Origin of the sequence: Tsukamurella sp. PLM1, from assembly GCF_023168325.1 — a bacterium.
Classification (GTDB): Bacteria; Actinomycetota; Actinomycetes; order Mycobacteriales; family Mycobacteriaceae; genus Tsukamurella.
This window is the reverse complement of sequence record NZ_AP025688.1, coordinates 172,573-628,168: the sequence shown is the minus strand read 5'-3', so window position 1 is coordinate 628,168 and position 455,596 is coordinate 172,573. Positions and strand designations below refer to the sequence as shown.

Annotated in this window: 414 protein-coding genes, 5 tRNA genes, 72 pseudogenes and 1 riboswitch (2 of these 492 running past the window's edge); of the genes and pseudogenes, 217 read left to right on the top strand and 274 right to left on the bottom strand. The window is 71.0% G+C overall.

The genetic code is table 11. The features are described from left to right. The 3 genes in view from MTP03_RS03300 to MTP03_RS03290 are tightly spaced (at most 56 nt apart) and all read right to left on the bottom strand, a layout consistent with a single transcriptional unit that may run on beyond the window. Positions 1-289, bottom strand: the 5' portion of a protein-coding gene (locus MTP03_RS03300) for an SDR family NAD(P)-dependent oxidoreductase (RefSeq protein ID WP_248490727.1). It extends 602 nt beyond the left edge of the window; only the first 289 of its 891 coding nucleotides appear in the window; the start codon lies at positions 287-289; the stop codon falls past the left edge of the window. A gap of 56 nt (positions 290-345) precedes the next feature. Continuing rightward, complete coding sequence (locus MTP03_RS03295) at positions 346-1,071, bottom strand: SDR family NAD(P)-dependent oxidoreductase (RefSeq protein ID WP_248490726.1); 726 nt, start codon at positions 1,069-1,071, stop codon at positions 346-348. Then, entirely contained in the window at positions 1,068-2,480 is a 1,413-nt protein-coding gene (locus tag MTP03_RS03290) for an MmgE/PrpD family protein (RefSeq protein ID WP_248490725.1), read from the bottom strand. The genes MTP03_RS03295 and MTP03_RS03290 overlap by 4 nt, the downstream gene beginning before the upstream one ends. 165 nt (positions 2,481-2,645) lie before the next feature. Here MTP03_RS03290 and MTP03_RS22560 point away from each other — a divergent pair, with 165 nt between their 5' ends. Both MTP03_RS22560 and MTP03_RS22555 read left to right on the top strand, forming a co-directional pair. After that, positions 2,646-3,191: an MFS transporter gene (locus MTP03_RS22560; RefSeq protein ID WP_256465214.1), complete on the top strand. Its 546-nt coding sequence runs from the start codon at positions 2,646-2,648 to the stop codon at positions 3,189-3,191. Further along, entirely contained in the window at positions 3,161-3,985 is an 825-nt protein-coding gene (locus MTP03_RS22555) for an MFS transporter (RefSeq protein ID WP_256465213.1), read from the top strand. The genes MTP03_RS22560 and MTP03_RS22555 overlap by 31 nt, the downstream gene beginning before the upstream one ends. Before the next feature lie 59 nt (positions 3,986-4,044). Here MTP03_RS22555 and MTP03_RS03280 read toward each other — a convergent pair whose 3' ends face one another. The 12 genes and pseudogenes from MTP03_RS03280 to MTP03_RS03225 form a co-directional block, all read right to left on the bottom strand. After that, positions 4,045-4,371 carry a carboxymuconolactone decarboxylase family protein gene (locus MTP03_RS03280; RefSeq protein ID WP_248490724.1) on the bottom strand — a complete coding sequence of 109 codons (327 nt, stop codon included), beginning with the start codon at positions 4,369-4,371 and terminating at the stop codon, positions 4,045-4,047. Between the two features lie 67 nt (positions 4,372-4,438). After that, positions 4,439-5,722, bottom strand: a complete 1,284-nt coding sequence (locus tag MTP03_RS03275; protein WP_248490723.1) for a phenylacetate--CoA ligase family protein — start codon at positions 5,720-5,722, stop codon at positions 4,439-4,441. Between the two features lie 54 nt (positions 5,723-5,776). Beyond that, entirely contained in the window at positions 5,777-7,006 is a 1,230-nt protein-coding gene (locus tag MTP03_RS03270) for an acetyl-CoA C-acetyltransferase (RefSeq protein WP_248490722.1), read from the bottom strand. Next, positions 7,006-8,163, bottom strand: coding sequence for an acyl-CoA dehydrogenase family protein (locus MTP03_RS03265; RefSeq protein ID WP_248490721.1), 1,158 nt, complete (start codon positions 8,161-8,163; stop codon positions 7,006-7,008). Before MTP03_RS03265 ends, MTP03_RS03270 begins: the two co-directional genes overlap by 1 nt. 75 nt (positions 8,164-8,238) lie before the next feature. Beyond that, positions 8,239-8,565 carry an FCD domain-containing protein gene (locus MTP03_RS03260; protein ID WP_248490719.1) on the bottom strand — a complete coding sequence of 109 codons (327 nt, stop codon included), beginning with the start codon at positions 8,563-8,565 and terminating at the stop codon, positions 8,239-8,241. Beyond that, entirely contained in the window at positions 8,553-8,906 is a 354-nt protein-coding gene (locus MTP03_RS03255; protein ID WP_248490717.1) for a GntR family transcriptional regulator, read from the bottom strand. The genes MTP03_RS03260 and MTP03_RS03255 overlap by 13 nt, the downstream gene beginning before the upstream one ends. Next, positions 8,903-10,069, bottom strand: a complete 1,167-nt coding sequence (locus tag MTP03_RS03250) for a CaiB/BaiF CoA-transferase family protein (protein WP_248490715.1) — start codon at positions 10,067-10,069, stop codon at positions 8,903-8,905. The genes MTP03_RS03255 and MTP03_RS03250 overlap by 4 nt, the downstream gene beginning before the upstream one ends. Then, positions 10,066-10,856, bottom strand: a pseudogene (locus MTP03_RS03245) (enoyl-CoA hydratase/isomerase family protein). The gene MTP03_RS03250 and the pseudogene MTP03_RS03245 overlap by 4 nt, the downstream one beginning before the upstream one ends. 42 nt (positions 10,857-10,898) lie before the next feature. Beyond that, complete coding sequence (locus tag MTP03_RS03240) at positions 10,899-12,011, bottom strand: CaiB/BaiF CoA-transferase family protein (protein ID WP_248490714.1); 1,113 nt, start codon at positions 12,009-12,011, stop codon at positions 10,899-10,901. A 41-nt stretch (positions 12,012-12,052) separates the two neighbouring features. Further along, positions 12,053-13,216, bottom strand: coding sequence for an acyl-CoA dehydrogenase family protein (locus MTP03_RS03235; protein WP_248490713.1), 1,164 nt, complete (start codon positions 13,214-13,216; stop codon positions 12,053-12,055). 1 nt (position 13,217) lies between these two features. Next, positions 13,218-15,158 (bottom strand): AMP-binding protein, encoded by a 1,941-nt coding sequence (locus tag MTP03_RS03230; protein ID WP_248490712.1) that lies wholly within the window; start codon positions 15,156-15,158, stop codon positions 13,218-13,220. 57 nt (positions 15,159-15,215) lie between these two features. Beyond that, the gene (locus tag MTP03_RS03225; protein ID WP_248490710.1) at positions 15,216-15,680 is read right to left on the bottom strand and encodes a MaoC family dehydratase; all 465 of its coding nucleotides are present in this window, start codon (positions 15,678-15,680) and stop codon (positions 15,216-15,218) included. 176 nt (positions 15,681-15,856) lie between these two features. Between MTP03_RS03225 and MTP03_RS03220 the strand changes: the two are divergent. The 6 genes and pseudogenes from MTP03_RS03220 to MTP03_RS03195 all read left to right on the top strand — a co-directional run bounded on the left by MTP03_RS03220 (position 15,857) and on the right by MTP03_RS03195 (position 20,683). Further along, a pseudogene (locus MTP03_RS03220) lies at positions 15,857-17,022 on the top strand (acyl-CoA dehydrogenase family protein). Next, on the top strand, positions 17,019-17,855 hold the full coding sequence (locus MTP03_RS03215; RefSeq protein ID WP_248490709.1) for a CoA ester lyase: 837 nt from the start codon (positions 17,019-17,021) through the stop codon (positions 17,853-17,855). The pseudogene MTP03_RS03220 and the gene MTP03_RS03215 overlap by 4 nt, the downstream one beginning before the upstream one ends. Before the next feature lie 11 nt (positions 17,856-17,866). Further along, positions 17,867-18,612 (top strand): annotated as a pseudogene (gene fabG / locus MTP03_RS03210) (3-oxoacyl-ACP reductase FabG). A 132-nt stretch (positions 18,613-18,744) separates the two neighbouring features. Next, positions 18,745-19,512: a MaoC family dehydratase N-terminal domain-containing protein gene (locus MTP03_RS03205; RefSeq protein WP_371820951.1), complete on the top strand. Its 768-nt coding sequence runs from the start codon at positions 18,745-18,747 to the stop codon at positions 19,510-19,512. Positions 19,513-19,520: 8 nt separating this feature from the next. Next, a complete protein-coding gene (locus MTP03_RS03200) occupies positions 19,521-19,973 on the top strand; it encodes a MaoC family dehydratase (protein ID WP_248490708.1) in 453 nt (150 codons plus the stop codon). Between the two features lie 32 nt (positions 19,974-20,005). Next, on the top strand, positions 20,006-20,683 hold the full coding sequence (locus tag MTP03_RS03195) for a nitroreductase (RefSeq protein ID WP_248490706.1): 678 nt from the start codon (positions 20,006-20,008) through the stop codon (positions 20,681-20,683). An 84-nt stretch (positions 20,684-20,767) separates the two neighbouring features. On the opposite strand, the gene MTP03_RS03190 is transcribed toward MTP03_RS03195, so the two are convergent. Continuing rightward, on the bottom strand, positions 20,768-21,685 hold the full coding sequence (locus MTP03_RS03190; RefSeq protein ID WP_248490697.1) for an alpha/beta hydrolase: 918 nt from the start codon (positions 21,683-21,685) through the stop codon (positions 20,768-20,770). Between the two features lie 151 nt (positions 21,686-21,836). On the opposite strand from MTP03_RS03190, the gene MTP03_RS03185 reads away from it, so the two are divergent. From MTP03_RS03185 to MTP03_RS03175, 4 genes are all read left to right on the top strand, one after another. Further along, positions 21,837-22,646 carry a helix-turn-helix domain-containing protein gene (locus MTP03_RS03185; RefSeq protein WP_248490695.1) on the top strand — a complete coding sequence of 270 codons (810 nt, stop codon included), beginning with the start codon at positions 21,837-21,839 and terminating at the stop codon, positions 22,644-22,646. 218 nt (positions 22,647-22,864) lie between these two features. After that, a complete protein-coding gene (locus MTP03_RS03180; RefSeq protein ID WP_248489267.1) occupies positions 22,865-24,088 on the top strand; it encodes an IS110 family transposase in 1,224 nt (407 codons plus the stop codon). After that, complete coding sequence (locus MTP03_RS22550; protein ID WP_256465211.1) at positions 24,085-24,219, top strand: hypothetical protein; 135 nt, start codon at positions 24,085-24,087, stop codon at positions 24,217-24,219. The genes MTP03_RS03180 and MTP03_RS22550 overlap by 4 nt, the downstream gene beginning before the upstream one ends. A gap of 12 nt (positions 24,220-24,231) precedes the next feature. Then, a complete protein-coding gene (locus MTP03_RS03175; protein WP_248490693.1) occupies positions 24,232-24,606 on the top strand; it encodes a DUF2255 family protein in 375 nt (124 codons plus the stop codon). An 8-nt stretch (positions 24,607-24,614) separates the two neighbouring features. Here MTP03_RS03175 and MTP03_RS03170 read toward each other — a convergent pair whose 3' ends face one another. Further along, positions 24,615-25,421: an SDR family oxidoreductase gene (locus tag MTP03_RS03170; protein ID WP_248490691.1), complete on the bottom strand. Its 807-nt coding sequence runs from the start codon at positions 25,419-25,421 to the stop codon at positions 24,615-24,617. A gap of 205 nt (positions 25,422-25,626) precedes the next feature. Between MTP03_RS03170 and MTP03_RS03165 the strand changes: the two are divergent. Continuing rightward, a pseudogene (locus MTP03_RS03165) lies at positions 25,627-26,585 on the top strand (IS481 family transposase). Between the two features lie 97 nt (positions 26,586-26,682). On the opposite strand, the gene MTP03_RS03160 reads toward MTP03_RS03165, so the two are convergent. Both MTP03_RS03160 and MTP03_RS03155 read right to left on the bottom strand, forming a co-directional pair. Further along, positions 26,683-27,219 carry a CdaR family transcriptional regulator gene (locus MTP03_RS03160; protein WP_248490689.1) on the bottom strand — a complete coding sequence of 179 codons (537 nt, stop codon included), beginning with the start codon at positions 27,217-27,219 and terminating at the stop codon, positions 26,683-26,685. Continuing rightward, complete coding sequence (locus MTP03_RS03155) at positions 27,194-27,976, bottom strand: hypothetical protein (RefSeq protein ID WP_248490686.1); 783 nt, start codon at positions 27,974-27,976, stop codon at positions 27,194-27,196. The genes MTP03_RS03160 and MTP03_RS03155 overlap by 26 nt, the downstream gene beginning before the upstream one ends. A gap of 176 nt (positions 27,977-28,152) precedes the next feature. Here MTP03_RS03155 and MTP03_RS23310 point away from each other — a divergent pair, with 176 nt between their 5' ends. The 4 genes and pseudogenes from MTP03_RS23310 (at position 28,153) to MTP03_RS03140 (ending at position 32,937) form a co-directional block, all read left to right on the top strand. Next, positions 28,153-28,575, top strand: a complete 423-nt coding sequence (locus MTP03_RS23310) for an AMP-binding protein (protein ID WP_371820869.1) — start codon at positions 28,153-28,155, stop codon at positions 28,573-28,575. Beyond that, entirely contained in the window at positions 28,569-29,630 is a 1,062-nt protein-coding gene (locus MTP03_RS03150; protein WP_371820950.1) for a class I adenylate-forming enzyme family protein, read from the top strand. The genes MTP03_RS23310 and MTP03_RS03150 overlap by 7 nt, the downstream gene beginning before the upstream one ends. 30 nt (positions 29,631-29,660) lie before the next feature. Next, positions 29,661-31,489 (top strand): annotated as a pseudogene (locus MTP03_RS03145) (DUF3556 domain-containing protein). After that, positions 31,486-32,937, top strand: coding sequence for an NAD(P)/FAD-dependent oxidoreductase (locus MTP03_RS03140; RefSeq protein ID WP_248490685.1), 1,452 nt, complete (start codon positions 31,486-31,488; stop codon positions 32,935-32,937). The pseudogene MTP03_RS03145 and the gene MTP03_RS03140 overlap by 4 nt, the downstream one beginning before the upstream one ends. On the opposite strand, the gene MTP03_RS03135 is transcribed toward MTP03_RS03140, so the two are convergent. From MTP03_RS03135 to MTP03_RS03125, 3 genes are all read right to left on the bottom strand, one after another. Beyond that, positions 32,927-34,372: an acyltransferase gene (locus MTP03_RS03135; RefSeq protein WP_248490683.1), complete on the bottom strand. Its 1,446-nt coding sequence runs from the start codon at positions 34,370-34,372 to the stop codon at positions 32,927-32,929. The two genes, MTP03_RS03140 and MTP03_RS03135, sit on opposite strands and share 11 nt — an antisense overlap. A 95-nt stretch (positions 34,373-34,467) precedes the next feature. After that, entirely contained in the window at positions 34,468-35,196 is a 729-nt protein-coding gene (locus tag MTP03_RS03130; protein ID WP_248490682.1) for an SDR family NAD(P)-dependent oxidoreductase, read from the bottom strand. After that, positions 35,193-36,554, bottom strand: coding sequence for an MFS transporter (locus MTP03_RS03125; protein ID WP_248490681.1), 1,362 nt, complete (start codon positions 36,552-36,554; stop codon positions 35,193-35,195). Before MTP03_RS03125 ends, MTP03_RS03130 begins: the two co-directional genes overlap by 4 nt. A gap of 121 nt (positions 36,555-36,675) precedes the next feature. On the opposite strand from MTP03_RS03125, the pseudogene MTP03_RS03120 reads away from it, so the two are divergent. Continuing rightward, positions 36,676-37,577 (top strand): annotated as a pseudogene (locus MTP03_RS03120) (LysR family transcriptional regulator). A gap of 3 nt (positions 37,578-37,580) precedes the next feature. On the opposite strand, the gene MTP03_RS03115 reads toward MTP03_RS03120, so the two are convergent. Together MTP03_RS03115 and MTP03_RS23305 are read right to left on the bottom strand one after the other, a co-directional pair. Continuing rightward, positions 37,581-37,853 (bottom strand): LuxR C-terminal-related transcriptional regulator, encoded by a 273-nt coding sequence (locus MTP03_RS03115; protein WP_248490680.1) that lies wholly within the window; start codon positions 37,851-37,853, stop codon positions 37,581-37,583. A 167-nt stretch (positions 37,854-38,020) separates the two neighbouring features. Next, positions 38,021-38,551: a hypothetical protein gene (locus MTP03_RS23305; RefSeq protein WP_371820868.1), complete on the bottom strand. Its 531-nt coding sequence runs from the start codon at positions 38,549-38,551 to the stop codon at positions 38,021-38,023. Positions 38,552-38,748: 197 nt separating this feature from the next. Between MTP03_RS23305 and MTP03_RS03105 the strand changes: the two genes are divergently transcribed. From MTP03_RS03105 to MTP03_RS23300, 4 genes are all read left to right on the top strand, one after another. Continuing rightward, complete coding sequence (locus tag MTP03_RS03105) at positions 38,749-39,903, top strand: sensor histidine kinase (RefSeq protein ID WP_248490679.1); 1,155 nt, start codon at positions 38,749-38,751, stop codon at positions 39,901-39,903. Further along, positions 39,900-40,925 (top strand): hypothetical protein, encoded by a 1,026-nt coding sequence (locus MTP03_RS03100; protein WP_248490678.1) that lies wholly within the window; start codon positions 39,900-39,902, stop codon positions 40,923-40,925. The genes MTP03_RS03105 and MTP03_RS03100 overlap by 4 nt, the downstream gene beginning before the upstream one ends. 163 nt (positions 40,926-41,088) lie before the next feature. Next, positions 41,089-42,147, top strand: a complete 1,059-nt coding sequence (locus MTP03_RS03095) for a hypothetical protein (protein WP_248490676.1) — start codon at positions 41,089-41,091, stop codon at positions 42,145-42,147. Between the two features lie 83 nt (positions 42,148-42,230). Further along, positions 42,231-44,249, top strand: coding sequence for a DEAD/DEAH box helicase (locus MTP03_RS23300; protein ID WP_371820949.1), 2,019 nt, complete (start codon positions 42,231-42,233; stop codon positions 44,247-44,249). 428 nt (positions 44,250-44,677) lie between these two features. On the opposite strand, the gene MTP03_RS03085 is transcribed toward MTP03_RS23300, so the two are convergent. Next, entirely contained in the window at positions 44,678-45,052 is a 375-nt protein-coding gene (locus MTP03_RS03085) for a VOC family protein (protein WP_248490674.1), read from the bottom strand. Between the two features lie 40 nt (positions 45,053-45,092). Further along, positions 45,093-45,701: a TIGR03086 family metal-binding protein gene (locus MTP03_RS03080; protein ID WP_248490672.1), complete on the bottom strand. Its 609-nt coding sequence runs from the start codon at positions 45,699-45,701 to the stop codon at positions 45,093-45,095. Between the two features lie 234 nt (positions 45,702-45,935). Here MTP03_RS03080 and MTP03_RS03075 point away from each other — a divergent pair. From MTP03_RS03075 to MTP03_RS03065, 4 genes and pseudogenes are all read left to right on the top strand, one after another. After that, positions 45,936-46,595 (top strand): annotated as a pseudogene (locus MTP03_RS03075) (serine/threonine-protein kinase); the annotation flags it as partial. 632 nt (positions 46,596-47,227) lie between these two features. After that, positions 47,228-47,437, top strand: coding sequence for an LGFP repeat-containing protein (locus tag MTP03_RS03070; protein ID WP_248490669.1), 210 nt, complete (start codon positions 47,228-47,230; stop codon positions 47,435-47,437). Positions 47,438-47,479: 42 nt separating this feature from the next. Next, positions 47,480-47,767: a helix-turn-helix transcriptional regulator gene (locus MTP03_RS23295; protein ID WP_371820867.1), complete on the top strand. Its 288-nt coding sequence runs from the start codon at positions 47,480-47,482 to the stop codon at positions 47,765-47,767. Continuing rightward, positions 47,755-48,408 carry a helix-turn-helix transcriptional regulator gene (locus tag MTP03_RS03065; RefSeq protein ID WP_371820866.1) on the top strand — a complete coding sequence of 218 codons (654 nt, stop codon included), beginning with the start codon at positions 47,755-47,757 and terminating at the stop codon, positions 48,406-48,408. Before MTP03_RS23295 ends, MTP03_RS03065 begins: the two co-directional genes overlap by 13 nt. Here the strand turns inward: MTP03_RS03065 and MTP03_RS03060 are convergent. Next, on the bottom strand, positions 48,400-48,735 hold the full coding sequence (locus MTP03_RS03060; protein ID WP_248490668.1) for a hypothetical protein: 336 nt from the start codon (positions 48,733-48,735) through the stop codon (positions 48,400-48,402). The two genes, MTP03_RS03065 and MTP03_RS03060, sit on opposite strands and share 9 nt — an antisense overlap. Before the next feature lie 34 nt (positions 48,736-48,769). Between MTP03_RS03060 and MTP03_RS03055 the strand changes: the two genes are divergently transcribed. Then, a complete protein-coding gene (locus MTP03_RS03055; protein ID WP_248490667.1) occupies positions 48,770-49,144 on the top strand; it encodes a YccF domain-containing protein in 375 nt (124 codons plus the stop codon). A gap of 23 nt (positions 49,145-49,167) precedes the next feature. Here MTP03_RS03055 and MTP03_RS03050 read toward each other — a convergent pair whose 3' ends face one another. The 12 genes and pseudogenes from MTP03_RS03050 to MTP03_RS02995 form a co-directional block, all read right to left on the bottom strand. After that, positions 49,168-49,599, bottom strand: a complete 432-nt coding sequence (locus MTP03_RS03050) for a DoxX family protein (protein ID WP_248490663.1) — start codon at positions 49,597-49,599, stop codon at positions 49,168-49,170. 154 nt (positions 49,600-49,753) lie between these two features. Next, a pseudogene (locus MTP03_RS03045) lies at positions 49,754-50,197 on the bottom strand (DUF6886 family protein); the annotation flags it as partial. Positions 50,198-50,342: 145 nt separating this feature from the next. Beyond that, entirely contained in the window at positions 50,343-54,299 is a 3,957-nt protein-coding gene (locus MTP03_RS03040) for a DNA-directed RNA polymerase subunit beta' (protein ID WP_248490658.1), read from the bottom strand. Positions 54,300-54,329: 30 nt separating this feature from the next. Further along, positions 54,330-57,880: pseudogene (locus MTP03_RS03035) on the bottom strand (DNA-directed RNA polymerase subunit beta). A gap of 458 nt (positions 57,881-58,338) precedes the next feature. Then, positions 58,339-59,502, bottom strand: a complete 1,164-nt coding sequence (locus MTP03_RS03030) for an ABC transporter ATP-binding protein (RefSeq protein WP_248490654.1) — start codon at positions 59,500-59,502, stop codon at positions 58,339-58,341. A gap of 232 nt (positions 59,503-59,734) precedes the next feature. Beyond that, complete coding sequence (gene rplL, locus MTP03_RS03025; protein ID WP_248490653.1) at positions 59,735-60,127, bottom strand: 50S ribosomal protein L7/L12; 393 nt, start codon at positions 60,125-60,127, stop codon at positions 59,735-59,737. Positions 60,128-60,225: 98 nt separating this feature from the next. Further along, on the bottom strand, positions 60,226-60,756 hold the full coding sequence (gene rplJ / locus MTP03_RS03020) for a 50S ribosomal protein L10 (protein WP_126195087.1): 531 nt from the start codon (positions 60,754-60,756) through the stop codon (positions 60,226-60,228). Positions 60,757-61,382: 626 nt separating this feature from the next. Beyond that, positions 61,383-61,838 (bottom strand): TIGR04338 family metallohydrolase, encoded by a 456-nt coding sequence (locus tag MTP03_RS03015; RefSeq protein ID WP_248490652.1) that lies wholly within the window; start codon positions 61,836-61,838, stop codon positions 61,383-61,385. Between the two features lie 3 nt (positions 61,839-61,841). Continuing rightward, positions 61,842-62,510 (bottom strand): hypothetical protein, encoded by a 669-nt coding sequence (locus tag MTP03_RS03010; protein WP_248490650.1) that lies wholly within the window; start codon positions 62,508-62,510, stop codon positions 61,842-61,844. Then, entirely contained in the window at positions 62,498-62,761 is a 264-nt protein-coding gene (locus MTP03_RS03005; protein ID WP_248490648.1) for a hypothetical protein, read from the bottom strand. The genes MTP03_RS03010 and MTP03_RS03005 overlap by 13 nt, the downstream gene beginning before the upstream one ends. Further along, positions 62,758-63,474, bottom strand: a complete 717-nt coding sequence (locus MTP03_RS03000; protein ID WP_248490647.1) for a hypothetical protein — start codon at positions 63,472-63,474, stop codon at positions 62,758-62,760. The genes MTP03_RS03005 and MTP03_RS03000 overlap by 4 nt, the downstream gene beginning before the upstream one ends. A 13-nt stretch (positions 63,475-63,487) precedes the next feature. Then, positions 63,488-64,302, bottom strand: a pseudogene (locus tag MTP03_RS02995) (DUF2786 domain-containing protein). Positions 64,303-64,467: 165 nt separating this feature from the next. On the opposite strand from MTP03_RS02995, the gene MTP03_RS02990 reads away from it, so the two are divergent. Next, the gene (locus tag MTP03_RS02990; protein ID WP_248490646.1) at positions 64,468-64,950 is read left to right on the top strand and encodes a DUF4190 domain-containing protein; all 483 of its coding nucleotides are present in this window, start codon (positions 64,468-64,470) and stop codon (positions 64,948-64,950) included. Between the two features lie 98 nt (positions 64,951-65,048). Here the strand turns inward: MTP03_RS02990 and rplA are convergent, their stop codons facing one another. The 11 genes from rplA to MTP03_RS02935 form a co-directional block, all read right to left on the bottom strand. Next, positions 65,049-65,762, bottom strand: coding sequence for a 50S ribosomal protein L1 (gene rplA / locus MTP03_RS02985; protein WP_248490644.1), 714 nt, complete (start codon positions 65,760-65,762; stop codon positions 65,049-65,051). 94 nt (positions 65,763-65,856) lie between these two features. Then, the gene (gene rplK, locus MTP03_RS02980) at positions 65,857-66,288 is read right to left on the bottom strand and encodes a 50S ribosomal protein L11 (protein WP_068527852.1); all 432 of its coding nucleotides are present in this window, start codon (positions 66,286-66,288) and stop codon (positions 65,857-65,859) included. Between the two features lie 59 nt (positions 66,289-66,347). Continuing rightward, on the bottom strand, positions 66,348-67,190 hold the full coding sequence (gene nusG / locus MTP03_RS02975; protein ID WP_248490643.1) for a transcription termination/antitermination protein NusG: 843 nt from the start codon (positions 67,188-67,190) through the stop codon (positions 66,348-66,350). A 40-nt stretch (positions 67,191-67,230) separates the two neighbouring features. After that, the gene (gene secE / locus MTP03_RS02970) at positions 67,231-67,620 is read right to left on the bottom strand and encodes a preprotein translocase subunit SecE (RefSeq protein ID WP_371820865.1); all 390 of its coding nucleotides are present in this window, start codon (positions 67,618-67,620) and stop codon (positions 67,231-67,233) included. A gap of 74 nt (positions 67,621-67,694) precedes the next feature. Then, positions 67,695-67,767, bottom strand: a tRNA-Trp gene (locus tag MTP03_RS02965). A gap of 118 nt (positions 67,768-67,885) precedes the next feature. Beyond that, entirely contained in the window at positions 67,886-68,311 is a 426-nt protein-coding gene (gene hadB / locus MTP03_RS02960) for a (3R)-hydroxyacyl-ACP dehydratase subunit HadB (protein ID WP_248490637.1), read from the bottom strand. Next, entirely contained in the window at positions 68,298-68,864 is a 567-nt protein-coding gene (hadA, locus tag MTP03_RS02955; protein WP_248490636.1) for a (3R)-hydroxyacyl-ACP dehydratase subunit HadA, read from the bottom strand. Before hadA ends, hadB begins: the two co-directional genes overlap by 14 nt. Positions 68,865-68,959: 95 nt before the next feature. Beyond that, positions 68,960-69,127, bottom strand: coding sequence for a 50S ribosomal protein L33 (rpmG, locus tag MTP03_RS02950; RefSeq protein WP_013125415.1), 168 nt, complete (start codon positions 69,125-69,127; stop codon positions 68,960-68,962). A gap of 34 nt (positions 69,128-69,161) precedes the next feature. Continuing rightward, positions 69,162-69,233 (bottom strand) — tRNA-Met (locus MTP03_RS02945). Positions 69,234-69,265: 32 nt separating this feature from the next. Next, a tRNA-Thr gene (locus MTP03_RS02940) sits at positions 69,266-69,338 on the bottom strand. A gap of 133 nt (positions 69,339-69,471) precedes the next feature. Continuing rightward, positions 69,472-69,556: transfer RNA gene (locus MTP03_RS02935), tRNA-Tyr, on the bottom strand. A 92-nt stretch (positions 69,557-69,648) separates the two neighbouring features. On the opposite strand from MTP03_RS02935, the gene MTP03_RS02930 reads away from it, so the two are divergent. Then, positions 69,649-70,140 (top strand): YajQ family cyclic di-GMP-binding protein, encoded by a 492-nt coding sequence (locus MTP03_RS02930; protein WP_248490633.1) that lies wholly within the window; start codon positions 69,649-69,651, stop codon positions 70,138-70,140. A gap of 502 nt (positions 70,141-70,642) precedes the next feature. On the opposite strand, the gene MTP03_RS02925 is transcribed toward MTP03_RS02930, so the two are convergent. From MTP03_RS02925 to MTP03_RS02875, 11 genes and pseudogenes are all read right to left on the bottom strand, one after another. Continuing rightward, the gene (locus MTP03_RS02925; protein WP_248490630.1) at positions 70,643-71,305 is read right to left on the bottom strand and encodes a hypothetical protein; all 663 of its coding nucleotides are present in this window, start codon (positions 71,303-71,305) and stop codon (positions 70,643-70,645) included. A gap of 381 nt (positions 71,306-71,686) precedes the next feature. Next, a complete protein-coding gene (locus MTP03_RS02920; protein WP_248490629.1) occupies positions 71,687-72,631 on the bottom strand; it encodes a M48 family metalloprotease in 945 nt (314 codons plus the stop codon). Between the two features lie 10 nt (positions 72,632-72,641). Next, positions 72,642-73,634, bottom strand: coding sequence for a polyprenyl synthetase family protein (locus tag MTP03_RS02915; RefSeq protein WP_248490626.1), 993 nt, complete (start codon positions 73,632-73,634; stop codon positions 72,642-72,644). Between the two features lie 5 nt (positions 73,635-73,639). After that, positions 73,640-74,283: pseudogene (locus MTP03_RS02910) on the bottom strand (demethylmenaquinone methyltransferase). A 54-nt stretch (positions 74,284-74,337) separates the two neighbouring features. Further along, a pseudogene (locus tag MTP03_RS02905) lies at positions 74,338-75,491 on the bottom strand (glycosyltransferase family 4 protein). A 38-nt stretch (positions 75,492-75,529) separates the two neighbouring features. Continuing rightward, positions 75,530-75,853 (bottom strand): annotated as a pseudogene (locus tag MTP03_RS02900) (DUF3592 domain-containing protein); the annotation flags it as partial. Beyond that, positions 75,753-75,965, bottom strand: coding sequence for a hypothetical protein (locus MTP03_RS02895; RefSeq protein ID WP_248490619.1), 213 nt, complete (start codon positions 75,963-75,965; stop codon positions 75,753-75,755). The gene MTP03_RS02895 and the pseudogene MTP03_RS02900, both read right to left, overlap by 101 nt. A gap of 20 nt (positions 75,966-75,985) precedes the next feature. Beyond that, complete coding sequence (gene menD, locus MTP03_RS02890) at positions 75,986-77,656, bottom strand: 2-succinyl-5-enolpyruvyl-6-hydroxy-3-cyclohexene-1-carboxylic-acid synthase (protein ID WP_248490616.1); 1,671 nt, start codon at positions 77,654-77,656, stop codon at positions 75,986-75,988. Between the two features lie 32 nt (positions 77,657-77,688). Next, positions 77,689-78,894, bottom strand: coding sequence for a hypothetical protein (locus MTP03_RS02885; protein WP_248490613.1), 1,206 nt, complete (start codon positions 78,892-78,894; stop codon positions 77,689-77,691). Between the two features lie 39 nt (positions 78,895-78,933). After that, on the bottom strand, positions 78,934-79,254 hold the full coding sequence (locus MTP03_RS02880) for a MarR family transcriptional regulator (protein ID WP_248492022.1): 321 nt from the start codon (positions 79,252-79,254) through the stop codon (positions 78,934-78,936). Beyond that, the gene (locus MTP03_RS02875; protein WP_248490611.1) at positions 79,218-79,397 is read right to left on the bottom strand and encodes a hypothetical protein; all 180 of its coding nucleotides are present in this window, start codon (positions 79,395-79,397) and stop codon (positions 79,218-79,220) included. The genes MTP03_RS02880 and MTP03_RS02875 overlap by 37 nt, the downstream gene beginning before the upstream one ends. A 74-nt stretch (positions 79,398-79,471) precedes the next feature. Here MTP03_RS02875 and MTP03_RS02870 point away from each other — a divergent pair, with 74 nt between their 5' ends. Further along, entirely contained in the window at positions 79,472-80,572 is a 1,101-nt protein-coding gene (locus MTP03_RS02870) for an AbrB family transcriptional regulator (RefSeq protein WP_248490609.1), read from the top strand. A gap of 3 nt (positions 80,573-80,575) precedes the next feature. On the opposite strand, the gene MTP03_RS02865 is transcribed toward MTP03_RS02870, so the two are convergent. Both MTP03_RS02865 and MTP03_RS02860 read right to left on the bottom strand, forming a co-directional pair. After that, the gene (locus MTP03_RS02865; RefSeq protein ID WP_371820864.1) at positions 80,576-81,379 is read right to left on the bottom strand and encodes an RES domain-containing protein; all 804 of its coding nucleotides are present in this window, start codon (positions 81,377-81,379) and stop codon (positions 80,576-80,578) included. 4 nt (positions 81,380-81,383) lie between these two features. Then, positions 81,384-81,761, bottom strand: a complete 378-nt coding sequence (locus MTP03_RS02860; protein ID WP_248490606.1) for a hypothetical protein — start codon at positions 81,759-81,761, stop codon at positions 81,384-81,386. 165 nt (positions 81,762-81,926) lie between these two features. Here MTP03_RS02860 and MTP03_RS02855 point away from each other — a divergent pair, with 165 nt between their 5' ends. After that, positions 81,927-83,159: a trans-acting enoyl reductase family protein gene (locus tag MTP03_RS02855; RefSeq protein ID WP_248490604.1), complete on the top strand. Its 1,233-nt coding sequence runs from the start codon at positions 81,927-81,929 to the stop codon at positions 83,157-83,159. A gap of 4 nt (positions 83,160-83,163) precedes the next feature. Here MTP03_RS02855 and MTP03_RS02850 read toward each other — a convergent pair whose 3' ends face one another. Together MTP03_RS02850 and MTP03_RS02845 are read right to left on the bottom strand one after the other, a co-directional pair. Then, positions 83,164-83,424, bottom strand: a complete 261-nt coding sequence (locus tag MTP03_RS02850) for a metal-sensitive transcriptional regulator (protein ID WP_248490601.1) — start codon at positions 83,422-83,424, stop codon at positions 83,164-83,166. Beyond that, positions 83,421-83,813 carry a DUF302 domain-containing protein gene (locus tag MTP03_RS02845; protein WP_248490599.1) on the bottom strand — a complete coding sequence of 131 codons (393 nt, stop codon included), beginning with the start codon at positions 83,811-83,813 and terminating at the stop codon, positions 83,421-83,423. Before MTP03_RS02845 ends, MTP03_RS02850 begins: the two co-directional genes overlap by 4 nt. A 93-nt stretch (positions 83,814-83,906) precedes the next feature. Between MTP03_RS02845 and MTP03_RS02840 the strand changes: the two genes are divergently transcribed. Continuing rightward, a complete protein-coding gene (locus MTP03_RS02840; RefSeq protein WP_248490598.1) occupies positions 83,907-84,068 on the top strand; it encodes a hypothetical protein in 162 nt (53 codons plus the stop codon). Between the two features lie 15 nt (positions 84,069-84,083). On the opposite strand, the gene MTP03_RS02835 is transcribed toward MTP03_RS02840, so the two are convergent. Next, positions 84,084-85,523: an amidase gene (locus tag MTP03_RS02835; protein WP_248490597.1), complete on the bottom strand. Its 1,440-nt coding sequence runs from the start codon at positions 85,521-85,523 to the stop codon at positions 84,084-84,086. A 110-nt stretch (positions 85,524-85,633) separates the two neighbouring features. Between MTP03_RS02835 and MTP03_RS02830 the strand changes: the two genes are divergently transcribed. Further along, positions 85,634-86,266, top strand: coding sequence for a TetR/AcrR family transcriptional regulator (locus MTP03_RS02830; protein ID WP_248490596.1), 633 nt, complete (start codon positions 85,634-85,636; stop codon positions 86,264-86,266). Positions 86,267-86,288: 22 nt separating this feature from the next. On the opposite strand, the gene MTP03_RS02825 is transcribed toward MTP03_RS02830, so the two are convergent. Continuing rightward, on the bottom strand, positions 86,289-86,756 hold the full coding sequence (locus MTP03_RS02825) for a hypothetical protein (protein WP_248490595.1): 468 nt from the start codon (positions 86,754-86,756) through the stop codon (positions 86,289-86,291). 117 nt (positions 86,757-86,873) lie between these two features. Here MTP03_RS02825 and MTP03_RS02820 point away from each other — a divergent pair, with 117 nt between their 5' ends. Further along, a complete protein-coding gene (locus tag MTP03_RS02820; RefSeq protein ID WP_248490594.1) occupies positions 86,874-87,335 on the top strand; it encodes a hypothetical protein in 462 nt (153 codons plus the stop codon). Positions 87,336-87,338: 3 nt separating this feature from the next. Here the strand turns inward: MTP03_RS02820 and MTP03_RS02815 are convergent, their stop codons facing one another. After that, entirely contained in the window at positions 87,339-88,265 is a 927-nt protein-coding gene (locus MTP03_RS02815) for an o-succinylbenzoate synthase (protein WP_248492021.1), read from the bottom strand. A gap of 75 nt (positions 88,266-88,340) precedes the next feature. Here MTP03_RS02815 and MTP03_RS02810 point away from each other — a divergent pair, with 75 nt between their 5' ends. The 3 genes from MTP03_RS02810 to MTP03_RS02800 are packed head-to-tail and all read left to right on the top strand — an operon-like array spanning position 88,341 to position 90,195. Next, positions 88,341-89,267 carry a 1,4-dihydroxy-2-naphthoyl-CoA synthase gene (locus MTP03_RS02810; RefSeq protein ID WP_248490592.1) on the top strand — a complete coding sequence of 309 codons (927 nt, stop codon included), beginning with the start codon at positions 88,341-88,343 and terminating at the stop codon, positions 89,265-89,267. A 6-nt stretch (positions 89,268-89,273) separates the two neighbouring features. Continuing rightward, the gene (locus tag MTP03_RS02805) at positions 89,274-89,693 is read left to right on the top strand and encodes an HIT family protein (protein ID WP_248490588.1); all 420 of its coding nucleotides are present in this window, start codon (positions 89,274-89,276) and stop codon (positions 89,691-89,693) included. 40 nt (positions 89,694-89,733) lie between these two features. Continuing rightward, a complete protein-coding gene (locus tag MTP03_RS02800; protein ID WP_248490586.1) occupies positions 89,734-90,195 on the top strand; it encodes a hypothetical protein in 462 nt (153 codons plus the stop codon). A gap of 19 nt (positions 90,196-90,214) precedes the next feature. Here MTP03_RS02800 and MTP03_RS02795 read toward each other — a convergent pair whose 3' ends face one another. From MTP03_RS02795 to MTP03_RS02785, 3 genes and pseudogenes are all read right to left on the bottom strand, one after another. Further along, positions 90,215-90,559 (bottom strand): VOC family protein, encoded by a 345-nt coding sequence (locus MTP03_RS02795; protein WP_248490581.1) that lies wholly within the window; start codon positions 90,557-90,559, stop codon positions 90,215-90,217. A gap of 160 nt (positions 90,560-90,719) precedes the next feature. Beyond that, positions 90,720-91,163, bottom strand: a complete 444-nt coding sequence (locus MTP03_RS02790; RefSeq protein ID WP_248492020.1) for an FHA domain-containing protein — start codon at positions 91,161-91,163, stop codon at positions 90,720-90,722. Between the two features lie 37 nt (positions 91,164-91,200). After that, positions 91,201-91,749, bottom strand: a pseudogene (locus MTP03_RS02785) (BTAD domain-containing putative transcriptional regulator); the annotation flags it as partial. Positions 91,750-92,008: 259 nt separating this feature from the next. On the opposite strand from MTP03_RS02785, the pseudogene MTP03_RS02780 reads away from it, so the two are divergent. From MTP03_RS02780 to MTP03_RS02745, 8 genes and pseudogenes are all read left to right on the top strand, one after another. Then, positions 92,009-93,255 (top strand): annotated as a pseudogene (locus MTP03_RS02780) (anion permease). 12 nt (positions 93,256-93,267) lie between these two features. Further along, positions 93,268-93,567 (top strand): hypothetical protein, encoded by a 300-nt coding sequence (locus MTP03_RS02775; protein WP_248490580.1) that lies wholly within the window; start codon positions 93,268-93,270, stop codon positions 93,565-93,567. A 10-nt stretch (positions 93,568-93,577) separates the two neighbouring features. Further along, on the top strand, positions 93,578-93,889 hold the full coding sequence (locus MTP03_RS02770; protein ID WP_248490574.1) for a DUF3349 domain-containing protein: 312 nt from the start codon (positions 93,578-93,580) through the stop codon (positions 93,887-93,889). A 148-nt stretch (positions 93,890-94,037) separates the two neighbouring features. Beyond that, the gene (locus MTP03_RS02765; RefSeq protein WP_248490573.1) at positions 94,038-94,442 is read left to right on the top strand and encodes a DUF3349 domain-containing protein; all 405 of its coding nucleotides are present in this window, start codon (positions 94,038-94,040) and stop codon (positions 94,440-94,442) included. 9 nt (positions 94,443-94,451) lie between these two features. Then, a pseudogene (gene menE, locus MTP03_RS02760) lies at positions 94,452-95,593 on the top strand (o-succinylbenzoate--CoA ligase). Positions 95,594-95,627: 34 nt separating this feature from the next. After that, positions 95,628-96,773 carry a DUF3089 domain-containing protein gene (locus tag MTP03_RS02755; RefSeq protein WP_248490572.1) on the top strand — a complete coding sequence of 382 codons (1,146 nt, stop codon included), beginning with the start codon at positions 95,628-95,630 and terminating at the stop codon, positions 96,771-96,773. A 103-nt stretch (positions 96,774-96,876) separates the two neighbouring features. Then, entirely contained in the window at positions 96,877-98,670 is a 1,794-nt protein-coding gene (locus MTP03_RS02750; RefSeq protein WP_248490570.1) for an acyl-CoA dehydrogenase, read from the top strand. Positions 98,671-98,690: 20 nt separating this feature from the next. After that, positions 98,691-99,565, top strand: a pseudogene (locus MTP03_RS02745) (1,4-dihydroxy-2-naphthoate polyprenyltransferase). Positions 99,566-99,858: 293 nt separating this feature from the next. On the opposite strand, the gene MTP03_RS02740 reads toward MTP03_RS02745, so the two are convergent. After that, a complete protein-coding gene (locus tag MTP03_RS02740) occupies positions 99,859-100,950 on the bottom strand; it encodes a PLP-dependent cysteine synthase family protein (RefSeq protein WP_248490568.1) in 1,092 nt (363 codons plus the stop codon). After that, positions 100,947-101,246, bottom strand: a complete 300-nt coding sequence (locus tag MTP03_RS02735; protein ID WP_248490567.1) for a DUF4229 domain-containing protein — start codon at positions 101,244-101,246, stop codon at positions 100,947-100,949. Before MTP03_RS02735 ends, MTP03_RS02740 begins: the two co-directional genes overlap by 4 nt. A 176-nt stretch (positions 101,247-101,422) precedes the next feature. On the opposite strand from MTP03_RS02735, the gene MTP03_RS02730 reads away from it, so the two are divergent. Continuing rightward, entirely contained in the window at positions 101,423-101,584 is a 162-nt protein-coding gene (locus MTP03_RS02730; protein ID WP_248492019.1) for a BldC family transcriptional regulator, read from the top strand. Between the two features lie 73 nt (positions 101,585-101,657). Here the strand turns inward: MTP03_RS02730 and ccsB are convergent, their stop codons facing one another. The 7 genes from ccsB to MTP03_RS02695 form a co-directional block, all read right to left on the bottom strand. Continuing rightward, positions 101,658-102,653 (bottom strand): c-type cytochrome biogenesis protein CcsB, encoded by a 996-nt coding sequence (gene ccsB, locus MTP03_RS02725; RefSeq protein ID WP_248490565.1) that lies wholly within the window; start codon positions 102,651-102,653, stop codon positions 101,658-101,660. Further along, positions 102,653-104,248, bottom strand: a complete 1,596-nt coding sequence (locus MTP03_RS02720; RefSeq protein WP_248490563.1) for a cytochrome c biogenesis protein ResB — start codon at positions 104,246-104,248, stop codon at positions 102,653-102,655. The genes ccsB and MTP03_RS02720 overlap by 1 nt, the downstream gene beginning before the upstream one ends. Continuing rightward, entirely contained in the window at positions 104,248-105,033 is a 786-nt protein-coding gene (locus tag MTP03_RS02715) for a cytochrome c biogenesis CcdA family protein (RefSeq protein WP_248490561.1), read from the bottom strand. Before MTP03_RS02715 ends, MTP03_RS02720 begins: the two co-directional genes overlap by 1 nt. Beyond that, a complete protein-coding gene (locus MTP03_RS02710) occupies positions 105,033-105,347 on the bottom strand; it encodes a TlpA disulfide reductase family protein (RefSeq protein ID WP_248492018.1) in 315 nt (104 codons plus the stop codon). Before MTP03_RS02710 ends, MTP03_RS02715 begins: the two co-directional genes overlap by 1 nt. Before the next feature lie 264 nt (positions 105,348-105,611). Continuing rightward, positions 105,612-106,247, bottom strand: a complete 636-nt coding sequence (locus MTP03_RS02705; RefSeq protein ID WP_248490559.1) for a histidine phosphatase family protein — start codon at positions 106,245-106,247, stop codon at positions 105,612-105,614. Positions 106,248-106,254: 7 nt separating this feature from the next. Next, positions 106,255-107,562, bottom strand: a complete 1,308-nt coding sequence (hemL, locus tag MTP03_RS02700) for a glutamate-1-semialdehyde 2,1-aminomutase (protein WP_248490558.1) — start codon at positions 107,560-107,562, stop codon at positions 106,255-106,257. Between the two features lie 220 nt (positions 107,563-107,782). Beyond that, positions 107,783-108,139, bottom strand: a complete 357-nt coding sequence (locus tag MTP03_RS02695; RefSeq protein ID WP_248490557.1) for a DUF4190 domain-containing protein — start codon at positions 108,137-108,139, stop codon at positions 107,783-107,785. A 139-nt stretch (positions 108,140-108,278) separates the two neighbouring features. Between MTP03_RS02695 and MTP03_RS23290 the strand changes: the two are divergent. From MTP03_RS23290 to MTP03_RS02655, 8 genes and pseudogenes are all read left to right on the top strand, one after another. Next, positions 108,279-108,902 (top strand): annotated as a pseudogene (locus MTP03_RS23290) (wax ester/triacylglycerol synthase domain-containing protein); the annotation flags it as partial. Positions 108,903-108,984: 82 nt separating this feature from the next. Next, entirely contained in the window at positions 108,985-109,917 is a 933-nt protein-coding gene (locus tag MTP03_RS22540) for a WS/DGAT domain-containing protein (protein ID WP_371820948.1), read from the top strand. Next, complete coding sequence (locus MTP03_RS02680; protein WP_248490555.1) at positions 109,914-111,437, top strand: carboxylesterase/lipase family protein; 1,524 nt, start codon at positions 109,914-109,916, stop codon at positions 111,435-111,437. The genes MTP03_RS22540 and MTP03_RS02680 overlap by 4 nt, the downstream gene beginning before the upstream one ends. A gap of 87 nt (positions 111,438-111,524) precedes the next feature. Further along, a pseudogene (locus MTP03_RS02675) lies at positions 111,525-111,875 on the top strand (PhoD-like phosphatase N-terminal domain-containing protein); the annotation flags it as partial. Positions 111,876-111,945: 70 nt separating this feature from the next. After that, positions 111,946-113,097 carry an alkaline phosphatase gene (locus tag MTP03_RS02670; RefSeq protein WP_248490552.1) on the top strand — a complete coding sequence of 384 codons (1,152 nt, stop codon included), beginning with the start codon at positions 111,946-111,948 and terminating at the stop codon, positions 113,095-113,097. Between the two features lie 55 nt (positions 113,098-113,152). Then, a complete protein-coding gene (locus MTP03_RS02665) occupies positions 113,153-113,356 on the top strand; it encodes an antitoxin MazE family protein (RefSeq protein ID WP_371820861.1) in 204 nt (67 codons plus the stop codon). 56 nt (positions 113,357-113,412) lie between these two features. Further along, positions 113,413-113,679 carry a type II toxin-antitoxin system PemK/MazF family toxin gene (locus tag MTP03_RS02660; RefSeq protein ID WP_248490550.1) on the top strand — a complete coding sequence of 89 codons (267 nt, stop codon included), beginning with the start codon at positions 113,413-113,415 and terminating at the stop codon, positions 113,677-113,679. A gap of 70 nt (positions 113,680-113,749) precedes the next feature. Continuing rightward, positions 113,750-115,714 carry an acyl-CoA dehydrogenase gene (locus MTP03_RS02655; protein WP_248490549.1) on the top strand — a complete coding sequence of 655 codons (1,965 nt, stop codon included), beginning with the start codon at positions 113,750-113,752 and terminating at the stop codon, positions 115,712-115,714. A gap of 36 nt (positions 115,715-115,750) precedes the next feature. Here MTP03_RS02655 and MTP03_RS02650 read toward each other — a convergent pair whose 3' ends face one another. From MTP03_RS02650 to MTP03_RS02625, 6 genes and pseudogenes are all read right to left on the bottom strand, one after another. After that, positions 115,751-116,677, bottom strand: a complete 927-nt coding sequence (locus tag MTP03_RS02650; protein WP_248490547.1) for a hypothetical protein — start codon at positions 116,675-116,677, stop codon at positions 115,751-115,753. A gap of 79 nt (positions 116,678-116,756) precedes the next feature. Continuing rightward, positions 116,757-117,431, bottom strand: coding sequence for a TetR/AcrR family transcriptional regulator (locus MTP03_RS02645; protein WP_248490545.1), 675 nt, complete (start codon positions 117,429-117,431; stop codon positions 116,757-116,759). Between the two features lie 4 nt (positions 117,432-117,435). Continuing rightward, positions 117,436-119,601 (bottom strand): MMPL family transporter, encoded by a 2,166-nt coding sequence (locus MTP03_RS02640; protein ID WP_248490543.1) that lies wholly within the window; start codon positions 119,599-119,601, stop codon positions 117,436-117,438. A 97-nt stretch (positions 119,602-119,698) separates the two neighbouring features. After that, the gene (locus MTP03_RS02635; RefSeq protein ID WP_248490542.1) at positions 119,699-120,322 is read right to left on the bottom strand and encodes a hypothetical protein; all 624 of its coding nucleotides are present in this window, start codon (positions 120,320-120,322) and stop codon (positions 119,699-119,701) included. A gap of 49 nt (positions 120,323-120,371) precedes the next feature. After that, a complete protein-coding gene (locus MTP03_RS02630) occupies positions 120,372-120,578 on the bottom strand; it encodes a heavy-metal-associated domain-containing protein (RefSeq protein ID WP_248490541.1) in 207 nt (68 codons plus the stop codon). Between the two features lie 78 nt (positions 120,579-120,656). Next, a pseudogene (locus MTP03_RS02625) lies at positions 120,657-121,821 on the bottom strand (serine hydrolase domain-containing protein). Here MTP03_RS02625 and MTP03_RS02620 point away from each other — a divergent pair. Then, positions 121,820-122,299, top strand: a complete 480-nt coding sequence (locus MTP03_RS02620; protein ID WP_248490539.1) for an NUDIX domain-containing protein — start codon at positions 121,820-121,822, stop codon at positions 122,297-122,299. The pseudogene MTP03_RS02625 and the gene MTP03_RS02620 sit on opposite strands and share 2 nt — an antisense overlap. A 10-nt stretch (positions 122,300-122,309) precedes the next feature. Here the strand turns inward: MTP03_RS02620 and MTP03_RS02615 are convergent. Further along, positions 122,310-124,057 (bottom strand): annotated as a pseudogene (locus MTP03_RS02615) (FAD-dependent oxidoreductase). 133 nt (positions 124,058-124,190) lie between these two features. On the opposite strand from MTP03_RS02615, the gene MTP03_RS02610 reads away from it, so the two are divergent. Further along, positions 124,191-124,775: a TetR family transcriptional regulator gene (locus tag MTP03_RS02610; protein ID WP_248490538.1), complete on the top strand. Its 585-nt coding sequence runs from the start codon at positions 124,191-124,193 to the stop codon at positions 124,773-124,775. Here the strand turns inward: MTP03_RS02610 and MTP03_RS02605 are convergent. The 7 genes from MTP03_RS02605 to MTP03_RS02575 form a co-directional block, all read right to left on the bottom strand. Continuing rightward, positions 124,762-125,250, bottom strand: a complete 489-nt coding sequence (locus MTP03_RS02605; RefSeq protein ID WP_248490537.1) for a DUF3093 family protein — start codon at positions 125,248-125,250, stop codon at positions 124,762-124,764. The two genes, MTP03_RS02610 and MTP03_RS02605, sit on opposite strands and share 14 nt — an antisense overlap. Next, entirely contained in the window at positions 125,247-125,711 is a 465-nt protein-coding gene (locus tag MTP03_RS02600) for a hypothetical protein (RefSeq protein WP_248490536.1), read from the bottom strand. The genes MTP03_RS02605 and MTP03_RS02600 overlap by 4 nt, the downstream gene beginning before the upstream one ends. A gap of 103 nt (positions 125,712-125,814) precedes the next feature. Continuing rightward, complete coding sequence (gene hemB, locus MTP03_RS02595) at positions 125,815-126,807, bottom strand: porphobilinogen synthase (RefSeq protein ID WP_248490535.1); 993 nt, start codon at positions 126,805-126,807, stop codon at positions 125,815-125,817. Between the two features lie 21 nt (positions 126,808-126,828). After that, positions 126,829-128,541 (bottom strand): bifunctional uroporphyrinogen-III C-methyltransferase/uroporphyrinogen-III synthase, encoded by a 1,713-nt coding sequence (locus MTP03_RS02590; protein WP_248490534.1) that lies wholly within the window; start codon positions 128,539-128,541, stop codon positions 126,829-126,831. Positions 128,542-128,567: 26 nt separating this feature from the next. Next, positions 128,568-129,509, bottom strand: coding sequence for a hydroxymethylbilane synthase (gene hemC / locus MTP03_RS02585; protein WP_248490533.1), 942 nt, complete (start codon positions 129,507-129,509; stop codon positions 128,568-128,570). Position 129,510: 1 nt separating this feature from the next. Further along, entirely contained in the window at positions 129,511-130,848 is a 1,338-nt protein-coding gene (locus tag MTP03_RS02580; protein ID WP_248490531.1) for a glutamyl-tRNA reductase, read from the bottom strand. Positions 130,849-130,995: 147 nt separating this feature from the next. Continuing rightward, a complete protein-coding gene (locus MTP03_RS02575) occupies positions 130,996-131,238 on the bottom strand; it encodes a glutaredoxin family protein (RefSeq protein ID WP_248490530.1) in 243 nt (80 codons plus the stop codon). 60 nt (positions 131,239-131,298) lie between these two features. Between MTP03_RS02575 and MTP03_RS02570 the strand changes: the two are divergent. Beyond that, a pseudogene (locus MTP03_RS02570) lies at positions 131,299-132,191 on the top strand (HAD family hydrolase). A gap of 123 nt (positions 132,192-132,314) precedes the next feature. On the opposite strand, the gene MTP03_RS02565 reads toward MTP03_RS02570, so the two are convergent. The 9 genes and pseudogenes from MTP03_RS02565 to MTP03_RS02525 form a co-directional block, all read right to left on the bottom strand. Then, the gene (locus MTP03_RS02565) at positions 132,315-133,385 is read right to left on the bottom strand and encodes a lysophospholipid acyltransferase family protein (RefSeq protein ID WP_248490529.1); all 1,071 of its coding nucleotides are present in this window, start codon (positions 133,383-133,385) and stop codon (positions 132,315-132,317) included. After that, positions 133,382-134,476 (bottom strand): NAD-dependent epimerase/dehydratase family protein, encoded by a 1,095-nt coding sequence (locus MTP03_RS02560; RefSeq protein ID WP_248490528.1) that lies wholly within the window; start codon positions 134,474-134,476, stop codon positions 133,382-133,384. The genes MTP03_RS02565 and MTP03_RS02560 overlap by 4 nt, the downstream gene beginning before the upstream one ends. Before the next feature lie 75 nt (positions 134,477-134,551). Beyond that, complete coding sequence (locus MTP03_RS02555) at positions 134,552-134,653, bottom strand: 30S ribosomal protein bS22 (protein ID WP_003402602.1); 102 nt, start codon at positions 134,651-134,653, stop codon at positions 134,552-134,554. A 137-nt stretch (positions 134,654-134,790) separates the two neighbouring features. Then, entirely contained in the window at positions 134,791-135,048 is a 258-nt protein-coding gene (locus MTP03_RS02550) for a helix-turn-helix domain-containing protein (protein WP_248490525.1), read from the bottom strand. Between the two features lie 126 nt (positions 135,049-135,174). Continuing rightward, positions 135,175-135,984: a pyrroline-5-carboxylate reductase gene (gene proC / locus MTP03_RS02545; protein ID WP_248490524.1), complete on the bottom strand. Its 810-nt coding sequence runs from the start codon at positions 135,982-135,984 to the stop codon at positions 135,175-135,177. A 1-nt stretch (position 135,985) separates the two neighbouring features. After that, positions 135,986-136,825 carry a thioesterase family protein gene (locus MTP03_RS02540; RefSeq protein ID WP_248490522.1) on the bottom strand — a complete coding sequence of 280 codons (840 nt, stop codon included), beginning with the start codon at positions 136,823-136,825 and terminating at the stop codon, positions 135,986-135,988. A 19-nt stretch (positions 136,826-136,844) separates the two neighbouring features. Continuing rightward, positions 136,845-137,696: a sugar phosphate isomerase/epimerase gene (locus tag MTP03_RS02535; protein WP_248490519.1), complete on the bottom strand. Its 852-nt coding sequence runs from the start codon at positions 137,694-137,696 to the stop codon at positions 136,845-136,847. Between the two features lie 14 nt (positions 137,697-137,710). Next, positions 137,711-138,772, bottom strand: a complete 1,062-nt coding sequence (locus MTP03_RS02530) for a Sec62 family protein translocation protein (protein WP_248490517.1) — start codon at positions 138,770-138,772, stop codon at positions 137,711-137,713. 46 nt (positions 138,773-138,818) lie between these two features. Further along, positions 138,819-139,842: pseudogene (locus tag MTP03_RS02525) on the bottom strand (hypothetical protein). A 48-nt stretch (positions 139,843-139,890) separates the two neighbouring features. On the opposite strand from MTP03_RS02525, the gene MTP03_RS02520 reads away from it, so the two are divergent. Next, the gene (locus MTP03_RS02520) at positions 139,891-140,706 is read left to right on the top strand and encodes a hypothetical protein (RefSeq protein ID WP_248492016.1); all 816 of its coding nucleotides are present in this window, start codon (positions 139,891-139,893) and stop codon (positions 140,704-140,706) included. A 16-nt stretch (positions 140,707-140,722) separates the two neighbouring features. Here MTP03_RS02520 and MTP03_RS02515 read toward each other — a convergent pair whose 3' ends face one another. The 5 genes from MTP03_RS02515 to MTP03_RS02495 form a co-directional block, all read right to left on the bottom strand. Beyond that, positions 140,723-141,412: a response regulator transcription factor gene (locus tag MTP03_RS02515; protein ID WP_248490515.1), complete on the bottom strand. Its 690-nt coding sequence runs from the start codon at positions 141,410-141,412 to the stop codon at positions 140,723-140,725. Next, on the bottom strand, positions 141,409-142,605 hold the full coding sequence (locus MTP03_RS02510; RefSeq protein ID WP_305852781.1) for a cell wall metabolism sensor histidine kinase WalK: 1,197 nt from the start codon (positions 142,603-142,605) through the stop codon (positions 141,409-141,411). The genes MTP03_RS02515 and MTP03_RS02510 overlap by 4 nt, the downstream gene beginning before the upstream one ends. A gap of 63 nt (positions 142,606-142,668) precedes the next feature. Then, positions 142,669-142,965, bottom strand: a complete 297-nt coding sequence (locus tag MTP03_RS02505) for a GNAT family N-acetyltransferase (RefSeq protein ID WP_248490512.1) — start codon at positions 142,963-142,965, stop codon at positions 142,669-142,671. A 96-nt stretch (positions 142,966-143,061) separates the two neighbouring features. Beyond that, entirely contained in the window at positions 143,062-143,808 is a 747-nt protein-coding gene (locus MTP03_RS02500) for a phosphoglyceromutase (RefSeq protein ID WP_248490511.1), read from the bottom strand. Next, positions 143,805-144,374 (bottom strand): TetR/AcrR family transcriptional regulator, encoded by a 570-nt coding sequence (locus tag MTP03_RS02495; RefSeq protein WP_248490509.1) that lies wholly within the window; start codon positions 144,372-144,374, stop codon positions 143,805-143,807. The genes MTP03_RS02500 and MTP03_RS02495 overlap by 4 nt, the downstream gene beginning before the upstream one ends. Positions 144,375-144,442: 68 nt before the next feature. On the opposite strand from MTP03_RS02495, the gene MTP03_RS02490 reads away from it, so the two are divergent. Together MTP03_RS02490 and MTP03_RS02485 are read left to right on the top strand one after the other, a co-directional pair. Beyond that, positions 144,443-145,039, top strand: a complete 597-nt coding sequence (locus MTP03_RS02490) for an SAM-dependent methyltransferase (RefSeq protein WP_248490507.1) — start codon at positions 144,443-144,445, stop codon at positions 145,037-145,039. Further along, on the top strand, positions 145,039-145,266 hold the full coding sequence (locus tag MTP03_RS02485) for a hypothetical protein (protein ID WP_248490505.1): 228 nt from the start codon (positions 145,039-145,041) through the stop codon (positions 145,264-145,266). The genes MTP03_RS02490 and MTP03_RS02485 overlap by 1 nt, the downstream gene beginning before the upstream one ends. A 9-nt stretch (positions 145,267-145,275) precedes the next feature. On the opposite strand, the gene MTP03_RS02480 is transcribed toward MTP03_RS02485, so the two are convergent. Further along, complete coding sequence (locus tag MTP03_RS02480; protein ID WP_248490502.1) at positions 145,276-146,052, bottom strand: LLM class F420-dependent oxidoreductase; 777 nt, start codon at positions 146,050-146,052, stop codon at positions 145,276-145,278. Between the two features lie 14 nt (positions 146,053-146,066). Next, a complete protein-coding gene (locus MTP03_RS02475) occupies positions 146,067-147,293 on the bottom strand; it encodes an MFS transporter (protein ID WP_248490498.1) in 1,227 nt (408 codons plus the stop codon). 116 nt (positions 147,294-147,409) lie between these two features. Here MTP03_RS02475 and MTP03_RS02470 point away from each other — a divergent pair, with 116 nt between their 5' ends. Further along, entirely contained in the window at positions 147,410-148,264 is an 855-nt protein-coding gene (locus MTP03_RS02470; RefSeq protein ID WP_248490495.1) for a LysR family transcriptional regulator, read from the top strand. On the opposite strand, the gene MTP03_RS02465 is transcribed toward MTP03_RS02470, so the two are convergent. Together MTP03_RS02465 and MTP03_RS02460 are read right to left on the bottom strand one after the other, a co-directional pair. Then, positions 148,246-148,815 (bottom strand): trans-aconitate methyltransferase, encoded by a 570-nt coding sequence (locus tag MTP03_RS02465; protein WP_248490492.1) that lies wholly within the window; start codon positions 148,813-148,815, stop codon positions 148,246-148,248. The genes MTP03_RS02470 and MTP03_RS02465 overlap by 19 nt on opposite strands. Further along, positions 148,812-149,015: a hypothetical protein gene (locus tag MTP03_RS02460; protein WP_248490491.1), complete on the bottom strand. Its 204-nt coding sequence runs from the start codon at positions 149,013-149,015 to the stop codon at positions 148,812-148,814. Before MTP03_RS02460 ends, MTP03_RS02465 begins: the two co-directional genes overlap by 4 nt. A 37-nt stretch (positions 149,016-149,052) precedes the next feature. Between MTP03_RS02460 and MTP03_RS02455 the strand changes: the two are divergent. Then, positions 149,053-149,844, top strand: a pseudogene (locus MTP03_RS02455) (ABC transporter ATP-binding protein); the annotation flags it as partial. Between the two features lie 40 nt (positions 149,845-149,884). Here the strand turns inward: MTP03_RS02455 and MTP03_RS02450 are convergent. Then, positions 149,885-151,852 (bottom strand): HNH endonuclease signature motif containing protein, encoded by a 1,968-nt coding sequence (locus tag MTP03_RS02450; protein ID WP_248490490.1) that lies wholly within the window; start codon positions 151,850-151,852, stop codon positions 149,885-149,887. A 12-nt stretch (positions 151,853-151,864) separates the two neighbouring features. Between MTP03_RS02450 and MTP03_RS02445 the strand changes: the two genes are divergently transcribed. Genes MTP03_RS02445 through MTP03_RS02435 form a run of 3 tightly spaced genes read left to right on the top strand, consistent with a single transcriptional unit; the run spans position 151,865 to position 153,581 of the window. After that, complete coding sequence (locus MTP03_RS02445) at positions 151,865-152,026, top strand: hypothetical protein (RefSeq protein ID WP_248492380.1); 162 nt, start codon at positions 151,865-151,867, stop codon at positions 152,024-152,026. A 48-nt stretch (positions 152,027-152,074) separates the two neighbouring features. Then, the gene (locus tag MTP03_RS02440; protein WP_248490489.1) at positions 152,075-152,566 is read left to right on the top strand and encodes a MerR family transcriptional regulator; all 492 of its coding nucleotides are present in this window, start codon (positions 152,075-152,077) and stop codon (positions 152,564-152,566) included. A 1-nt stretch (position 152,567) separates the two neighbouring features. Further along, the gene (locus MTP03_RS02435; protein ID WP_248490488.1) at positions 152,568-153,581 is read left to right on the top strand and encodes an aldo/keto reductase; all 1,014 of its coding nucleotides are present in this window, start codon (positions 152,568-152,570) and stop codon (positions 153,579-153,581) included. Between the two features lie 51 nt (positions 153,582-153,632). Here MTP03_RS02435 and MTP03_RS02430 read toward each other — a convergent pair whose 3' ends face one another. From MTP03_RS02430 to MTP03_RS02410, 5 genes are all read right to left on the bottom strand, one after another. Further along, on the bottom strand, positions 153,633-153,968 hold the full coding sequence (locus MTP03_RS02430; protein ID WP_248490487.1) for a hypothetical protein: 336 nt from the start codon (positions 153,966-153,968) through the stop codon (positions 153,633-153,635). A 163-nt stretch (positions 153,969-154,131) separates the two neighbouring features. Further along, a complete protein-coding gene (locus tag MTP03_RS02425) occupies positions 154,132-154,461 on the bottom strand; it encodes a helix-turn-helix transcriptional regulator (protein WP_248490486.1) in 330 nt (109 codons plus the stop codon). Next, positions 154,458-154,919, bottom strand: a complete 462-nt coding sequence (locus tag MTP03_RS02420; protein ID WP_248490483.1) for a VOC family protein — start codon at positions 154,917-154,919, stop codon at positions 154,458-154,460. The genes MTP03_RS02425 and MTP03_RS02420 overlap by 4 nt, the downstream gene beginning before the upstream one ends. A gap of 32 nt (positions 154,920-154,951) precedes the next feature. Further along, positions 154,952-156,076, bottom strand: coding sequence for a YbfB/YjiJ family MFS transporter (locus tag MTP03_RS02415; protein WP_248490482.1), 1,125 nt, complete (start codon positions 156,074-156,076; stop codon positions 154,952-154,954). A 9-nt stretch (positions 156,077-156,085) separates the two neighbouring features. Then, positions 156,086-157,441 carry an MFS transporter gene (locus tag MTP03_RS02410; protein WP_248490481.1) on the bottom strand — a complete coding sequence of 452 codons (1,356 nt, stop codon included), beginning with the start codon at positions 157,439-157,441 and terminating at the stop codon, positions 156,086-156,088. An 86-nt stretch (positions 157,442-157,527) separates the two neighbouring features. On the opposite strand from MTP03_RS02410, the gene MTP03_RS02405 reads away from it, so the two are divergent. Continuing rightward, positions 157,528-158,187 (top strand): TetR/AcrR family transcriptional regulator, encoded by a 660-nt coding sequence (locus tag MTP03_RS02405; RefSeq protein WP_248490480.1) that lies wholly within the window; start codon positions 157,528-157,530, stop codon positions 158,185-158,187. Positions 158,188-158,190: 3 nt separating this feature from the next. Here MTP03_RS02405 and nagB read toward each other — a convergent pair. After that, positions 158,191-158,969, bottom strand: a pseudogene (gene nagB / locus MTP03_RS02400) (glucosamine-6-phosphate deaminase). Between the two features lie 65 nt (positions 158,970-159,034). Beyond that, on the bottom strand, positions 159,035-159,535 hold the full coding sequence (locus MTP03_RS02395; protein ID WP_248490479.1) for a hypothetical protein: 501 nt from the start codon (positions 159,533-159,535) through the stop codon (positions 159,035-159,037). Between the two features lie 139 nt (positions 159,536-159,674). Between MTP03_RS02395 and MTP03_RS02390 the strand changes: the two genes are divergently transcribed. Continuing rightward, positions 159,675-160,673 carry an MFS transporter gene (locus MTP03_RS02390; protein ID WP_248490477.1) on the top strand — a complete coding sequence of 333 codons (999 nt, stop codon included), beginning with the start codon at positions 159,675-159,677 and terminating at the stop codon, positions 160,671-160,673. Beyond that, complete coding sequence (locus MTP03_RS02385) at positions 160,667-161,161, top strand: MFS transporter (RefSeq protein WP_248490476.1); 495 nt, start codon at positions 160,667-160,669, stop codon at positions 161,159-161,161. Before MTP03_RS02390 ends, MTP03_RS02385 begins: the two co-directional genes overlap by 7 nt. On the opposite strand, the gene MTP03_RS02380 is transcribed toward MTP03_RS02385, so the two are convergent. Genes MTP03_RS02380 through MTP03_RS02370 form a run of 3 tightly spaced genes read right to left on the bottom strand, consistent with a single transcriptional unit; the run spans position 161,109 to position 163,838 of the window. Next, complete coding sequence (locus MTP03_RS02380) at positions 161,109-161,639, bottom strand: YbjN domain-containing protein (RefSeq protein ID WP_248490474.1); 531 nt, start codon at positions 161,637-161,639, stop codon at positions 161,109-161,111. The genes MTP03_RS02385 and MTP03_RS02380 overlap by 53 nt on opposite strands. Continuing rightward, positions 161,636-162,949 (bottom strand): D-inositol-3-phosphate glycosyltransferase, encoded by a 1,314-nt coding sequence (gene mshA, locus MTP03_RS02375; protein WP_248490473.1) that lies wholly within the window; start codon positions 162,947-162,949, stop codon positions 161,636-161,638. Before mshA ends, MTP03_RS02380 begins: the two co-directional genes overlap by 4 nt. A 10-nt stretch (positions 162,950-162,959) precedes the next feature. Further along, entirely contained in the window at positions 162,960-163,838 is an 879-nt protein-coding gene (locus MTP03_RS02370; RefSeq protein WP_248490472.1) for an alpha/beta fold hydrolase, read from the bottom strand. Positions 163,839-164,155: 317 nt separating this feature from the next. On the opposite strand from MTP03_RS02370, the gene MTP03_RS02365 reads away from it, so the two are divergent. Beyond that, positions 164,156-165,127 carry a pirin family protein gene (locus tag MTP03_RS02365; RefSeq protein ID WP_248490471.1) on the top strand — a complete coding sequence of 324 codons (972 nt, stop codon included), beginning with the start codon at positions 164,156-164,158 and terminating at the stop codon, positions 165,125-165,127. 24 nt (positions 165,128-165,151) lie between these two features. Here MTP03_RS02365 and MTP03_RS02360 read toward each other — a convergent pair whose 3' ends face one another. Next, positions 165,152-165,709 carry a PadR family transcriptional regulator gene (locus MTP03_RS02360; RefSeq protein ID WP_248490470.1) on the bottom strand — a complete coding sequence of 186 codons (558 nt, stop codon included), beginning with the start codon at positions 165,707-165,709 and terminating at the stop codon, positions 165,152-165,154. A 70-nt stretch (positions 165,710-165,779) separates the two neighbouring features. Between MTP03_RS02360 and MTP03_RS02355 the strand changes: the two genes are divergently transcribed. The 5 genes from MTP03_RS02355 (at position 165,780) to MTP03_RS02335 (ending at position 169,633) form a co-directional block, all read left to right on the top strand. Beyond that, entirely contained in the window at positions 165,780-166,211 is a 432-nt protein-coding gene (locus MTP03_RS02355; RefSeq protein WP_248490467.1) for a nuclear transport factor 2 family protein, read from the top strand. A gap of 106 nt (positions 166,212-166,317) precedes the next feature. Beyond that, on the top strand, positions 166,318-167,211 hold the full coding sequence (locus MTP03_RS02350) for a metal ABC transporter solute-binding protein, Zn/Mn family (RefSeq protein WP_248490462.1): 894 nt from the start codon (positions 166,318-166,320) through the stop codon (positions 167,209-167,211). Then, positions 167,208-167,981, top strand: coding sequence for a metal ABC transporter ATP-binding protein (locus MTP03_RS02345; protein ID WP_248490457.1), 774 nt, complete (start codon positions 167,208-167,210; stop codon positions 167,979-167,981). The genes MTP03_RS02350 and MTP03_RS02345 overlap by 4 nt, the downstream gene beginning before the upstream one ends. Further along, positions 167,982-168,881, top strand: coding sequence for a metal ABC transporter permease (locus MTP03_RS02340; protein WP_248490453.1), 900 nt, complete (start codon positions 167,982-167,984; stop codon positions 168,879-168,881). Beyond that, on the top strand, positions 168,878-169,633 hold the full coding sequence (locus tag MTP03_RS02335; protein ID WP_248490452.1) for a LamB/YcsF family protein: 756 nt from the start codon (positions 168,878-168,880) through the stop codon (positions 169,631-169,633). Before MTP03_RS02340 ends, MTP03_RS02335 begins: the two co-directional genes overlap by 4 nt. Positions 169,634-169,645: 12 nt before the next feature. Here MTP03_RS02335 and MTP03_RS02330 read toward each other — a convergent pair whose 3' ends face one another. From MTP03_RS02330 to cysS, 3 genes are all read right to left on the bottom strand, one after another. Further along, entirely contained in the window at positions 169,646-170,242 is a 597-nt protein-coding gene (locus MTP03_RS02330) for a TetR/AcrR family transcriptional regulator (RefSeq protein WP_371820858.1), read from the bottom strand. A gap of 62 nt (positions 170,243-170,304) precedes the next feature. Continuing rightward, entirely contained in the window at positions 170,305-171,273 is a 969-nt protein-coding gene (gene rlmB / locus MTP03_RS02325) for a 23S rRNA (guanosine(2251)-2'-O)-methyltransferase RlmB (RefSeq protein WP_248490451.1), read from the bottom strand. 11 nt (positions 171,274-171,284) lie between these two features. Further along, the gene (gene cysS / locus MTP03_RS02320) at positions 171,285-172,679 is read right to left on the bottom strand and encodes a cysteine--tRNA ligase (protein WP_248490445.1); all 1,395 of its coding nucleotides are present in this window, start codon (positions 172,677-172,679) and stop codon (positions 171,285-171,287) included. Between the two features lie 85 nt (positions 172,680-172,764). Here cysS and rarD point away from each other — a divergent pair, with 85 nt between their 5' ends. Continuing rightward, positions 172,765-173,688: an EamA family transporter RarD gene (rarD, locus tag MTP03_RS02315; protein WP_248490444.1), complete on the top strand. Its 924-nt coding sequence runs from the start codon at positions 172,765-172,767 to the stop codon at positions 173,686-173,688. 210 nt (positions 173,689-173,898) lie between these two features. On the opposite strand, the gene ispF is transcribed toward rarD, so the two are convergent. From ispF to MTP03_RS02300, 3 genes are read right to left on the bottom strand one after another with little or no spacing between them, the layout of a single operon-like run. Next, entirely contained in the window at positions 173,899-174,372 is a 474-nt protein-coding gene (ispF, locus tag MTP03_RS02310; protein ID WP_248490442.1) for a 2-C-methyl-D-erythritol 2,4-cyclodiphosphate synthase, read from the bottom strand. After that, on the bottom strand, positions 174,369-174,992 hold the full coding sequence (ispD, locus tag MTP03_RS02305; RefSeq protein ID WP_248490437.1) for a 2-C-methyl-D-erythritol 4-phosphate cytidylyltransferase: 624 nt from the start codon (positions 174,990-174,992) through the stop codon (positions 174,369-174,371). The genes ispF and ispD overlap by 4 nt, the downstream gene beginning before the upstream one ends. Positions 174,993-175,039: 47 nt before the next feature. Then, positions 175,040-175,528, bottom strand: a complete 489-nt coding sequence (locus MTP03_RS02300) for a CarD family transcriptional regulator (RefSeq protein ID WP_068527521.1) — start codon at positions 175,526-175,528, stop codon at positions 175,040-175,042. Between the two features lie 207 nt (positions 175,529-175,735). On the opposite strand from MTP03_RS02300, the gene MTP03_RS02295 reads away from it, so the two are divergent. From MTP03_RS02295 to disA, 3 genes and pseudogenes are all read left to right on the top strand, one after another. Continuing rightward, a complete protein-coding gene (locus MTP03_RS02295; RefSeq protein ID WP_248490435.1) occupies positions 175,736-176,329 on the top strand; it encodes a hypothetical protein in 594 nt (197 codons plus the stop codon). 24 nt (positions 176,330-176,353) lie between these two features. Continuing rightward, positions 176,354-177,755, top strand: a pseudogene (gene radA / locus MTP03_RS02290) (DNA repair protein RadA). A 23-nt stretch (positions 177,756-177,778) separates the two neighbouring features. Next, positions 177,779-178,852, top strand: a complete 1,074-nt coding sequence (gene disA, locus MTP03_RS02285) for a DNA integrity scanning diadenylate cyclase DisA (RefSeq protein ID WP_248490434.1) — start codon at positions 177,779-177,781, stop codon at positions 178,850-178,852. 12 nt (positions 178,853-178,864) lie between these two features. On the opposite strand, the gene MTP03_RS02280 is transcribed toward disA, so the two are convergent. Then, positions 178,865-179,287 (bottom strand): BsuPI-related putative proteinase inhibitor, encoded by a 423-nt coding sequence (locus MTP03_RS02280; protein WP_248490430.1) that lies wholly within the window; start codon positions 179,285-179,287, stop codon positions 178,865-178,867. 204 nt (positions 179,288-179,491) lie between these two features. Between MTP03_RS02280 and MTP03_RS22535 the strand changes: the two genes are divergently transcribed. Next, entirely contained in the window at positions 179,492-179,626 is a 135-nt protein-coding gene (locus tag MTP03_RS22535; RefSeq protein ID WP_256465209.1) for a hypothetical protein, read from the top strand. Between the two features lie 103 nt (positions 179,627-179,729). On the opposite strand, the pseudogene MTP03_RS02275 reads toward MTP03_RS22535, so the two are convergent. Further along, positions 179,730-180,382: pseudogene (locus tag MTP03_RS02275) on the bottom strand (carbonic anhydrase). A 71-nt stretch (positions 180,383-180,453) separates the two neighbouring features. On the opposite strand from MTP03_RS02275, the pseudogene MTP03_RS02270 reads away from it, so the two are divergent. From MTP03_RS02270 to MTP03_RS23285, 11 genes and pseudogenes are all read left to right on the top strand, one after another. Next, positions 180,454-181,309, top strand: a pseudogene (locus tag MTP03_RS02270) (A/G-specific adenine glycosylase). 46 nt (positions 181,310-181,355) lie between these two features. Next, positions 181,356-182,285 carry an oxygenase MpaB family protein gene (locus tag MTP03_RS02265; protein WP_248490420.1) on the top strand — a complete coding sequence of 310 codons (930 nt, stop codon included), beginning with the start codon at positions 181,356-181,358 and terminating at the stop codon, positions 182,283-182,285. Between the two features lie 10 nt (positions 182,286-182,295). Further along, positions 182,296-183,138 (top strand): SDR family NAD(P)-dependent oxidoreductase, encoded by an 843-nt coding sequence (locus MTP03_RS02260; RefSeq protein WP_248490419.1) that lies wholly within the window; start codon positions 182,296-182,298, stop codon positions 183,136-183,138. A gap of 53 nt (positions 183,139-183,191) precedes the next feature. Beyond that, entirely contained in the window at positions 183,192-184,082 is an 891-nt protein-coding gene (locus MTP03_RS02255) for an ADP-ribosylglycohydrolase family protein (protein WP_248490418.1), read from the top strand. Between the two features lie 260 nt (positions 184,083-184,342). Continuing rightward, positions 184,343-185,800: a catalase gene (locus MTP03_RS02250; RefSeq protein WP_248490416.1), complete on the top strand. Its 1,458-nt coding sequence runs from the start codon at positions 184,343-184,345 to the stop codon at positions 185,798-185,800. An 86-nt stretch (positions 185,801-185,886) separates the two neighbouring features. Further along, positions 185,887-186,252, top strand: a complete 366-nt coding sequence (locus tag MTP03_RS02245; RefSeq protein WP_248490415.1) for a hypothetical protein — start codon at positions 185,887-185,889, stop codon at positions 186,250-186,252. A gap of 41 nt (positions 186,253-186,293) precedes the next feature. Further along, the gene (locus MTP03_RS02240) at positions 186,294-186,935 is read left to right on the top strand and encodes a vWA domain-containing protein (RefSeq protein ID WP_248490414.1); all 642 of its coding nucleotides are present in this window, start codon (positions 186,294-186,296) and stop codon (positions 186,933-186,935) included. Beyond that, entirely contained in the window at positions 186,932-187,468 is a 537-nt protein-coding gene (locus MTP03_RS02235; RefSeq protein WP_248490413.1) for a hypothetical protein, read from the top strand. Before MTP03_RS02240 ends, MTP03_RS02235 begins: the two co-directional genes overlap by 4 nt. Before the next feature lie 167 nt (positions 187,469-187,635). Further along, complete coding sequence (locus MTP03_RS02230; RefSeq protein ID WP_248490412.1) at positions 187,636-188,517, top strand: GIY-YIG nuclease family protein; 882 nt, start codon at positions 187,636-187,638, stop codon at positions 188,515-188,517. 195 nt (positions 188,518-188,712) lie between these two features. Continuing rightward, positions 188,713-188,904, top strand: a complete 192-nt coding sequence (locus tag MTP03_RS02225) for a hypothetical protein (protein WP_248490408.1) — start codon at positions 188,713-188,715, stop codon at positions 188,902-188,904. An 84-nt stretch (positions 188,905-188,988) separates the two neighbouring features. Beyond that, a pseudogene (locus tag MTP03_RS23285) lies at positions 188,989-189,114 on the top strand (DsbA family protein); the annotation flags it as partial. Here MTP03_RS23285 and MTP03_RS23280 read toward each other — a convergent pair. Then, positions 189,084-189,287: a hypothetical protein gene (locus MTP03_RS23280; RefSeq protein ID WP_371820856.1), complete on the bottom strand. Its 204-nt coding sequence runs from the start codon at positions 189,285-189,287 to the stop codon at positions 189,084-189,086. The pseudogene MTP03_RS23285 and the gene MTP03_RS23280 sit on opposite strands and share 31 nt — an antisense overlap. On the opposite strand from MTP03_RS23280, the gene MTP03_RS23275 reads away from it, so the two are divergent. Next, positions 189,282-189,704: a DsbA family protein gene (locus MTP03_RS23275; RefSeq protein WP_371820855.1), complete on the top strand. Its 423-nt coding sequence runs from the start codon at positions 189,282-189,284 to the stop codon at positions 189,702-189,704. The two genes, MTP03_RS23280 and MTP03_RS23275, sit on opposite strands and share 6 nt — an antisense overlap. A 232-nt stretch (positions 189,705-189,936) precedes the next feature. Here MTP03_RS23275 and MTP03_RS02215 read toward each other — a convergent pair whose 3' ends face one another. After that, on the bottom strand, positions 189,937-190,815 hold the full coding sequence (locus MTP03_RS02215) for an Fpg/Nei family DNA glycosylase (RefSeq protein ID WP_248490405.1): 879 nt from the start codon (positions 190,813-190,815) through the stop codon (positions 189,937-189,939). 2 nt (positions 190,816-190,817) lie between these two features. Then, on the bottom strand, positions 190,818-191,588 hold the full coding sequence (locus tag MTP03_RS02210; RefSeq protein ID WP_248490404.1) for an alpha/beta fold hydrolase: 771 nt from the start codon (positions 191,586-191,588) through the stop codon (positions 190,818-190,820). 42 nt (positions 191,589-191,630) lie between these two features. On the opposite strand from MTP03_RS02210, the gene MTP03_RS02205 reads away from it, so the two are divergent. Next, positions 191,631-191,966: an antibiotic biosynthesis monooxygenase gene (locus MTP03_RS02205; RefSeq protein WP_248490403.1), complete on the top strand. Its 336-nt coding sequence runs from the start codon at positions 191,631-191,633 to the stop codon at positions 191,964-191,966. A gap of 49 nt (positions 191,967-192,015) precedes the next feature. On the opposite strand, the gene hsaB is transcribed toward MTP03_RS02205, so the two are convergent. The 16 genes and pseudogenes from hsaB to ftsH form a co-directional block, all read right to left on the bottom strand. Next, the gene (gene hsaB / locus MTP03_RS02200) at positions 192,016-192,567 is read right to left on the bottom strand and encodes a 3-hydroxy-9,10-secoandrosta-1,3,5(10)-triene-9,17-dione monooxygenase reductase subunit (protein WP_248490402.1); all 552 of its coding nucleotides are present in this window, start codon (positions 192,565-192,567) and stop codon (positions 192,016-192,018) included. Positions 192,568-192,810: 243 nt separating this feature from the next. Further along, a pseudogene (locus MTP03_RS02195) lies at positions 192,811-195,391 on the bottom strand (ATP-dependent Clp protease ATP-binding subunit). A 284-nt stretch (positions 195,392-195,675) separates the two neighbouring features. Then, positions 195,676-196,020 carry an Lsr2 family protein gene (locus MTP03_RS02190; protein WP_248490396.1) on the bottom strand — a complete coding sequence of 115 codons (345 nt, stop codon included), beginning with the start codon at positions 196,018-196,020 and terminating at the stop codon, positions 195,676-195,678. Positions 196,021-196,198: 178 nt separating this feature from the next. Beyond that, the gene (locus tag MTP03_RS02185) at positions 196,199-197,971 is read right to left on the bottom strand and encodes a lysine--tRNA ligase (protein ID WP_248490394.1); all 1,773 of its coding nucleotides are present in this window, start codon (positions 197,969-197,971) and stop codon (positions 196,199-196,201) included. A gap of 357 nt (positions 197,972-198,328) precedes the next feature. Then, positions 198,329-198,703 carry a rhodanese-like domain-containing protein gene (locus tag MTP03_RS02180; protein WP_248490393.1) on the bottom strand — a complete coding sequence of 125 codons (375 nt, stop codon included), beginning with the start codon at positions 198,701-198,703 and terminating at the stop codon, positions 198,329-198,331. Between the two features lie 160 nt (positions 198,704-198,863). Continuing rightward, entirely contained in the window at positions 198,864-199,706 is an 843-nt protein-coding gene (locus MTP03_RS02175; protein WP_248490391.1) for a type III pantothenate kinase, read from the bottom strand. Continuing rightward, positions 199,706-200,113: an aspartate 1-decarboxylase gene (gene panD / locus MTP03_RS02170; RefSeq protein WP_248490390.1), complete on the bottom strand. Its 408-nt coding sequence runs from the start codon at positions 200,111-200,113 to the stop codon at positions 199,706-199,708. Before panD ends, MTP03_RS02175 begins: the two co-directional genes overlap by 1 nt. Further along, on the bottom strand, positions 200,113-201,045 hold the full coding sequence (gene panC, locus MTP03_RS02165; protein WP_248490388.1) for a pantoate--beta-alanine ligase: 933 nt from the start codon (positions 201,043-201,045) through the stop codon (positions 200,113-200,115). The genes panD and panC overlap by 1 nt, the downstream gene beginning before the upstream one ends. After that, positions 201,042-201,914 carry a Rossmann-like and DUF2520 domain-containing protein gene (locus MTP03_RS02160; RefSeq protein ID WP_248492013.1) on the bottom strand — a complete coding sequence of 291 codons (873 nt, stop codon included), beginning with the start codon at positions 201,912-201,914 and terminating at the stop codon, positions 201,042-201,044. Before MTP03_RS02160 ends, panC begins: the two co-directional genes overlap by 4 nt. 199 nt (positions 201,915-202,113) lie before the next feature. Continuing rightward, complete coding sequence (locus MTP03_RS02155) at positions 202,114-203,316, bottom strand: DUF6779 domain-containing protein (protein WP_248490387.1); 1,203 nt, start codon at positions 203,314-203,316, stop codon at positions 202,114-202,116. A 36-nt stretch (positions 203,317-203,352) separates the two neighbouring features. Continuing rightward, positions 203,353-203,877 (bottom strand): DUF3180 domain-containing protein, encoded by a 525-nt coding sequence (locus MTP03_RS02150; RefSeq protein WP_248490385.1) that lies wholly within the window; start codon positions 203,875-203,877, stop codon positions 203,353-203,355. Beyond that, positions 203,874-204,361 (bottom strand): annotated as a pseudogene (folK, locus tag MTP03_RS02145) (2-amino-4-hydroxy-6-hydroxymethyldihydropteridine diphosphokinase). Before folK ends, MTP03_RS02150 begins: the two are co-directional and overlap by 4 nt. After that, positions 204,358-204,738, bottom strand: a complete 381-nt coding sequence (gene folB, locus MTP03_RS02140) for a dihydroneopterin aldolase (RefSeq protein ID WP_248490384.1) — start codon at positions 204,736-204,738, stop codon at positions 204,358-204,360. Before folB ends, folK begins: the two are co-directional and overlap by 4 nt. A 1-nt stretch (position 204,739) precedes the next feature. After that, positions 204,740-205,579: a dihydropteroate synthase gene (folP, locus tag MTP03_RS02135; RefSeq protein WP_248492012.1), complete on the bottom strand. Its 840-nt coding sequence runs from the start codon at positions 205,577-205,579 to the stop codon at positions 204,740-204,742. Positions 205,580-205,605: 26 nt separating this feature from the next. Then, positions 205,606-206,202, bottom strand: a complete 597-nt coding sequence (gene folE, locus MTP03_RS02130) for a GTP cyclohydrolase I FolE (RefSeq protein WP_248490383.1) — start codon at positions 206,200-206,202, stop codon at positions 205,606-205,608. Then, the gene (ftsH, locus tag MTP03_RS02125; RefSeq protein WP_248490377.1) at positions 206,202-208,661 is read right to left on the bottom strand and encodes an ATP-dependent zinc metalloprotease FtsH; all 2,460 of its coding nucleotides are present in this window, start codon (positions 208,659-208,661) and stop codon (positions 206,202-206,204) included. The genes folE and ftsH overlap by 1 nt, the downstream gene beginning before the upstream one ends. A gap of 518 nt (positions 208,662-209,179) precedes the next feature. On the opposite strand from ftsH, the gene MTP03_RS02120 reads away from it, so the two are divergent. Further along, on the top strand, positions 209,180-209,731 hold the full coding sequence (locus MTP03_RS02120; protein ID WP_248490376.1) for a LysR family transcriptional regulator: 552 nt from the start codon (positions 209,180-209,182) through the stop codon (positions 209,729-209,731). Between the two features lie 132 nt (positions 209,732-209,863). Here the strand turns inward: MTP03_RS02120 and MTP03_RS02115 are convergent, their stop codons facing one another. From MTP03_RS02115 to dacB, 5 genes and pseudogenes are all read right to left on the bottom strand, one after another. Continuing rightward, the gene (locus MTP03_RS02115) at positions 209,864-211,081 is read right to left on the bottom strand and encodes an amidase (protein WP_248490374.1); all 1,218 of its coding nucleotides are present in this window, start codon (positions 211,079-211,081) and stop codon (positions 209,864-209,866) included. Further along, positions 211,078-211,650 (bottom strand): hypoxanthine phosphoribosyltransferase, encoded by a 573-nt coding sequence (gene hpt, locus MTP03_RS02110; protein WP_371820947.1) that lies wholly within the window; start codon positions 211,648-211,650, stop codon positions 211,078-211,080. The genes MTP03_RS02115 and hpt overlap by 4 nt, the downstream gene beginning before the upstream one ends. Continuing rightward, a pseudogene (gene tilS, locus MTP03_RS02105) lies at positions 211,647-212,584 on the bottom strand (tRNA lysidine(34) synthetase TilS). The gene hpt and the pseudogene tilS overlap by 4 nt, the downstream one beginning before the upstream one ends. Further along, complete coding sequence (locus tag MTP03_RS02100; RefSeq protein ID WP_371820854.1) at positions 212,581-213,639, bottom strand: zinc-dependent metalloprotease; 1,059 nt, start codon at positions 213,637-213,639, stop codon at positions 212,581-212,583. The pseudogene tilS and the gene MTP03_RS02100 overlap by 4 nt, the downstream one beginning before the upstream one ends. Further along, the gene (gene dacB, locus MTP03_RS02095; RefSeq protein WP_248490372.1) at positions 213,630-215,000 is read right to left on the bottom strand and encodes a D-alanyl-D-alanine carboxypeptidase/D-alanyl-D-alanine-endopeptidase; all 1,371 of its coding nucleotides are present in this window, start codon (positions 214,998-215,000) and stop codon (positions 213,630-213,632) included. The genes MTP03_RS02100 and dacB overlap by 10 nt, the downstream gene beginning before the upstream one ends. A gap of 70 nt (positions 215,001-215,070) precedes the next feature. On the opposite strand from dacB, the gene MTP03_RS02090 reads away from it, so the two are divergent. Beyond that, positions 215,071-215,574, top strand: a complete 504-nt coding sequence (locus tag MTP03_RS02090) for an inorganic diphosphatase (RefSeq protein ID WP_248490367.1) — start codon at positions 215,071-215,073, stop codon at positions 215,572-215,574. A gap of 159 nt (positions 215,575-215,733) precedes the next feature. On the opposite strand, the gene MTP03_RS02085 is transcribed toward MTP03_RS02090, so the two are convergent. From MTP03_RS02085 to MTP03_RS02060, 6 genes are all read right to left on the bottom strand, one after another. Further along, complete coding sequence (locus MTP03_RS02085; RefSeq protein ID WP_248490366.1) at positions 215,734-216,342, bottom strand: hypothetical protein; 609 nt, start codon at positions 216,340-216,342, stop codon at positions 215,734-215,736. Between the two features lie 33 nt (positions 216,343-216,375). Beyond that, positions 216,376-217,692, bottom strand: a complete 1,317-nt coding sequence (locus tag MTP03_RS02080; RefSeq protein WP_248490365.1) for a tRNA guanosine(34) transglycosylase Tgt — start codon at positions 217,690-217,692, stop codon at positions 216,376-216,378. A 28-nt stretch (positions 217,693-217,720) separates the two neighbouring features. Continuing rightward, the gene (locus tag MTP03_RS02075) at positions 217,721-218,191 is read right to left on the bottom strand and encodes a MarR family winged helix-turn-helix transcriptional regulator (RefSeq protein ID WP_248490364.1); all 471 of its coding nucleotides are present in this window, start codon (positions 218,189-218,191) and stop codon (positions 217,721-217,723) included. A 100-nt stretch (positions 218,192-218,291) separates the two neighbouring features. After that, entirely contained in the window at positions 218,292-218,771 is a 480-nt protein-coding gene (locus MTP03_RS02070) for a YbaK/EbsC family protein (protein ID WP_248490362.1), read from the bottom strand. An 18-nt stretch (positions 218,772-218,789) separates the two neighbouring features. Then, complete coding sequence (locus tag MTP03_RS02065) at positions 218,790-219,173, bottom strand: hypothetical protein (protein WP_248490361.1); 384 nt, start codon at positions 219,171-219,173, stop codon at positions 218,790-218,792. Positions 219,174-219,187: 14 nt separating this feature from the next. Further along, complete coding sequence (locus MTP03_RS02060; protein ID WP_248490360.1) at positions 219,188-220,492, bottom strand: aminotransferase class V-fold PLP-dependent enzyme; 1,305 nt, start codon at positions 220,490-220,492, stop codon at positions 219,188-219,190. Between the two features lie 54 nt (positions 220,493-220,546). Continuing rightward, positions 220,547-220,658: riboswitch (SAM riboswitch) on the bottom strand. Positions 220,659-220,743: 85 nt separating this feature from the next. Here MTP03_RS02060 and MTP03_RS02055 point away from each other — a divergent pair. Beyond that, positions 220,744-221,529 (top strand): HAD-IIA family hydrolase, encoded by a 786-nt coding sequence (locus tag MTP03_RS02055; protein ID WP_248490359.1) that lies wholly within the window; start codon positions 220,744-220,746, stop codon positions 221,527-221,529. On the opposite strand, the gene MTP03_RS02050 is transcribed toward MTP03_RS02055, so the two are convergent. Then, on the bottom strand, positions 221,502-222,575 hold the full coding sequence (locus MTP03_RS02050) for an MFS transporter (RefSeq protein WP_371821013.1): 1,074 nt from the start codon (positions 222,573-222,575) through the stop codon (positions 221,502-221,504). The two genes, MTP03_RS02055 and MTP03_RS02050, sit on opposite strands and share 28 nt — an antisense overlap. Continuing rightward, complete coding sequence (locus MTP03_RS22530; RefSeq protein ID WP_256465208.1) at positions 222,476-222,883, bottom strand: MFS transporter; 408 nt, start codon at positions 222,881-222,883, stop codon at positions 222,476-222,478. The genes MTP03_RS02050 and MTP03_RS22530 overlap by 100 nt, the downstream gene beginning before the upstream one ends. A 60-nt stretch (positions 222,884-222,943) precedes the next feature. On the opposite strand from MTP03_RS22530, the gene MTP03_RS02045 reads away from it, so the two are divergent. After that, positions 222,944-223,558 carry a TetR/AcrR family transcriptional regulator gene (locus MTP03_RS02045; protein WP_371820853.1) on the top strand — a complete coding sequence of 205 codons (615 nt, stop codon included), beginning with the start codon at positions 222,944-222,946 and terminating at the stop codon, positions 223,556-223,558. A gap of 58 nt (positions 223,559-223,616) precedes the next feature. Here the strand turns inward: MTP03_RS02045 and MTP03_RS02040 are convergent. Then, positions 223,617-224,782, bottom strand: a pseudogene (locus MTP03_RS02040) (RtcB family protein). A 242-nt stretch (positions 224,783-225,024) separates the two neighbouring features. Here MTP03_RS02040 and MTP03_RS02035 point away from each other — a divergent pair. Then, positions 225,025-225,696, top strand: a complete 672-nt coding sequence (locus MTP03_RS02035; protein ID WP_248490356.1) for a copper homeostasis protein CutC — start codon at positions 225,025-225,027, stop codon at positions 225,694-225,696. A 57-nt stretch (positions 225,697-225,753) separates the two neighbouring features. On the opposite strand, the gene MTP03_RS02030 is transcribed toward MTP03_RS02035, so the two are convergent. Genes MTP03_RS02030 through MTP03_RS02020 form a run of 3 tightly spaced genes read right to left on the bottom strand, consistent with a single transcriptional unit; the run spans position 225,754 to position 227,845 of the window. Then, a complete protein-coding gene (locus MTP03_RS02030) occupies positions 225,754-226,908 on the bottom strand; it encodes an O-succinylhomoserine sulfhydrylase (RefSeq protein ID WP_248490354.1) in 1,155 nt (384 codons plus the stop codon). Positions 226,909-226,967: 59 nt separating this feature from the next. Beyond that, entirely contained in the window at positions 226,968-227,381 is a 414-nt protein-coding gene (locus tag MTP03_RS02025) for a rhodanese-like domain-containing protein (protein ID WP_248490353.1), read from the bottom strand. Beyond that, complete coding sequence (locus tag MTP03_RS02020; protein WP_248490351.1) at positions 227,378-227,845, bottom strand: DUF4878 domain-containing protein; 468 nt, start codon at positions 227,843-227,845, stop codon at positions 227,378-227,380. Before MTP03_RS02020 ends, MTP03_RS02025 begins: the two co-directional genes overlap by 4 nt. 144 nt (positions 227,846-227,989) lie before the next feature. On the opposite strand from MTP03_RS02020, the pseudogene MTP03_RS02015 reads away from it, so the two are divergent. Then, positions 227,990-229,377: pseudogene (locus tag MTP03_RS02015) on the top strand (FAD-dependent oxidoreductase). 471 nt (positions 229,378-229,848) lie between these two features. Here the strand turns inward: MTP03_RS02015 and MTP03_RS02010 are convergent. Further along, on the bottom strand, positions 229,849-230,157 hold the full coding sequence (locus tag MTP03_RS02010) for a helix-turn-helix domain-containing protein (protein WP_248490350.1): 309 nt from the start codon (positions 230,155-230,157) through the stop codon (positions 229,849-229,851). A gap of 80 nt (positions 230,158-230,237) precedes the next feature. On the opposite strand from MTP03_RS02010, the gene MTP03_RS02005 reads away from it, so the two are divergent. The 3 genes and pseudogenes from MTP03_RS02005 to erm all read left to right on the top strand — a co-directional run bounded on the left by MTP03_RS02005 (position 230,238) and on the right by erm (position 232,645). Continuing rightward, a complete protein-coding gene (locus tag MTP03_RS02005) occupies positions 230,238-230,951 on the top strand; it encodes an SDR family oxidoreductase (RefSeq protein WP_248490349.1) in 714 nt (237 codons plus the stop codon). Between the two features lie 22 nt (positions 230,952-230,973). Next, the gene (locus tag MTP03_RS02000; protein WP_248490348.1) at positions 230,974-231,678 is read left to right on the top strand and encodes a siderophore-interacting protein; all 705 of its coding nucleotides are present in this window, start codon (positions 230,974-230,976) and stop codon (positions 231,676-231,678) included. A gap of 203 nt (positions 231,679-231,881) precedes the next feature. Further along, a pseudogene (gene erm, locus MTP03_RS01995) lies at positions 231,882-232,645 on the top strand (23S ribosomal RNA methyltransferase Erm). Here the strand turns inward: erm and purT are convergent. After that, the gene (gene purT / locus MTP03_RS01990) at positions 232,642-234,489 is read right to left on the bottom strand and encodes a formate-dependent phosphoribosylglycinamide formyltransferase (protein ID WP_248490347.1); all 1,848 of its coding nucleotides are present in this window, start codon (positions 234,487-234,489) and stop codon (positions 232,642-232,644) included. The pseudogene erm and the gene purT sit on opposite strands and share 4 nt — an antisense overlap. Before the next feature lie 142 nt (positions 234,490-234,631). Here purT and MTP03_RS01985 point away from each other — a divergent pair. From MTP03_RS01985 to MTP03_RS01970, 3 genes and pseudogenes are all read left to right on the top strand, one after another. Further along, positions 234,632-236,036: pseudogene (locus MTP03_RS01985) on the top strand (sugar porter family MFS transporter). Position 236,037: 1 nt separating this feature from the next. Further along, entirely contained in the window at positions 236,038-236,502 is a 465-nt protein-coding gene (locus MTP03_RS01975; protein ID WP_248492378.1) for a hypothetical protein, read from the top strand. Further along, positions 236,451-236,987 carry a carbohydrate kinase family protein gene (locus tag MTP03_RS01970; protein ID WP_248492359.1) on the top strand — a complete coding sequence of 179 codons (537 nt, stop codon included), beginning with the start codon at positions 236,451-236,453 and terminating at the stop codon, positions 236,985-236,987. The genes MTP03_RS01975 and MTP03_RS01970 overlap by 52 nt, the downstream gene beginning before the upstream one ends. A gap of 284 nt (positions 236,988-237,271) precedes the next feature. Here the strand turns inward: MTP03_RS01970 and MTP03_RS01965 are convergent. Then, positions 237,272-238,557, bottom strand: a pseudogene (locus MTP03_RS01965) (adenylosuccinate synthase). Between the two features lie 81 nt (positions 238,558-238,638). Between MTP03_RS01965 and MTP03_RS01960 the strand changes: the two are divergent. After that, entirely contained in the window at positions 238,639-239,283 is a 645-nt protein-coding gene (locus MTP03_RS01960; protein ID WP_248490346.1) for a hypothetical protein, read from the top strand. Here MTP03_RS01960 and MTP03_RS01955 read toward each other — a convergent pair. Further along, positions 239,276-240,487, bottom strand: a pseudogene (locus MTP03_RS01955) (aromatic acid exporter family protein). The gene MTP03_RS01960 and the pseudogene MTP03_RS01955 sit on opposite strands and share 8 nt — an antisense overlap. Continuing rightward, a complete protein-coding gene (locus MTP03_RS01950; RefSeq protein ID WP_248490344.1) occupies positions 240,447-240,866 on the bottom strand; it encodes a DUF3151 domain-containing protein in 420 nt (139 codons plus the stop codon). Before MTP03_RS01950 ends, MTP03_RS01955 begins: the two are co-directional and overlap by 41 nt. A gap of 390 nt (positions 240,867-241,256) precedes the next feature. Between MTP03_RS01950 and MTP03_RS23270 the strand changes: the two genes are divergently transcribed. After that, positions 241,257-242,852 (top strand): hypothetical protein, encoded by a 1,596-nt coding sequence (locus tag MTP03_RS23270; RefSeq protein WP_371820851.1) that lies wholly within the window; start codon positions 241,257-241,259, stop codon positions 242,850-242,852. 85 nt (positions 242,853-242,937) lie between these two features. Continuing rightward, positions 242,938-243,435, top strand: a complete 498-nt coding sequence (locus tag MTP03_RS01935) for a hypothetical protein (protein ID WP_248490339.1) — start codon at positions 242,938-242,940, stop codon at positions 243,433-243,435. A 21-nt stretch (positions 243,436-243,456) separates the two neighbouring features. On the opposite strand, the gene fbaA is transcribed toward MTP03_RS01935, so the two are convergent. After that, a complete protein-coding gene (gene fbaA, locus MTP03_RS01930; RefSeq protein ID WP_248490337.1) occupies positions 243,457-244,485 on the bottom strand; it encodes a class II fructose-bisphosphate aldolase in 1,029 nt (342 codons plus the stop codon). A 55-nt stretch (positions 244,486-244,540) separates the two neighbouring features. Here fbaA and MTP03_RS01925 point away from each other — a divergent pair, with 55 nt between their 5' ends. The 5 genes and pseudogenes from MTP03_RS01925 to MTP03_RS01905 all read left to right on the top strand — a co-directional run bounded on the left by MTP03_RS01925 (position 244,541) and on the right by MTP03_RS01905 (position 249,493). Beyond that, positions 244,541-246,133, top strand: a complete 1,593-nt coding sequence (locus MTP03_RS01925) for a sodium:proton antiporter (RefSeq protein WP_248490336.1) — start codon at positions 244,541-244,543, stop codon at positions 246,131-246,133. Next, positions 246,037-246,411 carry a UBP-type zinc finger domain-containing protein gene (locus MTP03_RS01920; RefSeq protein ID WP_248490335.1) on the top strand — a complete coding sequence of 125 codons (375 nt, stop codon included), beginning with the start codon at positions 246,037-246,039 and terminating at the stop codon, positions 246,409-246,411. The genes MTP03_RS01925 and MTP03_RS01920 overlap by 97 nt, the downstream gene beginning before the upstream one ends. Positions 246,412-246,430: 19 nt before the next feature. Further along, on the top strand, positions 246,431-247,153 hold the full coding sequence (locus MTP03_RS01915) for a DedA family protein (RefSeq protein ID WP_248490334.1): 723 nt from the start codon (positions 246,431-246,433) through the stop codon (positions 247,151-247,153). Between the two features lie 9 nt (positions 247,154-247,162). Next, complete coding sequence (locus tag MTP03_RS01910; RefSeq protein WP_248490333.1) at positions 247,163-247,798, top strand: DedA family protein; 636 nt, start codon at positions 247,163-247,165, stop codon at positions 247,796-247,798. 49 nt (positions 247,799-247,847) lie between these two features. Continuing rightward, positions 247,848-249,493 (top strand): annotated as a pseudogene (locus MTP03_RS01905) (ABC-F family ATP-binding cassette domain-containing protein). Positions 249,494-249,498: 5 nt separating this feature from the next. Here MTP03_RS01905 and MTP03_RS01900 read toward each other — a convergent pair. Genes MTP03_RS01900 through MTP03_RS01880 form a run of 5 tightly spaced genes read right to left on the bottom strand, consistent with a single transcriptional unit; the run spans position 249,499 to position 252,792 of the window. Next, complete coding sequence (locus MTP03_RS01900) at positions 249,499-250,614, bottom strand: glycoside hydrolase family 76 protein (protein WP_248490330.1); 1,116 nt, start codon at positions 250,612-250,614, stop codon at positions 249,499-249,501. Between the two features lie 60 nt (positions 250,615-250,674). Continuing rightward, complete coding sequence (locus MTP03_RS01895) at positions 250,675-251,382, bottom strand: TrmH family RNA methyltransferase (RefSeq protein ID WP_371820850.1); 708 nt, start codon at positions 251,380-251,382, stop codon at positions 250,675-250,677. Further along, positions 251,379-251,933 carry an orotate phosphoribosyltransferase gene (pyrE, locus tag MTP03_RS01890; protein WP_248490329.1) on the bottom strand — a complete coding sequence of 185 codons (555 nt, stop codon included), beginning with the start codon at positions 251,931-251,933 and terminating at the stop codon, positions 251,379-251,381. The genes MTP03_RS01895 and pyrE overlap by 4 nt, the downstream gene beginning before the upstream one ends. After that, on the bottom strand, positions 251,930-252,619 hold the full coding sequence (locus MTP03_RS01885; RefSeq protein WP_248490328.1) for a hypothetical protein: 690 nt from the start codon (positions 252,617-252,619) through the stop codon (positions 251,930-251,932). Before MTP03_RS01885 ends, pyrE begins: the two co-directional genes overlap by 4 nt. Before the next feature lie 32 nt (positions 252,620-252,651). Then, positions 252,652-252,792, bottom strand: coding sequence for a hypothetical protein (locus MTP03_RS01880; RefSeq protein ID WP_248490325.1), 141 nt, complete (start codon positions 252,790-252,792; stop codon positions 252,652-252,654). Positions 252,793-253,235: 443 nt separating this feature from the next. Here MTP03_RS01880 and MTP03_RS01875 point away from each other — a divergent pair, with 443 nt between their 5' ends. Next, positions 253,236-253,598 carry a YidH family protein gene (locus tag MTP03_RS01875; protein WP_248490323.1) on the top strand — a complete coding sequence of 121 codons (363 nt, stop codon included), beginning with the start codon at positions 253,236-253,238 and terminating at the stop codon, positions 253,596-253,598. Then, entirely contained in the window at positions 253,595-253,843 is a 249-nt protein-coding gene (locus MTP03_RS01870) for a DUF202 domain-containing protein (RefSeq protein WP_248490322.1), read from the top strand. Before MTP03_RS01875 ends, MTP03_RS01870 begins: the two co-directional genes overlap by 4 nt. A 50-nt stretch (positions 253,844-253,893) precedes the next feature. Here the strand turns inward: MTP03_RS01870 and MTP03_RS01865 are convergent, their stop codons facing one another. Then, positions 253,894-254,268, bottom strand: coding sequence for a PPOX class F420-dependent oxidoreductase (locus MTP03_RS01865; RefSeq protein ID WP_248490320.1), 375 nt, complete (start codon positions 254,266-254,268; stop codon positions 253,894-253,896). Then, a complete protein-coding gene (locus tag MTP03_RS01860; RefSeq protein ID WP_248490319.1) occupies positions 254,265-255,293 on the bottom strand; it encodes an alpha/beta hydrolase in 1,029 nt (342 codons plus the stop codon). Before MTP03_RS01860 ends, MTP03_RS01865 begins: the two co-directional genes overlap by 4 nt. Positions 255,294-255,357: 64 nt before the next feature. Here MTP03_RS01860 and MTP03_RS01855 point away from each other — a divergent pair, with 64 nt between their 5' ends. Together MTP03_RS01855 and MTP03_RS01850 are read left to right on the top strand one after the other, a co-directional pair. Then, the gene (locus MTP03_RS01855; protein ID WP_248490317.1) at positions 255,358-255,738 is read left to right on the top strand and encodes a ferredoxin family protein; all 381 of its coding nucleotides are present in this window, start codon (positions 255,358-255,360) and stop codon (positions 255,736-255,738) included. Beyond that, positions 255,735-256,841, top strand: coding sequence for an NADP oxidoreductase (locus tag MTP03_RS01850; RefSeq protein ID WP_248490316.1), 1,107 nt, complete (start codon positions 255,735-255,737; stop codon positions 256,839-256,841). The genes MTP03_RS01855 and MTP03_RS01850 overlap by 4 nt, the downstream gene beginning before the upstream one ends. 74 nt (positions 256,842-256,915) lie before the next feature. Here MTP03_RS01850 and clpB read toward each other — a convergent pair whose 3' ends face one another. The 7 genes and pseudogenes from clpB to MTP03_RS01820 form a co-directional block, all read right to left on the bottom strand. Continuing rightward, positions 256,916-259,468 (bottom strand): ATP-dependent chaperone ClpB, encoded by a 2,553-nt coding sequence (gene clpB / locus MTP03_RS01845; protein WP_248490315.1) that lies wholly within the window; start codon positions 259,466-259,468, stop codon positions 256,916-256,918. A gap of 179 nt (positions 259,469-259,647) precedes the next feature. Beyond that, positions 259,648-259,881 (bottom strand): hypothetical protein, encoded by a 234-nt coding sequence (locus MTP03_RS23065; RefSeq protein WP_305852780.1) that lies wholly within the window; start codon positions 259,879-259,881, stop codon positions 259,648-259,650. An 86-nt stretch (positions 259,882-259,967) separates the two neighbouring features. Continuing rightward, positions 259,968-260,054: pseudogene (locus MTP03_RS23265) on the bottom strand (VapC toxin family PIN domain ribonuclease); the annotation flags it as partial. Further along, entirely contained in the window at positions 260,051-260,263 is a 213-nt protein-coding gene (locus MTP03_RS01835; protein WP_248490314.1) for a ribbon-helix-helix protein, CopG family, read from the bottom strand. The gene MTP03_RS01835 and the pseudogene MTP03_RS23265, both read right to left, overlap by 4 nt. A gap of 28 nt (positions 260,264-260,291) precedes the next feature. Continuing rightward, positions 260,292-260,666, bottom strand: a complete 375-nt coding sequence (locus MTP03_RS01830) for an SGNH/GDSL hydrolase family protein (RefSeq protein ID WP_248492357.1) — start codon at positions 260,664-260,666, stop codon at positions 260,292-260,294. A 443-nt stretch (positions 260,667-261,109) separates the two neighbouring features. Beyond that, positions 261,110-261,481, bottom strand: coding sequence for an SGNH/GDSL hydrolase family protein (locus MTP03_RS01825; protein ID WP_248490313.1), 372 nt, complete (start codon positions 261,479-261,481; stop codon positions 261,110-261,112). Further along, positions 261,469-261,972, bottom strand: coding sequence for a hypothetical protein (locus MTP03_RS01820; protein WP_248490312.1), 504 nt, complete (start codon positions 261,970-261,972; stop codon positions 261,469-261,471). Before MTP03_RS01820 ends, MTP03_RS01825 begins: the two co-directional genes overlap by 13 nt. Positions 261,973-262,247: 275 nt before the next feature. Between MTP03_RS01820 and MTP03_RS01815 the strand changes: the two genes are divergently transcribed. From MTP03_RS01815 to MTP03_RS22525, 3 genes are read left to right on the top strand one after another with little or no spacing between them, the layout of a single operon-like run. Next, the gene (locus MTP03_RS01815; protein WP_248490311.1) at positions 262,248-262,574 is read left to right on the top strand and encodes a globin domain-containing protein; all 327 of its coding nucleotides are present in this window, start codon (positions 262,248-262,250) and stop codon (positions 262,572-262,574) included. Then, positions 262,571-263,248 carry an FAD-binding oxidoreductase gene (locus MTP03_RS01810; RefSeq protein ID WP_248490310.1) on the top strand — a complete coding sequence of 226 codons (678 nt, stop codon included), beginning with the start codon at positions 262,571-262,573 and terminating at the stop codon, positions 263,246-263,248. Before MTP03_RS01815 ends, MTP03_RS01810 begins: the two co-directional genes overlap by 4 nt. Continuing rightward, complete coding sequence (locus MTP03_RS22525) at positions 263,212-263,340, top strand: hypothetical protein (RefSeq protein WP_256465205.1); 129 nt, start codon at positions 263,212-263,214, stop codon at positions 263,338-263,340. Before MTP03_RS01810 ends, MTP03_RS22525 begins: the two co-directional genes overlap by 37 nt. Before the next feature lie 78 nt (positions 263,341-263,418). Here MTP03_RS22525 and MTP03_RS01805 read toward each other — a convergent pair. The 6 genes and pseudogenes from MTP03_RS01805 to MTP03_RS01780 all read right to left on the bottom strand — a co-directional run bounded on the left by MTP03_RS01805 (position 263,419) and on the right by MTP03_RS01780 (position 271,502). Then, positions 263,419-263,813, bottom strand: a pseudogene (locus MTP03_RS01805) (heat shock protein transcriptional repressor HspR). A gap of 2 nt (positions 263,814-263,815) precedes the next feature. Next, a complete protein-coding gene (gene dnaJ, locus MTP03_RS01800) occupies positions 263,816-265,048 on the bottom strand; it encodes a molecular chaperone DnaJ (protein WP_248490309.1) in 1,233 nt (410 codons plus the stop codon). Positions 265,049-265,063: 15 nt separating this feature from the next. Beyond that, on the bottom strand, positions 265,064-265,645 hold the full coding sequence (grpE, locus tag MTP03_RS01795) for a nucleotide exchange factor GrpE (protein ID WP_248490308.1): 582 nt from the start codon (positions 265,643-265,645) through the stop codon (positions 265,064-265,066). After that, positions 265,645-267,486, bottom strand: coding sequence for a molecular chaperone DnaK (dnaK, locus tag MTP03_RS01790; RefSeq protein ID WP_248490307.1), 1,842 nt, complete (start codon positions 267,484-267,486; stop codon positions 265,645-265,647). Before dnaK ends, grpE begins: the two co-directional genes overlap by 1 nt. 424 nt (positions 267,487-267,910) lie before the next feature. Next, positions 267,911-270,186, bottom strand: a pseudogene (gene lon / locus MTP03_RS01785) (endopeptidase La). 149 nt (positions 270,187-270,335) lie between these two features. Continuing rightward, positions 270,336-271,502 carry an FAD-dependent monooxygenase gene (locus MTP03_RS01780; RefSeq protein WP_248490306.1) on the bottom strand — a complete coding sequence of 389 codons (1,167 nt, stop codon included), beginning with the start codon at positions 271,500-271,502 and terminating at the stop codon, positions 270,336-270,338. Between the two features lie 154 nt (positions 271,503-271,656). Between MTP03_RS01780 and MTP03_RS01775 the strand changes: the two are divergent. The 4 genes and pseudogenes from MTP03_RS01775 to MTP03_RS23255 all read left to right on the top strand — a co-directional run bounded on the left by MTP03_RS01775 (position 271,657) and on the right by MTP03_RS23255 (position 274,376). Further along, a pseudogene (locus tag MTP03_RS01775) lies at positions 271,657-272,726 on the top strand (cupin domain-containing protein). 2 nt (positions 272,727-272,728) lie between these two features. Then, complete coding sequence (locus tag MTP03_RS01770) at positions 272,729-273,550, top strand: fumarylacetoacetate hydrolase family protein (RefSeq protein WP_248490305.1); 822 nt, start codon at positions 272,729-272,731, stop codon at positions 273,548-273,550. Positions 273,551-273,637: 87 nt separating this feature from the next. Beyond that, positions 273,638-273,953 (top strand): annotated as a pseudogene (locus MTP03_RS23260) (maleylpyruvate isomerase N-terminal domain-containing protein); the annotation flags it as partial. A gap of 21 nt (positions 273,954-273,974) precedes the next feature. Continuing rightward, the gene (locus MTP03_RS23255) at positions 273,975-274,376 is read left to right on the top strand and encodes a hypothetical protein (RefSeq protein WP_371821016.1); all 402 of its coding nucleotides are present in this window, start codon (positions 273,975-273,977) and stop codon (positions 274,374-274,376) included. Here the strand turns inward: MTP03_RS23255 and MTP03_RS01760 are convergent. Next, a complete protein-coding gene (locus MTP03_RS01760) occupies positions 274,353-275,120 on the bottom strand; it encodes an IclR family transcriptional regulator (RefSeq protein ID WP_248490304.1) in 768 nt (255 codons plus the stop codon). The two genes, MTP03_RS23255 and MTP03_RS01760, sit on opposite strands and share 24 nt — an antisense overlap. Positions 275,121-275,196: 76 nt before the next feature. Here MTP03_RS01760 and MTP03_RS23250 point away from each other — a divergent pair. From MTP03_RS23250 to MTP03_RS01725, 6 genes and pseudogenes are all read left to right on the top strand, one after another. Further along, positions 275,197-276,938, top strand: a pseudogene (locus tag MTP03_RS23250) (hydantoinase/oxoprolinase family protein). Beyond that, on the top strand, positions 276,857-277,384 hold the full coding sequence (locus MTP03_RS01745) for a hypothetical protein (protein ID WP_248490303.1): 528 nt from the start codon (positions 276,857-276,859) through the stop codon (positions 277,382-277,384). Before MTP03_RS23250 ends, MTP03_RS01745 begins: the two are co-directional and overlap by 82 nt. A 21-nt stretch (positions 277,385-277,405) precedes the next feature. Next, positions 277,406-279,550, top strand: a complete 2,145-nt coding sequence (locus tag MTP03_RS01740) for a hydantoinase B/oxoprolinase family protein (protein WP_248490302.1) — start codon at positions 277,406-277,408, stop codon at positions 279,548-279,550. A 5-nt stretch (positions 279,551-279,555) separates the two neighbouring features. Continuing rightward, positions 279,556-280,686, top strand: a complete 1,131-nt coding sequence (locus MTP03_RS01735) for an iron-containing alcohol dehydrogenase (protein WP_248492355.1) — start codon at positions 279,556-279,558, stop codon at positions 280,684-280,686. Further along, positions 280,683-282,188: an aldehyde dehydrogenase family protein gene (locus tag MTP03_RS01730; RefSeq protein ID WP_248490301.1), complete on the top strand. Its 1,506-nt coding sequence runs from the start codon at positions 280,683-280,685 to the stop codon at positions 282,186-282,188. The genes MTP03_RS01735 and MTP03_RS01730 overlap by 4 nt, the downstream gene beginning before the upstream one ends. A 32-nt stretch (positions 282,189-282,220) precedes the next feature. Then, the gene (locus MTP03_RS01725) at positions 282,221-282,916 is read left to right on the top strand and encodes a class II aldolase/adducin family protein (RefSeq protein ID WP_248490300.1); all 696 of its coding nucleotides are present in this window, start codon (positions 282,221-282,223) and stop codon (positions 282,914-282,916) included. 43 nt (positions 282,917-282,959) lie between these two features. Here MTP03_RS01725 and MTP03_RS01720 read toward each other — a convergent pair whose 3' ends face one another. Continuing rightward, on the bottom strand, positions 282,960-284,990 hold the full coding sequence (locus MTP03_RS01720) for a heavy metal translocating P-type ATPase (protein ID WP_248490299.1): 2,031 nt from the start codon (positions 284,988-284,990) through the stop codon (positions 282,960-282,962). Between the two features lie 68 nt (positions 284,991-285,058). On the opposite strand from MTP03_RS01720, the gene crtI reads away from it, so the two are divergent. Next, a complete protein-coding gene (crtI, locus tag MTP03_RS01715) occupies positions 285,059-286,570 on the top strand; it encodes a phytoene desaturase family protein (protein WP_248490298.1) in 1,512 nt (503 codons plus the stop codon). A 3-nt stretch (positions 286,571-286,573) separates the two neighbouring features. Here crtI and MTP03_RS01710 read toward each other — a convergent pair whose 3' ends face one another. From MTP03_RS01710 to MTP03_RS23240, 4 genes and pseudogenes are all read right to left on the bottom strand, one after another. Continuing rightward, positions 286,574-287,059, bottom strand: coding sequence for a Uma2 family endonuclease (locus tag MTP03_RS01710; protein ID WP_256465204.1), 486 nt, complete (start codon positions 287,057-287,059; stop codon positions 286,574-286,576). Positions 287,060-287,256: 197 nt separating this feature from the next. Continuing rightward, positions 287,257-289,785, bottom strand: a complete 2,529-nt coding sequence (locus MTP03_RS01705; protein ID WP_248490296.1) for a polynucleotide kinase-phosphatase — start codon at positions 289,783-289,785, stop codon at positions 287,257-287,259. A 175-nt stretch (positions 289,786-289,960) separates the two neighbouring features. Continuing rightward, positions 289,961-290,344: pseudogene (locus MTP03_RS23245) on the bottom strand (methyltransferase); the annotation flags it as partial. A gap of 35 nt (positions 290,345-290,379) precedes the next feature. Beyond that, positions 290,380-291,171 carry a 3' terminal RNA ribose 2'-O-methyltransferase Hen1 gene (locus MTP03_RS23240; RefSeq protein ID WP_371820849.1) on the bottom strand — a complete coding sequence of 264 codons (792 nt, stop codon included), beginning with the start codon at positions 291,169-291,171 and terminating at the stop codon, positions 290,380-290,382. An 83-nt stretch (positions 291,172-291,254) separates the two neighbouring features. Between MTP03_RS23240 and MTP03_RS01695 the strand changes: the two genes are divergently transcribed. Further along, entirely contained in the window at positions 291,255-292,037 is a 783-nt protein-coding gene (locus MTP03_RS01695; protein WP_248490295.1) for a DNA polymerase beta superfamily protein, read from the top strand. A gap of 62 nt (positions 292,038-292,099) precedes the next feature. Here the strand turns inward: MTP03_RS01695 and MTP03_RS01690 are convergent, their stop codons facing one another. Together MTP03_RS01690 and MTP03_RS01685 are read right to left on the bottom strand one after the other, a co-directional pair. After that, positions 292,100-292,579: an SRPBCC domain-containing protein gene (locus tag MTP03_RS01690; RefSeq protein ID WP_068523557.1), complete on the bottom strand. Its 480-nt coding sequence runs from the start codon at positions 292,577-292,579 to the stop codon at positions 292,100-292,102. Positions 292,580-292,586: 7 nt separating this feature from the next. Next, positions 292,587-292,928 (bottom strand): annotated as a pseudogene (locus tag MTP03_RS01685) (ArsR/SmtB family transcription factor); the annotation flags it as partial. Positions 292,929-293,084: 156 nt separating this feature from the next. Between MTP03_RS01685 and MTP03_RS01680 the strand changes: the two are divergent. The 4 genes from MTP03_RS01680 to MTP03_RS01665 are packed head-to-tail and all read left to right on the top strand — an operon-like array spanning position 293,085 to position 296,965. Next, complete coding sequence (locus MTP03_RS01680) at positions 293,085-293,981, top strand: metal-dependent hydrolase (RefSeq protein ID WP_248490294.1); 897 nt, start codon at positions 293,085-293,087, stop codon at positions 293,979-293,981. Further along, positions 293,978-295,153, top strand: coding sequence for a PDR/VanB family oxidoreductase (locus MTP03_RS01675; protein ID WP_248490293.1), 1,176 nt, complete (start codon positions 293,978-293,980; stop codon positions 295,151-295,153). The genes MTP03_RS01680 and MTP03_RS01675 overlap by 4 nt, the downstream gene beginning before the upstream one ends. A gap of 10 nt (positions 295,154-295,163) precedes the next feature. Further along, on the top strand, positions 295,164-296,060 hold the full coding sequence (locus MTP03_RS01670) for an alpha/beta fold hydrolase (RefSeq protein ID WP_248490292.1): 897 nt from the start codon (positions 295,164-295,166) through the stop codon (positions 296,058-296,060). Then, positions 296,057-296,965, top strand: a complete 909-nt coding sequence (locus MTP03_RS01665; RefSeq protein WP_248490291.1) for an alpha/beta fold hydrolase — start codon at positions 296,057-296,059, stop codon at positions 296,963-296,965. Before MTP03_RS01670 ends, MTP03_RS01665 begins: the two co-directional genes overlap by 4 nt. 127 nt (positions 296,966-297,092) lie before the next feature. On the opposite strand, the gene MTP03_RS01660 is transcribed toward MTP03_RS01665, so the two are convergent. Continuing rightward, entirely contained in the window at positions 297,093-297,926 is an 834-nt protein-coding gene (locus MTP03_RS01660; RefSeq protein ID WP_248490290.1) for a squalene/phytoene synthase family protein, read from the bottom strand. A 48-nt stretch (positions 297,927-297,974) separates the two neighbouring features. Here MTP03_RS01660 and MTP03_RS01655 point away from each other — a divergent pair, with 48 nt between their 5' ends. Continuing rightward, a complete protein-coding gene (locus MTP03_RS01655) occupies positions 297,975-298,868 on the top strand; it encodes an exodeoxyribonuclease III (protein ID WP_248490289.1) in 894 nt (297 codons plus the stop codon). A 4-nt stretch (positions 298,869-298,872) separates the two neighbouring features. Here the strand turns inward: MTP03_RS01655 and MTP03_RS01650 are convergent. The 3 genes and pseudogenes from MTP03_RS01650 to MTP03_RS01640 all read right to left on the bottom strand — a co-directional run bounded on the left by MTP03_RS01650 (position 298,873) and on the right by MTP03_RS01640 (position 300,209). Then, positions 298,873-299,367: pseudogene (locus tag MTP03_RS01650) on the bottom strand (FBP domain-containing protein). Positions 299,368-299,634: 267 nt separating this feature from the next. Next, the gene (locus MTP03_RS01645; RefSeq protein ID WP_248490288.1) at positions 299,635-300,072 is read right to left on the bottom strand and encodes a vancomycin high temperature exclusion protein; all 438 of its coding nucleotides are present in this window, start codon (positions 300,070-300,072) and stop codon (positions 299,635-299,637) included. Next, a complete protein-coding gene (locus MTP03_RS01640) occupies positions 300,069-300,209 on the bottom strand; it encodes a hypothetical protein (protein WP_248490286.1) in 141 nt (46 codons plus the stop codon). Before MTP03_RS01640 ends, MTP03_RS01645 begins: the two co-directional genes overlap by 4 nt. Positions 300,210-300,399: 190 nt before the next feature. Here MTP03_RS01640 and MTP03_RS01635 point away from each other — a divergent pair. Together MTP03_RS01635 and MTP03_RS01630 are read left to right on the top strand one after the other, a co-directional pair. Next, positions 300,400-303,780, top strand: a pseudogene (locus MTP03_RS01635) ((Fe-S)-binding protein). Positions 303,781-303,825: 45 nt separating this feature from the next. Beyond that, positions 303,826-304,581 (top strand): hypothetical protein, encoded by a 756-nt coding sequence (locus MTP03_RS01630; RefSeq protein WP_371820848.1) that lies wholly within the window; start codon positions 303,826-303,828, stop codon positions 304,579-304,581. Between the two features lie 81 nt (positions 304,582-304,662). Here the strand turns inward: MTP03_RS01630 and MTP03_RS01625 are convergent, their stop codons facing one another. Then, entirely contained in the window at positions 304,663-304,995 is a 333-nt protein-coding gene (locus MTP03_RS01625; protein WP_248492354.1) for a hypothetical protein, read from the bottom strand. 134 nt (positions 304,996-305,129) lie between these two features. After that, positions 305,130-305,255: pseudogene (locus MTP03_RS23235) on the bottom strand (TetR family transcriptional regulator); the annotation flags it as partial. Between the two features lie 98 nt (positions 305,256-305,353). Here MTP03_RS23235 and MTP03_RS01620 point away from each other — a divergent pair. The 4 genes and pseudogenes from MTP03_RS01620 to MTP03_RS01605 all read left to right on the top strand — a co-directional run bounded on the left by MTP03_RS01620 (position 305,354) and on the right by MTP03_RS01605 (position 309,353). Continuing rightward, positions 305,354-306,367: an SNG1 family protein gene (locus MTP03_RS01620; protein WP_248490285.1), complete on the top strand. Its 1,014-nt coding sequence runs from the start codon at positions 305,354-305,356 to the stop codon at positions 306,365-306,367. Positions 306,368-306,370: 3 nt separating this feature from the next. Further along, positions 306,371-307,626, top strand: a pseudogene (locus MTP03_RS01615) (pyridoxal phosphate-dependent aminotransferase). A gap of 9 nt (positions 307,627-307,635) precedes the next feature. After that, positions 307,636-308,151 (top strand): hypothetical protein, encoded by a 516-nt coding sequence (locus MTP03_RS01610; RefSeq protein WP_248490284.1) that lies wholly within the window; start codon positions 307,636-307,638, stop codon positions 308,149-308,151. After that, positions 308,151-309,353 carry a YibE/F family protein gene (locus MTP03_RS01605; RefSeq protein ID WP_248490283.1) on the top strand — a complete coding sequence of 401 codons (1,203 nt, stop codon included), beginning with the start codon at positions 308,151-308,153 and terminating at the stop codon, positions 309,351-309,353. The genes MTP03_RS01610 and MTP03_RS01605 overlap by 1 nt, the downstream gene beginning before the upstream one ends. A 61-nt stretch (positions 309,354-309,414) precedes the next feature. Here MTP03_RS01605 and dcd read toward each other — a convergent pair whose 3' ends face one another. Next, positions 309,415-309,981, bottom strand: a complete 567-nt coding sequence (gene dcd / locus MTP03_RS01600) for a dCTP deaminase (RefSeq protein ID WP_248490282.1) — start codon at positions 309,979-309,981, stop codon at positions 309,415-309,417. Positions 309,982-310,061: 80 nt separating this feature from the next. Here dcd and MTP03_RS01595 point away from each other — a divergent pair, with 80 nt between their 5' ends. Further along, positions 310,062-310,649 carry a hypothetical protein gene (locus MTP03_RS01595; RefSeq protein ID WP_248490281.1) on the top strand — a complete coding sequence of 196 codons (588 nt, stop codon included), beginning with the start codon at positions 310,062-310,064 and terminating at the stop codon, positions 310,647-310,649. Between the two features lie 75 nt (positions 310,650-310,724). Continuing rightward, positions 310,725-310,798, top strand: a tRNA-Gly gene (locus tag MTP03_RS01590). Positions 310,799-310,938: 140 nt separating this feature from the next. Here the strand turns inward: MTP03_RS01590 and MTP03_RS01585 are convergent. Both MTP03_RS01585 and MTP03_RS01580 read right to left on the bottom strand, forming a co-directional pair. Beyond that, positions 310,939-311,322: a hypothetical protein gene (locus MTP03_RS01585; RefSeq protein ID WP_248490280.1), complete on the bottom strand. Its 384-nt coding sequence runs from the start codon at positions 311,320-311,322 to the stop codon at positions 310,939-310,941. A gap of 91 nt (positions 311,323-311,413) precedes the next feature. Continuing rightward, positions 311,414-311,779, bottom strand: a complete 366-nt coding sequence (locus MTP03_RS01580; protein ID WP_248490279.1) for a PLD nuclease N-terminal domain-containing protein — start codon at positions 311,777-311,779, stop codon at positions 311,414-311,416. 211 nt (positions 311,780-311,990) lie between these two features. Between MTP03_RS01580 and MTP03_RS01575 the strand changes: the two genes are divergently transcribed. Both MTP03_RS01575 and MTP03_RS01570 read left to right on the top strand, forming a co-directional pair. Beyond that, on the top strand, positions 311,991-312,164 hold the full coding sequence (locus tag MTP03_RS01575; protein WP_248490278.1) for a hypothetical protein: 174 nt from the start codon (positions 311,991-311,993) through the stop codon (positions 312,162-312,164). Continuing rightward, positions 312,161-312,937, top strand: coding sequence for an S-methyl-5'-thioadenosine phosphorylase (locus MTP03_RS01570; RefSeq protein ID WP_248490277.1), 777 nt, complete (start codon positions 312,161-312,163; stop codon positions 312,935-312,937). Before MTP03_RS01575 ends, MTP03_RS01570 begins: the two co-directional genes overlap by 4 nt. Here the strand turns inward: MTP03_RS01570 and MTP03_RS01565 are convergent, their stop codons facing one another. Both MTP03_RS01565 and MTP03_RS01560 read right to left on the bottom strand, forming a co-directional pair. Continuing rightward, the gene (locus MTP03_RS01565; protein WP_248490276.1) at positions 312,938-313,429 is read right to left on the bottom strand and encodes an SRPBCC family protein; all 492 of its coding nucleotides are present in this window, start codon (positions 313,427-313,429) and stop codon (positions 312,938-312,940) included. Positions 313,430-313,454: 25 nt separating this feature from the next. Next, the gene (locus tag MTP03_RS01560; protein WP_248490275.1) at positions 313,455-314,840 is read right to left on the bottom strand and encodes an aspartate aminotransferase family protein; all 1,386 of its coding nucleotides are present in this window, start codon (positions 314,838-314,840) and stop codon (positions 313,455-313,457) included. 172 nt (positions 314,841-315,012) lie between these two features. Between MTP03_RS01560 and glsA the strand changes: the two genes are divergently transcribed. Then, a complete protein-coding gene (gene glsA / locus MTP03_RS01555; protein ID WP_248490274.1) occupies positions 315,013-316,281 on the top strand; it encodes a glutaminase A in 1,269 nt (422 codons plus the stop codon). Positions 316,282-316,294: 13 nt separating this feature from the next. Here glsA and MTP03_RS23060 read toward each other — a convergent pair whose 3' ends face one another. The 4 genes and pseudogenes from MTP03_RS23060 to MTP03_RS01540 form a co-directional block, all read right to left on the bottom strand. Then, the gene (locus MTP03_RS23060) at positions 316,295-316,444 is read right to left on the bottom strand and encodes a hypothetical protein (protein WP_305852779.1); all 150 of its coding nucleotides are present in this window, start codon (positions 316,442-316,444) and stop codon (positions 316,295-316,297) included. A 269-nt stretch (positions 316,445-316,713) separates the two neighbouring features. Beyond that, positions 316,714-317,067, bottom strand: a pseudogene (locus MTP03_RS23055) (molybdopterin-dependent oxidoreductase); the annotation flags it as partial. Positions 317,068-317,970: 903 nt separating this feature from the next. Next, on the bottom strand, positions 317,971-319,614 hold the full coding sequence (locus MTP03_RS01545; protein WP_248490273.1) for a long-chain fatty acid--CoA ligase: 1,644 nt from the start codon (positions 319,612-319,614) through the stop codon (positions 317,971-317,973). Positions 319,615-319,659: 45 nt separating this feature from the next. Then, on the bottom strand, positions 319,660-320,430 hold the full coding sequence (locus MTP03_RS01540) for an SDR family oxidoreductase (protein ID WP_248490272.1): 771 nt from the start codon (positions 320,428-320,430) through the stop codon (positions 319,660-319,662). Positions 320,431-320,591: 161 nt separating this feature from the next. Here MTP03_RS01540 and MTP03_RS01535 point away from each other — a divergent pair, with 161 nt between their 5' ends. Beyond that, on the top strand, positions 320,592-322,049 hold the full coding sequence (locus tag MTP03_RS01535; protein ID WP_248490271.1) for a sodium:alanine symporter family protein: 1,458 nt from the start codon (positions 320,592-320,594) through the stop codon (positions 322,047-322,049). Positions 322,050-322,486: 437 nt separating this feature from the next. On the opposite strand, the pseudogene MTP03_RS01530 reads toward MTP03_RS01535, so the two are convergent. Beyond that, positions 322,487-322,648: pseudogene (locus tag MTP03_RS01530) on the bottom strand (TetR/AcrR family transcriptional regulator); the annotation flags it as partial. Positions 322,649-322,756: 108 nt separating this feature from the next. On the opposite strand from MTP03_RS01530, the gene MTP03_RS01525 reads away from it, so the two are divergent. Then, positions 322,757-324,307 carry an MFS transporter gene (locus MTP03_RS01525; protein ID WP_248490270.1) on the top strand — a complete coding sequence of 517 codons (1,551 nt, stop codon included), beginning with the start codon at positions 322,757-322,759 and terminating at the stop codon, positions 324,305-324,307. Between the two features lie 192 nt (positions 324,308-324,499). Here the strand turns inward: MTP03_RS01525 and MTP03_RS01520 are convergent, their stop codons facing one another. Then, entirely contained in the window at positions 324,500-325,567 is a 1,068-nt protein-coding gene (locus MTP03_RS01520) for an alpha/beta hydrolase (protein WP_248490269.1), read from the bottom strand. Between the two features lie 182 nt (positions 325,568-325,749). Between MTP03_RS01520 and MTP03_RS01515 the strand changes: the two genes are divergently transcribed. The 7 genes and pseudogenes from MTP03_RS01515 to MTP03_RS22520 all read left to right on the top strand — a co-directional run bounded on the left by MTP03_RS01515 (position 325,750) and on the right by MTP03_RS22520 (position 333,048). Beyond that, positions 325,750-326,520: a deoxyribonuclease IV gene (locus MTP03_RS01515; RefSeq protein ID WP_248490268.1), complete on the top strand. Its 771-nt coding sequence runs from the start codon at positions 325,750-325,752 to the stop codon at positions 326,518-326,520. Between the two features lie 5 nt (positions 326,521-326,525). After that, complete coding sequence (locus MTP03_RS01510) at positions 326,526-327,128, top strand: bifunctional 2-polyprenyl-6-hydroxyphenol methylase/3-demethylubiquinol 3-O-methyltransferase UbiG (protein WP_248492353.1); 603 nt, start codon at positions 326,526-326,528, stop codon at positions 327,126-327,128. A gap of 114 nt (positions 327,129-327,242) precedes the next feature. Continuing rightward, positions 327,243-329,075 carry an acyl-CoA dehydrogenase gene (locus MTP03_RS01505; RefSeq protein WP_248490267.1) on the top strand — a complete coding sequence of 611 codons (1,833 nt, stop codon included), beginning with the start codon at positions 327,243-327,245 and terminating at the stop codon, positions 329,073-329,075. A gap of 172 nt (positions 329,076-329,247) precedes the next feature. Next, positions 329,248-329,915: pseudogene (locus MTP03_RS01500) on the top strand (hypothetical protein). Between the two features lie 30 nt (positions 329,916-329,945). Continuing rightward, positions 329,946-331,904 (top strand): YhgE/Pip domain-containing protein, encoded by a 1,959-nt coding sequence (locus tag MTP03_RS01495; RefSeq protein WP_248492352.1) that lies wholly within the window; start codon positions 329,946-329,948, stop codon positions 331,902-331,904. Positions 331,905-331,981: 77 nt separating this feature from the next. After that, positions 331,982-332,842, top strand: coding sequence for an acyltransferase (locus MTP03_RS01490; RefSeq protein WP_256465203.1), 861 nt, complete (start codon positions 331,982-331,984; stop codon positions 332,840-332,842). After that, entirely contained in the window at positions 332,803-333,048 is a 246-nt protein-coding gene (locus MTP03_RS22520) for a hypothetical protein (protein ID WP_371820847.1), read from the top strand. Before MTP03_RS01490 ends, MTP03_RS22520 begins: the two co-directional genes overlap by 40 nt. A gap of 457 nt (positions 333,049-333,505) precedes the next feature. On the opposite strand, the gene MTP03_RS01485 is transcribed toward MTP03_RS22520, so the two are convergent. From MTP03_RS01485 to MTP03_RS01475, 3 genes are read right to left on the bottom strand one after another with little or no spacing between them, the layout of a single operon-like run. Next, positions 333,506-334,006, bottom strand: a complete 501-nt coding sequence (locus tag MTP03_RS01485) for a hypothetical protein (RefSeq protein WP_248490266.1) — start codon at positions 334,004-334,006, stop codon at positions 333,506-333,508. Next, entirely contained in the window at positions 334,003-334,425 is a 423-nt protein-coding gene (locus tag MTP03_RS01480) for a CoA-binding protein (protein ID WP_248490265.1), read from the bottom strand. Before MTP03_RS01480 ends, MTP03_RS01485 begins: the two co-directional genes overlap by 4 nt. Before the next feature lie 60 nt (positions 334,426-334,485). Continuing rightward, positions 334,486-335,769 carry an acetyl-CoA C-acetyltransferase gene (locus MTP03_RS01475; RefSeq protein WP_248490263.1) on the bottom strand — a complete coding sequence of 428 codons (1,284 nt, stop codon included), beginning with the start codon at positions 335,767-335,769 and terminating at the stop codon, positions 334,486-334,488. A gap of 105 nt (positions 335,770-335,874) precedes the next feature. On the opposite strand from MTP03_RS01475, the gene MTP03_RS01470 reads away from it, so the two are divergent. Together MTP03_RS01470 and MTP03_RS01465 are read left to right on the top strand one after the other, a co-directional pair. Beyond that, positions 335,875-337,233 (top strand): 3-oxoacyl-ACP reductase, encoded by a 1,359-nt coding sequence (locus MTP03_RS01470; protein WP_248490262.1) that lies wholly within the window; start codon positions 335,875-335,877, stop codon positions 337,231-337,233. 1 nt (position 337,234) lies between these two features. After that, positions 337,235-338,125: a MaoC/PaaZ C-terminal domain-containing protein gene (locus MTP03_RS01465; RefSeq protein WP_248490261.1), complete on the top strand. Its 891-nt coding sequence runs from the start codon at positions 337,235-337,237 to the stop codon at positions 338,123-338,125. A gap of 183 nt (positions 338,126-338,308) precedes the next feature. Here the strand turns inward: MTP03_RS01465 and MTP03_RS01460 are convergent, their stop codons facing one another. Both MTP03_RS01460 and MTP03_RS01455 read right to left on the bottom strand, forming a co-directional pair. Further along, positions 338,309-338,905, bottom strand: a complete 597-nt coding sequence (locus MTP03_RS01460; RefSeq protein WP_248490260.1) for a TetR/AcrR family transcriptional regulator — start codon at positions 338,903-338,905, stop codon at positions 338,309-338,311. A 79-nt stretch (positions 338,906-338,984) separates the two neighbouring features. After that, positions 338,985-340,145 carry a glycoside hydrolase family 3 N-terminal domain-containing protein gene (locus tag MTP03_RS01455; RefSeq protein WP_248490259.1) on the bottom strand — a complete coding sequence of 387 codons (1,161 nt, stop codon included), beginning with the start codon at positions 340,143-340,145 and terminating at the stop codon, positions 338,985-338,987. Between the two features lie 123 nt (positions 340,146-340,268). Between MTP03_RS01455 and MTP03_RS01450 the strand changes: the two genes are divergently transcribed. From MTP03_RS01450 to MTP03_RS01430, 4 genes and pseudogenes are all read left to right on the top strand, one after another. After that, positions 340,269-340,769: a universal stress protein gene (locus tag MTP03_RS01450; protein ID WP_248490258.1), complete on the top strand. Its 501-nt coding sequence runs from the start codon at positions 340,269-340,271 to the stop codon at positions 340,767-340,769. A 10-nt stretch (positions 340,770-340,779) separates the two neighbouring features. Next, positions 340,780-340,980 (top strand): DUF2613 family protein, encoded by a 201-nt coding sequence (locus MTP03_RS01445; protein WP_248490257.1) that lies wholly within the window; start codon positions 340,780-340,782, stop codon positions 340,978-340,980. Beyond that, positions 340,967-344,460: pseudogene (locus MTP03_RS01435) on the top strand (alpha-(1->3)-arabinofuranosyltransferase). The gene MTP03_RS01445 and the pseudogene MTP03_RS01435 overlap by 14 nt, the downstream one beginning before the upstream one ends. Positions 344,461-344,486: 26 nt before the next feature. Beyond that, the gene (locus MTP03_RS01430; RefSeq protein WP_248490255.1) at positions 344,487-345,221 is read left to right on the top strand and encodes a hypothetical protein; all 735 of its coding nucleotides are present in this window, start codon (positions 344,487-344,489) and stop codon (positions 345,219-345,221) included. 168 nt (positions 345,222-345,389) lie between these two features. Here MTP03_RS01430 and MTP03_RS01425 read toward each other — a convergent pair whose 3' ends face one another. Continuing rightward, positions 345,390-346,610, bottom strand: a complete 1,221-nt coding sequence (locus MTP03_RS01425) for an acyltransferase (protein WP_248490254.1) — start codon at positions 346,608-346,610, stop codon at positions 345,390-345,392. 166 nt (positions 346,611-346,776) lie between these two features. On the opposite strand from MTP03_RS01425, the pseudogene MTP03_RS23230 reads away from it, so the two are divergent. Both MTP03_RS23230 and MTP03_RS01415 read left to right on the top strand, forming a co-directional pair. Then, positions 346,777-347,703, top strand: a pseudogene (locus tag MTP03_RS23230) (DUF3068 domain-containing protein); the annotation flags it as partial. A 17-nt stretch (positions 347,704-347,720) separates the two neighbouring features. Then, positions 347,721-348,116 (top strand): porin PorA family protein, encoded by a 396-nt coding sequence (locus MTP03_RS01415; protein WP_248490252.1) that lies wholly within the window; start codon positions 347,721-347,723, stop codon positions 348,114-348,116. On the opposite strand, the gene MTP03_RS23050 is transcribed toward MTP03_RS01415, so the two are convergent. Continuing rightward, a complete protein-coding gene (locus MTP03_RS23050) occupies positions 348,034-349,281 on the bottom strand; it encodes a polysaccharide biosynthesis protein (RefSeq protein ID WP_305852778.1) in 1,248 nt (415 codons plus the stop codon). The genes MTP03_RS01415 and MTP03_RS23050 overlap by 83 nt on opposite strands. Positions 349,282-349,310: 29 nt before the next feature. On the opposite strand from MTP03_RS23050, the gene MTP03_RS01400 reads away from it, so the two are divergent. The 3 genes from MTP03_RS01400 (at position 349,311) to MTP03_RS01390 (ending at position 352,617) form a co-directional block, all read left to right on the top strand. Continuing rightward, positions 349,311-350,621: a hypothetical protein gene (locus MTP03_RS01400; protein ID WP_248490250.1), complete on the top strand. Its 1,311-nt coding sequence runs from the start codon at positions 349,311-349,313 to the stop codon at positions 350,619-350,621. Next, positions 350,590-351,090, top strand: a complete 501-nt coding sequence (locus tag MTP03_RS01395) for a hypothetical protein (RefSeq protein WP_248490249.1) — start codon at positions 350,590-350,592, stop codon at positions 351,088-351,090. The genes MTP03_RS01400 and MTP03_RS01395 overlap by 32 nt, the downstream gene beginning before the upstream one ends. A 111-nt stretch (positions 351,091-351,201) precedes the next feature. Continuing rightward, positions 351,202-352,617: a condensation domain-containing protein gene (locus MTP03_RS01390; protein WP_248490248.1), complete on the top strand. Its 1,416-nt coding sequence runs from the start codon at positions 351,202-351,204 to the stop codon at positions 352,615-352,617. Positions 352,618-352,642: 25 nt separating this feature from the next. On the opposite strand, the gene MTP03_RS01385 is transcribed toward MTP03_RS01390, so the two are convergent. The 5 genes and pseudogenes from MTP03_RS01385 to MTP03_RS01365 all read right to left on the bottom strand — a co-directional run bounded on the left by MTP03_RS01385 (position 352,643) and on the right by MTP03_RS01365 (position 359,036). Then, positions 352,643-353,269 (bottom strand): MBL fold metallo-hydrolase, encoded by a 627-nt coding sequence (locus MTP03_RS01385; protein WP_248490247.1) that lies wholly within the window; start codon positions 353,267-353,269, stop codon positions 352,643-352,645. After that, a pseudogene (locus tag MTP03_RS01380) lies at positions 353,266-354,350 on the bottom strand (S-(hydroxymethyl)mycothiol dehydrogenase). Before MTP03_RS01380 ends, MTP03_RS01385 begins: the two are co-directional and overlap by 4 nt. A gap of 68 nt (positions 354,351-354,418) precedes the next feature. Then, complete coding sequence (locus MTP03_RS01375; RefSeq protein ID WP_248490246.1) at positions 354,419-355,891, bottom strand: ATP-binding protein; 1,473 nt, start codon at positions 355,889-355,891, stop codon at positions 354,419-354,421. Beyond that, on the bottom strand, positions 355,888-357,567 hold the full coding sequence (locus tag MTP03_RS01370; protein WP_248490245.1) for an FAD-dependent oxidoreductase: 1,680 nt from the start codon (positions 357,565-357,567) through the stop codon (positions 355,888-355,890). The genes MTP03_RS01375 and MTP03_RS01370 overlap by 4 nt, the downstream gene beginning before the upstream one ends. Before the next feature lie 327 nt (positions 357,568-357,894). Then, positions 357,895-359,036: pseudogene (locus MTP03_RS01365) on the bottom strand (glycosyltransferase family 4 protein). Positions 359,037-359,061: 25 nt separating this feature from the next. Here MTP03_RS01365 and MTP03_RS01360 point away from each other — a divergent pair. Beyond that, positions 359,062-359,824, top strand: a pseudogene (locus MTP03_RS01360) (class I SAM-dependent methyltransferase). A gap of 33 nt (positions 359,825-359,857) precedes the next feature. Here MTP03_RS01360 and MTP03_RS01355 read toward each other — a convergent pair. From MTP03_RS01355 to MTP03_RS01340, 4 genes are all read right to left on the bottom strand, one after another. After that, positions 359,858-360,742, bottom strand: a complete 885-nt coding sequence (locus MTP03_RS01355; protein WP_248490244.1) for an RNA polymerase sigma-70 factor — start codon at positions 360,740-360,742, stop codon at positions 359,858-359,860. Then, positions 360,739-361,503 carry an FAD-dependent oxidoreductase gene (locus MTP03_RS01350; RefSeq protein ID WP_248492351.1) on the bottom strand — a complete coding sequence of 255 codons (765 nt, stop codon included), beginning with the start codon at positions 361,501-361,503 and terminating at the stop codon, positions 360,739-360,741. Before MTP03_RS01350 ends, MTP03_RS01355 begins: the two co-directional genes overlap by 4 nt. A 363-nt stretch (positions 361,504-361,866) precedes the next feature. Then, positions 361,867-364,428, bottom strand: a complete 2,562-nt coding sequence (locus MTP03_RS01345) for an ABC transporter permease (protein WP_248492350.1) — start codon at positions 364,426-364,428, stop codon at positions 361,867-361,869. Positions 364,429-364,439: 11 nt separating this feature from the next. After that, positions 364,440-365,222 (bottom strand): ABC transporter ATP-binding protein, encoded by a 783-nt coding sequence (locus MTP03_RS01340; protein ID WP_248490243.1) that lies wholly within the window; start codon positions 365,220-365,222, stop codon positions 364,440-364,442. 77 nt (positions 365,223-365,299) lie between these two features. Here MTP03_RS01340 and MTP03_RS01335 point away from each other — a divergent pair, with 77 nt between their 5' ends. From MTP03_RS01335 to MTP03_RS01315, 5 genes and pseudogenes are all read left to right on the top strand, one after another. Beyond that, entirely contained in the window at positions 365,300-365,794 is a 495-nt protein-coding gene (locus MTP03_RS01335; protein ID WP_248490242.1) for a hypothetical protein, read from the top strand. 57 nt (positions 365,795-365,851) lie between these two features. Beyond that, entirely contained in the window at positions 365,852-367,000 is a 1,149-nt protein-coding gene (locus MTP03_RS01330; protein WP_248490241.1) for an AAA family ATPase, read from the top strand. Beyond that, positions 366,937-367,539 carry an AAA family ATPase gene (locus MTP03_RS01325; protein WP_248490240.1) on the top strand — a complete coding sequence of 201 codons (603 nt, stop codon included), beginning with the start codon at positions 366,937-366,939 and terminating at the stop codon, positions 367,537-367,539. Before MTP03_RS01330 ends, MTP03_RS01325 begins: the two co-directional genes overlap by 64 nt. 109 nt (positions 367,540-367,648) lie before the next feature. Continuing rightward, positions 367,649-368,452 (top strand): annotated as a pseudogene (locus MTP03_RS23225) (FAD-dependent monooxygenase); the annotation flags it as partial. A gap of 92 nt (positions 368,453-368,544) precedes the next feature. Next, positions 368,545-368,799, top strand: a complete 255-nt coding sequence (locus MTP03_RS01315) for a hypothetical protein (RefSeq protein WP_248492376.1) — start codon at positions 368,545-368,547, stop codon at positions 368,797-368,799. A gap of 5 nt (positions 368,800-368,804) precedes the next feature. Here MTP03_RS01315 and mftR read toward each other — a convergent pair whose 3' ends face one another. Then, positions 368,805-369,413, bottom strand: coding sequence for a mycofactocin system transcriptional regulator (mftR, locus tag MTP03_RS01310; RefSeq protein WP_248490239.1), 609 nt, complete (start codon positions 369,411-369,413; stop codon positions 368,805-368,807). Between the two features lie 154 nt (positions 369,414-369,567). Here mftR and mftA point away from each other — a divergent pair, with 154 nt between their 5' ends. The 14 genes and pseudogenes from mftA to MTP03_RS01240 all read left to right on the top strand — a co-directional run bounded on the left by mftA (position 369,568) and on the right by MTP03_RS01240 (position 383,213). After that, complete coding sequence (mftA, locus tag MTP03_RS01305) at positions 369,568-369,660, top strand: mycofactocin precursor MftA (RefSeq protein WP_248490238.1); 93 nt, start codon at positions 369,568-369,570, stop codon at positions 369,658-369,660. A 67-nt stretch (positions 369,661-369,727) separates the two neighbouring features. Beyond that, positions 369,728-370,006, top strand: coding sequence for a mycofactocin biosynthesis chaperone MftB (gene mftB, locus MTP03_RS01300; protein WP_371820846.1), 279 nt, complete (start codon positions 369,728-369,730; stop codon positions 370,004-370,006). Between the two features lie 5 nt (positions 370,007-370,011). Next, entirely contained in the window at positions 370,012-371,247 is a 1,236-nt protein-coding gene (gene mftC / locus MTP03_RS01295) for a mycofactocin radical SAM maturase (protein WP_248490237.1), read from the top strand. A gap of 13 nt (positions 371,248-371,260) precedes the next feature. Beyond that, complete coding sequence (gene mftD, locus MTP03_RS01290; protein ID WP_248490236.1) at positions 371,261-372,478, top strand: pre-mycofactocin synthase MftD; 1,218 nt, start codon at positions 371,261-371,263, stop codon at positions 372,476-372,478. 6 nt (positions 372,479-372,484) lie between these two features. Continuing rightward, positions 372,485-373,224: pseudogene (mftE, locus tag MTP03_RS01285) on the top strand (mycofactocin biosynthesis peptidyl-dipeptidase MftE). Then, on the top strand, positions 373,221-374,648 hold the full coding sequence (gene mftF, locus MTP03_RS01280; RefSeq protein ID WP_248490235.1) for a mycofactocin biosynthesis glycosyltransferase MftF: 1,428 nt from the start codon (positions 373,221-373,223) through the stop codon (positions 374,646-374,648). The pseudogene mftE and the gene mftF overlap by 4 nt, the downstream one beginning before the upstream one ends. Further along, positions 374,645-375,277 (top strand): annotated as a pseudogene (locus MTP03_RS01275) (FAD-dependent oxidoreductase); the annotation flags it as partial. The gene mftF and the pseudogene MTP03_RS01275, both read left to right, overlap by 4 nt. A 161-nt stretch (positions 375,278-375,438) precedes the next feature. After that, positions 375,439-375,912, top strand: a complete 474-nt coding sequence (locus MTP03_RS01270; RefSeq protein WP_248490234.1) for a GMC oxidoreductase — start codon at positions 375,439-375,441, stop codon at positions 375,910-375,912. 158 nt (positions 375,913-376,070) lie between these two features. Continuing rightward, entirely contained in the window at positions 376,071-377,342 is a 1,272-nt protein-coding gene (mdo, locus tag MTP03_RS01265) for an NDMA-dependent methanol dehydrogenase (RefSeq protein ID WP_248490233.1), read from the top strand. A gap of 27 nt (positions 377,343-377,369) precedes the next feature. Then, positions 377,370-378,442 (top strand): annotated as a pseudogene (locus tag MTP03_RS01260) (AAA family ATPase); the annotation flags it as partial. Between the two features lie 33 nt (positions 378,443-378,475). After that, positions 378,476-379,915, top strand: coding sequence for a VWA domain-containing protein (locus tag MTP03_RS01255; RefSeq protein ID WP_371821012.1), 1,440 nt, complete (start codon positions 378,476-378,478; stop codon positions 379,913-379,915). Between the two features lie 105 nt (positions 379,916-380,020). Further along, complete coding sequence (locus tag MTP03_RS01250; protein WP_371820845.1) at positions 380,021-381,223, top strand: iron-containing alcohol dehydrogenase; 1,203 nt, start codon at positions 380,021-380,023, stop codon at positions 381,221-381,223. Beyond that, positions 381,220-382,554 carry a histidine kinase gene (locus MTP03_RS01245; protein ID WP_305852777.1) on the top strand — a complete coding sequence of 445 codons (1,335 nt, stop codon included), beginning with the start codon at positions 381,220-381,222 and terminating at the stop codon, positions 382,552-382,554. Before MTP03_RS01250 ends, MTP03_RS01245 begins: the two co-directional genes overlap by 4 nt. After that, positions 382,551-383,213 carry a response regulator transcription factor gene (locus tag MTP03_RS01240; RefSeq protein WP_248490232.1) on the top strand — a complete coding sequence of 221 codons (663 nt, stop codon included), beginning with the start codon at positions 382,551-382,553 and terminating at the stop codon, positions 383,211-383,213. The genes MTP03_RS01245 and MTP03_RS01240 overlap by 4 nt, the downstream gene beginning before the upstream one ends. On the opposite strand, the gene mftM is transcribed toward MTP03_RS01240, so the two are convergent. After that, positions 383,206-384,054 (bottom strand): mycofactocin oligosaccharide methyltransferase MftM, encoded by an 849-nt coding sequence (mftM, locus tag MTP03_RS01235; protein WP_248490231.1) that lies wholly within the window; start codon positions 384,052-384,054, stop codon positions 383,206-383,208. The genes MTP03_RS01240 and mftM overlap by 8 nt on opposite strands. Positions 384,055-384,358: 304 nt before the next feature. Here mftM and MTP03_RS01230 point away from each other — a divergent pair, with 304 nt between their 5' ends. Both MTP03_RS01230 and MTP03_RS01225 read left to right on the top strand, forming a co-directional pair. Beyond that, the gene (locus tag MTP03_RS01230) at positions 384,359-384,550 is read left to right on the top strand and encodes a helix-turn-helix transcriptional regulator (protein WP_248490230.1); all 192 of its coding nucleotides are present in this window, start codon (positions 384,359-384,361) and stop codon (positions 384,548-384,550) included. Next, the gene (locus MTP03_RS01225; RefSeq protein WP_248490229.1) at positions 384,540-384,950 is read left to right on the top strand and encodes a hypothetical protein; all 411 of its coding nucleotides are present in this window, start codon (positions 384,540-384,542) and stop codon (positions 384,948-384,950) included. Before MTP03_RS01230 ends, MTP03_RS01225 begins: the two co-directional genes overlap by 11 nt. Before the next feature lie 170 nt (positions 384,951-385,120). On the opposite strand, the gene MTP03_RS22515 is transcribed toward MTP03_RS01225, so the two are convergent. The 4 genes from MTP03_RS22515 to MTP03_RS01210 form a co-directional block, all read right to left on the bottom strand. Beyond that, positions 385,121-385,246 carry a hypothetical protein gene (locus MTP03_RS22515; RefSeq protein ID WP_256465201.1) on the bottom strand — a complete coding sequence of 42 codons (126 nt, stop codon included), beginning with the start codon at positions 385,244-385,246 and terminating at the stop codon, positions 385,121-385,123. A gap of 1,405 nt (positions 385,247-386,651) precedes the next feature. Continuing rightward, positions 386,652-388,496 carry a phosphoenolpyruvate carboxykinase (GTP) gene (locus tag MTP03_RS01220; RefSeq protein WP_248490228.1) on the bottom strand — a complete coding sequence of 615 codons (1,845 nt, stop codon included), beginning with the start codon at positions 388,494-388,496 and terminating at the stop codon, positions 386,652-386,654. A 157-nt stretch (positions 388,497-388,653) separates the two neighbouring features. Continuing rightward, positions 388,654-388,980: a DUF6802 family protein gene (locus MTP03_RS01215; protein WP_248490227.1), complete on the bottom strand. Its 327-nt coding sequence runs from the start codon at positions 388,978-388,980 to the stop codon at positions 388,654-388,656. Continuing rightward, complete coding sequence (locus tag MTP03_RS01210; protein WP_248490226.1) at positions 388,970-390,088, bottom strand: hypothetical protein; 1,119 nt, start codon at positions 390,086-390,088, stop codon at positions 388,970-388,972. Before MTP03_RS01210 ends, MTP03_RS01215 begins: the two co-directional genes overlap by 11 nt. Positions 390,089-390,194: 106 nt before the next feature. On the opposite strand from MTP03_RS01210, the gene MTP03_RS01205 reads away from it, so the two are divergent. Then, positions 390,195-390,413, top strand: a complete 219-nt coding sequence (locus tag MTP03_RS01205) for a hypothetical protein (RefSeq protein ID WP_248490225.1) — start codon at positions 390,195-390,197, stop codon at positions 390,411-390,413. Positions 390,414-390,848: 435 nt separating this feature from the next. On the opposite strand, the pseudogene MTP03_RS01200 reads toward MTP03_RS01205, so the two are convergent. Continuing rightward, positions 390,849-392,421, bottom strand: a pseudogene (locus MTP03_RS01200) (MFS transporter). A gap of 5 nt (positions 392,422-392,426) precedes the next feature. Beyond that, entirely contained in the window at positions 392,427-393,152 is a 726-nt protein-coding gene (locus tag MTP03_RS01195) for an LppX_LprAFG lipoprotein (RefSeq protein WP_248490224.1), read from the bottom strand. 38 nt (positions 393,153-393,190) lie between these two features. Between MTP03_RS01195 and trmB the strand changes: the two genes are divergently transcribed. From trmB to MTP03_RS01175, 4 genes are all read left to right on the top strand, one after another. Further along, the gene (trmB, locus tag MTP03_RS01190; RefSeq protein ID WP_248492346.1) at positions 393,191-394,000 is read left to right on the top strand and encodes a tRNA (guanosine(46)-N7)-methyltransferase TrmB; all 810 of its coding nucleotides are present in this window, start codon (positions 393,191-393,193) and stop codon (positions 393,998-394,000) included. Beyond that, entirely contained in the window at positions 393,997-394,659 is a 663-nt protein-coding gene (locus MTP03_RS01185) for an NYN domain-containing protein (protein ID WP_248490223.1), read from the top strand. The genes trmB and MTP03_RS01185 overlap by 4 nt, the downstream gene beginning before the upstream one ends. A gap of 96 nt (positions 394,660-394,755) precedes the next feature. Next, complete coding sequence (locus tag MTP03_RS01180; protein ID WP_248490222.1) at positions 394,756-397,842, top strand: MMPL family transporter; 3,087 nt, start codon at positions 394,756-394,758, stop codon at positions 397,840-397,842. Then, positions 397,797-399,335 (top strand): protein kinase, encoded by a 1,539-nt coding sequence (locus tag MTP03_RS01175; RefSeq protein ID WP_248490221.1) that lies wholly within the window; start codon positions 397,797-397,799, stop codon positions 399,333-399,335. The genes MTP03_RS01180 and MTP03_RS01175 overlap by 46 nt, the downstream gene beginning before the upstream one ends. 272 nt (positions 399,336-399,607) lie before the next feature. Here MTP03_RS01175 and MTP03_RS01170 read toward each other — a convergent pair whose 3' ends face one another. Genes MTP03_RS01170 through MTP03_RS01160 form a run of 3 tightly spaced genes read right to left on the bottom strand, consistent with a single transcriptional unit; the run spans position 399,608 to position 402,153 of the window. After that, positions 399,608-399,853: a hypothetical protein gene (locus MTP03_RS01170; protein ID WP_248490220.1), complete on the bottom strand. Its 246-nt coding sequence runs from the start codon at positions 399,851-399,853 to the stop codon at positions 399,608-399,610. A gap of 38 nt (positions 399,854-399,891) precedes the next feature. Then, entirely contained in the window at positions 399,892-401,064 is a 1,173-nt protein-coding gene (locus MTP03_RS01165) for a fatty acid desaturase (protein ID WP_371820844.1), read from the bottom strand. Positions 401,065-401,091: 27 nt separating this feature from the next. Further along, positions 401,092-402,153, bottom strand: coding sequence for a flavin reductase family protein (locus MTP03_RS01160; protein ID WP_248490219.1), 1,062 nt, complete (start codon positions 402,151-402,153; stop codon positions 401,092-401,094). Positions 402,154-402,294: 141 nt separating this feature from the next. Here MTP03_RS01160 and MTP03_RS01155 point away from each other — a divergent pair, with 141 nt between their 5' ends. Together MTP03_RS01155 and MTP03_RS01150 are read left to right on the top strand one after the other, a co-directional pair. Next, on the top strand, positions 402,295-402,954 hold the full coding sequence (locus MTP03_RS01155; RefSeq protein WP_248490218.1) for a TetR family transcriptional regulator: 660 nt from the start codon (positions 402,295-402,297) through the stop codon (positions 402,952-402,954). A 216-nt stretch (positions 402,955-403,170) separates the two neighbouring features. After that, complete coding sequence (locus MTP03_RS01150) at positions 403,171-404,655, top strand: aspartate ammonia-lyase (RefSeq protein ID WP_248490217.1); 1,485 nt, start codon at positions 403,171-403,173, stop codon at positions 404,653-404,655. On the opposite strand, the gene MTP03_RS01145 is transcribed toward MTP03_RS01150, so the two are convergent. The 3 genes from MTP03_RS01145 to MTP03_RS01140 all read right to left on the bottom strand — a co-directional run bounded on the left by MTP03_RS01145 (position 404,652) and on the right by MTP03_RS01140 (position 406,565). Beyond that, the gene (locus MTP03_RS01145; protein ID WP_248490216.1) at positions 404,652-405,308 is read right to left on the bottom strand and encodes a response regulator transcription factor; all 657 of its coding nucleotides are present in this window, start codon (positions 405,306-405,308) and stop codon (positions 404,652-404,654) included. The genes MTP03_RS01150 and MTP03_RS01145 overlap by 4 nt on opposite strands. Positions 405,309-405,336: 28 nt before the next feature. Further along, complete coding sequence (locus tag MTP03_RS23220; protein ID WP_371821011.1) at positions 405,337-405,621, bottom strand: ATP-binding protein; 285 nt, start codon at positions 405,619-405,621, stop codon at positions 405,337-405,339. A gap of 80 nt (positions 405,622-405,701) precedes the next feature. Continuing rightward, positions 405,702-406,565, bottom strand: a complete 864-nt coding sequence (locus MTP03_RS01140; RefSeq protein ID WP_248490215.1) for a DUF5931 domain-containing protein — start codon at positions 406,563-406,565, stop codon at positions 405,702-405,704. Positions 406,566-406,599: 34 nt separating this feature from the next. On the opposite strand from MTP03_RS01140, the gene MTP03_RS01135 reads away from it, so the two are divergent. Together MTP03_RS01135 and MTP03_RS01130 are read left to right on the top strand one after the other, a co-directional pair. After that, positions 406,600-407,775: a YbhN family protein gene (locus tag MTP03_RS01135; protein ID WP_248490214.1), complete on the top strand. Its 1,176-nt coding sequence runs from the start codon at positions 406,600-406,602 to the stop codon at positions 407,773-407,775. Positions 407,776-407,982: 207 nt separating this feature from the next. Continuing rightward, on the top strand, positions 407,983-408,384 hold the full coding sequence (locus tag MTP03_RS01130) for a DUF3054 domain-containing protein (protein WP_248490213.1): 402 nt from the start codon (positions 407,983-407,985) through the stop codon (positions 408,382-408,384). Positions 408,385-408,424: 40 nt separating this feature from the next. Here MTP03_RS01130 and MTP03_RS01125 read toward each other — a convergent pair whose 3' ends face one another. Next, positions 408,425-410,065, bottom strand: coding sequence for an NTF2-like N-terminal transpeptidase domain-containing protein (locus MTP03_RS01125; RefSeq protein ID WP_248490212.1), 1,641 nt, complete (start codon positions 410,063-410,065; stop codon positions 408,425-408,427). Positions 410,066-410,132: 67 nt separating this feature from the next. Here MTP03_RS01125 and MTP03_RS01120 point away from each other — a divergent pair, with 67 nt between their 5' ends. Beyond that, positions 410,133-410,870, top strand: coding sequence for a pirin family protein (locus MTP03_RS01120; protein ID WP_371820842.1), 738 nt, complete (start codon positions 410,133-410,135; stop codon positions 410,868-410,870). 4 nt (positions 410,871-410,874) lie between these two features. On the opposite strand, the gene MTP03_RS01115 is transcribed toward MTP03_RS01120, so the two are convergent. Then, the gene (locus tag MTP03_RS01115) at positions 410,875-412,803 is read right to left on the bottom strand and encodes a CocE/NonD family hydrolase (protein ID WP_248490210.1); all 1,929 of its coding nucleotides are present in this window, start codon (positions 412,801-412,803) and stop codon (positions 410,875-410,877) included. After that, a complete protein-coding gene (locus tag MTP03_RS01110; RefSeq protein WP_248490209.1) occupies positions 412,800-412,946 on the bottom strand; it encodes a hypothetical protein in 147 nt (48 codons plus the stop codon). Before MTP03_RS01110 ends, MTP03_RS01115 begins: the two co-directional genes overlap by 4 nt. Before the next feature lie 122 nt (positions 412,947-413,068). On the opposite strand from MTP03_RS01110, the gene MTP03_RS01105 reads away from it, so the two are divergent. Together MTP03_RS01105 and MTP03_RS01100 are read left to right on the top strand one after the other, a co-directional pair. Further along, entirely contained in the window at positions 413,069-415,114 is a 2,046-nt protein-coding gene (locus MTP03_RS01105) for a M13 family metallopeptidase (RefSeq protein ID WP_248490208.1), read from the top strand. Positions 415,115-415,326: 212 nt separating this feature from the next. Then, positions 415,327-415,980, top strand: coding sequence for a GAF and ANTAR domain-containing protein (locus tag MTP03_RS01100; protein ID WP_248490207.1), 654 nt, complete (start codon positions 415,327-415,329; stop codon positions 415,978-415,980). Positions 415,981-416,347: 367 nt separating this feature from the next. Here the strand turns inward: MTP03_RS01100 and MTP03_RS01095 are convergent. Together MTP03_RS01095 and MTP03_RS01090 are read right to left on the bottom strand one after the other, a co-directional pair. Next, positions 416,348-418,538 (bottom strand): annotated as a pseudogene (locus MTP03_RS01095) (3-hydroxyacyl-CoA dehydrogenase NAD-binding domain-containing protein). Positions 418,539-418,572: 34 nt separating this feature from the next. Beyond that, positions 418,573-419,783 (bottom strand): annotated as a pseudogene (locus MTP03_RS01090) (acetyl-CoA C-acetyltransferase). Positions 419,784-419,941: 158 nt separating this feature from the next. On the opposite strand from MTP03_RS01090, the pseudogene MTP03_RS23215 reads away from it, so the two are divergent. Together MTP03_RS23215 and MTP03_RS01080 are read left to right on the top strand one after the other, a co-directional pair. Next, positions 419,942-420,079 (top strand): annotated as a pseudogene (locus MTP03_RS23215) (TetR/AcrR family transcriptional regulator); the annotation flags it as partial. A gap of 761 nt (positions 420,080-420,840) precedes the next feature. Beyond that, a complete protein-coding gene (locus MTP03_RS01080) occupies positions 420,841-421,221 on the top strand; it encodes a hypothetical protein (protein ID WP_248490205.1) in 381 nt (126 codons plus the stop codon). Positions 421,222-421,414: 193 nt separating this feature from the next. Here the strand turns inward: MTP03_RS01080 and MTP03_RS01075 are convergent, their stop codons facing one another. The 5 genes from MTP03_RS01075 to MTP03_RS01055 all read right to left on the bottom strand — a co-directional run bounded on the left by MTP03_RS01075 (position 421,415) and on the right by MTP03_RS01055 (position 427,442). Beyond that, positions 421,415-422,071: a nitroreductase family protein gene (locus MTP03_RS01075; protein WP_248490204.1), complete on the bottom strand. Its 657-nt coding sequence runs from the start codon at positions 422,069-422,071 to the stop codon at positions 421,415-421,417. A gap of 8 nt (positions 422,072-422,079) precedes the next feature. Further along, positions 422,080-422,751: a hypothetical protein gene (locus MTP03_RS01070; RefSeq protein WP_248490203.1), complete on the bottom strand. Its 672-nt coding sequence runs from the start codon at positions 422,749-422,751 to the stop codon at positions 422,080-422,082. Beyond that, on the bottom strand, positions 422,752-423,777 hold the full coding sequence (locus MTP03_RS01065) for an ABC transporter substrate-binding protein (RefSeq protein WP_248490202.1): 1,026 nt from the start codon (positions 423,775-423,777) through the stop codon (positions 422,752-422,754). After that, positions 423,708-424,808, bottom strand: coding sequence for a serine/threonine-protein kinase (locus tag MTP03_RS01060; protein WP_248490201.1), 1,101 nt, complete (start codon positions 424,806-424,808; stop codon positions 423,708-423,710). Before MTP03_RS01060 ends, MTP03_RS01065 begins: the two co-directional genes overlap by 70 nt. Positions 424,809-424,904: 96 nt before the next feature. Then, positions 424,905-427,442 (bottom strand): ROK family transcriptional regulator, encoded by a 2,538-nt coding sequence (locus MTP03_RS01055; RefSeq protein WP_248490200.1) that lies wholly within the window; start codon positions 427,440-427,442, stop codon positions 424,905-424,907. Positions 427,443-427,883: 441 nt separating this feature from the next. Between MTP03_RS01055 and MTP03_RS01050 the strand changes: the two genes are divergently transcribed. After that, positions 427,884-429,455 (top strand): ABC-F family ATP-binding cassette domain-containing protein, encoded by a 1,572-nt coding sequence (locus MTP03_RS01050; protein ID WP_248490199.1) that lies wholly within the window; start codon positions 427,884-427,886, stop codon positions 429,453-429,455. Between the two features lie 31 nt (positions 429,456-429,486). Here MTP03_RS01050 and MTP03_RS01045 read toward each other — a convergent pair whose 3' ends face one another. After that, positions 429,487-430,080, bottom strand: coding sequence for a 3'-5' exoribonuclease (locus tag MTP03_RS01045; RefSeq protein WP_248490198.1), 594 nt, complete (start codon positions 430,078-430,080; stop codon positions 429,487-429,489). A gap of 233 nt (positions 430,081-430,313) precedes the next feature. Here MTP03_RS01045 and MTP03_RS01040 point away from each other — a divergent pair, with 233 nt between their 5' ends. Together MTP03_RS01040 and MTP03_RS01035 are read left to right on the top strand one after the other, a co-directional pair. Then, a complete protein-coding gene (locus tag MTP03_RS01040; protein WP_248490197.1) occupies positions 430,314-431,819 on the top strand; it encodes a SulP family inorganic anion transporter in 1,506 nt (501 codons plus the stop codon). A 9-nt stretch (positions 431,820-431,828) separates the two neighbouring features. Then, positions 431,829-432,239, top strand: coding sequence for a MerR family transcriptional regulator (locus MTP03_RS01035; RefSeq protein ID WP_248490196.1), 411 nt, complete (start codon positions 431,829-431,831; stop codon positions 432,237-432,239). On the opposite strand, the gene MTP03_RS01030 is transcribed toward MTP03_RS01035, so the two are convergent. The 4 genes from MTP03_RS01030 to MTP03_RS01015 form a co-directional block, all read right to left on the bottom strand. Further along, the gene (locus MTP03_RS01030; protein WP_248490195.1) at positions 432,227-433,384 is read right to left on the bottom strand and encodes a winged helix-turn-helix domain-containing protein; all 1,158 of its coding nucleotides are present in this window, start codon (positions 433,382-433,384) and stop codon (positions 432,227-432,229) included. The genes MTP03_RS01035 and MTP03_RS01030 overlap by 13 nt on opposite strands. Next, the gene (locus tag MTP03_RS01025) at positions 433,381-433,614 is read right to left on the bottom strand and encodes a hypothetical protein (protein ID WP_248492344.1); all 234 of its coding nucleotides are present in this window, start codon (positions 433,612-433,614) and stop codon (positions 433,381-433,383) included. Before MTP03_RS01025 ends, MTP03_RS01030 begins: the two co-directional genes overlap by 4 nt. Then, positions 433,611-433,805, bottom strand: coding sequence for a hypothetical protein (locus MTP03_RS01020; protein ID WP_248490194.1), 195 nt, complete (start codon positions 433,803-433,805; stop codon positions 433,611-433,613). The genes MTP03_RS01025 and MTP03_RS01020 overlap by 4 nt, the downstream gene beginning before the upstream one ends. A gap of 240 nt (positions 433,806-434,045) precedes the next feature. Next, positions 434,046-435,422, bottom strand: a complete 1,377-nt coding sequence (locus MTP03_RS01015) for an L-serine ammonia-lyase (protein ID WP_248490193.1) — start codon at positions 435,420-435,422, stop codon at positions 434,046-434,048. 31 nt (positions 435,423-435,453) lie between these two features. On the opposite strand from MTP03_RS01015, the gene MTP03_RS01010 reads away from it, so the two are divergent. Then, the gene (locus MTP03_RS01010; RefSeq protein ID WP_248490192.1) at positions 435,454-436,563 is read left to right on the top strand and encodes an adenylate/guanylate cyclase domain-containing protein; all 1,110 of its coding nucleotides are present in this window, start codon (positions 435,454-435,456) and stop codon (positions 436,561-436,563) included. A 14-nt stretch (positions 436,564-436,577) separates the two neighbouring features. Here MTP03_RS01010 and MTP03_RS01005 read toward each other — a convergent pair whose 3' ends face one another. The 4 genes from MTP03_RS01005 to MTP03_RS00990 all read right to left on the bottom strand — a co-directional run bounded on the left by MTP03_RS01005 (position 436,578) and on the right by MTP03_RS00990 (position 439,963). Further along, positions 436,578-436,841, bottom strand: a complete 264-nt coding sequence (locus MTP03_RS01005; RefSeq protein WP_248490191.1) for a helix-turn-helix domain-containing protein — start codon at positions 436,839-436,841, stop codon at positions 436,578-436,580. 71 nt (positions 436,842-436,912) lie between these two features. Next, entirely contained in the window at positions 436,913-438,322 is a 1,410-nt protein-coding gene (locus tag MTP03_RS01000) for an MFS transporter (protein WP_248490190.1), read from the bottom strand. Between the two features lie 288 nt (positions 438,323-438,610). Further along, a complete protein-coding gene (locus MTP03_RS00995) occupies positions 438,611-438,976 on the bottom strand; it encodes a VOC family protein (protein ID WP_248490189.1) in 366 nt (121 codons plus the stop codon). A 63-nt stretch (positions 438,977-439,039) separates the two neighbouring features. Further along, complete coding sequence (locus MTP03_RS00990) at positions 439,040-439,963, bottom strand: LysR family transcriptional regulator (protein WP_248490188.1); 924 nt, start codon at positions 439,961-439,963, stop codon at positions 439,040-439,042. Positions 439,964-440,046: 83 nt separating this feature from the next. Here MTP03_RS00990 and MTP03_RS00985 point away from each other — a divergent pair, with 83 nt between their 5' ends. Both MTP03_RS00985 and MTP03_RS00980 read left to right on the top strand, forming a co-directional pair. Then, positions 440,047-440,358 (top strand): DMT family transporter, encoded by a 312-nt coding sequence (locus MTP03_RS00985; RefSeq protein WP_248490187.1) that lies wholly within the window; start codon positions 440,047-440,049, stop codon positions 440,356-440,358. Continuing rightward, positions 440,250-441,002 (top strand): DMT family transporter, encoded by a 753-nt coding sequence (locus MTP03_RS00980; RefSeq protein ID WP_248490186.1) that lies wholly within the window; start codon positions 440,250-440,252, stop codon positions 441,000-441,002. Before MTP03_RS00985 ends, MTP03_RS00980 begins: the two co-directional genes overlap by 109 nt. Here MTP03_RS00980 and MTP03_RS00975 read toward each other — a convergent pair. Next, a complete protein-coding gene (locus tag MTP03_RS00975) occupies positions 440,905-441,678 on the bottom strand; it encodes an alpha/beta fold hydrolase (RefSeq protein WP_248490185.1) in 774 nt (257 codons plus the stop codon). The genes MTP03_RS00980 and MTP03_RS00975 overlap by 98 nt on opposite strands. Before the next feature lie 52 nt (positions 441,679-441,730). Here MTP03_RS00975 and MTP03_RS00970 point away from each other — a divergent pair. Next, positions 441,731-443,009 (top strand): annotated as a pseudogene (locus MTP03_RS00970) (condensation domain-containing protein); the annotation flags it as partial. A gap of 69 nt (positions 443,010-443,078) precedes the next feature. Here MTP03_RS00970 and MTP03_RS00965 read toward each other — a convergent pair. Further along, on the bottom strand, positions 443,079-443,891 hold the full coding sequence (locus MTP03_RS00965) for a Ku protein (protein ID WP_248490184.1): 813 nt from the start codon (positions 443,889-443,891) through the stop codon (positions 443,079-443,081). A gap of 90 nt (positions 443,892-443,981) precedes the next feature. Between MTP03_RS00965 and MTP03_RS00960 the strand changes: the two genes are divergently transcribed. The 5 genes and pseudogenes from MTP03_RS00960 to MTP03_RS00935 all read left to right on the top strand — a co-directional run bounded on the left by MTP03_RS00960 (position 443,982) and on the right by MTP03_RS00935 (position 448,982). After that, on the top strand, positions 443,982-446,363 hold the full coding sequence (locus tag MTP03_RS00960; protein WP_371820841.1) for an ATP-dependent DNA ligase: 2,382 nt from the start codon (positions 443,982-443,984) through the stop codon (positions 446,361-446,363). Positions 446,364-446,406: 43 nt separating this feature from the next. Continuing rightward, positions 446,407-446,865, top strand: a complete 459-nt coding sequence (locus MTP03_RS00955; protein WP_248490183.1) for a MarR family winged helix-turn-helix transcriptional regulator — start codon at positions 446,407-446,409, stop codon at positions 446,863-446,865. After that, positions 446,862-447,248 (top strand): DUF5313 family protein, encoded by a 387-nt coding sequence (locus MTP03_RS00950; protein WP_248490182.1) that lies wholly within the window; start codon positions 446,862-446,864, stop codon positions 447,246-447,248. The genes MTP03_RS00955 and MTP03_RS00950 overlap by 4 nt, the downstream gene beginning before the upstream one ends. Before the next feature lie 44 nt (positions 447,249-447,292). After that, positions 447,293-448,149: pseudogene (locus MTP03_RS00940) on the top strand (P1 family peptidase). A gap of 2 nt (positions 448,150-448,151) precedes the next feature. After that, positions 448,152-448,982, top strand: coding sequence for a S1 family peptidase (locus MTP03_RS00935; RefSeq protein ID WP_248492370.1), 831 nt, complete (start codon positions 448,152-448,154; stop codon positions 448,980-448,982). 1 nt (position 448,983) lies between these two features. Here the strand turns inward: MTP03_RS00935 and MTP03_RS00930 are convergent. Together MTP03_RS00930 and MTP03_RS00925 are read right to left on the bottom strand one after the other, a co-directional pair. After that, a pseudogene (locus MTP03_RS00930) lies at positions 448,984-450,470 on the bottom strand (bifunctional phosphatase PAP2/diacylglycerol kinase family protein). Between the two features lie 40 nt (positions 450,471-450,510). Beyond that, positions 450,511-451,383, bottom strand: coding sequence for a LysR family transcriptional regulator ArgP (locus MTP03_RS00925; RefSeq protein WP_248490179.1), 873 nt, complete (start codon positions 451,381-451,383; stop codon positions 450,511-450,513). A 70-nt stretch (positions 451,384-451,453) separates the two neighbouring features. On the opposite strand from MTP03_RS00925, the gene MTP03_RS00920 reads away from it, so the two are divergent. Continuing rightward, positions 451,454-452,065 (top strand): LysE/ArgO family amino acid transporter, encoded by a 612-nt coding sequence (locus tag MTP03_RS00920; protein ID WP_248490178.1) that lies wholly within the window; start codon positions 451,454-451,456, stop codon positions 452,063-452,065. Positions 452,066-452,135: 70 nt separating this feature from the next. Continuing rightward, positions 452,136-452,768 (top strand): annotated as a pseudogene (locus tag MTP03_RS00915) (NAD(P)H-binding protein); the annotation flags it as partial. 122 nt (positions 452,769-452,890) lie between these two features. Here MTP03_RS00915 and pntB read toward each other — a convergent pair. Both pntB and MTP03_RS00905 read right to left on the bottom strand, forming a co-directional pair. Then, positions 452,891-454,342 carry a Re/Si-specific NAD(P)(+) transhydrogenase subunit beta gene (gene pntB, locus MTP03_RS00910; RefSeq protein WP_248490177.1) on the bottom strand — a complete coding sequence of 484 codons (1,452 nt, stop codon included), beginning with the start codon at positions 454,340-454,342 and terminating at the stop codon, positions 452,891-452,893. Between the two features lie 7 nt (positions 454,343-454,349). After that, positions 454,350-455,596: pseudogene (locus MTP03_RS00905) on the bottom strand (Re/Si-specific NAD(P)(+) transhydrogenase subunit alpha); it runs 278 nt beyond the window's last position.

The window sequence follows — 455,596 nt, the reverse complement described above, 5'->3', positions numbered from 1 at the left end:
TGTTCACGACGACGTCGAGCCGGCCGAAGGCCTCGAGTGCCGTGCCGACGATGCCCTCCGGGTTCTCGGAGACGGAATCGACATTGGCCACGGCCCGCCCGCCGGCGGCGACGATCTCCGCGACAACCTCCTCGGCCGGCGTCGCGCTCGAGCCCGAGCCCACCGCGGATCCGCCGAGGTCGTTCACGACGACGGCGGCGCCTCGGGCCGCGAGGAGCTTGGCGTGCGAGGCGCCGAGCCCGCGACCCGCTCCGGTGACGATCGCGACGCGATCGGTGAATTCCAACATGTGTCACTCCTTGTGTCGAGATGCAGTGCGGCAGGGATTCCGGCCACCGTCGTGCGCTAGAGGATGAGGTCGCCGCCGTTGATGTCGACAGTGGCTCCGGTGATGAAGTCGGACTTGGGCGACAGCAGGAACAGCACGAGATCCGCTATGTCCGAAGGCGTCCCGATCCGGCGCAGTGGAGTGGCGAGGCGGAACTCCTCCACCCGCTCGTCCGCCACGGATCCGCTCAGCATCGGCGTGCGCACCAGGCCCGGGGCGATGGCGTTGACGTACACGCCGTGGGGTGCGGCCTCAAGGGCCACCTGCCGGGTCAGCCCCAGGATCGCCGCCTTGGCGGCCGCGTAGTGCGCGCCCGCGAAGTTGCCCAGCGTGCGGCCGGCACGGGAGGAGACGTTGACGATCTTGCCGCGTCCCTGCTCCTTCATCGCCGGGATGACCGCGCGGGTCCAGTAGAAGGCACCGTCGAGGTTCACCCCCAGGAGGCGCTTCCACTCCTCGTCCGAGATGGCCTCGACGGGGCGCGTCGTGCTCACCAGCCCGGCGGCGTTCACCAGGTGATCGACGCGACCCGCCTGCTCCAGGACGTACTCCCCCGCCTGGCAGACGGCGGACGGGTCGCTGATATCGCAGGGCACGCCGACGGCACCGTCGACCTTCGGCTGCGCGAGGTCCACGCAGAAGACCCGCGCACCCTCCGCGAGGAGCCGCGCCGCGACCTCGGCACCCATGCCGCCCGCGCCACCGGTGATGACGGCGACCTGGCCGTCGAACTCCCCGCTCATACGGAGGCCTGCGCCGGCAGGAGCGGAACGAGCAGGGTATCGACGACGTTCGACGACTTCTCCAGCGCCAGGACGTCGCGGATCATCTGCTCGATCACGTCCTCGCTGAGCGGCAGGATCGAATACGGTACGCACTGCCGGAATTTCGCGACGAAGTCGGCCCCGTCGAACGGATTCGCGGGATGCCCCTTGACGTACACGTATTCGTCGGTGAACACGCGACCGTCGTGCAAGGTCGTCGTCATGCGGCAGCCCCAGTCGGAGACCTGCGGATCCCGCTCGGACGAGATCCGCGTCATCAGCTCGCGCACCTCGGGCCGGTTCGAGGCCTCCGGTTCGTAGGTCTGGAGGAAGACGGTCCGGTCGTGCGCCGCGCTCGCGACGGCGAACGGCAGGCTGAACTGCAGCTCGGGCACCGTCACCGGGGCCCACTTCTTCTCGACGGGCTCGCAGACCGCGTCCCACCCGGACGGCGAGACGGCGATATGGACCGTCGCGATGTCGCCGGGCCCGAAGCCGCCCTTGGCCATCTGGTCGATGATCCCGTCGATGGAGCTGTGCGAGAAGTAGCAGGCGCTGTAGCCCTTGGTGGTGATGTTCTCCATGACCCACTGCGTGCCGAGCCCCTCCACCACGCCCGACGGGTCGATGTCCCAGCGGACGCTGGAGAAGAAGCCCTTCGGGCCGGTCAACACTTGCTCCCGCGGGCCGGTGATCCCCTTGAGCGCCAGCTGAACACAGGTGATCGCGGCCTGCGAGACGAGTCCGTGGTGAACGCGCACCATGAGCGTCGCGGGTGCGTAGATGCCCATCGTGTGCGGCTGGGTCATGGTGCGCGCGATGCCCATCGCGTTCTCGAGCTGCTCGTGGGTGAGGTTCAGCAGCCGGCCGATCGATGCGACGGCGCCGAAGATGTAGTGCCCGCCGCAGTCCCCGTTGGGGATGGCCGTGCTGATCACCTTGTACGCGGAGCCCAGACGGATCAGCACCTCCTGCCCGACGACGGTGGCCGCCAGGAACTCCTCGCCGGTCACCGGGCTCTCGCGCAGACCGGTGGCGGCGAGCAGGCTGGACACGATGTACTCGCTGACGTGCCCGGCCTCCTCGTGCAGGTCGCCGCAGTCCATGGCGCGCGGCATGGGGCCGAGGGCGAGCGCCACCTCTGACGCAGGGTAGGCACCGCCGTAGAACGGCAGCGGCGTCTGCGGGGCGCCGCCCTTCTCCGTGACCAGTTCCACGATCTCCGGGATGCCGTCCATGCCCGAGCCGCCGATCATCACTCCCATGCCGTCGAGCAGGGTGTACCGGGCATGCCGCAGAACGGATTCCGGAAGGTCCTCGTACCGCGTGTCCAGGATCATCCGCACGAGCGCGGGCATGGGTTCGGGGAAGGTGCGCGCGTCCGGCATCCACCCGTCCTTTCAGTAGGGCGACGGTGCTTCAGGCCCCGAGATAGTGACCCGCACCACTGTCATATGTAATATATGATCTATCTCGCTTGGCGGTCAAGCTCCGTTCCAGTGGGATTCACCCTCTCCCCGGCGACGTGTCCGGGACGACTCCAGGAGTACGACATGTCCGATTCGAACGCTTCCGGCACGCCGCGCAGCGGCCTCTGGGTGGTGGGGCTCTGCCTGCTGGCGATCGTCGCCGACGGCTACGACCTCATCGTCTACGGCGCCACCGTCCCCAGTCTCCTCAAGGAACCCGGCTGGGAACTGTCGAAGACCACCGCCGGCGCCATCGGCAGCTGGACGCTCGTCGGCCTGATGGTCGGATTCCTGACCGTGGGCCGCCTTGCGGACCTCGTCGGCCGCCGCAGGCTCATGCTCATCGGCGTCACCTGGTTCTCACTGGCCTCGGTGGCCTGTGGGTTCGCCACCTCGCCGTTGTTCATGGGCGTGTGCCGTTTCCTCGCGGGCATCGGCCTCGGCGGCGTGCTCCCGCTCGCGCTGATGCTCGCCATGGAGTTCGCTCCGCGCGATCACCGGCAGCTGTACAACGGCCTGACGATGTCGGGCTACGCGGTCGGAACCGTCCTCTGCTCGCCCTCGCGCTGCGGGTCATCCCCGATCACGGTTGGCGCCCGATGTACTACACGGCGGGCGTCTTCCTCGTGATCGTGCCGCTGATGTGGTTCCACCTCCCCGAGTCGGTCAGCTGGCTGGTCTCGAAGAACCGGATGGACGAAGCCCGCGCTGTCTCGCAGCGCTACGCGGTCGACTTCGACGCGATCGTGGCCGAGCTGCAGGAGCAGCGCGACCTCGCGCAGGGCGCCGAATCCGCGGGCGGGTACCGCGCGGTCGTCTCCCAGCGGTACTGGCTGGCGACCGTCATGTTCATCGCCGCCAGCATGCTGATCAACATCGTGATCTACGGGCTCAACACCTGGCTGCCCGAGATCATGCGCAGCGCGGGGTACTCGCTGGGCTCGGCGCTGCAGTTCATGCTCGTGATGCAGATCGGCACGCTCATCGGCCTGGTCGGGTGGTCCGCCCTCGCCGACAGGTTCACGCCGCGGCGCGTGATCGCCCCCGCGTACTTCCTCGGCTTCCTCGCGCTGGTGGTGATGAGCTTCAACCTGCCCACGGGCCTGCTCATGCTGACGATCGGCATCGCGGGCATCGGCACCGTCGGCGCGAATGTGATGACCTACGGCTTCATCGGCGCCTTCTACCCGGTGGCGCTGCGCGGCACCGCGCTGGGCGTCGCCATCGGCCTCGGCAGGTTCGGCTCGATCCTCGGGCCGATGCTCGGCGCATGGGTGCTCAATGCCGATCTCGGCACGAAGTGGAGCTTCGCGAGCTTCGCGATCCCCACGCTCGTCCTCGTGGTGGTGACCCTGCTGATCCCCAAGTCCCCGGCGGAGAAGGCGGACCAGGCGGCGCCCGTCCCGGAGAGGGCCGCCGCGTAGCGTTCGCGCACGAGAAAGGGTGTCCGGAGAACCGGACACCCCCTTCGTCGTCTCGGACGTCAGGCCCCCGACTGCTCCTCGAGCACGGCTCTGAGGGTGCCCAGGGCGGAGACCGCTGCGGGCCACCCGGCGTAGAAGGCCACATGAGTGATCGCCTCGACGAGTTCGTCCTCGGTGAGGCCGTTGTCGAGCGCGCGCCCCAGGTGCCCGTGGAGCTGCTCCGGGCGGCTCTGGGTGATCAGGGACGTGACTGTGATCAGGCTGCGGTCCCGCGGCGAGAGCCCGGGCCGGGCCCAGACATCGCCGAAGAGCACGTCGTCGGTGAGCTGGGCGAGCTTGGGTGCGAGGTCGCCGATCAGCCGTTGCGCGCGGCTCTGCTCTGCCATCAGACGCGCTCGATCAGGTTGACCTTGACGTGGTCCGGGCGTTTCAGCGTCAGCTCCGGCACCAGGTTCACCACGACCTTGACGCCCAGCGCCGATCGCACGCGCGACTCGACGTCGGCCGCCAGTTGCGCCCGCGCGGACTCGCCCACGCCGTCGGCGTACTCGACGACCAGCTGCAAGGGCTGCTGCGTGGAGTGGCCCTCGAAGTCTGCGCGGATGCGCATCTCCCGGTGGCGACGGGCTCGAACTCGGCGACGAGCTGCTTGACCGCCGACGGGAACAGGTTGATGCCGCGGACGATCAGCATGTCGTCGGTGCGTCCGACGCACCGCACTTTGTAACCGGTACGGCCGCAGGAGCAGTCGGTCCCGGTGACGACCACGTGGTCGCGGGTGCGGAAGCGGACGAGCGGGGAGGCCTGCCGGCGGAGCGCAGTGTACACCAGTTCGCCGTGCGCGCCCTCGACCGCGGGCTTGACCTCGCCGGTCTCGGGGTCGATCAGCTCGACGACCAGCAGGTCCGGCGAGTGGTAGTGCATGCCGTCCTGGGCCTCGCACTCGCCCCAGTAGACGCAGCCGATGTCGGTGCCGCCCAGCATCTCCCGCGACGAGGCGCCCCACAGGCCCTCGATCTTGTCGCGGGTGGCGGGCAGGCCGCCGCCGGGTTCGCCACCGACGGAGATGGCGCGCACGCCCAGGTCACGGGCGTGAAGCCCCACGATCGACGGTGCCTGCTCCGCCAGGTAGGCCAGGAAGTTCGGGGTGCCGATCAGGAGGTTCGGCCGCTGGTCGGCCTGGACCCGCAGCAGCCGATCAGCGCCGGCCTCGGCCCCGATCGGGATGTCGACGATGCCCATGTACTGGGCCATCTGCAGGATCGGGATGCCGCCGACGAAGCCCTTGCTCATGCCGAAGCCGTGCAGCAGCCGATCTCCCGGGCGGAAGCCGTTCGCGTACAGGGCGCGGGCGCCGAGCTCGGACCACAGCGCCACATCGGAGCGGGTCAGGCCCACGTACGACGGGCTGCCGGTGGTGCCCGACGATGCCTGGATCTGCACGATGTCGGCATCGGCCACAGCCTGGTGCAGCCCGAGCGGGCGGCGCTCGGCGAGCGAATCGCGCAACTGCTGCTTCTCCGTGAAGGGAAGCGCGGCCAGGTCGGCCGTGGTGCGCACGGCCAACGGGTCGACGCCCGCCTCGGCGAACGTGCGCCGGTAGAACTCGCTGTGCGCGGCGACGTACGCGAGTTGCTCGCGCAGAGCCTCGTTCTGCACCTCCGCGATCTGCGCGGGCGGCAGGGTCTCGATCTCGCTCCACACGTTCTCCGAGTGGGGCTGCACTGTCGGCGCCACAGCGTCGATCTCCTTCCGCCCGCGCGGTGCGAGCCGCAGTTGTTCTGTTGTGTCCTAAGCGCTCTCGAAGGTCGCCGCGAGGCCCTGGCCGCCGCCGATGCACATCGTGGCGAGGCCGGAGCCGCCGCCGCGGCGCTTGAGCTCGTGCAGCATCGTCGTCACCATCCGGGCGCCGGTGGCGCCGATCGGGTGGCCGAGCGAGATGCCGGACCCGTTGACGTTGATCCTGTCCGCGTCGCGGAAGTCCCAGCCCTCGAGCACGGCGAGGACCTGCGTCGCGAAAGCCTCGTTCAGCTCGACCAGGTCCTGCTTCTCCAGCAGGGCCTTCGCCGACTCGTGGCCGCTGCGCGCGGCGAGCCGCTGCACGGCGGGCACGGGCCCGATGCCCATACGCGACGGCTCGCAGCCCGCGGCCGCCCATCCGGTCAGGTAGCCGATCGGTTCGAGGCCCAGCGCGTCGAGCTGGTCCTCGGCCACGATCAGCATGCCGGCGGCCGCATCGTTCTGCTGACTGGAGTTGCCGGCGGTGACGGTGCCCGACGTGCCGATCGCGCGGAGCTTGCCGAGCGACTCGACGGTGGACTCGGCACGGACACCCTGGTCACGGTCGAAGACGAGCGGATCGCCCTTGCGCTGCGGCACTTCCACGGGGATCACCTCGTCGGCGAAACGGCCCTCGTTCCATGCGGCGGCGGCGCGCTGCTGGCTCTGCGCGGCCCACGCATCCGATGCCTCGCGGGTGATGCCGTAGTCCACGGCCAGGTTGTCGGCGGTCTCGATCATGCCGCTGATCTCGCCGAACCGCCAGACGGGCTGGCTGCGCTCGCGGCCGCGGTCGAGGCGGTCGTAGAGCTGGACGGTCCCGGCGCGGGCGCCCCACCGATTGGTGGTCGTGTAGTACTCGATCCGGCTCATCGACTCCACACCGCCAGCGAGCACCGCGTCGGCGCCGCCGGTCTGGACCATCATGGCGCCCGTGATGAGGGCCTGAAGCCCGCCACCGCACCGTCGGTCCAGCTGCATGCCGGGGACCTCGATGGGCAGGCCCGAGTTGAGCGCGAGCCAGCGCCCGACGCACGGGACCTCGGAGTTGGCGTAGGACTGCGCGAAGACCACGTCGTCGATGCGGGACGGGTCGATGCCCGAGCGCTCCACGACGGCCTTGACCACGGCGCCGCCCAGGTCCTCGACGGGGAGGTCTTTCAGTGCGCCGCCGAAGGTCCCGACCGCAGTGCGCGTCGGCGCCACGATGGCGGCCCGGCGCAGGCCGTTGACGGCCGCCATCAGAGTGCCACCTTGTTCCGGGCGATCAGCTGCGCGGCGATCACGTTGCGCTGGATCTCGTTCGTGCCCTCGCCGACGATCATCAGCGGGGCGTCGCGGAAGTAGCGCTCCACGTCGTACTCCTTGGAGTAGCCGTAGCCGCCGTGCACGCGGATGGCGTCGAGCGCGATCTGCATCGCGGCCTCCGAGGCGAAGAGCTTCGCCATACCGGCCTCCATGTCGGCCCGCTCGCCGCGGTCGAGCTTCTGCGCCGCATCGGCGGTGAGCAGGCGCGCGGCCTGCTGCTTGACCGCCATGTCGGCGAGCAGGTTGCCCACCGACTGGTGCTTCCAGATCGGCTTGCCGAAGGACTCGCGTTCCTGCGCGTACTTGACGGCGGCGTTCAGCGAGGCCTGGCCCACGCCGAGGGCGCGGGAGGCCACCTGGATGCGGCCCATCTCGAGCCCACGCATCATGTGCGCCCAACCGTTGTTCGGCACGCCGCCCAGTATCGCGTCGTCGCCCACCTTGCGGCCGGAGAAGACCAGCTCACAGGCCTCGACGCCGCGGTAGCCCAGCTTGGGGAGCTTCTTCGAGATGAGGAAGCCCTCGCCGGGCTCGACCAGGATCACGCTCATGCCCTTGTGGGAGGGCTTCGCGTCGCGGTCGGTGATGCACAGCAGGCCGAACAGGCTGGAGTGCGCGGCGTTGGAGATCCAGGTCTTGCTGCCGTTGATCGACCACTGGCCGTCCTCGCCCTTGGTGGCGTAGGTGCGCATGCCCTGCAGATCCGAGCCGCCGCTGGGCTCGGTGAGCGCCATGGTCGCGCGGATCTCACCGGTGGCCATCTTCGGCAGGTACTTGGTCTTCTGCTCGTCCGTGCCGAACGTGCGGATCAGGTAGGTGATCACGGAGTGACCGCCCACGGCGCCTGCCAGGCTCATCCAGCCGCGCGCGAGCTCCTCGGTGACGCGCGAGAAGCACTCGGTGCTCACGTCGACGCCGCCGAACTCGGCCGGGGCGAGGAGCCCGAAGAAGCCCAGCTCCTTCATCTCCTCGATGAACTCCTCGGGATAGATGTCGTCCTGCTCGAACTCGCGGACGCGCGGGGCGACCCGCTGGTCCACGAAATCGGCGACCAGATCGACCATCTGCTGTTCATCGGCGGTGAGACTCATCGATAACCTCCTCGGTGTGTATAAAATATATAGCAGTAGGTGACGCGAGACACAACTGGCCGCTCGGGCAGTCCGTCAGCGCCAGAATCCGCGCTCGGACAGCATCGCGACGGCCCGGTCGCCGGCGCGCACGAAGTGCTCCTCCGTGGCGGCGCGCGCCGCCGCGCAGTCACCGCCCGCCACCGCGACCGCGATCGCGCCATGGTCCCGGTTGGCGGTGTCGTGCCAGTGGTCGTGGGATTCGTAGAAGCCGATCGGCGCGAAGGCGCCGAGGGCCTTGATCTCGGACATCAGCCGTCGTGACCCGGAGGCCCGGTTGATCGCGCGATGGAACTCGAAGTTGAGGCGTTCCCGGTCGGCCGGCTGCTCCGCCCAGGTCATCCTGCCGATCACGTCCGCCATCGCGTCGCGCTCGGCCTCACCCATCCTGGCCGCGGCCCGCGCCGCGGCGAGGCCGAGACGGCGCCGAGGATCCCGTAGTGATCGCGTACATCGTCCTGCGACAGCGCCGCCACGAAGGCACCACGGCGCGGGGCGAGCTCGACGACGCCCTCCACATCGAGTGCGATCACCGCCTCGCGCACCGGCAGCCGGCTCACTCCCAGCCGGTCGGCGACACGGTCCTGGTCGATCTTGTCGCCGGGCCGGAGCTCGCCGGAGAAGATCATCTGCCGGATCTCCAGCATGGCCGCCGTTTTGAGCGAGGTCGGCAGCTTCACCGCGGACGCGGGTGCCGAGGTCATGGGGAGCCGAACTCGGCGCGGATCGCGACGGTGTGCTCCCCGAGCGCGGGAACGTCTCCGCTGCGCACCGACCAAGAGGTGGCCACGCCGGGCGGCAATAGCGCCGGAACCGGGCCCGACGGGGTGCCCACCCCGCGCCACCGCCCGCGCTCACGCAGCTGCGGGTGCTCTACGAGGTCGCGCACCGTGTTCAGGCGCGCATTGCCGATGCCCGTGGCGTCGGCGAGAGCCTGGATCTCGGCGAGTGTGTGCCGCGCACACCAGCCGGCCAGCACCTCGTCGACCTCGGCACGCGCCCCGACGCGGTCGACGTTGCGGGCGTATCGCGGATCGTCGGCCAGCTCCGGCCTTCCGACCATCGCCGCGAGCTTGGCCCACTCCCGGTCGTTGGTGGTCCCGAGGACCGCGGTCTGCCCGTCGGAGGTCGCGTAGCCGCTGTAGGGCGCGACGATCGGCGCACCCAGGCCCACGGGTTCGGGCTCGACGCCCGCGTGGATCACGCCGTTGATGGCGAAGCCCATCATCTCGGCGATGGTGTCCAGCATGGCGATCGGGATCACGGCGCCGCGGCCGGTCCGCTCGCGGTCGTAGAGCGCGGCGAGCACCGTCGAGTACGTGTACAGCGCAGTCCCCACGTCGGCGACGGGCACGCCGGGCTTCGCGGGGTGCCCCGGGTGCCGGTCGACGCACACACCGCCCTCGGACTGGATGAGCAGGTCGTAGGCGCGCTTGTGGTCGTACGATCCGCCGGCGCCGTAGCCGGAGATGTCCACGATGATCAGCCGCGGGTAGCGCGCCGCGAGCTCGGCCGGCCCGAGGCTCAACCGCCCGAGCGCTCCGGGTGCCAGGTTCGAGACGAAGACGTCCGCGCTCGCCAGGATGCCATGCAGCAGTGCCAGATCGGCCTCGGACTTCAGGTCCAGCGCTGCGGATTCCTTGCCGTGGTTAAGCCAGGTGAAGTGCGCCGAGAGCTGTCCACCGACCACCGAGTCGTAGTGGCGCGTCGAGTCCCCCGAACCGGGCGTCTCGATCTTGATGACGCGGGCCCCCAGGTCTGCGAGGTGGCGGGTGGCGAGCGGCGCGGAGATGGCCTGCTCGATGGTCACGACGGTGACTCCCTCGAGCGGCGCGTGCTTCACGCCGTGCTGCACATCGGAACTCATGAGAACCTCGGCTCCCGCTTCTCCTTGTGGCTGGTGACGCCCTCGACGACGTCGGGACCGCCGAAGTGGTAGAACTCCAGCCCGAGCGAGGCGTCGAAGATCGGCATCGCCTGGCGGTACCAGCCGTTGAGCGCCATCTTGGTGCCCTGGATCCCCGCGCGGGAACCGGCGGCGAGCTTGCGGGCGATCTCCATCGCGCGCTCCTGCACCTGGTCGTCGTCCACGCACAGCGAGACCATGCCGATCCGCTCGGCCTCCTCGCCCGTGAGGATCTCGTTGGTGAGGAGGTGGTACTTCGCCTTCGCCATCGAGGTGAGCAGCGGCCAGCAGATCGCGGCGTGATCGCCCGCCGCGACCCCGAGCCGCACGTGGCCGTCGACGATCTTCGCCCGGCGACCGGCGACCGAGATGTCCGCGAGCAGCGCCGCGACCAGCCCCGCACCGGCGGCCGGGCCGTTGATCGCGGAGATGATGGGCTGCGGCACCTCGATGATGTTGCGCACCAGATCCCGCGCCTCCCGCATCACCCGGGTCCGCGAGGAGTAGTCCCCGATCATGTCCTCGACGAGGTCGAAGCTGCCGCCCGCGGAGAAGGCCCGCTCCCCGCGCCGCGGATGAGGACCGCGCGGACGGACTCGTCCAGCCCGATCACCGGCCACACGTCCGCCAACTCGCGATGGGCCTGGGGGCCCACGGCGTTCAGGTTCGGTGCGTCCAGGGTGATCCGGAGGATGCCCTCCTCGGGGGTGTCGATCTTGAGCTCGGTGAACTCGGCGTAGCGGCTCACGGCGCCGTCCTCTCGGTTCGATGCGGATTCGAAGTGGTGCGGTCAGTTCCAGCGTGCCGCAACGGCAGCGGCGTCCGACAGATCTCCGTTGGGCGCCTGCGGGTCCCGCGCGGGCGTGCCGGAGAACCGGGGTGCCGGGTAGGGGTGCAGGACACCCGCGACGCTGCGGTACAGGCCCCGCTCCGCGTTGTGCGGGTCGACGGCGGCCTCGTCGAAGGTGAGGACCGGCGTGACGCAGGCGTCCGTGCCGTTGAACACCGCCGCCCATTCGTCCCGGGTGCGGACGCTCACGGCGTCGGCGATCAGCTTGCGCAGGTTCGCCCACTCCGACCGGTCCTCCTGCTCCGGCCACTGGTCCGTATCCACGCCCAGGCGGGCGATGAACTCGCGGTAGAAGTCCGGCTCCAGCGCGCCGACTGCGATGTAGCCGCCGTCCGCGCACCGGTAGGTGTCGTAGAACGGGGCGCCCGAATCCAGGAAGTTGGTGCCGGGCTCGTCGGAGTACAGCCCCGCCGCGCGCAGCCCCTGGAGCTTGGCGGTCAGCGCCGCGACCCCGTCGACCATCGCGGCGTCGATGACCTGCCCCTTGCCCGTACGGGCGGCGGAGACGAGGGCGCACGCGATGCCGTAGGCACCCATGGCGCCGCCCGCGGCGTAATCGCCGAGCAGGTTGATCGGGGGCCGCGGGCCCTCGCCCTCGCGGGCCATGGCGTGCAGCGCCCCGGACTGGGCGACGTAGTTGATGTCGTGGCCGGCGTCGCGCGAACGCGGGCCGTCCTGGCCGTACCCGGTCAGGCGCACGTACACCAGCTTCTCGTTGTGCGGACGCAGGTCCTCGGGGCCGAGGCCGAGCCGCTCCGCGACGCCGGGCCGGTAGCCCTCGATGAAGACATCGGCGTCGGCCGCCAGGCGGATCACCGAGGCCTTGCCCTCCGGGTTCTTGAGGTCGACGGCGATCGCACCGACGGCGCGGTTGACGACGTCCTTCTCATCGGTCAGGCCCACGGTCGCGCCGAGGGCGCGGGCAGCGCGGTTGGGCGGCCGCACCACCCGTACCACATCGGCGCCCATGTCCGCCAACAACATCGAGACATAGGGCACGGGGCCCATGCCGGCCAACACCAGTACCTTCACACCGTCGAGCGGTCCGGTCACGTCCCCGTCTCCCTTCTGTCCTGGTCTCTGCGTGCGGGCGCTCAGTACGACCGCGGCAGGCCGAGGACCTGCTGCGAGACGAAGTTGCGCACCATCTCCTGGCTGAACGGCGCGTTCGGCAGCAGCCGCACCTCACGCAGCAGGCGCTCGATGTGGTACTCCTTCGCGTACGCGTAGCCACCCAGGGTGGAGAAACCACGGTTCGCGGTCTCGTAGCCCGCCTCGGCGCCGAGGTACTTGGCCGCCGCCGCCTCGGGACCGCAGGGCTTGCCCTCGTCGAACAGCTTGGCCGCGCTCATGGCCACCTGCCGGGCCGCGTGGATGCGGATCCAGGAGTCCGCGAGCGGGTGCGCGACGGCCTGGTTCTTGCCGATCGGGCGATCGAAGACGACGCGCGTCTTGGCGTACTCGGTGGCGATCTCCAATGCGGCGCGGGCGATGCCGATGCCCTCGAGGCCGACGACGATGCGCTCGGGGTTGAGCCCGTCGATGATGTAGTTGAAGCCGCGGCCCACCTCGCCGACCACGTCCTCGTCGGCGACGAAGAGGTTGTCGATGAAGAGCTGGTTGGTGTCGATCGCGGCGCGGCCCATCTTGTCGATCTCGTGGGCGCTGACGTGGTCGCGGTCCATCTCCGCGCAGAAGATGGTCATGCCGCGCAGCGGGTGCTCGTCGTCGCGCGGGCTGGTGCGGGCGAGCAGCAGGATGCGGTGCGCGTTCTGGGCGTTGGTGATGAACACCTTCTCGCCGTTGATGACCCAGCCGCCGTCGACCTTCTCGGCCTTCGTCTTGATGCGGGAGGTGTCGACACCGGCCGAGGGCTCGGTGATGCCGAACGCCAGCAGCATCTCGCCGGAGGCGATCTGCGGCAGGTACTTGCGCTTCATCTCCTCCGAGCCGTACTTGACGATCGGCGCCGGCGGGAAGACGTAGAAGTGGATGGCGGAGCCGCCGGACATGCCGGCACCGGAGGCCGCGATCTCCTCCATCATCGCGCCGGCCTCCTGCAGGCCCAGGCCGAGCCCGCCGTACTCCTCCGGGATCATCGCGCCGAGCCAGCCGCCGGCGGCGAAGGCCTTGACGAACTCCCACGGGTACTCGTGGTTGCGGTCCTTCTCGAGCCAGTAGTCGTTGTCGTACTTGCGGGCCAGGGCGCGGGTCGCCTCGCGGACGACCTCGATGTTGGTGCCGGTCTCTTCAGACATATCAGTTCTCCTTGTTGTCATCCGCGTAGACGGGAATCGCTTCGAGGGTGGCGGGATCGAGCGAGGACATGTCCCCCGCGTCCGCGCCGAGGAAGCGCGCGCGGATCGCGCGGCGCATGATCTTGCCGTTCTTCGTCTTCGGCAGACAGTCCACGGAATACACCGTGGGCGCGAAGGACCGGCCGGCGTTCGTGGTCGCCGCGTCCTGGAGGTCCGACGGTGCCGCGCCCGACTCGCGCAGGACGGCGAAGGCGACGGCGCGCTGGCCGCGCGCCTCGTCGGGCACGCCGATCACCGCGACCTCGGAGATACGCGCATCGCGCAGGAGCGAGGTCTCGATCTCGGCCGGACCCACCCGCCGGCCCGACAGCTTGAGCGTGTCGTCCGAACGGCCGTGGATGAGCCACATCCCCCGCTCGTCCACGGAGGCGAGATCGCCGTGCACCCAGACGTTTTCGAACCGGCTCCAGTACGTGTCCAGGTACCGTTCGCGGTCCTGCCAGAAGGCGTGCGTCTGGCCCGGGAAGGTGTTCAGGACGGCGAGCTCGCCGATCTGCCCAACGACCGGTCGACCGTCGTCATCGACGACCGCGGCGTGCACGCCGGGCAGTGCGCCGTTGAAGGCCGCCGCGTCGGCGGGCAGGAACGGGTAGCCGACGATGATGCCGCCGCCGACCTCGGTGCCGCCGCTGTAGTTGATGATCGGAACGCGCCCCTTGCCGATCTCCTCGAACAGCCACCACCAGGTGGGGATGTCCCAGGCCTCGCCCGTGGAGACGAAGGACCGCAGGGTGGGCACGTCCGCGAGCGCCTCGTCGCCGGCGGCACGCAGCGCGCGGGCGGCCGTGGGGGCGATGCCCTGGACGGTGACGCCGTTGCGGTTGATGACGTCCCACATGCGTCCGGCGTTCGGATACGTGGGCAGGCCCTCGATCATCACGATCGTGGCGCCGAGCTGCAGCGGCCCGGTCATCAGCATGGGGCCGACGAGCCAGCCGAGATCGGTGATCCAGCAGACCACGTCGTCGTCGTGGACGTCGAAGGCGTAGCCGAAGTCGATGGCCGTCTTGACGGCGAACCCGCCGTGGCTGTGCACGATCCCCTTCGGGCGGCCCGTCGTGCCCGAGGTGTAGACGATCGCGAGCGCGTCGTTCGACTCGGTCGCCGCGACGGGGACCGGGACGGGATCCGCGGGCAGGTCGTGGAAGTAGACGTCGCGGCCGGCCTGCATCGTCACGTCCGAGCCCAGGTGCCGTACGACGACGACCGTCTGCACCGACGGCGCCATCGCGACCGCGGCGTCGGCGACGACCTTCATCTCGACGGGCTTGCCCCGGCGGGTGGTGCCGTCGGCGGTGACGAGGACCTTGGCCTCGGAGTCCTGCAACCGGGTCGCGAGGGCCTCCGGTGCGTAGCCGCTGAACGTGGGGACCACGACAGCGCCGAGGTGTGCCGCGGCCAGGTAGGCGACGACGGCCTCGGGCACGACGGGCATGAACAGGACGATGCGGTCACCGCGCTCGACGCCGAGTCCGGCGAGATTCGCCGCGAAAGCGTGCACCTGCGCAGAGAGCTCGGCGAAGGTGAGGGTGCGCCGCTGCCCTGCGTCACCCTCGTAGACGACGGCCGTCTTGTCGGCGTACGGGCCGCTCGCGTGCCGGTGCGCGGCGAGCTGTGCCACGTTGATCACGCCGCCCGTGAACCACTTCGGGAAGGGCTTCCCCTCCGAGTCGTCGAGCACCGCGTCGAACGGACTGCTGAACTCGATGTCCAGGTCCGCGACCGCGGCGCGCCAGAACCAGTCGGGGTCCGCTACGGCGCGCTCGTTCAGGGCGGCGACGGAGTCGACGTTCCAGCCGCGCATCGCGGCGAGCAGCCGGCTGCGACCGCGCACCTCGTCGGTGGGGACCCAGGCGAGTGTGTCGGATCTGTTCTCCGCCATCTCGTTTCCTTCCTGCGCGGCCGCGGCCGCATCGTCGGATATCGGTTGCGCGAGCGATCAGGCGGTCGGGCCCGAGGCCTTCGTGAGCATGAGGCCCACGCGAGTGGCCTCGCAGACCACCTCGTCGCGCTGGTTGATGCCGCGGTGCTTGAAGGTCACGATCCCGGAATCGTCGCGCTTCTTGGACAGGCGCTTGTCCACGATCTCGGTCTCGACGCGGATGGTGTCGCCGTGGAAACAGGGCTTGGCGAACTTGATGTCCGAGAAGCCGAGGTTGCCGAGAGTTGTGCCGTAGGTGGTCTCGTGCATCGAGATGCCGCAGACCAGGCCGAGCAGGAACAGACTGTTGACCAGCCGCTGCCCGTGGATGGAGTTCTTGCTGTACTCGGCGTCCAGGTGCAGCGGCGCCATGTTCAGGGTCATGGTGGAGAACAGCACGTTGTCCGCCTCGGTGACGGTGCGGCGCACCGTGTGCTCGATGACCGAGCCGACCTCGAACTCCTCGTAGTACAAACCCTGCATGGTGCGGTCCTCTCTCGTTCTCCGGCGACTGTCGCCAGGTGTGACCCAGAGCATATCCAAAATATATTATATGCACAAGACCTGACCGTCGGGCCGGTTCAGCGAATCGAGACCTTGTGTCCAGCGTCTCAATATATTATATCTAGTAGAGACGTCCACGAAGGGAATCGAACGACATGTCCGAGGTCAGCCAGGAAGATTTCGAGCAGATCCAGGCGCAGGTGCGCCAGTGGATCCGGACCCGGGTCGTCCCCCGCGAGCGGGAGATCGCCGACACCGATGCGATTCCCGAGGACATCCGGCAGCAGGCCAAGGACATGGGCCTGTTCGGGTACGCCATCCCGCAGGAGTGGGGCGGCCTCGGACTCGACCTCGCCCAGGACGTGGAACTCGCGATGGAGTTCGGCTACACCTCGCTCGCGGTGCGTTCGATGTTCGGCACCAACAACGGCATCGCCGGCCAGGTCCTGGTCAACTTCGGCACGGACGAGCAGAAGGCGACGTGGCTGGAGAAGATCGCCTCCGGCAAGGTGGTCGCCTCGTTCGCCCTCACCGAGCCCGGCGCCGGCTCGAATCCGGCGGGCCTGCGCACCAAGGCCGTCCGCGACGGCGAGGACTGGGTCATCGACGGCGAGAAGTGCTTCATCACCAACGCCAAACTCGCGGACCTGTTCGTGACCTTCGCCCGCACCCGGCCCGCCGATGGCAACGGTCCCGGCATCGCCGTCTTCCTCGTGCCCGCGGGCACGCCGGCCTCGAGGTCGCGCACCACGACGAGAAGATGGGCCAGCAGGGCGCGTGGACGTCGAACGTCTCGTTCAGCGGCGTCCGCGTGCCCGCCGCGGCGCTCGTGGGCGGCGACGAGGACACCGGCTACCGCGCCGCGATGACCTCGCTCGCCCGCGGTCGCGTGCACATCTCGGGCCTCGCGGTGGGCTCCGCGCAGCGCGCCCTCGACGAGTCGGTGCGGCACGCCGCCGTCACCACCCAGGGCAGCACCCCGATCGGCGACTTCCAGCTCGTCCAGGCGCATCTCGCCGACATGCAGACCGGGATCATGGCCGGCCGCGCGCTAGCCCGCGACGCGGCGGCCAAGTACGTCTCCGGCGAGGACCGGCGCATCTCGCCGTCGGTCGCCAAGCTGTACTGCACCGAGATGGTCGGCCAGGTGGCCGACAAGGCCGTCCAGATCCACGGCGGCTCCGGCTACATGCGGGAGATGACCGTGGAGCGGATCTACCGCGACGTCCGCCTGCTGCGCCTGTACGAGGGCACCAGCGAGATCCAGCGCCTGATCATCGGTGGTGGGCTGGTCCGCGAGGCCAAGAGGGCGCTGAAGTGACGAGCGCCGACCTCGACGGCACGATCCGCACGGCGGGCACGCTGCTGTTCGTGCCCGCGGACCGGCCGGAACGGTTCGCGAAGGCCGCCGCGGCCGGAGCCGACCTGGTGATCCTCGACCTCGAGGACGCCGTCGCACCCGAGAACAAGGAGGCCGCGCGGGCGAACGCCGCGGCCTGGGCCTCCGAGCATCCCTGCGCCGTGCGGATCAACGCCGCCGACACCCCGTGGTACGTCGCCGACGTCGCCGACGCCGCCCCGACCGGCTGCGCGATCGTGCAGCCGAAGGCGCAGGACCCGGTGCAGCTCGCGACGCTCGCCACCGCCCTCGGGCCCGACGCCGCGATCGTCGCGCTGGTCGAGACGGCCCGCGGCGTCCTCGAGGCGCCGCGTCTCGCCAACGTGACCGGCGTCGTCCGCCTTGCGCTCGGCAGCTTCGATCTCGGCGCCGAGATCGACGTGGATCCCGTCGACCGCGAGGCACTGCTCCCGACGCGGGGCGCGCTCGTCCTCGCCTCCGCCGCCGCCGGGCTGCCCGGCCCCGTCGACGGGGTGACCGCAGCCCTCGACGACCCGGCCCTGCTCACCGACGAGACCGCGTACGCGCGCCGGCTCGGCTTCGCCGGGAAGCTGTGCATCCACCCGAAGCAGCTCGGCCCCGTCGCCGCCGCGCTACGCCCCTCCGACGCGGACGTCGCCTGGGCCGAGAGCGTCGTCGCCGCGGTCGCGGCTGCCGGCGACGGCGTCGCCAACGTCGACGGGACGATGGTCGACAAGCCCGTGGTGGACCGCGCCCGCCGCATCCTCGCCCGCATCGCGAACCACCAGAACTGAAGGAGCACACCATGACCAAGCCTCTGCTCGAGGGCAAGACCGCCGTCATCACCGGAGCCGCGCAGGGCATCGGCTACTCCATCGCGGAGCAGTTCGTCGCCGAGGGTGCCCGTGTCGTGATCGCCGACGTGAATCTGGAGGCCGCGCAGGCAGCCGCCGAGAAGCTCGGCGGGTCCGCCGTCGCCATCGGCAGCCAGTGCGATGTGACCTCCGCCGACGCCGTGCAGGCCACCCTCGACGCCGCAGCCGCGGCCTTCGGCCCGGTGAACGTGATGGTGAACAACGCCGGTATCACCCGCGATGCCACCATGCGGAAGATGACCGAGGAAATGTTCGACCAGGTGATCAACGTGCACCTCAAGGGAACCTGGAACGGCACCCGCCTGGCGGGCGCGGTGATGCGCGAGAACGGCGGCGGCACCATCGTCAACATGAGCTCACTGTCCGGCAAGATCGGCCTCGCGGGCCAGACGAACTACTCCGCCGCGAAGGCCGGCATCGTCGGCCTGTCCAAGGCGGCCGCGAAGGGCTCGCGCACCTGGGCGTGCGGGTCAACGCGATCCAGCCCGGACTGATCCGTACCGCGATGACCGAGGCCATGCCGCAGAAGGTCTGGGACGCGAAGATGTCCGAGATCCCCATGGGCCGCGCTGGCGAGGTCTCCGAGATCGCCTCGGTCGCACTGTTCCTCGCCTCCGATCTCTCCTCGTACATGACCGGCACCGTGCTCGAGGTGACCGGCGGGCGGTTCATGTGAGCGCGCCGGTGTTCCCCTCGTTCCCCGGCTGGGAGCCGCACCTCGAGATCACCGAGGAGCTCATCGATCCGAATCCCGTCGCCGCGCTGGCCGCACTGTTCGACGACGGGCTGCCGACTCCCGGCGCCGGTGATGTGCTCCCTCCGCTCTGGCACTGGGTCGCACTCCCCGCTGGAACGCCTCGGTCTGCTGGGCGCCGACGGCCACCCGCGCAAGGGCGGCTTCCTGCCCCCGGTGGACCTGCCGCGCCGCATGTTCGCCGGCGGCCGCGCCACCTTCCATCGGCCGCTCACTGTCGGCGCCACAACCCGCCGCGAGGCCGAGGTGACGAATGTTGCGGAAAAGACGGGCCGCTCGGGGCGCCTCGTGATCGTCGACGTCACGTACCGGCTGTTCAACGGCTCGGGTGACCTCGCCGTCGAGGAGGTGCAGAACCTCGTCTACCGTCCGGCGGCGGAGCGGCCCGTCGATTCCGCGGCGGCACAACCCAGCACTCCGGCCGAGGTGCCCGTGACGCAGCCAGTCCCGGGCCCGCCGCTGCACCGGAGCTCGGACACCGAGTGGAGCTTCCGCACCGATCCCTCTCTGCTGGCACGGTTCTCCGCCGCGACCGCCAACGCGCACCGGATCCACTACGACTGGCCCTACGCCACCCGCGAGGAGGGCTACCCCGGGCTGGTCGTGCACGGCCCGCTGCAGGCGCTCACACTCCTGGAAACGCACCGGCTCGCCGGCGGAGCCCCCATCACCTCGCTCACACACCGCGGCCTCGCGCCGCTGTTCTGCGGCCAGGCCGCCACGCTCGTCACCACCCCGGCCGACGGCGGGGCGGCGCTCGCCCTGTATGGCCCCGGCGGCGTGGACGCCGGCCCGAACGCCACCGTCGACCTGACCTTCTAGGAGAAGCCATGCCCCGCACGATCTCCAGTCTCGAGGAGCTGCGCTCGCTGCTCGGCGAGACCATCGGCCCCAGCGAGCCGATCACCGTCGACCAGGCCCGCATCGACCTGTTCGCCGACGCCACCGGCGATCACCAGTGGATCCACGTCGATCCCGAACGCGCAAAGGACGGACCGTACGGCACCACCATCGCGCACGGCTACCTCACGCTGTCGCTGATCCCCGTGTTCAACGCGGATTTGGTGCAGCTCGCCTTCGGCACGGCACGGGTCAACTACGGCGTCAACAAGGTCCGCTTCCCGGCGCCTGTGCCGATGGGCTCGCAGGTGCGTGCCTCGGTGACCTTCACCGACGTCACCGAGAACGCCGCCGGGACCTTGGTCACCGCGAAGTTCGTCCTCGACGCGGGTGGCCCCAAGCCCGCGTGCATCGCCGAGACACTCGTTCTCGTCACCCGGTAGCCACCCCTCCGTCGCTCACGAAGGAGCGCATCATGACCGATTCGACCGACGTCCTCGAGGACCTGCTCCGATCCCGCTGGAGCTGCCGCGCCTATCAGGACCGGCAGGTCCCGCACGAGACAATCGAGCGTCTGCTGACGCTGGCCCAGCGCTCCGCCTCGTGGTGCAACACCCAGCCCTGGCAGGTGATCGTGACCAGCGGCGAGGGCACGGAGAAGTTCCGGACAGCGCTCTCGGACTGGGCCGCCGACCACGACGCGAAGTTCGACTTCGACCCTCCCGCCGAATACCGCGGCGTGTACCGCGAGCGCCGCCGCGCATCGGGCTGGCAGCTGTACGAGGCCGTGGGCGTCGCCAAGGGCGACCGGACTGCCTCGGCCAAGCAGGCAGCACAGAACTTCCGGCTGTTCGGCGCTCCGCACGCCGTCATCGTGACCACCGACGCCGTCCACGACCTGTACGGCGCCGTCGACACCGGCCTGTACGTGGGCACGTTCCTGTTGGCCGCGCGGAGCCTCGGGCTCGGGGCGATCCCGCAAGCCGCGATCGCCGGGCACTCGCAGCTGGTCCGTGAGCACTTCGCCATCCCCGAGGACCGGAAGGTGCTCCTGGGCATCTCGTTCGGATACCCCGACGAGGACGCCCCGGCCAACGGCTACCGCACCGCCCGCGCCGGGCTCGACGAAGTCGTCACCTGGGTCGATCACTGACCTCACCGGTTCCCGGAAACGAACGAGGGCCACGCCGGCGGCGGGCCCTCGTTGTGCGTCTCGCGCCCGCGAGACGATGGTCGATCAGGCGGAAGCGAGCTTCTCCGCGAAGAACGGCGCCGCCTCGGCGACGGCGCGCTTGACATACTCGGGGCCGTCGTAGAAGTCCATGTGCGCGGCACCGTCGACGATGACGAGCTTCTTCTCGCTGCGTGCGCGCGCATGCAGCTCGGTCGAGTGCCACAGCGAACCGGCCTCACTGCCGGCCACGATGAGCACCGGCTGGGTCAGCAGGTCCTCCACCAGCACGAAGGCATCGAAGCCCAGGATGCGCGGGATCGACTGCGCGAACAGGTACTTGTTCTGCGCGTTCGGGTGCTGGGCGCGCGGCGTCAGGTAGTAGTCCGAAGCCTCGGCCATATCGCGCGGGACCTCTGGGGTGATCTCCGCAGGGACGTACGGCAGGGTCGCGGCGTCGCCGCCGGTCGTGGCTTCGACGGTGCGCCGGCCGGAGGCACCGTCGCGGGTGGCGACCGCGTCCGAGTCCTGGCCGGATCCGTCCCATCCCTTCCGCCACGCCGAGCCGATGTTCACCGCGGAGACGGTGCCGACGGCCTTGATCCGCGCGTCCACCTTGGTGGCCGCCACGGCGTAGCCGCCCCCGGCGCACACGCCCCAGGCACCGATCCGCTCGGCGTCCACGTAGTCGAGCGACTGCAGGTAGTCCACGGCGGCGCTGATGTCCGCGACCCGGGCCGCCGGGTCCTCGAGGAAGTGCGGCTCGCCGCCGGACTCGCCCTGGTACGACGCGTCGTACGCGAGGGTGACGAAACCCTCCTCGGCCAGCTTGCCAGCGTACAGGCCGGCGGTCTGCTCCTTGACCCCGCCGCCCGGATGGACCACGACCAGCGCGGGGTAGGTCCTCGCGGCGTCGAAGCCGTCCGGCAGGTTCAGCTCGCCGGCCATCGTGATGCCGTTGTTGTCGAAGGTGACTGCGGTCATGAGTTCTTCTCCTTCAGGTGCTGTCTTCCGAGCGCTCTGCTCGTTCGGTGATACCCACGATGCCGGGCCCACACATCCCGCAACAGAGGCCCGTCATCGGGGGTACCGGCAGCACCTGTCTCGGCGCCTGGACGATGCGTAGCCTGCAGATATGGAGATCGCGCAGGGGATCAAGAACTTCCTCACCACGCGGCGCGCAAGGATCACGCCGGACATGGTGGGGCTGCCGTCGGCCGGCCGCCGCCGCGTACCGGGCCTGCGTCGCGAGGAGGTCGCGATGCTGGCCGGCCTGTCCGCCGAGTACTACATCCAGATCGAACGCGGCAGGGTGGCAGGCGTTTCCGAGGACATCCTGCACGCGATCACCCGCGCATTGCGCCTCGACGACGTGGAGGCCGAGCACTTCCTCACCCTGACACGCGCCGCCTCGACCAAGCCCTCCCGCCGTGCACCTCGGGCCCGCGCCTCGGTCAGCCCGACCCTGCAGGCGATCCTCGACTCGATGGTCACCGTGCCGGCGGTGATCCTGGCACCGAACCTGGATCTCGTGGCGGGTAATGCGCTCGGCCTCGCCCTCTACGCGCCCGTGACCGGCACCGTCGGCCGGGCCAACGCGGCGCGGTTCCTGTTCCTGGATCCGGATGCCGACCGGACGTTCCCGGACTGGAACACCGCCGCGGACGATGCCGTCGCCATGCTGCGCGCAGCCGCAGCCGCGGACCCGCAGGCGAAGTCACTCACGGGGCTCGTGGGCGAGCTCTCCACCGCCAGTGATGAGTTCCGCACCAAGTGGGCCGCACACCGGGTGGTGGCACATCGGCGGGGCGCCAAGCGATTCCGGCATGAGGCGGTGGGCGAGATGGCGCTGTCGTTCGAAGCGCTCGAGATCTCCGGATCCGGCGGACTAATGGGAAGTGCCGGTCAGCTTGGATCGATGTTCGGCAGACTTGGCAACTGGTAGCCGCTGCTGGGTGAGCACTCTCGCGGACTGGGCCTTCGAGCCCTTGGGTCAGATCGTGCCCCCAGCGGTGCGCCAGGAAAGGTCGATCGCTGCTGGGATGTCGTGCCGGCCCTGCTCGGCAGGTGTGTGAGTACTGGTCCATTAGTCCGCGACTTACCTTCCCCGGCAGGGCTGCCGGAGCAAGTTCCGTGTTGTTGCAGCCAAGGGAGGTGTCGGGAATGTTGTTCATCGGAGACGATTGGGCTGAGGACCATCACGATGTGGAGGTCCAGGACGAACACGGCCGCGTCCTGCGCCGCGCCCGTTTGCGGGAGGGTATCGAGGGCATCACCGCGTTCGGTGAACTCGTCGGCCGGTTCCTGCCCGAGGACGGTGAAGCCGCTGACGTGCTGGTGTGCATCGAGGTCGACCGGGGCCCGTGGGTGAACGCTCTGATCGCCGCCGGGTACCGGGTGTTCGGGGTTGATCCGCGGCAGGCGCATCGGCATCGGGAGATCCTGTCCAGTTCCGGCGCGAAGAGCGATAAGGGTGATGCGCACGCCCTGGCCGACATGGTCCGGGTGCGGCGGCATCAGCTCCTCGAGGCCGGTCGGGACTCGGAGATCTCCGAGGCGGTCAAGGTCGTCACCCGCGCGCATCAGAGCATGATCTGGGACCGCACCCGACACATGCTGCGACTGCGATCAGCTCTGCGGGAGTACTTCCCCGCGATCCTGATCCTCTGTTCGGAGCTGGACCTGGCGTTGACCAGCCGCCCGATTCTGGCGTTGCTGGCCAAGGCACCCGATCCTGGGTCGGCGGCGAAACTCACACCGCGGCAGATCCTCCCGATGTTCAAGGGTTGCCGTAACAAGGACGCCAAAGCGGCTCGGGTGCAGCAGATCCTGCGCGGCGAGCACCTCGGGCAACCTGCTGTGGTCACCGCCGCGTATGCGGCTTCGGTGCGTTCCTCGGTCGCAGTGCTGGGTGTGGTCATCGAGCAGATCACCGTCCTCGAAGAGGAGGTGAAGGCGCATTTTGGCCGGCACCCGGCCGCTGAGATCATCTGCAGCCAGCCCGGCCTCGGACCGATCCTCGGTGCCCGGGTGCTCGCCGAGTTCGGGGACGCTCCCGGCCGCTATCGCAGCGCCAAAGCGCGCAAGAACTACGCCGGGACCAGCCCGATCACCAAACAGTCCGGCAAAACGAGAGTCGTCGCAGCCCGATACGTGCACAACGACCGCCTCATCGACGCGCTCCAGCTGCAGGCTTCCTGCGCCCTGCTGCACGACACAGACGCGAAGACCTACTATGACCAGCTCCGCGCCCGCGGCCTCAAGCACAACCCCGCCCTGCGCCAGCTCGCCAACCGCCTCGTCGGCATCCTCCACGGCTGCCTCATCCACGGTGCCCAATACGACTCGGCAGTCGCATGGGCCCACCGACATCCCGTCGCTGCTTGACACTCAACGTCCAGGGATGTCTGACCCTATACGCCTTCGCCCCGGAACCCGCCTCGCCGGCCGCCGACGCCCTGCGCCTGCTGTCCTCGCTGGTCGCCGACCAGCCCACCAATATCCTCGAAAACCGATAGGAGACTACAACAATGACCCTCAGACCCGACCTCGCAACCGCCCTCCGCCAGGCCCAGGAGATCGAGATCAGCAGCTACCGCAAGGACGGCACGCTCCGCCGCTGGGTGCCGATCTGGTCGGTCCCCGTCGGCGACGCCGTGTACGTCCGCTCGGCCTTCGGGGTCGACGGTGGCTGGTACAAGTGGGCCCGGATCACCGGCGTCGCGCGGGTGCGCGCGAACGGCCTCGAAGCCGATGTGACGCTGGTGCCGGACACCACCGACGAGGTGCAGCGCCTCGTCGACGAGGGATTCGAGACCAAGTACCGCGGCGGCGCAGACGCCCTGCGCACCATGGTCACCGAACCTGCACGCTCCGCGACGGTGCGCCTGGATCCGCCCGCCTGATCCGCCGCTCAGGCCGGCGGATCGACGAACAGGTCGTAGTCGATCGGGTCCTGCCCGCCGTAGGGGCCGAGGTCGGCGACGCCGGCGGCGCGGACGAGTTCGGCGTCGAGGAAGCACCGCCCCGTGACCGAGAGCGGCTGGGCCAGCAGCACCGCCGCCGCGTCGGCCATGATCTGCGGTTCCCGCGCGTGCGCCGTGGCCTCGTCGCCGCCGAGCAGGTTCTGCACCGCCGCAGTCGCGATGGTGGTCTCCGGCCACAGGCAGTTCGCGGCGATGCCCAGATCGGCGAACTCCGCCGCGAATCCCATGGTGAGCAAGGACATCCCGTACTTGCCGAGCATGTACGCCGGGTAGCGGCCCAGCCAGTCGGGCGACAGGTTGAGCGGCGGCGACAACGTGACCACCCGCCCCTGTTCGGCCCGCTCCAGGTGCGGCAGGCACGCCTTGGTCAGTGCGAAGGTGCCGCGTGTGTTCACCTGCTGCGTCAAGTCGTAGCGCTTCATGGTGATCTCGGCGGTGGGGATCGTGCTCAGCACGCTCGCGTTGTTGTTGACGCACACGTCGATGCCGCCGAACCGGTCGCCGGCGGTCGCCACGAGGCGGGCGATGTCGTCGTCGGAGCGAAGGTCGCCGACCACGCCGACGGCGGCCCCCTCGCGGCCGGCGGCACCGCCGATCTCGGCGACGGCGGTGTGGATGGTGCCGGGCAGCCGCGGGTCGGGATCGTCGGTCTTGGCCAGCAGCACCAGATTCGCGCCGCGTTCGGCGAGCGCGACCGCGATCGCCAGCCCGATGCCGCGGCTCCCGCCGGACATGACGACGGTGCGGCCCGCGAACGCCCCGGGGCCCGGCTCGGAGATGAGGGAGGCTGACCTGGTGTTCCTTCCGTCGCGTTCGGCTCTGCCGCCCACGCTAGGTGTACCCGGCCACCACGTTGGTAGCGGCGTGGCTGGTTGAACGAGGGAGAACCTCCGAGTGGGATGTGGCTTGTCTAAGGCCCACACCAACTCGGAGGTTCTCGTGTCCCACGGTAGTGCCCGGCTGACCGTTCATGGTCGGCGGCTGATCATCAAGCGGCATCAGGCCGGCTGGCGTCAAGCCCATATCGCGGCGGCGATGGGCGTGTCCCGCAAGTGCGTCAAGACCTGGATCGACCGCCACGCCGCTGAAGGCGACGCGGGTCTTGTCACGCGGTCCTCGCGGCCACACACGATGCCGACCAAGACCAGCGACGAGGTCGAGCAGAATGTTCTCCGAGCGCGTGCCGAACATCGGGACGGCCCGGATGTCCTCGGCCCGAAGGTCGGGGTGCCCGCGAGGACCGTCTCTCGGATCCTGCGGCGGCACAAGGTGCCGTACTTGCGGGAGTGTGATCCGATCACCGGCGACGTGATCCGCTCGTCCAAACAGACAGCCAAGCGGTATGAGCGTTGCCGTCCAGGCGAACTCGTGCACATGGATGTCAAGAAGCTCGGCCGGATCCTGATGGTGGAGGGTGGCGGGCGCACGGCCGCGGCAGCATCGCCCGCGACCGGAAGGTCAAGCTCGGCTACGACTACATCCACTCCGTCGTCGACGATCACTCCCGCCTGGCCTACAGCGAGGTCCTGCCCGACGAGAAGGGCATCACCTGCGCGGCGTTCCTCGAACGAGCCATCGCCTACTTCGCTGCGCACGGCATCACCCGAATCGAGCGGCTGATGACCGACAACGCCTGGGCCTACCGGTACTCACTGCGCGCTGTCTGCGCCCGGCACGACATCAAGCAGAAGTTCATCAAACCCCACTGCCCGTGGCAGAACGGCAAGGTCGAGCGGTTCAACCGGACTTTGGCGACCGAGTGGGCCTATCGCCGCGTCTACCTCAGCGGCGATGCCCGCACCTCAGCCCTTGCACCGTGGTTGACCTTCTACAACACTGAACGCCGTCACAGCGCACTCGGAGGCCACCCGCCGACCAGCCGCCTGCTACCAACGTGACGGCCGGGTACAGCTAGGAGGTCGACAGGTGCCGCGCCCATGTCCCGAAGGGACCGAACCCGGCCACACGTTTGTCGGTCGCGGGGAACCGCGCAGGTCAGCGCCAGTGCGGTCCGATGATCGCCGGGAACCGCCGGCATAGCAGCAACGCGATCTCCACGTCGAGCCGGCCGTCCTCGAGCGGGCGGCCACGGCGTTCGAGGGCCTTGCGCACGCGGTACTTCACGGTGTTCGTGTGCAGGTGCAGCAGCGGCGCCGCCGCCGTGAAGCTCGACCCCGCCTCCAGGAAGACCTGCAGCGAATGTCGCAGGTGGGCATCGGATTCGGTGGGCTCGGCCAGCGGCCCCAGCACCTCGCGGACCCAGACGTCGGCCGTGGTGAGATCGCCCCCGAGCATCGCCGCGATCGCCACACCGGCGTCGTCCGCGGCGACGGTGACCCGCCCCTCCCCCGCCGCGCGCAGCGCCACCGCGCGGGCGTCACCGGCGAGCACGTGCGAACGGGCGAAGCCCTCGATGCCGCGACGCACCGCGCCGATGGCGAGCGACGGGGCCTGATCGTCGGCGTCGGCGAACCGGCGCAGCGCGTCCACGGCACCGTCGACCGCCTTACCGGACAGGGGATCCAGCCCCACGCCGTCTGCCGGTCGTTCGCCACGAACAGCGGGGCGCGGCGGCGCCGAGCTTCTTCGCCGCGAACTGCAGGAAACGTTCCATGCCGATCAGCTCGCCCCGCTCGAGCACCGGCTGCGGGTACCACATGATGACGGCCAGGCTGTGCCCGCGCAGCGGGTAGCGCAGCGCAGTGCTCAGCTCGTCGACCCTGCGCGGCTCGGTGCCGCGGGCGTCGGCCCCGTCCGCGAGGATCCGGCGGATCTGCTCGCCCCGGATCCGCTCCCGGCTCTCCCGCCACCGGTCGAGCTCCAGCCGGTACACCTCGATGACCTGCTCCGAGATCCAGTCGATGTACTGCGAGGTCGCGGTGAAGGTGGCCTCGAAGACCTCGAGCGCGGTATCGGCGTCGAGGCCGCCGGCGCGGACCTCGGCGAACACCAGGCGCAGCAGTTCCTGCTGGCCGAGGCGGTACGCGCGGACCAGGGCGTTCGGGGTCACGTCGTGCTGGGCGAGGCGGCGCGCGTACTCCAGCGCCGCCACGGGCGCGGTCACGCCGGCCACGTCGATGCCGTGCCGGATCGCGGCGAAGATCGTCACGATGTTGCCGTCGACGCTGGCGCGCAGCAGCTGGACCAACTGCGTGTCGCCGCGCAGCTCCGGGATCTGGGCCAGGATGACGTCCCGCACGGCATCGGTCACCTCGGCGACGCGCGGCTCCATCCGGACGATCACCTCGGCGGCGGCCGTGGACGCGGCGGAACGCTCACTACTGGGCATGACGCCCGAGCGTAGCCCCGCGCACCGTCGGTGATCGCGGATCCGCGGAACCCGATCGTTGTCCGCAGCCGACAAAGCGAACCGAAACCTTGGGCGTCGCGGACGATGTGACCTCCATCACTGAGGCCTAGATTCATCGATGAGCACAACTCCCGCCCACCGAGAGGCCCCCTCCGATGCACCTGGCACTCCTCCCCGCCCACCGGGCGGGCACGGCACCGTCGGCCCCCGCGATCGCAGACGACCGCGCGAGCTACGACAACGCCGCGTTTGAGGAGGTCACGGCGCGGGCAGCGGCGACGCTCGCCGCCCGCGGCGTGGGCCGGGGCGACGTGGTCGCCGTCCTGCTGCCGAACACGGCCGACCTGATCGTCACGCTCTTCGCGGCGTGGCGGCTCGGCGCCGCCGTCACCCCGATCAACCCCGCCCTGACCGCCGACGAGGTGCGCTACCAGGTGACCGACGCCGGCTCGGCGGTGTTGGTGACCGACAACGCCCGCGACGAGGAACTCGGTGCCCCGCTCCTGCTCGCCGCGGACCTCGCGGCCGCCTCCCCGCACCGCCCGCGGCGCCCCAGGACGACGATCTCGCGCTGCTGATCTACACCTCCGGGACGACGGGACGCCCCAAGGGCGTGCGCCTCGATCACGCGAACCTCACCGCGCAGTGCATCTCCGTGATCGCGGCCCTGGGGCTCGGCCCCGCGGACCACAGCCTGTTGATCCTGCCCCTGTTCCACGCCAACGGGATCGTGGTGGGGACGCTGTCACCGCTCCTGGCCGGTGGCCGCACGACGGTGGCCGGCCGGTTCCGGGCGGAGACGTTCTTCGCGCAGGTCGAGCGGGTGCGACCCACGTACTTCTCGGCCGTCCCGACCATCTACCAGATGCTGGCCGACCTGCCGGCCGACGTCCGCCCCGACACCGCGTCGATCCGGTACGGCGTCTGCGGCGCCGCCCCGGCGAGCGTCGAGTTGCTCGCAAAAGTCGAGCAGCGCTTCGGATTCCCCCTCGTCGAGGGCTACGGCCTGTCCGAATGCACGTGTGTGGCCACGGTGAACCCGTTCGACGGGCCGCGCCGGGCCGGCACCGTCGGGCCCGCCATCCCCGGCGTGACCGTGCGGGTCGTGGGTCCCGACGGTGCCGAGCTGCCGGCCGGGGAGCCCGGCGAGGTGCTCATCGCGGGCCCGAACGTGATGCGGGGCTACCTGAACCGCCCCGAGGACACCCGGACGACGCTCGTCGACGGCTGGCTCCGCACCGGCGACATCGGCCGTCTCGACGCCGACGGCTACCTCACCCTCGTGGACCGCGCCAAGGACCTCATCATCCGCGGCGGCGAGAACATCTACCCCAAGGAGATCGAGGCGGTGATCTACCAGCTGCCGCAGGTCGCCGAGGCCGCCGTCGTCGGCCGGCCGGACCCGCGGTTCGGGGAGGTGCCGGTGTTGTTCGTGGCACCGGTCCCCGGCGGTTCGATCGACGCCGACGAGGTCCTCGCCCACGCCGCCTCTCGACTCGCGAAATACAAACTGCCCGCACAGATCACGATCCTGTCGAGCCTGCCGAAGAATCCCGTCGGCAAACTCGACAAACCCACGCTGCGCGGCCGCACCGCACCCCCGGCGCCGACCGCCCACGCCCCGCACCAGTAGTCCAGCATCGTCCGAACGAGGAGAGTCATCATGGGATTCAAGGATCCGGTGTTCCCCGCCGTGGAACCCGAGGAGTTCCTCCAGCGCCCACTCATGGAGCGCATCCGCGTACTCAGCACGCAGTGGGCCGAATTCGGTTTCGGCACACCGTACATGATCCACGTCATCTACGTGTTCAAGCTGTTGGTCTTCTACGGGCTCGGCGGCCTGGCGCTGGCGACTCTGACCTCCGGCATGCAGCCGTTCGCCCTGGGCGAGTGGTGGAATCAGCCCATCGTGTACCAGAAGCTGGTGCTGTGGACGGTGTTGCTGGAGGCGATCGGCATCGCCGGATCATGGGGCCCGCTCGCCGGCAAGGCGAAGCCGATGACCGGCGGAATCCTGTTCTGGGCGCGCCCGGAACGATCCGGTTGCGCCCGTGGAAGTGGGTCCCCGGCACGAACGGTGATCGTCGCACCGTGTTCGACGTCGCCGTGTACCTCGCGATGCTGGTCTCCCTCGTGGTGGCCATCGCACTGCCCGGCGTGGGCGGTCTCGGCGGGTTCGCCGGAGCGATGACCGCGCTCGGGATCGACGCCTCCCACGGCCTCATGCGGCCAGAGCTGCTGATCGCGCCGGTCGCGCTGCTCGTCCTGATCGGCCTGCGCGACAAGACCGTCTTCCTGGCCGCGCGCGGCGAGCAGTACCTGCCCCCGATGCTCGCCTTCGCGATCCTCCCGATGATCTTCGGTGATCACGGCTTCGAGAACATGATCATCGCGCTCAAGCTGGTCATCGGCGTGGTGTGGCTGGGGGCAGGCCTGTCCAAGTGCAACCACCACTTCACCATGGTCATTCCGCCCATGGTCTCGAACAGCCCGCTCGTGCCGGGCAGCTGGTTCAAGAAGCTGCAGTACAAGAACTTCTCCGAAGACATGCGCCCGTCCGGCATCGCTCGGTTCATGGCGCACGGCCCCGGTGTGGTGGTCGAGATCATCGCACCGCTGATCCTGCTGTTCTCGACCAGCCGCACCGTCACCGTCGTGGCGGCCGTGTTCATGTGCCTCTACCACCTGTTCATCATCTCCACCTTCCCGCTGGCCGTGCCGCTGGAGTGGAACCTGCTGTTCGGCTACACCGCGATCTTCCTGTTCATCGGGTTCCCCGCCGACAGCGGCTACGCGCTGTGGGACATGAGCCCGGCGTGGCTGGCGATCCTCATCACCGCGGGACTCGCCTTCTTCCCGGTCCTCGGCAACCTGCGCCCCGACAAGGTCTCGTTCCTGCCGTCGATGCGCCAGTACGCCGGCAACTGGGCCACCGCACTGTGGACCTTCGCGCCGGGAGCGGAGGAGAAGCTGAACCGGGTGACCCGCTCGGCCCCCAACCAGATCGACCAGTTCATCGCGGCCGGCTACCCGCCGCTGTGGGCGGAGATCACCCTGCAGATGACCATCGGGTGGCGTTCGCTGCACAGCCAGGGCCGCGGCCTGTTCTCGGTGCTGCTCGCCACCCTGCCCGACATCGACCGACGCACCGTCCGCGAGGCCGAGTTCCTCTGCAACTCGATCATCGGGTTCAACTTCGGCGATGGGCACCTGCACAACGAGGACATGATCCGCGCCGTGCAGGACGAGGCGCGGTTCGAGCCCGGCGAGTGCGTCATCGTGTGGGTCGAATCCCAGCCAGTGCACAAGAAGACACAGGCCTACAAGGTGATCGACGCCGCCCTCGGTGTGGTCGAGGAGGGCACCTGGAACGTGCACGAGGTCGTCGAAACCCAGCCCTGGCTGCCCGACGGCCCCGCGCCGCACACCCCCACCTGGTCGACCATCCGCACCAGCACGCCCAGCGACGATCGCCCGGTGGTCGGAGCATGACCACCGCCACCGTCGTCGGTGCCGGTCCCAACGGGCTGGCGGCCGCGATCACCCTGGCCCGGGCCGGCGTGGACGTCACGCTCCTCGAGGCGTCCGGCACCGTCGGCGGTGGCACCCGATCGTTCGAGGGGATCGTCCCCGGACTGATCCACGACCACTGCGCCGCGATGCATCCCATGGCGGTCGGCTCTCCGTTCCTGAACTCGCTCGACCTCGCGCGGCACGGCCTGCGCTGGCGCTCCGCCGAGATCGATTGCGTGCAGCCGCTCGACGACGGCACCGGCGGCGTGCTGCGGCGGTCCGTCTCCGAGACCGCCGCCGGATTCGGGCCCGACGGTGCGCTGTGGCGGGCCCTGTTCGCGCACACCGTCGAGCACATCGACGAGGTGGGACCGGCGATCCTGTCACCACTGCTGCGGGTGCCGCAGCACCCCGTCCACCTGGCCCGGTTCGGCGCTCCGGCGCCGCTGCCGGCCTCCGCCCTGGCGCGGGCCTTCCGCACCCCGCAGGCCCGGGCCCTGTGGGGCGGTGTCGCGGCGCACACGTTCCGACCGCTGCACCAGCCGATGACGTCCGCGATCGGCCTGGGCCTGCTCTCGGCCGGGCACGCCTACGGCTGGCAGGTGGCCGAGGGCGGTTCGGGCGCCATCGCCGCCGCCCTCGCGGCCGAGCTCACCGAGCTCGGTGGCGACATCGAGACGGGCGCGCGGGTGACATCGCTCGCCGAGCTCCCGCCCAGCGACCTCGTGCTGTTCGACCTGGATCCCGCGCAGGTCGCGGCCATCGCCGGCGAGGTCATGCCGACGCGGATCCGACGCGCTTTCCAGCGGTTCCGCCGCGGGCCCGGCGCCTTCAAGGTCGACTTCGCCGTCGAGGGCGGCGTCCCCTGGACCAACCCCGACGCCCGCCGCTCCAGCACCGTCCACCTCGGCGGCGACTACGCCGAGACGGCGGCGACCGAACGCGAGATCGCCGCCGGCCGGATGCCCGACCGGCCCTTCGTGCTCGTCGGCCAGCAGTACCTCGCCGACCCCACCCGCAGCGCCGGCACCATCCACCCCGTCTGGAGCTACGCCCACGTGCCGCACGGCTACACCGGCGACGCCACCGAGAAGATCATCACCCAGATCGAACGCTTCGCCCCCGGCTTCCGCGACCGCATCATCGGCACCGCCGTCTGCTCCACCACCGAAATGTCCCGCTACAACGCCAACTTCGTCGGCGGCGACATCAACACCGGATCCAAGGACCCGCTCCAACTCGCCTTCGGTCCCCGGATCACCCTGCAGCCCTACGACACCGGCGTCCCCGGCATGTACATCTGCTCTGCGGCAACCCCACCCGGCCCCGCCGCCCACGGCATGTGCGGACACCACGCCGCCACCCGCGCGCTGGCGAAACTGCGCACCACCCGGACCGGCGGGGTGCGGCGGACCGTCAGGCCTTGATCTGCGCGGGACGGGCACCGGCCGGACCGGCGAACACCGTCCGGCCGAGGGCCTGCCACACCAGCAGGACCGCGCCGAGGAAGATCGACACCGCGCCGGCGGGCACGTCGACGATCCAGTAGAAGGCGGCACCGATCACGATCATCGCGACACCGATCCCGACCGACACGCGCAGGCTCTGCTTCGCCATCGGGATCATCTTCCGGCCGGTGGTCCACAGGCTCACGGGCGTGCGGCGCAGCACCTCGGTGATCGCGGCCGTGAAGAACACCGTGACCACGAAGGTGACGACGGTGACGATCGGGGCGTAGACGTCGAACCGGAACCGGTGGATCGTGGGCGCCAGCTCCTGCAGCGCGAACGCGTGCACCAGGAAGATGCCGAACGAGCGGTCGGAGGCGGTCGAGAGGAACTTGTCCCAGAACGAGCCCGCTGTGCGGTGGTCGGACCAGTACGTGCCCGCGGCGTACAGCGCCATGATGATCATGACGAACATCGCCGCGGCGTACGGGCGGAAGACGTTGGCGGCGTCGGTGGGGAACATCCCCTCCATGCTCACCTTGTGGCCGTAGGTGATCAGCGTGGCGGCGATGACGCCGAGGGCCAGCACGATGATCCGGCCGCGGAACCGGACCACCCACGCGCGCATGCCCTCCAGGTGCATCGCGGCGACACAGCCGAGCAGCGTGAAGAACTGGTACGGGAAGACCGTTGCCGGCAGGTGGTTCCACAGCTTGGCCAGGAGGCCGTAGTTGAAGATCTCGGGGCGCAGGGTGGTCATGTAGTGCAGCAGCACCAGGTGGAAGACGAGGCTGCCCGCGAGGAGGTAGCGGTGATAGCCCCAGGTCCAGCGGAGGAACTTCAGGAGGAACGGGAAGATCAGATACACCTGCATCGTCACGAAGACGAAGTACAGGTGGTACCAGGCGTCGCCGGTCAGCAGGTCGTACGCGAGCACCTTGAGCGCCGCGACGGTGCCCTCCCACGTCTCGAACGTGCGCGGGATGTTCGAGAACGCCGGCGGCCACATGACGTACATGTGGTACAGCCAGTAGAAGACCGTCCACGCGACGAACGGCAGGCCCACCGCCTTGTACCGGCGGCGCCAGAAGTCGACGGCGTTCAGCTTGCGGTCGCGGTACTGGTAGACCAGCACGAACCCGGTCAGCGCGAAGAACGCGTTGCGGGTGTAATGGAACATCGTCTGGATCGCGTTCGACGCGACGCTGAACGGGAACGTGGTGCCCGAGACGCAGTGGTCGAAGATCACGCCGGCGAAGGTGACGATGCGGACGACGTCCAGCTCGTAGAGGTGGCCGCCCTGTTTCTTCGGCTTGGGGGCGCCGCGTCCGCGGGCTCGGCCGTCGGCTCGGCGCCGCGTTCGCTCATCGTCTGGTCCACCACTGATTAAACAATCCTCAATACACCACAGCAATACCTGGTCACAGGCCCTTTGTACGGTAGCCGTTGGCACAGCGAGGCTCCAACTCAGACGCGCACCTCCCAGGAGACTGCCAGGTGGCGCCCGGCTCAGTTGGCGGTCCAGCCGCCGTCCATCGTGTACGAGGCGCCGGTGACCATCGCCGCGCCCGGGGCGCACAGCCACGAGACGAGGCCCGCCACCTCGTCGGGCTCGATCAGCCGCTTGATCGCGGGCCGGGCCAGGAACACTTCCTCGGTCACCTGCTGCTCGGTGATGCCGTGCGCGGCGGCCTGCTCGGCGATCTGTTTCGCGACGAGCGCCGTGCGCACGTACCCGGGATTGACGCAGTTGCTGGTGACGCCGTGCTCGCCGCCCTCCAGCGCCGTGACCTTCGACAGTCCTTCCACGCCGTGTTTCGCCGCGACGTACGCGGCCTTGTACTTCGATGCGCGCAGCCCGTGCACCGACGAGACGTGGACGATCCGGCCGAAGCCCCGCTCGTACATGCCCGGCAGCACCGCGCGGGTCAGCAGGAACGGCGCCTCCAGCATCAGGGCGACGATGCGGTGGAACCACTGCGGCTCGAAGTCCTCGATCGGCGCGACGTGCTGGACCCCGGCATTGCTGACCAGGACGTCGGCGTCCAGGCGCAGGTCCGCGAGCCCGACGGTGTCGGTCAGGTCCAGTTCCAGGGCGCTCCCGCCGATCTCCCGGGCCACCTCGGCGGCCGCCGCACCGTCGCGATCGACGACGGTGACCGAGGCACCGTCGGCGGCGAGCCGGCGCGCGACGGCCGCCCCGATCCCCGCGGCCCCGCCGGTGACGACCGCCTTCACGCGCGGGTCCCGGCGGACTGCTGCGCCTGCAGCGCGGCCCGGTCCTCCGCGTCGATCGTGGCCAGGTCGATGCCCTTGGTCTCGCGGACGAAGAAGACGGCGAGGAAGGTGATGCCGCACGCGAGCGCGAGGTAGACCGCCACCGGCACCGACGAGCCGAAGTCCTTGAGCAGCTTGGTGGCGATGATCGGGGCCAGCGAACCGGCGACGACCGAGGTGACCTGCGCGGCGACCGAGACGCCCGAGTAGCGCATGCGGGTCGGGAAGGACTCCGCCATGATCGCCGGCTGCGGCGCGTACATCAGCGCGTGGAAGACCAGGCCGATCGTCACGGCGGCGACGACCACCGCGCCGTGTCCCGTGTCGAACATCGGGAAGGCGAAGAAGCCCCACGTCGCGGCGAGCGCGGCACCGGCCCAGTAGACGGGGCGGCGGCCGACCCGGTCGGTGAGCGCGCCCGCGACGGGCATGACCGCGAAGTGCACCGCGTGCGCGATGAGCAGCCACATCAGGATGTCGGAGGTGTCCATCTTCACGACGGTCTTGAGGTACGTGATCGAGAAGGTGACCACGAGGTAGTAGAAGATGTTCTCGCCGAAGCGCAGGCCCATGGCCGAGAGCACGCCGCGGGGGTAGCGCTTGACGACCTCGATGACGCCGTACGAGACGGCCTTCTCCCGCTCGATCTCCTGCTGGGCCTCCTTGAACAGCGGCGACTCGTCGACCTGGGTGCGGATGTAGTAGCCCACCAGCACGATCACGGCGGACAGCCAGAACGCCACGCGCCAGCCCCATGCGAGGAAGTCGGCCTCGGACAGCGCGTTGGTCAGGATCAGCAGCACGACGGTGGCCGCCAGGTTGCCGCCCGGCACGCCGGCCTGCGGCCACGACGCCCAGAAGCCGCGCCGGGCGTTCGGGCTGTGCTCGGCGACGAGCAGCACGGCGCCGCCCCATTCGCCGCCCACCGCGAAGCCCTGGATGAAGCGCAGCACCACGAGCAGGAAGGGCGCCCAGTAGCCGATCTGGTCGAAGGTGGGCAGGCAGCCCATGAGGAAGGTGGCGACGCCGACCATGAGGATCGAGACCTGCAGGAGCTTCTTGCGGCCGAGCTTGTCGCCCAGGTGACCGAAGACGATGCCGCCGACCGGGCGGGCCGCGAAGCCCACCGCATAGGTCACGAACGCCGCGATGATCGCGTCGTACTCGCTGGTGCCCGCCTTGAAGAAGATCTTGTTGAACACCACCGTGGCGGCGATGCCGTAGAGGAAGAACTCGTACCACTCGACGACGGTCCCGGCCATCGAGGCGGCGACGATCTTCCGGAGCCCGCGCGGCTGCTGCAGGTCGGTCTGCGTCATATCCACTCCTTGTGTGACGGATCACGGCGACGACTGGATGTGACGCACGCCATGTTCGACGAAGTATGTATGGATAAAATCGCAGACACAATGACCACCACCGCCGATCCGATCTGCGTTCATGCACACCGTCCCTGACCCCAGCGCGGACGGCCTCCTCACGTTGCTCGCGGTCGCCCGCACCGGCCGCTACACCGCGGCGGCCGACCTCCTGGGGATCAACCACACCACCGCGTCCCGGCGCGTGGCCGCGCTGGAGCACGCGCTCGGCGGGGCGCTCCTGGCCCGCGCCGCCGGCGGGTGGGAGCTCACCGACCTCGGACGCACCGCCGTCCGCGCGGCCGAGCGGATCGAGGCGACCCTGCAGGACCTGCACGCCGACACCGACGACGACCTGCACGGGACCGTCCGCATCGCCGCGACCGACGGCTTCAGCGCGCGCGTCGTGGCGCCCGCGGTCGCGCGGCTGGGGCGGACGCATCCGCGGCTGTCGGTGGACCTGCTCACCGTGACCAGGCGCGCACCGTCGACCCGGTCCGGGTGGACATCGAGGTGGTGGTGGGCCGCCCCACCACCTACCGGGTCGAGCCCGCGCCGCTCGCCCCGTACCGGCTCGGCCTGTACGGATCGCGGGAGTTCCTGGCGGCCGAGGGGACGCCACGCCGCCGCGCCGATCTGACCGGGCGGCCGCTCATCTACTTCATCGACGCGATGCTCACCGTCGACGACCTGGACCAGGCGCGGCTCCTGGTGCCCGAGATGACCGACCGGCTCAGCTCGACCAACGTGCTCGTGCACGTGGAGGCCACGGCGGCCGGCGCCGGCCTCGGACTACTCCCCTGCTTCCTGGCCGACACCCACCCGGACCTGGTCCGCGTGCTGCCCGACGACGTGTCGGCGCAGCTGGAGTACTGGATGGTGGTGCGGCCCGAGGCCGCGGGCCGGCGCGAGACGGCGGCCGTCGCGGCCGCCCTCCGGGAGCAGGTCGACGGTATGCGCGCCGTCCTGCTCGGAATCCACTGAGCGCTACAGCAGCTCGTCGACGCGGATGTGACCGTCCTGCAGCAGTCGCGCGGCGAGCGCCGTCTTCGTGGCGGCGCCGCGTCCGGCGGCCGAGTACTTCGAGCGCACGCGCGCCACGTGTTCGGCCACCGTGCACTCCGCGATGAACAGGGCACGTGCCGCCGCGGCCTTGCTGTCGGTGCGGAACCAGGCCCGGAGCACCTCGACCTCCCGGTCGGTCAGCCCCACCTCGTCGCACGGATCGCCCGCGCCCCTCGTGATCACCGCTGCGGCCATCTCCCCACCTCCGATTCGTCCGAATCGACCGTAACCGGGGCTGGCGCGCCGCGAAAGCGGGTCCGTCCCGCCGGGGAAATCCCCCTCACCCATGCCCAGCACAACGAATCAGTGCATCGGGCATTACCTTTCGATGATTCGGACACGGTCGCCACCGCGGCGTATGTTCATCGCATGACCGGAACCGAAGCGGTCGTCGAGCCTCCGGCGAACCGCGCGTCGCACACCGTCGGCATCGTCGAGGACCACGCGCTGATCGTGCTCGGATTCGAGGCCAGCCTCGCATCCGCCGACGGCCTCGAATTCGTGGGCCACGCGGCCGGGGTGGACGAGCTGCTGGCCCGCGCCGTCCCCGACGTGGTGGTGCTGGACCTGCTGCTCGCCGACGGCACCGCGCCCGAGGCCAACATCGAGAAGCTGCACGCCGCGGGCGCCCGCGTGCTGGTGTACACCGGCAGCTTCGACACCGACCCGTACCTGGCGCGCCAGGCCGCCCGGGCGGGCGTGTGGGGCATCGTCCCGAAGACGGTGAGCCGCGCCGAGCTCGTCCAGGCGGTGCGGGACACCGCGGCCGGTCGTCCCGTGGTGACCACCGAATGGGCGGCGGCGATCGACGGCGACCCCGACTTCGCCGCGGTGGGGCTGAGCCCGCAACAACGGGAGGTGCTGGCGTTGTACGCGTCGGGCGAGACCACCACCCGCGTCGCGGAGCTGACCGCCCTCTCGCCGAAGACGGTGGAGAGCTACATCGACCGGATCCGCGGCAAGTACGCGCTGCAGGCCGGCCCGCCGGCACCAAACTGGACATGTACCAGCGCGCCGTGGAGGACGGCTTCCTGCCGATGCCCCGGCCGGTCGGCCCGGCGTCGGCCGACGGCGCCCCACGCAGGCGGCTGTGGCAGCGCTGACCAGCGCCGACGAGCGCCTGACGCGGGTCTTCGCGCGATTCATCGCCGCGGGCTACCTGTTCGACCTCACGACCACGTTCGGGTCGGTCGTGGACGCGTGGCGCGTCGCCCCGTGGCTCACCGCGGTCACGACGACGGCCGTGTTCGGCGGCGGCGCCGCGCTGCTGCCTTCGAGCTTCGCCCGCGACTACCGGCGCGCGATCGGCCGGACCGCCGTCGTCGCCGCCGCCGTGTTCCTGCTCTCCACGTGCGCCTGGATCCTCGCCGACGCGCTGGATCCGATCCAGCTCGCGGGCGACCACTTCCTGTACTTCATCCCCGCCCTCGCCGCCATGGCGGTCGCGATGCCCGCGCGCCCCGCGGTCGCAGCGGTCTACGGCGTGACGGTGGTCGGCGCCGCCGTGGTGCTCAACCGCCGGGTCGGCGCCGGTCACGACCCGTTGCTCCCGTCGCTGCTCTTCGCGCTCGCGTTCTCGGCGGTGTTCCTCACGGCGTCGATGGTCGCGTGGCGGGTGGGACGCCGCCTGGACGCCGCCCACGAGGAGGCGCTCGAGGCCACGGCGGCGGAGGCCGCCGCGCAGGCCCGGGGCCACGAGCAGCAGAGGTTCGCCGCGCTCGTGCACGACGACGTGATCGCGACCCTGCTCGCCGCCACGCGGGTGGACGCACCGTCGGCCGTGGCCCGGCACGCGGGCACCGTGCTGGCCACCCTGGACCGCTACGGCGAGCACGACGACCTCGAGTCGGTCCCCGCCGCGGAGGCGGCTGCCGTGGTCGCGGCCACGGTGACGCGCCTGGCGCCCCACGGCGCGTGGGTGGCCGACGTCCCCGACGACGCGGAGACGGTGCCGTCCGGCGTGCTGACCGCCGTGACGGCCGCCGTCGGCGAATCGCTGCGCAACGTGGTCCGGCACGCCGGTCCCGGCGCACGTGTGCAGGTCCGGGCCGGTTTCGCCGCGGACGGGGTGACGGTGCGGGTCAGCGACGACGGCGTGGGCTTCGACCCGGGCGCCGTCGCGCCCGACCGGCTGGGCGTCGCGGGCAGCATCGTCGGCCGGATGCGGGCCGTACCGGGCGGCACCGCCGTCGTCGAATCCGCCCCGGGCGCGGGGACGACGGTGACCGTCGGGTGGCGCCGGTGAGCCCCGCCGGCGGGACGGACGCGCACGACGTCCGCGACATCATCGGGATGCGGAACCAGTCCGCCGTAGTGCTCGCGGTCGCCTACGCGGCCACCTTCGCCGTGCTGGCCTGGTACGCCCGGATCGACGTGCGGCCCGGCTGGCCGCAGGCAGCCGGCGTGCTCGCGATCCTCGCCGGCGCGCTCGCGCTGATCCGTGCGCCCGGCGACCCGCTGCCGTGGCGATGGACCGCACTGGTGGCCGCGGCCGGCCCCGGCGCGGCGCTGACCGTGTTCCCGTTCCTGCCGGCCGATCCGGCGCTGGCCCTGTCGACCTGGCCGATCGGCGCGGGTGCCGGCCTCACGTCGTACCTCGCCGTGCGCGGCCGGACCGCGACCACATGGCTGTCCGTCGCGATGACCGCGGCCGTGGTGGTCGCGTGGGCGGTCGACCGCGGGCACGGCGCCCTCGACGGTGTGCTGCGCTGCCTGCCCAGCGCGACGGTCACCCTGACCGCGACGTTCTTCGCGCTCACGCTACGTCCGGTCGCGACCCAGACCTTCCGGATGCGGGCCCGGACCACGGAGCGCCGCGCCGCCGAGGCCGGCGCCGAGACCGCGCGCGAGATACGGCGCCGCCAGCGCGCGTTCCTCGACCGGGAGGCCCGCCCCATGCTGGAACGTCTCGCGACCGGGATGCCGCTGACGGCGCCCGAGCAGCTCGAATGCCGGATGGTCGAGGCCCGGCTGCGCGACTCGGTGCGTGCGCCGGGGCTGCTCTCACCGCGGGTCGCGATCGCCGCCGAGCAGGCCCGGCGGCGCGGCGTCGAGGTTGTGTTGCTCGACGACGGTGGCCTGCGCGATCTCGCGCCCGCAGCGGCCGAAGCAGTGCGCGACCGGATCGCCGACGCGGTCGAGTCCGCCCGGGCCGGATCCGTCACGGCGCGCGCCGTTCCGCCCGGGCGCGCGCTCGCGGCGACGGTGCTGCTGCGCTCGCCCGACGGTGCCACCGAACGGATCGAGGTGCCGGTACCCGCGGCCTGACGACGGAGTGGGGAGGGCGCTCGCGACACTACGCCGTCGCCGATTCGCGGTAGACTGTCCGCTTGACCATGAGCGCATCGACTTCCAGCAGCGGGCCCTCGTTCACCCCGAGGACCTGACCTCGTTCTTCGGGGCCCCCACGGTGCGTCGCGCGGGTGAATACGTGGGCACCGGCCTCGTCGGCGATCTGGAGTGGGACGACGAGACGCACGTCGTCACCGGCGTCGTCGCCGGAACCCACGAGTACGACACCCGCGTGTGGCTCACTCCGAGCACGCACGGCTGGCGTCCTGTCCGCAGCCTGTGCACCTGCCCGGTACAGCTCAAATGCAAACACGGGGTCGCCCTGCTGTTGGAGCTGACCGCTGAGGACGTCGAGGACGGCCTCGTCGAACAGCCCGATCCGTGGGAGCGGCAACTCGAGGCGCTGCTCCCCGAGTCGCCGCGGACCGGCGCCGCCGTGTTGCCCGTCGCCCTGCAGTTCGACGTGGACGAGCGGGGCGTGCTGTCGGGTCAGCGGCTGCAGGTGCGGCTCGCGACGCCCGGGATGCGCGACGGGTCATGGGTGGCCGGCGACGTCCGCTGGCGCACCATCGCGACCGCGCCGCGGGTCTCGCCCGCGCAGCGGGACGTGCTGGCCCCGCTCGCACAGATCATCACCTGGGCCCCCTACGGGGCGAGCACGGACTCGTGGGCCGACCTCGGCACCGTCGACAATCCCCTGCTGTGGCATCAGCTCCGCGCTATCCGCGATGCGGGCGTGCCTCTGCTCACCAAGCGCGCCCGGGGCACCGTCGTGCTCGGTCCGACCACGCGGATCGGCCTGGTCGCGCGCCCCACGGACGGGGCGTCGAGCTCGACCGCGAGGTCGACTTCGGCGACGGTCCGCGGCCGTTCACCGGCGGGCTGCTGGGCGCGCAGCGAGCGCTCGGCGTGTTCCAGCTCGACGGTGACGTACTCCACCTCGCGCCGCTCGACCCGCCGATGTCCGCTGCGCACACCGCCGCACTGCGCCGCTTCACCCCGGTGCAGGTGCCCGCCGACGCCGTGCCCCAGCTGCGCGAGAAGTATCTGCCCTATCTCGCGGCCGTCGCGCCGGTGCGCGATCCGGAGCAGTTGGTCGGCGAGGTCGAGGTGCTCGGCCCTGAGCTGCTGTGCACCGCCAGGTACTACCCGGAGGCCGGCGAGCTCGAGGTCGACTGGAAGTGGCGGTACACCGTGAGCGGCGAGGCCCGCGACTACGCACTGGGCCGCGAGCCGGCCGGTCTCGCCGATTCCGTGGGCCAGCAGCGCATCACCCGCGCGATGGCCGGCGCGTTGCGCGAAGCCGCTGTGAGCGTGGATCATTCGCAGGGCTTCTACCGCGGCACCGAGGCCGCGGTGTGGTTGGCGGAGGTCGCGCCGGTGCTGCGATCGGTGCCGGGCGTGCTGGTGGAGGTGACCGACGACCCCGGGTTCCGCTGGGCCGATTCCGCGGCGTCGGTGTCGGTGCGCGTGCGGTCGGACTCCGACGGGCCGTCGACCGACTGGTTCGACCTCGAGGTGGCCGTCGAGGTGGACGGCGAGGAGGTGCCGTTCCGCGACGTGTTCACGGCCGTTGCCGCGGGCCACGACACGCTGGTGACGCCCGGCGGGGTGCTCGCCCGGATCGACGGCGAGCGGTTCGACCGCCTGCGTGAGCTGATCGGCGAGGCGCGGGACCTGCCCGCGCGCGGCGGGCGACGCCCGGCACGGAACGGGGCCGGTGGCCCCGGCACGGACGCCGCCGGGCGGGACGGCCTTCGGATCAGCCGGTTCCAGGCGGGCCTCGTCGACGATCTCACGGAGCTGGCCGACGGTGTCGACCTCGACGGTGACTGGTCCCGCCGGGTGGGCGCCCTGACGGCGGGCGACCTGGCGCGGCAGGAGGCACCGTCGACCTTGAACGCCGAGCTCCGCCCGTACCAGCGGGACGGGCTCGACTGGCTGGCGTTCCTGTACGACAACGACTTCGGCGGCATCCTGGCCGACGACATGGGCCTGGGCAAGACTCTCCAGACGCTGGCGCTGATCTGCCGCGCCCACGAGCGGGCCGAGGAGACACCGGGCCCGTTCCTGGTGGTGGCGCCGACATCGGTGGTGGGCAACTGGGCGGCGGAGTGCCGGCGGTTCGCGCCGCACCTGTCGGTCGCGGCCGTGACCGAGACGTCGCGGAAGGCCGGCGCTTCGATCGCGTCGGTGGTGGCCGGCGCGGACGTGGTGCTGACCTCGTACACGCTGCTGCGACTGGACGCCGAGGAGTACGCCGGGGTGCGCTGGGCCGGCGTGATCCTGGACGAGGCGCAATTCGTGAAGAACCCGCGGTCGAAGGCGTTCGGTGCGGTGACGCAGCTGGACCGGCCGTTCACGTTGGCCGTCACCGGCACGCCGATGGAGAACCACCTCGAGGAGCTGTGGGCGCTGACCGCGCTGACGGTGCCGGGGCTGTTCCCGGGGCGGTCGTGGTTCGCGGAGGAGTACCGGCGCCCCATCGAGCGCGGCGGCGACGACGACCGCCTGGCCCGGCTACGCCGACGCGTGCGCCCGTTCATGCTGCGCCGCACGAAGGACCTCGTGGCGAAGGACCTGCCGGAGAAGACGGAATCCGTGGTGCAGGTGGAACTCTCGGACGAGCACCGGCACACCTACGATCGGATCCTGGCCGACCAGCGGGCGAAGCTGCTGGGCCTGCTGGACGACTTCGAGGGGAACCGGTTCGAGATCCTGCGGTCGCTGACGATGCTGCGGCGGCTCGCGCTGGACCCGTCGCTGGTGGACGAGGACCTGGCGGTCGAGGACGTCGCGAAGCTCGACTTCCTGGTGGACAAGCTCGACGAGCTGCTCGAGGAGAAGCACGCCGTGCTGGTGTTCAGCCAGTTCACCGGGTTCCTGCGCAAGGCCGCGGAACGACTCGACGAGGAGGGCGTGCGGTACGCGTACCTCGACGGATCGACCACCGATCGGCCCGCGGCGATCGAGAAGTTCACCTCCGGCGAGGTGCAGGTGTTCCTGATCTCGTTGAAGGCCGGCGGATTCGGGCTGAACCTGGTGCAGGCCGACTACTGCTTCCTGCTGGACCCGTGGTGGAACCCGGCGGCTGAGGCGCAGGCCATCGACCGCGCGCACCGGATCGGCCAGACGCGCAGCGTGATGGTCTACCGGCTCGTCTCCGCCGACACCATCGAGGACAAGGTGATGGCTTTGAAGGAGCGCAAGGCGGCGCTGTTCGAATCCGTGGTCGGCGGCGAGGGCGGCTTCGACGCCCGGCTCGCCGCCTCCGACATCCGGGCGTTGTTCGAGGACTGAGGGTTTCGGCGGCGGCAGGGTTGCGTCGGCTGGGGCCGGGTTGCGTCGGCCGGGGCCGGGGCGATGATCGCTCCGCACAGCCATGCAGGGGACGCATACCTGCGAATCTGCAGGTCAGAAGCGGTTTTCAGGCGACGCCCCATGCGGCCGACGCATACCTCACATCGCGCGGGGCGATCGCCGGCTGGAAGGATGCGGCTCGGGCGAGGCCAGGCGCGGTCGTCCCCCGCTCCGCGCCGATAGGCGCACCCAGCGTTCAGTCCCCCGCCAGACGCCGCGCCGGCGTGTGCTTCCAGCGGGGGCTCGGTCGTCCCCCACGCGGCGTTCACTCCCCCACCCGACGCCCATTCCCATCGGACGCCGGCTCCGCAGGACCACTCACGTGCGCGCGGGAGCACTCGGCGGGCGAGGACGGCGCCGTCAGAGACTCAGGCGGCGGTGAGGGCCTCGAGGGCGTGACCGTCGGGCGAGCGGAAGTACACGCCGCGGCCACCGAAGCGGTGGTTGATCTCGCCGGCACCGGAACCGTCGGGATGCGCCCAGAAACCCAGACCGCGCTCGGTGATCCGCGCGAAGATCTCGTCGAACTCCTGCTCGGAGACGAGGAAGGCGTAGTGCTGCGGATGGATCGGCCCGGGCACCGTCATGACGTCGAGGACGACGTCGTTGGCGAGACGGACCTGCTGGAAGTGGCCGCCGCCGATGTCCACCGGATCCTCGAGACCGAGCAGTTCGGTGAGGAACCGCGCGGTCTCGAGGTTGTCGGACGCGGCGACGATGGTGTGGTTCAGCTCGATACTCATTCTTCGACGCTAAGACCTCAACCGGCCTTCATGTCAATGGCTAACGGGCGGGATCGGTCGCCTCCGCGACCCAGCCGGACGAGCTGCGGCCGTTCCAGTTCGCGAGGCGTTCGGTGGGGCCGGCCCCGTCGCGCGGTTCGACGACGGGGCCGAACGGCACGTCGTCCATCCCCCGGATCTCGGCCGGCAGCGCGACCTTCGCGACGGCGAGGGCACGCTCGGCGAGGGCACCGTCGGGCGCCTCGAACGGTTGGCCCGTGGCGACGGCGAGGTCCCACCCGTGCACGAGCGTCTCGCTGACGTACATGCCGAGGGCCGCGAAGCCGGGGACGACGCCCCACGGCACGGTGACCTCGCGCTCGAGCGGCGCGACGTCCCACGCGGCGAGGGCGCGTTCGCGGGTGGCGCCGTAGGTGGCGGCGTCGTGCGCGTCGGCGAGGAAGGGCTGTCCCTCGACGGTGGCCGACTCGGCGAGCGCGACGGCCCGCAGGCCGACGGCGTTGACGTGCTGGGCGAGCGCCCGGACGTCGAATTCGTCGCAGGGCGTGGGGAGGGCGAGCTGCTCCTCGGTGATGTTCGCGAGCAGGGACTGCATCCAGGCGGAAACGGCGGCGTAGGCGGGGCGGGGATCTGTGGCTGTGGTGTTCATGGGATCGATTCAACCGGCCTAATACGACACCTTCTGTCATGTTCTTCGACGGTGCGCGAAGTGATCATCCGGTCCGCTTTCGGCGTCCTCGCCTTCCCCGGATCGCCGCGCTGTCTAGGCTGGGCACACTTGCACCACGCATCGGTTCGGGGAAGGGAGGCGATCGTGGCCGATCTGAGTCCGGGCTCCGTCTTCGCGGGATTCGTGATCGAACGAGTGCTGGGGACCGGCGGGATGGGGTCCGTGTACGTCGCCGAGCACCCGCGCGTCCCCCGCAAGGTCGCGCTCAAGCTGCTGCACCAGTCGCTCACCCACGACGCGACGACCAAGCGGATGTTCGAGCGCGAGGCCGACCACGCCGCACGTCTCGATCACGCGAACATCGTCTCCGTCCTCGACCGCGGGAACGAGGACGGTCAGCTGTGGATCGCGATGCAGTACGTCCCCGGGATCGACGCCGCGACCGCGATCCGGCAGGGACGGATCGGCGTGCCGCACGCCGTTCACATCGTCGCCGAGATCGCGCGGGCACTCGACTACGCCCACCAGAACGGCGTGCTGCACCGCGACGTGAAGCCCGCGAACATCCTGCTGGAGGAGACGCCGTCGGGCGGGTTCGGCCGCGTACTGCTGGCGGACTTCGGCATCGCCAAAGCGCTGACCGAATCCGTGAACCAGACCCGCACCGGGAAACTCGTCGCGAGCCTGCAGTTCGCGGCGCCGGAACAGTTCGAGGACCGCACGCTGGACCGGCACGCCGACGTCTACTCCCTCGGCGGAACGCTCTTCAACCTGGTCACCGGGACCGCACCGTACCCGGGCACCTCCCTGCCGCAGCTCCTGCGCTCGCACCTGCACGACCCCGTGCCGGTGCCCAGCGAGCGCAAGCCCGGCCTGCCGACGGGCCTCGACGCCGTCGTCGGCCGCGCGATGGCCAAGGACCCGATGGATCGGTTCCACAGCTGCACCGACCTCGCCCGCGCCGCGGGAGCGGCGATCGCACCGTCACCGCGGACCGTCGTGGACCCCGACGCCGGGCGGTTCGTCACGTCGGAACCCGCAGCGGCGCCTGCGCCGGCTCCAGCGCCTGCGCCTGTTCCGGGTCCGGCGCCGGCCGCAACCACGGCACCGGAGGCTCCGACGGCGCCGTCCGAGACGGTCGCCGCGACACCTGCGGCCGGGTCGGCCCAACTGCCCCAGGCCGCGCCGACGGTGGCCGGACCGTCCGGCGGTGCCGGCTCGTCGGGGCGTACCCGGTGGTGGATCGCCGGCGCGGGCGCCACCGCGCTCGCGGCGATCGTCGCGATCGTTCTCGTCGTAGTGCTACGGGGCGGAGCGGGGGCGACGGAGGAGGCTCCCGCGGCGGCGGCACCGTCGACCACGATGGTGGGTGCCGACGGCGTCACGTACACGATCGACGGTGATCTTCTGCAGAAGTTCCAGGGCCTCGGCGAGGCGCAGCGCGCCGACCTCGGCCCCCACTGGGGGCGGAGAAGACCAACCCGGACGGCCACTACCAATGGTTCGTGGGCGGCGTCATCATCACGAAGACCGGCGGAGCCCCGTACGTCGTGTGGGGCGAGATCCGCAAGAAGTGGAACGAGCTCGGCGGCAGCCAGGGCGCGCTCGGGTACCCCACCAGCGATGAGGTCGACCTGGGCACGGCCAAGGTCAGCACCTTCGAACGCGGGACGATCACCTTCGAGGGCGGCCGAACCAGGGTGGTCATGAAGTAGTCCGGGCTCCAACAGCGTTCCCGATCTGCCAGTCTGAGAGACATGCGCGCCGACCGCCTCCTGTCCGTCCTCATGCTGCTGCGCCACCGCGGCACGATGACCGCAGCGCAGCTCGCCGCGGAGCTCGAGGTCTCCACGCGCACCGTGCTGCGCGACGTCGAGGCGCTCTCCACGGCGGGCGTCCCCGTCTACACCGACCGGGACGCGGCGGCGGAATCCGGCTGCTGCCCGGCTATCGCACCGACCTCACAGGACTCACGCTCGACGAGGCGAAAGCCCTTCTCGCAGGGGCACCGTCGCCCGCGTTCGCGGCGGCGATGCGGAAGGTGACGGCGGCGCTGCCGGAGGCGCACCGTCGGGAGGCTGCGGCCGCCGCGCAACGGATCCACGTGCGGGAGGACGGATTCGCCCGCCCGGCCGCGCCAGAGCCGTTCCTCGGCGAGCTGCAGCACGCGGTGATCGAGGGAGTGCGGCTGCGCGCGGTCTACGCCGCGCGCGGAAAGGCCCCCGCCGAACGGATTCTCGACCCCGTCGGGCTCGTCCACGCGGGCCAGTCCTGGTACCTGATGGCGCTGCGCGACGGCGAGCGGCGCACCTACCGCACGTCGCGCTTCCAGTCGGTGGCACTGTTGCCCGAGGCCGCGCAACGCCCCGACGAGGTGGATCTCGCTGCGGAGTTCGAGCAGTCCCGGGCCTCGTTCCGGTCGGGGAATCCGGCAGTCACCGTGACGGTGCGCGCGGACGAGTACGGCTGGGAGCGGTTGGGCACGTTCGGGACTCCCCTGGCGGAACCCGGGCCCGACGGTGCCGGCACCCTCGCGTTCCGGGACTTCGGGCAGGCCGTCTGGACACTCTGGGCTGCGCTGCCGAACATCACCGTGCTCGGCCCGCCCGAGGTGGTCGCGGTGTTGCGCGACAAGCTCGCCACGGCGCAGAACGCCCTGGGGGCAGTGGATCCCACGTCAGGGTAGCGTGACGCGGACGACCGTGCCCTTCGGCCCGGACGAGGCGACGGCGCGGCCGGTTCGGTCACCGTCGGGAAAATGGAGCGTGAGATCGGCCCCCTCGCCGAGGAAGTTGCGCCACCACTGCTTCTGCTCGGGCATGGCGACACCGATGATCACTTCGTCGCCACGGCGCTGGTACGCGACCGGGAGCGAGAACCGCTTTCCGGACTTGCGGCCGCTGTAGCTGATCGTGACCATCGACTTGCCGAGGAGCGGGCCGACGACCGGCACCGAGAGCAGGGGCGTGAACGCGGCGTTGAAGACCTTGGCCGAGCGCTGGAACAGGTTCATACGTCCACGGTAGACCTGCGGGCATACTGGTGCGATGAAGCTGATCCTCAACATCATCTGGCTGGTGCTCTGCGGATTCTGGATGGCGATCGGATACGTGGCCGCGGGGATCCTGTGCTGCATCCTGATCGTGACGATCCCGTTCGGGCTGGCATCGTTCCGGATCGCGGGCTACGCACTGTGGCCGTTCGGCCGCAAGGTGGTGGACCGGCCCGACGCCGGTGCCGCGTCGCTGCTGGGGAACATCATCTGGATCTTGGTCGCCGGGGTCTGGCTGGCGATCGGGCACATTACGACGGGGATCGCACTGTGCCTGACCATCATCGGGATCCCGCTGGGGATCGCGAACTTCAAGATGATCCGGGTGTCGCTGCTGCCGCTCGGCGCGGAGATCGTGCCGACTCCGTAGCTCCCGGCGCAGCACGGGCGCGGTCAGCGGCCGAGGATCGCGCGGCGCAGGTCGGGCCGACGGAGGAGCATCGCCAGCCAGATCAGCACGCCGACGTAGACGCCCGAGAGCACGAAGCCGGCGATCGGCTGCTCGGCGCGGAGATTGATCGCGACGGCGCCCCCGAGGTAGCCGGTGAGGTAGATCGCGCCGATCACCGCCGTGCGCGGGATCGTCCACAGCACGACGCCGACGAGCAGCACGATCCCGATGACCAGGATGTGCTTGTCCTGGAAGCCGAGCTGCAGCGTGCCGTCGATGACCGCCTGCGGCTTGGTCACCTTGCCCACGACGTCGAAGACCAGGAACGCCCAGACCAGCACGGTGATCACCATGCCCGCGATCCAGGACTTCGAGCGCCCCCGCGCCTGCGTGGCGTGTGCGGCAGATGCGGCGTTGGCGGGCACAGCGGTCATAGCGGACTCCTCGAGTCAGTGTTCACGGTGTGAACATCGGCGAATGTTCACACCGTACACACTCGATTCGTCCCGTCAACAGGGAGGTGGTTCGCAGCGGTTTCGGCGGACGAATCGCAGGTCGACAGCGCCGAAACCGCTGACAATCGGACGATCAGGCGCCGTGACGGCGATTGCGCAGCCGGATCCCGCTCCACCCCAGTGACGACGTCACGACGCGGTCCCACCACGGTTCGAGCGACGGCACCACCCGCAGCTCGATCCGGGCGGCGTCGTGCAGCGCCGCGAGAGCGCCCACGGGTTCCGGCGGTCCCAGCGGCACGACCTCCACCGTGGCGACCATCGCGTGCCCGTCGTCGCCGAACGGCGTGAACTGCTCCGCGTCGAACCGGTACGCGTAGACCTCGGCGGTGAGGAACGCCTCGAGCCAGCCGTACTCGATCATGTGCACGCGATCGGCCCCGGTGAGGAGGGCGGCGACATCGGCGTCGGACGACGCGTCGGTCCGCCAGGCCATCGCCCGCGGGCATTGCCGCGGGAACCAGTAGTCCGGGGCGTGGCGCTCGTCGACCGCCCACACCACCTCACGAAGTCGACGTTTCCCGCGCTCGAGACGCTCCGGTTTCGGCGACGAAGTCCTAGGTCAGCGCCGCGGAAACCGCTGGCAACCGGCACCGTCGAACCAATGAGAACGGCCCCCGGCCTGCCAGAAGCAGGGCGGGGGCCGTGATCAGCTACTCAGCTCACCGGTAACCGTCGGAGAAGCCGTAGTCGTCGAGCGGCACGGCGGCGCCGGACGGTGCGCCGAACGCACCCTCGGGGCCGTAGTACTGATCGTCGAAGCTCGGCACCGAGTACGCGGCCGCGCGGGCCTCCTCGGTCGGCTGCACCTGGATGTTCCGGTACTTGTTGATGCCCGTACCGGCCGGGATGAGCTTACCGATGATGACGTTCTCCTTGAGGCCCACCAGCTTGTCGGAGCGGGTGTTGATCGCGGCGTCCGTGAGCACGCGGGTGGTCTCCTGGAAGGAGGCCGCCGACAGCCACGAATCGGTCGCGAGCGAGGCCTTCGTGATGCCCATGAGCACCGGCCGGCCAGCCGCGGGCTCGCCGCCCTCGGCCACGACGCGACGGTTCTCCGCCTCGAACTCCGAGCGCTCGGTCAGCGAACCGGGCAGGAACTCCGTCGAACCCGAATCGATGATCGTGACGCGGCGCAGCATCTGGCGCACGATGGTCTCGATGTGCTTGTCGTGGATCGACACACCCTGCGACCGGTACACCTCCTCGACCTCGTTGACCAGGTGCACCTGCACCTGACGCGGCCCCATGACGCGGAGCACCTCGTGCGGGTCGGCAGCGCCCTCGAGGAGCTGCTGGCCCACCTGCACGTGGTCGCCGTCGGCCAGCAGGCGCTCGGAGCCGTCGTCGTGCTTGAACACGCGCAGGCGCTGGCGCTTGCTGATCTTGTCGTACACGACCTCTTCGCTGCCGTCGTCCGGCGTGATGGTGATCGTGTAGAACCGGTCGTCGTCCTCCAGGCGGATGCGGCCGGAGACCTCGGCGATCGGGGCCTTGCCCTTGGGGACACGGGCCTCGAACAGCTCGGTGACACGCGGCAGACCGCCGGTGATGTCGTCACCGACGCCACCCTGGTGGAAGGTACGCATGGTCAGCTGGGTGCCGGGCTCACCGATCGACTGGGCGGCGACGATGCCCACGGCCTCGCCGATGTCGACCAGCTTGCCGGTGGCCATCGAGCGGCCGTAGCACATCGCGCAGACACCGGTGCCGGTGGTGCAGGTGAGCACGGAGCGCACCTTCACCTGGTCGATGCCGGCGGCGAGCAGGGCCTCGATCTGCGGGTCGCCCAGGTCGTGGCCGCGCTCGACGACGACGGTGCCGTCCTTGGCGACCGCGTCCTCGGCGAGGGTGCGGGCGTACGCCGAGGTCTCGACGTGCGCGTCGCGGATGAGCGAACCGTCGGCCTGCAGCTCCGCCAGCGGCACGATGATGCCGCGGGTGGTGTTGCAGTCGGTCTCGCGGACGATGACGTCCTGCGACACGTCGACCAGACGACGGGTCAGGTAGCCCGAGTCGGCGGTGCGCAGGGCGGTGTCGGCCAGGCCCTTACGCGCGCCGTGGGTGTTGATGAAGTACTCCAGCACCGTCAGGCCCTCGCGGAACGAGGACTTGATCGGACGCGGGATGAACTCGCCCTTCGGGTTCGTCACCAGGCCCTTCATGCCCGCCAGGTTGCGCACCTGGGTCATGTTGCCGGTAGCACCCGACTTCGGGATCATCGTGATCGGGTTGTCCTCGGGGTAGAAGTCGTCGATCGCCTTACCGACTTCGTCCGTGGCCTGCTTCCAGATCTCCACCAGCGCGTCGCGACGCTCACCCGAGGTGAGCGCACCGCGGGCGTACTTGCGCTCAATACCGTCGGCGCGCTCCTCGTAGCGGTCGAGGATGTCCTTCTTGCTCGGCGGAACGAGCACGTCGGACATCGAGACCGTGACGCCCGAACGCGTGGCCCAGTAGAAGCCGGCGTCCTTGAGCTTGTCGACGGTCTGCGCGACCACGATCATCGGGTACCGCTCGGCCAGGTCGTTGATGATCACGGCCTGACGCTTCTTCGGCATCTGCTCGTCGATGAACGGGTAGTCCGCCGGCAGCAGCTCGTTGAACAGCACGCGGCCCAGGGTGGTCTCGGCCGTCCAGGCCTGACCGCGCGTCCAGGCGCCGTCGAACAGCTCGGCCTCGATCTCGGCCGGCGGACGCTGCTGCGTGAGCCGCACCTTGATCGGCGCCTGGATCGACAGGTCGCCCAGGTCGACGGCCATGATGGCCTCGGCCGGGGACGAGTACACGCCGGTCTCCGGCTGGTCCTCGGCCGCCGGAGCGTAGGCGCCGACGGCGTCCTTCTTCTCCGTGGTCAGATGGAACAGGCCGGTCACCATGTCCAGACGGGGCATGGCGAGCGGGCGGCCCGACGCCGGCGACAGGATGTTGTTCGAGGACAGCATCAGGATGCGGGCCTCGGCCTGCGCCTCCGCGGACAGCGGGAGGTGCACGGCCATCTGGTCACCGTCGAAGTCGGCGTTGAAGGCCTCACAGACGAGCGGGTGCAGCTGGATGGCCTTGCCCTCGACGAGCTGCGGCTCGAAGGCCTGGATGCCCAGGCGGTGCAGCGTGGGGGCACGGTTGAGCAGCACGGGGTGCTCGGCGATGACCTCTTCGAGGACGTCCCACACCTGCGGCCGCTGCCGCTCGACCATCCGCTTGGCCGACTTGATGTTCTGCGCGTGGTTGAGATCCACCAGGCGCTTCATCACGAACGGCTTGAACAGCTCGAGCGCCATCAGCTTCGGCAGGCCGCACTGGTGCAGCTTGAGCTGCGGACCCACGACGATGACCGAACGGCCCGAGTAGTCCACGCGCTTGCCGAGCAGGTTCTGGCGGAACCGGCCCTGCTTGCCCTTGAGCAGATCGGACAGCGACTTCAGCGGACGGTTGCCCGGCCCGGTGACCGGACGGCCGCGCCGGCCGTTGTCGAACAGCGCGTCGACGGACTCCTGCAGCATCCGCTTCTCGTTGTTGACGATGATCTCGGGCGCGCCGAGGTCGATCAGTCGCTTGAGGCGGTTGTTGCGGTTGATCACGCGACGGTACAGGTCGTTCAGGTCGGACGTGGCGAACCGGCCACCGTCGAGCTGGACCATCGGGCGCAGCTCCGGCGGGATCACCGGCACCGCGTCGAGGACCATGCCCAGCGGCGAGTTGCCCGACTGCTGGAACGCCGCGACGACCTTGAGTCGCTTCAGCGCCCGGAGCTTCTTCTGGCCCTTGCCACTACGGATGGTCTCGCGCAGCGACTCGGCCTCGGCGTCGATGTCGAAGTTCTCGATCAGCTTCTTGATCGCCTCGGCGCCCATGGCGCCCTTGAAGTACTCGCCGTAGCGGTCCTGCAGCTCACGGTAGAGCTTCTCGTCGACGATCATGTCCTTCGGAGCGAGCTTGACGAAGGTCGTCCAGATCTCGTCCAGCTCGTCGATGGCGCGCTGCGCGCGGTCGCGGATCTGCCGCATCTCCCGCTCGCCGCCGTCCTTCACCTTGCGGCGCTGGTCGGCCTTGGCGCCCTCGGCCTCGAGGACGGCGAGGTCGTCCTCGAGCTTCTTGGCGCGGTTCTCGAGATCGACGTCGCGCTGGTCCGCGAGGACCTTCTTCTCCGACTCGATCTCGGCCTCGAGCGTGGACTGCTCGTTGTGGCGCTGCTCCTCGTCGACCTCGGTGATCACGTAGGCCGCGAAGTAGATGATCTTCTCGAGATCCTTGGGCGCCAGGTCCAACAGGTAGCCAAGGCGCGACGGGACGCCCTTGAAATACCAGATGTGGGTGACGGGCGCGGCCAGCTCGATGTGGCCCATCCGCTCACGACGCACCTTGGCGCGAGTGACCTCGACGCCGCAGCGCTCACAGATGATGCCCTTGAAGCGGACGCGCTTGTACTTGCCGCAGTAGCACTCCCAGTCCCGGGTCGGGCCGAAGATCTTCTCGCAGAAGAGGCCGTCCTTCTCGGGCTTGAGCGTGCGGTAGTTGATGGTCTCGGGCTTCTTGACCTCGCCGTAGCTCCAGTTACGGATGTCATCGGCGGTCGCCAGACCGATCTTCAGTTCGTCGAAGAAGTTGACGTCGAGCACTTCTCTCCTAATTCGTTCGGTTGGCGTGGACTAGTTCGCGAGGTCTTCGGCGGAGGCGTTCTCGTTGCGCGAGAGGTTGATGCCGAGGTTGGCAGCAGCGCGCTCGAGATCCTCGTCGTCGCCGTCGGCCATCTCGATGGCGGCACCGTCGGACGACAGGACCTCCACGTTGAGGCAGAGCGACTGGAGCTCCTTGAGGAGCACCTTGAACGACTCGGGGATGCCGGGCTCGGGGATGTTCTCGCCCTTGACGATCGCCTCGTACACCTTCACGCGGCCGACCACGTCGTCCGACTTGATGGTGAGCAGTTCCTGCAGGGTGTAGGCGGCGCCGTAGGCCTGCATGGCCCAGCACTCCATCTCACCGAAGCGCTGACCACCGAACTGCGCCTTACCACCCAGCGGCTGCTGCGTGATCATCGAGTACGGACCGGTCGAGCGGGCGTGGATCTTCTCGTCGACCAGGTGGTGCAGCTTGAGGATGTACATGTAGCCGATGGCCACCGGGTACGGGAAGGGCTCGCCCGAGCGGCCGTCGAACAGCGTCGCCTTGCCGTCGGCCTGAACCATCACGTCGCCGTCGCGGTTCGGGAGCGTCGAGCCGAGCAGGCCGGCCAGCTCCTCGTCCCGCGCACCGTCGAAGACGGGGGTGGCTGTGTTGGTGTCCTTGGGCTGGGCGTACATCTCCTCGGGGAGCTGCGACGCCCAGTCCGGGATGTTCCCGTTCTCGTCGCGCACGTCCCAGCCGGTCTTGGCGACCCACCCGAGGTGGGTCTCCAGGATCTGGCCGATGTTCATACGACGCGGCACGCCGTGCGTGTTGAGGATGATGTCGACCGGGGTGCCGTCGGGCAGGAAGGGCATGTCCTCGGCGGGGAGGATCTTGCCGATGACGCCCTTGTTTCCGTGGCGGCCGGCCAGCTTGTCGCCGTCCTGGACCTTGCGCTTCTGGGCCACGTACACGCGGACCAGCTCGTTCACGCCGGGGGCCAGCTCGTCGTCGTCGTCGCGCGAGAAGACGCGGACGCCGATCACCTTGCCGGTCTCGCCGTGGGGCACCTTGAGCGACGTGTCGCGGACCTCGCGCGCCTTCTCACCGAAGATCGCGCGGAGCAGCCGCTCCTCCGGGGTCAGCTCGGTCTCGCCCTTCGGGGTGACCTTGCCGACCAGGATGTCGCCGTCGCGGACCTCGGCGCCGATGCGGATGATGCCGCGCTCGTCGAGATCGGCCAGCACCTCGTCGGAGACGTTCGGGATGTCCCGGGTGATCTCCTCGGCGCCCAGCTTGGTGTCGCGGGCATCGATCTCGTGCTCCTCGATGTGGATGGACGTCAGCACGTCCTCCTCCACCAGGCGCTGCGAGAGGATGATCGCGTCCTCGTAGTTGTGGCCCTCCCACGGCATGATCGCCACGAGCAGGTTCTTGCCGAGCGCCATCTCACCGTTGTCGGTGCAGGGGCCGTCGGCCAGGACCTGTCCGGCCTCGACCCGCTGGCCCGCGTTGACGATCGGGCGCTGGTTGGCGCAGGTGCCCTGGTTACTGCGCGCGAACTTGCGCAGCTTGTGGGTCTTACGCGTGCCCTCGTCGGCCATGATCGTGATGAAGTCGGCGGAGACCTCCTCGACGACACCCGGCTTCTCGGTGATGACCACGTCGCCGGCGTCGACCGCGGCGCGCAGCTCCATGCCGGTGCCGACCAGCGGCGACTCGGAACGGACCAGCGGCACGGCCTGGCGCTGCATGTTCGCGCCCATGAGGGCACGGTTGGCGTCGTCGTGCTCGAGGAACGGGATCATGGCCGTCGCGACCGACACCATCTGGCGCGGCGAGATGTCCATGTACTCCACAGCGGAGACGGGGACGAACTCCACCTCGGAGCCGCGCTTACGCACGAGCACCTTGTCGTCCGACAGGCGACCGTTCGCATCGGTCGCGGCGTTGGCCTGCGCGATGTAGTAACGGTCCTCCTCGTCGGCCGTCATGTAGACGACCTCGTCGGTGGTCTGCCCGTCGACGACCTTGCGGTACGGCGTCTCGATGAAGCCGAACGGATTGACCCGCGCGTACACCGACAGCGAGCCGATCAGGCCGATGTTCGGGCCCTCAGGGGTCTCGATCGGGCACATGCGGCCGTAGTGCGACGGGTGGACGTCGCGGACCTCGAGGCCCGCGCGCTCACGCGACAGACCACCGGGGCCGAGGGCCGACAGGCGGCGCTTGTGGGTCAGGCCCGACAGCGGGTTGTTCTGGTCCATGAACTGCGACAGCTGCGAGGTGCCGAAGAACTCCTTGATCGCCGCCGAGACCGGGCGGATGTTGATCAGGGTCTGCGGGGTGATCGCCTCGACGTCCTGCGTGGTCATGCGCTCGCGGACGACGCGCTCCATGCGGGACAGGCCCACGCGCAGCTGGTTCTGGATCAGCTCGCCGACGGTGCGCAGGCGCCGGTTGCCGAAGTGGTCGATGTCGTCGACCTCGACGGGGACCTCGTCGCCGTCCGGCACGGTCATGTAGGTGAGCTGCTCCGACGGTGCCTCGTGCAGGCGCACGAGGTACTCGATCGTCGCGACGATGTCCTCCTCGGTGAGCACCAGCGGCTGCGTGCCGTCGGAGTTCGCCGGGAGACCGAGCTTCTTGTTCAGCTTGTACCGGCCGACGCGGGCCAGGTCGTAGCGCTTCTCCTTGAAGAACAGGTTCTCCAGCAGGGTCTGCGCCGACTCCTTCGTGGGCGGCTCGCCCGGGCGCAGCTTGCGGTAGATGTCGAGCAGCGCCTCATCGGTGCCGGCCGTGTTGTCCTTCTCCAGGGTGGACCGCATGATCTCCGAGAAGCCGAAGCGCTCGAGGATCTGCTCGCTGGTCCAGCCGAGGGCCTTGAGCAGCACGGTGACCGGCTGGCGGCGCTTGCGGTCGATGCGGACGCCGACGGTGTCGCGCTTGTCCACGTCGAACTCGAGCCACGCGCCGCGGGCCGGGATGACCTTGACGCTGTGCAGCGGCTTCTCGGTCGACTTGTCGATGGTCTCGTCGAAGTACACGCCCGGGCTGCGGACGAGCTGCGAGACGACGACACGCTCGGTGCCGTTGATGATGAACGTGCCCTTGTCGGTCATCATCGGGAAATCGCCCATGAAGACGGTCTGCGACTTGATCTCGCCGGTGTTGTTGTTGATGAACTCGGCGGTGACGAACAGCGGCGCCGCGTACGTCATGTCCTTGTCCTTGCACTCCTCGATCGAGGCCTTGACCTCGTCGAAGCGCGGATCGGAGAAGGAGAGAGACATCGAGCCCGAGAAGTCCTCGATGGGCGACAGCTCAGCGAGGATGTCCTCCAGACCGCCGGTGGGCTGTGCCTCGCCGCGCGCGGCGGCCTTCTCCCGCCAAGCGGGCGTACCGACGAGCCACTCGAACGAGTCGATCTGCAGGTCGAGCAGGCCCGGCACGGGAAGGGGCTCGGAGATCTTCGCGAACGACACGCGCTTGGGCGCTCCGGGCACCACGGCGTCGTTCTGATCGTTCTGAGTCTGGCTGGAGACGGAGACTGCCAAGATGCGTCCTCTGCTGTGACTAGTAACGTTGCCAAATTGTGCTGACGGCAACCCGCAGAGCAAACGCCCTCAATTGCAGAGGCGGATATTCAGATGGGCAGGAGGCAGCCAGCGCAACGTCCAACAATAACAGAGGATCGACCACCCCGCAAGAGGCAGACCAGACTAAGCCCCGCCGGGGCTTGCGCGCAAGCGACACGCGCGCCGAGAATCGAACACCGCGCACCGTCAGGACTGCCGGCCCGGGGCTGGCTGCCGGATGGGCCGGACGCACCCGACGATGCTGTCACGTGGACACGAGCACGTCGCATCCTGCCGATAACTGTGACCCGAATCCACGCGAACGTCAAGCGAAACCGCCGATTTCCTTCGAATATCGAGCCCGGCGCGATGCATCGCGCAGTCTGAGCGGCTCCCCGCGGACCCTGAGCGCCACCTGAAACACGTAGCGCCGCCCCGGAGACTCCGGGGCGGCGCTGTCGAGTGCGAGGGACTAGCGGCCGTCGACCTTCGGCAGGTGATCGGTCGGGTTCTCGTCGACCGGCTGGGTCACCTGGTAGCCGGCGGTGGGCGCGTCGTCGCCCGGGAACTGCTTCTGGATGGAGACGGGAGCCGTCTCCGGCGCCTGCACCGCGGCGGCGCTGTGCGCCTGGACCGGGGTGGCCGCGAAATCCGCCGGGTCGTCGCCGAGGTCCTTGCGGATCGCGATCTGCGCGCGCTCCGGGAGGGTCGGCAGGATCTGGCGGACGCGGGCCTTGCGCCGCTGCTCGCCCTTACGCGGCGGCATGCCCGGCGTGGGCTGCATCTGCGGAGCGATCTCGTCTGGCACGTCGACGCCACCGTCGGAATGGCCGGCGGCCACGCGCGCGGCCTCCGCCTCCATCTGCGCCGAGTCCTTCTCCTCCGACATGCCGATCGGGCCGATCATCGAGCCGGAGAGGAACTGCTTGACCACCGGCTCCTCGGAGGTGAGCAGCACCTCGCGCGGGCCGAACATCACCAGGTGCTTGAGGAAGAGCATGCCCATGTTGTCCGGCACCGTGCGGGCGATGTTGATGTTGTGCGAGACGATCAGCGTCGTGCAGTCGATCTGCGCGTTGATGTCCATCAGCAGCTGGCTGGTGTAGGTGGTACGCACGGGGTCGAGGCCGGAGTCCGGCTCATCGACGAGCATGATCTGCGGGTCCATCACCAGCGCGCGAGCCAGGCCGGCACGCTTACGCATACCGCCGGAGATCTCGCCGGGGAGCTTGTCCTCCGCGCCGATCAGGCCGACCATCTCGAGCTTCTCCATCGTGATCTGACGGATCTCGCTCTCCTTCTTCTTCGTGTGCTCACGAAGCGGGAAGGCCGTGTTGTCGTACAGGTTCATCGAGCCGAACAGCGCGCCGTCCTGGAACAGCACGCCGAACATCTTCCGGATCTCGTACAGCTCCGACGACGTACACGTGAGGATGTCCGTGCCGTCGATGATGATCTCGCCCTCCTCGGGGCGCAGCAGACCGATCAGCGACTTCAGGAACACCGACTTACCGGTACCCGACGGGCCGAGCAGAACCGAGACCTCACCCTGCGGCAGGGTCAGCGAGACGTCCGACCAGATGTTCTGGGAACCGAACGACTTGGTCAGGTTCTTGGTAGTTACTTCGACACCCACTGTCGAGACCTTTCGTCGCACTCCAGGTGTGGCTCGCGCCACAGACCGATGGGAGCACAGTACCGCAGTCACACCAGGTCGCGGTACCGGACCTCTCGGTTCGTACTGACGAGTCACTCTGGCCGACGGTACCGGGCCTGGCGGACGGGCACCGTCGGGCCAGGCGCACGCACGGAAACGGCCCCGCCGCAATGCGACGGGGCCGTTCCAGCACTGACGTGCGGTTCGGGAATTACTTCACCGAGACCGAAGCGCCGGCCTCCTCGAGCTTGGCCTTGGCGGCGTCGGCGGCCTCCTTGTCGACCTTCTCCAGGATCGGCTTGGGGGCGCCCTCGACGAGGTCCTTCGCCTCCTTCAGGCCGAGGCCCGAAACCAGCTCGCGGACGACCTTGATGACCTGGATCTTCTTGTCGCCGGCGCCCTCGAGGACGACGTCGAACTCGTCCTGCTCGGCAGCGGCCTCGGCGCCGCCGGCGGCGGGAGCAGCGCCGGCAGCCGCGACGGCGACCGGAGCAGCAGCGGTGACCTCGAAGGTCTCCTCGAAAGCCTTCACGAACTCGCTGAGCTCGAGCAGGGTCAGCTCCTTGAAAGCATCAAGCAGCTCGTCGGTGGTGAGCTTCGCCATGGTGGCGTCCTTCCGTTCAGTCTTGCTCGCTGATCCGCGAGGCAAGGTGGTGATGGTTCCCGCGAGCGGTGCGCGCGGGGTTCGCTGGATCAGCGGTCTTACGCGGCAGCCTCGTCGGCGGCCTTCTTCTCCTGCAGCGCGGCGGCCAGGCGGGCCACCTGCGAGGCGGGAGCGTTGAACAGGCCAGCGGCCTTCGCCAAGTTGCCCTTCATGGCACCGGCGAGCTTGGCCAGGAGCACCTCGCGCGACTCGAGATCGGCGATACGCTCGACCTCGGCCACGGACAGCGCCTTGCCGTCCATGTAGCCGCCCTTGATGACCAGGGCCTTGTTGTCCTTGGCGAACTTCTTGATCGCCTTGGCGGCCTCGACCGGCTCACCCTCGATGAAGGCGATCGCGGTCGGACCCTCGAACAGCTCGTCCAGGCCCTCGACGCCAGCATCCTTGGCGGCGAGCTTGACCAGGGTGTTCTTGGCGACGGAGTAGGTGGCACCAGCTCCGAGCGAACGACGCAGCTCGGTGATGGAACCGACCGACAGCCCGCGGTACTCGGTGACCACGGTGGCCGTGGACTTCGAGAACTTCTCGGCGATCTCAGCGACTGCTGCGACCTTCTCGGCGTTTGCCATACTTCGCCTCCTCTCTACGTGTCATCCGTCGGGCGAAGATTCGAGCCCGAAACGACGAGAACCCCGGCGCAGGGCGCACGGGGTTCGTAGGCGCACACCTCGCGGCGTGCGGCGGAAGCCTCGTCCTCCTGCGTGGGTCGCCGACTCGGGGCCGGACCTTCGATCGGGCTCACGCCCGATGACCGACGGTCTTCGGTGGAACAGTCCGGTGGAACACCGGATTCCGAGAGTCCAGGGTACGCGACCGACGCCGGGTCACCAAATCGGGTCCGACGGTGCCGCCCCCGGGGCCGGGCGGGTGTCCGCTCCGCCGGTTCTCGCTCCGCTCGGGTGGCCGCTCCCAGCTGGGAGCTGGTGTCCCCGGCAGAATCTGGTCTCCCACCAGCTGCAGCTGGTGGGACGCCGGCTCGATGCGGGGACACCACGCCCCAGCTGGGAGCGGGCACCTCGCACGGGCTGCGACTGCCCGCGTCACCCGATGCCGTTCGTCCCCCGCGCGGCACCGAAAGGCGGCTCCGGCGTTCCGCCCCCTATTGGAAGCCGCTCGTGCAGTGAGGGTCCGACTGTCCCCCGCGCGGCGCCGACTCCCCCACGTGACGCCACGGCGCCCCCCACGCGACGACGGATCAGCCGACGGCGACGCCGGACTCGGTGTAGACGATCCGCAACGCCAGGCCGGCCTCCGGGCCCATGACCCGCGCAGCGAGGTCTACGACGGCGCGGGTGAACGACGGGCCGTGCGCGGCACCGCCGGCGCCCGACGTCGCGACCACGTGGTGCGCGAGTTCGTGCAGGATCACCAGCTCCCGCAGCGCCCACGTGCCGTCCCGGGTGGCGGGAACCGCGATCACACCTCCGGCCTCGTAGTGCGCGCCCGCCGAGCCGGCCCGCGCGCGGACTCGCACCCGGCCCGCGCCGAGCACACGGTCGACGTACGCCTGCACCGAGTCGACCGCGGCGAACCGGGCCTCGGGCGGCAGGGTCAGCGGGACTCCCAGGACGTCGACGGTGCGCCCTCCCCCGGCGTGGTCGAACAGGCCGCGGACCAACTCCTCCGCCCGGTAGACCGCGGCCCGCTGCACATCCTAGACGTCCTTAGCCACCTTGAGCTGCTCGATGATCGCCTTGCCCGTCGCGGCCATGTCGTCGCGGCCGATCGGGATCACCAGCATCGCGTACGTCTGCGGGGCGGACGCGATCACGATGACCGTCACGTCGTCACCGGCGACCGTGACGTCCGGTGCGGTCACGAGGATCTTCCCGGTGACTTTCGCGGCGGCCACCCCGTCGACGGTGATCGACTCCGGCGGCGTCTGCTCGACCCGCTTGCTGGTGGCCGAGTTGTACCCGGCGCCGTCGGCGATGCACTGGATCATCCGCGCAGCCGCGTCCTTGGGGTCCAGTTTGGAGCCGAAGTTGGTCTGCCCGACCTCGGCGCCCGCCTGCCACGGCTGACCGTCTCCCATCGACTTCTGCAGGCCGGCGGCGGCGATGCTCTGCGCGTACACCGTGTAGCTCTCGCGCTCCCACCCGGGCGCCGCCGACACGGGGAACGACAGCGGGCCCGACGAGACGCGGTCGGTGATCTCCGACGCGAGCCCGGTTCCCGGCATGCCGCAGTCGCCGCCCGTACTTCCGCCGGTCGTGGTGTCGGCGGCGCTCGACGTGGGCGCCGCGACCGTGGGGTCCTCGCTGGATGACGACCGCACGACCAGGAACACGGCCGCGAGCGCGACCACGATCACCAGGCCCACGGCGACGCCGATCGCGACGAACAGGCCGGTGCGCTTGGGCCCCTGCGGCGGCTGCCCTGCGGCCCCTGACCGGGGTACTGGCCCGGGTACTGATACGGCTGCTGCTGGTAGCCCTGCTGGTACTGCTGCGAGTACGGATCGGGCTGCTGGCCGCCGTATCCGTACTGATAGCCGCCCTGCGCGTACGGATCGGGCTGCTGCGCGTACGGGTCCGGTTGCTGCTGACCGTACGGATCCTGCGGGTTGCTCATACGTCCCTCGCCACCTTGAGCTGCTCGAAGATCTGGTTCGCCACCGCCGCGAGGGCGGTATCGCCGATCGGAGTGTCCGACTCGAAGTATGCCTGGGGTGCCGAGTCCATGACCACCACCGTAACGACATCGCCTGCGATCGCGAGGCCCGAGCGGCTGACCAGGATCCGGCCGGTGACCCGCGCGGCGGGCACGCCGTCGACGGTGATCGGCTCAGGGTCGGTCAGCCCCTCCAGGCGAGGGCGGTACGAGTCGTACCGACTGCTGCCCACGATGCACGGGATGATCCGCCGCGCAGCCTCATGGATCGATACCTTCGGAGAGAAGGTGGTGAGGCCGATCTCCGCATGCGCGTCCCACCGGTGCCCCGGCACCGGCGTACGCAGCCCCGCGGACTGCGCGCCCGGCGAGAACAGCTGGTAGCGCTGCGGCGACCAGCCCGGCGCCGCCGAGACCGGGAATGACACCGGCCCCGACACCACCCGCTCACCGATCGGGGTCGTCGAGCTCGGCCCGGGGAGACCGCAGGTTCTCCCCGTCGCGGTGCTCGTGGACGACGGTGCCGCCCCCGCCTGCGAACCCCCGCCCGTGCTGCGCACGACCAGCACGGCCGCGATCACCGCGACGAGGAGCACCACCACGACCGCCGCGCCGACCGCCCACCACACCGCCGCGGACCGCCGCGGCGGTGGCGGCGGCGGCGAGTGCGGCACGTACGGCGGGGCACTACGCGCCCCGCTCCAGTTCGCCGCGGCCGCCGCCCAACTCGGACGTGTCGCCGAGACGCGCGGACCGGCCCGCCCTGTCGCCCGCGCGGCGGGCACCGTCGGAATAGCCGGCGGAGGCGGAGGACCCGCGCCACCGGCCCCGGGCCGAGGACTGCTCCCGGTAGAACGACTTCAGCTCGAGTTCCTTGTCACGCAGGGCGACCGCGGTGCCGGGCTCGCCCTGGGCCGTGGCCTGCGCCGTCTCCGCCGCGCGGGCCTCCGCGAGCCGTGCCCCGATGCGCGCGGCGAACGCCGATTGGAAGTTGATCCGCGCCGTGACCGCAGCGACCGGTTTCGTCTCGACCCACCGGCGCCGAGTGCGACGGTCCTCGTACAGCTGCTGCACCGTCTCCGACTTGTGGGCGCCCGACCGCAGGTACGCGTCCGACGCGCGGACCATCTGGATCACCAGCGACGCGTACAGCGCCTCGCACGCGTCCACGTCCTCCGCGAACCCGTAGGCGAACACGAACGTGGAGTTGGACGCCACGTCGCACCGCACGTCGTTCGACTGCGCGATCGCGACGAACAGCTCGACGAACGTGCGCAGCCCGCGCCTGCCCGCCTCCCCGATCCGGACGGTGCGCTGCTGCGCGCCGCGCGCGCCGGCTCGGCACCGCGCCGATGCGCCCGCGCCACGGCGAGATCGATCGACGCCGCCGTGGCCAGTCGCTGCGCCGCCTCAGTGAAGGTGGCGGCCTCGTGCTCGTTGTCCGTGCCCTCGGCCTGCCGCAGCAGCGCCCCGATGCGCGAGAGCAGCTTGTCGTCGTCCATAGCGGCGAGGATACCGACGACCGCCGACACGTTTTCGCTGTCGCACAGGCGCCGCCGCCGCGGAGACGCGCCGCGCGCGCCAAGCCGGCGACAAGCGCGCCGTCAGGCCGGTCGGCTACGCTTAGCTCGCACTTAGCTTTCGTCTTCACAAGGGGAGAATTCACGATGTCGACGCCGAATGATCCGTACGGCCAGCCGCAGGACCCGAACCAGCCCTACGGTCAGGATCCGTTCCAGAAGCCGTCGGGTCAGCCCGACTACGGCCAGCAGCAGTACGGCCAGCAGCAGTACGGGCAGCAGCAGTTCGGCCAGCAGCCGTACGATCCGCAGTTCGGCCAGCAGCCGTACGGCCAGCCGGCGTACGGCCAGCCCGCGCCGTTCGGCCCGAACGGCGAGAAGATCGAGGATCCCGAGAACACGATGGGCATCGTCGGCCTCATCCTGGCCGTCGCGTGCTGCGGCCTTCCCGGCCTCATCGTCAGCTGGATCGCTCTGAACAAGTCCAAGCAGCGCGGCTACAAGAACACGCTCGCGCTCGTGGGCGTCATCCTCGGCGGCATCGCGACCGCGGGCATCGTCGCCTACATCATCTTCTGGCTGGTCGTCGTGGGTCTCGCGTCGTCGTCGAGCTCGTACTTCCTGGTCTGAGCCCGACCTCACGGCGCCCGGAACACCGGCCCGGAACACCGAGAAACCCCGACCACAGGTCGGGGGTTTCTTCGTCAGTGTCCCTGAACGGGAAGGGCTTACGCCTCTTCCTCGGTGAGGTTGCTCACGCGCTGCGGGTCCACCTGGATGCCCGGTCCGGTGGTCGTCGAGACGGTGACCTTCTTCAGGTACCGGCCCTTGGCCGCCGACGGCTTCGCGCGCAGGATCTCGTCCAGCGCGGCGCCGTAGTTCTCCACCAGCTGCTTCGCATCGAAGGAGGCCTTACCGATCACGAAGTGAAGGTTGGCCGCCTTGTCGACGCGGAAGTTGATCTTGCCGCCCTTGATGTCGTTCACGGCCTTGGTCACGTCGGGGGTGACGGTGCCGGTCTTCGGGTTCGGCATGAGGCCACGCGGGCCCAGGACGCGAGCGATCCGGCCGACCTTGGCCATCTGGTCCGGGGTGGCGATCGCGGCGTCGAACTCGAGCCAGCCGCCCTGAATCTTCTCGATCAGGTCCTCGGCGCCCACCTCGTCGGCACCCGCGGCCTTGGCCTCCTCGGCCTTGTCGCCGACGGCGAACACGATCACGCGCGCCGTCTTACCCGTGCCGTTCGGCAGGTTGACGGTGCCGCGCACCATCTGATCGGCCTTACGGGGGTCGACACCGAGGCGCATCGCGACCTCGACGGTGGCGTCCTGCTTGGTGGAGGAGGTCTCCTTGGCGAGCGTGACGGCCTCGAGCGGGCTGTACAGCTTGTCCTTGTCGACCTTCTCGGCAGCGGCCTTGTAGGCCTTGCTGTTCTTGCTCATGTATCTAGCTCTTTCTTATCTTGCCCACTACGGGCAGGAGTGGTTCCGCGGGCCGAGCCGGCCTCCCACGGGAGGCTTACGCCTCCCGATCCGACTACTCGACGGTGATGCCCATCGAGCGAGCAGTGCCGGCGATGATCTTCGCGGCCTGATCGACGTCGTTCGCGTTCAGATCTTCCTTCTTGGTCTCGGCGATCTCGCGCACCTGATCCCAGGTCACCTTGGCGACCTTGTTCTTGTGCGGCTCGCCCGAGCCCTTCTGCACTCCTGCGGCCTTGAGCAGCAGCTTCGCAGCGGGAGGAGTCTTCAGCTTGAAGTCGAAAGAACGGTCCTCGTAGACCGTGATCTCGACGGGGATGACGTTGCCACGCTGCGACTCGGTCGCGGCGTTGTACGCCTTGCAGAACTCCATGATGTTGACGCCGTGCTGACCAAGCGCGGGACCCACGGGCGGAGCAGGGTTGGCCTGCCCGGCCTGGATCTGCAGCTTGATGAGCCCGGCGACCTTCTTCTTCTTCGGGGGCATCCTCAGTATCCTTTTTCATCACCCCGCGCCTTTGCAGCGGCGCGGGAAGCATGTTCTCGCTAGGAGATCTTCTCGACCTGGTTGAAGGCCAGCTCGACGGGCGTCTCACGACCGAAGATCGACACCAGCACCTTGAGCTTGCGCTGCTCGGCGTTGATCTCGCTGATGGACGCGGGCAGGGTCGCGAACGGGCCGTCCATGACGGTGACCGACTCGCCGACCTCGAAGTCGACCTCGACCGCGGGGCCCTGCGAGACCGTCGCGCCGGACGCTGCGGCGGCACCGTCGGACCCGGCGACGGCCCTGTCCTTGGCGGGCTTGGTCCGGGCGCTCTCGGGGAGCAGGAACTTCACGACCTCGTTCATCGTGAGCGGCGAGGGCTTGCTGGTCAGGCCGACGAAGCCGGTGACGCCGGGGGTGTTACGGACCGCGCCCCACGACTCGTCGTTGAGGTCCATGCGAACCAGGATGTAGCCCGGCAGCACCTTACGGTTGACCCGCTTCTGCTGGCCGTTCTTGATTTCGGTGACCTCTTCGGTGGGGACCTCCACCTGGAAGATGTAGTCGCCGACGTCGAGGTTCTGGACACGGGTCTCGAGGTTGGCCTTGACCTTGTTCTCGTAGCCCGCGTAGGTGTGGATCACGTACCAATCGCCGGGGGCGATGCGCAGCTGCGCCTTCAGCTCCTCGACCGGGTCGATCTCCTCCTCCTCGGCCTCCTCCTCGACGAGCTCGGCGCCGTCGCCGGCGGCCGCGTCCTCCTCGGGGGTGCCGAAGACGCTCTCCTCGGTCTCGATCAGGGCTTCGTCCTCGGCCGACACCTCGGTCGCCGCGGCAGCGTCGTCGACCAGCACGTCCTCCTGGACGTCCTGCTCTGCCTCGTTGTGCTCCGGGGTGCTCACAGCGCCGAAGTTCCTTCCGTCTCGTCGTTCCGTGGTCCGGCTACTTGCCGAACGCCCACAGCATCAGCTTCGCGAAGCCGAGGTCCAGCAGGCTGACGAACGCGGTGAGGACCACCACGAACACCAGCACGATGATCGTGTAGTTGACCATCTGGCTCTTGGTGGGCCAGATGACCTTGCGCAGCTCGGCGACGACCTGGCGCAGGAACAGCCACACCGCAGCGAACGGATTGCGCGACTCCTTCTTGGCCGCGGCCTTCTTCGACGGGCCGGCCTCCGCCGCCTCACCGGGCGCGGGAGCCTCCGCCAGCGCGGTGCGACCGCGACGGCCGCTCGAGCGCTTACCGGAGGGACGGGCCTGCTGGGCGTCTTCGGCGGCGCTGTCGCCGGCGGTCTCGCCGGTGGTCGCGTCGTCCTTGTCGTCGCTCACGCACATCCCTCCGCTGGATCTTCCAGCGGGCGTCGGCCCGCCGATTTCGACAGCCGGGCCGGGGCCCGCCTATGCAGGGGCGACAGGACTCGAACCTGCGACCTGCGGTTTTGGAGACCGCTGCTCTACCAACTGAGCTACACCCTTGCGGGACCTTCCGGCCCCGCACTTCCCCACCTTTCGATGGGCGCGCTTTCGCACGCCCGCCTTCTGGTGCGGACAGTTCAGTGTACGGCACATCGGTGCCGCACCTCAAAACGCCCCGTCAGGCGAACTGGACGGTGGCGATCGGCTTGCCGAAGATCTTGCGCTCGCCCTGCTTGACCGTCAGGAACACGACGCCGGTCTTGGTCTCGGGGTCGAGCGACTTGATCTTGCCGGTGTACTGCAGCTCGGCCTTCTGATCGGCCGGGACGTACACCATGGCGCTGAACCGGACGCTGTACTCCTTGAGCGCACCCGGATCGCCCAGCCACTCGGTGATGTAGTTCGAGCCCAACGACATCGTCAGCATGCCCTGCGCGACCACGTCCTCCATGCCGGCCAGCTTCACGATGTGATCCGACCAGTGGATGGGGTTGGGGTCGCCGGTGACGCCGGCGTAGTTGACCAGGTCGCCGCGGGTCAGCTCGAAGGTCCGCTCGGGGAGCTCGTCGCCCACCGACACGTCCGCGAAGTTACGAAGCGCCATACATCATCACCTTTTCCATTGCGTTGATGAAGGCGGCATCCTCGCCCTCACCGGACCGGCCGGCCAGTGTGGTCCACGACGTGACCAACGGGTTGCCGTCCTGGTCCGAGATCTCGTTCCGCGTGACGATCAGGTCGACACCGGCGGCCTGCTTGAACTGATCGAAGTGCACGTGCGTGGTCAGCGTCATCCCCGCGACGATGGGCGCGTGGAACTGGACCTTCTGCTCGGACTGCACGACGGGCCGACGGCCGTAACCGACGATGGCGTTCTCGAACAGCGGGCGGTGCGCGATGATCCCGATGAGCGAGAACATGATCGGGGGCGCCACGATGTCGGCGTAGCCGGCCGCCTGCGCGGCCTCCACGTCGTGATGGACCGGGTCGGTCAGCTGGCTCGCGTTGGCGAACTCGCGGACCTTCTCGCGGCTCACGTAGTACTTCTCGGCGAACTCGTAGTTGTAGCCGACCGCGGCGCGCGTGCGCTCCGCGACTTCTTCGGGGCTGAGCTGCTCGGTGACCGGACCACCCGGCACATCGATGTCATTGCTCACGTGTGGGACCTACCTAACGTGAAAGGGCTGAAGGGTAGTATGCCAAAAGGGAGGGCGTCCTGGCCGGACACCCTCCCTGAGGTCAACGTGTTACGTCAGCGCGACTCTCGGTGCGCCTGGTGCGAGCCGCAGTTCGGGCAGAACTTCTTCAGCTCGAGGCGATCGGGGTCGTTGCGCCGGTTCTTCTTGGTGATGTAGTTGCGGTGCTTGCACACCTCGCACGCCAAGGTGATCTTGGGGCGGACATCTGTCGATGAAGCCACGACGGTCCCTCTTTCACGATCTTTGTGTCAGTTGTAGCGGTGGGGGGCTCGATCCCCGACCTCACGATTATGAGTCGTGCGCTCTAACCAGCTGAGCTACACCGCCCTGAGCTATCAGCACATTGCACTGGTCTAGCGAGCCCCCTGACGGAATCGAACCGTCGACCTTTTCCTTACCATGGAAACGCTCTGCCGACTGAGCTAAGGGGGCGTGCCTCGGGTCGCCGTTCCCGGCGCTCCAAGAGCCTCAACGAGATTACACACCGCGGCGGAGTTCATCCAAATCCGCAGGTCAGCTCGTTATCGCTGCGGCCCCCGATGATCAGATCACCGGGGGCCGCAGCTGGTGGCACGTGTAGGATTCGAACCTACGTAGGCAAAGCCGACGGATTTACAGTCCGCTCCCATTGGCCGCTCGGGCAACGTGCCTTTGCTGTCCGTGAGGGCAGCGGACGATAGACTACAACGCCCCCGTGGGGGCGCGCAAACCCGCAGGTCAACTGAGTAGGAGTCCCGCCGAGATGGCCGATTCGTCGTTCGATGTCGTGAGCAAGATCGATCGCCAGGAGGTCGCGAACGCCCTGAACCAGGCGTCGAAGGAGCTGAGCCAGCGGTACGACTTCCGCGGCACCAACACCACCGTCGAGTTCTCCGGCGAGGACAAGGTGGTCCTCACCTCCGACGCCGAGGAGCGCGTCAAGGCGGGCCTCGAGGTGTTCCAGGAGAAGCTGATCAAGCGCGGGATCTCGCTCAAGGCCTTCGACGCCGGCGAGCCCGTCGCCTCCGGCAAGACGTACAAGATCACCGGCTCGCTGGTCGAGGGCATCACCAGCGAGAACGCGAAGAAGATCAGCAAGCTGATCCGCGACGAGGGCCCCAAGTCGGTGAAGGCCCAGATCCAGGGCGACGAGCTGCGCGTGTCCAGCAAGTCGCGCGACGATCTGCAGGCAGTCCAGTCGCTGCTCAAGAACTCCGACCTCGACATCGCGGTGCAGTTCGTCAATTACCGCTGAGGCCGCTGGTTCGACGGTGCGCCGCGGCCGGGCCGCGTGGTTCGACGGTGCGCCGCGGCCGGGCCGCGTGGGGATGTTGCCGCTCGCTTAGACGTCCTCACCTCGCCTAACGGCTCGGCTCGTCCGATGCGCTCGACGGCGTCATCCCCACCCGTCCCTCGGTTCGTCCGGTCTCCCGCTGGCCGAGTCTGCGGCCATCGAGCAGGGGGCGCAGCTGTGGGTTTTCTCACCTGAGACCCGGGCTGCGGATTTCGTCACTGCGCTGGAGGTTGGGGACGGCCGGGGCTGCGGGAAGGCACAGTCGGGCCGGGGAGGCGAGGCGACGGGCGAACGCCCCCCGCGCGTAGCCGATCCGCGACCCAGAGGTTCCGTCCCCTACCGGAGGAACGGCGCGCGGTAGGGGTTCGGTTGTCCCCGCGCGGCGCCGAATCCCCCACCAGAAGCCAGACCTCCCATGCTGAACGCCAGGTCCCCCGCCGAGAGCCACCCGGCGCCGGCCGAGTCAGGCGGCGAGGAGGCCGTGGCGGGCGAGGGCGGGCCGCAGTTTAGCGCGCAGCCGGGAGTCGACGACCAGGTCGTTCCAGTCCCACCGCACGACCTCGAAGCCGGCGCGGACGAACAGCGCGTGGCGCTCCTTTTCCGCCTCGAGCGCCGCGGCGCGCTCGGCGTCGGTCGTGCCGTACTTACCCTTGCCGTCGAACTCGCCGATGAGCGGTCCCCACTCGAAGTCGGCGAACACCTGCGCACCGCCGAAGCGGTACTCCGTCTGCAATCGCGGCATCGGCAGGCCCCAACCGTGCATCAGCACTCGCGACCACGATTCCCCCGGCGACTGGCTGCAGTCGACGGACAAGGCCAGAGCACGACGAGCACTCGCCGATCCCCGTCGGCGCCCCAACCGGTCGAGGCACTCGGTGAGCGCCGCCAGGGACACCGGCTGCGGATCCGACGGCGCCGGGATCCGCGGCACGAACCGCACCGCGTCGATCGCGGCGACGGCGCGGATCAGGTCGCCGGTCATCGCTACGTCGATCGGCGTACGCACCCGCGAGGTCACGCGCACGCCGCCGAGATCGACGATCTCGGCGGGCAGCAGCGGACGCGGATGAACGTGGATCCCGGGGCGCCGGCCGCCGCCGTGGGTACGCGCCACGGTGAAGTGCACGTCCGTACGCGCCGGCTGCAGGAACGGGGATGTCGTGCAGCGCCGCGGCGCTCTCGTGGCTGACCACCCCGCCGCACGATGTCGCGGCGGCCAGCACCCGCATCCGGTACAACTCGACCGCCGGATACTCCGCCGCCAGCGCATACACCCCTTTCGCCAGCCGGATCAGCTCCGCTCGGTCCACGGCGCGGCTGATCTCGGCTCTGTTGCGGCCGGTCGCCAGCAGGTACTCCCTCGTCAGTAATTCCCCCATGGGCTATCCCAGCACGCGCTTCTCACCCGCCCCCGGCTCCAGCGGCAATTCATCCACAGCTACCAGCCAGTATCCACACCTTTTCGTCCCCCGCGCGTAGCCGATCCGCGACCTGGAAGTTCCGCCCCTCACCGCAGGAACGGCGCACAGCAGGGGCTCGTCCGTCCCCCGCGCGGCGCCAGTTCCCCCACCGGACGCCGAGGGCGGACCGTCGGGTCGCTAGCCGGTGAGGGCCGCCAGACGCTGCACGCGATCGGCGACGGGCGGCTGCGTGCGGAACACGCGGGCGCGCCGGTCGCCGTCGCGGAAGGGACACACGAGCATGGTGTGGGCGTGGACGGCGATGTCGGGATCCGGGGCAGCGCGGCGTCGGCGACGCCCGCGGACGCCTTCTCCAGCGCGCGGATCATCGACGCCGGTGCCGCGGTGAGCAGGGCGCCGTCGTGATCGGCCCGGAAGTCGACGGTGCGCGAGACGCCCAGGCGGATGAGCGCGCCGGCGATCGGCGCCAGCACCGAGAGCATCGCCTCCACCACGCGGCTGCGCCGCGACCCGCCGTCGCCGAACCCCAGCAGGTAGCCGAATCCCGCGAAACCGCAGATCACCGCACCCAACGCGCCGGCGATCGACGACACCAGCGTGTCCCGCGACCCGATCCGGGCGAGCTCATGGCCGACGACGGCCCGCAGTTCATCGGCCTCGAGCAGCGCCAGCAGGCCGGCCGTCACGCACACCGCGGAGTGCGTCGGCGAGTGCCCCACCGCGAACGCGTTGGGCGCGGCGGTCGGCGAGAGGTAGACGGTCGGCATCGGCAGCCGCGCGACCGTCGACATCTCGCGAACGACGGCGAACAATGCGGGCTGCTGCAGCTCGGAGACGCGGCGCGCGTGCATCGCGCGCAGCGGCAGTGACGGCCCCGACACGTAGAGGTACGCGCACAACCCGGCGGCGAGCACGATGGACAGCAGGAACGCCATCTCGCCGAACACGGCCCCGGTCGCCATCACGAATCCCGCGACCAACGCCAGGAGCAGCGCGGTGCGGATCCGGTTCCCTAGCCCGTGGGCCTGCACGCGGAGGACCTCAGCCCAGGCGGGCGACCGTGAACGTGACCAACGACTCGAGCGACGCCCGCGGCTCGGACTCCGGCAGCGCCGCGAGTTCGGTGCGCGCGCGGTCCGCGTACTCCTCGAGCGTGACGCGGGCCCGCTTCATACCGGCGGACCGGTCGAGCAGCGCGATGGCCTCGTCGACCAGGGCATCGTCGGTGACCGGACCGGTCAGGATGGCACGCAAGCGGTCACCGTCCGGCCCCGGATCGCGAAGGGCGTGCAGGACCGGCAACGTCCAGACGCCCTCCCGCAGGTCCGTGCCGGGCGTCTTGCCCGACTGCTGCGCGACGGAGCTGATGTCGATGATGTCGTCGCTGATCTGGAAGGCCATGCCGATGTCGGCACCGATGCGGTACATGCGCTGCGCGAGCTCCTCGTCGGCCCCGCCGTGCAGCGCGCCGAGCAGACCGCAGGTGGCGATCAGGCTGCCGGTCTTGCCCCAGATCGTGTCCAGGTAGTGCTGCACCGGGTCGGCATCGCCGGCGCCCTTGAGCTCGAGCATCTGGCCCGTCACCAGCTCGCCGAAGCACTTCGCGATCACGCCGACGGCGCGCGGACCGAGGTCGGCACCGAACGCCGAGGCGCGCGCGAACAGGTAGTCGCCGGCCAGGATGGCGATCGAGTTGCCCCACCTCGCGTTCGCCGATGGCGCCCCCCGGCGCGTGTCCGCCTCGTCCATCACGTCGTCGTGGTAGAGCGTGGCCAGGTGGGTGAGCTCCATCGCCGCCGCGGCCGTGATCACCTCGGGCGACGGCGTCCCGCCGATCCGTCCGGACAGCACGGTGAACATCGGCCGGAACCGCTTCCCGCCCGCCTCGAACAGATGCAGCGCCTCCTCGATCACGCACCCGTCGGCCTCGGCGATGCCGTCGGCGATCACCTGCTCGACACGGGCGAGGTCCGCGCGGACCCCGGCCGCGAACTCGTCGGACCCCAGCTGGACTCCGGCCACCGTCTTCTCCACGTGGTTCAGCCTAGCGGTCGGGTCGCGGTGTGCAGGGCGACGATGCCGCCCGTCAGGTTCGTCCAGGCCACGTCGCCCCAGCCGGCGTCACGCACGACCTGCGCGAGTTCCTCCTGCGTCGGCCACTTCTTGATGGACTCGGCGAGGTACTCGTACGCCTCGGGGTTCGACGATCCGCGGGCAACCACTTGGATCGCCTGCAACGCCACGTTCTCGTAGAGCGCACGGAATGCGCCGTTGGTCGGCGTCGAGAACTCACAGACCACGAGCCGGCCGCCGGGCCGCACCACGCGCGCCATCTCGCGCAGGCCGGCCGCGGTGTCCTGCACGTTGCGCAGGCCGAACGAGATGGTGGCGGCGTCGAAGGAGTCGTCGGCCAGGGCAGCGCCATCGCGTCGCCCGCGACCATCGGCACGCGCCGGAACGCGCCGGCCTGCAGCATGCCGGTGGAGAAGTCGCACGCCGCGGCCCAGGCGCCGGAGCGGGCGAGCTCGACGGTCGAGACACCGGTGCCGGCGGCCAGGTCGAGGACGCGGTCGCCGGGACGCAGCTGCAGCGCGCGGCGGGTGCGCCGCCGCCAGTAGCGATCGAGGCCGCCCGTCATCAGCGTGTTGGTGATGTCGTACCGGCGGGCGACACCGTCGAACATCGACGCCACCTCACCGGGTTGCTTGTCCAGGATGCCCTCGCCATGCCCCGAAAGCTACACGACGGCGCGCACACCGCGACCGGCTGCGGGTCCGGCGATCACGTCCGCGTAGTGGCCGAACAACTGGTCGCACAGCGCGGGCCAGGTGCGCGCCAGCACCGACTTGCGGGCGGCGTCGCCGAACCGCGCGCGCAGGGCGGGATCGGCCAGGGTGTCGATCACGCCGGGCAGCAGGTCGGCGAACTCGGCGGTCGGCAGCAGGTAGCCGTTGCGGCAGTGCGCGACCAGGTCGCGCGGGCCGCCCTGGTCCGGGGCGATCGACGGGACGCCCGACGCGAGCGCCTCCTGGACGGCCTGGCAGAACGTCTCGTGCTCGCCGGGGTGCACGAACACGTCGAGCGAGGCGTACGCCGCGCCGAGGTCCGCGCCGCCGAGCTGGCCGGTGAAGACCGCTCCGGGCAGCAGTGATTCGAGCCGCGCCCGCTCCGGGCCGCCGCCGACGATGACGAGCTGCACGTCGTCGCGGTGCGCGAGGCCGGCGAGCCGCTCCACGTGCTTCTCCGCGGCGAGCCGCCCGACGAACCCGACGACCAGCCGATCGGGACGTTCGCCCAGCCAGGCGGCGCGGAGCGACGCCGACCGATGTGACGGGGCGAAGCGCTCCGCATCCACGCCGCGGGCCCAGGTCTTCACCCGCGGGACGCGGTGATCGCGCAGGTCCCGCACCGACGCCGACGACGGGGCCAGGGTCAGATCGCACTGCTTGTGCATCTGCCGCGTCCACCACCACGCCGCGCGCTCCAGCGGCCCGAGCCCGTACGAGCCGGCGAAGCCGGCCACGTCGGTCTGGAAGATCGCGACCGTGGGGATGCCGAGCCGCTTCGCCGCGGCCAGCCCGCCCGCGCCCAGGAAGTACGGCGACGCGAGGTGCACCACGTCGGGCGCGAACTCGCGCAGCACGTCCAGGATCAGCATGTTCGGCTGCCCGATCGGCAGCGACGAGATCTTCGGCAGCATCCGCGCCGGTACCCGGTACACGGGGAAGCCCGGTGCTCGAGCGGCGCGGGCTCCTCGCCGGTCACGGAATCGGGCGCGATCACGATCGCCTCGGCGCCCGTGCGGCGGCAGTGCTCGAGGACCCGGAGCACCGAGTTGGTCACACCGTTGACGTTCGGCAGGAAGGACTCCGCGACGATGGCGATACGCACGGCACGAGTGTCCCCCGGCGGGGTGACGGTTCGGGAACCTACCGGTCGACGCCGGGCGGAACGGAAGGTGAACTGTCGTCCGCCTCCGCGCGCCGGTGACCGACCGCGATCAGCACCATCACCGCGCCGATCACCAGCCACGACGCCGCCGCCACCGAGGCCGCGGGCAGCACCGCGACCACGGCGGACCGTCCGGCCACGCGGACGAGCTCGGGATCGGACTTGCTGTACTCCACCTGGATCCGGTCGCCCACCGACAGCTCACTCGGGTACAGCACGCCCAGCGGCGGATTGTGGTTCACGCCGTCGGTCGTGTAAAAGCTCACGGTCGAGCGGCGGGGCCGCGGAGAGCACCTCCGCGGTCGCGACGCCCAGGTCGCGCTCGATGGTCCGGTCGTTGCGCCACGCCGCCGCGACCAGGACCGCGCACAGGGCGGTGATGAGGATCGCCGCCGAGAGCAGCACGATCTGCACGCGCCGCAGCGCCGTCCGGCTCACGCGCCGCGCTCCGGCCCCGCGGTGATCCGGGCCCGCATCGCGGCGTGCAGGGCGCGCAGCCCGTCCCGCTCGGTCAGCACCTCGATCACCTGCAGTCCCTCGCCCGGCGCGCCGGCCTCGACCGCGGTGGCCCGACGGTACGCCACCCCGTACGCCGCGCACAGCGCGCCGATGTCGGTGCCGTGCGGGGTGCCGAACACGCGGGCGGCGGCACCGTCGTACTCGCGACCGGAATAGCGCTCCTCGCCCTGCTCGAGCAGGTTGAAGATGCCGCCCCCGTTGTCGTTGGCGACCACGATCGTGAGGTTGTCCGGCCTCGGCTCGTCGGGGCCGATGAGCAGCCCGGACGCGTCGTGCACGAACGTCAGGTCGCCCATCAGCGCGACGGTGCGCTGCTCCGGGAAGGCGAGCGCGGCCCCGACGGCGGTGCTGACGGTGCCGTCGATGCCCGCGACGCCACGGTTCGACAGCACGCGCACGCCGGGCGGGACGTGCGCAGCGAGCGCCACGTCGCGGACGGGGTTCGACGCCCCGACCACCAGCTGATCGCCGGGCTCGAGCCCCGCGCAGACGGCGCGCGCGACGTGCAGGCCGGTGACGGGCCCGTCTGCGAGCCCCTCCTCGACGGCGTGCCGGGCAGCGGCGTCGGCGTCGGCGCACCGTCGGAGCCAGGACGGATCCGGCGCACCCACCGGGACCACGCGCGTGCCCGTGGCAGCCACGTTGCCGGACACGTCCGGCCAGCGCGGGCCGGTGGTGACGGCGTAGACGGTGACCTCCGGATCGGCCAGCAGGGCGCTGACCTCGCGGTGCAGGGTCGGGCGGCCGCAGATGATGGCCTGCCGGGGCGCCAGCGCGGGCAGCGCCCACGGGTGCAGGAGGGCTCGGGCTTCGGCCCCCGCGGAACTGCTCGCCTGCGGCGACGTCGGTTCCGCCACCGTCGGCAGGCCCGCGAGGGCCGGGTTCTCCCCCGCGCCGTGCCCGGCGATGACGACGGTGTCCGGCGTCAGGTCGATCGGCAGCGGCACGTCGAGCGTGGCGACCGGCGCGACGGTCCACGGACCGCCGTCGGGGCGCCCCTGCGCCAGTTCGGGCGACGGGTCGTCGGGCACGAGGGGCTCGCGCAGCGGGATGTCGAACTGGACGGGGCCGGCGTTACCGGTCCGGGCGCCGCGGGCCGCGGCCAGCGCGCGGCAGACGGCGCTGCGCCACTGCGAGTTGCGGTCGAGTCCCGGCTCGGCGAGCCCGAGCGACAGGGCCGCGCGCACCTGCGTGCCGAAGATCCCGAACTGCTCGACGGTCTGGTTGGCGCCGGAACCGAGCAGCTCGTACGGGCGGTTCGCGCTGATCACCACCAGCGGCACGCGGGCGTAGTTGGCCTCGAACACGGCGGGTGAGAGATTGGCCACCGCCGTGCCGGAGGTCATGATCACCGCGACCGGACGGCGGGACGCGGCGGCGAGGCCGACGGCGAGGAATCCGGCGGTGCGCTCGTCGATCCGCACGTGCAAGCGCAGCTCGCCGCGGGTGTCCGCCGCGTGGACGGCGAAGGCGAGCGGCGCGTTGCGCGAGCCCGGGCACAGCACCACGTCCGTGACGCCGCCGCGCACCAGCTCGTCCACGATCACGCGCGCCTGCAGCGTGGACGGGTTCGGCGGCTTCTGCATGCGCACCACCTTACGACCGCACGCCGCGCCGGCTACTGCGGAGCCGAGCTGAGCACCAGATAGGCGGCGGCGGTCTGCTGGTAGGCCTTCTGCGCGGTCGTCGAGAACGTCTCGTGCAGGTAGCGGCCCCGCCGGACGGTGCACATGGTCCCGGTGCGCTCGATACTGGCGCAGTACACGGAGTTCTTGTCGATCCCCTCGATGGGCGACTCGGTGTTCGAGATCGGGAACTGCGCCGTGAGGAAGGCCTGGGCGTTCGCCGCCGTGTCGAAGCGGGTCACGCGGCTCAGGCTCTCGTCGCCGTTGCTCGCGACCAGCTGCGGGCCGTTCTGGAGCAGTTGAGTGTGCCGCTTCTCCTCGGTCCCCCACAGGTGCGCCTCCGCGCGCGCCGTGCGATAGCCCCGGAGCAGGCCGCCGTCGGCGCTCAGCCCGAACTCGAGCAGCGCCGGGTTCTTCGGACCGGGGAACACCAGAGTCATCATCGCGTCCTGGTCCATCGGGTACTCCGACGGCGTGTCCAGCGGGAGCGGCTTGTAGTCGGCGGTCCTGTCGTACTGCGCGCGCAGCATCTTCGCGGCCACCTCGGACGCCTCCTTCACCGTGGGCAGCACCACCGCGGCGACCACCCACAGGTCTCCGCGGAGCATGACCAGGCTGATCAGCTCGCGTCCGGCGCCCAGCGTCTCGGTGCGGACCGCGATCACCCTGGAGCCCGGGAACGTGGACGTCGTGTCGACCGGTTTCGCCCCCGCCGGGGTGATCGCCGTCAGCGCCCGGTCGGCCGAGCCGGCGTCCCGGAACCGCAGCACGCCCGCCGACCCCCACAGGCCCGTGGTGGCTCCCGTGTCGCCCCGGTTGTCGATGAAACCGGTGAGCAGGTTGTAGCCGCCGAGCGCGGTCGCCTGCACGTCGGTGAAGTGTGGCAGGTTCTTCGGCACCAGCATCTTCGTCGAGATCACCGGCCACGCGGGCGTGACGCGGCGCGAGAACCTCCGGTCCACATCGGACACGAAGATCACGGAGTCCGCGATCCGCCAGCCCTCCTGCTGGTACGCGTCCCCGGGTCGCGCCGCGGCCGGGACCTCCTGCGCGGTGGTCGGATAGTTGCCCGTCTCCAGCCGGGGCGCCGCCGACGGGTCCGCCTGCGGACTGCCGGACACCACCTGCGAGCACGCGCTCGCGAGCACGGCGACGGCCGCCACGAGCACCGTTCCCCATCGACCGCCGGATCCCGTCATGTCGCGAGCCTCCTCCGTCCGCGCCGTCGCAGTCCGAAACTACTCGCGCGGCTTGGCATCCGCTTTCGAACCGCCAGTCCGCGGGCCGGGATCCCGGTCCGCCAGCTTGACGAGCACCGGCGCCGCGAGGAGCAGCACGTCGCGTTCGAGGGGCGTGAGTCGCTCCGCCATCGCCGCTTCCAGCCAGGCGTTGCGGACGGCGCGGTCGTCCTCGATCACGGCGCGGCCCTCGTCGGTGAGCTCCACGTACTGCCGCCGACGGTCCGCCTCGTCCCGGCGCCGGCGCACCAGGCCGGCATCGGTGAGGGCGTTGAGCGCCGGCGTCAGCGTCTGCGCGCGAACGTGGTGTTCCTCCCCCAGCGCCGCGGGGTCGACGGCCCGCCGCGGTCCAGGCTGCCGAGGATCAGGTACTGGGTCTCGGTGAGCGGCCCGGGGCGGCGGTGGGCGCGGATCGCGCGACTGAGTGAGTGCACGCCGTAGCGGAGATCGCCGACATCAGACATAGCAAGAGTTTACTTCATACTTTTGCGTATTTCGCGGGTTGCATCGCCGATCTTTCAAGCTGATACTTGTGTTCATGCGCGGGACAGTCATGAGGTGGGCCGGACTGATCGCCGCGTCGTGCGCACTGTCGCCCGTTCTCGTGGCGCTCGGCGTGCCGAGCGGCCCGCTGTTCGCGGCGCTGCTCTGTGCGGCGGCGCTCGCACTGGCCGGCCGGGCGCCGGGCGACGTGCCGCGCGGCCTGTCCCTGGCCGCGCAGGGCGTGCTCGGCGTGTACATCGGCACGCTCATGCAGTCCCACACGCTGGCGGCGCTCGGGTCGCGCTGGACCGCGGCGCTCCTGGTCGGGTTCGCGACGCTGCTGCTCTCCGTCGCCGCCGGCGCGCTACTCGGGCTGCACCGGAGCATCGATTCGCTCACCGGATCCCTGTCGTTGGTGGCCGGCGGCGCGAGCGGGCTCGTGGCCATCGCGCGCGAGCTCGGCGGCGACGAGCGCACCGTCGCCGTGGTGCAGTACCTCCGGGTCGGCATGGTCACGGCGTCGCTGCCGCTGGTGGCGGCGCTGTACCCGCACGCGGCAGGGGCATCGTCGGGCATCGAGACGGGGCCCGACCGCCCGTGGTGGTTCGACCTGGCCGTGGTCGCGGTCTGCACGGGCGCGGGCGGGGCGATCGGGGTCGCGTCGCGGCTGCCCGCGGGCGGGCTGCTGGGCCCGCTCGTGCTGTCGCTGGCGGGGAACCTCACCGGCCTGACCGCGGGGTCGACGGTGCCGGCCTGGCTCGTGTTCGTCGGGTACCTGACGATCGGTTGGCAGGCGGGGGTGGGATTCACCCGCGCGTCGCTGCGGTCGATGGCGCGGCTGCTGCCGTGGGCGGCGGGCCTGATCGTGGCGATCGGGGCCGGGTGCGCGGGACTGGGTTTCGCCCTGTCGGCAATGACCGGCGTGTCCGCGCTGGACGGCTACCTCGCCACCACGCCGGGCGGGCTCTACGCCGTGCTTGCCGTGGCCGCGTCGTCGAACGTGGACATCACGTTCGTGGTGGCCGCGCAGCTGATCCGGCTGCTGCTCATGCTCTTCCTCGCGCCCGCCGCGGCCCGCGGGTTCCGGCGGTGGCGCGCCGGCACGGCGGATATCGTTTCCCGCCCGTCGGAGTTGACGAACGAAGCGAGCCGGTGACGATCAGTGGCAGCGAATCCCGAACAGATCGCAGATCTGCTGAAGGGGAGGATTCTGTGCAGGCTCGTCAATAGGAACGGATCCCGTCACCGTCAGCGGGAACTCGTAGCTCCCAGGCTCTTGGGATCGCAGCCAGATCGCCCAGTTCGACCAGTGGCTATCGTGCTTCGAGCCGTAGACGATGCCGAGCGGCGGAGCACCGTTGTCAAGGGTCACACCGTGGATCCACTGCGCAATGGCGGTCGTGAGTCTGCGGTTACTGCCGCGGAGGTGGGACGTATCGAGATCGTCGGCCCCCGCGACCCTCAGGATCGACCCCACGTTCCGACGGATCGCCCGAATCGAGTCGACAGTCTCGATGTCGACGAACCATCCAGCGCTCGGAAGCAGGATGCGGTTCATCCGGCGTTCCTGCCGCCATGCCGCCGCAATCTGCCCGACGGGCATGTGGTGGGCGGCGGACCATTCACGGTTGACCAGCTCGGCTAACGAAACCCCATTCGCCTCTTCTCCATCGAAGAGGTCCGCCAGGTCTGGCACTCCCAGATCGCCATCGACGATCGCGGGCCGCAGGTGCGCGAGAGATTCCGCGTACGCGACTTCTTCGCAACTTCCGGTGTACACGGTGCGATCGCCGATGACGTCGTAGCGCCCCCACTCTTCGATCGGTAACCCCGTCGCAGAGCGGAGCGGCGGATTCACCGGCCCGTAAGACTCCTTCGCGAGCCGGTACGTGGCATCGAGCTGCGATTCGACTAACGCCAATCCTGTCGCTCCACACACACGTGTCGATTGTCGGTGACGCATCGAGCTAATCGTCCGTGCCCGATACGAACGCACGAGCCGCGTGCCACACCGCTGCCGAATCACCTGCTCGCAGGGCCATGATCGGCGCGACCTCCCCAAGCCTGGGATTGAGCCCGATGAACCATGCTCGAGCAATGCTGTCGCTCTCAGATGTCGCGATGAGCCCCCAGACACGATGCGCCATCTGGAGCCTTTCCAACGCCTCAGGCCGCGGGGAAGGCCCATCGATCTTCGCCCATTTATGCGGCAACTTCCGGTCCCGGACACCTGCGAGCGTCGCCACGAGAGTCGGCCCGAGATGACTGTTCAGTTGTCGCACGAGCTCAGGGGTTCCGGTGCGGATGGCATCGGTGTGAGTCTGCGTATCCAGATTGTTGACCATCTCTCACCCTCATGGTTGCTCGGAAGAATGTCCGCATCACCCATCAACATACCTTAATTCCACTAAAATGACACCCGATTCCGCCAGGCGTACTACTCGCACACACTTGCGCGAACACTGCTAACATCGCAGCATGACTGCGGGAACCAGGAGTTCGACCTCATCGTGTTCGGCGCCACCGGCTTCGTCGGTGAACTGACGGCGCGCCACCTCGCGAACCACGCGCCTGAGGGCGTGCGGATCGCGCTGGCCGGCCGCAACGCCGCCAAGCTGGAGAAGCTGCGGGACTCGCTCGGTCCGCGCGCCGCCGGCTTCGGCATCGTCGTCGCGGACGTCGACAAGCCCTCCACCCTCGACGAGATGGTCGCCCGCACGACGGTCCTGTGCAGCACCGTCGGCCCCTACGCGAAGTACGGCGAGACGGTGGTCGGCGCGTGCGTCAACGCGGGCACCCACTACACCGACCTCACCGGCGAGGTGCTGTTCGCGCGCCGCTCGATCGACAAGTTCCACGAGCAGGCGGCCGGCAACGGCACGAAGATCGTGCACTCCTGCGGGTTCGACTCCATCCCCTCGGACCTCGGGACGTTCCTCGTCCACGAGCGCGCCCAGGCCGACGGTGCCGGCACGCTCGGCTCCACGACGCTGGTCATGCGCTCGCTGCGTGGCGGCGCGAGCGGCGGCACCATCGCGTCCGCGATCGGCCTGGCCGACGAGGTGACGGCCGACCGCGAGGCCCGGCGCATCGCCGGGCGGCCGCATTCGCTGAGCGCCGACCCCACTCGGGAGACCCCGACGCAGCCCGGCGACCTCTCGACGGTGGACGCCTCCACCGTGGACCCGTCGCTGCGCGGCACCCTGGCCCCGTTCTTCATGGCCAGCTACAACACCCGCGTGGTGCGCCGCTCGAACGGCCTGCTCGACTTCGCCTACGGCCCCGACTTCACCTACCGGGAGACCATGTCCGTCGGCTCGGTCCCCGTGGTCTCGACGGTGGCCTCCCACGTGGTGCGCGGCGCCCTCGCCGTCGGCATGGCCGCGCTGGCGATCAAGCCGCTGCGTCCCGCGCTGGAGAAGGTTCTGCCCGCGCCCGGCGAGGGCCCCAGCGAGAAGTCGCAGGCCAACGGCAGGTTCATCGGCGACGTCTACACCCGCACCACGAGCGGCCGCCGCTATCGCGCGACCATCGGCGCCGACCTCGACCCCGGCTACAGCGGCACCGCCGTGATGCTGGGCGAGGCCTCCCTCGCGCTGGCCCTCGACGGGGACCCGGCCCGCGGCGGCGCGGCGCTGCCGGACCGTGCGGGCGTGCTCACCCCCGCGGTCGCCCTCGGCGGCGTGCTCGCCGATCGCCTGCGCGCCCAGGGCTTCACGGTCACCGTCGACGAGCTGACGTAGCCGGTCACGCGAGCGCGAGGAACAGCTTCTCCAGCTTCTGCTGGTCCACGTTCTCGGGCCCCTCGGTCGCGATGCAGTGCTGCAGGCCGGTGGCGACGAGGGCGTAACCGCTGCGACCGAGGGCCTTGTTCACCGCGGCGAGCTGAGTGAGCACGTCCTCGCAGTCCTCCCCCTCCTCGAGCATGCGGATCACGGTCGCGAGATGGCCGTGGGCGCGCTTGAGGCGGGTCACAACGGGCTTGACACCCTCCTCGGGGAGCTTCACGCGCGCAGCCCGGCGAGCATGCCGGCGAGCCGCTCCCGCGCGTCGGCGGCCACCCCCGCCAGGGCCTCCGTGCCGGTGAACTCCGGCATCACGTTCGGGTCCATGACCTCCACCAGCGCGCCGTCCCCGTCGGCGGAGACCACCACGTTGCACGGCAGCAGCGCCGCCACGCGCGGGTCGATACCCAGCGCCTCGTGCGCGAGCTGCGGCCGGCACGCGCCGAGGATCACCTTCGGCGGGACGTCCACATCGAGCTTGGCCTTGAGGGTGGCCCGGATGTCGATCTCCGTCAGCACGCCGAAACCGGCGTCCGCGAGCCCCTCGCGCACCCGCGCCACCGCGTCGGCGTAGGGCGCGTCGATGGTCGTGCTCATCGTGAAGTCCGTCATGAATCCGTTCCTCTCGTCGGCCGTCGCCCCATCATGACATATCCCCCTGGGGGGATATCCGAATCGGGCCGGCCGTGGCGTAAGGTCCGGGTCATGTGCAGTGCGATCACCTGCCGCGTGTGCGGCAAGACCACCTGGACGGGCTGCGGCTCGCACGTCGACGAGGTGCGCGCGGGCGTCCGGCCCGAGGACTGGTGCGACGGCCACGCCGCACCCGCGGGCCAGCGGGCCCAGCGCGGGTGGTTCCGCCGCTGACCCCGGCGCCCTGCGCTACCGGTCGATCCGCGCGAAGGGGCGCAGCTCCTCCACCTCGTACGCCAGTTCCAGCAGCGTGGACTCCATGCCCGCCGGGCCTGCGAACTGTGCACCCAGCGGGAGCCCGTCACCGTCGAACCCGCACGGCACGGACACCGCCGGGCCGCCCGACACGTTGTTCAGCGGGGTGACCCCCACCATCGCGATGGTGCGCGACATGAACTCGCCGAACGGCAGGTTGGGATCGAGGTAGCCGATCCGCGGGGTCGGGCTGGTCATGGTGGGTGAGAGCATCGCGTCGACGCCGCGCTCGACGAACATCCGCTCGTAGTTCCCGGTCACCGCCCGCAGCCGGCGGATCGCCCCGGGGATCGACGGTGCGCTGCGCCGCCCGGACCGCAGCAGGCTCCGCGTCACGGGATCGAGCGCACCGAAGTCGTAGCGGCCGCGCGACGCCGCCGCCGTCGCGCCGACCTCGACCGCCGTGAGCAGCCCCCAGTAGTGCAGGAAGTCGTCCACGAAGCCGCCATCGATGCGCAGGTCCGCCATCGTCAGCTCGACGACCTCGTGGCCGCGGTCGGCGAGCTCGTCCGCGAGTGAGAGGACGGGCGTGAGGCATTCGCCGGCGATACCGAAGTCGGTGACCGACTCGGTGACCAGCCCGATCCGGCGACGCCGCCCAGCGCCGCGCACGTTCCCGACGGGCGGCAGCGCCGGGTTCCGACGGTGCCGCTCGGCCGCCGCGACGTACCGCGCGGTGTCGCGCACGGTGCGGGTCAGCACGCCCTCGCACACCACGTTCACCGGCAGCAGCCGCAGCTCGGGCATGCCCGCCATCCGCCCTCGGGTGGGCTTGAGTCCCACCAGCCCGTTGAGCGACGCGGGGATCCGAATGGAGCCGCCCCCGTCGTTGCCGTGCGCGATCGGCAGCGCACCCGACGCGACCAGGGCCGCCGCGCCCGACGACGACCCGCCCGCCGTGTAGCCGGTGTTCCAGGCGTTGCGGGTGGACGGCCGGCCGTCGCCGAACTCCGCGCTCGCGGTCATGCCGAACTCCGGCATCGCCGTCGAGGCGAGCACGTTGACGCCGGTCGCGGCGAGCTGGTCCGCGACCGGGCCGTTGCGCCGCTCCGGCGTCTGCGGCAGCGCCGCCGAGCCCATCGTGGTGGGCAGGCCCGCGTGCGGGGTGTTCTCCTTGATCGCCGACGGTACGCCGTAGAACGCCGCATCCCGTGCGGCCTGCGGCCCGGCACCGCCGTCGGGCAGCCACCAGCGCACCGCCCGGACCTCGGGGTCGACGGTGCGGATCCGCTTCGCCGCGGCCGCGGCCGCCTCCTGCGCAGTGAAGGCGCCCGCGGCGATGGCTTCGGCGACGCCGGTGGCGTCGAGGGTGCCGAGCACGTCATCGGTGACGGCATTGGCGCGGGTGGCGGTGTGGGTGATGTCCGTGGTCATGGCTGCTCCTCCCGGCACGGGCGCCGAGTTTGTACAAACTTACAGAGATCGACGATAGCGCGAGTCTGTAACTCTGTACAGATTTTCGTCGCGGCCTAGACTCTGCAGGCGTGGAGGAGCGGAAGCACCGGCGCAGCACGCTGGAACGCAAGCGCGCACTGATCGACGCGGCGGTCGCGATCGTCGGCGAATCCGGCTACTCGTCGGTGACGCACCGCGCGGTCACCGCGCGGGCCGGGCTGCCGACCACGTCCATCGGCTACTTCTACTCGTCGATCGACGAACTGACCCAGGAGGCGATGCGCACCCTGGTGGCCGAGGAGTTCGAGCGACTCGGCGTGCTCGCCGGCCTGCTCGACACCGGCGATGCCACACCCGACCAGGTGATCGCCGCGTTCGCCGCGTCGTCGCAGGTCCGCCGACCGGACTCGCTCGCGCTGGTCGAGGCGTACCTGCGCGCGGCGCGCGAGGAGTCCGCGCGGCCGGTGGTCGCGGAGTATGTGGCCGCGGCGGACCGGCTCGCGACGGCGGCCGCAGCACTGGCCGGCGTCGACGCCGACCCCGAACTGGCGCGCGGCGTGGTCGCCCTGGTCAACGGGTTCACCATGATCGAATCCGCGCTGCCCGATTCCGCCGACATCGGAACCAAGACGAGGGCGCTCCGCACGATGCTCATCGGCGCACTGTTCGCGCAGGGCGACGAGGACACCGCCCGGGCGCTGCGCGACGACCTCCCGGAGTGACGCGGCGGCACCGTCGGGCGACTCAGGACGGAAGCGGATCCGCCGACGAGTCCGCCGCGGCGATACGGTCCGCCAAGCGGTCCTGCGCGTCCCGGATCCCGGAGGCGTAGGCGGGGTCGATCGCCGAGTCCAGCACGAAGTCGAACTCGCGGCTGGTCTGGAGACGATCCGCGGCTTCGGCGAAGCGCCCCTGGCGGCGGTACCCGTCGGCCAGGTTCAGGTGCAGCGAGGGCATGAATCCGGCCACCGACAGCGACTCGTGCACGGCCTGCAGCTCGGCGTCGCTGACGTGCGCGGACTCGGCGAGGGCCACCTCGTCCCATTCCACCTCGGCATCCAGATCGTCCTGCGCATCCGCGATGTAGTGCGCCGCGATGCAGCGGCCCGCGTGATCCTCGGGCGCGATGCGCGACCAGAGCGTCTCGAGCTTCGACTTGCGCCCGGCCTGGTCCGCGAGCGCAGCGCCCAGCTCCGTCATCAGATTCTCCATGTACGTGACCCTAGACGGCGCATCCGACATGTTTTCCGCGCTACTTCGCGGGGGACACGAACCGGATTCGATCGCAACCTGCGGGTCGGCGTGATCCAGTAGCGCTACAAAGGAACAATGAGTCGCACCTTGGTGGCCGTCCTGACCGCGGTACTGCTCGCACTGATCGGCGCGCCGCCGGCGCAGGCGGCCGACGTCGAGAAGGCGATCGCCCGCGGCATGACGCTCGTCGGCACCGACACCTTCGGCGAGTACGGCTGCGAGGACTTCGTCGACTTCGCCTACGGAAAGACGACCGCCACCGGAATCCCGCGCGACCACGCCCGCTCGTTCTACGAGGCCCTCGAGGCGAAGGGATTGGGGCACGCCGAGCTCCCGGCCCCACGCGGCGCGCTCGTGTTCACCCAGAGTGACTACGGGTACCACGTGGACATCTCGCTCGGGGACGGCACGTACCTCAGCGGCGGCGTGCAGGGCCTGCGGCGCGGCTACGGCGACGGCAGCCAGATCCAGGTCATCGACGCCCCGAACCCGCGCCCGCACCGCCTGCTCGGCTGGGCCCACGCGCCCTGGAAGTAGCCGTTACGGCGCCAGCAGAGCGTGGCAGCGGCGCAGCCGGTCCAGCCACCAGTCCCGGCGCTCCCCCGTCACCTCCACCGCGGCGATCCGCGCCGCGGTCGGCGCGAGGGTGCGCACCCGCAGCGCGCCGTCGACGAGCGGGTGCGCACCGAGGTCCGCGGTGAAGAAGCCGCCTGTGCCCAGCCCGGCGGCGTTGCCGTCCTCGATGCACGCCGCGGCGACGATGCCCGCCGACAGCCCGACCGCGGTGTCGAGCGCCGACGAGACGGTGACCCGGACGCCCGCAGCGTCTTTCAGCGCCGCAGCGACGTCCAGGACCGCCCGCACCCCGCCCAGCGGAGCCACTTTCACCACGGCCACGTCCGCGGCGCCGAGCTCGGCGACCCGCATCGGATCGCCTGCGCGCCGGATGGATTCGTCGGCGGCCACGTCGCACGCACCGTCCAGCCGGCGGCGCAGTTCCGCCAGTTCCTCGACGGTGCGGCACGGCTGCTCCGCGTAGTCCAGTGGACCGTCGGACAGCAGCCGTGAGAGCGCCCCGTACGCCTGGTCGACCGACCAGCCGCCGTTCGCATCGACGCGGATGATCGCGCCCGGCAGCGCGCCGCGGACCGCGGCGACCCGAGCGACGTCGTCGTCCAGGCCCTGCCCGGATTCGGCCACCTTCACCTTCACGGTGCGGCAACCGGGAAACCGAGCGAGCACCTCGGGCACCTGCGCGGCGTCGACAGCGGGCACGGTCGCGTTGACCGCGACGACGGTGCGCAGCGGCTCGGGCAGTCCCTCGTAGGCGGCCTCGACGCCGGCGCGCAGCCACTGCGCGGCCTCCGCGTCGTCGTACTCGGGGAAGGCGCCGAACTCACCCCAGCCGTGCGGTCCCTCGAAGACCACCGCCTCCCGGGCCGTGATCCCGCGGAACCGCACCCGCATCGGCAGCCGCACCACCCGCGCCGCGGCCACCAGTTCGTCGACGTCCACCACGACCCCAACAGTAGAGTCGACTGCGTGACTTTCAACCCCGAGCTGTGGCAGCCGGTCCCCGGGTTCGGGGACCTGACCGACATCACGTACCACCGGCACATCACGCAGGGCACCGTCCGCGTGGCGTTCGACCGGCCGGAGGTGCGCAACGCGTTCCGGCCGCACACCGTCGACGAGCTGTACCGTGCGCTGGACCACGCGCGATGCTCCGCCGACGTGGGCGCGGTGCTGCTCACCGGCAACGGCCCCGCCCCGAAGGACGGGGTGTGGGCGTTCTGCTCGGGCGGAGACCAGCGCATCCGCGGGCGCTCCGGCTACCAGTACGCGACGAGCCACGACTCGGACGTCGAGGGCGCGACCGCCGACGGCGTCGACGAGGCACGCGTGAAGGCCGAGGGTGGCCGCCTGCACATCCTCGAGGTGCAGCGCCTCATCCGGTTCATGCCGAAGGTCGTGATCGCGCTGGTCAACGGCTGGGCCGCGGGCGGCGGGCACTCGCTGCACGTGACGTGCGACCTGACGCTCGCGAGCCGCGAGCACGCGCGGTTCAAGCAGACCGACGCGGACGTCGGCTCGTTCGACGCGGGCTACGGCAGCGCGTACCTGGCCAAGCAGGTGGGCAACAAGTTCGCGCGTGAGATCTTCTTCCTGGGCGAGACCTACAGCGCCGAGGAGATGCACCACATGGGCGCCGTGAACCGCGTCGTCGACCACGACGAGTTGGAGAACGTCGCGCTCGAGTGGACCGCGAAGATCCTCGGCAAGAGCCCGCAGGCGCAGCGGATGCTCAAGTACGCCTTCAACCTTCCCGACGACGGGCTCGTCGGACAGCAGCTGTTCGCGGGCGAGGCCACCCGCCTGGCGTACATGACCGACGAGGCCGTCGAGGGCCGCGACTCCTTCCTGGAGAAGCGCGCCCCCGACTGGTCCCCGTTCCCCTACTACTACTGAGTCACCGTGGCGCAGTGCGCGTTCTGCGCGATCGTCGCGGGTGAGGCGCCCGCGGCGATCGTCGCCGAGACCGACGAGGCGATCGCCTTCCTCGACGTCCGCCCCGTGAGCGAGGGCCACACCCTCGTGGCCGCGAAGCGGCACGCGGCGCGCCTGGCCGACCTCCCCGCCGGGGACGGCACGGCGATGTTCGCGCTCGGGCACCGTCTGGCTCGGGCCGCGCGCGACGGCGCGCTCGCGGCCGACGGGGTGAACCTCGTCGTCAACGACGGCCGCGCCGCGTTCCAGACCGTCGATCACGTTCACCTGCACGTGATCCCGCGGTTCGCAGGCGACAAGCGCGCCGTGCTGGGCCGGTTCCTCCGCCGCAGGCCCCGCAGGTCCGACGGTGCCGCCTCCCTCCTGCGCGCGGCCCTGCCGGACTGACGCCGAGCAGCGCTCCTCCGGGCCGGGTAGCGTCGCAGATATGGGAATCATTTCCATCACCACCGAGCTGCCTCTGCCCGCCGCCCGCGCCCGGACGATGGCGGCGACGCCCGAGGTGATGCTGTTCGTCCTCGCGCCCGTGCTGTCGTTCGACATGTCCGGCGCACCGCCCGCGGGCGTCCCCGTCGAGGCCGGCTTCTCCGCGCGTGGGCGCGTGCGCTGGTGGGGCATCCTCCCGAGTTGGACGCACGAGATCACGGTGCGGCGGCTCGATGACCTCGAGATCTACACCAACGAGCGGGGCGGCCCGGTGCGCGTGTGGAACCACCGCCTCACGTTCGAGCCCCTCGGACCGGACCGCTGCCGGTACACCGACGCGATCGAGATCGAGGACGGCGTGAGCGGCCTGTTCACGGGCCTGTTCGTGCGTGCGATGTTCCGGCACCGGCATCGACGGTGGCGGGTCCTGGCCGCCACCGTCGCGGCGATCGACGCGGCGTAACGCCGCCCCACCGGCTGGCTCAGCCGTGCGCGCGCCGATGCCGCGGCTGGTACAGCCCGACGGTGCCGCCTCCCGGCAGGGTCAGCGAGGTGAGCAGGCCCCAGCCCTGATCGGTGACCGGCGCCGTCTCGAGGCCCTTGGCCCGCAGCTCCGCCACCTCGGCCTCGACGTCGTCGCACATGAAGTAGAGCTCCTGCTTCGGCGCACCGTCGGTGGGGTGGACCGCGACCTCCGAGGCGGGCAGCGGCAGGATCAGCCAGCCGCCACCGGCGTCCACTCCCTCGACGCCGAGGACGTCCCGGAGGAACGCGCGGTCGGCGTCCGCGTCGGCCGAGTAGTGGATGACGTGCGCCCCGTTGATCACCCGCTCACCATAGACCCATGCGTTTCACGCATGACCCGTCCCGAGAGAACACACTCCAACCTGCGTATATCGAGGTATGCGCCGCCCGCATGGCTTCCGCGAGACGACACATCCCTTCATCGGTCGCGCGCGGCGACCCGCAGCGGCGCAGCGCGCCGGGCTACTCCTCGACCATCCGGAACCGGAAGGTCGTGCGCCCCAGGGTGAGCTCGTCACCGTCGGACAGAGGAAGCTGGCCGGAGACGCGGCGCTCCCCCACGTAGGTCCCGTTGGACGACTGCAGGTCGCGTACGGCGAAGCCGCTCACGGAGCCGGTGATCACGGCGTGCTCGCGGGAGACCTTCGTGTCGTCGATGCTGATGTCGTTGTCGGGCAGGCGACCGAGCCGCACCTCGCCGTGCACCGGGTACTCGGTGCCGTCGGCGGCGGTCAGGCTGCCGCGGGGCCGGCCCCGTCGATGGTGACATCGGTCTCGGTCTTCTCGAACGCCCGGCCGTCGCCGGGCTGTGCGGCGGGACGCGCGGCCGCGAACGCGAGCTGCTCCTGCCGCAGTACCTTCCCCTCCAGCTCCACGAGCGCAGGGTCGGGTCGGCGCCCAGCTCATCGGCCAGGGTCCGACGGAGCTCCCGCGCCGCCTCGAGCGCGTCGGCCTGGCGCCCCGTGACGTACAGCGCCGTGATGAGCTGGCCCCACAGCGGCTCCTGCAGGGGGTGCTCCGACACCAGCCGGCGCAGCTCCCCGATCACCGACGCGGCGCGCCCGGCCGCGATCTCGGCGTCGTACATCGCGGACTGCACCGCGGCCCGCTCCTCGGCCATCCCCACCGCGAAGTTGTCGGCGAACTGCAGTCCGCGCAGATCCGCCACCGCGTCGCCGCGGAACTCCGACAGCGCCGACGCGAACATCAGCGACGCCTGGTCGTAGCGGCCGGCGGCCGCGAGTTCGGCGCCCCGCCGACGCGCGGCGTCGAAGCGGCCCACGTCCGACTGGTCCGGCTCGAGGTCGAGGCGGTACGTCGATCCGGACGTCACCAGCAGCGCGTCGAGGCCCGATCCGGCACCCGGGCCACGGAGCGCCTTGCGCAGCCCGCTGACGAAGACCTGCAGGCTGGCGCGTGCGGACGCGGGAGGGTTGCCGTCCCAGACCTGCTCGCTCAGCGAATCGACGGTGACGGCGCGGCCGCGATTCATCACCAGCAGCGCGAGCACGGAACGCGGCTTGACGCCCGACACTTCGTTCGGGGCACCGTCCACGGAGAGCGAGACCTGGCCCAGCACCCGGATGTCCAACGACGTCATGTCGCAAATACTAACTGAGCCGCATCTGAGACCCGACTGAATGAACTTTGGATGAACTATCCTCTTCCAAATACGAACCTGCAGGTCAGAAGGATGTTGGACGCATCTCACCGGTTTGGTGATTCGATGATCTGCCCGCAGAATTTCCCTCATGAACAGCGAACTGATCATCCTGCTGTTGGTGATCGTGACGGCACTCGCCTTCGACTTCACCAACGGCTTCCACGACACGGAAACGCGATGGCCACGTCCATCGCGACCGGCGCTCTGAAGCCGAAGACGGCCGTGAGCCTGTCGGCGATCCTGAACCTGGTCGGCGCCTTCCTGTCCGTGGAGGTCGCGCTCACCGTGACCAACGCGGTGATCAAGATCCAGAACAAGGACGGCTCCCCCAAGGAGGAGCTCATCGCGAACGGCGGCCGCGCGCTGCTGATCATCGTGCTCTCCGGCCTCGTCGGCGGCATCATCTGGAACCTGCTGACCTGGTTGCTGGGCCTGCCCAGCTCCAGCTCGCACGCGCTGTTCGGAGGCATGATCGGCGCCGCCATCGCCGCGCTGGGCGTGAGCGGCGTGGTCTGGAACGGCACCAGCAAGCTCGACGGTGTCATCGGCAAGGTCGTGCTCCCCGCGCTGTTCGCCCCCGTGGTCGCCGGCATCGTCGCCGCGGTCGGCACGTTCCTCGTGTTCAAGGTCGTCGCGGGTGTCGCCGAGCGCTTCACCGAGGAGGGCTTCCGCTGGGGCCAGATCGGCACCGCCTCGCTCGTCTCGCTGGCGCACGGCACCAACGACGCGCAGAAGACCATGGGTGTCATCACCCTCGCGCTCATCGGCTACAGCCAGGGCAACCCCGACAGCAGCGGGAGCCTCCTGTTCTGGGACGACACGCACGGCGTCCCGCTGTGGGTGAAGTTCTCGGCCGCGGCCGCGATCGCGCTCGGCACCTTCCTCGGCGGCTGGCGCATCATCCGCACCCTCGGCAAGGGCCTGATCGAGATCAGCTCGCCCCAGGGCATGGCGGCCGAGGCGTCGTCGGCCACGATCATCCTGACCTCGAGCCACCTCGGCTTCGCGCTGTCCACCACGCACGTCGCCACCGGCTCGATCCTCGGTTCCGGCGTCGGCAAGCCGGGCGCCACGGTCCGCTGGGGCGTCGCGCTGCGCATGGTCGCCGCCTGGGTCATCACCCTCCCCGCCGCCGCGATCGTGGGTGCGATCACTTACTACATCGCCAACGGCATCCCGACGCTGGCGGGTCCGATCGTCGCGTTCGCGCTCCTGTGCGCCCTGTCCGGCTACATGTACTGGCGCGCGCAGCAGCAGAAGGTCGACTCCAACAACGTCAACGCCGAGTGGGACGACGCGAGCAACTCGATCGCGCCCGCCGAGGCCAAGGTTTAAGGGGACACACGCATGAACACCATCTCTCTCGCCCTCGACGCGGTGTGGAAGGTCCTGCTCGTGGGCCTGATCCTCGGTGCCGGCCTGCCCGCCCTGTTCGCGATCGGCGTCCGCGGCCTCGCCGTCGGCAACGGCCACGAACGGGAGGACGGCACCGTCCACAAGCCCAACCCGCTGGGCAACGTGCTCGCCGCCGTCGCGTTCCTGATCGTGATCGTCGCCGTGGTCCTCGGCGTCGCGATGATCGTCGCGTCGGGCTTCAAGTACGAGCTCACGTTCGAGAACATCTACCCGTGGTTCCAGAAGAAGTAGGGGCGGACGCATGACCACCGAGAACACCCAGGACAACGTCCTTACGCAGGTCCTCGACTGGCTGCGCGCCGGCTACCCCGAGGGCGTCCCGCCGAAGGATTACTTCCCGCTGCTCGCGCTGCTCAAGCGCTCGCTCACCGAGACCGAGGTCGATGCGGTGATCGGCCGGATCCTCGCCGCCCGTCCCGACGAGGTGCACCGCGAGGAGATCGAGGCCGCGATCACCAAGATCACTCAGGTCGAGCCCAGCGCCGATGAGCTCCACCAGGTCGCGGCGAAGCTGGCCGCGGGCGGCTGGCCGCTCACCGGATTCGCCGGCTGAAGCACGTTCCCTTCGCTGTCGCGCTCTGCCGAGCTGCGGGCGGCCCCCTATTCTGGAGTCCAGATAGGGGGCCGTTCCCGTATCGGCATCCGTATCTACGGCACAACCGCGCCCGCAGGGCACCCTCGCACCGGAGGTGGGGTCTTCAATGAGTTCGAACCCGGGTTTCCTGGCCAGGATCGTCGATTGGCTGCGCGCCGGATATCCCGACGGCGTGCCCAGCACCGATTACCAGCCGCTCCTCGCGCTACTCGACCGACAGCTCACCAAGGAGGAGCTCCGGCAGGTCACGCGCGAGCTGATCGACGACGCGCACCTCTCGCCCGAAGGGATCGAGCCCATCACCCGCGTCGACGCCGGCGTCGCCATCAGCGGCCGCACCCACGAGATGCCGCTTGAGAAGGACATCACCCGTGTCCGCGAGCGCCTCGAGCGCAAGGGCTGGCCCTTCGACGACGGCCCGCTCAACCCCGATGGCTGCCCGCGAGCCGATCACGGCCCGCACGATCCGAACGGCCCGGACGCGCCGGGTGGACCGGGCGCCGCGCAGTAGTCTCGACCGGTGAACCTCGAGCCGCTGCCGATCGGCACCGTCGAATCCGCACTCCCGCAGCTGACCGCCCTGCTGGAGGGCACGGCGCCCGCGTGGCTGCCCGTCCCCGCGCACGATCGCAGGAGGCCGCGCGCCTGTCCGACGCCCTCGCGGCGGGCACGGCGATCGACGAGCGCGCGGCCCTCGTGGTCGCGACATCCGGCAGCACGGGGACGCCCAAGGGCGCGATGCTCACGCGCGCGAACCTCGCCGCGAGCGCCGCGGGCACGCACGAGCGGCTCGGCGGGCCCGGGCAGTGGCTGCTGGCGATGCCGCCGCACCACGTCGCGGGGGTGCAGGTGATGCTGCGGTCGCTGGCCTCCGGTCACGCGCCGCTGGGCCTCGACGTGCGGAACGGCTTCGACCCGGCCGCCCTCGGTCCCGCGCACGCGCGGATGACCGCGGACCGTCGATACGTTTCGATCGTGCCGACACAGCTGGTCAAGACCCTCGCCGACCCCGCTGCCACGGAGGCCCTCGCCCGGTTCGACGGCGTGCTCGTCGGCGGCGCCGCCTGCCCGCCCTCCGCCCGCGAGGCCGCCCTCGCCGCGGGGATCCGCATCGTGCGCACGTACGGCATGAGCGAGACCGCCGGCGGCTGCGTGTACGACGGCGTGCCGCTGCCGGGTGTCGAGATCCGGGTGGACGTCCCGGATTCCCGTGTCGTGCTGGGCGGCCCGACGGTGGCCCTCGGCTACCGGAACGCGCCCGGCCACCCCGCCTTCGCCGAGCCGGGCTGGTTCCGCACCGACGACGCCGGCACTCTCACCGACGGCGTGCTCGCCGTCACGGGCCGGCTCGACGAGGCCATCTCCACCGGCGGCCTGACGGTGCTCCCCCAGGTCGTGGAGGCCGTCCTCGCGCGGGTGCCGGGCGTCGCCGAGGTGGCGGTGTTCGGGCGGCCCGATCCGCGGCTGGGCGAGGCCGTCGAGGCGGCCGTGGTGCCGGAGCCGGGGGCGACGGTCACCGTCGAAGCGCTGCGCGCGGCCGTGGCGGCAGAGGTGGACCGGACGGCGGCGCCGCGGGCGCTGCACCTGCTCGACGAGCTGCCGCGGCGCGGTCCGGGCAAGGTCGACCGACGGGCGCTGGTCGACCGGTTCTCCGAATACTGAGAGAATTCCAAAACTTACGGTATATCTTCAGCGCATGATCCTTCGGCGCGCCCTCGGGCGACTCGCAGCGGTATCGGCGACCCTCGCGCTCGGCGCGAGCCTGGCGGCGGGAGCGGCGCAGGGCGCACCGTCGACGACGTGGATGTGCCGGCCGGGCACCGCGAACCCGTGCACCCTCCCCACCGACACCACCGACCTCGGCACCGGGAAGACGACCCCGGCCAGGAGGGTGACCGACGCCGACAAGGCGGTCGACTGCTTCTACGTCTACCCGACGGTGACGAACCAGGTGGCACTCAACGCCAACCCGGTGCGCATGCCCGAGGTGGACTCGATCGCCCGGTTCCAGGCCGCGCGGTTCGGGTCGATGTGCCGCGTCTTCGCGCCGATCTACCCGCAGATCACCCTGACGGGCCTCGCGCCCACGATGCTGATGCACCTGAAGCCGGTCGTCGACACCGCGTACGACGCCGTGCGGACGGCCTGGCGCGAGTACCTGGCCCGCGACAACGGCGGACGCGGCGTCGTCCTCATCGGGCACTCGCAGGGAACGATGATGCTGCGCAAGCTGATCCGCGAGGAGATCGACGGCAACGCAGCGGTCCGGAACCGCCTGGTCGGCGCCTTCCTCATGGGCGGCAACGTGACCACGGCGGCGGGAAGCACGACGGGTGGCGACTTCCGGAACATCCCGCTGTGCACCCGCCGCGCCGAGTTCGGTTGTGTGGTCGCATATTCCACGGACACCGCCGCGCCGGTGATCTCGATGTTCGGCAACACCGACCTCGACCTCCTGTCCCAGACGATGGAGCTCCCGGTCGGCGCGGGCAAGCACGTCGCCTGCACGGACCCCGGGCCCCTGTCCGGCGACTCCGGCCCCGTCGGCGTGACGGTGCCGAGCGAGCGCTACGCCTTCGGGATCATCTCCGTCCTCATGGACTACACCACCTTCCCCGAGGCGCTGCCCACGTCGGCCAGCACCTGGACGGTGAGTAGGAGCCGCGGCGTGGGAAGCTGCTCGGAGGTCAACCGGCACAGCATGTACCGGATCCGGCTGACGGTGCCGCAGCCGCTCAACGAGCTGCCACTGATGGGCACGCACCTGCTGGACGTGAACTTCGGCCTCGACCGGCTGGTGTCGATCGCGGCGCAGCAGTCCGCGGCGTGGCGCGCCCGGTGAGCGCGGGTTGACTGACGTCACAAATATTCACGGTTGAAGGAATCTCGGGTAAGGTTACCGCCGAGTAAGACAGCTCCGCAGTACCAGCCCGGATCGGAGAACCGTGAAGCAGAACATCGCAGCGCAGACCCCGCTGCTCAACCCCCGCGACGTCGACTTCCTGCTCTACGAGTGGCTGAACGCCGAGGAGCTGACCAAGCGCGACGCCTTCGCGGAGCACTCCAAGGAGACCTTCGACGCCGCGCTCGACCTGGCCGCCGACATCGCGGTGCAGAAGCTGTCGAACCACTACAAGGACGCCGACGCGAACGAGCCGACGATCCAGCCCGACGGCACCGCGAAGACGCTGCCCGCGACCAAGGCCGGGCTGGACGCGATCGCGGCCTCGGGCCTGACCTTCGGCGAACTCCCCGCCGAGGAGGGCGGCATCGGCCTGCCCTCGCTCATCAGCAAGGCCGCGTTCGCGTGGATGCAGGCCGCGAACGTCTCCACCACCGTCTACTCGGGCCTCACCCTGGGCAACGGCAACGTGATCCGCTCCTTCGGCACCGACGAGCAGAAGCGGCTCTTCCTCGAGCCGATGATCGAGGGCCGGTTCACCGGCACCATGTGCCTCTCGGAGCCCGACGCCGGCTCCGCGCTCGCCGACATCAGCGCCAAGGCCGAGCCCCGCGCGGACGGCAGCTACGCCATCACCGGCACCAAGATGTGGATCACCGGCGGCGACCACGAGATGTCCGAGAACATCGTCCACCTCGTGCTCGCAAAGGTCCCCGGCGCGCCGGACGGCGTCAAGGGCATCTCGCTGTTCATCGTCCCGAAGTACCTGGTGAACGACGATCAGTCGGTCGGCGAGCGCAACGCCGTGACGCTGGTCAGCCTGAACCACAAGATGGGCAACAAGGGCACCACCAACTGCCTGCTCTCGCTCGACGGTGCCACCGGCTACCTGGTCGGCACCGAGAACCGCGGCCTGGTCCAGATGTTCCAGATGATGAACGAGGCGCGCGTCGCCGTGGGCCTCGCGTCGTCGGCGATCGGCTACACCGGCTACCTGCAGTCGCTCGAGTACGCCAAGACCCGGGTGCAGGGCCGGCCCGTCACCGCCCCGACCGGGCCGCAGGTCCCGATCATCGAGCACCCCGACGTGCGCCGGATGCTGCTCGCGCAGAAGAGCTACGTCGAGGGCGGCCTGGCGCTCGCGCTGTTCGGCGCGCGCCTGGTCGACGACGCGGACACCGCACCGTCGGAGGACGAGCGGACGGCCGCCGGGCAGCTCCTCGACTTCCTCACCCCGATCATCAAGAGCTGGCCCAGCGAGTGGGCCACGAAGGCCAACGACTACGCCATCCAGATCCACGGCGGCTACGGCTACACGCGCGAGTTCAACGTCGAGCAGCTGTACCGGGACAACCGGCTCAACGCGATCCACGAGGGCGCCAAGGCGATCCACGGCCTGGACCTGCTGGGCCGCAAGGTGCCGCAGCACGGCGGCGCGGCCTTCGGCGCACTGCTGGGGCGGATCGAGGAGACGGCCGCCCGCGCCGACAAGGTCGAGGAGCTGGCTCCGCACGCCGCCGCCCTGCGGGCCGCCGCGCAGCGCGCGGTCGAGGTCACGATGACGCTCGGCGGCGCCGGCGACCCCGCGCTGTCCCTCGCGAACGCCACGGCCTACCTCGACGCGCTGGGCCACGTCGTGATCGCGTGGCTATGGCTGGATCAGGCGCTCGCGACCTACGCCGAGGACGGCACGGCCCGCGAGGACGCCTTCTACCGCGGCAAGCGGACGGCCGCGCAGTACTTCTTCGTCTACGAGCTGCCCACGGCGCACACCGGGTTCGACCTGCTGGCGAAGCTCGACCGCACCACGCTCGACCTGGACACCTCCGTCCTGTAGCGACTGCATAGGCTGGGTGCATGGCAACCGCAGCGCAGTGGCTCGAAGGGGCCCGACCCCGCACGCTCCCTAACGCGATCGCCCCGGTGATCGCGGGCACGGGGCGGCGGGCTTCCTGGGCGAGGCGGTCTGGTGGAAGGCGCTCCTCGCGCTGGTGGTGTCGCTGTCGCTGATCGTCGGCGTGAACTTCGCCAACGACTACTCCGACGGCATCCGCGGCACCGACGACGACCGCGTCGGGCCGCTGCGCCTCGTCGGGTCCGGGCTCGCCTCCCCCGCGGCGGTGAAGCGGGCGGCGTTCGCCTGTTTCGGGGTGGGCGGCGCGGCCGGGGTGGCGCTGTCGCTGACCTCCGCGCCCTGGTTGATCGCGGTGGGCGCGGTGTGCGTGGCGGGCGCGTGGTTCTACACCGGCGGGTCGAAGCCGTACGGGTACCTCGGCTTCGGCGAGATCGCGGTGTTCGTGTTCTTCGGGCTCGTGGCGGTGCTGGGTACCGAGTTCGTCCAGGCCGGGCGGGTCGACGGTGCCGGCGCTCTCGCCGCCTGCGCGGTGGGCTCGTACAGCTCCGCGGTCCTCGTCGCCAACAACCTGCGCGACATCCCCACCGACCGCGAATCCGGCAAGATCACCCTCGCCGTCCGGCTCGGCGACGCCCGCACCCGCGTCCTGTTCGCCGCTCTCGTCCTCATCCCGACGGTGCTCGGCCTCGCCCTCGCCGCCGTCGCGACGCCGTGGGCGCTGCTCACCCTGCTCTCCGCTCCGCTGGCCGCGCGGGCGGCGCTGCCGGTCGTCCGCGGCGGACAGGGCCCCGCCCTGATCCCCGCCCTCGCCCAGACCGGGCTGGCGATGCTCGTGTGGTCCATCGCCGCCGCAGTGGGGCTGTTCCTGGGCGCCTGACCCGGATGTAGGGCGCCGGTCGAACGACGCCCGCGGCGAGCTACCACCGCAGCCGGCCGCCGCAACCCCCGAAACGCCTGTCCGCGGGTTGCGACACCCGAAACGCCCGCCACCAGCACCATCAACACCCGAACTGCCCGCCACCAGCACCAATAACACCCGAAATGCCCGTAGACACCCTGCATGCCGGGTGCCTGAGCGCAGATCGGGTGCCCCAGCCAAAACCGCGGGCAGAACAGGTGCCCCACGGACACGTCGGGCGAGCGATTCACGCCGCAGCCAGGACGCCCCGCTCACTCCCGCCAGGAACCGTCGGCCAGGAAACGCTCGACGGTGAGCGTGGGCGGGATGAGGTCGAAGCCCTTCTCCGCGACCCAGGCGTCGTCGAAGTAGGTGTCGAGGTAGCGGTCACCGTCGTCGGCGAGCAGGGTGACCACGCTGCCCCGCGTACCCGCGGCCACCATCTCGGCGAGCACGCCGAACGCACCCCAGAGGTTGGTGCCGGTGGAACCGCCGACGTGCCGGCCCAGTAGCGCCGACGCGACCCGCGCCGCCGCGATGGAACCCGCGTCGGGCACCCCGACCATGCGGTCCACGATCTCCGGGATGAACGACGGCTCGACGCGCGGGCGTCCGATGCCCTCGATCCGCGAGGACTTCCCGGTCTCCACGCCGCAGTCCGCCGCCTCGAATCCCGGGAGGAAGCTGGAGTTCTCCGGGTCCACCACGCACAGCCGCGTCGCGTGCCGCCGATACCGGATGTAGCGGCCGATCGTCGCGGACGTCCCGCCCGTGCCGGCGCCCACCACGATCCACGCCGGCTCCGGATTCTCCTCGAGCGAGAGCTGCGAGAAGATCGACTCGGCGATGTTGTTGTTCCCGCGCCAGTCGGTGGCGCGTTCGGCGTGCGTGAACTGGTCCATGTAGTGGCCACCGAGCTCATCCGCGAGCCGAGCGGCTTCGGTGTACACCTCGTCGGCGCGGTCCACGAAGTGGCAGGTACCGCCCTCGCGCTCGATGAGCGCCACCTTCGCGGGCGAGGTGGTCCGCGTCATCACCGCCACGAACGGCAGGCCGAGGAGCTTCGCGAAGTACGCCTCCGACACCGCGGTGGACCCCGACGACGCCTCGATCACCGTGGTGCCCTCGCGCACCCACCCGTTGCACAGCGCGTACAGGAACAGGGAGCGGGCCAGACGGTGCTTCAGGCTGCCCGTGATGTGCGTGGTCTCGTCCTTGAGGTACAGCTGCACCCCGTCCGCCCACGACCCGAGCGGGAACCGCAGCAGGTGCGTGTCCGCGCTGCGGCGCGCGTCGGCCTCGATCAGCCGGACGGCGTTGTCGACCCACGAGCGGTCGAGCGACCGGTCGCAGACCCGGGTCATTCGTCCACGCCCTGCAGACGCTTACGGAAATCGTCGCGCTTGTTCTTGCGTGCGTCGTCGATGATCGCGGCGTTCTTGTTCACGCGATCCCGCAACCCCTTTCCGATCACCATCGACAGCGGCATCGCGACGACGAGCGCGAACAGGAAGACGATGACGAGGGGAACGTCGTCGGTGAACAGTCTGCCGATTCCGTAGAACGCCGCGGCGATCACCACGACAAGCGCCAGGCGAAACAGTGTATACAAAAGAATGTCGCGCGCCAGCGCTCGCTTGGCTGCTCCCGTATCGGTCATGCCGTCCAGCCTACTACCAGTCCGAAATCCGACTTTACCAATTCTTGGCACTTGAATGGAGGTTCGCGTACTCGGGCAAATCGCTGCATACTGGGCGGATGACGACGGCACACCAGAACCTCGCCCAGCGCACGGCCGACCCGCGCACGGCGGCCCCGCGCCAGCCCGAGCGCCTGATGACCCCAGGCCAGGTCGCTGCGCTCTTCAACGTGAACCCGAAGACGGTCACCCGGTGGGCCGGCGCGGGCCTACTCGGCTCCGTCCGCACCCCTGGCGGCCATCGCCGCTTCCGCGCCTCCGAAGTCTTTGCTCTCCTGAACCAGAACACCAGCTCGTAGGCCCGCACGAACGCCGAAGGCGCCGCTCCGATCCGGAGCGGCGCCCTTTCGTACGTGGATACCCGGCGGATTCTCAGCCCGCGTAAGAATGGAGACCCGACACCACGTAATTGATGAAGAACAAATTGAACACCATCGTGGCGAAACCGAGAATGTTCAAATACGGCGCCGCTTTCCGCCACACGGACGTGGCCCGCGCATGCAGGTACGCGGCGTAGATCACCCAGGAGATGAACGACACCGTCTCCTTCGGATCCCATCCCCACGGCCGGCCCCACGCCGCCTCCGCCCAGATGGCGCCGCAGATCACGCCCGCGCTGAACAACGGGAACGCCACGATCACGGTGCCGTACGCCACGCGGTCGAGCACGTGCGAGGCGGGCAGCGCCTGCACCAGCCGGCCCAGCGCGCCCGACGGTGCCGCGAGCGTCCCGTCCGGCAGCTCGTACCGGCGCCGCAGCAGGTAGAGCAGGCTCGCGACGCCGGACACGAGGAAGATGCCCGAGCCGATCGACACGATCGACACGTGGATCGCGAGCCAGTACGACTTGAGCGCCGGCACCACCGGACCGGCCGTCGTGTACAGCACGCCCTCCGCGACGAACATCAACGCGAGCACGGGCACCAGCACGAACACCAGGATCGGCCGGGTCTCGGACCTGCGCAGCATCACCAGCCCGGCGAGGACCGCGCCCGCGCAGGTGATGGTCACGAACTCGTACATGTTGCCCCACGGCATGCGCCCCGTCGCCATGCCGCGGACGACGATCGACGTGACGTGCGCGAGCAGGCCCGCGACGATCACGGCGTAGCCCATCCGGCCGATCCGCTCGGACTTGCTGCGCCGCGGACCGTCGTCGACGACGAGCCCCGGGGCCCCGTCGCTGGCGATGGGGGCACCGCCGGCCGCGACCAGCTCGCGGCTGCGGTCGCGGGCCGCACTCGCGTCCACGCGGGACGTGGCCAGCTCGATCACCAGGAGGATCAGCGCGATCGCGTAGATCGCGGTGGCGCTGGTGAACAGTACGTCGGCGTACTTCGCCAGCTCGAGGTTCGTCTCGGGTCCCATTACTGCGTTACCTTCTCACCGTTGGGGCCGGCCAGGCGGTCGGCCAGTGCTTCGAAGTCCTCGTTCCATCCGGCCTGGTCGGTGCGGGCCAGGCCGGCGATCTCCATTACGGTACCGCCGTCGTCGCGCGGGGTCAGCCGGGCGAACACCCGGCGCCGCTTCACCGTCAGCGACACGACCAGTCCGGCGAGCATGCCGATCGCGAACACCAGCGTCCAATTCTGCGCCGGGTTGTGGCTGACCTGCAGCGCCGCGAAGCTCTTCACCCCGTCGAAGCGGACCCGGGTGCCGTCCTCGAGCGTGGTCGACTGCCCGACCGTCAGGTTCACCCGCGCCTTCTTCTCCAGCCGGCCGGAGTCGATCTGATCGCGGCTGAGCGAGAAGATGTTCTGCGGCTTGCCGGTGTCGAGACCGGTGTCGCCCTCGTAGATGTCGACCGCCACGGCCGGATCGTTGGGCGCCGGGAACTTCGAGGTGAGCAGGGAACCGTCGAGCTGCTTGGTGGGGGCGAGGAGCCCCTCGATCCCGATCTGCTTGGTGCGCCGCTCGTCCTCGGTGCGGTAGAGCTCCGGCGGCGGGTCGAACCGCAGCGCGCCGGAGCTGAGGAAGTAGACCTTGTCCTGCGGGGCGAACTGCATGGTCTGGGTGCGGGTCTGACCGCCGGGGTACGTCACGGTGAACGTGCCGGCGTAGCCGTGGCCCAGCATGTACACGCGCACGCCCTCCATCCGGAGCGGCTTGTTCACCTCGATCGCGTACTGCTTCCAGGTGTCCGTCCGCAGACCCTCGCGGTCCTGGTAGGAGGCCATCGTCCGGAACATGTCGGGCTGGGCGTTGGGCAGGAAAGTCGCCTGGACGTCGTCGGCGCGCAGGCAGAACGGCGCGAGGCCGGTGCCGTCGACGAGGTTGCCGGCGCGGAAGCTGTCGTAGTTCGACGAGCTGTTGCAGAAGCCGCCGTCGCCCTCGATCACGATGCGCGAACCCTCGTAGCCGTACTGCTGCCCGACGCCGATCGCCACGAGGATCCCGAGCAGCGAGATGTGGAACAGCAGGTTCCCGGCCTCGCGCAGGTATCCCTTCTCCGCGGAGACGGTGACGGTGCCCGCGGGATCGTTGGGGCCGCCCGGGCGGGAGATCCTGCGCCATCCGCGCAGGCCGGTGAGCACCGTCGCGGCGGCGGCGTCCGGCGCCTCGGCGCTCTCCCGCCGGGTGTGGCGCGGCAGGCGGGACAGGTTGCGCGGCACGGACACCGGCGGGGTACGCAGCGCGCGCACGTGCTCGAACAGCCGGGGCACGATGCAGCCCACCAGCGAGACGAACAGCAGCACGTAGATCGACGTGAACCACACCGACCGGAACACGTCGAAGGCCTGGACCTTGTCGAGGATCGGGCCGATGGTCGCGTGGTCGTCGATCCACTTCGCGGTGGCCTGCGCGTCGATGTCGCGCTGCGGCAGGAGCGCGCCGGGCATCGCGGCCACGGCGAGCAGGAACAGCAGGACCAGCGCGGTCTTCATCGAGGTCAGCGAGCGCCAGGTGTTGCGGACGGTCGCCCACGCACGGCGGGGAAGGGACTGCTTGACAGGAGTACTCATCAGATCGGCATCACCGTGTTGGAGACGAACAGGCGGCGCACCAGGTCGATGAACTCGGCCCAGTACCCGGTGACCAGCGCGACGCCCACGGCGATCATCAGCACACCCCCGGCCACCTGGATGCGCCGGGAGTTGCGCCGCAACCACCCGACCGCGCGGACGGCCACCGTCGACCCCAGGGCCAGGACGATGAAGGGCAGGCCCAGCCCCGCGCAGTACGCCACGATGAGGAACGCGCCGCGGGCCGGTTCGGCGTCGGTGCCGACGACGATCGAGAGGATCCCGGCCAGCGTGGGGCCGATGCACGGGGTCCAACCCAGCGCGAACACCCCGCCGAGGAGCGGCGCCCCGGCGAGGGTGGTCCACTGCCGGGGCGCGAACCGCACGTCGCGCTCGAGCATCGGCACCAGCCCGATGAACGCGAGGCCCATGACGATGGTGATCACGCCGCCGATCCGCATCAGCGTCTCGGAGTTCAGCCGGATCGACGCGGCCAGCCCGAACACCGACATCGTCATCAGCAGGAAGACCGCGGTGAATCCCGCGACGAACAGCACGGCCGCGCCCATCACGCGCCACCGCCCGGCGCGCACCCCCGCCTTCGCCTCGTCGACGGTGGCGGCCGGCGCCTCGGCGCCGACGAGGCCGGCCAGGTACGACAGGTAGCCCGGCACGAGCGGGACGATGCACGGCGACGCGAACGACACCAGCCCCGCGAGCAGGCACGCGCCCAGCGCGAGCAGGAGCGGGCCGGAGACGGCCGCGTCGGCGAAGGCCTCTCCCATCAGCCCTCCCCCACGACCTTGTCGATCGTGTCCTCGAGCTCCTGCTCGTTCACGGTCGTGAGGTAGGAGGCGGCCACGCGGTGCTGCCGGTCGAGCACGAAGGTCATGGGCACCACGGTGGTCGGGTACTGCTCGCCGATGGCGAGGAGAGTGCGGCCGGGTGGGTCGTAGATCGACGGGAACGTCAGCCCGAACGAGGAGATGAAGTCGCGGGCCGCATCGTCGCCGGCCGTCTCGCGCACGTTGATCCCGAGGAACTGCACGCCGCGGTCCTTGGTCGCCTGGAAGGCGCGCTCGAGCTCGGGGGATTCGATCCGGCAGGGCGCACCAGCTGCCCCACACGTTGATCACGACCACCTTGCCCGCGTAGTCCGCGAGCCGCACGGTGGTGCTCGCGTCCGTCACGCTGGGCCCGGACAGGTCCTCGACGGTGCTGCGCTGGTCGGGCTCGTAGAACTGCCGGACCTTGCCGCCGGGCGCGATCACGCCGCCCTTGCTGCTCTGGTCGGCGTACTGCACGCAGCCGGTCAACGCGAACGACGCGACCAGCAGAGCGGCGGCGACGCGGCGGACGCGCCTCACGCGCCGCGCACCAGCGGGTCGGTGGCGCCCGCCGGCTCGGAGTACACGAGGTCGACAAGGGCGTCGTCCTCGTACACGAGGCTGGTCAGCGAGGCCAGCGAGCACTGCCGGTTGCGCGGGTCGTGCCACAGCCGCTTGCCCTCGAGGTACCGGCGCAGGGTCACCACGGGCAGCTGGTGGCTCACCAGCACGGCCTCGTGGCCGCGCGCACGCTCGCGGGCGATGTCGACCACCCCGAGCATCCGGTGCGCGATCTGCAGGTAGGGCTCGCCCCACGACGGGGTGAACGGGTCGCGCAGCTTGGCCCAGTGCCTGGGCTCGCGGAGCGCGCCGTCGCCGACCGCCACCTTGAGGCCCTCGAACCGATTGCCCGCCTCGATGAGCTCCTCGTCCGTGATGATGGCCAGGCCGTGCGACGCGGCGATCGGGGTGGCGGTCTCCTGCGCGCGCTGCAGCGGCGAGGCGAAGACGGCCGCGATGTCGTGGTCGGCGAGGGCGTCGGCCACCGTCTGCGCCTGGGCCCGGCCCGTCTCGGACAGGCGGAACCCGGGCAGACGCCCGTAGAGGATCCCATCGGGGTTGTGGACTTCGCCGTGCCGCATCACGTGCACGATCGTCTGGGCCTGGGGCATCGGGGTCCTATCGCGGCTGGGCGGCGGCGGCCGCGCGGGCGGCGGCGGGCAGGGCCGCCGCGATGGTCTCGAAATCGGAGTCGGTGAGGGCGGCCGAGACGAACCACGCCTCGAACGCGCTGGGCGGCGGGTAAACGCCCTGCTCGAGCAGGGCGTGGAAGAACGGCGCGAACCGGAAGGTCTCGGCGGCCTTCGCCCCGGCGTAGTCCGTGACCGGGCCGTCGGTGAAGAACACCGAGACCAGGTTGCCCGCGTACTGGACGTGGTGTCGGACGCCCTGGACGGTGAGCGCGTCGCCGATGAGGGCGCCGAGGCGGATCGAGTTCGCGTTGAGCTTCGCGTACACCTCGTCGGTGGCGTTGCGCAGCGTGGCGAGGCCGGCCGCGACGGCGACGGGGTTCCCGGACAGCGTCCCGGCCTGGTAGACCGGGCCGAGCGGGGCGAGATGGCCCATCACGTCGGCCGAGCCGCCGAAGGCCGCGGCCGGCAGCCCGCCGGACATGACCTTGCCGAAGGTGAACAAGTCGGCGTCGACCGGCTCGAGGCCGTACCAGCCGGACCGGCTCACCCGGAAGCCCGTCATGACCTCGTCGAGGATGAGCAGGGCACCGTCGGCCCTGGTGATCTCGCGCAGGCCCTCGTTGAAGCCCGGCAGGGGCGCGACGGCGCCCATGTTCCCGGCGGCGGCCTCGGTGATCACGGCCGCGATCTGCCCGGGGTACTGCGCGAAGGCCTCGCGGACGGCGACCAGGTCGTTGTAGGGCAGGACGACGGTGTCGGCAGCCTGCGCGCCCGTCACCCCGGGACTCGTGGGCAGGCCGAGGGTGGCGACGCCGGAGCCCGCGTCGGCGAGCAGTGCGTCGACGTGGCCGTGGTAGCAGCCGGCGAACTTGATGATCTTGGCGCGGCCGGTGACGCCGCGGGCCAGGCGCACCGCGCTCATGGTGGCCTCGGTGCCGGAGTTCACCAGGCGCACCCGCTCGACGGGGGCGACGCGGGCGATGATCTCCTCGGCCAGCGCGACCTCGGCCTCGGTGGGGGCGCCGAAGCTCAGGCCCGTGGTGGCGGCGCGCTGCACGGCCTCCACCACGGCGGGGTGCGCGTGGCCGAGGATCATCGGGCCCCAGCTGGAGACGAGGTCGACGTAGCGGTTGCCGTCGGCGTCCGTCAGCTGCGATCCCTTCGCCTCGGTGATGAACCGCGGGGTGCCGCCGACGGCCGAGAAGGCGCGCACCGGGGAGTTCACTCCGCCGGGAATCGAGCGGGCCGCGCGGTCGAACAGTGCGGCGCTGGCCTGGGTCTGGGGAGAACTCACGACCTCCAGTGTCCCAGGCCGAAGCAAATCGTCAACTACAGGGTGTAGGAGAACCCGCGGAGCGCGGGCATTTCGGGTGCGGGAGGCCATCCACACCCGAAACGCGCGAGCGCACCCGGCATGCCGGGTGCGACCGGATGATCTGGGTGCGGGAGGCCATCCGCACCCGATTCGCGCGGCGTCGATCGCAGGGTCGGATCGACTACCACACCAGCGCCGCTCAGCTCGCCTCGTGGACTCTCATTCGACGCGTAGTCCTCACCCGGCCGAGCCCTCGCACCCAGCGCGAGTAGAAGTAGATCTCCGCTGCCAGCGCTCCCATGCCGACCAGTGCGCCGGCGACCCATGCGAGCGGCGCGGAATCCGTCATCATGACGATGACACCGGCCGGAAGAGCTCCGGCGACGTACGCGACTGCGAGCATGATCAGGGCGAACAACGGGTAGCCGAGCACCAGCGCAATGACCGCCAACACGTCGCCGTTCTCACTCCGCTCGCGAATCTGTTTCCTCGCGACGTGCGCCATCGGCGGCACGACTGGAAGCAGGCACATCAGCGACAGCACGAACGACACCACCGCTAGCACGTTCGTCGGCCGCGGCGGAGCCGGCGGATAACTGCGGCGCGGACCATTGCGAATTCGTCACCCAGCGATCGTCGTAGCCCCCACCGCACGAGGGGTATGCACCCGACGCATACCCCCATCGCACAAGAACATGTCACTACCTGCACAAACACAGGTATTCACTCCACGCATACCCTTTCCGGCGGACAACACTCCACCCGCCCGGATCACGGACCGCGCAAGATCTTCGCAGCAGCGCGCCCACCACCTCTATAGTGGAACAGGTTCCACATACCGGAGCCGCACATCATCGCCGGATGCACTGGGGGCACGACCAATGGAACGACTCAGCGGGCTGGACGCCTCCTTCCTGTACCTGGAGTCGCGCTCCCAGTTGATGCACGTGAGCGGCATCCTCGAGTTGGACCCCGGCACCGTCGAGGGCGGATACCGGTTCGAGGACCTGCGGTCCGAGCTTGCCCGCCGCATCACCGCCATGCCCGCGTTCCGCCGCAAGCTGCACGATTCGGTCGTCAACCTCGATCACCCCGTATGGGTGGAGGACGAGTCCTTCGACATCGAGGCGCACGTGCACCGGATCGCGGTCCCGGCCCCCGGCGGGCGCGAGGAGCTCGCGGAACTGTGTGCCCACATCGCCGGGCAGGCCCTGGACCGCAGCAAGCCGCTGTGGGAGATGTGGATCATGGAGGGCCTCGAGAACGGCCGGATCGCCGTGATGATGCGCATGCATCACGCGGGCGTCGACGGCGTGACCGGCGCGGGACTCATGGCACAGCTGTGCTCGCTGACCCCCGAGCCGCCCGCGCTCGACCCCGCGATGGTGGACAAGTCCACGGGTGGCGCGCCGTTCCTCGCCCTCGCCGCCGACGGGGCCAAGAACGTGCTGCTGCGCCCCTGTCGCTGGTGTCGCTGCTCCCTCGCACCGTGCCCGTGCCGCTCAAGTGGTGGTCGCGCTCACGCCGGGGGAGGCGATGCCCGCCCCGTTCAGCGCGCCCCGCACGTCGCTGAACAGCGCGATCACCGGCCACCGGTCGATCGCATTCGCCTCGGTCCCGCTGGCCGACGTGAAGCGGATCAAGGACCACTTCGACGCCAAGGTCAACGACGTGGTGCTGGCCGCCTGCTCCGGCGCACTGCGCGAGTTCCTCCACGACCGCGGCGAGCTGCCGGACCAGCCGCTGATCGGCATGGTCCCGGTGTCGGTGCACGAGGCCGAGATCGGCGCGACGCTGGTCGAGGGCACCAACAAGGTGACCGGCATGTTCACCCGCCTGACGACGGACGTCGACGGCCCCGTCGAACGCCTGAAGGCGATCCGGCAGCGGGTGGCGACCAGCAAGGAGCACCACGGCGAGCTGGACGACAACCTGCTGCGCTCGTGGGCGCAGTTCGCACCCGCGTCGATCATGTCGCTCGGCGCGAAGCTGTACGGCGACAACAACCTCCCCGACTACCACCCGGTCATCTACAACCTGGTGATCTCCAACGTCCCCGGCCCGGACTTCCCGCTGTACTTCCTCGGCGCGCGGATCCACGCGATGTATCCGCTGGGCCCGGTGTTCCACGGCGCGGGACTCAACGTGACGGTCTTCTCCCAGGAGGGCACACTGAACATCGGTGTGATCGCCTGCAAGAAGCAGGTGCCCGATCCGTGGCCCATCGTGCGCGCCTTCGAGCGCGACATCGCGGCCCTGGTCGCCGCCGTCGACGCAGACGGGGGCGGGCCCGACGGTGCCCCGGTCGCGCCCACGACGGACGGAGACTCATGACGGCGACGGAGACCCGGCGCACCGAACCGGTTCCCGAGGGCCCGCGCGTGCGGATCGACGCGGGCGAGCTCCGCGGGCTCGACCAGGGCACCGTGCACGCGTTCCGCGGCATCCCCTACGCGCAGCCTCCCGTGGGCCCGCTGCGCTACCGTGCGCCGCAACCCGTCGCGCGGTGGGACGGCGTCCGCGAGGCCACGGCGTTCAGCGCCGCCGCGCCGCAGAACAAGAAGTACACGCTGATCGGGTTCCGCGAGTACCAGCCCACCAGCGAGGACTGCCTGACCCTGAACGTGGTGACCCCGGCGCGCCCGGCCGGCGTACCGCGCCCGGTGATGGTGTTCATCCACGGCGGCGCGTACCTCATGGGCAGTTCCGCCACGCCGCTGTACTACGGCAACTCCCTCGTCGAGCGCGGCGACGTGGTGTTCGTCTCGATCAACTACCGACTCGGCGCGCTCGGCTGCCTCGACCTCACCGACTTCGCGACCGACGTGCGGCCGATCGACGGCAACCTCGCGCTGCGCGATCAGGTTGCCGCCCTCGAGTGGGTCCAGCGCAACATCGCCGCGTTCGGCGGCGACCCGGGCAACGTCACCGTCTTCGGCGAGAGCGCCGGCGGCAACGCCGTCACCACGCTGCTCGCGACCCCCTCGGCGCACGGCCTGTTCCACCGCGCGATCGCGCAGAGCTCGGCCCCCGAGCTCACCGTCGACGCCGCCGTCGCCCGCGGCCGGGGCAAGCGCGTCGTCGAGATCCTCGGCGGCCCCGAGGCGATCGACACCGCCACGCCCGAGGAACTGGGCCGCGCGGGCAATCAGCTGATGGGCGAGCTCAACCGGGAGCAGTCCGGGGTGGTGCCGTACGGCCCGGTCGTCGACGGCGCCCTCCTCCCGGAGGATCCGGAGGTCGCGATCGCGGCCGGACGGGGCGCGGACGTCCCGCTGATCATCGGCACCAACCGCACCGAGGCCACCCTGTTCACGAAGATGCCGGGGATGGGCAAGCCGTCCGCCGACCGCGTGGCGCACAGCCTGGGCGTGGAACTGGCCGCCGCCGACGCGCTCGGGGCGGCGTACCCGGGCTACCCGAGCGTCGCCTCGCTCAACCGGATCGTCGGCGACATGATGTTCTGGGCACCGTCGCTGCGGATCGCGCAGGCGCACAGCCGGCACGCGCCCACCTACTTCTACCGGTACGACTTCGCGCCGAAGGTGCTGGACGTGCTCGGCTACGGCGCGACGCACGCGACCGAGCTGATGGCGGTGTTCGGCGTGTACCACGGCGTCACCGGCTGGGTCGTGGGCGCGCTCGGCGACCGGCGGGTCGCGATGCGCGTGTCCGACGGGATGCAGCGCGACTGGATCACGTTCGCCCGCACCGGCCGTCCCGCCGGTGAGTGGCCCCAGTACAACGGCACGTCCCGCGCCACCCTGGTGATCGACGACCGCAACAGCATCGTCTACGACCCGTCCGCCGAGGTCCGGCGCGCCTGGGACGCGTTCGAGGCCGCCCGCCGCTGAGCCGCGCACGCGATCCGGGGCGACACGTTCACCGGGTGCTCATGTCGGCGTCGTGCCCGCGTCACCCCGGCCGGGCACGGTGCAGGCATGCCCTCACCGTTCGTTTCCCGTCGTACCCTTCTCCTCGGAGCCGCGGGCGCGGCGGCGCTCGCGGGCGCCGGCTGCGCGGCGGGCGGCGACCCCGCCCCGGGGTCCTCGCGCAGCGCGACGCCACGCGGGGATCTGTTCGGACTCGGCGTCGCCTCGGGCGATCCCACGCCCGACGGTGCCGTACTCTGGACCCGGCTCGCGAAGGATCCGCTGGCGGACGACGGCATGGGCGGCATCCCCGCGCGCGCCTTCCCCGTGCAGTGGGAGGTGGCCGAGGACGAGCGGTTCTCGAAGGTCGTGCAACGCGGCGACGCGACGGCGGCGCCCGAGGCCGGGCACAGCGTGCACATCGAGCTGGCGGGCCTGCAGCCCGGGCGGGAGTACTTCTACCGGTTCCGCGCCGAGGGCGCTCTCCCCGGTGGGCCGGACGCACACGACGCCCGCACCGGGCGCGATGACGCCGCTCGCGATGGCGTTCGCGAGCTGCTCGCAGTACGAGCACGGCTACTTCACCGCGTACCGTCATCTCGCCGAAGAGCGCCCGCACCTGATCCTGCACCTCGGCGACTACCAGTACGAGTACGAGGCGGGCGGGTACGAGCTCAAAACCGGGAACGTGCGCGACCACCGCGGTCCGGAGACCGTCACGCTGGCGAACTACCGGCAGCGGTACGCGCAGTACAAGTCCGATCCGGACCTGCAGCTCGCGCACTCCGCCGCGACGTGGGTGGTGGTGTGGGACGACCACGAGATCGACAACAACTGGGCGGGCGAGGTCCACGAGAAGCCCGAGAAGCCGCAGCCCGACTTCCTGGAGCGGCGTCGCGCGGCGTTCCAGGCGTACTACGAGAACATGCCGCTGCGGCGGGCCCAGGTCCCGACCGGGCTGTCGATGCGGCTCTACCGCCGCGTGCAGTGGGGCGACCTCGCCACCTTCCACATGCTGGACACCCGCCAGTACCGCGACGACCAGGTGGGGAACGACAAGTCGCCGGCCACCGACCCCGAGAACCGGAACCCGGCGCGCAGCCTCACGGGCGCCGAGCAGGAGCGCTGGCTGCTCGACGGTCTCCACGCCTCGAAGGCGCGCTGGGACCTGTTGGGCCAGCAGGTGATGTTCGCCCCGATCGACTACGACCCGAGCGACGCCGCCGGCTACAACCCCGACGCCTGGGACGGGTACGTGGGCTCGCGCGATCGAGTGATGGACGGCTGGCAGGCGGCGGGAACGCGCAATCCGGTGGTGCTCACCGGCGACGTGCACACCCACTACGCCAACGACATCCGGCGCGGGGACGCCGTCGTGGCGTCCGAGCTGACCGCCACGTCGATCACCAGCGGCGGCGATGGCTCCGCGGACCACAGCGAGAAGGAGAAGGCGCAGCTGCGCGACAATCCGCACATCCGCCTGCTGCGAAACCAGCGCGGCTACATCAGCACCCGGATCACACCCGAGACCATGCGCGCCGACTACCGGGTGCTGCCGTACGTCTCGAAGCCCGGTGCGCCGGTGCAGACCGCGGCGTCGTTCGACATCCGCGACGGGGTGCGCGGCCTGCAGCAGGTCTGACCGGCCGGCGTCGAGCACGCCGCCGCACACCCCATGTTACATGTAACATCGGGGTGTGAGTACCAGGGATCGAGTTCGCCGGCACCGCGAGGGGTTGCGCGCAAGGGGTCTACGCCCGCTCCAGATCTGGGTCCCGGACACGCGCGCCCCCGGATTCGCGGAGCAGGCCCACCGGGAATCGGCACTCGCCGCCTCGGATCCGGACACGTCGGCCGTCCATGACTTCATCGACGACGTGACGGACTGGGAAACCGAGTGAAACGAGGCGAGATCTGGACCGGCGCCGGCGCTGGCCGCGCGTCGAAGCCGCGACCGGTGATCATCCTCCAGAGCGACTTCTTCGACGCGACGCAGGCCGTCACCGTGTGCTTCCTCACCACGCATCGCAACGATATGCCCCTCCTGAGAGTCTCCATCCCCGCGAGCCGCGACAACGGTCTCACCCAGGACTCGTGGGCCATGATCGACGCCATCACCACACTGAAGCGATCGAACCTGAGGGAACGGGTCGGGACGGTCGAACCCGATCACCTGATCGCGATCGGTCAGCGGATCCCGATGTTCCTCGGCCTGGCGGAGTAGCTCCGCCGCGCCGCCGGGACGCGCGGTGCGCAACCCGCACATTTCACCCGCGGTCGGTACGGTGGAGGCCATGACTGAGTCGGCATCGTCGCCCGAACTGACCGCAGCGCTCCGCGCCCTCCTGGACGGCCGGTGGGCCGCCACGCGGGACGTGGTCCGTGAGCAGATCCAGTCGGGGACAGTGGTTCCCAAGGCCGGGCTGAGCCTGGACGAGTACCGCGAGCTGATGCTCGGCCAGATGAAGGACATGGTGCCGCTGGGCTTCCCGGCCGACGGCTTCCGCGCCGAGCACGGCGGTACGGGCGACGTGGGCGCGGCGGTCACCGCGATCGAGACGCTGGGCTACGGCGACCTGTCGCTGATGGTCAAGGCGGGCGTGCAGTGGGGCCTGTTCGGTGGCGCGGTGGAGAACCTGGGCACGCAGTACCACCACGACACCTACGTCAAGGGCCTGATCGACCTCGACGTGCTCGGCTGCTTCGCCATGACCGAGACGGGCCACGGCTCCAACGTGCAGGAGCTGGAGACCACCGCCACCTACATTCCCGCGACGGGCGAGTTCGAGATCCACTCGCCCACCTCCAGCGCCCGCAAGGACTACATCGGCGGTGCCGGCAAGCACGCGCGCTACGCCTCGGTGTTCGCGCAGCTCATCACGGGCGGCCCCGACGAGGAGCCCACCGGGCGGGGCGTGCACTGCTTCGTCGTCCCGATCCGCGACGCCGACGGTGCCGACCTCCCCGGCGTGACCACCTCCGACTGCGGCTACAAGGGCGGCCTGCCCGGCGTGGACAACGGCCGCATCGTGTTCGACCGGGTGCGCATCCCGCGCAAGGAGATGCTGAACCGGTACGCGGAGGTCGCCGAGGACGGAACCTATTCCAGTCCCATCGAATCCGATAACAAGCGCTTCTTCACCATGCTCGGCACGTTGATCCGCGGCCGCGTCACCGTGGGCGCCGCGGCGGGCGCCGCGGGGCGCCTCGGCATCACCCTGGCGACGAAGTACGCCCTGGTGCGCCGCCAGTTCGACGCCCCCGGCGGCGACAACGAGCTGCTGCTGTTGGACTACCGCACCCACCAGCGCCGCCTGCTACCGCTGGTGGCCCGGGCGTACGCCTTCGCCATCGCCCAGAACGAGCTGACGGCCGAGCTGCACGAGCTGCAGTCCGGCGACCCCGACGCCGTCGATCCCGCGTACGCCCGCGAGATCGAGGGCAAGGCCGCGGCGATCAAGGCCGGCCACACCCGGCTCGCGTCCGACGCGATCAGCGCGGCACGCGAGGCCTGCGGCGGTGCCGGCTACATGTCCGAGAACCGGCTTCCGTTGCTGCGCGGCGACATCGACGTGTTCACCACCTTCGAGGGCGACAACCTGGTGCTCACGCAGCTCGTCGCAAAGGAGCAACTCACCGCGTACGCCGCCGACGTGCAGGGACTCGATGCCGTGGGCTGGGTGCGGTTCGTGGCGAACATGGCCAAGGACGTGGTGCTGGAGAAGACCGCCGCCCGCCAGGTGGTCCAGACGCTGCTCGACGACTCGGACGAGGACACCGAGGCGAGCGACCTCACCCACCCCGGAACCCAGCTGCGGCTCCTGCGCGGCCGCGAGGACCATCTGCTGCGCACGGCGGCCGCCCGCATGCGCCGCGCCAAGGACGATGACGCGGATCCGCTCGAGGTGTTCACCGAGACCCAGGACCACCTGATCAAGGTGGGCGAGGCGCACATCGAGCGGATCGTGTTGGAGGCCTTCGTCGATCTGATCACCGACGTCAAGGACCGGCAGACCCGCGACGCGCTCAAGCTGATGCGGAACCTGTACGTGTACTCGCTGCTCGAGCGCGACCTGGGCTGGTACCTCATGCACCGGCACGTCTCGGTGGAGCGGGCCAAGGCCATCCGCCGCGGTGTGAACGAGCTGTGCGGCCGCGCCCGCCCGATCGCCGAGTCCCTCGTGGACGCGTTCGGCATCCCGGCTGCGGCCCTGGATGTTCCGATGCTCGACCCGCGGAACAGCGTCGCCGTTCAGTAGCCGGCCCGACGGTGCCCCCACGCCCGTGCTGGCGCCTCACGCAGTGCGGACATGCTCAGCCAGCCATTCCTTCGACCGGGCCTGCCGTACCGATAACGCCACGCCGGACTTCACCAGCGGCCGCCACGCCGATCGCACGGCCTGCGCGAAGTCGGCGGGTATCCCGGTCATCGTCAACGAGTCCAGCCGGCGAAGCGAATCCGGTTGTGGGAGATCGGCCGCTGTCATCCCGTAGACGTGCTCGAACCGCAGGACCTCCAGATCGTGCAGCCCGTTGAGCGCCGAGACGTTCCGCAACACACCGTGATCCGGGCCCGAGTACGGCTGGAACTGGTCGCCGCATCCCGCAAGCACCAGCTGAACGAGCTTCGGAAACCGCCCGGCGATCTCGGCGCAGTCGGTCTCGCCGACGCGGAACAGATGCAGCGCCAGGATGTCGTCCCGCCGCCCCGAACCGACGCGATGGTCCAGGTCCGCGTGATCGCACCGCACCAGCCACGGCCACTGCGACGCCCCCGCGCGTTGGCGACGCGCCTCGTCGAGCAGGAAGCCGCACGTGAGGCTCCAGGATCCGTACGAATGACACCGCGGTAGGTCCAGCTGAGCCGCCGCACCGAGCACGGTGAACGATCGCGGCAGCTCACGCGGGACGTTCAGCTGCGCCGGTCGCGCCCGGTCGTGCCGCCCCCGCGGATCCATCAGGGGCACCAGCTCACCGAGCTCCGCCACCGATCGCGGCTCGACCGGCGACGACCAGTCCAGGTCCACCACCTCGACCGTTTGGCCAGCCGTCGCCAAGACCTGCGCTCCGGTCCACTCGCCGAGCCAGGCGCAGTACCGCACCACCACATCGCCGACGGCGAGCGGTCTCCGCCCGGACGACGACGCTCGCGACTCTCCCACGTCCCGACAATAGCGCGGTGCGGCACGGCCTCGCGCTCGTCGAAACTGCTGTCTGTTCATCCAGTACTTCTCGAGTTTCGGCGCAGCACGGAGACCCCGAAGGGAGGGCACAGCGACTACCACCCACGACGGTGCGTGGTCAGTCGCCCCGGAGCCCCCGGACCATCGCGAGGGCCTCGGCACCGTCGGGCAGCTCGTCCAGGCCCGCGGTGAGGGCGATCCCGAGGCAGGCCCCGCCGATCACCCGGTCCGCGTACTCGATCGGATCGCCCCACGGCAGAAAGGGTTTCGCGACGAGGAGCGAGGCGACGCCGTGCACGATCGTGAGCATCCGCAGGGCGATGGGCTGCGGGTCGCCGGGCGGGTAGTAGCCGACCTCCTGCAGGTCGCGCACGTTCTGCTCGAGGTGGGTGAAGGCGGACGCCCCCATCACGGTGTCGACGTCGGAGGCGGACTCGGACGGAGTCATCGCCGCGAGCCGGTACAGCTCGGGCGTGGCGAGGGCGAACCGCACGAAGGCGAGCCCGGGCGCGCGCCGCGTCGAGCGGGGTCGGCGCGCCCGCTCCGCCTCGGTGAGCGCGTCGTCGAGTTGGGCGAGATATCGCGCGACGACGGCCGTGAGCAGGGCGTCCTTGTCGGCGTAGTGCAGGTAGATCGACGGAGGTGTGACCCCGACCCGCTGCGCGACGGCGCGGATGGACACCGCCTCGGCGCTGCCCGTGTCGATGAGCAGCGCCGTCGCGGCGTCGAGGATGTCCGCGCCGAGCCGCTCCCCGTCGCCCCGCTTGCTGCGGCGTCGCCTCTCCTGTGTCATGGTCCTACGATTCTCGCAGACCGACCCGCTCGTGGATCCTCCTGAGTGGCGCGGGGGACCACCAGTTCCACACCCCGGCCACCCGCATGAACGCCGGCACCAGCAGCATGCGGATCAGCGTGGCGTCGAGCAGGACGGCGATCATCATGCCGACGCCGAACATCTTCATGAACGACACGCCCGCGAATCCGATGGCGGCGAACACGATCGCCATCAACAGCGCGGCCGCTGTCACCACCCGGCCGGTGCGGGCGATGCCGAGCGCCACCGCCTTGTCGTTCGCGGCGTGGTCCTTGACCGGTGAGTGGTCCCAGAACTCCTTGATCCGCGAGAGCAGGAACACCTCGTAGTCCATCGACAGACCGAACGCGATGCAGAACATCAATACCGGCATGTTGGCGATGATCGCCCCGGTCACCGTCGTGTCGAGCCCGCCGAGCCAGCCCCACTGGAAGATCGCGACCAGCGCCCCGAACACCGCCGACAGCGAGATCACGTTCATCACCAGGGCTTTGATCGGCAGCACCACGCTTCCCGTGAGCAGGAACAGCAGCACGAACGTGGTCGCGGCGATCACCAACAGCACGAGCGGCAGCGTGTCGATGATCGAATCCACCGAGTCCCGGTTGAGCTGCGCGGAGCCGCCGAACGTGGTGGCCGTCGGCGCGGGCACGGCGTGCAACCGGTCGAGCTGGACCGAAGCGTCGTCGGAGAGGGGGTCGAGCGTCGACGAGATCGTCAGGAGGACGGTGCCGTTCGCGGCCCGCGCGGTCGGGTCACCGTCGGCCACCCGCGCGCCCCCGAGATACGTGCCGGTGGGCGCCACGACCGAGCCGGTGGATTCGACCTGCGAGACCCGGCCGGCGTAGTCGGCGACGGCGCCGTCGTCCACGCGCTCGGTGAGGACCACACTGACCTGCCCCGCGGCGTCCTCGGCGAAGTCGGAGCGGATGGTGTCGCCCACCTGGTGCGAGCTCGCGGCGGCGGGAAGCACACGGTCGTCGGGGAAGCCGAAATGGATGCTCAGGAACGGAGATCCGAGGAGGAGCAGCAGAGCGATCAGCGCCAGCCCCACCGGGACCGCGCGGCGCAGCACGACCTCGGTGAATCGGTAGAACACGCTCCGCTCGGGCGCGGGTTCGGCGCGGCGTCGGCCGAACTTCAGCGCGTCCACGCGGTCGCCGAGCACGGTGAGGATCGCGGGCGTGAGCACCAGCGTGGCCAGCGCCGCGAAGACCACTACCGCCACGCCGGCGTACGCGAACGAGCGCAGGAAGTACATCGGGAAGATCGCCATCGCGGCCAGCGACAGTCCCACGATCACCGCGGAGAACAGCACCGTTCGACCCGCGGTGTTCATGGTGCGCCGCAGCGCTTCCGGGCGTTCGACGCCGGCCGCGACCTCCTCGCGGTATCGGCTCAGGATCAGAAGCGTGTAATCGATGGCGAGGGCGAGGCCCATGGCGGTGGTGAGGTTCATGGCGAAGATCGAGACGTCCGTGATCGCGGTGAAGGCCCGTAGTATGCCGGTGGTCGCGATGATCGCGGCGATGCCGATGAGCACGGGGATGGCCGCGGCCACCAGCCCGCCGAAGACCCACACCAGCACGAGGAACGTGATCGGGATGGCGACGGCCTCGGCGATCAGGAGATCGCGCGACGACTGGTCGTTGATCTGCGCGTAGCTGTACGCCTGGCCGCCGGCGGTCACGGTGACCGACGAGGGCGGCTGCGGCAGGTCACCGACGATGGCCTTCGCGTTGAGCGGGGCCTGCGATTCGCCGCCGGCGATCGCGGCGACGATGAGCACGGTGCGCTTGTCCTCGCTGAGCAGCATCGGCGTGGGGGTGCTGAAGCCGTCGACGACGCTCTCGACACGACCGTCGGCCTTGAGCCGGTCGACCAGCTCACGGCCGTAGGCACCCGCGGCGGCCTCCTGCCCCTCCGGCACGGAAACGGCGAGCACCAGCGGCAGCCCGCCGCGATGGAAGTCGTCCGCCATGCGGTTGTAGGTCTGCATGGCCTCGGCCTGCGGATCGACGTAACCGCCGGCCTGCAGCTTGTCCGCCACGCCGAGTCCGGCGAATCCCAGTGCGGCGAGCAGGATCACGGCCAGCAGCAGCACCGCCCTGGCGCGCCGCGCGACCAGCCGCGTGAGTGCATCGATCATCGTCCGACCTTCCGGCGAGATTGCATTAACGTCGTTAAGTTAACGGCGTTAAGACAGAGCGTGTCAACCTCCCGGGGTAGGAGAAGTGACGGGAATCTCAGACGCCGCCGAGGCGGTTCTCGCCGAGGGAGTGCACGAATCGCGGGCCGAGGAGCGCGAGCTCACGACGGTACGGCTCCGCCCACGTGCCGAACGGCACATGGGCGAGGTACTCGTTGCGGAACCGGTCGTCCTCGGAGACCTCCGTCGCGCAGAAGTCCGGGATCGCGAGATCGACGACGGGGCCGCCGCGCTCCACCTCGGCCATCACGAGCGGCGCGTTGGCGCCCAGGAAGTCGTCGATGATCCAACCGTCCTCGCCGAGCCACATCGAGTAACGCACCTTCGCCACGACGTGCTCGGCGCGGCGCACGATCTGCCCGGCGACCAGCGCGTCGAGCTCGCGCTCGGCCTCGTACCGAGTGCCGCCCACGGCGGGCCCCTTGGCGGCCATCGTTCCGGTGGTCACTCCACCGAGCGCGTCGACGAGCACGCCAGGATCGTCGGTGAGTTCTTCCGGCGCGGGCCCCTGCACGCGCACCCGGACGGCGTAGCCATCGGCGGCGAACAGGTACGCCTGCACGATCAGCGTGGGCGCGGGATCAAGGGCGGCGGCTTCGGGGACCTCGCGCACGAAGAACTTGCGCTCGAACTCGAAATCCCCGAAACCCTGCTCAGACATGACTCAACCGTAACGTGTCGGCACGGCGATCCGCGCGAAGCTGGACCGCTCAGACCAGCGTGTAGCCGGCCTCCTTGACGGCGGCCTCGACGGCGTCGCGTGTCAATTCGGCCTCGCTGGCGACCGTGACCGCGCCGGTCTCGACGTTCACCTCGACGCCCGTGACGCCGCCGATCTCCGAGATCTCCTCGCGCACCGATGCGGCGCAGTGCCCGCAGGTCATGCCGGTCACGGTGTAAGTGCTCTCCACTGCCATTTCTCGCTCCTCGTCTCGGACGGTCGACGACCTTCATGGTCCCGCTCACCGTCGACCCCACAATACCCCCTGGGGGTATTAGTCCGCCACCGCCGCCGTGCAGAACCGCTCGATCGACCCGCCCTCGGCGGGGCCGGCGAGCTGCAGCTGACCGAGCCACACCGCGATCCGACCCGTCGCGGGGAGGTAGTAGAAGGCCGTGCCCGAGCCGCCCACCCAGCCGTACCGCCCCGGCACGCTCCACGGGTGCACGTGGTCGACGTCGACCGCGCCGCCGTAGCCCCACGCGGCGCCGTCGAGGAAGACGTTCCCGGGCTGCGGCGGTACCTGCGCCGATGTCATCGCCGCGACGGACTCCGCGGTCAGCACCCGGACACCGCCGGATTCGCCGGCGCCGCGCAGCATCCGCCCGAAGCAGAGCAGGTCGTCGAGAGTGGAGAGCAGGCCGCCCGCGCCGGACTCGAAGACGGGCGGGGCGAGGAAGGCACCGTCGGCCGGATCCACGATCGCCAGGCCCTCCGGCGCCGTCATGACGGCGTCGCCCAGCCGGGGACGCATCGCCTCGGTCGCCCGGAAGGCGGTGTCGAACATGCCCAGTGGCGCGAGGACCGCGTCGGCGAGGACCTCGCCGAGGGAGCCGCCGGTCGCGCGGGCGAGCAGCACACCGAGGATGTCCGCCCCGGTGTTGTACGTCCACCTCCCCCGGCTGGTGCGCGAGCGGCAGGCGCGCGGCGGCCGCGATCCACTCGTCGGGCGGCGGCGTGCCGAGCGGATCGGCGGGGCCCTGATGGAGAGCTCCGAACAGCGCGTCCATGAGCGGCACGGAGAAGTCCGAGAGCATGCCCAGTCCGCCGGTGAACGAGAGCAGGTGGCGCACGGTGACGGGACGAACCGCGGGCACGGTGTCGACGAGAGGGCCGTTCGGGTCGCGCAGCACCCGCGGCTCGGCGAGCTCGGGCAGCCAACGCGCCACCGGATCGTCGAGGCCGACGGTGCCGCGCTCGACGTGCACGAGCGCCGCCGCGGCCAGGATCGGTTTGCTGACCGACGCGAGCCGGAACACCGTGTCGCGCGTCATCGGCACGCCCGGGGCACGCTCACCGGCGACCGCGACCTCCAGTCCCGCCGGATCGTCGAACGCCGCGACGGCACCCGGGAGCGGGCCCTGAGCGATCTCCCGCGTGATCAGTTCGTGCAGCACGAGCGCCTCCGGGTCGGGGTTCCTCCGTACCCTGACAAGCATGCCCGTGCCCGAGTACGTCCGCACCATCCGCGAGAAGATCGGCACCGACCTGCTGTGGCTGCCCGGCGTCGCCGCGGTGGTCGTCAACGAGGCCGGCGAGGTGCTCCTGGGCCGCCGCGCCGACACCGGCGAGTGGGCGTCGATCGCCGGTATCCTCGAGCCCGGTGAGCAACCCGCCGAGGCGATCATCCGCGAGATCCGCGAGGAGGCGGGCGTCGAGGCGGAGGTGCTCGATCTCCTCGCGCTGCGCACCGACGAGCCCGTCCGCTACCCGAACGGCGATGCGGCGCAGTACCTCACGATCCTGTTCCTCTGCCGCTACGTCTCGGGCGAGGCGCACGTCGCCGACGACGAGTCGCTCGAGATCGCGTGGTTCCGCCCCGCGGCGCTGCCCGCGATGTCCCCGCGGCAGACCGAGCGGGTCCGCCGCGGCCTCGCCGCCCTTCGCGGCGACACCCGCCCCGCCTGGCAGGGCTGACCGGACCCGGTCAGCCGATGACCTGCTCGCCCCGGCGGATCTCGACGATCGGCAGGCGCAGGGCGCCGGGTGCGCTCGCGGGGACGACGGGCCGCACGGGCTCGACCGGCGCGATGCGGCGATAGGGCTCGCCCTGGGGCGCGCGCTGATCGACCGGCCCTTGTTCGGCCACAGGGCGGCGGCCCGCTCGGCCTGCGCGGTGATGGTCAGCGACGGGTTCACGCCGAGGTTGGCGGAGACGGCGGACCCGTCGACCACGCTCAGCGTCGGGTAGCCGTAGACGCGGTGGTACGGGTCGATAACCCCGGTGGACGGGTCCGCGCCGATCGCGCAGCCGCCCAGGAAGTGCGCGGTCATCGGGATGTTGAACACCTCGCCCCAGGTGCCCGCGGGGGCGCCGTCGATCTTGTCGGCGATGCGTCGGGTGGCCTCGTTCCCCAGCGGGATCCAGGTGGGATTCGGCTCGCCGTGCCCCTGCCGCGAGGACATCTTCCGGCCGAACAGCCCGCGCTTGGTGAACGTGGTGATCGAGTTGTCGAGATTCTGCATGACCAACGCGATGATGGTCCGCTCGCTCCAGCCCTGCACCACCAGCACCCGAAGGAAGGCCAGCGGGTGCCGCAGCACCGTGCCGAAGAACTTGAGCCAGCGCGGCACCCGGCCGCCGCCGTCGGTCATCAGGGTCTGCAGCATGCCCATCGCGTTGGACCCCTTGCCGTACCGCACCGGCTCGACGTGCGTATCGCTGCTCGGGTGGAACGAGCTGGTGATCGCGACGCCGCGGGTGAGGTCCAGGTCCTCGTCGACCGTCATCCGCACGGCGGACAGGATCGATTCCGAGTTGGTGCGCGTGAGGACTCCGACCCGGTCCGAGAGCTCCGGCAGCGAGCCGTTGTCGCGCAGCTTGTGCAGCAGTTGTTGCGTGCCCCAGGTCCCGGCCGCGAACACCACGTGCTGCGCGGTGAACGTGCGCTTGCGACGCCGGATCTTGGCGCCCGAGCGCACCGTCGAGACCTCCCAGACGCCGTCGGCACGTTGCGCGAGCCCGGTCACCGTCGTCAAGGGGTGGACCTGCGCCCCAGCCCGCTCGGCGAGACCGAGATAGTTCTTCACCAGCGTGTTCTTCGCGCCGTGGCGGCAGCCGGTCATGCACTCGCCGCACTCGATGCAGCCGGTGCGGTCGGGGCCGGCGCCGCCGAAGAAGGGATCGGCCACCGTCTTCCCCGGCTCGCCGAAGTACACCCCGACCGGGGTCTGGATGAAGGTGTCGCCCGCGCCCATGTCGTCGGCGACCTGCTTGACGATCTCGTCGGCCGGCGTCATGTGCGGGTTCTGCACCACACCCAGCATGCGACGGCCCTGGTCGTAATACGGCGAGAGCTCGTCGAACCAGTCGGTGATGCCCGCCCACTGCTCGTCGGCGAAGAACGACGCCGGCGGCTTGTACAGGGTGTTGGCGTAGTTCAGCGAACCGCCGCCGACGCCCGCGCCCGCCAGGATCAGGCAGTCGCGCAGCATGTGGATCCGCTGGATGCCGTACAGGCCGAGCGCCGGCATCCAGACGAACTTGCGCAGGTCCCAGCTGGTCTTGGCGAAATCCTGATCCTCGTACCGGCGCCCGGCCTCGAGCACTCCGACGCGGTACCCCTTCTCCGTCAGGCGCAGCGCCGTGACCGAGCCGCCGAATCCGGAGCCGATCACCAGGACGTCGTAGTCGGTGCCGTCGGCGCCGACGGGAATGGGGGCTGAGGCGGTCATGGCGGGCTCCTTCGGTGGTTCCCCGCGGGGGCTGCCGCGGGTGACGCTCATCACTGATCCGTCTCATTGGATTACACATGACCATAATCTGTCAACTATGCGAACAGATATTCATCACATGTACGCTGAGACCATGAGTGCCCCCGCCGGTGTCCGACCGAACTTCCAGACCGAGGTCAAGCAGCTCCTGCGCGACCGTGCGCTGGACGTCACGCGGGACCTGGTGGCGGAGCAGGGCTGGGGCGCGGTGAACATGTCGCTCATCGCCAAACGCGTCGGCGTGAGCCGCACCGCGCTCTACAAGGCGGTCGGCGCGCGCGACGAGGTGGCCCGCGCGCTCATCGAACGCGAGACCGACGAGTACCTCGCGGGCGTCATCGCGCGCTTGCACGAGCACCCGGACGATCTGCTCGCCGGGCTCGCCGCGGCCGCGGCCTTCGCGCTCCACCACGGCGCCGGCAACGCCCTGCTCAAGTCCATCCTCGCGGGCGACCGCGGCGACGCCGACCTGCTCCCCCTGCTCACCACCGACCCGTCGCCCGTCATCGACCGCGCGATCGCCGCGCTCGACGGCGCCCTCCCCCACGACGTTCCGGGCGGCACCGTCGAGGTGTTCGTGCGCCTGACGGTGAGCCACCTGCTGGCGCCGAGCGGCACCGTCGAACGGGCGGCCGATCAGATCAGGCGGACCGTCGCCGGGCTCGTCAGGCCGGCGTGAGAAGCGGTCCGAGCGCCGCGCGCAGCGCGTAGTCGTTGCGGGCCCAGGCCTGCACCGTGGATCCGTCGGTGAGCCGTAGCCCCATGCCGTAACGCCGCCGCGGCACCTGCGGCAGGCGTCCCATGACGCGGCTCGACGACCACGACGGGAAGTCCTCCGGCTTCGCGCGCCGCGGGTGGTCCGGCGCCTTACCGGGCAGGATCTCGGCGATGTCGGCGACGGGGATCCGCTCGTCGCCGCAGCGCAGTTCCTCGGGGGTGAGTTCGACGGAGACGTGCGTGCGGCCGGCGGTCACCTGCATCCACACGAAGAGCTGGCAGCCCAGCCCCAGCACCACCCACACCCACCAGTCCGAGGTGCGCCCGACGAGCACTGCCTGCGTCACGATCATCGCGATCGTTGCCGCCGGCACCAGCAGCAGCCAGATGCGGGACAGGCCGCGCTCCGCGTACAGCGCGGTCGCGGGCGCGGTCACCGGCCGGTCCCCGCGCCGGGCTTGAAGAAGCCCATCGCGTCCCGACTGTTGGCCGCGATCATCGCGCCGACGGCGGCGATCGCCGCCAGGATCGCGGGCACGGCCACCAGCGCCTCGCCCGAGAAGAACGCCAGCACACCCTGGACCAGCACGAACGCCGCGACGAACTGCAGCGCGACGCGCGTCCAGGACTGCCCGCGCCACAGCAGGTACACCAGCAGAGCCGCGACCAGCGCGCCCGCGCCCGTCATGAACAGCGCCATCCCGAACACCGCGTTGTCGAACGACTGGAAGTCGGGATACGCCTCGCGCATCGTCTTCGCCATGAACCCGTCGCCCTGGCGATCGGCCTCGAACTGCTCGCGCATCGCCTCCGAGCCGCGCGACGAGACCGCCTGCGCCACCCGCGAGATCACTGACATCACCAGGACGAACGCCCACAGCTGCACGGACAGCTTCACGTCGTCGGGCGCGGCGGCCGGGTGGGCTTAGGTGGCGGCACCGGCGCAGGCCAGGTGGGCGGCTGCGGCCCCGGACCGGGCCAGACGGGGCCCTGCGGCGCGGTCACCACTGCCCCCGGTTCAGCCACCCCGCGGCCTCGGCCGCCCAGTAGGTGAGCACGATGTCGGCGCCCGCGCGGCGGATGGAGACCAGCGACTCGCGGATCGCGGCGTCGCGGTCGATCCAGCCGTTCTGCGCGGCGGCGGCGATCATCGCGTACTCGCCCGAGATCTGGTACGCCGCAACCGGAACCGGCGAGGCGGCGGCGACGTCCGCCAGCACGTCCAGGTAGCTCATGGCGGGCTTGACCATTACCAGGTCGGCGCCCTCGGCCAGGTCGAGCTCCAACTCGCGCAACGCTTCCCGGCGGTTCGCCGAGTCCTGCTGATAGGTGCGGCGGTCGCCCCGCAGCGACGAACCCACGGCCTCGCGGAACGGGCCGTAGAACGGCGAGGCGTACTTCACCGAATAGGCGAACAGCGAGACATCCTGGTGCCCAGCGGAATCCAGCGCGGAACGCAGCACGCCGATCTGGCCGTCCATCATTCCCGAGGGGCCCAGCATGTGCGCCCCGGCGTCGGCCTGCGCGGTACCCATCAGCGCGTACCGCTCCAGCGTCGCGTCGTTGTCGACGCGCCCCTGCGCGTCGAGCACGCCGCAGTGCCCGTGGTCGGTGAACTCGTCCAGGCAGGTGTCGGCCATGATCACCGTGTCGTCGCCCAGGTCGTCGCGCAGCGCGCGCAGGGCCCGGTTGAGCACCCCGTCCGGCCGCCATCCCGCGCTGCCCTCGGCGTCCTTGTCGGCATCGTCGGGCACCCCGAACAGCATGAGGCCGCCCACGCCCGCCCGTACGGCCTCCTCGGCCGCCGCGCGCAGCGATTCGACGGTGTGCTGGACCACGCCCGGCATCGAGGAGATCGGCGCCGGGGCGTCGATCCCGTCGCGGACGAACATCGGCAGCACCAGCTGCCGGGGTTCGACCGACACCTCGGCGACGAGCCGCCGGACGGCGGGCGTGGTGCGCAGCCGGCGCGGCCGCACCTGAGGGAATGTCATGCGCCCCAGCCTACGTAAGCCCTAGGACCGCGAGCGGCGGGGCTTCTTCCGCGGCGGGGGCAGGGCGCCCTCCGCGCGGAGCCGGGACGCGTGCGCCGCGAGCGCCTCCACCAGGTCCTCGACCGACGCGGTGTCGGGCTGCACGTCCACGCGCAGGCCGAACTCGATCGCGGTCTCGGCCGTCTTCGGGCCGATACAGGCGACGATGGTGCGGGCGTGCGGCTTGCCGGCGATGCCGACCAGGTTGCGCACCGTCGAGCTGGAGGTGAAGCAGACGGCGTCGAAGTCGCCGGTCTTGATCATCTCGCGGGTCGACGCCGGCGGCGGAGCGGCCCGCACGGTGCGGTACGCGGTCACGTCGTCGATCTCCCAGCCGCGGTCGCGCAGCCCCTCGGCGAGCGTCTCCGTGGCGATGTCGGCGCGCGGCAGCAGCACCCGGTTGACCGGGTCGAAGACGTCGTCGAAGGGCGGGAACACCTCGAGCATGCCCAGGCTGGACTGCTCGCCCGTGGGCAGCAGTTCCGGCTCGATGCCGAAGGCGCGCACCTTCGCGGCGGTCTGCTCGCCGACGCAGGCGATCTTCACGCCCGAGAAGGCGCGGGCGTCCAGGCCGAACTCGATGAACTTCTCCCACACGGCGCGCACGGCGTTCGTGGAAGTGAACACGACCCACTGATAGCGGCCGTCGACGAGACCCTTCACCGCGCGCTCCATCTGCGCGGGGCTGCGGGGCGGCTCGACCGCGATGGTCGGGACCTCCATCGGGATGGACCCGTGGGCGCGCAGCCGGTTGGACATCTCGGCGGCCTGGTCCTTCGTGCGGGGCACCAGCACGGTCCAGCCGTACAGCGCGCGCGACTCCCACCAGGACAGCTTGTTCCGCTGGCCCACGATCTTCCCGACCGTGACCACCAGCGGGCCCGGCAGCGCAGCGGCGGATTCGCCCATCGTCGCGAGGGTGGCCTCGACGGTCTTCTGCTTGCAGGTCGAGCCCTGCGTCGTGACGGCCACCGGCGTCTGCGGGGCGAGGCCGTTCTCGACCAGCGCGGAGGCGGTGTCGGCCAGGTGCTCGGCCGTCGCGCTCAGAACCAGGGGCGACGGTGCCGCGGCCAGCGCCGCCCAGTCGACCTCGCCGCGCACGTCGGCCTCGGTGTGCGCCGACCCCAGCGCCATGCCGGCGTAGGTGGGCACGGCCGTCGCGGGCGAGAGGCCCGGGACGATCTCGAAAACGATCTGGGTGCGGGCCACGGCGTTCACCTCGGCCAGCACCGCATCGGACGACAGCGGGTCGCCCGCGACGAGACGGACCACGTCGTGGCCGTGGCGCGCCTGCGCGAGGAGGGTCTTGGCCACCTCGGCCGGCTCGCCCAGGGCGGGCGCGACGGTGGCGGGGTTGCGGAACGCGGGCTCGCCCTTGCGGCCCTTCGCGGTGGACGCGTCGGCGGTGTCCTCATCGGCCTCCACCGGCTCGACCGGCAGTTCCACGCCCACCATGTCGAGCACGGTCTGCGGAACGTCGGGGTCGGTGTAGACGGTGCGGGCGCCCGCGATAGTCTGCTGTGCACGCAAGGTGAGCAGCCCCGGATCGCCCGGGCCGGAACCCACGAAGGTGATACGTCCCGGCGCCACCGCCCGGCCTCGGGCCGGCTTGGTGGTCTTCGCGGCGGCGCGGGTGGACACCGTGTCGGTGTCGGCTGCCGTGGCGGCCTTCGCGGACTGTGCAGTGCGGCTCATGTATCGGCTCCCAGTAGTTGCGGGTGCTACGCGAGCAGGTCGCGTGCGCCCAGGTCGAGCAGCTCCCGTGCCAGCGCGATGCCCAGCGCGCCGGCTTCGCCCACCGGCCCGACAGCGGAGGCACGGACCGAATCGGAGCCGTCCGCCGCCAACGCGATGCCGCGCAGGGACAGCTCCTCGAAGATCCGACCGTCGTCATCGAGGGACTCGACGACGTCCGCGATCGCACCGACAGGCGCGGTACACCCGGCCTCCAGCTCGGCGAGGAGGGCACGCTCGGCGGTGACCGCCGCGCGTGTGACCGGATCGTCCAGGCCGGAGAGCACGGAATGCAGTTCCGCATCGTCGCGACGACACTCCACTGCGAGCGCGCCCTGTGCGGGCGCCGGGAGCATCTGTACCGGGTCGAGCGCCTCCGTCACCTCGTTGTGGCGACCGATCCGCTTGAGTCCGGCGAGTGCGACCACGATCGCGTCGAGTTCGCCGTCCGCTACTTTGCGTAACCGAGAATCAAGATTGCCTCGTAGGGGGCGGATTTCCAAACCCAGACCCAGTGCGGTAAGCTGCGTGGCTCGCCGCGGGCTGGAAGTACCCACCACGGACCCCGCGGGCAGCTCGCCCAGCACCAGTCCGTCGCGCGCGACCAGGGCGTCGCGCGCGTCCTCGCGGGGCGGCACTGCGGGCATCACGAGCCGCTCGTCGGGCGCCGTGGGCAGGTCCTTGAAGGAATGCACGGCCACGTCCACTTCGCCGTTCGCGAGCGCGTCGCGCAGCGCGGAGGTGAAGACGCCGACGCCGATCTTCTCGACCGGATCGGAGCTCAGATCGCCCGGCGTGGTCACGATGACCAGCTCGGCGGGGTGCCCGGCGGCGATCAGCGCGTCGCGGACGGTTCCGGCCTGCGTGGTCGCGAGCAGCGAGCCACGGGTGCCGATGCGGATCGGGGCGGGGATTGCTTCAGCTGTCACTTCAGACACTTCGGTCTTCGGATCCTTCGGTCGCGGAGACGGCGCCCGTGGCGCCCGGCTTCAGTTCGAAGAGCTCGCGCAGCGCCTCGGCGTACGAGTCGCCGCCCGGCGTGGCGGCCAGTTGCTTGACGCGCACCGTCGGGGCGTGCAGGAGCTTGTCGACGACGCGGCGCACCGTCTGCGCGACCTCGTCCCGGTCGGCCCCCTCGAGGCCCGGCAGACGCGAATCCAGCCGCAGCAGTTCGGATTCCACGACCTCCGCCGCCCGGCGCCGGAGCGCTGTCACGGTGGGGGTGACCTCCGCGGAGCGCTGCGCGGACAGGTACTGGGCGAGCTCGTCGGAGACGATCCCGCGCGCCTTCTCCGCGTCCTCCTCGGCGGCCTGGGTGCCCGGCTCGCGCGAGAGCGCGTCGATGTCGATCACGGTGACGCCCGGGAGCCCGGCCACCGCCGGGTCCACATCCCGGGGCAGGCCCAGATCGCACACCACCAGATCGGTGTCGACGGTGCGCCGCGCCAGCGCGGAGTGCACGTCGGCCAGGCTCACCACGCTGCCGACCGCGCCGGTGCAGGCGATCAGCACGTCCGCGTCCGCGAGCGCGGCGACCAGGCCGTCCATGGCGACGGACCGCGCACCGTCGACCCCCGCGTCGAGAGCGGCCTGCGCGAGGCGGGCCGCCTTGTCCTCGGTGCGATTGGCGACGGTGATGTCGGTAGCACCCGCGCGGGCCAGGTGCGCGACGGCGAGCCCGCCCATCGCGCCTGCGCCGACGACGACGGCGCGGGTCACGGAGCCGCCCTGCGGGGCGAGGACCGTCTGCGCACGATCCAGCGCGACCGAGACGACGGACGCGCCCGCCTTGTCGATCCCGGTGTCGCTGTGGACCCGCTTGCCCACGTGCAGGGCACGCTGCGCGAGGTCGTGGACCACGCGGCCGGCGACCTGGTGCTCATCGGACGCGGCGTAGGCGCCGCGGATCTGGCCGAGGATCTGCTGCTCGCCGACGACCATCGAGTCGAGGCCGGAGGCGACCGAGAAGAGATGCTGGACCGCGGCCTCGGAGTACCGCACGAAGGCGTGCTTGCTGAGCTCGTTGATGGTGAGGCCGGAGCGCTGTGAGAGCACCTCCGAGACGGCCTCGAGCGCGGGGTGGAAGGCCTCGACGACGGCGTAGATCTCGACGCGGTTGCACGTGGTGACCACCATGACCTCGTCGATGTGCGGCGACTCCATGAGCTGAGCGAGCACCTTCGGACGATCGGTCTCGGTGATCGCCATCTTCTCAAGGACCGACACCGGCGCGCTGCGGTGCGACGCGCCGAACAGCAGTACCGACACCCTCGCTGCTCCTTCGCAGATCTTTCCGGGGAACTACAGTCCGTAGTTTCCCGCTAAGGCACGGTACCCCGCATCCCCTGAAATGGGAAAACGCGCGCAGCCTCACCTACCTCCGCAGAGGGACGGAGATCACCTCTCGCGGGTTACTCAGCCCAGGATATCCGCGCGCAGGCGCGGCGTATCGACCTCCCAATAACTGTGTTGCTCGCCGTCCAGCAGGACCACCGGCAGCATGTCGCCGTACTCTCCGCGGAGCTCGGCGTTGCCGGGCGCGTCGACGTCGACCTGCTCGTACTCGAAACCCACGTCCGCGCGGAGAGCGGTGAGTTCGTCGTGGGCGCGGGCGCACATCCCGCATCCTTCGCGGGTGAGCAATGTGATGACAGCCATGTGGCGAGTGTCCCACTGCCGCGAGCGCTAAGGTTGTGGGAGATCACACGCGAGTGGGAGGTGCCCTTGTCGGACCAGGCCAGCGCCGAAGAACGTCGGCAGAGCACGGCCGGCGAGGCGAGCGCCGACGCCGCGCATTCGCTGCTCCTCGAGAAGGAGGGCCCGCGCGACGAGGCGGTGCCGCCTGATCTCACCGCGGCCGCGTTCTTCGACGTCGACAACACGATGGTCCAGGCGCGTCGATCGTGCACTTCGCCCGCGGTCTCGCGGCGCGCAACTACTTCTCCTACTCCGATCTGGCCTCGGCGGTGTGGGCGCAGGCCAAGTTCCGGCTCACCGGCAAGGAGAACAGCGAGGACGTTGCCGCCGGGCGCGAGAAGGCACTGTCGTTCATCGCCGGCCGATCCACCGAGGAGCTCAAGGCCGTCGGCGAGGAGATCTACGACGAGATCATCGCCGACAAGATCTGGCCCGGCACCCGCGCGCTCGCGCAGATGCATCTCGACGCCGGCCAGCAGGTGTGGCTCGTGACCGCCACGCCGGTCGAGCTGGCGCAGACCATCGCCGACCGGCTGGGCCTCACCGGGGCCCTCGGCACCGTCGCGGAGTCGCAGGACGGAGTGTTCACCGGCAAGCTGGTCGGCGACATCCTGCACGGCCTCGGCAAGGCGCACGCCGTCCGGTCGCTGGCGATCCGCGAGGGCCTGAACCTCAAGCGCTGCACCGCCTACAGCGATTCGCACAACGACGTGCCGATGCTCTCCCTGGTGGGCACCGCCGTCGCGATCAACCCGGATTCCGACCTGCGCGACGTCGCCCGGGTCCGCGGCTGGGAGATCCGCGACTACCGCACCGGGCGCAAGGCCGCCAAGATCGGCGTTCCCACCGCCATCGGCGTGGGCGTGGCCGTCGGCGGCGCCGCCGCGCTGATCAAGCACTTCAGCGACGACTAGCCCCGGGAGCGGGAACTCGGGGAGCGGGAACTCTCGGCGGACGAGGAGCCGGGCCACGCACGCGCCGTCGAACCCCGCAACGCATCGTCGAAACCGCGCAGGGACGCGCACGGCCCGGCGGGCCTAGAAGTCCTGGAAGATGTTCTTGCGGCGCGCGAGGATGCGGTACAGGGACTGCTGGATGGTCTCGCGGACGTTGTCGGTGAGCTCGAACACCACCATGGGGTCGTCGGCGTCGGCCTGCGAGTACTGCGAAGTTGAGATCGGCGCACCGAACTCGATGTGCCACTTCGACGGCAGCGGCACCATGCCCAGCGGGCCGAGCCACGGGAACAGCGGCGTGATCGGCGCATAGGGCAGGCCCAGCAGCCGCGCGACGGGCTTGACGTCGGCGAGCATCGGGTAGATCTCCTCGGCGCCCACGATGGACACCGGGATGATCGGGACGCCGGCCCGGATCGCCGCGGTGACGAATCCGCCGCGGCCGAACCGCTGCAGCTTGTACCGGTCGCGGTACAGCTTGCCGATGCCCTTGAACCCCTCGGGCCACACCGCCACCAGCTCGCCGCGGGTGAGCAGCGCCTCGGCGTCGGCGTTGCACGCGACGGTGGCGCCCATCTTGCGTGCCACCTCGCCGATGAACGGATACTCGAACGCCAGGTCGGCCGCGAGCAGCCGCAGGTGCCGATGGTCGGGGTGGTTGTCGTGCACGGCGACCGCCGACATCAGGCCGTCGAGCGGGATGACGCCCGAGTGGTTCGCCACCAGCAGCGCGCCGCCCTCGCGGGGCAGGTTCTCAGCGCCGGAGGTGTCCACCCGGAACCACTTGTCGTACATCGGGCGCAGCGCGGGCAGGAACACCGCGTCGGTCAGGTGCGGGTCGAACCCGAACTGGTCGATGTCGTAGTCGCCGGTGAGGCGCTCCCGGACGAAGGCGGCACCGTCGACCACCGAATCCGCGGCGCGCACGCGCCAGCCCGGACCGGGCTCCGCCGGCAGCGCCTGCGCCAGGTAGTCCGGGTTCAGGGCGTGGACAGTGGCCTCGGGCTTGGGCGCCGACGGTGCCGGGTTCCCGGTGAGCGCAGACGGGTGGCGCTGCTGCGCCCGCTCCCGCCCGGCGGCGGTACGCGCGGTGTCGATGGACACGGGCAACTGCAGCACCTTCGCGTGCTGCGAGCCTGATGGGTTCGTCATGCGTCTACCGTCCAGCCGTGCCGATCTGTCGAACCGATTCCCGCGAACCGCCGAGCCAGCGAGGCCACCCGCTGCTCGACACCCCGGATCGAATCCACTCCGATTGTAGGTTCTACGGGGCCCTGGCGGGCGACGTCCTCCATCGCCTGCCGCGTGCTGAACCGGGGCTCGAATCCCAGTTCGTTTCGCATGCGCGTGGTGTCGAAGGCGTTGCCGAAACTCAGGTAGGCCAGCTGGACCTTGTCGAAGTGGCCGCGCCCCCGGCCGCGGATCGCGGCTACCGCGGGGCCGAACGCGGGGCCGATCACCGGTAGGGGCACCCGGCCCGCCAGGCGGATGGCCTGCGACATGGAGATGGCACCGTCGCCGGCGATGTTGTACGTGCCGGGGCGTCCCGCGACCACGGCGTGCTCGAGCGCGCCCAGTGCGTCGTCCTGGTGGAGGAACTGCAGGCGCGCGTCCCGCCCGATCAGCGAAGGCACGACCGGCCGCTCGAACAGGGACCGCGGCAGGGTCTCGATGTTCGGGCCCATGATCGGCGCGAGGCGCAGCACAGTGAGGTCGATGTCGGAGCGGCGGCGCGCCATGCTGCGCGCGTAGGCCTCGGCGTCCAGCAGGTCACGAGGGTGACCGCCGGCCACGGCGGCGCCGCTGACCAGGTCCTCCGTGACCAGCGCGGCGTTGCGCGAGCTGGAGCCGTAGACCTGGGTGGACGAGCGCATGATCACACGCTTGACCGTCTCCGACTTCTGGCACGCGGCGAACACCCGCATCGAGCCGAAGACGATCGCGTCCTTCGTGGACGCCGACGGGAAGTGGTTGTCGGTGACCGAGGTGGAGCAGTGGACCACCGTGTCCACCTCGTTGGTGGCCATGATCTTGCCGAAGATGTGGCTGCGGTAGTCGACGCGGATGAACTCGGCGGGCTCCATCCGGCGGTGCATCGCCTTCGTGGGCGGCACCGCGTCGACCCCGATCACGCGCTCGATGTCCGGCCGCTGGGCCAACCGCCGCACCAGGTAGCCGCCCACGAAGGTGGACGCGCCCGTCACCATGACGACGAGCGGCGCTCCGGCGAACGACTCATTCATTACTGAAGGGTAACCGGAAAACACGAGAACCCGCCCAGTCCTGGGCGGGTTCCGCTGAAAGTGTGACCTGAAGGCCTACTTGCCGAGTTTCCTGCGCTGCACTCGCGTGCGACGGAGCAGCTTGCGGTGCTTCTTCTTCGACATGCGCTTGCGGCGCTTCTTGATCACTGAACCCATGGGTTCCTCACGTTCTCTTATCTGTTGCTCTGTACAGGCGCGGCGGACGGAAACACCCGCGGTCACGCAGCGACTATCCACTCTACCCGCCGGCGCGGCCCAGGTGAAATCCACCCTCCGCGCCGGGCCGCCCCGGCCTACCCCGCGTCGAAGAACGAGGTCTGCAGGTAGTCGTGCACGGCCTTCTCGTGCACACGGAACGACCGGCCCACGCGCACCGCCGGCAGCTCGCCGTTGTGGACCAGGCGGTAGACCGTCATCTTCGACACCCGCATGAGGGTGGCGACCTCGGCCACCGTCAGGAACGAGGAACCGGCCGACGACGGCTCCGCCGGCTGAGCCCTGTTCCCCACGCCGATATCGGTGGGCTTGCTGTTCTTGCTTGCAGACGCCATGTAATCCCTAACCTCCGGCACATGTCGCGCCGCCGGCTTCCTCCGGCGGACCTGACACGCACGTGCTTCGAGCAGCTTAGCGGTACCAATGGGAATAATGCGACGGGAGTGAGCTAACCAAATTTTCTAGGAGAGCCGACCGAGCTCCGCGGACCGCTCCGCACAAGCGCGGGTCGCGGCGTAAAACGCAGGTCGGAGGCCATTTTTCTCCAGCTCACGGATCGCAGCGGCGGTCGTCCCGCCCGGCGAGGTGACCGCTGCCCGGAGCTCGACGGGCGACATGGAAGTCTCAACCATTAGTGCACCTGCACCCGCGATCGTGTGGGTCGCGAGGGTCGTCGCCTGGTCCCGGGTGAGCCCCAGATCGACCCCCGCGTCGATCATCGCCTCCGCGACGAGGAACGCGTACGCCGGCCCGGAGCCGGATAGCGCGGTGAGCGCGTCGAGCTTCGCCTCGGGCACCACGATCGCCTGCCCCACCGCCTCCATCACGCCGCGGACGAGCGCCACGTGGGCCTCGGTCGCGTCCCGGCCGCCGGAGATGCCGCTCATCGACCGGCCCACGAGCATCGCCGTGTTGGGCATGACCCTGACCACCGGCGTCCCGCCGGGCAGCGCGGCCTCGTACGTCGTCGTCGGGACACCCGCGGCCACCGACGCCACCACCGCTCCCGGCCGCAACGCGGCTGCCACGTCGGGCAGCACCGCGGCGACCACGTCCGGCTTGACGGCGATCACGACGAGGCCGGCACCGTCGACCGCCCCGCCGACGGTCTCCGACGTCCGCACCCCGTATCGCTCCGCTAGCTCCGCGGCCCGGCCGGCGTGGGGCTCGGTGACGGCCAGAGTCCCTGGGGCGTGCCCGGCGGCGATCAGCCCGCCCAGCAGGGCCTCCCCGATCCGGCCGCCGCCGATCAGCGCGATGTTCTCGCTCATGTCACTCCTTCTTGTCGGTTGTTGGAACGGCGACCGGCACCATGGCCAGCTGCCGGGAGGTCGCGACGGTGCGCCCCGCCTCGTCGACGAGGACGTGGTCCTCCTCGAAGAACCGCTCCCCGACGGCGGCCGCCGAGGCCCGGAACCGGAGCCACCCGGGTGCGGGCTCGCGCGGAACCGAGGCCGTCAGCGTCAGCGTGGGCGCCCACCCGACCCGGCCGAGGTTGGCCACCACCGGCAACGAGATGTCGGTCGCGAGCAGCGCGAACAGGGCCGACAGCGGCTCCTCGCGCAACCGCACCCACCCGCGGGTCTCGGCCGCCCCGGTCTCGCCGCGCGAGACCGGCAGGGACGCGACGTCGTAGTGCACCTCCGCGACGCGGCCCACCTTGAACACCTTCGCCGCGGGATGCTCGGGGTCCCAGGCCAGGGCGTCCGACGGCGGCTCCGGCGGCAGGGCGTCCAGCGGCGTGGGTTCGGCGTACAGGCCGTCGCCGGCGTCGCGCCGCGCGAGCGTCACCGCCGCCTGGACGTACGTCCGCTCCCCCTGCACGGCCTCGACGTTCACGACCGAGGTGGTGCGGCCGCGCTTGGCCACGGACGTCCGCAGCGAGGTGGTGCCCGGGTCGGGAGCGCCGAGGTATTGCGCGGACACGACCACGGGCTCGGCCTGCGGGTCGGCACCGTCACCGTCCCGGTACGCGGCCCGCGCGGCGGACGCGACCACGGCGAGCAGCGCGCCGCCGTGCACCTTGCGCCCCACCGACCAGGTCGGGTCGATCTCGGCGACGTACCCGCCGGGGGCCTTCGTCACCGCGACGAGGTCCGCGAACAAAGCCATGTGCTGCTCCTTCTCGAGGTCAGGCGGCGGGCGGAACACGCAGGTGTTCCCGCGCGAACTCGACCGCCTCGGTGAGCATCGCACGCCGCTCCTCGGGCGAGCGCGCCGAGCCCGTCGCGATCTCCAGGATCACCTGGCCGTCCCAGCCGGACGCCGCGAGCCGGCGGCACACCTCGGCCGCGGGCTGGGTGCCGTGGCCGGGCAGGAGATGCTCGTCGACCGCGGCGCCGAGGCCGTCGGTGAGGTGCAGGTGCCGCAGGCCGTCGCCCATCCGGTCCATGAGGTCGAGCGCGTCGACGCCCGCGGTCGCGGTGTGCGAGAGGTCCAGGGTGTAGTTCGCATAGCCCACGTCGGTGGGGTCGATCGACGGGGCGAAGGCCGACAGCGCCGCACCCGGGCTGCCGCGGCGCTTGAGCCGCTCGACCGACTCGCCGCGGCGACCGAAGAACGCGTCCAGCCGCATCGGGAACATGTTCTCCACCGCTACCGCGACGTCGCTGTCGTCCTCGAGCTCGTTGACCAGGTCCACGAAGTGTTCGGCGTAGCGCCGCTGCCACCGGAACGGCGGGTGCACGACGACGGTGCGCGCGCCGAGGTCCTCCGCGGCCGTCACCGCGCGGCCGAGTTTGGCCATCGGGTCGGTTCCCCAGACGCGCTGGCTGATGAGCAGGCAGGGTGCGTGCACCGACAGCACCGGCATGTCGTACCGCATCGACAGCCCCGCTACGTTGGCGATGTCCTGGCTGGCCGACTCGTGCCAGACCATGAGCTCGACGCCGTCGTACCCAGTCTCGGCGGCGTACCGGAACGCGGCCTCGAGCTTCTCGGGGTAGACCGAGGCCGTGGACAACCCGACCTCGATACCGCTCACGGCAGCAAGCGTACTCAGTCGGAGGCGAGCGCCATCACGAGCGGCCCGAAGGTGATGACCAGGCCCACGAACAGCGCCAATCCCAGCGTCAGGTAGTCGGTGGTCCGCCGCAGGAAGTGCGTGAACATCACGATCGCGATGATCACGACGAACGCCAGCACCACGGTCAGCGCGATGGTCCACGTGCCGCCGCCCCAGTTCCAGAGCTTGAAGAAGCCGAAGAACAGGCCGGCGCCCGCGGCGACGCCGAGTACGACCTCGGCGATCAGCGCGAGCCAGCCCTGACCGCGCCCCTTCGGTGCCGCCGGGCCGTCCTCCGCGCCGGCCACGTCGACGGCGGGCGCCGCGTCCGTATCGAGCGCCGCGCGGGCCTCGTCGATCTGCTGGGCGCTCAGCGCTGCGGTGTCCGGGGCGGACGGTGCCGCCTCGTCCGGCACGTCGGTCACGGGCGCCACGTCCACCGTGGGCTCGTTGTCGGCATCGGCGAAACGGGCCTGCCGCTCGCGGACCTGCGCCGTGTTGAAATCAGCGGTCGCCATGATCGGCGCCTCCGACTGATCCCACTTCGACCACGCGTAGTTGGCCTCCGTGTGGCCCTCGTTCGTGTGGTGCTCGACGTCGGTGCGCGCGTCCGCGTCGTCGACGACCTCCGCCTCGGCGACATCGGCCTCGACGGCCTCCGCGTCCCCGGTGTCCACGACCTCGGCCTCGGCGACCTCGACTTCCGTGGCGTCGGCTTCTGCGGCGCCCGCCGCGGCACCGTCATCCTCGGACCGGACGTCCTCGACCGCGGCGGCCAGGAAGGACGACGTGATCGGCTCGTCGTCCTCCGGCTGCTCCGTCACTGCGGGATCGGCGGACGCCTCCGGCTGCTCCGTGGCCGCCTGCGCGGAGGGCGACTGCGCGGCGGGCGTCTCGGGCACGTCGTCGCGGACGACGGGGATCTCGCCGGTCAGCTCGGCGACGGTGATGGAGTTCTCGCCGCCGCGGTGTCGCCGACGTCGCCCACCACCGGCCGGGGGTGGTCGCGCCTTCCCTGGCGAGTAGTTCCGCCAGCGAGATCCTGCGCTCCTCACTCATGCACGTCACCGTCCTGTGGATATATGTGGGTCTCGGCAGATTCTACGTCTTCACTGCGGCACGACCTCGACGGCGCGCGCGGCGATCTGCCATATTACCCATGCCATTTACTGGACTTTAGTGCCGTTCTCGGGCGTGAAGCCCGCCTGCGTGTCGAGGTACCGCAGGATGACGCCCTCGCGGAGCGCCCACGGGCAGATGTCGAGCGCCTCCACGTTCAACGCCCGCATGGCCGCCTCCGCGACCAGCGCGCCGGCGACGATCTGGCCCGCGCGGTCGGAGCTGAGGCCATCGAGCTCCTTGCGGTCGGCGGCCGTCATCCGGCTGATGAATCCGATCAGCTGGCGCAGGCTGCTGGCCGTCAGGGTGCGCTTGACCCGCGGGCCGGCGGACGACGGTGCCGCCCCGGTCAGGCGGGCCAGCGTGCGCATCGTCTTCGACGTGCCCGCGACCATGTCCGGTGCGCCCGCGGCCTCGAGGCGGGCGGCGGCGGGGCGATCTCGGCGTCGAGCCAGTCCCGGAGCATGCTCACCCGGCGTCGGCCGGGCGGATCCTCGGGCAGCCACTCGCGGGTGACGCGGCCCGCGCCCAGCGGCAGCGACAGCGCGACGTCCGGCTCCTCGTCGACGCCGTTGCTGAGCTCCAGCGAGCCCCCGCCGATGTCGATGTTGAGTACGCGACCCACGCTCCAGCCGTACCAGCGGCGCACCGCCAGCGCGGTCAAGCGCGACTCGTCGATGCCCGAGAGCACCTCGACGTCGACCCCGGTCACGTCCTTGACGTGCGCGAGCACGGTGTCGGTGTTGCTGGCGTCGCGCACCGCGGAGGTGGCGAACGCCATCACCTCGGAGCAGCCGGAACTGCGCGCGATCTTCGTGAACTCCTCGACGGATTCGACGAGCGCGTCCTCGCCCGCCTGGCTGAGCCGCCCGCTGGGCTCGATCTTCTCGGCCAGCCGCAGCGTGGCCTTGGTCGAACTCATCGGCGTCGGATGCGCGCCCCAGTGGGCGTCCACCACGAGCAGGTGCACCGTATTGGACCCGATGTCGAGGACTCCCAATCTCACGGTGTCAATCTAGACCCGACTACCGTGGCCCCTGTGACCGACCTTCCGATGCCCGGCCTGCGGCGCCCCGTGCCCGAAGTCCCCCTGGACTTCCCGCGCGAGTGGCTGGAGTTCGCCGACCCCGCGGATCCGCAGCATCTGATCGCCGCCGACCTGACGTGGCTGCTCTCGCACTGGACGTGCATGTTCGGCACCGCGTCGTGCCACGGGATCGAACCGGGCCGGGAGACGGACGGCTGCTGCAGCCACGGCGCGTTCCTGTCCGACAAGGACGACCGCAGGCGGCTCAAGAAGGCCGTCGCGAAGCTCACCGACGCCGACTGGCAGTTCCGCAGCAAGGGCCTGGGCAAGAAGGGCTACCTCGAGGAGGACGACCTCGACGACGAGCCCGCCATCCGCACGCGCCGCCTCGACGGGGCCTGCATCTTCCTCAACCGTCCGGGGTTCGACGGTGGCACGGGGTGCGCCCTGCACGCCATGGCCCTGCGGACCGGGGTGGAGCCGCTCACCGTCAAACCCGACGTCTGCTGGCAGCTGCCCGTCCGGCGCACCCAGGAGTGGATCGAGCGGCCCGACGGGGAGCAGATCCTGCGCACCACGATCGGCGAGTACGACCGACGGGGCTGGGGTCCCGGCGGCCTCGACCTGCAGTGGTACTGCACGGGCTCGCCGGAGGCGCACGTCGGCGCGCAGCAGGTGTGGCAGAGCTACGCCCCGGAGCTGACGGAGCTGCTGGGCGAGCAGGCCTACGCCGTGCTCGCCCGCGAGTGCGAGGCGCGCCAGGGTCGCCTCGTGGCCGTGCACCCCGCCACCGCCGCCGCCACCGAGCGGCAGAGCTTCGACATGAAGTACGTGGAGCTGTGACGCGCCCCGGTAGGCGCTAGGGCTCGAGCTTGTAGCCGAGGCCGCGGACGGTGACCAGGTGCTTCGGGTTGGCCGGGTCGGACTCGATCTTGCTGCGCAGGCGCTTGACGTGCACGTCGAGCGTCTTGGTGTCGCCCACGTAGTCGGCGCCCCAGACGCGGTCGATGAGCTGTCCACGGGTGAGCACCCGGCCGCTGTTGCGCAGCAGGTACTCGAGGAGGTCGAACTCCTTGAGCGGCAGGGTCACGGCCTCTCCCCCGACGGTGACCACGTGCCGCTCGACGTCCATCCGCACGGGGCCGCCCTCGAGCACCCCGTCGTCCAGGCCGTCCGCGGCGGCGGTGTCGGCGCCGCGACGCAGCACGGCGCGGATGCGGGCGATGAGCTCCCGTGCCGAGTAGGGCTTGGTGACGTAGTCGTCGGCGCCCAGCTCGAGGCCGACGACCTTGTCGATCTCGCTGTCGCGCGCGGTCACCATGATCACCGGCACCGATGAGCGGGCGCGCAGCTGCTTGCACACGTCGGTGCCGCTCATGCCGGGCAGCATCAGGTCGAGCAGCACGATGTCGGCGCCCGCGGAGTCGAAGTGCCGCAGCGCCTCGGCCCCGTCACCCACCACCGTGGTCTCGAACCCCTCCTTGCGGAGCAGGAACGCGAGCGGGTCGGCCAGCGACTCCTCGTCCTCGACGATCAGTACGTGTGTCACCGCAGTACATCCTCACTGTGGTCATCGTGCTCGTTCGCCCCGGACACGGGTGCCGTCAACGCAGGCAGCACCAGCGTGAACGTCGATCCCATACCCGGTTTGCTCCAGAGCCTAATGGCGCCGCCGTGGTTCGCGGCGACGTGCTTGACGATGGCGAGGCCGAGTCCGGTCCCGCCCGTCATCCGGGACCGCGCCTTGTCGACGCGGAAGAAGCGCTCGAACACGCGCTCCTGGTCTTCGGGGGCGATGCCGATCCCCCGGTCGGTGACCGCGATCTCGACCGACGGCGTACCGTCGGGCCCGCCACCGGGGCGGGCGCGCCGGCTGATGGACACCTGCGTGTTCTGCGGCGAGTACGCGATCGCGTTGGAGATGAGGTTCGACAGGGCGGTGAGCAGCAGCGTGTCGTCGCCCCGGATCTCCAGGCCCGACGGCTGGTCGACGATGAGCGAGATGTTGTTCGCCTCCGCCGACACCTGGGCGCGGGCGACGGCCTCGCCCACGATGTCGTCGACCTCCACGCGGCCGAGGTCCGGCAGCTTCTCGGCGCCCTGCAGGCGTGAGAGGGCGATCAGCTCGTTGACCATATTGCCCATGCGGGTCGACTCGACGAGCACGCGGGAACCGAAGTGCTGCACCGCCTCCGGATCGTCAACCGATTCCAGCAGCGCCTCGGACAGCAGGCCGATCGCCCCGACCGGCGTCTTGAGTTCGTGCGACACGTTCGCGACGAAATCGCGGCGCGTGGCCTCCATGCGCTGGTTCTCGGTGTCGTCGTCGGCGTAGACCACGGCGTACCGCTCGTCGGGTGCGGTGCCCTCGATCAGGTCGACCCGGCAGCGCACGGCGATGGCAGCCCGGTCCGCGCGGCGCGTCACCGTCAGCTCGACGGTGCGCGGTGCCCCGGTCGCGAGGACCTGGGAGACGGCGTTCCAGACCCGGTCGTCGAGCAGTTGTTCGCGGACGAGCGAGAACGCCTCGGCGCGGGCGTTGCAGAGGATCACGTCGCGGAAGCGGTCGACCACGACGAGGCCCGTCGGCGACTCCTGGACGACGGCCCGGTTCAACTCGGCCACCGTCATGCGCGTGGGACCGGTGTCGACCGGCGCGGCCACCCGCTGTCGGACGCGACGCGCCAGCCATCCGATGAGGGCGCCGGCCAGGGCGGACACCACACAGAGGGCCACAGTCACGCGGTCAGTGTACCCACGTCCATGTCCGGTCCTTCACATCGGGAACGACTGGTGAACAGCGGGTTACCGGTCGGCGGCCACCTCGACAACTTCGGCGTACTCGGGGTGCTTCGTGACGTAGTTCGCCACGTACGAGCACACCGCGCGGGCCTTCTTCCCTGAGGTCTGCACGTCGTCCAGCGCCGCCTTGGTGAGCACCGCGGCGTAGCCGTTTCCGCCGTACGCCTCGTCGACCACCGTGTGGGTGAGCAGGCGCACGTCGACCTCGTCGAGATAATCCAGGTAGCCCGCCTGCTCGCCGTCGACGGTGAGCACGTAGCGCTCCTCCTGCGGGGAGTGGGTCACAGTCACGTCAGCCATGTGATCCAACCTATCCCGTTCGGCGTAGGGGATGCTGTGGAAATACTGAGGGGCGGTACCGAATAGCTCGGCACCGCCCCGTCGAAGTCCGTACGGCTACTTGCCGCCCTGGTTCGCGACCGCAGCCGCGCCCGCGGCGGCCGCCTCGGGATCGAGGTACGTGCCGCCCGGGTTGGCGACGGTGCCGTCCTCGTTGAACGAGTAGGTCAGCGGGATGCCGGTCGGGATGTTGAGCTGCGCGATGTCGGCGTCGGAGATGCCGTCGAGGTGCTTGACCAGCGCGCGCAGCGAGTTGCCGTGCGCGGCCACGAGCACCGTCTTCCCCTGCGCGACCTGCGGCTCGATGACGGCCTGGTAGTACGGCACGAACCGCTTGACCACGTCCAGCAGGCACTCGGTGAGCGGCACCTGCGGCAGCAGGGCGTAGCGCGGATCCTCGGTCTGGCTGTACTCGTTCGCCGGGTCGATCGCGGGCGGCGGGGTGTCGTAGCTGCGGCGCCACAGCATGAACTGCTCGTCGCCGTACTTGTCCTTGGTCTCGGCCTTGTTCAGCCCCTGCAGCGCGCCGTAATGACGCTCGTTGAGGCGCCAGTCGCGGACCACGGGGATCCAGTGCCGGTCGGCGGCGTCCAGCGCGATGTTCGCGGTGGTGATCGCGCGCCGCAGCAGGGAGGTGTAGAGGACGTCGGGCAGCAGGCCGGCCTCCTTGAGCAGCTCACCGCCGCGCTGCGCCTCGCCGCGGCCCTTCTCCGTGAGCGCCACGTCCACCCATCCGGTGAACTGGTTGGACGCGTTCCACTCACTCTCGCCGTGACGGAGCAGGATCAGGGTGCCGTAAGTCATGCGCGGAATTCTAACGCCCGCCGGATCGGCTCACGCAGGTCTGCGAGGCTCTCCCGTGGCGTGCGCGCAGTCCCCAGCGAGCGCGCGCCGTACAGCCGGTCGAACAGCAGTCCCTCCAGCAGGCTCACCAGGTCGGCCGCCGCCCGCCCGGGTTCGACGGCACCCAGCGCCTCGAACAGGTTCGTGGCCAACGGGATCGAGAACAGGCAGGTCGCGAGCTCGGCCGCGAGCCCCTCGGACCGCGCGTCCGGGGCCAGCGCGTAACGGGCCAGCGCGTCGCGCCTGCGGTCCGTGAGCAGAAGGTGCAGCTGCGCGGCCATCGCGTCCGCCGCGGTCTCGGGGTCGACGGCCCGCGGCGCGGCGCGGTCGAATTCCTCGCGCGATCGCTCCCGCAGGCGCCCGATCGCGCCGGTGAGCAGGTCCGCGCGGGTGCGGTAGTAGTACGATGTCGACCCTTTGGGCATGCCCAGCAGCTTGTCGACGGCACCGTGCGTGACGGCCCGGTTGCCACCCTGAGCCGCGAGGTCGAGTACCGCCTCGCAGATCACCGTCCGTCGTTCGTCCACGCTTGCCCTTTCACCGCCGACCCTCTACAACTATAGAGACTCTACATCCATAGAGGTTCGGAGGGCCCGTGAACCATCAGGTGCACACCGTCGACGACACCGCACGCTGGGTCGCGCACCACCGCGCACTCGAATCCGCACGACCGGACGCGCTGCTGAACGACCCGCTCGCGGCGCGCCTCGCGGGTCCGACGGGGCGCGCCATCGCCGAGTCCGTCGCCCCCGCGGCCGGCGGCGGCGACGGCTGGTACCTCGTGACCCGGACGGTGCTGCTGGACCGCGCGGTGCTCGACGCCGTGGCCGACGGATGCACCCGCGTGGTGAATCTCGGTGCCGGACTGGACACCCGACCCCATCGGCTGGATCTGCCCGCCGACCTGGAGTGGATCGAGGTGGATCTGCCGGCGATCGTCGCCGAGAAGGAGGCGGCGCTGGCGGGCGAGGCGCCGCGATGCCGGCTGCTTCGGGTGCCGATGGATCTCACGGACACCGATGCGCTCACAGTGGCCCTTTCGGCCGAGGCGAATCCGCGCACCCTGGTGCTGGCCGAGGGGCTGATCATGTACCTCTCCCCGCCGAGGCGGATGCGCTCGCGGACACCCTGCTCGCCGCGGGCGTCGATCGATGGTGCCTGGACCTCGGCTCCGCGGGCGTGGGATCGCTGATGGCCGAGCGTAACCGCGGGCTGCTCCGGCACGCGCCGTGGCGGTTCCTGCCCGCAGACGGCGTCGCGCACTTCGAGCAGCGCGGGTGGTGCGCCGCCCGGATCGACCCGCTGTTCCCCGCCGCGGTGGCGCTGGGCCGGCTCGACACGCCGGAGGCGCACCGTCTGGCCGCCGGACCGCAGCCCGACCCCGCGACCCCGGCGGCGCCCCGTGGAGCGGCGTCGTGACCTATCGCCCTACTGCGAATCCCGCCAGCGGAGCAGGGCCTCGATGACGATGTAATCGAAGTCCGGCGCGTGGAGCTCGGCGGTGAACTCGGTGGCGCCCTCGGCGACCAGCTGGTCGGCGAAGGCGAGTGCGTCGTCGACGCCGTTCCCCCGCGGAATGGCGACGTTGTGCGCGATCTCCTTCGGGTCGCGGCCGATCTTCGCGCACGCCTCGGCGAGCACCGCCGACTTGTGCCGGTAGGTCTCGAGATCCACGAAGTAGTGCCACACCGACGCGTACCGCGCGACCAGCGGCAGCGTCTTCTTCTCGCCGCCACCGCCGATGAGGATCGGGATGTCGCGCGTGGGAGCGGGATTGAGCTTGGCCCAGCGTTCGGTGATCCGCGGCAGAGCCTCGCCCAGGGCCGTCAGGCGCGAGCCGGCGGTACCGAAGTCGTAGCCGTACTCGGCGTAGTCGCGCTGGAACCAGCCCGAGCCGATGCCGAGGATCAGGCGGCCGTCCGAGATGTGGTCGACGGTGCGCGCCATGTCGGCGAGCAGGTCGGGGTTGCGGTAGCTGTTGCAGGTGACCAGCGCGCCGATCTCGATCCGCGAGGTCTGCTCCGCCCAGGCGGCGAGCATCGTCCAGCACTCGAGGTGCGTACCGCCGGGGTCGCCCGAGAGCGGGAAGAAGTGGTCCCAGTTGTAGACGATGTCGACGCCCATGCCCTCGAGCCGGGCGACGGCGTCTCGGAACTGCTGGTAGGCGGTGAAGTGCTGGGGCTGAAGCTGGACTCCGATGCGCATGGCACCGACGCTACTCAGCGCTCTCCGGACCCGCCGCTCGAACGCGGCAACACCGCCACGACCAGCCCGAACGCCGCCACGACGGCCACCGAGACCGCAATCACCAGCCCCGTCCACCCCAGCGCGGCGAACGCTGCTCCGCCCGACGCCCCGAGCACGGAGGAGCCGGCGTAGTAGCAGAACAGGTACCCCGACGAGGCCTCCGCGCGGTGCTCCGTCGCGAGCAGGCCGACCCATCCACCGGCGACGCTGTGCGCCGCGAAGAAGCCGGCGGTGAAGACCACCATTCCCGCGAGCACCGCGGCCGTCGAATCCGGCAGCGTGAGCACCAGTCCCGCGCCCATGGTCGCGATGGAGGCCAGCAGCACGCGGCGGCGCCCCTTCCGGTCTGCGATCCGGCCGGCCGCGCCGGACGAGACGGTGCCCGCCAGATAGATCAGGAAGACCAGCCCGACCGCACTGGGCGCGAACGCGAAAGGCTCGGCCAGCAACCGGAATCCGAGGAAGTTGCAGACGCTGACGAAGCCGCCCATCAGCAGGAAGGCGAGCACGAACAGCGTCGCGAGCTCCGGCCGGCGGAGGTGGCCGAGCATGCCGCGCACCGTCGTTCCCACCGAGACCGGCTTCGGCACGTGGAACCGCGACGCCGGCAGGGTACGGATCATCACCACCGTGAGCACCGCCGCGGCGACGGCGAAGAGCTCCATGGCGCCGCGCCAGGCCATGACATCGAGCCCCACCGCCGTGACGACGCGGCCGAGCAGGCCGCCGATGGTCGTGCCCGCGACGTACCGCCCCATCGCCGCGCCGAGGTCGCGCCCGTCGACCTCCTCCGCGAGGTAGGCCATCGCGACGGCGGGCACACCGGCCAGCGCGATCCCCTGCAGCGCACGGAGACTCAGGAGCACCGGCAGTGTCGGCGCGAGCGGGATCACCAGGCCCAGCAGCACGGCGGCGACGGCCGACACCGTCATCATGCGCGTCCGGCCGAAGCGTTCGGACAGCGCGCTGACGGGGATGATCGCGAGCGCCAGCAGGCCGGTGGTCACGGACACCGCGAGCGCCGAGACGTCGGGCGCGGAGCCGAAGACCCGCGTCAGCTCTGGCAGCACCGCCTGGGTCGAGTACATCGACCCGAAGGTGGTCAGGCCCGCCACGAACAGCGCCAGGGTGGTTCGACGGTACGCCGCGCTCCCGGCCCGCAGCGGCGTCGCGGTCCCGGGTTCGACGGTGGCGGTCATGAGCACCACCCTGCTCCGGAAACGACGATGTGTGAAATGCATGAATCAGTCGATCCTGATAGAAAGAACGCATGACCGCAGCTGGTAGGCCAGTTCCGAGCACGTCGGACGATCTCATGCGGTTCATCACTCTGGCCGAGACGCAGCACATGACCGACGCGGCGGCGGCCTTGCGGATCACCCAGCCCACGCTCTCCCGGACCCTGGCGCGGCTCGAGGCGGAGATCGGGGCGCCGCTCTTCGACCGGCGGCACGGGCGGCTGGTGCTCAACGCGAGCGGCGAGATCTATCTGGACCACGCGCGCCGCGCGCACGCCGAGCTGGCCGCTGCGCGCGCCCAGATCGCGGACCTGCGCAGCCCGTCGCAGGGCACGATCCGACTCTCCTTCCTGCACTCCTTCGGCGTCGCGCTGGTGCCCCGGCTCGTCTCCGGGTTCCGCGAGCGGGAACCGCGCGTGACGTTCGAGCTGTCGCAGTTCGCCGCCGGCACGGTCACCGAGCGGGTGCTCGCCGACGAGGCCGACCTCGCGATCGTCTCGCCCCGCCCCGCGACCGGCGCCGTCGCCTTCGGGCTGCTCGCGGTCCAGCGCCTCGCGCTGGCAGTGCCCGCCGGGCATCCGCTGGCGGAGCGCACCTCCGTGCACCTCTCCGAGGCGGCCGACGCGGACTTCATCACGATGCACCCCGAGTTCGGCCTCCGGCGCATCCTCGAAGAACGCTGCGCCGCGGCGGGTTTCCGGCCACGCATCGCCTTCGAATCGTCCGAGTCGTTCACCGTGGCCGGGCTGGTCGCGGCCGGCCTCGGGGTGGCACTCCTGCCCGTCGACGAAGATCCGCTGTGGCCGCCCGGCCTCGTACTGGTGCCCATGTCCGGGCCCGCGCCCACGCGCGAGGTGGGGCTGATCTGGCGCCCCGATGTCGCGCTACCCCGTGCCGTGCGGGCCTTCCGGGATTACGCGCTCGACTCCTGATCGCGGGTGGCGACGGCTAAGATCCGGCGGAACGGCAGAACCGTCCCGAAATCCTGTGGCGGGTAGGCGATGTTCAGCTCCGCCTTGTACCGCGCGATGAACTCCTCGCGCTCCGCACCGTCGAGCCTCGCGAGCACCGGGCGCGCGCCGGTGCCGGAGATCCACTCGTAGACGGCGTCGGGCCCCTGCAGCACGTGCAGGTAGGTCGACTCCCAGACGTCCACGGTCCAGCCCGGACGCTGCAGCGCAGCAAGGTATTCGACGGGTTCTCGCACGTCGACGCGGCGGAAGTCGGTGACGCCGAACTCCGTCGCCGTCGCCGCGAGCAGCGCGTGCGACGGCGCGTCCTGGTTCCCCGGGACCTGGAACGCGAAGGCGCGGGCGGCACCGTCGGCGATGCCGGGCAGGAGTTCGATGTGCCGGCCGACCCACTGGAACATGGCGTTGGACACGATGACGTCGGGCCGCTCGGGCGCACGCCACGCGGCGGCGTCGGCCACCTCGTAGGTCACGCGCGGGTCGGTGGTGTCCGCGCGGGCGCGCTCGATCATCTCCTCGCTCGAGTCGACGCCGTGGATCGTGGCCTCGGGCCAGCGGGCCCGGACAGGGGCGCGTCGTTGCCCGGGCCGCAGCCCAGATCGGCGACGGTGCGGGCCGCGACCGGGACGCGGGCCAGCAGGTCGGCGAAGGCGCGCGTGCGTTCGCCGCCGAATCGGAGGTACTGGCCGGGATCCCACCAAACAGAAGTCATACAATCATCCAATCAATTTGAGTGAAGGGAACGGATAGTGAGCGCACCCACCGAGAACCCGCACGTGTTGAGCATCGACCACGTGGACCTCGTCCGCAACGGGCGCAAGCTGCTCGATGACGTCTCGCTCACCGTGAGGCGCGGCGAACACTGGGTGCTGCTGGGCGCGAACGGGGCCGGGAAGTCGACGCTGCTCGGCCTGTGCGGCGCGGTCACCCACCCGACCCACGGCACCGTCGACGTGCTGGGCAAGCGCCTGGGCCGGGTGGACATGCGCGAGCTGCGCACGCACATCGGGCACGTCAACCCGCGGCACCGCCTGGACGCGCCGCTCAGCGTGCGCGATGTGGTGATCACCGGCCTGACGAACACCCCCGAGTTCCCGCCCCGCTGGGCGCCGACCGGCGAGCAGCGTTCCCGCGCCAACGAACTCGTCGACTCGCTGGGCATGACGCGGCACGCGGACTCCGTGTGGCCCACGCTCTCGCAGGGCGAGCGCGGGCGCGCGCTGATCGCCCGCGCCCTCATGGGTGCACCAGCCCTGCTCCTGCTGGACGAGCCGGCCACGGGCCTCGACCTCGCCGCGCGCGAGATCCTCCTGACCGCAGTCGACGGTGCGCGGCGCGCCCACCCCGAGCTCGCCTCCATCCTGGTGACGCATCACCTCGAGGAGATCCCGACGACCACCACGCACGCCGTGTTGATCCGTGACGGACGGATCACCGCCGCCGGCGCGGTCGACGACGTGCTGACCACCGACGCGATCAGCCACGCCTTCGACCACCCGATCACCATCACCCGGCACGACGGCCGCTGGACCGCGCGTTCTCACCGACGAAGGCTCGGCGCACCGCAGCACGAATACTCGCTCAGAAGGGTGGGGGTTGGAGGGGTTGCGTGTCGTCGTAGTCGATGCCCGCGGCTTCGGCTTCGGCGCGTTCGCGATCTCGAGCACGCTGCTCCGCCGCGGCGGCGCGGCGTTCGCGGTGGTCCTCGCGTAAGAGCTGATTCTCCGCACGGAGCGCGCGGCGAGACTTCGCGCGCCGTTTCGCGGCGGTGGCCAGTCCGTCGAGGTTCTTGAGTTTCGCCGGTGCGGGTTCGGGGGCGTCCCAGATGATCCTCTCGAGCCCGGGCAGGAGTTCTCGGGCAGTGCCGCGTGGCACGGTGTGCACGCCTCCGGCGGGGTGCCGCCATTCGACGGTGCCGTCCGGCAGGACGTCGGAGAGCCATCCCGTTTCCGTCTTGATCCGGTGATGGAAACCGCACAGCGGCACCAGGTTCCCCGCGGTGCCCTTGCCCGCGACTGTCGTCCGTCCGCCCGCGGCGGGATCGTCGTGGTCGTATTCGCCGACGTGATCGGCCTGGCAGCAGTCGGACGGCACACTGCACCCGGGGAACACACAGGTCGGGTAGGTCAGGCGCATGACGAGCAGTTGGTACCAGGTGGGCCGGTATCCGCCGGCGCCGCGGGCGTGGACCTCACCGGTGGTGGGATCGCGACGCCCGAGGACCCGCCACTGGGTGTTCGCGGCGGCGATCAGCTCCCGTGCCCGTTCCACAGTGACCGGCCCCGTGATACCGGGGTCCCCGGTGAGGACCACGGCTCCGCGACATGCGTCGGCGCCCGTGCCCGGGGCGTCACCGTCGGCGCCGCCCTCGTCGCGCTCATGGCGCTCATGGCCCTCGTCCTGAACGTCATCGGTGGTGGCGGAGCTCGTCTCGTCCGCCGCGCCGTCGGAGAACGGGCCGTCGGAGAACAGGTCGGGCTCAGGTGGGGTCGCTCCCGCATCAGCCCCGTCGGCCACGACATCGGCGAGATCGGATTCGTTGAGAACGATCACCGCCAGTGCCCGGATCTCCTGCGACACCGCCCCGCTCCGCGGCCGCGCCTGACGCAGGTCACACGAATCCTTGCCGCACAGGCACGCCAGGCTCTCGTAACCCTCAGCCAGGGCGACGAGCGCGGCGACCTGACGCTGCCCCAGGGTGCGGCCGTCGTCCCGGCACACCGACCGCGCCACCGGGCCGACCAGCGAGGACAACCGCAGCGCCTGCGCTGTCGGCATCACCGCCTCCAGATCGACCAGGCCGTCCGCGCGGGCGTGGAACTCCAACCGCTCCCGCGGCGCCGCCGGCGGCGTCTCCCGCGCCGCCTCCGGATCCAACCGCACTAGAACGCTCTTCGCCGCTTCCGCCACTGCCCGCACCGACAACGACTGGCCGCTCCGCGCCGTGAGCCAGGCGGTGATCCGCTCGTCGAAGGCGACCGCGACCCGATCATCCAGGACGGCCGCGGACGCGCGGAGCACCTCCCGCACCACCGAGAGGCCCACCGCCCCGGAGACGAACAGTTCGAACAACCGCGGGCATCGCTCCCGCAGATCCAGCCCACGATGCACCGCCGACCCGGCGGCCGTGCGGCCGACACCCAACGCTGCACCGACTTCGGCGACCAACTCGTCCCAGTCGTCGACGAACCGGCGCGACGTCTCCTCCTGCGCCCGGCGAGCGTCGTCACGCAACTCGTAGAGCCTGGTCAGAACCGCCGACCGTTCCGCCTCCAGCCGGTTCTGCTCCGCAGTGAGCCGCCGCAGGCGCGTCAATGCGCCGGCCGCGCTGAGCGCGGACACCGCATCGTCAACCACCGCAGGCAGCGGGGTGCACACCCGCCTGCCCAGCGTGAAGGCGTCATCCGAATAGCTCATGTCTTCTATTTTATGAGCGTTACTCGAACAATGATAGGTCTTGACATCGCTTTTCTGAGACGACATTTCAACGGCGCACGGAACCTGTCGGTGCTTCGCGGTTGACTGGCACGGTCCCGACGAGTCGATCACCAGGAGCACCCCATGCCGTTCATGGCACCCGCGGCCGATTCCGAGCGCGCCGGCCACGCCGACATCCTCCGCGAGGAGCTCGACGGCGCCACCGGCTACCCGCTGATCGCCGCCGCGGAGGGCCTGGGCGACCTGGGCTTCGTCCAGCCGTGGACGCCCAGCGACCAGCCGTGAATCCTTCCTGTTGACTTCGAGTGCACTCGAAGGCTTAGCGTTGCTCACGTGGTCGCACTCACCGAGGATCTCAACGCCATCGTCGGCTCACGCGGGCCGCTGCCGAGCCTGGACGAGCTGCTATCCGGCCCGGCCGGCGACGGTCCACTCACCGTCGCCGAGGTGGCGGAGCTGGTCGGCATCACGGCGCACACGCTGCGCTACTACGAGCGGATCGGGCTGGTCACCGTCGAGCGCGACGGTGCCGGGCACCGCCGGTACGGACCCCGCGCGCTCGCGCGGGTGATCTTCCTGACCCGGCTCCGCCTGTCCGGCATGCCGATCGCGGACATCACCGAGTACATCCACCTCGTGGACGGCGGCGAGGCGACCGTCCCCGCGCGGCTCGCTCTATTGCAGGCGCACCGCGCCCGCACCGTCGCGCAGATCGAGGACCTCAGGTACTCGCTCGCGGTGATCGACTACAAGATCGCGACGTACGGCGGCGCGCTCGGCGACTGCGAGCGCACCGTCGACAACCTTGAACCCCAGGAGGATTGACATGCTCCCCACCCGCTCTCTCGGCGACCTGCGGGTCTCCGCTCTCGGCCTCGGCTGCATGGGCATGAGCCACGCCTACGGCTCGGCCGACCCCGACGAGGCCCGCCGAACGCTCGAGGCGGCGCTCGCCGCCGGCGTCACCCTCTTCGACACCGCCGACATGTACGGCAACGGCGCCAACGAGGAGTTCCTCGCGCCGTTCGTCCAGGCCCACCGCGACGAGATCGTGCTCGCCACCAAGTTCGGCTTCGTCAACGACGAGAACGCCAGGCCCGTCGGCATCGACGGCCGTCCGGAGCGCGTCGCCGGATGCGTCGACGGCTCGCTGCGCCGCCTCGGCGTCGACGTGATCGACCTCTACTACCTGCACCGCGTCGACCCGCAGGTCCCGGTCGAGGAGACCGTGGGCGCCATGGCCGAGCAGGTCGCGGCCGGCAAGGTCCGCACGCTCGGCCTCTCCGAGGCGACCGCGGACGACATCCGGAAGGCAGCCGCCGTGCACCCGATCGCGGCGCTGCAGTCCGAGTACTCGATCTTCACCCGGGACGTCGAGGACGGTCCGCTGCAGGCCGCGCGCGAGGTGGGTGCCGGCCTGGTGCCGTTCAGCCCGCTCGGCCGGGGCCTGCTCACCGCCGACCGCAAGGCCGTGGCGGCGGCGTTGGGCGGGAACGACTTCCGGAAATCGATCCCTCGCTGGCAGGGCGAGAACCTGGAGGCCAACCTGCGGCTCGTCGACCGGATCGACTCCATCGCCGCCGACCTCACCTCCGCCGGCGCGGGTTCCGACGGTGCGGGTTCCGACGGCGCGCCCGTCACCGCCGCCCAGGTCGCGCTCGCCTGGGTGCTGGCGCAGGGCGACGACATCGTCCCGATCCCCGGCACCACCCGCCGCAAGCATCTCGCCGACAACCTGGGCGCCGCGTCGATCACCCTCACCGACGCGCAGGTCGCCGAGCTGACCGCTCTCTCCGCCGTCGGCAGCCGACTCCCGCAGCGCACGCTCCGGCAGCGCTGACGGGGCACGCCCGCCGCTCCCCGTTGCGTTCGTCCCGACGCGCCCGGGAGGTCAGTGCGCGGCGAGGGCGGCGAGCTGGTCCCGCCACCACTGCGCGAAGCGGAGCGAGAAGACGGGCAGCGGGAAGCCGTGCCGCGCCGCGTTCTCCGGCGGAATGGTGTCCCACCCGAAGTGCTGCACGGAGACGCGGGTGGAGGGCGGGTCGTCGCGGACGGCGGCGAACGAGACGTGCAGCTCGGTGTCCTGGTCCGCCTCGAATCCGGCCTGGCGCCAGCCGATCACGAAGCCGTGCGGCGGGTCCCAGGCGCGCACGGCGCCGATCTCGAACTCGGTGCCGTCGTCGTACCTCTCCACCAGTCGGCCCGACGGCCCGGTCTCGAACACCATGGTCCCGGTGCGCCCGGGGTGAACTGGAACAGCCCGTTGTGCACCCACCAGTCGTCGATCCGCTCGGTGAAGGTCGCGAAGGCACGTTCGGGCGTCGCGGGCACGCGCAGCGCGACCAGCACGCGGGAGGCGTCGGGTTCCCGGGCAGCCCCCGGAGCCGGCGTCATGCCTCCTCCGCGAGCAGGTCCTGGAACGCCGTGAGCTGCTGCGCCCAGCCGCGTTCGGCGGCCTCGAGCCAGCCGCGCAGCTCGGTCATCGGTGCCGATCGCAGGGTGTAGATCCGCACGCGGGCGTCGTGTGCGGGATGCTCCTCCGTCACCAGCCCGGAGGTGCGCAGCACCCGCAGGTGCTTGCTCAGGGTCGAGGGGCTGGCTCCCGTCTCCGCCGCAAGTTCCCCGGGCCGACGGGGCCGGTCCGCCAGGAGTTCCACCACGCGGCGGCGCACGGGATCGGACAGCGCCGCGAGGGTCGCGTCCAGCTGCGGCGCCGTCACGGCCAGTTCTTCGCCCGGATCGACGTACCGATCGCGGCCTCCGCCTCGGCCCTGCTGACGTCGCGGACGTGCTGTGCGAAGGTCCACACGTGGCCGTCGAGGTCGGCGGCGCGGTAGGTCCGGTCGCCGTAGAACTCGTCCTGCGGCTCCTGGACGATCGTCGCGCCGGCGGCGCGGGCGCGCGCGCAGTGCCCGTCGATGTCCTCGGCCAGCCCCACGTGCAGGGACTGGGTGTTCACTCCCCCGACGCTGGCGGGGCTGCGCGCCGAATCCGTCCACTCCGAGCCGATCATGATGCGGCCGCCGCCGCAGTCCATCTCGTAGTGCCCCATCGTAGGCTGGCCCGGCGGCGGGTCGATAGCCATCGTCGTCTCGAAACCGAACGCCCGCTCGAGCCATTCCAGGGCGGCGGGGGCGTCACGGTAGATCACTGCTGCTGCGAGGTTGTTTCCATCCATACCTCGCAATTATTTCCTATTTAGGAAAATAGTCAAGACCCGACGGCCACCCGATCGGGAGCCGTCCAGCGCGCCACCGCGGCCAGGACCGCCGCGGCCACGAGGACGCCGCCCGCGGTGAGGAACGCGGCGTCGTAGCCGTCGCCGAGCATCGGCGCGACCACGAGCGGGCCGAGGATCTGACCGATGCCGTACCCCGTGGTCAGCACTGCCGCCGAGCGTGGAACACCGATCCGCGCGCCCACTTCCATCGACAGCATCACCGCGCCGATGAAGGTCCCGCCGAACAGCACCGCGGACACCGCCGCGGACACCGGGCCGCGCACCAGCGCCGGCAGCACCGCCGAGACCACCTGCAGCAGAAGCGCGATCACCAACAGGGTCTCGGCGGACCGGTAGCGGCGCAGCCGCGCCCAGATCAGTGGCGAGACGGCGGCCGCGAGCCCGACGGTCACCCACGCCGCCGGCCCCTCCCACGGCCGCCCGCCCACCGCGACCGCGGCCACGAGGAACGTACCGAGCACGATGTAGCCGAGCCCCTCCAGGAAGTAGCTGATCCCGATCGCCCATCCGGCGATGCCGGGCCGGGGCGGGGCGGCACCGTCGGGCCGGGCGACGGTGCCGGGCCCGCCGGGCGGGAGCCGCCACGCGAACACCCCGAACACCGCGGTCGCCAGGGCGGACACCCACCAGAGCGCGCGCCACCCGACGACCTCGCCGAGCCCGACCACGAGCAGGCCCGATGCGGCGATCCCGACGCCCACACCGCAGAACGCGACGCCCGCCGCCGCGGTCCCGGCGACCGCCCCGGCGCAGTAGACGAACACGACCGCGCTGGCCAGGCCGGCGATCAGCCGCACCGCCGACCACAGCGGCACGTTCACCGAGAGCACCATCGCCACCTCGCTGGCCACGAGCGCGAGCAGCGAGGCCCGCAGCAACGCCGTGCTGCGTGCCAGGCGCGGCCAGATCGCGAGGGCGAACGCACCCAGGAAGTAGCCGAGGTAGTTGAACGTCGCGACGATCGCGGTGGAACCGGGCGACATGCCCGTCTGCTCCTGCATGAGCGGCAGGATCGGCGTATAGACGAACCGCCCCAGTCCCATCGCGGCCGCGAGACCGGCCAGGGCACCGAAACCGAGCTGCCGCGTATTCACTACGCCATTCTAACGAGTGGCCCGTTCGTGCTTCGCGGGCAGGAGCAGCGCGAGGGCGAACGCCGCCGCCACGAGGCCGGCGCTGACCAGCAGCGCGCTGCGGTAGCCCGGGAGGACGGCGGAGCCGTCGTTCAGCGCGGCCGACACCGTGACCAGGATCGCGAGCCCGAGGGCGCCGCCCACCTGCCGAAAGGTGTTGAGCACGCCCGAGACCATGCCCGCTGCGGAGGGCGCCACCGCCGCGGTCGCGACGTTCGGTAGCGGCAGGAAGACCATGCCGATGCCCACCGAGGTGACCAGCGACGGGATGAGCACCGCGGTGAGGAAGTCGCCGTCGGCGGGGAGCGGCGCGAAGAGCAGGAAGCCCACGGTCGCCAGGGCCGTGCCGATCGCGACCACGCGGCGGGCGCCGATCCTGGGCAGGAGGCGCGTCGCGATCTGCACGGCGACGATGATGCCGAAGGAGAAGGGCAGGAACATCAGCCCGGTCTTGGTGGCCGAATAGCCCAGTCCCATCTGCAGATACAGCGAGACGAAGTAGAAGGCGCCGAACTGCCCCGCGACCACGAAGGCGAACACCAGGCACGGGACCAGCACCGCGCGCCGGCCGAGGACGCGGAAGTCGACCAGCGGCACCGTCGTTCGCCGCTCGACCGCGACGAACGCCGCGAGCAGCACCGCGGACACCACGAACCAGCCGAGCGTCCGCGCGCTACCCCAGCCGTGGTCGGTGGCGGCCACGATCGCGTACGCGAGCACCGTCAGGCCCGCAGTGGCGAGCACGCCGCCCGCCCAGTCGGTACGACGGTCCGCCCCCGCCACGGGCCCGGGAGCCGCGTACGTGAGCGCGAGACCGAGTGCGGAGACCACGGCGCCGCAGGCGATGACGGTGCGCCAGCCGAACGCGTCGGTGAGCACGCCCGAGAGCACGACGCCGACCGCGCCGCCGACGGAGGCGCCGATCGCGATGGCGGCGAATCCCTTCGCGCGCTGCGCCGGTTCACGGAATGTGAGGGCGACCGACGTGATCGCGGCCGGCGCGATCGCCGCGGCGCCCACGCCCTGCAGCACGCGCACCGCGATCACCTGCCAGGGCTCGTGGCACAGGTACGCGCAGAGCGATGCGACCGTGAACACCGCGAAGCCGAAGCGCAACAGGGCGCGCGGCCCGAACCGGTCGGAGAGCCGGCCCGCGAGGAGCAGCAGCCCGCCGAAGACGATCGCGTAGGCATTGACCACCCACGACAGGCCCTGCGGACTGAAGTGCAGATCGTCGCGGATCGCCCGGAGCGCGACGTTGGTGACGGACGCGTCGAAGGCGACGAGGAACTGGGAGAGCGCGGCGAGGAGGAGCGCGGCCCGCACCGGAGTTTTTGTGTATCTAGTAACATAAATTGGAAGGGTAGCCTCAGTTCTGCGCGCCCACAAGACCTCTCCGACAGAATGTGGGCATGCGCCAGATCACGCCACGCCGCGGCCGCCCGCCCAGCATCACGCGGGAACGGATCGTCGAACGGGCTCTCGTCCGGCTCGACGAGGCCGGCGTCGACGGGCTCACCATGAAGGAACTCGCCGGAGACCTGGGCGTGACCACCATGGCGCTGTACCGGCACGTGGACGACAAGGAGAACCTGCTCGCGCTGGCGCTCGACGCGATCGCGGAGCCCTTCGCGGCGATCGCCTTCCCCGAGGAGCCGCGCGCCTGCATCCGGCTGGCGATGACCACCCTCTACGAGGCGCTCACGGCGCACCCGTGGGTGCCCGAGGCACTCATCCGGCCGCAGCGGATCGGCCGGGGCGCACTCCTGCTCACCGACGCCGTGATGGGCGCGACGTACGAGCTCACCGGCGACCGCGCCGCAGCGCTCTCGGCCTACCGCGCACTCTGGAGCCTGACGCTCGGGAGCGTGCTCTCCCACCTGCGTCAGCGGGCGGAGGGGACGCCGCTGACGCACGACCGCATGGACGAACTCGTCGGAACGATGCCGGGCGACGCGGTACCGAACCCGCGCGCGAGCGCGGACCTCGATGCGGAGCCCGCCACCGTCGACGACTTCGCCGCGAGCCTCGCAGCGCTGATGGCGGGCCTGTTCGGACCCGAGGGGCCCTGAGCCCTAGAACGGCTGATTCGCCGGCTTGTTCGCGAGCACGTGGACGTAGTAATCCCGCAGCCGCAGCTGCGACGCCGCGGCCTCGTCGATCACGACGGTGACGTGCGGATGGAACTGCAGCACCGACGCGGGGTTGATCGCGGCCACCGGCTCCTCGACGGTGGCCGCGATTGCCTCGGCCTTGCCCTCGCCGGTGGCGAGCAGCAGTAGGTGCTCCGCCTCGGAGATGGTGCCGAGGCCCTGGGTGAGCACGTGGATCGGCACCTCGTCGATCGAGGCGAAGAAGCGGGCGTTGTCCTCACGGGTCTGCGTCGTCAGGGTCTTGATCCGGGTGCGCGAGGCCAGCGACGAGACGGGCTCGTTGAAGCCGATGTGCCCGTCGGTGCCGATGCCCAGCAACTGCACGTCCACACCGCCCGCGGCCTTGATCGCATCCTCGTAGCGCTTCGCCTCGGCCGCGATGTCGGCGGCCGTGCCGTCGGGGCCCTCGACCTTGGCGTCGGGGATGTCGACGTGCGAGGTGAACTCCTTGCGGATCACCTCGCGGTAGCTCTCGGGGTGCCCTTCGGCAGCCCCACGTACTCGTCGAGGTTGAACGAGACGCAGTCCTTGAAGCTCAGACCCTCGTCGCGGTGGCGGCGGATGAGCTCGGAGTACGTGGCGAGCGGGGTGGAACCGGTCGCCAGCCCGAGCACGGCGGGACCACGGCGCACGTGGTCGGCCACGATGTCGGCGGCGGTGACGGCAACGTCGGCGGGAGTCGGGCGGATCACGATTTCCATGCGGCCATCCTAGAGTGTATTCACCTCGAGTATCCGCAGATCAGCAAAACTGGTCATAACCAAAATCAGGCGTTCCGTGCGCGACCCCGGAGACCGCCGATGAGCAGCATCAGGCCCGGCCCGCCCACCAGGAGCGCGAAGCCGAAGGCGCCGAAGATCCCGCCCAGCAGGCGCGGCATGTCGGGTCGCTTCCCGAGCACGACCTCCGTGTATCCCGGCGTCGGCGGGCACGTCGCCGCGACCGTGCCGGCGCCCGTGTCGAAGACGCGCAGCACCATCCGGTTCTCCACCGTGACACCCCCGGACACCTCACGCAACGGGATCGGCGCACCATCGGGTCCGGTCAGCACGCACGACGGTGCGCCCTCCTTGGTCCGCGTCGCGGCGAGGACCGCGTACTCGGCACCGGCCGGCAGTTCGACTACGTGCGGCGCACCGTCGAGCGGGATCGACTGCGCGTCGAGCCGGAATTGCGGCAGCGTGAGCGTGAGGACCAGCAGGATCGGAACCACGACGGCCGCGAGGAGCAGTGCGGCGCCGGCGCGGAGCTTCGTCGTGGAGTTCACGCCCTCGACACTAGGGCCGGAAAGCCCGATTCGCGGCGGTTCGCGGCCCCGCATTAATGCACGTCACAGTACCCCCGGCGCGGGTGATGCGCGCCGCATCCGGTTGCTTAGGTTGTATGTTGCAACTACGGTTTCCGGCATGACAGCCACGCTTCGCCGGAACCGCGCGGGAGCATCGTCGGACGGCCTCCTCATCGCCGTCCTGTGCCTCGGCGGCCTCCTGGCCTCCCTCATGCAATCGCTGGTGGTGCCCCTCGTGGGGCAACTGCCGCACCTCCTCGACACCACCTCGGACAACGCGTCCTGGGTGATCACCTCGACCCTGCTCGCCTCCTCGGTGGCGATGCCCATCGCCGGCCGCCTCGGCGACATGTACGGCAAGCGCCTGATCCTGCTCACCAGCCTGCTGAGCCTGATCGCGGGCTCGCTGATCTGCGCGCTCTCGCACACGCTCCTGCTCACGGTGGTCGGCCGCTCGTTCCAGGGATTCGCCATGGGCCTCGTGCCCGTGGGCATCTCGCTCATGCGCGACGAGTTGCACGCCCGCAAGATCCCCGGCGCCGTCGCGCTCATGTCGGCGATGCTCAGCGTGGGCGGTGCGATCGGAATCCCGTTCGGCGCCTACATCTCGGAGCACTTCGACTACCACACCCTGTTCTGGTTCTCGCTCGCGCTGGGCATCGTCACCCTCGGCCTGGTGTACGTGGTGGTCCCGGAATCGCCGACCCTCAGCCCCGGGAGGTTCGACGTGGTGGGCACGCTCGGCCTCACCGTCGGCCTGGTGTCCGTGCTGTTGTCGATCACCAAGGGGCAGAGCTGGGGCTGGACCTCGGCGGCCACGATCGGCTGCGCGATCGGCGGAGTCCTCGTGCTGCTCGCGTGGGGATGGTGGGAGTTGCGTACCCGCGATTCCCTGGTGGACCTGCGGATCTCGGCGCGCCGGCCGATCCTGCTGACGAACCTCGCCTCGATCATGGTCGGCTTCGCGATGTTCTCGCTCATGCTGACGATGCCGCAGCTGCTGCAGATCCCCGAGACCACCGACTACGGCCTCGGCCTGACGATGCTGGGCGCCGGCCTCTGGATGGTGCCCGGCGGCCTGGTGATGATGGCCCTCTCCCCGTCTCCGCGTTGCTGACCAAGCGGATCGGCGCGCGCATCACACTCGCGATCGGCGCCGCGATGTCGGCGATCGGCTACTTCGCGCTGCTCGGCCTGACCGACGCGACGTGGAAGATGTCGCTGGGCTCGATGATCGTGTTCGGCGGTGTGGGCGTGGCCTATTCGGCGATGCCCGCGCTGATCATGGCGAACATACCGGAGACCGAATCCGCCGCCGCGAACGGCCTGAACTCGCTCATGCGGTCCATGGGCACCGCCGTGGCCTCCGCCGTGATGGCCACGGTGCTCACCCGCACCACCATCACGCTGGGCGCGGGCACGCCGCGCGCCGTCGAGCTGCCCGCGGAGTCGGCGTTCACCGGCTCGTTCGTGATCGCCGGCGTCGTCGCCGCGGTGGCCGCCGTGGTGGCCCTGGCGATTCCCCGGGCCCGGGCCGCGAACACCGGAACCGCTACTGCGGAAGGTCTTCCGGGAACTCTGGCAGTAGGTGCTCGAACGGCTTGAGGTTCCACAGCGGTTCGCCGCGGGAGACGCGCCAGTCGAACTCGCGGCGGATCGCGGTGGAGAAGCCGAGCTCGAGCAGGGTGTTGAAGTCGCCGTCGGCGGCTTCGAGCACCTGGCCCAGGATCCGGTCCAACTCGTCCTCGGTGAGTTCGGCGAACCTCCCGGTGAGGTAGATGTCGCCGGCCTTGTCCAGCGTGTAGGCCACCCCGTAGAGGCGCCGGTTGCGCTGCAGCAGATAGCGGTACACGCCCTCGAAGTTCTCGTCGACGTGCCGGCACACGAACGCCTCCACCCGGGCCCCGTGCACGCCCAGCGTGAGCAGCGTGGTGGTCTTGAGCTTCTTCTCGCCGGGCAGCTCGATCACGAAATGCGCGACGTCCTTGCCGGACTCGGACTTCCGCGTGAACTCCAGCTCCCGCTCGGCGAGCGCCGCCTCCACCCCGTCGGGCGTCAACGTCGACCCGGCCTCGTTCGTCATACCCGCACTCCCGTCCTGCGGCGACGACGGCGCACCGTCCGGGCCGCATCGTCGCGCGCCGCGATGGCGCGTCCATAACTGCGCAACAGTCCGTCCGCCGTGCCCGCCCACGAGAACTGCGCGGCGTGTGCCGCGGCACCGTCGGAAAGGCGCTGCCGCAGGGCGGGATCCGCGGTGATCTCGTCGAGGACGGCGGTCCACCGGACCTCGTCGTGGCCGTCCACGAGACGACCGGAGGCACCGTCGGCCACGGCGACCGAGAGGCCGCCCACGTTGGCCGCGACCACCGGCGTGCCGCAGGCCTGCGCCTCGACGGCGACGAGCCCGAAGGACTCCGAATAGCTGGGAACCACAACGAGATCCGACGCGCGGTAGACCTCGGCCAGCCCGGCCGGAGGGCGGGGCGGCGAGAAGGTGACGGCGTGCTCGATGCCGAGCTCGCGGGCGAGCGCGATCAGCGCGTCCGGACGCTCGAGCCCCGTGCCCGACGGCCCGCCGACCACGAGCAGCCGGATGCGGCGCTCGGGGTGCGCATGGATGAGCGGGGCAGCGGCGCGGAGTAGGAGATCGGGCGCCTTGTGCGGCTGGATGCGCCCGACGAAGGTGAGGACCAGCTCGTCGGGCGCGATACCGAGCTCGGCGCGGGCGGCGGCCCCGTCCCCGGGCGTGTAGGTGTTCAGGTCGGCGCCGGGGTAGACGACGTCGATGCGGCCGGGCGGCACGTCGTGGATCCGGGCGAGCTGGCCGGCCTCGACCTCGGTGTTGACGATGAGCCGGTCGGCCTCGTCGGAGACCTGCTGCTCGCCGATGAGCCTGGCCTGCGGCTCCGCGGTGTCGCCGATCGCGAGGGCGTCGTTCTTCACCGCGGCGAGGGTGTGCGCGGTGTGCACCAGTGGCACGCCCCAGCGGTCGCGAGCGAGCCAGCCCACCTGGCCGGAGAGCCAGTAGTGCGAGTGGATCAGATCGAAGTAGCCGGGTTCCTCGCGGGCCTCGGCGCGCTGCACGCCAGCCGCGAACGCGCACAGCTGCGCCGGGAGATCCGTCTTGTCCAGGCCTTCGAAGGGGCCCGCGACCACGTTGCGCACCCGGATGCCCGGCGCGGCCTCCACGATCGGCCGGTCCGACGAGGAGGTGGCGCGGGTGAAGATCTCGACCTCGATGCCGCGCTTCGCGAGCTCGAGGGAGGTCTGCCAGATGTAGACGTTCATCCCGCCGGCGTCACCCGTCCCGGGCTGGGCCAGCGGCGACGTGTGCACCGACAGCACCGCGATCCGGCGCGGCACGGGGGCCACGGACTTCCCAGTAGGCACGTCGTCCAGCTTAACCCCGGCCGATCAGCGCGCTAGTTCGAGGAGTTCGCGGGCACTGCGGGCGGGGTCGACGACGAAGGGCGTGCCCGCCGCCGTCCCACCAGGACAGGGTCGCGTTCGGCAGGATCCGCGCGTGGTGCTCCGCGGTCGACGGTGCCACCACCTCGTCGTCCCGGCCGTGCTGGACCAGGACGGGGAACGTCCAGGCCGCGAGATCACCGTCGTGGTCGACGGTGCGCCGGAACAGGCCGCCCCGGACGGCCGGGGGCGTGGACAGCGCGATGCCGAACTGCTGCTGGGCGACGGGGCCGAGCGCGTCCTGGTCGAACCCGTGCGGAAGCATCCGCAGTTTGGCCAGGGCGGTGATGGCCTTGCCGGGGTGCGCGGACAGCGCGGCGGGGAGCGCGGCGTTCATGGACTCACCGGTGACGCCGCCGGGGAACGGGCCGGCCTCCTTCGAGCCGCCGATGGACGTGATGGCGCCGATGAGGCCGACGGCCCGGACCCCGTCCGTGCCGTGGGTCGCGAGGTGGTCGGCGATGATGAGGCCGCCGTAGCTCCAGCCGACCAGGATCACCTCCTGCAGGCCCAGGTCGCGGCGCACGACGGCGAGGTCGTCGGCGAAGCACTCGCTCGAGTACGGATGATCGGACACCGGCACCGAGCTGCGCCCGTGGCCGCGGTTGTCCACGGCCACCACGCGGTGTCCGGCGGCGGTGAGCGCGTCGATCAGCGGCGCACCCCACGAGTCCGAGCTGGCGGACCAGCCGTGGACGAGCAGGAACGCCGGCTTCGCCGGTGCCGCATCGCCGGCGCCCGCCGCCGGGTGGTCGGCGTAGAAGATCTCCGTGCCGTCGTTCGAGACGGCCAATCCCACTGATCGAGTCACGGACTCGACAGTAGCGTCACGACTCCCGCGCGAAGTCGAGTCGGCTGCGCAAGTAGTCACGCATGCTGATCATCGCGTCGCCGACTCCCGCTCCATCCCACTGTTCCCGCGGCGACCATGGCAGCCGCGGAACAGTTGAGCACCGCGGGAGGACGCGCGGGAACCAGTCAGCGCCGCGGGAACAGTTGAGCACCGCGGGAGGACGCGTGGGAACCACTCGACGCCGTGGGAGAAGAGCGGACGAACTCCCGGAATTAATCGGACTACAGTCCGGTTGATGATAGTGTCAGCGTCACCAGCCAATCGAGGAGGACGACATGCCCGCCGTCACCGCAGACACTCTCACCCTGCCCCGCATCGCAGCGGCGGCACCGTCGGAGACCGAACGACCGGTCCGGAAGATCACGACCGGGCCCCGGGGCCACGAGGGCGAGGGATTCCCCGTGGTCCGCGCCTTCGCCGGCGTCCACCCGCGCGACCTCGACCCGTTCGTCCACATGGACCAGATGGGCGAGGTCGAGTACGAGCCCGGCGAGCCCAAGGGCACGAGTTGGCACCCGCACCGCGGCTTCGAGACCGTGACGTACATGATCGACGGCCTGTTCCAGCACCAGGACAGCCACGGCGGCGGCGGACTCATCACCGACGGCGCCACCCAGTGGATGACCGCCGGCTCCGGGATCCTGCACATCGAGACCCCGCCCGCGGAGCTCGTCGAATCGGGCGGCACCTTCCACGGCATCCAGCTGTGGGTGAACCTCCCCAAGTCGGAGAAGTTCACGACGCCCGCGTACCAGAACCTCGAGGGCAGCCAGACCACGCTCGTCACCACACAGGACGGCGGCGCGCTGATCCGCATCGTCGCGGGCGAGGTCGACGGGCACGCCGGCCCCGGCTCCACCCGCACGCCGATCAACTTCGTGCACGCGACCATCACGCCCGGCGCCGAGGCATCGCTGCCGTGGAACCGGGACTTCAACGCGCTGGTCTACGTGCTGAGCGGCAAGGGCACCGTCGGGCCCGTGGGGCACCCGATCCACCAGGGCCAGCTCGCGCAGCTCGGCCCCGGCGACCGGATCACGGTGGCCGCCGACGAGTCGCAGGACTCGAACCGGCCCGCGATGGAGGTGCTGATCCTCGGCGGCCGGCCGATCCGCGAGCCCGTCGCGCAGTACGGCCCGTTCGTGATGAACACCAAGGCCGAGCTCGTGCAGGCACTGGAGGACTACAACGCCGGAAAGTTCGGCGTGATCCCGCCCGACGCCCTCATGCCGCACGTCGTGCGCTGAGCCCCGGCACGACCGGGCCGCGCGTCAGGCGATCCGGGCGCGCAGCACCGGCAGCGCCAGCTCCGCCCAGGCCACGTTCTCCCGCTCGAAGGACAACCCGCGCAGCAGCGTCAGATACGGGCCGCCGAGGTGACGGTCGGCGAGGAGTTCGTCGCGGCCGCGGTCTCCGAGCCAGGTGCGCTCGATCCGCTCGTAGTAGGTGAGCTTCGCGGCGGACGCGTCGCGGTGCGCGCGCACGGCCGCGCACACCGCGGCGGGGTCGCCCACCTCGACGGCCTGCACCTGCACCATCAGCTCGTCGCGGATCGCCGTCGCCCGCGGGGTGGTCGCGGTGAACTCGGCGAGCTCGGCGCAGCCGGCGTCGGCGAGCCGGAAGACACGCTTGTTCGGCCGCTTCTCCTGCTCGACGATCCGCGCGACGATGGCCCCGTCGGACTCCATCCGGTCCAGCTCCCGATAGAGCTGCTGCGGCGTGGCCACCCAGAAGTTGGCACGGGCACCGTCGAACTCCTTGGACAGGTCGTACCCCGACGCCTCCCCCAGCACGAGAAGGGTGGATTCGATCGCGTGCCGCAGCGCCATACCTTCCATTCTAGTCAATTAGTTGCCTATAATCGCCTGCACCTACTCAACTAATTTACTAGGAGTTGCCATGCGTGAGTTCCGTGCCGCCGTCGAGGCCCGCGATGCCGAGGCTTTCGACGGCCTGCTGGCCGACGACGTGACGTTCACCAGCCCGGTGGCCTTCAAGCCCTACGAGGGCCGGCACATCACCGCGGCGATCCTGCGCGGCGTACTGCGCGTCTTCGACGACTTCCGCTACGTGCGCGAGATCAACGACGACGACGACCACGCCCTGGTCTTCGAGGCCGCGGTCGGCGGCAAGAAGATCACCGGATGCGACTTCATCCACGTGAACGCCGACGGCAAGATCGACGACTTCATGGTGATGGTGCGCCCGCTGTCCGCGGCGCAGGCACTCTCCGAGGCGATGGGCGCGCAGTTCCCGTCGATCGTCGAGGACGCCACCGCCGCCGCGGAGGCCGAAGCGCAGGGCGAGGCAGGAGACGGATCGAAGGGCTAGGCGCGGGCTGAGCGCACCGTCCGACCCGGTCCGCGCGATTGGCGCGGGACGCCTCCCCGCGCTATTCTTGGGAACGGTTTTCATTTCCGTTCTGTAAGGAGCAGTCGTGCGCATCCGCAACCGTCTCGCCGGGGCCGTGGCCGGCACCGTCGTCGCCACCCTGGCGCTCACCGCTTGCGGCCCGGCGTCGTCGGACACCGACGGTAAGCCCGCGGTCGTGGCCTCGACCGACGTCTACGGCGCGATCGCGACGGCGGTCGCCGGCGACGACGCGACGGTGACCTCCCTGTTCGCGAACCCCACCGGCGATCCGCACGAGTTCGAGCCCTCGGCCCAGGACACGCTGAAGATCAAGCAGGCGTCCGTGCTGGTGTTCAACGGCGGCCACTACGACGCATACATGGAGAAGGCCGCCGATGGCGCCGCCGCCGCGAAGGTCGACGCCGTGGGCCTGCAGGACCCCAAGGGCGAGAACGAGCACGTCTTCTACGACCTACCCACCATGCAGAAGGTCGCGACCGCCGTCGCGCACGCCCTCGGCGAGAAGGACGCCGAGCACCGCGCCGGGTACGAGAACCGGGCCAAGGAGTTCGGCACGAAGCTCGACGGCGTGATCAGCCGGGCGCGCGGGATCGGCCAGGCCAACCCCGGCGCCAAGGTCGCCGCCACCGAGCCCGTCGCCGGCTACCTGCTGGCCCTCGCGGGCCTCACCGACGCCGCGCCGCCGCGCTACACCGCCGCGATCGAGTCCGGCACCGACCCGGCCCCCGCCGACATCGCGGCCGCGAACGCGCTGGTCACCGGCAAGCAGGTGCGCGCGGTCGTCCTGAACTCGCAGACCGAGAACCCCGTCACCACGGCGCTCGCCGCGACCGCCGAGGCCGCCCGGGTGCCCGTGGTCGAGGTCACCGAGTCGCTGCCCGAGGGCGTCGACGACTACGTCGCCTGGCAGTCGGACAACATCACGCGACTCACCGACGCGCTCAAGCCGCGCCCGTGAGCGGACAGTCGGACGGCGCACCGTCGGGCGGCGGACCGGTCATCAGCCTGCGCGACGCGGCCCTGCGCTACGCCGACCGCACTCTGTGGGACGGCCTGGATCTCGACATCGCACCCGGCGAGTTCGTGGCCGTGCTCGGCCCCAACGGCGCCGGCAAGACGTCGCTACTGCGGGTGCTGCTAGGGCAGGCCGAGCTCTCGTCCGGCACCGCGCAGGTCCGCGGCCGGATCGGCTACATCCCCCAGCAGCGGGCCCTCGACGGTGCTGTGCCCCTGCGCGGGCGCGACCTGGTGGGCCTCGGGTTCGACGGTGCCTCCTGGGGCCTGGGCCTGCGAGGCCGGGCGGCCCGGCGGCGAGCCGTCGACACGGCGCTGCGCCAGGTGGATGCCGAGCCGTTCGCGGACGCGCCCGTCGGCTCGCTGTCCGGCGGCGAGCAGCAGCGGCTGCGCGTGGCGCAGGCCCTGGCATCGGACCCGACGATCCTGCTGTGCGACGAGCCACTGCTCTCGCTCGACCCCGGCCACCAGCAGCTGGCGGTCTCGCTGATCGAACGGCGCCGCCGCGAGCACGAGACCGCGGTACTCTTCGTGACCCACGAGATCAACCCCGTGCTCCCCTACTGCGACCGCGTGCTCTACCTGGTGGACGGCCGGTTCGAGGTGGGCCCGACCGCCGAGGTGATGACGTCGGAGCGGCTGACCCGGCTGTACCGCACGCCGGTCGACGTGCTGCACGTACGCGACCGGCTCGTCGTCGTGGGAGGAGAGTAGATGGACCACCTGCGCGAACTGACGAACTTCTCACTCACCTGGGAACTGCTGCAGCAGCCGTTCATCCAGCAGGCGCTGCTCGCCGCGGCGCTGCTCGGGGTACTCGCGGGCATCATGGGCCCCCTGATCGTGTCGCGGCAGATGGCGTTCAGCGTGCACGGCACCTCCGAGCTCTCGCTCACCGGCGCCGCGTTCGCGCTGCTCGTCGGATTCAACGTGGGCGCCGGCGCGCTGCTCGGCGCACTGGTGGCGGGGCTACTGTTCGGTCTGCTCGGCGTGTACGCGCGCGAACGCGACTCGGTGATCGCCGTGATCATGGCGTTCGGGCTGGGCCTGTCGGTGCTGTTCCTGGCGCTCTACCCCGGCCGGCAGGGCACCGCGTTCGCTCTGCTCACGGGCCAGGTGGTGGCCGTCGGGCTCGACGGCGTGAAGCTCATGGCGATCACCACGGTCGTAGTGCTGGGGATCCTCGCGCTCATCTACCGGCCGCTGCTGTTCCTCTCGACCGACCCGGACGTGGCCGCCGCGCACGGGGTGCCCGTGAAGGCGCTGTCGGTGGTGTTCGCGATGCTCGTCGGTGCCGCGGCCGCGCAGGGCGTGCAGATCGTGGGCGCGCTGCTGGTGATGAGCCTGCTGATCACGCCCGCGGCCGCCGCCGCTCGGGTCACCAGCTCCCCCGGCAGGGCGACGCTGCTCTCGCTGACGTTCGCGCTGGTCTCCGCCGTCGGCGGCATCATCGTCTCGCTCGCCCCGGCGCTGCCGGTGTCGGTGTTCGTCACGTCCATCTCGTTCGCGATCTACATGGTGTGCCGCCTGCTCGGGCAGCGCGGGCGCCGCGGCACCGTCGCCCCCGTCGAGGAGTCGCACGACTGCCGGCACGCGCTACCGTCGAAGGCGTGAGAGTCGACCTGAACGCCGATTGCGGCGAGTCGTACGGCGCGTGGCGCCTCGGCGACGACGCGGCGCTGCTGCGGGTGGTGACGTCCGCGAACATCGCGTGCGGCTTCCATGCCGGCGACCCGACCATGCTGCGTCAGACGTGCGCGGCCGCTGTGGAGAACGGCGTCGCGGTCGGCGCCCAGGTCGGGTACGCCGACCTGCGCGGCTTCGGGCGGCGCGCGATCGACGTCCCGGCGGAGGACCTCACCTCCGACGTGATCTACCAGATCGGCGCGTTGCAGGCGATCGCCCGGAGTGTGGGCGGCACCGTCGAATACGTGAAACCGCACGGCGCGCTGTACAACCGGATCGTCACCGACGAGGCGCAGGCACAGGCCGTCGTCGACGGCGTGCGCGCGTGCGACCCCGCCCTGCCCGTCCTGGGGCTGCCCGGCTCGGCCTTCCTGGCGTACGCGGAGGCGGCGGGGCTGCGCGGGGTGCGGGAGGCGTTCGCCGACCGCGCCTACCTGCCCGACGGTGCGCTCGTCCCCCGCTCGCAGCCCGGCGCGGTACTGCACGACCCCGACGAGATCGCCGCACGCGTGCTGCGGATGGTGGTGGACGGCACCGTCGAAGCGATCGACGGCACCGAGGTGCGCGTGGCGCCCGAATCCGTATGCGTGCACGGCGACAATCCCGCCGCCGTCGCCGTGGCCGAACGCCTGCGCGCCGTGCTCGACGTCGCCGGCGTCGTACGGCCGTTCACCCGCTGAGACGGCGGCGGGTCACTCCGCGTCGGAGAAGCGCACGGGCGCCGTGGCGACGAGACGTACACAGTGCGCGACCAGCTCGGCCCGCGCCACGTCGAGACGGCCGGACAGGTACTCGGTGAAGATCGCCGTCAGCGCCCCGACGAGCCCGACGGCCACGAGTCGTCTCGTGTTCTCGCCCACGTCGCCGGGCAGTGCGGCCGCCACCACGGCGAAGAAGTCCGGCAACCTGCTGAGACCGCGCTCGGACAGCGCCGCCTCCCGGTACGGCGCGAGCAACAGCACGCGCCCGGCTCGCGGGTTGTCGATCACCAACTCCACGAACGCGGCGACGGCGGCGGCCGCGATCTCGGCGGGATCCGTGGCGTCCGTGGTCTCGCGGACCGCGCCGACGAGCGCCTCCCTCGCCCGGTCGGTCACGTCGTCGAACACGGCGCGCGCGAACGCGTCCCGGGTGCCGAACGCCTCGTAGAAGTAGCGCTCGGTGATCCCCGTCGACCGGCACACGGTGCGCACCGAGAGCGCGCTCCGGTCCCCGCTGCCCAGGAGATCGACCCCGGCGTCGAGCATCGCCCGGCGCCGGTGCTCCTGCCGTTCCTCCAGCGACGTCACCCGATCAGACTAACGGGCAACCGTTATCGTTAGCGCGAAACTCTGAGGTCAGCGGACGCGGCTCACCGCCGTCGCTGCCGCGCGAACTCCGCCAGCACCACGCCGGCCGCGACGGACGCGTTCAGCGATTCGACCGACGACGCGATCGGGATCGACAGGATCGAATCGCAGTTCTCGCGGACCAGCCGCGACAGGCCCTTGCCCTCGCTGCCCACGACCACGACCACGCCGGTGTCGGCGCGGTAGTCGTCCAGGGCCACGTCGCCGCCCGCGTCGAGCCCCACGATCTGGAGGCCCGCCGCCGCGTAGTCGGCGAGCGTGCGGTTGAGGTTCGGCGCCTGCGCGACGGGCAGGCGCGCCGCGGCGCCCGCGGACGTGCGCCAGGTGACGGCGGTGACGGCGGCGGACCGTCGGCCCGGGATGACCACGCCGTGCCCGCCGAACGCGGCGGTCGAGCGGATCACCGCGCCGAGGTTGCGGGGGTCGGTGATGTTGTCGAGAGCGACGATGAGCGGCGCCTCGCCGCGGTCCTGCGCGCGGGCGAGCAGGTCGTCGGGGTGGGCGTAGGTGTACGGCGGCACCTGCAGTGCGATGCCCTGGTGCAGGCCGTTGTCGCTCATCCGGTCCAGTTCGCCGCGCTGCACCTCGAGGATCGCGATGCCCTTGTCCGCGGCGATCTGCACCGACTCGGTGAGCCGCTCGTCGTTCTGCGAGCCGACTGCCACGTAGAGGGCCGTCGCGGGAACACCCGCCCGGAGGCACTCGACGACGGGGTTGCGGCCGAGCACGTACTCGGGACCGTCCTCCGGCGCGCGGCCCGCCACCTTCGACGGGCGGCGCTGCGGATTGGCCGCCGCCTTCGCCGCGGCCCGGGCCTTCTTGTGCGCGGGGTGGTACGGGCGGTCCTTGGCGGCGGGCGTCGCGCCGCGCCCCTCGAGCCCGCGGCGCCGGACGCCGCCCGAGCCCTGGACCTGTCCCTTCTTGGTGCCCGCCTTGCGGACCGCGCCGCGGCGCTGCGAATTGCCTGCCATCAGTCCGACTCCTACTTGTTCGTCTTCAGGGTCCATGCGGAGCCGTCGGCCCCGTCGGTCACCTCGATGCCCGCGGCGTGCAGCCGGTCCCGCGACGCGTCGGCCTCCGTCCAGTTCTTCTCCGCGCGGGCGGCGGCCCGCCGCTCGAGTTCGGCCTGCACCAGCACGCCGAGGGCGTCCATGGCCTGACCGTCGCCGGCGTTCTCCGTCACCCAGTGCGGGTCCAGCGGATCGACGCCGAGGATCGCCGTCATGGCCCGCACCGCGCCCGCGAGCCGACGCGCCTCGTCGAGATCGCCCGACTCAAGCGCCGCGTTCCCGGCCCGTACCGCGCCGTGTACCTCCGCCAGCGCCGACGGTACGCCGAGATCGTCGTCGAGCGCGACGGCGAAGCCCTCGGTCCAGTCGCCGAGCTCCACCTCCCCCGCCCGTTCGACGGTGCGCCGCACGAACGCCTCGATCCGCCCGTACGCCGTGACTGCCTCCTGCAGCGCGCCGGCCGAGTACTCCTGCATCGACCGGTAGTGCGCCGAGCCCAGGTAGTAGCGCAGCTCGACGGCACGCACCTGGGTGAGCAGGTTGGGGATCGAGACGACGTTGCCGAGCGACTTGCTCATCTTCTCGCCCGACATGGTGACCCAGCCGTTGTGCAGCCAGTAGTTCGCGAACCCGTCTCCCGCGCCGTGCGCCTGGGCGATCTCGTTCTCGTGGTGCGGGAAGATCAGGTCGATGCCGCCGCAGTGAATGTCGAACTGCGCGCCCAGGTAGCTCGTCGCCATCGCCGAGCATTCGAGGTGCCAGCCCGGTCGGCCGTCGCCCCACGGCGACGGCCAGCTGGGCTCGCCCGGCTTCGCGGCCTTCCACAGCGTGAAGTCCAGCGGATCGCGCTTGCCGGTGGCCGCCGACTCGCCCTGGTGCACGTCGTCGACCTTCTGCCGACTCAGCTCGCCGTAGGTCGGGAGGGAGCGGACGTCGAAGTAGACGTCGCCCCCGGCCGCGTACGCGTGCCCGCGCTCGATCATCCGCTCCATGTAGGTGACCATCTGGGTGATGAAGCCCGTGGCCCGCGGCTCCGCCGACGGGGGCAGCACGCCGAGCGCGTCGTAGGCGCGGGTGAACTCGCGCTCGTGCGTCGCGGCCCATTCCCACCACGGGCGGCCCGCGTCGGCTGCCTTGCGGAGGATCTTGTCGTCGATGTCGGTCACGTTGCGTACGAAGGCCACGTCCAGGCCCTTCGCGAGCAGCCAGCGGCGCAGCACGTCGAAGGCGACCCCGCTGCGGATGTGGCCGATGTGGGGAACGCCCTGAACCGTCGCGCCGCAGAGGTAGATGCCCGCCTTCCCGTCCACGAGGGGCACGAAGTCACGGACCTCGCGGGTCAGGGAGTCGTAAAGGCGCAGCGTCACGCCGATTGATTCTACGGTGCCGTGCATCCCCGACCGGCACACGAGCTACTTCTCAGTCACCTCGACAGATAGGTAGGATCATTCGGTGCCTGATCGCGACGTCTCCGAGGTGACCCGCGGCACCGTCATGGGCATCGGCGCGTACCTGCTGTGGGGGCTGTTCCCGCTCTATTTCGATGCGCTCTCACCCACCGGTTCGTGGGAGATCCTGGCCCACCGGATCTTGTGGACGCTCCTGCTGTGCGCCGTGATCCTGCTGGTCATGCGGGATTTCGCGTGGATCCGGGCGGTACTGCGCCGGCCGCGGTTGTTGGCCGGGGTGACGATCGCCGCGCTGCTCATCTCGACCAATTGGATCGTCTACATCGTGGCGGTCACGTCGGGGCACACGTCGGACGCGGCGCTCGGCTACTTCCTCAACCCGCTGGTGACGGTCGCTCTCGGCGTCGTCGTTCTCCGCGAGCGGCTGCGGCCGCTGCAGTGGATCGCCGTCGGCATCGGCGTCCTCGCGTTCGTCTACCTGGCCGTGGCGGCCGGTCGGTTCCCCGTGAGCGCGCTGGCGCTCGCCTTCTCGTTCGGGCTGTACGGACTCGTCAAGAACAAGGTCGGCGCGCACCTGACCGCCGTGCAGGGACTGACCCTGGAGACCGCAGTGCTCGCGCCGATCGCCGCGGCCGTGCTCGGGGGCATCGCGGCGTGGGGCGGCGGTCTCGACTTCGCCCGCCACGGCGCCGGCCACGCCGCGCTGCTGGCGTTCGCCGGCGTCGCCACCGCGGTACCGCTGCTGCTGTTCGCCGCGGCGGCACGGCGAATCCCGCTCGTGACGGTCGGGCTGATCCAGTTCGCAACACCGATCATGCAGTTGCTCTGCGCGGTCCTGTTCCTGGGCGAGCACGTTTCGCCGGCGCGGTGGATCGGCTTCGGCATCGTCTGGGTCGCGCTGATCCTGCTCACGGCTGATACCGCGGTGACGCTGCGTCGCGCGCGGGCCGGGCAGCTCACGGCCTAACCCCGCGGCTCCACGCCTGCGGTTCGTGTGTTTCTGGGGGCAGCCCGCGTTGTCGCGCCCGCTGACGGAGGGGCATGCGTGTCGCGCATAGCAGGCCGTTGCAGAAATAGCCCTGACCTGCAGTTGTTACACCTATGCTCGCTACGCATAGCTCGTGACGTCGACACACGGCCCGCCCCGGCGAGCGCCCGTGAGCTGCCGTCCCGAGGGTCAGCCCGCGGCGTAGACCAGCGCCGTGGCCACGGCGGCCACGCCCTCGCCGCGGCCGGTGAGGCCGAGGCCGTCGGTGGTGGTGGCGGAGACGGACACGGGCGCCCCGAGCAGCTCGCTCAGCACCGCGACGGCCTCCTCCCGCCGCGGCCCGACCTTGGGACGGTTCCCGATCAGCTGCACCGCGGCGTTCCCGACCGTGAAACCGGCCTCGGACAGCAGTGAGCGCACGTGGGTGAGCATCGACGCCCCGGTGATCCCCACGTTGTCCGCGCGCCCCACCCCGAAGACGGTGCCCAGGTCGCCGAGCCCGCCGGCGGAGAGCAGCGCATCGCACAGCGCGTGCACCGCGACGTCGCCGTCGGAGTGCCCGGAACAACCGTCACCGTCGAACTCGAGACCGAGCATCCAGCAGGGCCGACCCGGCTCGATCGGGTGGACGTCGGTGCCGATGCCGACGCGGGGAATGATCATTTCTGCTCCTGCGCAAGAACTTCCGCGACCCGCAGGTCGAAGGCTGTGGTGATCTTCATCGCCAGCGGATCGCCCGGCACGGTGACGACGGTGCCGCCGGCCCGCTCGACGAGCCCGGCGTCGTCGGTGGCGAGCGCGCCGGGCGCCGCGTCGTAGGCGCCGCACAGAGCCGCAGCGGTGAATCCCTGGGGCGTCTGCACGGCGCGCAGGTCCGTCCGGTCGACGGTGGCGACCACGGCACCGTCGGGCGAGACACGCTTGACGGTGTCCGCCACCGGGAGCACCGGGATCACGGCGGACGCGCCGTCCCGGAGCGCGGAGACCACCCGCGCGATCATCGGTGCCGGAGTGAGCGGCCGCGCCGCGTCGTGCACGAGCACCAGTTCCGCCGCTCCGCGCCCGGCGGCCGCGGCGGTGAGCCCGGCCCGCACCGAATCGGTGCGCTCCGCCCCGCCGACCACGACGTGCGCCTGCGGGACCAGCGCCCGGGCATCGTCGAGCATGTCCGGCGGGACCATGACGATCACCTCGTCGACCACCGAAGATGCGAGAAGACCGCCCACTGCCCAGGAGAGCAGTGGACGGCCTTGAAGCTTCACGAACGCCTTGGGGATGTTCATCCCCAGGCGCGTCCCCTGCCCGGCGGCAGGGACCAGCGCGACGACCGTCAGGACGCCGCCGCCAGCACCTCGTCCAGCAGGGACTCCGCCTTCTGGTCGTCGGTGGACTCGGCGAGCGCCAGCTCACCGACCAGGATCTGACGGGCCTTGGTGAGCATGCGCTTCTCGCCGGCGGACAGGCCGCGGTCCTGCTCGCGCCGCCACAGGTCGCGGACGACCTCGGCCACCTTGTTCACATCGCCCGAAGCGAGCTTCTCGAGGTTCGCCTTGTACCGGCGCGACCAGTTCGTGGGCTCCTCGGTGTGCGGCGCGCGCAGCACCTGGAAGACCTTGTCCAGGCCCTCCTGGCCGACCACGTCACGAACACCGACCACCTCGGCGTTCTCAGCGGGAACCTTGACCGTCAGATCACCCTGTGCGACCTTGAGCACCAAATACTCGCGCTCACGTCCACCGATGGTCTTGATCTCGATAGCTTCGATCAGTGCGGCACCGTGATGGGGGTAGACAACGGTGTCTCCGACCTTGAAAATCATCTGATCCTTGCCCCTTTCGATATGACCAGGATAACACCGGTCGATTCCGCGGGTTCAGCCGCGCCGATCACCCGCTTCCGGCTCGACCGCCACCCGCCTCCGGCCCGACGGCACACCGCAACACGTCTTCTACTACGCTGCGTGGTGACATACTCAGCCTTGTCCGCACGCGGGTGTCGCCGCGCACGGGAGGAAACTGGAGGAACCGTGGCCGCACGCACCGTCTCGACCCGCCGCACCGCGACCGGCATCGCGGGAGCCCTGCTCGCCGCCGGCGCCCTGCTGTCCGTCTCCGCCTGCGGCGCGGGCCAGATCTCGCAGACCGCCAACCAGGTGGCGGCCGTCAACGGCGCCAATCAGACCTTCGTCGATCAGCAGATCGCGATCAGCGACGTGCACGTCCTGTTCCCGGTCACCGGCGGCCAGGGCAAGCTCGCGTTCGTCGTCTCCAACCTGAACCCCAAGACCGGCGACAAGCTCAAGGCGATCACCCTCGAGAACAACGTTTCGGCCACCATCAGCGGCGACACCACCCTCGCCCCCGGCGGTTCGCTGTACGGCGCCGCCCCGGCCGGCAGCAGCGACGCTTCCGGCGTCACCCGGCTGAAGGTCACGGTCCCGGTCGACGGCACGTGGCGCCCGGGCCTGACCAAGCAGGTCTGGTTCCACCTCGAGCGCGCCGGTTCCCTCAAACTGGACGTGCCCCTCGACGCGGGCGCCGGCGCGGCGTCCGCCGTCGGCATCACCCCGGCCGCCGGTGACCACGCCGCCGGCGAGCACGGCACCGGCGGCGGCCACTAACCGCACGCCGCCCCTCCGGTAGTCATGGCGAAAGCCAAGGTGCAGTACACCTGCACCGAATGCGGTCACACCGTGCCCAAATGGGTCGGCCGCTGCCCCTCGTGCGGCGCCTGGTCGACGATGGAGGAGGCCTCCCCGGGCGGCCCGGCGCATCTGGCCCGGCGTCGAACGTCGGCCTCGTCCTGCCGTCGAGCCCGGCCGTCCCGATCACGCGGATCGACCCGAACTCCACGCGGGCGCTGCCCGTCGGCATCGGCGAACTGGACCGGGTGCTGGGCGGCGGCATCGTCCCCGGATCGGTGATCCTGCTGGCCGGCGAGCCCGGCGTGGGAAAGTCGACGCTGCTGCTCGAGGTCGTGCACCGCTGGGCCACGACGGGCCGCGGCACGTCGCTGTACGTCACGGGCGAGGAGTCCGCCGGGCAGGTGCGGCTGCGCGCCGAGCGCACCGGCGCGCTCTCGGACCACCTGTACCTCGCCGCCGAGTCCGACCTCGGGACGGTGCTCGGCCACGTCGAGCAGATCTCCCCGACCCTCATGGTGGTCGACTCTGTGCAGACCCTTTCCGCCTCGGGCGTCGACGGTGTCCACGGCGGCGTCACGCAGGTCCGCGCCATCACGGCGACGCTCACGTCGCTCGCGAAGGCCTCCGGCATCGCCGTCGTGCTCGTCGGCCACGTCACCAAGGACGGGGCGGTGGCCGGCCCGCGCTCGCTGGAGCACCTCGTGGACGTGGTGCTCAGTTTCGAGGGCGACAAGCACTCCACCCTGCGCATGGTGCGCGGCGTCAAGAACCGGTTCGGCGCCTCGGACGAGGTGGGCTGCTTCGAGCAGCGCGAGTCGGGCATCGCCGAGGTCACGGACCCGTCGGGCCTGTTCCTGCACCACCGCGACGAGGCCGTCCCCGGGACCGCGGTCACCGTCGGCCTCGACGGTAAGCGGCCCATGCTCGGCGAGCTCCGGCGCTCGTGACGCCGACCCCACTCCCCCAGCCCCGACGGGCGGTGTCGGGCCTCGACTCGGCGCGCGTGGCGATGATCCTCGCCGTGCTCGCCCGCTACGGCGGGCTCGCCAATCTGCCGCAGAAGGACGTCTACGCGGCCACCGTCGGCGGGATGAAGATCACGGAACCGTCCGCCGATCTGGCGCTGGCGCTGGCGATCGCGTCCGGCGACGTCGACAGGGCGCTCCGCCCGCACACCGTCGTCCTGGGCGAGGTGGGCCTGGCCGGGGAAGTACGCCGGGTGACGGGGCTCGAGCGCCGGCTCGCCGAGGCCCACAGGCTGGGGTTCACCCACGCGATCGTGCCCCCGACCTCGGAGAAGCTCCGCGTCGGCGACATGCGGATCGCGCAGACCGCGACCGTCGCCGACGCGCTGCGCCTCGCGCGGCTCGGTGGCCGATCCGTCACCGCGGCGGCGGAGTGAGCCACGCGGGTTAACCTACCGCTATGGATCTGGAAGACGCGTTCGCCGACAACGCGCCGCTGCGCGACACCGTCATCCGCGTCGCGCCCGGCACCGTCCTGCGCGACGGGATCGAGCGGATCCTGCGCGGCCGCACGGGCGCGCTCATCGTGCTCGGCTACGACGACGCGGTGGAGAAGATCTGCGACGGCGGTTTCCACCTGGACGTCGAGTTCGCGCCCACCCGACTGCGGGAGCTCGCCAAGATGGACGGCGCGGTGGTCCTGTCCACCGATGGCACCCGGATCGTGCGCGCGAACGTCCAGCTGATGCCCGATTCGTCGATCCCCACCCAGGAATCCGGCACCCGGCACCGCTCGGCCGAGCGGGCCGCGATCCAGACCGGGTACCCCGTGATCTCGGTGAGCGCGTCGATGTCGATCGTGCACGCCTACGTCGGGGTGCGGCACCTGGTGGACGACGCGGCGCCCATCCTCTCCCGCGCGAACCTCGCGATCGCCACACTGGAGCGGTACGCGCATCGGCTCGACGAGGTGCTCGCGCATCTGTCCAGAGCGGAGATCGAGGACGTGGTGACGCTGCGCGAGGTCTCGCTCGTGGTGCAGCGGCTGGAGCTGGTCCGGCGGCTCGCCGTCGAGATCGAGCAGTACGTGCTCGAACTCGGCACGTCCGGCCGGCAGATCGCGCTCCAGCTCGAGGACCTGCTCGGCGACGCCACCTCCCTGCGCGAACCCGTGCTGCGCGACTACCTCCCCGTCGGCGACGGGGCCCGGCACTCCGCCGAAGCGGCGATCGACGCGCTCACCGACGCGGAGCTGCTCAGCGCCCCGACCATCGCTGCGGCCCTGGGCTTCTCGGGCACCGTCGAGGCGCAGGACGATCCGGTATCGCCCCGCGGCTACCGCCTCCTCGGTTCGGTGCCGCGCCTGCGCGCCCCGCAGGTCGAGGCACTCGTCGGCGCATTCGGCACGCTGCAGACGCTGCTCGCCGCGTCCGCTGCGGATCTGCAGGCCGTCCCCGGCATCGGGTCCGACGGTGCGCGGCAGGCCCGCGAGGGCCTCTCCCGCCTGGCCGAGGCGTCGGTCGAGCGGTTCTGAATCCGGAAGCCGTCAATTCCCCGATCCGGTCGCCGGGGCGGGGGCGGCCTTGACGACGTTGAACGTCACCGGCGCGCTCCGCTTCGCGCCGAGCTGCGCGACCACCTGATACGCGCCGGGAGCGACGGGCACGCGCTGCGCCTGGCATCCGGGCGCCGAGGTGGTGCCCGCCCACTGCAGCTGGTACCGCAATTGCTGGCCGGGCTGCATGACCTCGTTCTTGATCTCCGGCTGGAAAGTGCAGTCGAAGTTCGACCACAGCTGCTTGGAGCCGTCCAGGGTGAGCACGATGAGCTGCTGCTGGCCCGTGCCGATGTCACGCGAACACGGCACAGAGCCGGCGTTGGTGACGGTGGCCTCGAACGTCGGCTGCTCGCCCACCGCATAGGTCGCCTTGTCGGCCACGACGACGACCGAGATGTTGGCGTCGGGCACGGCCCGCCGGCGACCACGGCGCCCGGCGTCGGGACGCCGCCGCCCGATGCCCCGGCGGACGACGCGGACGCGCCCGGCTGTCCGCCCGATCCGGGCGCGCCGGACTGTTGGCCGCCGGAACCGGCGGCGCCGCCCGCGCCGTTGTTCGGCGCGGCAGAGCGATCGGCACCGTCGGGCGCCTGGGACGGCGGGAGAGCGCCGGTGGTGACCGGCGACGACGACGCCGCTGATGCGGTGTCCGACGAATCCTTGCCGCCGCCGACGAAGATGATCAACAGCACGACCACGAGCACGGCCAGCAGCGCCAAGACAGCAGCCAGCACGCGGCGGCGCCAGTAGATCTCGGGCGGCAGGGGTCCGTTGGGTTCAAGCACGGTTCAACGGTATCGGCTCCCCGGCTGCATGCCGCTGACCTGCAGCGGCGTGTCTTCAGATGGGTCGATCACGCCGGCCGAACGGCACGGAACGGCGACGTGGCATCCTCACCGATGTCGCCCACCGAGCCGCGCAGGCGCACCCGCCCCTCGGCGAGCTCGTACGTGAGGCCGACGATCGCGACGCGCCCCTCCTCGACGCCCTTGGCGATGATCCGGGAGCGCTCCATGAGCAGCCAGCCGGTCTCCATCACATGCTGGGCCGTGAAGTCGTTGACCTCGGTGAAGCCCTCGCGCCGACCGGCCAGGATCGATGGAGTGAGCCGCTCGACGATGTCGCGGATGTAGCCGGGCGGCATGACGCCGGTGTCCAGCGTGTTCACGGTGGCCGCGACGGCGCCGCAGCTGTCGTGCCCGAGGATCGCGATCAGCGGCACGTGGAGGATCTCGATCGCGTACTCGATCGACCCGATCACCGCCGCATCCAGGATGTGGCCGGCGGTACGCACCACGAACATGTCGCCGAGGCCCTGGTCGAAGATCACCTCGGCGGCGACGCGGGAGTCACCGCAGCCGAACAGCACCGCGGTGGGTTGCTGCCCGTTCGCGAGTTCCGCCACGCGACTGTGCCCCTGGTTCGGATGCTGAGGCGCTCCTCGACGAAGCGCCGGTTACCGTCACGGAGGGCGCGCCAGGCGCCGGGAGGAGTCGAAGTGGGCATGGGTCCATAATGCACCTCGTGCGCACCCCCGAAACAACACCGCGGTTTCTGTCCCGGACTTCACATTGGTGATGAGCTGGTTCGACGCGGCCGAGCGCGACCTGCCGTGGCGCGCCCCGGGCGTCGGCGCGTGGGCGATCCTGGTCAGCGAGGTCATGCTGCAGCAGACGCCGGTCGTGCGGGTCGAGCCGGTCTGGCGCGCGTGGATGCAGCGCTGGCCGACCCCGCCGATCTCGCCGCAGCCACCGGCGCCGACGCGGTCCGCGCCTGGGCAAGCTCGGCTACCCGCGCCGGGCGATGCGGCTGCACGCGTGCGCGCAGGCCCTCGTCGAGCGGTTCGACGGTGCCGTCCCCGCCGACGTCGACGAGCTGCTGTCCCTGCCGGGCGTGGGCGACTACACCGCCCGCGCGGTGGCGTGTTTCGCGTTCGGACACGACGCCGAGGTGGTCGACATCAACGTCCGCCGGGTGCTCGCGCGCGCCGTGGGCGGCGAATCGGATGCGGCGGCACCGTCGGCGAAGCGGGACCTGGCGGCCGTGCGCGCGGTCCTGGACACCGTGCCGGCGCCGCGCCGGCCGCGACTGTCGGCGGCGTTGATGGAACTCGGCGCGCTGGTGTGCAACGCCCGCTCGCCGCGGTGCGAGGAGTGCCCTATCGAGCACGAGTGCGCCTGGCTGGCGGCAGGGGCGCCGTCGGACACGGTTGCGCCCCGGAAGGTGCAGAAGTACGAGGGCACCGACCGGCAGGCACGCGGCCGGCTGCTCGACGTACTGCGGGGTTCCGACGGTGCCGTCCCCCGCGCCAGTCTCGACCTCGCGTGGCAGCGCGATCCGGCGCAGCGGGACCGCGCACTGGACTCGCTGCTGATGGACGGACTGGTCGAGCAGACCGATGACGGGCTCTTCGCGCTCGCCGGAGAGGCCTGAGGAGATTTTTATTCACATGTGTAGCAATTGGTGATAGATTCAGGTCATGAAGCTCTCAAACGGCGCACTGCGCGTCACCGACCAGGGATTCTTCGGCCCGCACTCACCCACCTGGAAGGTGTGGGCCTCGCCCACGGCGCTCATCGGATTCCAGCGCTCGGTGGTGCTCGAACACTTCGACCCGAACCTCACCGCCGCGGTCGCGGACTCGGCGGGGATCTACACCGACCCGTTCGGCCGGCTCGACCGGACGCTCGCCTACTTCCTGCTGGTCGCGACCGCGGACTCGAAGACCGCGATCGAGGCGTCCGAGCACCTCATGGACGTGCACCGCAAGGCCACCGGCATCGAGCCGATCACCGGGAAGCGGTACAGCGCCAACAACCCCGCCTCGCAGCTGTGGATCCACGTGACCGGCTGGCACTCCGTGCTCAAGTGCTACGAGATGTACGGCCCCGGCCCGCTCTCCGCCGACGAGGAGGCGCGGTACTGGCGCGACTGCGTCGTCGCCGCCGAGCTGCAGACCTGCGACCCGGCCGAGGTGCCGACCTCGCGCGACGAGGTGCGGAAGTACTTCGCGCGGGTACGGCCGACGCTCGCGCTCACCGAGCGCGCCCGCACCGGCATGCACTACCTGCTGCGCACCCGCGACCGCGGGCTGAAGCTGCGCGTCGGCAGCTCACTCATCGCGCCCGCGACCGCCGCGACCCTGCCGGCGTGGATGCGGGAGATGGGCGGCTTCGACCAGCCCGGGATCGTCGACGGGGCGTACCCGCTCGCCGTCCGCCTCGCGGTCCGCGCCGCGTCGGCCCAGCACGCCGCGGGCACCGTCCGGCTCGGCGCGCTCGTCGCGCCCATGACGGGCGAGATCCTGCGCCGCCACTTCACGCAGGCCGACGAGCCGTCGGGCACCGTCACGCCCGCGGAGGCGCGGGAGCGCTACGGCCGCGCGGCGCGTCCCGCGACCGCCTCGTAGGCTGGCCGCCATGACCACCACCTATGTAGTGACCGGCGCGAACGGGGGACTCGGCGAGATCGTGACGCGCCACCTCGCCGCCACCGGCGGCCGCGTCGTGATGGCGTGCCGCGACGTCGCGGGCGCCCAGCGCATCGCCGACGGGATCGACGGCGACGTGACCGTCGAGGCCCTAGACCTGGCCGACCTGGACTCCGTGCGGGCGTTCGCCGACCGGACCGCCGAGGTCGACGTGCTCGTCAACAACGCCGGCCTGATGAACATCCCGCTGCGCCGCACGAAGCAGGGCTTCGAGATGCAGTTCGGCGTGAACCACCTGGGGCACTTCGCCCTCACCGGCCTGCTCCTGGACCGGCTGACGGACCGCGTGGTGGCGGTCTCGTCCGTTGCGCACCAGCAGAACTATCGCTGGCGGATGGACGATCCGAACTACAACTCCCGCAAGTACCTTCGCACCGAGGCGTACGGGCAGAGCAAGCTCGCGAACATGATGTTCGCGCGGGAGCTGCAGCGCCGGTTCGAGGCCGCGGGGTCGTCGAAGAAGGCGTACTACGTGCATCCCGGGGTCTCCCCGACCGGCCTGTTCGCGCGCACGGACACCCCACTCGACTTCGTGCTGAAGCCCGCGGTCGCCCTGCTGAACAACCCGCCGGAGAAGGCCGCGCAGTCGCTGATCCTGGCCGCCACCGATCGCGATCTCGATCCGCACCCGTGGTGGGGCCCGACGGAGTTGTTCCAATCCCGCGGGAAGGTCGGCAAGTGCTCGACGACCGCCGTGTCGAAGGACCGCGCGAAGTGGGCCGAGTTGTGGGACGTCTCGGAGAACCTCACCGGTGTGAAGTATCCGCTCTGAACCCTGATTTCTTGTCACCACCCTGGCTACGCTCCACGGCGAGGGAGGACGACATGAACTATCGGAACGCGCTGATCGGCCTGGCCGCGGGCGACGCCTGGGGCTATCAGGTGGAATTCACCTCGTACGCACAGATGCGTGCGCCGGTCGCGCCACCGTCGGACACGTGGGTGATCAGTGACGATACGCAGATGACGCTCGCGCTCGAGGACGCGCTGCGCCCCGGGCAGTCGGTGGCCGAGGCGACGGACGCGATCACGCGCGAGTTCAGCGCGTGGGCCCACTCGCCGCTCAACGACCGCGCACCCGGGAACACCTGTATGGGGTCCATCCGCAACCTGGACGCCGGCCGGCAGTGGTTCGAGCCCGGCGGCGCAATCGAGTCGGGCGGGTGCGGCGCCGTGATGCGCCTGCTGCCGGCCACCACCGACGACGAGCGCTGGGTCGGGCTCACCACGCTGCAGGCCGTGATCACGCACCGGCACCCGCTGGCGGTGATCTCCGCGATCGTTCTCGCCGACGCGGTCCGCAGGCCCGGCGGCCCCCTTCTGCCGCAAGCCGTTTCGGTGCTGGATTCGATCGTCGACGGTTCCTGGCCCGGTCTGGCCGAACCGTTCCTGGCCGAGGCCGTCGCGCCGTTGGGCGTGGATCTTCCGGCCTGGCTGGCCGACGATGCCGCCATCCTCCGCGAGCACCTCGTGCACGCGCAGGACCGGCTGGCCGCGGGCGCCACCGGCGACCCGTGCGCGGGCGTCGGTGAGGGCTGGGACGCCGGCACCGCGACGGCGCTGGCGCTCATGGTCGCCGAGGCGCCGCTGTCGCCGTTCGAGGCGCTGCAGTGGGCGGCCACCTCCAACGGCGATTCGGACTCCATCGCCGCGATGGCGGGGATGGTGATCGGCGCCGGCGCCTCCTCCGCCACGTTCTGGGCGGACGCGGGGTGAACCCGCAGTTCGAGCCCGAGTACCGGGCGCGGCTCGCGTAGCGCCCCGGCCCCGGCGGGCCCCGCCCGCCGCGCGGGGCCCGCGAGATCCGGGCAACACGGACGCGCGGAAGCGCGTATCGTCGGCGATGTTAGACCGCTTCAGCAACGGTCGAACTGCCTGACTCGCGACCGAGGCCCGCTGGATCGCCACAGCCCGCCGCGCGGATGCCTCGCTCGCCCAGCCGGATCGGCCGTGCCACCTACCAGTGAGGAGAAGGCATGTCGAACGAGCCCAACTACACGACCACCGATTCCGGCGCCCCGGCCGGGAGCGACGAGCTGTCGCTCACCGTCGGCGCGGGCGGCCCGATCGTGTTGCACGATCACTACCTGATCGAGCAGATGGCCCAGTTCAACCGTGAGCGGATCCCGGAACGGCAGCCGCATGCGAAGGGCAGCGGCGCGTTCGGCAGCTTCGAGAACACATCCGACGTCTCGCAGTACACGTGCGCCGCGCTGTTCCAGCCGGGTGCGAAGACGGACATGGTGGCCCGCTTCTCGACGGTGGCCGGAGAGCGCGGTAGCGCCGACACCTGGCGCGATCCCCGCGGTTTCGCGCTCAAGTTCTACACCTCGGAGGGGGTGTACGACATGGTGGGCAACAACACCCCTGTGTTCTTCATCAGGGACCCGATGAAGTTCCAGCACTTCATCCGCTCGCAGAAGCGCCGCGCCGACAACAACCTCCGCGACCACGACATGCAGTGGGACTTCTGGACGCTCTCGCCCGAGACGGCGCACCAGGTGGCCTGGCTCATGGGCGACCGAGGAATTCCTAAGACGTGGCGGCACATGAACGGCTACAGCTCGCACACCTACCTGTGGGTCAACGCCGAGGGCGTCAAGCACTGGGTCAAGTACCACTTCATCAGCGATCAGGGCGTGGAGTACCTCACGCAGGAGGAGGCGGACCGTCTGGCGGGCGCCGACGGCGACCACCATGTGCGCGACCTGTTCGACGCGGTCAAGGCCGGGGACCACCCCAGCTGGACGCTCAAGGTGCAGCTGATGCCGTTCGACGACGCGAAGACGTACCGGTTCAACCCGTTCGATCTGACCAAGGTGTGGCCGCACGGCGATTACCCGCTGCACGAGGTCGGGCGCATGACGCTGCACACCAACCCCACGGACAACCACGCGCAGATCGAGCAGGCCGCGTTCGAGCCCAGCAATCTGGTTCCCGGGATCGGACTGAGCCCGGACCGCATGTTGCTGGGCCGCGTGTTCGCGTACGCCGACGCCCATCGCGCCCGCCTGGGCGCCAACTACAAGCAGATCCCGGTGAACTCGCCGCGGAACGAGGTGCGCAGCTACTCCAAGGACGGCGCGATGCGGATCCATCCGGTGAGCGATCCCGTGTACGCCCCGAACTCGAAAGGCGGGCCCGCCGCCGATTACCCGGGTCAGCCGGAACCGCAGTGGGCCGCCGACGGGGAGATCGTGCGGTCGGCGTACGTCGCCCACCCGGAGGACGACGACGTCTCGCAGGCCCGCACGCTCGTCCGGGAGGTCTTCGACGACGCCGCGCGCGAGCGGCTCGTCGGGAACGTGTCGGGACACCTGCTCGACGGTGTCAGCGAACCGGTGCTGCAGCGCGCCTTCCAGTACTGGCGCGCCATCGACGACGACCTCGGCGCCGCCATCGAGCGCGCCGTGCACGCGGGCGGAGCTGGCTGATCCCGCGCCGCCGGCCGGCGCTCGCACCTCACGAAGTGCGTATCCGCAGTTATTGCGGATACGCACTTCGTGCGTTATGGTGGGTCATGCCCCCAGAGCGATCGACTCTTGACCGGATCCGCGAGTTGGTCACCGCCGCCGACGGCGAATCCGACTCCGCGGCACTGATTCCGCTCCGGGAGGCTGCGGAGCAGCTCTCGGCGCTGATCGACGAGACGATGGCCCGCGCCGTGGTCGACGACCGCGCGTCGATCCGCGCGGTCGGCGCCAGCGCCGGGCTGACGGAGAACGCCGTCGGGCCCCGGCTCGCGCGCACCCGTACCCTCGGCGGCTACGCGAACGACGCCGGCCGGGTGACCGCCGCCGGGGTCGAACGGGCCCGGTACGACAGGGAGCGGGGCGAGCCCGCACCCGCGCCGCCACTGAAGTTCACCGCCCGTCGCCGTTCTTGACCACCATCCGACATCCACTCACCTCACGAAACGGGGCCACCATGACCGACCCGCGCAAGACACACATCTACTTCCTCCTCGACCGGTCGGGCTCGATGGCCTCGATCAAGCAGGCCACCGAGCAGGGCTTCGACGCCTTCATCGCCGAGCAACGCTCCGGCGACGGGGAGTGCATCGTCTCGCTGGCACAGTTCGACACCGAGTACACGCCCGTCTTCCAGGGGCTTCCGGTGGCCGACGTGCGTCCGCTCACCCTGATCCCGCGCCATTCCACCGCGCTCCTCGACTCGATGGGCAGGCTCATCCACGACGCCGGCCAGGAGCTCGCCGCGCTCGACGAGGACCAGCGCCCGGGCACCGTGATCGTCGCGATCATGACCGACGGCCTGGAGAACTCGAGCACCGAGTACACGCACGCCGCGATCAAGGCCATGGTCGAGCACCAGACCGACAAGTACGGCTGGCAGTTCCTCTACATGGGCGCCGACCAGGACGCGATCGAGGTCGGCCGCAGCATCGGTGTCAAGGACGAGTACTCCGTCACCTACTCCCGCGGGCGGGCCAAGGAGGCGCAGGAGATGGTGGGCCGCAAGGTCCGCGACTACCGGTCAGCCAGGCTCGACGGCGCCCCCGGCGCCATGCCCGCCTTCGCCCCCTCCGAGCGCCGCGAGGCGGCGGAGTGAACGCTCACCAAGGTCTTCTGGTCGACGACATCTTCTGGGGGATGCACGTCGACATGCGGAGTTATGTCGCCGGCATGTGGCTCCTCGCCCTCGATGGGACTGTGGAGCTGACCAGCACCGCCGATGGCACGATCGCGCTGGCGACCGATGTCCTCGGCGAGCAGTACACCGACAAGGTGGTTGTCAACGGCGTATGGGTCCTGTCGCAGGACGTCGACTCATCGACGACCGACGAGCCGCCCATCCCACTCGCGTGCCGTGCGGATGCCAACGACATCGAATCCGCGAATGGCGATGAGGTTCAGGCGATCGCATCGAACAGTTCGCCTCTGCTCGATGTACTCGACGCGTTCGTCGCAGCGGGATTGAGGACCACATGGTCGATCGATCGAGAGACGGGGCGACGCACGTCGTTGCTCGCCGTGACGGCGCACCGTGGGCACAAGCATTGTGGCGCAAGGACCCCGCCGAGGGCTGGATCTTCGACGACACGTCGACATGGGTCGAAGTCGGTGGAATTCGCCATCAGTTGAGCGCCGAACAAGTCGTCGTTGAAGCGCTCGCCTGGGCTCCCGACTGGACCCTGACGACCACGTTTCCAGCTGCGTCTCACGAATCCTCTCCGTCGCTCCCCCTGCGTGCGCACCCTGCCGTCGCACCTCCGACGACGGCGGAGATCGAGGCCCGACGGCATGCACTTGTGGACTGGGCAGCCGCGAACGGCTTCGCGATCCACGTAAACTGCCCGACTCCCCGCGCCATTGCCGCCAGGCTCGGCGCGTCTCGAGCGGGCATCTACCTCATCGAGTTCCATGACGGCTCGTGCTACGTCGGCAAGGCGATCGACATCGCCAACCGTTTCCGAGCCCACGCGAAGAAGTACGACGACATCTCATCGATCCGGCTGCGCCCCGAGCCCGCAGCGCTCGCTGCACCGGACCCCAACAGGTACCTCCTCTGTGTTGAGAAGACGTTGATCGACCAAGCTCAGTTCGACCACTTGACCGCACGGAACAAGGACGGGATGTCCGTGATCCTTGCGACCGACCAGCAGTTCGACAAACTGATGAGCATCGAGGACCAGGAGTCATGGCGGGCCGATCGACTGGCAGCCAATGGAGTCGATCTCGCCGGGGAACGGAGTGCCGGAGTCGACACGCTGAGTGCTGGCGCGGCGTACAACTTCGGAAGGTTCTCGTCGGTGCTGGCTGATGTCGACCAGCGCCTCGTCGTCGACATCGTCGCCGCGTTTCTCGCGCGGTGCGTCCCGCTCCCCTTGCACACCGAAGTCCGCCACTGGACGCTGAGCTGCATGCCATCCACGGTCAGGGGAAACACAACGCAGCGTTCCGACACAGTCGCTTGCCTGTCGGTGGGCTCCACAGAGGCCCTCACGATTACCCGGTCGAAGAAGTCCGGCCACCTGAGCGGCTTCGTCCACGTCTACGAACCCGAACTCACCGATGGAAGCGAGTACGAGTACATCGCCCTTGCCCGTCGGACCAAGGAGCGCGCCTGGACTATGCCGGGTACAAGGACTCTGGGCCGGAGTCGGCACTCTTCCACGCCGACGACCTCGTAGTCCTGCAACGCCTGGTGAACGACACGGCGGTAACCCGCGCGGCCGCAGCTCTGTGCCTGAACCTCATGCGAGTTCGCGCGTCTGCGGCGACACGCAGACAGAGCCACAACCCGGAGTTCGCCCGCGAGTGCCTCACCCGAGCACCCCGGTTCTGCGCGTGACGGTCGGACGGCTTCTCGACGAGAGTGAGGCGCGATGACCACCGATCGGGTCGCGAACTTCGAGTTCATGCTAGGAGAAGCTCGCAAGGGGTTCATCTTGTCGAACAACGGCCTGCCCGATCAGGTCGACTTCGTGCTCTGCGACCTCGCGGCAGCGAAGACCCCGGCGACGCGCGCTGCGCTAGTTGCGAAGGCGCGCGCCGCTTTCGAGGCCCTGTACGGCTAGAACGCGAACCGGTCGTGGCCCGACGCGCAAGAACGACACCGGGGGCGAAGGAATCAGCGCGCACCGTCGGGCGTTGCACGGGACATGCGCGTCGACGTCTGGACCGACATCAACTGCCCCTTCTGCTACATCGGGAAGGCCCGCTTCGAGGAGGCGCTCGCCGCGTTCCCGCAGCGTGATCAGGTCGAGGTGATCCACCGCTCGTTCGAGCTGGACCCCACGGCCGGGGCCTCCGAGCCCGTGGTCCCACGGATCGCCGCGAAGTACGGGATCAGCGAGGCCCGGCCGCCGCCAACGAACGGGGCCTGGGCGCGCAGGCGCAACAGCTCGGCCTGCCCTACCAGGTCGACGGCCGCGACAGCGGCAACAGCTTCGACATGCACCGCCTCCTCCACTGGGCCCTCGAACTGGGCCGCCAGGAGGCGCTGCTGGATGCGCTGTACCGCGCGAACTTCGCCGAGGCCGCGCCCGCGTTCGGCAGCACGGATCGGCTCGTGCAGATCGCCGAGTCCGCCGGGTTCGACGGTGCCGCCGCCCACGCGGTGCTCGACGATCCGACCGCCTACGCGGATGCCGTCCGCGCCGACGAGGAGACCGCCAAGCGCATCGGCATCGGCGGTGTCCCGTTCTTCGTGTTCGACGGCAAGTACGCCGTGTCCGGCGCACAGCCGCCCGAGGTGTTCACCGAGGCGCTGACGAAGGCCCGCGGCGACGAACCGCTCACCGTGATCGGCAGCGACGCCGATGGGAACGCCGAGGCGTGCGGCCCGGACGGCTGCGAGCTTCCCCAGCGCGACTGACCCCCAGAGCCGGCCGCCGCAGCCCCGAAACGCCCGCTCACGCTCGTCGCGACACCTGAAACGCCCGCTCACGCTCGTCGCGACACCCGAAATGCGCGTAGACACCCTGCATGCCGGGTGCCTGAGCGCATTCCGGGTGTCTCAGCCCAGAACCGCGGGCAGATCAGGTGCCCCGCGGGCACGTCGGCCGAGCAAATACACACCGCGACCAGAACGCCCCCACTCACTCTCGTCAGGAACCGTCTCCGCCAGCACCCCGAACGCGCCCCACAGGTTGGTCCCGGTGGAACCGCCGACGCGCCTGCTGCGGCTGGCACCTCGGACACCACCAGATCGTGCGCTCGGGATCGCCTGCGCCACCGAGTGATCCGGCGACGATCGCCGTCCCGCACCGCAGGCACGGCCGACGCGCCCGGTCGTAGACGAAGTGCGCCGGCCCGCTCGCTGCGCCCCGGGCACGCATGCCGTTCCGGTCCACGCCCGTCGTCACCCGCCGGCCGTGCCCCAGGTTGGCACGCAGGAGCCGCGCCGCATCGCCGGCGAGCGCCCGCAGATCACCGCACCCCTCGACCGGCGTCGCCGGGTGAGCCCCGCTCAGGAAGCACAGCTCGTTCCGATACACGTTGCCCACCCCCGCCAGGATCCTCTGGTCCAGCAGCGCCAGCCCGACGGGGCGGCCGGGCTCGGCCGCGAGGTTCGCCGCGACGCGGGCAGGATTCCAGTCGGGACCGAGCGGGTCGGGCCCGAGGTGGGCGAGGGCACCGTCGGCCTCGGCCGGCGTGAGGACCTCGAGCTTCCCGAGGGAGAACCCCACCACCTGCGCCCCGGCGACGGCGAGCACCGCGCGGGCGGTGTGCGCGGGGCGGCGCCACCGCTCGCCGGGGCGGTACACGTGCCACTGCCCCTCCATCTTGAGGTGGCTGTGGATCACGGCACCGTCCGCGTCGATCAGCAGGTGCTTGCCTCGCGCGGTCACGGACCCGACGGTGCGGCCCGTCAGGTCGACGCCGGCGTACCGCGGCACTCGGATGTCGCACGCGGTGAGCACGTTTCCCGCGAGGACCGGCCGCAGTCGTGCGGCCAGGTTGTGGACGGTGTCGCCCTCGGGCACGACTAATCCAACCCGGACAGGAACGCCTCGACCGCGCCCCGATAACAGTCGGGCGCGTCGTCATGGACGAGGTGGCCGGCACCGTCGACCTTGAGGTACCGCAGGTCGGGGCCCGCGTACGAGCCGACCATGCGCTCCCCCACCCCGGGCGGCACGACGGAGAACTCGGCCTCGATGAGCAGCGTGGGCGCCTGCACGGCGCGCCACTGCGGCCAATGGTCGCGCGGGCCCCAGTGGTCGGCGATAGCGCGGAAGACGTCGATGTCGCCGTGCAGCGCACCGTCGTCGAACGCCTCGTAGAAGTAGCGCCCCGCGACCCGCCCGAACAGCGCCTCGCAATCGGCCTGCGAGGCGAACCGCTCCGGCCAGCTCGCGAACCACGGTGCCCAGGTGTCGGTGGACTGCCCCGTGAACTCCGGGGACATGTCCTCCACCACCAACGCCCGCACCAGTTCGGGGTACTCGGCGGCGGTGCACCAGGCGTGCAGGCCGCCCATGGAGTGGCCGATCAGCGTCGCCGGACCCTGGTCCAGGAAGGTGAGGATCTCGGCGACGTCGGTGACGAATCGTTCGGTGGTGATGTCGTCCGGTGGGGCGGGAAGTCTTGCGCCCCGGTGGAATTCCGCGTCGAACGTGAACACCCGGCCGTATCGGCGCAGCCACGGGATCTGCCGCCGCCAGGTGCGACCGCGGCCCATGAGGCCGTGCAACAGCACGATCGGCGCGGCGCCCTCGCCGCCGCCCCAATCCCGCAGGCCCACACACTCATCCATCGGCCCCAACCTACCCGGCCCGGCGGCGGTATGGTCGGAGCCATGTCGGTTGTGAAGATCAATGCCATCCACATCCCCGAGGGCGCGGGCCCCGAGCTCGAGAAGCGGTTCGCGCACCGAGCGCACGCCGTGGAGAACTCGCCCGGCTTCCTCGGCTTCCAGTTGCTGCGCCCGGTGAAGGGCGACGACCGCTACTTCGTGGTCACGCAATGGGAGTCGGACGAGGCCTTCGAGGCCTGGCGCGACGGTCCGGCCCGCCAGGCCCACGCCGGCGAACGCAACCCGGGCGGCGGCGAGGGCCGCAAGCCCGTCGCCTCGGGTGCCGACCTCCTCGAGTTCGAGGTCGTCCTCGACGTGCAGGGCAAGGCGGCGCCGTAACCCGGTGTCACGCGGCCTCCACGCGCCCGCACCGGCAGGCGGCACAGGCTCAGAGCCAGGCGCCGGAGTCCCAGGTGAGGAACGAGTCCAGGCTGGCGGCGGGGTGCTGCTGCGGGTGGTTCGTGGACAGATAGGCGCCGCGATAGAACAGCAGCGGCTTCGCGTCGTCGACCTCGCCGAGGTGATGCACCCGACCGATGGCGATGTGGTGGTCGCCGCCGTCGAGCACGTTCTCGAGGGTGCAGTCGATCCACGTCAGCGAGCCGTCGATCGTCGGGTTGCCGAGCGGCGACGGCGTCCAGCGCAGGCCCTCGAACTTGTCGTCCACCGAGCGCCCGAACGCGGCGCTCACCGCCTCCTGCTCCTGCCCTAGCACGGAGACGCCGAACTTCCCGGACGCCTCGATGTGCTTCCAGGTGCGAGACGTCTTCATCGGACAGAACAGCACGAGCGGCGGGTCCAGCGACAGCGCTGCGAAGGACTGGCACGCGAACCCTACCGGCTTCTCCTGCGCGTCCGACGTGGCGATGATCGTGACGCCGGTGCAGAACTGCCCCATCACATGTCGGAACGTGCGCTGGTCGAATCCGGCCTCGGTCATGCTGCCAACCTACTCCCGGCGGTCCGACGGTCCGCGGCCCACCACCGCCCGGCACCGTCGGGCGGGCCGAAGACCGGGCGTGCGCACGGCCGACGCCCCGGGCACCCATTCGCTCGCACTGATCGTTACCCACGGCGCCCGCCCGCCACGGAAGAGATCGCCCGGCTCAGCGAGCAGCAGGCCGAGAACGCGAGGAGCCGCCACCCCGAAGGGTGACGGCTCCTCGATCCGACGGTCTCGGCGTTACGCGCTCTCGCCCGGCGTCGACGCCGCGGACGCGTCGGCCACGAGGGCCGGCTCGTCGTCGGACTTCTCCAGGTCGATCGACGGCTTGGGCTTGCCGGCGAAGGTGAACTTCGCGTCCTCGCCCTTGCCCTCGCCGTCCCAGCCCTCGACGTCGACCACCACGATCTGGCCGGCGCCGACCTCGCCGAACAGGATCTTCTCGCTCAAAGCGTCCTCGATCTCCCGCTGGATCGTGCGGCGCAGCGGACGGGCACCGAGCACCGGGTCGAAGCCGCGCTTGGCGAGCAGCGACTTGGCCTTGTCGGTGACCTCGATCTCCATGTCCTTGTTCTTCAGCGCGGTGCCCACCCGGTTCAGCATCAGGTCGACCATCTCGATGATCTGGTCCTGCGTGAGCTGGTGGAACACGACGATGTCGTCGATGCGGTTGAGGAACTCGGGCCGGAAGTGCTTCTTCAGCTCGTCGTTGACCTTGAGCTTCATCCGCTCGTAGTTCGCACCGTCGGAATCGCCGGACGTGAAGCCGAGGCCCACCGCCTTGGAGATGTCGCCGGTACCGAGGTTCGACGTGAAGATCAGCACGGTGTTCTTGAAGTCGACCGTGCGGCCCGGCCGTCGGTCAGGCGGCCGTCCTCGAGCACCTGCAGCAGCGTGTTGTAGATCTCGCTGTGCGCCTTCTCGATCTCGTCGAACAGCACCACGGAGAACGGCTTGCGGCGCACCTTCTCGGTGAGCTGGCCGCCCTCCTCGTAGCCCACGTACCCGGGAGGGGCACCGAACAGGCGCGAGGCGGTGAAGCGGTCGTGGAACTCGCCCATGTCGATCTGGATGAGCGCGTCGTCCTCGCCGAACAGGAAGTTCGCGAGCGCCTTCGACAGCTCGGTCTTACCCACGCCGGACGGGCCGGCGAAGATGAACGAGCCCGACGGGCGCTTCGGGTCCTTGAGACCCGCACGGGTGCGGCGGATCGCCTTCGAGACCGCCTTGACGGCGTCCTCCTGGCCGATGATCCGCTTGTGCAGCTCGTCCTCCATGCGGAGCAGACGCGTGGTCTCCTCCTCGGTGAGCTTGAACACGGGGATGCCGGTCCAGTTGCCCAGGACCTCGGCGATCTGCTCCTCGTCGACCTCGGCGACCACGTCGAGGTCGCCGGCGCGCCACTGCTTCTCGCGCTCGGCGCGCTCGCCGATGAGCTGCTTCTCCTTGTCGCGCAGCGACGCGGCCTTCTCGAAGTCCTGCTCGTCGATCGCCGATTCCTTCTCCCGGCGCGCGTCCGCGATCTTGTCGTCGAAGGCGCGCAGGTCCGGCGGGGCGGTCATTCGGCGGATGCGCATGCGCGCGCCCGCCTCGTCGATGAGGTCGATCGCCTTGTCCGGCAGGAACCGATCGTTGATGTACCGGTCCGCCAGGGTGGCGGCGGCGACCAGCGCACCGTCGGTGATGGAGATGCGGTGGTGCGCCTCGTACCGGTCCCGCAGGCCCTTGAGGATCTCGATGGCGTGCTCGACACTCGGCTCGCCCACCTGGACGGGCTGGAAGCGGCGCTCCAGGGCAGCGTCCTTCTCGATGTACTTGCGGTACTCGTCGAGGGTGGTGGCGCCGATGGTCTGCAGCTCGCCGCGGGCCAGCTTCGGCTTGAGGATCGACGCGGCGTCGATCGCGCCCTCGGCGGCACCCGCGCCGACGAGCGTGTGCAGCTCGTCGATGAACAGGATGATGTCGCCGCGGGTGTCGATCTCCTTGAGGACCTTGCGCAGGCGCTCCTCGAAGTCACCGCGGTAGCGCGAGCCGGCCACCAGGGACCCGAGGTCCAGCGTGTACAGCTGCTTGTCCTTGAGGGTCTCCGGCACGTTGCCGTTGACGATGGCCTGCGCCAGGCCCTCGACGACGGCGGTCTTGCCCACGCCGGGCTCGCCGATCAGCACCGGGTTGTTCTTGGTGCGCCGCGAGAGCACCTGCATGATGCGCTCGATCTCCTTGGACCGGCCGATCACCGGGTCCAGCTTGCCCTGCGCCGCGGCCGCGGTCAGGTTCCGGCCGAACTGGTCCAGGACCAGGGAGGTCGACGGTGTGCCCGCCTCACCCCCGCCACTCGTGCGGGCCCCGGCGCCGGCCGGCTCACCGCCGCCGCCCTCCTTGCCCTGGTAGCCCGACAGCAGTTGGATGACCTGCTGGCGCACGCGGTTGAGGTCGGCGCCCAGCTTCACCAGGACCTGGGCGGCCACGCCCTCGCCCTCGCGGATCAGGCCGAGCAGGATGTGCTCGGTACCGATGTAGTTGTGGCCGAGCTGCAGCGCCTCGCGCAGCGACAGCTCCAGCACCTTCTTCGCACGCGGGGTGAAGGGGATGTGGCCCGACGGGCCTGCTGGCCCTGACCGATGATCTCCTCGACCTGGCTGCGCACGCCCTCGAGGGAGATGCCCAGCGACTCCAGCGCCTTGGCGGCCACGCCCTCACCCTCATGGATCAGGCCCAGGAGGATGTGCTCGGTGCCGATGTAGTTGTGATTGAGCATCCTGGCTTCTTCTTGCGCCAGGACGACGACGCGACGAGCGCGGTCGGTGAACCTCTCGAACATGGCCATTTTCCTCACATCCCGGTTACTTCGGGGAACGACCGAGGCCGAACCCGCAGATAGCCGTCTGCATCAACGTCTTCTCACTGTAGTTCGGACCGGTCGGCAGCGGTGTCGGCAGTGCCCCGCAGCCGGGGCCCGCGGGCCCCGTCGCCCACCGGCCGGATCCTGATACACCAGGTCAAACGCACTGTCTCCGGATTTCGTCCCCGTTCCGCCGTGAGCGAAACGCCCCGGATACACGTCCGCCCCGGCACGCGGGGCGCGCCGGGGCGAAGGCAGTAGGCTCAGTTCGCCTCGTTGTAGGCGTCGATCACGTCCTGGCTGATCCGTCCGCGGTCATTCACCTTCATCCCCGACTTGCGGGCCCAGTCGCGGATCGCGGCGCTCTGCGAGCGATCGATCGGGGTTCGACCGCGCGGCGCGGAAAGAGCGCGCGTCCCCCGCTTGCGGCCGCCGCTGCGGCGCGCGTTCGCAACCCACTCCTCGAGCGACCCACGCAGCTTGGCGGCGTTCTTGGAAGAGAGATCGATCTCGTAGGTCACCCCGTCCAGACCGAATTCCACGGTCTCATCCGCAGTCTGCGTATCGTCCACGTCGTCGACCAGCGTGACTGTCACCTTGCGCGCCATATCGGCCCCTTCTCGAGTATTCGATTCCGTACTGAAGTCCGCACGGAGTCTATACACATGAATACTCGCTTTTCGATTCGACGCCACCGAATTCGGTCGCGAATCGATAACGATCGCATTAGCAGAGGGAGAACCACGCGCCGATTCGGGCGATTCACACCCCGATCGACGAATAGGGTTACTGCCGCACCTCCAGCAGCTCACGCACTCGATCGGCCCCGATCGCGAGGAGCAAAGTGGGCAGCCGCGGCCCGGTGTCGCTGCCCACCAGAAGCTGATAGAGCAGAACGAAGAATGCGCGCTGCGCCGCGGCGAGTTCCTTATCGCCCTTGACGATCTGGTCGGCGCCCAGACCGCGCTGCACCTTGGCCACGCCGTACACCTGATGGGTGATACCCGCGAGCGTCCAGTCGTCCTCGAGCCGACCCAGCCCTTCGGGGGCCGGCGTCCCCGAGCCCTCGAGCAGCAGCCGCAGTCCCGCGCGCTGCTCGTCCGTCAGGGACGCCAGGAGCTCGGCGTCCGGCCGCGTCCGCACGACGGTGCGATCGGCCTCCGGCATCTGCTCGGCGACCCACGCGGTCGCCCGGTCCAGCCGCGGGCGCAGCGGATCCAGCGCGGTCAGCGGCTGGTCGGGCTCGAGCGCGGCCAGGATGCGCAGGGTCTGCTCGTCGTCGCCCGTGGTGATGTCGACGATCGAGGCCAGCGTCTTGTACGGCATCGGGCGGGGCGTCAGCGGCAGCTCACGGACCTGCGACGATGCGGTGTCCCACACCGAAGCGGCGCGGGCGTGCGCGGCGATGTCGCCGGGCTGCGCCTTGTCGCCGCCGGTCTTGCGGACGAGCGCGTCCCACTCGTCGTAGGTGCGCGGAAGCTCGCCGTCGAGGGCGACGTCGAACGACTGGTTGGGCTTCTTGCGGCCGTACAGCCAGCGCAGCAGGGGCGGCTCCAAGTACCGCAGCGCGATCGCGGCGGTCGGGACGCCGCCCTTCGACGACGACATCTTCGCCATTCCGCGAATGCCCACGAACGCGTACATCGGCCCGAGCGGACGCTTCCAGCCGAAAAGGGGCGCCACGTCCTTGCCGACGGCGAACGATGATCCGGGCGATTGATGGTCCACGCCCGACGGCTCGAAGGTGACCTTCTCGAACGCCCAGCGCATCGGCCAATCGACCTTCCACACCAACTTGCCGTTCGTGTGCTCGCGGAGCACGACGGTCTCGGTATGACCGCAGCGGCAGGTATAAGTGAGATCGGTCGACTCGTCGTCATAGCCGGTGACCGTGGTGAAATCGGTACCGCAAACGGAACAGTACGGCTTGTACGGGTAGTAGCCGGAATCGCCCGATCCGTCGGCGTCCTCCGCCGCACCCGATACCGATTCCGCGTCCGTATCGTCCGAATTCTGCGCTTCGGCGACGCTTTCTCCGCGATCGAGGGTGCGATAACGCTCGAGAATCGCATCAATACGGCCGCGCTGCGCCATGGCGTGCAGCACCCGGTCCACATATGCGCCAGAGGTATACATCTGCGTCTGGCTGATTCCCCGGTACTGGACGCCGAGATCGTCCAGCGCGCCTTGCAATTCGCGTTTGAAATGCTCGGCCCAGTTCTCGGCGTCCGATCCGTGCGGAGCGGGTACGCGCGTCAGTGGTTTACCGATGTGCTCCTCCCAGGAGGAATCGACACCGTTGACCTTGGGGACCTTGCGGAACCGGTCGAAATCGTCCCAGGAGATGATGTGCTCCACCTGCAGTCCGCGGCGGCGCAGCTCGTCGGCCACCAGGTGCGGCACCATCACCTCACGCAGGTTGCCCAGGTGGATCGGGCCCGACGGCGAGATCCCCGACGCCACCTTCACCGGCGTCTCGTTCCGCTCGGCGAAGGCCACCGCCTCATCGGCGAGGCGGGAGACCCAGTCGTCCAGGGTGCAGTAGTCACGGGCCGTCATTCTACCGGCGCACGTCCCGGGCCCGACGGTGCGTCGCTCGCCCTCGATTCGTTCCCCGCTGTGCTGAGCGCCCTCGCTCCGCTCGGGTTCCCGCTCCCTACTGGGAGCCGGCGTCCCCCACTCGATCCGGCGTCCCCCCGACTGCAGCTGGTGGGACACCACATCGCCCCGGGGGCACCAGCTCCCACCAGGGAGCGCACCACCAGGTCACCCCGGGGACACCAGCCCGCAGCAGGGAGCCGGGCCGCGGTGGTGCGGGATGAAGCGGGTCCGGAGGCGCGACGGTGCGCCGGAGGGAGCCGCGGTGCGCGGCGGACCGCCGCCGCATCCGCCGCCGCATCCGCCGCCTCGAGAGGCTCAGGCCTCGTGGGCGGCGAACTGCTCCACGGCCCGCCGGTAGGACGCCGATCCGGAATCCACGCCGGCGCCGGGTGCGAGACCGAGGGCCAGGGCGCGGAAGCCGCCGTCGACCGACGACGCCTGAACCCCGCGATCACGCAATCGGGTGGCGATGGCGGCAGCGGTCGCGCCGTTGCTGCTCACCAGCAGCCACTGCGCGTCGGGACCCGCCGCGGCCAGGCTGGTGGGCAGACCGGGGACGAGGCGCGCGGCGACGGCGGCCGCGTCCAGCGCCACGGCGCCGGGAAGGATGCCGTCGCGGTTGCGTTCGGCCTGGACACGGACGTCGACGACGATCTGACCTGCGGCGGGGGTGAAGTGCACGGGGTGCATCGAGGTTCTCCAGGAGGGAGGCGGAGCGCGTGTCGATACGCGTCCGGGCAGCGAAAGGGGGCCGGGTTCCTAGCGGACCCGACAACACTCCATGCAGCTGCGCACCTGGCTCATGGCAGTGAAACTAGCAGCCCACCGCGGCCACCGGCAAGGGTTCGAATCATCGATGAGGCGAATTCGGCACGCGGCGGTCCGCCTTGCGCTCGCGCTGCGCGCGGTTCGCGACCTCCCGCAGGTACACCGCGCGCAAGCCCTGCAGCGTCAGGTCCTCCCGACGGTGCCCGACGGTGCGACATTCGGTGACCACCCCGTCGTACCCGCCGGTGGCGATCACGAGCGCCCCCGGCACCACGTCCAGCGCCCGCTCCACGAGCGTGTCGACCATGCCCGCGAAGCCGTACAGGATGCCGGACTGGAGCGCCTCGACGGTGTTCTTCCCCACCACCGACCGCGGCGGCGTCAGCTCGACGCGGCGCAGGGCCACCGTCCGCTCCGCGAGCGCGTCGAGCGCGCTCCCCACGCCCGCGGCGATCGCGCCGCCCAGGAACTCGCCGCGCTCGCTCACCACGTCCACGCGCGTGGAGGTGCCGAAATCGATGACAATGCACGGCGCACCCTCGGCGCGGCCGAACAGTTCGTACGCGCCGGCCGCGTTCGCGACCCGGTCCGTCCCCACCTCGCGCGGGTTGTCCACCAGCAGGGGCACCCCGGTCTTCACGCCGGGCTCCAAGATCACGTGGACCGCACCGTCGAAGTAGCGCGGCGCGAGGGCGCGGATCGACCGGAGCAACTCCGGCACCGTCGACAGGGCGCTGATCCCGGTCACGTCCGCGGGCGCCGCGCCGGCGTCGGCGAGGAACCCCCGGATGATCAGAGCCAGCTCGTCGGAGGTCATGCGGGCGTCGCTGCGCAGGCGCCACGTGCCCACCAGCTCCTCGGACGCAGCGGAGGCGAACAGCCCCACCGTGACCGACGTGTTGCCGGCGTCGATCGCCAGCAGCATCAGATCCTGCCGGTGACCAGGCCGAACCCGTCCGGGACGTGCGCCGCGTCGGCGGTCAGCTCGACGGGCTTGTTGTCGGAGTCCACGAACACCACGTTCGGCGCGTAGGTCCTCAGCTCCTCCTCGTTCAGCTGGCCGTAGGCGATGAGGATCACGATGTCGCCCGGATTCACCAGATGCGCTGCGGCGCCGTTGATCCCGATAACGCCGCTGCCCCGCTCGCCGGCGATGGTGTACGTCTCGAGGCGGGCACCGTTGGTCACGTCGACGATCGCGACCTGCTCACCCTCCAACAGGTTCGCCGCGTCGAGCAGGTCGGCGTCGACGGTGACCGAACCCACGTAGTGCAGGTTCGCCTCCGTCACGGTGGCGCGGTGGATCTTGCTGGTCATCATCGTGCGCAGCATTATTCGGCCTCCACTGCTTCGATCCGGTCCGCTCGCTCCGCTCCCGGCTCCTCCAGGAATCCGGTACCGATCGCGATGCCCACGTTGTCCAGCAGGCGTGTGGCGCCGACCTTCGCGGCGACGAGCAGTCGACCGTCGCCCTTCTCCGGCGCGACGCCCAGGTCGGGCGCGCGCAGCTCCAGATACTGCACGTCGATCTCCGGCCGCGAGGCGAGGACCTCGTTGGCGGCCGCGAGGATCGCGGACTCGCCGCCCTGCGCGGCGTACGCGCCGGCGAGCAGCGCGGCGGAAAGCGCTGTCGCGGCCTCCCGCTCGTCCTCCGACAGGTACACGTTGCGCGAGCTCATGGCCAGGCCGTCGGCCTCGCGGACCGTCGGGACGCCGACGATCTTCACGTCCATGTTGAAGTCCGTCACCATCTGCCGCACGAGAACCAGCTGCTGGTAATCCTTCTCGCCGAAGTACGCGGTGTGCGGCCGCACGATGTTCAGGAGCTTGTTCACCACGGTCAGCATGCCCGCGAAATGCGTCGGCCGGCTGTCCGCCTCGAGGCCCAGGCCCGCCGGGCCGGGCTGGACGGTGGTGCGCGGCCCGTTCGGGTACATCTCGACCGCCGACGGCGCGAACACCAGCTCCACGCCCGCGGCGCGCAGCTTCTCCACGTCCGCGTCCAGGGTGCGCGGGTACGCGTCCAGATCCTCCCCCGCACCGAACTGCAAGGGGTTCACGAAGATCGACACCACGACGACGGCGCCGTTCAGCTTGGCCGCGTGTACCAGCTCCAAATGCCCGGCGTGCAGCGCGCCCATCGTGGGGACGAAGGCAATCTGCCGGCCGGTCGACTTCAGGGCCGAGGTCACCTTGGTCAGCTGCGCCGGATCGTGGTGCACGGTCAGCTGGCCGGGGGTGTACGGACGGGTGGGTGCGCTCATCGGTCTTCCTTCTCGAGGACGGGGTCGATCATGGCCGAGGTTCCGGATTGGGCTGCCACGCGCCGGGATTGGGCGCGGTACGCATCTGCGATGAGGGGGCCGGCGACCGGGTCCACGGTGCCGAGCGCGGCCACGTGCCGCGCCACCGCGCCCGCGTCGCCGCGGGCGGCCGGGCCGGTCAGCGCGGCGGGGCCGCGGGCCAGGGCGTTGTCCAGGGCCGCACGGGCCAGCGGCGCGAGCACGCGCTCGGCCAGCCCGTCCGACGGTCCGCCCACGGTGTCCAGCCCGGCGCCTCCCGCGAGCGCCGCGCGCAACGCGACGACGGCATCGTCGACCAGCGCGACAAGATGATTCGCTCCGTGCGCGAGCGCGGCGTGGTACAGCGGGCGGGCCGACTCGGGGACCCGCACCGGCTCCGCGCCCAGCTCGAGGGCGAGCGCCTGCCCGACCGCGTGCCCCACCTCGTCGACCGCGGTGATCCCGATGCAGCAGGACCGCAGGCGGGCGGTGTCGTCGGCGTCGTCGACGAAAGTCATGGCGGGATGGAACGCGATGGTGGTGCAGCCGAGACGCGCGAGCGGAGCGAGCACCCCCACGCCCAGCGCGCCGGACGTGTGCAGCACGATCGCGGACGGGTTACTGCGGGCTACCAGCTCGTCGACCAGCTCGGGGAGTTCGGTGTCCGGCACGGCCAGGATCAGGAGCTCGGCCTTCTCGGCGATGTCGGACGGTGCCGCCACGGCCGCCTCGGGCAGGCGGCGCGCGGCGCGCTCGCGCGAGCGGTTCGACGGTGCCGCCACCGCCGTCACGATATGGCCGACGTTCTCGAGGGCCGCGCCCAGCGCGGTGCCGACGCGGCCGGCGGAGATGACGCCGACCGACAGCCGGGCCGGCGTGGGGATTGGGGATGCCCGCGAGCGGATCGAGTCGGCTCTGCGAGTCCGAGAACTCGGGCATGGGCGTGCGCCTCCAGGGGGGTCGTTCCAGTCCCGCCGCGCGGGTACCAGACTTCTCCCCGAAGGCTATGCCCGCGCCGCCCGCGCGGGCAATGCTGTGTGAGCTAGATCATCATTCCGGCTTGCGGCGCCGGCCGCCGCCCTGGGTGCGCTCGGTGTCGGCGTTCATCCGGGCGATCAGATCGGCGACGGTGTTGCCGGACGTGTGTTGCCCGGCGACGTGCTCGTGCTGGTCGGGCTGCGCCTGCGGCTGCTGCTGCTGCGACGGCGCCTCGGGCTCGACGCGGCCCGGTGCGTACTGCTGGCGCGGCTGGTCCTCTGGCGCTTGCTGCGGTGCGGCCTGCTGCGGCGAGTACTGCTGGAACTGCGAATACTGCTGCTGCGGCGCGTCCGCGGTGTACCGCCGCGGCGGGAACGGCGGGCGGTAACCCGACTGCGGCGCCATCGGGACGAACGGCTCATCGGCCCCGGTGTCCAGCTGTGCGGCGTCCACGTGCTCGACGTCGACCGGTTGCGCGTCGGGACCCGCCGGCTCCGCAGGCGCGGGCGGCACGTCGGTGACCACGTGGAACACCGTGGTCGGCGACTCGTCCTGCCCCGACCCGGCGGGTGCCGTTCCGGGCCCGCCGGGCGCCGCGGCGGGGGCGGTGGCGGGCACCGCGCCCGGGCCGGCTGGCACCGTCGCCTCCGGGACCGTGACGTCGGGCTCCTCGGCGACCGAGGCGGCGCCGTAGTAGTCGTCCACCTCGGAGCTCTGGTCGGGAACCCGGGCGAAGTCCTGCTGCGCGCGGAACTGGTCGTCGGCCACGAAGTCGGCCTTGGCGCGCTGCGCGTCGATCGCGCGCTGCTCGGCCGCGGCGTACAGCTCGGAGTAGGACGGCCCCAGATCGCGACCCAGCAGTTCCTCGAGGTTGGCGCGCAGCGCGAGCACCTCGGACTTGAGGGCGGTCAGTTCCTCGTTCGCCTCGTCGCGGACCTCCGCGCGGATGTCGCGCTCCACCTGGAGCTCGTACTCGCGGCGGGCGCTGATCTCGCGCTCGAGCTGCAGCTCGTAGACGGTCTTGAGGCCGCTCTCCTTGGACTCCGCCGCGCGCAGGTCGCGGGTGTACCGCGCGATCAGGAACGCCGCGATCACCAGGCCCCACACCAGCAGGATCAGCGCCACCAGGCCCCACCTGCGATCGTCCGAGAACACCCACATACCCGTACCCGCTACGGCGAGCACGATCACCACGCCCAGCATCCACTGACCGGCGCCGCCGCTCGACCGGCGCGGGACACGCTTCCGTGAATTCGGGATCGTGGGTTGCGTCATGACCGTGACCTTACCGTTCACCTCCGATCGAGGTGCTCAGGCTGGCGAGGTGTCGGCCGGCTGTTCCTCGGGATCGTCGGGGGTGCGACAGCAACGTTCCAGCCACAGCGCCGCAGCGAGGAGGAGGGCCGCGCCCACCAGCCCGATCCACGCGCCCGGACGATCCGCGCGCGCGGCGTCCAGATCGTTGCCCAGCGTGTAGAGGAAGGTCAGGGTGCCGCCGAAGAATCCGAGCGCCACTGCCCCGAGGTACGCGGACGCCTTCGCCAGCGCGACCGCGCGCGCCACCGCGATCGGATGAATCCGTCCGGGCCCCAGCCCCACGTCGCCGCTGCCCAGCCGCGACCGCACGAGCTGCGCGATGTACAGGTCGGCCGCGGCGATGCCGTAGAGCAGGGCTCCGGCCCAGATCGGGATGATCGGCGCGACCACGTTGGCGGCGATGAGGTACACGCCGATGCCGATACCCACGGCGATCGCGACGAGCTCGACCCAGCCCGTCGCGCGGACCGTCGGCCCTCCCGGTTCCTCCGGCCCCGGGCCGCGCTCGGCCCCGCTCACAGCCGCGTCACCGCCGCGACCTCCCCGGCCGGCAGGTCACCGAGCAATGCGTCGACGGCGCCGTGCCCCGGCAGCTGCGCCGACGGGTCGGCGTCGAGCCACGGGACCAGCACGAACGCGCGCTGGTGCGCGCGCGGTGCGGCAGGGTGAGTTCAGGATCGCCGGACCGGACGGGCCGATCGCCGTCCCAGACCGCGATCACGTCGACGTCCAGGGTGCGCGGGCCCCAGCGGACATCGCGGACGCGCTGCGCCGCCGCCTCCTGCTCGCGGCAGAACGTGAGCCACCCGGCCGCGTCCCGGCCGGGGTCGTCGGCCAGCACCGTCGCGTTGACGAAGTCGTCCTGTTCCACCCCGCCCCAGGGCGGCGTCCGGAACAACGCCGAGGAGCGCACCAGGGCCGGGCCGAGGGCGTCGACCGCGGTGCGGAGTGTTCCCGCCGCGTCCCCCAGGTTCGCGCCGAACGACAGTACGGCCCTGGTCACGGCGTGCTCCGCGCGCCGGACCTCGAGCGCCGGGCGATCACCGCGACGTCCGCGAAGGTCAACGGAATCGGCGCCGCCGGCTTGTGCACGGTGACCTCGACGGCGTACACCTTCTCGTCAGCGGCGATGTCGTCGGCGATCTCCGCGGCCACCGTCTCGATGAGGTTGCGCGGCTCGCCCGCGATGATGTCGTGCGCCCGCTGGGCGAGCGCGCCGTAATCGACGGTGTCGTTCAAGTCGTCGGAGGCCGCCGCGGGCCGCGAGTCGACCCACAGCACCAGGTCGACGACGAACTCCTGGCCGTCGCGGCGTTCGTGTTCGAAGACGCCGTGGTGGCCGCGCACCCGCAGGCCCTTCAGTTCGATCCGGTCCGCCATGTCAGGCTCCGTCCTGGGTCGCAGTCGTGGTCGGGGCGGCGCCGCGCTGCCAGGCGGCGGTCACGGCGATCGCGTCCGCGGTCGACCGCACGTCGTGCACCCGGACGCCCCACACTCCGGCCTGCGCGGCGAGCGCCGACACCGCCGCCGTGGCGACCTCGCGGCCGGCGGGCTCGCGGCCGCCGAGCAGTTCGCCGAGGAAGCGCTTGCGCGAGGCGCCCACCAGCACCCGGAATCCGGTGTCCTGCAACACGTCGAGCCGATGCAGCAGCGCCCAGTTGTGGTCCGCGTTCTTGGCGAACCCGAGGCCCGGGTCCAGCACGATGCGCTCGGGCGCGATGCCCGCCGCGATCGCGGCGTCGGCCTGGTGCAGCAGTTCGTCACGCACCTGGAGGACCACGTCGTCGTAGTCGGTGATCTCATGGTGGATATCGGCCCAGGCGGGGCCGGGCGCGCCCTGCGCGGGCCGCCAGTGCATGAGGATCCATGGGGCCGTCGAGTCGGCGACCACCGTCGTCATTCCCGGGTCGGCGCGGCCGCCGGAGACGTCGTTGACGATCGCGGCGCCCGCAGCGAGCGCCGCGGCGGCGACGGACGCACGCATGGTGTCGACCGAGACCGCGATCCCCTCCTCCGCGAGCGCGGAGATCACGGGGACCACGCGGTCGCGCTCGAGTTCCGCGGGCACGCGGTGCGCGCCGGGACGGGTGGACTCGCCGCCCACGTCGACGATCGCCGCCCCGTCGGCGACGAGCTCCCGGGCCCGGGCGACGGCCGCGCCCGGCTCCAGGTATCGCCCGCCGTCGGAGAACGAGTCAGCGGTGACGTTCACGACGCCCATGATGAGCGTGCGCCCCGACGCCCCGGTCACCGGCGCAGGATCAGCTCGAGCGCCTCGGCGCGCGAGGTCGCACTGTCTTTGAACGCGCCCCGCACCGCGGAGGTGGTGGTGCTCGCGCCCGGCTTGCGGATGCCGCGCATCGCCATGCACAGGTGCTCGGCCTCGATCACCACGATCACGCCGCGCGGATCGAGCTTGCGGACCAGTGCGTCGGCGATCTGCGCCGTGAGCCGCTCCTGCACCTGGGGACGCTTGGCGTACAGGTCCACGACCCGCGCCAGCTTGCTCAACCCGGTCACCCGCCCGCTCTCGCCCGGCAGGTAGCCGACGTGCGCGACGCCGTGGAACGAGACCAGGTGGTGCTCGCAGGTGGAGTACATCGGGATGTCCTTGACCAGCACCAGCTCGTCGTGGTCCTCCCCGAACGTGGTGTCCAGCACCTCGTCCGGGTCGACATGCAGCCCGCCGAAGACCTCCGCGAACGCCCGCGCGACGCGCTCGGGCGTCTTCTGCAGGCCCTCGCGCTCGGTGTCCTCGCCGACGGCGGCGAGCAACTCACGCACGGCCGCGACCGCGCGCTCGTGATCGAACGGGGCGATCGCGGCCCCGTCTCCGTGCGCCATCAGCTCTCACTCGACGGTGCCGAGCCGGACTGCTCCCCGCTCTGCTGGCCGGGCGTCTGGGGCGCCTGGCCCTGCTGAGGCTGCGGGGGCTGGCCGTGCTGCTGCGGCTGGCCCTGCTGCGACTGGCCCTGTTGCGGCTGGCCCTGCGGAGGCCATCCGGGCGCGGACCAGCCGGCCGGGGCACCGTAGTCCGGACGGCTCCCCGCCGGCGCCTGCTGGCCCGGCTGCCCGTACTGCGGGGGCTGGGTCGGGTACTGCGGGCCCGGGTAGGGCTGCTGCTGGCCGCCCCACTGGTAACCGGGCCGGCCGTAGCCGGGCTGGGGCTGCTCGCCCTGCTGCCCGTAGCCCGACGGTGCGCCGCCCGCCGGGACCGGCCACTGCTGCCCGGCCGGAACGCCCCACTGGCCGTTCTGGCCGTACTCCCCGGACCGACCGTTCTGCGCGGAGGCCAGCGCCGCCTGCTCCTGCTCGGCCCTGCGGCGCTCCGCCTCCTCGTCGACGGGCGGCCAGGGCTCGCCCTTCTCGATCGCGATCTCCTTGGGCGTCTTGATCGGGGGCTTGTTCGACGGGGTCCGGCTGCCGAAATCATCGAACTGCGTGATGCGCGGCCGCTTCTCGACGGATTCGAAGATGCGCTCGAGGTCCTTGCGGACCAGCGTCTCCTTCTCCAGCAGCTCGCCGGCCAGCACGTCGAGCACGTCGCGGTACTCGGTCAGGATGGCCCACGCCTCGGTGTGCGCGGCCTCGATGAGCGAGCGCACCTCCTCGTCGATCTGCGCCGCGACCGCGTCGGAGTACTGCGCGCCGCCGCCCATGCCGCGGCCCAGGAACGGGTCGCCCTCGTCCTGGCCGTACTTGACGGCGCCGAGCCGAGCGCTCATGCCGTACTCGGTAACCATCGCGCGGGCGATCTTGGTCGCCTGGTCGATGTCGCTCGACGCGCCCGTGGTGGGCTCGGCGAACACCAGCTCCTCCGCCGCGCGGCCGCCCATCGCGAAGATCAGCCGGCCGATCATCTCGTTACGGGTGTACATGCCCTTGTCGTTCTCGGGCACCGCCAGCGCGTGGCCGCCGGTGCGGCCGCGGGCGAGGACGGTGACCTTGTAGACAGGGTCCAGGCCCTCCGTCGCCCAGGCGGCGAGCGTGTGGCCGCCCTCGTGGTACGCGGTGACCTTCTTCTCGTGCTCCGAGATGATCCGGTTCTTGCGGCGCGGGCCGCCCACGACCCGGTCCACGGCCTCCTCGAGCGTGGGCGCCGTGATGACGGAGCCGTTCTCGCGCGCGGTGAGCAGCGCGGCCTCGTTGATGACGTTCGCGAGGTCGGCACCGGACATGCCGGGCGTGCGCTTGGCCAGGCCGTCGAGGTCGGCGTCGGGCGCCAGCGGCTTGCCCTGCGCGTGCACGTTGAGGATCGCCTTGCGGCCCGCCATGTCCGGGTTGGACACGGGGATCTGCCGGTCGAAGCGTCCCGGGCGCAGCAGCGCCGGATCGAGGATGTCGGGCCGGTTGGTGGCCGCGATCAGGATGATCCCCTGGCGGTCGCCGAAGCCGTCCATCTCGACGAGCAGCTGGTTGAGGGTCTGCTCGCGCTCATCGTGGCCGCCGCCGAGGCCGGCGCCGCGCTGGCGGCCGACGGCGTCGATCTCGTCGACGAAGATGATGCAGGGGCTGTTCTCCTTCGCCTGCTCGAACAGGTCACGCACGCGGGACGCGCCGACGCCCACGAACATCTCGACGAAATCCGAGCCGGAGATCGTGAAGAAGGGGACGCCCGCCTCACCCGCGACGGCACGGGCGAGCAGCGTCTTACCCGTTCCGGGCGGGCCGAACAGCAGCACGCCCTTGGGGATCTTGGCGCCCAGCGCCTGGTACCGCGCCGGGTTCTGCAGGAAGTCCTTGATCTCGTAGAGCTCCTCGACCGCCTCATCCGCGCCTGCGACGTCCGCGAACGTGGTCTTCGGCATGTCCTTGGTGAGCTGTTTGGCCTTGCTCTTGCCGAAGCCCATGACGCCGCCGCGACCGCCGCCCTGCATGCGGTTCATCAGGAAGAAGAACAGGCCCACGAGCAGCAGGATCGGCAGCAGCGTGAACAGCAGCATCGAGATGATCGGCGAGTCCGAGGTCACGTTGGTCGTGTAGTTCTCGAGCGGCTTGCCGTCCGGCGTCTTCGCGTCCTGGATCTCGCCGAGGATGTCGCGCGAGGTGCCCGCGGGGTACTTCGCGAACACCTTCTTGTCCTCGGTGCCGGCGATCGGCTTCTCGAGCGTCACCCGCAGGGTCTGTTCGCGGTCGTCGATCTGGACGTCGGTGACGTTGCCCGTCTGGAGCTGCGTGATCACCGCGCCCGTGGAGACCGGCTTGTAGTCCTTGTTGCTGCCGCCGACCATCGTGAAGGCCCAGACCAGCAGCACGAAGCCGGCGATGATCGCCAGTGTGCGGATCAGTGATTTCCGTTTCATATCGCTTCGCCTCGCGGCTCGTCAGCCCTTCTCTGCGGCGCGCGCGGCGGGCCGCGCGGGGTCGACTTCCCAGGTTACCGTGCAGCGCGCGGGCACCGCCCGCGGCGTCGCTGCGCCCAGAGCGAACACGGGCGAGCCGAGGGGCGTACCTCACTCCACCAGCCGTACAGAACATGAATAGCCGCAGGCAGAACCCCGCCTCACTCGTCTAACCTGGCCTTATTCATCATCTGTAAGCTCGGCGGAAACACGGCCACTTCTCGCGCCCACCCGTTCGGCCTGATCGTGGCGCGAGGTGGTGGTACCCCAATCCACCAGCCATACAGAATGTGAATAACCGCTGACCGAACCCAGATACACGCTCTCGACCAGGACTTATTCACATTCTGAATAGCTCCGCAGAAATACACGTACCCCTCGCGGCCCCGCCCCTTCGTGCCCACCGCGCTGACCTGCACAGTCATTGCGAGCGCAACGAAACCGCTGCGTGGAGCGGACGCTCGACATACAGTCCGCGCATGTCCGAGATCGACCGCTTCCGGCTGGTGCTCATCGTGGCGCGGGCGCACAGCATCAGTGCGGCGGCATCGATCACGGGGCTGTCGCAGCCCACCATCACGCGGGCGGTCAAGGCGACGGAGCAGTTGGTGGGGTACCCGCTGTTCCGGCGCACCTCGGACGGCTGCGTCCCCACCGGCGACGCACCGGCGGCCTTCGCGCTGATGGAGTCGATCCTCGCCGACTACGACGCGCTCGCCGACCTCGACGCCGCGCACCTGACGCCCCTGCGTTTCGCATTCCGTGAAGGCGCGCTGCCCACCGCGCTCGACAGCACCGTCGCCCGATGGAACCGGGAGAAGCTCGCCCCGGCGAAGCTCGTCATGTGCGACGACCCGATCGCGATGCTCCAGGCCGGCAACGTCGAGTTCGCCGTCGCCGCGTACGACGGACCTTTCCCGGACGGACTCGACCACCGGCCGATCCGGATCATCCGCGACGATCGCATCGACCTCGTGCACGTCGCGCCACCGACGCCCGCCGTCGCCGAGTTCCTCCGCTCCTACTACTGAGTGCCCGCGCCTGAAGATCCCGCGCGCGGTGGCTTCGCGGCTACACCTCGATCTTCGCGGCCAGCGCGAGCAGGTCGGCCTCGCCACCGGGCCGGGCGATCAGCTGCACGCCCTCGCCGAGGAAGGGCACCGTCATCGCCGGCCAGCCGACGAGGTTCCACAGGCTCGGGTACGGCGCGTACGCGAGGCTCGGGACGGCGCTCGCCGCCCACGGGAGGGCGGCGTACCGTCGGGCCCGCGCAGGGCGACGGGCGAGCGCGGGGTGACCAGCACGTCGATCCCCTCGTGGGCGAAGAACCGGGCGAGCCCGGACTCGATGCGCGCGGCGTCGGCCGGCCGCACCAGCCCGCGCCGCGCGACCACCCGCCCCACGGCCGCGTGCCGCCGGGTGCGGGCCTGCAGGAGCGCGGGGTCTGCGCCGCGCGCCACGATGTCGTCGGCGTCGGTGGCCGCGAAGGCGAACCAGCGGGTGAGCAGCGGCAGCGGCGTCGCCGGGTACGGCACCCGCACGTCGCGGACGGCGTGCCCGCCCGCGGCCAGGCGCTCGGCGGCGCTCCGCACCGCCGTCACGATCCCTCGCGAGGTGAACGTCAGAGCCGTCGGCCGGTTGAGCCCGAGGCCCACGCGGAGCCCGGCACCGTCGCCGATCTCCGCGAACTCGGGCCGCCCGGCCAGGACCGACAGCGCCAGTGCCGCGTCCTCGACGGTGCGCGTCAGGGGCCCGTTCTCGGCCATGCCGGACCAGCTGTTGGGCCCCAGCTGCGCTGGAACCACCCCGCGCCCCGGCTTGATCGCGACGATCCCCGTGCACGCCGCAGGACCACGCAGCGAGCCCAGCCCGTCGTTGCCCTGCGCGAGCGCGACGTGGCCCGCGGCGACCACGGCGGCGCTGCCGCCGGAACTCCCGCCGGGGGTGCGCCCCGGGCGGTGCACGTTCTGCACCGGCCCTGACTCGTCATCGGTCATCGCCCACAGGCACAATTCGGGCACGCGCGTCAGGCCGATCACCACCGCGCCCGCTGCCCGCAGCCGCTTCACCACGGGGTGATCGTGCTGCTCCACCGGCAGTCCCGCGCCGCAGGCCTCCGACACCCCGTCGAGCACCCGGTAGCCGGACACGGCGACGTTGTCCTTGATCGCGACGGGCACGCCCGCGAGCGGCAGCGCGTACCGGTCCGGGCGCGCGTCCACGGCGGCGGCCTCGGCGAGCGCCTCCTCGGGGCGGAGCACACGCCAGCCGTTGACCTCGTCGTCACCGACGCGAGCCAGCGCGTCGCGGACTGCGTCGACGGCCGTCAGCCGGCCCGATCGCACCCGTTCGGCGGTGGCCGCGGCGGTGAGCAGCGTCATTCGCTGTAGACCTTGGGCTCCAGGATGCCGATGTACGGCAGGTCCCGGTAGCGCTCGGCGAAGTCGAGGCCGTAGCCGACGACGAACTCGTTGGGGATGTCGAAGCCGACCCACTTGACGTCCACGTCCACGCGCACCGCGTCGGGCTTGCGCAACAGGGTCACGACCTCGAGCGAGCGCGGGTTGCGGGTCGCGAGGTTGCGCAGCAGCCAGCTCAGGGTGAGGCCCGAGTCGATGATGTCCTCGACGATCAGCACATCGCGGCCCGCGATGTCGCGGTCGAGGTCCTTGAGGATCCGCACCACGCCGGAGCTCGACGTCGACGAGCCGTAGCTGGAGACGGCCATGAACTCCAGTTGCGTGGGCACCGGCAGCGCCCGCGCCAGGTCGGTCACGAACATGACCGCGCCCTTGAGCACCGTGATCAGCAGGAGGTCGGAGTCGCCCTCCCGGGAGCTGTAGCGCTCCGCGATCTCGGCGGCGAGCTCGGCCGTCCGCTCCCTGATCTGTTCCTCGGTCAGCACCACCGAGGCGATGTCGTCCGCGTACAAGTCACCGGTCCCGTTCACCACGCTCTCAGAATGCCACCTGTGCGGTGGACCTGCAGCCGCCGCCCCGCCGATCCGCCCGGGACGGCGGCAGGACCCTGGCCGTGCCAGTCGCTGACCAGGGCGTCCACCGCGGCGAGGTGCTTGGCCGTCAGCGCCCTCGCCCCGCGTTCGGCGAGCCAGGATCGCAGCGTCCGAAGCCGCAGGGCCGCAGGGAGTTCCGCGAGTTCCTCCACCGCCAGCTCGGGGCCCGACGGGGCCGGCGCCAGCGCGTCGAGCGCCTCGTTGTCCGTGCGCAGCGAGGCCGCGGTGCGCGCCAGCGACTCCGCGACGCCACCGCCGAGCACCTCTTCGAGCAGGGGCAGCACCTCGGTGCGCAGCCGCACCCGGGTGAACCTGGGGTCGACGTTGTGGGGGTCCTCCCACGGCGCGAGCCCCAGCTCGGCGCACGCGGCGCGGGTCTCGGCCCGCCGCACGCCCAGCAGCGGGCGCCCGTACGGCGCCGCCCACGCCGTCATGCCGGCGAGCGAACGGGCTCCGCTCCCCGCCCCAACCCCAGCAGCACCGTCTCCGCCTGGTCGTCGAGGGTGTGCCCGAGCAGCACCGGCGCCCCGTCCCGCGCGGCGTCGAGCGCGGCGTACCGGGCGGTGCGGGCGGCCGCCTCGGGCCCGCCGGCACCGTCGACGACGACGGGCAGGACCGTGGCCGCCCGCGCACCGAGGTCCCGCGCCGTTGCGGCGGCCCGCGCGGCCACCTCGGACGCGCCGTCCTGCAGCCCGTGGTCGACCACGAGCGCCACGGCGTCGATCCCCTCGGCGAGTACGCCGGTCAGCAGCGCGAGCGAGTCCGCGCCCCCCGACAGGGCGACGGCCACCGTCGGCGCGGGGCCGTGCGCCGCGTGCCACGCCCGCACGGCCTGCCGGACGCGCAGCGCCGCAGGGCCCGGCCGGTTCACGGCCGCACGTCGCCCAGCACGCGGGCCACCCAGCGGCCCGGATCGTCGAGCTCTTCTGGCAACGGCAGCGTCTCGGGGCCGGACCACACGGCGTTGAACCGCTCCATCCCGACCTGCGCGACCACCGCGTCCACGAACTTCTTGCCACGCACGTACTGCGCGATCTTCGCGTCCATGCCCAGCAGGACGCGAAGCAACCTCTGGATCGGGTTCGACGGTGCCGCCCGCCTCCGGTCGAAGGCGGCCCGGATGCTCCCGACCGTGGGGATCACCGCCGGACCGACCGCGTCCATCACATGGTCGGCGTGGCCCTCCAGCAGCGTGCCGAGCATGAGTAGCCGCTCGATCGCGGCGAACTGCTCCGGCGGCGCGGCGATCTGAAGCACGCCGATGATCCCGCTGTGCCGCCCGTCGCCGGACAGCCCGCGGGTGACCCGCTCCAGCAGATCGCCCACCGAGCCCGCGCCGCCGGTGTTCGTGAGCGCGGAGACGTTCTCGCGCATGTACTCCCGCAGCCACGGATTGGCGCCGAACTGCACGCGGTGCGTCACCTCGTGCAGGCACACCCACATGCGGAAGTCGTCCGGTCGCAGCTTCAGCGCCCGCTCGACCGTCAGCACGTTGGGCACCACGAGCAGCAGCTCGCCGCCCTCGACGCCGAACGGGTCGTACTGTCCCAGTACCGATCCCGCGACCAGGCCGAGCATCGACCCCGCCTGCAGGCCGGCCAGTCGCGCCCCCAGGCCGGGACGCCCGGCGTCGTCGGCCTCGACGAGCGCCTCCATCGAGCGCGCCGCGGCCGACACCCACTCCCGGCGGTCCACGGCGCGGGCGGGCGGCACGGCGCCGGGCGTGTGCAACCCCGTGACGCCGCGGACGTGCTCCTCCGCGGCGGCGGCGAACTGCAGCAGCTGTTCCGACGCGCGGTCCCGGGTGTAGGCGGTGGTCGCCGGCCCGCTGCCCAGGACCCCGACGACGCGCCTGCCGGCACCGGCGGCGAGCGCCCAGTCCACCTGTGCGCGTGTGCTCTTCGGGTCGGCCATAGTCAGCGGCACCCGCAGCCGCGGAGCGCGGCGGTCACGGCGTCCATGGCGGGGCGCGCCACGTCGACCGGGGTGCCGGAGGACATGAGCGTGAAGGTGAGGACGGCACCGTCGCGCCCGGTGACGTAACCGGCCAGCGTGGAGACACCCGACAGGCTACCGGTCTTCGCGCGCACGTAGCCCGCGCCGAGCCGGTTAGCGGTCACGTAGCGGTCGGCGAGGGTGCCGGTCGCGGCCGCGACCGGAAGCAGGTCGAGGAGGGGACGCAGCTGTGGTTTCGCGCTCCCGGCCGCGGCCGTGACGATGCCGTCGAGCACCGCCGCGGGGATGCGGTTGAGGTTCGACAGGCCGCTGGAGTCGGACAGTTCCACGCCGGTGAGGTCGAACCCGGCGTCGCGCAGGGCGGCCTCGACGGCGCGGACGGCACCGTCGAACGAGGCGGGCCGGCCGGTGGCGATGGCCACCTCGCGGCCGATGGTCTCGGCGAGCACGTTGTCGGAGTGGACGAGCGCGTCGTGCAGGCGGGTGCTGAGCGGAGCGCTCCGGACCGCCGCGAGCTGCGCGGCGCCCTGCGGCGCCGTCCCCGCGGCGACCGCGGTGGCGGGCACGCCGAGCGCTGCGGCGAGGTCCTGGCCCGCGGCGAGCGCCGGGTCGGGGACGCGGGGCGAGTAGTCCTCGGCCGGGCGGACGCGACCGGAGTCGACGATCAACGACTGGATCGGCGTGATGTCGCCGCCGGCGATGTCGGCCCGCTCCCAGCCGCGGGCGAAGTCGGTCCCGGTGAACAGCGAGACGTCCACCAGGATCCGGTCGACCGGAGTCCCGGCGCGCTTGAGCTGCGCCGCGAGGTCGGCGATCGCCGGCGCGTCGGTGAAGATCGAGGACGTCCCCGAGCGGAGGGTGGGATCGCCCGCGCCCACGAGGACCACCTCGCCGGGCCGCGAGCCCGCGACGACGGTGGTGCTCAGCCGCTTATCGGCGGGCAGCGTGAGCAGCGCGGCCGCGGCGGTGAGCACCTTCGTGGTCGAGGCCGGGGTGCGCGGGCGCTGCGCGTCGCGCTGCCAGAGCACGGTGCCGGTACCCGCGTCGGCGATGACGCCGGTGAGGTCACCGAGGTCGGGATTGCGCAGTGCCGCGGCGATCTGGGCGTTCACGCCCGCCGAGCTGGGGGCGACGGTGCCGCTCACCGCGGCGATCGCGGGGCTGTACGCGGGCTCCGCCGGGCGCGGCGGCACGGTGGCCGCGAGGTCCTGGCGATCGCGGTACACGCCGTAACCGAGCGTGGCCGCCACGGCGCCCACGACGACCACCGCCAGCACGATCACGGTGATCGCGAGGCGCGTCAGGGTTCGTCGGATCCGTGAGCGTGGCACCGTACCACCCTAACCGCAGTGCGACACGGGTATCCTCAGCGTGCATGGTTGACGTGAGCGAAGGGAAACAATGAGCGTCGAATTCGAGGTCACCGTCGAGATCGCCAAGGGCTCGCGGAACAAGTACGAGGTGGACCACAAGACGGGCCGTCTCAAGCTGGACCGCTACCTGTACACGTCGTTCGGGTACCCCACCGACTACGGCTACATCGAGGACACCCTGGGCGAGGACGGCGATCCGCTCGACGCGCTGGTCCTGCTCCAGGAATCGGTGATCCCAGGCGCGCTCGTGGACTGCCGCGCCATCGGCATGTTCAAGATGGAGGACGAGAAGGGCGGCGACGACAAGGTGCTCGTTGTGCCCGCGGGCGACCCGCGCTGGGACTCGGTCCAGGACATCGCCGACATCGACAAGTTCGAGCTCGACGCCATCGAGCACTTCTTCGTGCACTACAAGGACCTCGAGCCCGGCAAGTTCGTCAAGGGCTCGTCGTGGGTGGGCAAGAAGGAGGCCGAGGAGGAGATCGCCCGGTCGATCGCCCGCGCCGAGACCGCCGGTTCCGAGGCGCACTAGCGGTCCACCCGCACCAGGAGCGCGCACAAGAGCGGCGGCGAGGGTCTCCTCGCCGCCGCTCTTCGCCGTTCGGTACGGGTTACAGCTTGGCCGCGACCCGGCGGATCAGGTCCTCGAAGACCGCCCGGTCGACCTTCCCGTCGGCGCCGGGGTTCGCGTTCACCATGGCGGTGACGCCGCCCTTGGCGAAGTACGCCGACGTCGCGACCGCCGTCCGGTCGCCGGTCTTACGGCTGATCTCGAACACGAATCCCGTGGCCCCGTCGGTCCCGGACGGCAGGTCCGCGCGGACGGTGGTCTGCTGGAGCGAGCCGCCGAAGGTGACGGTGGCGCACTCCCCGTTCCGGCGGCCTCGAACACCGCCGGCTTCACATCGCCGGGGAGCAGCGTGACGCCGTACAGCACCGTCTGCCCCTTTGCGACCGTCTGCTGCACGCCGGACTTGACCGTCTCGGCCACCTCCTGTTGCGCCGCGACGTTCTTGTCCTTGCACGCCGCGGGTTCGATCGCGCTGTCCTGCACCTGCTGCACCGACTGCAGCGCGGTCATCAGGGCGTTCTCCGACTCGACGGTGCTCACCGTCAGTCCCGCGGGCAGGTCCTGCTGGGTCAGCCCCTTCGCCTCGTCCACGGGTGCCGGCGGGGTGCTCGACGATGCCGCCTCCTCGCCTCCCCCGCCGCAGGCGGCGAGCACGAGACCGGCTGCCGCGGGAACCGCGGCGATCGCGGCACGGCGGCGGAGGGAACGAGTCTGAACAGTGCGGCGCAACGGCTTCTCCTGCCGATCGGTGGGCGAAATCGCTTAGACCTTACCGAATCCCCGCAGAAACGACATCGCGAAGCGGTCGTAACCGCCGTCCCCGATGGCCTCGCGCGCAGCCGACGCGAGCGACGTGAAGAAGTGCTCGTTATGCAGGGCGCACAGCGTGACCGCGAGCCCCTCGTTCGCCACGAACAGGTGATGGACGTACGCCCTGGTGAACTCGTCCGCCCGGTTGACGGTGCCGCGCCGCTCGGCCCCGGGGTCGAGGGGGCGGAAGTCCGCGCGGAGCGCCGGGTCGGTCAGGTCCAGCATCCCCGCCGCGGTGAACACCGTGCCCTCCGCCGCCAGGCGTACGGCACCGGCGCCGTCGACGAGGTCGACGCCCGCGGCCACCGCGGCCAGCAGGTCGGCCGGTGTGTCCACCTGCGCCACGTACCGCGGCCGGTCGCCGTCCAGGGCCTCGACGCCGGCCCGCAGGGCCTCCCCGTCGCGGGAGGGAACGACGCCCTCGAGCCGGTACCCGCCGAGGCCGAGGCCGCCCTCACGGCGGTCGCCCTCGGCGAGGCGGCACAGCCCACGGGCGGCGGACCGTCGGGCCTCGGGATCCGCGCCGCCCGTGACCACGCCCCACAGGGACACGGCGTCGTGCCGGTCGGCGGTCTGCCACGCGTGCTCCGCCAGGGCGCGCCGCGCCCAGCGCTCGGTGCGGGCCGGGTCGGCCGGATCGGCTGGGGCGAAAGCGATGTCGGCGCCCAGACGGTGCGCCACGCGCACCACCTCCTCGGGCTCCCAGTGGTGCGGAGACCCGTCGAGCCGGCCGCGGAAGGCGATGCCCTCGTCGGTGATCCGGGTCTTGCGCTGCGCCGCGATCGCGGCGATCCCGGTGTCGCCCACGACGGGCGCGGGCCAGGCCATCGCGGCGCCCAGCCCGCCCGCGCCCTCGATCACGGCGGGTCCGGGCTGCAGGTACATCTCGTGCAGGTCGACGGTGAGCGCCTGCGCACCCAGGCGGGTCAGCTCGGCCGGCGTGAGCCCGGCGACGGCACCGCGGCTCGCCACCGGAACGTAGGCGGGCGTGGCGATCTCGCCGCGCGGGGTGGTGAGTCGGCCCGCTCGCGCGGCGGAGGAGCCCTGGCGCTCGACGGTGAAGCCCGTGGGGTCGACGGTGCCCGACGCCCGCAGCCGCGTGTGCCCCGCGATCGCGCGGTACCCCGTGCGCAGTTCGGCGAGTTCGGCCGCGAGCGCAGCGTTCTCAGCGCGCAGCTCGTCGATCTCGGCGCGGGACGTCGGAGGGATCGCACCTGCGGTGGGCACGGTCTCGGGTGCGCTCGCGGGCTCGGTTTCGGGCTCGGTCATGTCACCAGTCTGCTCGATGCGGTCAGTGTCAGGGTTCTCGCATCAATGACAACGCCTGCTCGAACTGGTCGAGCGCGCGGTTGCCCAGGGCGACGAACTGGTCGATCTCCTCGTCGGTCCACTCGGCCAGCAATGGGCGCAGCCGCTCGTTGCGCTGCGCGCGGATGTGCGCCACCTTCTCGCGCCCCGCCTCGGTGGCGGCGACGAGCGCGGCGCGCCGGTCGGACGGATCCGGGGTGCGGTCGGCGTAGCCCAGGTTCGTCAGGGTGCTGACGTAGCGGCTCGCGGTGGAGGGGTCGGTGTGGATCCGCTCCGCGAGCACGGACGAGCGCATCGGGCCGTCCTTCTCCAGGGCGAACAGGGCCGCATAGGCGGCGAGCTCCACGCCGTCCGGCGCCACGACGTTGCGGGTGATCGCGGCGTGCCGCTCCTTGAGGCGGGTGAGTTCCACGATCACGCCGACGATGCCCTCGACTCGCTTCGCCCGTTCCTCATCCATCGCCACGCCTCCGCTGACACACCCCGGCGGCGCCGGGAACCTCGAACTACGTGCAGTATACAACTATCTGGGGGCGAAGCGATTCGGGCGCACCGCCCGATCAGGCATTCGTGCGCACGATCCGGGCTCCGGTCAGCGCCACCAGCGCATCGAAATCGGTGCGAAAGATCGTGTCGTGGGTGCCCGCCGCGGCGTACAGGTCCGGGTAGTCGCGCAGCGACTCGTCGATCACGGTGACCACCGGTGCCGGGTGGCCCACCGGCGAGACGCCGCCGATCACCTGCCCGGTCGCCGCGAGCACGTCCTCAGGCTGCGCGCGCGAGATCCGCTCGCGCCCGATCCGTTCCGCGAGGCCGGCGGTGTCCACGCGGTGCCGCCCGCTGGAGAGCACGAGGAGCGGCGCACCGTCGGCCAGGAAGACGAGGCTGTTCGCGATCGCGCCCACCTCGCAGCCCAGTGCCGCGGCCGCCTCGGCGGCCGTGCGGGCACCGTCGGGCACGTGCCGCACGGTGTCGGGATGACCGGCCGCGGCGAGGGCGGCGCGGACGGCTTCGGTGCGGGGCGAGTACGGCGCGGTCACGCCCCAGTATGACGGTGCCTACGCGGCGAGCAGGGTGGTGATCAGGTCCTTGGTGCGCGCGCCGCCCACGGGCCGCAGGACCACCGCGTCGGCGACCTCGGCGGCGTAGACGTCCTCGATCAGGGACTTCAGCCCTGACGGGGTGCCGATGTAGATGATGCCCTGCGGCGCGGCGCCGTTCGGGGCGTAGCTGGCGCGGGCGTCCGCGGCCCGCTCGTCGATCACGACGTCGACCTCGAGCGCGACCGCGCCCGGCTCCCGCCCGGCGCGCTCGGCCTCGGCACGCAGGTAGCCGCGCTCCCGCTGCGCGAGGCGCAGGTCGGCGGCGCGAACCCGGGTCAGGTGCACGGACTCGGGCTCACCGTCGACGGTGACCACCAGTGCGGGGCGGGAGACGGTCATGGGATCCTCCGGATTCACTTCGCTCGTGCGGACAGGTCTTCGAGGGCGCGCGCCAGGCGGCGCACGTCGTTCTCGCTCGTGCCGAGGCCGATGCTCGCGCGGACGGCGCCGTCGTAGCACCCCAATCGGTGAACGACGGGGTGGGCGCAGAACTTCCCGTCGCGCACGCCGATCCCGTGCTCGGACGAGAGGAACTCGGCGACCTCGCGGGGCGTGCGGCCGTCGACGGTGAACGCGACGATGCCCACCCGCTCGGTGGAGTCGGCCCAGATCTTCAGCGTGCGGACCTCGTCGACACCCTCGAGCGAGCGCAGCAGCAGGTCGGTGAGGAACCGCTCGTGGCGGGCGATGGCGTCCTCGCCGAGGCGCTCGATGGCCTCGCACGCGGCGGCGATCGCGACGGCGCCCAGGACGTTCGGCGAGCCGGCCTCGTGCCGCGCGGGCCCGGTGTGCCAGGCCACCTCGACGGACTTCGAGACGGGCGTGCCGATCACCTCGTAACTGGCGCCGCCGCCGCAGCGGACGGGCTCGGCCTCGTCGAACCAGTCGGCGCGGCCCACGAGCACGCCTGAGCCGAAGGGCGCGTACAGCTTGTGTCCGGAGAAGGCGAGGTAGTCGACGCCGCTCTCGCGCAGGGAGATCCGACGGTGCGGCACCAGCTGGGCACCGTCGACCGCGATCCGGGCACCGTGCCGGTGCGCGAGCGCGGCGAGCCGGCGGATGGGCAGCACCTCACCCGTGACGTTGGAGGCGCCGGTCACGCTGACCAGGGCGGCGGGACGCGCGCTCAGCTCCTTCTCGAGCACCTCGAGCGTGCCCTCGATCGACAGCGGCGCGGAGATCACGCGGGCGCCGATCCGCTTCCACGGCAGCAGGTTCGCGTGGTGCTCGCAATCGAGGACCACGACCTCGCCGGGCACGCAGCCCGCCAGCAGATTGATCGAGTCGGTGGTGTTGCCGGTGAAGATGACGTGGTCGTCGGCGCGGGCGCCCACGAACTCGGCGACGACCTCGCGGGCGCGCTCGTAGCGGGAGGTGGAGCGCTGCGAGAGGTGGCCGGCGCCGCGGTGCACGCTCGCGTACTCGGCGAGCGCCTCCTGCACGGCGTGCTGCACCTCGACGAGAGCGGGCGCGCTGGCGGCGTAGTCGAAGTTGGCGTAGCGGACCGTCGCGCCGTCGCTGAGCGGGGCGTACTCGTCGGCACCGGTGACCGCGGCGAGGGGGCCCAGCGAGAGCGGCGTGCTGCGGACGGCGGTGACGGGCGACGTGACGGTCGGGGTGAGGCAGACGGCGGTGCGCTCGGCGATGGTGATGCTCATGAGAGATGTCCTTCAACGGTTGAGGACGCACGACACCGCCCGAGCAGTGCCGCGAATCCGCGCTTGCCGCACCCTTCCGATGCGGCCAGGTCGTCACCCGGAGCACCCCACCGCGGAGGAGGGTTGCCGACCAGCGAGCCGGGGCTTGTCACTGGCACTCATGACCTGATCCGAGAATGCCCTGTCGCGCGACCCGGCGTCAAGGTTCGAATCACGACGACGCCAAACCTGCTCGGAGTAGATTCGCGGGCATGACCGAGTGGACGTACCTGATGGACATGGACGGAGTGCTCGTCCACGAGGAGCACCTCATCCCCGGCGCCGACGCCTTCATCGCGGAGCTGACGGCCGCGGGGACGCCGTTCATGGTGTTGACCAACAACTCGACGCGCACGCCGCGCGACCTGCGCGCCCGCCTGGTCGCCACCGGCCTCGACATCCCCGAGGCGCGGATCTGGACATCGGCGCTCGCTACCGCGAAGTTCCTGCAGGACCAGCGGCCGAACGGGACGGCGTACGTCGTGGGCGAGTCCGGGCTGACCACGGCCCTGCACGACGTGGGCTACGTGCTCACCGACAACGATCCCGATTACGTGGTGCTGGGCGAGACCCGCACGTACTCGTTCGAGGCCATCACCACCGCCATCCGGCTGATCGAGCGCGGCTCGCGGTTCATCGCCACGAACCCGGATCCGACGGGGCCGTCGCGCGACGGCCTGCTGCCGGCGACCGGCGCGGTGGCCGCCCTCATCCGCGAGGCCACGGGCCTCTCGCCGTACTACGTGGGCAAGCCGAACTCCCTCATGATGCGATCCGCCCTGCGCGCCCTCGGGGCGCACTCCGCGGACACCCTGATGATCGGTGACCGGATGGATACCGACATCGTCTGCGGCCTGGAGGCCGGCCTCCGCACCATCCTGGTGCTCACCGGCATCTCCACCCGCGAGTCCGTGACCGCCTATCCCTACCGGCCCACCCGCACGATCGACTCCGTCGCGGACCTCGTCGGTCACACGGAGGACCCGTTCCCCGGCTGAGGAATCCGCGGCCGAGGTATCCGTGCGACGAGCACGGCTCCGACGCCGATGAGCGCGACCAGGCCCGCCATGATCACGAACGCGACACCGTAGGCGGTCGCGGGCTCGGCCATACCCGCGGTCGCGGCGACGAGCACGGCCAATCCGATTCCACCACCGATCTGCTTGGCACAGTTCATGATTCCCGAGGCCGTGCCGGCCATCGAATCGGGGACGCCGGCGACGGTCATCGTGGTCAACGGCAGATTCATGACCCCGGCCCCCACCGCGATGAGGACGGCGGGGAGGAGGACCGCTGCGACATAGGACGATTCGGGTACCAGGAGACTCTGCCAGGCGAAGCCCGCGGCGAGGAGGAGTGAGCCGGTGGCCACGAGCACTGTTGCGCCGAATCGCCGGAGGAGGAGCGGCGTCCACCGCAGGCCCACGATCAGCTGGATGACGGTGTGCGGCAGGAACGCGAGGCCGGCGATCACGGGCGGATACCCCAGCAACACCTGCAGCTGGAGTGACAGGAAGAACCACATGGGCACCAGCGCCGCTCCGGCGAGCAGGATCCCGACGTTGCCCCAGCGCACCACCCGCCCCTTCAGCACACCGGCCGGGACCATCGGCAGCGGACTGCGGCGGTCACGACGGACGAAGGCGGCGAACAGGATCACCGCCGTCACGAGCGCCGCACCGCCGGCCGTCCAGCGCCGCTCGCCCGTCGCGCCGAGCCCGAACGCGGCGATCATGAGCGCCGTCGTCACCAGGGCCGCGGCGCCCACATCCAGGCGACCGCGCCGTGCGCGCGACCGCGCCGATCCGGCGGGCAACGAGGCGCGCCGCACCAGGGTCGAGGCGATCACGCCGAGCGGAACGTTCACCAGGAGCACCGACCGCCAGCCGAACACCTCCGTGAGCACGCCGCCGCACAGGTTGCCGGCCGTGCCGCCCGCGATGCTCATCGCGGTCCACCAGGCCAGCGCCCGCGTGCGCGCCTCCTCCTCGAAGGTGGTGGTGACCATTGCCAGCGCGGCGGGCGCGACGAACGCCGCGGCCAGCCCCTGGAGCGCACGCCCCGCGAGAAGGACCCCGGGCCGGGGGCCGCCCCGGCGACGACGCTCGCCGCGGTGAACAAAGCCATGCCACCGCCGAACGTCGTTCGCACACCGACCAGGTCCGCGAACCTGCCCCCGATCAGGAGGAAGCCGGCGAACGGCAGGGCGTAGGCCGTCACCACCCACTGCTGCCCGACGGTGCCGAGCCCCAGGTCGGCCCGGACGGCGGGCAGCGCGATGTTCACGACCGAGACGTCGAGCGTGATCATCAGCTGCGCGAGACAGGCCGCGGCGAGCACGCGTCCAGACATGACCCACCTTTCTACGTCACCTGTATCAAAACGATGTGATACGACTGTATCAACAAGGAGGTGGCGTTGCCGAGGTCCGTGGATCACGACGAACGACGAGCTCAGATCGCCGACGCGCTGGCCCGCGTCGCTGCGCGCGACGGCCTGCACGCGGTGTCGATGCGCTCGGTCGCGGCCGAGGCTGGAGTCTCGCTACGGCTCGTGCAGTACTACTTCACTAGCAAGCAACAGCTCCTCGTGGGCGCGCTCCGGCGGCTCGAGGAGCAATCGAACGAGCGGTGGCGCGAACGACTGTCCGCACTCGATGCACCGACGCCACGCGACGTGCTGGACGCATTCCTGCTCGAGGCGATTCCGACCGACGGGCCGAGCTACGCCTTCTACCGAGTTTCGTCAGCATTCGCGGCGCTGGCCATGACGAATCCAGCCCTCGCGGCCGAACCCCTGGCGGGTGGCGTCGGCCGACTGCGATCGAGCATCCACGAAGCCTTCCTCGAGGCCGACCGCCTCGGCCAGGTTGCACCTGGAGTGGATCTCGGCGTGGAGACCGACAGCCTCATCGCACTGTGCAACGGCCTGAGCACGGCGGTGGTGATCGGGCACCACACGCCCGAGCGCGCCGTCGAGGTCGCCCGCTACCACCTCGACCGCTCATTCTCGAGCGGACAGCTGTAGACGGAAACCGCGATGAACCCCTGGGAGAACATCACGGTTTCCGCCTACACGTGGGCGACTACTGCCCCTTGACGTTCACGATCTGCCGCAGCACGGCGCGGACCCTGACCAACTGCTCCGCGTCAGCGATGACGCGGTCGATGGGCTTGTAGGCCTGCGGGATCTCGTCGATGAAGTCGGCACTGTCGCGGAACTCGATGCCCGCCATGGCCTCCCGCAACTGCTCGTGCGTGAACGTCTTGCGCGCCGCGGACCGGGAGTACTCCTGCCCGCGCCGTGCGGCGAGCTGTTGAGCGACGGGGCGTAGCCCTTGCCCTCGACGATGTAGGACGCGGTGCCCATGGAGCCCGGGATGAGGCCGAGCTTGCCCTCGGTCGCCTCGATCGCGCCCTTCCTGGACACCCACACCTCCTTGCCGAAGTGCTTCTCACGCTTGGTGAAGTTGTGGTGGCAGTTGATCCGCTCCGCCTCGACGACACGTGTCCCCACCCACTCGCCGAGCTGGCGGATCACCCGGTCCATCATCTCCTCACGGTTGAGCAGCGCGAAGTGCTGCGCCCACGTCAGCTCGGCGATGTACCGGCGGAACTCGGGCGTCCTCTCCACGAGGTACGCGAGGTCCGGATCCGGCAGCTCGATCCACCACTGCTTGCAGAGGCGGGTAGCGACGGCGATGTGGTGCTGGGCGATCTTGTTGCCGACCCCACGGGAGCCGGAGTGCAAGAATGCCCAAACCCGCTGGTCGCTATCAATGCTTAGCTCTGCAAAGTGATTTCCTCCGCCTAGCGTGCCCAGCTGGAGCCTCCAGTTCCCCGCGTACTGGGCCGGGTCGAAATCGGCCCGCTCGGCGAGCGCCGTCAGCTCCGCGATCCTCGGCTCCGCCGTGGCCGCGACCTTCTTGTTGTAGCGGCCCGGCGAGAGCGGGATCGCCCGCTCGATGGCCTCGCGGACCGTCGCGCGGTCGTCGGGCAGGTCGGCCAGCGTGAACTGGGTGCGGACCGCGATCATCCCGCAGCCGATGTCGACGCCGACGGCCGCGGGGATCACGGCGCCGAGGCTCGGGATGACCGAACCGACGGTGGCCCCCTTGCCCAGGTGGGCGTCGGGCATCAACGCGATGTGCGGGTAGATGAACGGCAGCTTCGCCGTGGTGATCGCCTGCTCGCGGGTCTTCTCGTCCAAGATGGACGCCCACGAGACCAAGGACTTACTGATCTTCTCCATGTCTTTCTCGTCTCGATGTGGTGGTCACCGGTCCGAGAAGCCATGCGTGTGACGCATGGGCACCGGGCCGGCGGTGAAGCGACGGCCCGGGTTGCCGCAGGTTATGCGGGCACGCCGAACCGACGGCAGTAGCACTGCCGCAGCGATTCGGGAAACTTGCGCATATCCATGCACGGCAGCGTATTCGGACGCAACACTTCGGTCCATCGGATTTCCAGCGGCGTCCTTGGGAGACTGGTTTCATGCCGTTGCTCGAAGTGATCGCTCTGGATGCCCGGGACGCGGTCGCCGCGCAGGCGGGTGGGGCCGACCGGGTGGAGCTCGTGGCCGACATGGCGGCCGACGGGCTGAGCCCCTCCCCCGCCATCGTCGCCGAGGTCCGCGCCGCCGTGGACATCCCGGCGCGCGTGATGCTCCGGCTCGCCGACGGTTTCGCGCCCGGGAACCTGGGCGCGCTGGTACGGCGCACGGTCGAGTTGAAAGGCGCCGGGGCGCAGGAGTTCGTGCTCGGCTTCCTCACGTCCGCCGGGACCGTCGACCTGCTGGCGGTCACGCGCATCGTCGAGGAGATCGAGGGCGCGCCGTGGACGTTCCACCGCGCGATCGATCACGCGGCGGACCGGAAGGCGTTGCGCGAGGCTGTCGCCGGCCTCCCGAGCCTGGACACCTTCCTCACTGCGGGCGCGGCGACCGGTGTGGACGACGGCATCGACACCCTTACCGCGGAAAGAGATGCGCCGCAGCGGCTCCTGGTGGGCGGAGGGCTCCGCTTCGATCACCTGCCGCGGCTCACGGCAGCGGGGATCGACGCGTTCCACGCCGGCAGCGGGGTGCGCCACGGCGGCTGGGACACGCCGGTGGACGTCGACGCCGTCCGCCATTGGCGCGCGGCGATCGACGATCTGAGCGCGTGAGTGTGGTCGAAATCCCACGGATAGTGCAGGAAAACGACCGCATTCGCGGCAGCCGGCTCAGCCCAGGGCATGATCCAGATCGGCGATGAGGTCGTCGACGTTCTCCAGCCCCACGGACAGTCGCAGCATCGAATCGGTGAGCCCGATCTTCGCGCGACCCTCCGGCCCCGTCGCCCGATGCGTCGTGGTGGCCGGGTGCGTGATGAGCGACTTGGCGTCGCCGAAGTTGTTGGAGATGTCGATGACCTGCAGCCGGTTGAGGAACTCGAAGGCGCGCGCCTTGCCGGCGGCGGACTCCGAGTCCGCCAGCTCCAGCGTGATCACCGTGCCGCCGGCCTTCATCTGCGTCTTCGCAAGCTCGTACTGAGGGTGCGAGGGCAGGAACGGGAACAGCACCTTCGAGACGCGGGGATCGGCGTCGAGGAACTCCGCCACCTTCTGCGCGTTCGCGCTCACCCGCTCGGCCCGCAGGTCCAGGGTCTCGAGCGCCTTGAGCAGCACCCACGCGTTGAACGGCGCCATCGCCGGGCCCGTATGCCGCATCAGCTGCTTCACCGGGCCGTCGATGTACTCCGTCGTGCCCAGGATCGCGCCGCCCATCACGCGCCCCTGACCGTCCATGGTCTTGGTGGACGAGTGCACCACCACGTCGGCGCCCATACCGAACGAATCCTGGTATCCCACAGGGGTGAAGCCCGCGTCCAGGACGACCTTCGCACCGGCGTCGTGCGCCAGTGCGGACACGGCCCGCACATCCACCAGCCCCTGCATCGGGTTCGCGGGCGTCTCGAAGAAGACCGCCTGGGCGGGGACGCTGAGCGCCTCCTCCCACTGCGCGAGGTCCTCGCCGTCGACGAAGACGGTCTCGATACCCCAGCGCGGCAGGATCTCGTTGCACACGACGTAGCACGAGCCGAACAGTGAGCGGGCCGCCACGAGCCGGTCGCCGGCCTTGAGCAGCGCGCCGAGCGCGGTGAAGACCGCTGACATGCCGGAGGCGGTCGCGAAGCACGCCTCGGCGCCCTCCAGGAGGCGGAGGCGCTCCTGGAACATGGCCACCGTCGGGTTGCCGTAACGCGAGTACACGAACCGGTCGATGTCGCCGTTGAAGGCCGCCTCGGCGGCCTCGGCGCTCTCGTAGGTGTAGCCCGAGTTCAGGAACAGCGCCTCGGAGGTCTCCTCGTAGTTCGACCGCAGGACGCCGCCGCGCACGGCGTAGGTCTCGGGCCGCAGGCCGTCGGGCAGGGGCTGAACTCCGTCATGGCTTCAGCCTAGAACTGCCGCCAGGGCAGACCCTCGGCGCGCCAGCCCGCCACGCCGCGATGTCCGAATCCGTCGATCGGCCCCTCGAAGCCGTCGAGCACGTTGTAGGCGCGCCGCACGCCGGCGGCGGTGGCGGTCTCCGCGGCGCCGATCGAGCGGTGCCCGGACCGGCAGAGGAAGACCACCGGGGTCTCGTCGGTGACTCCCTTGGCGCGGAGCTCGTCGACGAACGTCGGGTTGAGCGCACCGTCGGGGTAGCGCTGCCACTCGACGAGCACGGGGTTGCGCCCGACCTGCGACAGCTCGGGGATGCCGACGTAGTTCCATTCGGCCTCGGTGCGGCAGTCCACGAGGATCGCCTGCGGGTCCTCCTGCAGGAGGTCCCAGCACTCGCGGGGGGTGAGGTCTCCGGCGTAGGTCACGAGCACTTCTTCCACTTGCCGTCCTCGCGGACGAACGTCGCCTGTTCGGTGCGCTCACCGGCCTTCTCGTACGTGACCGTGAGCTCGGCGGAGGCGGTGTCGCCGTGCACCGTGAGGTTCTTGACGTCGCCCTCGTCGAGTTTCGCCTCGCCCTCCCTATCGACGACGGCCTTGCGCGCATCGGCGAACCCGGCCTCCTGGGGGAAGTCGGCGGCCGCGCGGTCCTTGGCGCAGGTGTTCGCGACGTAATCGGCGTACCGGCCCTTGTTGAGGGCGCCGTAGTACTGGCCGATGGTCACCTGCACCTGCGCCGAATCGCTCAGCCGCTCCTCCGACGGGCGGATGGCGTTCCACGTGAGGATGCCGCCGATCGCCAACACCGCGATCACGAGGGCGATGAGGAACGGGGTCGCGGTGGTGCCGCGCCCGGGGCTCACGTCGCCGGGGCTCTTGTCTGCGCTCACTGAAGTCTCTACCCTCTGTAACTAGAACACGTTCCAGTGCCTCTCCGGGGGTGCGATGCGCCACCCGGACTAGGAACGGTTGATAAGTCCGCACTAACCTGGTGGGGACAAACCGTGTATGCAGACAAAGGTAGCCGACTTCACATGACCGAACAGAACCGCCCGTTGCGCGTTGCCATCGTGGGCGCAGGCCCCGCCGGGATCTACGCGGCGGATGCACTCATGAAGTCCGACGAGGCGAAGGACCCCGGCGTCAGCATCGATCTCTTCGAGAAGATGCCCGCGCCGTTCGGCCTGATCCGGTACGGCGTCGCCCTGATCACCCGCGGATCAAGGGCATCATCACCGCGCTGCACAAGGTGCTCGACAAGCCGCAGGTCCGCCTGCTCGGCAACCTCGACTTCGGCAAGGACTTCACCCTCGAGGACGTGCGCCGCCACTACGACGCGGTGATCTTCTCGACGGGCGCCGTCGCCGACCGCAATCTGGAGATCCCCGGCATCGACCTGGACGGCAGCTACGGCGCCGCCGAGTTCGTGGCCTGGTACGACGGGCACCCGGACTTCTCCCGGGAGTGGCCGCTCACGCAGGAGAAGGTGGCCGTCCTCGGCGTCGGCAACGTGGGCCTCGACGTGGCCCGCGTGCTCGCCAAGACCGCCGACGAGCTGCTGCCGACCGAGATCCCGCCGAACGTCTACGAGGGCCTCAAGCAGAACAAGGCCACCGAGGTGCACGTCTTCGGCCGCCGCGGCCCCGCGCAGGTCAAGTTCACCCCGCTCGAGCTCAAGGAACTCGACCACTCGCAGACCATCGAGGTCGTCGTGAACCCCGAGGACATCGAGTACGACGAGGGCTCGGCCAAGGCCCGCCGCGAGTCGAAGATCACCGACCAGGTGGCCACCATCCTCGAGAACTACGCGATCCGCGAGCCGAACAACCGCCCGCACAAGCTGTTCATCCACCTCTTCGAGTCTCCGGTGGAGATCCTGGGCGAGAACGGCAAGGTCACGGGCCTGCGCACCGAGCGCACCGAGCTCGACGGCACGGGCAACGTGCGCGGCACCGGCAAGTTCACCGACTGGGAACTCGGCGCCGTCTACCGCGCCGTCGGCTACCTCTCGAACGATCTCCCGGAAATCCCCTTCGACGACCAGGCCGGCGTCATCCCCAACGAGGCCGGCCGCGTCATCGACGCAGGTCAGCACATCCAGGGCGTGTACACCACCGGCTGGATCAAGCGCGGCCCCGTCGGCCTCATCGGCCACACCAAGGGCGACGCCAACGAGACCATCGCGTGCCTGCTGGAGGACTTCCACGCGGGCAAGCTGAACGCCCCGTCGGACCCGTCTGCGGACGGCGTCACCCAGTGGCTCGACGACCACCAGACCCCGTACACCACCTGGGACGGCTGGTACCGCCTCGACGAGCACGAGCGCAGCCTGGGCGAGGCCGAGGGCCGGGAGCGCGTGAAGGTCGTCGAGCGCGGCGACATGCTCGCCGCCTCCGAGCCGACCAAGGTCCAGCAGGACTAGTCCGGAACGCTAGTACGACGGTGCCGCCGCCCCGATTTCTCGGGGCGGCGGCACTTTTCGCTCACGATGATTCTAATTCGGTCCGGCGCCGCTCGGCGCGCGGTCGCTCAGTTCGGTGACGCGGCGACGACGGGGCCGGACGCTCCGGCGGAGGCCTCAGTCACCACCGCTCCCGCCGTCAGCAGTCCCGCACAGGCGCCGATCGCCGCAACAGCTCGTTTCATCGTCCGTCGTCCTCCTTTCACCCGGGCCGCGACGGGCCGCGGGCGTCATTCCCACGTGAATCCGTACGGGCCGTGCGTGCAGGTCTGGAGGCCGCTCGCCCCGACCCGCTGAGCGCCCACCGCGGTGCACTCCTCGCCGCCGGAGACGGCCGGTGTGACGATCCAGGCCCCGCCGGAGCAGGTGAGCCGTTGCAACGGTGCCGTCTGGCCGATGGTGGTCTCGTTTCGACGGACGCCCTGTGACGACTCAGTCCGCAGCCCAGTCCCAGACCGGCCAGAGGGCGCGGCCGAGGGCCTCGCCGCGGGTGGTGAGTTCGTACTGCTTGTCGGGGAGCTTGCGAGCGATTCCCTTCTCGACCAGAAGCGCGAGCCGGGTCGCGAGCACACTGGAGCTGCAATTGCCCATGCGCCTGCGCAATTCGAGGAATCCGAGCGATCCGGGCTCGAGCTCCCAGACGATGCGGAGCACCCAGCGCTGACCCAGCAGTTCCATCGCCGCGACGACCGCCGGATCCGGGTCCTCGCGGCGCTGAGGCACCACGTCACGCACTGACACGGATCACAGCCTACTTGCGCTTCTGAATTCGAAGCGTCATGCTGACAGCAGTTCGAAATCAGAAGCATGGAGGTTCGGCGATGGCGGTCGTAGTGGTGACCGGGGCGTCCCGCGGAGTGGGTGCCGAGACGGCGGTGGCGCTGGGCGCGCGCGGCCACGACGTGGTGGTGAACTACCGCGAGAAGGAGCGTCGCGCCGAGAAGGTGTGCGCGCTGGTCCGCGAAGCCGGCGGCCGGGCGATCACCGTCGGCGCAGACGTCACCGCACCCGATGGACCGCCACGACTCCTCGACGCAGCGGCAACCGCGTTCGGCCCCGTGGACGCGGTGATCCTCAACGCGTCCGGCGGGCTCGAACTCGGCGCCGACGGCGATTACGCGATGCGCCTGAACCGCGACGCGCAGGTGGCGGCCGCCCGCGCCGCCGCGCAACGGCTGCGGCCGGGCGGACGGATCGTCTTCGTGACCAGCCACCAGGCCCACTTCTCCGAGACCCGCCCCGTCCCCGCCGGATACGAGCCGATCGCAGCCAGCAAGCTCGCCGGGGAGCGGGCGCTGCGCGCCCTGGCGTCGGAGCTGGACCTCGACCTGCGCGTCGTTTCGGGCGACATGATCGAAGGCACGATCATCGTTCGCCTCCTGGAGCGCCGCGACCCCGCCGCCGTCGAGGAACGCCGCAGCCACGGCCCGCTCCCCACGGTCACCGAGTTCGCCGCCGCGATCGCCGGCGCCGTCGAGGCCGAGGAGTTCGAGTCACACACCACCTATGTGGGCGGACAGGACTATTTAGGGTAGCCTCACCATCATGGGTAGAGGTGTGACAGGTCTGATCCTCAAGGCGATGCGGGCCGACGACTACGTGTTCACCGTGCTCTCGGCGGAGGCGGTGAACGATCACTACCACCGTGTCCGGTTCGACGGCGGGACGTTCCTGCTCAACAATCCGTGGTTCCCCACGATGTGGGTGCGGCTGTGGGTACCGAAGAGCGGCGAGGCCACGACCGACGCCGACGAGGGCAACCTCGTCCAGCGCGGCTACACGATCATCGATCCCGAGCGCTCGGAGTTCACGATCGAGTTCGCCATGCACGACGGTCCCGCCCCACGCTGGGCATTGGACGCCCGGCCCGGCGACCGCATCGCCGCCACCATGATGGGCTCGGACCTCGACGTCCCCGAGGCACCGTCGGAGTACGTGTTGGTGGGCGACGCGGCCTCCATCCCCGCCATCAATTCGCTCGTCGGGTCGACAGACGTCCCGAGCCGGGTGTTCCTGGAGTTCCAGCACACCGAGGAACGCGAGATCCCCGTCCACGCCACGAACGTGACCTGGGTGCCGCGCGAAGGGCGCGGCACGACCCTCGTCTCAACTGTCACGAGGGCCGGAATCCCTTCGGACGCATTCCTGTTCGTCGCCGCGGAGACCAAGGCGACCCGGGAGATCACGAAGGCCGCGAAGAAGGAGTTCGGGCTCCCCAAGGAGCGCATCAAGTCGCAGGCGTACTGGCTGCAGCGCGGATAATCGGTTGTCTCCCGCCGGGCCGGCACCTAACGTGCACGGCGTGAGTTCTTCAGCAGCTGCCGCCGCCGCGAGTGCGGCGGTCGTGGACCGCGGCCGCTTCTAGCGGCGGGCGAAGCTCCACCGACGACGCTTCCCGCCCCAGCACATCCAGCTGGGCGGCGATTCGTGCTGCCCGGGCCGACATCCGTCTCCGGAGAACCACAATGCCCACCTATCGCGGCGGCCGTCATGAGCACGGCCAGAACTTCCTCACCGACCGCAGCGTCATCACCGCCGTCGTCGACGTCGTCGACGACACCGAGGGGCCGATCCTCGAGATCGGCCCCGGCTCCGGCGCGTTGACGATTCCTCTCGCACGCCTGGACAGGCCACTCACCGCCGTCGAGATCGACGGTGCCCATCGGGAACGTCTCGCGCGGAAGCTTCCCCACACCACAGTGATCCACGGAGACTTCCTCGAGCACCGCCTGCCGGACGAACCGCACGTCGTGGTCGGGAACCTACCGTTCCACCTGACCACCTCCGTCCTGCGCAAGCTGCTGCACGCCCCGCACTGGACGGACGCCGTACTCCTCGTGCAGTGGGAGGTGGCCCGCCGCCGCGCGGGGTCGGAGGTTCCACGATGATGACGGCGCAATGGACACCCTGGTACGAATTCCAGCTCCGCCGACGGGTTCCCGCGTCCGCCTTCACCCCGCGACCGAGCGTGGACGCAGGCTTACTGACCATCACCCGGCGTGAATCCCCGTTGCTCGCAACGGATCTTCGACACCCCTACGCGGGCTTCGTGCACGCCGTCTTTACCGGCCGCGGCCGCGGACTCGCCGCCGTGCTCGCGGGAGTGGCTGGGCGGCACCGTCGAACGGAGGTGGACCGGTGGGTGAAAGCTCAACGGTTCCACCGTTCTCCGCTCCCCCGGGACCTCGACGCGCGGCAGTGGGCGGAGGCGTTCGACCGGTTCGGCTAATCCTGCGGACGCTGGGGCGGAAGCCCCAGCGACGTGGGCGGGTTGTGGTCGTACTCCTCCGGCTCCGTGACGGGGGCGGAGGGCTCGCTCACCGGCGAGCGCCGCGCCGGCTGGATCGGGCGAGGCTGCGCGGGGCGGCTACCGGTGACAGTGTGCGGACGCGACATCGCCGCTCCCGGGCCGCCCTCCTGCCCCTGCTGCCCGGGCTGCGCCGACCGCCCGGGCTGGACCTGCGGGGGCTGGCCCGGCTGCGGCGGGACGACGGGCGAGGCCGCCGTCGGCGGCGCGGGCGGAACCGGTGCGCCCTGCGGCGGAACCACCGGGGACGCGGCCGTCGGCGGGGCCGGCGGCACTGCCGGACCCGACGCCGCCGAGGGCTTGTTCAGCGACTGCGGCGGCCCCTGCGGCGCAGGCGGCTGCGGCACGAGCGGCCGCCCCGGCCCCGGCTGCCCAGGTTGCGGAGCCTGCCCCGGCTGCGCGGTCGCTCCGGGCGCCGGGCGCTGCATCGGCATGGCACGGGTCGACAGGTCCTCCGCCGGCGGAACCGGACGCTGCACCGGCACCGCAGTGGTGGCGGGCGCCTCGGCCGGCGCTGGATCCGCGGAGTCGATCACGGTCACGCGGCCGGCGGCTTCCGCGGCGTTGGCCCGGGCCACCTCGACGGTGTCTGCCGTCGCGACAGCCACGCCCGTGCGCCGCTTCGGGTACCCCTCGGGCTTGCCGAACAGGCGCAGGTCACTCTCCGGCACCTCGAGCGCACGCGCGACGCTGTCGAACGCGACGGAGCTCGACTCCTTCGTCCCGTAGATCACCGCCGACGCGGCGGGGGACATCAGCGAGGTGTCCACGGGCAGGCCGAGGATCGCGCGGGCGTGCAACTCGAACTCGGAGAGCCGCTGCGAGCCCAGCGTCACCAGGCCGGTGTCGTGCGGGCGGGGCGAGACCTCGGAGAAGTACACGTCGTCGCCCTTGACGAACAGCTCCACGCCGAAGACGCCGCGGCCACCCGTGCCGCCGTCGCCGAGCGCGGTGGTGATACGGCCGGCGACCGAGGTCGCGGCGTCGTACGCGGCCTGGCTCATCGGCTGCGGCTGCCACGACTCGACGTAGTCACCGTCGGACTGCCGGTGCCCGATGGGCTCGCAGAACCGCGTGACCACCTTCCCCCGCTCAGCGTCGAAGACCCGGACCGTGAGCAGCGTGATCTCGTAGTCGAAGTCGACGAAGCCCTCGACGATGACTCGCTCGTTGCGGACCCGGGCACCGTCGACCGCGTACGTCCAGGCACCGTCGAGCTCCTCCGCCGAGCGGACGACGGACTGCCCCTTGCCCGAACTCGACATGACCGGCTTGACGACGCAGGGGAAACCGACCTCCTGGGCGCCGGCGCGCAGTTCCTCGAGCGACGAGGCGAACGCGTACGGCGAGCACGGCAGGCCCAGTTCCTCGGACGCGAGCTTCCGGATGCCTTCGCGGTCGAGGGTGAGCGCCACGGCGCGGGCGGTGGGGATGACCTCGGCGAGGCCCTCCTCGTCGGCCGCGACGAGCGCGTCGGTGGCGAGCGCCTCGATCTCGGGGACCACGAAGTCCGGCTTCTCCTCCTCGATGACGCGGCGGACCTCGGCGGCGTCGGTCATGTCGATGACGTGGCTGCGGTGCGCGACCTGCATCGCGGGGGCGTTCGCATACCGATCGACGGCGATCGTCTCGACGCCGAGGCGCTGGAACGCGATCACAACCTCCTTGCCCAGCTCGCCGGACCCCAGCAGGAGCGCCCTGGTCGCGCCGGGGGTCAGCGCAGTGCCGATCCGAGGATTGCCGCCGGTCTCGGTGAGGTTCGTCATGGGGTCCATCATGGCAAACCCGCAGGCCGTTCAGCACGTCCGGAGACCCGACGGTCCGCGTTTGTTTCCGATCGCTGTGGGGTGGTGAGTGTTTCAGTTGTTCTCACTCGGCGGGCGGGCGGCAGGCCTACCGTTCGGGATCATGAAACCACTGGTGATCCGCAGCGCCGTCGTCGCTTCGCTGGGCGGCCTGATCTTCGGCTTCGACACGGCCGTCATCTCCGGCGCCGAGAAGCAGATCCAGGAGCAGTTCGGCCTCAGCGACGGGATGCTCGGGTTCACCGTGACGACCGCGCTGATCGGCACCATCATCGGGGCGGTCGTCACGGGCAGGCCCGCCGACCGGTACGGCCGCAAGAAGGTGCTGTACACGATCGGCGCGCTGTACGTGATCAGCGCGATCGGCTGCGCGGTAGCCCCCACCTCGTCGGTCGAACTGCTCCAGCTGTTCCGGTTCATCGGCGGGCTCGGCGTGGGCGCGTCCAGCGTGTGCGCGCCGATCTACACCGCCGAGATCTCGCCGCCCAAGCACCGCGGACGGCTCGTCGGGCTGGTGCAGTTCAACATCGTGCTCGGCATCCTGGTGGCCTACGCGTCGAACGCGATCATCCGCGGGGTCATGGGCGACGATCCGAACGCGTGGCGGTGGATGCTCGGGGTGATGGTCGTTCCGGCAGCCGTCTTCCTGCTCCTCCTCCCGACGGTGCCCGAGACGCCCCGGTGGCTTGCGGGGCACGACGACGTGGCCCGGGCCCGCGCCATCTCGGAGCGACTGTGTTCCACGCAGGCCGACGCGGACGAGCAGATGGCCGAGATCCAGCAGTCCCTCGCTGCGGAGTCCGGCCGCGCGAAGTCCCGCTTCTACACGCGCGGGCACCGCAAGGTGATCCTGCTCGCCGTCGCGATCGCCTTCTTCAACCAGTTGTCCGGCATCAACGCGATCCTCTACTACGCGCCCCGCGTGATGGAGGACGCAGGCGCCACCGGCAACGCACCGTACCTGATGAGCATCGCCGTGGGCTTCGTGAACCTGATCGCCACGATGGCCGCGCTCACGGTGATCGATCGGCTGGGACGCCGCCGACTGATGCTGGTGGGCTCCGTCGGGTACCTGGTGTCACTGGGCTTCCTCGCGGGCGTGATGTTCGTCTACGACGGCGACTACGACGGGACCTCGGCGGCGCTCGTGCTGCTCGGGCTCGTCGTCTTCATCGCCTCGCACGCGTTCGGCCAGGGCGCCGTGATCTGGGTGTTCATCTCCGAGATCTTCCCCAACCGGATCCGCGGCCGGGCAGTCCCTCGGCAGCACCACGCACTGGGTGTTCGCCGCGATCACGAGTTTCGCCTTCCCGCCGATCCTCGGCGCACTCGGCGGCGGCTTCGCATTCTCGATCTTCTTCTGTTTCATGGTGTTGCAGCTACTGTGGGTACTCAAGGTCATGCCCGAGACGAAGGGCATCCCACTCGAGGAGATGACGGAGCGGCTGGGCCTCGATTCCGACCCGGACGACGGCGTCCCCGACCCGCTCGCGGCGAAAGGCCATTGATATGACCGACCGGACCCTCTGCCTCGGCGAGGCCCTCGTCGACGTCGTGCTGCGCGACGGCGCCGAGCCCGCCGAGCACGTGGGCGGCAGCCTGTTCAACGTGGCGTGCGGGCTCGCCGCGCTCGACGACCCGTCGTCGATCCTGTCCTGGTGGGGCCGCGACGTCCGCGGCCACCGGATCGCCGAGACCGCGGCCGGGGCCGGCGTCGACATCGTCCCCGGGTCCGACGGTGCCGCCAACACCCCGCTCGCGTACGCGAACGTCGACGCCGAAGGTCGCGCGACGTACGAGTTCGACCTCACCTGGGAGGTGCCGCCCGTCGAATCGCTGGAGCGGTACGGGCACCTGCACACGGGCAGTTTCGCGGCCACGCTCGCTCCGGGGCCGACGGTGTCCTCCGGGTCGCGCAGCAGATCCGCGACCACGCGACCGTCTCGTACGACCCCAACATCCGCCCCGCGCTGATGGGCACGCCCGCGCAGGTGCTGCCGCGCATCACCGAGATGATCGCGCTGTCGGACGTGGTGAAGGCCAGCGACGAGGACATCGCCTGGCTGCACCCCGACGAACCGGTCGAGGACGTGATGCGCCGCTGGATCGCGTCCGGCCCGGCGCTCGTCGTGGTCACCCGCGGGCCGTGGGGCGCGTACGCACTGCTCGCCGGGAACCGCGACATGCTGCACGTGGACCAGCTGACCGTGGAAGTCGGCGACACCGTGGGGGCCGGCGACTCGTTCATGGCCGGTCTGGTGTCGGGCCTGCTCGACGCCGGGTTCCTCGGCTCGCGCTACGCCGCCCGACGGCTCCGTGCCGCCCAGTGGAGCGACGTGCAGCCCTCGCTGCACCGCGCCGTGATCACCTCCGCGCTCACCGTGAGCCGGGCCGGGGCGTACGCGCCGACGATGGACGAGGTGCGGGCCGTCCGCGCGCAGGACCCGTCGCTGCGCTGATCGACCGCGAACGCCGCGCGGGGGTCGTTCGAACCCCTGCCCCACGAACTGCGCCTGAGGGGGACGGAACGCCGGAGCCGCGGATCGGTGTCGCGCGGGGGACGAACGCCGCCCTCGATCCGGCGACATCACGCAGGGCCCCGGTCTGGTCGCACCCACAGCCAGGGCATGCGCCAGACGCATGACTCGAGGCGGCCAAGATCCCACTGACCAGGGTTTCAACGACTATGCGCGGCACGCATAGCTGTTCTGCGCGTCATCGACCACGCTCGGGCCTGGGGGCCTCAGACGATGGCGCGGCGAACGATGGTCTCGTCGCGACCCGGGCCCACGCCGATGCACGAGATGTGCGCGCCGGAGAGTTCCTCGAGCCGCAGCACGTAGTCCTGCGCGTTCTTCGGCAGGTCCTCGAACGTGCGGCAGCCGGAGATGTCCTCCCACCAGCCGGGCATCGTCTCGAAGATCGGCTTCGCGTGATGGAAATCGGTCTGGTTGGGCGGCATCTCGTCGTACCGCACACCGTCGATCTCGTAGGCCACGCAGATCGGGACGTTCTCGATGGAGCTGAGCACGTCGAGCTTGGTGAGGAAGTAGTCGGTGATGCCGTTGACGCGGGTCGCGTAGCGGGCGATCACGGCGTCGAACCAGCCGCAGCGGCGCGCGCGGCCGGTGGTGACGCCCACCTCGCCGCCGTGCTTGGCGAGGTACTCGCCCCACTCGTCGTGAAGCTCCGTCGGGAACGGGCCCGAGCCGACGCGGGTGGTGTACGCCTTGAGGATGCCCAGCACCGTCGTGATGCGGGTGGGGCCGATGCCCGAGCCCACCGACGCGCCGCCGGACGTGGGGTTTGACGAGGTGACGTACGGGTACGTGCCGTGGTCGACGTCGAGCAGCGTGCCCTGCGAGCCCTCCAGCAGCACCGTCTCGCCGCGCTCCAGCGCGAGGTTCAGCTCGAGGCGGGTGTCGGCGATGCGGTGCTTGAAGCTCTCGGCGAGCTCCAGCGTCTCGTCGACCACCGGCGCGCGTCGAGGGCACGGCGGTTGTAGATCTTGGTGAGCACCTGGTTCTTGAACTCCAGTGCCGCTTCGACCTTCTGGGTGAGGATCGACTCGTCCAGCACGTCCTGCGCGCGGACGCCGACACGGGCGATCTTGTCCTGGTAGCAGGGGCCGATGCCGCGGCCGGTGGTGCCGATCTTCTTGTTGCCGAGGAAGCGCTCGGTGACCTTGTCGATCGCCACGTGGTACGGCATGAGCAGGTGCGCGTCGGCCGAGAGCAGCAGGTTCGACGTGTCGACGTCGCGCGCCTCGAGGCCGTCGAGCTCGGCGAGCAGGACCGACGGGTCAACCACGACGCCGTTGCCGATCACGTTCTTCACGCCCGGGGTCAGGATGCCCGACGGGATGAGGTGCAGCGCGAACTTGTCGCCGTTCGGCAGGACCACCGTGTGGCCGGCGTTGTTGCCGCCCTGGTAGCGGACCACCCACTGGAGCTTCTCCCCCAGCAGATCGGTGGCCTTCCCCTTACCTTCATCGCCCCACTGGGCGCCGATCAGCACGATCGCAGGCATGGACGATCTCCTTCCGGCCCGCACTCCTCGAAGATTCACCTGGATAACGTCGAGCCGTGCCGCAACCTTACAGTAGGAGCGGTGAGCTCCGTGACCCAGAGCACCGTCGTGGTGCGCGCCCCCGACGTCCGTATCCCGGGCAGCCTCCGCGACCTCGAAACGATCACCGTGGACCTCGACTCCGCCAAGGCGGAACTGAAGCAGAAGCTGACGTTCCCGAAGCGGATCGTGGTCGCGGGGCCCGACGACCTTCTGGCGGCGGTGATCGCCCGGCTCATGGCGTCCGAACGGCTCGACGTGGAGGTGGCGTACGTGCCCACCGAGAACTCACACGCATCGTCGATCTACCCGCCGGGCGATCCGCTCACGGGTACGCCCCGCGCCGTGCCCCTGATCCGCGACGACCGTGGCTTCGTCCTGGTGGGCAAGGCCAAGGTCACCGGCCCCGACGGGGGCCAGCTCACCGGCGAGACATTCGTGGACTCGGAGAAGTTGTTCACCGGCCAGGCCAAGGCCGTGATCGTCGAGCCCACGGGCCCGTCGGGCAACGGGGGCGGGGTGCGTGCCCGGCTCGCGAAGGGCGTGCGCCGACGGTGGCTGTCCGGTCGCGCCGCGCAGACCGGAGGCCTCGAACTCGTCGTGACGCGCGACGGCCGCACCGATCCCACGGTCGTGACCCGCGCGACCTTCTACCGCAACACCGACGACTGGCTGCTCATCAGCTGACCCCGGGCTCGCCGGCCGGCGACGTCGGCGCGTCCTTCTGCGGGACGTCCTTCTTCGTCGGCACGGTGTGCATCTGCGCGACCGCGGAGGTGCGGGAGAGGCCGGCGACCTGCAGCAGGTCCACGATCGTCGAGCGCAGCTGGCCGTAGATCATCACCTCGTTGAGCGACTCGCTCTCCTCCTCGAGGTGCAGGGCGTTCGCGCGGCGCGCCGCCGACCGCAGCACCCGCGCGGCATCGGCCTGGTCCGGCCGGCCGTCGGGCGGGGCGAGCACCACGTCGCGCAGGATCTTGAAGGAGTCGGCGAGACGCCCGATCTCGGTGACCAACGCCGGGTCGATCCGCTGGCGGGCCTGGTTCGATGCGAGCGCGCGGCGCGCCATCACCCGCACGTTGCGCACAGCGTTGTCGAGGGGCTCCGCGATCGCCTGCAGGCGGTCCATGCGCGCGCGGGAACTCCAGAACACGGGCGATACCCTCGCGATCTCGATGCCGCCCGCGAGATCGGCGCCCAGTTGGTCGAGGTCGGGCTGGGTCGCGCGGGCGGTCTCGAGGGCCCAGTCCAGGTTGGACCGGTCACCGTCGGTGAGCCCGGCCGCGACCGACGCGACGACCCGGCGCATCGTGTCGAGCACCTTCGCGGCGTCCTTGCGGGCGCCCCGCGGGGTTGTTCGGGATCAGCGCGGCGATGAGCACCCCGACGAGACCGCCGATGAGGGCGTCCAGCATCCGGGTCCAGCCGCCGGTCGAGCCGGGCGGCAACAGCGTGGCCACGAGGACCGCCGACGAGGCGGCCTGCATCGGAACCAGTGGCCCGCGGTCGGCGAGGACGGCGACGGCCATCGCGATGGCGACCACCAGGCCCAGCTGGCCGGGCCGGTGCCGATCGCCGAGATCAGCAGGTCGCCGACACCGATCCCGACGGTGACGCCGCCCACCAACTCGAGCGAACGGCGCAGGCGCTGATTGAGCGACAGGCCCAGCGAGATGACCGCGGCGATGGGGGCGAAGAACGGCGAGACGTGCCCCACCACGTCGTTGGCGATGAACCACGCGATGGCGGCAGCCAGCGCGCACTGCAGGATGGGCAGTTTGGAACGCCAGAGCCGGCTGGTGCGGCTCCGGATGATCGGCGGCAGCGCGTTGTGCCGCCGGCGGATCCGGCTACTCGCCGAGTCCGAGAGCGCCCGCGGCTTCGGGGTCACAATCGTTCAGCAGGTCCAGGCAGCGGAGGTACTCGTCCTCCTCGCCGATCGACTTCGCGGCCTTCGCCAGCGCGGCGACGGCACGTAGGAAGCCCCGGTTGTTCTCGTGCGAGAACGGCACGGGCCCGAAGCCCCGCCACCCCTGGCGACGCAACTGGTCCAGCCCGCGGTGGTAGCCGGTGCGTGCGTACGCGTACGCGGTCACGGCCTGCTCGGCCTCCAGCGCGCCCTCGGCGAGGGTGGCCCAGGCCAGCGACGACGTCGGGAAGTCGGCCGCGACCTCGGCGGCCGGGCGGCCCTTGTGCAGCTGCAGTTCCGGTTCCTCGTCGATGTCGAGGAGGACCGGAGGCGGACCGAGGAGATCTCCGAACGACGTCATGGGCCCAGTCTTCCACGTCCGCGGCCCGCTAGTCTGTCAGGTGTTCCGTCTGCGGCGCGCCGCTGCGGCACGGATTTTGTCGGCGAGCGAGGGGATGGCGGAATCGATGGCGCGGGACAAGAACTTCGGACCCCTGTCGCGGCTTCGTGACCTGCGCGGACGCCTGGCATCGTGGCCCGCCGCGCCGCTCCACGACAGCACCGACACGGCCGGTTCCCTCGGCAGCGCCCCCGCAGACGCCCTCACGCCGTCGCATTCCGAGTCGCTCGCCGGTCTCGTCGGCGGGCCCGACGGTGCGCCGGCCCCCAGCGAGGCCGAGACCACCGCCATCGCCGTCGACGGCGCCTCCCCGCACCGGCCTCCGACAGCCCGTCCGAGGCGGAGACGACGGTGCTCCCCGTCGCGGCGGGTCCCGGCGCGGCGGGTTCCGACGCCGACGACGACGCAGCGGAGGAGCAGGACGCAGCGGAGCAAGAAGCAGCCGAGAAAGAAGCAGCTGAGCAGGAGGCGGCGACCGAGGACGGGGCCGACGACGCGACCACCGACGAGGCGGACAGCGAACCCGCAGCCGCGGCCGAGGAGGACTCGCCCGCCGAAGACGCCGCGGTCGACGAAGACGCGGCGGGCGCCACGGAGGCCGAGCCCGCCGAAGACGCCGCGGTCGACGAGGATGCGGCGGGCGACGACGCCGAGCCCGCCGAGGACGCGCAGGCCGAGAGCACGGCACCGTCACCGCTGCGGACCGTGGGGCCGGTCAACACGACCCCGCCGGTCGATGAGAACGCCGAAGCGGAGACCACCGTCATCCCGGTCGCATCGCGGCCCAGCACGGACGACACCGTCGCCATCCCGGTTCCGACGCCGCCCGGCACCGGCGAGGACGGCGCGCCGGAGGAGACCGCCGAAGCCGACGAGGCGGAGCCCGACCAACTCGACGACCAGGCCGAGACGGACGCCGACGAGCCCGTCGATCAGGCCGAGGCCGCGGAGGAACCGCAGACCGACGAGCCGGCCGAAGCCGAGACTCCGACGGACGAGCCGCAGGACGCGGACGAGGGGCCGGACGGGACCGCGACGGCAGCGGCCGCCGCGGCGGTCGTCGGGGTCGGCGCCGCAGCGGGGATCGCCGTCGGCGCGGCCGAGCGCGACCGCGAAACCGGCACGGACGAGGCCGATTCCGGCACGGCAGAGGTACCCGCCACCGCCGACGCCGAGGAGTCGACCGACGCCGCCGACGACGAGCCGACCGAGGAGGCCGACGTAGCCGAGGAGGAGCCGGCGGCGGACGCGGGCACCGTCGAACCCGGCACGGAGGCCGAGGAGACGGCTGCGGACGAGGCGCCGACCGAGGCCATCCCCCTCTCCAAGGCTGCGAAGCCGGACCAGGCCGTGATCGACACGGAGCAGAACGAGCTCCCCGACGCGACGCCCGCGACGGAGGTGCTTCCCGTGCCCGGTGCGCTGCGCGCGCCGCGGCCCGAGGACGCACCGGCCGAGTCGGCGCGGGACGAGGACCCACCGGCAGGCGTCGTGCCGACAGCCGCGGCCACCGGGGTGGCGGCGGTCCCCGCAGCGCGGCAGGCACCGTCGTACTACACGCCGTCGACGTCCCAGCCTGAGCGGATGCCCCGGAGAGGCAGGACCGCGTGGATCATCGCGGCGGCTGTCGCGGCCGTGGTACTCGTCGTCGCGGCGGTGCTGCTGCTGGTGCCGCGCTCGGACGGCGGATCGTCGGGCGACCCCGCAGGGCCGCGGCGGACGCGACGACGAGTTTCGTCGCCGCCGTCAACCGGGGCGACCTCGCCGCACTCCGGGAACAGACCTGCGGCGGCGCGAAGGCCTACTACGACGGCGTCGACGAGGCGCAGTGGCAGCGCATCCATGCTGCCGCCAAGACGGACGGCATGCTCCCCGAGGTCGACGGCCTCCAGGCCGTGGACGTGCGCGGAGACCGCGCCGAGGTCCAGGTGGAGGTGCACTACGTGAACAATCCCGAATCCAAGGTGCGCAACACCCTGTCGCTCGAGAAGAACGACGGCACCTGGAAGGTGTGCACGCGGGTCGGGGCGCGATGAGCTCGCCGTCGGACGACCCGACACAGCGGAACGCGAAGCCGCCCGCGGCTACGCCGAGCACGGCGCCGTCGGTGCCCAAGCTGGCGTACTCGGAGGTTCCGAGCCCGCCGCCGCCCCGTACGGACCGGATCGCGCGCGGCGCAGGCCGGGTGACCCCGCCCCGGCGGACCGCGACCCCGCCGATCGCGGCGCCTCATCCGATGGCCCCGCGGCCCCACGCCCAGCACGGCCCGCACCAGCACCGGTCGGCGCCGTCGCAGCCACCGAGCCGGCCCGTGCCCCCGCCGGGCGTCCGGCCGGCGGCGCGGCAGGGGCACGGCGCACCGTCGGGCGGACCGGCCCCCGCGGCCCATCCCGGGCCCGCCCCGCAGGCACGATCCGCCGGCACGCACCCCGGACGCGCACGGCCGCGGCTCACCGGCCCGGAGTGGGCGGCGGCCGCGGCCATGGTGGTGCTGATGCTCGCGGTGATCATCGGGCTCGCGCTGCAATAGCGCGGCCCGACGACCCTACGACTACGTCCGGCTGATGGACTTGCCGGCGGAGTGCAGATCGTTGCACGCCTCGACGACGCGCTCGGACATCGCCGCCTCGGCCTTCTTCAGGTAGGACCGCGGGTCGTACACCTTCTTGTTGCCGACCTCGCCGTCCACCTTGAGCACACCGTCGTAGTTGGCGAACATGTGCCCGGCCACCGGACGCGTGAACGCGTACTGGGTGTCGGTGTCGACGTTCATCTTCACCACCCCGTAGCTCAACGACTCCTCGATCTCACTCTTGAGCGAACCCGAGCCACCGTGGAACACGAAATCGAACGGCTTACTCCCCGCCGGCAGCCCCAACTTCTCCGACGCGACCGCCTGACCGTCACGCAGCACCTCCGGGCGAAGCTTCACATTCCCCGGCTTGTACACGCCGTGAACGTTGCCGAACGTCGCCGCGAGCAGATACCCCTCCGCGCCGAGCGCGTCCACGGTCCTCGCGAAATCCTCATCGGAGGTGAACAGCTTGTCGTTGATCTCGTTCTCGACGCCGTCCTCCTCACCGCCGACCACACCGATCTCGATCTCCAGAACGATCTTCGCGGCCTTCGCCTTCGCCAACAGCTCCCGGGCGATCTCCAGATTCTCCTCCAGCGGCACCGCCGAGCCGTCCCACATGTGCGACTGGAACAACGGATTCCGACCCGCGTCCACCCGCTCCTGCGAGATCTCCAGCAGCGGGCGGACATAGGTGTCCAGCTTGTCCTTCGGGCAGTGATCAGTGTGCAGCGCGACGGTCACGTCGTACTGCGCGGCGACCACGTGCGCGAACTCGGCCAGCGCGACCGCACCGACCACCATGTCCTTGACCCCCAACCCCGAACCGAATTCGGCACCGCCGGTGGAGAACTGGATGATCCCGTCACTGCCGGCATCAGCGAAGCCCTTGATCGCGGCATTGACGGTCTCACTCGACGTGCAGTTGATCGCCGGGTACGCATAACCGCCCTCACGGGCACGGTCCAGCATCTCCCGGTAGGCCTCGGGGGTCGCGATGGGCATGTGGTTGTCCTCCTGAGCGAGCGGTTCTGCGTTTCCAGGTGAAAGACTATCGCTCATGGAGCTCGCAGTTGGGTTGGTCGCACTGGCCGCGACGGTTCTCGTGGTCAGCGCGCTGTGTGATCGCTTCGGGTTGGCGGCGCCGCTCGTCCTGACGGTGGTCGGGATCGCCGCCTCGTTCGTCCCGGCGTTACCCTCGGTGCCGCTGCATCCCGACGTGGTGCTGCTGGGCCTGCTGCCGCCACTGCTGTACGCCGCCGCGTCCAAGGCGTCATTGGTGGACTTCAAGGCCAACATCCGGCCCATCGGCATGCTGTCGGTGGGCCTCGTGCTGTTCACCGCCGCGGCGGTCGGCGCGGTCACCTCGTGGCTGCTGGACATCCCGTTCGCGGCCGGGCTGGCGCTCGGCGCCATCGTCGAGCCGCCCGACGCGGTGGCCGCCACCGCCGTGGGCCGCCGGATCGGGTTGCCCCGGAAGGTGACCACCCTCCTGGAGGGCGAGTCCCTGTTCAACGACGCCACCTCGATCGTGCTGCTGCGCACGGCGATCGCGGCGATCGCGGGCACCGTCGGGTTCTGGCAGGTGCTGGGCTCGTTCGCCCTCAGCGCGGTGGGCGGGGTCGTGATCGGCGGGCTCGCCGCCGTGCTCATCAGGTTCGCGCTGCGCCGCCTGACGGACCCGGTGCTCACTACCGGCATCACCCTGATCAGCCCGTGGTTCGCGTACCTGCCCGCCGAGCACATCCACGGCTCGGGCGTGGTCTCCGTCGTCGTGGCGGGCCTGATCGTGGCCTACAAGGCGCCCACCGACCAGACCGCGATCGGCCGCATGTCGGCGCGGATCAACTGGAACACCATCCAGTTCCTGCTCGAGAACGCGGTGTTCCTCCTCATCGGGCTGCAGATGCGGACCATCTTCGAGGGCGCCGCCGCCTCATCGGTCGGGTGGCCGCTGATCATCGTGACGTGCGTGGCCGTGATCGTCACCGTGATCCTCGCCCGAATGGTGTGGTGCGCCCCGTCGGCCCTGATCTCCATCCGCGTCGACGACGCCGACGAGCGGCTCTCCGCCGGCGAGACGGCCGTGCTGTCGTGGGCCGGGATGCGCGGGGTCGTCACGCTGGCCGCGGCGTTCATCCTGCCCGCCGACTGTCCCGACCGGGAGGTCCTCGTGTTCGCGGCCATGGCCGTCGTGGCGGGGACACTGCTGTTCCAGGGCTCGACGTTGCCGGCGCTGGCGAAGCTGCTCCACGTGCGGGGACCCAACGCGCGGTCGGACGCGCTGCAGCAGGCCGTCGTCATGCGGTCCGCGATCAACGCCGGGCTGGCCCGGCTCGACGAGATCGCCGCGAGCCCGGAGAACGCGGTGCCGGAGCCCGTGCTCGACGGGATCCGGGAGCGCGCGATCACCCGGGAGCGGTCGTTCTGGGAGCGCCTCGGCCCCGAGGCGCACGAGACGCCGGCCGCGCAGGTCCGCGAGGTGCGGCTGCAGATGCTCGTCGCCGAGCGCGCGGAGGTGCTGCGGCTGCGCGACAGCGGCCGGGCGATCACGAGGTGCTCGAGCAGGTGCTCGCGGCGCTCGACGTGGAGGAGGCCCTGCTCACCGTCTCCGCGATGCGCAGCGAGCGCGTCGCCGTCGCGGAACTGCTGACGCCGCCGTGGGCGCAGGAGGAGTGTGACCATCTCCGTGTGTCCGATTCGACGCCCGACCCGGCTGCACTCAGCGACACGTGCCTCGCATGCGTCGAATCGGGGCAGAACCCCGTCGCGCTGCGACTGTGCCTGACCTGCGGACACGTGGGCTGCTGCGACTCGTCGGAGGGCAAGCACGCGACCGCGCACCACGAGCTGACGAACCACCCCGTGATCCGCAGCTTCGAGGCCGGGGAGTCGTGGCGCTGGTGCTACATCGACGAAGTGCTCACCTAGGGACGGTATTCTGGCACCCGTGCATCTCAACGACCTGACTCTGGCCGCCTCGACCACCATGCAGGCGTTGTCCATCACCGAGCTCACCGACCCCATCGCCGTGCTGAACGCCTTCGGCACCATCGCCCTGGTCGGCCTTCTACTCGTGGTGTTCATCGAATCCGGCGTGCTGTTCCCCGTTCTCCCCGGTGACTCGCTGCTGTTCATCGCCGGCCTGCTCGCCTCCGCCGGGACGGCGAGCGCGGCCGCCGACGAGGTGAAGTACGAGGGCGGCGCGATGTCGCTCCCGGTGCTCCTGATCGCCGTGCCGATCGTCGCGATCCTCGGCGGCATCGTCGGCTACTTCATCGGCCGCTTCGGCGGCGAGAAGTTCTTCAAGCCCGACGCCCGCTTCCTCAAGACCAAGTACCTCGACGAGACGCACGCATTCTTCGAGAAGTACGGCCCTGCAACCCTGGTACTGGCCCGCTTCGTGCCGTTCGTCCGCACCTTCGCCCCGCTCGCCGCCGGCGCCGCCAAGATGACCTTCGCCAAGTTCCTCATGTGGACCGTGATCGGCGCGATCGTCTGGGGCGACGGCCTGCTGCTGCTCGGCGTGTGGCTCGGCAAGTTCAGCTTCGTCCGCGAGAACATCAACACGATCTTCCTGCTGATCGTGTTCGTCTCCGTGCTGCCCATCATCTGGGGCGTCGCGAAGAAGTACCTCGCCGAGCGGCGCGCCGCCGCCGACACCGGCGCCTAGGCCCCCGCGGTGCTCGAATTCGTCCAGAACGCCGGGCCGGTGATGATCTGGCTCATCGTGGCCGGGTTCGTGTTCTGCGAGTGCGCTTTCATCATCGGGCTGTTCCTACCCGGCGACTCGCTGCTGCTCACCGCGGGCCTGGCGATGGCGACGACGGGGCATTCCGCGATGTCGGTGTGGGGGCTCGCGGTCGCGGCATTCATCGCGGCGATCGTCGGCAACCACGTGGGCTACGGCATCGGGGTGAAAATGGGCGACCACGTGCTGGCCAAACAGGACGGCCGGTACCTCAACGCGAACAACCTGCACCGCGTCAAGCACCTCATGGACAGGCACGGGTTCTTCTCCGTGCTGATCGCCCGCTGGATCCCGTGGGTGCGCACGCTGTGCCCGCTCGTCGCGGGGGCCGTCGGGATGGACAAGCGCACGTTCACCGTGGCCTCGGTGCTCGGCTCGCTGATCTGGGCACCGTTCCTACTGCTCATCGGGTACTACGCGTCGACAGCGCTGGAGGAGTACAAGTGGGTGCTGCAGTGGGCGCTGCGCGGCATGGTGGTGATGCTCATCGCCGGGACGATCGTCGGCATCGTCGGGTACCGGCGCGAGATGTCCAAGCCCAACGTCACCGTCGACTTGGAAGACTGATGGCCCGGCCATCGCGGTGGCTGAGGGCGCAGCCACCGCAAAGACTGACGTGACCGTCCTGCAGACGCGCGACCTCACCGTCGCGTACGCCGACCGCACCCTGTTCTCCGGGCTCGACCTCGTGATCGCGCCGGGCGACGTGGTGGGCCTCGTCGGCGCGAACGGGGCCGGAAAGTCCACGCTGCTGCGGCTCCTCGCCGGCGACGGTGCCCCTGCCGGGCTGGACGTGTCCGGCACCGTCGACCTCGCCCCGGCCGACGCGACCGTGGGGTACCTGGCCCAGGAGCACGAGCGGCGGCCCGGCGAGAGCGTCTCGGGATTCGTGGCGCGGCGCACCGGGGTCGCGGCCGCGCAGGAGGCGATGGACGCCGCCGCGGCCGCGCTGGCGGACGATCCCGACACCGACCTGTACACGCCCGCCCTGGACCGCTGGCTCGCCCTCGGCGGGGCCGACCTGGACCAACGGCTCGAGTCGATCCTCGCTGACGTGGGCCTGCCCGACGCGGACGCCGCGATGACGGGATTGTCCGGAGGGCAGGCGGCCCGCGCGGGACTCGCGGCGGTGCTCGCCTCGCGCTACGACGTGCTGCTGCTCGACGAACCCACCAACGACCTGGACCTGGCCGGCCTGGAGCTCCTGGAGCGCTTCGTCGCCGACGCCCCGACGGCGATCGTCGTGGTCTCGCACGACCGGGAGTTCCTGGCCCGCACGGTGACCACCGTGGTCGAGCTCGACCTCGCGCAACAGCAGATCGGGGTGTACGGCGGCGGCTACGAGGCGTACCTCGTCGAGCGCGACGTCGCCCGGAGGCACGCCCGCGAGGCGTACGAGCAGTACGCGGGCAAGCTCTCCGATCTGCAGGATCGCGCCCAGATGCAGCGGAACTGGATGGAGCACGGGGTGCGGAACGCGCGCCGGAAGATGAAGTCCGGCGGCGACCCGGACAAGGCGGGCCGCAAGGCCCGGCTCGAGTCCACCGAGAAGCAGGCCTCCAAGGCCCGGCAGACCGAGCGGGCCATCGAGCGCCTCGAGGTGGTCGAGGAGCCGCGCAAGGAATGGGAGCTGCGGATGTCGATCGCCTCCGCGCCGCGCAGCGGCACGGTGGTGGTGACGGCGTCGGGGGCGTTGGTGCGGTATCCCGCGCTGACGGTCGGCCCGGTGACCGTGAGCGTCGAGTACGGCGACCGGATCCTGCTCACCGGCCCGAACGGGGCCGGGAAGTCGACGCTGCTGGGGCTAGTTCTCGGGCGACTCACGCCCTCGGCCGGAACAGTCACGCTCGGGTCCGGTGTCGAGGTGGGCGAGGTCGATCAGGCCCGCGGCCGCTTCCTGTCCGACGGTGCGCTGCTGGACGCGTTCTGCGCGGAAGTGCCCGACACGCCGCCCGCGGACGTGCGGACGCTGCTCGCCAAGTTCGGGCTGCGCGGGCACCACGTGTTGCGGCCGGCATCGTCGCTCTCCCCGGCGAGCGGACCCGCGCGGCGCTCGCGCTGCTGCAGGCCCGCGGCGTGAACCTGCTGGTCCTCGACGAGCCGACCAACCACCTCGACCTGCCCGCGATCGAGCAGCTCGAGCAGGCCGTGGAGTCGTTCGACGGCACCGTCATCCTGGTCACCCACGACCGCCGCATGCTCGACACGGTCCGCGCCACGCGCCGCTGGCGCATGTCCGACGGTGCCCTGACCGAGGACTGATCCCCTCAGCTGCGCGCGAGCGCCGCGGCGGCCTCCATCGCCATCCACCCGCCGACCTGCACGGACAGGTCCCGCTCGGGGATCTCGCTGCCACGCACCGTGCCGCCGGTGAAGTAGGCCGCGGCGCCGTCTGACGTGGGGATCCGAGCGTCGCGGGACCAGTCCGCGGAGAACAGCACCCGGCCGTCGAGCTCGCGGGATCCGCGCCAGGCCGCCTCCGCCGAGGCATACACGATCTCGGCCGCCGCGTCCCGCGCGTCGGCAGTGCCCGGTCCGCCGCGCAGCTGCACTGCGGCGAGCGCGAGGTATCGCACGAGGATGCCGTTGAACAGGCCCCCGTCTCCCCCGCCCCCACCGGTGATCACCCCGCCGTCGGTCATGCCGTCCAAGACCGCCCCGATCAGCCTGGCTGCGCGGGCCGCGTGCCGCGGCGCCAGGTCGGACGAGAGCTCCGTATCGAGCCCGATCGTGACGCCCTGGTTGTAGCTGTACTTCTCGACATGGATCTTCCCGGACTCGGGGTGCTCGTAGTCGCCGTCCACACCGTCGTTGATCAGGCCCGTTGCGTCGTCGCGCAGGCGGCGGTGGATCCAGTCCGCGGTCTGCTCGGCCCGCTCGAACCGGCCCATGCGGGCCTGGAAGATCCCCGCGGGACCGTTCGCCGGCGCATTGAGGAACAGGCCGGTGGTGCGCCAGGTGATGCCGCCGCCGGCCTCGGGCACCCACGCGTCGTACAGCCGGTCGTTCAGCACGCGCAGGCGGCGCGCCGCGTTCACCCCGCGCCGCTGCGCCCGCTCCAGAGCCAGTGCCATCCACGCCATGTCGTCGTAGTACGAGTTGGTGACCCGCAGCAGGTTCCGCAGCCGGTGCCCCCGCGCGATCCGGTGCACCAGCTTGCGGGTACTGGGCGCGCCGTCCCGCACGTAGGCGTCCACGGCCGTGTCCAGCAGGTGCGCCTGCCACCAGTAGTTCCAGCTGAGCAGCAGCGAGTCGGGCCGAGTGGCCGGGTACGCGGGCACGCCGAGCCGCGTACCGGGGATGCCCCACACCGGGCGCAGGTGCCGCTCCACCACCGCGGCCTGTGCCGCCGCGGCGCGCTGATTCCACTCCACCGCCGTCATAGTGACATCTCATCACGCGCCACCGACACGTGCACTGCCGCGCAGGTCAGGGCGGACCGATCACCACGCCCCGTCGAGGTCGGCGTGCTCGCGCACCCAGGCGTGCATGGCGATGCCCGCGGCCACGCCCACGTTGATCGAGCGGGTGGAACCGAACTGGGCGATCGACACCGTCGACCCCGCGACGTGCCGCGCACCGCCGGACACGCCCGGGCCCTCCTGCCCGAACAGGAGGAGGCACCGTCGGGGTAGGTGAGCGCGCTCGAGGGGCACCGAGCCCGGCAGGTTGTCCACCGCCACGATGGGCAGGCCATCGGCCGCGCACCACGCGGCCAGCGCATCCGTGTCCGGGTGATGGTGCAGGTGCTGGTAGCGGTCGGTCACCATGGCGCCCCGGCGGTTCCACCGCTTGCGTCCCACGATGTGCACGGCCGCCGCGCCGAACGCGTTCGCGGTGCGCACCACCGTACCGATGTTGGCGTCGTGCCCCAGGTTCTCGATCGCCACGTGGAACGGGTGCCGGCGGGCGTCCAGATCGGCGACGATCGCCTCCCGGGTCCAATACCGGTACGCATCGACCACGTTGCGGCGATCGCCGTCGGCGAGCAGCTCGGGGTCGTACCGCGGGTCCGACGGTGCCGGGACCCCGGGATTCTCCTCGGCCCACGGCCCCAGCCCGACGGTGTGCGGTCCGGGCAGGCCGGTCACCCACTCGGTCGGGCCGAGCTGCTCGTCCTGACCACCGTCGGCGGCGGACGAGGCGGTCACAGCCCCAGGTCGGCGAGGCCGAGCACCGAGCGGTACTGCAGGCCCTCGGCGGCGATCACGTCCGCGGCGCCGGTGGCACGGTCGACGACGGTCGCGACGCCGATCACCTCGGCGCCGATGTCACGCAGCGCCCGCACCGCGGTGAGTGGGGAGTTCCCCGTGGTGGTCGTGTCCTCGACCACCAGCACGCGCTTGCCCACCACGTCGGGCCCCTCGACCTGCCGCTGCATACCGTGCGCCTTGGCGGCCTTGCGGACCACGAACGCGTCGATCGGCCGGCCGGGGGCGTGCATCACCGCGGTGGCGACCGGGTCGGCCCCCAGGGTGAGTCCGCCGACGGCCACGTAGTCCCAGTCCGCCGTGAGCTCGCGCAGCAGCGCACCGATCAGCGGGGACGCCTCGTGGTGCAGGGTCGCGCGGCGCAGGTCGACGTAGTAGTCGGCCTCGGCGCCGCTCGACAGCGTGACCTTGCCGTGGACCACGGCCAGCTCGCGCACCAACTCGGCGAGCCGCGCTTTGGCGGCGCTGTCGACGTCTTCTGCGCCGGTCACCGTCGGGGCTCCGACCGCACGGGCACGGGCTGCCCGGGATCCCGCGGACCGCCCCCGCCGAGCACGCGGGCGTGCCCCTCGGGCGGCAGGACGCGGAGCAGATCGCCGAAGCGGCGGACTGCCTCGAGCGCCTCGTCCAGGTCCTCCGGATCGTCGGTGGCCGGCATCGCGGCGAGCGCCCACTCGCCCTCGTTCCACACCGACTCGATGTGGTCGGGCACCTGCTCGGCGAAGGTGATCATCCGACGGTCGGCGACGCGGCGCGCGACCTCGGCGTTGTTGGTGTAGAGCACCCGCGGCCCCAGTGCGCCGAGCGGGTCCATCCCCGGCTCGACGGGCGGGTGCTGGTTCTCGGGCCGCAGGTCCAGCAGCGCGCCCGAGGACGCGCCCCGGTTCACCGCCGCGACGGTGCGCGTCCCCTGCAGGTCGAAGACGTACGCGGCGGCGCCGAAGTAGCTGCCGTAGGCCACGTCGACGATCGGCGGGTCCCCGGCGGCGACCATCCCGCCGCGGTGGAACTCCTCGCGCAGCGTCGGGTCGTCCGGGCGGTAGACGAACTCCCGGTCGGCCGCCCAATCGGCACGCTCGGAGTGGACATTCGGCGAGTGGCTGCGCTCATACCAGATGAGCGCGGCGGCGAGCGCCGCGCAGACCACCGCGAGGATCAGGAACACTACGTACGACATCGCCACCTACATTAGCGGGTCGACGGGCGGGTTCACCCGACTGACGGGGTTCCGGCGACGGAGATCTGACCGGCGTAGATCGCGAGCGCCGCCTTCCCGTCGGCGCTCACCTGGATCATCACCACGTCGCCGACCTCGAGATCGGACAGCCGGCTGCCGTGCGTGGTGGTCACCTGGGTGTTCGGCCCGGTCGCGAGTTCGACGGTGCGCCCCCGGCGCGGAGCGCACGGTGATGGTGTCGTCCTCGACGGTGAGCACCGCCCCGATCACTTCCCGTCCGGGCGTGATGGCGACCGTCTTCTGGTCGTTGACCGGCGCGCCCGGTGACTGCGCGGCGGGCAGGATCCGGCGGGAGTTGCCCACTTCGGCGGACACGTGCAGCGCGTAGGCGATGCCGGCGCCGACGACGCCGATGCCCAGCAGGCAGAGCAGCACCGCGGGCCAGGGACTCCGCGCGCGGCCGCCACCACCCACTGCGACTCACCTCCCTCGCACGCGTCCTCGTCTCCATGGTGCGCCTGCAACGCCGCACCCCGGGCGAACCTATTCGCCGTGTCTGAGACGGGCCTGTGAATGTGGCGGGCGAATCATTGTGAGCCCCGCTAGCGTTGTCGGTGTGGGACTGCATTGGCCGCCGCGGGAGCTGATCGACGGCGAGGCGCCGGACGCCCGGTTCACCCTCGCGAACGAGCGCACCTTCCTGGCGTGGATCCGTACCGCGCTGGGCCTGGTCGCCGCGGCCGTCGGTCTCGAGGCGTTCGCCCCGCACGTGGCGCCGGACGCCGTGCGCACGCCGCTAGTCGCGGGCCTGCTCGTGGTCGCGGCCGCGCTGGCCGGCTACGCGTTCCGGCGCTGGCTCACCGTCGAGGGCGCGATGCGCACCGGCCGCGCGCTGCGCGGCTCCCCCGCGACGCTCGTCCTGTCCGCACTGGTCGTGCTGGCCGCCGTCGTCCTCGCCGTCGCGCTGCTGGTGACGTGACGTCCGGCGAGAGGGGCGCGACGCCCGGCGACGGGGCACCGTCGACCCTGGCGACCGAGCGGACCTTCCTGGCCCGGGTCCGGACCGTGGTCGCGCTGGTGCTGGTCGCGGCGGTCGTCGCCCGGGCCACGATGGCGGTGCGACCCGCGGCCGCCCTGGTGTGCGTCGGTATCGCGGCTCTCGCCGTGGTCGTGCTGCGGCTGCGGCCGCCGCTCTCGCACCGGCGCTCGTGGGGTGCGTCCTGACGCTCGCGGTGATCGGTCTCGCCGGGCTCTGACCCGCGTGGCCGTGCGCGCTACCCCGCGTCGCGTACCCGGATCCCGACGGTGCCGCCGGCGCCCCGCCGCAGCTTCGAGCCGGTCACGGTGAGCCACCCCAGCACCCCGTACTTCTTCGCGATCTTCGCCCCGGCCTCGCGGCCGTCGAAGACCTCGCCGGTGCCCGCGACCTCGGGGCCGGACGTCTTCTTGCCGCGCGCGTCGCAGGCCTGGACCAGCACCGACGGGTTGCGCCGCAGCCGCTTCACCTTCCAGGAGTCGGCGACGGTCCACACCACGAGGTCGGCGCCGTCCCGCACCGCCCAGAGGGGAGTCGCGACGGGGGTGCCGTCCTTGCGGAAGGTGGTCAGCAGGACGAACTTGGCATCGGCGATCTCGGCGACGGAGGTCATGCGCCCAGCGTAACCGGGTAGGAGGCGGGCACGCTGCGGGCGATCCAGCCCGCGATCGCGGCGCTGACCTCGGCGGGCTTCTCCTCCCCCATCCAGTGTCCGGAGTCGACGATCATCTCGGTGAGGTCGGTGCACGCCGCGCGCATCGGCTCGGCGAGCCGCGTCCCGACGGTGTCGAGGGTCGCGTCGTAGCGGCCGTGCAGGAACAGCGCCGGCTTGTCGATCCGGCCGCCGCCCAGCTCGGTCCGCGCGTACTCCATGTCGGCGGGCGTGTTCACGTACCAGGAGTTGGGGCCGGCCATGCCGTTCCGCTCGAAGGCCGCGACGTAGACGGCGTGGTCCTCCTCGGTGAGGACCGCCGGGTCGAGCGGCAGCTGCGGCACGGGTCCGCCGCCGAACCAGCCGCCGTTGCGGGTGACCAGCGCGGTCGGCGCGGGGCCCTCGAGGTGGCGCGGCTCTCCGCGGCGGAACAGCGCGGCGATGAGGCCGGGCAGGTCGCTCTCGAACTGGGCGGTCGCCGCGTCGAAGGACTTGAGGTAGTGCACCTGGTAGTCCCACTGGCCGTACGGGTACTCGTCGGCGGGGTACTTGTCGCGGTCGATGAGGTCGAAGGGCGTGGGCCCGCTCGACGGGAAGTGGGGCACGTTGAGCGAGGCGACCGCGTCGACGACCTCGGGGTGGTGGGTGGCGATGTTCCACACCACGGGCCCGCCCCAGTCGTGGCCGATCCAGATCGCGCTCTCGCGGCCGAGCGCGGCGAGGAGCTCCAGCATGTCGGTCACGGCCTCCTCGCGGCGGTACGCCGTCTTCTCGGGGTGCACCGTCGACGAGCCGTACCCGCGCATGTCGGGCGCGACGCACCGGAAGCCGAGGGAACCGAGGGATCGCAGCTGGTGCCGCCAGGTGTAGCCGAGCTCGGGCCAGCCGTGCACGAACACCAGCAGCGGACCGTCGACGGGGCCCGAGGCGAGGTAGGCGGTGGTGTGGCGGTCTGTCGCGGCGACGTGCGGCGTCATGGTCGTCATACCCTCACCCTGACACGCGGCGCATTCCTTGCCCCGGCGCCGCCCGCGGCCCACTATCGAAGACATGCCCCACGTGATCGTCCAGAACTGCTGCAACGATGCGTCGTGCGTCACCGAGTGCCCGGTCGACTGCATCCACCCCACGCCCGACGAGCCCGAGTACGCCACCGCGGAGATGCTCTACATCGACCCGGACGTGTGCATCGACTGCGGCGCGTGCATCGACGCCTGCCCCGTCTCGGCGATCACCACCGACTACGAACTGACCGCGGAGATGGCTCCGTTCGAGACGATGAACGCGGACTACTACGAGGCCGTGGGGTCGTCCGCGGACCGCGACCACCCGTTCACCGACCCGCGCATCGGCCGCAAGCGGCCGGCGTCCGACGCCGAGACGCTGAGCGTCGCGGTCGTGGGCGCCGGGGCCGCGGGCACTACGTGGTGAGCGAACTGCAGAACCGGATCGACGTGCGCGCCACCATCGACGTCTACGAGCGCCTCCCCGAAACCGGCGGGCTGGTGCGGTTCGGCGTTGCCCCCGACCACGCCGACACCAAGAAGGTGCAGGAGCAGTTCGCGAAGTCGCGCAAGGCCACCGGCGTCACGACGCACCTGGGGGTGCGGATCGGCGAGGACCTCACGCACGAGGACCTGGCCGGTTCGCATCACGCGGTGGTGTACGCGGTGGGCTCGCTGCACGGCCGCGACCTCGACCTCCCCGGCGCGGACCTGCCCGGGGTGACCGCGGCCGCCGATTTCGTGGCCTGGTACAACGGGCACCCCGACTTCGCCGGGCGCGCTGTCGATCTCACGCACGAGCGGGTGGTGGTGCTGGGCAACGGCAACGTCGCGCTCGACGTCGCGCGGGTCCTCACCGCAGACCCCGACACCTTCACCGGCACCGACATGACCGAGGAAGCCGTTACCGCGCTCCGGGATTCGCAGGTGCGGGAGGTCGTGATCCTCGCCCGACGGGGCCCGACGCACGCCGCGTTCACCGCCCCCGAGCTGCTGGGGCTGGCCCGCACGGTGCCGGTCGTGGTCGAGCCGGGGGACCTGGAGGGCCCCGAGAGCGGGGCGGTCGACGAGCTCGCGGACGAGCAGGCCCGCTTCTACCGCACGCAGAAACTCGCTCTGCTGCAGGCGCTTCCGGCGGCGGGGTCCGCACCGGAGGGCCGACGGGTGGTGCTGCGGTTCGGCACACCGCCCACCGCGATCACCGCGTCCGACGGCGGGCTCACCGTCGCCTTCGACGACCACGGCGCACCGTCGGAGCTGGCGTGCGGCCTGGTCCTGCCGTCGATCGGGTTGCGCGGCACGTCCGTCCCGGGCGTGCCCTACGACGAGGCCAGGGGCACCATCCCCAACGCCGACGGCCGCGTCCTCGGGCCCGACGGTGCCGCCCTCCCCGGCGTGTACGTGGCCGGGTGGTGCAAGCGCGGCCCGACCGGCGTGATCGGCACGAACCGCTTCGACGCTCGCGGCACCGTCGACGCCCTGATCGCCGACTTCCACGCCGGGCTGCTCACGGCACCGTCCGCGGAGTAGGCCCCGGACACGACAAGGGCGGGCGCGACCGTGTGGTCGCGCCCGCCCTGTTCTGCGGGTCAGCGTTCCGTGCGTCAGCCGACGACCAGGCGATCGCCGTCCGGCGACACCGTGACGTGCACCGTGTCGCCGTCGCGAACATCGCCCGCGAGCAGTGCCTTGGCGAGCTGGTCGCCGATGGCCTGCTGCACCAGGCGGCGCAGCGGCCGGGCGCCGTAGAGCGGGTCGAAGCCGCGCTCCGCGAGCCAGCCCTTGGCCTCGTCGGAGACCTCGAGCTCCAGCCGGCGCTGGCTCAGCCGCTTGCGCAGCTGGTCCAGCTGGATGTCCACGATGCCGGTGAGCTGCTCCGAGCTCAGCGAGTCGAAGATCAGCACGTCGTCGAGCCGGTTGATGAACTCCGGCTTGAACTTCGCGCGCACCGCGGCCATCACCTGCTCGGGCGTGCCGCCCGCGCCGAGGTTCGACGTGAGGATCAGGATCGTGTTGCGGAAGTCCACCGTGCGGCCCTGGCCGTCGGTGAGTCGGCCCTCGTCGAGCACCTGCAGCAGCACGTCGAACACATCCGGGTGCGCCTTCTCGACCTCGTCGAACAGCACCACCGTGTAGGGGCGGCGCCGCACGGCCTCGGTCAGCTGGCCGCCGGCCTCGTAGCCGACGTACCCCGGGGGCGCGCCGACGAGCCGTGCGACGGAGTGCTTCTCGCCGTACTCGGACATGTCGATGCGCACCATGGCGCGCTCGTCGTCGAAGAGGAACTCCGCGAGCCCCTTCGCCAGCTCCGTCTTGCCCACGCCCGTGGGACCGAGGAACAGGAACGAGCCCGTGGGCCGGTTCGGGTCGGCGACGCCGGCGCGGGTGCGGCGCACCGCGTCCGAGACGGCCTGCACCGCGGCCTCCTGGCCGATCACGCGCTTGCCGATCTCCGACTCCATGCGCAGCAGCTTCGCGGTCTCGCCCTCGAGCATGCGGCCGGCGGGGACGCCGGTCCAGGCGGAGACCACGTCGGCCACGTCGTCCGGGCCGACCTCCTCCTTGAGCATGACCTCGCCGTCCGACGCGGCGCCCGAGTGGGCCACCGCCTCGTCGAGCTGCTTCTCCAGCGCGGGGATCTGGCCGTAGCGCAGCTCCGCGGCGCGGCCGAGGTCGCCGTCGCGCTCGGCGCGCTCCGACTCGCCCTTGAGCGTCTCGAGCTGCTCCTTGAGCGCACGTACCGAGTCGATGGCGCCCTTCTCGTTCTGCCACCGCGAATTGAGCTGGGCCAGCTTCTCCTTGTGGTCGGCCAGCTCGCCGCGCAGCTTCTCCAGCCGGTCCTTCGACGCGGCGTCGGACTCCTTGGCCAGCGCCATCTCCTCGATCTCGAGACGACGGACCAGCCGCTCCTCGGCGTCGATCTCCTCGGGGCGCGAGTCGATCTCCATCCGCAGGCGCGAGGCGGCCTCGTCGACCAGGTCGATCGCCTTGTCGGGCAGGAACCTGCTCGTGATGTAGCGGTCGGACAGCGACGCGGCGGCGACCAGCGCGGAGTCGGTGATGCGCACGCCGTGGTGCACCTCGTACCGCTCCTTGAGGCCGCGCAGGATGCCCACGGTGTCCTCCACCGACGGCTCGCCGACCAGCACCTGCTGGAACCGGCGCTCGAGCGCGGCGTCCTTCTCGATGTACTGGCGGTACTCGTCGAGCGTGGTCGCGCCCACGAGCCGCAGCTCGCCGCGGGCCAGCATCGGCTTGATCATGTTGCCGGCGTCCATCGCGGACTCGCCGGTGGCCCCGGCGCCCACGATGGTGTGCAGCTCGTCGATGAAGGTGATGATCTGGCCGGCGGAGTCCTTGATCTCGTCGAGCACGGCCTTGAGCCGCTCCTCGAACTCGCCGCGGTACTTCGCGCCGGCGACCATCGCGCCCAGGTCGAGCGAGATCACCGTCTTGCCGCGCAGCGACTCCGGCACGTCGCCCGTGACGACGCGCTGCGCCAGCCCCTCGACGATGGCCGTCTTGCCGACGCCGGGCTCGCCGATGAGCACCGGGTTGTTCTTGGTGCGGCGGCTGAGCACCTGCACGACGCGGCGGATCTCGTTGTCGCGCCCGATGACCGGGTCGAGCTTGCCCTCGCGGGCGCGCGCGGTGAGGTCGGTCGAGTACTTCTCGAGCGCCTGGTACTGCCCCTCCGGATCCTGCGAGGTGACCTTCGCGCTGCCGCGGACCGCGGTGAACTTGTCGCGGATCTCCTGCGGGGTGGCGCCGGCCGAGGTCAGGACCTGCGCGGCCTCGCCACCCGCCTCCGCGAGCCCGTACAGCACGTGCTCGGTGGAGACGAACTGATCGCCCATCTCGGTCGCGAGCTTCTGCGCCGCGCTGATCGCCGCGATCGACTCGCGGGACAGCTGCGGCGTGGTGGTGGAACCGCTGGCCTTCGGCTTGCGGTCCACGATCTCCTGCGCGCGGTTCCGCACGGCCACGGGATCCACCCCCACCGCCTTGAGCAGCGGCGCGGCGATCCCGTCGGTCTGGTCCAGCAGCGCCACGAGCAGGTGCGCCGGAGAGATCTCCGGGTTACCCGCCGACGATGCCGCCTGCAGGGCCGAGGTGAGCGCGGCCTGCGTCTTGGTGGTGGGGTTGAACGAATCCACTCTTGTGCCCTCCTGGGGTCGTCTCGAACACGTCGTGCACCCTGAGCCAGGTCGACTCAAGCATGCCTTCTGCACTCTTCAACGCGCCACCACTTGAGTCTGTTCCGCTCAACTCCGACCGGCGCCGTGACCCCCGTCACACGTGCGCGCAGGGGCCTCGGACGGTTCGAGGTCCGCGGTCACGGCACGACGGTCGGCGCGGAGCCGTCGGAGAACCGCAGGATGCCGAAGTGCCGTCGATCCAGGGTGGCGACGACCGGCGAGCGGTACTCGTCGGCGAGCACGATGTTGGAGGCGTCAGCCACGCCGATCGGCACATCGGAGTACCGCTCGACGATCGCTGTCGCCGCAGCGAGCCGCCCGCGGTCCATCGATGCGAGCTCCCACGCACCGGATGCGAGTTGCTCCAGCACTTCCGCTCCGCGGACGAGCCGTGTCGAGTGAGAACGAGGTAGTCGAGTTCGGCGAGGATGTACGGGGACACCACCAGCAGGTCGTCACACCCCTCGATCACGGCCTTCACCCGCTCGTGCGCGGGCTCGGCCGAGTCGAAGTACGCCAGGAGCGCGCTGGTATCGACGATCACTCGCCGAATCCGACCAACAGCTCGTCGACCCGCTCGGCGATCGACTCATGCCCTGAGAACAGGCCACCGCTGGGTCGCGGAGGCGCCGCCGGCGTGGCTGCGCGGATCGCGCGCCGAATGACCTCCGCCTCCGGAATCGATGCCCGACGCGCCTCGATCTCGACGGCCCGTTTGAGGTCGTCGGGCAGGTACAACGTCGTCTTGACCATGCCACATATGGTACCGCCGGTGGCATCGTCAGACCAGGGCGGCGACGCGCTCCGCGAGCTTCTGGTGCGTGGCGGCATCGGGATGCCCGTCGGCACTGGTGCCGTACTCCCAGCCCTCACTCAGCGGCGAGATGACCGACACCGACGGGTCCACCGACCGCGCCGCGGTGACGATGGCGGATTCGGTCGCCCGCGCGTTGGGTCCCGTGCCGTGGATCGTCGGGAACACCGTGACCAGAGCGACCTTCGCGCCAGGCGCCTGGCGGCGCACCGTCGAGATCACCTGCTGGACCTGCGTCGAGATCGCGGCAGCCGACCTGCCGACGTCGTTGGATCCGGCCTGCACGACGACGAGCGAGGGCTTGTGCGCCGGAAGGTTCGCCGCCTGCGTGAGGCCCGCGATGGAGCCGTCGCCGTAGCCGGCCCGCTGCGCGCGCTGAGGTACACGCTGCGACGCGCGATCGCGCTGATCATCCGCGGATACGCCACGACGCCGGCCACCTCGTACCCGGTCGAGATCGAGGCACCGATCACCATGATGGGACCGGACTCGGCCGGTTGCCCGGTCGTGGCCGGATCAGCGGCGGCACCGCCGGCCGACAGGCTTGCCGCAGACACGGCCACCACGACTCCGGCCACCAGCGCTCCACCGATTCTCGACATCGTCATGCCGAGATTTTGACACATCACCAGTCACATTCATAACTTCTGCGACTTTCGCAACATTAGAAACAGGCAGGTGGAGCAGGTCGGCCGCCGTCGCTTCAGGATGTCGGCTCCTCGCCCTCCGGAGGTGCACAGCGCACTTCCGGAGCGCCAAAACCCGACATCGTGAGCGGCCCCAGCTCAGGCCAGGGCCGACACGCGCTCGGCGATCCGCTCGTGCGCAGCGGCGCCAGGGTGGCCGTCGCCGCTGGCCCGGTAGCGCCAGCCCTCGTCGAGCGGGGAGATGACGGCCACCGTCGGGTCCACGGACCGGGCGGCCGACACGATGGCGTTGTCGACGGCATGGGCCGGCGCACCGTTGTGGATCGACGGGAACACGGTGACCACGGCGATCTTCGCGCCGGGCGCCTGCCGCCGCACCGTCGAGACGACCTGCCGCACCTGGCCCGCGACGGCCGCGGGCTTGGCACCCACGTCGTTCGTCCCGGCCTGGAGCACCACGAGCGAGGGGTTGCGGGCCGGCAGGTTCGCGGCCCGCGTCAGCCGCGCCATCGAGCCGTCGGCGTAGCCGGCGCCGACCTTGCACTCACGTACACCGGGCGGCCCGAGATCGAGTGCACCTGGCGCGGGTACGCCGCGGCGCTCGACACGGCCTTGCCGGTCGAGACCGAGGCGCCGATCACGACGACCGGCCGACGGTCCGCCGTCCGGGCCTGCGGAGCCTGCCCGCGGGGCGCCGCCGGCGCGACGCGCGGCGCGACCGCACGCCCGGCGACCGGCTTCGCGGCCACCGGTTTGGCAGCCACCGGCTTGGCGGACACGGGCTTCACTGCCACCGGCTTCGCCACGACGGGCTTCGCGGCCACCTTGTGCGAGTACGTCGCGGGCTTCACGCTGCTGCGCCGGCGCTTCGGCGGCGGGCGATTGCGTGACCGGCTCCGCGTGGCGGCGGCCACGGCGAACGGCGCGAAGGCGAGGCCCGCACCGAGGGCGACCCCGTATCCGATGCGGCGCAGGTGACGACGATCTCGCGATGCGGCCATGGCGGCAGAACCCTCTTCCTCGAGCACTGATCGGGTGGCGCTGCGACACTGCGCCGGACGACGGCCGCGGCGCGAGCGCCGCGGACCGCCGTCGAATGTACTCGATGCCGGAATCGGGCATACCGTCGCCGTGGACGTCGCGTGTGATCCGCGCGCCGCCTTCACGCAGGTACGATGAAACCCGGTCAGGACAGGTTTCGACGGGCAGGAACGGATCTTCAGTGGGTTCGCATTCACGGCACGGTCTGACGCAGATCGCGGCAGACCTCGAGCCGGTGTCCGATGAATTCACCAAGAATTTGTTCGCGCGTCTGTTCGCGATGAACCCCGCCCTCCGGGACCTGTTTCCCGCCAACATGACCGGGCATCGCGGCGTGTTCTTCCGGGTGCTGCACCACGTCCTGACGTCGATCCCGCGGACCGAGGGCCACGACGACCTGATCGAGTTCCTCTCCCAGCTCGGCCGCGATCACCGCAAGTACGGTCTCACCGAGGCCGATTACGACACGATGGCGGCCGCGCTCACGGCCGAGGTGCACGCGACGTACCGGCCCTCGGCGGTCTCGACGAGCACGACGCGGCGACCCTCGACCAGGCGGTGAAACTGCTCACCGGCGTGATGCGCGGAGGCGCGCACTCGGACCCGACGCCCGCGCGCCGCACCGCCCGCGTGGTCGAGGTGCTGCGGCCGCACCCCGGGCTGACCGTCGTCCGCCTGATCGCCGACGAGCCCCTGCTGTTCCGCCCCGGCCAGTACGTCGAGACCCAGATCCCGCAGGTGCCCCGGCAGTGGCGGCCGCTGTCGCTCGCGATGCCCCCGAACACACAGGGCCAGTTGGAGTTCCACATTCGCGCCGTGCCGGGCGGCTACCTCTCCAGCACCGTCCACGGCGAGACGCGGCGCGGCGACGTGTGGCAGTTCGGGCAGGTACACGGGCTCCTACGGCCCGACGGTGACCGTCCGCTCACCATGATCGCGGGGGGCACGGGCCTCGCGCCCATGAAGTCGATACTGCTGGCCATGGCCATGAGCGGCGACAACCCCGACGTGCACCTCCTCGTGGGGGCGCGTTCGCCGGGGCTGTTGTACGACTCGCAATCGCTGGCGCCGCTCGCGGCCACGAACCCGTGGCTCAAGGTGACGCAGGTGACGGATGCGCGGCGCGACCCGTGGTGGCTCAAGCGGCCGGCCACGGCGTACCGGGCCTGCCACTGCGGCACGGCTCACTGGTGGACGCCATGTCGGATCTCGATCTCACCGGCCGCCGGGTCCTGATCGCCGGGCCGAAGGGCCTGCTGCGCGCCGCGAGCGAGAAGGCCGTGGCGCAGGGCGCCGCGCCGGCGGACGTGGTGCACGACCCGCTGTGAGACGGGACGGCGACGACGCCGTTCAGGACGCGACGGCCCCGGGGGCGTCGACTCCCGGGGCCGTGGATGGGCGCACGATCAGGGCTTGCGGCGACTCCTGGGCTGCCACACCACCATCGCTGAGCTTTTCGGAACGTGCACGAGTTCGCCTCCGCGCCGGGCGTTCTCGACCTGCGCGGTGAGTTCCTCGACCCGGCGCTGCAAGGCATCGACCTGGTTGGTCAGGTCGATGATCCGCTTGATGCCCGCGAGGTTCACGCCCTCGTCCTGCGAGAGCCGCTGCACCTCGCGGAGCAGATCGACGTCGCGGGTCGAGTAGCGGCGGCCCCGCCCGCCGACCGCTCGGGCGTCACGAGCCCGAGCCGGTCGTACGTGCGGAGGGTCTGCGCGTGCATACCCGCGAGCTGCGCAGCCACCGAGATCATGAACACGTGGGCGTCCGGGTCCTCGGGGAACTGCACGTCGATGTTCATCGCTACGCCCCCGCCCCGCTCGCGGCCGCCGCGCCGGGCCAGCCGCCCCTCGGGTCGAAGCCCGCGGCGCGCTCGGCGTCGGCGTAGGCGCGCAGCGCCTCCTGGGCCCGCTCGTCGAGCGACGAGGGCACGGTGACCTGCACCTTGACGAGCAGGTCGCCGTGGCCGCCGGACCGCTTCGGCACTCCGCGGCCGCGGACCCGCAGGGTGCGCCCGTCGGTGGTGCCGGCCGGGATCTTCACGCCCACCGGCTGCGCCAGCGTCGGCACCGTCACGGTGGCGCCCAGGGCCAGCTCCGAGAAGCTGACCGGCAGGGTCACCAGGAGGTCGTCGCCGTTGCGGGTGAACACGTCGTCGGCGCTCACGTGGACGACCACGAACAGGTCGCCCGACGGTGCCCCGCGCATCCCCGCCTGCCCCTGACCTGCCAGCCGGATGCGCTGGCCGTCCTTGACGCCGGGCGGAATCTTCACGTTCACCGTGCGCGTGCGCACTGTGACGCCGGTACCGCTGCAGTCCGGGCACGGATCGTCGATCACCGAGCCAGAGCCGCGGCAGTCCGGGCACGGTTCGGAGAAACTGAACGCGCCCTGGTTGCGGCTCACGAGCCCGGAGCCGTTGCAGGACTGGCACACCCGCGGGCTGGTGCCCGGCTTGGCGCCGGACCCGTGGCAGGTGGTGCACGGCGACGGCGAGGTCAGCGTGATCGGCGTGGTCACGCCCAGTGTGGCGTCCCGGAAGCCGAGCGTGATCTCGGACTCCAGATCGCCGCCGCGCCGCGGACGCGTGGGCTGCGGGCCGGGGCCCTGCCCCGCTCCGCCGCGGTTGAACAGGCCCTCGAAGATGTCCCCGATTCCGCCGCCGCCGTTGCCGGCGGCACCGTCGAAGATGTCCGAGAACGAGAACCCGCCCGACCCGCCACCGGCATTGCCGAAACCGCCGGTGCCGAAACCACCCGAGCCGTAACCACCGGCGCCGCCGGAGCCGAAGCGACCGCCGCCGAACAGGCGTCGCGTCTCGTCGTACTCCTTGCGCTTGGCCGGATCCGAGAGCACCGCGTGGGCCTCGGAGACCCGCTTGAATCGCTCCTCGGCCTTCGCGTCGCCCGGATTCGCGTCCGGGTGCAGCTCACGGGCCAGCTTGCGGTACGCCTTCTTGATCTCGTCGGCACTCGCATCGGAGCTAACGCCCAGCTCACGATAGAAGTCCTGTTCAACCCATTCCCTCTGTGCCACTGGGCATCACCTCCTCTACTCCTCGTCCTGGCTCGGAACACCCGCCGGACGGTCGACCACTGCGACCATCGCGTGCCGGATCACCTTGCCATCGATCTGATATCCCTGGCGCAGCACCGCCCCCAGAACGGGGTCGGCGCCGTCGCCCTCGTGCTGCACGGCCTCGTGGATCGCCGGGTCGAACTCGTCGCCCTCCACGCCGAAGGACTCCAGTCCCAGGCCCTTGAGCACGCCGTCGAGCTTGTCGGAGACGGACTTGAGCGGTCCTGCCTCGAGGTCGCCGTGGTTGCGCGCGCGGTCGAGATCGTCGAGCACCACCAGCAGCTCCGTCACGACGGCCGCCTTGCCCGCGGCGCGGGCGTCCACCACGTCGCGCGCGGTGCGCTTGCGGTAGTTGGCGTACTCGGCGGAGACGCGCTGCAGGTCGGCCGTCAGCTCGCCCACCTGGTCCGACGGTGCCTCGACACCGTCGACCTCGGGCGTCTCGGTCCCGGCCGCGGCGGATTCCTCCGCCGCGGCGTCGGCCACGTCAGCGTCGGCCCCCGCGGTCTCCGAGATCTCCTCTTCCGGTTCCACCGGATTCTCGGGGGTCGGCATTACTTCGCGTCCTTCGGATCCTCGTCGACGACCTCGGCGTCCACGACGCCGTCATCGGCCTGCGCGCCGGCGTCGGCACCGTCGGCCTGCGCCTCCGCACCGGCGGCGGCGTAGATCGCCTGGCCCAGGGCCTGCGACTCGGTCGACAGCTTCTCGACGGCGGCCTTCACGGCGGCGATGTCGGTGCCCTGCAGCGCCTCGTTCGCCTCCTTGACAGCGGCCTCGACCTTCTCCTTGTTCTCGGCCGGGACCTTGTCCTCGTTCTCCTTGAGGAACTTCTCGGTCTGGTTGACCAGCGACTCGGCCTGGTTGCGGGTCTCCGCCTCCTCGCGGCGAGCCTTGTCCTCCTGCGCGTGCGCCTCGGCGTCCTTGATCATCCGGTCGATCTCCTCCTGCGACAGGCCGCTGCCGTCGGAGATCTTGATGGTGTTCTCCTTGCCGGTGCCCTTGTCCTTCGCGGTCACGTGCACGATGCCGTTGGCATCGATGTCGAAGGTGACCTCGATCTGGGGCACGCCGCGCGGCGCCGGCGCGATGCCGGTGAGCTCGAAGCTGCCGAGCAGCTTGTTGTGCGCGGCGATCTCACGCTCGCCCTGGAAGACCTGGATCTGCACCGACGGCTGGTTGTCGTCGGCCGTGGTGAAGGTCTCGGACCGCTTGGTGGGAATCGTGGTGTTGCGCTCGATGAGCTTGGTCATCACGCCGCCCTTGGTCTCGATGCCGAGGGACAGCGGGGTGACGTCGAGCAGCAGCACGTCCTTGACCTCGCCGCGCAGCACGCCGGCCTGCAGGGCGGCGCCGACGGCGACGACCTCGTCCGGGTTGACGCCCTTGTTGGGCTCCTTGCCGCCGGTGAGCTCCTTGACCAGCTCGGTCACGGCGGGCATACGGGTGGAACCACCGACGAGCACGACGTGGTCGATGTCGCCCACGGAGATGCCGGCATCCTTGATGACCGCCTGGAAGGGCTTGCGGGTGCGCTCGAGCAGATCGCTGGTGATCTTCTGGAACTCGCTGCGCGAGAGGTTCTCGTCGAGGAACAGCGGGTTCTTGTCCGCGTCCACCGTGATGTACGGCAGGTTGATCGACGTGCTCTGACCCGAGCTCAGCTCGATCTTGGCCTTCTCAGCGGCCTCACGCAGACGCTGCATCGCCATCTTGTCCTTGGTGAGGTCGATGCCGTGCTGCGCCTTGAACTTCTCGACGAGCCAGTCGACGATGCGCTGGTCCCAGTCGTCACCGCCGAGCTCGTTGTCGCCCGACGTCGCGCGGACCTCGACGACACCGTCGCCGATCTCCAGCAGCGAGACGTCGAACGTGCCGCCACCGAGGTCGAAGACCAGGATGGTCTGCTCCTTCTCACCCTTGTCCAGGCCGTACGCGAGCGCGGCGGCGGTGGGCTCGTTGACGATGCGGAGCACGTTCAGTCCCGCGATCTGGCCGGCCTCCTTGGTGGCCTGGCGCTGCGCGTCGTTGAAGTACGCGGGAACGGTGACCACTGCGTCGGTCACGTCCTCACCCAGGTACGCCTCGGCGTCGCGCTTCAGCTTCATCAGCGTGCGGGCGCTGATCTCCTGGCTGGTGTAGTTCTTGTCGTCGATCGACTGCGCCCAGTCGGTACCGATGTGGCGCTTGACCGAGCGGATGGTGCGGTCGACGTTCGTGACGGCCTGGTTCTTGGCGGGCTGCCCCACCAGGACCTCACCGTTGCGCGCGAAGGCGACCACCGACGGGGTGGTCCGCGAGCCCTCGGCGTTCGCGATCACGACCGGGTCGCCGCCCTCGAGGACAGCGACGCACGAGTTGGTGGTGCCGAGGTCGATGCCTACTGCACGTCCCATATTGATATGCCTCCTGGTTGTTCTACTACGGATCAGACTTCAGCGCCCCGCACTCAAGGAGCGAACACGTCAGTTCTACCTCATTGAGTGGACTACGCTCAAGCAGTACGTCATGTCCAACGGGCGACGTCGTGGGAATGTTCCCGATTCTCGAAAAAGTTGAGCGCATCGCGCGCAAGTCTTGTTCTCGCAGGTCACGCAGCCCGACGGTGCCGCCGCGGGGAGCGCCGGGACGCCGCCGGACGTTCGTCCCCGCGCCGCGCCGAATCCCCTCGGATCCGTTCGCTCCCTCACGAGAAGCCGCTCCCCTGGTGAGGGGCCGGCCGCCCCACGCGGCGCCGACTCCCCCACCACACGCCAGCTCTCCCCACGGAACGCCGAGCGGGCGGGCCGCCGAGGCGACCCGCCCGCACCGTCGAACCCGTTATGCGGCGACCTGAGCACCCTCCGACACCGGCTCCAGGGCCTGCGTCACGATCTCGGCGACGTCGACCATCGGCTTCACGTCCAGGGCGTCGAGGACCTCGGCCGGGACGTCGTCCAGGTCGGGCTCGTTGCGCTGCGGGACGAAGACGGTCTTCAGGCCGTTGCGCTGCGCGGCCAGCAGCTTCTGCTTGACGCCGCCGATGGGCAGCACCCGGCCGTTCAGCGTGACCTCGCCGGTCATGCCGACGTCGCTGCGCACGCGCCGCCCCGTCAGCATCGAGACCAGCGCGGTGACCATCGTGACGCCCGCCGACGGCCGTCCTTGGGGACGGCGCCGGCCGGGAAGTGGATGTGCACCGTACCGTTCAGCGCGGTCGGCTCGATGCCGAAGTCGGCGGCGTGCGCCTGCACGTACGACAGCGCGATCTGCGCCGACTCCTTCATCACGTCGCCCAGCTGGCCCGTCAGCTTCAGCTCCGGGCCCGCCTCGCCGGGCGTGTGCAGCGCCTCGATGAACAGGACGTCGCCGCCCATGCCCGTCACGGCGAGCCCGGTCGCAACGCCCGGCACCTCGGTGCGCTCGGCCGTCTCCGGGGTGAACCGGGGCCGGCCGAGGAAGCCCTTGAGGTCCCCGACGTCGACGACGGTGCGCTCGCCCTCCGACGAGGAGGACTGCTCCACCGCGACCTTGCGCAGCGCCTTCGCGAGCAGCCGCTCGAACTGCCGCACGCCCGGCTCCCGGGTGTAGTTCGCGGCGATCTCGCGGAGCGCGTCGTCGGTGACGGTCACCTCGTCGGCGGTCAGCGCCGCCCGCTCGAGCTGCCGCGGCACCAGGTAGTCGCGGGCGATCGCGACCTTGTCGTCCTCGGTGTAGCCGTCGAGGGTGACGAGCTCCATGCGGTCGAGCAGCGCCGACGGGATGTTCTCCACCACGTTGGCCGTCGCGAGGAAGACCACGTCGGACAGGTCCAGGTCGAGGTCGAGGTAGTGATCGCGGAAGGTGTGATTCTGCGCGGGATCGAGAACCTCGAGCAGCGCCGCCGCGGGGTCGCCGCGGTAGTCGGAGCCCACCTTGTCGATCTCGTCGAGCAGCACCACCGGGTTCATCGACCCGGCCTCGCCGATCGCACGCACGATCCGGCCGGGCAGCGCGCCCACGTAGGTGCGACGGTGCCCGCGGATCTCCGCCTCGTCCCGCACGCCGCCGAGTGCCACGCGCACGAACTTCCGCCCGAGCGCCCGGGCGACGGACTCGCCGAGCGAGGTCTTGCCCACGCCCGGAGGCCCGGCGAGCACCATGACGGCGCCCGACCCGCGGCCGCCGACCAGCGACATGCCGCGCTGCGACCGGCGCGACCGCACGGCCAGGTACTCGACGATGCGGTCCTTCACGTCGTCGAGGCCGTGGTGGTCGGCGTCGAGGATCGCCCGCGCGCCGGCCAGATCGTCCGAGTCCTCGGTGGTGACGTTCCACGGCAGGTCGAGGACGGTGTCGAGCCAGGTGCGGATCCACCCCGCCTCGGGGCTCTGGTCGGTGCCGCGCTCCAGCTTGCCGACCTCGCGCAGCGCCGCCTCGCGGACCTTCTCGGGCAGGTCGGCGGCCTCGACGCGGGACCGGTAGTCGTCGGCACCGTCGGGCTCGTCCTCCCCGAGCTCCTTGCGAATGGCGTTGAGCTGCTGCCGGAGCAGGAAATCCTTCTGCTGCTTCTCCATCCCGTCGCGGACGTCGGAGGCGATCTTGTCGCTCACCTCGGTCTCGGCGAGGTGCTCGCCGGTCCAGTCGATGAGCCGCTGCAGGCGCGCGTCGACGTCGCCGGTCTCCAGGAGCTCGCGCTTCTGCTCGTTGGTCAGCCACGACGAGTAGCCCGACGTGTCCGCCAGCGCGGCGGGGTCGCTGAGCCGGTTGACGGCGTCGATGACCTGCCACGCCTCGCGGCGCTGCAGCATCGCGAGCACGACCTTCTTGTACTCGGCGGCCAGCTCGCGGGTGCGCTCGGTGACCGCGGTCTCGTCGACGAGGTCGACCTCGACCCACAGCGCCGCGCCGGGACCGGTGGTGCCGGACCCGATGTGGGCGCGCTGCTCGCCGCGGAGCACCGCGACGTACTCGGACTGCCCGGGGACCCGCCCCACCTGCACGATCGAGGCGACGACGCCGTGCGTCGGGTAGCGGTCGTCCAGACGCGGGGCGATGAGGAGCTTGCCGCGCTCGCTCGCGCGGCCGGCGTCGACGGCCGCCTGCGCGGCGTCGTCGAGGGGGATCGGCACGACCATGCCGGGGAGCACGACGAGGTCGGGGACGAAGAGAACGGGCAGCGAGATCTGCTCAGACATGGGACCTCCAAAGTTCAGTCTGCCCCGCTCAACGCAGAAGCCCGGCCGGGTTGTTCCGGCCGGGCATCGGCGTTCGCCCTCAGCGGATTTCAGGCACTCTGAGGCGACCACAGCCAGTCCGTGTACTTGTAGGCGCCGTCGCCCCGGACCAGCCGGAACAGCTCGTTGCGCGCTACCCGCCCCGCGCCGTCGAGATGCCAGAGTTCACCCCACATCCGGCCCGTCGACATGATCCGGTTGCACCGCGGGGCACGGACGGCGTTCACTGCGGCGAGGGCCGTCGGCCAGTCCGCGGCGTCGGCGGGGATGTGGTCCGCGATACTGCGGGCGTCCTCGAGCGCCATCACGGCACCTGAGGCGAGGTACTGCAGCGGCGGATGGGCCGCGTCGCCGAGGAGCAGCATCCGGCCGTCGACCCAGTCCGAGATCGGCTCCCGGTCGTACATCGGCCACCAGCGGTCCCGCCAGAGGTGCTCGGTGGCAGCGCGCACGGTCGGATGGCAGCGCGCGAACGCATCGTCCAATTCCGACGGTCCGCCCCACTCGACTTCCCCGCGCTCGTAGCCGGGAGAGTGGAACACCGCGACCTGGTTGAGCATCGCGCCGCCGCGCAGAGGGTACTGGATGAAGTGGCATCCCGGTCCGATGTACCCGATCACATCCTCGATATCGGCGGCGAAGGGCACCTGATCGATCGGGAAGGTACCGCGGTACGCCGCGTAACCCGATCCCACCGGCTCGTCCTCCGAGAGCTTCGCCCGCAATGTCGACTTCAACCCGTCCATCCCGAGTGCGACGTCGCCGGTCAGTTCCTCGCCGTCGGCCAGCGTGACCCGCACGCCGTCGCCTTCGGTCACCACATCGACCACCCGGCTGTCCGTACGAAGGTCCGCACCGGCGGCCCGCGCCGCCGTGACGAGCGCCGAGTGCAGATCGGACCGGTGCACCACGAAGTAGACGCCGCCGTAATGGCGCTGGAAGTCCGCGCCCAGGTCGAGCCTGGTCAGTTCTTCAGCGGTGATCGCATCGCGGAACACGAGGTTCTTCGGCAGCACGCCGCGCGCGACCACCTCGTCGAAGACGCCCCACTCCTGGAGGATCCGTGAGCCGTGCGGTCCGATCTGGAGGCCGGCCCCGACCTCGCCGAACTCCGGTGCCGACTCGAGAACGGTCACCTCCGCGCCCCGCTTACTCAGGGCCAGTGCGGAGGCGACTCCGCCGATCCCGCCGCCTGCCACGATCACCTTCGTCGTCATCGCTTGCTCCTCACATCTCCGCGAACTCTGCAACGACTGTGACCCCGGACACCACGGCTGGGTAGCGAGGGTTCTGCTCTGCAGAACAACGGTGCATTCAACGCCACAGCCTTTCTAGCGTTGTGGCATCCGACACACGAAGCGAGGAGGCGCCGTGCCCAACGACCTGAGCGATGATCCCGAGTTGGATCGCTTGTACTCGGATTTCGCTGCCGCTCACCTGAATCCACTGTGGACTCAGCTGGGCGACCTGATGCCCATCGTTCCCGCGCCGCGCGCCGTCCCCCACGTGTGGCGCTGGTCCGACCTGCTTCCGATGGCGCAGCGGGCCGGCGATCTCGTGCCCGTGGGCCGTGGCGGCGAACGCCGCGCGATCGCCCTGGCCAACCCCGGCCTCGGTGGCCTCCGTACGCGACGCCCACATTGTGGGCGGCGATCCAGTACCTCGGCCCGAAGGAGACCGCGCCCGAGCACCGGCACGCGCAGAACGCCTTCCGCTTCGTGGTCGAGGGCGAAGGCGTCTGGACGGTGGTGAACGGCGATCCGGTTGCCATGCGCCGCGGCGACCTGCTCCTCACCCCCGGCTGGGCGTTCCACGGCCACCACAACGACTCCGACAGTCCGATGGCCTGGATCGACGGTCTGGACATCCCGTTCATCCACTACACCGATTCCGGCTTCTTCGAGTTCGGTGCCGACGGCGTGACAGACGAGGGCACCCCCGACGTCTCCCGGGCCGAGCGCCTCTGGGCACACCCGGGACTGCGCCCCCTGATCGGCCTCGACGCCGCGAGCAGTTCCCCGATCTCCTGCTACCGGTGGGCACACACGGACGCGGCACTCGCCGAACAGCTCGCGCTCGAGGACGAGGGGCATGCGGCCACCGTCGCGCCCGGGCACGCGGCGGTCCGGTACACGAACCCCACCACGGGCGGCGACGTCCTTCCGACCATCCGTGCCGAGTTCCACCGGCTGCGAGCCGGAGCGAGCACCCGCGCGCGACGCGACGTGGGCTCCACCGTCTTCCAGGTTTTCGACGGTGCCGGTTCGATCGTGCTAGACGGAGTCGAGAAGCACATTCACACAGGCGATCTCGTGGTCGTCTCGTCGTGGACCGAGTGGTCCGCCCACACCGATGACGGACTCGACCTGTTCGCCTTCTCCGACGCTCCCATCGTGGAGCGGCTCCACCTCGCCCGTACCCACTTCTCCGAAGGAGCATGACCATGCGCCTGGCAACCCTCCGCCGCGACGGCCGTACCGCCGCGGTGCGTGCCGACGACGACACCTCGGCCACGGTGATCGACGGATACGCCGATCTCTCCGAACTCCTCGCGAACCCCGACTGGCGGGCCGTCGCGGACGCCGCCGACGGAGATCGCGTCGATCTGCGTTCCGCCGACTTCGCGCCGGTGGTGCCGCGGCCCGAGAAGATCGTGTGCGTCGGCCTCAATTACCGCACGCACATCCGCGAGATGGGCCGGGACCTACCCGAGTACCCGACGCTCTTCGCGAAGTTCGCCGAGGCCCTCACCGGCCCGTACGACGACGTGATCGTGCCGGACTACGCCGCGGACGAATTGGACTGGGAGGCCGAGCTCGCGGTGATCATCGGCGCACGTGCCACCCGCGTGACCGCCGGTGACGCCGCGGGGTACATCGCCGGCTACTCGGTGATCAACGACTACACGATGCGCGATTACCAGTACCGGACCCTGCAGTGGGACCAGGGCAAGACGTTCGACCGCACGTCGGGGTTCGGGCCGTACCTGGACACCGACTACCGCCTCGGCACCCGGATCGAGACCCGTCTCGAGGGTGAGGTCATGCAGTCCGCGAGTACGGACGACCTCGTCTTCGGCCCGGAAGAACTCGTCGAGTACATCTCCCACATCGTCACCCTGCAGCCCGGCGACGTGATCATCACCGGCACCACCGGAGGCGTCGGCCACGCACGCAAGCCGGCCCGCTACATCCGTGACGGCGAGGTCGTCGAGGTGAGCATCGAGGGCCTGGGATCGGTCCGCAACCGCACGATCGTCGCCTGACATGAATGCCCCCTCGTCTTCCGCGACCTCTCCCGGGAGGAACAGCTCACCCTGTGCCGCCGCGGCACTGCCCAGTTCGCGCGCCAGTTGGGAGCGCTCTCTGGCGATCAGCTGCGCGATCCCTCCGGACTCGAAGGGTGGACTCGCCGACATCTCGTGGCGCACGTGGCCTACAACGCCGCCGCACTGTGCCGCCTGATGGACTGGGCGGCCACGGGAACCGAGACCCCGATGTACCCCTCCCGGCGGCGCGCGCTTCGAGATCGCCGAGGGTGCCACGCTGGCACCGGGCGCCCTCCGGAATCTGTTCGACCACACCGTCGCCCGGCTCGACGAGAAGTGGCGCCACGCGCCGGAGGAAGCGTGGGCGGCAGTCGTCCGTTCCGCGCAGGGGCGGGAGATCACCGCCACGGAGACGATCTGGATGCGCGCCCGCGAGGTGTGGGTCCACGCCGTCGACCTGGGTGCCGGGGCACGATTCGCCGACGCCCCCGCGCCGGTCCTCGACGGCCTGCTGCAGGACATCGTCGACCGCTGGCGCAGCACCGGCGAGGGCGGGGACATCGAGCTGCGGGTCGATGGGCGCGCCCCGGTTGCCGTCGACCCGGCCACCGACCCGCGGCACCGCGTACCGGTGGCCGGCGACAGGGCCGCAGTCACCCGCTGGGCCGCCGGCCGAGGCACCGTCGGGCTGGCCGAAGCACCGCTCGACGGCCCCCGCGCTGGCTCTGACGCGGCCGCGCTGAACGCGACTCGACCACCCCGGCATGGGCACGCCCGGCCACGCCGGGGCGGCCGTCGCCTATTCCGGGCGTGCCGCCGGTAGTCGCAGGTGATCCGCCTGCGTCAGGAGATACGCGCCGATCTGTGCGATCCGGCCCTCCCCGAGCCGCGTCGCGGGGCCCGCGACGGCCAGCGCGGCCCCCACGGACCCGTCGGCCGCCCGCACCGCGATCCCGATCGCATGGAGCCCCTCCTCAGTATCGCCAGCATTCACCGCGTACCCCCGGTGCCGCGTCAGTTCGAGTTCGCGGCCTAGCCGCTGCCACTGCGGATTGCTCAGGCCTGCCTCGCCGTCGTTCCCCGGAGTCTGGTAGAGCGAACGAAGGTGCGGTGGCGACAGTTCCGCGAGAATCGCGCGCCCCGCTGCAGTCAGTCGCGCGGGGAGTGCGACACCTCGACGATCACCGACCCTGATCGCCTGCGCCGATTCCACGGTGGCGATGAACCTCACCCACCGCCCCGTCCGCACCGCGAGTTGAACGGTCTCGCCCGTCTCCGTGGCGATTCGCGTCATGACGGGACGCAGGTGCGTGTTGTACTCCCCGGTGGGCCGGTGCTCAACTGCGGCCACGTACAGAGACGGCCCGGGCACGTACTTGTTCTCGTCGTTCTCGACCGCGAAATCGCGGTAGACCAGCATCGCGAGCAGCCTGTGCGCGGTCGACCGGGCCACGCCCAACAGTTCCGCCGCCTGGCTCACGCTGACGATTCCCTGATCTCGAAGGATGTGCAGCAGGAGCAACGCATTGTCGACCGAGCTCTGTCCGTACGCCGGCCGGTTCCGCATAACAGAATCCTAGATCGACTGTCGCCTGGATCACAGTAGCTTCGGATTCACGAGCAGATCAGCATCGCAGAACTCGATGGATAGTGCTGTTGCACAGCGACATCGACCTCCACAGCGGTCCCGTCCGGTGTGCTCGACAGCGAGAAAGGTGCATTCGATGAAACAGGGACTCTACGTGGGTGTGGACACCGGTGGCACGTTCACCGATGTGGTCGTGATGGACGAGGCCGGGGCCGTGCTCACGAACAAGGCCCCGACGACTCCGCAAGCGCTGGAGGACGGCGTCTTCGCCGCGCTGGCGCTGATCGCCGACGAGCGCGGCGAGTCGCTGGGCGACATGCTCGCCAAGGTGGTGAGCTTCGGCCACGGGACCACACAGGCGACCAACGCGCTGATCGAACGGCGCGGCGCGACCACCGGCCTGATCACGACCAAGGGTTTCGGGGACACGCTGTTGCTGCAGCGCCTGATGGGCTTCACCGCAGGCACCCCCGTGGAGCAGCTGGGCGAGTTCAGTCGCCGCCGCTACCCGGACCCCATCGTTCCGCGCAGCCGGATCAAGGAGGTCCTCGAGCGCGTCGACCAGGCCGGCGAGGTGGTGATCGAGCTCGACGAGACCGCAGTCCGCTCGGCGGTCGAGGAGTTGGCGGCGGACGGCGTGACCGCCTACGCCGTCGCCCTGCTCTGGTCCTTCCGCAACCCGGCGCACGAGCTGCGCATCGCCGAGATCGTCCGGGAGGTCGCCGGCGACGGTGTCTACGTGAGCCTGTCGAGTGAGGTCAACCCCGTCCTCGGCGAGTACGAACGGACCTCCACCACCGTGCTCAACAGCTACCTGGGCCCGAGTGTGCAGCGCTACCTCGAGCGGATGGAACGCAAGCTGATCGAAGCGGGCATGACAGGCCGGTTCAGCGTGCTCAACAGCATCGGCGGCGTGATGAGCGCCCGCGACGCGGCGGATCGCGCCGTTCTGCTGCTGGCGAGCGGTCCGACCGGGGGCGTGCTCGGCAGCCAACACCTCGCCGAGCAACTCGGCCACCGCAACGTCATCACCTCCGACATGGGCGGCACCAGCTTCGACGTCGGTCTCATCGTCGACGGCAGGCCCGTGGTGTCCGCGGTCACCGAGGTCGCGCAATACCACGTCGCGGCACCGATGGTCAGCATCACCGCGATCGGCGCCGGCGGCGGTTCGGTCGCCGACGTGGTCGCGGGAGAGCTGCGGGTGGGCCCGGAGAGCGCCGGCGCCTTCCCGGACCAGTCTGCTACCGCCGCGGCGGTACCAGGGCGACGGTGACCGACGCCGACGTCGTACTCGGCGTGATCGATCCCGACACTTTCCTCGGCGGGCGGATGCAGCTCGACCGCGCGGCCGCCGAGGAGGCGATCCGCGCGCAGATCGCCGAACCGCTCGGACTCACGGTGGTCGAGGCGGCCGCGGGGATCCGGCACATCGTGGACTCCCGCATGGCGGACACGCTCCGCGAGCTATCGGTCGGCCGCGGCCTCGATCCTCGCGATTTCGTGCTGTACGCCTACGGCGGCGCGGGCCCCATGCACTGCGCCGGCTTCGGCGCCGACCTCGGCGTGGAGAAGATCGTGGTGCCGGCGACGTCGATGGCGCACTCGGCCTACGGCGCCCTGGCAGCCGACATCTATCACAGCGCGGAGCGTTCCCACCTGGTGAAGACCACCCTGGGAATCTCGCGCCGTGGGAGGACATCGACGCGGCCGCGATGGACCGGGTCTTCGCAGAACTCGAGTCCTCGACCCGCGACCAGCTCGTCCGCGACGGTGTCGACCCGGCCGACACCGTGATCGAGCGCTCGGTGGATGTCCGCTACCGCAGCCAGACGCACGAGCTGATCGTGCCGGTAGCACCGGGCACCGTCGACGCGGACGTCGTGCGCCAGGTCGTCGACCGGTTCGAGGCCGCGTACGAGGACACCTACGGCAAGGGCGCCGGGTTCCGCGAGGCCGGTATCGAGCTGACCACGTTCCGGGTCAGCGGCATCGGCCGCACCCCGAAGCCGACCTTCCGCGACACGACCGCGACGCGTTCGCACGCACCGCACGTCCGCAAGGTCTACGACCTCGCTGCGGGCGGCTGGATGGACGCGACGGTGGTCGACTGGTTCTCCCTCGCGCCGGGAGAGCAGATCGCCGGCCCCGCAGTCGTCGAGCACCCCACCACCACGGTCTACACCGGATTCGGCCAACGAGTCGGCGTCGACGTCTTCGGGAACCTCATCATCACCGCCTGAACGGCAAAGAAGGAATCAGTCATGAGCACAGACATTCTGAACCCCGCAGCCGCGGAAGTGGACCCGATCACCTTCGAGGTGGTCCGCAACCGGCTCTCGGCGATCACCGAGGAGCAGGCGATCACCCTGAAGTCGGTCTCCGGCTCGCCCGTGGTCACCGACGCGACCGACTTCAACGTGGGCACCTACCTCTCCGACGGTTCGATCGTGACGATGGGCCCGCAGGTCCTGTTCCACTCCGGATCGATGGCGAGCGTCGTGCGCAACATCATCGCCGACCGCGCCGAGAACCCCGGCATCGCCGAGGGCGACATGTTCATCCTGAACAATCCGTACAAGGGCGCCCTGCACCAGCAGGACGTGTCGATCGTCGCCCCCGTCTTCCACGACGGTGAGCGGGTCGCCTGGGTCGGCGCGTGCGCGCACCAGATCGACGTCGGCGGCCTCAATTTCGGCAGCTGGGCGTTCGGCGCCACCGAGATCCAGCAGGAAGCGATGCTGCTCTCCGGCGTGAAGATCGTCGAGAACCACGAGATCCGCGGCGACCTCTGGGACATGGTGATGGGGATGACCCGGATGCCGATGGCCGTCGGCCTGGACCTCAAGGCCATGATCGCCGCGAATCAGGTCGCGGCGCGCCGCCTCGGCGAGCTCTTCGAGCGGTACGGACTGGACGTTGTCCTCGAGGTGATGCACCGCGAGATCTCGCACGCGGAGGAGCAGCTGCGGGATCGCCTCCGGCAACTGCCCGACGGGGTGTTCCGGGCCGTCGACTACCTGGAGCACGACGGGCACACCAATGCCCTCTACGAGTTCAGGCTCACGGTCACCAAGTCCGGCGACACGCTCGACTTCGATTTCACCGGCACCGACCCGCAGGCACCAGGATTCGTCAATTGCACGCGATCGGGCCTGGTCGCCGGCGTGTTCACCGCGCTGCTGCCCACGCTCGCGCCGCGGATCAGCTGGAACGAGGGTCTGTTCCGCCCGCTCACCATCACCGCGCCCGACGGCGTGATCTGCAACGCCACCTGGCCCGCCCCGGTGTCGTCGGCCACCATCTCGGCCGTCTGGGTGGTGCAGAACGTCGCGCTGGCGGCGCTGTCCCGCCTCGCCGCGATGTCCCCGCTCACTGCGCAGGACGCTGCCGCGGTGACCAAGGGATCGATGACCGCCCTCGTCCTCAACGGACGCGATCGCGACGGCCGCCCCTACGGCAATTTCCTCCTCGACTCCACCGCGGGCGGCGGAGGGGCGTACCGGGACCACGACGGCCTCAACGGATCCGGGGACTTCTGCGTACCCCGGCCCGCAATCACCAACGTGGAGAGCCACGAGGCGAACGGCCCCATCCTCTTCCTCTACCGATCGATCCTCACGGATACGGGCGGCGCGGGCCGGCACCGCGGTGGCTGCACCGTCGGGCTCGCGATCACCCCGCACGACACCGAGGATCTGACGGCGATGATCGTCGGCCACGGCGTCGAGGTCCCCAACAGCGTCGGCCTGTTCGGCGGCCTGGAGGGATCGTGCAACCGCAACCAGTTCATCCCGTCCGACGGTGCCTCGCCCGCGGGCCGGATCACCTCGGTCGACGACCTGAGCCGGCGCGGGGACGACGTGCAGGTGCTCGGCGCGAAGCCCGGCTTCCTCTCCCTCCGCCCGGGCGATGCGCTGGCCTACAGCTTCCAAGGCGGAGGCGGCTACGGAGATCCGCTGACCCGCGATCCGCAGTCCGTCGCCACCGACGTCGCCCACGGCTACGTCAGCGCCGGCGCGGCCGCGGATCTCTACGGCGTCGTCCTGACCGACGGCATCCTGGACGAGGCGCGCACCGGCGAACGACGCAACGAGCTGCGCGCCGCGCGCACCGGCCGGGACTGCGGCGCGGAACAGTCGGCAGACGGGGCCCCCATGGGCCCGGCACTGGTCCGCACGGCCGACGGTGCTGTCCACTGCGGCTGCGGCGCCCGGCTGGGCGACGCGGGGAACTGGCTCGCCGGCACCGCGCGGCGCGTCGCGGACCCCGGCGATCACGGCCCGTACCTGCGCCTGCACGAGGGACTCGAGCTGCGCGAGTACGCCTGCCCCGGGTGCGGGACGCTCCTGGACACGGCGGTCGCGCGGATCGGCGCCACCGACCTGCAGACTATAGAGCTGCGGTGACCACGATGACCCGTCGATCGTTCCACGTGCGCACCCGCATCGTCGCGGGCATCGGGAGCCTCGCGGACCTCGGGGACGAGATCGACGCCCTGCCCGGTCCCACCGCGGTGGTCGCCGATCGCGGGCTGGCCGACGCGGGCGTGCTGGACGTCGTCCTGGCGGAGGTCCCCGCCGACCGGGTCGGCGCCGTCGTCCTGATCGATCCCGATCCGGACGTCGCCGCCGTCGAGGCGGGGGCCGAGGCCGCTCGTGCGGCGGGCTGTGCGAGTGTCCTCGCCGTCGGCGGCGGCTCCGGCCTCGGCGCGGCCAAAGCGGTCGCGATCCTGCTCACCAACCCGGGCCCCGTGGTCGCGTACGAGGGCGCGGGCAGGGTCCCGGCCCTCCCCGCGCCGTCTCTCGCGATCCCGACCACCGCGGGCAGCGGCAGCGAGGTCTCGAACGCGCTGGTGCTGCACGAACCCGGGCGGGATCGAGAGGTCATCGTCCGCGGTCCCGGCTGCGCTCCCCGCACTGCCGTCCTCGACGCCACCCTGCTCCGTGGACTGCCGCGGACGCCGATGCTCTACGCCGGTCTCGACGCACTGACCCACGCGCTCGAGTCCCTCTGGGCACGCGGTGCGACGGTCTTCACCGACGCCCTCGCGCTCCGCGCCGCACAGGACATCCTCGAGACCCTGCCGATCGCCGTCGCCGGGGCGGGCCCGGCGGGACCCAACGCCGACGGCACCAACGACGCCGTACTGCAGCGCCTGCTCGAGGCGAGCACCGCCGCCAATCTCGCGTGCGGCAACAGCGGTCTCGGCCTGGTCCACGCGCTGTCGTCGTCGGTGCTCGTCCCTCTGGCGCACGGGTTCCAGAACGGCGTCCTGCTGCCGCGCGTGGCCGAACTCAACCGGGAGGCGCTGTCCCCCGCCGCGATCGCGCTCGTCGATCGCCTGCCGGATGTCTATCGGGCAGTGGAGTTCACGCCGCGGTTCGACTCGAGCGTCATGAGCGACGAGCGACTGGCGTCCATGATCACGGCGAGCGACGGCCATCCCTTCCGCACCAACAACCGGGTCGAGGTGACCGACGGCGAGCTGCGCGAGCTGCTCGCCGGCACCGTCGGCCCCGCACCCCAGGAGAACAGGACATGACCACCACGACACCCGTGACGAACGCGCGCGCAGGGCAGGCGGATCGCATCGCTGCGCTCGCGCAGCACCCGTGGCGCCTGCTCATCGGCGGGGCGCTCCGCGGCGCCTCGGACGGCGGGACATTCAGCACCTCCGATCCGTTCTCCGAGACGGAACTCGCCCGAGTCCCGGACGCGACGTCCGATGACGTCGACGCCGCCGCCGAGGCGGCAGAGGCCGCGCGGTCCGCATGGCGCGCGGTCCCGGCGACCGAGCGAGCGGCGCTGGTGCTGCGCTTCGCCGACCTCATCGACGAGCACGCGGAGGAGCTGGCCTTCCTGGACTGCGTCGACGCCGGCTCCCCGATCGCCAACGCGCGCTTCGACGTGGAGATCGCACTGCAGCAGATGCGGATGTTCGCCGGGTTCGCGCTGGAGATGAAGGGGCAGACCATCCCGGCGTCGAACGCGCTGCACCTGACCGTCCGTGAGCCGGTAGGCGTGGTCGCCAAGATCTGGCCGTACAACCACCCGCTCATGTTCGCGTGCCGCATCGCCGCTCCGTTGGTCGCAGGCAATCCGGTGGTCGGCAAACCGCCCGAGGCCGCACCGCTGTCCACCCTCAGGCTCGGAGAACTGGCGGCCGAGGTTTTCCCGCCCGGCGTGGTGAACATCGTGGTCGGCGACGGGCCGGCCGTACCCGATCGGCTGGTCCGGCACCGCGCGGTCCGGCGGATCGGCTTCATCGGCTCCGAGCCCACCGGCCGGGCGATCCAGCGCGCCGCGGCCGAATCGGCGGTCAAGCACGTGACCCTCGAGCTCGGTGGCAAGAACGCGATGGTGGTCTTCGAGGACAGTGATGTGGAGGCCGCGGCGGCGGGCGCGGTCTTCGGCATGAACTTCACGTGGTCCGGCCAGTCGTGCGGTTCGAACTCGCGCCTGTTGGTGCAGCGACCGATCTACGACGCCGTCGTCGCCCGCGTGGCGGACCTGGTCCGCGCACGACGGATCGGCGATCCTCTTGAGACGTCGAGCGAACAGGGAACGATGATCAACAGGGCGCAGTACGAGAAGTCGCTGTCCTACATCGCGATCGCGCTCGACGAGGGTGCGCGCCTGGTGACCGGCGGCGGCCGGCCCGAGGGCGAGGAGTACGCGACCGGGTTCTTCGTCGCGCCCACGGTCCTCGCCGACGTCACCCCCACCTCACGCATCGCGCAGGAGGAGGTCTTCGGGCCCGTCCTCTCGGTGATCCCGTTCGACACCGAGGATGAGGCGGTGGCGATCGCCAACTCCGTCGAGTACGGCCTCACCGCAAGCGTGTGGACCCGCGACCTCGACCGTGCTCATCGCGTGGCCCGCGACTTCGAGGCCGGCCACACCTGGATCAACGGCTCGTCGATGCACTTCCCCAACGTTCCCTACGGCGGATTCAAGGGATCGGGCGTCGGCGGCAAGGAGGAGTGTCTGGAGGAGCTCCTCAGCTACACCGAGGAGAAGGTCATCAACGTGATGTTCCGATGAATTCCGCACTCGCACTTCAGATTGGAGCTCTCATGACCGACGACCCGCGCGACACCGTCGCCACCTCCGCACGCATCATGGCCGCGACCGGCGCCGGCGACCTGATCTGGGGGCACGTCAGCGTACGCGACCCCGAGGGCCGCGGCGTGTGGCTCAAGCAGGCCTCGTACGGCCTCGAGGAGATCACCCCGGAGCGGGTCCACCTCGTCGCGTCGGGCGGGGAGGTCCTCACCGGAGGCGGCCAGCGGCACAGCGAATTCCCCATCCACACGGAGGTGATGGCGGCGCGCCCCGATGTGGGCGGCGTGGTCCACGTGCACAGCCGGTACGCGGTGGCTCTCGCCGCCGCCGGCGCGGAACTGCTGCCGATGAGTCACGAGGCCAACTACTTCGCCGAGCACGGGGTGCCGCGGTTCACCGAGACCGCGGACCTGATCCTCACCCGCGAGCTCGGCCGCAGCGTCGCCGCGGCGCTCGGCGATGCGCAGGCACTGTTCCTCGTGAACCACGGCATCGTCACGGTGGGCCCCGACCTCGAGACGGCGACGGTGGCCGCCGTCATCCTCGACCGCGCCTGCCAACAGCAACTCACCACTCTCGGCTACGGCGGCACCCCGAGCTGGTCCGATCCCGTGGAGTCCCGCGCCAAGCGGGAGCACATCTACTCCGACGAGGCGCAGCACCAGGTCTGGGACTACCTCGCCCGGAATCTCCCGCCGCTGAACTGACCCGGATGTCCCCCGGCGCCCAGCGGCACCCGGGGGACGGCCATCACGCGGCCGCGGGCTCGCGCTCGGGGCGCACCTCGTGCTCCACGCCGTCGTGCTCCCGCCCGACCTCGAAGCGGAGCAGCCGGAGCGCGTTGGCCACGACGATGAGCGTCGAGCCCTCGTGGATGAAGACCACCGGCCCCATCGGCATGCCGAGGAAGGTGACGATCACCAGGAACACGACGATGCCGAGCGCGGCGATGAGGTTCTGCCGGATGATCCGGCTCGTCTGCCTGCTCAGCCGCACCGCGAAGGGCAGGCGGCCCAGGTCGTCGCTCATCAGCGCGACGTCGGCGGTCTCAAGCGCCACAGCGGATCCCGCGGCGCCCATCGCGATGCCCACGTCCGCCTGGGCCATCGCGGGGGCGTCGTTGACGCCGTCGCCGACCATCGCGCACCGTCGGGCGTCCGGGCCCGCGCCGGAGAGGCCCCGGACGTGGGTCACCTTGTCCTCGGGCAGGAGGCCGCCGAGCGCCCGGTCGACGCCCACTTCGCGACCCACGGCCTCCGCCACCTGCTGGTGATCGCCCGAGATCATCACGATGTCGGTCATGCCGGACTCGCGCAGGCGGTCGAGCACCTGCCCGGCCTCCCGACGGGGCGTGTCCATCACGCCGATCACGCCGAGGAAGCGGCCGCCGCGGCGCACGATCATCAGCGTGCGGCCGCCGGCCTGCAGCCGCTCGACGTCGGCGGCGACGGCGCCGTCGAGCGCGATCCCGGCGTCGCTGAACAGCCGCTCGTTGCCGATCTCGACCTTCGCCCCGTCGACCAGGGCGCGGACGCCGCGGCCGGTGACGGACTGCAGGTCGGAGGCGGTGAGCACCCCCTCCTTAACCCGAGTCGTACGGCCGATGATGTCCCGGGCGACCGCGGCGGCGAGGGGGTGATCGGAGAGCTTCTCGACGGCGAGGGTGGTCGCGAGGAGCTCGTCGAGCTCGACCCCGGGAGCGGCGACGGTGTCGGTGACCCGCGGCTCGCCCCAGGTCAGGGTGCCGGTCTTGTCGAAGGCGATCGACGTGACGCGGCCCAGCGTCTCGAGCGGCGCGCCGCCCTTGACGAGCACCCCGGCACGGGCCGCGCGGGCGACGCCGGCGAGCACGGCCGACGGAGTGGCGAGCGCGAGCGCGCAGGGGCTCGCGGCGACGAGGACGGCCATCGCGAGGTAGAAGGCATCGTCGAAGGGGTTGCCGAGCCCGAAGTACCCGACGACGAAAACGCCGATGACGAAGGCGATCACGGCCGGAACGTAGATCCGCTGGAACCTGTCGAGGAAGCGCTGCGTGGGCGACTTGGCCTGGTCGGTGGACGCGACGAGCTCGACGACCTTGCTCAGCGTCGAGTCCTTCGCCAGCGCCGTGACCTGCACGACCAGGGCGCCGGAGCCGTTGACGGTGCCCGCGAAGACCTTGTTCTCGTCGGCGACGCGGCCGGAGCGGGCGGGATCGAGCGGCTCCTTCTCGACCGGCATCGACTCGCCGGTGACGGCGCTCTGGTCGATCGCGGACCGGCCGTCGACGACCACGCCGTCGGAGCTGACGCGGGCGTTGGGGCGGATCAGTACGAGGTCGCCGACGGCGACGTCCTCCACCTGCCGGTCGACGAACTCGCCCGCCGTGGTCGACGGTCCGCCGACGTGCACCAGCGCGGTGCGGGGCGCGAGGCCGGCGAGGGCCTCGATCGACTTCGAGGCCCGGGCCAGCGCGAACTCCTCCAGCGCGTGGCCGAGGCTGAACAGGAACAGCAGCACCGCGCCCTCGGCGAACCGCCCGATGGAGGCGGCGCCGATCGCCGCGACCAGCATCAGGAAGTCGACCTCGAACTTGCCGTTCAGCGTGGATTTGATGGCGGAGCGGATGGTGAAGAAGCCGCCGAAGAAGTAGGTGGCGAGGAAGAAGGCCGTGCCGATGTCGGGCAGTTTCAGGGCGTACTCGGCGATCATGCCGGCGGTGTACGTGACGCCCGAGGCGATGGCGAAGCCGATCTCCCACCGCGCCGAGTGGCCGGATTCGTGGTCGTGTTCTGCGCTCATGTCCTGAGCGTATGCCACATATGCATACATTGCAATGTATTGCTTTGAAGAGTTCTTAGACTCGTCCCGTGCACATTGGAATCATCGGGGCCGGACTATCGGGGTTGTCTGCGGCGCTGCATCTGCTCGGGGCGGGACACGAGGTGACCGTCTACGAGCGCGCGCCGTACGTGGGCGGCCGGGCGGCGACGCAGCGGATCCACCGGCGATCGGGCGAATCGTACGAACTGGACCTCGGCGCCAGTGTCCTGACGATGCCCGACCTCGCGTTCGACGCCCTCGCCGCGGGCGGCCTGGCCCGCGCGGACGCGGAGGCGGAACTCGACCTGCTGCCGGTCACGCCCGCGTACGCGGGTCGTTTCCCCGCGCTCGGGGAATCACCGGCGGGCGTGCTGCACGTGCCCGACGACCTCGCCGTCGACGAGCACATGCGCTGGCAGGAGGCGATGTTCGACGCCGCCTACGAGCGCTTCATCGGCGGCGACGCCGCGTGGGGCTCGTACGCGAATCCGCGCGACCTCGCGGCACTGGGCCGGCTGGTGAGGCTCGGCGCGCTCCGCTCGATGCAACACCAGGTGGACCGCCGCGTCGACGACGTCCGCGCCCGCCGCATGCTCACCTTCCAGGCGTTGTACGCCGGCGTCGCGCCGTCGGCGGCGCGGGCGGTGTACGCGGTGATCTCGCACATGGATGTGGGCCTCGGCGTCTGGTATCCGCGGGCCGGGATGGGTGCGGTCGCGGAGGTGATGGCCCGGCAGGTGGACCGGGCCGGTGGGCGCGTGCTGCTGAACTCGCAGGTCCTCGGGCTCGACGGCCGGCGTGGTGAGGTGACGGGGCTGCGCTACCGCCACCTGCGCGGCGACCTCCCCGTCGATCGCGAGCGCCTGGGGGCGGTTGTGGTCACCGCGGACGCGCCGATCGCCGATGCGCTGATCGCGCCGCTGGGCGGGCGCCCGCCGCGACGGCGCGTGCGGCACTCGCCGTCCGCCGTCGTCGCACACCTGCAGGTCGACCAGGACCTGCAGGACCACTGGCCGACGCAGGCGCATCACACGCTGGACTTCGGCGCCGCGTGGGAGCAGACCTTCGCGGAGATCACCGCGACGCGGGGCCGCGGGCGGCTGATGAGCGACCCGTCGTTCCTCATCACGCGACCGTCGGTCACGCTCGGCGCCGGGAGCGCAGCGAGCGGGCCGCATGAAACAGGCGAGCACTCCGTCGTTTCCGTGCTCGCGCCGTGCCCGAACCTGGAATCGGCGCCGCTGGACTGGGATTCGATCGGCGGCGAGTACGTGCGCGACGCGCTGCGGACGCTGGAGGGCCGCGGCTACCGGGGCATCTCCGCGGCGGAGGTGCTCCGCGTGGACACCCCCGCCGACTGGGCGCAGCAGGGCATGTCCGCCGGCACCCCGTTCGCCGCGGCGCACACGCTCAGCCAGACGGGGCCGCTACGCCGCCCGCAGCGGGTGCCCGGCATCGCCAACGCCGTGCTCGCCGGGTCGATGACGCATCCCGGCGTCGGAGTTCCGCCCGCGCTGATCTCCGGAAAGCTGGCGGCGGAGGCCCTGGCAGACGAGTGACGCCTACCGCGTCGCACGGCCGGCGAGCAGCTCGGCCGGATCGAAATTCAGTGGGAACGGCTCCGGCGTCACGAACCGTTCCCCGCCAGTGGCTCGCGCCGCCTCGACGTACGAGCCGTCGACCAGCTTGTGCAGCTCGACGGCGACCTCTCCGCGATGGATCTCCACGAGCAGGAAGTACGGCACGCCGGCCGCGGCGCACAGGCGGGGCTTGTCGATGCGGTCGCGCCTGCGGCTACCTCGGGAGATGAGTTCGACGGGCATCAGGATCTCCTCGGCGGGCACCCACACCTCGTCGTCGACATGATTCCGCAGCACCGCGAGGTCCGGCTCGATCCACGTCTGCTTCGTGAACATCATGTTCACCGAGGTATAGACGGGAATCCCTACCTGCTCCGCCGCGGCATCCAGCAGTTTGAACAGCCGCCCCGTCGCCCAGCTGTTCGCAGTCCCCTCCCGTGGGCTCATCACGAGCCTCCCTCCTCGCACTCGTAATAAGCGGGAGGCAGCTCGGGCAGGGGAGGTAGCGCTCGGCCAGATCGGTCGTCCACAGACCCGCGAGATCCACGAGCGGATCGAAGGCGGAATCACTGTTCAACGGGGCGGCCATGGTCATCACCTCGTCCTCAAGAGTACGTCCCATAACGCGATCATGGCCGACACCACCGACAAGTTTTGCGATATCACTACAGCCGCGGGTCCACCGGCTCCGACTCCTGCGCCAGCACCGCGAACACCGACTGGTGCACTCGCCACAGCGGCTCGCCCGCGACGAACGCCGCGAGCGCGTCGCGACCGAGGGCGTGCTCCGCGAGCGCCATCTTCCGCTTCCGGCCGAGGTTCCGGTCGCGCAGCACGTCGAGCGAGTCGAGGTAGTCCGGGCCGTAGATGATCCGCAGGTACTCGCGGCCGCGAACCTTGAGCCCCGGCTGCACCTTCCGGCCCACCACACCCAGCGGCTTGACCACCATGCCCTCGCCGCCGGCGTCCGTCAGCTCGGTCCACCGCCGGGTCGCCGCAGCGCGGTCCGCCTCCGACGCCAGGTCGACGGTGCAGTGCCGCGTCGGCGTCAGGAACGGATCGTCCAGCGCGCCGAGCACCGCCATGTGCCACTCGTGCGACTCCTCGGCGAGGACTCGTCCCTCCGCCGCCAGCACCTGGAAGGGCGCGACGGTGACCCCGTCGAGCCCGTCCGTCGGCCGGTAGTACCGCGCGTAGGCGTCGCGGAACGCCTTCGTGTTCAACGCCCTCCGCGCCGTCCGATCACGGAGCGCGGCGACGTCGAGACCGCGCGCCGCGGCACCGTCGAGCCCGGCGAGCGCGGCCGGGAACGCCTCGCGCGCGGCGCCCACGGACGCGTACTGGGATCGGATCAGCTCGCCCGCCTTCGCGGACCACGGCAGCAGCTCGCAGTCCAGCGCGAGCCAGTCCGTCTCGAGCCGGTCGAACAGCGGTGCCACGGCTCGCCGGAGGCGATCCACCAGCGGCTCGACGTCGTCGAAGAACGCGCGGCCGGTGCGCGTGTACACCGCGCCGGTGCCGCCGTCGGCGACGCCGAATCGGCGTGCCGCCGTGGCGGAATCACGCGCGATCACCGCGACGGCTCGCGAGCCCATGTGCTTCTCCTCGCAGATCACCCGCTCCACGCCCCAGCCGGCGAAGTCCTCGAACGCACGCGACGGGTGCTCGAGGAAGCCGTCCTCCCGCGCCACCGACGCCGGCGACATGGTCGGCGGCAGGTACACCAGCCAGCGCGGGTCCACGGCGAACCTGCTCATCACCTCGAGCGCTGCGGCCGCATTGTCGCCCTCGACCTTCACGCGGCCCGCCGTGCGGGTGGACAGCCAGCGGGTGCCGGCCACGTCGTCGTACCGCAGGACGGAGGCCGCCCGGTCGTCCGACGGTGCCTCCACTACCGGCCGGTCCTGCGACTCGCGGCCCGCTCGCTCCGCTCCCGGTGCCGGCGCGTACCACTCCGACTCCGCAGGCACGGAGACGATCTCGCACTCCGGGTAGCGCAGCGCGGTGAGCGCGCCGCCGAACACCGCACCGGTGTCGATGCACAGCGTGTTGTTGATCCACTGCGGCTCGGTGACCGGCGTGTGGCCGTAGACCACGGCCGCGGCGCCGCGGTAGTCCCGCGCCCACGGATACCGCACCGGCAGCCCGATCTCGTCGGTCTCGCCGGTGGTGTCGCCGTAGAGCGCGAACGCGCGCACCCGGCGCGACGCCCGGCCGTGGTACTCCTCCTTGAGCCCTGCGTGGGCGACGACGAGCCGGCCGCCGTCGAGCACGTAGTGGCTGAGCAGGGAGTCCATGAACGCCAGTGCGGCGCTGCGGAACTCCTCAGGCTCGGCGGCCAGCTGGTCCAGCGACTCCTGCAGCCCGTGCGCGACGGTGACCCGGTTGCCCTTGAGCGCGCGCACCAGCTTGTTCTCGTGGTTCCCACTGACGCACAGCGCGTTCCCCGCGGCGACCATGCCCATGACGAGCCGCAGCACGCCCGGGGTGTCCGGCCCGCGGTCGACGAGGTCGCCGACGAAGACCGCTGTCCGGCCCTCCGGGTGGTCGGCGCCGTCGGCGCGCACGCGCCAGCCGAGATCGGTGAGCAGCGTGCGCAACTCGGACGCGCAGCCGTGCACGTCGCCGATCACGTCGAACGGGCCGGCGAGCTCGGTCCGGTCGTTCCACGGCCGCTCGCGCAGGATGGAGGCACCGTCGACCTGCGCGGTGTCACGGAGCATGTGGACGCGGCGGAAGCCCTCCTTCTTGATCCCCTTGAGCGACCGGCGCAGCTCCCGCGCCTGGCGGGTAATCACCTGCGGCCCGAAGGTGCGGTCAGCGCGCCGCCGGTTCCGCTCGATCGCGACCTCGTCGGGGAGGTCGAAGACGATCACGTCGACGAGGACGTCATGCGCGCGGGCGAGCGCCACGAGCGAAGCCCGGGACGACCGCTGCACGTTGGTCGCGTCGACGACGGTGAGCAGGCCGCGGCGCAGGCGGATGCCGACCAGGTGGTGCAGCAGGTCGAACGCGTCGGACGTGGCCGCCTGGTCGTTCTCGTCGTCGGCGACGAGGCCGCGGCACACATCGCTGGAGACGACCTCCGTCGGCCGGAAGTGCTTGCGCGCGAACGTCGATTTGCCGCTGCCCGAGGCGCCGGCCAGCAGGATCAGGCCGCGCATCGGGACGGTGACGACGGTGTCGGTGCTCATCGGCCGGACTCCTTCCGGGTGAAAACGGCCATCTGGGTGGGGTTCCGCGCTCGGGATCGGCGTCGCCGATCCCGTCGTGCCGCACGGCGTAGCCGTGCCGGTCCGCGACGTCGGCGGCCCACGCGGCGAACTGCGCCCGGTCCCACTCGAACCGGTGATCGGTGTGCCGCAGCCCTATGAGGTCGGGGTAGAGGGCGTTGTACTCGCTGTTGGGCGTCGTGACCACGACGGTGCCGGGCCGGGCAGCGCCGAACACGACGTGCTCGAGCGCACCGAGCCGCGCCGGATCGACGTGCTCGATCACCTCCATGAGCACCGCCGCATCGAAGGCTGCGAGGCGGTCGTCCTCGTAGGTGAGAGCGGCCTGGAACAGGTCGATCCGGCCGCGCTGGCGCTCGGTCATGTCGTCGAGATGCAGGCGCTGCGCGGCGCGCTGCAGCGAGCGGACTGAGGCGTCGCAGCCCACCACGCGGTCGATCCCCTGCGTCGCGAGCAGCCGGCCCAGGAACTGCCCCGGGCCGCAGCCGAGGTCGACGACCGAGGTCGCGCCGCTCGCCACGACGGCCGCGAGCACGGCGTCGTGCCGCAGCAGGTTCAGCGGCTTCGGTGCGTCGTCGGTCGCGGCACCGTCGTCCTGCGCCTCGGGCGGAAGTCCTCGACCTCCGCGAGGCGCTCGAGGGCCCGCGCGGCGAGGCCCGGGCCGCGGCCGAGGTACCGGCGGGTGATGAGTTCCCGGTCCGGGTGGGTCTCGAGCCAGCCGGCACCCGAGCGCAGCAGCTTGTCCACCTCGTCGGGGCCCTGCCAGTAGTGTTTCGACTCGTCGAAGACCGGCAGCAGCACGTAGAGGTGGTTGAGGGCGTCGGCGAGCCGCACGGTGCCAGTGAGGCGTAGCCGAACGTAGCGCGAGTCGCCCCACTCGGTGATCGTCTCGTCGAGTGGGATCGGCTCCGCGTCGACCGTCCAGCCGAGCGGGCCGAAGAGCCTCGTGGCTACGCCCGAGCCGCCGCGGCACGGCAGCACCGGGATCGCGATCTCCAGCGGGATCTTGTCGTCGGCGACAGCCTGTCGGCTACCGCCCCGGCCGCCCCGCGCGCTGCGGAAGACGTCCGCCAGCGCCGCCGCGAGGAGCGACGAGGCCGCATAGGAACGGTCGTTGACGTACTGTGCGAGCGCGAAGTCCGGCGTGGACCGACGGCGACGCGCGAGCGCGATCGGATCGACCTCCAGCAGGAGCGCCGCGGTGCAGCGCGTCTCGGTCACCTCCGGGTAGAAGACGGTGGCCGTGCCGAAGGGCTGGGTGAACTCCTGCACCCGGTCGGGGTGCTTGTGCAGGAGGAAGCCCAGGTCGGTGGCCGGCACACGCGTGGTGGAGACGGTCAGATACACCCCGTCATTCTGCGGTGGAGCGCATCGGTCGCTAACCGAAATTCAATTGAGCGCACGGCGGGGCGCGCTTACCGTCGTCGACCATGACTGATCGGCAGAACGTCGAGTACGGCGACCGCGACACGGCAGTGCGAGGCGAGATCCTCCGCACCGTCGTGGGTTCCGGCGTGCACGGCATCGCGATCGCGGGCACCGACGACCACGACGAGCTCGGCGTCTACCTCGAGCCCCCGGAGTACCTGCTCGGCGTGGAACCGCGTCGCGAGGACTACATCTGGCGGACGCAGCCCGAGGGCGTCCGCAGCGGCCCCGGCGACACCGACCTCGTGATGTACGGCCTCCGCAAGTACCTCCGGCTCGCCGTCAAGGGGAACCCCACGGTGCTACTGCCCCTGTACGCGCCGCAGGAATCCGTGATCACCATGACCGACCTGGGACGGTCGCTGCGGGCCATGCGATCGGCATTCCTGTCGCGGCGGGCCGTGGAACGGTTCCTCGGCTACATGCACTCGCAGCACGAGCGCATGATGGGCCGCGCGAGCGGCGTGCCGAACCGGCCGGAACTGGTCAGCCGCTACGGCTGGGACGTGAAGTACGGCAGCCACGCGCTGCGACTCGCGTACCAGGGGCACGAGATCGCCGCGCGCGGCACGCTGACGCTGCCGATGCCGGAGGCCGAGCGCGAGCACGTACTTGCCGTCAAGCGCGGCGAGATCCCCCGCGACGACGTCTCCGAGGAGATCGCGCGCCTGGAGGCCGCGGTCCGGGTGCTGCTGGACGGCGACTGCACGCTTCCCGAGCGCGCCGACGTGGAGCGGATCGAGTCCTGGGCCGTCGCCGCACAGCGCACGTTCTGGGGATGGTGACGCCTCCGAGATCGACGTGCGGTGGATAGTGCCCGCTGAGTGGGCACTATCCACCGCACCGCTCACAGCAGGGCGTCGATCTGGTTCATCGCCTGGGTCATGCCCTCCTCCATACCCATCTCGAGGACCTGCTCGAGCTGCTCGAGCGATCGGTGAGTGGCGGTGAGGGTCATGTGGGTGACGTCGCCGTCGGGCGTGATGACGACCGTGGTCGTGGAGTGGTCCTCGGGGTCGACGGGCTCGCCGTCCTCGCCCGCGAAGCCGTCGCGGAAGGTGAAGGTCGACGGGGCGTCGGTGGACACCGTCGAGAACCAGCCGCCGGCCCTGGTGCCGTCCGGGCCGGTCATGTAGTAGCGGGACTCGCCGCCGGGCCGCAGCTCGTGGCGGACGAAGGTGGCGGGCCATCCGGGCGGGCCCCACCACTTCTCCAGCAGCCGGGGGTCCTCCCACAGCTGCCAGACGCGCTCCGGGGAGGCGGCGAACTCGGCCTCGAGGGTGAAGGTGAGCGCCTCGCGATCGGCGCCGGTGGTGAGCACGGGCATGACGGATCTCCTCAATCGGTCGGGGGGCGAGCAGCGCGTCCATGCGCGCCACGCGTCCCCGCCACAGGTCCTCGTAGCTGCGCAGCAGGCGGGTGCCGCGCGCGATGGTCTCGACGTCCGGGCCGACCAGGACCTCACGGCCCCGGCGGGTCTTGACGACCAGGCCGGCCTTCTCCAGCACCGCCACGTGTTTCTGCACCGCCGCGAAGCTCATCTCGTAGCCTCGGGCGAGCTCCGAGACGGAGCACTCCCTCCCGATCACCCGGACGACTATGTCGCGCCGGGTGCGATCCGCGAGGGCGTGGAAGAGGCGGTCCGCCTCCTCCGGTGCCAATTCATCTACAACCATCAAGTTGTAGATTACGCGCGATCGCCGCTCGCGACAACGAGTTCTGCACGCATGCAGGAAAGTGATAGATTCCGGCGTGGTCGCTCTCACTTGTGCTGGCGCCCGATGGACACGAGGGTGTTGAATGTAAAGACGCCCACGGAAGGAGTCGCAACGATGAGTTCGCGCGCCAAGGCTCAGGAGCACGAGCCCGCCGAAGTCGAGATCCACGCCCGGAACGTGGAGTTCGACTGGGAGAACGTCCCGCTCGAATGGATCCCCGGTGAGCCCGTGGCCAGCGACATCATCAGCAGCATCCTGCATTCCGTGCTCCCCGAGGGAGAGCGCTGGTTCTGCGAGGTTTACACCGAGGCGCTGCCGTACGTGAAGGACGAGAACCTCGCCCGCACGATGCGCGGGTTCATCGGCCAGGAGGCCATGCACGCCGAGTCCCACGACCGCGCGCTGTCCGAGTACCTGCAGCGCTGCGGCATCGACACCGCACCCGTCGCGCGACAGTTCGAGTACATCTTCCGCAAGATCCTCGCGCCGCGGACCTACCGTTCCGACCGCGCCCAGTACAACGACATGGTGCAGCGGCTCTGGCTCATCGCCGCAGTCGAGCACTACACCGCGATCCTCGGGGTCTTCGCCCTGAACAACGCGTGGGACGAGTACAACGTCGACCCGACGATGGCCGACATCTGCCGCTGGCACGGGGCCGAAGAGGTGGAGCACCGGTCCGTCGCGCACGACGTGGCGAACTACTTCGACCCCAGCTACTTCCATCGCTGCCGCGCGATGATCGTGGGCATCGTCTTCCTCGTCCTCGCGCTGCACCGCACATCGGGCTACATGCTCCGCAAGGACCCGAACTTCAGCTACTCGTACCCGCGCCTGTGGTGGGAGTACCTCAAGGGCTCGCACAAGGACATCCTTCCGAAGCTGCGTGATGTCGTGAAGTTCACGCTCATCTACTTCAAGCCGAAGTTCGATCCCGCATCGATCGGTTCGACCGCGCAGGCCGTGTCGTACCTCGCCACGTCCCCGGCAGCGCGAGCGGCGAACGGATGAACCAGCCCCAGCCCGGCGCGGATCAGCCCCCGTCCCCGTCGTCGAAGCGCACGTCGCAGTCGGTCTTCCGTCCGTGGGGAGAGCCGGTCACCGAGATCCCGCCGCACCTGTACGGCAGGTGGAAGCGCGATCCGCTGCTGCGCTTCGCCAACGCCTTCTTCGGCGTGACCATCCCGGCGTTCGCGCACCTGATGAAGCCGCGGCACCTCGCCGAGCCCAGCACCAGCCGCGAACTGCGGGTGGTCTCCCGCGAGATCGTCGCGCACGACAAGGACGTCGTCGCACTGACTTTCGTGTCCGCCGACGACACCCCGCTCCCCCGGTGGACGCCCGGCGCCCACCTCGACCTGCTGCTGCCCTCGGGTCGCATGCGCGAGTACTCCCTGTGCGGCGACCCGGCGGACTCCGACACCTACCGGATCGCGGTGCGCCGCATACCGAACGGCGGCGGCGGTTCCGTCGAGGTGCACGAGACGCTGCACGTCGGCGCGACGGTGACCGTCAAGGGCCCCCGCAACGGCATGCCCATGGCGGTTCCGGGCCACGGCTCGTCCGCGGAGCACCTGCGCTTCGTCGCCGGCGGCATCGGCATCACGCCGATCCTGCCGATGATGATCGCGGCGGAACGCCTCGGCCTGGACTGGTCGATGCTGTACACCGGCCGCTCCACCGACACCATCCCGTTCATCGCCGAGGTGGCGAAGTTCGGCGACAAGGTGCAGATCCGCACCGATGACGAGCACGGCATCCCCACCGCCGAGACGCTGATCGGCGACGCGGCGGGCCCGACCGCGCTGTACGCCTGCGGGCCGATCCCCATGCTCGAGGCGCTGCGCGTGGGCCTGATCGGCCGCACCGACGTCGAGCTTCACTACGAGCGCTTCTCCGCTCCGCCCGTGGTCGACGGCAAGCCGTTCACCGCCACGCTGGCCCAGTCCGGCCAGACCCTGGACGTGGCCGCCGACGAGACGCTGCTGGCCGCGATCCTCAAGGCCAAGCCGGACGCCCCGTACTCGTGCAAGCAGGGCTTCTGCGGCACCTGCCGAATGACGGTGACCGAGGGCACCGTCGACCACCGGGACAAGACCCTGACGCCCTTCGAGCGGGAGCAGGGTCAGATGCTGACCTGCGTCTCGCGCGCAGCGGGCGACCATCTCACCATCGATCTGTAAGGCGCACACCATGACCGATCAGCACCGCTTCGACGTGACCACGTCCGACGGACTCACCCTGGCGGGCTTCCGCTACGGCAACCACGACGCGGCGCGCCCGACGGTGCTCGCGATCCACGGCTACCCCGACAACCACCACGTGTGGGACGGCGTCGCCGCGGCCCTCGATGGTCGCGCGAACGTCTACACCTACGACGTGCGGGGCGCGGGCGAGTCGGAGGCTCCGGCGGGCAAGGCCGGCTACCGGTTCGACCGCCTCATCTCCGACATCTCGCGGGTCATCGACGCGGTGCGCGAGGTGAGCGGCGATCGCTCGAAGGTGCACCTCATCGGCCACGACTGGGGCTCGATCCAGGGCTGGCACGCCGTCGTCGATCCCGCGGTCGCGGACAAGACCGCCTCGTACACCTCGGTGTCCGGCCCGAACCTGAACCACGCGGGCGAGTACCTACAGAGCGTCCGCAGCGCGAAGGACGTCCCCGCGCGTCTGCGCCAGGCGGCGGGCTCGACGTACATCCCGTTCTTCCTCGTTCCAGGACTGGCCGATTCGCTGTACAAGCGCGGCTGGGGCCAGAAGCTGATCGAGACGCTGGAGAAGCGCGGCACCGGCGGCAAGGTCGCCGAGGGCTACACGCGCAGCGACCGCGACTTCACCAACGGCCTGAACCTCTACCGGGCCAACATGCCCGCGCCGTTCCTCAAGCCGGCGGACGCCACCACCTCGGTGCCCGTGCAGGTGATCACGCCCGAGGGCGACCTGTTCGTGACGCCGCCGCTGCAGCTCGCCGGCCTGGAGAAATCGCCGAAGTCGCGGCACGTCTCGGTGCCCGGCGGGCACTGGGTGGTGGCGCAGAACCCCGGCCCGCTGGCCGAGGCGACCTTCGAGTGGGTCGAGGCGAACCGGTGACCCGCAGCATCCCCGTCCGCGGCCGCTGGGTGCGGGTCCGCGAGTCGGGCGACGCCTCGCTACCCACTCTGCTTCTGCTGCACGGCATCACACGCAGCCTGGAGGACTGGGACCCGACCTTCGAGGCGCTCGGCGCCGGGAACGGAGCGAGCGGGCCGGATCAACACCGTGGCGAGTACCGGCTCATCGCGCCCGACCTCGCCGGGTACGGCTGGTCGGCCCCGCATCCTGACGGTGCCGGCCTCGCGGCTCTCGCCGACGGCGTGGCGGAAACGCTCGCGGCGCTGGACGTCTCGGGTCCGGTGCACGTGGCGGGCAATTCACTGGGCGGCGCGGTGACCATGACGCTGCTGGCCCGGCATCCGGAGCTGGTCGCATCGATGACGCTCGTGGACCCCGCCGGCTTCGGCAAGGAGGTCACGCCGCTGCTGCGCCTGCTCGGAGTTCCGTTGCTGGGCAAGCTGATCGCGACGACGCCGAGCCGTCCGGGTGCGATCATCCAGGAGCGGCTGATCTTCGCCGACAAGTCCTACGCCACCCGTGCCCGCATCGACCACGCGATGGCGATCGCCCGCGAGACCGAGGCCGGGCTCACCGCGTGGAAGACGGCCGATGCGCTCGGTTCCGTGCTGGGCGGCGTGCGTCAGGATTGGCGCGACGAGCTGCACCGGACCATCGCGCAGACGCCGCGGCCCACGATGGTGCTGTGGGGTGACCGCGACAAGGTGCTTCCGCCCGCGCACCTGGACGCCGCGCGGAGGCTGATCCCCCACGCCGAGACGCACCTGATTCCGGGCGTCGGCCACATGCCGCAGCTCGAGTGCAGCCGCGAGTTCGTCGCGCTGCTCACCGCGTTCCTGCAGCGGAATCCCGTCGCCGAGTTGCCGCGGGCCGCGTCGCAGTAGCCGGGGCACGGCCGGGGCCCGGCCGCCCGACCCCACCGCCCCCGCGTTACTTAACAGCGTTAGCTCAGGCCTTGTCCTGGGGAAACGCCTGCATCCGGTGCTTGCTACCCGCGGGTAACGATCGCTTTCAGGCCGACCCGCGCGCCGCCGGGCGCGCCAGGGAACGGGCGAGCACCGTCGCCTTGCGCGTCGCAGGGACGCGGACGCGACCGGACCGCGCACCGTCGAGCCCGGCTGCGCGCAGCCGACTGATCAACTCGGCGTAGAGGTCGGCCGCCACGAAGACACCGCGTCGCACGTCGCGCGGGAGCGAGGCGATCGCGGCGCGGCCGGCGGCGAGGTCGGCGGAGGCGTCGTCAAGTGCTGCGTCGAAGGCGCGCTGCGTGAGCTCGGGCAGGTAGGCGCGGCCGAGGCGGATCTCGTCGTCGGTGAGGTCGCGCAGGAAGTTGACCTTCTGGAAGGCCGCGCCCAACCGGGCCGCGCCGGGCGCCAACCGTTCGTAGTCCGACGGCGCCTCCCCCACCAGGTAGGCGCGCAGGCACATCAGCCCGACGACCTCCGCTGATCCGTGGATGTACTGCGCGAGCGAGGCTTCCGTGTGCGGGGCGGGCGTCACGTCGGAGCGCATCGACGAGAAGAAGGGCCGGGTGAGCTCGGTTCCGAACCCCGTGACCCGGGCGGCGTGCGCGAAGGAGTGCACCACGAGATCCGTGCTGAAACCCTCGACGATCGCACGCTCCACCGCCTGCTCGAGCGCATCGAGGTGGGCGCGCGGATCGGATGGGCAGGCACCGTCGACCACTTCGTCCGCGACGCGCACCAGCCCGTAAATCGACGTGATGTGCCCGCGCACGCGCGGCGGCATCAGGCGGGCGGCGAGGGAGAACGACGTGGAGTACTCACGGATCACCACCGCCGACGCCGCCACCGCGGCGTGCAGGTATCGCTCGCTCGAATCCATGACACCCAGTGTCCCCGAGGTGTCGGACCGCCCCGATACGGTGGGTCCATGCGCGTCGCCACCTGGAATGTGAACTCGGTCAAGCAGCGGCACGGCCGCCTGCTCGAATGGCTCGACTCCCGCACGCCCGACGTGGTGTGCCTGCAGGAGCTCAAGATGACCGACGATGCCTTCGCCACCCTGATCGGCCCGGATCTCACCGAGCGCGGCTACGAGTTCGCCACAGCGGGCCAGCCGCAGTGGAACGGGTCGGCAGTGCTGTCGAAGGTGGGCCTGGCGGACGTCGTCGTGGGCATCCCCGGCGCACCGGAGTACGAGGGCATCGTCGAGGGCCGGGCCATCTCGGCGGTCTGCGGCGCCGGGCTGACGGCCCCCGACGATCCCGGCATCCGTGTGCACTCCCTGTACACCCCGAACGGTCGCGAGATCGACTCCGACCACTACGAGTACAAGCTGCAGTGGCTCGCGAAGCTGCGCGATCAGGTCGAGGCCGACAACGTTCCCCAGCTCGTCTGCGGAGACATGAACATCGCGCCGACGGACGAGGACGTCTTCGACCCGGCGGCCTTCGTCGGGCACACCCACGTGACCGCGCCCGAGCGAGAGGCGATCGCCGCCCTCGAAGCGCTCGGCCTGCGCGACGTGGTGCGCGAGCACTGGCCGCACGAGCAGGTGTTCTCCTACTGGGACTACCGCGCCGGAATGTTCAACAAGAACCTCGGCATGCGGATCGACCTCATCCTGGCCAGCGGCACCGTCGCCGACCGCACCGCCGCGACGTGGATCGACCGGCAGGCACGCAAGGGCAAGGGACCGTCGGACCACGCCCCCGTCATCCTCGATCTGGACACCGCGCCCGACGGTGACGTGGGGCCGATGGTGCCGCCGCCCTCCGCCGGTCGGGTCTCCCCGAAGGGCGCGAAGCTCCCCCAGGCGAAGTAGACGATCAGCCCTCGGTGCTGAGCACCTCGGCCACGAACCCGGTGACCCTGCGCCGGAGGTCCGCCAGGTTCTGCTCGCGGATCGCCTCGGTATCGGTCCCCTTGTGGAAGGCCGGCGGCAGCTTGCGGGCGTTCGCGGCGCAACTGAAGTCCTCGCAGATCAGTACGCCTATCGTGTCGCCCTTGCGGCCGGCCGCGCCGCCCCGCCGCACGGTGTAGAGCACCGCCTGACTGGTGATGTTCACGTCGCGGCACCACGTGCACATGGCCTTGGCCCTCGGCTTGGCATCGGCCTAGGTGAGCAGGATGCTCACGAGACCGACCTCGGCGGGCACCGAGACGTACGCACGCCGCGGGATCTTCCTATCGCGCCAGCCGAGGAACTCGAGCTTCGCGAAATCGATGTCATCGAAGTCCTGCGGGAACGTGACCCGCTTGACCTCACTCTTGGTGGCGCCGCGGAACGCGTCGATGATCTGCTGCTGGGAAACGGGATCCATGATCGAACCGTCTTTCAAGAAGCCCTCGGCGATACGCGCGAGGGTGGAGGTGTGTGGGCAGCGCTACGCAGCCGGTCCGGCGGATCGGCTGCGGGGCGTGATCATCTGCCGTGGCGCAGGGCGCCGGACACTCCTCCTCGGTTCATGCGCCCCACCCTACGCCGACCGCCCGTGAAAGTTCGACAGCATTACTCCGCGGCGACCTGCAGCGACTCCGAACCGATTGCGGATCGCCGGTGACCTCGAAGAACGACCGCCCCGTCGCGATCAGCTGCGGCGGGCGATGTCCAGCGCGGCTTTGGGGCGGGAGAGCAAGTATTCGCGGGCGAGGTTGCGGATCCAGGCGCGCCGGGTGCAGCCGCACTCGGCGCGGACGGCGTCCGCGTCGAGGCCGAGGTGCCGGGCGAGGGCGGCGGCCCGTCGGGCATGGAAGAACTGCGAGACGAGCAGGACGCGCCCCAGCCCGAACTCGTCGCGCGCCCGCCGGCAGGCGAGATAGGTGTCGAGACCGGCACCGTCGGTGAGGAGATCCCCGGCGGGGACGCCCCGCGCGCGCAGCCACGCCGTCATCACGGCGATCTCGTCGCCGGAGGTGCCGCCGGCGTTGCCGGAGACCAGGATCTTCTCGACCTTTCCCAGCCGCAGGAGCTGCAGCGACGCCACGAGCCGTCCCTCGACGAACGAGCCCGGCCGGCCGCCCTTCACCGACGCGCCGAACGCGATCGCGACGGGGCCTGCGGGGCGTCGCGCGGCACGTAGAGCGGCCCGGCGCCCGTGATGCCGCTCACCACGGATCGCAGTCGCGCCGTGGGATTCACGCGCGAACGCAGTCCCGAAGTCATGAGGACACCTTACCGAGCAGGAGTTAGGTGAACCTTCACGCAGGACCACATATATCCGCGTTCTACGGTTATGCCAGACGCAGTGGTTTCGCATCCATGTTACTGACGAGTAACATGGATGCCAGCCAGCCCGCGAGGCAGAAAGGTGCACGACGTGGACCAGACGTATTTGGCCGCCGCCGAGTCCGACATCACCCCGCTGAACATCGCCCTCGGCACGATCGGCGCCATCGCCTTCGTCGTCGCGTGGGGGATCTTCTTCCGCGGCGCACTCCGCATGGTGCGGATCATCGCCCAGGGCCAGTCCGCCAAGGACCGCTGGCTCCCCTTCATCCCGCGTGCCGCGGAGGTCGTGGTCGAGTTCCTCGCCCACACCAAGATGATCAAGAACCGCACGGTGGGCATCGCCCACTGGTTCGTGATGGTCGGCTTCCTGCTGGGCATGGTGCTGTGGTTCGAGGCCCTGCCGCAGACGTTCGACCCGCACTTCCACTGGCCGGTCATCGGCTCGTCGCCGATCTACCACTTGGTGGACGAGATCCTGGGCATCGCCACCTTCGTGGGCATCCTGGTGCTGATCGTGATCCGCCAGGTCAAGCACCCGCGCAACCCCGCGCTGTTCTCCCGCTTCGCCGGCAGCAAGTTCCTGCCCGCGTACACGATCGAGGCCATCGTCTTCTTCGAGGGCCTCGGCATGATCATGGTCAAGGCGGGCAAGATCGCCATGACCGGCGAGTCCGACCCCGTGACCGACTTCTTCACCCGGCACGTCGCCGAGCTGCTCCCCAACAGCCCGACGATGGTCACCGTCTTCGCCTTCATCAAGCTCATGTCGGGCGTCATGTTCCTGATACTGGTCGGCAGCAACCTCACCTGGGGCGTCGCGTGGCACCGCTTCTCCGCCTTCTTCAACATCTACTTCAAGCGCGAGCTGGGCAGCCGCCGCGCACTGGGCGCCGCCAAGGAGATGGTCTCCAACGGCAAGGTCCTGACCATGGAGAACACCGACCCCGACGTCGACAACCTCGGCGCCGGCAAGATCGAGGACTTCTCCTGGAAGGGCTGGCTGGACTTCACCACCTGCACCGAGTGCGGCCGCTGCCAGAGCCAGTGCCCCGCGTGGAACACCGGTAAGCCGCTGAGCCCGAAGCTGCTCATCATGGGTCTGCGCGATCACGGCTACGCCAAGGCGCCGTACCTGCTGGCCGGCGGACGCACCGACACCGCGGGCGAGCAGATCGGCCTGGTGAACAAGGACGGCACCGTCGACGAGGCCGCGCTGGAGAAGATCCCGGCCGAGGCCCGCGCTGAGGCCGAGCGCGCGCTCGTCGGCCCGGCCGGCGAAGACGGTGCCCTGGGCGGCGTCATCGACCCGGAGGTCCTGTGGTCCTGCACCACCTGCGGTGCGTGCGTCGAGCAGTGCCCCGTCGACATCGAGCACGTCGACCACATCGTGGACATGCGCCGGTACCAGGTGCTCATCGAGTCGGAGTTCCCGCACGAGCTGGCCGGCCTGTTCAAGAACCTCGAGAACAAGGGCAACCCCTGGGGCCAGAGCTCCAGCCAGCGCACCGCCTGGATCGACGAGATGGACATCGACATCCCCGTCTACGGCCAGGACGTCGAGTCGTTCGACGGCTTCGAGTACCTCTTCTGGGTCGGCTGCGCCGGCGCCTTCGAGGACCGCGCCAAGAAGACCACCAAGGCCGTTGCCGAGCTTCTCGACGTGGCCGCCGTGAACTTCCTGGTCCTGGGCCGGGCGAGACCTGCACCGGTGACTCCGCCCGCCGCGCGGGCAACGAGTTCTTGTTCCAGATGCTCGCGCAGCAGAACATCGAGCAGCTCGACGAGGTCTTCGACGGCCTCCCCGAGAAGCAGCGCAAGATCGTCGTGACCTGCGCCCACTGCTTCAACGCGCTCGGCAACGAGTACCCGCAGGTGGGTGGCAAGTACGAGGTGGTCCACCACACCCAGCTGCTGAACAAGCTGGTCCGCGAGAAGCGTCTGGTGCCCGTCGCGCCCCCGAGCGAGGACGTGACCTACCACGATCCCTGCTACCTGGGCCGCCACAACCAGGTGTACGAGGCCCCGCGCGAACTGATCGGCGCCTCGGGCGCCACGCTCAAGGAGATGCCGCGGCACCTCGAGCGGTCCATGTGCTGCGGCGCCGGCGGCGCGCGCATGTGGATGGAGGAGCAGCTCGGCAAGCGGATCAACATCGACCGCGTGGACGAGGCCCTGAACACACTCTCGTCGACGCCCGAGGCCACGCCGAAGAAGATCGCCACCGGCTGCCCGTTCTGCCGCGTGATGCTCTCCGACGGCGTGACCGCGCAGACCGCCGAGACGCCGGAGCAGGCGCCCGAGGTCGTCGACGTCGCGCAGATGCTGCTCGAGTCCGTCAAGCGGGGCCTGCCCGAGGGGATCGTTCTCGGCAACCCCAACCGCAAGGTGTCCGACGGTGCCGCCGCCCTCGCCGAGTCCCCTGCCGAGGCGCCCCCGGCGCAGGCGGCCCCGCAGCTGCAGCGGCTCCGGCCGCTCCGGCGGAGAAGAAGGACGCGAAGCCCACCGTGGGTCTCGGACTCGCCGGGGGCGGCAAGCGCCCGGGCGGGCCGAAGAAGCCCGGCGGCGCCAAGCCCGCCGCCGCTCCCGCTCCCACCGCCGACGCCGCTCCGGCCGAGGCACCGTCGACGCCCGCGGCCCCGCGAAGCCCGCGGTCGGCCTGGGCATGGCCGGTGGGGCGAAGCGCCCGGGCGCGAAGAAGCCCGGCGCGCCCAAGCCCGCAGCGGCCGCTCCGGCAGCCGCACCTGCGGCGGAGGCACCCGCGTCCGAGGCACCGTCCGCTCCCGCGGCCCCCGCGAAGCCCGCGGTCGGCCTGGGGATCGCCGGCGGAGCGAAGCGCCCGGGCGCGAAGAAGCCCGGCGCGCCCAAGCCCGCAGCGGCCGCTCCGGCAGCCGCACCTGCGGCGGAGGCACCCGCGGCGGAGGCGGCGGCCGCTCCGGCAGCCGAGTCCGCGCCTGCCGAGGACCGCACACTGAAGGCTGCCGGCGAGTCCAAGTCGGCCGGATTCGGCATCGCCGCGGGCGCCAAGCGACCCGGCGCCAAGAAGCCCGGCGCACCCAAGGCCGCTCCCGCTGCCGCAGCACCTGCCGCGCCGGCGGCGACCGCACCTGCTGCACCGGCGGCCGAGGCGGCCCCTGCGGCGCCCGCCGCTCCCGCTGAGGACCGCACGCTCAAGACCGCGGGCGAGTCGAAGTCGGCCGGGTTCGGCATCGCCGCGGGTGCGAAGCGCCCCGGCGCGAAGAAGCCGGGTGCGCCGAAACCAGCAGCTGTGACTGATTCGGCCGCCGCGCCGACTGAGACTCCCGTCACACCGGCACCGTCGGCGCCCGCGGAGCCCGCGGCGCAGCCGGAGTCGGACGGGAAGGCACCGTCGGCGCCGGAGACCCCGGCTGACCAGCCCAAGGCGACCACGGGCGGCAGCGACCGCACGCTGGCCACCGAGGGCGAGTCGAAGGCGAAGGGCTTCGGGATCGCTGCGGGGGCCAAGCGCCCCGGCGGCCGGAAGTGATCGGATCAAGTCGATCGACTATCGCTCTTAGGGCAGGATGTACGAGTGCCTGAGTACGTGAGCTACGAGGAGTTCGGTCGGCGGTTCTTCGAGATCGCCGTGAACGAGGAGCGCGTCGGCTCCGCGTTCGCCGACATCGCCGGCGGCGACTTCACCGTGGGCCCGATCCCGTCGGGCCCCGGTGGGGTCGCGAAGGTGTGGGCGCAGGTCGAGATCGACGAGCCGCAGCTCACCCGGCAGGTGGGCGAGCTCATCACGTTCACCGTGAAGATCCCGCTGCGCATCGGCCTGCTGATCGACCTCAAGGTCGACCGGATCCGCTACGACGTGGCCGGACTCATCACCCTGCCGCTCACCGTGCGCGCGGCCGCCCCGCTGGAGCTGCGCATCGAGGTTGACCCGCCCAAGCCCAAGGACGTGTGGGTCGACGTGGAGTCGCGGACCATCCGCGGGTCGATCGTGCGCGTCGTGGCCAGCGTGGATTCGGAGATCCGCCGGTTCATCGCGCAGTACGTGGCCGAGGAGATCGACAAGCCCGAGGTCAAGAAGGCGCGCATCATCAACGTCTCCGAGGAGCTGGGGCGCGCGTTCCACAACCTCGGCGACGACGAGGATCCGCAGGCACCCGATGCGTCGGCCGTCCCGGCGGTGGCACCGGCGGCCGTCGAGCCCGCCCCCGCAGCCGTACAGCCCACCGAGCCGGTTCCTCCACTCCGGCCCGGCGAAACGATCGAGGTCGTGGAGGCCGAGGTCGAGGTCGAGGTCGGGAACGCCGAGAAGCCCGCGCGCGACCTCGACTAGCGCCCGGGTCGATCCGCGGCTGTAGGACCCTACGAAGCCAGATCCGGGTTCTCGTGCCCGCTGGGCCGCGGATTCACCCGGCTAGCTCCGGGCCGGGTGCGCGTCCGCGTCGACGATGCCCTGGATCACCGGAGCGTACGACGCGATCAGCTCGTCGACCGACACCTCCGTGAACGCGGGTGCGCGGACCAGGTAGCGCATGAACGCCAGCCCGAGGACGGTGCTCGCGAGAACACGGGCGGACTCCTTCGGGATGCCGGTCACGGACATCACGGTCGGGATCATCTCGCTGCTGACGAATTCACCAAGGGTGCTGTGGTTCCCGACCGTGTCGACCGCCGCGGCCCGCAGCGCGGCGCGCACGCCGGCGCCCGCCTCAGGACTCTCCCAGGCGCGGAACGCCCCGCGTAACAGCCGCTCCCCCAGGTTCTCCCGCGGCCCCTGTACGGCCTCGAGAATGAACTTGCGCGGGTCCAGGGCAACTCCATGGCCGCCCGCAACAACCCCGCCTTGTTCTCGTAGTAGTACGACACCAGCGCCACGTCCACGTTCGCGCGGGCGGCGATGGCGCGGATGGTCGCCCGGTCGAATCCGACCTCGGCGAACAGCTCGCGCGCCGCCTCGAGGATGTCCGCCTTGGCGGTGCTGGCGCCCGCGCGCCGTCCGGTCGTCATGTCGAGAAGCCTAGCGTATTTCAACATCTGTTGACATAGCTCCGGGGCCGGACGTACGGTCTGATTCAACAAACGTTGAAATACCTACGGAGGCTCCCATGAGCACGTCCCACACGAAGCTCGCGGCGGTGTTCGCCGGGCTCGCCATCGCCATCCCTCTGATCGTGCTGCTGTTCACCGGGCCGGCGTCCCACGGGAAGCCGCACGACCTGCCGATCGGCGTGGTCGGCCCGCAGGCCGCGGCGGCGCAGGTTCAACAGCGGCTCGACGCGCAGCAGCCCGGCGGGTTCGCGGTACGCGCGTTCGCCACCGAATCGGAGCTGGTGCAGGCCGCGAAGGACCGCGAGGTCTACGGCGGCATCGTGCCCGGCGCCCAGCCCAAGGCCGTCGTCGCGAGCGGCGCCTCACCCGCCGTCGCGCCGATGATCACCCAGCTGGCAACCGGCGTCGCCCAGGGCGCGCCGGTGCAGACGGTCGACGTCGCGCCGCTCTCCGCCGACGACCCGCGCGGCGCCGGCTTCGGCTCCATCGTGATGCCCGTGTTCCTCTCCGGCATGGTGCTGGCGCTCGCCACCGTGATGATCGGCGGCCACCCGAGGATCGTGGCCGTGGCCCTGCCCGTGGGCGCGGCCGTGGTCGGCGCCGCCGCGGTGGGCGCCGCGATGTGGGTCGGCGTGCTGCCCGGCGGGTTCTGGGGCCAGTGGCTCGCCATGAGCGCCGGCATGCTCGCGATCGGCGCCACGGTGGCAGGCCTGGTGTCGATCGCCGGACCCAAGGGCATCGCGCCTGCGGCGCTGCTGTTCATGCTGGTCGGCATGCCGCTCGCCGGGATCGGCGCCCCGCCGGAATTCCTGCCGCACGTCTGGGCGGTCCTGGGACAGAGCCTGCCGATCGGCGCCACGGGCACGGCCCTGCGCAGCGCGGCCTTCTTCGCCGACGGTGCCGTGATCGGCTCCGGCGCGGGCGCGGCGTTCGCCGTGCTGGGCGCGTGGATCGCGGTGGGCTACGCGCTGCTCGTGGTCGGCGCCGCCCGGCACCGGGCCGAGGGGGCGGCACCGTCGGGCAACGGCGAGGTGAGCGAAAAGGATTTGCCGCAACCTGCGACGATATAGCCCATGAGCCGACCGCACGTGCCCCACATCCGCACCGAACTCAAGCCGCTCGAGCAGTCCGCCAAGCTGCAGAACGTGCTGTACGAGATCCGCGGACCCGTGGTGGCGCAGGCGGCGCGGCTGGAGGCGCAGGGGCACCGCATCCTCAAGCTGAACATCGGCAATCCGGCGACCTTCGGGTTCGAGGCGCCGGATTCGATCGTCCGCGACATGATCCACGCGCTGCCCACTTCGCAGGGGTACAGCGAGTCGCAGGGCATCGCCCCGCGCGACGGGCGGTGGTGACCCGCTACGAGGAGATCCCGGACTTCCCCTACTTCGACATCGGCGACGTGTACCTGGGCAACGGCGTCTCCGAGCTGATCACGATGACGATGCAGGCGCTGCTCGACAACGGCGACGAGGTGCTCATCCCCGCGCCGGACTACCCGCTGTGGACGGCCATGACGTCGCTCGCCGGCGGCACCGCGGTGCACTACCTGTGCGACGAGGACAACGATTGGAACCCGTCGGTCGAGGACATCGAGTCGAAGATCACACCGCGCACCAAGGCGATCGTGGTGATCAACCCGAACAACCCGACGGGCGCGGTGTATTCGCGCGAGACGCTGCAGCAGATCGTTGAGGTGGCGCGCAAGCACTCGCTGCTGGTGCTGGCCGACGAGATCTACGACCGGATCCTCTACGACGACGCGCAGCACATCTCCATCGCCGAGCTCGCCCCCGACCTGCTCGTGATGACCTTCAACGGCCTGTCGAAGGCGTACCGCGTGTGCGGGTACCGCGCGGGCTGGGCCGTCCTGACCGGGCCCAAGGAGCACGCGTCCGGATTCATCGAGGGGCTGACCCTGCTCTCGTCGACGCGCCTGTGCCCGAATGTGCCTGCGCAGCACGCGATCCAGGTGGCGCTCGGCGGGTACCAGTCCATCAACGACCTGATCCTGCCCGGCGGGCGGCTGCTGGAGCAACGCGACGTGGCCTACGAGAAGCTCAACGCGATCCACGGCGTGAGCTGCGTCAAGCCGGAGGGCGCCCTGTACGCGTTCCCCAGGCTGGATCCCGAGGTGCACGAGATCCACGACGACGAGCAGCTGGCGCTGGACCTGCTCAACCAGGAGAAGATCCTCATGGTGCAGGGCACGGGCTTCAACTGGCCCACGCCCGATCACCTCCGCGTGGTGACCCTGCCGTGGGCCCGTGATCTGTCCGAGGCGCTCGAGCGGTTCGGCAACTTCCTGAGTTCGTACAAGCAGAAGTAGGGTGGCGGCGTGACAGCCGACCACGATCACCACGACGCCGACCCGGCCACCCACGTGCACAGCCACTCACTGAGCAACATCTCGCTCGGCAAGTGGGCGTCGCGCGTGGTGATCGGCCTGCTCGCGATCATCGGGGTGGCGGTCGTGGCCGGCGTCGTGCTGCTCTGGCCGTCGCAGTTGCGCGTCAGCGTGCCCGGCGGCCCGCAGACGCCGAGCCTGTCCAACGGCACCGTCGCCGAGCAGATGATCGGCGACTGCGACTTCACGCCCAACGGGAACGGTCAGGTCAGCGAAACACAGCCCCATCCGGTCCTCAATCCCGACGGTGGCTGCCTGAACAGTTCGGTGCGCATCACCAGCGGCCAGGACTCGGGCAAGTGGACGATGTTCTCGATCGGCACGCAGCGGATGAACGTCTCCGCGGTGCCCGGCCAGACGCCGTCCAACCGGACCGGCGTGGACCTGTCGCGGCCGGCGACCCCGGCACCGGCCAGCCCGACCTGTCGCCCGGCACCAAGATCCTGATGAGTTTCAACGGCGGCGGCGTGGCCGGCTCGCCCGCGAACTACGCGTTCTACGACTACGCCCGCGGTATGTCGCTGTGGGTGTGGGGGCTGGTGTTCGCGGCGGTCGTGATCGCCGTGGCGCAGTGGCGGGGCCTGCGGGCACTGCTGGGGCTCGCACTGTCCGGGGTGGTGATCGTGCTGTTCGCGCTGCCCTCGATCCTGGACGGCAACTCGGCGGTGTGGGTGGCGCTCGTGGCGTCGGCGGTGATCCTGTACGTGGTGCTGTACCTCGCGCACGGCGTCTCCCTGCGTACCTCGGCCGCGCTGCTCGGCACCCTGTGTTCCCTCGCAGTGTGCGGGGTCCTCGCGTGGCTGGCCACGATCACCACCCAGGTCACCGGTCTCAGTAGTGAAGACGCGACCAACCTGCAGGCCTACGCCTCCACGGTCTCCACCTCGGGCGTGCTGTTGGCCGGATTCGTGATCGGCGCGCTCGGCGTGCTCAACGACGTGACCATCACGCAGGCCTCCGCCACCTTCGAGCTGGCGAAGCTGTCGCCCAAGTCGTCCCGGCGGCGCACGTTCCTCTCGGCCATGCGCGTGGGCCGCGACCACATCGCGTCGACCGTCTACACGCTGGTGTTCGCATACGTGGGGACCGCGCTGCCGCTACTGCTGCTGTTCTCGATCGCCGGGCGGCCGCTGGGCCAGGTGCTCACGTCCGATTCCGTGGCCATCGAGTTGGTCCGCGCCTTCGTCGGCGGCATCGGGCTCGCGCTGTCGGTCCCGCTGACCACCGCGATCGCCACGCTGCTCGCCAAGCCGAAGCGGGCCGCCGTCAGCGCCGAGGCCGCCGCGCGGTACTCGCAGAGCCACCCCGACACCGACCCCTCCGAGATCCGGGTGCGGGAGCGCCACGCGGCGGCCCGGACGGCGGCCACGACCGCCGCCCCGGCGCAGTCCCGAGCCGCCGCGCCACCGCCTGCGCAGTCGCCGGTCGCCCCGCCGACCGGGCAGTCGCCGGCCGCCCCGCCGACCGGGCAGTTCCCCGTCGCGGCCCGGGAGCCGCAGCCGGGCCGGCGACGCCTGCCGGACGAGCCGATCCCCGCGTCCCCGCGGCAGCAGCCCCGCCCGCCGGCACCACCCCAGCCCCGCCCGCCGGCGCGGCCGGATCCGTCGGCCGACCGGCCACGACGCGGCCGGCACTCCGCGCCGGACTGAGCGACGACAGAACCGCGGTCGGTTGCCCGCGCTATTCGTGAGTCGACGTTTCGGCGAGGCGCTACTGCTGGAAGTTCAGGTACGCCTTCGAGGGCGTCGGGCCGCGCTGGCCCTGGTACTTCGAGCCGACGGCCGAGCTGCCGTAGGGGTTCTCGGCCGGACTGGTGAGCCGGAACAGGCACAGCTGGCCGATCTTCATCCCCGGCCACAGCGTGATCGGCAGGTTCGCCACGTTCGACAGCTCCAACGTGATGTGGCCGGAGAAGCCGGGGTCGATGAACCCCGCCGTCGAGTGCGTGAGCAGGCCGAGGCGGCCCAGCGAGGACTTTCCCTCGAGGCGGCCGGCCAGATCGTCGGGCAGGCTACACACCTCGAGCGTGGAGCCGAGCACGAACTCGCCCGGGTGCAGCACGAAGGGCTCCCCCTCGGCCGGCTCCACCAGCGTCGTCAGCTCGTCCTGCTGCTGCTTCGGATCGATATGTGTGTAGCGGGTGTTGTTGAACACGCGGAACAGCCCGTCCAGCCGCACATCCACGCTGGACGGCTGCACCATCTGCGGTTCGAAGGGGTCGATCCCCAGGCGGCCGGATTCCACATGGGCGCGAATGTCGCGATCGGAGAGCAGCACGGGTTCAGCGTAGGGCAGGCCGCGCGTGGCGCGAGCGTTGCCACGGGTAACGATCCCGGTCCGCGCGCCGACCACAGAGCATGAAGCCCGCACTGATCGTGCTCCCCGCCGCCCTCGCGCTCGCCCTCTCGGCATGCGGTTCCGGGTCCGACGGTCCGCCGACCGTCACCGTCACGGCGCCGGTCACGGCGTCCGGGACGACGGAGTCGGTGCCCGCGACTGCCCCGGGCACCGTCGCTCCCCTGAGTTCGGCGTCCCCGCAGTCCCCGATCGTGGCGGACCAGGCCGGTCAGTACCGGCCGAGCAACGGGCACGGGGTCTACTTCTTCACGCCGAGCCGCAACATCGCCTGCGGCCTCGATTCCGGAACGGTGGGCTGTCAGGTCTTCACGACCACCGTTGTCCCGCCCGGCGCGGACTGCGACCACGGCTCGATGCCGCGCGATCAATTGTCGAAGGGGTACGTCTCCGTGAACGGCGGTGTCTTCGAGCCGTCGTGCTTCAACCAGGGTGTGTTCTTCATGGTGATCCCCGGGCAGAAGACCCTGCAGTACGGGCACAGCGTGACTGCGGGAGGCATGACGTGCGTCTCCGAAACGCGCGGCGTGACCTGCCGACGCGGCGAGCACGGCTTCTTCGTATCCGTCCAGAGTTTCGAGCAGTGGTGACGGCCCGTCGGCCCCGACGGTGCCCGTGCTAGTGTTGCCGGTACACGCGACGCCGTCGATGACGGTGCCACGACTGCCGATGTAGTTCAATGGTAGAACTCCTGCTTCCCAAGCAGGTAGCGCGGGTTCGATTCCCGTCATCGGCTCCACGCTTCGCACCACCGATGCGATCCCTCCTGGAACCGGATCCCGGGTGGACCGCGACCCGCCCCACCACCCAGCCGATCGCCGGCGATCACCAGGGTCGGGAGCACAGCCACCGCGGCGAGCCCGAACAGCACCGTGGTCGTCAGGCGCGCGGACTCCGGCCCGGCGCGCACTGCGAGCGCGATCGCGCCGCAGCGGCGGTGATGATCGGCGCGAGGATCACCCCGGCGTCGAGGACCCCGAGGCCGAAGGCCGCCATCAGGCGCGGCTTCGACTGCCGCCAGGCCAATCCCAGCGGGGTCCGCACTCCCGCGAGGTGCCGGACCGCGACGACGGACCCGATCGCCGTCACAACGATGCTGACCAGCAGCCAGACGATCGTCACCAGGAACGTGCCCGCGGGGTACAGGCCGAGGGTCACGACGACCTGCAGGCTTTCCAGGTCGACCGACGGAGTCCAGCGCGGATCCGGGATGAGAGGCAGCCGCGCGAGCACCCCGAGCCCCGCGATCGTGCTGATGAGCACGGCCGCGACCCCAGTGTGGAGCCGAGGTTCGCCCGGAGCACCGCGAGGGAGGTGAGGTGGGTGCCGCCCAGCCCGCGCGGTGCGGTGCCGTTCAGTCCTCGCCCTCGGGCGAGTCCGCAGGATTGCGCGCGTCGAGTCCCTTGGCACGGCGACGCTGCTCCTCGGCGCGCGCCCGGCACTGCCGCAGGAACTCGTCATCGTCGTCCGGATACTGGGCCAGGTGCCTGCCCGGGCGCTCGTATTCGGGGAACCCCGTGGTGCGCGACGGTACGCTGCTGGTCGCCCCGACCGGCCGGCCCACCAGGAACCAGATGAGCGAGCCCGCCAGCGGGACCAGGATGACGATGATCAGCCACCCCACTTTGGGCAGGTGTCGGATGCGGTACTCATCCGAGACGATGACGTCGATCAGCGCCGCCACCCACAGCAGCATCACAACCAGACCGAGATACGGCATCTCAACCCCCACGATCACGTAAACGGATAGCTGATGCTACCGCGAAACTGACACCTGATTCCACCTATTGTGTCGGGGTGAGCGACATGAGCTGGCCGGCGGCCCGGTACCTCGGCAAGGGCGCGGTGCGCGGGCACCTCGAACTGACCCCGACCCACCTGAAGTTCCGCCCCGCGGGGTCGCCGCCCGGGTACAGGGCACCCCGTTTGCGGTGCAGCTCAAGCACATCGCGGGTGCCGGCGTCACCGAGGTGACCGGCGGGATCCTGCGGCGCAGCCGCGAGCGGCTGTGCGTGACCCTCGGCGACGGCTCCGAGCACTTCTTCGGCGTCCCGCGCCCGGACGAGGTCGCCGCCGCCGTCCGCGGACGACTGGCGGCGCGATGATCGGAGTGATCGGCGGGACCGGACTGTACCGGTTCCTGCCGGGCGGCGAGGAGCGCACCGTCGACACGCCGTACGGGCCGACGAGCGCCCCGATCACCGTGGGCCACGTCGCCGGGCGCGAGGTGGCCTTCCTCCCCCGGCACGGTCTGCGGCACGAGTACTCCCCACACACCGTGCCCTACCGCGCGAACCTGTGGGCGCTGCGGCGGATCGGGGCGCGGAAGGTGCTCGCGCCGTGCGCGGTCGGCAGCCTCGACGGTGCCCTCGGCCCCGGTTCCATCGTGGTGCCGGACCAGCTCGTGGACCGGACGTCGGGACGGACGTCGACGTTCTTCGACGCCGGCGGCGTGCACGTGAGTTTCGCCGATCCCTATTGCCCGACACTGCGTGCGTCGGCGGCCCCGGGCGCCGACCGCGACGCCGGGACGATGGTGGTGATCGAGGGGCCGCGGTTCTCCACCCGCGCCGAAAGCCGTTGGTACGCAGCGCAGGGCTGGGACCTGGTGAACATGACCGGCCTACCCGAGGCGACCCTGGCCCGCGAGCTCAAACTCTGCTATGCGTCGATCGCCCTGGTCACCGACCTGGATGCGGGGATCGAGGCCGGTGAGGGCGTGCACACGGCGGACGTGCTGGCACAGTTCCGCGCGAACCTCCCGCGCCTGATCGACGCGCTGACGGCCACCATCACCGCCACCGACCCTGCCGCGCAGTGCGACTGCGCGGCAGGCGATCACGATCTGCCCGAGGGGCTGGAGCCGGTCCGGGCCTGACTACGCGGAGCCGAGGTACCGCTCGGTGTCGCGCTGGAGCCACTTCACGATGAGGCCGGCGGGGAAGCCGCTGAGACCGATCACGCGGTCGCCGCCGATCGGCTCGATCAGCAACGTCCACGTGAAGACCGAACCGCCCTCGGTGTGCGCCTCCACGCGGTACTTCTCCGCGAGCCGCGCTAGCCCCGGCGCGGTGGCGGACTGCACGTAGAAGGCCTTCTCGCACAGCGTCTCCGACTCCTCCCAGGAGTAGAAGAGCTCGTCGGCGCTGACGCCGGGGCCGAGGTGCACCCGGCGGGTGGAGCCGGCGGCGAAGGGCCGCGGGCTGGTCCACTCGATCTTGCGGATCCCCTTGCACCAGTGCAGCGGACGGTCCGAGGTCAGCTCACCCCACACCCAGGAGACCGGGCGCGCGGAGCGCACCGAGAACTCGTACACGCCGGGACGACCGGCCTGCAGTTCGGCGGGAAGGACGGGCTTGAGAGCGGGCATGTCGGGCTCCTGGCTTCTTCGGGGGTCAGACGGTGTGCGCGTCCGCGACGTTCAGCGCCTCGTCGATGATCGCCAGACCCTCGCGGGCCTCCTCGGCGGAGACGTTGCACGGCGGCACGACGTGGATGCGGTTGTAGTTGGCGAAGGGCAGCAGGCCGCCCTTCTTCAGCGCGGCGACGGTCTCGTTCATCGCGGGGCTGCTGCCGCCGTAGGGCGCCAGCGGCTCGCGGGTCTCCTTGTCGCGGACCAGCTCGATCGCGAAGAAGACACCCTCGCCGCGGACGTCGCCGACCGACGGGTGCTTCGCCTTGAAGCCCTCGAGGGTCGGCCGGATGATCTCGTCGCCGATCGTCGCGGCGTTCTCGACCATGCCCTCCTCGGCCATGGCATTGATGGTCGCGACCGCGGACGCGGTGGCGAGCGGATGACCCGAGTAGGTGAGGCCGCCCGGGTAGGGCTTGTCGGCGAAGGTGGCGGCGATCTCGGCGCCGATGGCGACGCCGCCGAGGGGAACGTAGCCGCTGTTCACGCCCTTGGCGAAGGTCAGCAGGTCGGGCACGACGGGGCCGGCGGCGGTGGCGCCGTGCTCGATGGCGAACCACTTGCCGGTACGGCCGAAGCCTGCCATGACCTCGTCGGCGATCATGACGATCCCGTACTTCGTGCACAGCTCGCGGACGCCGGCCATGTAGCCGGGCGGCGGCACCATGATGCCGGGCGTGCCGGGGATCGACTCGAGGATGATCGCGGCGATGGTGTTCGGGCCCTCGAGCACGATGGTGCGCTCCAGGTGCTCGAGCGCGCGCTGGCTCTCCTGCTCCTCGGTCTCCGCGTAGAAGGAGCTGCGGTAGAGGAAGGGGCCGTCGAAGTGGGCGACGGACTCGCCGCCGAAGTCGCTCGCGAACCGGCGGGTGTCGCCGGTGACGTTGATCGCCAACTCGGTGCCGCCGTGGTAGCTGCGGTAGCGGCTGAGCACCTTGCGGCGGCCGGTGTGGACGCGCGCCATGCGGATGGCGTGCTCCACGGCATCGGCGCCGCCGTTGGTGAAGAAGACCTTGTCCAGGTCGCCCGGGGTGCGCTCGGCGATGAGCCGCGCGGCCTCGCTGCGGGATTCGTTGACGTGCTGGGGCGCGATGGTGCAGATCTTCGCGGCCTGCTCCGCGATGGCCGCGACGACCTTCGGGTGCTGGTGGCCGATATTGGTGTTGACCATCTGCGAGCTGAAGTCGAGGAGCTTGCGCCCCTCGCCGTCCCACACGTACGAGCCCTCGGAGGCGAGGATCGTCATCGGGGTGATCTGCGCCTGCGCCGACCACGAGTGGAAGACGTGGGCGCGATCGAGCTCGTAGGCGCGGGTCCCTGCGGCGACGGCGTCGTCGAGTGCCCGGCCGTCGGGCAGCGTGTTCGTCATAGCTGTACTCCAAGAAATGTCTGCGGCAATGCTTCACTGGCGATATCCGCGGGTATGCGCTGCTCACCTGGTCACGTCACGGTGACTGCAACGATACTCGCCGCGTCGCGCCTCCTCTCGTCGGCTTCGGACGGCCCCGGCACGCCCGGTCACCGTCGGATAGCTTGGCGGTATGAGTGAGACGAGCACGGACCGACAGCCCGGCGGCCTCACCGGGTTCACCGACAACCCCGTCAACGCGGCGATGGCCCGCGTCCTCGACGACGTGCGCCGCGAGGATCATCCGGGCGCCGTCGCCGACTACATCCCCCAGCTGGCGACTGCCGATCCGGAGGCCTTCGGCGTGGCGTCGGTATCGGTGCACGGGCACAGCTACGGCGCCGGCGACTACCGCGTTCCGTTCACCATCCAGTCGATGAGCAAGCCCTTCGTCTACGCGCTCGCGCTCGAGGCCCTGGGCGTGGCGGCCGTGAGCGAACGGATCGGGGTCGAGCCCAGCGGCGAGGCGTTCAACGGCATCAGCTTCGACCCGTCGGGCCGGCCCGAGAACCCGCTCATCAACGCGGGCGCGATCGTCTCGACGTCGCTGATCCCGGGGGCCGACGGTGCCGACCGCTTCGCCGTGATCCGGGACGGGTTGTCGCGCTTCGCCGGCCGCGATCTCGAGCTCGACGAGGCCGTCTACCGCTCGGAGTCGGAGACCGGCTTCCGCAACCTCGCCCTCGCCGCGCTCGCCCGCTCGACCGACGCGCTGCGCGTCCCCATCGAAGACGCGCTCGACCCGTACTTCCGGCAGTGCTCGCTCCTGGTGGACGCGCACGACGTGGCGGTGATGGGCGGCACCCTCGCCAACGGCGGAGTCAACCCCGTCACCGGCGAGCGGGTGGTGAGCGCGGCGGTCGCGCGGCACACGCTCTCCGTGATGACGGGGTGCGGCATGTACGACCGGTCGGGCGCGTGGATGGTGTCCGTGGGGATCCCCGCGAAGTCGGGCGTGGGCGGCGGCATCGTGGCCGCGACGCCGGGCGAGTACGGCATCTGCGTGTTCAGCCCGCCGCTCGACGAGGCCGGCAACTCCAGCCGCGGCGTGGCCGTGCTGCAGCGGATGAGCAGCGAGTTCGGCCTGCACATCCTCAACCGGTCGATCACGCCGGTGAGCGCGGTCGCCTCCGTCACCACCGACCCGTCGTCGGGCCGGACGGTGCTGCGCCTGCGTGGCGAGGTCGACTTCGTCGCCGTGGAGGAGGTCGTGCACGAGGCACTGAGCCTCGGCCGCGCGCAGAGCGGCAGCACGATCGTCCTCGACCTCACCGACGTCACCCGCATCTCGACGGTGGCGGCCTACCTGCTGACCCAGCTGGCCTCCGACGTGGGCTACGGCGTGCGCGTGGTGATGGAGGACCCGTCCCGCCTGTGTGCGGTGAAGCCCCTGGGAGACTGAGGATTCCGCGCCGTCACCGCGCGGTGACGACGACGCGGTGCCAGCCGGTGGCACCGTCGGGAGCGGGCGGCGCAGTCGCGTCGGTCTGGACCGTCCCGTGCGCGTCGGTGGCGCGCACCTCGAGGGTGTGCTCGCCGCGGTCGAGCGGGAGGAGACGCTCCACTGCCGCCAAGTGTCGGGGCCGATGGTCTCGGCGAGCCGGGCTGGCACCCAGTCGCCGGAGTCGGCGCGGACCTCGACGCCACCGATGCCGGTGTGCTGCGCCCAGGCGACCCCGGCCACCGTTACCGCCCCGGCGGAGACGGAGCCGCGCGGGACATCGATGCGCGAGGAGACCTTCACCGGCCCGAGGGCCGACCAGCCTCGCGGCGTCCAGTAGCCCTGATCCTCCGCGAAGGTCGTGACTTTGAGCGAGGTGACCCACTTGGTCGCCGAGACGTACCCGTACAGGCCCGGAACCACCAGCCGGGCGGGGAAGCCGTGGATCACGGGCAGCGGCTCGCCGTTCATGCCGATCGCGAGTAGCGACGCGCGGGCGGGATCCCGCAGTACGTCCAGGGGCGTGCCCGCAGTGAAGCCGTCGCTGCTGCGCGAGAGCACCATGTCGGCGCCCGTCCGCGGGCGGGCCCGCTCCAGCAGTACCCGGATCGGGTAGCCGAGCCAGATCGCGTTGCCGATGAGATCGCCACCCACCTCGTTGCTGACGCACGCGAGCGTGGCGTAGTGCTCCTCCAGCGGCAGGGCGAGGAGTTCGTCCCAGGTGAGGGTGAACGGCGCGTCGACCATGCCGTGCACCTGCAGGGACCAGTCCGCCGGGTCGAGCTGCGGCACGCGCAGGGCGGTGTCGATGCGGTAGAAGTCCGCCGCGGGCGTGACGTAGGGGGTGAGCCCGGCGATGGGCGGGTCCGCCGGGGCCGGTGGCGCGACGGTCCGCGGTACGGGCAGGCGGAGCGTCTCCCGCGCCGCCTTCACCGCCGTCGCGCCCGCCGAGAGCAGGCGGGCGCCGGCGAGGGCCAGCACCGTCGTCCCGGCGGCTGCGCCCGCGACGAGGAGGAAGCCGCGCCGGTCCATCCCGGCGGCCTCCTCCCGGGCCCCGGGGGCGGGACGGAGGCGGCGGATCGCCAGGCGCAGGACGAGGATCGCCGCGGCGACGCCGACGAGACTCGGGACCGCCCACATCGCCGTGGCGTCCGGGCGCAGGATCGCGATCAGCGCGCCGACGATCCCGACGGCGCCGAGCAGAGCAGCACCCCAGGGCGGGCGGCGCAGTTCGAGCAGGCCCGCGGCTGCGGCACCCAGGGCGAGGACGACGCCCATCGAGCCGAGAAGGACCGCCTTGTCGGCGGTGCCGAAGGACTCGACGGCGAAGTCCTTGAGCCACGGCGGCGCGGCGTCGATGACCGCCGCCCCGCCCGCGAACAGCGTGCTGGCTCCCGGCGCGACGACGGCTGCGACGATCTCCGCCACGGCCAACCCGGCGGCGCCGGCGAGGACGCCCGCCAGCGCGGCGGCCCATCCCGGCGGGCGGCGCTCAGCAGGGCTCGCGGTCTCCTCGGTCATGGATCCAGCGTGGCACGCGGCGGCGACGCAGGCGAGGGTCGTCCGCATACCTCACGGAATCGTAAGAATCGCGGCAAAAGACAAGGCCGCCGCAGCCTTCCGGCTGCGGCGGCCCCGTCGTCGGTGGCGTCAGCCGCGGGAGTCGATCACCGTGTAGGTGCCGTCGGCGTACTCGGCGCGGATGAGCTTCTTGTCGAACTTGCCGACCGAGGTCTTCGGCACCTCGGCGACGAAGGCCCAGCGCTCGGGGATCTGCCACTTGGGCAGCAGGTCCGTCAGGAAGGCGCGCTGCTTCTCGGCGTCGGCGTCGGCGGGGTCCTTGACCACGGCGAGCACGAAGGGACGCTCGTCCCACTTCTCGTCGGGCACGGCCACCACGGCGGCCTCGGCGATGGTCGGGTTGCTCATGACCGTGTTCTCCAGCTCGACGGAGCTGATCCACTCGCCGCCGGTCTTGATCATGTCCTTGGTGCGGTCGCGGATGGTCATGAAGCCGTCCGGGCTGATCGACGCGACGTCGCCGGTGCGTAGCCAGCCGTCGTGGAACTTGGACTCGTCGGAGACGTTGCCCTCGGGCGAGTAATAGGAGCCGGTGATCCAGGGACCGCGCACTTCGAGCTCGCCGGAAGCCTCGCCGTCCCAGGGCTGCTCGTTGCCCTCGTCGTCGATGAGGCGTGCCTGCACCGACGCGGGGAAGCGTCCCTGCGTGACGCGGTACGCGAACTCCTCGGCCTCGTCCTCGATGCCGAACGGAGGCCGGGAGACCGAGCCCAGCGGGGACGTCTCGGTCATGCCCCAGGCGTGAACGATGCGGGTACCGAGCGCATCGAAGGTGCGGATCATCGACGGGGGCACGGCGGCGCCGCCGACGACGACCTCGCGCAGGTGCGAGATGTCCTGCGGCTTCGCGGCGAGCTGCGCGGCGACGCCGGCCCAGATGGTGGGCACGGCGGCGGCGAAGGTGGCCTTCGTGGCGTCGAGGATCTGCAGCAGCGGCTCGGGCTGCAGGAAGCGGTCGGGCATGATCAGCGTGATGCCGCCCATCATCGCGGCGTAGGGCAGGCCCCACGACATGACGTGGAACATCGGCACGATCGCGAGCACCGAATCGGCGTTGCCGAGCGCCATGCCGGAGCTCGAGTTCACCTGCATCGAGTGCAGCCAGATGCTGCGGTGGCTGTAGACGACGCCCTTGGGGTCGCCCGTGGTGCCCGAGGTGTAGCACATGACGGCCGCGTCCCGCTCCGAGATCTCGGGCCACGCGAAGGTGGTCGGCTCGTCGGCGATCAGCTCGTCGAAGGAGTGCACCGTGATGCTCTCGGGCGCCTCCAGCGCCTCCTTCGGCCCGTTCGCGACGATGACGTGCTGCACGTTCGGGGTCGAGGCCAGGTACTTCCCGAGCAGCGGCGCGACGGTGGCGTCGACCAGGATCACCTTGTCATCGGCCTGATTGATGATGAACACGGCCTGCTCCGGGGAGAGGCGCAGGTTCAGCGTGTGCAGCACGGCGCCCATCGCGGGCACGCCCGCGTACGCCACCTGGTGCTCGTTGTTGTTCCACATGAACGTCGCCACACGATCGCCCCGCTGCACGCCCAGCTTGGTTAGGGCGTGGGCCAGCTGGGCGGCCTTGTCGCCGACCTCGGCGAAGGTCAGATCGCGCAGGCCCTCACCGGTCCACGTGGTGATCTTGGCCTCGGGGAAGACCCGACGGCTGTACTCGACGAGGCTGGCGATCGTCAGCTCGCCGTCCTGCATGGTGGTCGCAATCACGGTGGTGGAGACTCCTTCTCGGATGGGAAATGCAGCCGGCGGTGGCTACTGGCTGGTGAACTGGTTGATCAGCCGCACGACCGACCTCGGGGCGAACTTACTCGAATTGGACAGCAGCGTGGTCAGGGTTCCGACGGAATAGTGGATCCGGGGCAGGAACGGGACGCGGATCCCCGGGTGCACGGAGTTCCACACCTGCTCGGCGACCTCCTCGGGCGTGATGTTCACGCCCAGGGTGCGCGTGCTCTTCGCGTCGGTCTCGGCGAGCGCCGTCTTCGCCCACAGCGGCCAGATCGCGACGACGCGGATCCCGTGCTTCTCCCACTCCAGCTCCAGCGCCTCGGTGAAGCCGGAGACGTAGAACTTGGCGGCGCTGTACGTGGCGATGCCCGGCTGGCCGTAGATCGCCGACGCCGAGCTGATGTTCACCAGGTGCGCGCCCGGCTGGTTCTTCAGGTAGGGCAGCGCCGCCTTCGCGCCGTAGGTGACGCCGAGGGCGTCGATGTCGATCTGCAGCTTGATCTGCTGCGGCGTGATCTCGTCGAGGTCGCCGCCGAACAACACGCCCGCGTTGTTGTCGAGCACCGTCAGGCCGCCGCCCGTGTGCTGTGTGAAATCGGCGAGCGCGGCCTCCCACTGGTCGTAGTCGGTCACGTCCAGCGCACCGGTCACGATCTCGGGGTGCTCGGACTTCAGCTCCTCCAGCGCGGCGGCGTCGACGTCGTAGACGCCCACCGTCCATCCCTCGGAGAGGAAACGCAGGGCAGTGGCCCGGCCGATGCCCGAGGCACCGCCGGAGATGAAGATCGATGGCATGGCCCTACGCTACCCCGCAGGTTAGGCACCGTAAAGACCCTACTGAACTCAACTCAATTAGCCGTGCGTACCGGCGCTCGGCTCCCGTCGGGGCGGTTCGACGGTGCCTTCGTCGCGCGCATGAAACCATCGTGGCACCGCACGCTCCACGAGAGGAACCGATGACCTCGCTCTTCGACCACGTCAACACGGCCATCGCCTGGCTCAGCACGAACCTGTACAACGTGCTGATCCCACTGCTGCTGGGCGTCGGCGCCTACATGACGATCCGCACCCGGTTCGTCCAGGTCCGCCTGCTGCCCAAGATGATCCGTGCGATCGGCTCGTCCCGCTCGGACGCCGAGGGCGGCATCTCGTCGTTCCAGGCCTTCTGCGTGGGCCTCGCCTCCCGTGTGGGAACGGGCAACATCGCCGGCGTGAGCGTGGCGCTCGTGCTCGGCGGGCCGGGTGCGGTGTTCTGGATGTGGGTCGTGGCGCTCGTCGGCATGGCGACGGCGTTCGTGGAGGCGACGCTGGCGCAGTTGTTCAAGGTCCGCAACGCCGACGGCAGCTTCCGCGGCGGGCCGGCGTACTACATCCAGCAGGGCCTCGGCTCCCGCCGCTGGGGCATGGTGTTCGCCGTGCTGCTGATCTTCGCCTTCGGCTTCGCCTTCAACATGGTGCAGGCGAACACGATCGGCGGATCGCTCTCCGCGACCTTCCACATCGACACGGCATGGATCGCCGTGGGGCTCATGGTGATCACCGCGCCCATTCTCTACGGCGGCGTGCGCCGCATCGCGAAGGTCGCCGAGGTGATCCTGCCCGTCATGGCGCTGATCTACGTGGGCCTCGCGCTGGTGATCGTGGCGCTCAACATCACCGCCTTCCCGGAGGTCATCCGGCAGATCGTCGCCGGCGCGTTCGGGCTCGACGAGGCGCTCGCCGGCACCGCGGGCGGCATCCTGGCCGCCTTGCTCAACGGCGTCAAGCGCGGCCTGTTCTCCAACGAGGCCGGCATGGGCAGCGCGCCGAACACCGCGGCGACCGCCACCGTCTCGCATCCCGTGAAGCAGGGACTGATCCAGTCGTTCGGCGTCTTCGTCGACACCATCATCGTGTGCACCGCAACCGCGTTCATCGTGCTCGTCTCCGGGATCTACACGCCCGGTAGCGAGCCGGAGTCCGGCGGCGCCGTTCTCACCCAGGACTCCGTCTCCGCCGTCCTGGGCGCCTGGACCACGGTGCCGATGACCCTGCTGGTCTTCGTCTTCGCCTTCTCGTCGATCATCGGCAACTACTCCTACGCCGAGATCAACCTCAACTTCCTCGGCCTGCACGGGCAGAGGCTGCGCATCCTGCAGACCCTGGTCCTCGCCGCCGTCGGCTTCGGCACCCTCGCCGAACTGGACACCGTCTGGATGCTCGCCGACGTCGCGATGGCGTTCATGGCCGCGGTGAACCTGGTCGCGATCGCGCTGCTCGGCAAGTGGGCCTTCGGCGCACTGCGCGACTACGACGCCATGACCAAGCGCGGCGTGGACGAGCGGTTCGTCGGGCGCGGCAATCCGAACCTCCCCGGCGACCTCCCGGGCGACGTGTGGGACCCCGTCGAGGACGGGACCCCCGCCGCACGCTGATCCGCCGTCCGCGCGGACCGGTCGGCCAACGCGGCCCGACGGTCCGCCGTCAGGGCCCCGTCGACCATGCGGGCGACGACGGCCAGCAGGCCTGCCATCTGCTCGTCGGTGGCGCGTCGGCGCCCACCGCTGAGGGCGGCGTCGTAGTAGAGGCCGTCGCCGAGGAGGAGGACCGCGCGTGCGGTGGCCTCGTCGGGCACCTGCTCCTGCACGGTAGCGAGGAAACGGTCCTGCATCGTGCGGATCGCGCGCTCGGCGCGGTCGTTGGCGGCCTGGCTCAGCCGCATCACCGCGACGATCGCGCGGTCGAGCTGCGAGTCGTCGTAGTTCGACGTGCGCACGTAGTACTCCACGGCCCCTTCGGGCGCGGCGGCCATCAGCTCCACATCGGCGGCGACGAGCTCGTCCAGCCAGTCGCACAGCCCGTCGACCAGGGCCTTCTTCGAGCCGAAGTGGTAGAGCAGCCCGCCCTTGCTGACCCGGGCCTCCGCGGCGACGGCCTCCAGCGTCGCGGCGCGTTCGCCGTGCTCGATGAGGATCTTCACGAAGGCGTCGAGCAGCTTGGCGCGGGCGGCGGGAGGGGGCGGCACATCTCGCATCGTAGGGGGTGGCCGGGCGCGGAGGGTGATCGACGCCTCTCGTTTCTATACCGTCCAGATGGTACAGTAACGATGAACTCGAACCCACGACACTCAGGAAGTGCCGCCATGACCACCATGCTCTCCACCACGACCGCGTCGTCCGCGCGCGCCACGGTGCGCGATTGGGGTGCGCTCGCGGTCCTGATGCTCCCCGTTCTGCTGGTCTCGATCGACGGGACCGTGCTCGGCTTCGCGCTCCCCTCGATCGCCGCCACGCTGGCGCCGTCCGCCGCGCAGCAGCTGTGGATCATCGACGTCTACCCGCTGGTGCTCGCCGGCCTGCTGGTCTCCATGGGCAGCCTCGGCGACCGGTTCGGGCGGCGCCGCCTGCTCCTGATCGGCGCCACCGGCTTCGCCGCGATGTCCGTGGTGGCGGCCTACTCCCCCACCGCGGGTGCGCTGATCGCCGCCCGCGCGGGCCTCGGCTTCTTCGGCGCCATGCTGATGCCGTCCACGCTCTCGTTGCTGCGCAACATCTTCACCGACCCGCAGCAGCGGCGGCTGGCGATCGCGGTGTGGGCGTCGTGCTTCGCCGCGGGCGCCGCGCTCGGCCCCATCGTGGGCGGCTTCCTGCTCGAGCACTACTGGTGGGGCTCGGTCTTCCTCATGGCCGTGCCCGTGCTGATCCCGCTGCTCGTGCTCGCGCCGGTCGTCGTGCCCGAGTCGCGTGACCCGAACCCGGGCCGCATCGACCCGGTGTCGATCGTGCTCTCGCTGCTCGCGCTGACCCCGATCGTCTACGCCGTGAAGACGCTCGCGAAGGGCGGCGACCTGGTGGTCGTGGCGTCGGCGCTGGCCGTCGGCGTGGTGGCCACGGCCCTGTTCCTGCACCGGCAGCTGAACCGCCCGGACCCGATGCTGGACGTGCGGCTGTTCACCGACCGTCGCTTCTCCGGCGCGGTCGCGGTGAACCTGCTCAGCGTGTTCTCGCTGGTCGGCTTCATGTTCTTCGTCAGCCAGCACCTCCAACTGGTGGTGGGCATGAGCCCGATGGACGCCGGCTGGGCGCTGGTCCCGGGGCTGATCACGATGATGGTCGCGGGCCTGTACGTGGTGCGGGTCGTGCGGTGGATCGCCCCGTCGACCGTGGTGGTGGGCGGCATGCTCGTCTCCGCCGCCGCGTACGGCGTGGTCATGGCCTTCGCCTCGCCGGAGTCGACGATCGCCGTGCTCATCGCGTTCGCGATGCTCGGCGTGGGCATCGGCGCCGCGGAGACGCTGTCGAACGACCTCATCGTCTCGTCGGTACCGGCTGAGAAGGCGGGCGCGGCCTCGGCGGTCTCGGAGACCGCGTACGAGCTGGGCTCCGTGCTCGGCACCGCCGTCCTCGGCTCCATCCTGGCCGGTGCGTACGCCGCCAAGCTCGTGCTCCCCGCCGGGCTCGACGGTGCCCAGGCCGACGCTGCGTCCGAGACCCTCGCCGGGGCGCACCACATCGCCTCGCAGCTCCCGGCCGATGCCGCCGACGCCCTGGTGCGGGCCGCCGGTCAGGCCTTCGACGCGGGCGTCTCCGTGACGTCCGCGATCGGCGTGGTGCTCATGTTGTCCGCCGCCTGGATCGCACACCGCACGCTGCGGGCACCGTCGTCGTCGGCCGAGCGGACCGCCGTGCAGTAGTCCCGCAGCCGCTCCGCCGCGGCGCTCGCCACCTCCGCATGACCGGCGAGCGTCGCGGCCGCACGCTCGGCGAACGCCGTCACCTCGGGCGGGCCGGCCCGCGACCGCCACTGCTCCGCGGCGCGAGTGAGTGCCCCGGCGGCGTGCTCCCACCGCGCCGCCAGGACCGCGATCTCCGCAAGGTCGGCCTCGTCAGCGGGCATGGCCGGCCCCCGTCAGGATCCTGGCGAAGGATTCCAGCGATCGCGAACCCTCGGCGAAATAGCCCGAGTGGGAACCGAACCCGAATCCGGCGGCACCGTCTGCCTCGATCCGCTCCGCCCCGAACGACGGTGACGCCGGATCCGTTCCGAGCCCCAACTCCACGCCGAACCGGCGCCGGAGTTCCTGGGCGGCACCGTCGGTGAGGCCGACGAGCGGCACGGGATCGTCCGGATCCCGGGCGACGTGCACGGGCATCCCCAGTTCGGCCGCGGAGCGCACCGGACCGGCCCCCGGCGAGCCCAGCAGCACCATCGCGTCAACAGTGCCCGCCAGCGCCCCGCCGGCCCCCGCCGTGGCCGCGGTCGTCGATCCGTAGCTGTGCCCGAACACCACGACCCGTGGATCATCGGGCCGCATGCGCGCCAGGTCCGCGAGGTCGGCGCACAGCTCGGCGGCGCCCCGCCGGGCATGGGCACCGGTGAGGACCTGCGCGACCGCACCACGGCCCGACGGCGCGTCGTACCCGATCCACGCCACCGTCGCGGTCGCGGTGAGCGGATCGGCCCGGCGCGCGGCGGCCTGCAGCCGGGCGGCATCGCGGGTCACCGAGCCCACCGACGCGGCGGTCGTCCCCATCCCCGGAACGATCACGCCGATGTTCCGGGCCGCATCCAGGTCACCGATCGCAACCACCACGGCACCGTCGCCACCGAACGCCGACGGGTCGTACTCGACGAGCTGCACCGTCTCGCCGCCGCGGCCCAACTCGCGCAGTCGCGCGTCGATCGCCTCGAGCATCGTGCGGCGCGCCCCCGGCGGCGCGTTCCGCAGGTCGGCGGCCAGGCGCTCGCGGTTCTCCCGGTCACGCTGCGCGGCGGACTTCGGGAGCGCAGGTATCCGTTCCGTGCTCGACGGTGCGCCGAACCGCACCGCCTCCGGCAGGTCGATCGCCGCGAGCCGCGCCGCGAGTTCTCCTCCCCGGAGTGGATCTCCGCCGCGGCGCGCTCCAGCGCCGCCTCCAGCCCGTCCGCCGCGCGGACCTCGAGGCCCGCCCACCGCTCGTACGCCTGCGCGGGCTCGCCCCGCCACGTCGCCGTCCCCATCGCCGCCATGTCGTGAGGCTAGGCGCACGGCCCGGCGGGAACGCCCCGTCGAACCCCCGGTAACCGGCCGTCATCCACAGGACCGCGGTCCTCCACAGCCCCAGGACGGCACAGGCGAGCGACTACGCTGTACGCATGCGCATCGGTGCCCATGTTCGCAGTGACACCCACCCCGTCGAGACGGCCGAAGAGCTGGGGGTGGGCGTGATCCAGATGTTCGTCTCGGACCCGCAGAGCTGGAAGAAGCCGGAGCCGCACCCGCAGACTCAGGCACTGCGCGAGTCGCCGCTGGAGATCGTGGTGCACTCCGCGTACGTCATCAACGTGGCCAGCCTGAACAACCGGCTCCGCATGCCCAGCCGCAAGGCCGTCGAACAGCAGGCCGCCGCAGCCGCCGAGCTCGGCGCGTTCGGGCTCGTGGTGCACGGCGGCCACCTGCGCGGCGGTGAGGACCTGCAGGCGGGAATCGACAACTGGCGCAAGCTGTTCACCCGCCAGGAGGAGAAGGGCGGCTTCGGCGTGCCGATCCTCATCGAGAACACCGCCGGCGGCGACGGCGCCATCGCGCGCCAGCTGGAGACCATCGACCGGCTGTGGGACGCCGTCGGCGATCAGGGCGCCGGTTTCTGCCTCGACACGTGCCACGCCTGGGCGGGCGGCGAGGAGCTGCTCGGCATCGTCGAGCGCGTGCAGGCCATCACGGGCCGCATCGACCTGGTGCACCTCAACAACTCCCGCGACGAGTTCGACTCAGCCCGGGACCGGCACGCGAACCTGCAGGACGGCACCATCGACCCGGACCTGCTCGCCGACGTGGCCCGCGCCGCCGGCGCCCCGATCATCCTGGAGACGCCCGCCGACGGGCTCGCCGACGACGTCGCCTACCTCAAGGACGCTCTGCTGTGAGCCCGATGAGGAGCGCCGAGGACTGGGACGCCCGCTACCGCGCGACTGAACTGGTGTGGGGCACGCCGCCCGATCCGTGGATCGTCGAGCAGGTCGCCGTGCTGCCGCCGGGCCGTGCGCTGGACGTGGGCGCCGGCGAGGGGCGGCACGCGCTGTGGCTCGCGACCCGCGCGTGGGACGTGACCGCGGTCGACTACTCGCGCGTCGGCCTCGACAAGGCGGCCACCGTCGCGGCCCGCTCGCCGCGCACCGTCCGCGCCCGTCTGCATTGGACCCCGCTCGACGTCGTCACCGACGAGATCCCGGACCAGCCCTACGACCTGGCGGTGTGGGCGTACCTGCACCCCGATCCTGCGGACCGGGCCGGCGCGATCGCGAAGGTCGCGCGCTCGCTGGCGCCGGGCGGGCTGCTCCTGGTGCTGGCGCATGAGAAGGCGGAGTCTCATCCCGACCTACCCACGTTCGGCGCCGCCGAGCTCTCGGCGGCCCTACCCGAGGACATGGTGGTGGAACACGTGGAATGGCGCGAGAGTGATCCGTACCACGGCACCGGCACTGACCTGGCGGTTCGAGCACGTCGCCGCGGGAACGACGCGATCGCACAATAGGGCGCTTGCACTTGTTCGCACGCCGCGGGCACGTTATTCTGTACATATTACCGAGCGGTAACTTACCGGCAGGTAACAGTCCGACAGCCTGATCTAAGAAGGTGGAACAGCCCCATGGGCCATTACAAGAGCAACGTCCGCGACATCGAGTTCAACCTCTTCGAGGACCTCGGCGTCGGCGAGGTGCTGGCTTCCGGTGCGTACGGCGACCTCGACGAGGACACCGCCAAGGAGATGCTGCGCGAGGCGGCCCGTCAGGCCGAGGGCCCCATCGCGGAGTCCTTCGCCGAGGCCGACCGCAACCCGCCGGTCTTCAACCCCGAGACCCACGAGGTGAAGATCAACGAGGCCTTCAAGAAGTCGCAGGCGATCTTCGCCGACGGCGGCTGGGCCTACCTGGGCCTCAACGACGAGCTGGGCGGCACCGACGTGCCCCGCTCGCTGTACTGGGGCATCGGCGAGCTCTTCCTCGGCGCCAACCCGCCCGTCTTCATGTTCGCCGCGGGCCCCGGCTTCGCGCAGATCCTCTTCGACGAGGGCACCGACGAGCAGAAGAAGTGGGCGAAGATCGCCGCCGAGCGCAACTGGAACGCCACCATGGTGCTCACCGAGCCGGACGCCGGTTCGGACGTGGGCGCGGGCCGCACCAAGGCCGTCAAGCAGGAGGACGGCTCCTGGCACATCGAGGGAGTGAAGCGCTTCATCACGTCCGCCGTGATGGACGGCATGTTCGAGTCCACCTTCCACCTCGTGCTCGCCCGCCCCGAGGGCGGCGCGCCCGGTACCAAGGGCCTGGGCCTGTACTTCGTGCCGAAGCACCACTTCGACGAGGAGGGCAACCTCGGCGAGGAGAACGGCGTCTACGTCACCGGCGTCGAGCACAAGATGGGCATCAAGACCTCCACCACCTGTGAGGTCACCTTCGGCGGCCACGGCAAGCCCGCCAAGGGCTGGCTCGTGGGTGAGGAGATCAAGGGCATCGCGCAGATGTTCAAGGTCATCGAGCACGCCCGCATGATGGTCGGCACCAAGGCCATCGGCACCCTCTCGACCGGCTACCTCAACGCGCTCGACTACGCCAAGCAGCGCGTCCAGGGCGCCGACCTGACCCAGATGGCCGACAAGACCGCGCCGCGCGTGACCATCACGCACCACCCGGACGTGCGCCGCTCGCTGCTCACGCAGAAGGCTTACGCCGAGGGCCTGCGCGCCGTGTACCTGTACACCGCCGCGCACCAGGACGTCCGCACCGCGACCCCCGTCTCGGGCGCCGACGAGGAGATGGCCTACAAGGTCAACGACCTGCTGCTCCCGATCGTCAAGGGCGTCGGCTCCGAGCGCGCGTTCACGCTGCTCGGCACCGAGTCGCTGCAGACCTTCGGTGGCTCGGGCTTCCTGCAGGACTACCCGATCGAGCAGTACGTCCGCGACTCGAAGATCGACTCGCTGTACGAGGGCACCACCGCCATCCAGGCGCAGGACTTCTTCTTCCGCAAGATCCTCCGCGACCGCGGCGCCGCGCTCGGCCACGTGGCCGGCCAGATCACCGCGTTCATCGAGGCCAACGCCGGCGGCGCCTTCGCCGCCGACGTCGCGCTGCTCAAGACCGCCGCCGAGGACGTGCAGGCCATGGCCGCCACGCTCACCGGTTTCGCGCTCGCCTCGCAGCAGGAGCCCAAGGAGCTGTACAAGGTGGGCCTCGGCTCGGTGCGCTTCCTCATGGCCTTCGGCGACCTGATGATCGGCTGGCGCCTGCTGCACCAGGCCGTCATCGCGCAGGCCAAGATCGACGGCGGCGCCACCGGCGCCGACAAGTCGTTCTACGAGGGCAAGGTCGGCGTCGCGAAGTTCTTCGCCGCCAACATGCTGCCGCTGCTCACCGGCACCAAGGACATCATCGCCGCGATCGACAACCAGGCGATGGACCTCGACGAGGCCGCGTTCTGATCGTCGCCTCGTAACTCCGAGCACCCGAGGGCGCTCCGACCACCGGTCGGGGCGCCCTCGTCCGTTCCCGGGCCGACGGTGCGCCCGACGTGCGCGCCGCACCGTCGGGCAGCCACCGTAGGATTGCGACCGACCTGCGCACCAGGATGACCCGGACCGACGGAGTGCCCGCATGGACGAAGCCCAGCCGAACGAAGTACATCTCGCTGCGAGAAACCTCGGCGTCGACGGCGAGCACGGCCCGCTGTTCCGCGGTATCGACCTGGAGTTCGGCCCCGGCCTGCACGCGGTTCAGATGCCGGCGGGCCGGGACCAGGACGCGCTGCTCCTCACGCTGGCCGGGCGGCTCAAGCCCAGCCACGGCACTGTCGACGCCCTGGGCGCGACCACGCCGGCCGCGATCCGCCGAAAGTGCGCCATCGCCGCCTTCGAGGACATCGACGACCTGGACGAGTCGGTCACCGTCGAGACCGTGCTCGCCGAACAGCGGCGCTGGCTGGCGCCCTGGTACTCGATGGTGCCGCTGAGCGCCGGCCGGCTGGAGCTGGATCAGGTGTTCGGCGAGCTGGACCGGCCCGCGCCGAAGACCCGCATCGTCGAATTGAGCGATCTACAACGGTTCCTGCTGCGCATCACCCTCGCTCTGCTCGGCAACCATCCGATCCTCGTGGTGGGCGACCTCGAGCAGGTTCGCGACAACCCCGGCCGCGCCGACGCCGTCCAGCGGCTCGGCGCGATCGCCGAGCGGTACACCGTGATCGTCGGGGTCACCAACCCTCTCGGGGAACGGCACCGTCGCACACCCTGCACGACCGACGCGCTCTGACCCGGAAGGACTGATCGATGCCCGGCAAGAAGAACCTCGTCCCGATCGCCGCCGGCCTGGCCTTCGGCTCCGAGATCAAGCGGTTCGGCCGCAGCCGGATGACCCGCGCCGCGATCGTGGTGCTGATGCTGCTGCCGCTGGTGTACGGCGCGCTGTACCTGTGGGCGTTCTGGGACCCGTTCGGCAATGTCAACAAGATGCCGGTCGCTCTGGTCAACGCCGACAAGGGCACCGAGGTCAAGGGCCAGAAGATCAACGCGGGCGCGGAGGTCGAGAAGGCGCTCGCCGACGACGAGAGCCTCGACTGGCACGTCGTCTCGCCCTCCGAGGCGCGGCAGGGCGTCCAGGACGGCACCTACTACTTCATGCTGGAGCTGCCCGAGAACTTCTCCTCCGCCATCTCCTCGCCGATGACCGGCAAGCCCGAGAAGGCACAGCTCAAGGCGATCTACAACGACGCCAACAACTACGTCAGCTCCACCATCGGGCAGTCGGCGATGGCGCAGGTGCTCAATGCGGTGTCCACGCGGATCTCCGGGCAGGCCGTCAATCAGGTGCTGTCGATGATGATCACCGCCGGGTCCGGCATCGAAGATGCGGCCGACGGGGCGGGGAAACTGCACGACGGTCTCGTGACCGCGAACGACGGTGCCGCCCAGCTCGCCTCCGGCCTCGCGACCGCGAAGACCGGCTCGGCGCAGCTGCGCACCGGGTCGCAGCAGCTCTCCGACGGCATCAACCAGGCGACCGATCCGATCCTCGCCGTCACGAAGGCGCTGTCCGGGCTGGGCGGGAACACCGAGCAGTTGCAGCAGAGCGCCGCTGCGCTCGTCGAGGCGGCCGACAAGGCCGGCGTCTTCGTCAAGACGCAGGACACCGCGCTGGCCGGGATCGACGCCGCGATCCGGCAGCTCGCCGCCAGCCCCGAGCCGGCGGCGCGGCAGGCGGCCGACGGCCTGCGACTCGTGCGGGCGCAGCTCGCGCAGGCGTCGATGACGCCCGCCGCGAAGCAGCAGATCACTGCCGCCGCGGGCAGCGCGGCGGTGCTCACCGAGCAGCTGCGCACGCCCGGCAGCCCGCTGCAGACCGTGCTCGCCAAGATCGGGTCCACCGGCGGCGACCTCACCGCCAAGCTCACCGAGCTCCGGTCCGGGGCGGCGCAGCTCGCCGCGGGGAACGCCACGCTCGACGACGGCATCACCCAACTGTCCGACGGTGCCGGCAAGCTCGCGTCCGGCACCGTGCAGCTGCGCGACGGCAGCCAGGAGCTGTCGACCAAGCTGCGCGAGGGCGCGGGCGCCGTGCCGAAGTGGTCGCAGGAGCAGACCGCGCAGGTCGCCGACACGATCGGCGGCCCCGTCCAGTTGGCAACGACGCACGAGAACCGCGCACCGAACTTCGGCACCGGCATGGCGCCGTTCTTCCTGACGCTCGCGCTGTTCTTCGGCGCGCTGGTGCTGTGGATGGTGTTCCGGCCCTTGCAGAACCGCGCCATCGCCGCCGAGGTGCTGGCGATCCGCGTGGTGATGGCCAGCTACCTGCCCGCGGCGGCGATCGCGCTGTGCCAGGCGGTGATCCTGTACTGCGTGGTCCGCTTCGCCCTCGGCCTGGAGGTGGCGCATCCCATCGCCATGCTGTTCTTCATGATGGGCGTCTCACTCGCGTTCCTCGCGTTCACCCAGGCGGTGAACGCACTGGTCGGGGCATCCGTGGGCCGCGTGCTGATCATGGCGCTGCTCATGCTGCAGCTGGTGAGCTCCGGCGGCATGTACCCGGTGGAGACCACCGCGAGACCGTTCCAAGTGCTGCACAAGTACGACCCGATGACCTACGGCGTCAACGGACTTCGACAACTGATCCTCGGCGGCATCGACCACCGGCTGTGGGTCGCGATCGCGATCCTGGTGGTCCTGTGGGTCGTGTCGGTCACGGTGTCGTGTCTCTCCGCGCGCCGCAATCGGCTGTGGAACCTCGACCGGCTGATACCCGCGATCAAGATCTGAGACGCCATCGATTCCGCTCCGCGCTCCAGCCACATCCCCGCGCTCACCGGGCTGCGGGCGGTCGCGGCGTTCGGGGTGTGCGTCACGCACGCCGCCTTCTGGGCCGGCGACTTCACCCTGACGCGGCCGGTGCCGCGTACGCCCGCCTCGAGACCGCCGTCCCGGTGTTCTTCGCCCTGTCCGGGTTCCTCCTGGTGCGCCCGTGGCTGTCCGGCGGGCCCGACGGTGCCGCCCGCGTCGGTGCCGGGGGTGACGGGGCCGCGGACCGTCGGACCCCGGACGTGCGGCGGTACTTCGTGAGCCGCGCGTGGCGGATCCTGCCCGCGTACTGGACCGTGGTCACCGTCGTGTACCTGATCTACGTGTGGCGGCCGGACGCCTCCCCGCACGGGCACGGCGTCGGCGGGTGGCTGCGGCACATGAGCTTCACCCAGATCTACGGGGTGGGGTACGTGCACACCGGCCTGTCGCAGATGTGGTCGATGTGCGTGGAAGTGGCCTTCTACCTGACGCTTCCGCTGCTGGCGGCGGGGGCCGCCCGGTGGTGGTGGCGGGTGCCCGCGACGATGATCGCCGTGTCGATCGGGTGGCTGTGGTTGGTGACCGCCACCGAGGTGTTCGGGAAGACCGCGCGATCGTGGCCGCCGGGGTACGCCGCGGCCTTCGCGGCGGGGATCCTGGCGGCGCTGTACGCGCGTCGCGTGCGGCGGCGGTGGGTGCTGCTCGCGGCCGCGGCCGGGGCGTACGGCCTGCTGCTGACGCCGATCGCCGGACCCATCGACCTCTCGCTACCCACCCCGCGCAGGGGATCACCAAGTTCCTGTTGGAGGCCGCGATCGGCGGGCTGCTCGTGGCGGCGTTCGCGGTGGGGTCCTCGCGCGTGCTGGGTTCGCGGGCGATGGTGTGGCTCGGCTCGATCAGTTACGAATACTTCCTGATCCACGTGATGGTCATGGACATCGTGGTGCTGGACGTGTTCGGCTGGTCGCTGTTCACCGGTTCGACGTGGCCCATCGTCGCGGTGACCACCGTGATCACCGTGCCCCTGTCGTGGGCGCTGGCGCGGGCAGTGGAGCGGGTCCGCGCGGCGGTGGCGGCGCAGCGGACTTCGGCGCCAGGGGCAGGGGCCGCGGGGCACGAGTGAGGGCGGTGTGGCGATGATCATCGCCGCAGGACATGCACATCCCGCATACCCCGATGAATCCGCAGGTCAGACGCCGATTATCCGGACCGGGGCATGCTTGATCCGCATACCCGGCCACCGCCCGCCCTAGTGGCGTCGTCCCCGCGCGTAGCCGAACCGCGACTCAGACGTTTCCTCCCCGAGTCGACGAACAGCCCAGAACGGCGCCTGGCAGGGGCACGACCGTCCCCCAGGCGGAGCCGACTCCCCACCAGGAGCCGCGTCTCCCGCGCCGCACACCGACTCCCCAGCCATACGGCGGCGGGCCGTCGGGCCGGGGGACGGAGGGAATGCGTCAAACGCATCCCCGATGACGATGAAACGGCCCCCACCTGCAGTGATACTGCCGATACGTGCCACGCATCGCGTTTCGGAACGACTATGCCACTCCTGCCGCGGCCACACTCCCGACGCGGCGTCAGCGGCGGAGGGCCGAGGTGGCGGCGTCGATCAGCGCGCGCCGCTTCGCCGAGGGTGCGTCCCACAGCGTGCCTGTCAGCGATTCCAGCGCGGCGACCTTCGGCTCCAGCGCCGCCAGCGCCTCCGTGCGCTCCTCCCCCGACAGCCGGGACGCGGCGATGATCGCATCGTCGAGCTCGAAGACCGCGTCGTCGAGGGCGGCGAGGTCGGACTCGGGGCCGTTGATCGCGGAACCCGCGGGCGGCGGGACGGCGGGCGCGGCGGCGCCGCGGTGCACATCGGCGATGGCGTACCGCACGCGCTGATGCAGGAGTGCCTCGGGCGCCGAGGATTTCGACCACTCCGCGGGTGCTCGCCCCGGCCGGCCCGGGATCAGGTCCCCCGAATCGGCGAATGCGCGGATGCGCTTGTTGGAGTCGCGCACGAACCACAGCACGCCCACCAGCGTGAGCACCGCCACCACGGCGATCACCGCGACGATGAGCAGCCCCGCGCTCATGCGGATCTCCTGGAGATCCGGGTGCGCCGCTGCTCGATGATCAGGCAGCGGTCCTCCACGTACAGCAGACCGGCGGACTCGGCGATCTCCCGCGCCTCCGCCGAGCGGATGCCCAGCTGCAGCCACAGGGCGGTCGCCCCGGCCGCGACGGCCTGCCGGGCGATCTCGGGGGTCTGCTCGGACGGCCGGAAGACGTCCACCAGACCCACCTGCTCGGGCACGTCGGCCAGCGAGCGGTACACCGGCTCGCCGAGGATCTCCTCGGCGTGCGGATTCACCGGGATGATGCGCCAGCCCCGGTGCTGCATGTAGGCGGGCACGTCGCGCGCGGCCTTCGCCGGATCGGCGCTGGCCCCGACCACCGTGATGGTGTCGTATTCGCGCAGGATCCTCTCGATCAGATCGTCCGTCGCGGTCATGACACCAGCTTAGGCGGCCGGGGCCGGCACCATCAGTCCTCGGGGCGCGCGCCCCGGGTATCAGCCCTCGATGATGGCGGTGATGCCCTGACCACCGGCGGCGCAGATCGAGATCAGTGCACGACCGCCGCCGTTCTCCTTGATCATCTTCGCGGCCGACGCCACGATGCGGCCGCCGGTCGCGGCGAACGGGTGGCCGGCCGCCAGCGAGGAGCCGTTCACGTTCAGCTTCGACCGGTCGATCGAGCCGAGCGGCGCGTCCAGACCCAGGCGGTCCTTGCAGTACTCGGGCGACTCCCAGGCCTGCAGCGTCGCGAGCACGACGGAGGCGAAGGCCTCGTGGATCTCGTAGAAGTCGAAGTCCTGCAGCGTGAGCCCGTTGCGCGCCAGCAGCTTCGGCACCGCGTAGGTCGGCGCCATGAGCAGGCCGTCCTTGCCGCCGACGTAGTCCACGGCCGAGTACTCGACGTCCTTGAGGTAGGCGAGCACGGGCAGGCCCTTCTCCTGCGCCCACTCGTCGGAGGACAGCAGCACCGTCGACGCGCCGTCCGTCAGCGGCGTGGAGTTGCCTGCCGTCATCGTCGCGTCGCCCAGCGCGACGCCGAAGACGGGCTTGAGCGTGGCGAGCTTCTCGACGGTGCTGCCGGGACGCAGGTTGTCGTCGCGGGTGAGGCCGAGGTACGGCGTGATCAGGTCCTCGAAGAAGCCGCGGTCGTAGGCGGCCGCCATGTTCTTGTGGCTGAGGTAGGCGAGCTCGTCCTGGTCGGCGCGGGAGACGCCGAACTCCTTCGACGTGATGGCGGCGTGCTCGCCCATCGACATGCCGGTGCGCGGCTCGCCGTTGCGCGGGATGTCGATGCCCAGGTTGGCCGGGAGCTTGCCCAGCAGCTTGAGCTGGTCGACGGTGCTCTTGGCCCGGTTGAGCTCGAGCATCACCTTGCGCATGCCCTCGGAGACGCCGATCGGGGCGTCGGAGGTGGTGTCGACGCCGCCGCCGACGGCCGACTCGTAACGGCCGAGCGCGATGCCCTGCGCCGCGGCGTTGATGGCCTGCAGGCCCGTGGCGCAGGCCTGCTGCACGTCGAAGGCCGGCGTGTACGGCGAGAGCGGGCTGCCGAGCACCGACTCGCGGATCAGGTTGAAGTCACGGCTGTGCTTGAGCACGGCGCCGCCGACGACCACGCCCAGCTGCTCCCCCTGCAGGTTGAAGCGGCTCACCAGGCCGTTGAGCGCGGCGGTGAACATGTCCTGGTTGCTGGCCTTCGCGTACGCCTTGTCCGAGCGCGCGAAGGGGATGCGGTTGCCACCGAGAATGGCGACCGGGCGGGTTTCGATGTTGGCCACGGGTTCTCCCTGGGAATCGAGGGTTGCTACTACCGAGTATTCTTACTCTGGAGTAAGTTGCTTGTCGATAGCCTATCGGAACCCCACACGGATGAGGTACCTCACATGCCTGATGCACCCAGCACGGACTTCTACGCGGCCTTCGTGAAGTCGGGCCCCGGCTCCTTCCTGGCCAGCCGGCTCGGCCTGCCCCAGCCGCCCGTCCTCCGCCGCTACCAGGCCGGCAAGCCCGCGCTCGGCGGCCCCGTCCTCCTCGGCGGCAAGGGCCGCCTGGTCGAGCCCGTGCGCGAGCTGCTCGCCGACTACGACCTCGTGGTGAACAACGGCGGCGCCCGCGGCGCCGAGAAGCTCGGCGGCGCGGTCTTCGACGCCACCGGCATCACCTCGATCGACGAGCTGATCGGCCTGTACGAGTTCTTCGGCCCGCAGATGCGCTCGCTCGGCAACAGCGCGCGCCTCGTGGTACTCGGCACCACGCCGGAGCTGATCGAGGACCTGGACGAGCACATCGTCCAGCGGGCCCTCGAGGGCTTCACCCGCTCCGTCGCGAAGGAGCTGCGCGACGGTGCCACCGCCCAGCTCGTGTACGTCCACCCGGACGACGCCACCGGCGCCTCGGGTCTGGCCTCGACGCTGCGCTTCCTCCTGTCCGGCAAGTCGGCGTACGTCGACGCGCAGGTCATCCGCGTGACGGACCGCGAGGCGACGGCACCGTCGGACTGGGACAAGCCGCTGGCCGGCAAGACCGCTCTGGTGACGGGTGCCGCACGCGGTATCGGCGCGACGATCGCCGAGGTGCTCTCGCGCGACGGTGCCCACGTGATCGCCGCCGACATCCCCGCTGCGGGCGAGGCGCTGTCGGAGGTCGCGAACAAGGTGGGCGGCACCGCGCTGCCGCTCGACGTGACCGCCGCGGACGCGGGCAAGAAGATCGCCGAGCACGTCAAGGCGCGCCACGGCGGCCTGGACATCATCGTCAACAACGCGGGCATCACGCGCGACAAGCTGCTCGCCAACATGGACGAGGGCCGCTGGAACGCCGTCATGGCCGTCAACCTCAAGGCGCCGAAGCAGCTGGTGGACGCGCTGCTCGCCGAGGACGCGCTGAACGAGGGCGGCGCCGTGGTGGACGTCTCGTCGATCGCGGGCATCGCGGGCAACCGCGGCCAGACCAACTACGGCGCCACCAAGGCGGGCGTGATCGGCATCGTCGACGCGTACGCGCCGGTGCTGGCGAAGAAGAACATCACGATCAACGCGGTGGCGCCCGGCTTCATCGAGACCGCGATGACCGCGGCGATCCCGCTGGCCACGCGCCAGGCCGGCCGCCTGATGAACTCGCTGCAGCAGGGCGGCCAGACGGTGGACGTGGCCGAGACGGTGTCGTACTTCGCCGCGCCGTCGTCGGCCGCCGTGACCGGCAACGTCGTGCGCGTCTGCGGTCAGAGCCTGCTGGGGGCCTGAGATGGCGAAGAACACGACCGTCCTGCAGGCGCCGCCCTCGAGCCTCTCGGTGCTCACGCGCGGCCTGCGCGGCATCCTCCCGGTGATCGGCAAGCAGGGGCCGCTCAAGCCCGAGACGCCGCTGCCGGAGCGCTCCGTCGAGCTCACCGTGGACGTCGATCCCGCACGGGTCGGTGAGTACTGCGAGGTCGTGGGGCTGAAGAACACGGGCGAGGTGCCCGTGATGTACCTCTACGTGCTCTCGTTCCCGCTGATCATGGACCTGTTCCTGGCGGACGACTTCCCCGCCGCGGCGGTGGGCTCGGTGCACGTGGAGAACACCATCACCCGGCGCCGACGCGTGGTGCCCGGCGAGCAGCTGACGCTGCGCACCTCGGTGGGCAACCTGCGCGAGCACCGCAAGGGCATGCTGATCGACTTCACGACGGAGTTCTCCGACGCCGCCGGCGAGTCCGTGGCGTCCGAGGTGTCGACGATGCTGATCCAACAGCGGACCTCGCTGTCCGGCGAGCCCTCGGGACCGTCGCCCAAGGAGGGCCGCCCCGGCGCCCCCGACGCGCTGCTCTCCGTCGACGGCTCGCTGATCCGTCGCTACGCCGGGGTCAGCGGCGACCGGAACCCGATCCACATGTCGTCGATCGGCGGCAAGGCCTTCGGGTTCCCGTCGTCGATCGCGCACGGCGCGTGGACCGCCGCGGCGATGCTGCGCGTCGTCGAGGGCCACGTGCCCGACGCCGTGGTGCATCACGTGCGCTTCGGCAAGCCGGTGATCCTGCCGGCGCGGATCGGCCTGTTCGTCGCGACCGACGCCGCCACCGGCGGCAAGGAGATCATCGCGAAGGACCTGAAGAAGGGCTTCCCGCACGTGACGGCCACCATCACCCCGCTGTAGTCCCCTGTTCGACGGTGCCCGCCCGGCCTCGGCCCGGCGGGCACTGTGCGTTCCAGGGTTGGACGCCCGGGGGATCGGCGAAGGATTGCGCGGGGTGAATCCTCGCCTGCACGAACACAGGAAGCCAGATCTGGCTTCGTACCACCGCCCAGCCGCGTATTCACCCGCGCGTTGCGGGACGACCTACTCCGGGCGCTCGCCGCGGATGCCGCCCCAGAGGAACGAGGTCATGATCTCGACGGCGCGGTCGAGCTGCACCTTGCCGGTGGCCAGTCGGTCCGCGATCGCCTCACCGGAGCCGACCAGGGCGACGGCGTACATCTCGAAATCGGTGTCGTCGGGGGCGTACTTGGCGGCCTCGCGGAGCAACACCGCGGTCATCTCCACCACGCGCTCGCGGTTCGCCTCGGACAGCGCGGCGAACGCGGCCTGTCCGGTGGCCTCGCGGTACATCACGCGCCAGGCGTCGCGGTTCTCGTCGACGTACTTCAGGAACCCCGCGATCACCGACCGCAGCCGCTGCAGGGGCGGGAGCGTGGGGCTGGCGTCGAACTCGATGCTGCGCATGAACCGACCGGCCTCGCGAGTCACGCACGCGGCGAACAACTCGTCCTTGGACCCGTAGTACAGGTACAGCATCGGCTTGCTGATCTCGGCCTCGCGCGCGACCGCGTCCATCGATGTCTCGTAGAACCCGTTGCGCGAGAACACCTTGACGGCGGCGTCCAGCATCTGCTGCTCGCGTACCGCGCGCGGCAAACGCTTCGTACCACCGGCCATCGGCGCCCTCCTTACTCTCGAGTCAGATCCTACGGCACCTGGTTACCGAGAAGTAAGTTACGGCGGAACCCGCGACGTTTCAGCAGCGCACGACGTGCTTCGCGCGCGCCACCCGGAGCACGGAATCGTCGAGCTGCTGACGCGAGAGCCTCTTCGACCGCACCGCCTCCTCGACCGCGGAGATCGCCGCGCCCAGCTGATCGGTCGAGATCCACAGCGCCACATCCGCGCCGGCCGTGAGCGACTTGACCACGGCCTGCGGCACGCTGAAGCCGTCCGTGATCGCCTTCATGCCGGATAGGTCGTCGGTGAAGATCGGGCCGTCGAAGCGCTGCGCACCGTACCCCGAGCCGGTGCGCAGGAGCCGCATCGTCGCCGGACTCAGGCTCGTGGGCAGACCCGGCTCCGTCAGACCCGGCACGGTGAGGTGGCCCACCATGATCCCCGCGTCCGACGTCGCGGCCGCGCGGAAGGGAATGAGGTCCTTCTGCTTGAGCGAGCTCAGCGGCGGCACGCTCACGCCGCCCAGGTGCGAATCCCCGGACGAGCTGCCGTGCCCCGGGAAGTGCTTGAACACCGGGTACACCCCGCCGTCGCGCAGCCCCGCCGCGAAGGCCTGCGAGTACTTGGTCACCACGGCCGGATCGTTCGAGTACGAGCGGTCACCGATCACCGAGTCCGCCGGCTGCGCCGACACGTCCGCGTCGGGCGCGAAGTCGACGGTGATCCCCTTCGACTTCAGCAGCTTCCCGATGCGCGCGCCCTCGGCACGCGCCTCCGCCACGCTCATCGTCCGCGCGAGCTCCCGCGCCGAAACCAGGTTCGCGCCGGGGACGCGGGACACCCGGCCGCCCTCCTCGTCGACCGACACCCACGCCGGGACCTTGCCCGCCTTCGCGACCTGCGCGAGCGTCCCGCCCGAGAACACCGACTTGTCGGTCCAGCTCCCGATGAACACGCCGCCCACGCCCTGCCGCACCGCACTCCGGGCGTCGGCCGCGTCGGTGACTCCCACCATGAGCAACTGCCCCACCTTCTCCCGCACCGACAGCTTCGCCAGGAAGTCCGTCCCGCACGCGGCCGGGCGTCCCGGGCCCGACGGTGCCGCCGACACCGTCGAGCTGGTGGCGGGGGCCGCGACGGGAACGCTGCTCGACGGGGCCGGGGGCGACGCGGGATCGCACGCCGCGACGCTCGCCGCGGCGACCAGCAGGACGGTGAGGTTCCGGGCCAGGCGCATGCGCCCCAGTCTGGCAGCGGCGGCGTCGCCCGGCGGAACACGCCCTCACTTGCACTGTGCAACCACACCGTTTCGGCGTAGCGTTGGAGCCATCAGGTAACCGCGAAGATCGAGGTGATCCGCATGAGTGTCCCCGTCAAGGTTCTGATCGCGTACGACGGCTCGGAGTCCTCCCAGCGCGCCGTCAAGTACGCCAGCAAGGTCCTCGCGCAGGGCCGCGACGCCGAGGCGATCGTCGTCACCGCGTGGGAGTCCACGATCCACCAGGCCGCGCGGCTGTCGGCGATGTCCGGCGTCGCGGGCGCCGGGGCCGCGGAGACCGCGCTCACCCGCGAGAGCGACGTGGTGCACGCCGAGGCGCAGAAGACCAACCAGCAGGGCGTCGACCTCGCGGCCGCCGCGGGCTTCACCGCGCACGGTGAGCTCATCGAGGTGTCCACCACCGTTTGGACGGCGCTCATCGCCGCATCCGACACGTTCGACGTGGACGTCATCGTCTCCGGCAGCCGGGGCGTCTCGGGCATCCGGTCGCTGTGGCATTCGTCCGTGTCGGAGCATGTCCTGCGCGGATGCAAGCGGCCGGTCATGATCGTGCCGTCGGGCTGCGCGGAGCTGGACCTGTAGACTCGCCCGCATGGACCGCACCTCGATCATCGCCAGCGCCACCGCTGCGCTCGCCGGCATCGTCGTCGCCGTCGCCCTTGCTTTGACGAGCGGCGCGGCCGTCGGTCAGACGACGCCGTCCACCAGCCTGGATAACGTGTCCAAGGACAAGGGCTTCCTGCAGGGCTCGTCGAACTACGGCGAGCGCGACGACTCGGGTGCCAACAAGTAGCGCCCAGCCCAACGCCGAACCCCTGACCCGCCGCGCAGGCGCGTGGGCGTTCGTCGCCCTGCTGGCGCTGAGCTTCCTCAGTGCGCCCGGCAGGATCGTCGCCGACACCAAGCTCGATCTCACGGCGAACCCGATCGGCTTCCTGGCCCGCGCGGCCAACGTGTGGTCGAGCCAGTCGCCGCTCGGCCAGGTGCAGAACCAGGCGTACGGCTACTTCTTCCCGCACGGGGCGTTCTTCGCGCTCGGCCAGCTACTGCACGTCCCGCCGTGGATCACCCAGCGCCTGTGGTGGGCGCTACTGCTGTTCGCAGGGTTCTGGGGGATCGTCCGGCTGGCGGAGGCCCTGGGCACGGGCTCGCGCGGTAGCCGGGTGGTCGCGGGCGCGGCGTTCGTGCTGGCCCCGCAGGTGCTCACGACGCTGGGCGCGATCAGCTCCGAGACGGCACCGGTGATGCTCGCGCCGTGGGTGCTGCTCCCGCTGGTGCAGCTCCTGCAGGGCGCGGACGTCCCGCTGCGGAACCTGGCCGCGAAGTCCGCGTGCGCGGTCGCGCTGATGGGCGCGGTGAACGCGGTCGCCACGGGCTTCGCGTGCGCGGTCGCGGCGCTGTGGTGGGTGCTGCACGCGCGCGTGGGCACCGGGACGGGCCGGTTCTGGCGGTTCAGCGCCTGGTGGACGGTGTGTGTGGCGCTCGCGACCACGTGGTGGATCGTGCCGCTGCTGATCATGGGCCGGGTCAGCCCCCGTTCCTCGAGTTCATCGAGTCGTCGCGCGCCACCACGCAGTGGGCGTCGCTGCCGGAGGTGCTGCGCGGCACCACGTCGTGGAGCCCGTTCATCTCCGACGAGCGCGCCGCGGGCGCGATGCTCACCACCGCCCCCGCGGCCGTGGTGGTCACGGGCCTCGCCGCCGCCGCCGGCATCGCGGGCCTCACCATGCGGCACATGCCCAAGCGCGGGGTCTGGGCGACGGTGCTGCTGGTCGGCCTGGCCGGGATCGGCGCGGGCTACGCAGGCGGGCTCGGCTCGCCCATCGCCGAGCCGGTCCGCGTGTTCCTCGACAGTGTCGGCGCACCGCTGCGCAACGTGTACAAGCTGGAACCGTTCCTGCGGCTGCCGCTGGTCCTGGGGCTCGCGCACCTGCTTGCGCGGGCGCCGCTGCCCGGCACCGTCGGCCTGGCGAAGGTTCGGCGGGCACTGGCGCACCCCGAGCACGACCGCCTCGCCGCGGGCGCGCTGGCCGTGGTGGTGGTGCTGGCGCTGGCGGGCGGCATGGCGTGGACCGGCAGGCTCGCGCCGCGCGGCGCGTACGACAAGATCCCCGACTACTGGTCGCAGGCCGCAGGGTGGCTGTCCTCGCACGCCGCGGGCACGGCGCCCGGTCAAGCCCGGGCCGAACGCGCCCTCGTGGTCCCGGGGGCACCGTTCGGCGCGCAGCTGTGGGGCCTGACCCGCGACGAACCGATCCAGCCCCTCGCCGAGACCCCGTGGGCGGTGCGCGACGCGATCCCGCTGAACCCGCCGGGCGCGATCCGCGCACTCGACTCGGTGCAGCGGCTGTTCAGCGCGGGCACGCCGTCGCCGGGGCTCGCGGCCACCCTGCGCCGCCAGGGCATCTCCTACCTGGTGCTGCGCGCCGACCTCGATCCCGCCACCTCCCGCTCGGCCCGCCCGGCGCTGGCCCGCGCGGCGATCGAGGGATCGCCGGGGATCAGCGAGGTGGCGCGGTTCGGGCCCGACATCGCGCCGCCGACGGTCGAGGACGTCGTCGTGGACTCGGGGCTGCGACCGCCGCTGCCCGCGATCACGATCTACCGCGTGGGCGGGGCGATCCCCGACGGGCCGTACCTCACCGACGCCGCGTCGATGCCGCGGATCGCGGGCGGCCCGGAGTCACTGCTCACGCTGCAGGCGGACGCCGCGGCGGCCGGGCGGCGCGAGCTGGGCGCGGCGCTGCTCGCCCCCGACGCGGCCGCGGCGGGCCTTCCCGACGGTGCGCTCACCGTCACCGACACGCCCCGCAACCGGGAGACGGACTTCGGCCGGGTGGACGACCACAGCTCCGCGGTGCGGACGCGGGACGAGGCCCGGCGCACCCTCAACCGCCTGCCCGACTACCCCGTGCCGGGCGCGGGCCTGGTGAACGCGCAGTGGGACGGCGCGACGGTGACCGCGTCGTCGTCCGCCTCCGACGCGACCCAACTGGGCACCGTGCTGCCGGGTGCGGGAGTGGCCGCCGCGGTGGACGGCGACAAGAACACGCCCTGGGTGTCGTCGGGCCTGGACCACGCGATCAATCAGTGGCTGCAGTTCACCCTGCCCGAGCCGCGCGAGGACCTGGCGGTCACCGTCACGGTGGGCCGCGCGCTGGGTCCGGCGGTCACCCGGCTGCTGATCACCACGGAGGCGGGCACCGTCTACTCCGATCCGGTGACGGTCGGCACCCCGATCACGCTGGTCGCGCCGTCGGAATCCACACGGTGGCTGCGGATCACCGCCGCCGAGACTGCGGATCACACGTGGGGCAACCAGTTCGCGATCTCCGAGGCGCAGCTCACGGACGCGCGCGGCGGACGCGCGATCCCCGCCCGGCACGATGTGGTGCTGCCGGAATCCGGTGCGGCACAGCGCTGGGTGTTCGGTCAGGAGACGATGGGGCGTTCGGGCTGCGTCGTCACCCCGGGGCCCGACGGTGCCCCCGGTCCGGTCCAGTGCGCCGACATCGCGATCGGGCCCGAGGAGCCGGGCCCGTTGCGGCGCACCGTCGTCGGGCCGGGCGCACCGTCCGTGATCCCGACGCTGACCGTGCGTGCCCGCCCCGGGCAGGCGCTGACCACGCTGCTCGCGGATCCGAGTGCGCCGTCGTCGTACGCGGACGCCGCGGTCGGCGACGGCCGGGGCAACGGCGGAGCCGCCACCGACGGCGACCCGAACACCGCGTGGTCGGCGCCGCAGTCGTCCACGCAGTCCACCGCGCCGAAGCCGATCCTGCGGATGCGGCTGCCGTCGCCGCAGCTGGTGGGCGGATTGAAGCTGCAGTTGCCCCGCGGGGAGGCGCCGGCGCGGCCCACGCGGATCGCCGTCGACCTGGGCACCGGCCGGCAGATCCGCGAGCTCCCCGAGGACGGCGACTCCGCGACCGTGGAACTCGAAGGGGCCGTAACGGATTCGATTTCGATCTCGCTGTTGGACTGGGATTCCAGGATCAACATCAACGCCCTCGGCTTCCCGGAGAAGATGCCGGCCGGGCTGGCCGACGTGCGGGCCCGGGCCCCGACGGTGCGCCCGTCCCCGATTCGGAGCCCACCGCGCCGGACCGCGCCGTCGCGGTGCCGTGTGAGAGCGGCCCCACTGTGCGGATCGGCGACGCGCTGGTGCGTTTCCGGCTCGAGGCCGGCGCGCGACAGCTGCGCGACGGTACCCCGATCCGCGCGGTGGCGTGCGATCCGGCGGTGCCGCTGCCCGCGGGGCGCCAGCACGTAGTGGCGTCGCCGGGTGCGGCGTTCAGCGTGGAGTCACTGGTTCTCGATACGCCGGCGTCCGCCGCGGCGGAGGCCGGCGCCCGCGATCAGCCCGCGCGAGTGCTGAGCTGGACGCCCGATCGCCGCGTGGTGTCGGTCGACGACGCGGCCGCCGACCGCGTGCTCGTGGTCCCCGAGTCGCGTAACAACGGCTGGGCGGCAACGGGTCCCGACGGTGCCCCGCTGCGTGCGGTCACGGTGAACGGGTGGCAGCAGGGCTGGGTGATCCCTGCGGGCACCGACGGCACCGTCACGCTGCGATTCGCGCTGAACGCGCCGTACCGGATCGGACTGTTCGGCGGTCTGGCCCTGCTGCTGATCCTGGCTGCCCTGGCGCTCGTCCCCGGGGCGCGGCCGGGGGCCGGCGCGGCGGTCCGGGCGTGGCGGCCAGGGGTGCTCGCCGGGCTCGGGGTGGGCGCGGCGGCGTTCGCCCTGTCGGGGTGGCCTGGTCTCGTGCTGTGGGCCGTGACCGGCGGCGCGACAGTGCTGCTCTCCTCCCTGCACCTGCCGCCCGAGCGACGCGCCGCGCTGCGGGTGTTCGGCGCGTCCGGGTTCGTGCTGGCCGCGATGTTGTGGCTGGCGACGGGGCCGTGGCACGCCGAGTCCGGATACGTCGGCCACGGACCCTGGCCGCAGGGACTCGCCCTGGTGGGCGTGCTCCTGATGGCGTGGTCGACGCTGCCGTGGTCACGCAGCGGCGGGAGGCCGCGGCGACGGCAGTGACGAACTCGCAGCGGAGTAGGTTCCGATCACCGGAACCATACGTTCAGCGCCGAACGGTGCCTTCCCGCTGCGACTAGTCGTTCCCGCGGCTGCCATGGCCGCCGCGGGAGCAGCTCAGTGCCGCGGGAGCGACCGAGGGTCGGCGCGGGACGACCCGACCCGTCCGTCCTATCCGACGGTGACCTGCTCGGGCGCAGCCTGCGACGCTGCCGACGACGCGGGACGGGCGGCGGACCGTCGGGCTTCGTGACGGGCGAGAGCGCGCCGGGCGGGCTCCTCCACCCAGGCGTAGCTCAGCGCGGAGACGGCGACGGAGAACACCAGGGTGAGCGCCGTGACCTTCACGAACGAGCCACCGAACGGGACGATCGAGAACAGCGGGAAGACCGCGGTGAGCACCACGAGGTGCCAGATGAAGATCCCGTACGACCACCGCCCGAGCGCCAGCATCGGCCCGGACCCCAGTCGGCGCGCCCGGTCCGAACCGGGCCCCAGCACCAGCGGCGCCAGCAGGAGGAACCCCAACACCCCACCGAGCCCGATGCGCACCGCGAACTGCCACGGCGCGGGCGTGTCCAGGGTGACCGGGCCGCCCAGCGGGGTCACGATCACGGCGAACACCACCGCGGCCGCGGGCCAGCACACCGACCTGCGCGCCACCCGCCGCACCCGCGCGTACCGGGATGCGGGCGCGAACACCATCTCCGCCAACACGATCCCGGCCACGAACCACGGCACGTACGCGGGCAGCCAATTGTGGTGGTTCACCCCGCGCGGCAGCGGGAGCGACGCCCCCACCCACGCCCAGCTCAGCGACACCACGGCCGCGCCGAGCAGCACCGGGACCCGCCAGTGCGCCGCCCGTCCCCGCAGCCGCACCACGGCCAGCGCCGCGAGCGGCAGCACCAGGTAGAAGAGCATCTCCACGGACAGCGACCACATCTGCGTGAGCCCGTCCGTGAGCGAGTACGGCACGAACACCTGGGTCAGCGTGAGGTTGCCGAGCCACGTCGAGCCCGACGGCGGCGTCGACCGCGGCAGCAGCGCGAGCGCGACCACCGCCACCACCAGGTACGCGGGCATGATCCGGACGACGCGCGACCGGTAGTAACGACCCGCGGGGGGCGGCGCACCGTCGGACCACGCGGCTCGCGCGTGCGCGCGCCACAGGAGGAACCCGGAGAGCCCGAAGAACAGCGCGACCGCCATGTCGAACCGGCCCCAGACCCGGCCGAGCACGGAACCGTCCACCTGGCCGGTCTGGAACGCGGTGTGCGTGAGCATCACGGCGATCGCGGCGAGCGCCCGCATCCCCTCCAGCGCGGGCACGAATCCTGCAGCACCGGCGGGTGTTGCAGTCGCGGAATCGCTGGTCCGGTGTTCGGTCATCGCCCACAGAATCTACCTGCGATTCGGGCCCCGCCCGCGCGCGAGAGCAGGATCACCCCGCGCGTCCCTGTAGGCTCGGGTAGTTGTAAGGGCGCACGCGACCGCGTGGCCCGTCGGCGTGTGCGAACCCCGCACGCGCTCCGCAAGACCGTGAGGAGACACTTCGATGGCGGTAGGCCGTAGCCGGCTGGCGCGCGTTATCGGTCCGATCCTGATCTTCCTGGGCGCAGTGCTGATCACGTCGGCGATCGCCGCACCGGCGTACGTCGCCGGGAAGCTGAAGACGATCCCGCTGGACCTGGACGTCACGACCGTGGCCAAGTCCACCAAGCCCGCGGACTCCCAGGCCGACGCGGAGTTCCCCGCGAAGTCCCTGGACCTGTGCTCGTTCAACAAGCCCAAGGCCGTGATCAACGAGGTCTCGGTGACGACGCAGACCCGGTCGCTGGTGACCTCGCCGTCGGACAAGTCGACGATGACGATCCAGTCCGGCATGTCGATGGTCGTCCCGTCGATCAAGACCAAGGGCGAGCCGCGCCACCCCGAACTCACCGGCGCCACCAAGAACGAGCGCCCCTGTGACGACGGCCTGGTGCAGGCCTGGCTCGACCGGGTGCAGCTCGACCGCGAGACGGGTGCGCCGACCGGCAAGACGTCGGAGGCCACCTTCGCCCCCGGCGAGAGCACCCCGGCCGTGAAGATCCCGGACCGCAAGGGCCTGCAGTACCGCTTCCCCGCCGGCACCGAGCAGGGTGGCGAGTACCAGTACTTCGACCTCATCACCCGCAAGAACGTGCCGCTGAAGTTCGTCGAGGAGAAGGAGGTCAGCGGTACCAACACGCTCCACTTCCAGGGCGCCCAGGACTGGGTCGACCTCTCCACGATCCGCGACGGCAACGACGCGACCCTCGGCACCGTCCTCACCAAGACCGCGGGCTGGTGGGGCATCGAGGGCGTCGACGACAAGGACGACATCACGCTGAACCGCTGGGCGAAGACCGGCGTCGACCTGTGGGTCGACCCGAAGTCGGGCATCATCGTCGACCAGCAGCTGCACTACCAGCAGCAGTTCCGGCTCCCGGGCCAGGTGGCCCCGAACACCCCCGCGCCGTGCGCGACTTCAAGCTGGACGTCTTCGACGCCAACCAGCGCTGGGTCGACGCGACGGTCCGCTCGCAGGCGGAGGCCGCGAAGTCGGCGCAGAACAAGCTGGCGATCACCAAGTACGTGGTCCCGGTCGCGGGCGGCGTCCTCGGCCTCATCGCACTCGGCCTGGGCGGTTTCGCGTTGCTCCTCGGTCGCCGGGCGGCCCCGGCGGGCGGCCCGAGTCGGGACGCGGGCGGCCGTGGCGGCTTCGGCGCGCCCCCGGCGGGACCGCTGGACGACGAGCCGACGACGCCCAACGCGACCGATGACGAGCCGGTCACCGAGGCGTTCGGCGCCCAGCCCCGGCCGGACGACTCGCAGACCGAGGCGATCGACTTCCGGAAGCCCGACCAGCGCTGATCCTCACGACAGCACCGATCACCGTCACCGCCGCGAGCGCACACAGCGCCGCGGCGGTGATCATTTCGCCCACCGTGCGCGGCCAGGTCAGCAGGACCGCCGCCTCGATCCCCACCACAGCCCAGGCGAACAGCGCCATGCGGGTTCGCTCGACGGCGATGGCGTAGAGCAGCAGCCCCTGCAGCAGCGCCAGCAGCGCACCCTGCGCAGCGAACAGCCACAGCCAGCCCTGGACGGGCCGGTACTCGTCGCCGGCCAGCAGGGTCGCGAGCGGCGCGCACACCGCGGCCCCCGCGACGCACGCGAGGCCGAGCCCGGTCAGCAGTCCCGCGACGGTGCGCAGTGCTCGCGTCGAGTGCTCGGGCGTCGCGAGGTGCGGGTAGAACACGACACCCACGGCCTGCGGCAGCCAGAACGCAACCTTCGCCGCCACCGCGCCCAGCGCGTACGTGCCCGCCGCGGCCGGCCCGAGGACCGGCCGCGCCAGCAACAGGTCCAGCGACGCGAAGACCACCAGCACCAGCTGCACCGAGCTCGCGCCGAGCACCGCACGAACACCCGCGCGCTCCCCACCGCCCGCGTCGCCACCGGCATCCCCGGCGCCGGCCGGGGCCCCGTCGCCGGATGAGCCCGCGAGCGCCCGGCCGATACCGGCCGCGACGAGCGCGCCCACCGTCGTCCCGAGGAGCGCCGGCCCCGGGCCCAGCAACAGCCCGGGCACGGTGAATGCCAGCTTTCCCAGGCCGGCGACGCCGAGCAGCGCGGCGAGCCGGCCGAACCGCCGGGCCCCCTGCAGCAGCCCCTGCTCCACGGCGAGCACCACGAGGGCGGGCGCCGCGGCGAGCGCCGCGGCCGCGGTGCCGGGCCGGGTGTGCAGGCCGACAGCGGCGAGCGGCACCAGCGCGGCCGCGAGCAGGCCGGATCCGACGGCGATGCGATACCCGAGCGCGCGCATCTCCGCCGCCCCGGCGCCGCGGACGACCTGCCGCGCGACCACCGTCTGCAGCGCCAGCGCGGGGACCGCGAGGATCAGCGAGAGCTGCAGCAGGACCGCGAACTCCCCGTAGCCGGACGGCCCCAGCCATCGGCTCGCCGGCAGGTGCACCAGGTACGAACACAGGTTGGCGACCATCGATCCGATCGTCACCAGCGCCAGTCCACCCACCCGGCCATTGTGTCAGTAGGCTCGGATCGATGAGATCGCGCGACGTGGCCCTCGCCGCCTGGTCCGCCGTGCTCGGCGTCGTGATCCTGGGACCGCTCGCGGTCGGCGGCCGCTACCTGGTGCTGCGCGACGCCGTCTCGACGCCCCGCTCCCACCTCACCGACGCCGCGCTCGGCCTCGGGGGCAACGCCGCACGCGCGACCCCGCAGGACTGGCTGCTGGCCGTCGGCTCGCAGGTGGTCGACGGTGGCCTGCTGGTGACGGCCCTGCTGTTCGTCTCGCTGGTCGCCGCGGGCTGGGGTTTCGGCCGCTGCGCGCTCGCCGTGCTCGCCGCGGTGGGCCGGCCCGCGGGCACGGGCGCGGGCCTGGCTGCGGCCAGCGTCGGGTTGTGGAACCCGTTCGTCGCCGAGCGCCTGCTGCAGGGGCACTGGAGCCTGCTGGCCGGGTACGCCGCGATCGGCTGGGTCGTGGTCGTGGGGCTGGAATCCTCGGGGTGGCGACAGGTCGGCGGGTTCGCTGTAGGGCTTGCCGCGGGCGGCCTGACGCCCACCGGCGCGGTGTTCGCGCTGGTGGCGGGCCTGGTCGCGGTGCCGCGCCGGTGGGCGTGGCAGGTGGGCCTGTTCGTGCTCGCCGCCGCGCCGTGGGTGTACCCGTCGCTGGTCTCGGGCACCGGCATCCGCACCGATCCCGCGAGCGTGGCCGCCTTCTCGGCCCGCGCGGAGCCGGGGCTGGGCACGCTCGGCTCGCTGCTGGGCCTCGGGGGCATCTGGAACCGGCAGGCCGTGCCCGACGGTGCGCCGTGGCTGTGGACCGCGCTCGTCCTCGCCGTGCTGGCGAGCGGCCTGCTCGTGCTGCGCGGCCGGCTCCTCGCCCTCCCTGGGCCGGCTCGCGCTGCTCGCCCTGTGCGCGGTGGTGCTGCCGGCGCTGGCGGCCACCGGTCCGGGCGTCGCGCTGCTCGAGGCCGTGGTCCAGGCTATCCCCGGCAGCGGGCTGCTGCGCGACGGCCAGAAGTGGGTGGCGCTGGCGGCCCCGCTCGTCGCGACCTGCGCGGCCGCCCTGGTCGCGGCGATGCCCGCGCCCGCGCGGGCGGCGGGAGCGGTGATCGCGGTGGCGGCACCGATCGCGGTGCTCCCGGGGTTGGCGTGGGGCGTCGGCGGGGCGTTGGCGCCGGTGACCTACCCGGCGTCGTGGCGCACCGTCGCCGATGCCGTGCCGCCGGATGCGGGCGCGGTCGCCGTGCTGCCGCCAGGGATGTTCCGGCAGTACGGCTACGGCCCGCCCGCGCCGACCCTGGACCCGGCGCCGCGCATGCTGCGCGCGCCCGTCCTGCAGACCGGTGAACTCCGGGTCGGCGGACGGTCGGTCGACCGGGTGCCCGGCCCCGCCGCCGACGCCGAGGACGCGCTCGCCGCGGGCGGCGACGAGCTCGCCGGCCGACTCGCCGCGCTCGGGGTGGGATGGGTCCTCGTCGAGGCCGTACTGATCGACGGTGCGCCCGGCTTCCCGACGGTGCCGTTGCCCGGCCTTGCGCTCGCCGCGGACACCCCCGAACTGCGGCTGTACCGGGTACCCGGCGAGATCGCTCCGTTGCCGGGCCGGCCCTCGTCCGCACAGCGCGGGGGTGCGTGGGCGGCGCACCTGGCGTGGCTCGCCACCCTCGTCGGCGGGCCGCCGCCGCGGCGGGCGGCACGGCGGGCGGCGGGAGGGCACGGCCGCGCCGGCGCGCCCGCGACGAGTAGCCGCGGAGGACCGCGCCCACTTTGCGGTCCTTATTGCACACGCGTTCCGGTTATTCATCACCTTAATTAGCGACGCGCATGGTATCGCTGTCGCGGGAAATGGGAAGCCTTAATAACTGTCAGATATCTCACTGCTCTCGCACCTTTTGTAGGGCTATCCACTGACGGGATCATGTTCGGCATGATCTCCGGATTCTCAGAGCAGTGGCAGTGCGAGGCGGGCGAGTGGTCCGTCTGGGCTCCGGACGCGGTCACGCGAGAGACCATGAAGACCGCCCCCGACCTCGGCGTTCGCACCGCGTTCATCCAGGCGGACCACCTCCGGAGCGGGATCGACGGCGAGGCCTGCGTGCGCCGCCTCGTTTTCACCACATTCACGATTCACGATGTATTCGACGAGAAGGCGATGACCTCCGTCTTCTCCGATTTCGTGCGCGCCCACGGTATTTTCCATACGGCGTTTCCGGTGACGACCGATCTCGATCCGCGCGGCCGCACGCTGCAGCCGGAACAGATCTCGCTCGCCATCACCGCCACCTCGGCGACGCATCCCGCCGCAACGGTGAAGGACTACCTCATGGCCGAGGTGCCCGACCTGAACGAGTGGGCCGCGTTCGCGTTCGCCGTCACGGGCACAGAGCACGCCCGGCCGGGCGCGGCCGACCCGCGCTTCGAGGTGGTCGTCTGCTCCGACCACCTGTACACCGACGGCGTCTCGCAGGCGGTGGGCTTCTTCGAGCTGGTCTCGCGGTACACGGCCGCACGCGCGGGCACGCCGTTCACGCCACCGCCCGTCCGCCCGTACCGCGACTTCACCGCCGAGCAGCGCACGCTGGCCGCCACCCTCACGCCCACGCATCCCGATGTGGTGCAGTGGCGCGAGACGCTCCGCCGGGCCGGGGGCATGCCGCGCTTCCCGCTCCCGCTGGGCCTGCCCGACGGTGCCTGCGCCCCCGGACGCATCGCGGTGCACAGCTCGTTCGTGGACGCGGGCCGCACCGCGCGGTTCGGGGCCGCCGCCAGGTGCGCCGGCGCGAACATGAGCAGCGCACTACTGGCGGTGCTGGGGCAGGTCCATCACGCCCTGACCGGCGACGAGCTGTTCACCATGCTGATCCCCCGCGCCGATCGTTCGGCGACCGGCGACGCGATGGCGGTGGGCTGGTACGTGACGCTGGTCCCGGTGCAGTTCTCCGCGAACGGATCGTTCGACGAGGTGGCCCGCCGCGCACACGAGGCCGTCGCCGTGGCCCGGCAGCTGGATCGCACGCCAGTGTTCCCGGTGATCGACCTGCTGGCCGACGACCCCGAGTTCCCCGTGGAGCACGGATTCTCCGCGCCGATGCTCTCCTACATCGACGTCACGCGGGTGCCCGGCGCCGATCTCGCACGGCACCACGACTTCTCGGTGTTCGCGAACGCCACGCCCTCACGCGAGGTGTTCACCTGGATCAACCGCGACACCGCGGGCCTCGACTTCAACGCGATGCACCCCGACACCCCGCAGGCCGCCCGCGCCGTCGACACCGTCTTCCGGCTGCTCCGCGATCGCATCATCGAGATCGCCGACCGCGCCCCCGCCCTCCAGGCCGCCTGACCCCCGACCGCGGGGTGGGGCCGGGTCAATGGCCCCGGCGGATCCACTCCTCCAGATGCGGGGACTCGGCACCGAGAGTGGTGCCGTCGCCGTGGCCCGTGTTGACCCTCGTCTCGGGCGGCAGCGCGAACAGCCGGTCGCGGATCGACTCGATGATCACCGAGAAGTCGCTGTAGGAGCGCCCCGTGGCGCCGGGCCCGCCGGCGAACAGGGTGTCGCCGCTGAACAGCTGCCCCGCCTCCGGCAGGTACAGGCACACCGATCCCGGCGAGTGTCCGGGCGCGTGGATCACACGGATCTCCGTGCCGCCGATGGCGATCCGGCCGTCGTCGGTGAGGTTCTCGTGGCCGACGCCCGGATGGGTCATGTCCCACAGCACGTCGTCGCCGGGGTGCAGCCGGATCGGCGCGTCGAGCCGGTCGGACAGCTCCGGCGCGACGGTCACGTGATCGTTGTGTCCGTGGGTGCAGACGATTCCACGCACGGTCCGCCCGCCGACGGCCTCGATGATCGGGTCGGCCGCGTGGGCGGCGTCGATCACCACGACCTCGCTGTCGTCGCCGACGAGCCACACGTTGTTGTCGACGTCCCAGGTACCGCCATCGAGGCTGAACTGGCCACTGGTGACGACCTTTTCAACCCGCAGCGTCACAGGACCACCACCGAGCGCAGCACCTCGCCGCGGTGCATGGTCTCGAAGGCCTGCTCCACCTCGTCGAGACCGATCCGCTCGGTGACGAACTTCTCGAGCGGCAGGCGCCCCTGCCGGTACAGGTCCACGAGCTGCGGGAAGTCCCGCTCGGGCAGGCAGTCGCCGTACCACGACGACTTAAGAGCCCCACCGCGCGAGAAGAAGTCGATGAGCGGCATGTCCAGCGTCATGTCCGGGGTGGGCACGCCCACCAGGACGACGGTGCCCGCGAGGTCGCGGGCGTAGAAGGCCTGCTTCCACGTCTCGGGCCGGCCCACGGCGTCGATCACCACGTCGGCGCCGAACCCGTCGGTGATCTCCTGGATCGCCTCCACCGCATCGACTTCCGCGGCGTTCACGGTGTGGGTGGCGCCCAGCTCGCGGGCCCACTCCAGCTTCTTCGGGTCCCGGTCGACGGCGATGATGGTGCGCGCGCCCACGAGGCGGGCGCCCGCGATCGCCGCGTCTCCCACGCCGCCGCACCCGATCACGGCCACCGTGTCGCCGCGGGAGACGCCGCCGGTGTTCACGGCGGCACCCAGGCCGGCCATCACGCCGCAGCCGAGGAGGCCCACCACGGCGGGGTCGGCCTCGGGATCGACCTTGGTGCACTGGCCCTGATGGACCAGGGTCTTCTCCGCGAAGGCGCCGATGCCGAGAGCCGGCGAGAGCTCGGTGCCGTCCTCGAGGGTCATCTTCTGCGTGGCATTGAAGGTGTCGAAGCAGTACTGCGGCTTCCCCGCTTGCAGGCGCGGCACTGGCCGCACACGGCGCGCCAGTTGAGGATCACGAAATCCCCGGGCGCCACGTGATCCACACCCTCGCCGACGGTTTCGACGACGCCCGCTGCCTCATGGCCGAGCAGGAAGGGGAACTCGTCGTTGATGCCGCCCTCGCGGTAGTGCAGGTCGGTGTGGCAGACGCCGCACGCCTGCACCGCGACCACCACCTCACCGGGGCCCGGATCGGGGATGACGATCCCCGCGACCTCGACGGGCGCTCCCTTGCTGCGGGCGATGATTCCTCTGACGGTCTGCGGCACGATTCTCCTCCTGGTCCGGGTACGGCTATAGCCATCCTCGCATTGATCGGGTCGCCGAGACGTCGAGCTCAGTGCGCGGGGGTTTCCGAAACCTCGGGGTCGGCGATCTCCTCGCGTTGCGGGCCGTCGATGGGCAGCGTCACGGCGAAGACGGTGTTCCCCGGCTCGGACCGCGCCGCCAGGTCGCCGTGGTGCTTGTTGACGACGATCCGCCACGAGATGTCCAGTCCCAGACCGGTTCCCTCGCCGACGCCCTTGGTGGTGAAGAAGGGCTCGAAGATGCGTGGCAGCACGTCGGCGGGGATACCGGAGCCGGTGTCGGCGACCTCGACGACGACCGAAGCCTCCTCGCGGCGCGCGCGCAGCGTCAGGGTGCCGCAACCGTCCATGGCCTGCACGGCGTTGTCGATGAGGTTGGTCCACACCTGATTCAGCTCGGCGCCGTAGCCCTTGATGTCGGGGAGATCCGGGGCGTACTCGCGGACGACGGTGACGTCCCCCAGCTTCCGGCTCAGCATCACGACGGTGCTGTCGAGCAGCTCGCGCACGTCGAGCACCTGGAAGGGCGCTCGGTCCATCTGCGAGTACTGCTTGGCCGCCTGGACGAGGGTCGAGATCCGGTCCGTGGAATCGGTGATCTCGTTCATGAGCAGTTCGGTCTCCACGGTGTAGTACAACCACCGCAGCGCGCCCGAGAGCACCGGCCCATCGTCCAGCGCGCCCGCCACGCGATCGAGGAAGTCGGTCTGCAGACCCGCCGCCACGAAGACGGGGGCGAGCACGTGCCCGTCGCCGATGTCGTGATCGTCGAGCCAATCGATGAGCTCGTCCTCCCGGTCGGAGGCCTCCAGCGGGCCGAGATCCGGTGCGACCGCGACCGCCTCGACGGCCTCCTCCTGGAACTTCACGAGGTCCACCAGGCGGGTCCGGTCGAGCTTGCCGCCGGCGATCCCCGCCAGCTTGTGCCGCATGCCGCCGACGCGGGTCCGCAGCTCCGAGACCGCCCGGGTGGCCGCGCCCGCAGGATTGTTCAGCTCATGGGTCAGGCCCGCGGACAGCGAGCCGAGCGCCAGCAGGCGCTCACGCTGCTCGACGATCTGCCGCGTGCGCTGGCCGCCGTAGAAGACACCCTCCAACAGGTGCACCGCCATCGGGAACCACTCGTGCATCGCCTCGTTGAAGTCGGCGGCGGGCAGCATGAAGAACTGCGCCTGCGTCACCGCGCGCATCGACGAGTTGTACTGCTTCTGCGCCGGCCCGCCCTTGCCGAGGAACGCCGACCACGCGCCCGAGTAGACGCCGCGCTGGTCGGTGCGGGTGGTCTCGACCTCCGCGTCACCCACCTTCTGCGACAGCGCGATCGTGCCCCCGAGCAGGACGTACAGCCACCGCGCCGGGTCACCGGTGGAGTAGACGGGGCCGGCCGGGAAGGTCTCCACATGGCCGCGCTCGCACAGCCACTCGAGCTGCTCTTCGCTGAGCTTCTCGAACAGGAACAGGGTGCGCAGCTCGTCGACGAAGCACGGGTCGTGGGTGCTCACGAGTCGACTCCTTCCAGATAGCGGTGCACGAACATCACGGCCATCGCGCCCTCGCCCACCGCGGAGGCGACGCGCTTCGCCGATTCGGAGCGCACGTCGCCGGCGACGAAGATGCCGGGGACGCTCGACTCCAGGTGGAACGGCGGCCTGTCCAGCTCCCAACCGCGCGGGGAGGCACCGTCGAGCGCGAGGTCCGGGCCCGTTAACAGGAAGCCCCGCCCGTCGCGCGCGACGACGCCGTCGAGCCAGTCCGTGCGCGGCTCGGCGCCGATGAAGACGAACAGGAAATCCGCCGGGACCTGCTCCGTCTCACCCGACTGCGTGTCGCGCAGCGTGAGCCGCGTGAGGTGGTCGTCGCCGTGCGCCTCGACCACCTGGGTATGGGGCTTGACGTGCACGTTGTCGATCGCGTTCAGCTGCTGGATGAGGTAGTACGACATCGACGCTTCCAGCGACGGGCCGCGCACCAGCAGGGTGACCGAGCGGGCGCCCCGCGACAGGTACGCCGCGGCCTGGCCCGCGGAGTTCGCGCCGCCCACGATGTAGACGTCCTGGCCCGCACAGGCCGGCGCCTCGGTCATCGCGGAGCCGTAGAAGATGCCCGCGCCCGTGAGCCGTTCCATGCCGGGCGCGTCCAGTTGCCGGTACGCGACACCCGTCGCAAGGATGACGGTGTGCGCCCCCACGACGGTGCCGTCGGCGAACCGCACGCGCCTCCCGGACCCCGTCACCTCGAGCGCGACGACGTCGGCGGCGGTGATCATCTCGGCGCCGAACTTGGTGGCCTGCCGCCGCGCCCGGTCGGTGAGCTGGGTGCCCGAGACCCCGTCGGGGAAGCCGAGGTAGTTCTCAATGCGGGAGCTCTGTCCGGCCTGCCCGCCCGTGGCGGACCGCTCGATGAGCACCGTCCGCAGCCCTTCCGAGGCGCCGTATACGGCCGCGCCCAGCCCCGCGGGGCCGGCGCCGATCACGACGAGGTCGTAGAACTCCTCCGCCGGGGTGGTGTTCAGGCCCACGTGTTCGGCCAGTTCGCTGTCCGACGGTGCGCACAGCGCGGTCCCGTCCGCGGCGGCGACGAGCGGGAGCAGCTGGCCGTCGCTGCCCGCGGCGGCCAGCAGCCGCTGTCCCTCGGTCGATTCGGCGGTGTACCACCGGTACGGGATCTGGTTGCGGGCCAAAAACTCCCGCACTTCCGAGGAGCGGGCCGACCAGCGGTGGCCGACGACCTTCGTCTCCGGGACGGGCCGGTGGTCGCTGCACAGCCAGGCCTCCAGCTGCGCGTCGATGACGGGGTAGAGCTTCTCCTCCGGCGGGTCCCACGGCTTGAGCAGGTAGTGGTCGAGATCGACAACGTTGATCGCCTCGATCGCGGCGCCGGTGTCCGCGTACGCGGTGAGCAACAGCCGGCGGGCGCCCGGGTAGACGTCCATCGCGGCCTCGAGGAACTCCAGGCCCGTCATCTGCGGCATGCGATAGTCGGCGAGGATCGCGGCCACCAGGTCGCCACGGAGCTTGAGCTCCTTGAGCGCCTCCAGGGCCTGCTCGCCGCTCTCGGCACGCACGATCCGGTACTCGTCGCCGTACGTGCGCCGCAGGTCGCGGGCCACCGCGCGGGACACGCTGGGATCGTCGTCGACGGTCAGGATCGCGGGACGCCGCTTCTCGGGTTCAGCCACCGTTTCAGGCTACGACGACCGCGCCCTCCGCGTCGGCGAGTGCAGCTGTGAGCGAACGCATCGGGTCGGGACCGTAGGAGACGCGCTGGACGGTGCCCCCCACCGGGCGTCGGCCCTCACCTGGTGTCGTCCCCCGCGCGACGCCGATCCGCCCACCCTACGTTCGCACCCCCACCAGAAGCCGCGCTTGCGGTCAGGGACCGACTGACCCCCGCGCGACATTCGCTCCCCACCGGACGCCGCGACCTGCGCAGACGCGGCGATGCGTCGCAAGCATCGCTTCTCGGAGCACCACGTGCCCGCGCGGCCCCAGGTCACCTCGCCGAATCAGACGAGGCCGCCGACGCGCTCCCCCGCGACGGATGCCGCCAGCACGCGGGAGACGCCGTCGGCGGTGGCGGGCCAGGAGAACTCGCCCGCCCTTTCCTGCGCCTTCGCGCCGAGTTCCTCCCGCAGCAGCGGGTCGCTGAGCACAGTGTGCACCGATTCGGTGAGCCCGGCGAGATCGCGCACCAGAAGCCCGGTGGCACCGTCGACCACGGAATCCGTCAGCCCTCGCGACGACACGTACCCCACGGTGGGCACGCCGTGCTGCGCCGCCTCGATCACGGTGATGCCCCAGCCCTCCTTGCGCGACGGCATGACGTGCACCCAGGCGCGCGAGAGCAGCCGATGCTTGCGCTGCTCGGTGACGTGCCCGTGGAATGTCACCCGGTCGAGGACGCCGAGCTTCGCGGCGTGCGCGTACAGCTCGGCGTCCCACCACCCGCTGCCGATGACGTCGAGATGCAGATCGGGGATGCGGTGGCGCAGGCGGGCGAGCACGTCGAGGGCGTCCTCGATCTGCTTGTGCGGCACGAGCCGGGACAGCACCACCATCCGCGGCGACACCGAACGCACGTCCGCGACCCCGGGGACACGGAGTCGATCCCGTTGCGCACCACGGCTACCCGCTCCGGGCCGACGCCGAGCAGCGCGAGCTCCTCCGCCGACGGCAGCGACACCGTCAGGTACTGGGACGCGCGGTGCACCCACGGCGAGAGCCGCGACTCGATGAACCACCCGATCCGCGCCACGAGCCGGCCCGCGACGGGCCACTGCTCGCGGTGGCAGTGGTGCACCAGCACCGTGACGGGCACGCCCGCCACGAGCCGCGCGAAGAAGGGAATGCCGTTCTGCGTGTCGATCACCGCGTCGGGACGTATGCCGCGCAGCGGGCCCCGGCCGAACCGCGCCAGCACGATCGCCAGCAGCGCCAGCGGGTAGACCGTGAAGCGTCCGCCGCCGCGGGAGATGCGCACGCCGCGCACTGTCTCCGACCTGGCCGCACCCGGGTACATCGCCGTCCGCAGCGTTACGCGGACGCCGCGGGCGGCCAGTTCCTCGCCGACGCGCTCGAGGTACAGCTCACTGCCGCCACCCTGCGGGTGGCGGGTGTCACGCCAACACAGCAGGAGGACCTCACGCACGCGTTCTAGGGTACCGTCCGTCTGCGTGTACCCCGCCACCTGGAAGAACGCGACGAAACAACTCCGTCGCCGCGCCGTGCTACGCCGCTCGGTGGGGCTGTTGTCCGACTTCCGCTTCGAGCAGTCGGAGCCCGCCCGGTTCTACGGCTCGCTGGCGCGCGACACCGTCGAGCTGACCGGCGACCTGTACGGCGATCTCGACGGCGCCGTCATCCTCGACGTGGGCGGCGGCCCCGGCTACTTCGAGGACGCGTTCGCCGAGCACGGCGCCGTCTACATCCCGGTCGAACCCGACCCGTCCGAGGCGCACGCCGCCGGCATCACCTCCTCGCGGGGCCTGCGGGGCTCGGGTCTCGCGCTCCCCGTCGCCGACGGCGCCGTCGACGTGTGCCTGTCGTCCAACGTCGCCGAGCACGTGCGGGACTGGCGCACGATGGGCGACGAGATGCTGCGGGCGACCCGGCCCGGCGGAATGGTGATCCTGAGCTACACGCTCTGGTACGGGCCGTTCGGCGGTCACGAGATGGGGCTCACGCACTACCTCGGGGTGCCCGCGCGGCCCGCATGTACACCCGCAAACACGGGCATCCGCCGAAGAACCTCTACGGCACCTCCCTGTTCCGGGTCACCGCCACGGACGGCCTGGACTGGGCCCACACCGTCGAGAACGCGGACCTGGTTGCCGCGTTCCCCGCTACCACCCGTCCTGGGCCTGGTGGATGGTCCGCGTGCCGGTGCTGCGCGAGCTCCTCGTCTCCAACCTGGTCCTGGTCCTCCGCAAGCGCTGACGGCCGACGTCGCTTCCCGCCGCGGCAGCTCGATCATCCGGCGACCCGGCGCAGCTTGTCCGGATTGCGCACGACGTAGACGGCAGACACCCGCCCGTCTCCGACCTCGACGCACAGCACGAGGTCGACGGCACCGTCGAACGACACGACCATCGCCGGCATGCCGTTGTACACGGCGGATCGCAGGCTCATCTCGCCGAAGTTCGCCGACTTGCGCAGGGTACCGATCATCATCCGCGCCACCCGGTCCGCGCCGAGGACCGGCCGCCGCGCCGCGGACTTCACGCCGCCGCCGTCGCCCAGATACACCGCGTCCGGCGCGAGAACGTCCATCAGCGCCTGGACGTCGCCCGTCGCCGCGGCGAGGAGGAAGCGCTCGGCGACACCCTGCGCCCGTTCCGGATCCACGACCTCACGCGGCCGCCTGGCCCGCACGTGCCCGCGCGCGCGGTGCACGGTCTGCCGTACGGCCGCCTCGCTCTTGCCGACGGCCTCGGCGATCTCGGGGTAGCCGAAGTCGAAGACCTCGCGCAGCACGAACACGGCACGCTCGGTGGGACTGAGGGATTCGAGGACGAGCAGCATCGCCGTGGTCACCGCCTCGCCGGTGAGCACGTGCTCGGCGGGCCCGTCGCCCGACGGTGCCTCGAGCGGCTCCGGCAGCCACGGCCCCACGTAATCCTCCCGCCGTCGCGCCGCGGTGCGCAGCGCGTTCAGCGCCTGCCGGGTCACGATCCGGGCGAGATACGCCCGGGGATGCTCCACGGCGTCGAGATCCACCTCGCGCCAGCGCAGGTAGGTCTCCTGCAGCACGTCCTCGGAATCAGCGACGCTGCCGAGGATCTCGTACGCGACGGAGAACAGCAGCGGCCGGTGCTCGGCGAACACCTGCTCGGCGTGCGTCCCCGGCCCGGTCATCGCGGCGCCGGAAGCCAGGCGAACCGCGCCGTCCGGGTGGCCCCCTTGGCCCCGCGACAGACCAACTCCTTGACGAGTGCCGCTGCGCGGCCGCCGAATTGAATGCGGGTGGGGGTGTCGTCGCGGCGGGCCGCCTGGATCACCGCGCGCCGTCGGCCGATCGAGACGTTCTGCCCCGTGTACCCCATCGAGTACGGCCGCATCGGCGTCCCAGCCAGCTCCCGGACCAGATTGGTGGCGCCGTGCATGCCCTGCGGCAGCGCGGTCTGGCAGCTCAGACGCGCGCCCGGAACCGCCGCGCCGTCGCCCACCGCGACGATCCGCGGGTCGGAGACGCTGCGCAGGAACTCATCGACGACCACCCGCCCGTCGGCGTCCACCTCCAGCCCGCTGCGCGCCGCCAGGTCGCTGACCTGGTTCGCGACCGCCCAGAGCACCGCGTCGGTGGAGCCGGCACCGTCGAACCGGCCGCGCTCGACGAGTACGCCGAGGCGGTCGAGGTCGCGGCGCACCCGCGCCCGCGCACCGGGCCCGAGCGACGCCCCGACCTCGCCCTCGCTGCGCAGCGTCACCCGCAGGCCGGGCCGGGCCTCGGCGACCTCCGCGGCGGTCTCGATGCCGGTCAGGCCGCCGCCCACGACGGTGACCGCGGCCCCGTCGGGCAGGTCCGCGAGCGCCCGGCGCGCCTCGTCGGCGGACTCGAGCGCGCCCACCACGTACGCCCCCGACGGTGCCGTCGGCGCTCCGCCCGCGGCGTAGATCGCGCGGTCGAAGGGCAGGACGTGCCGTCGGCGAGCAGGAGCGTACCGTCGCCGATCTTGTCGACGGTGCCCACGACCAGCCGGATCCGCGGGTCCAGCATCTCGGCGAGCGGTGTCACGGCCGTGCCGCTGCCGGCGATGTGCTCGTGCAGCCGCACCCGCTCGACGAACTCCGACCGCGGGTTCACGATCGACACCTGCACGGTGCCGCCGGATCCGGACTTCCTCACCAGCCGGTTCGCGGCGATGACGCCCGCGTAGCCCGCGCCGATCACGACGACCTTCATGATTGCCTCCTCATGCGAGAAATGAGCCTTCCGCACAGTGGACACCGACCGCGCAGGATCTGTGACAGCGGCGGGATCAGCCCTCCGCAATGGCCGCGAGCGGCGGCGTGCGGGCGGCGCGGATGGCCGGGAGGATCGCCGCGCCCACGCCGACGAACGCGGACGCCACCAGCATCACGATCACCGTGGGCCACGGCACCACGACGGAGCCGAGGCCCTCGTCGCGCAGCGCGTTGACCAGCGACACGCCCAGCAGCACGCCCAGGACGAGGCCGAGCGCCGCGCCGAAAACCGCGATCAGCATCGACTCGAGGTAGATCGAGCGGCGCACCTGCCCCCGGACCAGACCGATGGCGCGCAGCATGCCGATCTCCCGCCGGCGCTCGACCACCGACAGCGCCAGGGTGTTGATGATCCCCAGGATCGCGATCACCACCGCGAGCCCGAGCAGCGCGTACAGCACCCCCATCATGGCCGTGATCGCCTGGCCCGCTTGATCCTTGAGATCCTGCTGGTCGTCGACGTTCACCACCAGCAGCGGTTTCACGGACTCTCGCAGGCGCTCCTTCAACGCCTCCACGGAGGTCCCTTCGGCAGCGTTGATGTACACCGACTGCGGAGTCACGATCGGCGACGACGAACCCCGCGCCGGCGGGTACAGCACGTTCAGGTCCGGGGCGGCCACCACGGGCCCGGACAGCATGCCGCCCTTGCCCTCGTAGATCCCGGTGACGGTGACCGCGGCCTTCTCCCTGCCCACCGCCGAGCCCAGGGCGACCTTCGAGCCCACGCCCCAGCCGCGTTCGCGGGCGGTCCTGTCGTCCACCAGCATGCCGCCCGCCCGTAGCGTCAGGTCGCCGGACGCGCGGGTGAGGTTGAACACGGAGGTCACGTCACCGTCGACCCCGAGGACGGACACCCGGTCGTCCCCGACGCGCGCGGGCACCCCGTAGAGCACGGTCTTCGTGCCGATCCCGGGCACGCCCTCGATCGCCGTGAGCGCGGCCGGCGGCATGCCCAGCGACGGTGCCTGCAGCACCAGGTCGGAGCGGATGCCGCTGTCGACCTGGGCGTCGATCGACTTCTGCATCGACGCCCCCAGCGTGCCGATGACGCCGACCAACGCCACGCCGATGACCAGTGCGAACGCGGTCGCCGTGGTGCGCTGCGGGTTGCGCATCACATTGGTGCGGCCCAGCCGGCCCGCCGGACCGAACGGCGCCGCGAGCACCCTGCCGACGCCGCCCAGCAGCGGCGCCACGAGCGCCGGCCCGCCGATCACGACGGCCAGGATCAGCCCGAAGCCGGCGATGCCGACGACGATCGCCGCGCCCGCCCCGACCTCCGTGGTGGCAACGAACAGCAGCGCGAGCGAGCACAGCAGCAGCGCCGCGCCGACCGCGCCGCGGACCATCACCGACGCGGCGGAGCCGCCGTCCTGCGCCCGCATCGCCGCGACGGGCGGCACCCGGGACGCGCGCACGGCGGGGATCAACGCCGAGATCACGGTGACGACGGTGCCGACCACCATGACCGTGACGATCACCGAGGGGCTGACCGACAGGCCGCCGTCGGGGAAGCCCGCGCCCGCCGCGGTGACGGCCGTGCGCAGGAGCACCGCGAGACCGATGCCGACGGCCAGGCCCAGCGCACTGCCGACCACACCCACGACCAGCGCCTCCAACACCACCGAGTTGCGCACCTGGCCGCGGCTCGCACCGATGGCACGCAGGAGCGCCAGCTCCGACAGCCGCTGCGCGACCAGCATCGAGAACGTGTTGTAGATGATGAAAACGCCCACCAGCAGGCCGATCAGGCCGAACGCCACGAGGAAGTAGTTGAGGAAGCTCAGGCCCTGGTTGATCGTGTCCTCGAACTCCTGCCGGACCTCGGCCCCGGTCTGCACCTTCAGCTCCGGCAGCTTCGCCGCCAGGGAATCGCGCAACTGCTCGGGCGTGGTGCCCTGCGCCGCACCGATGTCGATGTACGGGGCGGTGGCACCGTCGCCGAACAACTTCTGCGCCTCGTCCTTCGCGAACAGGGCGCCGACGTACCCGCCGGAGTCGATCGACACCGAGTACGTGCCGACGACGGTCACGTCGACGGGACCGGGCGAGTGCGGGGCCACGATCGTGGTTCTCGCGCCCACCGGGAGCTTCAGCCGATCGGCGGCGGAATCGTTGAGCACCATCTCGTTCGGGCCCGACGGTGCGCGCCCCGCGGTGAGCTTCAGGCCGGACGGATCGAGGTTCTCCCCCGGCGGCAGGTAGGCACCGCCCACCTGCGGCGCGCCGGTGGGCGCGACCACGTCGCCGTTGCCGTCGCGCAGCGCGATCGTGCCGGTGATCGCCGGAGCCACCACGCGCACGCCGGGAACGGCCTTCACCTCATCGGCCACCGCCAGCGGGACGCCCGGCCCGGCCGGACCGAATCCGCCCTGCCCCTGGGCGTTCTTCGGCGACACCCGCGCGTCGACGCCCACCGCGATCTGGTCGGAGATCCCGTCGAACGCCTTCGACAGCGTTCCGGTGAACACCATCGAGCCGGCGATGAATGACGTGCCGAGCAGCACGGACAGCACCGTCAGGACCAGGCGCCCCTTGTGCGCCATGAGGTTCCGCAGCGCCACGCGCCGCATCGGAGAGGCCATCAGCGGGCGACGAGCTCGTCGAGGTGGATCATCTTCTCCAGCACGCGCTCCGCGGTGGGCCGGCGCATCTCGTCCACGATGCGGCCGTCGGCGAGGAACACCACCCGGTCGGCGTAGGACGCGGCGCGCGGGTCGTGCGTGACGATCACGACAGTCTGCCGGAAGTCGTCGACCGCGGCCCGAAGGATGGACAGGACTTCCGCGCCGGACCGGGAGTCGAGATTGCCCGTGGGCTCGTCGCCGAAGACGATCTCGGGCCGCCCCACCAGGGCGCGAGCACACGCCACGCGCTGCTGCTGCCCGCCGGACAGCTCGGTGGGCCGGTGCCCCAGCCGCGGCCGCAGGCCCAGCCGGTCGATCACCGCGTTCAGCCACTGCTCGTCCGGCTTGCGCCCCGCGATGTCGAGCGGAAGCGTGATGTTCTCCAGCGCCGTCAGGGTGGGCACCAGGTTGAAGCTCTGGAACACGAACCCGATCCGGTCGCGCCGCAGCTCGGTGATCTGCTTGTCGTTCAGCGACGTCAGCTCGGTCCCGCCCACCACGATCGATCCGCCGCTCGCGGCGTCGAGACCCGCCAGGCAGTGCATGAGCGTCGACTTGCCCGAGCCGGACGGCCCCATGATCGCCGTGAACTCGCCGGCCCGGAAGTCCACCGAGATCCCCGCGAGCGCGTAGACGGCGTTGTCGCCCTCGCCGTAGACCTTGGTGACGTTCACGGCGCGCGCGGCCACCGCCGGGGCGGCGGGCGGCGCCGGGACCGTCTGGAACGGAGTCTGTGACATGCCATCGAGAATGCCAGAAACGGCAGGCCTGCGGCATCGGGAGGAACCCTGAGTCGGGTATCCGCCACAATGGTGGCATGCGACTCGAGCCCCAGATCCTGATGCAGCTGTCCGGCGTGCTCGACCTGCGGGGCGGCAAGTTCTTCGGCAGTTGCTTCGGCCACCGCGTCCCCGACGACCTGCTGGCCGCCGTCACGGTGCACGGCGCCGCGACCAACCGCGCCACCGCCGGCTTCGCCTCCCCGTCCCGCAACCAGACCGCGATGCCCGTCGAGTTCGAGCATTGGGACTCACCGCCGCACCCCGAGGGCGAGTGGGACACGGTGCTGCGCACCCAGTTGTGCGTCGACACCTCGGGCTCGGTCGAGTGGTTCTCCCCAGACAGCGGGCTCGACGGTGACGGTCCCGGCGAGGTGGTCGAGTTCCCGATGGCGCGGGGGTTCTACGAGGTGGAGGCCTCGGCACGGCACGCGGGCGAGGGCGCCGACACCTGGCGGCTGCGGTTCTGGTCGTCGGACGAGTACGGCCCCGATCTCGCGGAGATCCGCGAGATCGCCCTCCTCGCGCGCTGACCCCGGCTAGTTTGGCGGGGAGGGATCGGGGGATCCCTGCACGGTTCGGGGGGACCTATGACTTCTGCTTCGGCTTCGGCGACGTCCGCGCTCACCGCCTTCCGCGCCGGCGTCGCCGCTCTCGGCCACGGTGTCGGGGAGTTCGATTCGGCGCCGGTCGATCCCGCGCTCGCCCGGCGCGCCTTCGAGGCGGCCACGACGGCCGATCCGGCGCTGGCCGACGCGTGGCTGGGCCGCGCCGCGGCCGGGGAGGCCACCGCCGAGGTCCTGGCCGCGCTGCATCGCTGCGCGGACCGGATCGGCGCGGCCGCCCGGCGGCTGGGACTGCCGCCCGGCACGCTCTGCGCGTCGTTCGCCACCGGTCTGTACGTGGACTATCCGCTGCGCGACGCCGTGACCGCGCACGTCGCGTACGCGGCGCGCCTGCTCGCCGACGGCGCGCCCGACGAGGCCGACCGCGTTCTCGAGGCCGCGCCCGCGGAGCCGGTGGTCGCGTATCAGCGCGCGGTCGTCGCCTCCCGGTCCCGACGGTGGCCGGACGTCGCGTCCGCGCTCGCCGGCATCGACGCCTGGGACGACGCCGTCCTGGCCGCGGCCGCCCGCACCCTCGCCGGATCCGCCGCCGCGCAGCTGGGCCGGTTCGCCGAGGCCGCCCGGCTGCTGTCGGCGGCCGCCGACGGGCCGGTGCCGGGCGCCGCCGCCGCGGCGCAGTACTGCCACGGGCTCGTCCTGCGCGAGCAGGGCGACGAGGACGGCGCCCGCGCGCTGCTGGAGCGGGCCGCACCGTCGTACCCGCCGGCCGAGGCCGCGCTGCGCGACCCGGGCCACCGCCTGGTGCTCGAGACGAGCGTGCCGGCCGCCGCTCCCGAGGCCGGCACCGAGCCCGCCGCCGATCTCCTCGCCGACGCCGCGGCCGAGCTGGAACGGCAGGTGGGATTGCGAGAGGTCAAGGAACAGGTCACGCGTCTGAAGACCACGATGGAGCTGGCGCGGGTGCGCGCCGACCGCGGACTCGCCAGCGGCTCCCGCTCGCTGCACCTGGCGTTCACGGGACCGCCGGGAACGGGCAAGACGACGGTGGCGCGGATCGTGGCCCGGATGTACCGCGGGCTCGGGTTGCTGGCCACCGACACCGTGGTGGAGTGCCGCGGCGCGACCTCGTGGGCCAGTACCTCGGCGCCACCGCGCAGAAGACGGGCGCGGTGATCGATTCGGCGCTCGACGGGGTGCTGTTCATCGACGAGGCCTACACACTCGTGCAGGAGGGCCTATCGGGCGGCGACGCGTTCGGCCGCGAGGCGATCGACACGCTGCTCGCCCGGATGGAGAACGACCGCGACCGGCTGGTAGTGATCGTCGCGGGGTACGACGCGGAGATCGACCGCTTCCTCGACTCGAACGAGGGCCTGGCCTCCCGGTTCGCGCGCCGGATCCGGTTCCCCGGCTACTCCCCCGGCGAGCTCGCCGAGATCGGCGCCGCGATGGCCCGCTCCCGCGACGCGGTGCTCACCGGCGACGCGGCGGCCGTCCTCGAGACCTGCTGCACCCGGGTCGCCGACCGGCTGGACCGGCTCGGCAACGGCCGGTTCGTGCGCAACGTGATCGAGGCGGCGGAGGAGGAGCGCGAGCTGCGCCTCGCGGATTCCGGCGTCGACCTGGCCGGCGTCGACGAGGCCGTGCTCATGCGCATCGAGGCACCCGACATGGCGCGGGCCCTGGAATCGCTGCTGGGCGCGGCGGTCTAGGCGGGGCCGCGCCACTCGCCGTGCCGGCGTCCGGAAACCGCGGTTCCCCACTCGTCGGGTGGCGCACACCTCGGTGACACCGCACGGTTTCAGCACTAGCGTGAAGCGCATGTGGAGGACGAACTCTCTGCGCGTGGCGATCGTCGGCGCGGGCATCGGCGGAATCGCCGCCGCGTCCGGGCTGCAGCGAGCCGGCGCCGAGGTGATCGTCCTCGAACAGGCCGCCCGCTTCCTCCCCCGCGGGTCGGGCCTGTCGCTGTTCGCGAACGGTTTCGCCGCCCTGCGCTCGCTCGGCCTGGAGGACCGGGTGCGGGCCGTCACCGCCGACGGTCCGCCGTCGATCCCGATCGGAACCCGACGGCACGACGGCACGATGCTCGCCACGTTCGCGCCGACCACCGTCGCCGACCTGCGCGTGGTGGATCGGACCGACCTGCACAGGGCACTCCTCGGCGGCCTGGCGCCGGACACCGTCCGGCCGGGGATCCGGGTGGAGGGGATGAGCCGGGCCACCCTGGACCTGGGGCCGAGCGGGCTGCTGGAGGACGCGCACGTCATCGTCGGCGCGGATGGGATCCGCAGCCGCGTGCGGGGCAGCCACGCGGGCGATCCGGGTGCCGCCTACTGCGGCTACGGGGCGTGGCGGGGCATCACCGACACGCCCGTCGAACTGCCCGACGGAGGCGAGACCTTCGGCCGCGGTGAGAGGTTCGGCTACATGCCGCTGCGCGACGGGCGGGTGTACTGGTTCGCCGTGCGGCCCTCCGCGGCCGACGACGTGCCCGAGCCCGACGAACTGCTCGCCCGTTACGGCGACTGGCACGGCCCCATCCCCGATCTCGTCGCGGCCACCGATCCGGCGCGGATCGGGTACCAGCCGATCGAGCGGCTCGCGCATCCCCTGCGCACCTACTCGCGCGGGCAGGCGACCCTGGTCGGCGACGCCGCCCACGCCATGCCGCCCACGCTCGGCCGGGCGCGAACCTCGCGCTGGAGGACGCCGCGGTGCTCGTCTCGCTGCTGCGGCCCCACGCGAGCGACCCGGACCCGCGGGTGGTCCCGGCGAAGCTGGGCGCGTACGACAAGGCGCGGCGGGCGCGGACACAGCGCATCGCACGGCAGGCGCATCTGCTCGGCGCCGCCGGTCAGTGGCCGAACCCGCTCGTCGCCCTCGCGCGCGACACCGCCCTACGGCTCGCCCCCGACCAGCTCCTCGACCGCGCCTTCCGCCGCCCGCAGCGCTGGACCGCGCCGGACTGACGCCCTCAGCCGGTCAGTGCGGCGACGCTGTCGATCAGCAGGTCGCAGCCGGTGCGCAGGAGCGCCTCCAGTTCGACGCCGGGTTCCGCGAGCCACTGCTCGTACGCGGCGAGGGCCACCCCGAGCGCCATCCAGGCGACCGTCTGGGGGATGTGATCGGTGGATCGCGCCGCGATCCGCGCGGCGCAGTGCTCGGCGATCACCTGCCGCCAGTCCGCGTACATGATCATCGAATGCGCCTGCAGCGCAGGCACGGTGAGCAGGAGCCGCATCCGCCGGCGGTGACTCTCCACGGCCTCCGCCGGGACCGCGTTGAACGAGACGATGGCGTCCCGCAGCTCCTCGCCCAGCGACCGTCCCGCGGCCGGCTCGGCGAGGATCCGGCGAAGGCCGTCGAGGTGGTCGTCGAACTCGCCCCAGGCGAGGGAGTTCTTCGACGGGTAGTAGCGGAACAGGGTGCGGCGGGCGATACCCGCGGCGGCGGCGATGTCGTCGACACTGGTCTCGTCGAAGCCGCGCTCGATGAACATGTCGATGGCGACGGCGCTGAGGTGCCCTCGCGTGGTCGCGCTGGGCCGACCGCCGAGCGGCCCGCTGCGCCTGACTGCGGCCATGACCCACCTCCGCGCCGGCGATCTGCTCCCACCTCCGCGCGGAGTCTATCCGACCTGCCCGGTTGGAGGGGATTTCGGCGCAACTCTTGATTCTGCACTCAGTGTCATTACCGTGTGATGTGCACCACATTCAGAAGAACGAGGAGGAAATCCCATGTCCGAGAGCCACACCGAAACGCAGGACGAACTCGTCACCGAGTCACTGGTGGAGGAAGTCTCCATCGACGGGATGTGCGGCGTCTACTGATGACCGCCGCAACCGCACCGGCCTCCGGCGGCGCTGCCGCCGCCGGGGCCCGGCCCTCCCCGAACCCGTGCTCTTCGACACCTCACTCAGCTGGCGGCTCAATCCCCGAGTCGCGGTGCGCCCCGAGCCCTTCGGCGCCCTGCTCTACCACTTCGGAACGCGCAAGCTGTCCTTCCTCAAGGACCTCGTCGTGGTCGACCTGGTGCGCACCCTCCACACCCATCCGTCCGCGGACGACGCCCTCGACGCGGCCCCCGTCGCGCCCGCCGACCGCCCGCGGTACGTCCGGACCCTCGACGCGCTGTGCGGGTCCGGGATGATCATCCCGGCAACCGATCAGGAGTGATCGACATGACCACCATCGAGAAGCCCCAAGCCCGCCCCGTCGGCCGCCTCGTCGACCAGTTCGAGCGCGGCCTCGACGCGCCCATCTGCCTGACCTGGGAGCTCACCTACGCGTGCAATCTCGCCTGCGTGCACTGCCTGTCGAGCTCCGGCAAGCGGGACCCCCGCGAGCTCAGCACCGAGCAGTGCAAGGCCATCATCGACGAGCTGCAGCGCATGCAGGTCTTCTACGTCAACATCGGCGGCGGAGAGCCGACCGTGCGCCCCGACTTCTGGGAACTGGTGGATTACGCCACCGAGCACCAGGTGGGCGTGAAGTTCTCGACCAACGGCCTGCGGATCACGCCGGAGGTCGCCCGGCGGCTCGCCGACTCCGACTACGTGGACGTGCAGATCTCCCTCGACGGCGCCACCGCCGAGGTCAACGACGCCGTCCGTGGCCCGGGCTCCTTCGCGATGGCGGTGCGGGCGCTGGAGAACCTGGCGGATGCCGGCTTCGCCGACGCCAAGATCAGCGTCGTGATGACCCGCGAGAACGTCGCCCAGCTCGACGAGTTCAAGGCCCTGGCGGACCGGTACGGCGCCACGCTGCGGATCACCCGGCTGCGCCCGTCGGGCCGCGGCGCCGACGTCTGGGACGATCTGCACCCGCTCCCGGAGCAGCAGCGCGAACTGTACGACTGGCTCGTCGCCCACGGCGACGGCGTGCTCACCGGCGACTCCTTCTTCCACCTGTCAGCATTCGGCGGATCCGGCGGCGGCGCACTGCCCGGTTTGAACCTATGCGGCGCCGGCCGCGTCGTGTGCCTGATCGACCCCGTCGGCGACGTCTACGCCTGCCCCTTCGCCATCCACGAGAACTTCCTCGCCGGAAACGTCACCGCCGACGGCGGCTTCCAGCGGGTGTGGCAGGGATCCGACCTGTTCCGCTCGCTGCGCGAGCCGCAGAGCGCCGGCGCCTGCACCCAGTGCAGCTTCTTCGACTCCTGCCGCGGCGGGTGCATGGCCGCCAAGTTCTTCACCGGTCTGCCGATGGACGGACCGGACCCGGAATGCGTGCAGGGCTATGGCGAATCGCTGCTCGCCGGGGAACGCACCAAACCCACCGCGAACAAGGACCACTCCCGCGGCGTGCCGCTGACACTGATGACCCGGCCGCCGTCACGCGACTGCGACGAGAACCCCCTCGCCGGGTTCGCCCCCACCACCGCCACCGGCTGCTCCGCCACCGGCTGCGCCTGACGAAAGACGAACCATGCCGACACTCTCCGAACTCGCCGAGAAGAACCCCTGGCGCCGCAACCCGTGGTTCGAGACGGTCCACGAGGCCCAACGCCGCGCTAAGCAGCGCCTCCCGAAGACGGTGTACTCGTCGCTGGTCGCCGGCACCCAGGGCGGGATCACGCTGAGCGACAACGTCGAGGCCTTCAATGAGATCGGCTTCGCGCCGCACGTGGTCGGCGTCGCGCCGGAACGCAACCTGGCCACGAAGGTGATGGGCCAGGAACTGGCCTTCCCCGTGATGATCTCACCGACCGGCGTGCAGGCGGTCGACATCGACGGCGAGGTCACCGTCGCCCGCGCCGCCGCGGCGCGCGGCACCGCGATGGGTCTGTCCAGCTTCGCCTCCAAGCCGGTCGAGGAGGTCACCGAGGTCAACGACAAGATCTTCTTCCAGATCTACTGGCTGGGCAGCCGCGAGGACATCCTGGCGCGCGTCCAGCGGGCCCGCGAAGCCGGGTGCCAGGGCCTGATCGTGACCACCGACTGGGTCTTCAACATCGGCCGCGACTGGGGCAGCCCCGAGATCCCCGAGCGGGTCGATGTGAAGGCCGTCGCCCGCCTCGCACCCGAGATGGTTCTGAAGCCCAAGTACGCGCTGAGCTGGTTCCGCGGTGGCAAGCTCGAGATCCCGGATCTCACGGCACCGAACATCGCCGACAAGGGGCAGCCCGGCCCCACCTTCTTCGACGTCTACGGGCAGTGGATGCACACGCCCCCGCCCACGTGGGACGACCTGCAGTGGCTGCGCGAGCAGTGGGACGGTGAGTTCATGGTCAAGGGCGTCTCGCGCCTCGACGACGCCAAGCGCGCAGTCGACATCGGCGCCACGGCCATCTCGGTGTCCAACCACGGCGGCAACAACCTCGACGGGACGCCCGCCACCATCCGCGTCCTCGGCCCCATCGCCGACGCCGTGGGCGGCGACGTGGACGTCCTGCTGGACGGCGGGATCCGCCGCGGCAGCGACGTGGTCAAGGCCCTCGCCCTCGGCGCCAAGGCCGTGATGATCGGCCGCGCGTACCTGTGGGGCCTCGCCGCGAACGGGCAGGCGGGCGTCGAGAACGTGCTCGACCTGCTGCGCATGGGCGTCGACTCCACCCTCATGGGCCTCGGCCGCGCCGACGTGGCCGAGCTCAGCCGCGAGGACCTGATCATCCCGGACGGCTTCGAGCGCGTCTTCGGCGGCTGACACCCCATGGCGCGCCTCGCCGACCTCACCTGGCCGGACCTCGACGGGGTCCGGCCGGTGCTGGTCGTGCCCCTCGGCTCCGTCGAGCAGCACGGCCCACACCTCCCGGTGGACACCGACACCCGCATCGCGGTGGAGGTCGCGCGGCGGGCCGTCGACGCCGCCTCACCCACGCCGCCCGACGGTGCCCCCGGCTCACCCCGCCCGACGGCACCGCCGTCCTCGGCCCGGCACTCCCCTACGGCGCCTCGGGCGAGCACGAGGACTTCCCCGGCACCGTCTCCATCGGCCAGGAGGCCCTGCGCACCGTGCTGATCGAGCTGGGGCGCAGCGCGTCCCGGTGGGCGGGGCGCCTGGTGATCGTCAACGGGCACGGCGGCAACGCACGGCCACTGGCCGACGCCGTGCGGCGGCTGCGGTACGAGGGCCGCGACGCGGCCTGGTTCCCGTGCGCCTTCCCCGCCGCCGACGCGCACGCGGGCGCGACCGAGACCTCCGTGCTACTCGCGCTCGCCCCGGACGCGGTGCGCCGCAGCTGGATCGAACCCGGCAACACCGCGCCGATCGGCGAACTCATGGGCGCGCTGGAGGCCGGCGGCACCGCCGCGGTGTCCGCGAACGGCGTGCTCGGCGACCCGACGGACGCCTCGGCCGACCACGGCGAGAGGCTCGTCGAGCGGCTCGCCGCGGACCTCGCCGCGGCCCTGCACGCCTGGCGCGTCGACGACGCCGGGCGGCTCCGGTGACCGCCCCCGCCGAGCGGAACCTGCCCGAGGGCTTCGCCATCCGGATCGCGCCCGCCGTCACCCGCCGCGGCGAGCACCTCGTCGGCGGCTCCCCGCTGCGCGTGCTCACCCTGTCCCGCGCGGCGGCCGCGATGATCGGCCCGGACGGTACCCTCGTCGTCGCGGACGACGACACGCGGCGCCTCGCCCGCCGCCTCCTCGACGCCGGCGTGGCCGACCCCGTCCCTCCGGACCCACCCCCGCCGCCCCCGAGTGTGACCGTGGTGATCCCGGTGCGCGACAACCAGTCCGGTGTCGACCGCCTGCTCGCGAGCCTGCTCGCGGACCGGCCGGGACTGCCCGTGATCGTGGTGGACGACGGTTCGCCGGTCCCGATCCGGGTGGGCGGCGCACCGTCGGTCCGGGTGCTGAGGCTGCCGCGCAACGTGGGCCCCGCCGCGGCGCGCAACCGCGGGGCCGGGCTCGCCGACACCGAGCTGGTGGCCTTCCTCGACTCGGACACCGTGCCGGAGCCGGGCTGGCTCGCCCGGTCCGCCTGGCATTTCGCGGATCCCGGCGTCGCCCTGGTGGCGCCGCGCATCGTCGGCCTCGGGCGGCCCTCGCGGCTGCGGCCCGTCGCGGTGTACGCCGACCGGTACTCGAGCCTGGACATGGGGCCGCGCCCCGCGGCCGCCGCGCCGGGCCGCCCGCTCGCGTACGTGCCCTCCGCCGCGCTCCTCGCCCGCCGCGAGGCGCTCACGGGCGCGGGCGGATTCGACGAATCGCTGCGTGTGGCGGAGGACGTGGACCTGTGCTGGCGGCTCGCGGCGGCGGGCCGGACGGTGCGCTACGAGCCGGGGGCGCGGGTCGGGCACGAGCACCGGTACGGCCTGCGTCAGCTGCTCGGCCGCCGCAGGTTCTACGGCACCGGCGCCGCGGAGCTCGCCCGGCGGCACGGCGCCGCCGCCGCGCCCGTCGTGACGACCGTGCCCGGCGCGGTCGCGACGGTGGGCCTGCTCTCCCGGACCCGGTGCGGCGCACTGGTCTCCGCGGCGGTGTACGCCTGGATGTTCGTCCGGCTGCGCCGCGCCCTGCGCGCCGTGCCCGCCGGCGACGCGGTGGCCGCCCGCAACGTCGCGCGCGCCGCCTGGTTCGGAGCGCTGCAGGGCTGGTCGGCGCTTTTGCGTCACCACTGGCCGCTCGCCGCCGCGGCTGCGCTGATCGTCCCGCGGTTCCGGCGGCCACTGCTGACCGCCGCGATCGCGGAGGCCGCCGCGACCTGGGTGGCCGCGGTACTCGCGGAACCGTCGGCGCGGCATCCTGATCCGTTCACCTGGGCGGCCCTGCACCGTCTCGACGACCTGGCCTACGGCCTCGGCGTGTGGCAGGGCGCCCTCACCCGCCGCGACCCCGGCGCGCTGCGTCCGACACTCACCCGCCGATGACCTCCGCCGACGTCGTCGTCGTGGGCGCGGGCAGCGCCGGCTGCCTCGTGGCGGCGCACCTGGCCCGCGATCCCGCCCGCCGGGTCCTGCTGCTCGAGCGCGGGCCGCTCACCCCGCCCGGCCCCGACGTCACGGCGCTCACCCGGCTGCCCGTCGAGCCCGGGGCCGTCCGGGTATGCCGCACGACCGAAGCACGCGGGCGGGACGTGGTGCGCGGCAGCGGCGTCGGTGGATCGTCCGCCGTCAACGGCGGCTACTTCCTGCGCGGCCACCGCCGCGACTACACCGCCTGGCCGTACCCGCCCACCGAGATCGGCGACGCCTTCGCCCGGGTCGAGGCCGCGATGCGCGTGACGCCCTTCGCCGACACCGAGCTGGGCGCGGTGCCGACGGCGTTCGAGGAGTACTGGGGCGCACGGGTTCCCCGCGCAAGCGGGCCGTGGCCCGGCGTCGGGCTCAACCGGGTGCGGTCCAACCGCACGACCGGCCGGCGGCGCACCGCGGCGGAGGCGTTCCTCGCCGGCACGACCGACGATCCCGGCGTGACGGGCCCGCGGCTCGTGCGGGCCGAGGCACAGCGGCTCGTCGCCGCCGGCGGCCGGGTGAGCGGGGTGATCACGGACCGCGGCCGGATCGACGCGGACGAGGTGATCCTCGCCGCGGGCACGCTCGGCTCGGCCGCCCTGCTGTCCCCGCTCCTGGGCGCGCTGCCCGTGTCCGAGCATCCGGAGACGCTGGTGCGCTTCGCGCCGCGGGTCCCGATCGCCCCCGCACCCTGCTGCAGGCGGTCGTGCACACCCCCGAAGGACTCGAGATCCGCTGCTACTCCGACGACTTCGCGGCCTACATCGACGGGCTCCCGCCCGGCGGCGTGTGCATCGGCGTCGCCGACATGGCACACCCCACCACCGGCTCGATCCGCTCCGGCGGCGACGGGATCCGGCTCGATCTCGGCGAGCCCGGCGCCGCCTCCCGCGCGCGCATGGCCGCGGGCACGCAGGACGTGGTCGAGATGCTCTCCTCGCCGGCGTTCGCGTCCCTCGTCGAGCCCGGCAGCATCACCGTCGACCACGCCGCCGGAATGTCCTCGCACGCCTGGGGCACCGTCCCCCTCGGCGCAGCGACCGGGCCCGACGGGGCCGTGGCCGGCACCGTCGGGCTGCGGGTGGTGGACGGCTCGGTCCTCCCCGGGCCGTTGCGCAGCGGCCCGCACGCGAGCGTGCTGATGACGGCCGACGCGATCGCCCGCCGCATCGCGCCCTGACCGTCCGGGAGGGGCGCGGACCTACCCGATCGGACGGGACGGGTGTGGTCGACCGTACGGTTCCGCGCTGATGCTGTTCCCACCAGGCGATTCCGGCGTCAGAGTGACCCTGTGAGGCGGATCACACCCTGACGAACCCGACCTGAGGAGCACCTGTCATGGCCATCGAACTGAATCAGATCTGGGACTTCCCGATCAAGGAGTTCCACCCCTTCCCCCGGGCCCTGATGGGCGTCGGCGCGCACGACATCATCGGCGTGGAGGCGAAGAACCTCGGCTTCAAGCGGGCGCTGCTCGTGACCACCGGACTGCGCGGCTCCGGGATCATCGAGGAGCTGATCGGCAAGATCGAGTACCAGGGCGTGGAGGTGGTCCTGTTCGACAAGGTCGAGTCGAACCCCAAGGACTACAACGTGATGGAAGCCGCGGCGATGTACCAGAAGGAGAAGTGCGACAGCATCATCTCCGTGGGTGGCGGTTCCAGCCACGACGCCGCCAAGGGCGCGCGGGTGGTGATCGCGCACGACGGCCGCAACATCAACGAGTTCGAGGGCTTCGCGAAGTCCACGAACCAGCAGAACCCGCCGCACATCGCGGTATCGACCACGGCCGGCACCGGCTCGGAGACCTCGTGGGCGTACGTCATCACCGACACCTCGGACATGGAGAAGCCGCACAAGTGGGTGGCCTTCGACGAGGCCGCGATCGTCACCCTCGCGATCGACGACCCGCTGCTGTACTACACCTGCCCGCAGCACTTCACGGCGTACTGCGGCTTCGACGTGCTGGCGCACGGCAGCGAGCCCTACGTCTCCCGCCTCGACTTCGCGCCCTCACTGGGGAACGCGCTGTACTCGATCGAACTGGTCGCGAAGAACCTGCGGGAGGCCACGTTCGAGCCCCGCAACCTCAAGGCCCGCGAGGGGATGATGAACGCGCAGTACATCTCCGCGCAGGCATTCAACTCCGGCGGCCTCGGCATCGTGCACTCGATCTCGCACGCCGTCTCCGCATTCTTCGACAGCCACCACGGCCTCAACAACGCCATCGCGCTGCCCCGCGTGTGGGAGTACAACCTGCCGTCGCGCTACGAGCGGTACGCCGAGATCGCGGTGGCCATGGGGGTGGACACCCGCAACATGACCACGGTGCAGGCCGCGGACGCGGCGGTCGAGGCCGCGATCCGGCTCGCCAAGGACGTGGGCATCCCGGACAACTTCGGGCAGGTCCGCACCGATTCCTACGAGAAGAACCAGATGAACTCCGGCAAGTACAGCGGCCGGGGCGACGTGATCAAGGGCGACGAGAAGACGGTGCTGGCGATCTCGGAGCACATCCAGGACGACTGGTGCACCCCGGGCAACCCGCGCGAGGTGACGGTGGGATCGATGATCCCGGTGGTCGACCACGCGATCAACGGGAAGTACTGAGGCACGGACCGAGCAGAGGAGAAGGAGATGACCACGGTGGCCGTGGAACCGATGGACCCACCCGGGTTCGTGGACGGAGCCGCGCTCCGGGACGCGTTGCGCGAGAGCGACTACATCGCCGACGACGACCTGGCCACCGTGGTGCACCTCGCGACGGTGCTCGACCGCCCACTGCTCCTGGAGGGGCCGGCGGGCGTCGGAAAGACCGAGCTGGCGAAGACGCTCGCGGAGGTGTCCGGGCGGCGCCTGATCCGGCTGCAGTGCCACGAGGGCCTCGACGACAGCCGCGCGCTGTACGAGTGGGACTACGCCCGCCAGCTGCTGCACGTGCAGATGCTGCGCGACCGGATCGGCGCCGAGCTCTCGGGCTTCGAGTCGCTCGCCGATGCCTCGGCGCACCTCGCGGCGCAGGACTTCGGGCTGTACTCGGAGACCTTCCTCGCGGCGCGGCCCTGCTGGCGGCGATCCTCTCGGAGGAGCCGGTGGTGCTCCTCGTCGACGAGGTCGACCGCACGGAGGAGTCGATGGAGGCGCTATTGCTGGAGGTCCTCGCCGAGAGCCAGGTGACCGTGCCCGAGGTCGGGACCTTCACGGCCCGCACCCGGCCGTGGGTGGTGTTGACCTCTAACGACACCCGCGAGCTGAGCGCCGCGCTCAAGCGCCGCTGCCTGCACTACCACCTCGGCTATCCGACGGCGGAGCGGGAGCGGGAGATCGTGGGGGCGCGGGCGCCCGAGGTCGAGTCGTCGGCGATCGCCGACGTCGTCGAGCTCGCGGGCCGGCTGCGCGGGCTGCCGCTGCGCAAGAGCCCGTCGATCTCCGAGGTCATCGATGCCGCCCGGATCGCGGCGGTGTTGGCGGCGACCGGCCGCAGCGCGGCCGAGTCGCCCGACCTCCTGTACGCCGCGCTGCTCAAGTACTCCTCCGATGTCGCGCTCGTGCGGTCGCAGCCCGACGGGGCCTCGGCACCGTCGGGGGACGTGCCCGCGCGCGAGCGCCCGACGGTGGCGGCGCGCCCGGCCAACACGACCACAAGCGTGTTCCGGGGCACGGCGGGAGGGGCCATGGCGGGCTCTGAGCCGGGCCGAGCGGGCGGGGCCGGCGTCCTCGACGTCGTCTCGGCGGCGTTCGGGTTGCGGCTGCGGGCGCACGGCGTGGCCACCTCGCCCGCCGAGGTGATCGAGGTGCGCCGCGTCCTGGGCCTGCTCGGGGCCCGGGACCGCGGCCGGCTCGCCGCGGCCCTACGGGCCACGTGCGTGAAGTACCAGCACGAGAACCCCGGATTCGACGCGGCGTTCGCGGAGCTCTTCGACCCGCAAGCCGACGCAGAGGAGGACGCGGCCGGGCGGGAGCCGTCGCGGGCCGGCCTCACGGGCTCCTTCCCGGACGCGCTGGAACTCGCCGACGACGCGGAACTGGCGCCCTACGCCGACTACAACGAACGCGCGGCCGAGGTGGGCGAGCTGTTCGACACCCCCGAGGCGGAGAAGGGCTTCAACCCGCACAAGGACGACGACGACTTCTCGGTGACCGCAGCCGACGAGGAGCTGTCGGTCAACGGTTCCGACGACGGCGGCCGGCGCGGCGTGAGCTACACCCTCGACGTGGACCGGGCGGGCACCACCGAGGTCGGCGGACTGGCCGACGGCGCCACGGTGGCGGCGGCGGGCACCCTGCACTGGGAGGATCCCGAGGCGATCCTGGCCTGGCTGGACGCCTACGACCCGGACCGGCTGTACGCGGACAGGGGCGGCGAGGAACTGACCCGACAGCAGGCCGAGCGGCTCGCGGCGGCGCTCGCGGACTTCGTCGGCGCCCTCGCGGAGGCGGGCGCGCCCGCGCCGGGTGCGCCGGGGAGCGCCGAGTCGCGCTCCCACGCCGAGCTGGAGCTCGCGGTGCACGAGGTGCTCCGGCGGATGCGTGGTGCGCCGCGCGAGCGGGTGCGCTACCGCGGACACGGCCGGCTGGACATGCGCGCCACCGCGCGCGCGGCACTGCGCACCGACGGGGTCCCCTTCCGGCTCGCCACGCGGGTGCCGCGGCCGGACCGGCTACGCGTGCTGATCCTGGCGGACGTCTCGCTGTCCGTGCGGCCGGTGACCGCGTTCGCGCTGCGGCTTGCGCAGGCGATCCGCCGGCGAACCCATCGGTGCGAGGTCTTCGCCTTCGTCGACCGGCCCGTGGACGTCACGGACGCCCTGCTCGCCGGTCATGGGGACGACGCCCTGGCCCGGGTCCTCGCCGACCCGGAGATCGACCTCGAGGCCTCCAGCGACTACGGACGGGTGTTCTCCGAGCTGCTCGCCGCACCCACCTCGCTCGGGCGGCGGACGTCGGTGCTCATCGTCGGGGACGGACGGTCCGGCGGGCGACCCGACGGTGCCGACGACCTCGCGGAGCTGCGTAGGCGGGTGCACCGGCTCGCGTGGGTAACCCCCGAGCCGGAGCGGTACTGGGCGCAGGCCACGTGCGCGATGCCCTCGTACCGGGAGCACTGCGACGGTGTCGTGATCGCGCGCGACGCAGAGGCGCTCATCGATCGCGCCCGGGACCTGGGCAACGCGCTCCGGTGACTGACCTACCCGATCGGTTAGGTGAGTCACCCGTGCGAACGGACCGTCCCCCGGCGCACCCGGGCTTGTAACATGGATCACATCGATCCGTTGAGGAGCCGCCCCGTGACCCACCTCGACAATCGCATCGCGTCGGTACCGCTGATCGCCCGCGAGGTGCCGCGCACCGTCAAGTTCCACGCCCCCGAGATCGTCTTCGGCGTGGACGCTCTCGGCGAGGCCGCACACGCCGCGGCCAGGCTCGGCGCGGTGCGGCCGATGCTGGTCACCGATCTCGGGCTGATCGAGGCCGGCTGGGTCACCGAGCTCACCGAGTACCTGCGCTCCGCCGGGCTGCGTCCCGAGGTGTTCAGCGCTGTCACGCCGAATCCCAAGGACCACGAGGTGGCCGCGGGCTTCGAGCGGTACGCGGCCGCCGGCTGCGACGTGATCATCGGGATCGGCGGCGGCTCGGTGATGGACGCCGCGAAGGGGGTGGCGATCCTCGCCACCAACGGCGGGCACATCCTCGACTACGTCGGCGTGGACCGGGTCAGCCGCCCCGTGCCGCCGATGGTGATGGTCCCCACCACCTCCGGCACCGGCGCGGACGTCTCCCAGTTCTGCATCGTGACCGACACCGCCCGCGCCACCAAGGTGACCATCCTGGGCCGCACGCTGGTGCCGGACGTGACCGTGATCGACCCGCGCCTGCTCACGACGATGCCCGAGTGGCTCGGCGCCGCGAGCGGCCTCGATGCGCTGACGCACGGCGTCGAGGCCTACGTCTCGCTGGCGCACAATCCGCTCACCGACCACCACGCGCTGCGGGCGGTGGGCATGGTGACCGATGCGCTGGCGGAAAGCATGGCGCACCCGAAGCGGATATCGGACCGGCTCGTGATGGCGCAGGCCAGCCTCGAGGCCGGGATGGCCTTCACGAATGCGATCCTGGGCGCCGCGCACGCCATGAGCCATCAGGTGGGCGGGCTACTCGACAAGCCGCACGGCGTGATCAACGGCATCCTGCTGCCGCACGTGATCCGGTTCAACGCCGAGACCGACCCGCGGCCCTACGTCGCGATCGCGGCCGGGATGGGCCTTCCCGAGCAGTTCGCGCCGCCCGCGGAGGCGGCCGCGGCGGTGGCCGACCGGGTGCAGGCGCTGGCACGGGAAGTGGGCACTCCTCGCGGCCTCGCGGATCTCGGTGTGCCCCAGGAGGTTTTGCCGCGCCTCGCGGCGCAGAGCCTGCGGGACTCGTGTATGACGACCAACCCGCGCCCCGCCACCGTCGACGAGATGACCGTGCTGTTCCGGGCGGCGATGTGACGGCCGAATCGGACCTCGCGGCGCTCACCGGACTCCGGTCGGGCAAGGGCTCCTACTACCCGCAGTACCGCGGGGCGCAGGAGCGCGCCGAGCGGGTGCTGCACGCCCTGGACGTCATCGCCGGGGCGCTGGTGCGCACCGTCGACGGCCCCGAGACGCTGGTGTGCTCCGCAGCGCAGGCCGCGCGCGAACACCTGCAGGCCGACTGGGTCGTGTTCGCGCTCACCGACGGCCGCCTGCAGTCCGCCGGCCCGCGGCGGCTGGTACTGGGCCCGGACGGCATCCCGTACCTGGTGGACCGCGTGACCGGCCCGCCGCTGCCGTACGAGGTGACCGAATGCCTGGAGCGGATCCGCGATCCGGAGACGGTGGCCGGCGAGTCGCTGCTCGACGGACGGCATGCCTTCGTCCCGCTGGTACTGGACGGCACGGTCGTCGGCGCGATCGCCGCGTGGGCGCCGCCGGGGCGCGAGCTGGACGGCACGGACAGCGCGGTGCTCAACATCCTCGCCAGCCAGACCGCGGTGGCACTGCACAACGCCGCGCTGTACGAGAACATCGCGACGCTGCTCGACCGGTCCGAGCAGGCCCATGCGCAGGCACGCCGCACCGCCGCCGACCTGGCGGTGCGCAACGCCGAGCTGACCCGGATGCAGCGGGAACTCGGTGTGGTGCAACGTCACCGGGCGCTGGACGACGAGCGGCACCGGATCGCGCGCGAGCTGCACGACAGCGTGACCCAGGCCGTGCTGTCCGCCGGGATGCAGATCGAGGTGTGCCGCAGCGAGATCCCGGACAGCGAGCGCACCGAGCGGCTGGACCTCGCGAAGGAGATGACGCGGCGGGCGGTCGAACAGCTGCGATCCGCGATCTACACCCTCAACAACAGCGGCGACCGGCACGAGGACGGACTCCCCGAGATGCTCCGCCAGCTCGGCGTGGTGCACGAGCCCGACGAGCTGAAGGTCACGGTGCGCGTGCGCGGCGGGGTCCGCGAGCTGCCCGCGGAGGTCGAACACGCGCTCCTGCGCATCGCGGGCGAAGCGCTGTTCAACGTCGCGGTGCACGCCGACGCCGACCGCGCGACCGTGACCCTGCACTACGGCGCCGCGCACGTGGACCTGGCCGTGGACGACGACGGGGCCGGCGACCCCGCCGCGCTCCGGTCCGCGCTGCGCGCCAGCCTGGACCGGGACGTGGACGGCCACGGCCGGGGCCTGGCGAACATGGCGGACCGCGCGGCGGAGTGCGGTGGGCGCCTCGCCCTCCGGAGATCCCGGCTGGGCGGCGTGCGGGTGCAGGTGAAGCTGCCGATCGAGGAGGAACCGTGAACCGGGAACAGGCCGCGGCGACCGCCGTCGATTCGAGGATCGTGTTGGTGGACGACCACGCCATCCTCCGTCAGGGGCTGCGGTCGGTCCTGGACCGCGAGCCCGACCTCGAGGTGGTCGGCGAAGCGGCGACCCGCGCCGAGGCGCGCGCGGTCGCCGACGCCGCGCGCCCGGACGTGATGGTGATCGACCTGAAGCTATCCGGCGGCTCGGAGCTGGAAGGGTTGTCGCTGTGCCGGGACCTCGCGGCGGCGCACCCGGAGATCGCCCTGCTCGTGCTCACCACCTTCCTCGACGAACGCCTGGTGGTGGAGGCCGTACAGGCCGGGGCGCGCGGCTACGTGGTCAAGGACGTGGACACCCGGGAGTTGGTGAGCGCCATCCGTTCCGTGACGCGCGGGCAGAGCGCCTTCGACCCGCGGACGGCGGTGGCGATCGTGCAGACCCTGGCGCACGGGCCGACCGAGGACGACCTGACCGCGCGCGAGTTGGAGGTGCTGCGGCTGCTGGCGAGGGGACACTCCAACAACGGCATCGGCGAGAAGCTGTTCATCTCGCCGACGACGGTGAAGTTCCACGTGAGCAACGTGCTGCGCAAGCTCGGTGTGCGCCGGCGGGCGGAGGCGGCGTATGAGGCCAGCAAGCGCGGGCTCATCTGAGGGTCGCGCCGGGAGGTCCCGGCCCGCGACCGCGCGGATCCCAGAGGTCGATGACGAGCCAACCGCCGTGGTGCTCGAACACTTGGTACTCGACCCCGCGGCCCGCGACCATCGCCTCGAGGCCAGCCGTCGTGAAGGTGCGGACGTGCCCGAACCGCGCGTCCGGCTCGTCCTCGAAGGGGACAGCGACGATCACGCGGCGCCGGGCCAGCCGCAGCGCCTCGTCGAGCACCGCCGCGCCGCGGTCGGGCGGAAGGTGCTCCAGCAGGTGCAGGGCGGTGACGGTGTCGGCGCAGCGGTCGGGCAGCCGCGTGTCAGCCGCATCGGCGACACGCGTGCGCACCGGGATCCCGAGATCGTCCGCGACCGCGGCGAGCAGCGACATGGTCCCCCCGCAGACATCGGTCGCGGTCACCCGCAGGCCCGACCGCGCGGCACGCAGCGCGAAGAATCCGAAACACGACCCGAGGTCCAACAGGGACCGCCCGACCAGGAGTTCCGACGCCGTCGCGTGCACTGGAGCGAAGTCAGCGGCACCGGATTCGAGGTCCGCCATGGAGTTCCGGTAGTAGCGGCGCCACGCTTCGGGCGCGTCGTCGACCGTGGTGCGCACCACGCCGACCAGCATCCGTTCGAACTCGTCGACCGCGCACTGCCCGGCTTCCGCCGCGATCCGCAGCGCCAACGAGTCCCGCAGGTCGTCGGGGCTCAGCCGGTGCCGAACGTCCAGCCGCTCGCCGCGCCGCCGCACTGATAGCGAGCGGCCCCCGCGCACCCGCGCGACGGTGACCGCACCGTCGGACCACCGACGGCCGGAACCCGTTGCCAGAGCATCGATCATGGCATCGACACTAGAGCGACCGCGGCCGGTGGGGATCCGCCGGACGGGTGGACGTCACCCTGCCCGATCGGACGGGTGGCACTACGTCCGGTCGATGGGCCCTGTTCGCCGCCAGCCGGCCCGCCAGCGGCCGAATCCGGCTCCGCGTCGTCACTGTCGGCGCTGTCGGCGAGGGCGAAGGAGCCGCCGAACGCGGCGCCGGGGGCTGCTGAATTCACGCGACTCCTCCGTTCGTCCGCTCTGTTCCGCCGTCGCTTTGGAAAGCACCCTTTACAGGAGCATCTGTAAAGGGTACTTTCCAGGTGTGCGAAACGATGTACGCCGGCTGCGCGTCGAGAACGGGCTTTCGCAGGGCGAATTGGGTGCGGTACTGGGTGTGTCCCGCCAGACGATCAACGCGATCGAGGCGGGGCGGTACAACCCGTCGCTGGCCCTGGCGATCGGGATCGCCCGGTACTTCACCACGACCGTCGAGGAGGTCTTCCATGTCGACTAGCGAAACGCCGGCCGAGAAGAAGCAGGCGCGATGGATCATGCCCGCGACCGGGGTCGTCCTGGGCGCGATCGCTTTCGGGGCGAGCGCGGCCCGGGGCGAATGGATCGTCGGCATCCTGATGGCGGCGATCATCATCGGCTACGTCGTCGTCGTGGCCGTGCGCGCCCGGAGGAACGAGGCCAGCGCGCTGCTGGCGGGCACGGCCGACGACGAGCGGCAGCAGACGATCTCACTGAAAGCCGGCTCGATCACCTCACAGGTCCTGTCGGTCGTTCTCGTCTGCGGCTTCCTGTGGGCGATCGGGACGGGCAGTTCCGCCGCCGCGATCTGGGCCGGACTATGCGCCGTCGGCGGATTCACCTACATCGGCAGCACCGTGATCCTCAGCCGCACCACCTGAATCCGCACGCGCGGCGTCGGACCGGTCGGCCTCGGCGAAGCCATGTCGTCCCGGGTCCGGCGTATCGAGTCCCCGGAACGCCGCCCGTTCCCGCCGATTCGTCGCAGCCCACCCGGGAAGTCGGGCGAACCGGGAGGGCTGCAACGAATCGAGGCAGCAGTCGCGGGCGATCAGAGCAGCGGGACCGCGTCCAACACGGTGCCGAGCACACCGCCGCTCGACGGTTCGCTCTCCTCGCTGCCGGCTCCGACACCTGCGCCGGTCGAGGCGACCGTGGACTCCGACTCCGAACCCACACCGCTCACGGAGACGCCGCCACCAGCGGAATCGCTTCCGGTAGAGCCTGTTCCGGTCGACGATGCGGACGACGCGCCCCCGAGCCCGAGGAGCCGGCGACCGGCGCGCCGGCAGTGCGTGCGCCCACCGACCCCGCGTCCGTGTCGCGCTCGGTCGACGCCACCGCGCCACCCGACGTCGGCGCGGCGTCCGCACCGCCGGACGTCGTTCCCTCGGCACCCGCCGATGCGTCCGGGCTCGCGACCGAGGGGGCGGTCGTGGGTGCGGTCGGGGGTGCGGTCGGTCCACCATCGCCCGCCCCGGCCGGAGCACCGGCACCGCCGCCGGTCGCCGCGCCGTTCGCTCCGCCGTTCGTGGCCGGGCTCGCGATGCGCGGAGCGACGGTGCCGCCGGGTGCGGTCCCGCCGTTCGCGCCGCTCCCACCCGCGCCGTTCCCACCCGGACCGCCCCTGCCCTGGGTACCGGTCGCGGAACCCTGCGCATTCCCCTGCGCACCAGCGGATCCCGAGGCACCTCCACCCCGGCCCGACGGCGCCGCGGCGCCCTGGCCGCCGCTTGCACCCTGCGCACCCGCGCCGCCGGCACCCGTCGCCGCACCGCCTCCACGACCGGCGGCACCGGCACCCTGAGCACCCGCCGCTCCCGTGGCACCCGCTGCCCCCGTGCCCGCGGTTCCGGCGCCGGACGCAGCTCCTCCTGTCGCGCTTCCCGCAGCCGCCGGGTCGGGCGCGGGGACTCCGTTCGGGTCACCACCCGCCTGCGCGACGCCCGCCCCGAGCCAGATCGAACCCATGGTGACGGCAGCTGCCGCGGAGGCTGTCACGCGTGTGACTGCGACGGAAGCCCGTGTCTGCCGGCGATGCCGCCCCTGATACCTGGACAAATGCACTCTCCTCTACTCCATTCGCGCACGATCGATCAGACGGGCGAGGGGCGTTCACGGCCACGACCGATCGCCGCGGCTCCCGAACGGAGTACGCGGTGAGAATGAGAAGTGTTGCAATAGAACGGAAATCGGAAGTGGGCTCCGAGATCGCCGCCTCGACCCACCAACTAGCCAACACGAACCGACAACCGGAATCCAGGTATCAGAGGTAACAATCACGGCACGATGGCCGCGCTGATGTGAACCTCGTCACTGCCGATCCGTCAACGATCTTCCGTCTGATGAAGCGATACTCGTTCGCTTTGGCAATTTATTGGATCAGGCTGTACAACAACCGATCTCGCGGGCGCACGGCCGCCGGGGAGTGTGTTTGCTCACGCTTCTCCGCCTCAATGCCAGCATGTCGAACTTTGCCATCACCGCGACGGTACGCCGGCGCCGCCGAGGGCGCGGCCCACGCACCGGAACAGCACTGTGCCCCCGCCGGAAGCGACGGGGGCACAGTTGCGTCAGACGGATCAGGCCAGGCGCTGCTTGAGCTCGTCCAGCTCGTCCTTGAGGCCGGTGGGCAGCTTGTCACCGACGAACGCGAACCACTCGTCGATCGACGGCAGCTCGTTCCGCCACTCCTCGACGTTCACGGCGAGCGCCTCGGCGACGTCCTCGACGGGGGTGTCCAGGCCGGTGAGGTCCAGCTCCTCCGGGGTGGCGACGATGCCGACGGGCGTCTCCTTGCCCACGGCCCGGCCCTCGATGCGATCGACGATCCACTTCAGGACGCGGCTGTTCTCGCCGAATCCGGGCCACAGGAAGCGCTTGTCCTCGCCGCGGCGGAACCAGTTGACGTAGAACACCTCAGGCAGCTTCGACTCGTCGGCCTGCTTGCCGATGTTCAACCAGTGGTCGAAGTAGTCGCCCACGTTGTAGCCGAGGAACGGCAGCATCGCCATCGGGTCACGGCGGACGGTACCCACCTTGCCCTCGGCGGCGGCCGTCTGCTCGGAGCCGACGGTGGCGCCCATGAACACGCCGTGCTTCCAGTCCCGCGCCTGCGTGACCAGCGGCACCGTCGTCTTGCGGCGGCCACCGAACAGGATCGCCGAGATCGGCACGCCCTGCGGGTCGTCCCACTCGGGGGCGATCGACGGGCACTGCGACATCGGGGTGGTGTACCGCGAGTTCGGGTGCGCGGCGACGGTGACGACGCCGTCCTCGTTCTCGGCGGACGAACTCTCCCAATCGTCGCCGCGCCAGTCGGTGAGGTGCTGCGGCGCAGCCGACATGCCCTCCCACCAGACGTCGCCGTCGTCGGTCTTGGCGACGTTGGTGAAGATGGTGTTGCCGGCGTCGATGGTCTTCATCGCGTTCGGGTTCGAGTCCATCGACGTGCCCGGGGCGACGCCGAAGAAGCCGAACTCGGGGTTCACCGCGTACAGGCGGCCGTCCTTGCCGAAACGCATCCAGGCGATGTCGTCGCCGACGGTCTCGGCGCGCCAGCCCGGCAGGGTCGGCTGGATCATCGCGAGGTTGGTCTTACCGCAGGCGCTCGGGAACGCCGCTGCGATGTAGTAGACCTTGTCCTCCGGCGAGATCAGCTTGAGGATCAGCATGTGCTCGGCGAGCCAGCCCTCGTCGTGCGCCATCGCCGAGGCGATGCGCAGGGCGTAGCACTTCTTGCCCAGCAGGGCGTTGCCGCCGTAACCCGAACCGTACGACCAGATCTCGCGGGACTCGGGGAAGTGGGTGATGTACTTGGTCTCGCTGCACGGCCACGTCACGTCGGCCTCGCCGGGCGCCAGCGGCTTGCCCACGGAGTGGATGGCCTTGACGAAAAAGCCCTCGTCGCCCAGCTTCTCGAGAACCGGGGTGCCCATGCGGGTCATGATCTTCATCGAGACCACGACGTACGGGCTGTCGGTCAGCTCGACGCCCAGCTTCGGATCGTCGGCGCCCAGCGGGCCCATGCAGAACGGCACCACGTACATGGTTCGGCCCTGCATCGAACCGCGGTACAGATCCGTCATCGTCGCGCGCATCTCGGCGGGGCGGACCCAGTTGTTCGTCGGGCCCGCGCCCTCCTTCGTCTCCGAACAGATGTAGGTGCGCGACTCCACCCGCGCCACGTCCGCCGGGTCCGACAGCGCGAGGAACGAGTTGGGCTTCTTCGCGTCGTTCAGCTTGGTGAAGGTGCCCGCAGCGACCATCTCGGAGGTCAGTCGGTCCCACTCCGCGTCGGAACCGTCCGCCCACACGACCCGCTCGGGCTGCGTGAGCTCGGCGACCTCACGCACCCATTCGATCAGCTTCGCGTGCTTCGTGGGGATCGAGTCCCCGTCCAGGCCCGGAATGGTTGCAGAGGTCATGTGTTCGTCTCCCGAGATGTCGTGCCGATCTCTTTGCACCAGTGTCACACATCGAGCAAGGTCACAGCATCGAGGGTGACGTGCGACATCTCACACGAGGTCGGCCGATCACTCCGCGTCCGGTACCGGCGGCCGCGACCACGAGTCGACGGACGAGTCAGGCGATGTCTCCGCTGTCCATCAGCCGCCACCGCCCCTCGGCGAACCGCCAGGTCTCGAAGGTGCCGCCGGGCCGGATCCGGTGGTACACATCGGCCACGCCGTCGGCGTCCAGATCCGTGAACACGGCGGTACCGCCCGCATCGGCGACGGTGCCGGTGTCCACCAGCCCGTCCCCGTCGGTGTCGAGGGCGTACACGTCGAACCAACCGCCCTCCGCGTGCACCCACAGGCCTCCCGGCCCCGGTTCGGCGGCGGGCACGGCGCCGTCGAAGACATCGGGACCGAAAACGTCCGGCCCGAACAATCCGAACTCATGGTCCATACCCATTAGACGCACCGGCCCCCCGATCGGTTCCCGGCCCGCGCGCCAGCCGGAGCGCCGCGTCGGACTCGGCGGCCACCAACGCCGCGGCCAGCTCGAACTCCACGCGCTGCCGGAACGCAGCGGTGGCCGCGTCGGCCCAGGTCCGGTGGGCGGCCCGATCCGTGGTGCGGCGCCGAACGCGGAGCAGCCACAGCGCAGCCGCGAGCCCGACGGCCAGGCTGATCGGCAGCGCGAGCCAACGCAACGCACCGAGCGCCTCCAGCGGCGCCGCCACCGCCCGGCCGATGCCGAGCCCGGCGGACGCGCCCAGGATCAGCACGGCCACGTCCTCGGGACGGCGGGACCGCGCGGGCGCCGCGGGCGCCTCCGGACGGGGCAGGGCCGGCGCCGCGGGCTCGGGGGCGACGCGCCAGCCGGCGAACGTCCCGCGGTACGCCGCGCACAGGTGCTCGTGCAGCGACCGTTCGAGGCCGGCTGCGACGTCGCGCAGCCGCGCGTCCAGCAATCCGCGGTCGTCCGCGTCGGACCCGGCGGCGCCGGACCCTCCGCCCGCAGCTCCAGCGAGTCCGGGGAGACCGCCGGCGGACGCGCCGCGGAACGCGTCCGCGGAGGACGCGAGCAGCGTCGCGCGCACCCGAGCGATCGTGGTGCGCAGGTACGCGGACCGGTCGGCGCGCTCCAGTGCCGGGTTCGCCGCCGGGGACGGCGTTGCGGCGGGGACCGGCGCCCGCACCGGCGCCAGCCTCTGCAGGGCGGCACGCAATGCCTCGACACCGGCGCCGCCGTCGGGCTGCACGTCGTGCACCTCGGCGCCGCATCGGCGCGCCGACTCGGCGATCGTCGCCGCCGCGCCCGCGTACACGTCCGTGCCGGTGGCCGCGAGCACCGTCGGGTACGCGGACCGGAGGCGACCCAGCGCGACCGCATCCACCGCGTCGGCGGGCACGCAGGCGTCCAGCACGTAGACCGCGGCGTCGTAGCGCTCGGCGCGCTCGCCGAGCGGGGTGAGCGCACCGTCGGCGCCGACCACGGCCGCCCGGCCGTCGAGCAGCGCAGCCACCGCGACGGCACCCGCCGGATCCTGCCCCGCCACCAGGACCGTCACGACGCGCGCCCAGGCGGTCCAGCAGGAGCTGCTCCGCCTCGTCGCGCCGGGCGCAATCGGTCCGGGCGACGGCACGCAGCTCCCCGTCGAACTCGGCCGACCGACGGTGCTCGTATCCGTCCACCGCCGCAGCGAGCGGCACCAGCAGGGCGTCGACGCCGCCGAGGGCGCGCAAGTGCGCGAGCACGTCGTCGTCGGACAGGGACGGGGTCTCGCGGAGTGCGCCCACCGCGCATGCGAGTCCGTACGCGCCGAGATCCTCGAGCAGCGGCGCATCGGCGCCCAGGGCCGCGGCGGCCGCGGTCACGGATTCGGGCAGCGGTAGGCCCGATTCCGCGATCCGGCGGACCGCGGCGAGATCGGCGTCCGGCGCGTCCAGCAGGGCGATGACGGGGTGCACCGGGCCGCCGAGAACCTCTCCGAGGCGCTCGGCGTAGGCATCGGCGGCGCGCCAGGACCCGGCGGCGTCGGCCTTGCACCACACGACGGTGATCGGCCCCGACTCGGGGGCTGCGGCGAGCGCGTCGATCGCGGCGCGGTCGGTGGCGCGCAGGCCGCCCGCGAAGCAGTAGACCCGGGCGTCGGCCGGAGCGGGCCGGTCCCCGCAGACCTCGACGCCGCGGCGCACCAGGGCCGCGGCGAGCACCGACTTCCCGACGCCCTCGCGGCCCAGCAGGCGCACACACGGCGCCCCGGTGCGCACGGACAGATCCCCCATCGCGAGCCCCCGACTCCCCGGCGCCCCCGCGCCGGTCCCACCTCAGGAGCGTACGAGCGCCTCGTCGTCCTCGACGGGGGATTCCGGCGATTCGTGCCGGCCTCCCGCCACGAACAGCGCGAAGACCGCGCCGACCACGCAGATTCCGGCCGTCACCGCGAAGACCTCGCCGAACATCAGGGCGTAGGCCTCCTGCGTCTGCCGCGCGACCGCGAGGATCGTGTCCTTGAAATTCCCCGACGAGGAGACCGGGGTCATTGACGCCACGATCGAGTTGAGCCGGTAGAAGCCGAACGTCGTCAGCGCCGCGACACCGATCAGCATGCCGCTCATGCGCGCCACCACGAGCAGCGCCGAGGCGATGCCTGCCTGCGTCAGCGGCACCGCGCGCAGCGCGGCCGAGGACAGCGGTCCGATCACCACGCCGAGGCCGAAGCCCGCGACGGCCAGCGAGGTGTCCAGCGCCGGGAGGAAGCCCAGGTAGTGCGCCGACAGCACATCGGTCGGCCACATCGCGATCAGCACGTAGCCGCCGGCCGCGATCACCAGGCCGGCGACGGACACCGCCCGGTCGCCGACGCGGGTGGCGAGGGCGCCGCCGAGGACCGCGCCGACGGGCAGCGCGATGAGGAACCGCACTAGGGTGAGCACGGCGGCCACCCCGTCGCGCTCCAGCACGGCGCGCGCGTAGATCTCGACGTCGACCAGCGTCACCATGAGCGCCGCGCCGGCACACACCGACGCGGCACAGGCGGCCAGGAAGGGGCGCACCCGCATCCCCGCGGTCGCGATCAGCTTGGTCCGGGCGAACCGTTCCCACACGCCGAACAGCACGAACGCGACGGCGGCGCCGATCAACAGCCAGCCCCCGCCCGGGGGCAGGATGTGCTCGCCGTCGGGCTCGGGGTTGTAGAGGCCGACCACCGACAGTCCGAGCGCCACGGCCAGCAGCAGCCCGCCGGCCACGTCGACCTTCTGCTTCTCGACGGCCCGCTTGGGCACGGTGACCTGCAGCAGCACCATCGCGATCAGCGCGAGCGGCACGTTCAGCCAGAACACGACCCGCCACGCGTCGTCGCGCGGCACCGTCCCGAGGTGGTTGTGCACCAGGGTCACCACGCCGACGCCCACGACCGGGCCGAGCACGCTGCCCATCTCCTGCGCCGCACCGACCCAGCCGAGCACGGCGGCCCGTCGGCGCGGAGACCACAGGTCGGCCGCCAGGGCGAGCGTCACCGGCAGCAGCGCACCGCTGGCGACGCCCTGCACGACCCGACCCACGAGCACCTCGGGGACCGTCGCCGCGAGCGCGGTCAGGATCGAGCCCACGATGAACAGCGCAAGGCTCACCTGCAGGACGAGCCGGCGGCCGAACCGGTCCGAGAGCCGGCCGAGCAGCGGCATCGCCGCGATGTAGCCCAGCAGGTACCAGGTGATGATCGGGGTGGCCAGCTGGATCTTGTTGATCGGGATCTCGACACTGCGCATGATGTCCTCGAGGACCGAGACCACCACGTACGTGTCCAGCGCGCCGGAGCACCGCGAGGCCCGCGGCGCCGATCGCGACGCCGCGGCCGCGGACCGGCGCGTCCGTCGTCCGTTCCCCCGCCCCCACCAGCGTCACTTCGCGGTCTTCGGGTCCAGGAGCTGGACCTTCTTGCCCCAGTCGCTCAGCGTGACGCTCAGCGTGCCCTGATCGAAGCCCACGTTGGCGCGCACCAGGTTGTTGGGCGCGTCCTCCTGCACCCAGAAGGTCAGCGGCCGGTCGCCCAGCTCGGCCTTCGGCACGATGCCGGCCAGCGCGGTCCCCGGGATGATTCCCGAGATCCGGATCGTCTTGTTGGCGCCGATCTGCTCGCGGTCCTCGACCTTCGCGTCGCGCACCGACGCGATCAGGTTCGCGATGCCCTTCTTCGGGTCGAGGATGGCCGAGGCGTCGTAGACGTCCGCGGCGGGCCCGGTGCGGCTGTACGACTGGCCCGAGCCCAACTGGACCCACAAGTCACCGTCGGCGACGACGAACTTGGCGCTGACCGGAGTGCCCTGGTAGACCACGTCGGCGTCGCCCTGCCCGCCCACCTTCGGGTCGTTGGTGAGATAGGCGTTGACGCTCTTGACGGGCAGGTTGGGGACGGTGCCCTCGACGGAGAGGTCGAGGTGGACGTCGTGAAGCGCCCGCGCGGCCGCCGCGGACGCGTCGATCAGCGTCCTGGCCTCGGGCAACGGGGCGTCGTTCGCGGTGTCGCCCTTGCCGCCGCAGGCGGCGACCAGGCCGGTGACGGCGAACAACGCCACCATCAGGGTGACGAAGCGGCGCGCCGTGTGGCGATTGTTACGCACGATCATGCGGCCAATGTTAGGTCACATTCGTGCGGGCTGAGACGATGGACGGCGTGCCCCAGCCCCAGGACCCCCGCGCCGAGCACCGTCGGCTCTACCCGCGAGTAACCAGTTTCCGTTCCCGCCGCGCGTCCCTCACCCCCGCCCAGCAGACGGCGATGGACACCGGGTGGGCGACGCTCGGCCGGGACATCCCCGCCGCGGCGCCGGTGCCCGACGGTGCGCCGCCCGTGCCGGACGGGACGTTCGGCGCACCGTCGCACCCGCTGGACGCGGCGGCGTGGTTCGGCCGGACCGCGCCGCTCATCCTGGAGATCGGCTCGGGGACGGGCACCTCCACGTGGGCGATGGCGCAGGCCGAACCCGAGCGCGACGTGGTGGCCGTCGAGGTGTACCTCCCCGGCATCGCGCAGCTGGTCGGCGCGGTGCAGCGGGCCGAGCTGACGAACGTGCGGGTCATCCGCGGCGACGGGGTCGCTGTGCTCGAGGACATGATCGAGCCGGGCACGCTCACCGGCGTCCGCGTGTACTTCCCGGACCCGTGGCCGAAGGCCCGCCACCACAAGCGGCGGCTGCTCCAACGGCGCATGTTCGCCCTGATCGCCGACCGCCTGCGTGTCGGAGGGATTCTGCACGTGGCCACGGATCATGCAGACTATGCAGAGGCGATTGCGGAGGTCGCACCCCTGGAGCCGCGACTGCGGCGCGTGGAACTGCCTCCGCGGCTCGCCGACGCAGGCCTGCCGATCTCGGTCGACCGGCCGGTGACCAAGTTCCAGGACAAGGCCGCGCAGGTGGGCCGAGAGATCCACGAGTTCGTCTGGGAGCGCGTGGAGGAAGGAGAGGTGCGGTGACGACTCCGGCCGACGCACCCACCCCCACGCCCGACCCCGCGCAGCGGGTCCTGCTGGTCTGGGACGCCCCGAACCTCGACATGGGGCTCGGATCCATCCTCGGCGGCCGCCCCACGGCCGCGCACCGCCCGCGGTTCGACGCTCTCGGCCGCTGGCTCCTGGAGTTCACCGCCTCCCGCGAGGAGGAGACCGGTTCCCGGCTCGAGCCCGAGGCCACCGTCTTCACCAACATCGCGCCCGGCACCGCCGACGTGGTCCGCCCCTGGGTCGAGGCCCTGCGGAACGTGGGCTACGCCGTCTTCGCCAAGCCCAAGATCGACGACGACAGCGACGTCGACGAGGACATGCTGGACCACATCGACGTGCGCCGGTACTCGCCCGGGCTCGGCGGCCTGCTGGTGGCGTCCGCGGACGGCCAGGCCTTCCGCGAGCCGCTGGAGGAGATCGCCGCAACCGGTGTACCGGTCAAAGTACTGGGGTTCCGCGAGCACGCCGCCTGGGCGCTGCAGTCCCCTACCCTGGAGTTCGTCGATCTCGAAGACATCGCCGGGGTGTTCCGGGAGCCGCTGCCACGTGTGAGCCTGGACTCGCTGCCCGACGAGGGTGCGTGGCTGCAGCCGTTCCGCCCCCTGTCTTCGCTACTTTCGAGTCGAGCCTGACGTCGCGCCTGCACGGCCCGGCCACCGGAAAGGAAATTTCGCTTGTTCTCAGCGATAGGACGCTTCACGTACGCGTTCCGATACACGATCATCGCGGTGCTCTTCGTGAGCATCGCGATCACCGGCGTCTGGGGCTTCCTTGGGCTCGGTGCGAAGACGAAGATGAACGGCCTCTACGACGACGCCAGCGACTCGGTGGCGGCCGCTCAGGTCACCGACCTGGCCAACGGGCGCGAGATGCAGCCCGACATCCTGGTGCTGATCAAGCCCGCCTGCCCGCCCGAGAAGGCGGACTGCACGCCGGAGGAACGCAAGAAGATCAGCGACCCGGAGGTCGAGAAGGCCGTCGAGAAGACGCGCCAGGAGATCCTCGCGAAGTACGCGACGGGCGACGACTCGCCGCTGAACCCGGCGAACGAGCAGGCTCCGCAGGAGAGCTCGCTCAGCTACACGATGTTCGCGCCGGGCGCCCCGCAGGCCAACGACCAGCTGTTCAAGCAGTTCACCCGCACCGACGCCGACGGCGGCACGTGGGGCTTCTTCACCCTGCCCATGCGTTCGGCGGACGACACCCAGCGCGGCAAGGACTGGGTGGAGATCCAGAAGCCGCTGATGGAGATGCTCCGGGCGGAGGCGAACAAGCCGTACTTCGAGGCACAGGTCGGCGGCCTGGTGCCGGTGACCTCCGAGGTCACCGAGGGCGTGCAGAAGGACCAGAAGAAGGCCGAGATCATCGCGCTGCCGCTGGTCGCGATCGTGCTGTTCTTCGTCTACGGCGGCATCGTCGCCGCGGTCCTGCCGATGATCGTCGGTGTGCTCACCATCGGCGCCGCGATGGCCGTCGCCTCGGTGATGGCGAGCTTCATGGACGTCAACCTGTTCGTCGGCCCGATCATCTCGCTGATCGGCCTGGGCATCGCCCACGACTACGGCCTGTTCATGGTCTCGAGATTCCGGGAGGAGCTCGACGAGGGCTACGACACACCGACGGCGGTCAGACGCACGGTGATGACGGCGGGCAGAACGATCATCATGTCGTCGCTGCTGATCGTGGGCGCGCTCGCGTGCCTGTACATGTCCCCGCTGGGGCTGCTCACCTCGATGGCCACCGGCGCACTGCTCGGCGTGTTCATCTCCGCGATCCTCTCGCTGACCCTGCTGCCGGCCATGCTGGCCGCACTGGGCCCGCGCGTCTTCGCACTCAGCTTCCACTGGTTCCTCACCGTCTTCGACAGCTGGAAGCTGCCGCTGATCGGCGGGATCATCCACTGGGCGGCCGAGAAGACCGGCGGCGCGAAGACCAAGGCAAACATCGAGGCCGGCATGTGGGGCAAGGTGACCGACGCGGTCATGAAGCGCCCGAAGGCCGCGATCGTCTCGGTGGTCACGCTGCTGCTGGCGATCTGCATCCCCATCGTGGGCCTGCAGTTCGGCGGCATCTCGCAGACCTACCTGCCGCCGACCAACGAGACCCGGCAGGCGCAGGACCAGTTCCAGGCGCTGTTCCCGGAGCACACGGGGCAGCCCGTCAGGATCGTGTTCACCAACGCGAGCGACGCTCAGATCAAGCAGGTGCTCGACGAGGCGAACAAGATCCCCGGGTTCACTCGGTCCAACCCCGCGGACCCGAACTCCGCGCGGTTCGGCGCGGCGACCGACGCGGTCGACACCGTCAAGGGCGGATCCGACAAGCTGGTCGTCCGCGGCCAGGAGGTCTCGGTCCGGACGTCGGTGGGCAGCATGCAGGACCCCAACGACACCAAGGCCGTCGGCGAGGCCGTCACGGCCCTGCGCGCCATCACGATGGACGGCGCCGACCCGAGCAAGGGCGTCGGCTTCCTGGTGGGTGGCATGCCCGTGCTGCAGTACGACTCGATCGACTCGATGCTGAGCCTGCTCCCGTGGCTCATGCTGGCGTTGGTCCTGGTCACCACCTTCATGATGTTCCTGGCGTTCGGGTCGCTGACGCTGCCGATCAAGGCGGTGCTCATGTCGATCCTGTCGCTCGGCTCCACGCTGGGCTTCCTGACGTGGATGTTCGTGGACGGGCACGGCGGGGACCTGCTCAACTTCACGGGCGGCCCGATGATGGCGCCGGTGCTGGTGCTGGTGATCGCCGTGGTGTTCGGCCTCAGTACCGACTACGAGGTGTTCGTGATCTCCCGCATGATCGAGGAACGCGCGGCCGGCGCGACCACGAACCAGAGCATCCGGGCGGGCACCGCCAACACCGGCCGGATCATCACCGCGGCGGCGATCCTGCTGGCCTGTGTCGCGGCGGCGTTCGCCACGTCCGACCTGGTGATGATGAAGTACGTGTCGTTCGGCCTGATCTTCGCGCTACTCATCGACGCCACCGTGGTCCGCATGGTGCTGGTCCCGGCCGTGATGAAGCTGCTCGGCGACGACTCCTGGTGGGCGCCGAACTGGATGCGCAGGATCCAGGAGGCGATCGGCCTGGGCGAGACCTCCCTGCCCGCGGAGACCCGCGATGGGCGCCCGCTCAGCGAGGTCAAGCCCGGTGCGGCCGCGCCCGGCAAGGCCGCGCCGCAGCTGGTCGGGGCCGGCGGCCCCGCGCCGCGTCCCATCAGCTCGCCGGAATCGGGGCGCCTGATCCCGCCGCTGAACCTGCCGAACCAGCAGGCCGAACGCCCGGCCCGGCCCACCCCGGTGGGCCCCGGACCGCGCCGCCCCGGACCGCCGCTGGGCTTCTCCCACGGCCCGCAGCAGGACCCGCGCCAGGCACCCACGCGCCGTCCCCCGCAGGACCCGCGCAGCTACCAGCCGCCGGTTCCCGGCCGGCGTCCCCGGGACCGCCGCCCGGTCACCAGGGCCCGCCCGGCCAGCCCGGCCAGCCCGGCCCCCAGGGCGGACCGGGACCGCGTCCGAGCGGTCCGATGCAGCCGCGCGCGGGTGGGCCGCAGGGCCAGCGCCCGCCGTATCCCCCGCGCCCGCAGGGCCAGGGCGGGCCGCGCCCGCCGCAGCACGGCGGACCGTCGGGCGAGATGCCGCGGCGGCCCCGCCCGCCGCAGGGCGAGTAGGTACGCAGGTGACGGACGAGCGCCGATCGGGAGGACTCCCGGTCGGCGCTCGTTCTTTCGTCCGGGCTGCTTCGCGGCGCGAGTAGGCTGCCTGCCATGGCGGGGAACGACCAGGACCTGCAGATCGCCGGGTACCGGGTGATCGGCAGGCTCGGCGCGGGCGGGATGGGCGAGGTGCACCTCGTGGAGCACCCGCGCCTGCCGCGGCGCGACGCGCTCAAGCTGCTCGACGGTGCCGTCTCCGGCAACCCGGAGTTCCAGGCCCGGTTCATCCACGAGGCCGACCTGCTGGCCCCGCTCTCGCACCCGAACATCGTGCACCTCTACGACCGTGGCCGGCTCGACGACGGGCGACTGTGGCTGACGATGGAGTACGTCCAGGGCACCGACGCGAAACAGCTACTGCGCGAACAGGGCCCGCTGCCGCTGGGGCTGGTCGCGGAGATCGTCGCGGGCGTCGCTGCCGCGCTCGACTACGCCTACCAGGAGTTCGCCATCACCCACCGGGATGTCAAGCCCGCGAACGTGCTGGTGCGGCTGCGCGACGCGCGCGCGACCGCGGTGAAGCTGGTGGACTTCGGGATCGCCAAATCGTCCGGCGACGCGGGCGGCCTCACCATGGCGGGGGTGACGGTGGGCACCCTCGGCTACCTCTCCCCCGAGGCGATCAGCGGCGGCGAGCTCGACAACCGCACCGACCTGTACTCCCTCGCCACCGCGGCGTTCGAGCTGCTCACCGGTACGGCACCGTTCCGCGGCGAGTCGATCGCCGCGATGATGGGCGCCCATCTGTACCAGCCGGTTCCGCCGATCCACGAGCGCGGCGAGGGCCTCCCCGCCGCGCTTGCGCCGGTGTTCACCCGAGCGCTCGCGAAGGCTCCCGAGGACAGGTTCGCGACCAGCGGCGAGTTCGCGGCCGCGCTGTCGGCGGTCGCGGCGGCCGCGCCCGACGCGCGGGCCGTCGTCGGGCCCGCGACGCAGGACGATCCGCACTACGCGTCCACGACGCTCCGCCCGGCCGAACCGGACGCCGACGCCAACCCCGACGCCGACGCCGACGCCGACGCCACGATCGTCCGGCCGGCGGCGACAGCTCCGGCGGCTCCGCCGACGGGACCGGCACCGTCGGGCCCCGTGCCGCTGCGACGCGGCGAGACCGTGGACCTACCGGGCTCGGCGGAGCTCGAGCTCCGCGTGGAACTCCCCGCCGGACGCGCCGGCGACGACCTGTTCGTGCTCGTCACCGGCGTGGACGACCGGATCGTCAGCGAGGCGCACCTGGTCTTCTACAACAACCCGCGCGACCCGGAGGGCGTCGCCGAGCTCGGCGAATCCGGCATCGCCCTCGTCCCGCGCCTCCTCCCGCCGGGCTGCCGGATCGTGGTCGCGGTCGCCTCGGACGGCCCCGCCCTCACCCTCCCGACGGTGCCGTCCGCCACCGTCGGGTGCGCCGACGGGACGTGGGCGCTGCCCGCGCCCACCGAGCACGGGCTGCGGGCGACGGTGCTGTTCGAGGTGTACCGCCGCGAGTCGCCCGACGGTGCGCGCACCCTGCGGCTCCGCGCGCTCGGGCAGGGGTGGGACGACGGCGTCGCCGCGCTGGTGCGCGCCTACGGTGTCGAGGTGGACGACTGACATCTGCGGCTGGGGCGACTCGACGGCCGCGGCGGTTCGGAGACTGGGGTTCCGGTCGGGGTTAAAAGGTCGACTACTTCCAGCGAGAGCCATACACATTCTGAATAATGCCTGGTCCGCGCACCGAACGGAAGCTTGACCAGGCATTATTCAGAATGTGTATGGTCCTGTAGGAGAACATCTCTCCAGATGCGCGGAGCTGCAGGCCCTGCGATTCCCGGGCACCGTCTGCGAGTCCCTGGACTCGAACTACGGGCCGTGACTCACCTCCGCTACTGCGCGTCCGATCCGCCCTCGGGAGCGCCGGCGTGCGGCGCGCGCCCCGCGTCACGCTCCTCGTCGGCGGCGGCGCGCTTGGCGGCCTGCCGCATCTCCAGGGCGTCGCCCACGGCGTCGCCGATCTCCCGGGCGACGTCCGCGACCGCGGTGGTGATGATCGTGGCGATCCGGCCGACGCGGATGGCCGTCGACTCGACGGCCTCCTGCGTCGCGTCCTTGCGCCGCTCCAGCTTGCCCACGTCCGCGCCCTTCCGCCGAGTTCCCTGGACCCGAGGTCCTAGACCGACACCATCTCACGCTCGACCGCGCGCTGCCAGCCCGCCTTCGCCAGGGCGCCGCGGGCGGCGTCCTCGTGCCGCGTGCGCTCGATGGTCACGGCCAGCTCGGGCTCCTGCTTGGTCCACCGGTTGGGCAGCGAGAGCTTGGCGATCTTCTTCCACGTCGAACCGAGCTGACCGCGCAGCGACCCGGTGTTGTACGGCAGGCCGAACTCCTCGCACGTGGCACGAACCTCGGCGGCGACCTCCGGGTAGCGGTTGGCGGGGATGTCGGGGAACAGGTGGTGCTCGATCTGGAAGCTCAGGTTGCCGGACATGATGTGGAACAGTCGGCCACCGTCGATGTTCGCCGAGCCCAGCATCTGCCGCACGTACCATTCGCCGCGCGTCTCGTCGGCGGTCTCCTCCTTGGTGAAGGTCTGCACGCCGGACGGGAAGTGTCCGCAGAAGATGATCGAGAACGTCCACAGGTTGCGGACCAGGTTCGCGGACAGGTTGCCCAGGAACGTCAGCGGGAACAGCGGGCCGGTGAGCAGCGGGAAGATCACGTAGTCCTTGAGCACCTGCTTGCCCGCCTTGCGGCGCATCCCGGCGACGAGGTCCTTGATGTCGGCCCACTTGCGCTCGCCCTTGACGATGCGCTCGGCCTCCAGGTCGTGCAGCATGACGCCCCACTGGAACAGCACCATGAGCGCGCTCGCGTAGGCGAGGTTGCCCAGGTAGTACGGGTGCCACTTCTGCTCCGGCGCCATCCGCAGGATGCCGTAGCCGATGTCGCGGTCCATGTCGAGGACGTTGGTGAAGGTGTGGTGCAGGTAGTTGTGGCTGTGCTTCCACTGGTCGGCGGGGCAGACGGTGTCCCACTCGAACTCGCGGGAGTTCAGGCCCGGCTCACGCATCCAGTCGTACTGGCCGTGCATGACGTTGTGGCCGATCTCCATGTTGTCGAGGATCTTGGAGACGCCGAGCGCGCCGACGGCCACCGGCCACAGGGGCGGCAGGTACATCATCGCGCGGCCGGCGATCTCGAGGCCGCGCTGGTACCGGACGATCTTGTAGATGTACTCGCGGTCCTTCTCGCCGAGGTCGGCGAGGATGCGCGCACGGATCGCGTCGAACCGCTCGCCGATGATCTCGACCTGCTCGGCGGTGAGGGTGATGTGCTCGGTCATGATTTCTCTCCCCTTCGAAGATGGTGGCTAGAGCGCGATCTCGACGTCGCCGACGGGCGCGCTGACACAGAGCTGGATGTGCTGATCGGGCTCGTCGTTCGTCTCGCCCGTGAGGATGTTGGAGGTGCAGCCCGACTTCTTGACGGCCGTGCACGAGAAGCAGATGCCCATCCGGCAGCCGCTCTCGGGGAACAGGCCGGAGGACTCGGCCTGGTCCAGGATGCTGCGGCCGTCGTTGTCGACCACGGTGCCGGCCTCGGTGAAGCGCAGGGTGCCGGTCGCCTCGCCCGACGGTGCCGCCACGACCGGGGGCGTGAACTCCTCGACGCGGAGCTCGACACCGGCGTCGGAGTACAGCTGTTTCGCGGCGTCGAGCAGCGCGGCGGGGCCGCACGCGAGACCGACGTCACCGAAGTCCTCCAGTTGGCCGAAGTGCTCGGCACCGAGGTGCCGGCCGCCGGCGCGGGTGTACACGTACGTCACCGAGATGTTCGCGAACCGGGCGAGCCGGTCCAGTTCGGCGCGGTAGGGGTTGTCCGCCGAGTCGCGGCAGAAGTGCAGCAGGTCGACGGCACCGTCGTGCTTCTCGTCCACGAGCGTACGCAGCATCGAGAGCACGGGCGTAATGCCGCTTCCGCCGCTGATGAGACGGATCCGGCCCGGCCGGTCGCCGGGCTCGCCGGGCAGGGTGAACGCGCCGGCTGCGGGAGTGAGCCCCAGGACGTCGCCCACAGCGAGGTGCTCGCGCAGGTGCTTGCTCACGTGGCCGTCCGCGTCGGCGGTCACGGTGAACTCGAGCTCGCCGCCCTCGTGCTGCGAGCCGGCCGGCGAGAAGCAGCGGGTCTGCCGGACGCCGTCGATCACGGTGCTGACCTGGATGAACTGGCCTGCCTGGAAGCCCTCGAACTGGCGGGTGGGCGCCACGGTGAAGGTCACGGTGCGGTCGGTGCGCCGGCTCACTGCGGTGACCCGGCCGCGGATCTCGGTCCAGGTGACCATCGGATCGACGAGCTCGAGGTAGCGGTCCACGGCGTGCGGGGTCAGCACCGCCTCGATGACGGATCCGGCGAATCGAGTGAAGCGACTCATGGCTGTGTTTCTCCGTTCAGTGCACGCTTGTACACTCACAGTATGCACGCAAACGTCCGCGCCCCGTCAAGGAGTTGTTCCGTGACCTCGGCCACAGCGTCGGCGACGGCGCCCCGAGCTGCGGGGGATAGACTGGATCCCATGCCCAGACCCACCCCGCGCGCCGTCGAACGGCACACCCCGGGGCCGTCGCGGGCGGAGGCCAAGGAACGCACCCGGCAGGCCCTGCTGGACGAGGCGCTCTCACTGGCCGGTGAACGCTCGTTCGCCAGCCTCTCGCTGCGCGAGGTGGCCAAGGCCGCCGGCGTGGTGCCCACCGCCTTCTACCGCCACTTCGCGTCGATGGACGACCTGGGCGTCACGCTGGTCGAGGACGCGATGCGCGTGTTGCGGCGCATGCTGCGCGAGGGCCGCCGCGAGGGCCTGGCGCCCAGCGGTTCCGACGCGGTGCGGATCGTCGCCAAGCAGGCCCGCAGCAACGACGCGGAGTTCCAGTTCCTGGTGCGCGAACGCTACGGCGGCTCCCCCGAGCTACAGCGCGCGATCGACGTGGAGCTGCGCCTGTTCGCCAAGGAGCTCACCCACGACCTGTCACGGATCGCTCCGCTCTCCGACTGGAGCGTCGAGGAACTCGACATGGTGGCCGACCTCTACGTCACGATCATGCTGGGCTTCGTCGCCGAGCTGGTGCGCATCGATTCACGCAACACCCGCGACGAGGACGAGCTCATCGACCGCACCACCCGCCAGCTCGCGGTGGTCGCGCTGGGGCTGGCCTCGTACCGGCCTCGCGACCGGTAGCGCAGCAGCTTCGGCACCCCCGACGACGAGCCCTTCGGCTTCCGGCTGACCCATCCCGACGGGGTCCGGGCCGCGCTGGGCGCAAAGCTCCACGCCGACGTCCTCGACGTGTTCGCGAGCTCCGGGGTTCCGCTCGCGACCGATGAACAAGCCGGTGCTACCGACTGATTCCGCCGATCAGCCCGTCGATCGCCGACGGTGCGCGACGATCGACGGATGACCTCTCCTCAGACTCGCAGCGAGCACGACCTGCTCGGCGACATCGACGTCCCCGCCGGCGCCTACTACGGCGCACACACCGCGCGGGCACTGCTGAACTTCCCGATCTCCGGCGTCCCGATCGCCGCGCACACCCACCTGGTGAACGCGCTCGCCTCGGTGAAACAGGCTGCGGCGGAAGCCAACCGCAGCCTGGGCCTGCTGTCGGAGGAGCGCTGCGCGGCGATCGTCGCGGCGTGCGAGCGGATCCGCGGCGGCGGCCTGCACGAGTGGTTCGTGGTCGACACCATCGCCGGCGGCGCGGGCACCTCGACCAACATGAACGCCAACGAGGTGATCGCCAACGCCGCCCTCGAGCACCTCGGCCGCCCCAAGGGCGACTACGCCGTGCTGCACCCGCTCGACCACGTGAACCTGGGGCAGAGCACCAACGACGTGTATCCCACCGCCATCAAGATCGCGCTGATCACCCAGCTCGCCGAGCTGACCGAGGCACTCACCGAGCTCCGCGGCACGTTCGCCGCGAAGTCGGAGGAGTTCGCCGGCATCCTCAAGATGGGCCGCACCCAGCTACAGGACGCCGTACCAATGACCCTCGGCCAGGAGTTCGGCGCGTTCGCCACCACGCTGGGCGAGGACATCGTCCGTCTGCAGGAGGCCACGCGCCTGCTGCACGAGCTGAACATCGGCGGCACCGCCATCGGAACCGCCCTCAACGCCCACCCCGGCTACCGCCCGAAGACGATCGAGCGGCTGCGCGAGATCACCGGCATCTACGAGCTGATCGGCGCGGTCGACCTCATCGAGGCCACCGCGGACGTGGGCGTGTTCGTGCAGCTCTCTGGGGTGCTCAAGCGGATCGCGGTGAAGCTGTCGAAGACCTGCAACGACCTGCGGCTGCTGTCGTCGGGCCCGCGCGCCGGCCTGGGCGAGATCCACCTGCCCGCCGTACAGGCCGGATCGTCGATCATGCCCGGCAAGGTGAACCCGGTGATCCCCGAGGTGGTCAACCAGATCGCCTACGAGGTGATCGGCCACGACGTGACCATCACCATGGCCGCCGAGGGAGGGCAGTTGCAGCTCAACGCCTTCGAGCCGATCATCGGGCGCTCGCTGGTCGAGTCCATCAGCCACCTCACCCGCGGCGCGCGGGTGCTCGGCGAGCGGTGCGTCGCCGGCATCACCGCGAACTCCGATCGCCTGGAGAGCATGGTGGCCGAGTCGATCGGCGTCGTCACCGCGCTCAGCCCGACGATCGGCTACGCCTCCGCGACCTCCGTGGCCGCGGAGGCGCTCGAGTCGGGGCGCGGGGTCGTCGAGATCGTCCGCGAGCGGAAACTGCTCGACGATGCGGTGCTCGACTCCCTGCTCAGCCCCGAGTACCTCACCGGCCACCCGCCGACCGCTCTCGCCCCGCAGCCCGACGGTGCCGACTCCGGGCCGGTGCCGGCCCACCCACGTCGGCCCGAGGGTGCCGGCTAATCCAACCCGTTCTCCAGGGCGTAGCGGGCCAGCTCCACGCGGTTGCCGAGCTGCAGTTTCCGCAGCGTGGCCTGCACATGGTTCTCGACGGTGCGGTGGCTCAGGTGCAGGCGGGTGGCGATCTGCTTGGCGGACAGGCCCTTCGCCACGAGCCGCAGCACCTCGGTCTCACGAGCGGTGAGCGCGGGACCTGCGGGCTCGGGCGCTGCGGCCATGCGCCGGAACTCCCCCAGCACCAGCCCGGCGAGGCCCGGGGTGAACACGGGCTGCCCGGCGGCGGTGGCGTGCACCGCGGCAACGAGCTCCGCGGAGGCGCTCTTGACCAGGTAGCCGCAGGCGCCGGCCTTGACGGCCTCCACCACATCGTCCCGCTCGTCGGAGGCGGAGAGGATCAGCACCTGCGCCTTCGGGGCGGCCTCCAGCACCAGCGCGGTGCCGGCGGCGCCGTTCCCGTCGGGCAGCGACATGTCCATGAGCACCACCCCCGGCTGCACCGCCTTCGCGATCCGTCCCGCCGCGGCCACCGAATCGGCGGTGCCGGCGACCGCGAATCCGCGGGCCTCGAGGTCGCGCGCCACGGCCTCGCGCCACATCGGGTGGTCGTCGACCACCAGCACGGAGATTCCCGCCGGATCTACGTTCGCAGTGTCCATGACACTCGCCTCCTCGCGATCGGGGCGGTCACAGCTCGTGCGCCGCCCGCGGCACCGACAACTCCCATTCCACGCCTCCTCCCACGTCCGTCGTCAGCTCTGCGCTGCCGCCCAGCGCCCGCATCCGCCCGACGATGGACTCCGACACCCCCAGTCTGCCCTCCGCGCGGGCGGCGTCGAGGCGTCCCGGCGCGATTCCGGTGCCGTCGTCGCGCACGGTCACCAGCACCGCGTCGCCGACGTCCTCGAGGAGCAGGTACGACCGCGCTCCCTCCCCCGCGTGCAGCGCCGTGTTGTCCAGCGCGTTGCGCACCGCACCGACCACCTCGGTCGCGGCGGCCGCGGGAAGTAGCACCGGCCCGCCCGGTTCCGCGAGGGTGACGGTGCCGGACGTCAGCGGCCGCAGGAGGTCCCGCAGGTCGACGGTGCCTTCCCCCGCGTCCGGCGCCTCGGGGACGCCGCCGTCCGGGGTCTCGGCGATGAGGTGCCGCAGCGCCCGCTCCTGCTGCGCCGCCAGCTGCCCCAACTCGTGCAGCTCGGGCCCGGTCGCGCCGCCGGGCACCGTGCCGGACCGAGAGAGTTCGGCGCACCGTCGGGCCAGGAAGGCGAGGGCCGGAGCACGCCGTCGTGGACCTCCCGGGCGAGCCGCTCGCGGGCCCGCGCGTCGGCGGCCACCCGTTCCGCCTCCCGGACCCGGTCCTGCGACGTGATCGCGACGCGTGCGGCGACCCCAATGCCGAGCCCGACCGCCATGAACACCGGGTAGTTGGCGTCGCGGACGATGGTCTCGGGGAACGTGCCGCGGTAGATCGCGTTGACCGCGGCGATCACGACGCCGCCGATCACGCCGCCGACCGGGCCGGACAGGATCGCGGCCGAGACCACCGGGTTGGTCAGCCACAGCGTGGTCGGGAGCGCCTGGTTGTGGGCGGTGAACTCGCCGGTCGCGACCCAGACGGTGCCGAGCGCCAGCGTCGCGGCCGCGGCGAACTCGGCGATCACGAACCACAGGTGCCGGCCGAAGCCCTTGAGGTAGCCGGTCGCGGCGATCGCGCTGACCAGCACGACCGCGCCGATCAGCACCCAACTCCACCCGATCCGCGCGTAGCGGTCCGCCTCGTCGATCTGCCGGCCCACCGCGTAGACCACCGACAACGTCCGGAACCACTGGGCGCCGCGCCACAGCGGCGCGCGGGGATCGTCGTCACCGGGCGACGCCGCACCGCCGCGTCGCAGCCGGGATGCGAGGGCTTGCATGTGCCCACGTTAACCCGTGAGTAGGCTGGCGCCGATGCAGGCAGACGACGAATCACCGAGCAAGGACCCCGCGGTCACGCGGCGGCGCTTGAAGTGGGTCCGTCGGGTCCTGCTCGTGGTGATCGCGGTGGTCCTCGCGGTCGAGGTGTACCTGTTCGGGCCGACGGTGTCGAAGTCGCTGCGCGACCTCGAGCACATCCGCTGGGAATGGGTGCTCGCCTGTGTGGTGGCAGTGTTCTTCTCGATGGACTCGTTCGCGCAGGTGACGCGGGTGCTGCTGCGGTCCGCGGGCGTCAAGGTCACGCAGCGGCAGGCGCTGGGGCTGCAGCTGGCGTCGAACTCGGTATCCCAGACGATGCCCGGCGGCCAGGTGCTCGCGCCCACGCTCGTGTACCGGCGCACCCGCATGTGGGGCGCGACGCGGATCGTGGCGGCGTGGCAGATCGTGATGAGCGGGCTGCTCATGTCCGCCGGCCTGGCGGTGCTGGGGCTCGCGGGCGGCCTGCTCGCGGGCGCCAAGACCAGCCCGTACTCGGTGCTGTTCTCCGTCGCGATGCTGGTCGTCTTCATGGTGCTGGTGCAGTACGTGGCCTCGCACCCCGACGGCCTGTACGTCGTCGGCGCGCGGCTGATCCGCTGGGTCAACGACCTGCGCAACAAGCCCGAGGACACCGGCCTGGACCGCTGGAAGGAGACCCTCGACCAGCTGCAGTCCGTGAAGCTCAATCGGCGCTACGGGGTGCAGGCGTTCGGCTGGTCGCTGTTCAACTGGGTCGCCGACGTGGCCTGCCTCGCATTCGCCTGCTACGCAGTCGGGGCCGCCCCCGGGCTCGCCGCGCTGGCCGGCGCCTACGCCGCGTCGAAGGTCGTCAACACCATCAGCCCGATCCCCGGCGGTCTGGGGCTCGTGGAAGGCGCCCTGGTCCCCGCGCTGGTGCTCTCGGGGATGCCGCTGAGCCAGGCCTTCACCGCGACCATCCTGTACCGCTTGGTCAGCTACGTCCTCGTCGTGATCATCGGCTGGATCGTGTTCTTCGTCAGCTACCGCAGCACCATGGACGTCGACCCCGACGCCACCGACAAGCCCGCACCCCCGGACTCGCCCTCGGACGCCGACGCATCGGACGCCCGCGCATCGGACGCCGACGCACCCTCGGAAGCGAACGACGCGGCGGAGCGCGACGGCGGACCGTCGAAGCCCGGGACCTGAGCGCCCCACCTGCGGTTTTAGCGCGACACAACCGGTAGTCAAGCCCGACGGGGCATCGTCATGGGTGTGAGCGGACGACCCGCACGCTCACATCGCCCCGGAAGTGGAGGGGGGCGAGGGGGTTACGGCCCGGTCGGGGCGCGTCTGGGAGGACCGCGCCCCGGCCGCGTGCCGGTCACGGCGTGGAGGTCGACTACCGTGCACATCATGCGCATTCCGGTCATCGCCGTCGTCGACGTCGTGTTCGTGCTGCTGTTCGTCACGGTCGGTCGGTTCACCCATGACGAGCCCGTGTTCGCGCCGGCCGGCTTCGCAGAGACCGCGTGGCCGTTCCTGCTGGCGCTGACCGTGGGCTGGGCGTTCACCTACGTGTTGGCCGCGCTCCGCGGGCACGAGCCCGGCCGCGCGCAGACCTTCGCCCCGGGGCGCGTCTTCCCCGCCGGCGTCATCATCTGGATCTCGACGGTGGCCGTCGGCATGACCGCCCGCGGCCTCCTGACCCCGCGGGGCGTCGAGGTCCCGTTCGTCATCGTCGCCACGGTCGCGTTGGGTCTGTTCCTGCTGGGCTGGCGGGCCGCGGCGCGGATCGCCGTGGCCCGCCGCGCCTGAATTTTCGCCCCCTCCGGCCGCGACTCGCCGCGGCTCGGACCTATTTCAGGTACGCCCCGGCGACCTGCAGTGATCCGCTGCCGGACCGTTCCCCGGTCACCATGATGGCGAACGCCTGGTCGCCCTGGTAGCCGATGAACCAGCCCGGCCCCTCAGGGCCGTTGGTGCCGACGAGGCCCTTGACCTTCGTCGAGACCAGGTCGCTGCCGTCGCCGGATGGGGACACAGTCGAATCCATCTTCGCCCGCACGGCGTTGCGGATCTTCTCGTCGACGTCGCCCAGCGGCGCGCTGGGCGACGCGGTCTGCCCCTGCACCACGTACGGCGCGGTGGTCTTGCCCTTGGCGATCGCGGCCGCGAACACGGCCATCCCGAACGGGCTGGCCTTGACGGTGTCGGCCCCGAGCTCGGCGGCCTCGCGCCCGCCGGTGCCGGGGAGTTCGGCGGTCACCGTCTTCACCCCGGTCATGGCGAAGTCGGTGCCCATGCCGAGCGGCGCGAGCAGCTTCTTCTGCTTGTCGGCGTCCTTACCGGCGGCGGCGTTCACCTCGCTGTACACGGGAGCGAGAACGGGCCCGGTGGTCGAGAGGCCGGTGAGCGCCCAGTCGGTCGCGATGCGGCTCGCCTGGGTGTTCTGCGCCGCCGCGAGCACCGCGCCGCTCGAGACGGACAGCACGACCATCGCGGCCGGCTGGCCCAGCTGGACCACGGCGTTCTCGGCCTGCAGCTGAACCTTCGGGTCCATCGAGGTCCGCAGATCGGGACCGGGCGGCCCCTGGTAACCGACGATCTTCGTGGGCTTGTCGCCGGAGACCAGCTGCACCTCCCAGCCGGCGGTCGCATCCCGGTTCGCCTGCCACGCGCCCTTGATGCCGTCGAACAGCGGCGAGAACAACTGACGGTTCGAGATCAACAGGTCGCCCGTCGGGCTGTCCTGGAGCCCCGGGACGGCCTCGAGGTCGTCCTCGAGCACCCCGAAGTCGTCGTCGCGCAGGTCGACCACGGGCACGGGCTTGCCCGGATCTGCCTTCGCCTTCGCCTCCAGCGACTCGGCCGTCACCAGCGGCGCGACGGGCGAGACGATCTGCGCGACGCGGGCCAGGCTGTCCCCCAGATTCTTGGTCTTGGCGGGATCGACGGTGAGCCGGTGCACGGTGCCCGCGAACATCAGGTCCGACTTGTCGGCGGCGAACACCTTGGGCGGCCGGGCGTCGGTGCGGATCTGGCGGATCGATGTCTCGGGGGTGAGCCCCGGGGCGAGCACCGCCGGATCCCACGAGATGCGCCACCCGATCGACAGCTGCGAGGCGCTGCCCTTGGTGGTGTAATCCCAGTCGCGGCCGTCGCCGAAGTTCCACTTGGTCTTCACGTCGAACGTGGCGTTGCCGCCCGAGTACTTCTGCACGTTCGAGGCGCTGACCTCGACCTTCTTCGCGTTCATATCGCGCAGCGTGCGCCCGATGACGCCACCCGCCGCGTCCGGCGACGAGGTGTACGCTGCGGCCGCCACTGCCTTGCCGTCCTCGATCGCCTCCGCGTACCCCGCGAGCATCTTCTGCACGTCCGCGGTCGCATCGTCACCGCACGCCGCCAGCGACGAGCCGACGGCGAGGAGCAGTGCCGAGGCCAGCGCGGTGACGCCGAGCCGTGCCCGTCCGCTCCGTCTCACATCGCCTCCCACGTGGTCGATGGTAGCCACCGTCTCTGACGGCGGGAGCTTACCCAAACGAACGTGGCATCCTGGTGACATGGATCGACACGGCGACCGAGTTGTCCGTTCGGGGGAACGGGCGGCGTCGGCGATGCCGGGGGTGGCCTCGCGCCACTGCTTCTCGTTCGGCGACCACTACGACCCGGACAACACCCACCACGGCGTCCTCCTGGCCTGCAACGCCGAGCGGGTCGCAGCCCGGCGCGGTTTCGACACGCACCCGCACCGCGCCGTCGAGATCGTCACCTGGGTGCTGTCCGGCGCCCTGGTCCACCAGGACAGCGAGGGGCACTCCGGCATCGTCCACCCCGGCCTCGCGCAGCGGATGAGCGCCGGCACCGGCGTGTCGCACTCCGAGCGCAACGACCGGCCCGATCCCGCCGGCGCCGACGTCCGGTTCGTGCAGATGTGGATCCTGCCGGACGAGGCCGGGCAGGCACCGTCGTACGAACAGCGGGACGTGGGCACGGAGCTGGCCGGCGGCGGGCTCGTCCCGATCGCGTCGGGGTCGCCGGCGCGCGACGCCGCGATCCGCATCGGCAACCGCGACGCGACCCTCTGGGCCGCGCGCCTCGCGCCGGGCGGCACCGTCGACCTGCCCGACGCGCCCTTCGGGCACCTCTACCTCGCGCGGGGCGCCGCCGCGGTGGACGGCGCGGGTCCGCTGTCCGACGGTGACTCGCTCCGCACGGCCGGGGACGGCCGACGCGCGACCGCCGGGCCCGACGGCGCCGAACTCCTGTTCTGGGAGATGCACAGCCGGCTCGGCGGCTGACCCGCTACGGCAGCGGACGGTCCGACGGCACGACGAGATAGCTGGGCCGGTTCGGGTCGATGACCACGTGCTGCGGCGCGAACCGCGTCTCCGAGGTGACGGGCCCGACGGTCATCGCCTTGATCAGGTTGAGCGCGAACACGTCGACCCGCAGCCGGTGGCCTGGCTTGAGCACGGCGGAGGTGGCGTGCGTGGCGATGTCGAGCTCGACGACCTGCCCGGGCTTGACCAGTTCCCGCTGGGCGACGTCGAGCTGGTAGTACGGCGCCGAGTAGTCGCCCGCCGCGGTGCGGATGCTGCGCGACTCGTCGATCTGCCGCAGCGAGGTGGTGAGTTGGCCGGAGCTGATGACCTCCGAGCGCCCGTCGGGCGAGACGTCGGTGACCATGACGCTCCAATACGCGTCCCGCGCGTCCTGGGTGGTGGTCAGGTGCAGGTTGATCGGCCCGGAGACGACCGTCGACTTCTTCACCGGCTTCGAGGAGAACGTCAGCCCGTTCATCTCGGCCACGCGGTTGTCCGCGGCGCAGCCCTGGAACACGAGGAGGCCGAACATGGCCTGGCCGGTGTCGTTCGAGCACAGGGTCGACAGACCGGGCCCGACGGTGCGCCGCGCCGCGATCTTCGGCCTGGCCGTCTGCAGGCTGTTGTCCGACAGGGAGCCGGGCGCGGACCCGGACGAGACGCTCGACAGGTACATCCGCTGATACCTCTGGCCGGGCTCGGGGAACGTGTCGCCCTGCCACCAACCGCCGCCCTTACGGTGCACGGTGACCGGCGCGTAGTTGTCGATCCCGTTGTCGATGTCCTTGAGCCACTTGTCGAACCACGCCTTCTGCAGCACGTCCGCGCGGGTCGGCTGGTTCACGCCGCCCATGTCGTGCGAGACGGTCACGTGGTAGGCGTCGCCCATGATCAGCTTCTTCTTGCTGGGCGGGAGGCTGCTGAGCTCGGTGGGCAGGCGCCACTCGGTGTTGGTGAACAGGTCGTGCCAGGCGCCGAGCGCGAAGGTCGGGGTGGTGATCCTGTCCAGCGGGGTGCGGTACGCCTTGCGCAGCGGCGAGTCCTTCTGGACGAGTTCCTTGGTCTTCGGGTCCAGGGATTCGACGGTGGGCGAGAAGACGCCCGAGAGCAACTGCGGCACGAACACCGCCGGGTTCTCGATGCGGTCCTTGAGCCAGCGCCAGTCGAAGGTGCCGTTGAGCATGGAGCGCACGTCGGGGACGAACTTGAGGATGTTGACCAACGCGAGCCACGGCCCGAGGAATCCCACGCCGAGGCCGCCGCCCGGGGCGATGATGTCGGCCGCGAGGTCGGCGCCGGGAACCACGGGGAACAGCGCCTGCAGGCCCTTCGGGTTCTTCGACGCCACCTGCAACTGGTTGATGCCGGAGTAGGAGACGCCGGTCATGCCCATCCGGCCGTTGGTCCAGGGCTGGTTCCGCACCCAATCGAGGACCTCGACGGTGTCCTGCTGCTCGCGGTCCGCGAACACCTGCCACACGCCCTGCGAGTTGCCGGTGCCGCGCACGTCGACGACGACCTGCGTGTAGCCGTTCTGCACCAGCTTGCGGTCGACTCCGGTGAACGAGTTGGCCATGCCGCCGTTGAGGACGTCGCGCAGGTCGTTGACGCCGGCGATGGGGGTGCCGGCGAAGTTGAACAGATTGAGGACCCCGATCAGCGCATCGGACAGCCCCGGGGTGTTCACGGCGACCTGGGCCGGGCGCTGACGAACTTTCGTGTAGGGGGTGAGGTTGACGACGGTCGGCGTCTTCGCGGTGATGGCACGGCCCGCCGCGTCGGCGGGGCGGAACACGTTCGCCTTGAGCACGGTCCCGTCGGACATCCGGATCGGCACATCCCAGTCCACGGTCATGTTGGGGTACTTCGTCGGGCCGTCGTGCGAGGCGATCCACTCGGGGTTGATCATCCCGGCGACCCCGTGCCGGGCTTCCACGGCTCGGCGTCCGCCTGCGCGGAGAAGGACGGAACGGTGATGCCGGCCGCGACCAGCGCCATGGCGGTGAGTAGGGCGGCCAGGGCCGTGCGCAGGCGTTGCCGGGTTGCTCTCATGGCCAGAATCTCCTCTAACTTCTCAGCTTCGCATCAGGCTAACCCGAATTGCGGTTTCGACCACAACGCACGCTAATGGTGTGGGCCGCCACACGGAATACTGACGAGTCACTTCTCCCATTATGTGGGATCCGTGGACACGGCTGGCAGGATGGAACGGTGACTTCCTCCCCGCCCTGGACCTCAGCCACGTCGATCCCGCCGTCCGCGTGCAGGATGACCTGTTCGGCCACGTCAACGGCAAGTGGCTGGACGAGCACGAGATCCCCGCGGACCGCTCGACCGACGGCGCGTTCCACGCGCTGCGCGACGCCGCGGAGCAGACGGTGCGCGAGATCGTCGAGGAGTGCGCCGCCGGCGGCGCGAAGGGCGACGGTGCGCGGATCGGAAACCTCTACTCGAGCTTCATGGACACCGGCGCGATCGCCGCCGCCGGGCTCGGACCGGTGGCGGACGAGATCACCGAGGTCCGGTGGGCGCAGTCACCGTCGGACCTGGTGACGGTACTCGGGCGCCTGCAGCGCACCGGCGTCGGCGGCCTGCTGGGCTACTACGTCGACACCGATGCGAAGCGGTCCGACCGGTACGTGGTCAACCTGGTCCAGTACGGCCTGTCGCTGCCCGACGAGGCGTACTACCGCGAGGAGCAGTACGCGCCGATCCGGGAGCAGTTCGTCGCGCACGTCGCCGCCACCTTCCGGATCGCGGCCGAGCTGCTGGACGGGATCGTGGCGCCGGGCTCCGAGGAGGAGGCCGCCGCGCAGGTCCTCGAACTCGAGACGGCCATCGCCGCCGGACACTGGAACGTGGTCGACCGGCGCGACGCCGACAAGGCGTACAACCTGCGCACCTTCGCCGAGCTCGACGCCGAGGCGCCGGGCCTGGCGTTGCCCGCCTGGATCGCCGAACTGACGGGCACCCCCGACTCCGCCACCTTCGCCGAAGTGAACGTCCGCCAGCCCTCGTTCGTCACGCACGCCGCCGCGCTGCTGACCGACCGGCCGCTCGGACAGTGGCGAACCTGGCTGGCCTGGCACGTGCTGCACTCGCGCAGCCCGTTCCTCACGGACGCGCTCGTCGACGAACACTTCGCCTTCTACGGCACCGCCCTCACCGGGACCCCGGAGATCCGCGACCGGTGGAAGCGCGGCGTGACTCTGGTCGAGCAGTACCTGGGGTTCGCGGTGGGTGAGCTCTACACCGCGCAGAACTTCCCGGCCGAGTCCAAGGAGCGCATGCAGGCGCTCGTCGCAGACCTCGTGGAGGCGTACCGCCGGCGCATCACGGACCTCGAGTGGATGACTCCGGCCACCCGAGAGAAGGCCCTGGAGAAGCTCGGCAAGTTCACCCCGAAGATCGGCTACCCGGATTCGACGCGGGACTACTCGGCGTTGACGATCGAACGGAACGACCTGATCGGCAACATCCGGCGCGGCGAGGCGTTCGAGCACGACCGCGAGTTCGCGAAGATCGGCGCCCCGGTGGACCGCGACGAGTGGTTCATGACGCCGCAGACGGTGAACGCGTACTACAACCCCGGCATGAACGAGATCGTCTTCCCCGCGGCGATCCTGCAGCCGCCGTTCTTCTCCCCCACCGCCGACGACGCGGTGAACTACGGCGGCATCGGCGCCGTGATCGGGCACGAGATCGGCCACGGCTTCGACGACCAGGGCGCCAAGTACGACGGCGACGGCAACCTCGAGGACTGGTGGACCGACGACGACCGCGAGGAGTTCGGCAAGCGCACCCGCGCGCTCATCGAGCAGTACGACGTGCTGGTGCCGCGCGAACTGGCCGGCACCGAGCATCACGTGAACGGCGGATTCACGGTGGGCGAGAACATCGGCGATCTCGGAGGCCTCGGCATTGCACTCGCCGCCTACGCGATCGCTCGCGAGCGCGCCGGCGGCACCGTCGACGACGCGACGACGCGGATCGACGACCTCACCGGCCTGCAGCGCGTGTTCTACAGTTGGGGCGAGATCTGGCGCGGCAAAACCCGCCCTGAAGAGGCGATCCGGCGGCTCGCGATCGACCCGCACTCGCCCGCCGAGTTCCGTTGCAACACCATCGTGTCCAACGTCGACGAGTTCTACGCCGCGTTCGATGTGAGTGTCGGGGATCGCCTGTTTCTGGACCCCGAGCGCCGCGTCTCGATATGGTGATCAACGATCCGGAAACCAACCCCTCCATTGCAAGCCGTCCAGAAACCGGCGGAACCGACCCACGTTTGTGAACCCGCGCCGATGCCGCGCGGAGAACGGGTGGCCGTGCCGTCACGTAGACAGTCCTCTGAACAGCTTCCCTCCGTCCTGGGGTCCTCCCCGAGGAGGCTCCGACGGAGGTTCCGCTTGAGGAACTCACACTGAGCGAGCGGATGGGTGAGATCGCCCGACTGCTGCGCGAGCAGTCCTCCGATTCCGAGTCGCTTCTCAACGCCGTGACTCAGTTCGCGGTCGAACAGGTGCCAGGAGCCGCCTTCGCCAGCGTGACGCTGGTCGATCCGAAGGGCGGGATCTCCCACCCGGTGGTGATCGGCGACGAGGCCCAGCGCGTCGCCGACCTGCAGCGCGATCTCGAGGAGGGGCCCAGCGTCGGCGCCACCTTCTCCTCGACCACGATCCTGGTCGAGGACACGTCCGCGGACGGCCAGTGGCCACGGTTCAGCGCCGCAGCGCACTCTGCCGGTGTCGGCTCGATCCTCTCGTTCTGCCTGTACGTACAGAACGACGCCTACGGCACCCTCGACCTCATGGCCCGCGAGCCGCACGCCTTCGACAACGAATCCGTGTCCATCGGTTCGCTGTTCGCGGTGCACGCCGCGGTGGCCTTCTCCGCGGTCCGCGAGAAGGAGCAGATCCGCGCCGCGCTCACCACGCGCGACGTGATCGGTCAGGCCAAGGGCATGATCATGGAGCGCTACAAGCTGGACTCCGACGCCGCCTTCCGCCTGTTGGCCCGCCTCTCGCAGGACAGCAACGTCCGGCTGGCCGAGGTCGCGGAGCAGGTCATCGAGGCCGGCCCGGAGTAGCGGGCCCGACGGTGCGCCGCGACGGAACACCCCCCACCCAGAACGCGGCTCCACACCCCGCACGCGGGATGGGCAGGCGCGCGGCGGGTGGGAGACCACTCGGACCGCGCGAAATGAGGGGGAGAACGTCGGCAACCGGGGCGCGACCCCGGGAGTTCCAGCCCGCCGAAGGGTGGATGCTCAGGGCCTACAGCGGGGGCAGGAAACCTGCGACGATGCAGGGATGCGCGGGGCGCATACCCTCGCGGAGAACGCCCCACCACCCCGCTTCCGCCGCGGGCCCGCACCGTCGAACCGGGGAACGAGAGGCCCGGCACCACAGAAGTGGTGCCGGGCCCCGATCGGTTCAGCGCGAGCTCAGTGAGTCCTACTCGTAGGTCTCGCCGGCCTCGGCCTTGGCGACCAGCGAGGCGGGCGGGGTGAACTGCTCGCCGTACTTCGCGGCCAGGGCGTTCGCCTGCGCGACGAAGGCCTTCGGGCCGGCGAGGCCCTCGGCGGGCGTACCCGGGCGGCCCTCATAGGTGTTGATGTACTGCAGCACGCCACCGGTCCAGGCCGGGAAGCCGATGCCGAAGATCGAACCGATGTTCGCGTCGGCGACGGAGGTGAGCACGCCCTCGTCGAAGCAGCGCACCGTCTCGATGGACTCGATGAACAGCATGCGCTCCTCGAGCTCGGCGAAGTCCGGGGTCACGCTGCCCGACTTGAAGTGCTCCTGGAAGCCCTGCCACAGGCCCGTGCGCTTGCCGTCGGCGTAGTCGTAGAAGCCCGCGCCGTCCTTCTTGGACGTGCGGCCGTTCTCGACCATCCAGTCGACCACGGCGAAGGCTCCGTGCTGCGGCACGTCCTTGCCCTCCTCCTTGAGCGCGGTCTCGGTGGCGAGGCGGATCTTCTGCATCAGGGTGAGCGTCAGCTCGTCCGTCAGCTGCAGCGGCGCCGCCGGGTAGCCGGCCTGCTGGCCCGCCTGCTCCAGGTACACCGGGTCGACGCCCTCACCGATGGCCGCGAGCGCCTCGTTGATGAACGTGCCGATCACGCGCGAGGTGAAGAAGCCGCGGCTGTCGTGGACCACGATCGGGGTCTTCTTGATCTGCAGGGTGTAGTCGATCACCTTCGCCAGCACGGCGTCGGAAGTCTTCTCGCCCTTGATGATCTCCACCAGCGGCATCTTGTCGACGGGGCTGAAGAAGTGGATGCCGATGAAGTCCTCACTCCGCTTCACACCCTCCGCCAGGATGGTGATCGGCAGCGTGGAGGTGTTCGAGCCGAGGATGGCGTCGGGCTCGACGATGTCCTCGATCTCCTGGAAGACCTTGTTCTTCACCTCGACCGACTCGAATGCGGCCTCGATCACCAGATCGACACCGGCGAAATCGGCGGGGTCGACGGTGGGGGTGATCCGGGCGAGCAGCGCGTCGGACTTCTCCTGCGTGGTGCGGCCCTTGGCCAGCGCCTTCGCCTCGAGCTGCTCCGAGTAGGCCTTGCCGCGCTTGGCGGCCTCGATGTCGATGTCCTTGAGGACGACCTCGATGCCGGCCTTGGCCGAGACGTAGGCGATGGCCGCGCCCATCATGCCGGCGCCGATGACGCCGACCTTCTTGGCCTGGTACTTCTCGTACCCGTCGGGCCGCGAGCCGCCGCCGTTGATGTGCTGCAGGTCGAAGAAGAACGCCTTGATCATGTTCTTCGAGACGCTGCCGGTGGCCAGCTTGGTGAAGTAGCGCGACTCGATCTCGAGGGCGGTGTCGAAGTCCACGTAGGTGCCCTCGAACGCGGCGGCCATGATGGCCTCCGGCGCCGGCATCGGCGCGCCCTTGAGCTGCTTGCGCAGGTTGGCCGGGAACGCGGGGGCGTTCGGGGCCAGCGTCTTGTCGATCGGCGAGCCGCCGGGGATGCGGTGCCCCTTGACGTCCCAGGGCTGCACGCCGCCCTCGGGGTTGGCCTTGATCCACGCCTTGGCGGCGGGGAGCAGCTCGTCGACGGTGCCGACGACCTCGTTGACGAGGCCGGTCTGCTGCGCCTTGGTCGGGTTCATCTGGGTGCCCTGGAGCAGCACGCCCATGAGCGCGCCCTGCAGGCCCAGCATCCGGACGGTGCGAGTCACGCCGCCGCCGCCGGGGAGCAGGCCGAGCGACACCTCGGGGAGACCGATCTTGCTGCCCTTGGCGTCCGCCGCGATGCGGTGGTTGGCGGCCGGGCGATCTCGAGGCCGCCGCCGAGCGCGGCGCCGTTGATGGCGGCCACGACGGGCTTGGGCAGCTTCTCCAGGCGGCGCAGGTCGCGCTTGATCTCCTGGACGTTGTCGAAGACCTGCTGCGCCTCAGCCGGGGTGGCCTTGCGGATCTCGGTCAGGTTGCCGCCGGCGAAAAGGTCTTCTTCGCCGAGGTGATGACGACGCCGGTGATCGACTCGGCCTCGGCCTCGAGGCGGTCGACGGTGGCGCGCATGGACGTGCCGTACAGCTCGTTCATGGTGTTGGCGGAGCTGGTGGGATCGTCCATCGTCAGTACGACGATGCCGTCGGCGTCCTGCTCCCAGCGAATCATGTTGTCAGACATGTTTTCTTCGTCTCTCCTGTTGTTCCGGCGGGCGTCAGACGCGCTCGATGATGGTGGCCGAGCCCATGCCGCCGGCGATGCACAGCGTGATCAGGCCGTAGCGGCCGCCCGAGCGCTCCAGCTCGTCCAGCACGGTGCCCACCAGCATGGCGCCGGTGGCCCCCAGCGGGTGGCCCAGCGCGATCGCGCCGCCGTTGACGTTCACCTGCTCGCGGTCGAGCTTGAAGTCCTTCATCCACTTCAGGACGACCGAGGCGAAGGCCTCGTTGAGCTCCCACACGTCGATGTCGCTCGGGGTCAGCCCGGCCTTGGCCAGCACCTTCTCGGTGGCCGGGGTGGGCCCGGTGAGCATGATCGTCGGGTCGGCACCCGTCGACGCGGTGGCCACGATGCGGCCGCGCGGGGTCAGGCCCGCCTTCTTGCCGCCGGCCTCGTTGCCCACCAGGACCAGCGCGGCACCGTCGACGATGCCCGAGCTGTTGCCGCCCGTGTGGACGTGGTTGATCTTCTCGACGGTGTTGTACTTCTGCAGCGCCACGGCGTCGAAGCCGCCCATCTCACCGACGACGGTGAAGGCGGGCTTGAGCTTGCCGAGGTCGGCGGCGGTGGTGCCGGGGCGACGGTGCTCGTCGTTGTCGAGCACGACGAGGCCGTTCTGGTCCTTGACGGGCACGACTGACTTCGCGAAGCGGCCCTCGTCCCACGCCTTCGCGGCGAGGTCCTGCGACTGCGCGGAGTACTGGTCGACGTCGTCGCGGGAGAAGCCCTCGATGGTGGCGATCAGGTCGGCACCGATGCCCTGCGGCGCGATGTAGTTATCGTAGCTGTACTGCGGGTCGTAGAACAGCGCACCGAAGTCGGACCCCATGGGCACGCGGGACATCGACTCCACGCCACCGGCGAGCACCAGGTCGTCGCCCGGGCCGAGCCGACCTTCTGCGCGGCGATGTTGGTGGCCTCGAGGCCCGAGGCGCAGAAGCGGTTGATCTGCACGCCCGCCACGGTCTCCGGTAGGCCGGCGACGATCGACGCGGTGCGCGCGATGTCGGCGCCCTGCTCGCCCACGGGCGAGACGCAGCCGAGAACGATGTCGTCGATCGCGGCCGGGTCGAGGTTCTCGTTACGGTCCTTGATCTCGTCGATCAGGCCGACCACCAGGTCGGTGGGCTTGATCGCGGTCAGCGAGCCGTTCTTGAGCTTGCCACGGGGCGTACGGATCGCCTCGTAGATGAATGCGTCAGACACGTCGGTCTTCCGTCCTTTCGGCAGAGGTGTTCTTAGGCCCCCACGGATACCGCGGAGACTGTCACAGGTACAGGCTAACCGTCTGTAGCTTATTTGGAAAGAATCCCAGCTAGGACGATACCCTGGAACGAGTCTTATGGGCTATCGTGACGTTAATCATGGGAACTCTTCGCAGCTCGGGCACGCGCCTGCGCCCCGCCGAACGGCGACGCCAGCTCATCGGCGTCGCCACCGACCTGTTCCTCGAGCGCGGGTACGGCAACGTCTCGGTGTCCGATATCGCGCGCGCCGCGGGGATCAGCGGTCCCAGCGTCTACCGCCACTTCCCCGACAAGGAGGCCGTCCTCGCCGCGGCCATGCGATCGGCCGTCGACGAGATGGGCGCCACCACCTCCCGAGTGCTCGCCCGGCCGGGCGCGACCTTCGACGATCTCGCGTCCGCCGTCTTCGCGATGGCCGTGTCCGACCCCGGGCCGCTCGCCTTGTGGCGCTGGAACCGCCGGCATCTCAGGCCCGAGCAGGCCGGCGAGATGATCGCCGCGAGTGAGGCGGTGCTCGGGTCGTGGACCGAGGTGCTCCGCCGCGACCACCCCGAACTCACCGACGACGACGCGCGCGTGCTCACGTGGGCCGTGCTGGCCGTGGGCGGTTCGGTGCCGCCCAGCCGCGGGCGCATCGGGATCCGCAGGTACCGCACCGATCTCGAGGCGATCACCGCCCGGGTCCTGCGCGCGGCACCGTCGAAGGCCCCGGCGCTGCCCGCGCCCCGCCCCCGCGCACCCCGGTCGTCCGCAGCGACGAGATCCTCGACGCCGCCTCCGCGCTCTTCTTCTCTCGCGGTTACAGCACGGTCGGCATGGACGACATCGGTGCGGCCGTGGGGATCTCCGGCCCGAGTGTGTACGGCCACTTCCCGTCGAAGGGGTCCATCCTCGTGGGGATCGTCGGCCGGGCGCGCGCCGCGCTCGAGGTCGGCGTGGTCACTGCGGCGGCCCAGTCCGACGGTGCGCCCCTCGCCGAATTGCGCGCACTGGTGCGGTCGTACGCCGCGAATCTGGTGACGTCCACCGATCTCGCGGTGGCGTTCACCGTGGGCCGCGAGGTGGTCATCGAATCCGGCGGCGAGGCGCTGCTCGCCGCGCAGAAGGCCTACGTGGCGCGCTGGGTGGCCCTCCTCGCCGCGGGGTCCGACGGTGCCGCGGGTTCCGACGGTGCCGCGGGTTCCGACGGTGCCGCGGGTTCCGACGGCGCCTCGGGATCCGACCATGCCGTGGGTTCCGACGGTGCCGCCGGGGCCCGGGACGCGGCGGCCGCCCGCATCGCCGTGGGCGCCGCCATGACGATCGCCAACGACTTCGCCCGCACGCGCCGCCTGCGTCGCCGCCCCCGGTTCCACGACGAGCTGGTGTTCCTCGTCGAGGCCGCCCTGGGCATCTGACCGCGACCGCCGACGACGCGCCCGATGTCCGCCCGCTACCTCGCTCCGCTCGGGCGTCCGCTCCCTACAGGGAGCTGGTGTCCCCCGCTGAATCCGGTGTCCCCGCGACTGCAGCTGGTGGGAGACCGGCTCAGGTCGGGGACTCCGGCTCCCTATAGGGAGCCGAACGGGGACGGCGGGCGGACCGTCGGGCCTACCAACCGTTGACGTGCAGCACGGACTCGAGGGGAGCACGCTTGGCGGGCTTGAAGTCGGTGCCCTTGGTGTAGGCGACGGGCAGCAGCACACCCTGGCGGATGTTCGGCGGCAGGCCCAGCGCCGCGGCAACCTCCTGCTCGTACTGCAGGTGCAGCGTGGTCCACGCCGAGCCGAGGCCGCGCTCGCGGAGCGCCAGCGCCAGGCTCCACGCGGCGGGTAGCAGCGACCCCCACACGCCGGCCTGGTTGCCGGGCGGCAGTTCCCCACCGGCCACGTGGATCGCGCCGATCACCAACGCGGGCACCTGATCCATCACGTCGGCGAGGTACGTCGCCGACGACGCCACCTTCGCGGCCGTCTCCGCGTCCTTCGGCGGGTTCGCCGCGCGCGCCGCGGCGCCCGCCTCCGCGTACGCGTAGTAGGAGCGGCGGTAGTAGTCGGCGATGGTCTTCCTGAGCTCCGGATCGGTCACCACGATCCAGTGCCACCCCTGCGCGTTGCTGCCCGACGGTGCCTGCAGCGCCACCTCCAGCGCGTCGGTGATCACCTCGATCGGGACCGGGCGCTCCAGGTCGAGGCGCTTGCGGACGGACCGGGTGCTGGTGAGCACCTCGTCAGCGGACAGATCCAGGTGCGGGATTTCGAGAGTCATGCCCCACTCTAACGAGCGCGCCCCGGTGCGGAATTCCCGCGCTTGGCCCGTTCCAGCGTGGCCAGCGACTTCTTCGCCGCGGCCAGCTCGGCCTGCAACGCGGCCACCCGGTCGGCCGCGGCGTCGCGGGCTGCCGAGAGCACGTCGTCGACCGCGGCCCGCGCCTCCCTGTCGGCGAGCCCCGCGAGCGCCTTGTGTACTGCGGCCAGCGGTATCTCGCGGCCGCCCGACGGCTTCTGCGCATTCGGCGTCACCTTCAGCACCGCCACATTGTCCGATCCGACGTGCAGCGTCACCGCCACCGACCGGGCCGCTCGGGCACCCGTCCCACCACCGCTGCCCGACGGTGCCTTCGCCGCCCGCTTCGGTGCGGCGGCCGCGCCCTGCGCGGGGGCAGTACTCTTCGCGGGGGCGGCACCCTTTGCCGCGGGAGCCCGCTTGACCGGCTTCGGTTGCTTGGTGGCCCGCAGTTCCCGTGCCTCGTACGGCAACTGATCGTCCACGCCGGTCGGCTTCACCGTCACTACCCCGCCCGCGATCTCGACGACGCGCGCCGATGCGCCCGCTGCCAGTCCCAGGCCGGGCACCGCCTCGACGAGGTACACCAGCGGCTTCCGACCCTCGGCGAGCGCGTCCGCGTAGCGCCGCAGGTCGTCGCCGGTCAGCGTCTGCTCGGCCATCTACTTGATCCCCTTCGCGATCGCCGGGAGCACCTGGCTCTCGATGGCGTCGAGGGCGAGCGGGCCGCCGTACACCAGCGCGTCCACCCCGTTCGTCTTGTCCACGATGACGATCGGCACGCCGTACGTCAACGACGAGGGCAGACCGTCGTAGCCGCCGTTGCCCGCCGCCGCGTCGGTGCGCGCGACGATCGTGCGGTCCACCTCGCTTGAGCTGACCGCCTTGTAGAAGTCCGACGTCCCGAGTGTGAGCCACGCCGAACCCGATCCCGCGCCCGGCGTCTGCATCGAGAAGCCCAGCAGCCCGAGCAGCTGGAACGGGTTGGTGGCGCTGGTGGCGAGCATCGTCGCGCTGCCGTTGAAATGCACAACGTCCAGCTTCTTGCCGTTGAAATCCGGGTGCGCGGAGCGCAACTCGGTGATCTTCGCCTCGTAGGTCTTCTTCACCGCCGCGGCGCGGTCCTTCGCTCCCAGCGCCTCGGCGATGAAGGTCAGCTGCTCCTGCCACGTCCAGCCGTTGCTTCCCGCCGTCGGCACGGCGATCGCGCGCCCGCCGGCCAGCGACTTGAGGTCCTTGACCTTTTCCGCCGCAGCGGGATCGGTGTTGATGATCAGGTCCGGCTTCGCTTTCTCGATCGCCGACTTGTCCGGGTCGGTCGACGTTCCCGCGGTGGGCACGTCCTTGAGCGCGGGCACCCACGACGGCATCTCCGACTTCGGCCCGTTCGCGCCCGCCGCCACGTCGAAGCCCAACGCGGACACCAGTTCCGCATCGCCCGCGCCGAGCGCGACGATGCGCTCCGGCCGCGAGTCGAGCTTCGTCTCACCGTTCACGTCGGTCACGGTGCGAGCACTCCACGCGTCGAGTGCGGGACCGTCGGACCCGTCACCGCCGCGCAGGAGCACGAACCCGAGCACCACCGCGAGCACCACCACCAGCGCCGCCGCTCCGCCGATCAGGAGAGGCTTGCGCCCCTTCGGCTTCGGCGCACTCCCCGGGCCGCCCGGACCACCGTAGCCGGGCATTGACGGGTTGCTCGGGCCCAGGCCGGGCGGAACGCCCTGCAGCGCAGTCGGTCCGGACGGTCCGCCGGGCCCCCGAAACCGGGGACGGTGCCGGGTGCGGAGTTGAATCCGGTCGCGAGTGCCGGATTCGACGGTGTCCCTTGCCAGTTCACGCCCTGCGGCCCCTGCACGGGCGCAACCGCCGCCGCGCCGGACATGCGCCGGGACGCCGCCGACAGCGCGTCGGCGAACTCGCCCGCAGTGGCGAACCGGTCCGCGGGGTTCTTCGCCATCGCGCGGCCCAGCACGTAGTCGATCTCGGGCGAGAGATCAGGCCGCTTGAGCCGCACGCTCGGTGGGTTCTGACTGATGTGCGCCAGCATGAGCTGGCCCGAGATGGTGGTGTTGAACGGCGGCGCGCCGGTCAGCAGGACGACGGTGGCGCAGGCCAGCGAGTACACGTCGGCGCGAGGGTCGATCGGGTTGCCCAGCAGCGCCTCCGGCGCCGTGTAGGCCAGCGTCCCGACGACGGTTCCCGTCTGCGTGTGCTGCCCGACCTCGGTCTGCGCGGCACCGATGCCGAAGTCCGCGAGCTTGACCTGCTCGCCGCGACGCCCGCGGTCCACGAGGAAGTTGGCGGGCTTGACGTCGCGGTGCAGGATGCCGTGCTGGTGGGCGTAATCGAGGGCATCGGCGACCTGCTCGACCACCGCCACGGTGCGGTCCAGGCTGAACGGCCCCTCCCGCTCCACAGTGGACGCGAGGTTGCCGCCTTCCACCAGCTCCATCGCGATCCACAGGTGCCCGTCCGACTCGCCGCGGTCGTACACGTCCACGATGTGCGGGTGCTTGAGCCCGGCGATGATGTCGGCCTCGCGGTCGAACCGCGCGCGCACACCCGGATCAGCCGAGAACTGGCTCTGCAGGACCTTCAGCGCCACCGACCGCGGTAGCGTGCGGTGCCGCACGCGGTAGACGGTGCCCATGCCTCCGGTGCCGAGCACCGATTCGACCACGTACCCCGCGATCGATTCACCCGGTTCGGCAACCACGCAACACCTCCACACCCTGCGGTCAACAGCGTTACGAATCTACCGCGAAGTCAGTTGGAGCCCGCTTAACGGCAGGTTGGCGGCCCGTCGCCGGAATCACGCTGCCGAACGCAGGAGGAGGTACGAGGCGCCGAGCCCCTGCACCGCGCGCTGTCGCTGGCCGTCGGTCAGCTCGACGACGTACCTGCCGACGGCGGCGACGCAGTAGGTGGTCGTCGTCCCCGACGTGTAGGTGAAGCACTGCCCGGTGGGAACACCGCGTACCGACTCGATCGCGGCGCCCTGGCGGTTCTCGCGGACTTCGGCGATCCGCGCGTCCAGGAGCGAGGCCGCCCCCGCCCTGTCCCGGGCCCGGTAGACGGAGCTCGCACCGCGCGCCGCGACGTCGACACCGGCCTCCTCGAACGCCCTCGCCGTCGCGCTCACGTGGTACTGCATGGGTAGCACCGCCCGGGCGGGTACCGAGTAGCCGGGACTTCCCGCCGTTGGCTCGAGCGTCATCCGGGCCAGGCCTGATTCGTCGATCGGCAGGCGGCCGATGTCCTCCAGCGGGGTGGGCTTGAACGCCGACAGCGCCTTGTCCGCCGCCGCCGCGTACTTCGCGATCTGGTCGGACCCGAACGCGCCCGCGAACGTGAGGACGAACCGCCCCAGTGGCACGTAGGCGACCGTCTCGATACCACGGGTCGGCCAGGCCATCGTGTAGCCGACCGCCGCCGGGAACCCCGGCACGGGGAGCGCCACCTTGTCGGGGGTGCGATGTCCAGGTACTCCGCGTCCTTGGCGAGCAGATCGCCCGAGACGACGGCCGCCGCCATCTCGGGCGAGGGCAGTCGGAAGAGCCCGATGTCGACCCGCCTCGTGCTGCCAGCGGCACCCACGTAGGTGGTGGTCGCGGCGCTGCGCACCCCGATCTCGGCGGCGGCGAGACGGGCTGCACCAACCGAACCGAATGCCGATGCCATGCGCGGCTCGAACTCGCCGAACGATCCGCCAGCACCGAACTGGAACGCGGCGTCGGCCTCGTAGATGAGCGGCAGCACGGCGAGCATGCGGAGAGCCTCCGCCTCGAACACCGCCGCCCGGGGGATCGGTTGCAACGTGCGCGGCGTGGTCGGATACGAGCCGGTGTCGGGACGTGGCACCGCGGACGGGTCCGCGACGGGAGCCCCGGGCACCGGCGACGTGCAGCCGGCGAGGAGAATCAGCCCCGCGACCAGAACGGCGATCACCGATCCGACGCCGGGCCGTCGCCCCTCCCTCGATCCCACGGACGACATCATCGCAGCCCACTGCGGCCTGCCGGCGCGGCGGGGTCGGCTCAGGCGACCGCGCGCGCCACGGCACCCAGCGGGTCGGTGTAGACACCGTCGAGTGCGGCGGCGCCGGCGGCCTGCTGCTGCACGCGGCCCCCGCACCGCTCACCCGCACCGACCGTCCCGGCTCGGCCGAGGTGGCCTTCAGAGCTGCGGACACGTGCGGAAGGATCGCGGTGTGGTCGGTGAAGGCCTGGCCGCCCAGGATCAGGCGGTCGGGGTTGAAGATGTCGGCCACCAGCGCGGCGGCCTCGCCCAGCACGCGGCCGCGCTCGGCCACGATCGCCCGCGCGGTCTCGTCGCCGCCCTCGGCGAGCTTGTGCAGGTCGGCGATGGTCCGCACTGGAAGCTTCTGCGCGCGAGCGGCATCCACGACGGCGGTGTCCGTCACGGCGTCCTCGAGGCGGCCGGTCCGCTTCGGGTCCAGCAGCTCGACGCCCCGCGTCGGCAGGTGACCGATGGTGTGCGGGCCGGACTTCGGCGAGTGGACCGCGCCGTGCAGCGCGAGCGCCACGCCCACGGTCTCGCGCCCGTAGAAGTACAGCGTGGATCCCTGCGACTCGAATTCCTCCGACAGGTGCAGCTCCGCGGCCGCCATCGCCTCGACGTGCGGCGCCACCGTCACCGGCAGGCCGATCGCACCCGAAAGACGCTCTCCGAGTGCAACGTTCTTCCAGCCTAGGCGCGGGTGATCGGCCACCACACCGCGGTCGTCCACCCGGCCGCCGATGGCGATGCCCGCACCCAGAACCGTACGACCGTCCCAGCGGGCCAGGAACCGTCGAGCGCTCGTGGCGATCACCGAGAGCACCTCGCCGGGCTCACCGCTCTCGGGCGTGGGGATCTGGATGGCGCCGACCACCTTGCCGGCCACGTCGTGCATCGTCACCGTGCTCACCCGGAAGCCGATGTGAATACCCAGGGCCAGCGGGCCGTTCGGGTCCACTTCCAGGGGCAGACGGGGCCGTCCGACAACGCCGCTCGCGGCGCGGTCGGCGCGCTCACGCACCAGGCCGGCCTCGATCAGCGCCGTGACCTGGCGGTTCACCGTGGCGGCGGACAATTGGGTCTCGCGGACGATCTCGTCGCGCAGCACGAGGCCGCCGCGGCGGATCACGCGGAGCACCGCGGCGGCAGGCTTCTCCGAGACCCGCAGCTGGGGCGCGAAGACCCGGGCGGGAGCGGCGGTGCGAGGCGCGCGGTCGACGGCGGCCGGACGGGCCAGCGGATTGCGGGGCCGCGTGGCTCGCGCCTGCGCGGTGCGCGCCTCGGTGCGGGGCGCGGTGGTGGAAACGGCGGGAAGATCAACGACGGTCATGGTTCCTCGAAGGTGTGCGTACGCCGCAGCTCCGGTCAGCACCGGGCGCAGGCGTGAAGATGGAATTGTCGAAAGGGTTCAGCTCAAGGACGAGCCGTAGAGGTGCGAGCGGTAACGCTCAGCAGCAACACATTCGACAGTGCACGCGAACCATGGGGAGACGGCAGCCCAGCGCGACGGTCTCATAACCGACGCGCAGATGGGCCTCAAGACTCCCGGACATGTGTCAAAGCTAGCACCACGCACCGTCGACCGCACAAGCGCAACGGTCCACAGTGGGACGCACATCACATTTCCCGCCGAGGAAATTCCGATGCGAAGCGCACGCATCTCTGATTACACTCGTCGCCATGCTGTCCTGAGACGTCTTCGGCCCTGCCGCCACGCATCCGGTGTGACCATTCCACCCGTCGCGGCCCCTGACGATCTCAAGGAGCACACATGGCTACCTCTCTTGCCGTCTCGGCACTCACCCTGCGCTGGCCCGACGGCACGACGGTCTTCGACGACCTCAGCTTCACCATCCCCGCCGGCCGAGCGGCCCTGGTCGGCGCCAACGGTGCGGGCAAGAGCACGCTGCTGCGCATCCTCGCGGGGCGGATCACCCCGACGGCGGGCTCGGTGAGCGGCGCGGGTGTGGTCGGCTACGTCCCGCAGCATCCCCAGGCCGAGCCCGACGACTCGCTCGCCGACGCGCTCGGCATCGGCGGCACCGTCGCCGCCCTGCGCCGTATCGAAGGTGGCTCGGCCGAGCCCGAGGACTTCGAGGCGGTCGGCGACGACTGGGACGTCGAGGAACGGGCGACCGCGGTCCTCGATGGACTGGGCCTGCGGCTGGGGGCCCTGGACCGCACTGTCGGGACGCTGTCCGGCGGCGAGGCCACCCTGCTCGCCATCGCCGGACAGCTGCTGCGCCGACCCGACACCCTGCTCCTCGACGAGCCCACCAACAACCTCGACCAACGCGCCCGCGGCCTGCTGACGGACGCACTGGAGCGGTTCGCCGGCACGGCCGTCGTGGTCAGCCACGACCTCACGCTGCTTGAGCAGATGGACTCGACCGTGGAGCTGTACCGCGGGGCGGTCCGCGTGTTCGGCGGCCCGTACTCGCGCTACCGCGAGATCCTCGACGCCGAGCAGGCCGCCGCGGAGCAGGCCGTCACCTCCGCGAAGGTCGACCTCAAGGCCCAGCGCCGCGACCTGGTGGAGGCGCAGATCAAGCTCGACCGTCGCGCCCGGTTCGCGGCGAAGGCCGAGGCCGAGAAGCGGGTACCCAAGATCATCGCGGGGCTGCGCAAGAACGCCGCGGAGGTCTCCGCCGGGAAGCATCGCGGTCTGCACGAGGACCGCGTCGACTCCGCGCGGGACGCGCTCGATCAGGCACAGGAGGGCCTGCGCGACGACCGCAGCGTCCGCATCGCGATGCCCGAGCCGGGGCCGGGCGTGCACCGCACGCAGCTCGACGACGGTCCGCTCCAGGTCACTGGCCCGGAGCGGGTCGCGCTGGTCGGCCCGAACGGGGCCGGGAAGACGACGGTGCTGCGCCGCGCGATCGCCGCCGCCCGGGCCGCCGATCCTCCGACGGTGATCGGCTACGTCCCGCAGGACGTGCGGTTCGGGCCCGCCGGCGCCGAGAGCGGAGCGAGCGGGTCGCATGACGCCGAGGAGGGCACGCTCATCGACGCGGTGCGCGACGCCCATCCCGGCCTGGACGCGCAGCAGTGTCACGCCGCGCTCGCGCGGATGCTGTTCCGGGGGCGGCAGTCCGAGCGGATCGTCAGCAGTCTCAGCGGCGGCGAGCGCCTGCGGCTCGCGCTGGCGATCGCCCTGCTCGGGGACCCGGCACCGTCGACCCTGGTACTGGACGAGCCCACCAACAACCTGGACGTGCCGTCGGTGGAACTGCTGGTGGAGGCGCTGAAGTCCTGGGCGGGCGCGCTGGTGATCGTCTCCCACGACCGCGCGTTCCTCGACCGGGTGGAGCTGACCCGCGAGGTCGAGATCACCGGCTGATCCCCCGCGTGGTGCGGCGGATCGGCCGATGTCACGACGGCGCCGGCCCGGGCGAGCGTGCGTCCGGTGTGCGTTCGAGGGCGTCGATCCTGTCCTCGAGGAGTCGGAACATCGTGCGCACGTGGCGGGCATCGATGAGGGCGTCGTGGTGGCCTGCGGGGTAGTCGGGGAGCGAACGGCCGAACACCGCGGCGTACTCCCGCACGTTGCGCGTGGCCATGGGTAGCCAGCGCGGCTGTCGGTCCATGTCTCCCCAGATCTGCATGAGGGCGATCTGATCCCAGGCGCCGAAGTCGGCCCAGAGCGAGGAGGGCCGCGGTTCGAAGAACTCCTGCAGGCGTTCGCGCAGCTCCGCATCGGAGCGCCGCGGCATCCCCGTCACGCCGGGGAGCACGTACTCCGCGAGGAACGGATCGGCCGCGGCCCGCTTCCTGTCGTACTGATCGGAGTGCTCGTAGAACTCGCGCCCGGTGTCCGAGACGACCGCGATCGAGATGAGGCGGATGCTCACGCCGTCCCAATGGAATTCGGTGTCGTAGAAGTACCGCGCGCCGTCCGGGGCGGCGGAACGGGCCGACGCCCCCGTCGGATACCCGCCTCCGCCGCGCCGGCGCAGCAGTGCCACGGCGGGCGGCCTACCGCGCGAGCAGGGTCGGCACAGCGGTCATCCGATCATTTTGTCACAGCGCAACCGTGATCCGGTACATCCGGGCGGAGGCGGTTCACCGTCCGACTTGCAAATCCCCTTACGGGAGGGTAGAGTCTGGTCCGGTTCGCGCGGAGTCGCGCACCGCCGCGATGACCCGCAACCGGGCTCGGCCGCGCTGCGCACACCACACTCGGAGGGTTCGGATCTCGATGTCTCGACAAACAGGCGTGCCGCAGGTGATTCGGGGAAGCGACGTCGCCGCCGCGCTGCGGAGCCCGAGGCGCCTCAAGACGGAGTCGCTCGCCGGCCTCGTCGTGGCGCTGGCGCTGATCCCGGAGGCGATCTCGTTCTCGATCATCGCCGGCGTCGATCCGCGAGTCGGCCTCTTCGCATCGTTCACCATGGCCGTCACGATCGCCGTCGTCGGCGGCAGGCCGGCGATGATCTCCGCCGCCACCGGCGCGGTGGCGCTCGTCGTCGCACCGATCGCGCGCGAGCACGGGCTGGATCACCTGCTGGCCACCGTGATCCTCGCCGGCGTACTCCAGGTCCTGCTCAGCGCGCTGGGCGTCGCCAGGTTGATGCGGTTCGTCCCCCGGTCGGTGATGATCGGTTTCGTCAACGCGCTGGCCATCCTGATCTTCCTCGCCCAGCTCCCGCACATGACCGACGTGCCGTGGCAGGTGTATCCGATGATCGCGGCGGGTCTGGTCGTTCTGGTCGGCCTGCCGAGGCTGACCACCGCGGTGCCGGCGCCACTGGTGGCGATCGTGCTGCTCACCGTCGTCACGATGGGTTTCGGCCTGGGAGTGCCGAGCGTCGGCGACGAGGGGGAACTCCCGAACACGCTGCCGCAGTGGCTGATCCCCGATATCCCGTACACCCTGAACACCCTCGGCCTCATCGCACCGTACGCGCTGGCGGTGGCGCTCGTCGGGCTCCTGGAGTCCTTGATGACCGCCAAGCTCGTGGACGACATCACCGATACGCACTCCGATAAGACCCGCGAGGGCTGGGGGCAGGGCGTCGCCAACGTCGTCACCGGCTTCTTCGGCGGGATGGGTGGCTGCGCGATGATCGGCCAGACCATGATCAACGTCAAGAGTTCCGGTGCGCGCACCCGGATCTCCACCTTCCTCGCCGGCGTCTTCCTCCTGATCCTCGTCGTGGGCCTCGGCGACCTCGTGGCGCAGATCCCGATGGCCGCCCTGGTCGCGGTCATGGTGATGGTCGCGGTCGGCACCTTCGACTGGCACAGCATCGCGCCGGCGACGTTGCGCCGCATGCCGCGCAGCGAGACCGCCGTCATGGTGGTCACCGTCGCGATCACCGTCGCCACCCACAACCTCGCCTACGGTGTCATCGGCGGCGTCATCGTCGCGACGTTGCTGTTCGTCCGCCGGGTCGCCCACTTCACCGAGGTGACGGCCGCCGACTCCGACGACGCGACCACGCGCACCTACCACGTGCGCGGGGAGTTGTTCTTCGCCTCCAGCAACGACCTGGTCTACCAATTCGACTACGCAAACGACCCCGCGCGCGTGGTCGTCGATCTCTCGGGCACGCACGTGTGGGACGCCTCCACCGTCGCGGCGCTCGACGCGATCGAGACCAAGTACCGCGGCAAGGGCAAGGAGGTCGAGTTCGTCGGGCTCAACCCGGCCTCGGCGGAACGGCACGACCGGCTCAGCGGCCACCTGGGCGGCGGGCATTAGGCTCGCGTCATGGCTGACGAGACGGAAGGCGGCAGGCTGCTGCAGATCGGCCAGGTCGCGGAGGCGACGGGGCTGTCGCTGAAGACCATCCGGCACTACGACGAGGTGGGGCTGGTCGAGCCCTCCGAGCGCAGCCCCGGTGGGTTCCGCCTGTACACCTCAGCCGACGTCGAGCGCCTCCTGGTCATCCGCCGGATGAAGCCCCTCGGCTTCTCGCTCGAGCAGATGCGGGACCTGCTCGCCGCGCTCGACACGCTCGCCGACCCGGCGTCACCGTCCGAGGTGCGGGCCGACGCCGCCACCTTCGTCGATCAGTGCTCCGCGGCGGCACAGCAGCGCTGCTCGGAACTGCGGACGCAACTGCGGATCGCGGAGGAGTTCGCCGACACCCTGAGCGGCCTCGCCGGTCAGAGCCGGTAGCCCTCGAGCCCCAGCCAGCCGGCCATCTCGGCGACGGTCTTCTCCAGCGCCGCTTCCGCTTCCACGTCGCGACCGCCGGGTTCCCACGTGGTGGAGTGGATCAGGAGCTCGCCCGCGGCGCGATCCGCCTTCACGTCACAGCGGGCCACGATGCGGTCGCCGAAGACGAACGGCAGCACGTAGTAGCCATGTACGCGTTTGTGTTTCGGCGTGTAGATCTCGATGCGGTAGCGGAAGTCGAACAGCGCCTCCGCCCGCTCGCGCTGCCAGACAACGGGATCGAACGGCGAGAGCAGCGCCCGCACCGCGATCGCCCGCGGGCGCTTGGCCTCCGCATGCAGATAGACGGTGCCCGGCCACCAGTCGGCCTCCACCGGCACGAGTTCGCCGGTCTCGACGAGCTTCTCGACGGCGGGCGCAGCCTGCGCCGTCGAGAGTCGGAAGTAGTCGCGCAGGCACCGCAGCGTCCCGATGCCGTGCGCCTTCGCCGACTGCCGGATCAGCTCGACGAACGCGTCCTCGTCGGACACCTCGTGCTCGGCGAGGTCCCCGAGTACCGTCGGAGTGAGGGCGTACAGCCGCTCGAACTGGCTGGTGCGGCCGGCGCTGGTGACCTCGCCCGCTTGGAAGAGCACCTCCAGCCCCTCCTTCACCGACGACCAGTTCCAGCCCCAGTGCGTCTTCTCCACCACCTGCTCGTGCTCCAGGTGCGCCTCGAGCGCGCGGGCGGTGAGCGGCGGCAGCTCGGCGAGCGCGCCGCGCAGCCGGTCCAGTTGGCCGGGGTGTCGGGAGTCGTAACCCGCGAACCGCTGCGCCACCCGGTCCGCGGTCCGACGGTGCCGCAGCAGCGGCCAGGTCTCGGGAGGCACCAGCGACGCCTCGTGCGCCCACGCCTCGACGAGCCGCCGCGGGTTCTTGTCGCGGGCTCGGTCGAGCAGGGCGGTGTCGTAGTCGCCGAGGCGCGCGAAGACCGGCAGGTACTGGCTGCGGGCGACCACGTTGACGCTGTCGATCTGGATCAGCTTGAGGCGGTCGATCGTCTTCTGGACCTGGCGCATCGTGGGTGTGGATGTGCCGGCGAAGCCGGACTCGAAACCCTGTGCCGCGAGGGCGATCCGCCGCGCCTGGGGCTGGCTGATCCTCATGCGCTCGGCGCGCCCGCCAGCCGCGGGAAGAGGTACAGCTCCAGCATGGGGGCGATGGTCACGCCGCCGTGGTCAGCGGGGTCGATCCAGCGGGCCTCGGCGATCTCGGCCGCAGCACGCGGCTCCACCCTCAGCTCCGTGGCGAACACGGTGGACTCGATATCGGTGTTCGCCTCGTTCGCGGCGGGGCCGCGCCACGACACCAAGTGCGTGAGGTCGGCCGTCGTCAGCGCGACGCCGAGCTCCTCGTCGATCTCGCGAACCGCGCAGTCGATCGCGGCCTCCCCGGCTCCAGCTTGCCGCCGGGCAGCATGAACGCATCAGTACCCCGCTTGCGCACCGTGAGCACCCGCCCGGTCTGGTCCCGGAAACACACCGCCGCCACCGTCAGCACGTCCATGCCCGCCACCCTAGCGACCACGTATGACAACTTCCGTCGCCCCGTCCCGTTGCTTCCGCACCCTATGGGGAGCCGGCGTCCTGCACCCGCGTCCCCGCGCGCCACCGCTCCCTATAGGGAGCCGGCGCCCCCGACTACAGCCGGCGTCCCCCCAACTGCAGCTGGGGGAGACCAAAATCCGCCGGGGACACCACGCCCCTACAGGGAGCGGGCATCACGCTCACGCCGGGGACACCACGTCCCTACAGGGAGCGGGCACCCTCAGCATTCGGGGACGTTCACCGCCAACCCGCCGAGGGAGGTCTCCTTGTACTTCGAGAGCATGTCGGCGCCGGTCTGGCGCATGGTCTCGATGGCCTGATCCAGCGAGACGCGGTGCGTGCCGTCGCCGTGCAGCGCGATGCGGGCGGCGTTCACTGCCTTCACGGACGCGATGGCGTTGCGCTCGATGCAGGGGATCTGCACGAGCCCGCCGATCGGGTCGCAGGTCAGGCCCAGGTTGTGCTCGATGCCGATCTCGGCGGCGTTCTCCACCTGCGCGGGCGTGGCGCCCATGATCTGCGCCAGCGCACCGGCCGCCATCGAGCACGCGGAGCCCACCTCGCCCTGGCAGCCCACCTCAGCGCCGGAGATGGACGCCCGCTTCTTGTAGAGCACCGCGATCGCGGCGGCGGTCAGTAGGTAGTCGCAGATCACCTCGTCGCGCCGCGCGGCCAGCGAGGACCGGAACCGCAGCGCGTAGTACAGCACCGACGGCACGATCCCCGCCGCGCCGTTCGTCGGGGCCGTCACGATCCGCCCGCCGCACGCGTTCTCCTCGTTCACCGCCATCGCGGCCACGTTCAGCCAGTCCATGGCATCGGCACCGTCGGACTCGATGAGCCGGCGGTACAGCCCCGGCGCGCGCCGCTTGACCCCCAACCCGCCGGGCAGCACGCCCTCGGCCCGGAACCCGCGCTCAATGCACGCCCGCATCACCGACCAGATGTGCAGCAGCCCGTCACGCACCTCGCGTTCCGCGATGTCCGACGGTCCGCCGTGCAGCGCGATCTCGTTCTCCAGCATCAGCTGCGGCACGGTCAGCCCCGTCCGGGGGCAGAGCTGCAGCAGCCCGGAGGCGGTGTCGAAGTCGTGCGGGACTCCGCGCGTCCCGGCGAGCGGGTTCACAGTGGCGGCACCCGACTCGCGCTCCACGAAACCGCCGCCCACGGAGTAATAGACGGCCTCGTGCGTGCCGCCATCCGCCAGCTCCACCCGGAACCGGATCGCGTTGGTGTGCCGGGGCAGCACGGTGAGCGGATGCAGCACGATCTGCTCGGTGCAGAGCGGCACGTCGGTCGCCCCGGCGAAGCGGATCCGCCGGGTGGCCTCGATCTCCGCGCCGCGCTTGTCGACGTAGTCCGGATCCACCGTCTCCGGGCGGTTGCCCTCGAGCCCCAACAGCACCGCAGTGAACGTCCCGTGCCCGCGCCCGGTCGCCGCGAGCGAGCCGTAGAGATCGACGTGGACCGCGCGCACCGTCGGCGTGGCGGACCGCAGCTCGTCTGCGAAGTCCGCGCCCGCTCGCATCGGTCCCACGGTGTGCGAGCTCGACGGGCCGATACCCACCGAGAACAGGTCGAACACACTGATGGTCACGTCTCCAGCCTAGGCCCCATACAGTGGACGTATGGGCGACGCCGGAGAACTCGACATCGACGCGCTGCTACTCCCCGGTAAACGGAAGTACACGTTCCGCGAGCTAGCCGAGCAGGGCGGCATCGACGTGGAGGACCTGCGCGTCTGGTGGACCTCCGCGGGCTTCGCGGACCTGCGCGACGACGACCAGAAGGCGTTCACTCGCGACGACGTGGCCATCGTCAAGGACCTCGCCGAGCTGTATCACAGCGGGGCCGTCGAGTCCCAGGACGTGGTACCCGCGGCGCAGTCCCTCGGCCAGGCGATGTACCGGCTCGCGGAGTGGCAGTCGGGGATGGTCAAGCAGTACCTCGACGCGGCCGACGACGCCGGCATCAAGGACCCGCTGGGCGGCGCTGCGAAGGTGATCGACCGGATGGAGAACCTGCAGGCGCACATCTGGCGCCGACATCTGGCCACCGCTCTGCAGCGGATCGTGACCCTGGAGGACACGGACGCGCTCACCGCCCGCATGGCCGTCGGCTTCGCCGACATGGTGGGCTACACCCGCCTGAGCCGCGGCCTGGCGGTCGAGGAGCTGAACACGCTGGTCGCCACCTTCGAGGCCCGCATGCAGTCGGTGATCTACGGGGGCGGCGGATGGATCATCAAGGGCGTCGGCGACGAGGTGATGTTCGCCGCCGAGGAACCCGCCGCCGCGGCCCGCATCGCGCTCGAACTGCAGGCGCCGCACGAGTACCCCGAGCTCGACGCCATCGAGATCGAGTTCCCCCAGCTGCGGGTCGGAATGGCGTACGGCGAGGTGCTGCAGCGCTACGGCGACCTGTTCGGCAGTGTGGTGAACCTGGCCGCGCGCCTGACCAGCGCCGCCCGGCCGGGCACGGTGCTGATCGACGACAACTTCACCCAGGCCGTCGCCGAGGCCCCCGACCTCGGAACGAAGAGCCTGCGCGCGTACCGTGCCCGCGGCTTTCGCGCGGTGCACCCGCACCTGTTGCGGTACAGCAAGGACGCCGTCGCCGCGATGGAGGCCGAAGCCGCAGAAGCGGCGGCAGCAGAAGCGGCGGCAGCAGAAGCGGCGGCCGCGGAGGAAGCCGTCGAGACCGATGCGCAGCCCGTCGAGAAGAGCAAGAAGAAGTAGCGGACCCGCCGGCCTCAGGCCGCGGCGAGGGCGACCGGGCGAGGGCGCGCTCCCAGCAGCTCGCGGTGCACGCCGCCGACGAACTCGATCATCGAGCCGCCCAGCGCGTCGCACACGCTGGCGAGGACCTCCGACGAGGCCTCCTTGCGCCCGCGCTCGACCTCGGAGAGGTACTGCGTGGAGACGCCCGCCTCCCGCGCGACCTCGGCAAGCGTGCGACCCTGCCGCGTGCGCTCCTGCCGCAGCACCCGGCCGAACACCTCGCGCAGCAGCGGCACGCGGCGGGACGGGAGCCTCCACCGGCTCGTGCGTCTCGATACTCGCCACCCCGCTCGTCATGCGCACGAGCCTATCCGACGGTGCGCTCGTGCGGCGGAGCGTTCACGGTGGGCGTAACCGGCGCGTCGCGGTCCGGCGCGCCCCGCCCGTTCCCGGGTTCGACGGTGCCCCCGTCCTCCGGCGCACCGTCCTCCGCGGCGTCTTCGGTGTCGTCGTCGCCGAGCGGGTGCGCGAGTTCGTCGGGTCCCATCCGGGCCCAGAGGATCGCGGCGGCGGCGAACGGAATGGGCAGGATCGCGGCCAGCACGAACGTGGTCGTCAGCCCGATCAGGTGGCTCACCGGGCCGGCCAGAGCGAGCGACAGCGGCATGAACACGAGCGAGACGAAGAAGTCCAGGCTGGACACGCGCCCCAGCAGGCGGCGCGGCACCCGGCGCTGCAGCAGCGTCCCCCAGATCACCACCGGCGCCTCGAAGACCACGCCGAGCGCGAAGCCCGCGACCACCATGACCAGCACGTTCGTCGCCGTCCCGTACACGGCGAGCGGCAGCGCGCCGACGCCCCACAGGCACATCATCACCGTGAGGTATCGGCGCGGCAGCTTCCGCGACGCCATGAACAGCGCACCCGCGACTCCGCCGAAGCCGTACGCGGCGAGGATCATCGAGTGGTCCGACGGTCCGCCGCCCGCGTGGTCCTTGATGGCGAACGGCAGCAGCACGTCGAGCGGGCCGGCCACGAGCAGCACCAGCAGGCTCGCGAACAGCAGCGTCGCGAGCAGCCACGGGGTGCGGCGCACGTACTGGACGCCCTCCCACAGCTCGCGCAACGGGTGGCCCGGCTCCCCGGCCGGCTCGGCACCGTCGTCCTCGAGGCGGATGAGGGCGACGGAGATCGCCCCCACCACCGGCAGCAGGCCGGCGACCACGAGCGCGAGCCCCGGCGAGGCCGCGGCGATGAGCCCACCGGCGATCGCCGGGCCCACCGCCATCGACGCGGCGGGGCGCACCGCCGACTCGTAGCCGTTGACGGCCAGCAACTCGCCCGGCGACACGAGTCGCGGCACGAGCGCCGAGTACGCGGGGAAGTAGAACCCCGAGACCAGGCCCAGCGCGAACGTCGCTCCCAGCATCATCGGGACGGTGATCGCCTCCGCCAGCACCAGGACGCCGACGCCGCCGATCACGACCGCGTTGAGCACCTCGAGCACGAACAGGATGCGTTGCTGCGGTAGCCGATCGGCGAGCACGCCGCCCGCGAGCGTGGAGACGAGCAGGCCCGCCGCGGCACCGCCGGAGACCACCGACACGCTGGTGGGCGAGCCGCCCATGCGGATCACCTGCCACACCATCGCGATCATCCACATGCCGTCCGCGATCAGCGCGCACAGCAGCGTGACGAACAGGAACCGGTAGTTCCTGCGCAGCAGCGGCCGCAGTATGCGGGGCACACGAGAGCGCGCGGCGGGATCGGTGGGCATCCCTCAACGGTGCGCCGATCCGCGCCCGGGATCAACCGGTTTTTCCACTTGCCATCAACCTCGGTCGAGGTATGAGCGTCCGTGACATGACGATCCCGTCCGCCCGCTCCGCACCGGCCCGCCGCCGGAGTGCGGTGATTCCGGCCGGGGTCCGTTCGCGCTGATCTCGTTCCTGACGCGTTCGAGGCACTCGCCGTCGGGACGGATCCTGGCGACCGGAGCGATGCAGCAGCGTCCCCGCTGCTCGGGTGGTCGCTCGTGCTCGCGGCCCTCGCCGGGGTCGCGACGTCAGTCGACCGGGGAGACCCGCACGTGGTTGCCGTCGGGGTCGGCGATCACGAAGGTGCGGCCGAAGACGTCGTCGTGGATGTCCTCCACCACGGTGTGGCCCTTCGCCGTCCACGCGGTGTGCAGCTCGTCGATCGCCTCCGCGGCCCCCGGCACCATGAGCCCTACCTCGGACAGGCGCGGCACCTCCGGCGTGACGACGTCCCGGCGGCGGCTCCACAGCGCGAACAGGACCCCGTCCGCGACCTCGTACGCGACGTAGAAGGGCGAGACGAAGACGGGCTCCATCTCGAACAGGTCCGAGTAGAAGCGCGTCGAACGCTCGGCGTCGGAGACGTAGATCAGGAACAGGTTGGGTGCGCGCATGAGATACCTCTCGTCGTTGCGGAAATCGGTTCGGCAACAACGGTGACAGCTGAATATGACATCTCATGTCATATTCATGGGGCGCTTCGCGAAATCGGGCGCGGCCGCCTCGCGGAGCAGGTGCATCGCGCGACGCACCACGGGGTTCCGGCACTCGGAGTCCTTGACGTAGGCCACGATCGTGCGCCGCGGCGCGGGGTTGCACACGTCGACGGCGACGGTGCCCGGCGGCAGCTCGGTGGCCCCGAGGCGCGGCAGCACGGTGACGCCGACGTCCCGCGCCACGAACCGCAGCGCGGACGGGTAGTCGGTGGTCTCGACCACGAACCGCGGCATGAACCCCGCTGCGGCGCAGGCGTCGAGCACCGCCTGCCGGCACGCACCCCGCCGCACGTCGTTGTCGATCCAGCGCTCGTGCTCCAGCTCGGCCATGTCCACCAGCGCGCGACCGGCGAACTCGTGCTCCGCCGGCACCACTGCCACGTAGGACTCCACCACCAGGTCCTCGTGCGAGTAGCCCTGCACCGCGGTGGTCTGCGCGTGCTCCTGCCGCACGGCGACGGCGATGTCCGGCCGCCGGGCGGCGATCTCGTTCACCTCGTCCTCGATCCGCAGCCGCAGGCGCGTGTCGGGGAACTCGGCGGCCAGGGTCTGCACGACCGCCGGCATCCAGTGCGTGCCCGCCGTCGCGAACACGTTCATGGTGATCCGGTTCGCCTTGCCGGCCCGCAGGTCGTCGACGGTGGCCCCGAGCGCGTTGAGCTGCTCCAGCACACCGTCGGCCTCGCCGGCCAGCACCCGGCCGGCGGGAGTGAGTTCGACACCTCGCCCCACCCTTTCCAGCAGCTTGAGACCCGTCTCCCGCTGCAGGGCCGCGACGTGCTGCGACACCGCCGACGGCGTGTATCCGAGGCTGGCCGCCGCGGCGGCGACGGAGCCCGTGGCCGCGACGGAACGGAAGATCATGAGTCGGTGCGCGTCGAGCATGGTTCTCTCCATTCAGTCTTACTGAATCGTAATGCAGAAACGTTCGCTTGTGCTTATGTCGAGCCACGCGCACCGTGAAAGGCATGACGAAACAACTCCCCGCCCTGGCCCTGGTCGCGACGATGCTCGCCTGGGCGTCGGCGTTCGTGGTGATCCGCTCCCTGGGCGCGCACGTCTCGCCGGTGGCGATGGCGGAGGGACGCCTCCTGGTGGGCGCCGCCGTGCTCACCGTGATCTGGGGCATGAACGCCCTGTACAACGGGGTGTCCGGCTGCCTCGCGGGCGGATGCTCGCGCTCACCGTCGGGTACGGCGCCCTATGGTTCGCGCTGTACACCGTGCTGGTCAACGCGGCGGAGCAGCACCTCGACGCCGGCACCACGGCGCTGCTGGTGAACATCGCACCGATCATCGTCGCGGTGCTGGCCGGCGCCTTCCTGCAGGAGGGCTTCCCGCCGCTGCTGGTGGTGGGCATCGCGATCAGCTTCGCCGGGGCCGCGATCATCGCCTTCACCGGCGACGGCCGGCGCGACGGTGCCGGCGTGGCGCTGGCGGTCGCCGCCGCCCTGCTCTACGGGATCAGCGTGGTCGCCCAGAAGCTGGTGCTGCGCACCGTCGATCCGCTCACCGCGACCGCGCTCGGCGCGATCACCGGCGCCGTCGTCCTGCTGCCGTGGGTCCCACGCCTGTTCGACGAGCTGGCGGCCGCGCCCACGTCGAGCACCGTCGGGATCGTGTACCTGGGCCTCGTGCCCACCGCGCTCGCCTTCCTGCTGTGGGCCTATGCGCTCGCGCACACGTCCGCGGGGGTCACGGCCTCGTCGTCGTACGCGGTGCCGGGCCTGTCCATCCTGCTGAGCTGGGCCTTCCTGGCGGAGACGCCCACCGCGTGGGGCCTGCTGGGCGGCGTCCTGTGCCTGGTCGGCGTGGCGGTCTCGCGGCTCACCCCGCGACCTCCCGGCACAGGACCGACGGCCACCCCCGCACGTCCTGCGGAGTCCGCGCGACCGACATCGTCGCCCGCGGGAGCGTCCTGCTGAGCGCTTCGGCCGTCGAGACCGGGTGCGCCGGATCGTCGATCCAGGCCAGGACGGTGACGGGCACGTCGATGCGGGCGATCTCCCCCAGCGCGGGGAGATCGCTCGCGGCGGCGCCGCGGAAGAGCGAGGGCAGGAGCGATTCGGGGACGTCGGGCCGCGTCGGCGGGTGTTCGACGGTGGCCGGAGGCGGCGCGGCGCCCTCCCCCACGGCGAGGAACGCCTCCAGCCCGCGCTCCTCGATCGTCGTTGCGGCGGCGCGGTATTCGGCGGCCTTCGCGACGCGCGTCTCCCACGCGGTCGGCGGCACCATGAGGGTGAGCCCGCTGAACCGTTCCGGCTCGCGCACGGCGGCGTGCAGCAGTGTGCCGGTGCCCATCGACGGCCCGACGCCGTGCACCCGCTCCCCGGGGAACCAGTGGTCGAGGAGCCGCAGCAGGTCGTCGGCGAGGTTCGGCCACCGGTAATCGCCCGGAATCGCTCGGCCCGTGGAGGATCCGTGTCCACGGGCGTCGTAGCGCAGCAGCCGCGTGCCGCTGAGGCCGCGCCCCAGGTCGAGGTCGAGGACCCGGTCGCGGGCGCGGCTGGAGGTGAGGCCGTGCAGCTGCACGACGGGACGGCCGTGCTCGTCGCTGTACTCGACGGCGAGCCGGGCGCCCGGGACGTCGAAGCTGGTCATCCGGCCTTCTCTCGCCGCGCGGAGGGTTCGTTGGAGGGCTAGGGTACCGCCCATGCGCCTGACCAACGTCGCCCACCTGCGCCTGCCGTTCGGCCGGCTGTACGGCTACGACGTCGCGGCGTCGGAGCCCGGCGAAGCCCTGCCCGTGTCCTTCGATCAGGCGCGGCACGTGGGCGGCGGGGACCGGCCGGGTTCGTGGATGGCACTGTCGTTCCGGCTCCCCGACCCGGTGCCACGCGAGCAGCTCGCCGCGGCCTGGCTCGCGGTGATCGCGCGGCACGGCGCGCTGCGCACCGCGTTCCGCCCCGGCCCGACGGGCCGTCGTTGCACGAGATCTCGGTGCGCCCGGGGAACTGGGTGGAGCACGAGATCGGGCCGGGGCAGGCGGTGGGCGACGCGCTGCGGAGCGTGCTCGACGACGCCTGCTCCCCGTATCGCCGTCCGGCGCACCGGCTCTGCGTCCTGGAGACCGCGGCAGGACCGACGGTGATCGTGGCGGCCGACCATTCGCACACCGACATGTGGTCGATGCTGGTGATCGCGCGCGATCTGTTGGCGGCGCTGGACGCCGCACTCGACGGCCGGGCGCCGGCGTGGGACCCGGTGCCGCCCTTCGCCGATCACACCCGTGCACTCGCCGCACGTCCGCCGGCGCCGGACGACGTGCGTCGTCGATGGGCCGAGATCCTCCGCGCCAGCGGCGGGGTGATGCCGCGGTTCCCGCTGCCGCTCGGCGCGCCCGAGCCGTACGTGGAACGCGTGGAGGTGCGCGACGTGCTCGCCCCGGCGCAGGTCTCCGCGTTCGGGGACGCGGCCCGGGCGGCGGGCGTCTCGACGCTCTCGATGACCGTCGCCGCGATGACGGCGGTGACACTGGACCTCGCCGGGGTGCCGCTGCGGGCCGTGTTCCCCGTGCACAGCCGGTACGACGACACCTGGCACGACTCGGTGGGCTGGTTCATCACCAACTCGGTACTGGACTCGCGGTCCGGGATCCCGCCGCCGCGGCGGAGGCGGTGAAGGAGGCCGTGCGGCTCGGGTCCTGGCCGCTGCGGGACGTGCTCGCCGAGTGGGGCGGCATGCCGGAGGCGCCCGGCATGTTCGCGATCTCCTGGCTGGACCTGCGCCGCCTGCCCGTGCGGATCGACGCCACCCGGCTCGACGCGCAGTACGTGGGCGCCACCATCGACACCGACGGCGTGATGCTCTGGTTCATCCTCGACGAGGCGGGCCTGCACCTGCGCTGCCGCTACCCCGACACCCTCGCGGCGCGAGAATCCGTCGGCGGCTGGCTCGACGCGGTGGTGCGCGAACTGCAGACCCGCGCCCGGTAGCACCGCCGCCCGGCGGCACCGTCGGGCCGAGGGACCCGCGCCGGCCGGCGCCCCAGCCCGACCCGGTCAGCTCGCGGCGCGTTTGCGGGCCGGCTTCTCGGCCTGCGCCTCGCGGTTCTTCACCGACGCCTTGAGCGCAGCGAGCAGGTCCGCGACCTCGTCGTCCTCGGACTCCTCCTCGGGGGCCTCGGGGAATGCGGTGCCGCCCGTGGCCTTCGCCTCGATGAGCTGGCGCAGCTGCACCTGGTAGTCGTCCTCGTACTGCTCGGGGTCGAAGTCGGTCGCCATCGAGTCGATCAGCGAGGCGGCCATCGCGAGCTCCTGCGGGCGGATCTTCACGTCCTCGGTGAGCGCCGGGAACTCGGGCGTACGCACCTCGTCGGGCCAGAGCAGGGTCTGCAGCACCATGACGTTGCCGACCACCCGCAGCGCGCACAGCCGCGTGCGGTTGCGCAGCGTGAACGTGCAGATCGCGAGCCGGTCGGTCTCCTGCAGCGCCTGCCGCAGCAGCACGTACGCCTTGGGCGACTTCGACGAGGGCTCCAGGAAGTACGGCTTGTCGAACATGATCGGGTCGACGTCCTCGCGCGGCACGAACTCGGTGACCGCGATCTCCCGGTGCTTCTCCACCGGCATCGACTTGATGTCCTCCTTCGAGAGGACCACCGTCTCGCCGCCGTCGGCCTCGTAGGCGTTCGCGATGTTCGCGAACTCCACCTCGTCGTCGGTGCCCTCGCGCACGCGCTTGTACCGGATGCGGACCCCGTCCTTCGAGTCCACCTGGTGCGACTTCGCGTCGTGGCTCTCGATCGCGGAGTACACCTTCACGGGCACGTTCACGAGCCCGAACGACAGCTCACCCGTCCATATCGCGCGCATGTGACCATTGTGACTGGTGAGGAGTCATTTAGCGAGGGCGCGAGCGGGACGTTCCTCCCCACTGCGGGCGCGGGGCCCGATAATGGGCCCGTGGCGCAGATCCGGGAGAACCGTGAGGTCGACGGCGTCGGCGTGCAGCTGACCAACCTCGACAAAGTGCTCTACCCCGCCACGGGCACCACGAAGGCCGAGGTCATCGACTACTTCCAGGCCATCGCGCCGTTCGCGCTCCCCCACCTGCACGACCGGCCGCTCACCCGCAAGCGCTGGCCCAACGGCGTGGACAAGACCGCGTTCTTCGAGAAACGGTTGCCGAGCCACGCGCCCGCGTGGATCCGCCGCGGCAGCCAGTTCCACTCCGACGGCGAGTCCCAGTACCCGGTCATCGACAACGCCGCCGGCATGGTGTGGCTGGGCCAGCAGGCCGCGCTGGAGCTGCACGTCCCGCAGTGGGCGTTCGTGCCCGACGACGCCGACCCCGACCGCCCGGAGGTCCCCGGACCGCCGAACCGCCTCGTGCTCGACCTCGATCCCGGCCCCGTCGTCACCCTCGACGACTGCGCCGCGCTCGCGCTGCGCATCCGCGAATTGCTCGCCGCGATGGACATGGACGGCTACCCCGTGACCAGCGGGTCGAAGGGGCTGCACGTCTACGCGCCCCTGCCCGGCGGCATCTCGGCGAACGGGGCGCGCACGGTCGCGCACGCCATCGCCTCGCAGCTGGAGGCCGAATCGCCCGAGCTGGTCACCGCGTCGATGGCGAAGGTCCAGCGGGGCGGCCGCGTCTTCGTCGACTGGTCGCAGAACAGCGCGTCCAAGACCACCGTCGCGCCGTACTCGCTGCGCGGACGGGACCATCCGTGGGTCGCCGCGCCGCGCACCTGGGACGAGCTCGCCCGCCCCGGCCTGCGCCAGCTCGAGTTCGGCGAGGTCCTCGCGCGCGCCCTGGCCGACGGCGACCTCCTCGCCGGGCTCGACGGTGCCGCCGCCCGGCCGGACGGTGCCGAGGCGCCGTCGGCGCCGCCGCCCGAGCCCGTCGACCTCGGCGAGTACCGCGCCAAGCGCGACGCGCGGAAGACGCCCGAGCCCTTCGGCGGCGCACCGTCGACCGGCGATCCGATCTTCGTCATCCAGGAGCACCACGCGCGGCGCCTGCACTACGACTTCCGCCTGGAGCACGACGGGGTGCTCGCCTCCTGGGCCGTGCCGAAGAACCTCCCCGACGACCCCGACATCAATCACCTCGCCGTCCGCACCGAGGACCACCCGATGGACTACGCGGCCTTCGAGGGCAGCATCCCCCGGGGCGAGTACGGCGGCGGCGACGTGACCATCTGGGACCACGGCACCTACGAGCTGGAGAAGTGGCGCTCGAACGAGGTGATCGTGACGCTGCACGGGAATCGGCTGCAGGGCAAACGGTACGCGCTGATCCGTACCGGCGACAAGAACTGGCTGGCGCACCTCACCAAGGACAAGTCCGCGCCCGCCAAGCCCGCCGCCGGCCTCGCGCCGGATCCCATGCTGCCGACGGAATCCGGGATCGACGGGCTCCCCGCCGCGGACTGGGCCTTCGAGGGCAAGTGGGACGGCTACCGCATGATCGCGACGGTGCGCGGCGGCACCGTCTCCCTGCGCACCCGCTCGGGCCGCACGGTGACCGGCGAGTTCCCCGAGTTCGAGTCGCTCGCCGCCGATCTCGACGGGATGGACGTGGTGCTCGACGGCGAGGCGGTGGTGCTCGACCCGGACGGCGTACCGTCGTTCCACCTGATGGCGGGCGGCGAGACCCGGTCCGGCGCGGTGCGGCTGTACCTCTTCGACGTGCTGTCGCTCAACGGCGTCGACCTGACGAAGCGCCCGTGGACGGTGCGCCGCCAGGTGCTGGAAGGCCTTGCGCCGCTGCTCGAGCACGACACGGCGGTGAGCGTGCCGCCGCTCGTCGACGCGATGACCGGAGCCGAGGCCGCGGCGCTCAGCGCGGCGCGCGGCTGGGAGGGGATCATCGCGAAGCGGCGGGATTCGCCGTACCTGCCGGGGCAGCGGGTGCGCGCCTGGCTCAAGCACAAGAACTGGCGCGACCTCCAGGTCGCGATCGGCGGCTGGAAGCCCGGCAAGGGCTCGCGGGCGAACGGGATCGGCTCGGTGCTCGTGGGCCTGCCCGCGGAGACGGGGCTCGTCTACCTGGGGTCGGTGGGGTCGGGGTTCAGCGACCGCGACCTGGCCGCGCTGGCCGAGGAGCTGGAGCCGCTGCGCATGCGCCGCTCCCCGTTCACCGCCCCGATCGACGATCCGGAGGCGCGCGACGCGGTCTGGGTGCTGCCGAAGGTGATCGGCGACGTGCGGTACTCGTCGCTGCGCCGGGGCGGCCACCTGCGGCAACCCAGCTGGCGGGGTTCCGGCGCGACCTGCTCCCCGGCGATCTGCCCTCCGCCGACGAGGCGCCGTGGGAGGGCCCCACGGAATAGTTAGTGCACTATTGATTCGTGCACTACTAATCTGCTAACGTCGCGGCATGACAGACCCCGATCCGCTCTCCCTGGAACGCCAGGTGTGCTTCGCGCTGGCCGTCGCCAACCGCGCGGTGCTGTCGGTGTACCGGCCGATCCTGGCGCCCATGGGCCTCACCCACCCCCAGTACCTCGTGATGCTGGCGCTGTGGGAGGAGTCGCCGCGGTCGGTGAAGGGGATCGCCGAGGCGCTGCAGCTGGATTCGCCCACGCTGAGCCCGCTGCTCAAGCGGCTCGAGACCCAGGGCCTCGTGACCCGCGGCCGCGCCGCCGACGACGAGCGCCGGATCGACGTCGAGCTCACCGCTGCCGGCCGCGACCTGCGCGAACAGGCCCTCGCCGTGCCGCCCGCCGTGATCGAGGCCCTAGGCGCGAGCCTCGACGAACTCGAGGACCTGCACCGCGTGCTCACCACCGTCAACGCCAAAGCGCTCGCCGCAGGCGCATTGAAGGAGTCCCGATGAACGCCGTCCACCGTCCCGATCCCCTGCATTACCTCGCCTGGGTCTACACCGGATCGCTGCCGGAGCGGAACCGGGAATGGGTGCGCCGCACCCTGACCCGGCGCACCTGGGCGGCGCGACACCTGATCCGCGGCCAGTTCGCGGTGCTCCCGGTGTACGCGCTGCTCATGCTGCTCCCCGGCCCACTGGCGCTGCGCGGCGCCACGGTGTTGCTCGGCGCGCTGCTCGCCGCCTTCTACAACGCCGCCTACATGCGCCCCAATCGCGCCCGCCGGCTGGAGAAGAACGGCCTCGACCCCGAGCTGGAGAACCCCGCCGTGGCCCAGCGACGCGACGCGACGCGCGCCGCGTACGAGGCCGCGTACGCCCCCACCCGCGCCTGACCCGCCGGCACCCGCGCCGGGCGGCACCGTCGTAGCCTGGGGACATGCCCGTCGTTCAGAGCGTGACCGTCCCCGGCGTCCGCGTCGGCCACTTCACCGACGCGGCCGCGCGCACCGGCTGCACCGTCGTGACCTTCCCCGACGGGACCGTCGGGTCCGGGGAGGTGCGCGGCGGCGCCCCCGCTTCCCGCGAGTTCGACCTGCTCTCCCCCGAGCGCTCCGTCGAGGAGATCCACGCCGCCGTGCTCACCGGGGCTCCGCCTTCGGCCTCGCCAGCGCCGACGGGGTGATGCGCCGCCTCGAGGAGGAGGGCCGGGGCGTCGAGACCGTCGCCGGCCGCGTACCCATCGTCCCCACCCTGGGCCTGTTCGACCTCATGGTCGGCGATCCGACGGTCCGCCCGACCGCCGAGAACGGCTACGCGGCAGCGGCTTCCGCGAGCGCCGACGCCGAGCTGCACGGCCTCATCGGCGCCGGCACCGGCGCCACCACGGGCAAGGCCCGCGGCCTGGAGAACCTGCACGACGCCGGCCTCGCGTACGCCGAGGTCCGCGCGGGCGAGATCGTCGTGGGCGCGCTGTGCGCCGTGAACGCCTTCGGCGACATCCTCACCGGCGAGGCCGGTCCCGCCGATTTCGGCGATTACGAGCCCTTCGGCGGCAACCGGCAGAACACCACGATCGGCGTGGTGATCACCAACGCGAAGCTCACCAAGATCGAGTGCCTGATCCTCGCGCAGGGCGCGCACGACGGCCTCGCCCGCGCGATCGACCCGCCGCACACCCGCTTCGACGGCGACGCCTTCATCTCGGCCGCGACCGGCGCCGTGGAGGCGAAGGTCGACGTCGTCCGGGCGCTCGCGATCACCGCGGTCGCCGACGCCATCCGGTCGCGGGCCTGACGGTGCGTCGCCGCCATCCTGCCTCGACCGCGGGCGTTCTCACGGGGGTCGCCGCGGCAACGCTGCTCGCCGGATGCGAGGTGATCCAACAGGACGACCGGGTGGTGCCGGAGGCACCGTCGCCCTCCACGGTGGTGGTGACCACGCCGATCGTGTCCCCGTACCCCGTGGTCGCGCCCGAGCGCCCGGCCGCGGTGGCGCCGCTGCCCACCACCGGGGCCGGGATCACCACGTACGCCGACCCGTTCGGCGTCTACGCGAGCGTGTGCACGCTCGGCTTCTTCGGGCGCTACCCCGGCGGCCAGGTCGTCGCGTTCACGGCCGGCCACTGCGCGGAACTCGCGCGGCAGGCGCGGCCGACGGTGACGCCCGTGGCCCGCTATCTCACCTCCGGCGGCCGCAACGTGCCGTTCGGCGAGTACATCAAGGCCACGAGAACCGCACGGGGCCAGGACATCGCGATCATCCAGGTGCAGGGCGAGAACGTGCGCCCCGAGGCCGCGGCGATCGGCAAGGTCACCGGGTACAGCACCGCGGAGGAGCTACGCGCCGGCCGTCCCGAGATCTGCATCGTGGGCGCCCGCACGGGCCGCCACTGCGGCGTCCTCGACTCCGTGGACCGGTCCCGGGTCACCTGGGCCGGCATCCCCGCCATCGAGGGGGACTCGGGCGGCCCGGTGTACGCGAAGTGGCCCGACGGTTCCTTCACCGCCGTCGGCGTGGTCAACAGCGTGCACACCCGCACGGACGGCACTGGAACCGGCGGCGGCACCGGCACACTCATCGCCGACGACATGACGGCGAACCGGATCACCCTGATGGGGACGCGCTGACTCAGCGGGTCGTGCTGGTGCCGAAGACGCGGAGCGCGCGGTAGTCGACCCGGAAGCGGGCGCGGGTGTGCAGTTCCCCGCCTCGCCGTCGTGGGCCACCCGGAAGGGCTCGTCCGCCTCGATGGTGACGACGGGCGCCTGCAGTTCGCGGTAGACCCGGGAGTTGCGGATCCGACCGCTGATCCAGGATCCGAACAGCCGCGCCGTCGCGTTGCTGTGCCCGCCCTCGAGGTACCGGAGGTCGAGCACGCCGTCGTCGACCCGGGTGCGGCGCCCGGGTACGAAACTCGGTGCGCCGTACATGGAGTTCCCGAGGAAGAAGAACGAGACCGTGACCGGGCGGCCCTCGATCCGCACCGAGACCGGCGCGGTGTGGCGCAGTACTCGGCGCAGCGCGCGCACCGTCGCAGTGACCCGGCCGATGCGCCGCCGCTGGTACCGCGTGCGGGCACGGACGAACGCCGGGTAGGCACCGATGCTCGCGGTGTTGAGCAGGAGCTTCTCGTCGTTGAGCCAAACCACGTCGACACGGGCGATGCGCCCGCTGCGGATCGAATCCACCACGGCGGCGACCGTTTCGGAGCCGATGTCCTTCGCGAAGTGGTTGAAGGTGCCCGCGGGGAAGACCGCGAGGGGCGTGCCCGCCGCGACGGCGTGCGCGGCGAGAGTCGCGACGGTGCCGTCGCCGCCCGCGACGCCGAGGAACTCCGCCCGAGCCACGGCGTCCGCCGCGACGGCGTCGATGTCGGAATCCTCGGTGAGTTCCACGATCTCGGCCTTCGGGAGGTCCCGGCGGATCTCCTCGGCCACGCGGGTCCCGGTGCCGTCGCCCGACGCGGGGTTGAGCACGACGACGAGGCCGGCACCGTCCGGGTCGGTGGTGATCCGCTCGACGGTGGGCTCCGGGGTCATGGTGCGGCTGTCGTCGACGGGCGGCACGAGGCGGGCGCCCGCGACCGCGACGCCAGCGCCGACGGCGAACCCGGCAAGCACGTCGCCGGGGTAGTGGGCGCCGGTGGCGATCCGGGAGAAGCCCACCGCCCCGGCCAGGCACGCGAGCGCGTATCCCGCGGTACGGTTCTCCAACCCCACGCCGATCGCGAAGGCCGCCGCGGCTGCGGAGTGCCCGGACGGGAAGGACGTCGACGTGGGCTGACGGCGGGCGCGCTTGACCGGCACACCGTCGTGCACGGGGCGGCCGCGCGGGTAGATCCGCTTGAGCCCCTGGTTCACGATGAGGCTCGTGACGGCGAGCGTCGCGACGCCGCGAACCGCGCCGCGGCGCGACGACAGGCCACCCAGCCCACCCATGCCCACTGCCAGCACCATCCACAGCTTCGAGTGATCGGCCGCCGCCGACAGCGGGCGCATGGTGAGGTCGAGCAGCGGGCTCGGCGAGACCGCGACGGCGTCGAAGAGCCGACGGTCGAGGTCGCTGAGCCCCTCGTGGAGCGTGCGGAGCGGGTGCGGCGCTGGATGATCCGGCATGAGCGCCAAGGTACCCGCGCTGCGCCGGAGACACGCGGGATCAGCGCAGGTGGACCGCCGCGGCGGCGTGGACGGCGTCGGCGAGTCGCTCCGTGGCGCGGGTGTGCAGCCGCCAGGACTGCCAGTAGAGCTTCACGTCGACGACGTCGTCCGTGAGCCGGATCAGCGCGCCGCGGTCGAGGGCGTCGCCGAGGTCGGCCTCGGGCAGGCTGCCCCACCCGAGCCCTGCCCGGACGGCGTACGTGAAGGCCTCCGACGACGGGATCCGGTGCATCGGTGGCGACTCCCTGATGCCGCGGCGGTGGAGCACCTTGGTCTGCAGCTCGTCCTTGCGCAGGTCGAACTGCACGACGGGCATCTCCCGCCAGGGCCAGCGCCCGCCGGAGCGCCACCGCTCGGCGTACGCGGGCGCGCACACCGGCAGGTACCGCATGGTGCCGAGGTACTCGACGGCGCAGCCCTGCACCGGTTCCGGGTCGGTCGTGATCGCGCCGAGCACCGAGCCGGCGCGGAGCAGGCCCGCGGTGTGGTGCTCGTCGTCGACGACGAGGCGCAGCAGCGGACCGTCGGGCAGCGCGGCCACCGCGTCGATCACGTCGCGGAACCAGGTGGCGAGCGAGTCCGCGTTCACGCCCACGTCCAGCACGGCCGACGGTGCCCCGCCCGCGAGCCGGCCCAGCGCATCGGCCTCGAGCGAGGCGACCCCGCGGGCGAGGCCGAGCAGCACCTCGCCCTGCGCCGTGGGCCGGCACGGGCCCTCGCGGGTGACGACGACGTGTCCCACCTGCTGTTCCAGCGCGCGGATCCGCTGGCTGACGGCCGACTGCGTGATGCGCAGCCGGGCGGCCGCGCCGCCGAAGCTCTCCTCCTCGACCACCGCGACGAGGGTCTCCAGATGATGCCCGCTCAGCATGAAGTGATTCTAATGGGAGATCGCAATCTCGTATTGGCGCTAATATACTGCGCGACCTAGCGTCGTCGCCGTGACCTCCGCGCTCCTCGCCGGCCTCGGACTCGGGCTCTCGCTGATCGTGGCGATCGGCGCGCAGAACGCGTACATCCTCCAGGTGGGCGTTCGAGGCCGTGGGCTCGGCGCGGTCGTGGCGGTGTGCATCGCCTCGGACGTCGTGCTGATCTGCGCCGGGGTGGCCGGCCTGGGGGCCGCGGTGTCCGGCCGTCCGGTGCTCCTGGAACTGGTGAAGTGGGCCGGCGTCGTGGTGCTCGCCGGCTACGGTCTGCGGTCGCTGTGGTCGGCGCGCCGGTCCGCAGGACTCGTCGCGGGCGGCGACGGCGGTGCCTCCGTCGCGGCCGTCGTGGCCGGGGTTCTCGCGCTGACCTGGCTGAACCCGCACGTCTACCTGGACACGGTGCTTCTGCTCGGTTCGGCGTCGACGCGGTACGCCGCCGACCGCTGGTGGTTCGCCGCCGGCGCCGCCGTGGCGAGTGTCGCGTGGTTCTGCCTCCTGGGATTCGGCGCGCGTCGGCTGTCGGGCGTGCTCGGCCGGCCAGGGGTGTGGCGGGCGATCAACCTCGGGATCGGTGCACTCCTCCTGCTCCTGGCCCTGCGGCTCGCGACCATGCCCCTCGGCGGCTGACGTCTGTGCGGGATCGTCGCCGCTGAGCGGGCAGAATCCCGCACACGTCGAGACGCGTACGTTGGAATGCATGGCAGCTGTCACGATCATCGGTGGACACGGCAAGATCGCGCTCATCCTGGCGCGGATCCTCAGCTCGCGGGGCGACGCGGTGACGTCGTGGATCCGCAACCCCGAGCACGCGGCGGAGGTCGCCGAGACAGGGGCGACGCCGCTGGTGCTGGACGTGGAGAACGCGTCGAAGGACGAGATCGCGGCGGCGCTCGTGGGTGCGGACGCGGTGGTGTTCTCCGCCGGGGCGGGCGGCGGGAACCCGGCGCGCACCTACGCGGTGGACCGCGACGCGGCGATCCGCTCGATCCAGGCCGCCGAGTCGGCCGGGGTGCGGCGCTACGTGATGGTCTCCTACTTGGGCGCCGCCCCGGACCACGGCGTCCCGGAAACGGACTCCTTCTTCGCCTACGCGGAGGCGAAGGCCGCCGCCGACGTCGCCCTGCGCGCCTCCGACCTGGACTGGACCGTCCTCATGCCCGGCCGCCTCACGCTCGACGAGCCCACGGGGCGGGTGGATCCCGCGGCCGTGCGCGCCGCGGACAATCCGGGAACGTCGCGCGCGAACGTCGCACTCGTGGCTGCTTCGGTGCTGGACCGGCCGGACACCGTCGGGAAGGACCTGCCCTTCACCGACGGCTCCCAAGCGATCGAGGGGCTTGGCGCGACTGAACCGCCCGCGGCGCCGCAGATGGCGCGCGAAGCCCCGACCTGGAGACGACTCGGGCCCGGCCCCGTCGGGAAGACGGTGCCGGGCCCGAGGGCGTCACGCGATCAGTGCATCGCGGCGAGGATGTCCTGCACGCGGTCCTTGGCGTCACCGAAGAGCATCGCCGAGTTGTCGCGGAAGAACAGCGGGTTCTGCACGCCCGCGTAACCGGCGGCCATCGACCGCTTGAACACGATCACGTTCTCGGCCTCCCAGACGGTGAGCACCGGCATGCCCGCGATGGGGCTGCCCGGATCCTCCGAGGCGGCAGGGTTCACGGTGTCGTTGGCACCGATCACCAGGACCACGTCGGTCTCGGGGAAATCGTCGTTGATCTCGTCCATCTCGAGCACGACGTCGTACGGCACCTTCGCCTCGGCGAGGAGCACGTTCATGTGCCCCGGAAGCCGGCCGGCGACGGGGTGGATGCCGAAGCGGACGTTCACGCCCTTCTTGCGCAGCTCGCTGGTCAGCTCGGCCACGCCGTACTGGGCCTGCGCCACGGCCATGCCGTAGCCCGGGGTGATGACCACGGACTTGGCGCCGGTGAGCAGCTCGGCGACCTGCTCGGCGTTGACCTCGCGGTGCTCGCCGTAGTCCTTGTCGTCGGCCGGGCCGGCCTCGATGCCGAAGCCACCCGCGATGACGGAGATGAACGAGCGGTTCATCGCCTTGCACATGATGTAGCTCAGGTACGCACCCGACGAGCCGACGAGCGCGCCGGTCACGATCAACAGGTCGTTGCCCAGCAGGAAGCCCGACGCGGCCGCGGCCCAACCGGAGTAGCTGTTGAGCATCGAGATCACGACCGGCATGTCGCCGCCGCCGATCGAGGCCACCAGGTGCCAGCCCAGGAACAGGGCGAGCGCGGTGATGACGCCGAGCAGGATGTAGCCCGTGGTGTCGGTCTTGGCATCACGGGCCACGTACACCGCGGTCAGCACCGCGAACAGGACCAGCGAGCCGACGTTGATGACGTTCTTGCCGGGCAACATCAGCGGCGCCGACTTCATCTTCGCGGACAGCTTCAGGTTGGCGACGATCGAACCGGTCAGCGTGACCGCACCGATGAAGATGCCGATCGCGACCTCGGCCGAGTGGATGCCGATCATCGCGCCGTGGTCCTCGGCCGCGACCTCGTCGAGGTGCGGGCCGCCGAGGGCGCCGTTCCAGCCGATGAGCACGGCCGCGAGACCCACGAACGAGTGCAGCAGCGCGATCAGCTCGGGCATGCCCGTCATCTCGACGATGCGCGCCCGCCAGAGGCCGATCACGGCGCCGATCGCGATGGCGCCGGCCATCAGCACGACCGGCAGCCACTGCAGGTCGAGATCATCAAGGTCGAAGATGTGCTGGACAGCGAGAGCGATGGTCGCGACCAACGCGAGCGCCATACCGACGATGCCGTAGGTCAGGCCGCTCTTCGAGGTCTCGTGCTTGGACAGGCCCGCCAGCGACAGGATGAACAGCAGCGAGGCGACGATGTACGCCGCCGTGGCGATTGCAGTGATTCCCATGACTGACTCATGCCCCCTTGCTGAACATGGCGAGCATGCGGCGCGTGACCGCGAAACCACCGAAGACGTTGATCGACGCGAACAGGATCGCGATCGTCGACAGCACGAGCACCGTGACGTTGGTCGACGCCAACTGCAGCAGCGCACCGACCACGACGACGCCCGAGATGGCGTTGGTCACCGACATCAGCGGCGTGTGCAGCGCGTGCGCCACGTTGCCGATGACGTAGTAGCCGATCACGATCGCCAGCATGAGCACGGTGAAGTGCTGCGGCAGCGGGTTCGGCGAGAAGCTGATCAGCAGGCCGAACAGCACGACGCCCACCAGCGTGAGCGAGACCTTCTTGGACGCCGACATCGGCTCCTTGACCGGCTTCGGCTCGACCTCGGCGGCCGGCGCGGCCTTCGGAGCCGCCGAGACCTGCACCGGCGGCGGCGGGAACAGCAGCTCGCCCGCGCGGGTCACCGTGATCGACCGCTGGACCGGATCCTCGAAGTCGAGCACGAGCTGCCCGTCCTTCTCGGGCGTCACCAGCTTGAGCAGGTTGACGAGGTTCGTGCCGTACAGCTGCGAGGCCTGCGCGGGCAGACGCCCGGCCAGGTCCGTGTAGCCGATGATGGTGACGCCGTTCGGCGTGACGATCGCCTCGCCGGCGACGGTGCCGCCGACGTTGCCGCCGTTGGACGCCGCCATGTCGACGATGACGCTGCCGGGCTTCATCGACGCGACCATCTCCTCGGTGATGATCCGCGGCGCGGGGCGCCCGGGGATCAGAGCCGTGGTGATGATGATGTCGACGTCCTTGCACTGCTCGGCGTACAGCTGCGCCTCGCGAGCCTTGTAGTCGTCGCCCATCTCCTTCGCGTAGCCGGTGGCCGAGACCTCGGCCTCCTCGTTCTGCACGGAGAGGTACTCGCCACCCAGCGACGCGACCTGGTCGGCCACCTCGGGGCGCGGATCGGTGGCGCGCACGATGGCGCCGAGCGAGCCGGCGGCACCGATCGCGGCGAGGCCGGCGACGCCGGCACCCACCACGAGCACCTTGGCCGGCGGGACCTTGCCCGCGGCCGTGACCTGGCCCGTGAAGAACCGGCCGAACACGTGCGCGGCCTCGACCACGGCGCGGTAGCCGGCGATGTTCGCCATCGAGGACAGCACGTCCATCGACTGCGCGCGCGAGATGCGCGGCACCGACTCCATCGCGAACGCGGTCAGCTCCCGGCGGCGCAGGTCCTCGAGCAGCTCCGGGCTCT

Bases quoted from the DNA above. Each gene is read 5' to 3' on its own strand.
- MTP03_RS03295 (WP_248490726.1), bottom strand. From the start codon at position 1,071: ATGAGCGGGGAGTTCGACGGCCAGGTCGCCGTCATCACCGGTGGCGCG.
- MTP03_RS03290 (WP_248490725.1), bottom strand. From the start codon at position 2,480: ATGCCGGACGCGCGCACCTTCCCCGAACCCATGCCCGCGCTCGTGCGG.
- MTP03_RS22560 (WP_256465214.1), top strand. From the start codon at position 2,646: ATGTCCGATTCGAACGCTTCCGGCACGCCGCGCAGCGGCCTCTGGGTG.
- MTP03_RS22555 (WP_256465213.1), top strand. From the start codon at position 3,161: ATGTACTACACGGCGGGCGTCTTCCTCGTGATCGTGCCGCTGATGTGG.
- MTP03_RS03280 (WP_248490724.1), bottom strand. From the start codon at position 4,371: ATGGCAGAGCAGAGCCGCGCGCAACGGCTGATCGGCGACCTCGCACCC.
- MTP03_RS03270 (WP_248490722.1), bottom strand. From the start codon at position 7,006: ATGGCGGCCGTCAACGGCCTGCGCCGGGCCGCCATCGTGGCGCCGACG.
- MTP03_RS03265 (WP_248490721.1), bottom strand. From the start codon at position 8,163: ATGAGTCTCACCGCCGATGAACAGCAGATGGTCGATCTGGTCGCCGAT.
- MTP03_RS03260 (WP_248490719.1), bottom strand. From the start codon at position 8,565: ATGGCGGACGTGATCGGCAGGATGACCTGGGCGGAGCAGCCGGCCGAC.
- MTP03_RS03255 (WP_248490717.1), bottom strand. From the start codon at position 8,906: ATGACCTCGGCACCCGCGTCCGCGGTGAAGCTGCCGACCTCGCTCAAA.
- MTP03_RS03250 (WP_248490715.1), bottom strand. From the start codon at position 10,069: ATGAGTTCCGATGTGCAGCACGGCGTGAAGCACGCGCCGCTCGAGGGA.
- MTP03_RS03235 (WP_248490713.1), bottom strand. From the start codon at position 13,216: ATGTCTGAAGAGACCGGCACCAACATCGAGGTCGTCCGCGAGGCGACC.
- MTP03_RS03230 (WP_248490712.1), bottom strand. From the start codon at position 15,158: ATGGCGGAGAACAGATCCGACACACTCGCCTGGGTCCCCACCGACGAG.
- MTP03_RS03225 (WP_248490710.1), bottom strand. From the start codon at position 15,680: ATGCAGGGTTTGTACTACGAGGAGTTCGAGGTCGGCTCGGTCATCGAG.
- MTP03_RS03205 (WP_371820951.1), top strand. From the start codon at position 18,745: ATGTGCTCCCTCCGCTCTGGCACTGGGTCGCACTCCCCGCTGGAACGC.
- MTP03_RS03200 (WP_248490708.1), top strand. From the start codon at position 19,521: ATGCCCCGCACGATCTCCAGTCTCGAGGAGCTGCGCTCGCTGCTCGGC.
- MTP03_RS03195 (WP_248490706.1), top strand. From the start codon at position 20,006: ATGACCGATTCGACCGACGTCCTCGAGGACCTGCTCCGATCCCGCTGG.
- MTP03_RS03190 (WP_248490697.1), bottom strand. From the start codon at position 21,685: ATGACCGCAGTCACCTTCGACAACAACGGCATCACGATGGCCGGCGAG.
- MTP03_RS03185 (WP_248490695.1), top strand. From the start codon at position 21,837: ATGGAGATCGCGCAGGGGATCAAGAACTTCCTCACCACGCGGCGCGCA.
- MTP03_RS03180 (WP_248489267.1), top strand. From the start codon at position 22,865: ATGTTGTTCATCGGAGACGATTGGGCTGAGGACCATCACGATGTGGAG.
- MTP03_RS03175 (WP_248490693.1), top strand. From the start codon at position 24,232: ATGACCCTCAGACCCGACCTCGCAACCGCCCTCCGCCAGGCCCAGGAG.
- MTP03_RS03170 (WP_248490691.1), bottom strand. From the start codon at position 25,421: ATGTCCGGCGGGAGCCGCGGCATCGGGCTGGCGATCGCGGTCGCGCTC.
- MTP03_RS03155 (WP_248490686.1), bottom strand. From the start codon at position 27,976: ATGCCCAGTAGTGAGCGTTCCGCCGCGTCCACGGCCGCCGCCGAGGTG.
- MTP03_RS23310 (WP_371820869.1), top strand. From the start codon at position 28,153: ATGCACCTGGCACTCCTCCCCGCCCACCGGGCGGGCACGGCACCGTCG.
- MTP03_RS03140 (WP_248490685.1), top strand. From the start codon at position 31,486: ATGACCACCGCCACCGTCGTCGGTGCCGGTCCCAACGGGCTGGCGGCC.
- MTP03_RS03125 (WP_248490681.1), bottom strand. From the start codon at position 36,554: ATGACGCAGACCGACCTGCAGCAGCCGCGCGGGCTCCGGAAGATCGTC.
- MTP03_RS03115 (WP_248490680.1), bottom strand. From the start codon at position 37,853: ATGGCCGCAGCGGTGATCACGAGGGGCGCGGGCGATCCGTGCGACGAG.
- MTP03_RS23300 (WP_371820949.1), top strand. From the start codon at position 42,231: ATGGCCGGCGCGTTGCGCGAAGCCGCTGTGAGCGTGGATCATTCGCAG.
- MTP03_RS03085 (WP_248490674.1), bottom strand. From the start codon at position 45,052: ATGAGTATCGAGCTGAACCACACCATCGTCGCCGCGTCCGACAACCTC.
- MTP03_RS03080 (WP_248490672.1), bottom strand. From the start codon at position 45,701: ATGAACACCACAGCCACAGATCCCCGCCCCGCCTACGCCGCCGTTTCC.
- MTP03_RS23295 (WP_371820867.1), top strand. From the start codon at position 47,480: ATGCGCGCCGACCGCCTCCTGTCCGTCCTCATGCTGCTGCGCCACCGC.
- MTP03_RS03065 (WP_371820866.1), top strand. From the start codon at position 47,755: ATGCGGAAGGTGACGGCGGCGCTGCCGGAGGCGCACCGTCGGGAGGCT.
- MTP03_RS03060 (WP_248490668.1), bottom strand. From the start codon at position 48,735: ATGAACCTGTTCCAGCGCTCGGCCAAGGTCTTCAACGCCGCGTTCACG.
- MTP03_RS03055 (WP_248490667.1), top strand. From the start codon at position 48,770: ATGAAGCTGATCCTCAACATCATCTGGCTGGTGCTCTGCGGATTCTGG.
- MTP03_RS03050 (WP_248490663.1), bottom strand. From the start codon at position 49,599: ATGACCGCTGTGCCCGCCAACGCCGCATCTGCCGCACACGCCACGCAG.
- rplL (WP_248490653.1), bottom strand. From the start codon at position 60,127: ATGGCGAAGCTCACCACCGACGAGCTGCTTGATGCTTTCAAGGAGCTG.
- rplJ (WP_126195087.1), bottom strand. From the start codon at position 60,756: ATGGCAAACGCCGAGAAGGTCGCAGCAGTCGCTGAGATCGCCGAGAAG.
- MTP03_RS03005 (WP_248490648.1), bottom strand. From the start codon at position 62,761: ATGAGCAACCCGCAGGATCCGTACGGTCAGCAGCAACCGGACCCGTAC.
- MTP03_RS02990 (WP_248490646.1), top strand. From the start codon at position 64,468: ATGTCGACGCCGAATGATCCGTACGGCCAGCCGCAGGACCCGAACCAG.
- rplA (WP_248490644.1), bottom strand. From the start codon at position 65,762: ATGAGCAAGAACAGCAAGGCCTACAAGGCCGCTGCCGAGAAGGTCGAC.
- rplK (WP_068527852.1), bottom strand. From the start codon at position 66,288: ATGCCCCCGAAGAAGAAGAAGGTCGCCGGGCTCATCAAGCTGCAGATC.
- hadB (WP_248490637.1), bottom strand. From the start codon at position 68,311: ATGGCGCTTCGTAACTTCGCGGACGTGTCGGTGGGCGACGAGCTCCCC.
- MTP03_RS02930 (WP_248490633.1), top strand. From the start codon at position 69,649: ATGGCCGATTCGTCGTTCGATGTCGTGAGCAAGATCGATCGCCAGGAG.
- menD (WP_248490616.1), bottom strand. From the start codon at position 77,656: ATGCAGAAGCCGCCGAACCCGTCCACGCTGCAGGCGCGCGTGATCGTG.
- MTP03_RS02885 (WP_248490613.1), bottom strand. From the start codon at position 78,894: ATGACGGGATCCGGCGGTCGATGGGGAACGGTGCTCGTGGCGGCCGTC.
- MTP03_RS02875 (WP_248490611.1), bottom strand. From the start codon at position 79,397: ATGTCTGATGTCGGCGATCTCCGCTACGGCGTGCACTCACTCAGTCGC.
- MTP03_RS02870 (WP_248490609.1), top strand. From the start codon at position 79,472: ATGCGCGGGACAGTCATGAGGTGGGCCGGACTGATCGCCGCGTCGTGC.
- MTP03_RS02865 (WP_371820864.1), bottom strand. From the start codon at position 81,379: ATGCGTCACCGACAATCGACACGTGTGTGTGGAGCGACAGGATTGGCG.
- MTP03_RS02860 (WP_248490606.1), bottom strand. From the start codon at position 81,761: ATGGTCAACAATCTGGATACGCAGACTCACACCGATGCCATCCGCACC.
- MTP03_RS02845 (WP_248490599.1), bottom strand. From the start codon at position 83,813: ATGACGGACTTCACGATGAGCACGACCATCGACGCGCCCTACGCCGAC.
- MTP03_RS02840 (WP_248490598.1), top strand. From the start codon at position 83,907: ATGTGCAGTGCGATCACCTGCCGCGTGTGCGGCAAGACCACCTGGACG.
- MTP03_RS02835 (WP_248490597.1), bottom strand. From the start codon at position 85,523: ATGACCACGGACATCACCCACACCGCCACCCGCGCCAATGCCGTCACC.
- MTP03_RS02825 (WP_248490595.1), bottom strand. From the start codon at position 86,756: ATGGAGAATCTGATGACGGAGCTGGGCGCTGCGCTCGCGGACCAGGCC.
- MTP03_RS02820 (WP_248490594.1), top strand. From the start codon at position 86,874: ATGAGTCGCACCTTGGTGGCCGTCCTGACCGCGGTACTGCTCGCACTG.
- MTP03_RS02815 (WP_248492021.1), bottom strand. From the start codon at position 88,265: ATGCGGGTGCGGTTCCGCGGGATCACGGCCCGGGAGGCGGTGGTCTTC.
- MTP03_RS02800 (WP_248490586.1), top strand. From the start codon at position 89,734: ATGGGAATCATTTCCATCACCACCGAGCTGCCTCTGCCCGCCGCCCGC.
- MTP03_RS02790 (WP_248492020.1), bottom strand. From the start codon at position 91,163: ATGAGCTGGGCGCCGACCCGACCCTGCGCTCGTGGAGCTGGAGGGGAA.
- MTP03_RS02775 (WP_248490580.1), top strand. From the start codon at position 93,268: ATGAACACCATCTCTCTCGCCCTCGACGCGGTGTGGAAGGTCCTGCTC.
- MTP03_RS02770 (WP_248490574.1), top strand. From the start codon at position 93,578: ATGACCACCGAGAACACCCAGGACAACGTCCTTACGCAGGTCCTCGAC.
- MTP03_RS02765 (WP_248490573.1), top strand. From the start codon at position 94,038: ATGAGTTCGAACCCGGGTTTCCTGGCCAGGATCGTCGATTGGCTGCGC.
- MTP03_RS02755 (WP_248490572.1), top strand. From the start codon at position 95,628: ATGATCCTTCGGCGCGCCCTCGGGCGACTCGCAGCGGTATCGGCGACC.
- MTP03_RS02740 (WP_248490568.1), bottom strand. From the start codon at position 100,950: ATGACCCGGGTCTGCGACCGGTCGCTCGACCGCTCGTGGGTCGACAAC.
- MTP03_RS02735 (WP_248490567.1), bottom strand. From the start codon at position 101,246: ATGACCGATACGGGAGCAGCCAAGCGAGCGCTGGCGCGCGACATTCTT.
- MTP03_RS02730 (WP_248492019.1), top strand. From the start codon at position 101,423: ATGACCCCAGGCCAGGTCGCTGCGCTCTTCAACGTGAACCCGAAGACG.
- ccsB (WP_248490565.1), bottom strand. From the start codon at position 102,653: ATGGGACCCGAGACGAACCTCGAGCTGGCGAAGTACGCCGACGTACTG.
- MTP03_RS02720 (WP_248490563.1), bottom strand. From the start codon at position 104,248: ATGAGTACTCCTGTCAAGCAGTCCCTTCCCCGCCGTGCGTGGGCGACC.
- MTP03_RS02715 (WP_248490561.1), bottom strand. From the start codon at position 105,033: ATGGGAGAGGCCTTCGCCGACGCGGCCGTCTCCGGCCCGCTCCTGCTC.
- MTP03_RS02705 (WP_248490559.1), bottom strand. From the start codon at position 106,247: ATGCCCCAGGCCCAGACGATCGTGCACGTGATGCGGCACGGCGAAGTC.
- MTP03_RS02680 (WP_248490555.1), top strand. From the start codon at position 109,914: ATGACGGCGACGGAGACCCGGCGCACCGAACCGGTTCCCGAGGGCCCG.
- MTP03_RS02655 (WP_248490549.1), top strand. From the start codon at position 113,750: ATGACTGAGTCGGCATCGTCGCCCGAACTGACCGCAGCGCTCCGCGCC.
- MTP03_RS02650 (WP_248490547.1), bottom strand. From the start codon at position 116,677: ATGAACAGACAGCAGTTTCGACGAGCGCGAGGCCGTGCCGCACCGCGC.
- MTP03_RS02645 (WP_248490545.1), bottom strand. From the start codon at position 117,431: ATGACACAGGAGAGGCGACGCCGCAGCAAGCGGGGCGACGGGGAGCGG.
- MTP03_RS02640 (WP_248490543.1), bottom strand. From the start codon at position 119,601: ATGATCGATGCACTCACGCGGCTGGTCGCGCGGCGCGCCAGGGCGGTG.
- MTP03_RS02635 (WP_248490542.1), bottom strand. From the start codon at position 120,322: ATGTCTGAGCAGGGTTTCGGGGATTTCGAGTTCGAGCGCAAGTTCTTC.
- MTP03_RS02630 (WP_248490541.1), bottom strand. From the start codon at position 120,578: ATGGCAGTGGAGAGCACTTACACCGTGACCGGCATGACCTGCGGGCAC.
- MTP03_RS02620 (WP_248490539.1), top strand. From the start codon at position 121,820: ATGCCCGTGCCCGAGTACGTCCGCACCATCCGCGAGAAGATCGGCACC.
- MTP03_RS02610 (WP_248490538.1), top strand. From the start codon at position 124,191: ATGAGTGCCCCCGCCGGTGTCCGACCGAACTTCCAGACCGAGGTCAAG.
- hemB (WP_248490535.1), bottom strand. From the start codon at position 126,807: ATGACATTCCCTCAGGTGCGGCCGCGCCGGCTGCGCACCACGCCCGCC.
- MTP03_RS02590 (WP_248490534.1), bottom strand. From the start codon at position 128,541: ATGAGCCGCACTGCACAGTCCGCGAAGGCCGCCACGGCAGCCGACACC.
- MTP03_RS02575 (WP_248490530.1), bottom strand. From the start codon at position 131,238: ATGGCTGTCATCACATTGCTCACCCGCGAAGGATGCGGGATGTGCGCC.
- MTP03_RS02565 (WP_248490529.1), bottom strand. From the start codon at position 133,385: ATGACGAACCCATCAGGCTCGCAGCACGCGAAGGTGCTGCAGTTGCCC.
- MTP03_RS02560 (WP_248490528.1), bottom strand. From the start codon at position 134,476: ATGAATGAGTCGTTCGCCGGAGCGCCGCTCGTCGTCATGGTGACGGGC.
- MTP03_RS02555 (WP_003402602.1), bottom strand. From the start codon at position 134,653: ATGGGTTCAGTGATCAAGAAGCGCCGCAAGCGCATGTCGAAGAAGAAG.
- MTP03_RS02550 (WP_248490525.1), bottom strand. From the start codon at position 135,048: ATGGCGTCTGCAAGCAAGAACAGCAAGCCCACCGATATCGGCGTGGGG.
- proC (WP_248490524.1), bottom strand. From the start codon at position 135,984: ATGAGCGAGAACATCGCGCTGATCGGCGGCGGCCGGATCGGGGAGGCC.
- MTP03_RS02540 (WP_248490522.1), bottom strand. From the start codon at position 136,825: ATGGCTTTGTTCGCGGACCTCGTCGCGGTGACGAAGGCCCCCGGCGGG.
- MTP03_RS02520 (WP_248492016.1), top strand. From the start codon at position 139,891: ATGCCCGGCCTGCGGCGCCCCGTGCCCGAAGTCCCCCTGGACTTCCCG.
- MTP03_RS02505 (WP_248490512.1), bottom strand. From the start codon at position 142,965: ATGGCTGACGTGACTGTGACCCACTCCCCGCAGGAGGAGCGCTACGTG.
- MTP03_RS02500 (WP_248490511.1), bottom strand. From the start codon at position 143,808: ATGACTTACGGCACCCTGATCCTGCTCCGTCACGGCGAGAGTGAGTGG.
- MTP03_RS02485 (WP_248490505.1), top strand. From the start codon at position 145,039: ATGGCCGAGCGTAACCGCGGGCTGCTCCGGCACGCGCCGTGGCGGTTC.
- MTP03_RS02480 (WP_248490502.1), bottom strand. From the start codon at position 146,052: ATGCGCATCGGAGTCCAGCTTCAGCCCCAGCACTTCACCGCCTACCAG.
- MTP03_RS02475 (WP_248490498.1), bottom strand. From the start codon at position 147,293: ATGACCGCCACCGTCGAACCCGGGACCGCGACGCCGCTGCGGGCCGGG.
- MTP03_RS02470 (WP_248490495.1), top strand. From the start codon at position 147,410: ATGCGGTTCATCACTCTGGCCGAGACGCAGCACATGACCGACGCGGCG.
- MTP03_RS02465 (WP_248490492.1), bottom strand. From the start codon at position 148,815: ATGATCGAGCGCGCCCGCGCGGACACCACCGACCCGCGCGTGACCTAC.
- MTP03_RS02460 (WP_248490491.1), bottom strand. From the start codon at position 149,015: ATGACTTCTGTTTGGTGGGATCCCGGCCAGTACCTCCGATTCGGCGGC.
- MTP03_RS02445 (WP_248492380.1), top strand. From the start codon at position 151,865: ATGCCGTTCATGGCACCCGCGGCCGATTCCGAGCGCGCCGGCCACGCC.
- MTP03_RS02435 (WP_248490488.1), top strand. From the start codon at position 152,568: ATGCTCCCCACCCGCTCTCTCGGCGACCTGCGGGTCTCCGCTCTCGGC.
- MTP03_RS02430 (WP_248490487.1), bottom strand. From the start codon at position 153,968: ATGGTGTTCGAGACCGGGCCGTCGGGCCGACTGGTGGAGAGGTACGAC.
- MTP03_RS02420 (WP_248490483.1), bottom strand. From the start codon at position 154,919: ATGGATGGAAACAACCTCGCAGCAGCAGTGATCTACCGTGACGCCCCC.
- MTP03_RS02405 (WP_248490480.1), top strand. From the start codon at position 157,528: ATGCGCCAGATCACGCCACGCCGCGGCCGCCCGCCCAGCATCACGCGG.
- MTP03_RS02390 (WP_248490477.1), top strand. From the start codon at position 159,675: ATGACAGCCACGCTTCGCCGGAACCGCGCGGGAGCATCGTCGGACGGC.
- MTP03_RS02380 (WP_248490474.1), bottom strand. From the start codon at position 161,639: ATGACGAACGAGGCCGGGTCGACGTTGACGCCCGACGGGGTGGAGGCG.
- MTP03_RS02365 (WP_248490471.1), top strand. From the start codon at position 164,156: ATGCCCGCCGTCACCGCAGACACTCTCACCCTGCCCCGCATCGCAGCG.
- MTP03_RS02360 (WP_248490470.1), bottom strand. From the start codon at position 165,709: ATGGCGCTGCGGCACGCGATCGAATCCACCCTTCTCGTGCTGGGGGAG.
- MTP03_RS02355 (WP_248490467.1), top strand. From the start codon at position 165,780: ATGCGTGAGTTCCGTGCCGCCGTCGAGGCCCGCGATGCCGAGGCTTTC.
- MTP03_RS02340 (WP_248490453.1), top strand. From the start codon at position 167,982: ATGGACCACCTGCGCGAACTGACGAACTTCTCACTCACCTGGGAACTG.
- rlmB (WP_248490451.1), bottom strand. From the start codon at position 171,273: ATGGCAGGCAATTCGCAGCGCCGCGGCGCGGTCCGCAAGGCGGGCACC.
- ispF (WP_248490442.1), bottom strand. From the start codon at position 174,372: ATGATCATTCCCCGCGTCGGCATCGGCACCGACGTCCACCCGATCGAG.
- ispD (WP_248490437.1), bottom strand. From the start codon at position 174,992: ATGAACATCCCCAAGGCGTTCGTGAAGCTTCAAGGCCGTCCACTGCTC.
- MTP03_RS02300 (WP_068527521.1), bottom strand. From the start codon at position 175,528: ATGATTTTCAAGGTCGGAGACACCGTTGTCTACCCCCATCACGGTGCC.
- disA (WP_248490434.1), top strand. From the start codon at position 177,779: ATGGATCTGGAAGACGCGTTCGCCGACAACGCGCCGCTGCGCGACACC.
- MTP03_RS02265 (WP_248490420.1), top strand. From the start codon at position 181,356: ATGAAGCTCTCAAACGGCGCACTGCGCGTCACCGACCAGGGATTCTTC.
- MTP03_RS02260 (WP_248490419.1), top strand. From the start codon at position 182,296: ATGACCACCACCTATGTAGTGACCGGCGCGAACGGGGGACTCGGCGAG.
- MTP03_RS02255 (WP_248490418.1), top strand. From the start codon at position 183,192: ATGAACTATCGGAACGCGCTGATCGGCCTGGCCGCGGGCGACGCCTGG.
- MTP03_RS02250 (WP_248490416.1), top strand. From the start codon at position 184,343: ATGTCGAACGAGCCCAACTACACGACCACCGATTCCGGCGCCCCGGCC.
- MTP03_RS02245 (WP_248490415.1), top strand. From the start codon at position 185,887: ATGCCCCCAGAGCGATCGACTCTTGACCGGATCCGCGAGTTGGTCACC.
- MTP03_RS02240 (WP_248490414.1), top strand. From the start codon at position 186,294: ATGACCGACCCGCGCAAGACACACATCTACTTCCTCCTCGACCGGTCG.
- MTP03_RS02225 (WP_248490408.1), top strand. From the start codon at position 188,713: ATGACCACCGATCGGGTCGCGAACTTCGAGTTCATGCTAGGAGAAGCT.
- MTP03_RS23275 (WP_371820855.1), top strand. From the start codon at position 189,282: ATGCACCGCCTCCTCCACTGGGCCCTCGAACTGGGCCGCCAGGAGGCG.
- MTP03_RS02210 (WP_248490404.1), bottom strand. From the start codon at position 191,588: ATGGATGAGTGTGTGGGCCTGCGGGATTGGGGCGGCGGCGAGGGCGCC.
- MTP03_RS02205 (WP_248490403.1), top strand. From the start codon at position 191,631: ATGTCGGTTGTGAAGATCAATGCCATCCACATCCCCGAGGGCGCGGGC.
- hsaB (WP_248490402.1), bottom strand. From the start codon at position 192,567: ATGACCGAGGCCGGATTCGACCAGCGCACGTTCCGACATGTGATGGGG.
- MTP03_RS02190 (WP_248490396.1), bottom strand. From the start codon at position 196,020: ATGGCGCGCAAGGTGACAGTCACGCTGGTCGACGACGTGGACGATACG.
- MTP03_RS02185 (WP_248490394.1), bottom strand. From the start codon at position 197,971: ATGACGGCCCGTGACTACTGCACCCTGGACGACTGGGTCTCCCGCCTC.
- MTP03_RS02180 (WP_248490393.1), bottom strand. From the start codon at position 198,703: ATGCACCCCGTGCACTTCACCCCCGCCGCAGGTCAGATCGTCGTCGAC.
- MTP03_RS02175 (WP_248490391.1), bottom strand. From the start codon at position 199,706: ATGCTGCTGGCGATCGACGCCGGCAACACGTCGGTCACGGTGGGGCTG.
- panD (WP_248490390.1), bottom strand. From the start codon at position 200,113: ATGCTGCGCACGATGATGACCAGCAAGATCCACCGCGCCACCGTGACG.
- panC (WP_248490388.1), bottom strand. From the start codon at position 201,045: ATGAGCGCACCCACCCGTCCGTACACCCCCGGCCAGCTGACCGTGCAC.
- MTP03_RS02155 (WP_248490387.1), bottom strand. From the start codon at position 203,316: ATGACGCAACCCACGATCCCGAATTCACGGAAGCGTGTCCCGCGCCGG.
- folB (WP_248490384.1), bottom strand. From the start codon at position 204,738: ATGGCGGACCGGATCGAACTGAAGGGCCTGCGGGTGCGCGGCCACCAC.
- folP (WP_248492012.1), bottom strand. From the start codon at position 205,579: ATGGGCGTCGTGAACGTCACCGCTGACTCGTTCTCCGACGGCGGGCGA.
- folE (WP_248490383.1), bottom strand. From the start codon at position 206,202: ATGGCGCACGGAGACGGGGCCGCGATCGCCCCGTTCGATCACGAGCGC.
- ftsH (WP_248490377.1), bottom strand. From the start codon at position 208,661: ATGAAACGGAAATCACTGATCCGCACACTGGCGATCATCGCCGGCTTC.
- MTP03_RS02120 (WP_248490376.1), top strand. From the start codon at position 209,180: ATGTCCGAGATCGACCGCTTCCGGCTGGTGCTCATCGTGGCGCGGGCG.
- MTP03_RS02115 (WP_248490374.1), bottom strand. From the start codon at position 211,081: ATGACGCTGCTCACCGCCGCGGCCACCGCCGAACGGGTGCGATCGGGC.
- MTP03_RS02090 (WP_248490367.1), top strand. From the start codon at position 215,071: ATGAGCGTCGAATTCGAGGTCACCGTCGAGATCGCCAAGGGCTCGCGG.
- MTP03_RS02080 (WP_248490365.1), bottom strand. From the start codon at position 217,692: ATGACCGAGCCCGAAACCGAGCCCGCGAGCGCACCCGAGACCGTGCCC.
- MTP03_RS02075 (WP_248490364.1), bottom strand. From the start codon at position 218,191: ATGGATGAGGAACGGGCGAAGCGAGTCGAGGGCATCGTCGGCGTGATC.
- MTP03_RS02065 (WP_248490361.1), bottom strand. From the start codon at position 219,173: ATGACCGTCTCCCGCCCCGCACTGGTGGTCACCGTCGACGGTGAGCCC.
- MTP03_RS02060 (WP_248490360.1), bottom strand. From the start codon at position 220,492: ATGAGCATCACCATCGCCGAGCGCACCGCCGTCTGCCTCACCCCGACC.
- MTP03_RS02055 (WP_248490359.1), top strand. From the start codon at position 220,744: ATGACCGAGTGGACGTACCTGATGGACATGGACGGAGTGCTCGTCCAC.
- MTP03_RS22530 (WP_256465208.1), bottom strand. From the start codon at position 222,883: ATGTCTGGACGCGTGCTCGCCGCGGCCTGTCTCGCGCAGCTGATGATC.
- MTP03_RS02035 (WP_248490356.1), top strand. From the start codon at position 225,025: ATGCCGTTGCTCGAAGTGATCGCTCTGGATGCCCGGGACGCGGTCGCC.
- MTP03_RS02005 (WP_248490349.1), top strand. From the start codon at position 230,238: ATGGCGGTCGTAGTGGTGACCGGGGCGTCCCGCGGAGTGGGTGCCGAG.
- purT (WP_248490347.1), bottom strand. From the start codon at position 234,489: ATGACGAACCTCACCGAGACCGGCGGCAATCCTCGGATCGGCACTGCG.
- MTP03_RS01975 (WP_248492378.1), top strand. From the start codon at position 236,038: ATGACCGACCGGACCCTCTGCCTCGGCGAGGCCCTCGTCGACGTCGTG.
- MTP03_RS01950 (WP_248490344.1), bottom strand. From the start codon at position 240,866: ATGACGTCGTTCGGAGATCTCCTCGGTCCGCCTCCGGTCCTCCTCGAC.
- MTP03_RS01935 (WP_248490339.1), top strand. From the start codon at position 242,938: ATGAGCTCGCCGTCGGACGACCCGACACAGCGGAACGCGAAGCCGCCC.
- fbaA (WP_248490337.1), bottom strand. From the start codon at position 244,485: ATGCCCATCGCGACCCCCGAGGCCTACCGGGAGATGCTGGACCGTGCC.
- MTP03_RS01925 (WP_248490336.1), top strand. From the start codon at position 244,541: ATGGAGCTCGCAGTTGGGTTGGTCGCACTGGCCGCGACGGTTCTCGTG.
- MTP03_RS01900 (WP_248490330.1), bottom strand. From the start codon at position 250,614: ATGACGGCGGTGGAGTGGAATCAGCGCGCCGCGGCGGCACAGGCCGCG.
- MTP03_RS01885 (WP_248490328.1), bottom strand. From the start codon at position 252,619: ATGTCGTACGTAGTGTTCCTGATCCTCGCGGTGGTCTGCGCGGCGCTC.
- MTP03_RS01865 (WP_248490320.1), bottom strand. From the start codon at position 254,268: ATGACCTCCGTCGCCGAGATCGCCGATGCCAAGTTCGTCCTGCTGACC.
- MTP03_RS01860 (WP_248490319.1), bottom strand. From the start codon at position 255,293: ATGACGACCATGACGCCGCACGTCGCCGCGACAGACCGCCACACCACC.
- MTP03_RS01855 (WP_248490317.1), top strand. From the start codon at position 255,358: ATGCCCCACGTGATCGTCCAGAACTGCTGCAACGATGCGTCGTGCGTC.
- MTP03_RS01835 (WP_248490314.1), bottom strand. From the start codon at position 260,263: ATGGTCAAGACGACGTTGTACCTGCCCGACGACCTCAAACGGGCCGTC.
- MTP03_RS01825 (WP_248490313.1), bottom strand. From the start codon at position 261,481: ATGGCGCGGCTGACGCGGGCCGCGAACCTGCCGGCCCGCAACCCCTCG.
- MTP03_RS01820 (WP_248490312.1), bottom strand. From the start codon at position 261,972: ATGGCCGCATCGCGAGATCGTCGTCACCTGCGCCGCATCGGATACGGG.
- MTP03_RS22525 (WP_256465205.1), top strand. From the start codon at position 263,212: ATGTCGGATCTCGATCTCACCGGCCGCCGGGTCCTGATCGCCGGGCCG.
- grpE (WP_248490308.1), bottom strand. From the start codon at position 265,645: ATGCCGACCCCCGAGAATCCGGTGGAACCGGAAGAGGAGATCTCGGAG.
- dnaK (WP_248490307.1), bottom strand. From the start codon at position 267,486: ATGGGACGTGCAGTAGGCATCGACCTCGGCACCACCAACTCGTGCGTC.
- MTP03_RS01780 (WP_248490306.1), bottom strand. From the start codon at position 271,502: ATGACGACGAAGGTGATCGTGGCAGGCGGCGGGATCGGCGGAGTCGCC.
- MTP03_RS01770 (WP_248490305.1), top strand. From the start codon at position 272,729: ATGCGCCTGGCAACCCTCCGCCGCGACGGCCGTACCGCCGCGGTGCGT.
- MTP03_RS23255 (WP_371821016.1), top strand. From the start codon at position 273,975: ATGCGCGCCCGCGAGGTGTGGGTCCACGCCGTCGACCTGGGTGCCGGG.
- MTP03_RS01760 (WP_248490304.1), bottom strand. From the start codon at position 275,120: ATGCGGAACCGGCCGGCGTACGGACAGAGCTCGGTCGACAATGCGTTG.
- MTP03_RS01745 (WP_248490303.1), top strand. From the start codon at position 276,857: ATGGACCGGGTCTTCGCAGAACTCGAGTCCTCGACCCGCGACCAGCTC.
- MTP03_RS01740 (WP_248490302.1), top strand. From the start codon at position 277,406: ATGAGCACAGACATTCTGAACCCCGCAGCCGCGGAAGTGGACCCGATC.
- MTP03_RS01735 (WP_248492355.1), top strand. From the start codon at position 279,556: ATGACCCGTCGATCGTTCCACGTGCGCACCCGCATCGTCGCGGGCATC.
- MTP03_RS01730 (WP_248490301.1), top strand. From the start codon at position 280,683: ATGACCACCACGACACCCGTGACGAACGCGCGCGCAGGGCAGGCGGAT.
- MTP03_RS01725 (WP_248490300.1), top strand. From the start codon at position 282,221: ATGACCGACGACCCGCGCGACACCGTCGCCACCTCCGCACGCATCATG.
- MTP03_RS01720 (WP_248490299.1), bottom strand. From the start codon at position 284,990: ATGAGCGCAGAACACGACCACGAATCCGGCCACTCGGCGCGGTGGGAG.
- MTP03_RS01705 (WP_248490296.1), bottom strand. From the start codon at position 289,785: ATGAGCACCGACACCGTCGTCACCGTCCCGATGCGCGGCCTGATCCTG.
- MTP03_RS01695 (WP_248490295.1), top strand. From the start codon at position 291,255: ATGACTGATCGGCAGAACGTCGAGTACGGCGACCGCGACACGGCAGTG.
- MTP03_RS01690 (WP_068523557.1), bottom strand. From the start codon at position 292,579: ATGCCCGTGCTCACCACCGGCGCCGATCGCGAGGCGCTCACCTTCACC.
- MTP03_RS01680 (WP_248490294.1), top strand. From the start codon at position 293,085: ATGAGTTCGCGCGCCAAGGCTCAGGAGCACGAGCCCGCCGAAGTCGAG.
- MTP03_RS01675 (WP_248490293.1), top strand. From the start codon at position 293,978: ATGAACCAGCCCCAGCCCGGCGCGGATCAGCCCCCGTCCCCGTCGTCG.
- MTP03_RS01670 (WP_248490292.1), top strand. From the start codon at position 295,164: ATGACCGATCAGCACCGCTTCGACGTGACCACGTCCGACGGACTCACC.
- MTP03_RS01660 (WP_248490290.1), bottom strand. From the start codon at position 297,926: ATGGATTCGAGCGAGCGATACCTGCACGCCGCGGTGGCGGCGTCGGCG.
- MTP03_RS01655 (WP_248490289.1), top strand. From the start codon at position 297,975: ATGCGCGTCGCCACCTGGAATGTGAACTCGGTCAAGCAGCGGCACGGC.
- MTP03_RS01640 (WP_248490286.1), bottom strand. From the start codon at position 300,209: ATGACTTCGGGACTGCGTTCGCGCGTGAATCCCACGGCGCGACTGCGA.
- MTP03_RS01620 (WP_248490285.1), top strand. From the start codon at position 305,354: ATGAGCACGTCCCACACGAAGCTCGCGGCGGTGTTCGCCGGGCTCGCC.
- MTP03_RS01605 (WP_248490283.1), top strand. From the start codon at position 308,151: ATGAGTTTCAACGGCGGCGGCGTGGCCGGCTCGCCCGCGAACTACGCG.
- MTP03_RS01595 (WP_248490281.1), top strand. From the start codon at position 310,062: ATGAAGCCCGCACTGATCGTGCTCCCCGCCGCCCTCGCGCTCGCCCTC.
- MTP03_RS01580 (WP_248490279.1), bottom strand. From the start codon at position 311,779: ATGCCGTATCTCGGTCTGGTTGTGATGCTGCTGTGGGTGGCGGCGCTG.
- MTP03_RS01570 (WP_248490277.1), top strand. From the start codon at position 312,161: ATGATCGGAGTGATCGGCGGGACCGGACTGTACCGGTTCCTGCCGGGC.
- MTP03_RS01565 (WP_248490276.1), bottom strand. From the start codon at position 313,429: ATGCCCGCTCTCAAGCCCGTCCTTCCCGCCGAACTGCAGGCCGGTCGT.
- MTP03_RS01560 (WP_248490275.1), bottom strand. From the start codon at position 314,840: ATGACGAACACGCTGCCCGACGGCCGGGCACTCGACGACGCCGTCGCC.
- glsA (WP_248490274.1), top strand. From the start codon at position 315,013: ATGAGTGAGACGAGCACGGACCGACAGCCCGGCGGCCTCACCGGGTTC.
- MTP03_RS01540 (WP_248490272.1), bottom strand. From the start codon at position 320,430: ATGCCATCGATCTTCATCTCCGGCGGTGCCTCGGGCATCGGCCGGGCC.
- MTP03_RS01535 (WP_248490271.1), top strand. From the start codon at position 320,592: ATGACCTCGCTCTTCGACCACGTCAACACGGCCATCGCCTGGCTCAGC.
- MTP03_RS01525 (WP_248490270.1), top strand. From the start codon at position 322,757: ATGACCACCATGCTCTCCACCACGACCGCGTCGTCCGCGCGCGCCACG.
- MTP03_RS01515 (WP_248490268.1), top strand. From the start codon at position 325,750: ATGCGCATCGGTGCCCATGTTCGCAGTGACACCCACCCCGTCGAGACG.
- MTP03_RS01510 (WP_248492353.1), top strand. From the start codon at position 326,526: ATGAGGAGCGCCGAGGACTGGGACGCCCGCTACCGCGCGACTGAACTG.
- MTP03_RS01505 (WP_248490267.1), top strand. From the start codon at position 327,243: ATGGGCCATTACAAGAGCAACGTCCGCGACATCGAGTTCAACCTCTTC.
- MTP03_RS22520 (WP_371820847.1), top strand. From the start codon at position 332,803: ATGGTGTGGCTCGGCTCGATCAGTTACGAATACTTCCTGATCCACGTG.
- MTP03_RS01485 (WP_248490266.1), bottom strand. From the start codon at position 334,006: ATGAGCGCGGGGCTGCTCATCGTCGCGGTGATCGCCGTGGTGGCGGTG.
- MTP03_RS01480 (WP_248490265.1), bottom strand. From the start codon at position 334,425: ATGACCGCGACGGACGATCTGATCGAGAGGATCCTGCGCGAATACGAC.
- MTP03_RS01470 (WP_248490262.1), top strand. From the start codon at position 335,875: ATGCCTGATGCACCCAGCACGGACTTCTACGCGGCCTTCGTGAAGTCG.
- MTP03_RS01465 (WP_248490261.1), top strand. From the start codon at position 337,235: ATGGCGAAGAACACGACCGTCCTGCAGGCGCCGCCCTCGAGCCTCTCG.
- MTP03_RS01460 (WP_248490260.1), bottom strand. From the start codon at position 338,905: ATGGCCGGTGGTACGAAGCGTTTGCCGCGCGCGGTACGCGAGCAGCAG.
- MTP03_RS01455 (WP_248490259.1), bottom strand. From the start codon at position 340,145: ATGCGCCTGGCCCGGAACCTCACCGTCCTGCTGGTCGCCGCGGCGAGC.
- MTP03_RS01450 (WP_248490258.1), top strand. From the start codon at position 340,269: ATGAGTGTCCCCGTCAAGGTTCTGATCGCGTACGACGGCTCGGAGTCC.
- MTP03_RS01445 (WP_248490257.1), top strand. From the start codon at position 340,780: ATGGACCGCACCTCGATCATCGCCAGCGCCACCGCTGCGCTCGCCGGC.
- MTP03_RS01425 (WP_248490254.1), bottom strand. From the start codon at position 346,610: ATGACCGAACACCGGACCAGCGATTCCGCGACTGCAACACCCGCCGGT.
- MTP03_RS01400 (WP_248490250.1), top strand. From the start codon at position 349,311: ATGAGATCGCGCGACGTGGCCCTCGCCGCCTGGTCCGCCGTGCTCGGC.
- MTP03_RS01395 (WP_248490249.1), top strand. From the start codon at position 350,590: ATGCTGCGCGCGCCCGTCCTGCAGACCGGTGAACTCCGGGTCGGCGGA.
- MTP03_RS01390 (WP_248490248.1), top strand. From the start codon at position 351,202: ATGATCTCCGGATTCTCAGAGCAGTGGCAGTGCGAGGCGGGCGAGTGG.
- MTP03_RS01355 (WP_248490244.1), bottom strand. From the start codon at position 360,742: ATGACCGGGCCGGGGACGCACGCCGAGCAGGTGTTCGCCGAGCACCGG.
- MTP03_RS01345 (WP_248492350.1), bottom strand. From the start codon at position 364,428: ATGCGGCGCGTGGCGCTGCGGAACCTCATGGCGCACAAGGGGCGCCTG.
- MTP03_RS01340 (WP_248490243.1), bottom strand. From the start codon at position 365,222: ATGTCACAGACTCCGTTCCAGACGGTCCCGGCGCCGCCCGCCGCCCCG.
- MTP03_RS01335 (WP_248490242.1), top strand. From the start codon at position 365,300: ATGCGACTCGAGCCCCAGATCCTGATGCAGCTGTCCGGCGTGCTCGAC.
- MTP03_RS01330 (WP_248490241.1), top strand. From the start codon at position 365,852: ATGACTTCTGCTTCGGCTTCGGCGACGTCCGCGCTCACCGCCTTCCGC.
- mftR (WP_248490239.1), bottom strand. From the start codon at position 369,413: ATGGCCGCAGTCAGGCGCAGCGGGCCGCTCGGCGGTCGGCCCAGCGCG.
- mftA (WP_248490238.1), top strand. From the start codon at position 369,568: ATGTCCGAGAGCCACACCGAAACGCAGGACGAACTCGTCACCGAGTCA.
- mftC (WP_248490237.1), top strand. From the start codon at position 370,012: ATGACCACCATCGAGAAGCCCCAAGCCCGCCCCGTCGGCCGCCTCGTC.
- mftD (WP_248490236.1), top strand. From the start codon at position 371,261: ATGCCGACACTCTCCGAACTCGCCGAGAAGAACCCCTGGCGCCGCAAC.
- mdo (WP_248490233.1), top strand. From the start codon at position 376,071: ATGGCCATCGAACTGAATCAGATCTGGGACTTCCCGATCAAGGAGTTC.
- mftM (WP_248490231.1), bottom strand. From the start codon at position 384,054: ATGATCGATGCTCTGGCAACGGGTTCCGGCCGTCGGTGGTCCGACGGT.
- MTP03_RS01225 (WP_248490229.1), top strand. From the start codon at position 384,540: ATGTCGACTAGCGAAACGCCGGCCGAGAAGAAGCAGGCGCGATGGATC.
- MTP03_RS01220 (WP_248490228.1), bottom strand. From the start codon at position 388,496: ATGACCTCTGCAACCATTCCGGGCCTGGACGGGGACTCGATCCCCACG.
- MTP03_RS01215 (WP_248490227.1), bottom strand. From the start codon at position 388,980: ATGGACCATGAGTTCGGATTGTTCGGGCCGGACGTTTTCGGTCCCGAT.
- MTP03_RS01195 (WP_248490224.1), bottom strand. From the start codon at position 393,152: ATGATCGTGCGTAACAATCGCCACACGGCGCGCCGCTTCGTCACCCTG.
- trmB (WP_248492346.1), top strand. From the start codon at position 393,191: ATGGACGGCGTGCCCCAGCCCCAGGACCCCCGCGCCGAGCACCGTCGG.
- MTP03_RS01175 (WP_248490221.1), top strand. From the start codon at position 397,797: ATGGCGGGGAACGACCAGGACCTGCAGATCGCCGGGTACCGGGTGATC.
- MTP03_RS01165 (WP_371820844.1), bottom strand. From the start codon at position 401,064: ATGACCGAGCACATCACCCTCACCGCCGAGCAGGTCGAGATCATCGGC.
- MTP03_RS01160 (WP_248490219.1), bottom strand. From the start codon at position 402,153: ATGAGTCGCTTCACTCGATTCGCCGGATCCGTCATCGAGGCGGTGCTG.
- MTP03_RS01155 (WP_248490218.1), top strand. From the start codon at position 402,295: ATGCCCAGACCCACCCCGCGCGCCGTCGAACGGCACACCCCGGGGCCG.
- MTP03_RS01150 (WP_248490217.1), top strand. From the start codon at position 403,171: ATGACCTCTCCTCAGACTCGCAGCGAGCACGACCTGCTCGGCGACATC.
- MTP03_RS01145 (WP_248490216.1), bottom strand. From the start codon at position 405,308: ATGGACACTGCGAACGTAGATCCGGCGGGAATCTCCGTGCTGGTGGTC.
- MTP03_RS01140 (WP_248490215.1), bottom strand. From the start codon at position 406,565: ATGCAAGCCCTCGCATCCCGGCTGCGACGCGGCGGTGCGGCGTCGCCC.
- MTP03_RS01135 (WP_248490214.1), top strand. From the start codon at position 406,600: ATGCAGGCAGACGACGAATCACCGAGCAAGGACCCCGCGGTCACGCGG.
- MTP03_RS01130 (WP_248490213.1), top strand. From the start codon at position 407,983: ATGCGCATTCCGGTCATCGCCGTCGTCGACGTCGTGTTCGTGCTGCTG.
- MTP03_RS01120 (WP_371820842.1), top strand. From the start codon at position 410,133: ATGGATCGACACGGCGACCGAGTTGTCCGTTCGGGGGAACGGGCGGCG.
- MTP03_RS01115 (WP_248490210.1), bottom strand. From the start codon at position 412,803: ATGATCAACCCCGAGTGGATCGCCTCGCACGACGGCCCGACGAAGTAC.
- MTP03_RS01110 (WP_248490209.1), bottom strand. From the start codon at position 412,946: ATGAGAGCAACCCGGCAACGCCTGCGCACGGCCCTGGCCGCCCTACTC.
- MTP03_RS01105 (WP_248490208.1), top strand. From the start codon at position 413,069: ATGTGGGATCCGTGGACACGGCTGGCAGGATGGAACGGTGACTTCCTC.
- MTP03_RS01100 (WP_248490207.1), top strand. From the start codon at position 415,327: ATGGGTGAGATCGCCCGACTGCTGCGCGAGCAGTCCTCCGATTCCGAG.
- MTP03_RS01075 (WP_248490204.1), bottom strand. From the start codon at position 422,071: ATGACTCTCGAAATCCCGCACCTGGATCTGTCCGCTGACGAGGTGCTC.
- MTP03_RS01070 (WP_248490203.1), bottom strand. From the start codon at position 422,751: ATGGCCGAGCAGACGCTGACCGGCGACGACCTGCGGCGCTACGCGGAC.
- MTP03_RS01065 (WP_248490202.1), bottom strand. From the start codon at position 423,777: ATGCCCGGCTACGGTGGTCCGGGCGGCCCGGGGAGTGCGCCGAAGCCG.
- MTP03_RS01055 (WP_248490200.1), bottom strand. From the start codon at position 427,442: ATGACCGTCGTTGATCTTCCCGCCGTTTCCACCACCGCGCCCCGCACC.
- MTP03_RS01050 (WP_248490199.1), top strand. From the start codon at position 427,884: ATGGCTACCTCTCTTGCCGTCTCGGCACTCACCCTGCGCTGGCCCGAC.
- MTP03_RS01040 (WP_248490197.1), top strand. From the start codon at position 430,314: ATGTCTCGACAAACAGGCGTGCCGCAGGTGATTCGGGGAAGCGACGTC.
- MTP03_RS01035 (WP_248490196.1), top strand. From the start codon at position 431,829: ATGGCTGACGAGACGGAAGGCGGCAGGCTGCTGCAGATCGGCCAGGTC.
- MTP03_RS01030 (WP_248490195.1), bottom strand. From the start codon at position 433,384: ATGAGGATCAGCCAGCCCCAGGCGCGGCGGATCGCCCTCGCGGCACAG.
- MTP03_RS01010 (WP_248490192.1), top strand. From the start codon at position 435,454: ATGGGCGACGCCGGAGAACTCGACATCGACGCGCTGCTACTCCCCGGT.
- MTP03_RS01000 (WP_248490190.1), bottom strand. From the start codon at position 438,322: ATGCCCACCGATCCCGCCGCGCGCTCTCGTGTGCCCCGCATACTGCGG.
- MTP03_RS00995 (WP_248490189.1), bottom strand. From the start codon at position 438,976: ATGCGCGCACCCAACCTGTTCCTGATCTACGTCTCCGACGCCGAGCGT.
- MTP03_RS00990 (WP_248490188.1), bottom strand. From the start codon at position 439,963: ATGCTCGACGCGCACCGACTCATGATCTTCCGTTCCGTCGCGGCCACG.
- MTP03_RS00985 (WP_248490187.1), top strand. From the start codon at position 440,047: ATGACGAAACAACTCCCCGCCCTGGCCCTGGTCGCGACGATGCTCGCC.
- MTP03_RS00980 (WP_248490186.1), top strand. From the start codon at position 440,250: ATGCTCGCGCTCACCGTCGGGTACGGCGCCCTATGGTTCGCGCTGTAC.
- MTP03_RS00975 (WP_248490185.1), bottom strand. From the start codon at position 441,678: ATGACCAGCTTCGACGTCCCGGGCGCCCGGCTCGCCGTCGAGTACAGC.
- MTP03_RS00965 (WP_248490184.1), bottom strand. From the start codon at position 443,891: ATGCGCGCGATATGGACGGGTGAGCTGTCGTTCGGGCTCGTGAACGTG.
- MTP03_RS00955 (WP_248490183.1), top strand. From the start codon at position 446,407: ATGACAGACCCCGATCCGCTCTCCCTGGAACGCCAGGTGTGCTTCGCG.
- MTP03_RS00950 (WP_248490182.1), top strand. From the start codon at position 446,862: ATGAACGCCGTCCACCGTCCCGATCCCCTGCATTACCTCGCCTGGGTC.
- MTP03_RS00925 (WP_248490179.1), bottom strand. From the start codon at position 451,383: ATGCTGAGCGGGCATCATCTGGAGACCCTCGTCGCGGTGGTCGAGGAG.
- pntB (WP_248490177.1), bottom strand. From the start codon at position 454,342: ATGGGAATCACTGCAATCGCCACGGCGGCGTACATCGTCGCCTCGCTG.